Origin of the sequence: Thioclava kandeliae (genome assembly GCF_040297545.1) — a bacterium.
In the GTDB taxonomy this organism is placed as follows: domain Bacteria; phylum Pseudomonadota; class Alphaproteobacteria; order Rhodobacterales; family Rhodobacteraceae; genus Thioclava; species Thioclava kandeliae.
Map to the genome: position 1 here is coordinate 1 of NZ_JAYWLC010000001.1, position 457,010 is coordinate 457,010.

The window sequence follows — 457,010 nt, forward strand, 5'->3', positions numbered from 1 at the left end:
TCGATCGCGGTGGTCAGAAGATGGGTCTGGCAGGTGCTGAGCACCGCAGCATAAAGCGTCTCGCCTTCAAGCTCGATCACGGTCGAACCTGCCGCCGGAGTCAGCAGGTACGGGCAGGGGGCGCTTTCGCACCCCATGAGGTCCAGATAATGGTAGAAAGTGCGCGAGGAGACCGGAAAGCGCATCCCGCCCAGTTCGACCACCACGCCACAGGCGCCCTCGAAGACCTGTGAGCGAAGCCGCCCGCCGAAGGCTGTGGGAGCGGCGGCAGTGGCAAACTCGACTAGCCCCGCGACCCGCGAAGGCAGATCAATCTGTCAGGCGCCACGGTCGGTCTGAAACAAGAGCGTAGAAACACAGTCACGCCAGACTTCGCCCGAAGCGGGATCAACGCCCGGATCTCTCCCCGTGAACCCCACCGAAGATGCCGAGTTCAACCAATGGCTAGATCGCCAAGCCCACGCGTTCCGCATCCCTGAAAAGACGGATCCCGGCAATCACCTTGCCTGCCCTCCGCGCAGATCCGCGATCTGGGTGGACAGATATTCTCCTTCAAAGAGGTTATCGCCGATCTCGGCGATCAGCAACGCATCGCCAAGACCGGCTTTCGCAACCGGCTGTCCATCGGGGCTGCAGATGATCGAAAGCCCGCCAAAGCACAGACCATGCTCCTCACCACTGTAATTGGCATAGGCCACGACCATACGGTTTTCATAGGCGCGGGCAGGGACCAGAAGATCGGGCACATGCGCATAGCCTATCGGATTGGCCGTCGGCACCAGGAGTATCTCCGTGCCCTGCCGCGCAAGCGCACGCGCATGTTCGGGGAATTCTATATCGTAACAGATGAGAAGACCGAAATTCCGACCCCGATAGCGGAAGACGACCGGTGCCTGTTGCCCATGAGAGAAGTTTGCCTGCTCCATCGCGCCGAAAAGCTGGATCTTGCGGTAATGGGCGAGGCGCGTGCCATCCGGCGCAATCACGGAGGCAGAATTGTAGATCCCGTCCGTGCCGCGCTCGGCCCAGCCGTAAACAATGGCAATCCTGTTGTTTCGGGCCTGTTCCGCGACATAGGTGGCCCAGATCCCGTTCAGGGGCTGGGCCTGCTCTCTGTGGCCATCGGGACGGTTATAGCCGGGAAGGGCAAGCTCGGGGAGAAGAAGGAGATCACATCCCGAAAGGGACGCCTGTCTGGCATCCCGTGCGATCCGCGAGAGCCTGTCTTCCACGCAGCATTGCCATTGCGAAACCGCGATTTTCATAAGCAGTCCTCCAACGCGACCCAAAAAGAGGCAAGGGATCTTGGATACTTGCGCTCCGGAACTCCCGCCGAAGCGGCATTTGATGGGGCGTCTCAGGGCCTGGATTGCGCCTCAACCGGAGAGAATGGGGCGGGTGTCTCCCTGCCGGTTGAACGGCAGGGAGCGTATTCGGGATTCAGCCCCGGAACGGGGATCTCAGAACGGGATCTCGTCGTCGAAATCGGGACGGCTGGAGCCGCCGCCGCCCTGCGAGGGGCCACCGTAACCGCCCGAGGACGGGCCATCGTCATAGCCACCCGAGGAGGGGCCACCATAGCCGCCACCGCTCTGGCCGCCGCCATAACCGCCACCCTGACCGCCATCATTGCGGCCATCCAGCAGTGTCAGCTCGCCACGATAGGGGCGCAGCACGACCTCGGTCGAATAGCGGTCCTGACCGGACTGGTCCTGCCATTTGCGGGTTTCCAGCTGGCCCTCGATATAGACCTTGGACCCCTTGCGCAGATATTGCTCGGCGATTTTGGCCAGCGGTTCGCTGAAAATCGCGACCGAATGCCACTCGGTGCGTTCCTTGCGCTCGCCTGTCGCGCGGTCGCGCCAGTTTTCCGAGGTCGCGATCCGCAGGTTGCACACTTTCCCGCCATTCGAGAAGCTGCGCACCTCGGGGTCACGGCCGAGGTTACCCACGATAATGACCTTGTTGACCGATCCTGCCATCAAAAAACCTCCGCTGGCTGACCGACATGCGCTGCATGCCGCGTGATTCAAATTGGTTCGGCTGGGTATAACAGACCGCGCCCGCATGCAAAGCAGGAAACCGACGCGGGCGCGGTGAATTCGGAAAGCGGCCCTCTTTCCCTTGCGGCACACAGAAAGGGTTTTCATCTGCCCCGTGATGGGTATAGTCCTGCCTAAGCAAAAAATCCGGGGACAGATGATGATACGAAAAGGGACCGTCGCAGCGATCCTTGCGCTCACCGCCTGTGCGGCCATAGCGCCCGTTTCCAGCGCCTCTGCCGAAGGGCTTCGGCTGAATGGAGCATCGAGTTCGAACCGCGTCCAGCTGTTCAGGAACCAGACCAGCATTCTCGACAAGCGGGCGGCGGGACAATATGCCCATAGTTCGCGTCTGCGCCCCGATGGCAAGACCGTCGCCGCCGCTCTGATCCCGAGCTATAGCGGAAAATATCGCGGCAAATATATGTCTGCCGCGCAGCAGGCCGCCCAGAAAAATGGCATTCCGACGGATCTGTTCCTACGCCTGATCCAGCAGGAAAGCGGCTGGAATCCCAATGCCGTCTCCCATGCCGGCGCGCGTGGTCTGGCCCAGTTGATGCCTGCAACAGCAGCCAAACTGGGGGTCGATATTGCCGATCCGGAGGAAAATCTTGATGGCGGTGCGCGCTATCTGCGCATGATGTATGATCGCTTCGGCAACTGGCGCCATGCTCTGGCGGCTTATAATGCGGGTCCGGAGGCGGTGGCCAAATATAACGGTATTCCGCCCTATCAGGAGACCATGAACTATGTGAAGGTCATTCTGGGAAGCTGATCAGGCAGCTACGACCGGACATTAAAAAAGCACGCGAAAATCGCGTGCTTTTCTTTTGGAATATATGGATTTTACGGGATGATGCGGGTGTATTTTGCACCGGCCAGCGAGGCCCCCGCGATCAGACCTGCCTGACCGAAGACCAGCGCGATCACAGGTGCGCGCGAGGTCGTGGTATCGGTGCCCAGCGAGCCGCCACGATCGGGAAGTGCATATTTCGCATCCGCGCCAATCTGCCAGCCATCGGCGCGACGGAACCCCGAAAGCGCCTCGGGGGTCATGAAGAACAGCGCATGGGCATATTGCTGCGCGCCGATCTGGAAACCCACGGAGGCCGAGGTGATCGCGTAATAATCCACGGTTACGCCGTTGATGCGCAGCGCACCGCGCCCGTAGGCGCCACCTATACCGAAACCGGCTTCGGTCACCAGCGGCATATAGAGCACGCCGACCGCCTTATCCATCAGCTCCTGCGTGCCGGGGTAGCGGCTGATCAGGAAGTTCCGCGTTGCATCGACGCGCGCATCGATCTGGGGCCCTGCATTGGAGCCCACACCGTTCCCACAGGCCGCCAGCCCGCAGGCGGCGCCGCCCATTGCCAGAAGGTTACGTCTGGAAATCATCTCACTGCCTCTCGCTCGATTTTGCATCGGGCTTGACCGCCCGTCTTGATGGGACATGCCCTTGGTTCCCTGAAAGAGTAGCCCGAAAATTTGACCCTGTCACTTCCCATCGGATGAAACCAGCCTATATCCAGAGGCTTGTTCAGCCGCCATTGGCCAATGCGCGGGCAGCCGCCGGTGCGAAATAGGTCAGCACCCCGTCACATCCCGCACGTTTGAACCCGATCAGGCTTTCAAGCATCACTTTGTCATGATCGAGCCAGCCATTGCGGATTGCAGCCATCGCCATCGCGTATTCGCCCGAAACCTGATAGGCGAAGGTCGGCACACCGAACTCGTCTTTCACACGGCGGCAGACATCAAGATAGGGCTGGCCCGGCTTGACCATCACCATATCGGCGCCTTCGGCCAGATCGCGGGCGACCAGTCGCAGCGCCTCATCGGAGTTTGCGGGATTCATCTGGTAGGTTTTTTTGTCCCCCTTGAGCGCGCCGGAGGCACCAACCGCGTCGCGGAAGGGGCTGTAATAGACGCTGGCGAATTTCGCCGAATAGCTCAGGATCGAGACATCGCGGCCATAGCCCGCATCCTCGATCGCCTTGCGCATCGCGGCGATACGGCCATCCATCATATCCGAAGGCCCAAGGATATCAGCCCCGGCCTCGGCCTGCGCAAGAGCCATTTTCACAAGCGCCTCAACGGTTTCGTCGTTGAGGATAATCCCGTCTTTCACCAGCCCGTCATGGCCGAGCGAGTTATAGGGATCGAGTGCGATATCGGTCATGATCGCGATCTCGGGGACGCGCTTCTTGATCTCGCGGATCACGCGGTTGGTGATATTCTCGGGGTTCCACGCCTCTTCGCAGGTCTCGGTCTTCACCGAAGGATCGGTATAGGGAAAGAGACAGAGCGCCGGAATGCCCAACTGGGCGGCTTCCTCGGCGGCGCGCACAGCCCCCTCGACGGTCTTGCGGAAGACACCGGGCATGGAGGGCACCTCGACATCCGCCCCTTCGACATCGGTAATGAAAATCGGCCAGATGAGGTCTTTGACGCTCAGGCGGTTTTCTTGCACCAGATCGCGCAGCGCAGCCGTGCGGCGCAGTCTGCGCATGCGGTTATGCGGGAAGGAGGGGAAAAGAGGTGTCATCATAAGTCTCCATTACTGTCGCTGACGTGCCATGCAGACGCCAGAAACTCAAGCCTTTTGGGTCCATGGATGCTTCCCTCTATGCGTTGAATCGGCTAGGAAAAGGACACATCCACGCGAGCCAGTAAAAAGAAGACAAAAGTGGACCTTAGCCAGACGCTCTTTTCGCTGATCGATATGCGGTCATTTTCCAGTATTTGGTATTGGGTGATCCTTGCTGTCGCGTGGTCTACCGCCTCGCATTTCATCATGGGCGTGCCCTATGATCTGGTTACGCAATATCGGCGCGACACCAGCCTGGCACCCGATCTCGTGGCGCTTGGCGGCGTGAACGCGCGTCGCCTGCTGCGTTTTGGCCGCGCGCGCACGGCGCTTACGGCGCTCTGGTGGTGTCTGACGAGTTTTCTTGTGTTCAGCGGGTTCTATTACGGGGCCGAGCTCGCGCAGGCCTGCCTGTTTTTGGTCGTGCCATTGAGCGTTGTGATGATCATGGCGATGCGCAATGCCGCCACCCTTGCCGCACTGGCAACGCGCGCGGAGGCAGGGCAGATCGCCGATTTGCTGCATCGTATCCGCTTCCGTGTGCAATTGCTTGGAATGGCCTCTATTTTTCTCACCGCCATCTGGGGAATGCTGATCAATCTTCTCCATCACAGCATTCGACTTTGGTGAGCACGGCCCCTATCTAACCCCCGACCGGCGCGCACGGCGCGCAACAGACAAAGGCTGCACAAGATGACGCATTTCGTTCTTTCCGGCGCCCCCGAGGGCTATGACGCCAGATTGCTTCTGCGCGAGCTGGAACGGGGTCAGAGCGTCGTGCATGTGGCACGCGATGACCGCAGGCTCGAGGCGATGCGGCTCGCGCTCGGCTTCTTTGCCCCCCATGTCACCGTGTTGAGTTTTCCGGCGTGGGACTGTCTGCCCTATGATCGCGTCTCGCCCAATCCCGAGATTTCCGCGGCGCGTATGGCTACTCTGGCAGCGCTGCAAACGGGGGTTCCGGGGCCCTTCGTGCTGCTGACGACAATTTCGGCCGCCATGCAGAAAATTCCTGCACGTCAGGTGCTTGCCGAGAACTCCTTTACCGCCAAGGTGGGCGGACAGCTCAAGGACGAGGCATTGCGCGGCTTTCTGACGCGGATGGGGTTCTCGCCGGTGCCGACGGTCTCGGAGGCGGGAGAATTCGCCGTTCGTGGCGGTATCATCGACATCTATCCACCCGGTGAAGGCGGTCCGGTACGGTTGGATCTGTGGGGTGATGTGCTCGATGGGGCGCGCCGGTTTGATCCGGCCACCCAGCGCACGACCGAGAAGTTGACCCGGATCGAACTGGCGCCAGTATCGGAAGTGATCCTCGACGAGCCTTCCATCACCCGTTTCCGCCAGAATTACCGGATCGAATTTGGCGCGGGCGGCGCGGAGGATCCGCTTTACGAGGCGGTCTCGGCAGGGCGCAAACATGCCGGAATGGAGCATTGGCTGGGCTTTTTCCACGAGAGGCTCGAGACGATTTTCGACTATCTTCCAGAGGCTTCGGTCATGCTGGACGACCAGACTACGGTGTTGCGCGACACCCGCTGGGAGCAGATCTCGGACCAGTATGACACCCGCCGCGAGGCGATGACGCGGCGCGATCGGGTGGATAGCGTCTATAAACCGGCCGCGCCCAAACTTCTCTATCTGGATGATGCAGCATGGCAAGAGGCGCTGAAAGACCGGCGCGTGATTGCGTTTCAGGTGCTGTCGGCACCGCCTGGCCCCGGCATTCTGGATGCGGAAGCGCGGATCGGCCGCAGCTTCGCGCCAGAGCGTCAACGGGAAGAAGTGAGCCTTTTCGGGGCCTTGCGAGACCATATTCAAGCACGGCTGAAATTCGGGCCGGTGGTGATTGCCTCGTGGTCCGAGGGCGCGCGCGAACGCCTGCAGGGGCTGATGGAGGATGAGGGTCTCCAGATCGCACGGCTTATCACCGATGCGCGCCAGATCGGTCCCGGGGTCAACCTGACGGTCTGGACGCTGGATCAGGGATTCGAGGCGCCGTCCAAGGGCGATGATCCGGCTCTGACCGTGATCTCCGAACAGGACGTGCTGGGCGACCGGCTGATCCGAAAACCCAAAAAGAAACGTAAAGCCGAGAACTTCCTGACCGAAGCTCAATCGCTGTCTCAAGGGGATCTGGTGGTCCATGTGGATCATGGGGTCGGGCGTTATAAGGGGCTCGAGACGGTTTCTGCCCTGGGCGCGCCTTTGGATTGTGTGCTTTTGGAATATGCCGGTGGCGACAGGCTGTTCCTTCCGGTGGTCAACATCGAACTGCTCAGCCGGTTCGGGCATGAGGACGGGCTCCTCGACAAGCTCGGTGGCGGCGCATGGCAGGCCAAGAAAGCGCGGCTGAAACAGCGTATCCGCGAGATTGCCGACAAGCTGATGCGGATCGCGGCGGAGCGCTATCTGCGCAAGGCCTCCATTCTCGAGGTGCCGCATCACGAATGGGAAGCCTTCGCCGCGCGCTTTCCCTATAGCGAGACCGATGACCAGTTGGCGGCCATCGAGGATGTTGTGAACGACCTGAAATCCGGCACACCGATGGACCGGTTGGTGGTGGGCGATGTGGGCTTTGGCAAGACCGAAGTGGCGATGCGCGCCGCCTTTATCGCGGCCAGTGCGGGCGTGCAGGTGGCGATCATCGCACCCACAACGCTGCTGGCCCGCCAGCACTACAAGACCTTTGCCGAACGGTTCCGCGGCACGGCAATCAATGTCCGGCCCCTGTCGCGCTTTGTCTCGGCCAAGGAGGCTGCAGCCACGCGCGCAGGGCTGGCGGATGGATCGGTCGATATCGTCATCGGCACCCATGCGGTGCTGGCCAAGGCGGTGAAGTTCATGAACCTTGGCCTCCTCGTCATTGACGAAGAACAACATTTTGGCGTTCAGCATAAGGAGCGCCTGAAAGAGATGCGCTCGGATATCCATGTGCTTACGCTGACGGCAACCCCGATCCCGCGCACCCTGCAACTTTCGCTGACCGGAGTCAGGGATCTATCGGTCATCGGAACACCGCCGGTGGACCGTCTGGCAATCCGCACCTATGTCTCGGAATTCGACACCGTCACCATCCGCGAGGCACTGCTGCGCGAGCGTTTCCGTGGCGGGCAAAGCTTCTATGTCGTGCCGCGCATCACCGATCTGGCCGCGATAGAAGACTTCCTGCGCAACGAGGTGCCCGAGGTCAGCTTCATCACCGCGCATGGGCAACTGGCGGCGGGTGAACTCGACGAGCGGATGAATGCCTTTTATGACGGTAAATATGATGTCTTGCTGGCCACAACGATCGTTGAATCGGGCCTCGATATCCCGACTGCCAATACGATGGTCATCCACCGCGCAGATATGTTCGGCCTGAGCCAGCTCTACCAGATCCGCGGGCGGGTCGGGCGGTCCAAGATGAGGGCCTATTGCTATCTGACGACCAAACCGCGCATGCCGCTGACACCGCAGGCGACCAGACGGCTGCGGCTACTGGGCTCGCTCGACAGCCTTGGCGCAGGGTTCAATCTTGCAAGTCAGGATCTGGACTTGCGGGGCGCAGGCAACATCTTGGGTGAAGAGCAATCCGGCCATATCAAGGAAGTGGGCTATGAGCTTTACCAGTCCATGCTCGAGGAAACGATCTCGAAGCTGAAATCGGGCGAGCTGGGCGAGGATGTGTCCGATGGCGAATGGTCGCCCAATATCAATATCGGCGTTCCGGTCACGATCCCCGAGAGCTATATCCCCGATCTGGATGTGCGTCTGGGTCTTTACCGCCGGTTGAGCCAAGTGGTGACCAAGGTCGAGATGGAAGGCTTTGCCGCCGAGCTGATCGACCGGTTTGGGCCGCTCCCCAAGGAGGTGAATACGCTCCTGCTGGTGATCCGCATCAAGGGCATGTGCAAACGGGCCCATATCGGCAAGCTGGATGCCGGACCGAAAGGCGTCACGATCCAGTTCCATAACGATAAGTTCCCCAATCCCGCAGGCTTGGTCGATTATCTTACGACGGAACGTGATTTGGCAAAGCTGCGCGACAACAAGCTGATCATCCGGCGCGACTGGGCCAATGATGCCGACAAGATCAAGGGAACCTTCGCGATCGCCCGCGATCTGGCGGCCAAAGTGCGCGAGGCCGAGAAGGCGAAGAAATAAGAAAGCCGGGGATTTCCCCGGCTTCTCTTTTATTTACACGTCGTTGTTGGTCCGTGTCATGAGGATCGCGGCCAGTCCCGAACACAGACAGGTCGCAATCACCAGCGGCATCACGGTGCCGTTGAAGGCCAGCCCGACAGGTGCCGCAATCAGCACTGATCCGAGCGTCGAGAGCGCGGTGATGACCGAGGCCGCCATGCCCGCCAGATGGCCCATATTCTGCATAGCCAGCGCGTTGAGATTGCCGAAGGTAATCCCCGCCATCGCGAAAACCGACACGAAATAGAGGAAGAACACCGCAAAGCCCCAACCCGATTGTGGCATGCCGGAAAGCTCGAGCCCCAGCATGACGAGCGAGATCACCACCTGGACCCGGTAAGCCACTGACACGATGCGGCGCATCCCCAGACGCACGACGAGGCGCGAGTTGATGAAGGAGAAGCTGCCTGCCATCAGCGCGCCGAGCGCGAACCAGAGCGGGAAGCGGTCGGTCACGCCATAGGCCTTGTAGAGCTGCTCGGCCGAACTGACCGCCGAGAACATCTGCGCAAAACCGAGCGTCATGATGATGATGAAGAGGCGCACCTGACTGTCGGAGATCACTTCGACAGCCCCGGCCAGAAGCGGCTTGAATTTCAGCGGGCGGCGACGCTCGGGGGGCAGGGTTTCGGGCTGGCGCAGGAAGAGCCAGCTGACCCCGATCAGGCCGAAGACGCAGAAGACATAGAAGATCGCGCGCCATTCGGAGAAAGCGATGATCACCGCACCGATCGAGGGCGCGAGGGCGGGCACGATGATGAAGATCATCATGATGATCGAGGTGACCTGCGCCATCTCTCGACCCGCATACATGTCGCGCACCAATGCCATCGGCACCAGACGCGGGGCGGCGGCACCAAGCCCTTGGATGAAGCGCGCGAACAGAAGCGCTTCCAGCGTTTGCGCGGAGGCCGCGATCAGTGCCCCGATGATGTAGACGACAATCCCGCCCGCGATCGTGATCCGGCGCCCGAACGCATCCGAGATCGGCCCGACGAAGAACGTGCCTGCACCGATCCCGAAGACGAAGGAGGTCAGCACGAGTTGTGCGCGGTTGACATCCTCGGGGGTAAGGGCTGCGGCGATATCGCCGAGGGCAGGGAGCATCGCATCGATCGAAAACGCGACGGTTGCGATCAGGGAAGCCAGCATGACGGTGAACTCGCGCAGCGACAGGGTTCGGGCCGTCTGGGCAACGCTGTGGTCCAGATGAGTCATGAATATCTCGATAAATGGGGTATATTCTAAGGCTGACTATAGTAAGCAGCCTCAGGTCGTCCATCTTTAAGCCCGCGCAAAAAGGCACAGGCCCACACGGAAATGTGCGAGAACTGAAACGCTCAGTTCAGAACGGTGCCATCCGGTGCGCCCGACAGCTCGTCGATCACCTGAAGCCAGAGCTCTTTGGGTTGCGCGCCCGAAATGGCGTGGGTGTTTGAGACAATGAAGGTCGGCACCGCAGTGATCCCGCGTTCGCGCGCATGGGCGTCACGGGTGGCGATGGTATCGCGATCGGCATCGCTCGCCAGAAGCCGCGCCGTCATCTCCGCATCGAGCCCCGCATTCTTGGCGATTTCCACCAGCTCCCGCGGATCACCGATATCACGCCCCTCATACCAATGGGCGGTCATCAGCCCCGACATCACTGCCGTGCCACGTTCCTCGAGCCCCGCCCAATAGACCAGACGCAGCGCATCAAGTGTATTGGGCTGGCGGATCACTTTCAGGGGGTCGAGCGGCAGATTGTCGGCCGCGGCGATATCCAGTAGCTGCTGGTGCATCCTGACCGCGCCGTCCTGACCGAATTTGGCCTGCAGGTAATCGGCGCGGTTCATGCCCTCGCGTGGCATCGCGGGGTTCAGCTGGAAGGGGTGCCATGCCAGCCGGAACGGATGATCGGGCCGCTCCGCCAACGCACGGTTGAGCCGCTCGTAGCCGATCAGGCAGAAAGGGCAGACCGGGTCGGCAAAGATATCAAGCGCGATCATGAGGCTCTCCTAAAGGGTGTCAGCCCTCTGTCTCAGGCCGCGCGCGGATGGTCAAGAGGGGCTCAGGCCGAGCCATCCTCTTCCTCGTCATCACCGAAACTCTCGTCACGGTCATACTCGTCCTCGCCTTCGCCGACATATTTGGACGAGTTGCGCATGGACTGGTTGTCATGGGTGGGATCCATCACGACATCCGAGGGCAGCTCGCCCGCAAGCCATTCGCGCAGCTGCTCGACCACATCCTCGGGCTCCTCGCCCGTGGCCTCGACAATCGCCGCGACGAAGGCGCGCCGGTCACCGTCGATCTCCTCGAGATCCTCTTCGGTCAGCTCCGGCCAGCGGTCGATGATCGCTTCGTTGAACGCGGTCCAGTTTTCTTCGACATGTGCCCATTTCATGGCAGCCTCCTTCGTCTCGGCGTCACGCGCGGTGGCGCTCCATTTCCTTGAGGAGACAAGCCGGAACGCTCTGGTCCGGTTCCAAAAATTCTCACGCTCAGGCGCGGATTTCCGCCATAGCAAAAGGGCCGGTGCCCGCGGCACGGCCCTTTCCGATCCTGCTGCATCCGAGGCTGTCAGTACATCCAGCCCTGAACCGTGCGCGCACCGCCCGAGACATCCTCTCCCATGCCCGCAACCGTGTTGCACGCGCTCAGGGAGACCATCAGCAAGCCAAGCAAAACGAGTGTTTTCATTTTTTCGCCTCATACCACCAAGTATCGGGCATGAAGCCCGGCCAATCACCGTAAACCGGCAGGGTTTCCGGATAATGAAGGCTGGATTTATGCGCAAGCCTCGAGGTCTTGGAATACCATGCGGGGATCACATAGCGGCCTTCGGTCAGGATCCGGTCCAGCGCACGCACGGCAGCCACATAATCCTCGCGATCGGTGGCCTCCAGCATATGGGTGATCATCGCTTCTGCCGCGGGGCTGTCCATGCCCATCCAGTTCCAGCTACCGGGCTGCTCGACGCCGTTCGAGCCCCAATAGAGCATCTGCTCGTTGCCTGGGCTGAGCGAGAGCGCGCGCCAATACCATGTCATATCGAACTGGTAGTTCCGACTGCGCTGCACATATTGCGCGTCATCGATCGTGGTCACAGTGGCCTCGATACCCACGCGCTTGAGCGCCTGCACATAGATATCAACGACCGATTGCGGATCATACGGACCGCTGCCATAGCCGCCACCCTGACGCAGCAGGATCTCGAAGCGGAAGGGCTGGCCTTGCGGATTGCGCAACACGCCGTCCTGACCGACCTCCCACCCCGCATCCGAAAGGAGTTTCAGGGCCTTACGGGTGTTCTTTCGGTTCATTTCTCGGCCATCGGAGACAGGCAGGGGATTGCCCTCCATCGTGCCGGGCGCAAGATCCTTGGCATAGGGTTCCAGAAGCGCCTTCACCTTGCCTGTCGCCGGACCCTCCTGCATCCCCAGTTCGGAATTGGAAAAGAACGAGGTGACACGGGGTTCGGCACCATTGTTCAGTGTTTTGTTGATGAACTCGAAATTGAACACCTCGGTCAGCGCCTCGCGCACGCGCCAGTCCTTGAAGAGCGGATTACGGGTATTCATCACCAGCCCGTCAATGCCGGAGGGGCGGGCATTGGGGATCTCGTCTTTGACGATCTCGCCCGATTGGGCTGCGGCGAAATTATAGCTATTCTGCCAACGGGCATCGCTGGCCTCGCGCCACGCATCTACATCTCCCGCTTTAAAAGCTTCGAAGATCACATTGCCATCCTTGAAATAATCATGGCGGATCTCGTCGAAATTCCAAAGCCCGTGATTGAAGTTCACATCCTTGCCCCACCAGTCGGGGTCTTTCTTGAAGCTGATGAATTTGCCGTTCGATACCTGATCGACCACATAGGGGCCCGAGCCCACTGGGATCATATCGGTGGTCGCCTCGAAATCCTTGCCCTCCCATTGCGCCTTTTCCAGAATGGGCCGCATACCCATCAGGAGTGCCAGCTCGCGGTCGGGCGCATTGAAGGTGATCCGGACCGAGCGTGGACCGGTCTGGGTGATCTCCTTGACCTTGGCCCATGCGTTGCGATAGCGCGGATGCCCGCTTTCGCCGAGCGTTTTATAGGACCAGATCACATCCTCCACCGTCACGGGCTTGCCATCGGAGAAATGCGCCTCGGGGCGAAGGGTGTATTCCACATAGCTGCGCGCATCATCGGTCTCCACCGATTGCGCCAATAGCCCGTAGAGGGTGAAGGGTTCATCGATCGAGCGCGCCATCAGCGACTCGGTCACATACTGGGTGATTCCCGTCGCCGGACGGCCCAGCAGAATCCACGGGTTGAGCGAATCGAACGTGCCAACCTCACCCAGTTTCAACGTTCCGCCCTTGGGTGCATCGGGGTTGGCATAGGGAAGATGGTCGAAATTATCGGGCAGGGCGGGCGCACCAGTCATGGCGATCGCATGCTGCGGTGCTGCAAGCGCCTCATGCCCAAGGATTAAAGGGCTTGCGGCAAGCATAGCGCCCAAAAGCATGCGTCTGAGAGCGGGGTTCTGCATCGCGATAATTCCGTTTCTGCTCGTGTTATTTACAGGAAATCTAACCGAGCAACGGGACTTACGCAATTTTCCCTTTGAAACTGCGCGCAGAACGGCCTATAACAAACTCACTGCTCGATAGGTTTCTTGCCTGTATGAAACCTGCCTCATGACTTAGCGCCCGCCTCGTGCGGGCGTTTTTTTTGGTCAATGCAGTTCCTTGCTCAGTTCTCGCTGCAGTTGCATCCATTAATGCCATGAACGCGCAGGTTTTTTGAACTGGAACAATTCAAGGATGCGCCAAATGGTCTTGGCGTCGCATCGACGAAGCAGTTTCAGATGATGGGCTGCTTTTGCTTGATGCGATTCGCGAACGCAAGCAAAAAAAGCCGCACTCCTGCGTGATATTGTGGATTTTAGCGTGATTGGACCTTGCCAGATTCGGCTCTAGGATGATGATCAGGGATATTATCCAGAGGAGGGCCAGATGAGCCTTAAGGGAAAATCTGCAGTTATTACCGGATCTAATTCGGGAATTGGTCTCGGCGTTGCGCGAGAGCTTGCACGCGCGAGCGCAAATGTTGTTCTGAATTCTTTTACCGACCGGCCCGAGGATCACGATCTCGCGAAAAGCATCGCACAGGAGTTTGGCGTTGAAGCCCGCTATATCAAGGCCGATCTCTCCAAGGGCGCGGAGGCGCGCGGACTGATCGAGCAGGCGGGGCATTGCGACATCCTCGTCAACAATGCCGGCATTCAGCATGTGGCCCCCATCGACGAATTTCCCGTCGAGAAATGGGATACGATCATTGCGATCATGCTCAATTCGGCCTTCCATACCACGGCCGTTGCTCTGCCGATGATGCGCAAGGCGGGTTGGGGACGGGTGGTCAATATCGCCTCGGCCCATGGCCTGACAGCCTCGCCATATAAATCGGCCTATGTCTCGGCCAAGCACGGCGTTGTGGGCATGACCAAGGTCGTAGCGCTGGAGACCGCGAAAGAGGCGATCACCGCCAATGCGATCTGCCCGGGCTATGTGCATACGCCGCTCGTCGAGGCGCAGATCCCCGACACCGCCAAGAAATACAACATGACCGAGGAAGAGGCGGTCGAGAAGATCATCCTCGACCGGCAGCCCTCGAAACAGTTCGCGACTGTCGAACAGATCGGCGGCACGGCGGTTTTCCTGTGCTCGGAGGCTGCGGCACAGATCACCGGCACCACGATTTCGGTCGATGGGGGCTGGACCGCATTATAAGATCAAAAAGGGGGGTCCCCTTTTTTTGCGAGTTCTGCGGTCTTTCGGGGCCGATCACGGTGTTCAAACCGCTTCGGGCGGGTGCTTACAGGCTTTGCAACATTCGGGGGCTTCGATGGAAAGCAGGCGGATCAATCTCGCGCTACAGGGAGGTGGGGCGCATGGCGCCTTCACTTGGGGTGTCCTTGACAGGTTGCTGGACGAGGACTGGCTGGAAATCGCCGCCATTTCCGGCACCTCGGCAGGTGCGCTCAACGGGGCCGCGCTGAAATCGGGGCTGGCGCAGGGTCAGGGCCGGATCGGGCGGGAGGCCGCACGCGAGGCGCTGGCATGGCTCTGGGGGCAGGTGGCCGAGGGTAGCGACCTGCGCACCGACCGCTGGATGTCGGCTTTTCTGCCCTATCCCGATACCGTGACGCGTTGGCTCGATCTCTTCACGCCGTCCTTCTACATCGAAAACTGGCTGCGGCTCTTTTCGCCATACGACTCGGGACCATTCTATATCAATCCGTTAGAGCGCGTCGTGCGCGATCTGGAATTCGAGAGCGTATGCTGCAAGGATGGCCCTGCCTTCTATGTCTCGGCCACCAATGTGCGCACCGGCAAGATCCGCGTATTTTCGGGCGCCGAGGTAACGCCCGATGCGCTTCTGGCCTCGGCCTGCCTGCCCAACCTGTTCCGTGCCATCGAGATCGAGGACAAGGCGACGGGGCGGCACGAGGCCTATTGGGATGGCGGCTATACCGGGAATCCCGCGCTATTTCCGCTCTTCGAGCCGCAATATCCGCGGGACATCCTGATCGTGAGCATCAATCCGATGGCGCGCGACAGCGTTCCCACGACGCCGCAACAGATCGAGGAGCGGATCACCGAGATCTCGTTCAACACCTCGCTCCTGCGCGAATTGCGCGCGATCAATTTCGCCCGCCGTGTGATCGCCGAGAAACATCTGCCCGAGGGCACGATGAAGGATGTGCTGATCCATATGATCGCCGATGACGAGACTATGCTCTCGCTCGGGCAGAGCTCGAAGATCACACCGAGCTTCGGGATGCTCGACCGGCTGAAAACCGCAGGCCAGCATGCCGCCGACCGGTTTCTGGAGGCCCATGCCGATAAGATCGGACGCGAGCCCTCCGTCAACCTGTCGGAGCTTTTCGGTTGAGTTTCAGCGGGTTTGTGGCTGTTCTTTTTCCGACGGATAGACCAGACCCGCCGAGATGATCAGCTTGGCCGCATCCTCGATCGGCATATCCAGATAGGTGATCTGCGACTGTGGCACGAACATCAGGAAGCCCGAGGTCGGGTTGGGGGTCGTGGGCATGAAGACCGCAATCAGCGGGTCTTCGGGGTTATCGGCAAGCCGCGCGATCTCTCCTTTTGTGCGGGCCGAGACAAAAGCCATCGCCTTCATGCCGGGGCGCGGATATTCGATGATGCAGGCACGGTCGAACTTCTCCTCGCCCTGGCTGAAGACGGTCTCCGCGATCTGTTTAATGCCGGAATAGACCGAGCGCACCACCGGCATGCGATTGACGATCGCCTCGCCCAGACGCAACAGCGCACGGCCGAAGAAGCCCTTGGCAAACCAGCCGACGATCAGGGTGAACAGGAGGAAGATCAGAACCCCGATACCGCGCAGATTGACGCCGATATAATGCTCGGGGCGCAGCTCGTGGGGCACAAGCGGCAGCACCCAGCCATCGACCCAGCCCGCAACCGTCCAGATCAGCCACGCGGTCAGACCGATGGGCAGGATCACGACGAGCCCTGTCAGAAACGATGCCCGGATCGCGGCAAAGCGGCGGCGGGGCTTGGGTTTGGGCTCTGTGGGGGTCATGGAACGTCCTGCAAAATCACGAATCCCCCGAATGGTCCGGAGGACATCCACCCTAGATGGGAGAGCCCTCCGGTTTTAGCAATAAGGCCCTAGCGCAAGGCGGCCATTTCTTTCGCGATCTGCGAGGCAAGACGCGCATTGTTCAGCACCAGCTCGATATTGGCCTTGAGCGAGCGGCCCTCGGTCAGCTCGAAAATACGCTGCAGCAGGAAGGGCGTCACCGCCTTGGCGGTGATGCCCTGCGCCTGAGCCTCGGACAGTGCCTGCTCGACCACGGGCAGGATCACCTCGCGCGGGATCTCGGCGGCCTCGGGGATCGGATTGGCGACAAGCTGGCCGCCCTCGAGCCCGAGCGCCGCGCGCATGATCGCCGCCCTGGCGATCTCGGCAGCGCTATCGGCCCGCAGCGGTGCCGTCAGCCCGGAGCTGCGCGACCAGAAGGCCGGAAGCTCGTCCTGCCCATAGGCGAAGACCGGCACGCCATCGGTTTCCAGCACCTCGAAGGTCTTGGGCAGATCGAGGATCGCCTTGGCACCGGCGCAAACCACGGTCACGGCGGTCTGGCCCAGCTCCGCCAGATCGGCGGAAATGTCGAAGCTCTCCTCGGCCCCGCGATGCACGCCACCGATCCCGCCGGTGGCAAAGACCGAGATCCCCGCGCGTGCCGCGCAGATCATCGTGGCGGCCACCGTTGTGGCCCCATAGGCGCCGCGCGCAAGGCAGACGGCCATATCGGCGCGCGAGACCTTCATCACGCCCTCCGCCTTGGCCAGCTCGTCCAGCTCGGCATCGCTGAGCCCGATATGGATGCGTCCCTTCATCAGCGCGATCGTCGCGGGCACAGCCCCTTCGGCGCGGATCGTATCCTCGACCTTGCGGGCAGTCTCCACATTCTGCGGGAAGGGCATGCCATGGGTAATGATGGTGGATTCGAGTGCCACTACGGGTTGGCCCGCATCGAGGGCAGCGCGCACTTCGGGGGTGAAGACAAGTAGATCGGTCATGTCGCAATATCTCCGGACACATAACGGGCCGCAGCCAAGAGCGCGCGCGACAAGGCGTCCTCGCGCGTCTGGCCGGCATATTCGGCCACCAGATGGGCGGCCATGAACGTATCACCCGCGCCTGTCACGCGGGTTACGAGAACTTCGGGCGGGCAGGCGGTGAGGATGCCTGCCTCCGACATATCGGCCGCATCCCTGCCACCATCGGTCACAAGTGCCCGCTTGGCGCCGCGTCTGGCCAGACCTTCAGCCGCCTCACGCGCCGAGCCGAACTCGGTCTGGCAGAGGATCCCCGCTTCCTCGAGATTGACATAAAGCGTGGCTTTGGGGTGATTGAGAAGCGGCAGCAGACGCTCGGCCTTGCCCGGGCTGGCGGGCGCCACACGCAGATCGGCCTTGGCAAAGAGCGGCGAACGCGCGATCTGTGCCAGAAGATCTGTGGTCAGGTTGCCATCAAGCGCCACAGGCCCGCTCCATGGGGCCTCCGCGTTACCCAGACGGCCATCGGCCAGAGGTGCGAGGATTTTATCGCCCGCAGCCTCAAGCGAATGGGCATCCGCCAGCGCCGCGACCAGACCGGTCGCGCATTCGATGGCCATATAACGGTCGGTCGGCAGATCCGCCGAGCGGTAGACATGGCGTGCGTCAATGCCAAGGCGCTCGGCCTGTGCCAGAAGTTCGACCCCCTGCGTGTCGCGGCCTACCGCCGAGAGAAGAACGGGTGTCATGCCAAAACGCGTCAGCGTCATGGCGATATTCATTGCAACCCCGCCCGGCAGGCGCGTAATGCGTCCGGGCTGGTCGGCCCCGAACCGCATCGGGGCAGGCGTTCGGCCAATGATGTCCCAAAGGACGGAGCCGATACAGAGGATCTGAGGCAAGTCGGTCATGCCTCCTATTGCCGCGGGTCTGGCGTCCGCGCAAGCAAAACCTGATCAAAAGGTCAAATCAAGCGATAGCCCGCAATCGAAACTTTCATAGTCATAGAGCGCGATATTGGATGCGCTGGTAGTATAGCCGCAACGGATCCGCGGAGAGCTGTCGCCGATACGGATATCGCGCAATGTGGCAAAGACACTGAGTGCGGCCACCCGATCCTTGCGGGGCTCACCCATTAACGGGAAGTCGGCATCGTAGAAACGCCAGTCATAGCGCAACGACGCGCCGCCCGCGATCGACTGGCCAAGCGGGCGCGAGACCCCGAGCGTGAGGCCCGCAGCGTCATAGCGGTGGTAATCGAGCCGGACATCGGACCGACTGATCCGCGCCCCATAGGACAGGCTGGCCCGACCCGCGCGATGCTGGAATGTGCTGCTCAGTTGATAGAACCGCCCGTCATACCCGTCCTTGTCGAAATAATCGCGGTATTCGGCAAGGGCGGCACCGGTGACCATCGCGCGCTCCAGCGGCACGGCCTCGAGCATCCAGCGTTTATAGGCGCTGATCCCGTAGGCGCGATGGCCCGAGGTGTTCTCGTCGGCCCGCCCGTCATAGGCCCGATAGCGCGCAGAGGCAGTCAGCCCCCAGTCATCCCGTCCGGTCAGGTTTTCATAGGCCAGCGCCAGCGAGGGCTGGAGAAACCGCAGCTGCCGCTGGCTATACCATTCTCCCGAGAGCGACGGGCGCAGATGCAGCCGGTGCCCAAGCGCGGGCTGGAGCACCCAATCGCCTTCGAGCGAGGCTTCGGCCCCGATCCCTGATTCCTCCTCGCCACCATTTGCAATCAGGAACGTCCCGAAATCGGTAATCAGATAGGTCTGCGAAGACGTGCGCGAGACATTACTCGAGGGCAGAAGACCGCCCGAGAAGGAGAAGCGGAAAGGATGGGTAGCATCAAGCCGGCGCAGGGCCGCCAGATAGGGCGCACGATGCGTGCGCTCCCCCTGCAGGACATATTTCAGGATCGCCTCGCTGCGACGCGCTGATCCGATCTGCGCGAGAACGCGATCCAGCGCATGGGTTGCTGGCGTGTAATCGGGACGCTGTGCGGCAATATCACCGTAGATCCTCAGGGCCGAGAGGGGTTTTCCCTCGGCATCGAGACGGGTCGCCACGCCCATCCAGTCCGCGACGCTGCGTGTCTGCTCGGCGCGCAAGGGGCCAGCAGCAAGAAGAATGGCAAGAAGACATGCAGCGCCAAGCGCCGCACAGAGATAATGGAAAGAAGCACAAGAACGCATGGGGCCTCGAAATGCGAAAGATGCGCCGGTCTCCGGCGCATCCAGTCAGACAAAATCCAGATCCGCTCAATCCTCGCGCGCGTAGAATCCGCCGCTGCTCTCGAACGTGCTCTCGTCATCGAAGGTGATGAGACCATCGACATCCCCGATCGCCATCAGCTCGTCATCCTGCTCGAAGACGCCACCCTCCATGACGAAATCGACCGTCCCGGAGCCCTCGCCATCGGACAGAGTGCCGGTCACCGAGGCATCGATCACCGCCGAGGAGATCGTGCCATCGACCGCAAGCATGCCATCTAGGTCGCTGTCCTTGCTGCTATATCCGTCATCGTCATTCGCCTCATAGAGCGCGAAATTCTGCGCGGTCCCCGATACGGTGCCGTTATCGAAATCGACATCCATCGACAGCTCGCCAAGGGCTTCGGTATAGCTGTCCTCGGTCTCGTCTACGCCAAAGCCCATATAGCCCGACATCGAGACCTCGCCCGTTGCATCGGTCGCCAGAGTGGCATCACCGCTCTCCAAGGCATCTTCGATAGCATTATATTGTGAAACAATATTATTAGCTTCGGCCAGAGACAGGCTCCCGCTGCCCCCGCCACTGCTGCCGCTGCTTCCACACGCAGCCAGCGTCGTGCAGGCCAGAAGGGCGATACCGGTCAATTGAATGCGCATTGTCATAATCCTTCAGAACATTCCCATGGCCATGCCATGCATTGAGTAACGCAATCTTGAGCCTTCGTGAGCAAGCTGTTCAACCTAGGAAAACTTATAGGTTGCCTTAAGGGTAGGCAGAATAATAACCTTCTTCAGCCAAGTGTTTTTATCGCCGTTCACGCGTTCTCCCGATCACACGCCAGTGTGTTCTGTTTTGATAAAAGAAAGCGGAGGCTTCTGGATGGATCTACCCAACCATCCCTCGTCTATTGTGCTGCAGCCACCATCCGGCGGACGCGAGTGCATTAGGCCGACCTCTCTGCGCCGCTTTCGGGGCGCTTATGTGAAGATCGACGCCGATGGCCAGATCCGCGCCTGTAGCGAGCCGGCCGCAGCATTGATCACCGCCGCATCGAGCCTTGGGGCCGATAAGGGCATCCTGACCTTCGCAGGCCCCATGCGGGAGACAATGCGCGCGGCATTACGCACGGAGAGCCCTGTTCCGGTCCGCATCGAGATCAGCGACCGAGCCCTCGGCACCATCGCCTGCCTCGTCTTCGCCCCGAAAGATGAGGCCCAAACACGGCTGATCCATTTCTGGGCGGCAAATCTCGCGCCCGAACCCAGTTACCGCCAGATCCTCAGCAAGCGCGAATTGCAGATCTTCCATCTGATCGCGGAAGGCCAACGCCGCGACCAGATCGCGCATCAGCTCGATATCTCGCTTGCGACCGTCGATCTGCATTCGAACGGGTTGCGCAAGAAACTCGGGGCGCGCACCTTGCCCGAGGCCGTTGCGCGCGGCTACGAGCTGGGCCTGCGCTAGCTCTCTGGACCGCCTGCCGGGAGCGTCGGCACCAAAAGCCCGAAGACTGCGCATATTTCACTTGTCATGGCAGCAGCCCCGATGTAAGAGGCCCGCACTTCACAGGCGAAGGCGGGCTTTTCGGGGGAGACATCCCTGAGGGTCCACCGGTTGGAGCCACCTAGCACGGTGGTTTTCAAAACCTTCGCCCAGGCGCAAACCGGAAAAGGAAAAGACCATGGCGCTTCCCGATTTCACCATGCGTCAGCTGCTCGAAGCTGGCGTTCACTTCGGTCACCAGACGCAACGCTGGAACCCGCAGATGCAACAATACATCTACGGCGACCGTAACGGCATCCACATCCTCGACCTGACCCAGACCGTCCCGATGCTGGACAAGGCTCTGCAAGTCGTGCGTGACACCGTTGCAAAAGGCGGCCGCGTTCTGTTCGTAGGCACCAAGCGTCAGGCTGCAAAGCCCGTTGCTGAAGCCGCTGAAAAATCGGCCCAATACTACATGAACCACCGCTGGCTCGGTGGCACGCTGACCAACTGGAAAACCGTTTCCCAGTCGATCTCGCGTATGAAAACCATCACCGAGAAGCTCGAAGCAGGCGCAGAAGGCCTGACCAAGAAAGAGCGCCTCGGCATGGAGCGTGACCACGAGAAGCTGACCGCTTCGCTCGGTGGTATCGCCGAAATGGGTGGCCTCCCGGACCTTCTGTTCGTCATCGACGTCAAGAAAGAAGATCTGGCCATCGCAGAAGCCAATAAACTGGGTATCCCGGTTGTGGCTGTTGTCGATACCAACTGCTCGCCCAAAGGCGTGGACTATGTGATCCCGGGCAACGACGACGCCGCACGCGCCATCTCGCTCTATTGCGATCTGGTCTCGCGCGCAGCGCTCGACGGCATGACCGCCCAAATGGGCGCAGCCGGCGTTGACCTCGGCGCTCTGGAAGACGCACCGGTTGAAGAAGCCGTCGAGGCTGAAGAAGCATAATCGCTTCACCGTCATCCCAATGACACGGGAGGGGACTAAGACCCCTCCCAATTACATTTGACAGGAGATCCGAGCATGGCGATCACCGCAGCAATGGTGAAAGAACTGCGCGAAAGCACCGGCGCAGGCATGATGGACGCGAAAAAAGCGCTGACCGAAACCGATGGCGATATGGAAGCAGCCGTAGACTGGCTGCGCACCAAAGGCCTCGCGAAAGCAGCGAAAAAATCCGGCCGTGTTGCAGCTGAAGGCCTCGTGGCCGTGGCTGTCGAAGGCGGCAAAGGTGTTGCTGTCGAAGTGAACTCGGAAACCGACTTCGTTGGTAAGAACGCCGAATTCCAAGGCATGGTCTCGAAGATCGCGACCGCTGCTCTGGGCGTGAACACCACCGAAGAGCTGAACAACGCACTCGTCGACGGCAAGCCGGTTTCGGAAGTCCTCACCGACGCGATCGCGAAAATCGGCGAGAACATGACCCTGCGCCGTATGGTTGCCGTGGAAGGCGAGACCGTTGTCTCCTATGTCCACAATGCCGCCGCAGAAGGCATGGGCAAGATCGGTGTTCTTGTTGCGCTGAAAGGTTCCAACGAGACCATCGGCAAGCAAATCGCGATGCATATCGCAGCGACCAACCCGGCCTCGCTGTCGGAAGCTGATCTCGATCCGGCAATCGTCGAGAAAGAGAAGCAGGTCCAGATCGATATCGCACGCGAGTCGGGCAAGCCCGAAGCCGTGATCGAGAAGATGATCGTTGGCCGGATGCAGAAGTTCCTGCAGGAAATCACCCTTGTGAACCAAGCCTTCGTTATCAACCCTGATCTGACCGTTGGCCAGGCGGCCAAGGACGCAGGGGTCGAGATCGTTGCATTCGCCCGCGTTGAAGTCGGCGAAGGTATCGAGAAAGAAAAAGAAGATTTCGCTGCAGAAGTCGCCAAGACCGCTGCTGGCAACTGATCTTTCCGATCGGTATGTCTTTGAAGCGAGCGTCCGCAAGGGCGCTCGTTTTGCTTTGGAACGGGGGCAGGGCGGCCGGAGCCACATGGACTGCGGTTGGGACGCCGGCGGCGCTCTGAAGCTCCAACAGGTCGCGCAAATTAAAAAGGCCTGACATACGAAAATGCGTATGCCAGACCTAACCGGTAAACCGGACAGAACCTTGGATATAGCGGATAAATAATCGCCGACCCCCGATTCCATGTTCCTGGCCAAAGCCACCACTCACGGAACACGGATATTAAAACGTAAACTTACATAGTTTGAGAAGTAAGGAAATCCATACCTTGTGTGGCTTCCACAAATGTCGGAAGCTTGTGGTCAGGCTCTCGGACTGGAGTGATGCAACGGGTTTTCCAGAACAGGCTCCGGCGTAGGCTGGAAGATCTGGTTCATGACTGCAGCTTTGAGCACGGCTTGTGCAGTCGTCTCGACATTGAGAGCCTCGCGCGCCAGACGCAGGTGTTTCTCGATCGTGGTGCTGGTCAGCCCCATCAGCATCGCGACATCCATGACGGTCTTGCCATCAGCAATCCATTCCAGCGTTTCGCGTTGGCGCGGAGACAGGTGACGCTTCGGTGGAATATAGGGCAGGCCGGATAGCCGCATATGCATGAGCTGACAGGCCACCAGAAGGGTGCGCTGATGCTCGGCCCAGATTGCATCAACCTCGCACTGGGAAAGATCCCTGCGCGCGCATAGGCCGATACCGCCTCTGGCCCGCGAGGTCGATTGCTGGAAGCCGATCGAGATCCCTGCGGTGATACCGTAGCTGCGGTTCAGCTCGAGTACCTTGAGCGAGGCCGCATCGAGCATCCCCGATGCGAGCTTCTGACCGACAAGGCCCCAAGATTCCCAGCCCTCATTGGACCAGGCCCATTGCACCATCGGCGCGTTGATATAGAGCTTCCCGCCGATCAGAGCCTTGATATAGTCCTTATCATGGTTGGACAGGATCACCGTCTCATCGAGATCCAAAAGATTGGGGCGTGACTGGAACCGCGTATAGCCATAGAGCAGCCGATCGAAACCATACCCCTCCATGAACTGGCAATGATGCGCCCAGATCTCTTCAACCGATGTCAGGCTCAACAGTGTTTCGATATATTCAAGCATACGCCATTACCAAGAGTTCCATTAGAAATACTCGGCAAGGGCGCATAATATCAATACCTCAACAGCCGTTGACCTTTATCATAAATTGCGGAAGCAAAGCAAGCTTATGCTTTTTGTTCTGCATAGGCCGCCAGAAGGCCCGCCATAGGGCGGTGATCGTAACCTGCTTTTTCAGCAGCGGCGATGATCTCGGCCACATCCATCTTGCCAGCCTGCGCCATTGCCCAGAGATGCGAGCTGCGTGTGCCCGAACGGCAATAGGCAAAACAGGGCTTCTCCGCCACATCAAGACAGCCCTCGAACGCGCCAACCAGTTCAGGCGTCATATCGCCGGGATAGAAGGGAAGATAATGCGCCACCATCCCGTTTTCTTCCGCAGCTTTAGCAAAAACCTCATGCGAAAGCTCTGGCGGATTTTCCTCATCGGGACGGTTAATGATGAGGGTCTTGAACCCTTGCTCGGCCAGCAGAGCCACATCTTCAGGCATGATCTGCGGGGCCACGGCAAATTCGGGTGAAAGCGGACGGATATCCATTCTATACTCCTTTTCCGGCAAACCGGTTTTAGTCGGAGATCATAGAGCGCATAGGGCAGGGTGGCCGCAAGGGGCTAATGCTCAAGCCTGCGGCATTTCCTTCACGAAACATCCGACAAGGCCACCGAGCGCGCCAAAATCATCAAAGATTCGCCACGGGGCAAGCTCCTCGGCCGCGATCTTCCTGTATCCGCGGGTATAGAGCAGGAACGGAATTCCTGCCGCATGGGCGGCTTCTGCATCCACCTCCGAGTCGCCCACATAAAGACATGGCGCAGGGCCCATGCGATCGCGCGCCGCCCAGAGCATCTCGGGGTCGGGTTTGCGCGTGGGCAGGCTGTCACCCGCTACGACCACGCTGAAAAACGCATCAATTCCAGTATGTTGCAGAACTGTTCTAGCAGCATCCATCGGCTTGTTCGTGCAAAGCCCCAGCGCAACATTGCTTTCCTGCAGATCCTGCAGAGCCTCGATCACGCCGTCAAAGAGAAGATTTCCATGCTGCTGGCGCGCGTAACGCGCTGAAAAAGCGTTGGAAACCGAGATGAATTGCGCGGAAGACGGATCCATGCCGATCTGCCTGCCGACACAGTCCATGAGATGCGGGACACCACGGCCGATAAAGCCGCGCACCAGATCCAGCGGCAATACGGGCAACCCGTGCAGGCTCAGTGCATGATTCAGCGCCAGCTGGATGGCCGCCGCGCTGTCAACGAGCGTCCCGTCGAGATCGAAGATCACGGAACATACCGATGTCATCGCGGCGGCCATAACCTTACTTCACACGCGCGGCTTCGGCGGCGGCGCGGATGGCAGCGATATTCGCTCCATAGGCCTCGGGCTGCTCGACCGAGCCACCTTTGAACACGGCCGAACCCGCGACCAGAACATCCGCGCCAGCCTCGGCCATCAGCGGTGCGGTCTCGGGTGTGATGCCGCCATCGATCTCGATATGGATCGGACGATCGCCGATCATCGCACGCAGCTTGCGGACCTTGTCGATCTGGCTATGGATGAATTTCTGTCCGCCGAAACCGGGGTTTACAGTCATCACGCAGATCAGATCGAGCTGGTCGAGAAGATAGTCGATCTGCTCGATACCGGTGCCGGGATTAAGCGCCAGACCGGCCTTGCAGCCAGCACCGCGGATCGCTTGCAGCGTGCGGTGGATATGCGGACCGGCCTCGAGATGCGCCGTGATGACATCGGCGCCAGCATCGGCATAGGCGTCGATATACTGGTCAACCGGCGAGATCATCAGATGGACATCCATGACCGTCTTGATATGCGGACGGATCGCTTTGCACAGCGGCGGCCCGAAGGTCAGGTTGGGCACGAAATGACCGTCCATGACATCGACATGGACCCAATCGGCGCCCTGGGCCTCGATGGCCCGGATCTCGCGTCCGAAATCGGCGAAATCGGCAGAAAGAATAGAAGGCGCGATCTTAATGCTGCGATCAAAGCTCATTGCTTGGCGTCCTGCATGCTAAGGAGATTTGGCGTCCGTTTAGTCGCTCATCCGCGTCGGGTCCAGTCTACATTGCATAAAATAGGCACTGCTAATCGGGTGAATGACACAATATTTTACATAATTCGCATTATTGGCACAAAATACGCATAGGAAGAATGCGAATTATGTATCGCATACTCCTATGTTTTTCAGTCACTTACGGCACTTAGTTCGCGTTTTTTGACAGCTTACGCAGCCGCGCGATCAGTGCGGATGTGTCCCAGCGTCCGCCACCCATCGTCTGAACATCCTTGTAGAACTGGTCGACAAGCGCCGTCATCGGCAGCGGCGCCTTGATTTCCTCTGCCGTATTCAGACAGATATCGAGATCCTTGCGCATCCAGTCGACAGCGAAGCCGAACGCGTATTCGCCCTTGGCCATGGTCTCCGAACGGTTTGCCATCTGCCAGCTTCCGGCGGCACCCTGACTGATCACCTCGACCACATCGGTGATCGACAATCCCGCTTTCTCGGCAAAGAGCAGCGCCTCGGACAGCCCTTGGACCACGCCCGCAATCGCGATCTGGTTGGCGGATTTACACAGCTGACCTGCGCCGCTCTCGCCAAGTCTACGACAGATCTTGGCATAGGCATCAAGCACCGGCGCAACCTTATCGAACTGCTCTTGCGGCCCACCACACATGATCGACAGGACGCCGTTCTCCGCACCCGCCTGACCGCCCGAGATTGGCGCATCGACAAAGCCCAGACCTTTATCACTGGCGATCGCCGCAAGCTCGCGCGTGACCATCGCCGAAACGGTCGTGTGATCCACCAGGATCGCCCCCGAGGACATCCCCGAGAACGCGCCATCCTCACCGGCACAGACCATGCGCAGGTCATCGTCATTGCCGACACAGGTCATCACGATCTCGGCGTCTTTCACAGCCTCCGCGGGCGTTGTCCCGAAGGCCCCGCCATGTTCGGCAACCCAGGCCTCGGCCTTCGCGGTCGTGCGGTTATAAACAGTCACCTCATGGCCGGTATCCTTCAGATGCGCCGCCATCGGATAGCCCATCACCCCGAGCCCCAGAAAAGCGATTTTCGTCATCGGTAAACTCCCTCACAGTATTCGCACAGTATTGGCAATCTCGCGCAAACGCGCGTTGATCCTTTGTCATACCTGACTTACTAAGCCGCAACCCCCGCTGGTCAAATCCGGCGCAACTTTTGCAGACCCAACCGGAGCACTCATGTACTCACTTTTCCGCTGGATGGTGCGACTGACCAGTTTTGTCATTGTTTTAGTCGTTTTGGGCGCGGTCGGGATCTGGTATTTTGCCTCGCGCTCCCTGCCCGATTATAATGCAACCTATAAAGTCTCGGGGATCACCGCGCCGGTCGAAATCGTGCGCTCAACGGAAGATGTGCCGCATATCTTCGGCAAGACCGATCCTGATGTGTTCTTCGGTTTGGGCCTCGCCCATGCGCAGGATCGGCTATGGCAAATGGTGATGCTGCGCCGGACGGTTCAGGGGCGGCTTTCGGAGGTTTTCGGGCCGAGCACGGTAAAGACCGACGAGTTGATGCGGCGTCTGGGGCTCTATGATGCAGCTGTCGCCTCGGTCGCTGCGCAGGATGCCCAGACCAGGGCCGCACTCGAGGCGTATGCAGCAGGCGTCAATCAATGGATCGCGCAGGTCAACAAGGGTGCCATGGGGCGTGGTGCGCCCGAATTCTTCCTCTTCGACAACTCGATCTCCTACTGGACGCCTGCGGACTCGCTGGCGATCCTAAAGCTGCTGGCCGTTGAGCAGAACAACCAGTTCACGCGTGAGGTGCTGCGCGCCCGTGTCTCGCTGCTCGATCCGTCCTGGGTTCGCGATCTGCTCCCCGATATGCCCGGAACACAAAGCAGCGCCCTGCCCGATTACCACACGCTCTTCCCCGATGTGCCCCGCGCCGCGCAACAGGAGGATGCGCCCGAGCCGCTCTCGCCATTTCCGGCAGCCGGTCTCGAGGCAGGCTCGAACGCCTGGGCCGCAGCGCCCGACCGTTCTGCCGCGGGCGGATCGCTTCTGGCCAATGACCCGCAGATGGGGCTGACGGCCCCCACGCTATGGTATCTGGCCCGGCTCCAGCTTGCCGGTGGCGGCGTGATCGGCGGCACTATTCCGGGCATTCCGCTCATCATCACAGGGCGTAACGAGCATATGGCATGGGGGGTCACTGGCGCCTATGTCGACGACATGGACCTTCATGTCGAGCAGGTAAACCCTGCCGATCGCGAAACCTACCGCACCCCCGATGGCTGGAAAAAATTCACTACCAAGCGCACGATCCTGAAGATCAAGGACAGCCAGCCAATCACCCTGACGCTCCGAGCGACCGATAATGGTCCGGTGCTGCCCGGCACCCATTTCGACCTCGGGACCGTGACGCCGAAGGGATCGGTGATGTCGGTCGACTGGACCGCCCTCGACCCGCATGACACCTCGATGAGTGCGGCGATGAAGCTGATGCGTGCGAGTGATGTCGAGAGCGCGATCAAGGCCGGTGAGGACTATATCACGCCCGCGCAGAACCTTGTGGTCGCCGACCAGAAAGAAGTCGGGCGGGTACTGATCGGCGCGATCCCCAAGCGCGATCCGCAAAACCAGACCAAAGGCCGCATGCCCTCCGCGGGCTGGCTGCCGGAAAACCGCTGGTCGGGCCGCCTGCCCTATGCCGACAATCCGCGCGAGATCAATCCGGCCGATGGCGTCGTGATGAACACCAATAACAAGGTCACCGATGCTCAATTCCCCGCCAATGTCACCTTCGACTGGGGCGATAGCCAGCGTATCCAGCGTCTGACGAAACTGCTGAGCGACCGCGAAGTGCATTCGCGCGAGAGCTTCATGTCGGCCCAGCTGGACACCGTCAGCCCTGCGGCGCGCAACCTGCTGCCGCTGGTCGGGGCCGATCTGTGGTATACCGGCACACCTGCTCCCGATGGCACGCCCGAGCGCCTGCGCCAGCGCGCACTCGAGCTGCTGGCGGCATGGGATGGCGAGATGTCCGAGCATCTTCCCGAGCCACTGATCTATGCCGCGTGGATGCGCGAGCTGCAATCGCGGCTGATCCGCGACGAGCTGGGTCCACTGGCCGACAAGTTCACAGCCCTCGATCCGCTCTTTATCGAGCGCGTCTTCCGCAATAGTCAGGGCGCGGCGCACTGGTGCAATATCATCCAGTCGGGCACGCAGGAAACCTGTGCCCAGATCGCCAAAACCTCGCTTGATGCCGCCCTTCTTGACCTCAAGGAGAAATACGGCCCCAACATCGAAAGCTGGCGCTGGGGGGATGCGCATGAGGCGCATCAGGATCATCCGGTCCTGAAGAACATGCCCCTGATCGGCTGGTTCGCCAATATCCGGCAGTCCTCCTCGGGCGGTGATTTCACGCTGATGCGCGGCAAGACCATCGGCACGGGCCCCGAGCCCTATACCAATGTTCAGGCGGCAGGTTATCGCGGCGTCTATGATCTGGCCGATCCGGACAGCTCTGTCTTCATCACCGCAACCGGTCAGTCGGGCCATCCCTTCTCGCGCCACTATGACGACCTGTCGGAGTTGTGGCGGCGCGGGGAATATATCCCGATGTCGCTTGATCCGGCGCTTGCGCGAGCCGCTGCGGCAGGCATCACCAAATTGGTTCCCGCCAGCTGACATTGGATAAAAAAGGCGCGGCAAAATGCTTGCCGCGCCTTTTTGATGTTCTTGTATAACTGTGCGCTACAGGGCGTTGTAACGGCCCTTCTGCGAGCCTGTCCATTCGACCTGCAGCACCCAGCCTTCCTTGGTCTGGGCCTCTTCGCGGACAACATTTTCCGCATGCAGCCACGCATGACGGCGGCCTTCCGCGAATGGGAGAACGATTTCCTCGCTTATCCGCTCCTCGCCGAGCAGTTTCTCGATTAACAGAAGAAGTGCCTCAAACCCTTCGCCTGTCAGCGCCGAAATCGCGCAGACATCCTCACGGCGCTCGGCCTGCAGCGCCGTTGCGGCATGGGTCTCCTCGCTCAGAAGATCGAGTTTGTTCCAGACCTCGATGAACGGCACATCCTCGTCGACTTTGAGCTTCTCGAGAATGTCTTCCACATCCGCGGCTTGCGCGTCGCTCTGCGGATGCGAGATGTCACGCACATGCAAGATCAGATCTGCTTCGAGCACTTCTTCCAGCGTCGCACGGAAAGCGGCGACCAACTGGTGGGGCAACTCGGAAATAAATCCCACCGTATCCGACAGGATGACCTTGCGCCCCGAGGGCAGCGTCACCCCGCGCATCGTGGGATCGAGCGTGGCAAAGAGCATATCTTTTGCCAGCACATCCGCACCCGTTACCTTGTTGAAAAGGGTCGACTTTCCGGCGTTTGTATAGCCCACGAGCGCGATGATCGGAAATGGCACCTTGCGGCGTGAGGCCCGATGAAGCTCGCGGGTTTTGACAACCTTGGCCAACTGCCGGCGGATACGCACCATCTGCTCGTCAATCGCTCGACGGTCAGCTTCGATCTGTGTCTCGCCGGGACCACCGACGAACCCGAGCCCGCCACGCTGACGCTCGAGGTGGGTCCATGCCCGCACAAGCCGCGTCCGCTGATAGCTGAGCGCTGCGAGTTCAACCTGCAACACACCCTCACGGGTGCGGGCGCGATCGGCAAAAATCTCGAGAATCAAACCGGTTCGGTCAAGAAGTTTAACCTTCCATTCCTTTTCGAGATTGCGCTGCTGGACCGGCGTCACCGGCCCATCTACCAGCACGAGATCGATCTCCAGATCGTGGAGCTTCTGCCCGAGCTCATCCATCTTGCCAGTGCCAAAAAGATGTCCGGCATGCGGCTTGGGCAAGCGGACGATTTCGGAACCGACCACATCGAGATCGGGCAAAGCGGCGGCCAGAGCCACCGCCTCTGCGAGCCCGTGCTCAGGCAAACGCATCCCGTCCCCGGTTTTGAGGTCAGGATGCAGCACATAGGCCCGCGTCAGGACCTTATCTTGGGAAATAGTATCGCTCAAATCGGACTCAGTCGTCGCCTTCATACAAGGAAATCGGCTGCCCCGGCATGATCGTCGAGATCGCATGCTTGTAGACAAGCTGGGATTGGCCGTCGCGGCGCAGAAGGACGCAGAAGTTATCGAACCAAGTGATAACCCCCTGCAGTTTCACACCATTGATCAAGAAGATCGTGACCGGGATTTTGGTCTTCCGGACATGGTTCAGAAACGCGTCCTGCAGGTTTTGTTTATCGGCAGCCATTTTATTTTGCCTTTTCTTTTAGCATTTCGGGGACGTTGGCTCGTCCCACTCTGGCCCGAGTATGCTCAAGTTAACGCGAGTTTCCACCCCAAATCGGCATCGACGCTGCATCGGTTGAAAAACGTGCCCATAAAGCACTCATTTTCGCCACAGCTCTGGATTGAACAGCGCGATAATCGCCAAAGTTTCAAGCCTTCCCAACACCATAGCCCCTGCAAGAATAGCTTTCGCGGCTGTGCTCAAATCCCCCCAAGCCAGCGGAAAATCCCCCGCGACTGCGGTCAGCGGGCCGGTATTGGACAAAGCCGCGATCGTAAAGATCATGGCCGGATCGAAATCGAGGCCGGTATAGGAGATCGCGACCATGACCACGGCAATCGAGATCGCGAAGAGCATGAAGAAGATCCAGGCAACGAACGCGCCCTTGCGGCGCAATCTGCGCGCCGCCTGCCCGCCGCCGCCGACCGAGCTCGGATAAAGCAGCAGATCCAGTTCCCGCTCGCCATGGCGGATCAGGGCATAGACCCGCAGCAGACGCACTCCGCCCGCAGTTGTCGCGATGCCACCGCCAATGATGGCCAGCCCCGACAAAATGAGCCCGGGTGTGCCAAGTCCTGCCCAGGCGCGGGCATCTTCCCAACCGCTCGATTCAAATCCGGTCGTGGTCAGGAAGGAAAGCGTGGTAAACAGCCCCCCCAAATGGTCCGGAGCACGACCAGAAGACCCGGATGGTTATCCGTATCCAGCGCGGCCATCCAGTGGCGGAAAAACAGCACCACGACGGTCAGAAAAACGATCATCGCCGCAAGTCGCAGTTCGGGATCGTCGCGCAACTGTTTGGTCGCACGCATTTCTCCATCCCCGGGCCAGAACCGGCGCGACAATGCGGGAAGGAAGAAGACGAAGATGATCACCTCGGTCAGCACCGAATTCTGCCCAGATGCCAAAGAACTGGTCGGGAGGATACCGGAAGTCGCCAACGTAGACATGGCGGCACAGAGTGCAATCAGATTATCTTCACCCGAGATACGAAGAAGAACCCATAACGCACCGGTAAGTCCGGCATAAACAGGAAGCAGCTGCAGTGCGAAATCCACTAGCCTATCGCGCGAGACAACGCCGCGCTGGCTGCCGCGAAGGTTTACATCCTTCACCTCGCCACCAGGACCGCCAGCAAAGAAGATCTCGAAGCCGCCCACACGCAAGGGAGCGAGCACGGCGATGGTCATCACCAGCATGAAATAACCACCCGACCAGCCGACCATCGCGCGCCACAGATGTAGCGACGGAGGGAGCCTCGCCGGACTGTAGAGCGTGCCGCCCGTCGTCGTAAAGGCCGAGACCATCTCCCACCACGCGTTGAAGAGCGATGTATCCCGCATCACCTCATGAAAGGGGATCGCGAGAATAAGCGGCATTACGGTAAACGCGCCAACCATGGTCAGAAGCGATGACCGCTCGCGAGGACCCCGTCGGTTTGCCACTGTTGCCAGAGACAACAGCATGAAAACAAAAAGAAGTAGCGTTCCGGTATAGAAGAACGGCCGCGCGACTTCGTGCTGGTGGAGCGTCAGCGCGTGCATTGCCGGCACATACATCATCAGGCCGGACACAGCGACCAGAATGACGAAAAGCGGCAGATTACGCAGATTGGACCGCATTGGCGGGTCCTCAGAAGTAATCGATGGAGACCTGCAACAGGCGCTCCACTTCGGCCACATCATCGGCCAACGCGAAGAGTACGATCACATCGCCTTCCTCAATCCGCGTATCGGCACGCGGGCGAACCACGACCTTTTCGCCCTTCTTCAGCCCCCCCATCAGCACGCCTTCGGGAAAATCGATATCTCTCAGCAGCTTCCCCGACAAAGGTGACGTGCCCAAAACCTGTGCTTCGATCACTTCCGCCTCGGCATCCCCGATCGAATAGATCTGGCGGACGCGGCCATGACGGATGTGGCGCAGGATGGACGATACGGTAGTGGCGCGCGGGTTGATCTGCGCATCAATCCCCAGCGGCTCCATCATCGGGATCAGTGTCGGGTCATTGACCAGCGTGATCGCCATCTTGCACCCGGCCTGCTTGGCACGCACCGCGACCAGAAGATTGGTTTTATCATCATCGGTTACGGCAAGAACTGCATCTGTCGAGGCAACATTGGCCTCCTCGAGCAGCTCCTGTGACATGCCATCACCATGCAGAACAATAGTGCGCTCGAGCGAATCCGCGGCTTTCTCGGCACGCTCGCGCGACATCTCGATAATCTTGGCGCGTGTCCGGTCGCTTCGCGCCTCCAGCTTCTTGGCCACTGCCAGACCGACATTCCCACCGCCAATGATCAGGATACGCTCCTGTTTATGGACGTTCTTACCGAATATCTCGAGCGTGCGCGAAACATCGTCGCGATGCGAACAGATATAGATCTGATCGCCGGAAAACAGCTGGTCATTCGGTTCCGGCGCAAAAAGCCGACCTTCGCGGCGCACCCCCACAACGATGGCGCGCAACGTCGAGAAAAGATCGGTAAGCTGACGCAGCGGCGTCGAAAGAACAGGGCAATCGTCATGCAGTACGATCCCCATCAGCCGCAGCTCGTCCTCCATGAAACTCTCGGTATCAAAGGTCGCCGGTGCCAGAAGCCTGCGCAATGCCGCCTCGGCAACCTCGCGCTCGGGGCTGATGATCACATCGATCGGCAACTGGTCACGGCGGTAGATATCGCGATATTCGGGGTTGAGATAGCTCTGCGACCGCAGCCGCGCGATCTTGCGGGTAATGCCGAAAACCGACTGCGCCACCTGACAGGTCACCATATTGACCTCGTCCGAATGGGTCGCGGCAATAATCAGATCGCAATCGCGCGCACCAGCCGCCTCGAGAACGTCGGGATGCGAGGCAAACCCTACGGTGCCCTGCACATCCAGCATATCGGAGGCCCGCCGCACCAGTTCGGGATTGCTATCCACCACCGTCACGTCATTGCGCTCGCCCGACAGATGCCGCGCGATCTGCCAACCGACCTGACCGGCCCCACAAATAATCACCCTCATGCGACCCTCCGCAACTCGTTGGTCCCGGTTCTATGCGGCAGCGCGGCAAGGGTCAATAACCCCGACCTATCGCGCCTTATTCCGCATCTTCCTCGATCCGCGCCATCCGGCCACCGGACTTGACGCCGGTCACGACGCCGAGCGATTTCAGTTTACGGTGCAACGCCGAACGCTCCATGCCTACAAAATTCGCCGTGCGGGAAATATTGCCGCCAAACCGGTTGATCTGGGTCAGAAGATACTCGCGCTCGAACAGTTCGCGCGCCTCGCGCAACGGCAATGTCGCCAGCTGGCCCGACAGCACGATGCGGCTCGATTCCGTCTCCACAGGCTGGTCACCCTGCAGCTCGCGCGCCTCGATCTCGCCCGTGCCATCGCCGAGGATCAGCAGTCGTTCGATCACATTGCGCAGCTGGCGGATATTACCCGGCCATTCCATCGTCTGCATCATCGCCAGCGCATCGCCCGACAATTTGCGCAGCGGCAGCCCCTGCGTCTCGTTGAACTGCACGAGGAAATACTCGGCCAGAAGCGCCAGATCCTCACGCCGGTCAGCGAGGCCGGGAACCGCGATCGGCACGACATTCAGCCGGTCATAGAGCTCCTGACGGAAGCGGCCCGAGGCGATCTCTACGGTGAGATCGCGTGTGGTGGAGCTGATCACGCGCAGATCCACCCGCACCTTATCGGCCCCGCCAACGCGCAGGAACTGCTGCTCGGTGAGGACACGCAGGATCTTCGACTGCGTGCCAAGCGGCATCTCCGCGACTTCGTCGAAATAGACAACGCCGCCATGCGCCTGTTCAAGAAGGCCTTTCTCGATCCCGCGCTCGGGCGTCTCGCGGCCAAACAAAACCTCTTCCATACGGTCAGGCTCGATGGAGGCCGAGTTGACGGTGATAAAAGGAGCGGTCGCACGGGTGGAGAGTTGATGGATATAGCGCGCAGCCGTCTCCTTGCCAGACCCCGGCTCCCCGGTCAGCATCACGCGACCATTGGATTTTGTAACCTTATCAAGCTGATCTCGGAGCTTCTTGAAAGCGGCACTCTCGCCCAGCATCTCGCCCGTCTGCATGTCGCGGCGCTTGAGCGTGGAATTCTCGCGGCGCAGCCTCGAGGTTTCCATCGCGCGTGAAACAACTACCAACAACTGGTCGATATTGAAAGGTTTTTCGATGAAATCATAAGCACCCTGCTTGATCGCGGCCACAGCGATCTCAACATTGCCATGCCCCGAAATGATAATGATCGGAATATCGGGATTGTCCCGCTTCGTCGTCTTCAGAATATCGATCCCGTCCATCCGGCTATCCTTCAGCCAGATATCGAGGATCATGAGGGCCGGAGGCTCGGCATTGACGGCCTCCATACATTCATCGGAATTCGACGCCATCCGGGTCGAAAAGCCTTCGTCCTGAAGAATTTCGGAAATCAGTTCCCGAATATCCTTTTCGTCGTCGACAATCAGAATATCGCTCATGTCAGCTCACTATCCTTGATGGCGCGCACTGCCGCGTGGGCACGAGGCAGGCGGATTTCGGCAAGGGCGCCCGAATGGGCACCTGGGTGAAATGGCGGCGCATCCCGAAGCATCAAAGTGCCGCCATGCTCTTCGATGATTTTCTTTACAATAGAGAGCCCTAGCCCCGTTCCTTTGGAGCGGGTGGTTACATAGGGCTCGAACAGACGGGAGCGGTCTTCGGGCAAGCCCACCCCGTTATCCATGATCTGCAAGGTTATGAATTCCGGCTGAACATTCATGAGCACGCGAACCTCTGGTGCATAGCCCTCTTCCACGCCTTTTTCATAAAGCGTTTCAACCGCTTCTCCTGCATTCTTGATCAGGTTTGTCACCGCTTGTCCGATCATCGTCTGATCCAGCTCGACCAGAAGCGGACCATCGGGCAGCTCGGCACTCAGCTCTGCGCCGTGCAGCGCGCCTTCCTGAATGGTGATCGCATCCCGCAGAAGCGCCACCAAATCGACCTCACGGCGATCAGGCTCGGGCATCCGCGCGAATTTGGAAAACTCGTCAACAATACGACGCAAGTCATTGGTCTGACGGATGATCACACCAGTCAGCTGCTCCAGCGCGGGCTCGTCCTCACCCACATGCCTGCGGAACTTGCGCTTGATCCGTTCGGCCGATAGCTGGATCGGCGTCAGCGGATTCTTGATCTCGTGGGCGATCCGGCGGGCCACATCCCCCCATGCGGCCATACGCTGGGCCGAAACAAGCTCGGTGACATCCTCGAAGGCGATCACATAGCCCTCGCGCAGACCGTCCTCGCGTAGACGAAGTGCAACGCGGACCAGAAGACTCTCGAGTTTCCCGAAGCGAGATACCCGAACCTCCTCCTGCACCACATCCTGAACGGCACTATGCAAGCGTCTGAAAAGATCAGAGAATTCCGGAACAGCTTCGTCAATCATCCGCTGATGGTCGGCAAGGTTGTCCAGATCCAGAAGTTTCGCCGCAGAGCGGTTGATAAAATCGATCCGGCCCGCAGCATCAAGCCCGATCACCCCGGAAGTTACCGAGCCAAGAACGGAATCGAACAGGCGCCGCTGTTCCTCGGTCACCGAGTGACTGGCCATCAGCGCCACCCGCTGGTCTTTAAGCTGGCCCGTCATCTTGTTGAAACTACGCCCCAAAAGCGCGATCTCGTCATCGCCCTCGGCCTCGATTACCCGCGCATCAAGATCCCCGGAGCCGACCTTCTCGGCCGCGACCGCCATCCGACCGATGGGCAGCGAAAGCCGCTCGGCAAACCAGAGACCCAACCAGATCGCGGCCAGAATGAGGATGAGCGCAAATCCCATATAGACAAGCCCGAATTCGAACAGCACTCTGCCGCGCGTCGCCTCCAGCTGCTGATAGAGTGTCACTGTGGTGCGTGTGTCATCCAGAAGCGACAGGATCGATCCATCCACCTTACGAGAGACATAAAGATATCTGTCAGCAAAGGCGTCCAACTGTTTGAGCGCGCGAAATTCATTATTGTCCCAGTCCTCGATTAGGACCGTCTGACCGGATTGCGCCTGCACGATCTTCTCCGGTGCGGGCTTTTCGAAATCAAAGAGATAACTACGGTCACCGCGCGCGATAATCTCGCCTGTCCCGTCGATCACATAGGCCTCTTTCAGACCTCTCTGGATACCGCTTTGACCCGCCACCAGCAGCTCGCGCAGCTCGCCATCCGACATGAAGGTCGCCGCTTGCCGCCGGATATTGAGGAACCCCGCCAGTGCGTCAGCATCGTCGGTGAGATCCCGTCGATGTTCGTTCTGATAGGCTTCGGCGGCCTGAAGCGAAGTGCCGACAACCTCCCGAACGCGGTCGGAGAACCATCCCTCCATCCCGATATTCACTGTCAAACCGGCAAACAGCGCCACAAGAACCGTAGGCACCAATGCGACAAAGGCGAAGATACCGGTCAGGCGCAAGGTCAGGCGTGATCCAACCGACCGCTTGCGCCTTGCGGCCACCATCTGTGCAAGTCGCGTAAGAATAAGGCCCGCCAAGCCCATGAAATAGATGAAATCAGCAAGAAGGATCAGCCGCAACGAGCCGCTATCGCCCCCTTGCGCCAGAGGTCCCAGCACCACGAAGGTCGCAATCGCCAGAATGGGGCCGAGGATAACCAGCCCAAGCGTCATGGCATTTTGCACACGCCTCTGCCTGCGTAACCGGACAAACCGGTCCCACAATGCCCCGCGATGTCGATTGACCGTCTTCACTGCCGCCCCCGAGACTTCGGAAAAACCGGGCGGCCTACAATGGGCCTGCCTCTTGCTTTATGTTGCCATAATACATCAGCGCGGCAGGAGTGTCACGCTCATAAAGCCTCGGACATACTAATTAAATCAATTCTTGGGCAAAAAGCCGCCCGAAACAGGTTCGGGCGGTGTCACTTTCAGGTCAGCTTACGGCGGCGCGTAACTTGGATGTCGAGATCGGTGATTTTCTTGCGCAGGGTATTGCGGTTGATCCCCAGCAGATCGGCGCAGCGGGCCTGATTGCCCCCTGTCGCATCGAGCGCAATCTCGATCAGCGGCGCTTCCATCTCCTTCAGGATCCGGTCATAGAGACCGGGCGCCGGAAGGTTGCCACCATGCAGATCAAAATAACGGCGCAGATGGCGCGCTATGGAGGCCGACAGCTTCTCGCCCTCTCCACCCGGGCGCAGCGGTTCGACTGCGGGTTGGTTGCCCAGAACGGCTTCGACCTCGTTGCGCGAAATCTCGTCCTCGGACGAGGTCACCACGAGACGGCGGATCGTATTCTCGAGCTGGCGCACGTTACCCGGCCATGCATAGGCCCGCACGAGCGCCATGGCCTCGGTCGAGAAGAGGCGATGGCCGAGGCCTTCCGTCTCGGAACGCCCCAGAAAATGCTCGGCCAGAAGCGGAATATCCTCGACACGCTCTCGCAGCGGCGGCACCGCCAGCGTCACACCGCCCAAGCGGTAATACAGATCCTGCCGGAACTTGTCGGCTTCCATCAGCGCGGCCAGATCGACCTGCGTCGTGGCCATGATACGCGGCGCCGGATCGGGAAGGCTATCGAGGAGGCGCACGATCTTCGCTTGGGTCTCATCGTCATAATCGCCCACCTCGTCAAAGACGAGGCTACCGCCTTTGGCGCGGCTGATCAGCGAGGACGCCCCTTCGGCCCCTTGCAGATCGGAGGCCTGAGCGACCACGAATGGCAGGGTGCGGCGATCGGAGAAATCATGAATAGCCCGCGCGATCAGCGATTTTCCGGTTCCGGATTCCCCAAGTATCAGCACCGGCAGATCGGCATTCATCACCCGTGCAACAAGCCGGTAAAGCGCCTGCATCGCCTGCGTGCGACCCACCAGCGGCAGATCGGATTGCGGTTCGCGGACCTCGATTTCGACCGGTTTGGGCGGCGAGACCTGCTGTTTGCGCTTCTGCTCCAAAGCCTTTTGGGCCCGCTTCATCAGATCGGGCAGATCGAAAGGCTTGGGCAGGTAGTCATAAGCATCCGCTTCGGCCGCCTGCACCGCCGTCATGATGGTGTTCTGCGCCGAGATCACGATCACCGGCATGCCCGGACGGTGCTCCGCGATCTTGGGGAGCTGTTGGAGACCATTGCCATCGGGCATCATCACATCGGAGATCACCAGATCGCCTTTGCCCTCTTCGACCCAGCGCATCAGCGTGGTCAGCGACGCGGTTGCGTGAACACGGCACCCCGCCCGCGTCAGGGCTTGGGTCAAAACAGTACGGATCGTGCGATCGTCATCAGCTACAAGGACTGTACCATCCATCGGGGCTACTCCTTTTATCGGGCGACTGGCAGAGAAATACGGAAAACGGTCCGACCGGGGACGGAATCGAGATTGATCCAGCCGTCATGGTCGGAAATAATTTTGGACACGAGCGCGAGGCCAAGCCCCGTGCCGTTCTCGCGCCCTGAAACGAAAGGCTCGAAAACATTGGCGGCGATATCGGCCGGAATGCCCGGACCGTCATCGATGATCTCGACCTGCAGGGGCAAAGCCTTCCCGCGGCCATCTGCCGTCCGGATGCGCAGCTTGTGCTCGTAAAAGGTCCGGATCGTGATTGTGCCTTCGGTTTTCGCGGCCTGGCTGGCATTTTTCAGAAGGTTCAGGAACACCTGCACCAACTGGTCGGCATCGCCCAGCGTCAACGGCAGCGACGGATCGTAATCGTCGCGGATCTCCATATGCCCGCCGAACCCGACCTCCGCCGATTTGCGTGCGCGGTCCAGCACATCATGGATGTTCACCGGCTTTTTCTCGGGCGGCCGGACATTGCCGAACTGCTCGACCTGCTCCAGAAGCTTTACCACACGCCGCGTCTCGTCGACGATGAGGTCGGTCAGTTCCAGATCCTCGCCGGTCAGTCCCATCGACAGCAGCTGGGCCGCCCCCGCGATACCGGCCAGCGGATTCTTGATCTCGTGGGCCAGCATCTCGGCCATACCGATCGCCGAGCGCGCGGCAGATTTGGCCATATTGGCACGGCCAAGACGGTCAGACAGCTCGCGCGGGGTAATCAGGAACAGGATCTGGTCGGGATCGGAGCCCAGCGTCGAGGTCTGCAGATTGCATTGCACCGGCGCCTTCTCTCCTGTCGTCACCTCGACATCATTGACGAAAACGGTGGTCTGACCAGCGCGGGTGCGGGCGAAGATCTCCTCGAGAGGCGCATTGATCGCCAGCCGCTCGGAGACCGATTTGCCCTGCATCGCGCGCGCCGAGAGGTTGAGAAACTGCTCGGCCGAAGGGTTCACCTCGCTCACACAATCGTCTCGGTCGATCAGAAGTGCCGGAATAGGCAGGGAATTCCAGATTACGCCGGGGGCAGGCAGTGTCACGCAGCCATCCTCTCACCAAAAGCGGCCAGAATCAGAGCGCGCGTGGCCTCCGGTGTCTGGGCCCGCACCATTTCGTCACGCAGCGGCGCACCGGCAGCCTCGGCATACCAGCCCAGATGCTTGCGTGCGAGCCGCAGGCCCAGCTCCGCGCCGTAAAACCTTAAAATCTCTTCGTAATGGCCAAGGATCATCTGGGCCAGATCCATCCCCTCCGGGATCGCAGGCGCAGGCGTGCCGTGGATCTCATGGGCAATCTGCGCCAAAAGCCATGGCCGCCCCTGAATACCGCGTCCGACCATCACCCCCGCAGCCCCGCTCTGTTCAAGCGCGGCGCGGGCGCTGGCTGCACTGGTGATATCGCCATTGGCAATCACCGGAATATCGACGGCCTCCACGACCTCGCGGATCGCGGCCCAATCGGCACTGCCCTTGTAGAACTGCATGCGTGTGCGGCCATGCACGACGATCATCTGGACGCCTGCAGCCTCGGCACGGCGCGCGATCTCGGCCGCATTGCGGCTGTCATCGCACCAGCCAAGGCGCATCTTCAGCGTGACCGGCACATCGACGGCGGCAACCACCGCCTCGATCAGCGTCAGCGCATGATCGGGGTTGCGCATCAGCGCCGAGCCCGACGCCCCGCCCGTCACCTTCTTCGCCGGACAGCCCATATTGATATCGATCACCCGCGCGCCCATTCCGGCGACCAGCTTGGCCGCCTCGCCCATAGGCTGCGCCTCGCGCCCCGCCAGCTGGACCGAGGAGGGCATATCGAGCGACATATCCGTGCGCGCCTTGGCCCGCACCGAGGGCTTGGCCGTCAGCATCTCGCCCGAGGCCACCATCTCGGACACAACGAGCCCCGCCCCAAAGCCCCCAACAAGGCTGCGGAACGGCTTATCCGTTATTCCGGCCATAGGTGCCAGTAGCACCGGCGGATCGATAGAGACATCTTGAAGCTGAATAGACACGGACCATCCCGAAATAACTCTGGTTTTCTGCTACCGCCTCATCGGCTGAATCACAAATCCTCTGAGGCGAATCTCCCGTTAAAAAGGCAGGAAAAATATGCACCTGCCTAATTATTATGCAAATATACGCGGAAATCGACCGCATTTCAATAAAAGCCTGTTGTGATTGCACAGAACTTCCGCATCGCCTAAGGCTTTGGCAAAGATTTCGACGTGCAAGAGGTTTCGATGTCGATCGCGATGATAATCGTCGCAGCTGGGCGTGGCACACGCGCCGGTGGCGAGGAGCCCAAACAGTGGCAGATGCTTGCCGGCCAACCCGTGCTGCGTCATACGATTGCAAGCTGCTATAAGGCGTTAGCCTCCGCCAATGCCGAATGTGCACGCGTCGTCGTGGTGCTGCATCCCGATGATATGGCGCGGGGGCTGGCACTAACCGGCGGAGCAGTTACGCTGGTTGCGGGCGGCAACACCCGTGATGCGTCTGTCCGAAACGCTTTGGAGGCCCTTGCCGACCAGAATATAAGCAAAGTGTTGATCCATGACGGAGCGCGCCCCTTGCTGCCCGCCGAGGTGCTGACAGGCGTTCTGCACGCACTCGACGGCCATCCTGCCGCAGCACCGGCCCTGCCCGTCACGGATGCACTCTGGACCGGCGCGGAGGATCTGGTCAGCGGCACCCGCGACCGCACGGGCCTCTACCGTGCGCAGACCCCGCAGGGGTTCCGCTTCGACGCCATCCTCGCCGCGCACCGCGCCCATGAGGGCCCTGCCGCCGATGATGTGGAGATTGTGCGCATGGCGGGGATGGACGTCGCGATCACGCTTGGGCATGAAGATAATCTCAAGATCACCTATCCCGCAGATTTCGCCCGCGCCGAGGCGATCCTGCGAGCAAGAAAGGATGCCGCAATGGATGTAAGACTGGGCAATGGCTATGATGTGCATGCTTTCACCGAGGGCGACCATGTGGTGCTGTGCGGCGTGAAGATTCCGCATTCCAAAGCGCTTTTAGGCCATTCGGATGCCGATGTGGGCATGCATGCGCTGACCGATGCGATCTATGGCGCTTTGGCGCAGGGCGATATCGGACGGCATTTCCCGCCCAGTGATCCGCAATGGAAGGGCGCGGCCAGCTGGATCTTCCTCGACCATGCCGCAAAACTCGCGCGCAAGATGGGCTACCGGATTAGTAATGCCGATGTCACCCTGATCTGCGAGCGCCCCAAGGTCGGGCCCCATGCGCCCGAGATGATGGCCGAGCTGGCGCGCATCATGGAGATCGAGCCGGACCGTGTATCGGTCAAGGCCACCACCTCCGAACGACTGGGCTTTACCGGCCGCGAGGAGGGCATCGCCTCCATCGCCACCGTCACCTTGATTGCCGAGTAAGCTCGCCGTCCTATCTGCGCCCCCAAGGAGACATCCATGCTGAATTTCATCAATACCTTCTTCTGGTCGGGCAAGCTGAAACCGGCCTCGGGCACTTGGGGGTCGCTTGCCGCGTTGATCGTCGGCTGGGCGATAGAGCATTGGCTGGGCTTCTGGCCGCTGGTTATTGCCTTTGTTCTGGCAACGGTAGTGGGGTTCATCACGGTCCCTGCCGAGCTGAAGGACCGCCCCTCCGATGATCCGTCCGAGATCGTGATCGACGAGGTCGCAGGGCTCTGGCTGGCCATGCTGTTCCCTGCAGTGGGCTTCTACATGCGCGATATGTCCATGGTCTGGCCGGGGCCTATCGCGGCCTTCCTGCTGTTCCGGCTCTTCGATATCTGGAAGCCGTCACTCGTGGGTTGGGCGGACCGTCTGCATACACCGCAGGGCGTGATGCTGGACGATCTGATCGCCGGCGTCTTTGCCGGCATCTGCACGATCATCCTCGCAGCCCTCTACCATATCCCCCTGATCCTGATGTCCTGAGCCGGAGGCCGCCATGTCCGATCTTGCCCCCCTCGTAATAGCCGCCGCCAAAGCCAGAGGCCTCATGATTGCCACAGCTGAAAGTTGCACAGGCGGCATGATCGCGGCGGCACTGACCGATATCGCAGGATCCTCTGCCGTGTTCGAGCGTGGCTTTGTCACCTATTCCAACGCGGCCAAGACCGAGATGCTGGGCGTGCCCGCAGAAACCATCGCCCAGTATGGTGCTGTCTCGGAAGAGGTCGCGTCGGCTATGGCCGCAGGCGCCCTCGCCCATAGCCGGGCAGCGATTGCCGTTTCGGTCACGGGCATCGCGGGTCCCGGAGGCTCCGAGCACAAACCCGAAGGCCGCGTCTGTTTCGGACTGGCCCGCACAGGGGCCCCGCCACAGACATGGACCTGCGAATACGGTGCAATCGGACGCGGACTTGTCCGCCACCACACCCGTGAACACGCCCTTTCTTTAATCCTGACGTCTGTTAAATAAGCATATTTATATTTTTATTTCGGCGCAAAATTGATCATGGAGCCGAAATTTATGCACAATATGTAATCTTTCTTCATAACGACTACATATTAACCGCCATTATTGGCGATTTGCCCCTTTACCGGTCTTCCATAGGATATATGCCGCCTCGGCGCGATCTTTCACGGAGGAAATCGGATGAGCGGAGCAGATACGGCATGGGTCATGGTTGCGACAGCCTTGGTCCTGTTCATGACATTACCAGGGCTTGCCCTGTTCTATGGCGGTCTTGTCAGGGCGCGAAACGTGCTCTCGGTATTCATGCAATGTTTTGCCGTTGCCTGTCTGATGAGCCTCCTTTGGCTGCTCTTCGGCTATTCGATGGCCTTCGGCAGCGGCGACGGTTTCTGGGGCGGTTTGGGCAAATTCGCCCTCATCGGCATCACCCCTGACGATCTCCGGGGGACAATTCCCGAAATCTGCTTCTTCGCTTTCCAGATGACCTTCGCGATCATCACTCCGGCACTGATCCTAGGCGCTTTTGTCGAGCGGATCAATTTTGCCTTTGTGCTGAGCTTTTGTGCCCTGTGGCTACTCGCCGTTTACGCGCCGGTTACACACTGGATCTGGGGCGGTGGCATGATGGCCGATGGAGGCATCTTCGGCGCGGTCGGCACCAAGGATTTCGCAGGCGGCATCGTCGTGCACGAAACCGCAGCCCTCGCAGCCCTTCTTCTGGCCGTCATGGTCGGACCGCGCGCGAAACGTCACACCCCGCCGCATGCGCCGGTGTTGGTGGCCATCGGTGCAGGCATGCTCTGGGTCGGTTGGTTCGGTTTCAATGGTGGCTCGCAGCTTGCCGCCGATGGTGGCGCGGCAATGGCGATCACCGTCACCCATATTTCCGCGGCCGCCGCCTCACTCTCCTGGGCGCTCTGGGAGCGGATCAAATTCGGCAAATCCAGCCTGATCGGTCTGGTGACCGGCACGATCGCGGGACTGGCCTCCATCACCCCCGCCTCCGGCTATGTTGGCCCTCTGGAGGCGCTCCTGATAGGCGCCATCGCCGGTATTCTGTGTCAGGAAGCCGTGATCCTGCTCCGCGACCGGCTGAAGATCGACGACTCGCTCGATGTATTTGCCGTGCACGGCGTGGGTGGAATTTTCGGCACTATCATGATCGCGGCTCTGGGCCATGGCGCATGGATCGCCCAACTGGGCGCACTCATCATGGTGGGCGTCTATACGATCGTCCTCAGCTGGATCATCGCCAAGCTCGTCGGTCTCGTCTTCCCGATGCGAGTCTCCTCGGAAGACGAGAATAGCGGGCTCGATCTCGCCGCCCATGGCGAACGCGCCTACGACCATACATCCTGAGACCGGAAAAGCCGCCCCTCGGGGCGGCTTTTTATCTGTCTGGCAACCGGTTGGCGTATTTACTTCACACCGTATAGATCATGTGCGCGGTCCTCGAAGGCCTTCACGATCCGGCGCATTGCCTCATTGAAAACCGTGCCAATAACGCCTTGCAAGATCTTGTTCTTGAACTCGAAATCAACAAAGAAATCAACCTTGCAGCCGCCCTCGGGCAGATCCTCGAAATCCCAGGTGCTTTTGAGATATTTGAACGGCCCGTCAAGATATTCGGTGTCAATATGCTTTGTCTCGGGCCAGAGCGTCACGCGCGAGCCAAAGCGCTCGCGGAAGACCTTGAACGAGATCACCAGATCCGCGAGCATCACCGTTGACCCATCGGGCTGCTCGGTCGTCGAGCGGATACGTGCGGCCGAGTTCCAAGGCAGGAATTTCGGATAGCTCTGCACATCGGCCACCAAATCATACATTTGCTGCGCCGTATACGGCAGCACGCGACTGTCAGATTGTTTTGGCATAGCCGACCTTCTTCCCGTTACCCTTGTTTCGCCGCCCCTTTACTTGCGATAAACGAAGGGAGATTCAAGAGCCGATCAACCGGACCGGCTCTGCAAAGGAGCGCAATACGATGACTGATCGTCCCTATGAGATCGAAACCTTTATCTCGGCCAAGCAGATCGCGGCACGGGTCGAAACTCTGGCCGCCGAGATTACCGAACATTTCCAAGGCACTGACAAACTGGTGGTGATAGGGCTTCTGCGTGGATCTTTTGTGTTCATAGCCGATCTGATCCGCGAGATCGACCTGCCCTGCGAGGTCGATTTCCTCGAAGCGTCAAGCTATGGAAACGAGACAACCTCCTCACGGGAAGTTCGTGTTCTGAAGGACTTACGCGGAAATATCGGCGGTCGGGATGTGCTTGTGGTCGAGGATATCGTCGATACCGGTCATACGATCTCAAAGATCATGGAGATGCTGCGGGCACGCGGTCCACGAAAGATCGCCTGCTGCGCGATGCTTGACAAGCCCTCGCGGCGCGAGGTCGATGTGAAGGCTGACTGGTGCGGCTTCGAGATCCCCGACGAGTTCGTAATCGGCTATGGTCTGGACTTCGCGCAGAGCCACCGGAACCTGCCCTATATCGGGACGGTTAGATTTCTGGATGACGTGCAATGAACCTCATCTGGTTCTTCCGGATGGCGAAATGGGTTCGCCATCCTCCTTCCAAACGTCAGGTGCGGATCGTCCTGATCGTCGCGGCCTGTGCGCTGCTCATACTGGGGCTCGATTGGCTCGGGCTTTGGCCGGATTGGGCGCAGATGCAACCGGGTGGTCGGCATCGGATTAACTAACCCAAAGCGCTTTGAGAGCTAATCAAAGCGCTTTGGATGGCGATAATGGCAAAAAACCTGAGGACCATGCGCGTGATAATCCCTACAGTCTCGGTGAGGCCCATCGGCATATCGAAAAATTACATGGTAAGGGCATCCAAACCCGTTTGAAAAACCTCCAAACCGGTTTGGAATACTTAACATGACGCGCGAAGCGCACTGACCAACGGCACACCGCTTCGTTCAGCCATCCGGTGGCGATAGGCATCGACTGCGGCGGGATAGCGGATCCCGTCCATCACAGAAAGCGACCGCAAAACCGGAAAGAGCAGGATATCGTTGATCGAGGCCCCCTCGGCATCCGGCAGTAACGGCACCAGCGCCTCCAGCCCCAGTTCGAGAGATGCAATCAACTCCGGCGTTCTGGCCTTCAAACCATCGAAATCACCAAAGGTGGCGGTTTTCTTGCGCGTGAAATAGGCGATCGCTTCGGGGGTCGCGAATTCCGGATAGACCGGGTCCGGGGTGCGTGGAATTACCAGATCATTGATCACATCGTTCCATTTCTCCAGCCACTCGACCAAAGCTGGATCGGGCGCGCCCCCAAAAACGGGAAGCCCGTCGAGCGCATCAAGATAGTGAACAATATCAAGGCTCTCGCCCATATACTTCCCATCATCTTGCAAGATGGGAAGCATTTTGGCCCCGATCATACGGATCGGCGTCTCTTCATCATCATTCAACTGAAACCCGAGATCGAGGGGGATGTCCTTTAGACCGAAGGGGATACGCGCACGCACGCAGAACGGACAATGATCATAAACGAACAGCTTCATGAGAGTTCCTTTCGAAGGCATATCCCTAGACCCTAGCGATCCTGCCGCGGAAGAAAACCTCTGAAGCTTCGCTGTTTATTCGGATTGCCCCAGAAGCGGCTGAATTTTCTGGGAAATAACATCATCGGTCAGAGGGCCGGCATAGCGCATCAGCACCTTCCCATCCCCATCCACGACAAAGGTTTCCGGCACGCCATAGACGCCCCAGTTAAGCGCCATCTGGCCCTCGGGATCCTGCCCGGCACGGGCGAAAGGATTACCCAAACTATCCAAAAATGCCAGTGCCTTATCTGGGTTATCCTTATAGTTCACACCAAGTATCTGGACCCCCTGTCCGGCAAGCGATTCCAGATTGGGATGTTCCACCCGACAGGGCGCGCACCACGAGGCCCAGAAATTCACCAGCTTTACCTTGCCGTCTTTCAGATCGGCGCTGGAAAATTCGGGAAGCGTCCCCAAGGCGCTCAGCTGCACCTCGGGCGCCGGCTTGCCCGCAAAGGCCGTGGGCAGCTGGCTCGGGTCCTGCCGCGACATGCCCCAGATGAACATCCCCGCAAGGGCCGCAAAGACCAGCGGCGGCGCCAGCATAAGAGGCTTAACCATTGCGGATCTCCTCCATGCGCGCCTCTTGCCGCGCCAGAGCGGCCTTCACACGGCGGCTCTGCCAGAGCGTCACGCCGATCACCACGGCCAGCAATACCAGGCAGGCGCCCCAGCTCAGAAGGACCGTATATTCGTATTTGCCAAGATCGAGCATCAGACCATCCGCTCCCTTTGTTCGAGTGCATGGAGCCTGCGGCGGCGGATCTCGGTGCGGGTGCGCACCAGCACAAGGGTCAGGAACAGCAGACCGAAGCCCGCCATACACAGCAGAAGCGGGAACCAGTAGACATCCGCGATATGCTGCTCGCGATCCATCGACAGGGTCGCCCCCTGATGTAGCCCCTGATTCCAGAAATTCACCGCATAGCGCGACAGAAGCGCGAAGACCGAGCCTACAAGGCACAGAACGCCCGTCAGGTCGGCCGCAGTGTCGGGGTTATCGATCGCGGCCCAGAGCGCCATATAGCCCAGATAGAAGAGGAAGAGGATCAGGAAGGAGGTCAGGCGCGGATCCCATGCCCACCATGTGCCCCACATCGGTTCGCCCCAGATCGCACCGGTCACCAGCGCGATCAGCGTCATCACCATCCCCACGGGCGCCGCAGCCTTGGCCGCCAGTGCCGAGACATGGTGGCGGCGGATGATCCAGATCAGCGAGGCCACAAGCATCATGATCCAGATATTGATCGCCATCATCGCCGAGGGGACATGGACATAGATGACCTTCACGCTGGAGCCGAAATTATCGGCGGCAGGCGTGAAGAAAAAGCCCCAGATCAGCCCCGGGACGAGGGTCAGGATCGTGAGGGCCACCACGAATGGCAGCAGCTTATCGGTCGTTCGCATGAACTTGACCGGATTGGCGTATTCCCAGATCGACATCGGTGGCGGAACCTTTCAACGGACATGGGCTACCTTTCGCCCGCCACGGGCGCAGGTGGCCTTGATTTACCTCAGATTTACGCGGATTGCCGCGGCAGATGCAAACGGGACCAGCGCCGCCGACGCCAATGTGATCCCTGCCAGCACGAAGGCGGGGGCCTCGACACTCATACCCTGCGCTCCGCGCCGCACCAGCTCGGCACCAAAGATGAGCGTCGGCACATAGAGCGGCAGCACCAGAAGCGATAGCAGAAGCCCCCCGCGTTTGATCCCCACGGTGAGTGCGGCCCCGAACGTCCCCAAAACCGAGAGCGCGGGCGTGCCCAGAAGGAGCGCCAGCACCAGCCAGACATAGCCTTGCGGATCGAGATGCAGAAGCAACCCGAACAAGGGCGAGGCGATCACCAGCGGCAGGCCCGTGGTCAGCCAATGCGCCAAGGCCTTCATGGACACAACGGCCTCCATCGGCATCGGCGCGGTGGCCAGAAGGTCGAGCGAGCCATCCTCGTAATCGAGCGCGAAGATCCGGTCGAGCGAGAGGAGACAGGCCAGAAGCGCGCCGACCCAGAGGATGCCGGGCGCAATACGGGCAAGCACCTCGGCCTGCGGACCAACCCCGAAGGGCACCAGCGTGACCACGATCAGGAAAAAGGCCAGACCAAGCCCGAAGCCGCCGCCCGCGCGGAAGGCCAGACGCAAGTCCCGAAGAAGGAGTGCTCTCATAGGAAGGCCTCGTCAAAGCCACCGGTCAGACCGGTAGGCGGTGCCAGCGGATCGGCACGGAAAGGCGCCAGCTCCAGCACGCGCGCCTCGGGCAGACCCAGATCGATATGGGTGGCCATGAGAGCGGCGCCGCCCGAGACAAGATGCGCGCGGATGGCCTCTGCAAAGAGCGCCACCGATGCCTGATCGAGCGAGACGGTCGGCTCGTCGAGCACCCAGATCGGGCGGCCGGTCACCAGAAGCCGCGCAAGGCCGAGGCGGCGCTTCTGCCCCGCCGACAGACTATGGGCGGCGCGATCCGCCAGCGCCTCGAGATTCATCAAAGACAGCGCATGATCGATCCTGCGCGTCGCATAGATATCGGCCCAGAATGTCAGGTTCTCGGTCACACTCAGCGTGGATTTGAGCCCGTCGGAATGCCCCGCATAAGCCATCGCCTCGGCAGCAAGCGACATCTGCCCGCCAAGCGGCGGCTGCAATCCGGCGATGGTGCGCAGAAGGGTCGTCTTGCCGATGCCGTTGGGGCCGCGCAGAACAAGCGCCTCACCGCGATCCATGGTGAAGGAAACGCCCGAGAGGATCGGCACCCCCGCACGGGCGACGCTGAGATCTTCGACACTGAGAAGAGCCATTATCTCAGCCCTGCAATTCGGGCGGAAGATCACCCGGCATGGGCAGAAGCGCTACAGCCACGCGGCGGCCTTCGGTCAGGAGAACATTATAGCTGCGCGCGGCAGAGGGGCTCGACATCGGTTCGGGCATCAGGCCCAGTTCCTCGATGGCGGCGGTAAACGCGGCGGGCGGAAAAGCGATATCGGCGCCCATGCCCACAAAGAGCACATCGATTTTGCCGACCAGCGCGCGAATGGGATCAAGGTCCTCGAACCCGCCCCAATCGGCAACCCCTGCCCCGTAAACCAGTTGCGCGCCGCGACGCACCTCGCCGCCGATCCGGAAGAACCCCGGCCCGTATCCATCGATGGGCAGGGCTCCGGAAAAGCTGGCTTCGGTCATCTGCATCGCGGCACCTATCGCTTACTTGGTCTCGGCTTTGGTGGTCTTGTCGAAGAATTCCTCGGCAGGATCTTTTTTCTCGGTCCGGTTCAGGCCGATCATCAGCACGATATTTTTGGCCACGAAGACCGAGGAATAGGTCCCGATCAGCACGCCAAAGGTCATCGCGAAGACGAAGCCACGGATCACATCACCGCCCAGCACAAGCATGGAGATCAGTGCCAGCAGCGTGGTGCCCGAGGTCATGACCGTGCGCGAGAGCGTCTCGTTGACCGAGATGTTCATCACCTCGCGCAGCGGCATCGTCTTGTATTTGATCAGGTTCTCGCGCAAGCGGTCGAAGACCACCACGGTGTCGTTGATCGAATAGCCCAGAATGGTCAGAAGCGCCGCGATGATCGTCAGGTCGAACTTGATCTGGAAGAGGGAGAAGACGCCCACGGTGATCAGCAAATCGTGCAGCAGCGCCAGCACGGCACCCACGGCAAACTGCCACTCGAAGCGCAACCAGATATAGATCAGGATCGCGGCGGCCGCGGCCAGGACCGACAGGATCGCGGTCTTGATCAGCTCGCCCGAAACCTTGGGGCCCACGGATTCGGTTGCGGTGAATTTCACATCGGGTGCAACGCCCTTGATCGCGGTATCGATAGCGGACACGGTTTGCGGGCTGACCGAGCCCTCGTCGTCCTGCGCCTGGATACGGATTTCGGCCACATGCTGGTCGGCATCGAAGGACGGGTCATAGACCTGCGTGATCACCACATCGCCCAGATCGAGCGACTGCAGCGCGTTACGCCATGCGCCCACATCGACTTCCTCGCTGCTCTCGGCGCGGATGGTGGTGCCACCGCGGAAATCGATACCGAGATTGAGGCCCATGACGAAGGTGATGACCAGCGCCACCGCCATCAGCACCATGGAGCCCCAGAAGGTGATCAGCTGGTGTTTGAAAAAGTCGAACTTGGTCTCGTCTGGAACGAGCTTGAGACGGAATGCCATTGGTTTCGCTCCTTCAGAGATCTAGCGTTTTGGGACGGCGGCGGCCGAACCATGTGACGACAAACAGACGCGTCACCCAGATGGCGGTAAAGACCGAGGTCACGATCCCGATGATCAGCGTCACGGCGAAGCCGCGCACCGGACCTGCACCCAGAACGAAGAGGATGACGGCGGTCAGGAAGGTGGTGACATTGGCGTCGATGATGGCCGACATCGCCTTCTCGTAACCGATCTCGATGGCGCGGGCGGGGCCTTTGACCCGCTTCAGCTCCTCACGGATCCGCTCGTAGATCAGCACGTTGGCATCCACCGCCGTGCCCATAGTCAGCACGATCCCCGCGATACCAGGCAGCGTCAGCGTGCCGCCGATCATCGACATGATGCCGAAGAGCAGCCCGATATTGATCAGGAGCGCCACCGAGGCGAAGGTTCCGAAGAGACCGTAGCTTGCGATCATATAGGCCACGACGAGCGTGAGGCCCACCACGGCCGCAATCGCGCCCGCGCGGATCGAGTCGGCGCCGAGTTCCGGACCGATGGTGCGTTCCTCGAGGAAGTTCAGCTTGGCCGGCAGCGCGCCCGAACGCAGCAGGAGCGCCAGATCGGTTGATTGCTGGATGGTGAAATTACCGGTGATGATGCCCGAACCACCCGCGATATGGGTCTGGATTGTGGGCGCGGAGATCACCTCGTTATCGAGCACGATGGCGAAGGGCTCGCCGATATGGCTGGCGGTGAAATCGCCGAACTGGCGCGCACCGGTGGTGTTGAAGCGGAAGCTCACCGCCGGATAGCCGTTCTGGTCGGTGGCGGCCTTGGCGTCGGTCAGCGCGTCGCCCGAGACAACCGGCACGTCGCCAAGGATATAATAGAGGCCCTCACGCTCGGCATCGGGCACGAGGATATTGCCCTGACCGGCGCTCGCATCGGCATTCTGCGTTGTGCCGTTGACCTGCATGAAGTTCAGCTGCGCGGTCGTGCCGATCAGATCCTTCAGCTCCTGTGCCGAGCCGATGCCGGGCACTTCGATGAGGATACGGTCGGAGCCCTGACGCGCGATGGTGGGTTCGCGGGTGCCCGCGGCATCGATCCGGCGACGCACGATTTCCAGCGATTGCTGCATCGTCCGGTCATCGGTGGCCTGCTTCTCGGCATCCGAGAGTTTGACAGTGATAATATCACCCTGCCCCGAGATATCGAGGTCATCCTGCCCCACACCCGAAAGCGAGGTGATCGGGGATGCAAGGGTTTTTGCGGTAGCGACGGCGGTCTGGATCTGGTCGGCATTGCCGATCTGGATCTTCAGCTCGTCATCGGCGCTTTCGACACGGCGGATCGCGCCGATGGTCGAACGGTCCTTGGCCAAGGCCGTGCGCATCTCGGGCCAGAGCGATTTCATCCGCGCGGCATACACATCCGAAAGCTGGACTTCGGCCAGAAGATGGGCCCCGCCACGAAGGTCGAGACCCAGATTGACAAGACCGCTGGGCAGCCAGCTGGGCCATGCATCCATGGCCGCCTGCTGCTCATCGCTCAGCGCGTCGGTTTTTTCCAGGGTGGAGACCGCATCATTATGCCCCTCCACCTTGGAATAGAAGATATTTGGCGCGGCCATCGCAAGCCCTATGACACATAGGGCAATGATGAGAATACGCTTCCAAAGCGGGATATGCAGCATGGCCGGCGCCTTCGTTCTTATTTCGCTTCAGCAGCGGGTTCGGTCTTGGACACAACCTGACCGATGGTCGACTTCACAACGCGCACTTTCACGCCAGCCGCGATCTCGACCTCGACGGTGCCGTCTTCACGCACATTGGTAACCTTGCCCATGATCCCGCCTTGGGTCACGACCTCGTCGCCGCGACGCAGGGCTTCGACCATCTGGCGGTGTTGTTTCGCCTTTTTCTGCTGCGGACGGATCAGCAGGAAATACATGATGACGAAGATCAGGATCAGCGGCAAAAACTGACCGAGAGCGGCCATACCACCGGGGGCTGCGCCAGCTGCCTGAGCATATGCGGGAGTCGCGAACATTGACTTTGGGTCCTTTCCTTAGGGCCAGAGGGCGCGAGACGCGCCTTTGTATCCGGCGCGCACCCTATAGGGGCCTTGGAGGGTTGGCAAGTTTCTGCCGCCCTCGTAACGAACAAGGCGCCGGAATACATCATGTATCCGACGCTCACACGCAAATGTCAGGAAAGTTTCGGCTGGCCCGAGGCCCATGCGCCGTTCTGGCGCGCGCGGAGTTCCTGTCCGGGGTGGGTGGGGGTGAAACCCGGGGGAGAGCTGCCAACCCCGGGCGGGGTGATCCCGGACAGGATCCTCGGCGAAAGATGTGTCATCGCCCGCAGTCGCGGAAGATCACGGCGATATGGGGTGGTCACAGGGGTGATCTGACCACCCGAGGCAGGGTCAGAGGGTCTGCTGGTTGATCATGGTCTGCAGCTTGGCACGTTCTGCGCCGACCATATCCTGCGCGCTCATCTCGGCGATATCGGTGCATTCCTCGATCATGAAGGCAAAGAAATCACTCTCGAATTCGACGCCATCGACCACAAGGCGGGCGATGAAACGCAGTTTGGCGAGAGCTTCCTTAAGGTTGGAAGGTTCGGTTTCATAGATTACGCTTTCCAGCGTGTTGAGCTGGTAGCGATAGATGCGGACCTCGGTCTCGAGTTCTTCGATCTCTGCGGTCTCGCTGGTATGAACGGGAGGACGCTCCGGGATATCCATGGTGCCACGCAGGGCGGATTTGATGCGCTCTTCGCTGATCATCTGGTGATAGCGCGACATCTTGGCCTGCTGCTCGGTCAGAACGCGATCGCACAGACCCTCGATATAGTCATAGCGGCGGATCAGCTCGATCAGCGACTTGGTGTCCTTGCGCTCCGCCTGAGGAACACCGGTGGTCTGGAAGTTGACTGCGTTCTGCATCGTATTCGTCCTTCTGTTCGCCTGTGGCAGCCAGCCCTGTCTTGCTGCCGATGACCCTATAATTGCGGGTCCGCTTGGCCAAATGAGGGAGGAAGAAAGGCATTGTTTCCCACTTGGTTACCAATTCATTAACGATGACCGGCAGGTGGTTAAATATCGTTAACATGATGGCGCATCCAATTTTCTTATAATTTTCAGTAAATTAGAATTTAAAATCGGATGGCAGAAATAAGGCGGCGATTTTCGGGCGAGATCCGGAGGTAAATCTTTACCCTTTATTTACCAATCAGGCAGGCCTTGCCCCATTTCAACACAGGCACGGCCAGAAATGAGATCGGTTCGGAACTGGAAACAAAGGCGAGATCAACCGTGATTCTGCGAGGAAGAGAATCGGATCAAGTGCCATAGACGGCTATAGGCGCCGCAAGCATGGAAAAAGGCGCCCCCGAGGGCGCCTGAAGCAGGGTCAATGAGGAAGGGCGCTGACACTATCGACACCGGCAAAGCCGGTCTCGGACAGCAGATCCGAGCATTCCTCCATCACATTGGCAAAGTAATCGGGCGAGAACTCGTATCCGTCCTGCATCTGCCCAGACAAAAAGCGCAGCTTAGAAAGTGCTTCGGCCGCATCGCGCGGAGGGGTCTCAAAGATTACATCCTCGATCAGTGCCATCTGATAGCCGATGATACGGATCTCCTGCTCCAGCTCGTCGATCTCGGCGAGTTTGATATCGGCATTACGCGCCGCCCCCCCCTCGCCCAGAGACGCATCCTCTCCGATGGCAACGATCTCGCGCTGCAGTTCGAGCGAATGGGCTTCCTGTTCGGAGAGCATCTTGTCGGACAGATCGCGCAGGTAGCTATGGCGCGCGACAAGCTCGGTCATCGGCAGTCGTTCCGACGGGCCCCCGAGGCGCCCGTTCTGGGGTTTCACATCTGCAAACATCACCAGTCATCCCTTCTTGGTGCACAATTGTTGCGGCTCTCGCCAGAAGACCCGAAATCACGGACCCCAAACAACCACGTCCCCGCTCCATCCCGTTCGAGGATGATGCGACCTTGTGCCAAGCGAAGAGATGACACTTCGTGTCACACGATATCCGGAGACTTCTGGCCCCCGACCTCGCCTGGCTGGCGCGGTCTTCATGGTTGACACTAGTAGGGTCCGCTTAACGCAAGGTGAATTTGTTCCCGTTTTGATCGCATTCTTCCGCCCGCTCTGGACTCTCCAAATGCAGGACCGGATAAAGACCACGACCCTGTAAAAAAGAAAGGCTCCGCCATGGCCCGCCCCGATGATCCAATCATTACCGATGACACACAGCAGGCCGGCCACCAGTTCCAGCGACTCATGGCAATCATGGAGAACCTGCGCGATCCCCAGACCGGTTGCCCTTGGGATATCGAGCAGGATTTCGCCTCCATCGCGCCCTATACGCTCGAGGAGGCGCATGAGGTGGCCGATGCGATCGAGCGCGAGGCATGGGACGAGCTGCCTGCCGAGCTGGGTGATCTGGCGCTGCAGGTGGTCTTCCACGCGCAGATCGCCAAGGATCGCGGGCTCTTCGATGTGACGCAGGTGCTCAGTGCCATCAACAACAAGATGGTGCATCGCCATCCCCATGTCTTCGGCACCGAGAGCCGTGACAAATCCTCGGCCCAGCAGACGCTCGATTGGGAGAAAATCAAGGCCGCCGAGCGCGCGGCCAAAGGGATCGCGGAGAAACCCACCGGTGTTCTGGATGATGTGGCGCTGGCCCTGCCCGCGCTGACCCGTGCGCTCAAGCTGCAAAAACGCGCCGCACGGGTAGGCTTTGACTGGTCCGATATCGGCGATGTTCTCGCCAAGATCGCGGAAGAGGCCGACGAACTGGCCGAGGCGCGCGACGAGCTGGGCCCTCAGGAGATGGCCGAGGAATATGGCGATCTGCTCTTCGTGATGGTCAATCTCGGGCGGCATCTGAAGCTCGACCCCGAGGCCTGCCTGCGCGCGGCCAATACCAAGTTCACCCGCCGCTTCGGCTATATCGAGGACAGCCTGCGCGCTTCAGGCAAGACGCCCGAGCAGAGTGATCTGGCCGAGATGGACGCCCTCTGGGACAAGGCAAAGGCTGCGGGGATCAAATGATCCCCGCAGGCCCGCTCAGAACAGCACCTTGCGCGCCATGTTCAGCGCGACCAGAGCAAGGAAGACGGCAAAGACACGCTTGAGCATCTTGGGGTCCAGCTTATGCGCAAGTGCGGCGCCCAAGGGGGCCGTCAGTGTGGTGGTGGCGATCACGATGAGGAAGGCGGGGATATTGACCGCACCGATCGTATAGGGCGGCGCATCGCTGACCGGGGTCAGCAGGAAACCGATGGCCGAGGGCACGGCGATGATCACCCCGAACCCCGAGGCCGTCGCCACCGCACGGTGGATCGGCACACCATGCAGCGTCATCAGCGGCGTGCCGATCGAGCCGCCGCCAATCCCGAGCAGCACCGAGACCAGACCCGTCAGCGGCGCATAGATCATCCGGCGCCCGAGACCCGGCATCTCCTCGGCCAGCCGCCAGGTCGATTTGCCAAAGAGCATATACATAGCGATCACAAAGACCATCACCGCAAAGATGACCTGCAACGCGGAAGTGCTTAGCTGATGCACGACAAGAACGCCCACCAGCGCACCGATGGCAATCAGCCATGCCCATGCTTTCAGGATCGACCATTCCACCGCGCCGCGTTTGTTATGCGCCAGCACAGAGCGGCAGGACGTCACGATGATGGTGGCAAGCGAGGTTGCCACGCAGACCTGCATCAGGTCGTTCGAGCCATAGCCCAATGCCGAGAACAGGTAGAAAAAGGCAGGCACCAGTACGATACCGCCCCCTACCCCCAGAAGCCCCGCCAGCACACCGGCAAAGGCCCCTGTTGCGATCAGGATAAGAACGAGCGGGATGAGTGTAGCAGGGTCGGTCATAGGCGCGTGTGGCTCCGGAGTGTTACAAAAGGCCCGTGACGGACCGGTCAGTCTTGCTCGGACTGCGCGCGCATGGCCTGCGCCACCGCCCCTACCGCCTGAACGAAAAGCGCACTATCGGCACCCGTGCGGGTCGCTCCTTCGGACAGGATCTGGCGATACCGCCGCGCGCCGGGCTTGCCATGGAACAGGCCGAGCATATGGCGCGTAATCTGATGCAAGCGTCCACCGTGAGCAAGGTGATTATCGATGTAAGGCACCATGGTTTCCGCAATTTCAAAAGGATCGCGCGGCGCGCCCTGCCCCCAGAGTCGCTGATCGGCCGCGCCAAGAATCTCCATCGGCTCGTGATAGGCCGCGCGCCCGACCATCGCGCCGTCGAGCCCGCGCGCCAGTGCCTCCTCAGCCGCAGCCAATGTGGCAAGGCCGCCATTCAGCGAAATATTGAGATGCGGATACTCGGCCTTCATCCGCTCGACGAGCGGATAGTCGAGCGGCGGGATCTCGCGGTTGTCCTTGGGCGACAATCCTTGGAGCCACGCCTTGCGGGCATGGATGGTAAAGCGCGTGACGCCCGCGGCCGACACCGTCTCGAGAAAACGCGGGAGCACCTCGTAAGGGGCCTGATCATCTACCCCGATGCGGCATTTCACGGTGACCTCGGCATGGGCCACGGCCTGCATCTCGGCCACGCATTCGGCCACCAGCTCGGGCGTCTTCATCAGCACGGCGCCGAAGGCCCCCGATTGAACGCGATCCGACGGGCAGCCGCAATTGAGATTGATCTCGTCATAGCCCCAGTCATTGGCGATCCGCGTGGCCTCGCGCAATTCCGCTGGATCAGACCCGCCCAGCTGCAGGGCCACCGGATGTTCGGGCGTATTATAATCGAGAAGCTTGGAGCGGTCGCCATGCACGATCGCAGGGGCGGTGACCATTTCGGTATAAAGCAGAGCGTGATGCGAGATCTGGCGATGGAAGAAACGACAATGCCTGTCAGTCCAGTCCATCATGGGTGCCACAGAAAGCCTAAAGCTACTGTTTTTATAAATAAAATCAGATTTATTCAGGTCTTGATCCGTCATGTCATCCCGCAAGATTTTTGTTTGTTCACAGTGAGTCAACTTCCTGTCCCTGGTGCAACCGCTGCATTCTGGCAGAGACAGGAACGGGCCTTGGCAGATCGGGCCGCTGGCCGACAGAAGCCCCGGACCGGGTCGCCGGTCTATAACGCAGATCTCAGGACAATGCGAGACGGCAGTTGATCGGCCTCCAATAGCGCGGCTCGGCCCTCTTACCAACCGTCCGGCCATCCCCGCGCCGCGCCTATCTAGGCACGACAGGCCTTGCATGGCAGTTTGCGCGCATCCCCAAAAATCGAGCCCCTCCCCATACCACTGTCACGCAAGCGCTCGGTGTTTTCTCCGTCTTCGGGATGGTTCCTGACGATTTGTCAGCCCGTCACAACAGGTCTGCGCCGGAACATGTTGCCTGATCGCGCCCCCGCGCTACCGGCTGCCAACGGGTAGCTTTCCAATTGTCAGAAGCTCCCGCTCACGGGCCGGAGTTTACTGATGCACAGCCCCTGCGCGACGGAACCCTGATAAATCCTTTCCGAGCCCTTCACATCCGAGCTGAAGGTAGATAATTCGCCCCCTTCATGACAGAATTGTGTCGCCGAATGGTTGGCGGCCGGGAGGACGAGCCGTGAATGCAATAAGGTGGATCGGAGTGGTGCTGCTGGTTGCGAGTGTACCGCTGGCGCTGTGGTTGCCACTCTGGACGAGCTTCGAGAACGGGCCCGTCGAAACGTCGCAGGCGCTCCTTCTACTGGTCGGCGCGGGCCTCTCTCTCCGCTATGCGCGGGTCCCGACACAGGATGCGCGGGGGGGCTGGTTCTGGCTGGCGGCGGTGCCGTTCTGGATCGGTCTCGCGCTACGCGAGCTGAGCTGGGGGGCGGTGTTCCTTGCTCCGCAATCCATCGGCGAACACGGGCCGCAATTCTCGTCCCATGTGCTGTGGTACAAGCCCTTCGTGGCCCCCGTGATGATGGCGCTTCTGGTGCTGGCAGTTGTGAGTTTCCTTTACGGGCGCGGGATCCGCCGTATCGGCCAGCTGATCGCACATAAGGCCTTCCCCTTTGGTGATTTCGGCCTGTTCATTCTGGCGATGCTGGTCTCCTCTGCCGCAGAGGGCCATGTGGGAAGCAGCCTCTATGGCCTACCCAACGGGCAGGTCACCGAGGAGATTGCCGAATTTGCGGCCTATATGTTCCTCTTCTCCGCCCAGTGCCGGATCTTCGCAGCGCTCGGAAGGCTCTCCCCGCGCCAGTAACTGGAGCGGACATCGGGCGTGCGAACCGGCCACCCCACCGTAGGCGGGGCCCCGGACCACAAGGCATCGTCTCTGCCGCCCCTATCTTGGAGTATGACGGCGTAACCCGTTAAACAGACGGTCCGCCGAAAACCATCCGCCTCCCGAGACTGCAAGCCCCCCCAGAAGCCAGATCCACAGAAGCCGCTGGTCCAGCAGGCTATCCGCGGCGCGATCAAAGAGCTTTCCCGCAGTCTCCGGTCCGACACCATGGCCCACGAGATCCGTCACCGTCATGACTATGATGAAGCCGATCATCATGACCGAAGCCGCCCGTGTCGCCAGTCCGGCAAGGATCAGCGCGGGCAGAATGATCTCCGCCGCAGTGCCAGCGGCCACGACCAGTTTCGCGAGAGGCGCGAGGCCGTCCGGATCATATCCCAATGCCTCCATCCTGCGCGGAAAGATCTGCACATAGGCCGACGCCGACAAGCCGAAACCATCGAGCTTGGTCAGGGCCGAGGTCCAGAAGAAGCGCAGCAACACCGCCGCAAACACAAGCCGTGTGACACAGCCGAGGGCCAGCATCTCCCGCGTGGGCGCCTGCGGCCCGAAAATGACCCGCCTCATGCTATCGGCCTCCCGTGGTCAATGCGCCTGCCCGAACGAGGCAGGAAAGGATGGCCACCGGATCGGACCGCCCCTCGAGCGCGACTTCCAGATCACGTCCCTGCGACAGGTCCGAAAATGTGGCCTTGGTCCCACGTGGAGCCTCGGCAATCAAAACATCCGCATGGGGACGCGTGATCAACACCTCTCCGGGCGCGGCAGATTTCAGATCCGGCCTGCCGGAATTTCGGGCCCATGCCGAGAGTGCCGCGCTGCGCAGGGACAGACAATGCGCAGCCGGATGCGGCACGATCCCCGCGCCAACGCTTTCGCCGAGCGTCTCCTGCGTCACGACCGCGCAATCACGCGCATGGCAGGCAAGGCGCAATGTCATCTCGATACAGGCGACCTCGGGCAGATAGGGCAGACCGACCACGGGCGCAAAGCCCTCCAGCCAGCCGGCAAAGGGGCCTCCGTAACACGCCATGACCGGATCACGGGGCGGATGGTCGCGGATGAACTCGCGCGCCATAGCCGTAAAAAACTCGTGCCCGACCAGTGCCTCGACTGCGGGAAACCCCGCCCGAAGCGCCGCGGTCAGAGCCACCGCGACATTGTTGCGATAGACCGAAAACCTGCGTGCGGCTTCGGCGGGCGGATGGTCGATGGCGAGATCCGGCATCTTGGCCTGCCCGCGCAGCCCCGCAATGAATTGTGTCTCGTGGCTCATGCCGGAACCTCATCGAGCAGCGCCTGCGCCCGCGCCGCCTCGGCCTCGAGGATGGCAAACTCCGGCACATCCTCGTCCCATTCGATCAGGACCGGCCTCGGCCCGATCCGCCCGATGACCTCGGCACAAAGCGCCCAGACCGGATCGGCGACAGCGGTGGAATGGCTATCGATCAGCAATTCCCCCCCCCCGCCCGGATCCGGCACATGCCCTGCAAGATGGATCTCTCCCGTGCGTTCGAGCGGATAGGCCGCCAGATAGGCCTCGACACCGATGCCCACATTGACCGAGGACAGGAAGAGATTGTTCAGATCCAGAAGCATGCCGCAGCCGGTCTTCTCGGCAACGCGCGCAAGGAACTCGGGCTCGGGGATGGTGCTATCGGCAAGGCGCAGATAGCTGGTCGGATTTTCCAGAAGCATCTGCAGACCGAGCCGGTCCTGCACCTCGGACACATGATCGGCCACATGCCGAAGCGTGGCCTCGGTATAGGGCAAGGGAAGCAGGTCGCTGTAATAGGCACCCTGATGGGTAGACCATGCAAGATGTTCGGAAAACTGCGCGGGTCTGATGCGGTCAAGCAACTGCTGCAACCGGCGCAGATGCAGTCGATCGAGCGGCCCCTCGCCCCCGATCGACAATCCCACGCCATGCACCGAAATCGGAAACCGCTCCGCCAGATCCATCAGCATCGCAAGGCGGGGGCCGCCCTCGATCATGTAATTCTCGGCATGGATCTCAAGCCAGGACACAGCGCCGGGACGGGCGAGATCCTGCAGATGCTTCGGCTTGAAACCGATTCCGGCGCGGGCGGGCAAGGCTGTGGTCATGGCGCTCTCCTCGGGCTATGCGGCGCGCGGTGGATCCGCGCGCCGGACCTCTCACATTTTCGGAAGATCGCGTTCAAGCGGCGTCAGCGCGCCCATGCGCGCATGCCCGTTCGCCATGGCCGGAAGCTCCATATCGGCACAGGTGCCAGCAGGCACCAGCGTCCACGCATTGCCCTGATAATCCATCTTCGACGTTCCCGCGCAGGTGGTGCCGGGGCCTGCGGCACAGCCGTTCTGGCCTGCAAGCGCAACGCCGTAGCATTTTTCCTGTCCTGCGGCATGGGCGGGCAATGAAAGACCGGTGACGGTTGCGGCGATAATCGTGGCGAGGCCGAGAGTTGTGTTGGACATGTCTAGCTCCTGATGGGTTGACGCAGATCCTTCGTGTCTGCCTCAGGGTCTTCGGCTCCGGCCTTGCAGATGTTACAGCGATCACCGTTCTGTGATACGAAAAGCCCGCATGAAAATTTCGCACCAGTGCTGTAACATCCACGCATTGCCGCCCGTAGACATTCATAGAGTGGCACAAACATGGCAGGCCCCGCATGGCTCAGGCCGATTTCGAGATAGAGACATGGATGCGTGCCGGACTGGCCGGAGACCGGAGGGCCTATTCGGCCTGCCTCTCGGCGCTTGCGCCACGCATGAGGGCGATGGCGCGCACGGACCTTCCGGGTTCGCTGGCGCATCTCGTCGAAGATGTGGTGCAGGAGGCGCTTCTGGCGATCCATCTCAAACGTGGCAGTTGGGACCCCACCCGCCCGCTCCTGCCTTGGGTGCGGGTCATCGTGCGCCGCAAGGCGATCGATGTGATGCGGGCCCGCCCGAAAGGCGGGCATGAGCCGATCGAGGACCACCACGATCTGCATGGCGTGGCGGTCGATCCGCTAGAAGGACTTCTGCTGGAGCAGGCTCTGGCGCGACTGCCCGACAGGGATGCCTCGCTGGTGCGCGATCACGCATTGGGCGGGGCCGAGCCCGAGGCTCTGGCTCGCAAATTCGGGCTCAGTCCGGGGGCGCTGCGCGTGGCGTTGCACCGTGCATTGAGCCGACTGGCCGAGGCGGCAAGAAAGGACGAGGAATGGAAACCGAAAACCTGATCGCGGCGCTCAGCGCCGATACAACACCGCCCCGCTATCCGCATCTGCGGCTCCGGCTACTGGCGGGAGGCGCGGTCTCGATCGCTCTCATGGTCCTCCTGTGGGGCCCGCGTCCGGATTGGAGCGAGGCCATACGCACCCTGCCCGTATTGCTCAAACAGACGCTGCCGCTGGCCTTCGCATTGCTACTGGCGCGTCCGCTCGCGCGCCCTGTCGAGGACCGTCCCGCCTCGCTCAGAGCCCCTCTTGCCCTCATGATCCTGTGCGGACTGGTCTGGGGGTGCGCGATGATCGGGGGCGGTAATCTCTGGGGCCGGACATGGTGGATCTGCCTGCTGTCCATTCCGGCCTTGGGCCTGCCTATCGGCGGGTTTCTTTTTGTGGGCCTTCGCCGCCGGATCGTCGTGGATGGCAGCAGGACGGGCTGGATCGCCGGCCTTTTCGCCGGTGCGTTGGCGGCCATGATCTATGCCATCCATTGCGATGATGACGGCCCGGCCTTCTATCTGCTTTGGTATGGTGCGGCGATCCTGATCTGCGGTCTGGCCGGACGGATCGCCGGGCGGCAGCTCTTGCGCCTGTGAGGGTCTCCCTACTGCAGGCAATCAAGAGGGAACGACCGAAACGCCCGGCAGTCTCCTGCCGGGCGTAACCTTGTGCGATGTATCAGGCGGTCTGCCGACCGATTGCATCGAGCCGTTGCAGCGCCTCCCGTGGCAATTCCAGATCGGCTGCCGCGATATTTTCATGCAGATGCGACAATGTCTTGGTGCCCGGAATGACGAGGATATTCGGCGATCTCTGCAACAGCCATGCCAGCGCGACCTGTTGCGGCGAGGCCCCGAGGCCGGCGGCAACCGCGTCCAGCTCCCGCGATTGCAGCGGCGTGAAACCACCCAGCGGGAAGAACGGCACATAGGCAATACCCTCGGCGGCCAGCGTCTCGATCAGCGCATCATCGCTCCGGTTGGCGATGTTGTAGAGGTTCTGCACGCAGACGATCTCGGTGATCTTGCGCCCTTCTGCGACCTGTGCGGCGGTGGCGTTGCTGAGCCCGATATGCCGGATCAGACCCTGCGCCTGTAGCTCGGCCAGCACCGTGAGCGGCTCCTCGATCGAGCCTTCGGCAGGCCCCTCCGCAAACATCAGCCGCAGGTTGACGACCTCCATCGCCTCGAGACCGAGATTGTCGAGATTGTCGCGCACAGCCGCCACAAGATCATCGGGGGAGGCTGCGAGGTTCCACGAGGCATCCGCCCCGCGTCGCGCGCCCACCTTGGTCACGATGCTCAGATCCTGCGGATAGGGGTGGAGCGCCTCGCGGATAAGCTGGTTGGTGACATGCGGACCATAAAAATCCGAGGTATCGATATGGTCGATCCCTGCCTCGATCGCGGCACGCAGAACCGCGAGCGCCCCCTCGTGATCCGCGGGTGGGCCGAAGACATGCGGACCGGCCAGCTGCATGGCGCCATAGCCGAGGCGGTGGACCGTCCGCCCGCCCTTGAAGGTGAAGGTCCCGCCGAGTGTCGATGTCGTGATCATGGTACCGCCCTTTCGTAACCGGATTTCGATGTCCCTGTATATGGACGTTGGCTATTGTAAGGGAATACCCTGCTTTCCGTTCAGGCTGTCCGGATAAAGAGAACAATGCGCGATCAAAGAGATCTACGGTATTTCATAGCTGCGGCACGGCATGGCGGGTTTCGCGGCGCGGCGCGGGCGACATCGACCTCTGCCTCGAGTATCAGCGAGGCGGTCATCCGGCTTGAGGAACGGCTCGGAGTGCGGCTATTCAACCGCACCACACGAAGCGTCGCACTGACGCAGGCCGGTGAGACACTGCTGGCGCGGCTCGTCCCCGCGCTCGAGGAAGTCGATGCGGCACTCGAGGCAACCTCGGCCCTTGGTAAGGGGCCGCGCGGACTTCTACGGCTGAACGTGCCGGGGGCTGTGACCCGCACCATCCTGCCGCCCATTCTCGAGCGCTTTCTGGCGGCACATCCCGACATCACCCTCGAGTTGATCGCCAATGACGGCTTTGTCGACGTGCTGGCAAGCGGCGCGGATGCCGGTATCCGCTACGAGGAAGCCCTCTCGCAGGATATGATCGCTGTGCCCATCGGCCCGCGCAGCCAGCGCTTTGCGGCCGCGGCCGCCCCGAACTATCTCGAGCGGCGGGGGCATCCGCGGCACCCGCACGATCTGCTGTCGCATGACTGTATCCGCACCCGCTTTCCCGGCGGCGCACTCGGGATCTGGGAGTTCGAAAAGGCCGGTGGCGTCGTGAAGATCGATCCCCCGGCAAGGATGACGGTCAGCACACAGGCCGTGGATATGGCGATCTCGGCTACCGTTGCCGGTCTCGGCATCCTTATGACTTTCGACGGATGGCTGGAGCCGTTACTGGAGGATGGCCGCCTCCTGCCGGTCCTGGAAGACTGGTGGCCCACATTCTCGGGGCCGTTCCTCTACTATCCGGGCCGCCGCCACATGCCCCCGCCACTGCGCGCCTTCGTGGATTTCGTAAAGGCGGAACAGGCTGACGAGCGGGCCGAAGGTCGATCCCGGTCCCAAGGGATTGGCCCCCTATGAGCAACATACGTTGACTTCGCTCGTCGTTTATATTAAATAAACTTGTGCGATTGATCAGTAAAACTGGTCTTTATGGGGTACCTGACTGGCGCGCCCCTTTCGTTCTTACTGGCAGACAGGCTGGCGATGCTGCCGCCCGCGAAGTCTTTTCGATGATTTTGATGGTGTACACTCATGGTCTCCCCGAGCAAGCCTGCCGCGATGGCAATGGCCATGGCGCAAACGTTTCTGGACGAGAATGTAGAGGCACTGCTCTCGAATGATTTCGAGGCTATAAGAAGGATGTGCAGCCTGCCGTTCCGTCTTGAAACGATGGACAAGAAGCGCATTCTGAGGACGACCGAGGGGCTAAAAACCGCAAGCACCGCCTGTTACGAGAGCCTGCGTTCCCGAAATATCAGCCATATCATCCGCAGGTGCCTTGAAGCTGCGTGGTGTGATCCAGAAACGATCTGTGTTCTCTATGAAACCCGGTATGTGAGCGGTGGCCGGTTTCTTACCTATGAACCCTATCTCTCCCTCGCTACCCTGCGGCTCGAGGAAGGCCGCTGGAAGCTCAGCTCCATGCAATTTGCGAGCGATGAGGCCGAGCCGATCATCCGGCTCGTAAATCACGAGCTGTAAGCAAACCGGGCATCGCACCCGACCGGACATGCCACCTCGATGCGCGACAGGAATTACGCGGCATCCGGTCTATTTCCGTGCGCCTCAGAGAGCGGATTACCCTTTACAGATTGGCTGAAACGAGCTGATTCGCTCCCCGTTTCGATAGAAAAATAACGCAGCAGAACCGCTATCGAAAAAATTAACTAAAATGATTGCCTAATTTTTAATCATATTCTGGATGATCGTAGTTAAGCCCTCAGAAGCTACCCAAGGTCACCTGTCAGCGGGAGAGGTTTACATTTGATTAATCAACACCCGATGACAATCTTACAGATGTAACCACCTACACTCACTCATCTGAGGATTGCATAGGCTCTTTTCCATTCCGGCTTCCGGAGCGGGAATGTCTGGCCGTGCACCCTAGCGTTTCCTTTGCGAGGCATGCCGCTTCGCGAGCTTGGTCAACTGTATCTATTGCCATTGGTAACAAGTAGTTAACCCTTGGAGTAGGCCCATGCCGACACGCACGCGTGATCTGACAAACATGCAAACCTATGAAGGCTCTCTTCTGGGTTTGAGCGACACTTTAGTGGTCAGCAACCTGCAAGACAGTTCGGACGGAACGCTGACGTTCGACGATAATGATGGCGATGGGAACATCGACTGGGATGCGGGCGAAAGCGCGACCTGGGACGATGACGGCACCGCTGATGAGGCGACCTATATCGGTTCGGGCACCGTCACCTCGGCGGTTTCTCTTAACGTTCTGGGACTGAGTCTCGATATCGAACTCGGCAGTTCTGTCAATGTCACCGCATGGGAGGCGGACGGGAATACCTATCTCTATTATCCCGATGGGGATCAGGCAGAGCTGCTCGACGGGCTTGTCACCCAGCTTACCGACGCCATTTCCCCCACGCTTTTGACAACTGTTCTGAATGCGCTTGGGGTCTCCAGCCTTCTTGAATATGTCGAACAGAATGCCGTTCTCACCTTCGACCTCTCGGCGGGGACCTCCATCCAGTTTCCGGTCTGCTTTGCCGCCGGCACGCAGATCGAGACCGAAGACGGGCCCGTCGATGTCGAGACGCTCACTCCGGGCTGCCGGATCCGCACGATGGATCACGGCTACCAACCTCTTAAATGGATCGGCACACGGCACCTTTCCCGCCGGAGCCTCGAGCGGAATCCCAAATTGCGCCCCATCAGGATCGAGAAGAACGCGCTGGGGCGCGGGCTACCGGAGCAGGATCTGGTCGTCTCGCCGCAGCACCGGATTCTTGTCCGGTCGAAAATCTCGCAACGGATGTTTGGACAGCTCGAAGTCCTTGTTCCCGCAAACAAACTAACCTCACTCGAGGGAGTTTCGCCTCTCGAAGATGTCGAGAGCGTCGATTATTACCATCTGCTCTTCGATCAGCATGAAATCGTCTTTTCGAACGGAGCGGCGTCAGAGAGCCTCTATACCGGCCCGCAAGCCCTCAAATCCCTGTCGCCCGAGGCGTTCGAGGAGGTGCAGACCCTGTTTCCAGAGCTATGCGCCGAGGATCACAGACCGATACCCGCACGGTTCCTGCCCGAAAAAGGCAAGGTGGTGAAAAAGCTGGTGGCGCGCCATCAAAGCAACCACAAGCCACTCTACGCCTGAACGTCGGGAGAGAGCTCCAACGACATTCCGCATTATGGAAATGGCCGGAGGCGCGTATGGCTCCGGCCAGATAGTGTGGCGTGCAAACGAACGGTCGGGCGCCTTCGGGATCAGGCCCAGTCCCCGTTGCGGAAAATCGCGACCCGGCTGCCATCGGCGCGGATGCCATCAATATCGGTCTCCGGCCCGCCAATCATCCAGTCGACATGGATCAGCGAACTGTTCCCGCCCTTCTCGGCAATCTCCTCCGGTGTCAGATCGGCACCGTTTAGGAAACATTTCGAATAGCATTGTCCCAAAGCGATGTGACAGGCCGCATTCTCGTCATAAAGGGTGTTGTAGAAGAGAATGCCGGATTCCGAGATCGGCGAATGGAAGGGCACGAGCGCAACCTCGCCCAGAGAACAGGCGCCCTCATCGGTGGCGATCAGTTCCTTCAGGACGGCCTCGCCCTTGGTCGCGCGGGCCTCGACGGCGCGGCCATCCTTGAACACCATCTCGATATTCTCGATCAGGCTGCCTTGATGCGAAAGCGGTTTGGTTGCCCGCACCGTGCCGTTGATGCGCGTCTTATGCGGGGTGGTGAAGACTTCCTCGGTCGGGATGTTCGGATTGCAGATAATACCGTTTTGCGCGGGCGAGGCACCGCCATGCCATTCATGGTCATCGGCAAGACCCACCTCAAGATCGGTGCCCGGACCAGTGAAATGCAGCGCAGCGAAGCGCTCCTCGTTGAGCCATTTGGATTTCTTGGCCAGAGTTGCGTTATGCTCGGCCCATGCCGTGACAGGGTCGGCACGGTCAACGCGCGAGGCGGCGAAGATCGCCTCGGCCAGCTTGGCCTGTGCCTCGTTGTCCGAGAGATCGGGGAAAATGCGCTTGGCCCATGCTACCGTCGGATAGCTGACGATGGACCAGTTGATCTCGAAATTGGAGATCTTCTCCAGTGCCGGTTTATAGGCTTTGGCATTGGCCTTACCCGCCCGCGAAACCTTAGCCGGATCACATTCGGACAGCAGCATCGGGTCTTCGCCCACGATCGCCAGACGCGCCGCGCCGCTGGCATAGGCTTTGGCCATCCCCTCATAGAGCCAGCCCGCAGCACTATCGAAGCTTTCATCAGACGCGAAATCGTAGCGCGCCTTCGCAATCTCGCCATCCGACAGGATGGGTGTCACGATCCCCGCACCCGCCTTATAGGCCTCGGCCACGATACGGCGCAGGAGCGGCAGCGCCTCCACAGGGGCCGTCACCACGAGATCCTGCCCTTTGCGCAGGTTCAAACCGGTTTGGACGGCCACTTTCGCCAGACGGTCAAGCGCTTCGAGATCAAAGGGTAAATCAGCCATAAGGCCCTCCTGGTCATTTCTTGGCCCCACGTTCTGCCCATCTGCAAGCAAGGTCAAGTGCATGAGAAAGGGGCGGAAGACCCGCCCCTCTCGAAACATCACTGACTAAAGTCAGGTAATCACATCGGGCTGCTGTTTGCCGGTTATGGCAGCGATCCCGACAATCTCTTCGGTCGCTTTGATGATCGGGGCCAGCGCCTCTTGCGGATCCTCGCCCAGACCTTCGGGGCCTGCGACATAGCGCTCGAGATAGACACGAAGTGTCGCCCCTTCGGTGCCGGTGCCGGACAGACGCAGCACGACCCGCGAGCCTCCCGCAAACAGGATACGGAAGCCTTGCCCCTCGGAGACGGATTGATCGACCGGATCGGTATAGGCGAATTCATCGGCATTACCGACGACAAGCCCCTGATACTCCTTGCCCGGAAGTTCGGCGAGCCTGGAACGCAGATCCTCGAGCAACGCCTCGGCCTGCTCTTTCGGCAGCGCCTCGTAATCGTGGCGCGAATAATAGTTACGCCCGAAGCGTTTGAAGTGATCTTCCATGATCTCGCCCACCGACTGGCCGCGCGCCGCGATGATATTGAGCCACATCAGGACCGCCCAGAGGCCGTCCTTCTCGCGCACATGGTCGGAGCCGGTGCCGAAGCTTTCCTCGCCGCAGAGCGACACGCGCCCCGCATCCATCAGGTTCCCGAAGAATTTCCAGCCCGTCGGTGTTTCGAAACAGGCAAGCCCCAGCGCCTCTGCCACACGGTCGACCGCCGCCGAGGTCGGCATGGAGCGCGCCACGCCCTTCAGCCCCTTGGCATAGCCGGGCACCAGTTTCGCATTGGCCGCGATAACGGCGAGGCTGTCGGAGGGAGAGACATAGGTGCCTGCACCGAGGATCATGTTGCGGTCGCCATCGCCATCGGAGGCCGCGCCGAAATCGGGGGCATTCTCGCCCATCATTTCGGCCATCAACTCATGCGCCCAGGTAGGATTGGGGTCGGGATGCATTCCGCCGAAATCCTCGAGCGGCGTTTCGTGGGTGACGGTGCCCTTGGGCGCGCCCAGACGGTTCTCGAAGATCTCGACCGCATAGGGGCCGGTGATCGCGCACATCGAATCCATGCGCATCCGGAAGCCCTTGGCAAACAGCGCCTTGAGGGCAGCGAAATCGAAAATCCCTTCCATCATATCGGCATAGGCCGCAACCGGATCGAGAACCTCGACTTCCATCTCGCCCAACATTTGCGTGCCAACGTTGCCCAGATCGATATCCTCGGCCTCGAGCTTCAGATAGGAGGTGATGTTCTTGGTGCGCTCGAAGATCGCATCGGTGATCTTCTCGGGCGCAGGACCGCCATTGGCCGCGTTATACTTGACGCCGAAATCCTCGTCGGGACCACCCGGATTATGGCTGGCCGAGAGGATCAGCCCGCCATCGGTATCAAGTGTTCGGATCAGGTTCGAGGCCGCAGGCGTCGAGAGCCATGCCCCCATGCCCACATAGACCTTGGAGGCCCCATTGGCCGCCGCCATCTTCAGGATCGTCTGTGCGGCTTCCTTGCCGAAATAGCGCCCGTCGCCGCCCAGCACCAGAACCTTGCCGTCCACACCACCAATCGCATCAAAGGTCGACTGGATGAAATTCTCCAGAAAATGGTTCTGCATGAAAACCTTGGTTTTCTTGCGCAACCCCGACGTTCCGGGCTTCTGGCCCTCGAACGGGGTGGTCTGAATCGTGGTCATGATATCTCCTCACGGACGGTCGCTTGGCGTAATGATTTGAACAGTTTGAGGGATCTTGCAAGCCTCTGTTAAGAAATCGAGGCTCGAGTTGCCGGCCCGTCCCGTGCGTCCGTCCCGGCCCGCATCCTTTCGCACTGTTACCCGGCCCAGAAGTAACCCAACCGCGCCAGAGGTCCAGCCCGTGCGACTTTATGCAGCGAAATCATGCCCGTGATGCCGACGCATCCAGAATGTTACGCCAAGGGAAGATAGACGATAAAGCGCGAGCCGACGCCTTTCTCGCTCTCGACCCTGAACCGGCCACGATGGCGCGAAACGATATGTTTGACGATGGCCAGTCCCAGTCCCGTGCCTCCCTGTTCGCGCGAGCGGTGGGTATCGACGCGGTAGAACCGCTCGGTCAGGCGGGGCAGATGGATGGCGTCGATCCCCTCTCCTTGATCCTGCACCACGACCTTCAGTGCCGCGCCGCGCAGGGCCGGTTCATGGGCCACCGTGCTCAAAGTGATGCGGACCTGTGCGTCGGGGGCCCCGTATTTGATGGCGTTCTCGATGAGATTTGAGAAAACCTGCGTCAACTGGTCGGGATCGCCCGAGACCCGTTTCGGTCCGGCCTCACCCTCGCGCAGCAAACTCACGTTGCGCGCCTCGGCCACGGGGGCAAGCGCCTGCATCGCGCCGTTGAGAACGGCCGACAGATCGACCGTCTGTGTCGGACGGCGGCGCTCCTCCGATTCTACACGGCTGAGCGAGAGAAGATCCCCCACCAGCCGGTTCATCCGCGCGGCCTCGCGCTCCATGATCGATAAAAACCGCGCCCGCGCTACAGGATCATCCTTGGCCGCATGCAGGAGCGTCTCGATAAAGCCCGACAGCGCGGTGAGCGGGGTGCGCAACTCGTGGCTGACATTGGCCACGAAATCACGCCGCTGGGCCTCGGCCTCCTCGAGCGCAGTGACATCCTCGAACACGATCAGCGCGCCCCCCTGCGGCAGCTCGCTGAGCGGATCGGCAGGCATGGGAGAGACAGTGCACATTACCGACATCTCGCGACCGCCCAGCGAAAGCCTGTCGCGCGCGCGCTCCTCGCGCCCATGCTTGAGCGCCTCGTCCAGCGCGAAATTGATGGCAGGCTTGCGGATAACGGTGACGAATGTCCGCCCCTCCAGACCATCCCCCAGCAGACTGATGGCCGAAGGGTTGGCATAGGCGATCTTCTCGTTCTGCCCGATCAGCAGGATCGGAAAGGGAATGGCGCCGAGCGCCGTTATCGTCGAAGATTTTCTCATCACCACCCCCGTTTTTCTTTTGGTAGAGTTGACCTAAATCAGAATAGCGTAAACAGTTGATGACAGTATTTTTCTCCGTTTACCATTTAGTAACCACAAGAGGTTTTAGGGGTGTGACATTCCACCCCGTGGCGAGTTAACCTGATCTCAACGAAAAGGATTGACGCAATATGATCTCTCGGAACGGATCACATATTTCTCCATCAGAGCTTGGTGCCAAATCCGCCGAACTGGCGGATCGGCGCATCCTTGTGATCGAACCGTCGATGGAACTGCCGCATGCGTTGCGCGGAGTGACCGGTGCGGCCGTTACCATCGCCCGACTGGCCACCATCGACCATGCACTGATCGAAAGGACCGCACCCGATCTCGTGCTCTCGCCACTTCTGTCGGAGGCGTTCGATATTCTGGATCTCGCCCATGTGCTGCTCAAACATGGATATACCGGACCGTTGCGGGCCTATTGCCTGCCGCTGCCCAATGCCGATCTGATCAAACAGGAAGTGCGCCAGATCTGGCCCGAGCGCGATTTCGATATTTTCGAGATACCGGGGCTGGCCCCGTCGCCAAACATGCCCCGCCGCTGAGCGTCGGGGCCAAAGCGGCGGTCAGATACGCTTGAGACCGGTGCGATATCTCTCGGCATTCGCGCGGTAGCGCGCAGCCCCCTTGACCAGCATGGCGTGATCCGCCTCGTTCAGCTCCCGCATGATTTTTGCGGGCGCGCCAAGCACCAGCGAATTATCGGGGATGACCTTCCCTTCGGTCACAAGAGCGCCTGCGCCGATCAGACATCCCCGCCCAATCTTGGCACCGTTCATCACCATCGCGCCCATACCAATCAATGTGCCTGCGCCAATCTCACAGCCATGCAGCAGCGCCCGATGGCCAATGGTGCAATCGGGGCCAACGACCAGTGGGAAGCCCATATCGGTATGCATCACTACGCTTTCCTGCACATTCGATCCGGCACCGATGAAGATCTCTTCATTATCGCCGCGCAGGGTCGCGCCAAACCAGACCGACGCCCCCTCCTCGAGCACCACGCGTCCGATCAGATTGGCATCCTCGGCCACCCATACGTTGTCCGCGATGCGCGGACGGAATCCATCAAGCTCGTAGATCATCGTGCCTCGAACTCCTCATCAAGTCCGCGGATGAACGCACTGAGCCCGGGTTGGCGGTCGCGGCGTGCGCGCTCGGCCATCAGGATGGTCTTCAGCTCTGCCTCCGCCACATCCAGATCGCGATTCACAAGAACATAGTCATATTCCGCCCAATGGCTGATCTCGGACATGGATTTCTCCATGCGGCCCGCAATCACCTCGTCACTATCTTGCGCGCGCGAACGTAAGCGGCTCTCAAGCTCGGCAATCGAGGGCGGCAGGATGAAGATGGATACGACATCCTTGCCGAGCGCAGAATTGCGGATCTGCTGTCCGCCCTGCCAGTCGATATCGAACAGCGTATCGCGGCCCGCACTCATGGCCGCCTCGACCGGCGCTTTCGGCGTGCCGTAGGAGTTGCCGAAGACTTTCGCATGTTCGAGCATTTCGTCGGCCTCGACCATCCGGTCGAATTCCTCATGGGTCTTGAAGAAATACTCGACTCCTTCGGTCTCGCCGGGACGCGGCGCACGGGTGGTGGCCGAGACGCTGAAACTGAGCGTCGGGTCCCAAGTCATCAACCGCCGCGCAAGCGTCGATTTTCCGGCCCCCGAGGGCGACGAAAGAATAATCAAGATACCACGCCGATCGGCCATAGGCTCCCCACTCCATATATCAGGTCTTGTCTCGTTGCCTCGATAGCGCCCCGAGGGCCGCAATCACAGGCTTTAGCGCCCGCGAGCTGGCCTGCGCCTAACATTTTTATGACCGGAAAGTCGAGAGAACGCGATTCTGGCCGCAGGAGAGCCCTCAGGCGCTGCAAGATCACGCCTGATCGGCGCGCATGCCCAAATGGAAATCAGAAAAACTTCGGGCAAAGTCCTCCGATTCTCCGACCGAATTTATTAAATCTTTCACTTCTACCGCCGGAAGCCGGTCATTTTTCGCTACCTTGAATCGGGACAATGACCAAATGTCTTAACAAAACATTACGACGCCCTCGAAATATAGCTCGTTTTCTCCCGAAGGATTAACCATAACTCCTTGGCCTGTTTACCAAAATTCCACCCTTCCCGAACGGGGCATCCGATGCCTGAAAAGTTAACCTAAAACTGGTCAGGTATTTTGTTCAAATCCTCCTAAAGCTGTAACGATAGATCTCGCGCACATCTATAGAGAGACCATCATAATCTATATATTACAACATGTTAGAATAGTATTCTCCCTAGGGGTGAACGGACCGGCTCGCGCCTGTCAGACGGGAAATCGGGCGCATCTTCCCAGCAATCCTGTCGAAATCGCTGCCGTTTCATGGAGAAATCGGGCGCCTGCATTAAGCACTTAACCAGCCCTGAAACCTGGTGTAGCTTTCCTTTGGTAAGGCGCGGTTCTGACAGGTGGCATTTTAACCATTTTATCAGTTCATGCTCCATTTTCCGGTGAAATCGCGTATTAAGAGTTCAGTAAGCAATTCGATCCCGTGGCCTGCGAAACGGCCCATTCCGCAAAATGCGAGGGGATAAACTCAAACTGGCAGGCAGGCGCCGCGCGCCGCCGCAGATCGCAGGAACGATGACGATGGAAAACGATACGAAGGTAGTGCACATGGATCTCTCGGCTGGCAAAGGGCGTCAGGTCGCCTCCGAGCTTCGCGCCTATTGGGAAGCGCTGCGTATGGGGCGCACCGTTCCGGCGCGTTCCGATATCGATCCGCGCGGCATCGAACGTGCGCTCGAATATGCCTTCATCATCGAACGGGTCGCACCGGGCATGGGCCGCTTCCGTCTGGCCGGTATGCATCTTAATGATCTGATGGGAATGGAAGTGCGCGGCATGCCAATGACCGCCATGTTCGAACCTGCTGGCCGCAAGAAGATCGCCGAAGCCACCGAAGCCTGCTTTACCGGCCCCGCGATTGCCGAACTTGATCTCATTGCGGATGACGGCATCGGCCGCCCTGCCCTGAAGGCCAAGCTTCTGCTGCTACCGCTGAAATCCGATCTTGGGGATATCAACCGCGCGCTTGGCTGCCTTGTGGCAGAAGGCGACAGCATCGGCCGCACCCCGCGCCGCTTCACTGTGGTCGATGCGCGCATTACCCAGATCGAACAGGGCAAACCGACCCCCGCCGAGCTGCCGCAACCCGCGCGCCCCGAGCTGGCAGGCTTCGCCGAACATGCGCCCCGCTTCGGTCACGCGCCGCGCAAGCCCGGCGTGCCGAACTCGGTGATCCCGCAGGCCCCGCGCGCCGATGCTCCGGCAGCGCCGACCACCCCCGAGGCGCGTCGCGCCATGTTCCGTGTGGTTACGAATAACGACTGATACCCGGGGTGGCGCCCCTTGCGGTCTCGCTAAAGCGCCTGGTCACTCAGATATCTTCAGAATGAAGCGAAGCCCTGACGCAGAATGCGGAGGGGCTTCGACCATTTGGGGCCAGCGGTTTTGCACGGCGCATGGAAGAGGGGGCCAGAGCCCCCCTTCCCGGTCTCGATATACGGCGCAAACAACAATCAAAGATTGTTGACGGCGCGTTGCTGGCTGCGGCGGTTCTGAAGCTCTTCCGCCACAAGGAAGGCCAGCTCCAGCGCCTGGTTCGCGTTGAGACGCGGATCGCAGGCGGTATGGTAGCGGCTCGACAGATCCTCGTCCGACACCGCGCGCAAACCGCCGGTGCATTCGGTCACATCCTTGCCGGTCATCTCGAAATGCACACCGCCCGGGATCGTGCCCTCCGCATTATGAACGGCGAAGAACTCGCGCACCTCCTGCAGCACCGATTCAAACGGACGTGTCTTGTAGCCACTCGCCGATTTGATGGTATTGCCGTGCATCGGGTCACAGGACCAGAGCACATTGGCGCCCTCTTCTTGCACCGCACGCACGAGACGCGGCAGATGCTCGCCCACCTTGCCCGCGCCAAAACGCGCGATCAGCGTGAGACGACCGGCCTCGTTATGCGGATTAAGTTTGGCCATCAGCACCTTGAGATCTTCGACCGTGGTCGAGGGACCGCATTTCAGCCCGATCGGGTTCTGGACCCCCTGACAGAAGGCAACATGTGCGCCATCCGGCTGACGGGTGCGGTCGCCGATCCAGATCATATGACCCGAGCCCGCAACCGGCAGACCGGTCGTGGTGTCGGTCCGGCACAAGGCTTCTTCATATTCCAGCAGCAGCGCCTCGTGCGAGGTGTAGAAATCGACCGCTTTCAGCTCGGGCGCGGTTTCGGAGGTCACGCCAGCGGCGGCCATGAAATCCATCGCCTCGGTGATCCGGTCAGCCAGAACGCGGTATTTCGCGGCTTTTTCCTCATCGGTGAAGCTGGTGATCCAGCCATGCACACGATGGATATCGGCATAACCACCGGTCGAGAAAGCCCGCAAAAGGTTAAGCGAGGCGGCCGCTTGCGTATAGGCCTGAAGCATCCGGTTCGGATCGGGCACGCGTGCGGCCTCGGTGAAGTCGAACCCGTTGATGATATCGCCGCGATAGCTCGGCAGTTCGACCCCGTCGAGCGTCTCGGTTGGGGCAGAACGCGGCTTGGCAAACTGGCCAGCCATACGCCCGACCTTGACCACCGGAACCTTCGCCCCCCAAGTCAGGACGATGGCCATCTGCAACATGACCTTGAATGTGTCACGGATATTGTCTGCGCCGAATTCGGCAAAACTTTCCGCGCAATCCCCGCCCTGCAGCAGGAAGGCCTCGCCACGCGAGGCCCGTGCCAACTCGTCACGCAGACGACGTGCCTCGCCCGCAAAAACCAGAGGAGGCATCCGCGACAGTGACTGTTCGACAGCGTTTAACGCCGCGGCGTCGGGATAGTCGGGCATCTGCACCCGCGGTTTCGCGCGCCAGTCCGACTTTTTCCAACTCTGAGCCATCAGTTCCTCCATTCAGGCGTCGTAATTCAGGGCCGCTTTATAGGCCGGACAGCGCTAACAACAAACAGATTTTATCCTACTGCACAAAGTTTAGGCTGTGATAACAAAAACGGCACCTTGCTGCCGATTTGCTACGCGCTAACACCGAGCTTTCTCTTGCGGCCTCCGGCTATCGGTGATTGGGTCGGAGGCCATCAAAGATTGATGTGTGTGAGATGCGCAAAACCACCCCGAAAAGACTTACGGCCCGGCCCGCCCCCTCCTATGGCTCCCAGCGCCTTCCTGTGCAAATCCGCGCGAAGCGGGTGGTTTTCCTGTTGCTTGACCGTTTTACGCTCATGGCATTCACCAGCGCGCTCGAGCCGCTGCGTCTGGCAAACCAGATCTCCGGCCAGCCGCTCTATGAATGGGTGCTTGCCTCCGAGAGCGGCACGACGGTGCAAAGCTCGAGCCGCGTCGAGATCAATGTCCATATGGGACTGACCGAATTGCAGCGCGAGGATACCATCATCGTCTGTGGCGGGATCGATGTGATCGAGGCCACCACGAAACCGGTGATCAGCTGGCTCCGGCGCGAGGCACGCAAGGGCGGCGTCGTCGGCGGGCTGTGCACAGGCGCGTGGGCACTGGCCGAAGCGGGCCTCCTTGATGAACGCCGCGCCACCATCCACTGGGAAAACCACGACGCCTTCATCGAGGAATTCGACGAGGTAGACCTGGCCAAGTCTGTTTATGTGATCGATGGCAACCGGATGAGTTCGGCCGGCGGGACTGCGGCGCTCGATCTCATGCTGCGGATCGTGGCGCGCGATCATGGCGAGGCACTTGCCAACACGGTTGCAGATCAGCTGATATATACTTCCATCCGAACGGAAAAAGACAGTCAGCGGCTCTCCATTCCAACGCGCATCGGGGTCCGTCATCCCAAGCTTGCGCAGGTGATCGGGCGGATGGAAGCGAATATCGAGGAGCCGATCTCGCCTGCCAAACTGGCCACTGAAGTCGGCATGTCCACGCGGCAGCTGGAACGCCTGTTCCGCCGGTATCTCGACCGGAGCCCGAAGCGTTACTATATGGAGTTGCGGCTACAGAAAGCCCGTGCGCTCCTGATGCAGACCGAAATGTCTGTGATCAATGTGGCGCTGGCCTGCGGGTTCGCCTCGCCCTCGCATTTCTCGAAATGCTACCGTGCCCATTACCAGACTACGCCGTACCGCGAACGCGGTGCCTCCGGTGGCGCCCCGCTGGAGGCGATGCCCGACGAAGAAATGGCAATGGTCGAGGAACTGCCCATCGATATGGACTGGGAATTCGATGCCGAACCGGAAGATGAGAAATAAGATAAATATCGACCTTTAGAGCACTAATATTTAAAGTATTTTTCTGTTTAATAAAAGCCAGCCCGATGTCATTTGCCCGTTTTTAATGCAACCATTTAAAGATGTGAATATTCACCCATAAAGGCCAAAACTCACGCTTCCCTTCGGCAGACTTCCCTTTTAACCTGATGATCAAATTAGAACACGTTCAGGGGAGAACTCTAATGCGCAACCTTCTTCTGGTATCGACGGCAATCGCCATGACCGGCACCGCCGCGCTTGCCGATGACGTCAAAATCGGCGTCCTTCTCGGCTTCACCGGCCCGCTTGAATCGCTCGCGCCCGGCATGGCCTCGGGGGCCGAGCTGGCGATGAAGGAAGTCACCGATAGCGGAAAATTCATGGATGGTTCGACCGTTACACCGGTGCGCGGCGATTCGACCTGTATCGATGCCGGCGCGGCCACCTCTGCCGCCGAACGCCTGATCACCGCCGAGGGCGTGAAGGGGATCTTCGGGGCGATGTGCTCGGGCGCTACCACCGCCGTGCTGCAAAACGTCGCGATGGCCAACGGTATCGTCATGATCTCGCCCTCGGCCACCTCGCCTGCGCTCTCCACCATGGATGATGACGGGCTGTTCTTCCGCACCGCGCCGTCCGATGCACGGCAGGGCGATGTCATGGCCGACATCATTCTCGAGCATGACATCAAATCCGTCGCGCTGACCTATACCAACAATGACTATGGCAAAGGTCTGGCCGATAGCTTCCAGAAGGCCTTCGAGGAGAAAGGCGGCACCGTCACCGTTTCGGCAGCACATGAGGATGGCAAAGGCGATTATTCTGCCGAAGTCGGCGCGCTTGCCTCGGCTGGTGGCGATGCACTTGTCGTGGCCGGCTATGTCGATCAGGGCGGATCGGGTATCCTTCGCGGCGCACTGGATGCAGGTGCCTTCGACACATTCGTGCTCCCCGATGGGATGGTGGCCTCCGCACTCGAACAGAATTTCGGCGACGAGCTTGATGGCTCCTTCGGCCAGATCCCGTCCTCGGAAGGCGAAGGCAAGGACAAGTTCCTCGAGATGGCCACGGCTGCGGGCTTTGACGGCAATCAGGTCTATTCCGGCGAATCCTACGATGCGGCAGCTCTGATCATGCTGGCTATGGCAGAAGCGAAATCGACCGATCCGAGCATCTATAAAGAAAAGATCATGGGCATCGCCAATGGTCCGGGCGAGAAGATCCTTCCCGGCCAGCTGGGTCACGCGCTTGATCTGATCGCCGAAGGCAAGGCCATCGATTATGATGGTGCCTCCTCGGTGAACTTCATCAACGGCGGCGAATCTGCGGGCACCTTCCGCGAGGTCGAAATCAAGGACGGCAAAATCGAGACGGTCAAATACCGCTAAGCCTGCCGACATCCAACGAACAGCCCGGAGCAGGATTCCGGGCTGTTTTCCGTCGCACCCGGATCAGGGGAAATAGGTCCGGTGCGAGCAACAAACGGGATAAAAAATGATAAGGGTTGAAAACCTGAAGAAAAGCTTCGGCGGTTTCCATGCTGTCGATGGCGTGTCGCTCGAGATTGCGAAAGGGTCGATCACCGGCCTGATCGGGCCTAATGGTGCCGGAAAATCCACACTGTTCAATGTGATCGCCGGTGTTCATAAGCCAACATCCGGGAAGGTCTTCCTGGACGGGCAAGAGATTACTGGTCTCTCGCCCGATGCATTGTTCCACAAGGGCTTGCTGCGGACATTTCAGATTGCACATGAATTCCCGTCGCTCACCGTGCGCGAGAACCTCATGATGGTGCCCGCGGACCAGAGCGGCGAGACCCTTTTCTCGGCACTCTTCCAGCGCAAGCGTATCCGAGAAGAGGAAGCCGAGCTGCGCCGCCGTGCTGATGAAGTGCTCGACTTCCTGACGATCAGCCACGTGGCAGATGAGAAGGCCGGCAACCTCTCGGGCGGGCAGAAGAAATTGCTCGAACTTGGTCGCACGATGATGGTCGATGCCAAGATCGTCTTCCTCGACGAGGTGGGCGCCGGTGTAAACCGCACCCTTCTCAACACGATCGGAGATGCCATTGTGCGCCTCAATAAGGAACGCGGCTACACCTTCTGCGTCATCGAACATGATATGGATTTCATCGGACGGCTCTGCGATCCGGTGATCGTGATGGCCGAGGGCAAGATGCTGGCGACCGGCGCCCCCGATACGATCATGCAGAACGAGGCTGTGATCGAGGCCTATCTGGGCACCGGCCTGAAGAACAAAGCGGCTGCGGCCACGGAGGCACAATGAGCTTTCTCTCTGCATCCCAGATGACCGGCGGTTATGGCAAGGCAGATATTCTGCATGGCTGCACACTGAACGTCGAGAGAGGCCAGATCGCCGTGATCGTGGGCCCCAATGGGGCCGGAAAATCGACCGCGATGAAGGCGGTCTTTGGCATGCTGCCCCTGCGTGGCGGCACTGTCACGCTTGATGGCGACGATATCTCCAGCCTCACCCCGCAAGACCGCGTGGGCCGTGGTATGGGATTCGTGCCGCAGGTCAATAACGTCTTCCCGACGATGAGTGTCGAGGAAAATCTCGAGATGGGGGCCTTTACCCGCCGCGATGATTTCCGCCAGACCATCGAACAGATCTATGATCTTTTCCCGATCCTGCGCGAAAAACGCCGCCAGAATGCGGGCGAGTTGTCGGGCGGACAACGCCAGCAGGTGGCCGTGGGTCGTGCGCTGATGACAAAGCCCAAGCTCCTCATGCTCGACGAGCCCACCGCAGGCGTCAGCCCGATCGTCATGGACGAGCTGTTCGACCGCATCATCGATGTGGCCCGCACGGGTATCTCGATCCTGATGGTCGAGCAGAATGCCCGCCAAGCTCTTGAAATTGCAGATGTCGGTTATGTTCTGGTGCAAGGTGCCAATGCCTATACCGATACCGGCCCGGCACTTCTGGCAGACCCCGAGGTCCGCCGCACCTTCTTGGGGGGCTGAGAGATGAAACCACTTCTTGGTCTTGTTCTAGGTCTCGCCGCGAGTAGTGCACATGCCGAGGGACGCCACGATACGGTGCTGAGCTGCACATTCGACGACCTCCAGATCACTATCCGCCAAGACGGCGGTGAGGGGTTCGAATGGCTCGATACCCAGCGCTTCCCGCAGCCGGTCACGGCCCGCATTTCGCGCAGCGAGGACCGGATCACCGTCACGCCCATCGGCGTCATGGATCTCGAGGCCACCATCACAATCGAGGCGCGCGACAAGGTCGCCCCCGATACGGCGGCCACCTATCACGTGTCCGGCATGGGCCTGCCCGCCGAGACATTGCACGGAACTTGTGAGGAACCGGTTTAATGGAAGCCCTCAACGCATTTATCGCGCTCGCGAATTACGTCATCATACCTGCGCTGTCCTATGGCTCGCAACTGGCGCTCGGCGCGCTCGGGGTGACGCTTGTCTATTCGATCCTGCGCTTCTCGAATTTCGCCCATGGTGACATGATGGCCTTCGGAACGGGCGTCACCATTCTTGTCACATGGTTGTTGCAGGATGGCGGAATCGGTCTCGGGCCGCTGCCGACCGCCCTTCTGGCCCTGCCGATCGGGATCATCGTGACCGCAGCTCTGGCGCTGGCCACGGACCGCGTCGTCTATGCCCATTACCGCAAGATCCGTGCGACGCCGGTCGTGATGGTGATGGTCTCCGTCGGTGTGATGTTCGTCATGAACGCGCTGACGCGGATCATGATCTCGGTCCTGTCGGTGCCCGTGCTCGGGGCCAAGGACGCCGTCTCCGGTGTGGACGAGATCCGCTTTGCCGATGGCGAAAGGTTCCTGATCTCGGCCCGCCAATTCAAGGATCTCACGGGGCTTGCCGAGCCTCTGGCCGTCCGCGCAAGCTCGGTGATCACCTTCGTGACGGCTCTCATCGTCATGGTGGCACTGTTCTGGTTCCTCAACCGCACCCGCGCCGGTAAATCCATGCGGGCCTTCTCCGATAACGAGGATCTGGCGCTTCTGTCGGGCATTGACCCCAAGCGCGTCGTCATGATCACATGGATCATCACCGCAGCGCTGGCCACGATTGCGGGCACGCTCTACGGGCTTGATAAATCCTTCAAGGCGTTCAACTACTTCCAGCTCCTTCTTCCCATTTTCGCGGCCACCATTCTTGGCGGCATCGGTAATCCGATGGGGGCGATCGTCGGCGGCTATATCATCGCCTTCTCCGAGATCGGCGTGACCTATGCGTGGAAGAAGGTCGCCACATACCTGATCCCCGGCTGGGAACCGAGTGGTCTGCTGCAACTCCTCTCGACGGATTATAAATTCGCCGTCAGCTTCACCATCCTGATCGCGGTGCTGATCTTCCGCCCGACCGGCCTATTCAAGGGGAAATCGATATGAGTTCTCGTCAAGCAGAGAGCGCAGCCGGCGGCGCGCTCCGCACACCCCTCCTGTTTGTGGCGCTTCTCGTCCTGTTCGGCATCGAAGCCGCCACCTCGGGCTGGAACGCGGCACTCGTCATCCTGAATATGGGGGTGATCAGCGCGATCATGGCGCTCGGGCTGAACCTGCAATGGGGCTATGCGGGGCTGTTCAATGCCGGAACCATGGGCTTCATCGCCTTGGGCGGGCTTGCACCTGTGCTGATCTCGATGCCCGCCACCCAAGGCGCGATGGGCGCAGGCGGCTGGCGAGTGCTGCTGGCGCTGGCTATCGCCGTGGCGGTGCTGGCTCTTTCGGTCCAGACCTGGAAGCAGCTTCGCAAAGGCGTGCGGGGGCTTGCGACAATCATCGTTCTAATCGTAGGCTTTTTCGTGTTCCGCGCCATATTCGATCCCGCCGTCAGCGCGGTCGAGGCGATCAACCCTTCGGCACAGGGCTATCTGGGCGGGCTCGGACTGCCGGTGCTTATGGCATGGCCTGTAGGCGCGCTTCTGGCCGCCATCGCCGCCTGGGCCATCGGAAAGGCTGCGCTGGGGCTGCGCTCGGACTATTTGGCCATCGCGACCCTTGGGATCGCCGAGATCATCGTGGCCGTCCTGAAGAACGAGAACTGGCTCGACCGAGGCGTGATGAATGTGAACGGTATCCCGCGTCCCTTCTTCATCCCGCGGGAGATCGACTTGCAGGCCTCGGCTGATTTCGTTGCACGGGCGGCAGATTTCGGGATGGATCCGGTTCTGGCGTCGACGATTTTCGTCAAGCTCCTCTATCTCGCACTCTTCACAGTGGTGCTGATCGTCTTTGTCGTCGGCACACAGCTCGCGCTCCATTCCCCCTGGGGGCGCATGATGCGCGCCATCCGCGAGAACGAGGTCGCCGCCAGCGCGATGGGCAAGAACGTAACCAAACGCCATCTGCAGATTTTCATCATCGGCTCGGCGATCTGCGGCTTTGCCGGTGCGATGATGGTGACGCTCGATGGCCAGCTGACGCCCGCCACCTACAACCCGCTGCGCTTCACCTTCCTCATCATGGTGATGGTGATCCTCGGCGGCTCCGGGAACAACTGGGGCGCCGTGCTGGGGGGGATCCTGGTCTGGTATCTCTGGATCAAGGCGGAAGCCTGGGGGCCGGAGCTGCTTCAACTCCTGACCTCGGGAATGGAGCCTGGCGCATTGAAGGACCATCTTCTCGAGTCAGCGGCGCAGATGCGGTATCTGGCTATGGGGCTTGTCCTGCTTGTGGTCTTACGCTTCGCCCCGAGAGGCCTTCTGCCGGAGCGCTAAACGCACAAAACCCCACCTATCCCAAATGGATAGGTGGGGTTTTCCGTATGTCCGCCCATCGAATACGCCGGATCAGGTCCGGATGACATCATACTCGCGGGCAATATTCCTGGTCTTTTCGCCCCAGATCGAATGGAGCAACCGTGCTTGATGCGCTTCGAGCGCCTTCTGGTCCATGAAACGCTCGCTCACGCGCCAGATCAGAGGGTCATCGGTTTCCTCGACCTCGAAAAGAAGACAACCGGGTTCTGCCTGTGTCAAAGCCCGATGCTGGGGAAGATAAAGTCTGACGAGCTCGGCCTCGTTATTATTCTTGCAAATCAGATGGCCACTGACATGGACCGGCATAGCGTTTCTCCTGGACGGCTGCTTCTCAATACCAGATGCGGGATAAGGTGGGCCTGTTCCAGAAGCTTGTCATCAAAAGCCGGTGCGACCAAGACGCCTTTTTGTGGTCGTGTCAGGCGCGAGGCATCGGCGAGATTACGATGCACATGGAAGAGATCCGCATGCACGGCCTGAATGGCTTTATAAAAGAGAAAGATCACCTTGCCATCAGGGGCCGTGACCTGCATCCGTATCCCCTGAAAATCGGTCATCACGAGGACCGGCGCCGCTTTCACCAGAAGCGGATCCAGAAATTCGGCCGCCTCACTTCCAGGCATATAGCGCGGGAGCCGGTCGATACTCACACGCCCCTGCACATAGCGCCCATAATAGTCCAGACAGCTCCGCAATTCACTCAGGCAATCGATCAAGCTGCGGTCAGCCTCCGCACGGTTATTGCGCGCCAGCCGCGCGCCATGCGTGAGCGCTTGGGTTATTGCGGCCCCGTCATCGCGCAGCATATGCTGCTCGAGGCTGCCATAAGCTTCTTCCAATGCACGAAGCCCCAACAGCATCCCGGACAGATGCATAGGCTTGCGGTTCAGTTCGACGAGTTTACTCAGATCACCATCCATCACATCCTCCTAGGGTTGCAAAGGTCCTAGGAAAACATGAAGGACAAATGGTTAACGGAAGCTAAAGCACAACCGTGAATTTATAAGCATCGTCATATTTATGGAGGCAATTCGCACAGAATGCTGCTTTAACCGGCACAGAATGCCACAGCTGCACATTACGCGCCGGACTGTTTGTCCAGAAGATGGTCCATCGAGACCGAGGGCTGGCTGCAGCCCGCATCTCCCACGATCCGCGCCGGCACACCTGCCACGGTCTTGCAGGGCGGAACCTCGTCGAGCACCACCGACCCCGCGGCAATGCGGGAATTGTCCCCGACGCGGATATTGCCGAGCACTTTCGCGCCCGCACCGATCAGGACACCATTGCCGATCTTGGGATGGCGGTCTTCCTCTTCCTTACCGGTCCCGCCCAGCGTGACCGAATGCAGCATCGAGACATTGTCGCCCACGACGGCGGTCTCGCCGATCACGATGGAATGCGCGTGGTCGATCATCACGCCCTGCCCGATCCGCGCCGCCGGATGGATATCCACGCCGAACATCTCGGAGGTGCGCATCTGGACATAATAGGCCATATCCGGACGCCCCTGCGACCAGAGCCAATGCGCGATCCGGTAAGATTGCAATGCCTGATAGCCCTTGAAGAACAGCAGGGGTTGCATCAGCCGGTGGCAGGCCGCATCTCGCTCGTAGACGGCCACAAGATCGGCGCGCGCCGCCGCAATCAGATACGGAGCCTGAGCATAGGCCTCATCGGCGATCTCGCGCAGGATCTGCTCGCTCATCTCGTTGGAGGCAAGCTTCAGCGAGAACCGGAAAGACAGCGCCCGCTCGAAGGTCGGATGATGCAAAAGCCCGGCATGGATGAGCGATCCGAGCAGGGGCTCGTTCTGCACCGCAGCCCGTGCTTCGGTGCAGATCCGTTCCCAGACAGGGTCGACAGCGGTGATTCTGGCTTGAAGCTCGGCCATGGGATCTCCTTTGCATAGCGAATGCGCCCGCGCCTCCACCCGCGTGCGTCCGGCATATTACCAGATGGAGGCGCCTCACGCATAAACCAAGTGCAAAACAGAAAAAAGTCCATAACGCCTTTTTCAGCCCCGTTATCAGCCCGCGAGCTGCAAGCGTGCGGCAAGCCCCGCTCCGTAAAGATCACTCAGCTGCGCCACCTCCAGCACCAGCTTCGGTGAGACCGCAAGATCCGCCGCACACTGTGCCTCCGTATAGCTCCAAGTCGCTCCAGCTGTCTCCGCCTCGCGCAGAACAGCGTCATTCTCCCCCAAAATCCTCACCCGATAGCGCTCCTGTGTCTCGCCGAGCGGCACCTCCTGTTCAAGCCACGCATCCCCATCGATCCGCGTCCGCCGGATCCAGCTGGCCATCCAGCCATCCCCCTGCGCCTCGATACGCAAATGGGCGGGCGCATAGGGGCGCAATCCGTTGCCCCTGAAGCTTTCGATCAGATGCAGATAGCTTGGATCGTCGTAGCTGCGCCGTGCGGAGCCTATACGGTAATGGCGCGCGATATTACGCTGGCTCTGGGCGAGGGTAATCTGATCCACCTGCCCGTCCAGCGCCACGACCACCGAGCCTTCCGGCCAGAGATCAGGCATGAGCGCGTCGCTGCCAAGCTGTCCACGCAACCGAAGGCTCAGATCATAGGTGTTCTCGGCAACGAGATTGGCGGTGGCGAACTGGAAAATCTCCCAATTACCGCTGCTGCCATCCCCGATCGCCATCACATTGGCGCCGGCCAGCACCTGCGCCTCGCTCACAGATTGCAACTCTCCCGATACGAGCTTGATCCTGAGGCTCGGTCCGCGATCCCATAGCCCTGCGCGCGCCGATGTCAGACCTCCCAACGTCTGGCCAATGCTCGCACGATTGCTGAGCGTGGAATTAAGTTGGTAATCGGAATCGCTTGATCCGTCATAAACGGCCACCGTTCCGGGGCATGGGCTGGCGGTGACAGCCAGATGGGGAGCGTAGGGCACCTCCTCACCGGTCAGTAATGGCAGATCCATGAACTGGGCGGTCACCGGAACGGGCGCATAGAACCGCGTCACAGAAACGGAGGCTTCGGCGGCATCGGACGGCTCATAAAGCCCCGCCTCGATACGAACTGCTTCCATTGTTGCCGCTCCTGCCAGATCCACACGGTCAATACGGTAACGGGCGCCCTCGATTGCCACGACATCTCCCGCTCCGATCCCCGTCAGGGAGGGCGGCAACGTGAAGCGGATTACATCGCGCGCCATCTGCGCCTCTGCCAGCCAGCGCTCCACAATCGCCACCGCTTGCGGTCGATGGAGGGCGACATCCACCTCACTCGAACTATTGGTGCCATGGTCCTGGGATTGCGCTGATATCGCCTCGACGACGCGCGCGGTATATTCGCCCTCCGCCTCGACATAACCCAGACGCACGCGCCCCGACATTTCCGCCTCGGCCGCACGGGTCTGCGTTACTGAGCTGTCATCGTCACCAAGCGCCCAATTCGCCTCCTCCAGAACCCGGTCCACCTGCCCGCTGCGCATGACAAACCGCAGCAGCCCGTCGCGTTCGATCGCATCGAACCCGTATGCCAGCATCAGGCTTTGTAGCATTGCGCGCGGTGACTCGCCGGATTGTGCGATATATCCACGCACCGCGCCTCGCAGCCCCGAGACATCAATGGCCGCAAGCCCGCCCGCCTGACAAATCTCGGCCACCACACGCGACAGCGGCTGGGCCGTCGCCCGTCCCGACAGCCAATGCCCGCGACCGTAATTGGCCGCATCGGTCCAAAGATCATCGCGGGCCGGAAACTCGGGCCAGGGCCGCGCATCCCAGCACCAGATATGGGCCTTCGTCATATCGATCATCGGTCCGCCATAGACCGCCGAGACGGGATTGTGCAGCGCAGTCTGCCACCAATCCGTCATCGCCCGCAGATATTGCATCTGGATCAACTCGTCGCGCCGCCCGTTTGAATAATAGGGCAGCATGGATTCCGAACTTTTGGGATCGAGGAACTTGTTGGGCTGGTTCGTGCCCTTATCAATCGCCGCACAGCCAAATTCGGTAAACCAGATCGGTTTCATCTGCGGCAGCCACGCGGTCGGTGCGGTCGCCCGCACTCCATTGATCCGCGCGTAATGGCGGTTCTCCCACCAGCCCCGAAAATCTTTCGCCCGCCAGATCCACGGCTCGCCCTCGCCATCGGTAATCGGTGTGCGGATCTGCAAATCGCGGTGCGTATCGGTGGCATAATACCAGTCGTAATACTCGCCGCCTTCGATATTGCTTTGCAGATAGGCCAGATGATGGATCGCGGGCCATGCCGCATCGGCATGCTCCTCTCCCTCGCGCCAGTCAGACAGTGGCAGATAGTTATCGATCCCCACGAAGTCGATCGCCGCATCGCTCCAGAGCGGATCGAGATGGAAATAGCGGTTGCCCTCATGCGAGCTGTAACCGAAATATTCCGACCAGTCCGCCGCATAGCCGATCTTGCAGGTCGCGCCGAGGATCTCGCGCAGTTCTCCTGCCAGAACCCGCAATGCCTCCACCGCCGGAAAGCCATCCTCGCCATCACGGATCTGGGTCAGGGCACACATCTCGGTGCCCACGCAGAACGCATCTACGCCACCGGCCTTGGCACAAAGATGGGCATAATGCAGGATGAACCGCCGCATCGACCATTCCGCAGGCCCGCTATAGCCGATACCGTCATCCGTCGAAGGAAAGTCATCGGATGCGGCCTGCCCGAAAAATAACGCGACCTCATCGGCCGCCGCTGCGGTCCGGTCGGTCGTCCCCACGAGCCCCGGTGCCAGCTCTGTCGTGATCCGGCCCCGCCAAGGCAAGGCCGGTTGCTCTTCGTCGGGCGCCCAAGGGTTGGGTAGCGCGTTCCCCGCGATCTGCTCCATCAGGATGAAGGGATAGAATGTCACGAATTTTCCCGACGCCCGAAGCGACTGAATGGCCTCGATCACCGACTGATCGGTCGGCGTGCCACCATAAAGATCGCCCTCCGTATTATACGCGACCTTGCCCGCAGCCTGCCTCCCGATCCCCGACACGGACCAGGGCATATTCTTGCCCTCGCCGGTCAGTTCGTTTACCCGCGGGCGGATCTGGCAGTGGCCCGCGCGCAGATCGCTGCCGAACCACGATACCACGAGAGACACCGCTTGGCACGCAGGCAGATCCCCATCCAGCGCCTCGAGTGATGTCGAGAGATCGGTCTGCCCACCGGAAGCATTGAGGTTCATCACCTTGCTCGAGCCACCCTCCTCGCCAGAAAAGTAAACTGGGGTCGTGGCCAGCGAATATTCCCCCGTTCCGGGGATCAGCGCCACCCCTTCTACGCAGCTCTCGTAACCCTCGGGCTCGCCTTCGAGATCGGGATCGGCCGCACGGAACACCTCGAAGGTCAACTGCGGCACACGGTTGCCGAATTGCGCAAGCGCCAGATCCTCGAACACCACATAGGCGATGCCCCGATAGGCCGGCGCCAGCCCCTCGCCCTCGACGGCTTCGATTTTCGGATCGGGCTCCTGATCCTCGGACCCGGGATAGACGCGACAATCGATCCCCGCCATATCGAGGATCTGGCCGTCGGCCCAGATACGGCCCACCCGCAGGATCTGCCCCTCGCAAAGCGCCAGCGCAAGGCTGACCGAATAGGCGTAACTGGTGGTCTTTACGCTCGAACCGGTCGCTTTACCGCTCTTCTGCGTGGAGGCACTCTCACGGAACCGTGTCGCCCAGATCACCTGACCCGCGAGCCGCATCCCGCCCCAGAGCATCGGCACGGGCGTCCCCTCACTGGCGGAGGACAACCGGAACTGGCTTACCTTACCTGTCTCGACACTCTGCGATCCGGTGCCCAGAAGCCGCTGGTCGATAGCCCGCCCCAAGGTGGCGCCGACAGCACGCCCGATCACCGCCCCAGACAGTCCCAGCACCGTGCCGCCAAAACCGCCCCCAATCGCGGCTCCTGCCGCGCCCAAAAGGATCGTCGCCATGATCTACCTCACATCCGGAAAGTCGAAACGCGCCACCAACCGGGCGCGCCAAGGCGACGAAAGCGTGTTTTCCACGACCCCGTGCCCGCTATAGGCGTGGATGAACCGCAGCGGCCCCCGCGCCGAAAGCAGCCCCACATGTTTGGCCACCGCCCGTGGCCTCATGCGAAACAACAGAACCTGTCCCGCGCGAAAGGGCTCGTCCGGTCCAAGGGGCACCAGATGACGCAGCGCCGCCTGCCAAAGTGCCTCGTCGTGACCGGTTTCAGCCCAATCGGCACTATAGGAACCGGGCGCTTCGGGCTCGGATCCATAGAGGCTGCGCCAGATCCCGCGGATGAGCCCCAGACAATCGACGCCCGCCTGCGAACAGGAACCCTGATGGCGGTGAGGTGTGCCGATCCAGCTGCGCGCAAGCAGGACCACCTCTTCGCGCTCCGTCATTTGAAAAGGCTCCCGCCATCGTAATTGCCTCCTGTAACGGGATAGGACACCAGCCAGTCGTCACCCGGGATATGCGGGAAGCCTCGGAAATTAACGAAATTATTGAATTTCAAACGGCAGGTCTCGGCGCGCCGGTCGCAGCCTGCAGTGATGCGCACGGTATCGCCGCGCGCGACCTCGGCGCGCAGCGATTGCCACAACTCTACCACACGCGATCCATCAGCCGCGAACCTATCGAACTTGACGGCGCCGGAGAGCCCCTGCGCTGCGCCGTCCAAGACGCTCAACACTCCGCGCTCGAACCAGCGATCCTCGAACCCGGCAAGTGACGCCCATGTAAACCTTGTGGCTTCCTCGCAGATCTCGACCGTGGTCTCGACGACATACCCGATCTGGGCGGTATCAAACCGGCACTGGGCATCGCCCAGCACCGCCGCGCAAGCCGGATGGTAGACACGCCCGATCTGGTTGTTCAACCGGTCCGACAGCCCTCGCAGTTCAGCCTGAAACGCGCCCTCGCTTCGCGTCAGTTCGCCCAGATGGCCACGGAAGATCAGCGCGTTCTCGGCAGGCTCGGCCCAGTTGACGAGCCAGCTGCGTAGCTCGGCCCCGTCAAACCGGCCCGCGCGGATATCGGCCTCGGCGATCGCATCGGAGCGCAGCGCCGCAACGACGTCGAAGTTATCGACCGAAAGCCCCGAGGTTTGCGCAAGTGCACTGGCCTCCATCCCCGTCTCGGGCTGAAAGGTGAGACCGCCAAATGTCAGTGGCCGGTCATGGTCGGTAAAGCCCAGCTCCACCCCGTCACGGCGGGTCAGCGCCCATGCGCGCGCGATGGTGGTGGCCTTGGTCTCCAGATGGGACTGGAACGCGGTGGAATAGCTCATAGCCGCACCTCCACCACCGGCACCTGCGGCACCTCGCCCGCCTGGAAAGACTGCACCGAGACCTGGATACGGTCGGTGTCGAACCGGACCGGCACATCGAACTCGAACCCCGCCGTCACCCGCGCGCCCTTGGCAGGCGGTTGGGCAAACGTGACCACGCCAGTTGCACTATCCACCGACCAGTCGATACTTTCGGATTGATAGCCGCCCTGCACGCCCACCATAACAGTCCCGCCGACAGGTTTGGTGATCGGGCGGGAATAAGTGATCTCGCCCGAGCGATAGGTCTTGGCCAGCGGGAATGTCGTGGTCGCGCCATCGCCCAGACCGATCAGCTGATCCTCGTAGCTCAGCGCGCGGCTTGCAGGCGCCGACCGGTAATCCGCCCAATCCTTCCAGCGGAACCCGTGCAACTGTCCCGCGCGTGCCTCGAAAAATGCGAGCAACGCCTCGACATCATCAAGCGAGCGCAGCCCGACGCCCGCATCATAATGGCGCCGAGAATGCGCCCAAGGTGAATTGCGCTCCTCATAGCCGCTGGCAAGGGTAACGATCTCGGTGCGACGCTCCGGCCCGCCGACCGAGCCAAAGCTCAGACTGGCGGGAAAGCGGATCTCGTGAAAGGCCATGCTATCCTCCGTAAACTGCCTCGAAACGGCTCACATCGTTCTCGATCCGCGCGAGAGCGCGCGGCTCATCTGTGCGGCCATCTGCGCACGCGAGCGGCTGAAGCCCGACACGTCGGGAGTGGTCACATTCATCGTGACATTCACCGCCCGCCCGCCCTGCGCCTGTACGCCAAGCCGGCCATCGGCCCCGCGGGTCAGCGGCATGATCGCCTCCGGCCCCGCCTCGCCCATCAGCCCCAAGCCGCCCCGCATGGCAAACCCCGTCGCCTCGGACACAACCCCGCCCTTGGCGAAAGCCCGCACCTTGCCCGAGGAAAACGCCCCGCCATTGGCAAAGGGCATCAGCCCGCCCGCCAGATTGGCCACGCCGCTCGCCAGAGTGCTGCCCAGCGTGTCGCTCACCGGTTTGACGGCCGCCGAATAGACCGCATCCGACATGCTCTCCGCGACCGAGCGCAACGCGCTCGACAGGCTCGCGCCATCAAGGATCACATCCTCGAAAGCGCTACTGATGCTCGTGGAGAATTTCCGCGACAGCGTCCCCATCTCGCGGGTCGTCAGGCCCATACTCTCGCGCAGTCCGGTCAGCTCGCTCGTAAAGACGCCAGTCAGGCTGCCGACATTGCCCAGCACCGTCTCGAGCGTCTCGGCGCTCTCGCTCAGCGCATCGAAATCCGTCTCATCCATTGGTCTCTCCTTTATCCGGCCTGTGGTCGGGGAAGGCGCGTGCCAGCTCCTCGAGCCGCGACCGCGTCAATGGGCGCATGCTCGGCACATCCCCCAGCATCAAAGCCAGTTCTGCCGGCGTCAGGGCCCAGAACTCCTGCGGGCGCAAACCGAGCCCCTTGATCCCTGCCCGCATCAGCCCCGGCCAATCCAGCTGCCTGTCTGTCATGCGCTTTGGTCTTCGGGGCTGCCGAAGGCACGCGCAAGTAGCCGCGCGGCCAGCTGGGCGGCTTCCACCGGCCCCGACCCGATCTCGACCGCACGCAGATCCTCGGCACGGCCCCGCCAGCCGCCGCCGCGCAATCCCGCCACCACAAGCGCCAGCACATCGCGGCTCGAGAAGCGGCCCGCCTCGAACCGCGTCACCAGATCGAGCATCGTCTCGGCGCCCATCTGCGCCTCGAGTTCCGCCAATACCCCAAGCGTCAGCTTGGCCACATGCGGCACTCCGTCGAGCGTGATCTCGACCTCACCGGCCCAAGGATTTGCCATGTCATTCATCGCTCAGCTCGACAAAGCTCAACGCCCCCGCCGAGGCCATCGCCATCTCGTAGGTCGCCTCGCCATCATGCGCACCGGCATATTCGATCGACGAGATCAGGAACGGCCCCTGCACGATCCCGAAACTCGGGATAATCACCTGAAATTCGGGAATCTCGCCGTCGAAGAAAATCTGCCGCGCCCGCGCATCGGTATCGGCATCGCGGAACACGCCCGACCCCGAAATCGCAGCCGAGCGCACGCCCGCTCCGCCCAAGAGTTCACGCCAGCGCCCCTCGCTTTCAAGCGATGTCACATCGACCGTTTCCGCGTTGAAGCTGATCCGCGTGGCGCGCAGGCCCGCGATGGTCTGGAACTGCCCGTCTCCGCTGAGATCGAGTTTCACCAGAAGGTCTTTCCCGTTCTGAACTGCCATTTTTCACTCCTAGAAATGTATGAAGGGCCCTGCAAAGAGCCGATGAGGTCACTCGGATGCCAGATGGGCGCGGAAGGTCAGATCGATCCGGCGGGTGGCATTGGTGCCGACGCGCCGCGCCTTGGCCTTGCGGAACCACAGCCCCGAAACACGCCCTGTCTCCAGTGTCAGGCCGGTGCCGGTCAGACAGGCTGTCACCGCCTCCGCCAGACGCTTCGCGGCCTGAAATCCTGCCGCATCGGTCACGACCGAAACGATGAAATCATGGCGCGCAATGGCCCCGCTCCGATCCGAGATATCGAGCACATCCTCCGGGCCGAGGCTCACATAGGTGCCCTCTGCCACGCCCACAGGCTGTGCATCATAGATCGCGCCACCGCTCAGCTGCGCCACCAGCTCATCGGTCGCCAGCGCCTGATAAAGGGCCATCTGCAACGAGGACGCCATAAGATAGCTCATGTCACGACCTCCTCGCGGCTGAAGCAGCGCAGATAGCCCGGCTGGTCATCCACAACCGCCAGAATACGGAACACTCTGGCCCCCAACCGGAAGCGCTGATTGGCCACCGGCCTGCGCGGCGAGGTTGGGAGGGCCGAACGCACCGTAATGCTGACCGAAACGGCGGCGATCACGCGCAACTGGTCGGCCCGTTCGGTGCCCGTGCCGAAATCGAGCGCGGCCCAGATCTCGCCCAGCTCGACCCATGTCTCGATCAGACCACCCGCACCATCGGGCACGCTCCGGGGCTCTTCCAGCACCAGACAGGTAGACAGGTTCGGCACGCTCATGACCTGCGCCCCTTCCCGCCAAAGAGGCGCACTACGCGCCATGGCTCGATCAGGCTGCTGACACCAAAGGGCAAGGCTCCGCTCTGCTCGCTCTCGTGGCGATGCTCGAAATAATGCGCCGCCAGCAACATCACCGCCTGACGCAGATCGGGCGGCACCGCCTCCCATGCCGTGCCAAAGCCTGCCTCGACAGTGATCTCGATCATCCCGCCATGCTCGACCTGCGGAAAGGCCGACCCCAGCGCCAAAAGCACCGGACGCACGCCATCGGGCATCAGCCGGTAGGTCGCGCTCTCCAGCACCGTCAGCCCGTCATCCGCCCCGCGCAAGGCCACCTGCGTGACCGAGGAGAGCGGTGCCAAAGGCAAAGGCTGCGCCTCGGGATTGGCCCAATGGCGCAGATGGAACAGGAAAGCGCGCGACAATAAAGCCTTGGAGATCCGCTGCTCGATCAATGCGATCGCCGCGCGCAAATAGGCCTCGAGCGCCACATCCGCGGCACCTACATCGGAAAACCCGCGCCCCAGCCGCAGATGATCGCGCAACTCCGTAATGGGAAGCCGGTCGCTGGCGACCGGCGCAACTTCAGTCAACATCAAAGCACCTCCGGAAATCTGGTGGATGACGCCCGCATCCGCGCGGGCGCCATCTCGGACAGACGCCGCATTCCACCATCCGCTCGGACGGAGGGAGCAGCTAGGCGGACGGCAGAACACCGCGCCTGCCCTTACCCGGACCGAAATCCGGATCGGGTAAGCGCCGCCTCAGCGCCGCCTATGTGTCTCAGGAGACCGCAAATTTCAGAAGCTTGATGGCCGCGAAATCGCTGACATCGCCGCCCACACGCTTGGAGGCGTAGAACAGCACATGCGGCTTGGCCGAGAAGGGATCACGCAGCACGCGCAGATCGGGGCGCTCGGCAATGGTATAGCCCTGATTGAAATCCCCGAAGGCAATCGCATAGGCATCCGCCGCGATATCGGGCATATCCTCGGCGATCAGCACCGGATAGCCCATCAGACGCGCGGGCTCGCCCGCCGCCAGACCGTCGGACCACAGGAAGCGCCCATCGGCATCCTTCATCTTGCGCACAGCGCCTGCGGTCTTCGAATTCATCACGAAGCTGCCATTGGCGCGGTGTTCCGCCTCGAGCGCATAGACCAGATCGACTACCGCATCCGCCGCAGCCGTTGCCGAGAAATCGCCCGCCACGCCGGTCGCAATATAGCCAAGGCTCCCCCAGGCCCAGTCGTCATTGGCGATCGCCGGATGCGCAAGGAAACCCTTGGGCTTGTCCGCCCCGTCGCCGTTCACGAAGGCCGCAGCCTCCGCGCGGGCGAACCGGTCGGCGATGCGGCCCGCAAGCCAGCCCTCGATATCGAACGCCGCATCATCGAGCAGGCGCTGGCTGGCCTTGGGCATGGCCGAGAGCTCGTAGAGCGGGATCGAGATCCGGTCGATCTGCGGCGTGGTCGTCTCGGTCAGGTTCGCGGTCTCCGACGCCCAACCCGAGCCCATCTCGCCATGATCGACCAGCACGTCGAAACTCGTGGCCTCGACCTGCACCACATTGGCGATCATCCGAATCGAGGCGGTCGAGCGCAGGATCGAGCGGATGGTCTCGCTTGTCTGCGGATCAACCAAATAGCCGCCCTCGGCCGCCACAGCGGTGTTCAGGCCCTTGGTCTCGATGACCAGACCGCGCAGCCCGTCATCATCACCCGAGCGCAGATAGGCATCAAACGCCTTCTGATGGGGGGCGGTCTCTTGCGCTGCATGTGACAGGGCCGGACGGAGAGTGGTGGATTTCGTTTGCAACATGGTCAGACGCTCTTCCTGTTTTTGAATGCGTGAAGTCATTTCGTTCTGGAAGCCCTTTGCTTCCTTGACGAATTCGTTAAGGGCCGAGTGCACCTCGGCCACGATCGGGGCCCCGTCGGACATGGCTGTCCGCTCCCCAAAGACGCTTTTGTCGGGGGTCATTGTCTCTCCTCAATTTTTCACGAAGATCGAAAGCGCGGGGTCAGTGTCCCGCCAGTTGCGACGCGGCCGCACGCAGCGCCCGTGCCAGATGTGAAAGCTCCGCCCCGAGGGGCATGGCCTTGGCGGCGACCCGCGCCTCCTTCAACATCGGGAAGGTCACCAGCGACACTTCCCAAAGATCGAGTTCTGTGAGTATGCGCTGGCCCTGCGGGTCACGATGCGCGCGCACCACGCGATAGCCGATGGACAGCCCGTCCATCGCCCCCGCCTCCAGAAGCGCGCGCGCCTCACGCGCACGAGCCACATCCTCCAGAAGATAGCCGCGCACAAAGAGGCCCGTGCCATCCTCGAAGATCTCTTCCCAGACACCGATCGGCTGGGTCTGGTCATGCTGCCAGAGCATCGCCACACGGCGCCCCTCCTGCGCGAGCCGCGCAAGACAATCGGTATAGGCGCCGGGGCTGACGACATCGCCGCCCTGATCGGGCAGGCCGTAGAGGCTGGCATAGCCCTCGATCCGGCCCTCGCGTATCCGTAGCGGCGCGGGCGCCTCGCCCATCAGCGATTTGAACTCCAACCCCATGATCCTTTGCTCCATCCGGCCCTCCTATTGCGGCACCATATCCAGAAGCCCGTAGACCGCCTGCGACAGCACCACGGCGACCACGCCATAGACCGCCATCCACAGCCGCCGCTCGAGCCCCTCGATCATCGCTTCGATGCGCTGCAACCGGCGTTCGACCTGATCGAATTGCAGCTCCATGATCTTCTCCGTCGCGTTGAACCGTTCCTCATGCAGATCGAACGGCTCCTTCAGGTAACGCGAGCCTCCTGTCGGCATGGCTTACTCCTCCGGCATCGGCGGCAGGCCCAACAGAACCCGTTTCTCGCTATCGGTCAGGAAGGTCGCCTCACCCACACGCGTCCATTGCGCGTCGCGCTCCGAAGCCAGCGCCGGCACCTGATCGAGATCGGGGCGCAGCTCGATCCGCGCGCCCAGAAACCCCGAGAGCCACCATGCCAAAGCCGCCGTCACCCGCGTGGCCAGAGGCAGCACGGTCAGCCGGAAGAAGGCCCGATTGGCCTCGGCATAATTGGCATAGGTCGCATCCCCCGGAATGCCCAGAAGCATCGGCGGCACCCCGAAGGCCACGGCAATCTCGCGTGCGGCAGCGATCTTGGTCTCGTGGAACTCCATATCCGAGGGGGAGAACCCCATCGGCTTCCAGTCAAGCCCACCCTCCAGAAGCATCGGACGCCCCGCATTGCGCGCGCCCTGATGATGCGTCTCCAGCTCAAATGTCAGCCGGTCATACTGATCGGGGCTCAGCACCCCCTGACCATCCGCGCCCTTGTAGATGATCGCCCCCGAGGGCCGCGCGGCATTGTCCAGAAGCGCCTTCGACCAGTGGCTCGCGCTATTATGGACATCCACCGCCACCGCCGCCGCCTGCATCGGCGAGAGCCCGTAATGGTCATCCTGCGGATGGAAGGTGCGGATATGGCAGATCGGATCGGGATGGCCCGTGAGATCGAACCGGTGCTTGCGACCGCCGACCGTATAATCATAAGCCACAGGCCAGCCATCCGCCCCCGGCACCACGCTCATCCGGTCGGCGCGCAGCACATGCAGCTCCATCGGCACATCAATGCCCTCACCCACCGCCTCGACATAGGTATCACCCGTCAGCAGCATCTGCCCGAAGAGCGCTTCGAGAAACTCGGCCTGTCCCTGTGCCCCGTTCGGGCGGCGCAGCAGATCGATCACCGGATGGGTCTCGTAGCGGCGCTCCCTGTCCTGACAGATCAGCGGCAGCGCGCTTGCTGCCTCGGCGATCAGCTTCACACAGCGAAACCCGATGGGATTACCCACAAAGCCCTGCCGCGTCATCGATGTGCTGTCGCGCGGGCTCCAGACCACCCGTCCCGCCGATCCCGACAGGGAGACAGGGCGCCCGCGCACCGCCTTCGTCTCGGGCGCGGCACCTTGTGCGGATGTCGCGGTTTTCCGAAAGATATTCAGCCCCATGCAGATCTCCTCATGTCCTTCTCCACCCGCAATCGCGGGCCAAAAGCAAAGGGGCCGGAACCCCGACCCCTTCTCGCATCACAACCGTCTCACCTGTGGCCTGCGCCAATGCGCGGCAGGTTCGATCATCACCTCCGTCAGCGCCCAGACCAGCGCATCCAGCCGGTCAGGCGAGCCCTTGGCCTGATAGCCCTGCACCGTCATCTGGCACATCTGGTCCTCGAGCTTGCCGAGCGCCGCCGAACGCGCATGATAGACACGGCCCTGCTCATACAGCGCGGCCACAGGCTCCGCGCGCAGCCCCTTGCCGCGGCCTGCCCGCAATGCACGAAACGGGACCATCGGATCGACCTGCCGCAAAACACCCTCGATCAGATCGCCGCCCTGATTGACCTCCGCCACGAGCCGCTCGGCCCCGAACCGCTCCATTGCGGCAATCGCGGCCTTCGCCCAGTCGGTGGGCTTGCCGCCAATGCTCAGATCGGCCAGCACATAGGCACGCCAGTCCTGCGGCGGACCGCGGGTGACAGCGCCCGCCACGATGATCCCGCATTCATCCGATCCAGCCCCCCCCGTCACCGCCGGATCGAGCGCGACCACGATCCGGTCGAGATCAGGCACCTTGTCCACCCGTAACGCCTCGAGCATCCTCGTCGACCAGAGCGCCCCTTCGATATCCTCCAGCAAAACACCCTCCAGCTCCTGACGCCCGAGCCGCGTGCCGACATAGCGCGCCTGCACCTCAGCCAGAAAGCTCTCGGCCAAATAGGCGCGATTGGCCTCGGTCGGCGCATGGGTCACCACGGTCGAGGGGTTCTTCATGATCGCCCGCAACACCGCCACATCGCGCGGCGTCGTGGTCACCACCTGCTGCGGATGCCGCCCCAGACGCAGCGAGAATTGCAGCATGTCCCATGTCTCCTCGGCGCGCTTCCACTTGGCCAGTTCATCCACCCAGGCCGCATCGAATTGCGGGCCCCGCAGCGCCTCCGGATCATGCGCTGAAAAGGCCATCGCCACCGCACCATTGGGCCAGACCAGCCTGCGCCGCGAGGCCTCCCATGTCGGGCGCCGGTCGGGCGGCGAGCAGGCGATGATGCCGCTATCGCCCAGCACCATCACATCGCGCACCTGATCATAGGTCTCCCCCACCAATGCCACCCGCGAGGCTTTGCCCGCATCGAGCGGCGTCGAGGATTCAACCTGCGAGCGCACCCATTCGGCACCGGCGCGGGTTTTCCCCGCACCGCGCCCCCCCATGATCACCCAGCTCTTCCAGTCGCCCATCGGTGGCAACTGGTGTGGCAGGGCCCAGAACTCGAACAACCACGGCAGGGCCAGAAGAGAATTCTCATCCAGCCCGTCCAGAAACGCATCAACGTCCCGCGGCGTCGCGGAGGCAAGCCAAGCGGCGCCCGATCTCAGTTCTGGCTGCATCAAAGTCGAGGTGCTGTCCTTCGACGACCCCGGCAGCCTCTCTGCGGAGTTTCTCAACGCGATTCCTTTCCTCAAGCAAAAGTTGCAACGCCGCGCGCAGATCGCGCACGGCGGCCCGTGCTGTCTTGGCCTCGGCAAGCTCCCCCTGCCGCAACCCCTCCATCGCTACGGCCAGCTCCTCGGCCACATCGCGATACATCGCTCCGGCCATCTCCAGCGCCTCGACCGAAGATGCCCCTTCCAAATCAACGGAAGTCACTTTCATTCCTGTAATCCGCCTCTCATGTGGTGACTCCGCACGAGCAAAATGAAAAAGACGCCAAACGGGTCACCCCGCGGCGTCTTGCCCACTTCTCCTAGCATGCCATAAGTGATGCCATGCAACGCCCTGACTGTCAAAGGAAATCGCGCTCAGGTTGCACTCACCCTACGCACGTTGCGCAAAGAAAAACCGGGCAAAATGCCCGGTTTTCTCAATTTCCCTTGGGTGGATTTAGTTACCGCCCGCATCCTTTGCCTGTTGCGCCTCGATCTCGCGCCACTTCGCAACATTGGCGTTATGCTCTTCCAGAGTGGTTGCAAATGCATGCCCACCGGAGCCATCGGCCACGAAATAGAGGTAATCGGTGGAATCAGGGTTCAGCGCGGCCTCGATGGCAGCCTTACCCGGATTTGCGATCGGTGTCGGCGGCAGCCCTTCGATGACATAGGTGTTGTAGGGATTGTTCGCACGCAGCTCGGACTGACGAAGCCCACGGCCCAGCGAGCCCTTGCCATCGGTCACCCCGTAGATCACCGTCGGGTCCGTCTGCAGGCGCATGCCTTTTTCCAGCCGGTTGACGAAGACACTTGCAACTTCCGGACGCTCGGAAGCCACACCGGTCTCCTTCTCGACGATGGAGGCCATGGTCAGCGCCTCTTCCGGCGTTTTATAGGGAAGTCCCTCGGCACGGTTGGCCCATGCCTCGTTGAGGATCGCCGTTTGCGCATCCTGCATCTGGCCGATCAGCGTCTCCCGGGTCTCGCCCTTGCTCACCACATAGCTCTGCGGTGCAAGGCTGCCCTCGGCCGGGATATCCTTCACATCGCCCGACAGGAAATCATAGGATTTCAGTGCCTGCACGATATGCCAGCTGGTAGCGCCTTCGGCGAGGATTACCCGGTGGTTGGTGATATTCTTCTCTTCGACCAGCTCCTTGAACCCGTCGGGCTCGGGATCGGCCACGGGATCGTATTTGGCCAGTTCCTCATACATGCCGGTCGCCGGATCCAGCTCGCGCAGCGCCAGCGTTTGTGCATTCACGCCCACACGGTAAACCAGTTCAGAGCCGCAGGTCGACGGACCACCACGGGTGATCTGGTCCACAATCTGTTCCATCGTCGAGCCGGGCTCGATCAGGTAAGACCCGAATTTCAGCTTGCCGCCCTTTTCTGTATAATCCGCGCCGGTCCGGAAGATATAGCCGGAGGAGATCGCGCCCTTTGACTTCAGATCGGCCGAGACCTTGACGAAGCTGTCGCCCTGATCGACCCGCAGACACATCGCCTGTGTCAGCGGACCGGTCACCGTATATTCCCGCTTGGCCCATGCCACCATCCCCGCGACAAGCACGAGGATGACGATCATGGCGGTCAGGAAATTGGACGTGATGTTACGCCACATCAGTCCACCACCCTGCGCAGCACGAGGCTGGCATTTGTGCCGCCGAAGCCGAAGCTATTGGACAGCGCCACGTTGATCTCGCGCTTGACCGGCGCGTTGGGCGCGAGATCGAGCGGGGTCTCGACCGCCGGATTATCGAGGTTCAACGTCGGCGGCGCGATCTGGTCGCGGATCGCGAGGATACAGAAGATCGCTTCCACCGAACCGGCCGCGCCAAGAAGGTGACCGATCGAGGATTTGGTCGAGGACATGGTGGCTTTGGAAGCCGCATCGCCCATCAGACGCTCCACCGCTTTCAGCTCGATCGTATCGGCCATGGTCGAGGTGCCATGCGCGTTGATATAATCGATCTCTGAAGCCTCGATACCTGCGCGTTTCAGCGCCATGCTCATCGAACGGAAGCCACCATCGCCATCCTCGGAGGGCGCGGTGATGTGGTAGGCATCGCCCGACAGACCATAGCCGATCACTTCGGCATAGATCTTCGCGCCGCGCGCCTTTGCATGTTCGTATTCTTCCAGAACCACGACACCGGCCCCCTCGCCCATCACGAACCCGTCGCGATCGGCATCATAGGGGCGCGAGGCCTTGGTCGGATCCTCGGCCTTGGTCGAGAGCGCCTTGCAGGCGTTGAAGCCCGCGATCCCGATCTCGCAGATCGGGCTTTCGGCACCACCGGCCACCATCACATCCGCATCGCCCCACTGGATCAGACGTGCGGCATCGCCGATGGCATGTGCACCGGTCGAGCAGGCGGTCACGACCGCGTGGTTCGGCCCCTTGAAACCGTGCTTGATCGAGACCTGACCGGAGACGAGGTTGATCAGCGCCGAGGGAATGAAGAAGGGCGAGACACGCTTGGGGCCGCGCTCCTTGATCAGGATGGCCGTATCGGCAATCGCCTTCAGACCGCCGATACCTGCGCCGATCATTACACCGGTGCGCTCGCGCTCCTCGTCTGTCGCAGGCGCCCAGCCGGAATCCTTGACCGCCTGATCAGCCGCTGCCATCCCGTAAAGGATGAACTCGTCGACCTTGCGGGCCTCTTTCGGCGCCATCCAGTCATCGGGGTTGAACGTGCCGTTGGTGCCATCACCGCGCGGGATCTCGCAGGCATATTTCGTTACGACGTCCGAGGCATCAAAGCGCGTAATCGGGCCGGCGCCCGATTGGCCCTCCAGCAAACGCGACCAAGTTTCCTCGACACCGCAAGCCAGCGGAGAAACCATTCCAAGACCTGTGACGACGACCCGACGCATATGCCATACCTCTTGTGGCTAATTAACCTTCGGGCATCACATACACGCGCATTCCCTCGCGCGCAATTCAAAGCAACAGCCAAATACAGGCTTTCCCGACGCAAAGACGGAAGTTTTACGCCAGATCACGCGCAGAGCGTCGCTGGAATGCAGCCTACTCGCCAGGCTTCGCACTGGCCAGACGGACCTGTGAAAGATCGGAGAACTCGGGCAGCTGCCACTGGTCGAGCGTGCTCTTGCCCTGCTCGGGCATTGGCGCGCCATCTTCCGCTCCGCTTCCCGGGCTTGGGGTCACCGGCGTCCATCCCGCAACCGGTGCGTCCTCCACGGTGCGCCAGACGGCATTTGTCCCGTCAGGACCCGGGGCAACGCATGCCTGATCGCCCCCACGAATACGGGCGACCTCCAACGCGGCGAGTGCACGTTCATAGAGCTGTTTGGAGGTCTCGGAAAAATGCCAGCGCGCAACCCCCGCCGAGGCAGTCAACGGACCGTCTTCCGTCTGGTGTCCCAACATCCGGACCGCCTTGCATAGCCGTCGGGCAATCACGGCAACCTCGGCTGCCCGTAACCCCGGCAAGAAAATCAGGAATTCGTCAGCATGCGCCCGCCCGATAAAATCGTCATCGCGCATCAAAGGCAGTATCGCCTGCGCCACATCGCGCAAGACCTTGTCGCCATGTTCGAATCCCGACAGGGCATTCACACGGTCGAACCCGTCAAGATCGAGCACCACGATACTGAGCGCGGCACGGGTCTCGCGCGCCTCATCGGCCATTTCCGAAAATCTCTGGCGCAAGGCGCCACGATTGTAGAGCCCCGTGACCTCGTCGGTCACGATATCCCAGAGCCTCTGCTCCTCCAGCTCGCGTCTGCGCCGCTCAATCGCGGAAGACCGGTGCATTCCCACGATCTGGATCAGCACATTCAACGCCACCGTATGCGCGATGACCACCGCAACAATCTGCCGATATGGGCCATATCCCATGAAATATACCAGCCCGAGCCCCACGAAGACCGGTGCGATCACGCCAAGCGCCAGATCGACGCGGAACATATCCATCAGAAATAACGAAGCCACGAGTCCCGTTGTCGCGCGGCGGCACAAAAGCCCCAGAATAAGCCCGCCCGCCATCAATGCCGTGGCAAGCGACATATAGCCATACAGCCCGTCATCGCCGAAAATATAGCCGATTAGCGCAGGAAACAAGATCACCGGCGCGGTAAAGGTCGCGAATTGACCGAGGCTGGGGCGCTCCCCCTCGAGCCCGATCCGCGCAAGCGACAGGATCAAGAAGACCATAGCCGAGTTATAGCCGGTTTTCACATTATGCTGGGATAGTTCGTAGACCGACGACAACTGTGGCACAAACCGCCCCGCCGCCAGCAGAAGGCAGAGCCCTGCCAGCAAACGGGCAACATGACCCGTCCAGCGCCCCTCCAATGGCAGCAACAGCGAGACCGACAGGAGAATCGCCATGATCGAAGTCATGGGATGCGTGCCTTTGACCAACGGAATAGCGGAGAAAATGCCCGATTGCGGGAGCCAATGCCCGAAGAGGGGGACCATCGCCAGCAGCAACACCGCCAATGCCGGAAAGATCGAGACCACGAAAAACCAGTCCGCCATGGAGGTCCGCTCCGAATTGATCGAACGGCTCGACGCGCGTGTCTGCTCGTCAGAAAGCATGATCCCCTCCATGACATATCGCAGCTCCGCCGCGGCACCCAGAAGGAAAGCCTGTTTAGTCTAACGCTACGTTAAACGCAGATCGGAAATTCACTTAAAAGTTGCACGAGCCAGCTGCAACATCGCCACATTACGCTCGGCATCAGAGGCCGGCACATCAGTGACCTCCATTGTATCGAGCGGGTCATAGCTGATCGGTGCGATCCCCACACGGTTACGCCCCTGCGCCTTGGCCTGATACAGCGCGGCATCGGCACGGGCATAGCACTGGTCGAAACTCTCGTCCGCCATCCATTGCGCCACGCCGATGGAGGTCGTCAGATACTGCCAGCGCCCGTTGCGCATGCGCACCTGAAGGGCGGCAATCGCCTGCCGGAACTGCTCGGCGCGCAACTCGGCCTGCACCAGATCGGTATTGCGCAAGATGACCGCAAATTCCTCGCCCCCCAGCCGCGCGGCGGTATCCTCGCGCTCCAGACAGTCCGAGATCACATGCGCCACCCGCACCAAAGCCTGGTCGCCGATCTCATGCCCGCCCATATCATTGATCTTCTTGAAGTAATCTAGATCGAAAATCAGCATGCAGAAGAATTCGTGATCCGTTTGGGCGCGCTGCACCGCCCGCTCGAACCGGCGGCGCAACATCACACGGTTGAAAAGCCCCGTCAGGCTGTCGCGCAACGCCTGACGCGCAAGGCTGCGCTCGACACGGCGACGGCTAATATCGCTGCGCTCGGAATAGACCGCGTTCAGCACGATCACGACCATATTGAACGCAATCATATTGGAGACGATCAGCCCGCCATAGATCTGCACCACCGGCACATTCACCGCCCCGACCGTCAGCATTCCCACAAGTGCAGGCCCCGCGACCCCGAGACAGAGCTGCAGCCGCGCCACACCGCTGGCGCGATGGGATGCCAGAAAGATCCGCACCGCCCCGCGATGGGGTTGATAGAGCAGCACCGACAGCGTCAGCATCAGTCCCGCCAGCAGGAATTGCGGATCGGCCAGACCGAGAAACGCCTCCGAGCGGTCGAGATTGCCGGAAACCGCGCTCAGCAGGAAGGCGATCCCAACCAGCACCAACAACTGTCCCGAGATGTAATAGCGCATCGCCTGTAACACCAGCGAGGCCGCAAGCAGGACAAACAGGATCTCGCCGCTCAGGAACAACTGCAACGGCACCCAGCCCACCGTCTCGAAGCTGACCGCCATATCCCTGAGGCTGAGTGCAACCGTTGCGCAGACCGCAAGAATGACCGCCCCACCGATCCCGGTCTGGATCCGGCGTCCCGCAGCATTCCGCGGCAGGAACGTCATCAGCGAGATCAGAAGACCGATGATGGAGAAAAATGCGCGCGGCGTCAGCGGCGCCATCATAACGGACGGAATGACCGGCATCGGCATGATCTCGGCCACGAGCACCACAACAGACACGAGCGCCGCGATGACAGCCGCCCCCCGTCTGATCCAATGTGCCGCTCGGATAGTCGTCATTGCCTTGGTCCCGACTCCACTAGTGATCCCAACTTCCAAATTGGCCTTAAACATACAAGCGGGATCGGTCTAATACATAATCACAAAAGCTTCTGTCTGCGGGGGAAAGCCCCCGCGACCCATCACAATCTCTAATTGGTTCTGGCAGATTCTCGCAAGCTTCCAGATTTCCGCTACGGCAATCTTCCGCCTGCCGCAAGCAGAACATGGATGCAAAAATAAAAACGGCGCCCTTCTTGCAAAGAGCGCCGTCTATATAAGCTATCGCCGAAGGATTAGGAGGCTTCGGTGATGAATTTGACCGCGTCGCCGAAGGTCTGGATGGTTTCGGCTGCGTCATCGGGGATCTCGATGCCGAACTCTTCTTCGAAAGCCATCACGAGCTCGACGGTGTCAAGCGAGTCTGCGCCCAGATCGTCGATGAAGGAAGCATTCTCGGTGACCTTGTCTTCTTCAACACCCAGGTGCTCAACGACGATTTTCTTAACGCGATCTGCGATATCGCTCATAACTGTTTCTCCAGTTTCGTGGGCTGCGCCCATCTGAATTGCTCAAAAGAGCGGCTTCAAGACTCCGTCCGCCTCATGACCAAACGAAGCGGCCGATCGCATTCCTGCCACCGACCCGACTGCACGCTGAATAGCCAGTGTGAAAGCCTATGGCAAGCGGTTAAACGCACCCGCCCAAAATCGGCCGGAAATTCGCCCCGAGTTCAACAAAACAAGGGGCAAACCGGTCAGATCATGGCCATGCCACCGTTGACATGCAGCGTAGCGCCCGTGACGTAACCGGCCTCCGGTGCCGCCAGATACAGCACGGCTGCCGCGATTTCCTCGGGGCTGCCCATACGGGCTGCGGGAATCTGTGCGAGGATCTTGGCCTTCTGCTCGTCATTGAGTTTGTCGGTCATCGCGGTCTGGATGAAGCCCGGTGCCACACAGTTCACGGTGATCCCGCGCGAGGCAACCTCGTAGGCCAGCGATTTCGACGCGCCCACAAGCCCCGCCTTGGCCGCCGCATAATTCACCTGCCCCGGATTGCCGGTAGCCCCCACGATGGAGGTGATGTTGATGATCCGGCCCCAGCGTGCCTTCATCATCCCCCGCATGGAACCGCGCATCAGGCGCATGGCCGAGGTCAGGTTCACGTCCAGAACCGAATTCCACTCGTCATCCGACATGCGCATGAAGAGATTGTCACGGGTGATGCCCGCGTTATTGACCAGAATATCGAGCGAGCCCATCGCCTCGACCGCCGCCTTCGGCAGCGCCTCGACAGAGGCCGCATCACCCAGATTCGCAGGGCAGACAAACGTGCCCTCGCCCAGCTCCTCGGCCAGCTCTTTCAGCGGCGCCTCGCGTGTGCCAGACAGCGCGACTTTCGCGCCCGCCTTATGCAGCGCGCGGGCGATCTCGCCACCGATGCCACCCGATGCGCCGGTCACCAGCGCCGACTTGCCCGTCAGATCGAACATGCCTCTTCCTTCCTCTCGATGCCCGCGCAAGCGGGTCGTGTTACGGTGCGAAAGCGGCTCCACGGCCCCTTCCAGCGTCTCTAAATATCCCGGGGTGAATGGAGCCCCGAAGGGCTCCAGAGGGGCAGCGCCCCTTACGCCTCTTTCAACTTGGCGATATCGGCAGGGGTGCCGAAGGCCTGCGTGTCCATGCCCTTGACGATCCGTTTGACCATCCCCGACAGCGCCTTGCCCGCACCGATCTCCCAGAAGCTGTCCACGCCCTGCGCGGCCATCCACTCGACGCTCTCGCGCCAGCGGACAGAGCCCGTCACCTGCTCGACAAGAAGCGCGCGGATCAATTCGGGATCGGACACGGCCTCGGCGCGCACATTGGCCACCAGCGGCACTTTGGGCGCGCGGATCGCAACGCTTGCCAGAGCCTCGGCCATCGCATCGGCGGCAGGCTGCATCAGCGCACAGTGGAACGGTGCGGAGACCGGCAGCAACAGCGCGCGCTTGGCACCCTTGGCCTTGGCGATCTCGCAGGCACGTTCCACGGCGGCCTTCGCCCCCGACACCACGACCTGGCTCGGATCGTTGTCATTGGCCGCCTGACAGACCTCGCCTTGCGCGGCCTCCTCGGCCACGGCCTGAACTGCGGCCAGATCCAGCCCCAGAATGGCCGCCATCGCGCCTTGACCCACCGGCACGGCCGATTGCATTGCCGCACCACGCTTGCGCAAGAGCACGGCCGCATCGGCCACCGACAGGCTGCCCGCCGCACACAGGGCCGAATATTCGCCAAGGCTGTGGCCTGCCACAAAAGCGGCATCCGTAACCGCAACGCCTTCCGCCTCGAGCGCGCGCAGAGCGGCAATCGAGGTCGCCATCAGCGCGGGTTGCGCATTGGCGGTCAGGGTCAGGGTCTCGATATCGCCCTCCCAGATCAGGGCCGAGAGGTTCTCGCCCAGAGCCGCATCGACCTCGTCGAAGACGGCCCGGGCGTCAGGATAGGCCTCGGCCAGATCCCGCCCCATACCAATGGTCTGCGCGCCCTGGCCCGGAAATACGAATGCTTTGCTCATGCGTCCTTGTCCTTTTCAGACTATCCTTTGCTGGCCCTCCCTTAACGCGGCTTTGCCTTTCAGGCAAGCAACTGGCGTATTTCGGGGCCTTGCACAGGCGCTGTGCGCAGATCCCGCTGGTCCGGCGAGGATTTCCCCGTATCAAGGAACCTGACAGGTGACACCCAGCCGGAGAAACAGATGCTGACCAACACCCCGCTAAGCTATGGCATGATCGCGCGGAGCCTGCATTGGGCAATCGCCCTTCTGATCCTGAGCGCGATCGGGCTCGGGCTCTATGGCGAGAGCCTGCCGCGCAATGCCGAGACGACAGCCACGCTGCAAACGGTCTACAGCGCGCATAAGACGATCGGGGTCGCGACCTTCTTCCTCGCCGTCCTGCGGGTAATCTGGGCGATGACCCAGACCCGCCCCGCGCCGCTCCATCCCGAACGGCGGCTGGAGACATGGGCCGCCGAGGTCGTGCATTTCGCGCTTTACGGCGCGATGTTCGTGATGCCGCTTTCGGGCTGGATCACCCATGCCGCCGAACAGGGCTTCGCACCGATCTGGTGGCCCTTCGGCCAGAACCTGCCCTTCGTGCCAAAATCCGAAAGCCTCGCCCATGTGGCCGAACATGTGCACAAGACCGCGGTCTGGGTGCTCTATGTCTCGCTGGCGCTCCATATCCTCGGTGTGCTCAAACATGTGGTGATCGACCGCGATGGCACACTGGCGCGGATGACGCATGGCCGCTGGTCGGGGCGCGAGGACGCGGCCAAAGCCCATGGCTGTGCCACTCTCGCCGCGCTGGTGATCTGGGTCGCCGTGATCCTCTTCGCGCTTCTGGGCGCGGCAGAGCGCATGGCGCAAGCGCCCAAGGACGCGCCTGCCGAACAACAAACCACGCAAGCTCCCGCGCAACCTGCGGCGGGCAACTGGACCGTGACGCAGGGCAGCCTCAGCTTCAGCGTCGTGCAGATGGGCAGCCCCGTGGAGGGCCATTTCGGGACCTGGACCGCCGATATCGATTATGACGAGAGCACCGGCACCGGCCATGTGAAGGTGATGATCGACACGACCAGCCTCGATCTGGGCTCGGTCACCGATCAGGCCAAAGGCACGGAATTCTTCGATACCTCGACCTTCACCACCGCCACCTATGAGGCCGATATCACGCGCGAGGGCGCAGGCCCCGCCCATACCGCCAAAGGGACACTCACGCTGATCGGCAATACTGCCCCGCTCGAGCTGCCCTTCACCCTGAGCATCGATGGCGACACAGCCACGATGAAGGCTCAGATCCAGATCGACCGGCGCGACTGGAAAATGGGGGCGGCCTATCCTGACGAGGGCACGGTTGGCTTCCCCGTCACGATCAATGTGGACCTGACCGCGCAGAAATCCTGAGCGAACAGAACCGGGACAATGGTGTAAAGGGGGCGCTCGCGCCCCCTCTTTTTGCTTGCGCAAAAATTCACCCCCGAGGATATTTCAAGACAATGGAAGGGGTAAATCATGAACATGCTGGAGACAGGACCGGACGGGCTCTGCCGTTGTGGCTGGTGTATGCCGGATGCGCCGGAATTCTACCGCCGCTATCACGACGAGGAATGGGGCTTTCCGGTAGGCTGCGACACACGGCTTTTCGAGAAGATCTGCCTCGAGGGGTTCCAGAGCGGATTGAGCTGGCGCACCATTCTGGCCAAGCGCGAGAATTTCCGCGCGGTATTTGCGGGGTTCGACATCGAGACGGTCGCGCGTTTTGACACGCGCGATGTGGAGCGGCTGGTGCAGGATGCGGGTATCATCCGCCATCGCGGCAAGATCGAGGCGGCAATCAACAATGCCGGACGCGCGCTCGAGATGCGGGCGGAGTTCGGGTCACTGGCGGCGTTCTTCTGGTCTTACGAGCCGCGCGAGGAGGAGTTGATGGAACTGATGGTCGCGCCCAGTTCGCCCGTCTCGGTGCGGCTTTCGAAAGATCTCCGCAAGCGGGGCTGGAAATTCGTGGGACCGATTACGACCTATGCGTTCATGCAGGCAATGGGGCTGATCAACGATCATGCGCAGGGCTGCATCACCCGCGAGGCAGTGGCTCAGGCACGGGCGGAGTTCGTGCGTCCCTCGCGAGTGGTATGAGACGGAAAATGCCCGCCGCGGGGTCCGCAGCGGGCATCCGAGTGGTGGAGCAGGCCGGAACGGGCCTGTGCCAAAACGGATCTTATTCGGCAGCCGCTTTCATCGCTTCGATCGAGATGCGGACCTGAACGTCATCCGAGACGTAGGGCGCATACATGCCCATGTCGAAATCCGAACGTTTGATCACGGTGGTTCCGTCGAAACCGACCCACGGTTTCTTTTCCATCGGATGCTCGCCCATCTGGGTCATGGTCGCGTCGATGGTGATGGGCTTGGTCACGCCATTCAGGGTCAGGTCGCCGGTGATCTTGCCGGTTTTCTCGCCAGTCACTTCGATCGAGGTCGATTTGAACGAGATTTCCGGATTGGCTTCGGCATCGAAGAAATCGGCGGTCAGGAAGTGCTTGGTGCGCGCATCCCAGCCGGTGATCAGGCTATCTGCCGGGAATTCGATCGAGACGGAGGATTTCGAGGGATCCTGCGCGTCGAACTCGATGGTGCCCTCGAACCCCGAGAACATGCCGGTGGTGGTCGAGAAACCGAGGTGGTTGTAGTCGAACACGATCTGGCTGTGGCTTGCGTCCAGTGTGTATTCTTCGGTAGCAGCATGGGCGATCGTGGTCATGCCAAGCGCGAGGCCAGCGGCGAGGATCAAGGATTTCATCGGTATCTCCGGAGGTTGGACGATAAGGTCTGATCCGAAGATACCGTAGATTTGACTTCGCACAATTCCACAGATGCAAACAAAATATGTGCGATTTTGCACCACCCTTAGGCGATCATCCGCCCAGTGCCCGCACCAGATGATAGGCGATGAAGCTGAACACATAGGCCAGCCCGAACATATAGACCACCGTGACCCACATCCATCGCGCCGTGCCCGTCTCGCGCTTGATCACCGCCAGCGTCGACAGGCATTGTGGCGCGAAGATATACCATACCAGCAGCGACACGCCGGTCGCCAGCGGCCAATGCGCGGCCAGTGTCGACCCCAGCGCCGCCTCGCCACCCGAGACGGCATAGACCGTCGAGAGCCCTGCCACGGCGACCTCGCGTGCGGCCATCCCCGGCACCAGCGCAACACAAATCTGCCATGTGAAGCCGATGGGCGACAGGATCGGCTCGAGCAGATGCCCGATCATTGCGGCAAAACTGTAATTGATGGCGGGTTCGGAGGCACCTTCGGGCGGGAACGGGAAGGTCGAGAGCACCCAGACCACCACCGAGGCATAGAAGATGATGGTGCCCGCACGGCGCAGGAAGGCCCGCGCCCGCTGCCAGAGCCCCAGCACTACCCCGCGCAGCTGCGGGATCTTGTAATCGGGCAGATCCAGCATCAGGGGGGCGGCGATCTCGTTGCGACGCAACAGCAACCGGCTGACAAAAGCCACCAGCAGCGCCGAGATCACCCCGGCGGCAAAGAGGCCGAACATCACGAGCCCCTGCAACCCGATCCCGGGACCTATGCTGCGCGCGGGCACAAAGGCCCCGATCAGCAGCGTATAGACCGGGATGCGCGCCGAACAGGTCATCAGCGGCGCGATGAGGATCGTGGTCAGCCGGTCGCGCCGGTCATCGATGACACGGGCCGACATGATCCCTGGCACGGCGCAGGCAAAACTCGACAGGAGCGGAATGAAAGCCCGCCCGTGCAGCCCCGCATGGCCCATGATCCGGTCCATCAGGAAGGCCGCACGTGCCATATAGCCCAGATCCTCGAGGATCAGGATGAAGGCGAAGAGGATCAGGATCTGCGGCAGGAAGATGATCACCGAGCCGACACCTGCAATCGCACCATCAACAATCAATCCGCGCAAGAGCCCCTCGGGCAGAGCCGCCGAGACCGTGGCCGAGACCCAGTCGACGAAAACGGTGATCGCATCCATCAGAGGGGCCGCTCCCGCGAAAACGGCCTGGAACATCGCGAACATCAGCACCAGCAGGAAGACCGGTCCGAAAAAGGGGTTGAGCAGGACCGTATCGATTTTCTCGGTCAGGCTTCTGGGCGCAACGGGCTTGTGAACGGTGCGGGCAATCAGGCCGTCGGCCTGACGCAGGGCCGTGCGCAACTGGGCCGCGGTGGGTTCCTGCCATGTCATCGCGCCCCGCTCGGGCAGACCCTGCCCCAGCATCGCGTCGATCCGGGCCCAGAGCGTCTCCATCCCGCCACGGCGCACGGCCGTAGAGGTCACCACAGGCAGGCCCAGCTCATGCTCCAGACGTTCGGCGTCGATCGTGATCCCGCGATGGCGCGCGATATCGATCATGTTCAGAACCACGAGTATCGGGATCCCGCACGCCCGAAGCTCCTGCGCCAGCCGCAGTCCGGGCCGCAAATGGGTGGCATCGGCCACCACCACCAGCAGATCGATCTGACCTACATCCTTGCGCCGCCCCAGCACGACATCGCGCGTCACAACCTCATCGGGACTGCGGGCGCGCAGTGAATAGGTTCCGGGAAGGTCGATGACCATCAGCGCCTCGCCGGCGGGCGTCACCGTCCGCCCGATCTTGCGCTCCACCGTCACACCGGAATAGTTCCCGACCCGCTGGTTGGCCCCCGTAAGGGCGTTGAAAAGAGATGTCTTGCCGCAATTGGGAGCGCCGATCAGCGCCAACCGCAAGGGACCATCCGCTCTGGCATCAGGCTCGAGCATAAATATACTCCGTCGGGAAACCTACTCCGTCAGGATCGCCATAGCATCGCGGCGGCGCAGCGCAACCGTTGCCTCGCCCACACGCACCGCAATCGGGTCACGCCCGAACGGGGCTTCATGGATGACCGAGATCTCGACGCCTTCGATGAAGCCCATCTCGATCAGACGCCGTTCCATTTCTTCGGGCGCCAGACGCCCGCTACCGGGGACCGGCAGGATACAGGCAACTCGGCCACGATAGCCCTTGCGCGCCTCTCCGAGAGCGAATGTCCGGTCGAGCGCATCGATCTGTCCGAGTTCCATGAGCGAATCCTTAACAGGTTACTTCCTGATAGATTGACTCGGATAAGCACCGCAACATTGCGATGGATCAAATCCCGAGAAAGTGAGCAAAAATATCAGGAATGGGCGAAGTCGCCGCTGCCACCTTCCCGCATTCCGATATCTGCTCATAAAACAGGCAGACTTACGAATTTTGCAAGCATGCTTGGAATTAGAGCGAGTCCGGAATCGAATTTTCCCGTGACTGCTGCTTAGCCTGAACCTGTCCGCAGAGACAGTTGATAAAAACGCGCAAGCCGCACGGGGACCTCATATGACCGAGACCAGTTTCGATCCAGACCAGACCTATCTGCCCTCCTCACCGCATGACAGCGACCCACTGGCGCCGACCATGCCGCATGAAAAAACATGGGGTTGGTTCGCAATCTTCAACATCTGGGCGAATGATATCCAGTCGCTCTTCGGCTATTCTCTGGTGGCCTCGCTTTTCATCTCCTATGGCGTCAGCGGCTGGACGGCCTTTGCGGCGCTGATCGTGGCGGGTCTACTGGTGATGGCACTGGTCAATCTCTCGGGCGTGGCCGGACAGCGTTACGGCATCCCCTATCCGGTGCTCGCGCGCGCAAGCCAGGGCCTGCAGGGCGCAAAACTCCCAGCCATCTTGCGCGCCGTCGTGGCCGTCTTCTGGTATGGCGTTCAGGTCTATTTCGCCTCCACCGCACTGGCGCTCCTAATCTGCTCGGTCACCGGCATCACCTCGGGCGGCACCTTCCTCGGCCTCGGCACGATCGACTGGATCAGTTTCGTTCTTGTCTGGGCCTTCCATATCGTCATTTTCTGGCGTGGAATGAACTGGGTAGAGACCTTCCTTAACATCGCGGGTCCGTTCGTCTATGCGGTGATGATCGGCCTCCTGATCGTGCTCTGGATCAAATCCGACGGTCAACTCTGGTCGCAGGCGCAGACCATCTTTGCCAATCCCGACGGGACGGTCTGGACCGAGATCTCGGGCTTTATCGCCATTGTCGGCACGATGGTGTCCTATTTCGCGGCGGTGCTGATCAACTTCTCCGATTTCTCGCGCTATGCGAAATCGAAACGCGCGATGGTCCTCGGCAATCTCGCGGGGCTGCCGCTGAATATGGTGATCTTCTCGGCACTTGCCCTGTTGACCACTGCAGGCGCTGCCGTCGTCTATGGCGAGGAGATCATCAACCCTACCGCCATTGTCGAGCGCACCGATAGCGTGGTCCTCGGCATCATCGCCGCGATCACCTTTTTTGCCGCGACCGTGGGCATCAATCTGGTAGCCAATTTTATTCCGGCGGTGAACGGCATTGCAAGTCTGGCCCCGCGCCATATCAGCTTCCGCATGGCGGGCGCGATCACCTCGGGCTTTGCGCTGGTGATCGGCGGGCTCTGGGTGAGCTTCATCGCCGATGTCGGAATCTCTGGCTTTGTCAATACGTTGGGCGCCACTCTTGCACCGCTTTACGGGATCATGATTACCGATTACTTCCTGCTGCGAAAGGGTCATCTCGACAAGAAAGACCTCTATGCGCGCTCGGGCGGACGCTACCACTACAAGAACGGCTGGAATGACGCGGCCCTGATCGCCTTCATCATCGCGGCCATCTTCTCGGTCGCGACCGTCTGGGTGCCTGTGCTGGCCGTGCTCTCGGGCTATGCGTGGATCTTTGGCGCGGTCTTGGGTGCGATCATCTACCGCGTGCTCGCACCTTCGCGCGTGATCATCTGACAAAACGCATGAATAAACTCCGCCAAGCCCTTAATATATCTAGGGCTTGGCAACATGCACCGACACATTGGATGCCTTCAGGACATCGGCATAAGGGGCACCGGGCAGCGCGTCGATAAAGAGGCCATCAAGATCATCGAGATGGCCGAGCTTCACCATCGCCCGACGCCCGAATTTCGTATGATCGGTGGCAAGGAAGGTCGTGCGCGAATTGGCAATGATCGCTTGCGCCACCTGCACCTCGCGATAGTCGAAATCCAGAAGCGTGCCATCCTCGTCGATCCCCGAAATCCCGATGATCCCGAAATCGACCTTGAACTGGTTGATGAAGCCGATGGTCGCCTCGCCCACCACCGCCAGATCGCGCTTGCGCACCTGACCACCAGCGATGGTGATGTCGAAATCCTCGCGTTGCGACAGCAGCGTGACCACATTGATATTATTGGTCACAACATGCAGCTCTTTCTTGCCCAGCAATGCCTGCGCGATGGCCTCGGTCGTGGTGCCGATATTAAGAAAGATCGAGGCGCCATCAGGAATATGGGCAGCCACCATCTCGCCGATCCGCGCCTTCTCGGAGGCCATTTCCTCGCGGCGGCGCGCATGATCGCGGTTACGGGTATTGGTCATCAGGCTCGCCCCCCCATGATAGCGGTGCAAGATCCCCATATCACAGAGCAGTTTGATATCGCGCCGGATGGTCTGTGGCGTCACGTCCAGACGCACGGCAATATCCTCGATCCCGACAAAACCCTCCGAACGGGCAATTTCGGTAATCTGGTTCTGGCGTTGGGTGAGCGTGGACATCGCAACCTTGCTCCGCTGTGGCACTGACTGCCCCTAATTGGCGAGGCGAAGCCAAATCTGTCAAGAGCTTACGGGCAGCTTTCCACCACCGAGGCGCTTTGGCTCGCGAGACCGGACTGGCCCATTTCGTCCGGTCCCGCGAGCCCCACGTCCTCCGCATGACAGATGATCAGTGCATGCGGGAACGGTTTTTACGGCTCAGAGCGCGACGGTTGTGCGCTCCTCGGCCAAAGCCACTTCGGCGTCACGGCGTGCGCTGTCCCATCCGGCCTCCGTCGTCATCAGATCGGCGACACGGGCGATGGCGGCATTGGCCGCGCGGCTATCGACATGGGTCAGCGTCATCCGGCGGCAGAGCACATCGGCCACGCGCTGCGCAGCCTCGTGGCGCATGGTATAAAGCACCTCCGCCTCGATATAGGGATGCGCCGCAGCCAGACGGCTCGCCAGCCCCTCCTCGCGCGCCATCTCCGCCACAACAGGTGCACGGTCGCCATAGGAATGATGCAGATGCTCGGCCACATCCAGCGGCAACCCGAAATCACGCACCAGATCGCCCGCGCCGCCGGCCACATAGCCCTCGGCCCCCAGAAGCTTCATGTCATGGGTCAGACAGGGCTTCAGCCCTGCGAACTCACCCCCGGCAATCACCTTGTCCACGGCCTCCTCGGCCATGTAGCGATAGGTCGTCCATTTACCGCCCGAGATGGTGATAAGACCCGAATTATCCTCGATAATCACATGGTCACGCGCCAGCTCGGCAGTGTCTTTAGCCTCGGGATTAAAGACCAGCGGGCGGATACCGGACCAAGCCGATTTCACATCCGCACGGGTCACGTCGATGTCGAAATAGCGTTTCACATAGTCCAGAAGATAGGCGATATCCTCTTCGGATACGGTCGGATGGTCCACCACCTCGCAGGAGGTATCGGTGGTGCCCACCAGCGCCTGCCCCTGCCACGGCAGGATGAAGACCACACGCCCGTCATCGGTTTGCGGGATCAGGAGCCCTTCATCGGGCGGCACGAAGGAGCTGTCGAGCAGGATATGGATCCCCGACGAGCCCTTCAGGATCGGTTTTGCATCGGCATGGTCCATCTGGCGGATCGCATCGGCAAAGGGACCAGTCGCATTGACGACCTTCTTGGCGCGGATCGAGAAGCTCTCGCCGGTCAGCGCATCCTCGACATCGGCACCGGTAATCTTGCCCGCCTCATGGGTCAGGCCGGTAACGGCGATATGGTTGGCCATCACAGCGCCTGCGCGCTCGGCGGTCATCGCCAGCGTCACACACATCCGGCAATCGACGAACTGGCCATCATAATATTGCACCACGGCCTTGAGCCCCTTGGAGCGCAGCATCGGGAACCGCGCCTTGGCCTTCTTGGCGCTGATCACTTTGGAATGGCCGATATTCATCTTGCCCGACAGGAGGTCGTAGAGCTTCAGCCCGGCATAGAGATAGGGCACCTGCAGCCAGCTATAGACCGGCGTAATGAGCGGCAGGGGGCGCGACAGGTGCGGTGCGTTGCGCAACAGCGCGCCACGCTCGTGCAACGCATGGCGCACCAGATCATATTGCCCCTTGTCGAGTTTTTTCACCGCCGCTTCGAGATAACGCACGCCGCCATGCACCAGCTTGGTCGAGCGGCTGGAGGTGCCTTCGGCAAAGTCGTAACGTTCGACAAGCGCGACCTTGAGCCCGCGCGTCGCCGCATCCACCGCGATACCGCAACCGGTCGCGCCACCGCCGATGATCAGCAGATCGAAGGTCTCGTTGCTTTGCAGCTTGGCAAGTGTCTCAGCGCGCATCAGTCAGCCTCGTGCGGGAAATGGAAATATGGCGGAGATCCCCGCTCAGTCACTCAGATAGCTTTATGTTCGGTTTTTTTCAAGTGAAAGCATTATGACATAGCGTCGCGACGAAAAAATCGGAGATTCATGCAATTTCCCATACAATCACGGGCTTTCTCTAATCATGATTAGTATCAGGGGCGATAATTTGTTCTTTCAGAACCCAGACGAACATTGGATATTTTTCCAACATACAGCCATATCGCCAGCGCAACACCAAAATCTTCGATTCGGCTGCGCGTCTGCCCATCAGTTTCAATTGCCGCAATGTCATCCGCTAACATTCAAAAACCATATTGACGAGATGTTCGCTTGCGCAGATTTTCAGTTCATAATTTTCGATTCCGAACATTTTGCCCTTGCTCGGATGGAGAATCGAAATTACGCGTGGCCTCGTAGCTATGGAGGAGACCGGGCGGCATAAGAGGAATATGCCAAACGGGAGACGGTCACAGCGAACTGTTTTGAGGGCCTATTGAGGGGGGAGGAAGCATGGACTTCTTTCTGAGCGAACTTGTCGGGACGGCTGTCCTGACGCTTTTCGGCTGCGGTGTCGTGGCCAACGTGCTTTTGGCAAAATCCAAAGGGTTCAACGGCGGATGGATTGTCATCGCCTTCGGTTGGGGTCTGGCCGTGACCTTCGGCGTCTACGTCGCAGGCAAATATTCCGGGGCGCATCTGAACCCCGCGCTGACTATCGCCTTTGCCATGACCGGCCAGCTGCCTTGGGCTGATGTGCCTGTCTATATCGCGGGCCAGATGCTCGGCGGTATTCTTGGCGGTATTCTGACCTATCTGATGTATCTGCCCCACTGGGCCGAAACCGAGGATGCGGATCTGAAGCTTGCGGTCTTCTGCACGCAGCCCGCGATCAAGAACACACCCGCCAACTTTCTCTCGGAATTCCTGGGAACGGCCGTGTTGATGTTCGGGCTGAGCTGCATCGGGGCGAATACATTCGCCGATGGTCTCAATCCGCTGATCGTCGGCTTCTTCATTCTGGCCATCGGCCTTTCGCTGGGCGGTCCGACCGGCTATGCGATCAACCCTGCCCGTGATCTTGGCCCGCGCATCGCGCATGCGCTGATGCCGATCAGAGGAAAACGCGATAGCGACTGGGGCTATGCATGGCTGCCCGTTATCGCCCCGATCTGTGGCGCCATCGCCGGCGCTTACCTGTATGCAGCACTCGTCACCCCCGTGGCGGGCTGAACCAAAGAAGAACGGGATGTGACCGCCCATACGGCACATCTCTTTAGGGAAGGAACATGACATGACCAAGAAATACGTTCTTGCCATCGATCAGGGCACGACCAGCTCGCGTGCCATCCTGTTCGACAAAGCCGGCCATATCGTCCACACGACCCAGAAGGAATTCGAGCAGATCTTCCCCAAACCGGGTTGGGTCGAGCATAACGCGATGGAGATCTGGTCCTCGGTGCAATCGGTTGTGGCGGAGCTGCTGTCGAATGCCGAAGTCTCCTCCGACGAGATCGCCTCGATCGGGATCACCAACCAGCGTGAAACCGCTGTGGTTTGGGACAAAAAAACCGGTCGTCCGGTCTATAACGCGATCGTGTGGCAGTCACGTCAGACGCTCGATGTCTGCAAAGAGTTGAAGGCAAAGGGCCTCGACGAGACCTTCCGCGACAAGACGGGTCTGTTGATCGACGCCTATTTCTCCGGCACCAAGGTGAAATGGATCCTCGATAATGTGCCGGGCGCGCGCGAGAAAGCCGATGCCGGCGATCTTCTCTTCGGGACGATCGACACCTGGCTCGTCTGGAAGCTGACCGGTGGCGAGGTCCATGTGACCGATTACACCAATGCCTCGCGCACGCTGATGTATAATATCTTCGACCTGAAATGGGACGAGGAGCTCTTGGAGCACCTGACCGTTCCGGCTTCGATGCTGCCCGAGGTGCGCCCCTCCTCCGAAGTCTATGGCACCACCCATCGCGATGCGTTCCAGGGCATCCAGCTGCCCATCGCGGGTATGGCGGGGGACCAGCAGGCTGCCCAATTCGGCCAGCTCTGCTTCGAGAAAGGCATGGCAAAGAACACCTATGGCACCGGCTGTTTCATGCTGATGACCACGGGCGAGCGTCCGGTGAAATCCGAAAACGGCCTTCTGACGACCATTGCCTGGGGTGTGGACGGTCGTGTCGAATATGCGCTCGAAGGCTCGATCTTTGTCGCGGGCTCGGCCATCCAGTGGCTGCGCGACGGGCTGCGGATGTTCCGCAATGCCAAGGAATCCGAGGTCTATGCAGGCCGTGTCGGCGATAGTGATGGCGTCTATGTCGTGCCCGCCTTCGTGGGCCTCGGGGCGCCCTATTGGGATTCGGAAGTGCGCGGCGCGGTGTTCGGCCTGACCCGCGGCACCTCCAAGGAGCACTTCATTCGCGCGACGCTGGAATCGCTGTGCTACCAGACCAAGGATGTCCTTTCGGCCATGGAAGCCGATAGCGGCATCGAACTGGCGAAGCTGCGTGTCGATGGCGGTGCCGTAGCCAATGACCTCCTTCTCCAGATCCAGTCCGACATCCTCGGCAAGGAGGTCGAGCGTCCGACCGTGATCGAGACCACGGCGCTCGGCGCGGCCTATCTGGCCGGTCTGGCCGTGGGCTTCTGGGCCTCCAAGGACGAGCTGGTCGAGATGGCCTCGGTGGACCGCTCCTTCGAGCCCAAGATGGAACAGGCCGAATCCGACCGCCTCTATGCGGGCTGGCAGAAAGCCGTGAAAGCCACGATGGCCTTCAAGTAACTCCCTGCGTCCGGTCGTATCCTCCCTTACACCGGACCCGTAAAGGCCGCCCTTCGGGGCGGCCTTTTGCGTGGAGCAATCGCGCGTAGGCCCGTAATCCTGCCCCAGGACAGCATCTCACACACAACCTTAAGTTTATATCGCAACCGCTTTGCGCATATAGAAAAAGCGCCACCATTTCTGGTGACGCTTTCGATCTGTCCCGTGTTCCGGCCAGAGTGTCTGGCCGGAGCGGACCGATTAGCAGCTGTAATACATCTGGTATTCGATCGGGTGCGGGGTGTGCTCGTAGGCGTAGACTTCTTCCCACTTGAGCGCGATGTAGCCTTCCAGCATGTCCTTGGTGAACACGTCACCTGCGGTCAGGAAGTCCATATCGGCTTCGAGCGATTCCAGAGCTTCACGCAGCGAGCCGCAAACGGTCGGGATTGCTGCGAGTTCTTCGGCCGGAAGATCATAGAGATCCTTGTCCGATGCCGGGCCCGGATCGATCTTGTTCTTGATGCCGTCGAGGCCAGCCATCATCAGTGCTGCGAAGCACAGATAGGGGTTTGCCGACGGATCGGGGAAGCGGGCTTCGACGCGCTTGGCTTTCGGCGAGTTGGTCCACGGAATACGGACGCAGCCCGAACGGTTGCTTGCCGAATACGCACGCAGAACCGGAGCCTCGAAGCCCGGGATCAGACGCTTGTAGGAGTTGGTCGACGGGTTGGTCAGCGCGTTCAGAGCTTTCGCGTGCTTGAGGATACCACCGATGAAGTAGAGGGCCTCTTGCGACAGGTCTGCATATTTGTCGCCAGCGAAGAGCGGCTTGCCGTCTTTCCAGATCGACATGTTGACGTGCATACCCGAGCCGTTATCGCCTTTCATCGGCTTCGGCATGAAGGTTGCCGATTTGCCATAGGCGTGCGCCACGTTGTGGATGACGTATTTGTATTTCTGGATGTTATCGGCTTGCTCGGTGAGCTGGCCGAAGATCATGCCCAGTTCGTGCTGGCAGGTCGCCACTTCGTGGTGGTGCTTGTCAACCTTGATGCCCATGCGCTTCATGGTCGAGAGCATCTCGCCACGCAGGTCTTGGGCTTCGTCGACGGGGTTCACCGGGAAGTAGCCGCCCTTGTGGCCGGCGCGGTGACCGAGGTTGCCCATTTCCGACGGGGTGTCGGTGTTCCATGCCGCCGCTTCCGCGTCGATCTGGAAGGACACTTTTGCCGGCGTGACCGAGTAGCGCACGTCGTCAAAGAGGAAGAATTCGGCTTCGGGGCCGAAGAAGGCCGCATCGCCGATACCCGAGGATTTCAGATAGGCTTCTGCTTTGGCCGCAACCTGACGCGGGCAACGCTCATAGGCTTCGTTGGTGTCGGGCTCGACAACCGCGCAGTGCACGCAGAGGGTTTTCTCGGCGTAGAAGGGGTCGATATAGACCGAAGACGCGTCGGGGATCAGTTTCATATCCGACTTGTCGATCGACTTCCAACCGGCGATCGAAGAACCGTCGAACATGAAGCCTTCTTCGAAGAAGTCTTCGTCAACCAGATCAGCGACCAGAGTCACGTGCTGAAGTTTACCGCGCGGATCGGTGAAGCGAACATCAACGTATTCGACTTCTTCGTCCTTCATCAGCTTGAGGGCGTCCTTAACAGAGCTCATTCGTAGCAACCCTTTCGTTGAGCAATAAGGCGCCGGACATTACGTCCGACATAGGTTGAGGCGAGAGGCGATCAGATCGCGTCGTCGCCGGTTTCGCCGGTCCGGATGCGGATCGCTTCCTCGACAGGCGAGATGAAGATCTTGCCGTCACCGATCTTCTCGGTGCGCGCAGCAGAGGTGATCGCGTCGACAGCGGCTTCCACCATGTCGTCCGAAATCACCATCTCGATTTTCACCTTGGGAAGGAAATCTACAACATACTCGGCTCCACGATAGAGCTCGGTATGCCCCTTCTGGCGACCGAAGCCTTTGACTTCGATGACAGACAGGCCTTGGATACCAGCCTCTTGGAGAGCTTCTTTCACTTCATCCAGTTTGAACGGTTTGATGATCGCTTCGATCTTTTTCATTCCGTCGACTCCTCCGTCTTGGCCTTCACGGCACTCTCAACACTTTCCAACGCCCCCCGCAATCGACTAGGCTCATCTTATCCAAGCGAGACTTAGGATTCCGGTTATCACGCCCATTTATGCATCACGATGCACATTTATAGGGCTGTTTGTAAACAGCAAGGCCACGAATTGAGCGAAATTCTTACAACTGCCCAAATGCGCGCCGCAGAACAAAGCGCTTTGTCGAAGAAACTGACAGATGAAGATCGGCTGATGGCGCTCGCAGGCGCCGGTGTCGTGGCAGCGATGGTGAAATATTGGCCGCAGCTGATCGAGCTGGAAGAGAGTGCCGATCCTCCATCTGCGGTTATTCTCTGTGGTCCGGGAAATAATGGCGGGGATGGCTATGTTGTCGCCCAGCATCTGGCCCTGCGCGGCTGGGAGGTCGAGATCCTGCGCGATCCGAGCAAGCTGCCGCAAGGTGCCGCCGGAACGGCCATGCGCTCCCTGCCCGACACGGTCACAGTGCAGGATTTCGCGATGGCCGCGACCGGCCACCGGCCCGATATACTGGTTGATGCGCTTTTCGGCATCGGCTGCACACGCCCGCTCTCGCCCGAGCATCTGGCCCTGTTCACCCAAACGGCGGCCCGCCCGCCCCGTCGCGGCCTCGCCCGCTGGCGCCATGTCATGAAACTTGTCGCGGTCGATTGCCCCTCGGGGCTCGATCTCGATCGTGGAGTCTTCCTCGCGCCCGATCCCGTATCCCCCAAGGATACCGATGCGTTCGAGCAATGGAGCACCGCCGAATCGCACCGCCAGATCGCCGCTGATCTTTGCGTCACCTTCCACCAGCCAAAGCCCGGCCATGTCATGTCCGCGATTGCGGGTCGCAGGCTGGAGGTGGTTGATATAGGGCTGCCCGATGGGCCCAGTCAGGATGCGGCCTCCCTCATCGACCGGCCGAAAACGGCGGGCGCACTCCGGCTCGTGGATCCTGTGCGCGGCAATCGTACCAACACGTTCCGTCGATGGTATCAGAGCATCACCCGCCTCGATCAGGCCGCCCATAAATACCAGCGCGGCCATGCGATGGTTCTCTCGGGCGGGCTGGCTCAGGGCGGAGCGGCACGGATGGCGGCACGGGCAGCATTGCGTATCGGCGCTGGCGCGGTGACCATTGCCGCGCCGCAATCCGCCATTCCGGAAACCGCAGCCCAGATCAATGCACTGATGCTGCGCGCCCTGCCCGACAGCTATACGCTGCGTGGCTGGATGGCCGACGAGCGGCTGCGCGCGCTCTGCCTGGGTCCCGGGCTCGGACATAAACGCGCGCAGGAAATGGTGCCCGCCGTCCTTTGGGGCAAACGTGCCACGGTTCTTGATGCCGATGCCCTGTCCTGCTTCTCCGAGGATCCATCCGTCCTCTTCAACCACCTGCATCCGAACTGCATCCTGACCCCGCATGAAGGAGAGTTCCGCACACTGTTCCCCGATCTTGCCGCAGGGCTCGGTCAGGGCAAGGACCGGATCGAGATCACCCGACGGGCGGCCGAACGCGCAGGCGCGGTGGTTCTCCTCAAGGGCGCTGTGACGGTCATCGCGCGTCCTGATGGCTGTGCTTCTGTCCATCCCGCCATCCGCGAACGCGCGGTGCCATGGCTTGCAACGGCGGGCGCGGGCGATGTGCTTGCGGGGATGATCACCGGCCTTCTGGCGACCCAACCGCCCGAAGCGGTCGATCTTCTGGGCGCGGCGGAGCTGGCGGTCTGGATGCATGTCGAGGCGGCGCGGCAGTTCGGACCGGGGTTGATTGCCGAGGATCTGCCTGACGAGTTGCCCGCCCTCATGCGCTCGCTTTTTCTGTGAGCGCTGCAGGAAACACTGAAGCCGGGCGAGATGCCCGGCTTTTCACCTGATCCGACCAGATTGCGGCTCAGGCGCGCTCGGCAGGCTGGTCCACGGTTGCAGCCGCAACCTCGACGCCTTCCGCAAAAACCGTCTCGGGCGCGTCGAAATGCAACATATAAAGATAGATAGACCGCCCCGATACGGCCTGCACCAGCGTGCCATCGCACAGGCGCGCCGCTTCGATCTCGGCCTCGGCTGCGCCGTAAAGGGCCTCGGCGCGCCAGCCACTCACCCGCAGACGGGTGCGCGCGCCAACATAGAGCGGGCCCTGCGGACGCCCGTGCCCTATCGAACCTGCAGTCACGCACAACACATCGCGATCGGCCTGCTGGACCGAGACCGCGCGCAGCACGCGCATCCCCGAGCGGGTCACGATCCTGTCGCCAGGACCAAGATATTCAATCGGCAGATCCCCCTCGAGGGTCCGGATCTGGGCCCCTTGCGCGATTCCCGCCACCGCAGAAACCATCTCTGCCGATCGGACACCCTGCGCTCCGCCCGCAGTATCGAGGCCGTAAACTATTGTAGCTGCCTGCTTTTCCATACTGTGCCTGCTCGTTGGTAAATTCGCGATTGGCCGCGTTATCTATTTCTTTACCAACCTTACGCGAATTTTCGCCTGCGATAACAGAAAAGTGCAAAAAGCCTCTTGCATGTCCGAAAGGCGTTGCTAAAAGGCGACGCAGATGCGGGTGTGGCGAAATTGGTAGACGCACCAGATTTAGGTTCTGGCGCCTAACGGCGTGGGGGTTCAAGTCCCTCCACCCGCACCACTCCACCGAAAAGATATACACCACGCGGCGTCTGAACCGTTCCCGAATGACGCGGCTCGCGCTTTTGCGGCCCCTATATCGGAGCAAAGGCGCGATTCACGCACGATCCGGCCCCGAACGCACTCTTTTATGACGATCCGGCCCTGCGAACGCCGAGTTTCACCTTGCTTCCATGAGTGCCGCCCCATAGAACGACGCGTGAAAAATGAGCTTGCCTGCCGCGCATTGACTCGCGGCATTCACAGAGAAGGAAATCACATGCAGGTCACCGAGACCCTCAACGAAGGCCTCAGCCGCGGCTACGAAATCACCATCACCGGCGCCGAGCTCGAAGAGAAAGTCACGGCCAAGCTCAAGGAAGCCCAGCCCGAGATCGAGCTGAAAGGCTTCCGCAAGGGCAAGGTCCCGATGCCGATGCTGAAAAAGCAGTTCGGTGCGCGTATCATGGGCGAGACCATGCAGGAATCGATCGACGGCGCGATGAACGAGCATTTCGAGAAATCGGGTGACCGTCCGGCGATGCAGCCGAAAGTCGAGATGAAAGACGGCGAGAACTGGAAAGAGGGCGACGACGTTGTGGTCACCGTTTCCTATGAAGCGCTGCCCGAGATCCCCGAGTTCGACGCCTCCGACATCAAACTCGAGCGCCTCGTTGTGACCCCCGCCGACGAAGCCGTGACCGAAGCGCTCGAAGGTCTGGCCAAGAACGCCCAGAACTTCGAAAAGCGCCGCAAGGGCACCAAGTCGAAAGAAGGCGATCAGGTTGTGATCGATTTCGAGGGCTTCGTGGATGACGTGGCCTTCGAAGGCGGCAAAGGCGAGGACTATCCGCTGGTGCTCGGCTCCAACTCCTTCATCCCGGGCTTCGAAGACCAACTCGTCGGCGCCAAGGAAGAGGAAGAAGTCGAAGTCAAAGTGACCTTCCCCGAGGCCTATCAGGCCGAGCATCTGGCAGGCAAAGAAGCCCTGTTCAAATGCACCGTCAAAGAAGTCCGCGGCCCGAAAGAAGCCGAGATCGATGACGAGCTGGCGAAGAAATTCGGCGCAGAAGACCTCGAAGCTCTGAAAGCACAGATCAAAGAGCGTCTGGGCGAAGAGTATAAGGGTGCCTCGCGCCAGATCCTGAAGCGTGGCCTTCTGGATGCGCTCGACGGGAAAGTTTCGTTCGACCTGCCGCCGACGCTGGTTGACGCCGAAGCCAACCAGATCGCACACCAGCTCTACCACGAAGAGCATCCCGATGATCACGGCCATGACCATGGCGCGATCGAACCGACCGACGAACACAAGAAGCTCGCCGAACGCCGCGTGCGTCTGGGCCTCCTGCTCGCCGAAATCGGCCGCAAGCAAGAGATCGAAGTGACCGATGCGGAAATGACCCAAGCGGTCATGATGCAAGCGCGTCAGTATCCGGGTCAGGAACGTCAGTTCTTCGAGTTCATCCAGCAGAACCCGCAGATGCAACAGCAGCTGCGCGCGCCGATCTTCGAAGACAAGGTTGTCGACTTCATCGTTGAGAAAGCGGAAGTCACCGACAAGGACGTCACCAAGGAAGAACTGCAAAAAGCAATCGAAGCTCTGGACGAACTCTGAGCTTTCCGATCTGCAGATTGGAGGAAACGGGCGGGTCGCAGGACCTGCCCGTTTTCTTTTGCCCCCGCTCATGGCTCAGGCGGGATCGTGATCGGACGGCGCTTGACTTCGCCCCGTGAAAACCGATCTTGCCCCCTGAGCAATTGCAGAGGTCCCATGCCCAATTCTACCCGCCTGATCTGGCCCGACCTGCTGCGCAGCCTGTCGCTTCTGGCGATGGCCAGCTTCCATTTCGGCTATGACCTCGAGGCCTTGGGCTTCAACCCGCCCCTGCCCCTGTGGTGGCCCGATTATGCCCGCGTGATTGCAGCAACCTTCCTGATGCTGGTCGGGGTCAGCCTCTGGCTCGCCCATGGGCGCGGGCGCCGCTGGCGGGGCTTCTGGACACGCGAGGCAGCGATTGTGGCAGGCGCCATCGCGGTCACCGTGGTCACCTATATCGCGATGCCCGGCTTCTATGTCTATTTCGGTATCCTGCATTCCATCGCGGTCTGCTCTCTTCTGGCGATGGCCTGCCTCAGGCTGCCTGCGATAGTAACAATCCTGCTGGGGCTTCTCGCGCTGGCCATGCCCTATCTCTTTGCCATGCCGCAAATGAACGCCCCGTGGCTATGGTGGATCGGGCTTTCGACGCGCTGGGGTGCGGCGATGGATTTCGTGCCGGTCTTTCCTTGGCTGGGCTGGGTCCTCGTGGGGCTGGGTAGCGCAAAGCTCGCCGATGCGAAGGGCCTGCTCCGCCGCGACCTGCCCCACAACGCGCCTCTCCAGCGGATGACCTTTATCGGCCGTCACAGCCTCGCCTTCTACCTGATCCACCAGCCGGTGATCTATGGCAGCCTCGCGCTGATCGCGTGGATGCGTTAACGCGTCCAGATCCCACCATCGACCCGCAGCGCCACCGGCTGTATCTCGGCGGGGCTTTGCACGGTCTCGCGTGGCAGAATGATCGGCGTGTCATGGAGGTTCGAGACCTGATGAAGCACGGGGGCGGAAATGTCGCGGCGGATCACCGACCAGAACGGGCGCTCCAGCGGGCGTGGCGAGGCGGTCAGGCGGCTATGGGCCGGCAGTACCCCCACCGCCGAGGCGGACTGGTCATGGATCATCACCAAGGCCAATGTCAGCGCCGCTGTCGGCAGCACAACCGAAGACAGGATGCGGGTGATCGCCATGAGCAAAGCCTCCGTTAGCGGCAGCAATCGGATCTGCCGCCGTCCAGAAGAAACTCTAATGAAAAACTAAGGCGAGATTTGGCCGCAAAACCGCCAACAGCATGAAGTTACACGGGAATAGCGATGACCCTACGGAACCGGGCGGGATCAGGGGCGGGTCTCGGCGAGACTGTCGGCGGCCTGCGCCTGACGGTTGCCCAGATCGCGCGCGGGCCCGACGGTGCTGTCGCGCGCGGTCTGGCGCTCGGCCTCGGAATTCAGCTCGGCCCCCAGCATCACCGCAATCGTGGCGATCCAGATCCACATCATCAGCACGACAACGGCCCCGATCGAGCCATAGGTGGCCGAGTAATTGCCGAAATTCGAGGTATAGAACGAAAAGCCCCAGCTGGAGAGCAGAAGCAGGATCGAGCCCACAAGAGCGCCGGGCAGCACCCAGATAAAACGCGGCGATGTGCGGTTGGGCGCCATGCGGTAGAGCATAGAGAGCGCCAGCACCAGCACCCCCGCCATGATCGGCCAGCGGATAACAAGCACCAAGAGCCCCCAGCCCGGAATATGCGGCAGGAAGGCCAGAACGGCGGGCAGAACGGCGGCGGCAAGGATCAGCACACAGACAAAGATGATCGCGCCGATCGTCATGCCGAGCCCAACTAGATTCATCCAGAGGAAATTGCGGCTCTCACGCTGGTTATAGGCGACATTGAGCGCCTCGATCAGCGCCTTCATTCCGCCATTGGCGGTCCAGAGCGCCAGCCCGATCCCGATCACCGAAGTCCAGCCAAGCGCCGTCTGATCTGTGCCGATCAGGCCCTCGAGCTGCGAGCGGATCAGCGAAAGCGCCTCGGGGGGGACGAAGCGTGCCACCTCGTCGAGCATCGAGAGGACCTCGTTGCGATCGGCGAAGAAGCCGAAGATCGATACCAGCGCGGTCAGCGCGGGGAAGAGCGCAAGGATCGAGTAGAAGGTCACGCCGGCGGCAACAGCCAGAACACGGTCCTCGGTAATCTGCGCCTTGGTGCGCATCAGAACGGCGGTCCATGCGCGCAGCCCCATTGAGAACGGCCCCGTGGCCTGTCGCCCTACGGCACGATCCTCGGGGTTGTCATAACGGGACGCGGGCTCGGGCGGGGCTTGCGCCACACGCCCCTCGAGCAGCGGGGCCTCGAGAAGCGGGGCGCGGTCTTGTGTTTCGGGCATAGGGGGGGCCTCCTTGGGGGGGCTGACCTTGGCAAGGACCTGCCGTAACGCAAGGGCGCCCACGAGGAGCTGCGCAAGGACACGTTTGGGGCGATGGTCAGTCATGAGGGTCTTGTTCCGTTATCCGAAGGCTCAACCCGATCAGGCGATGCGGGTTCCCTCTAACCGCTAACAACCTCCATATAAAGAAAAACCGCGCCCCGAGAGGCGCGGTTTTCCAGATGACATGAAGAAAGAGATTACTTCTCTTCTGCTTCTGCAGCAGGTGCTTCGTCTTCGTCGTCGCGGCCAGCAGCACCGAGATCGTCGAACAGGTTCGAGATTTCGAAATCTGCGGCGGCTTCTTCTTCCGCTGCCAGTTCCTGGATCGATTTGCCCGAGGCTTGCAGTTCTGCTTCTTCAGCCGAACGTGCAACGTTGATCGAGATCACTGCATGCACTTCGGGGTGCAGATGGACTTCAACCTCGTGCAGGCCAAGAACCTTGATCGGCAGACGGATGATGACCTGCTTGCGGTCGACCGAGAAGCCTTCTTCGGTTGCAACGGTCGCGATGTCACGGGTGGTGACCGAACCGTAGAGGTTGCCGCCGTCCGAAGCCGAACGAATCACGACAAACTGCTGACCGTCGAGCTTGGCCGAAAGGGCTTCCGCCTCTTTCTTGGTCTCGAGGTTGCGGGCTTCCAGTTGGGCTTTCTGGGCTTCGAAGGACTTGATGTTCGCTTCGGAAGCGCGCAGCGCCTTGCCTTGCGGCAGGAGGTAGTTGCGGCCGTAGCCCGGCTTCACGGTGACAACGTCACCCATTTGGCCCAGCTTTGCGACGCGCTCGAGAAGGATAACTTCCATAGTGATGTTCTCCTTACTTCACAGCGTAGGGCAGCAGAGCGAGGAAGCGGGCGCGCTTGATGGCGCGGGCCAGTTCACGCTGCTTCTTTGCCGACACTGCGGTGATGCGTGCCGGAACGATTTTGCCGCGCTCAGAGATGTAGCGCTGCAGCAGACGGGTGTCTTTGTAGTCGATTTTCGGTGCGTTCTCGCCGGAGAACGGGCACACTTTACGACGACGGAAAAACGGTTTTGCCATGGTTTTCAGTCCCCTAATCTATCAACGACGCTCACGACGACCTTCACGGTCATCACGTTTTTGCATCTGAACCGACGGGCCTTCCTCGTGCTCGTCGACCTTGATGGTCAGCACGCGCATGACATCGTCATGCAGGCGGCACAGGCGTTCCATTTCCTGAACGGCAGCCGAGGGGGCATCCGTTTTCAGGAAGGCGTAGTGGCCTTTGCGGTTCTTGTTGATCTTGTAGGCCATGGTCTTCACGCCCCAATATTCGGATTCAACGACTTTGCCGCCGTTATCCGAAAGGACCGTGGAGAAATGTTCGACAAGGCCTTCGGCCTGCGCGTTGGACAGATCCTGACGCGCGATGAGGACATGCTCGTAAAGGGGCATGGCTTCTCCTGTTTCATAAGGCGGCTTCATAGGCAGGCGACACTATCCGCATCCTGCCACGAGAGGCTACGCCGGTTCAATTGAACTGCGGAAGTCCGCCTCCCTTAGCGGAGAGAGCGGGGGAAAGCAAGAGGTTTGGGCCGCGCAGGCCAGACCACGGGGGCGGCCCCGATGGGGAGCGCGGTCCTTGCGCGGCATCGAGCCCCGCTGCGGACCGGTCGGGGCGAGATGCCCCTCCGGTCTGCATGGGGACCGTCAGGCCGCGACCTTCGCGAGGTTCTGCATGGCCTGCGCACCGATCTCGAAGCTCCTGAGCCGCGCGGCATGGTCGTGGATCTGGCCGTTGAGGATCACCTCGTCGGGGCGGTAGCGCTCGATATACATCGCAAGCTGGCGTTCGACCGTCTCCGGGCGGCCCACCGCCGACATCGACAGCTGGTGGGAGGCCTGACGCAGTTCCGGCTCGCTGGCCACGGTGGAGAGATCGGCGACCGGCGCGGGCAACGGCCCCGCCTGCCCTCGGCGCAGGTTGACGAAACCCTGCATCATCGACGAACGCAGAAGCTGCGCCTCCTCGTCGGTATCGGCGGCAAAGAGGTTGAGCGCCAGCATGAAATGCGGCTTGGCCGTCATGCCGGGCTGGAAGCGGTCGCGGTAGATCTCGATCGCCTGTTCGAGCGCATCGGGCGCGAAATGGCTGGCAAAGGCATAGGGCAGCCCCAGATGCGCGGCCAGTTGCGCCCCGTAGAGTGACGAGCCAAGGATCCAGACCGGAATATTGGACCCCGCTCCCGGCACGGCCCGCACCGGCTGGCCCTCCTGCATCGGCCCAAGGAAGCCGATCAGCTCGACCACATCCTCGGGGAAGCGGTCCACCGACATCCCGCGGCGCAGCGCCTGCATGGTGCGCTGGTCGGTGCCCGGCGCACGCCCGACACCCAGATCGATCCGGTCGCCATAGAGTGCATGGAGCGTGCCGAAGGCTTCGGCCACCATCAGCGGCGCGTGATTGGGCAGCATGATCCCCCCCGAGCCTACACGCAAAGCCTTGGTTTGCGCGGCCACATGGCCGATCACGAGGGCTGTCGCGGCAGAGGCGATGCCGGTTGAATTATGATGCTCGGCCAACCAGTAACGGGTATAGCCCAAGCGCTCGGCATGCGCGCCCAGCTCGCCCGAATGGCGCAGCGCGTCGGCGGCGGTCTGACCCTCTGCGATAGGCGAAAGATCGAGAACGGAATAAGGGACCATCAGTCATCTCCTGCTTTGGCCCATAATCTGTTCAGCCGACCCGCCCGCGAAAACCGTGCAAATCGCGCGGATCCCGCAGAATATGCGCGCAGATGCACAGTCACTCAGGGCGTCCAGCGGCAGGGCGCAGCCAGAACAGGCAGATGCCCGGCAAGCCCCGCCAGATCAAAACGCGCCTCCAGCGGGCCACCTGCGACATTGGCCGTGCGCAGGGTCAGCTGCTTTGCCGCCTGCAGGCTGCGCAGCAGATCGCCCGGAAAGCCCGGCGCATAGGTGGCGTCCTGCGTGGGCCAGAGCTCCCAGATCTGGCTTTCGGGACGGGCATCATCGATCTGCAGGATCACGTCACGTTCGGTCAGGAAACCGGCGCGTGCATCGCCGGAAAACCCCTTGGGCCAGACCGCGAACAGGGCCGTCTGGTTGCCCATGCAGCGCGCCACCAGCTTTGCCTGCTCGCCATTGCCCCCAAGTGTCTCGCTTGCCTCAAGCACCAGCGCGACCTGCGGCAGGTCACGCGCATCACGGGCCTCGATCACGCGCCATGCGCCTTTGGAGGCGGGCGTCTGCGCAACCGGTTCGGGCGCGGGGCCGCCATCCGGCCCGGGCGCGGCATCGGGCAACGTAGCGGTCGCGGCGCCCGGCCGCATGGCCAGCGCGGCAAGGCGCTCCTCGGAGGACGCAGCCTCCTTAGTGACAGCATCGGAGATGGCAGGTTCAGCGGCCGGCTCCGGTTCTCTTGCGGAAGAGAGTTTGGGACGATACGGGTCCAGCTCGGCCAGCAGCCCGTGCGATAGCTGCCCCGCCATCAGCGCAGGATCGGGGGCCGCACTGCCGATCTCCTCGACCATATCGGTCTCCACCATATTGGCCACCGGAGTGAGCCTATCCATAGTCGAGACCATCGCTATATCCACCGGATCAGGCTCGGCCCGAGCCGGATCAGGCGGCAGCGGCGTATTCAGCGTGACGCGCGCGCAAAGCCCCTCGCCGCGCGCCATGGCCAACCGCGGGCGCGCCTCGAACACGAAGCCGCTCAGCGCGGTGCTCCCCTTGTCGCGGCGTAGCGCCAGAAACGCCGCAGGGCCATCGGCACAGCGCCCGAAGCCCGCTGGAAGATCGCCCTCGACCGCGTAAAGCGCCGTAGGTTGCAAGGGCCCGTCAGGCCCGGACAGCACCCCGACCCGTGCCAGACCGGTCTGCACTCCGCCCGCAAGGATCGCCCGCTCGGATAGCTGGATGGGCTCGCCCTGCCCCTCAAAGGTCACAGACAGGATGCGCCCGTCCAACGGACCGGGGATCCGCAGCATGGCCTCTTGCGCCCCCCCGGACCGGGGAACCCCCGACACAGCGATGGCCATGCACAGAAACACGGAGAGGCGATGCCATACCGAGAACCGGCGGCGATCGGGGGCGTTGAACGCAACGAAGGGCATCTTGGGCTCCTGCGACAGACGGGCAAGACCAGCGGCACTCTTTAAGGTTGATTTAAGCATAAGCCCAACACGCAGGATCAGGCAAGCGCTCCGCATGGCGCGGGCGGGTATGCAGCCCTTGGCCTGTGGCACAAAGGCCGCGCGCGCCCGCCGCTCAGCCGCGGGCCGCCCTTCCCGCACGGGCGGCCAGAATGATCCCACCGAGGATCAGCACGAAGCCTGCCAGATGGTAGGGATGCAGATGTTCGCCCAGAAACAACGAAGACAGGATCACCCCGTAAAGCGGGATGAGATGGATCGATTGCGAGGCCCGCCCGGAGCCTGCAAGCCGCACCGCCTGCATATAGAGAAGGAAGGCGCCGAGCGATGGCACGATCCCGACAAAGGCCACCGCCCATGCGGCCTGCGGCACCATCACCGGCAGATGGCCCTGCGCCAGATCCCAGACCCAGAACGGCGTGAGAATGGCAAGGCCGATCACGATCTGCACTGCCAGAAGCCCGATGCGGCTGATCTCGGCGGGAATGCGGGTCAGCCAGAGCGTATAGAGGGCCCATGCGACCATTGCTCCGAAGATCATCAGATCGCCCTTGTTGAAGGCGAGGTCCGCGAGCCGCGCGATTTCTCCGCCAAGGATCACGATGGATACCCCGAGCAGCGACAGGATCAGCCCGACCCCCTGCCACAGCCGCAACCGCTGACCGAAGGCCAGCGCGCCGATCAGCATTACCAGCACGGGGATCGTCGAATTGAGCAGCATCCCGTTGGTGGCCTGCGTATAATGCAACCCCCAATAGATCAGCGTGTTGAAGGCCACGACCGAGGTCGCGCTGGTGCCAAGCACCAGCCACGGATGTCGCAGATAGCCCGCATAGTCGCGCTTGACATGATGCCATGCAAACGGCGCCAGCACCACCAGCGCAATCAGCCAGCGACCATAGACAAGCGATAGGGGCGGCACCAGATCGCGCGCCGCCCGTGCGACGATGAAATTGCCCGCCCAGAAGAGCGGCGGCAAAGCCAGCACCGCGATCAACTGCCATCTCTGGATCTGTCTTGGCTCCGCGCTCATGCTGTCTCCCCCCGAATGCCCTCATGCACGCGCAAAGAAACAGTAAACTCCTCCGGGAGCAAGAGGCGGAGCAAGAGGCGGGGGCAAGCCCGCGTCCTGCCCTCAGCCGCCAGCAGCCGTCAGCGCCTCCAGATCGCGCCAGCCATAGGCGCGGTCCTGAAGCGTGGCCTCGGGGCGTAGCTCGATGCGGGTATCGCAGATCTCCGCCCCCATCGCCGCGTAGAAGGCGCAGGCAGGCGCATTGGCCTCGAGCACCCAGAGCGCTGCCGCGCCAAATCCCGCAGCCTGCAACCGCGTGCCCGCATGCCCCAGCAGCGCCCTGCCCAGCCCGCGCCCCTGGGCGTTGCGCTGCACATAAAGCGCCTCGATCTCGCCATCATAGCCCTTCAGCGCCAGATCGGCGTCGCGCTGCGGACCATAGGAGACAAACCCCAGAAGATCGCCGCCCGCCCGCGCCAACACTACGCCAGTCCCCGAGCGCCCTGCCTTATGGGTGATCGCGTTATGCCACTGGGTCATCCGCTGGCGCAGATCGAGCTGGTCGAGCATGGCTTGCGGCAAAAGGCCGGTATAGGTGTCGCGCCATGCCTGCACATGCAGCTGCGCCAGCCCCTCCACATCCTCGAGACCCGCATCGCAGAACCGGACCGCCAGCTCCTTGCGCGAAGGCGGGCGCATCGACCCGCCGCTCTGCGCCATCCTAGAGCGCCACCACCTCGTGTCGCTGTGTCCCGAGCCCGTCGATCCCCAGCTCTACGATATCGCCCGCCTTCAGATAGCGCGGCGGCTTCATCCCCGCGCCCACACCCGGAGGGGTGCCGGTCAGGATCACATCGCCCGGCTCCAGCGTGACGAACTGGCTCAGGTAATCCACAAGGAAGGCGACCTTGTGGATCATGGTGGAGGTATTGCCCTTCTGGCGGCTCTCGCCATTCACGCGCAGATACATGTCCAGATCCTGCGGATCGGCAACCTCGTCACGGGTCACCAGCCAGGGCCCGAGCGGGCAGAATGTATCATGGCTCTTGCCCTTCACGAACTGGCCCGCCCGATCCTTCTGCCATTCGCGCTCGGAATAGTCATTGGCCAGAACATAGCCCGCAATGTGATCAAGCCCCGTGCCCGCAGGGATCGCCTTGGCCCGCGTGCCGATGACAAAGCCCAGCTCGACCTCCCAATCGAGATGGGTGGACGAGGCAGGCAGTTCTGTCGGATCATCGGGCCCGCAGATGGATGTGATGGCCTTGGAAAACAGCATCGGCTCTTTGGGCGGCACGGCACCGGTCTCGGCGGCATGGTCGGCATAGTTGAGCCCGATGGCCAGCACCTTGCGGATGCCTGCAACCGGCACACCCAGACGCGGGGCTCCCTCGACAACGGGCAGCGCCTCGACATCAAGATCGGCCAGCTTGGCCAGCGCCTCGGCACCGAGCTGATCGGGCGTCAGATCCTTGATCACCCCCGACAGGTCACGGATCAGCCCGCCCTCATCCAGAAGACCCGGCTTCTCTTGTCCCTCAGCACCAAAACGCAGAAATTTCATAGTCTCTTCCCCAATCACCAGTCGGGTCCGCAAAGGCCCCGCTCAATCGCGCTCACGAAAGCGGTTAGCGGGCGGAATGACAAGGGGCTGGCCCCGCGCAAAACGTGCATCCTTGCGCATATTTCCGCCTAGCGTGCGGATAAACAGAGAGATCCCGCCGGCACTTCATGCAGATGCGCCAGCGCGGGGCAGTGGCTTTCGGCCCATGCCCCGAGCCAGCCGCGCAGATCCTCGGCCAATGGCGTAATCGCGGATTGCGGCGGCTGCGAGCGGTCCCAGCCCTCGGGCGACCACAGATGCAGGCTCTCGTCGAAACAATCCACGCAGATATAGCTGCCCTGCCCGTCCTCGCAGATGGGCAGGAGCCCGACGGGCCAGTCACGCGCGGGATTGCCATCATCGGGATCGGCGTAAAGCTGATGCAACCGGTCGGCGGTGTAGCCCGCCCGATCGGTGGCGCCGCCGCCCAGCCCCATCAGACCGCGCATCGGCCCGAACCCGCCATTCGAGATGGCGCGGTAGAGCTTGAGAAGCAGCATTGGCGGCACGACACCGATCCGCGCCTCAGCCTCGGCCAGCTGCGCCTCGCCCAGAATTCCGATCTCCGCCCGACCCAAACCTGCCTTCTCGGCAAGCGTCATGATAAACTCGTCATCCGTCATGGCATCCCCCTCCGGTTGCCAACGCATCCCACAAAAACATCCTGCCATAGATTTCGGGATTGCCCTACGTCTTTTCACATAGCACTTGCACTAGGATTTCATTCGGCCGCCTGTGCGAAAAGCGCCAGCATCATGCGCTCCGCCTCCTGCAGATGCTCGGTCAGCGCCTGCGCAGCGCCTTCGGGATCGGCGGCGATCACCTGCGTCAGGATCTGTTCATGCGAGGCCGCGATCCGGCGCGGCCCGTCCTGCTCGCGCCCCGTCTGGTTGATGCACAGCTTCACCTCCGCGGCGATCTGGTCGAACACATCCGCCAGCCGCGGATTGCCCGACAGCACGCAGATCAGACGGTGGAAGCCCAGATCGGCATCCACATAGGAGGTGCGCGTCACCCCTGTCCCCGACAGCCCGTAAAGCAGATCGAGCTGCGCCCGCAGCTGATCGGCCAACTCGGGCTCCTCGCGGGCCACCAGCCTGCGGATCGCGGCCGTCTCGATGACCACGCGCAGATCGTAAAGCGCCTCGATCTCTGCCGGGTCCATCTGCCGCACCACGAAGCCGCGATTGGCGCGATAGGCCACAAGACGCGAGCGCTCGAGGAGACGCAGCGCCTCGCGCACCGGTGCGCGCGAGAGTTGCATCCGCCGCGCAATGGCCGACTCCGCCAGCCTCTCACCCGGCTTCAGCGTGCCCGACAGGATAGAGGCGCTCAGTTCGCGGGCGATCTTCTCGACCAGATGATCCCCCTCCGTCGTATCGGACGGCGTGATCTCGGGGTTGGGCTGCGTCATTATGGCTAACTCTTCGGGAGGGCGGCCCCGTCGCGGGCCGTTCCCCAACCCTAGGTCAAAGCGGGGCACTGCCAAGACGCATTGCACAGGTTTCACCAAAGCTTGTCGGCTCTGCCACAATAACAGGCGGAAAATCCCTCAGATGTGATGCAGAACCAGCGGCCGGTCGGCATAGCGCAGCACCTGCACATCGGTCTCGTAGAGACCCGCCAGCGTCTGCGGCGTGATAACCTCGTCAGCATCGCCTTCGGCCACGATACGGCCATTCTTCATAGCGATCAGATGATCGGCCCACGCAGCGGCATGGTTGAGATCATGCAGCACGATCACCACCGAGCGCCCCGCATCGCGCAGATCCGACAGCCGCTTCATCAACGCGCGCGAATGCGCCATATCCAGATTGTTCAGTGGCTCGTCGAGAAGCATCCACGGCGTATCCTGCGCGAAAGTCATGGCCAGATGCGCGCGCTGCGCCTGCCCGCCGGACAGCTCGTCCAGGAAGCGGTCCGCCAATGTCAGAAGATCGAACTGGCGCAGGGCCTTCTCGCAGATCTCGATATCTTTCGGCCCCGGACGGCCATGGCAATGCGGCCAGCGCCCGAAGGCCACCAGCTCGCGCACCCGCAGGCGTGAAGCCACGGCCAGATTCTGGCTCATGAAAGACATCTCGCGCGCAAGCGTGCCAGAGCGGGTCTGGGCCAGATCGAGGTCATTGATCTGCACACGGCCCGACTGTAGCGGCTCGATCCGGCCCAAAAGTTTGAGAAGGCTCGATTTCCCCGCACCATTGGGGCCGATCAGCGCCGTCACCTGCCCGGCGGGAATGGTGCAGTTGATATCGCTCAGGATCGCGTTTCCGTCGATCTGGTAGGAGAGGTTTTCCACACGGATCATCGGATTTTGCCTTTCAGCAGAAGATAGAGGAAGAAGATGCCCCCCACAAACTCGACCACGACCGAGAGCGTGGCCTGCGAGCCGATCACCCGCTCGAACAGGGTCTGGCCGACCACGAGAATGGTCATCGCGACCAGCATCGAGACAGGGATCAGATAGCGGTGTTTCGCTCCACCGGCTTTGCGTTGGGCGATGGCATGGGTAAGCCCCGCGACGATCAGGCCGAAGAAGGCCACCGGCCCTACCAGCGCCGTCGAAACAGAGACGAGCACGGCAATCAGCACGAGCGCCCCGATCACCACCCGCCCGTGACCCAGCCCTAGCGCGATCGCGCGATCGCGCCCGAGACCCAGCACATCAAGCCGCGGCCCCAGCCACCACGCGATCGCGCAGGCCAGCGCCGTGATCAACGCCGCAAGCGTCAGCACATCGGTCTGCGCGCGGGAGAAATTGGCGAAGGTGACCGATTGGACGGTCGCGTAGGCATTGGGGTCCAGAAGCCGGCCCACCAGCCCCGCGCCCGCGCGGAACAACGTGCCGAGGATCACGCCCGTCAGGATCATCCGCGCGATATCACGCGCGCCCTGCCGCAGCAGCGTGCCGAAAAGCAGCAGCGCCAGCACGGTCATGATGACCGTCTCGGCCACAAATTTGGGCGTCGCCCCGATGGTTGCGAAACCGGTGACGCCCAACCCTGCGACAAGCAGAACCTGTATCAGCCCATAGAGGCTGTCAAAGCCCATGATCGCCGGTGTCAGGATGCGGTTGGCGGAGACGGTCTGGAAGAGGATAGTCGAGACGGCCACCGCGGCACCAACCGCAAGGAGCGCACCCATCTTCTTGAGACGCAACATCAGGATAAACTGATAGTTTCCTGATAATCCTTGGAAAAGCCAGATCGCCATTGCAGCAACCAGCAACAGGGACAGCCACAGGATGGGGCTCTTGAGCCAGGCATGTCGTCCGGCTGATCTGGTGGGTGCGGGCATGGTCAGATCAGACATTGGCGCTCTCCGGCAGAGGTTTGCGCTTCTTCGGACGCTGCGGCTTCCACAGCAGCCAGAGGAAGATCAGCGCACCGGTCACACCAAGAATGGTGCCCGCAGGGATCTCGTAAGGCGCAATGATCAACCGGCCGATAATGTCACAGGCGAGCACCAGACCAGCGCCGCCCAAAGCAACCATCGGCAAGGATTTCCGCAGGTTATCACCAAGTATTCGCGCAGCGATGTTAGGCACGACCAGCCCGACAAAGGGGATCATACCGACCGAGACCACCACCATCGCGGTCACCACCGCTACCACCACCAGCCCGAGGCGCATCACCGCGCGCGGGCTGAGGCCCAGAGCCGTGGCAGCCTCCGGTCCGAGGCCAAGGATGGCAAAGCGGTCGGCTGCGAAAAACGCCACGACCGCAGCGAGACCGGCAATCCACAACAGCTCGTAACGGCCTGCAATCACGCCAGAAAACTCTCCCGTCATCAACCAGGTGGCGATATATTGCATCATGTCGGTTTCCCAGCCGATCCAGGTGACCGCCGCGCCGATGACCCCCGACAGGACGATGCCCGCAAGCGGCACCAGAAGCACCTCGCGTGGCGGAAGTTTGCGGATCATCTTCACAAAGATCCAGGTGCCGATGAGTGCGGCCAGGGCCGCCGCCAGCATCTTGGCCCAGATCGGGCTGTCGGGCCAGAAGATCGACATCAGCAAGAGCCCCAGCGCCGCGCTCTCGGCCGTGCCTGCCGTGCCCGGCTCCACAAAGCGGTTGCGAACGATCTGCTGCATAACGACACCGGCCACGGCCAGAGCCGAGCCGGTGAGAAGCGCGGCCAATGTGCGCGGGATGCGCGAGACGGTGAGCACCAGCATGCCGGACGGATCGCCCAGATCCATCGTGGCCGCACCGATACAGAGCGAGATCCCCGAAAGGATCACGATCACCAGAACCGCACTCGTCAGAACCATCCCGCGCGCCATGAGATCAGCCTTCTTGGGCCTCGAAGGCCTTGCCGACCTCGGTCAGCATTTCCATCATCGCCTGATAGCCACCACCAGCGATATAGGCATCGGCGGAGTTGAGATAGACGATATGGCCATTCTTGGCAGCATTGGTCTGCGCAACCAGCGGGTTATCCAGCGTGTCGGAGGCTTTCTGCTCGTCGGCACCAATGGCCTGACCACGGTCAACCACAAAGATCCAGTCCGGATTGGTTTCGGCAATGAACTCGAAGCTGATCGCATCCCCATGCGGCGCGACCGAGAGATCCTTGGCGGCGGGTGCCATGCCGACGGCGTTGTGGATCCAGCCAAACCGCGAGCCCGGACCGAAGGCCGAGATTTTCGGACCATTGGTCATCACGACGAGTGCATCGCCCTTGCCCTTGGCCTCGTCCTGCACCTCGGCAAGCTTTGCGACCAGCGCATCATCGAGTTCCTTGGCCTTGTCTTCCTTGTCGAAGATCTTGCCATAGGCTTCCAGACGCGCACGGGCTTCGGCCACGATATCGGTGCCGATGGTCATGTCGATGACCGGACCCAGCTGGGCCACATTGTCATATTGGGTTGCCGAACGACCGCCGATGATCGTCAGATCGGGGCCCAGCCCTGCCAATGCCTCGAGATCGGGCTCGAAAAGCGTGCCCACCGGGGTCGCGCTTTCCAGCCCCGACAGACGCGAGAGATAGAGCTTGTCGGGGCGGCCCGCGGGTTTGACGCCAAGCGCATCAAGCGTATCCATCGCTGCCATATCGAACACGGCCACGGTCTTGGGCGCTTCGGGCACGGTGGCCTCGCCACGCGCGGTTTTCACGGTCACATCGGCGGCAAAGGCCTGCGCCAGAGGCGCCACCGCCAGCGGCAAGGCAAGCCCCAGCGCGGTAAGTGTCTTCGAAATCTGCATATCAGCCTCCTGATTCATCGGTCGCACCATGGCTCGCGCTTTGTCTTACGGAGAAATCCGCCGAGTCCCGAAGCGCCGGTGGCTAGGTTTCGCCTCTCAATTAAGCGAGCTTAGCATGCAGGTAAAGGATGATTGCCGATAAAAACGGTCAGCTAATTGTATTTTCCATCCCAGTCGGCGGTTATTACGAATATTCACGCTATTGTGCGCCAATCCGCAGGAACCTGTGTCAGTTTTACCCATGTAAACCGTACAGTTTAATATTGTAGGCTATCCGCAATGCCCTAGCTCATGCTGCGACGCCCTCCCATCGTCCAGCCAAACCGGCACGAGTTGGGGCCAATGACAAAAATCGCAGTTCGCGAAACGAAAGACAGGACCAGTGTCGAAAAACATTATTTTCCTCTCCCGCCCCATTACGGCTCCGATGACCGCTCTGGGTCTCGTGCTGGGGCTCGCAGTCAGTGCCCCCCTCACAGTTTTCACCTCCTCTCCCGCCAGCGCGCAACAAGCACAGCAAGGCCCGAAACAGGTTGGCGTCATTACCGTTGCGGAAAGTGACGTCCCCTATATCGTAACGCTGCCCGGCCGTGCAGTGGCCTATGAGCAGGCCGATATCCGTCCGCGCGTCGAAGGCATGATCACCGCAATCCCGTATAAACGCGGCGCGCTGGTGAAAAAGGGCACCGTGTTGTTCGAGATCGAACCCGACACCTACGAGGCGGAACTCGCGGCGGCGCAGGCGGCAGTCGATTCGGCGCAGGCCGCCGAGCAGACCGCACAATCGACCTTCAACCGCTATGACAAGATCCGCAGCGTTGGCGTGACCCAAACCGAACTGGAAGATGCACGCTCCTCGCTGGCATCGGCAAAAGCGGATGTGAAATCGGCGCAGGCCAGCCTGCAGACCGCGCAACTCAATCTGGACCGCACCCATGTGGAAAGCCCGATCGACGGTGTGGTCGAAGTGCCCGAGACCTCGGTGGGCTCGCTCGTGACAGCCAACCAGACGGATGCGCTGACCACGGTCACGCGGCTCGATCCGATCTATGTCGATGTCTCCGAAAGCTCTGCCCAGATGCAGCGCACCAAGGATATGATCGCGGCTGGAACGCTAAAGACCAGCGATGACGTAAAGGCACAGGTGACGCTGGAAACCGGTGATGTCTATCCGCGGGATGGCAAACTGGTGGCGCCCTCCGCGGTCGTGTCGGATACGACCGGCACCGTGGATTACCGCGTCCAGTTCGACAATCCCGATGCGAAAATGCTTCCCGGCCAGTTCCTGCGTGTGACGATGACACTTGGCACGACCAAGGCGATCCTGATCCCGCAAAACGCCACTACCCGCAAGAGCGACGGCACGCTGACCGCCTTCATCGCCTCGGACGAGAACAAGGCCGAGCAGGTCACCCTGAGCACCAATGGCTCGTATAACAATCAATGGATCGTCACCAGCGGCCTGAAAGATGGCGACAAGCTGATCGTCGACGGGTTGATGAACCTGCAAAATGAAGCCGAGATCGAGACAGTGCCGGTTACCATCAATGACGAAGGCGTCGTCGAGGATGCCCAGACCGACGGCTCGGATGCGTCCGGCAAGGCCAGCGAGTAAGGGCTGATGGTCAATTTCTTTATCCACCGCCCGATTTTCGCTTGGGTTATCGCGATCACGATCATGCTGGCAGGCACGCTTGGCCTGACCTCGCTGCCCGTGGCGCAATATCCCGAAATCGCGCCGACAACGGTGCGGATCTCTGCCACCTATACAGGCGCTACCGCAGAGACCGTGCAGAACTCGGTAACCTCCACGCTTGAAGATGCGCTCACCGGCCTCGATGGCCTTCTTTACATGGTGTCGAAAAGCTCGGAAGGAAAGGTCAGCATCACCCTGACCTATGACGAGTCCATCGACCCGATCGACGCCCAGAACGATGTGCAGAACAAGATCTCCCAGGTCGAAAGCCAGCTACCGGATTCGGTGGTGCAGCAGGGTGTGAGCGTTTCGCGCTCCTCCAGTTCGATCCTGCTGGTGGCAGCACTCGTATCGGAAGATAACCGCTACACCCAGATCCAGCTGGGCGACATGGTCGCCAACCAGATCGAGGATCCGGTGCAACGGGTGCAGGGTGTGGGCTCGATCAATTCCTTCGGCTCGGGCTACGCAATGCGCGTCTGGCTCGATCCGCTGAAACTGCGCCAGTATGATCTGACCGCGACAGATGTGACCGATGCGATCACCGCGCAGAACACCAACGTCTCGGTCGGCTCGCTGGGCTCGCAACCCACGACGGCGGGGCAGACCTTCACCGCCACCATCACCGCGCAGAGCCAACTGACCTCGGTCGAGGATTTCGAGAATATCCTTCTCAAAACCGATGCCGATGGCGGCACAGTCTTCCTGGGCGATGTGGCGCGGGTCGTTCTGGGTCAGGAAGATTACGGCACCCAGTCGCGCTTCAACGGCCAGAACGCCTCGGGCTTCGGGGTGAACCTCTCGACCGGTGCGAATGCGGTGGATACCGCGGCAGCCGTGCGGGCCAAGATCGACGAGATCGCCAAGAGCCTTCCGGCAGGTGTCGAGGTGAAATACGCCTATGATACCTCGCCCTTCGTGGAAGCCTCGATTGGCAAGGTGGAGCATACGCTCTTCGAGGCCATCGGCCTCGTGCTGATCGTGATCCTCGTCTTCTTGCAGAAATGGCGCGCGACGCTGATCCCGATCATCGCCGTGCCCGTGGTTCTGCTCGGGGCCTTCGGGATCCTGTCGGTCTTCGGCTATTCGATCAACACGCTGACGATGTTCGCCATGGTTCTGGCCATCGGCCTCTTGGTCGATGACGCCATCGTGGTGGTGGAAAACGTCGAGCGGGTGATGGAGGAAGACGACCTCACGCCACTGCAGGCGACGATCCGCTCGATGGGCCAGATCGTGGGCGCGTTGATCGGGATCGCGCTGGTCCTGTCGGCGGTGTTCCTGCCGATGGCCTTCTTCGGGGGCTCGACCGGTGTGATCTATCGCCAGTTCTCGGTGACGATCATCTCGGCCATGGTCCTGTCGGCGGTGGTGGCCATCATCATCACGCCCGCGCTTTGTGCGACGATGCTCAAACATAGCGACGGCAAGCAGCCCCCCGCGCCCGCGCGCTGGTTCAACCGCAATTTCGACCGGCTGAACGACTTCTATATCAGCACCGTCACGAAACTGCTGAAAGCGCCGATCATCGCGCTGGTCATTCTGGCAGCCTCGGTGGGCGGCGTTGTCGTGCTCTACAAGAACCTGCCCAGCTCGTTCCTGCCAACGGAGGACCAGGGCGCTGTCATGGTGATGATCACATTGCAGGAAGGCGCCACACAGGCGCAGACCAAGGATGTGATGACCAAGGTGGAGGACTACCTGCTCAATGACGAGAAGGACTATGTGACCTCGACCTTCGGGGTGCTGGGCTTCTCCTTCACGGGGACCGGCCAGAACAACGCGCTGCTCTTTGCCAAGCTGAAGGACTTCGACGACCGGACCGATGCACAGGCTGCGGCTTCGGCAGTGGTCGGGCGGGCGATGGCCAAGTTCGGATCGAGCCGCAAAGGTCAAATCTACTTCCTGCTTCCGCCCGCAATTCAGGGTCTGGGCAATTCGACCGGCTTCTCGATGTATCTCGTGGATCAGGGCAATCAGGGCATCGAGAAACTGCGCGCTGCAGCCAACAAACTCGTGGCTACGGCAAATCAGGACAAGATGCTCTCTGCAGTCCGCGTGAACAATAACGAGGAGGAGGCCGCGCTGAAGATCAATGTCGACCAGCAGAAGGCGGAAAGCTTCGGGCTGACCATTTCCGAGGTCAATTCGATGCTCTCGACCATTTTCGCCTCGAGCAATGTCAACGACTACAATCAGGACGGCAACCTCAACCCCGTGATCGTTCAAGGGGATGCTCCCTACCGGATGCAGCCCGAGGATATCGGCAAATGGTATGCGCGCAATACCGATGGCGACATGGTGCCCTTCTCGGCCTTCATGACGACCGGATGGCAGAGCGTCTCGCCCTCGCTGTCGCGGATCGGTGGCACACAGGCCATCGAGGTGCAGGGCAGCGCGGGGGATGGCTACTCCTCGGGCGATGCGATGAACGAGATGGAGAAACTGGTGGCCGATATGGACGGTGGCTATTCCGCCTCCTGGACCGGCATGTCCTATCAGGAACGCCAGTCGGGCAATCAGGCACCGATGCTCTATGCGATCTCGGTTCTGGTGGTCTTCCTGTTCCTCGCGGCGCTCTATGAAAGCTGGTCGATCCCGATCTCCGTCATGCTGGTGGTGCCGATCGGGGTGCTGGGCGCGCTTGCGGCAGCCAAGCTCTTCGGCCAGTCGAATGACGTCTACTTCAAGGTGGGCCTGCTGACGACGGTCGGTCTGGCCGCGAAGAACGCGATCCTGATCGTGGAATTCGCCAAGGATCTCGAGGCCGAGGGCAAGAAACTCTACGAGGCCACGATCGAGGCCGCCCGGATGCGTCTGCGCCCGATCCTGATGACCTCCATCGCCTTCATGCTCGGGGTTCTGCCTCTGGCACGCGCCTCGGGCGCGGGGGCTGCGGCACAGAATGCCATCGGCATCGGTGTTCTGGGCGGTATGGTGGCGGCCACCTTCATCGGGATTTTCCTCGTCCCGAGCTTCTATGTCCTGATCCGCAAGATCTCCGACAAGAGCGTGCGGGGCGAGAAGCTCTGAAATCCTGAAAACCGACTGCGAAGGCCCCGGAGCGATCCGGGGCCTTTTTCATACGCTCGCCTCCGGCGCGAGTCTTCGTGCGCATAAACGATTTCTGAAGATATCGCTGGCAGAAACACAGGGACATCCAGAACCCGGGATTGCCTATGTGCCAGTATGGCTTTTTCTTGCGCGCCCTGCCGCTCGCCCTCGCCAGCCTCGCGACCGCGCCGGTCGCGGCGCAGCCTGTGTCGCTGCTGGCCGCGCAGGGAGGCACTGTCGAGCGTTCGCAGGCCCTCATCCCGTCTTTGCAAGGCCAGTCAGCCGCCACTCCGCTGGTCGAGCTGGCAAGCCTTCCCACCAAGGAGCAGGCGGCGGCTGTCGCTGCGGAGGCGGGGCCGCTCCTGCCTGGTAGCCTCTTTGCCGGCACCGGAGGCTCGAGCTTCTTTGCCCCCATGCCGCGCCGTGTGCGTGCCAACCGCACCGCCGAGAACCCTGACAGCCTGATGGACCCGATGGAGCCGATCGCCCGTCTTGCGCCCTTCATGCGGCAGGGCTCGGATGAGGCCCAATGGATCCGTCACCTGATCGCGCAAGCAGAAGCTGGCCCTGCGGGGTATGACGCGGTCAATTACGGTGCCAAGCGCCGCCCCGCACGCGCGCCGAGCCAGATGACGCTGGGCCAGATCTACCAATGGATCGACGCGACCCCCGGCCAGCCCCATGCCATCGGGCGCTACCAGTTCATCCCGACCACGCTCAGGCGGCTTGCCAATATGCTGGAGCTGGACACCAGCACCCGGTTCAGCCCCGATATCCAGGACCGTCTGGCAGACCTGCTCCTCGAGGAGGCGGGGCTGAGCAGACTGATTGCGGGCACGCTCTCGCGTCAGGGCTTCATGAACAATCTCGCCAAGATCTGGGCCGGCCTGCCAACCTCGACCGGGCAATCGCATTACCATGGATATGCGGGCAACAAGGCCACTATGACATGGGCGAAATTCGACCGCGAGATGGCGCGGATCTTCCCGGGTTAGGTCCTGCCGGACGTGGCCTTGCCGGCCCGGCGTATAAACTGAAAAAGGCGCCCATCGGGCGCCACTCTGCGTGTCTGAAAAAAGTGGACCGTATCGCGCCGCGCCTGTCCTCCCCGATCAGGGGCACGATACGGTCCTTATTTGATCTGACTTGCAGATCCACAGCAATCACACCGAGGGTCCTCCAACCCGACACCAGCTCCCCTCCCCGAGAGCCGATATGCAACCGGCATCATTGTCGTTCCTCCCACTCGATCCGGACCCAAGCACGACAGGTTCGAACCGTGTAAGGCAGTTGAAGCATGTGGCGCATCCGACGTCCAGCGGGTTATTCAAGTTTCTTGATTTACCTAGGGTCAATCAAATCCGGATTCCGCACTCGAGACGCGGCGTCACAACACGAAACGGGCCCGCGATGCGCGGGTCGCGTTCTGTAAATATTCCGAGACAAGCCGGACCCGCGCGAGGTCTTCGGTGGACTGGTGCGACAGGATCCACATCGTGCGCTTGAGCACATGGCGCGGCGCGAGGATCGGCACGAGATCAGGATCGTCATGGATAACATAGGCGGGCAGCACACCGATCCCCGCGCCCTCCCGGATAGCCTCACGCTGCGCGAGGATCGAGTTCGAACCGAAGAGCACGGGATTGGTGATCCCCAGCTCGACCTGATAGCGCATCGCATCCGTGGGCAGCAGCTCGTCGACATAGCCCACATAGTTATGGGCCTTAAGGTCATCGATCGTCTTGGGCGTTCCATGCTTTGCCAGATAGTCCCGCGAGGCGTAGAACCCCAGATGGTATTCCGTCATCCGCCGTGCCAGAAGCCGCCCTGATGTCGGCAAAGCCATTGAAAACGTTAGGTGCGCCTCTTGCCGAGACAGCCGGAACGTGCGCGAGCGGACCAGAAGCTCGATCCGGATATCGGGATACTCCTCTTGGAATTGCGTGAGCACGGGCGCCACGAAGTGGATCCCCAGACCGTCGGGCGCGCCCACCCTGACGGTGCCCGAAGCGCGCCCCGCCTCGCCCCCGATCTCCTCGCGGGCCCGCCCTGTCGCGCGCTCGATCTCGAGCGCCATCGGCAGGATACGTTCGCCCGCGGGCGTGACCTCGTAGCCATCAGGAGATTTGGTGAAAAGCTGCGCGCCAATGGATTTCTCCAGCTGGCGCACACGCCGAGCGATTGTGGTCTGGTCGATCCCGAGCGCCTGCGCGGCCGCGACCATGCGTTTTGATCTGTGAAGTGCAAGAAAGAACTTCAGATCGTTCCAGTCGAATTCATGCTGCATTTGTGCAATGTAGCTCTGCAGAAATATGAATGTCAATTCGACGCAATCGGCTCTTTTACACATCCGGCAAAGGGTGTTCACTGCGACTCATTAGCGCAGGTGCGGCCTAACGGGCAGCCCGCGCCCAGAAATCCGATGGAGAGTTTCGTGTCCAGTTTGCCCCAGATCCCCGTTTTCGACGGCCATAACGACTTCCTGCTGCGGCTTTTGAAAGATCCTGCCCGCCGCGAGGCGATCTGGAGCGGTGCGGATGGTCGCGGACAGATCGACCTACCGCGCGCCAAGGCAGGAAATTTTGCAGGCGGCTTTTTTGCCATCTACACTCCCTCGCCGATGTCGGGCGATCTGGCGCAGATGTTTGCCGCGATGGATAACCCGCCCTATTGCCTCGATCTGCCGCCAATGATGCCGATGACCGAAGCGGTGGATGTAGCACTGGCCGAGACCGGCCATCTGATGTGGCTTGAACGCAAGGGCGATCTGCAAATTTGCAGGACATCCGCCCAGATCCGGGCCGCGATGGCCGCTGGAAAGATCGCGGCGATTCTGCATATAGAGGGCGCGGAGGCGATCAGCCCCGATCTGGATTCGCTCCATGTCTGGCACGCGGCGGGGCTGCGCTCGCTCGGACCGGTCTGGTCGCGGCCCACCGTCTTTGGCCACGGGGTGCCCTTTGCCTATCCCTCCGCCCCCGATACCGGCGACGGGCTGACCATGGCGGGCAAGGACCTGATCCGTGAATGCAATGCGCTGAGGATCATGATCGATCTGAGCCATCTCAACGAGAAGGGCTTCGACGATGTGGCCCGCCTGAGCGATGCACCTCTGGTGGCCACCCATTCCAATGCGCATGTGGTCACGCCATCGGCGCGCAATCTGACCGATCGCCAACTGACGCAGATCCGCGAGACTGGCGGGATGGTCGGCCTCAATTATGCCACGCAATTCCTGCGCCCTGACGGGATGCGCGGCGATTGCGGCTGGGACGAGATGATGCGCCACCTCGATCACCTTCTGTCGATCCTCGGCGAGGATCATATCGGGCTCGGCTCGGATTTCGACGGGGCCGACATTCCGTCCTGTCTTGGCGATGTCTCGGGCCTGCCCAGATTGCTGCAGGCAATGCTCGATCACGGCTTTGGCGAGGATCTGGTAAAGAAGATCGCCCATGAGAACTGGCTGGGGTTGCTGGAACGGACCTGGGGCGCATGATTTCCGCAAGACGCTGAAACTTCCGCGCCACGGGCGGCGTTGCTCTTGCAACAGTTCCAAAAGGAGAGCCCCATGCTCCAGATCCTCTCGGCCTATATCGCCTCCACAATCATTTTTCTCGGTCTCGATATGGTCGGGCTGAAATTCATCGTGAAACCGGTCTTCGACCGCCATATCTCGGACCTCTATGCCGATCCGTTCCGCATGGGGCCTGCGGCGGTCTTCTATCTGGCCTATGTGGCGGGCGCGGTATTTCTGGTCAGCCTGCCCGCACTTCGTGCCGATGCGCCGGTGCAGGCGCTGATCAACGGGGCGGTGCTGGGGGCGCTAGCCTATGGCACCTACGAGTTCACCTCGCTCGCGGTGATGCGCGACTGGTCGTGGGAGCAGGTCATCACCGATACGCTCTGGGGCACGGTGCTGACCGGTGTCTCGCTGTGGCTCGGTGTGCTGGTGGCGCGTCTCTTCGACTGACGGAAAGGCGCGCGCCTTTCCGCTGCATTTATGCAATCGCGTATTGCTCAAATGCCCATCAACTGCGGGGTCTGTGTCGCGGGATGCGCACCCCGCCCGATACGCCGCCCCGTGATCGGATCGAAAAGATGCAGGCCGGCGGGGTCGACCGCAAGCTGCATGTTCGGCTCGATCTCCGTCTCGGGCGGCACCTGCGCGGCAAAGGGCTGGCCACCCAGCGTGCCATGCACAAGGCGGCTATTGCCCAGATCCTCGACATAAGCGGTGCGGAACGCCCCCGCGCCTGCCCGCAGGGTGACCGTCTCGGGCCTGAGCCCCGCCACGACCTCGCCGCGCCCCGGCACATCCGCAGCAATGGCCAGATCATCGACCATCAGCACATTGTTCTCGATCCGCGCATCGATCAGGTTCATCCCCGGCGAGCCGATGAAGCCCGCAACAAACACGGTTTGCGGAGTGCGATACAACTCGAGCGGCGTGCCCACCTGTTCGATCTGCCCGCCATTGAGCACGACCAGCTTATCGGCCAGTGTCATCGCCTCCATCTGGTCATGGGTGACATAGACCGAAGTGGTGCCCAGGCGCTTTTGCAGCTGCTTGATCTCGCCGCGCATCGATACGCGCAGTTTCGCATCGAGGTTGGAGAGCGGCTCGTCGAACAGGAAGACCGAAGGTTCGCGCACGATGGCGCGCCCCATCGCCACCCGCTGGCGTTGCCCGCCCGACAGCGCACGCGGCTTGCGGTCGAGGAACGGCCCGATCTGCAGGATACGGGCGACGTCCTCGACTCGCGCGGCAATCTCGGGCTTGGGCATGCGGCGGTTTTTTAGCCCGTAAGACAGGTTCTCGCGCACCGACATATGCGGATAGAGCGCGTAGTTCTGGAACACCATCGCGATGTCGCGATCCATCGGCTCGAGGTCGTTCACGACCCGCCCGCCGATGGCGATCTCGCCGCCCGTCACCGTTTCAAGGCCCGCGATCATCCGCAACAACGTGGATTTCCCGCAGCCTGATGGCCCGACCAGCACGCAGAACTCGCCATCCTCGATGGTCAGATCGACGCTCTTCACCGTGGGGGCCGTAGCGCCTGCATAGGTCTTGACGACTTCCGATAGGGTAATTGCGGCCATGTTATTTCTCCGTCTCGACAAGCCCTTTGACAAAGAGCTTCTGCATTGCGATCACCACGATCACGGGGGGCAGCATGGCCAGCACGACAGTCGCCATGACCTCGTTCCAGCGCGGGATATCATCGACGACCGAAGCCATCCGTTTGATCCCCATGACAATGGTGTAATAGCGCTCGTCGGTGGTGACGATCAGCGGCCAGAGATACTGGTTCCAGCCATAGATGAACAAAATCACCGAAAGCGCCGCGATATTGGTGCGCGACAGCGGCAGCGCATGATCCCAGAAGAATTTCAGCGGCCCCGCCCCGTCGATCCGCGCGGCCTCGGTCAGCTCGTCGGGCAGTGTCAGGAACACCTGCCGGAAGAGGAAGGTCGCCGTGGCCGAGGCGATGAGCGGGATGGACAGCCCCGCATAGGAATTGAGGAGCCCCAGATTGGCCACCACCTCGAAGGTCGGCACGATCCGCACCTCGACGGGCAGCATCAGCGTGATGAAGATCATCCAGAAGGCCAACTGCCGGCCCGGAAAGCGGAAATAGCAGATGGCGAAGGCCGAGGTGATCGAGATCGCGATCTTGCCGATGGTGATGGTCAGCGCCATCACAAGGCTGTTGAACAGCATATACCCCAGCGGCGGCGTGCCCGAGGTCGAGACCCCCTGACCCAGCATGGTGAGATAGGATCTGATCCCCTCGGAGCCGAACCACAAGGGCACGGTGCCCGACACGAAACTCGAGGTCGGATGGGTGGAGGCCACAAGCGCAAGCCACACGGGCAGCGCCACGGCCGCCACACCGAGGATCAGGATGACATGCGACAGGATTGTCAGAAGCGGTCTGTTCTCGACCATCTCAATACTCCACCTTACGTTCAATATAGCGGAACTGGATCACGGTCAGCGCGATGACGATGCCCATCAGCACCACCGATTGCGCCGCCGACGCCCCCATGTTGAGCCCCACGAACCCGTCCTGATAGACCTTGTAGACAAGGATATTGGTGGCTTGCGCCGGTCCGCCCGCGGTCGCCGCATCGATCACGGCAAAGGTGTCGAACATCGTATAGGTGATGTTGATGACCAACAGGAAGAAGGTCGTGGGCGACAGAAGAGGGAAGACCACGCTCCAGAAGCGTCGCACGGGGCCTGCGCCATCAATGGCCGCCGCCTCGCGCAATGAGGCTGGAATGGCCTGCAACCCCGCCACGAAGAACAGGAAATTATAGCTGATCTGTTTCCAGCTCGCCGCCAGCACCACAAGAATCATCGCATCACTTGCATAGGTCGACTGGTTCCAGTCATAGCCCAACTGGCGCAGTGCATAGGACATAATGCCAATGGTCGGGTTGAACATGAACCACCACAGAACCCCTGCCACCGCAGGTGCCACCGCATAGGGCCAAACCAGAAACGTGGTATAGGCACGGTTGGCGCGGATCACGCGGTCCACACAGGCGGCAAACACCAGCCCCGCCCCCATCGACACGCCCGCCACCAGCACCGAGAACACCGCCGTGACCTTGAAGGAGTTCAGATAGCTCGGATCCTCAAACAGCGCGATATAGTTTTCGAGCCCCACGAATTGCGTGGAAAACCCGAACGCATCCTGCCGCAGGAAGCTCTGCCACATGGCCTGACCCGCAGGCCAGAGGAAGAAGATCACGGTGATCACCAGCTGCGGGGCAAGGAGCAGATAGGGCAGCCCTTTTGAGCGGAAGATCGTCTTTTTGGTCTGCATCGTCAGATCCTGTCAAACGGCACGAAGGCCCGCCGGATGCGCGGGCCTTCGCGGACTGTGTCAGCCGTTACTGGTTGGCTTTCTCGAACTCGCGCAGGAGCTTGTTGCCGCGCTCGTCAACCGACTGCAGGGCCTCCATCGCGGTTTTCTTGCCGCCCAGAAGCGCCTCGAATTCCTCATCGATGATCGAGCGGATCTGGACGTAATTGCCAAAGCGCAGACCTTTGGAATTCTCGGTAGGAATGTTCAGCGTGATCTGCTTGATCGCCACATCCGCGCCGGGGTTCTGCTCGTAATAGCCCTGCTCCTGGCTGAGCGAATAGGCCGCTTTGGTGATCGGCAGATAGCCCGAGAACTGGTGCCAGTCGGCCTGAACTTCCGGCGAGGAGAGATAGGTGAAGAAATCGGCCACACCCTTATATTCCTCTTTCGAGTGGCCCTGCAGGACCCAGAGCGTCGCGCCGCCGATGATCGAGTTCTGCGGTGCACCCTCGACATCATCGTAATAGGGCAGCATGCCGACGCCGACATCGAATTTGGAATTGGCCATCAGACCCGCGCGCGAGCCCGAGGAGTTCATGACCATCGCACAGGTGCCCGACTGGAAGGCGGGGTTTGCGTCATCGCCACCGCCCGGACCGGCATAGCGGTAAAGACCCTCTTTCTGCCATTTGGCCAGATTGCCCCAGTGACGCGCACGCAGGTCATCAGCCAGCGTCAGCTCGGCACCAAGCCCGCCGAAACCGTTCTCCATCGTGCCGATGGGCAGATTGTGCCATGCCGAGAAATTCTCGGTCTGCGCCCATGAGATCCATGCACTGGTGAAACCGCACTCCGCCGCGCCCGACTCGACGATCTTCTTGGAGAAGGCTTCCATATCGGCCCAGGTCTTGGGCGGCGTGTTCGGGTCGAGACCCGCTTTGGCAAACTCGTCCTTGTTGTAATAGAGGACGGGGGTCGAGGAGTTGAAGGGCATCGAGAGCATATTGCCATCGGTGTCGGTGTAATAGCCCGCGACCGCCGGAAGATAGGCATCAGGGTCGAAATCGGCGCCCGCATCCTTCATCAGCTGGTAGACCGGATAGACCGCGCCCTTGGCCGCCATCATCGTGCCGGTGCCCACCTCGAAGACCTGCACGATATCGGGCTGCTGCTTGGCGCGGAACGCGGCGATCGCCGCAGTCATCGTTTCGGTATAGGTGCCTTTATAGGTCGGAATGACTTCATATTCATCCTGGCTGGCGTTGTAATCGGCCACGATCTCTTCGAGCTTCTGGCCCAGCTCGCCGCCCATCGCATGCCACCAGGTGACCTGCGTCTTGGCCGCCGCCATGGTTGCCGAGGCCGCCACAAGTGCGGTGCCCATCATCAACGTCTTCAACATCTTCTATCCCCTTCGTGAGGCTGTCGTGATCTGTTGAGCGAAGCGCTAAAGCGCCTATGTGACGTCTCCTTGCCATTTGTATTAAGGTTTTTTGACAAGCTGGCTCAGGGCAGGATTTGCGCTATCTGAAGTGGTCCGGCATAAAAAAGGGGGCTTCGAGCCCCCTTTTTCCGTATCATTCAACGCCGTTGGATCAGCCGATGATCGCGTTCAGCGTGGCCGAGGGACGCATTACCGCTGCGACCTTGGCGGGATCGGCGTGGTAGTAGCCACCCAGATCCACAGCCTTGCCCTCTGCCGCTTTCAGCTCGCCGAGGATCGCATCCTCGCCGTCCACAAGTGCCTTGGCGATGGGGGCGAAATGCGCCTTCAGCTCGGCATCCTCGTCCTGGGCTGCCATCGCCACGGCCCAGTAACGGGCAAACCAGTAATGCGACGAACGGTTATCGGGCTGGCCGACCTTGCGCTCGGGCGAGCGGTTGTCCTCGAGCACCTTCTGGGTCGCATCCTCGACCGCTGCCGCCAGAACGCCTGCCTTCGCATTGCCCTTCTCGGCCAGGAACTTGAAGCTCTCGCCAAGCGCGCAGAACTCGCCAAGGCTGTCCCAGCGCAGGTGGTTCTCTTCGACCAGCTGCTGGACGTGTTTGGGGGCCGAGCCACCTGCACCGGTCTCGAACAGACCGCCGCCCTGCATCAGCGACACGATCGAGAGCATCTTGGCCGAGGTGCCCAGCTCGAGGATCGGGAAGAGGTCGGTCAGGTAGTCGCGCAGCACGTTGCCGGTAATGGTGACCACGTCATTGCCCTTGCGCATCTCGACGAAGGTAAAGCGGGTAGCTTCGCGCGGCGCCATGATCGGGATCTCGATACCGGCCTCTTTCAGCGCGGGTTCGACATATTTGATCAGCTCGGCGTCATGGGCGCGGTTGGCATCGAGCCAGAAGGCCGCAAGGCCGGTGGCCTTGGTGCGGCGGATCGCCAGACGGATCCAGTCCTCGATCGGCGCTTTCTTGACCGTGGCCGAGCGCCAGATATCGCCTGCTTCGACAGTGTGCGAATGCAGCACGGTGCCATTGTCCAGAACGATCTCGACCTTGCCATTGGCTGCGATCTCGAAGGTGGTCGGGTGCGAGCCGTATTCTTCGGCTTTCTGCGCCATCAGACCCACGTTGGAGACCGCGCCACAGGTGGTCACGTCCAGCTTGCCGGTCTCCTTGAAGTAATTGATCGTCTCGTCATAGACGCCGGCATAGGAGTTATCCGGAATGCAGCATTTGGTGTCGGCAGCTTTGCCATCCGGACCCCAGCCGATACCGCCTGCGCGGATCACGGCGGGCATCGACGCGTCGATGATCACATCCGAAGGAACGTGCAGGTTGGTGATACCCTTGTCGGAATTGACCATATACATCGGCGGCTTGGCGGCCAGCGCTGCCTTCAGGTCCGCTTCCAGCTCGGCATTGCCCTTGATGCGGGCTTCCAGATCACCGATGCCGCCATTGGGATTGAAGCCCAATGCCTTCACGGTCTCGCCATGCTTGGCAAGGAAGTCTTCCAGATAGACCGACACGAAATGGCCGAAGATGATCGGGTCGGAGACCTTCATCATCGTGGCTTTGAGATGGACAGAGAACAGCACGCCCGGCTCCATGCTCTCGATCTCGGCTTTGACAAACGCATTGAGCGCCTTGGCCGAGAGGAAGGTCGCATCGACGATCTCGCCGGCCTGATATTTCAGACCCGATTTCAGAACGGTCTCGGTGCCGTCTTCGGCGGTGAAGACGATCTTCGCGCCAGTGGCGTCCGACAGAGTCGCCGACTTTTCATTGGCAAAGAAGTCATTGCCCGACATCGAGGCCACGGTGGTCTTGCTGTCTTTCGACCATTCGCCCATCGAATGCGGGTGCTGCATGGCGTAGTTCTTGACCGCTTTGGCCGAGCGACGGTCCGAGTTGCCCTCGCGCAGGACGGGGTTCACCGCCGAGCCCTTGATGGTGTCGTAGCGCGCACGCACGTCCTTTTCCTCGTCGGTCGAGGGCTCGTAGGGATAGTCGGGCAGTTTGTAGCCCTGCGCCTGTAATTCCTTGATCGCGGCGGTCAGCTGCGGCACCGAAGCCGAGATGTTCGGCAGCTTGATGACATTCGCCTCGGGCGTCTTCACCAGCTCGCCCAGTTCGGCCAGATCATCGGTGATCTTCTGATCATCGGTCAGGTAATCGGGGAAGGTCGCCAGAATACGGCCCGCAAGCGAGATATCGCGCGTCTCAACACCCAGACCTGCTGCACCTGCAAAGGCGCTCACGATCGGCAGAAGCGAGCCCGACGCCAGCTGGGGCGCTTCGTCAACAATGGTGTAGATGATATCGGGGGTCTTGTTTGCCATGAAGAACGGTCTCCGAGCTGGTCTTGGGCAGATGCCCGTTGGGAAAGAGTTGTGCGCAGACTGGACCCGCCGCGCATGATTTGCAAACGGGTAACCCGCGTCCGTCGCCAAGTCAATGTGTGCAACCGTATACCACGCTCCTTGCTGCAAGGAACCGGTGCCAAAATAACTCTAGGGCAACAATTTACCCGCCCTTAAAGAATGACGCGTGGACAACGTGTTATGAGACCGCTACGGTCGCATGAACCCGATATTCCACCCTCTCTATTGCCAGAGGCCCGATATATATCCCCACGGGTGTATCGTGATGCTGGCACTCAAGGTCCGATGATCAAAACTGTCACCTCCCCAGCCTCCTCAACGACCCGCGATCGTATGATCGAGGTTGCGCATGATCATTTCTCAGCGCGCAGCTTTGATGCGTGCAATCTGCGCGACATTGCCGCCGATGTGGGGGTCGATGTCGCCTATCTGCACCGTTCACAGGGCGGCAAGCAAAAGCTGTTCCAGGCCGTGATCGACCGCGCCCTCGAGATGTGCTTCGAGGATGCCAAGCGCTGCTCGACCTTCACGCGCTTCATCATCGAACGTATCCGTAATGGCGATCTGCGCACGCTGAATTACGGCCCGCTCCCGATCATCAGCCAGTCTCTGGCCTGCGAGGCCGTAAAGCCGCAGATCCAGGACGCGGTACAGAGGCTTTTCGTCGATCCGCTCATCGCCGAACATGGCGAGAAGTTCCGTGTGGAGATCGTGGCGGTCTCGATGCTGTTTCTGGGCATGAAAATCTCCTCGCCCGTTCTTCCGACCGCGCTCCTGTCGGAAGAACAGCAGACGCTGCTCGACGAGATCGCGGTGGGCATGCTGGCGGCGCTGCTCGGCGGCGAGTAAGCGCCCGCCGCGACGTCACCCCCGAAATCGGCGGTTTGTGGCAAAAGCACCGGCCACTCTCTCGACCATTCGTCGAAACTACGCTAGTATCCCGATCTGACTGGTCAGCTTTTTACATAAAAGCGCGCGGCCGCACCCTGCGACTGCGCATCCTACAGCCAACCATGTCAGCGATACGGATATCCGCCTTCAAGGAGAGCAATCATGGATGGTGGGGAATTTTCCTCGCAGCGGCTGGGCGTCAACCACACCGGTGTGCGTGCCCATAACGAGCGTCTCGTTCTCAGCCTCATCCATCGCGATGGTGCCCTGCCGGGTGCCGAGATTGCCAAACGGATCGATCTGTCCGCCCAGACGATCTCCACTATCCTGCGCCGCCTCGAAACGGACGGGTTCCTGCTGCGCGGCAAACCGCAGCGCGGACGCGTGGGCAAGCCCTCGCTGCCGATGGGCATCAATCCCGACGGTGCGATCAGCTTCGGGCTGAAGATCGGGCGCCGGACCTCGGATCTGGTGATGATGGCGCTGGACGGTCAGGTGCTTGCGCAAAGCCAATGCACTTACGAGCGCCCCACCCCACAGCTGATCCTCGACTATCTGAAAGAGGGTATCGCCTCGCTGTCGGGCGAGCTGCGTCCCGAACAGGTCGGGCGCCTTTGCGGCATCGGGATTACCGCGCCGCTGGATCTGTGGCGGGCCACCGAGAGCTGCGATATCGCGGGCAGGCATTTTCCCGAATGGCTGGGCTGCGATCTGGTCGAACGCGTGGCCGAGTTCAGCAAGCTGCCTGTCAGCCTGATCAATGACGGCACGGCCGCCTGCTGCGCCGAGCAATATTACGGGCGCGGGCGCGAGGTCAGCGACTTCGCCAATGTCTTTCTGGGATCCTATCTGACGGGCGGGATTTCGCTCAATGGCGCCGTGGTCGAAGGCAACCGCCATAACGCGGGCATGCTGGGCGCGCTGCGGGTGATGTCGATCGAGGGGCAGAGGACAACGCTGGCCGATGAGGCCTCGATCTTCCTGCTGGAGGCCGCGATCCGTGATGCGGGGATGGATGCGGCGGGAATGTGGCGGATGCCGCAGGACTGGACCCCCTATCAGTCGCTTCTGGAACCGTGGCTCGACCGTAGCGCCAGGGCGATTGCACAAGCCGCCCGCGAAGCCTGTGCAGTGGTCGATTTTCAGGCATTGGTGATTGACGGGGCCTTCCCCGAACCGGTTCGGGCACAGCTGGTTGCCAAGGTGCGCGAGACATTGGCGGCGCTCGAGATGAACGGCATCCTGCCTCCCGATGTGCTGGAAGCCAAGACAGGCCATAACGCGCGCGCCATTGGCGCTGCGGCCGCGCCGATCTTCTCGCTCTATTTCCTGAGCTGAGCGCACACGCCCTCAGGCCTGCCGCAGGAAACTCACCGCATCCGCATAGAACGGCGTGGCCGAGGCGCCATGCGACAACCCGTCATAGATCTTCAGTGGCACGCCCGCGCCTTCGGCCAGCTGGCGTGCCCGCCCCATCATGTCGCGCTCGCGGATCCGCGCCACGCGGTCGGCGGGCTGATGGGCGGCCTCGGCGGCATGTGCGGTCTCCTGCCCGCCAATGGTGATAAACAGCTTGCCCTCGCCCTTGGCCGCCCCCAAGAGCGCCTGCGGATCGGTCCAGATCGACGGGCTGCCCGCGGCGACATGCGAGAAGAGACCGGGCGCAAGGCGGCGCGCCTGCAGTGCAAAAGACCCGCCAAAGGAGTGGCCGCAGATCATCCGCTGCGCCGGATCGCAGGCAAAGCGCGTCTCTATCTCGGGCATCAGCACAGCCTTCATCCAGCCGAGAAGCCGCTCGACCCCCGCCCCGGTCAGATCCTGCGTGCGCCGCGCCATATCGACAAGATCACGCGCAGGCCAACCGATGGCCACCACCGCCACGGGGGCTGCGTCCGCCCGCGCGGGGTCCTGCCCGCGCAGCCGCACTGCATCGCGCAGGGTGCCGAAGCTCCAGCCTGCATCCAGCGCATAGATCACACCATATCCCCCCGCCGGTGCGGGCGCCTCGGGATAGGCAATGCGGATGACGAAATCGCCCATATCCGATGGCAGGCTAAGTTCTTCCGTTCCATCGAGCCGCACCTCCGCCTGTCCCTTCTCCGCCTTCGCGGATCTGCCCGCCAGAAGCAGCGGCAGCCCCGCCAGAAGCGGCAGCACCCGTCGGCGCAGCTTCAGGTCTTCTGTCATCTCTGCCCCCTGCCTTGCGAATATATCCCGACCGGCCTACCCTATCCTCGTGCGATCGGCCAGATACAGGTCCCTTTTTTGGCCAGCCCCGTTACCTGTTGGTCCCGTGCTCACGCCCCGTTGATGTCACAAAATCCCACCCCCACAGTCCATACCTCGCCTGTGTTCTCCTGCGCACTTTACGAAGCCCGCGCCAATCCCTATATCAATAATCAACTATTCGTATCCAATCCGGGAATTTCCTATGACGTCCGAAACACAGCAAGACGCACCGATGGAAGGCGCTCCCTTGATCAAGCCCTCCACGATCGACCATCCGATGTATGATTCGGTGGTTGCCGCGTGCCGGACCGTGTTTGATCCGGAAATTCCGGTGAATATCTACGATCTGGGTCTCATCTATACGATCGAGATCAGCGACGAGGATGATGTGCAGATCATCATGACCCTCACCGCTCCCGGCTGCCCTGTGGCGGGCGAAATGCCCGGCTGGGTGCAGGATGCGGTCTCCTGCGTCGCCGGAATCAAATCCGTCGATGTCGAGATGACCTTCGATCCGCAATGGGGCATGGATATGATGTCCGATGAGGCGCGGCTCGAACTGGGCTTCATGTAACGGCCCTTTCGCAAGCCAGACCCCTTGCATTACGCCATAGGCAAGTCATAATGCTTGCCTATGGATCTCGCTATTCTCACAGGTGACCTCGTCGGTTCGACCGGCCTGCCCCCCGATCTCGTCGAGGCGGGGTTTTCGGCTATGACCGGCCTGCAAGGGCTCGGGCTGGCATGGTTCAACCGTCATCGCGGCGATGGCTGGCAGATGGCATTGGCACAGCCCGCCTATGACCTGCGGCTTGCGCTGATGGTCCGCGCCTGCCTTCGCGCGCTCGATCCACGGCTGGAGACGCGGATCGCGATTGCGCGGGGAACCGGTAACATTCCCGAAAACGGCGATCTGAACAGGGCACAAGGGCCGGGTTTTGTCGCCTCAGGGCGGCTTCTGGACCAGATGACGGGAGCGGAGATCCGCCATGCCTCGGGCGGGGCTTGGTCGGCGGCCACCTGCCTTGCCGATGCGCTCAGCCACGGCTGGACACAGAAACAGGCCGAAGCGATGTGCCCGATGCTCGCTCTGCCCGCGCCACCGCAACAAAGCGTGGCCGATCAGTTGGGCAAATCCCGTCAGGCCGTGGCGCAGGCCCTGCAAGGTGCGGGCTATAGCGCCATCTCCGGCGCCCTTACGCTATGGGAGGCGCCATGAGTGCCGAGAGCTTCTCCGCCCTGCTGCTGGCGCATCTGCTGGGGGATTTCATCTTCCAGCCGGCAAGGATGGCCCATGCCAAGGGGCAGCGCGGGATGCGCGCCCGACTGCCCGCGCTCATCGCCCATACCGGCGTGCATCTGCTGGTGCTCGGGATAATCCTGCCCGCGCCAGACGCGCTTGCGGCCCTTGGCCTGATCCTGCTGAGCCATTTCGTGATCGATCTGGCCAAGCCCGCTTTGCGTGGGCCTGCGCTACAGGTCTTCATGGCCGACCAGATGGCGCATCTGGCGGTGATCGTGGCCGTGGTGCTGGCCCTGCCCGATCTGTGGTCGCAAACGCTTTGGACGCAGCTCCAAAGCCCTTTGATCTCCTATCTGCCCACTATATTTGCCCTGATTGCTGGCGCAATCCTCACCATCCGCACGGGCGGCTTCGCCATTGGCGCCCTGATGCGCCCGCTGGCCGACCGCGCACCCGAAGGCGGCCTACCCAAGGGCGGCCAACTGATCGGCGTGCTCGAACGCGCCCTGATTTTTGTATTGATCCTCACGGCGCAGCCGCAGGGGATCGGCTTTCTGATTGCCGCCAAATCCATTCTTCGCTTCGAGGCAAAAGGCGGGCCGGACCATAATGCGGCCAATGAATATGTGATCATCGGCACGCTCGCCTCCTTCGGATGGGCCATTGCCTGTGCATATCTGACACTGGGCCTGTTGGCACATCTCGCGCCGATCGGCATTCCCGCCCTTGGAATTCCGGTGCCGAACCCCTAGATTGGGGGCTCATCCAAGGAGTCTCCCATGTTTGGCATTCCCGGACAGCCCGCTGTCACCATGACCCCCGCCGCCGTGAAGCATATTTCCAAGCTCATGAGCCGCGAGAACGCCGCCGGTTTCCGGATCGGCGTGAAGAAGGGTGGCTGCGCCGGTATGGAATATACGATGGAGGTCGCGCAGGAAGCGGGGCCGATGGATATGGTCATTGAGGAAGGCTCGGCGCGTGTGCTGATCGCGCCGACCGCGCAGATGTTCATGATCGGCACCGAGATCGATTACGAGAACGGCCTGCTCGAATCGGGCTTCAAATTCCGCAATCCCAACGTGGCCGAAGCCTGTGGCTGCGGCGAGTCGATCAAGTTCAAGGATATCGATGAACTGAGCGCCGAGGCCGCCCCCGCAGACGGCATCCCGCGCCTGAAAGGCTGAGCGATACCGCTAACATCTTCTCACCGGACCTCTTCCCCCTGCCCGCGCCCTGACATAGTCTGGGCGCGATTTGCATTCCCGAGGAGGACAACATGCGGAAACTAGCCGCCGGAAACTGGAAAATGAACGGGCTCGCGGCCAATCTGGCCGAGATCGAGACGCTGGTCGCAGAGCATGGCGATGCCGCCTGCGACGTGCTGATCTGCCCCCCCGCCACGCTTCTGGCCCCTATGGCCGCAACCGCTGCCGGCAAGATCGAACTCGGTGGTCAGGATTGCCACGCCAAGACCTCGGGCGCGCATACCGGCGATATCTCGGCGGCCATGCTGAAGGATGCCGGTGCCACCTCCGTTATTCTGGGCCATTCCGAGCGCCGCGCCGATCATGGCGAGAGCGACGCCGATGTCGCCGCCAAATCTCTGGCCGCCTATGAGGCGGGCCTTATTGCCGTGATCTGCATCGGCGAGACCGAGGCCGAGCGCGACGCCGGCACGACGCTGGATGTGACCGGCACCCAGCTTGCCGGATCGGTGCCCGATACCGCCACCGCCGCCAATACGGTTATCGCCTACGAACCGGTCTGGGCCATCGGCACGGGCCGCACCCCCACGCTCGAACAGATTGCCGAAGTGCATGATTTCATGCGCGACACGCTGGCCAAGCGTTTTGGCGAGGAGGCCAAAGGGATGCGCTTGCTTTATGGCGGCTCGGTCAAACCCTCGAATGCCACAGAGATCTTTGCGGTCTCGAATGTGGATGGCGCACTTGTGGGGGGCGCGAGCCTGAAGGCCGCCGATTTCGGCGCGATCATCTCGGCACTCTCGGCCACCTGAGCCCCCTGAATACCGCTGGCAGATGCGGGTCCGCCCGCGCCTGCCCCGCTCGCAATCGTCCGTCTCGGGATCACCCGACAGGCGCGCGGGCCTTTTCATGTTCATCACGCAAGGAGGAGTGCGGATGGAGTATACACTTGCCTCTCTGGCACAAGAGCAGTCAGAGCTTGGACTAAGCGTTTTCAATTACGATTTCATCTGGGATCTGGGCCAGCGCCTGCAGGCGCGCGCCAAGGCCGAGAAGGCGCCGGTAGCGATCACCATCAGCCATGGCACGGATCTGGTGTTCTGCACGGTGCTTGAAGGCGCGACGGTGCTGAACCTCGACTGGGCCGCGCGCAAACGGGCGGTGGCGCATCAGTTCCATCGCAGCTCGCTCTCGCTGAGGATCGAGGCCGAGGAGGAAGGCCATGATTTCAACAAGCGCTATCTCTTGCCCGACAGCCATTACTTCGCCACCGGTGGCGGCGTGCCGCTGATGGGGAAGAACGGCACCTATCTGGGCGCGGTCGCGGTCAGTGGCCTGCCCGATGTGGAAGATCACGGGATGATTGTCGAGACGCTGCGCGACATGCTCTAGGAACCCGCGAACCACAAAGTGAAAGCCGCCCCGAGGGGCGGCTTTCTTCGTGCGGGGAGGAGGAGGAAGGGCTTATTTGATGACCGTCTCGGGGCCCATGAAGGTGGTGGGCAGATAGGTCGAGAGCCACGGGATATAGGTGATCATGATCAGGAAGATGAACAGCACACCGAGGAAGGGAAGCGCTGCCTTCACCACCCGCATCATCGACATGCCTGCCACGCCGGAGGTCACGAAGAGGTTGAGGCCAACCGGCGGGGTGATCATGCCGATCTCCATATTCACCACCATGATGATGCCGAGGTGGATCGGGTCGACGCCCAGCTCCATGGCAATCGGGAAGACCAGCGGTGCCACGATCACGATGAGCCCCGAGGGTTCCATGAACTGTCCGCCGATCAGCAGGATCAGGTTGACGATCACGAGGAACATGATCTTGCCGAAGCCTGCCGAGAGCATCGCATTGGCGATCATCTGCGGGATCTGCTCGTCGGTCAGGACGTGTTTGAGGATCAGCGCATTGGCGATGATGAACATCAGGGTGATGGTCAGCTTGCCCGCCTCGAAAAGCGTCTTGCGGGTGTCCTTGTGCCACAGAGCCGTGACCAGCGCATAGGGGCGGCGCAGCAGGTTGGATTTGCGCTCCTCGCCATCATTGAGCGGGCCCATATCCTTGTAGATGAAATTCGCCACGATCCAGGCATAGATGGAGGCAACGGCTGCAGCCTCGGTCGGCGTGAAGATCGCGCCGGTGACGCCGGGGATGCCGTAGATACCCACCATGATGATGACGATCAGCATCAGGCCCCAGAAGGCGTCCTTGAAAGCGGAGCCGATCTCGCCCCAGCCCGCGAACTCGCCCTTGGGCATTTTGCGGATACGGGCGAAGATATAGATCGCGATCATCAGCATCAGGCCCGCGAGGATACCGGGGATGACGCCTGCGAGGAACATCCGGCCCACCGAGACCTCGACGGTCGAGGCATAGACCACCATCACGATCGAGGGCGGGATCAGGATGCCCAGCGTGCCCGCGTTGCAGATGACACCTGCGGCGAAGTCCTTGGTATAGCCCATCTGGTGCATCGCGGCGATAACGATGGAGCCGATTGCGACCACGGTTGCAGGCGACGAGCCCGACAGAGCCGCGAAGATCATGCAGGCAAACACCCCCGCAATGGCCAGACCGCCATGGAAATGGCCGACACAGGCGATGGCAAAGCGCACGATCCGTTTGGCGACGCCGCCGGTGGACATGAAGCTCGATGCGAGGATGAAGAAGGGGATCGCCAGCAGCGTGTAGTGACCGGCCATCGCCTGATAGAGAGATTGCGCCACGGAGGCCAGCGAGGTCTCCGAGAAGGCCAGCAGGAAGAGGATCGAGCTCAGGCCGAGGGAGACGGCGATCGGCACGCCCAGAAGCAGCAGGCCGATGATGACCGCAAAGAGCAGAATGACTTCCATAACGTGTTACTCCTTACCGGCTGCGGTGGCGTGGGTCTGCGCCACACGGTCGACTTCGTCTTCGGCTTCATGGCTGACGATCAGGCTGTCCTGCGTGCCGCGGATCACCCGGATCAGGGCCTGAATGATGCGCAGGGTGATCAGCGCGACGCCGAAGGGAAGGATGAAATAGGGGATGACGCGGGGCAGTTTGTCATAGGCCTCGCCCTGGTTGATCAGCGGTTCGAGCCAGCGGAAGATTTCCAGCATCGGCACCTGATCGGTCTCGTACCATGCGCGGTCGCGGGTTTTCTCGAAACCGGTGGGGAACCAATGGCCCGAAGTCTGGTCGAGCGCTGCATAGGGAGCCCAGTAATCGTAAGCGCCCTTGAGCAGGAAGACCGCATAAAGCAGGCAGCAGAGCGCCGAGATGACCGCCATCACCCGCTTGCCGCGCGCAGGCAGCATATTGGTGACCACATCCACACCCAGATGCGCGGTTTTCTTGAACGCATAGGAGACGCCCAGAATGACCAACCATGCGAAAAGGATCAGCACCACTTCGAGGCCCCAGATCAGCGAGGCGTTGAACACATAGCGCAGAACGACATTCACGAAGGTGATCAGCGTCATCGCTCCGAGGATAAGCGCGATGGCATTTTCTTCAAGACTATCGAAGAACGCCCCCACCGGACCTTTTGGCGTGGTATCATAGGACATGTCCCTGCCCCCTTTTCGAGATGGAAGGTAAATGGATACGGGGTAAGAAAGGCTCCGCACCGCGCGCGGAGCCTTCGGGCCGCTATCCGTGAGTGATGGCTAAAGGAGCGGCCCTTTAGCTCAGTGTTTGGCGTTGATCTCTTGGGCCAGCGCGATATTATCCGCGCCCACATCGCCCTCGAACTCGGCCCAGACGGGCTTCATCGCATCAACCCATGCCTGACGCTGCTCGTCGGTCAGCTCGCGCACTACAGCGCCTGCATCGATGACCGCCTGACGGTTATCGGCATCAACCTGCGCGATCGCGGCGTTACGGTCCGCCGAAACCTCGGCCATGATGGTTGCCAGCTGGTCGCGGATATCCGCGTCGAGGCTCTCCCACCAGTCGGTCGAGACGACGACCATATAATCGAGGAGGCCGTGATTGGTCTCGGTGGTGCCGTCCTGCACTTCGTAGAATTTCTGGCCGTAGATATTGGACCAAGTGTTTTCCTGACCATCCACAACGCCGGTTTGCAGCGCGCCGTAAACTTCCTTGAACGCCATCGGCTGCGGGCTTGCATCCAGCGCCTTCATCTGTGCCACCAGCACGTCCGAGGGCTGCACGCGGAATTTCAGACCCTTCGCATCGGTCGGCAGCAGGAGCGGCTTGTTGGCCGAGAACTGCTTGAGCCCGTTATGCCAGAAGGCCAGACCCATCAGGCCGCGGCGCTCCATGGAGGCGAGCATGTCCTGACCTGCGACAGATTGCTGGAACTCTTCCACAGCGTCCATGTTCTTGAACATGAAGGGAAGGTCGAAGATGCGGAAGACCTTGGTGAAGGTCTCGAATTTCGACAGCGAGGGGGCCGCCATCTGCACATCGCCCTGCAGCATCGCCTCGAGCACCTGATCATCATTATAGAGCGTCGAGTTCGGATAGACCTCGACACAGGCCTTACCGTTCATTTCTTCGTTCACACGATCTGCAAAGGCGCCTGCGGCGATCCCTTTGGGGTGCTTGTCGGCATTGGTGACGTGGCTGAACTTGATGACCATCTCGCCGTCGTCGCAGGCGGCATTTGACAGACCAGCGGTTGCGATGATGGCGGTCGATGCCAGTGCGAATGCCTTGACGGTTTTCGTAACTTTCATGGGGCTCCTCCCAGATCCATGCGGCGCGATTGTCGCGCCCCTCTCCATGAACACAGGATTGCGGCCGCCATGCACCCACCGCAATACAGTTATGCAAAAATAATTAAATTGTTTATCTTCAGGTGGTTACATTAAATACACATGAGCATGATCACAGGATTGTGCGAAATATCGCACTTGGCAGAAAACCGCCTGTGCGAGATTTCGCACAACCTCGCGCCCTGTCAGGACCGGTAATCCTCGGGTTTCACACCATGCCGTGTCAGCTTGTCATAGAAGGTCTTGCGGGGCAGTTTCAGCGCCTTGGCCGCATCGGAGGCCCTGCCCTGATGTTTCTCCAGCGCGGTCACCAGAATACCGCGTTCGAGCCGCGCCATCTGCTCGGACAGGCCCGGCTCCTCCTCGGGATGCTCGCTATCGCTGAGCCCCATCGTGAAGCGCATCGCCTCCGACATCAACGCCCGCGCATTGCCCGGCCAGTCGCGGGCCGCCAAACTTTGCAGATAGCCCTGCGGAATCTCGGGCATCGGCAGCGAGGAATTCTCGCAAGCCAGACGCACATAATGGCGGAAGAGGATCGGGATATCCTCGGGACGCTCGGACAGCGCCGGCACCCGCACCCGCATCATATCGAGTTTCCAGTAGAGATCGGGATGGAAACGCCCCGCATCACGTTCAGCCGCCAGATCGCGATAGGTCCCCGCAATCAGCCGCGTGGCGGGCTGGGTTTCCAAAAGCTGCAGCAGAGTAAATTGCACAGGCTGCGGCAGATCGGCGATCTCGTCGAGGTAAAGCGTGCCGCCATCGGCGGTGGCAAAGGCCTGCTCCAGCGTTTCGGGGCTCAGCCCCGCGGCCGAGCGTTTCTCGAACGGGCGTTGGGCCGCTGCAGAGAGGAGGTGGATCACCTCAGCCGCCTTGGAATTGCCCGCGCCCGGCGCGCCTGTCACCAGCACCTCGGCCCCCGAGCGCGCGGCCATACGGCACGATTCCCGCAGCCGCTCGGCGACCTCCGAATTGCCCGCAAGCACCCGCGCCGCCGCATCGCCCTTGCGCGCCTCGCGATGGAGCGCGCGGTTTTCCATGACAAAGGCGCGGGTCTTCATCGCCTTCTCGACCACGGCCAGAAAGTCACGCGGCGCACAGGGTTTTTCCAGAAAGTCGAAAGCGCCTCCCGTCATGCCGCGCACGGCAGAGGGCACATCGCCCTCGCCCGTCAGCAAGATCACCGGCAGCTCGGGGTCGAGCCCGCGCACATAGTCGAGCAGGAAGAACCCGTCGCGCCCGGGCATGCGAATATCGCTGACCACGATACCGGAGAAATCGGGCGTCAGATGGTCCTTGGCCTCGATGAAACTGCCCGCCACGACAGGCTCCAGATCGGCCAGTTCGATGGTCTGCGACAGCGCCTCGCGCACGGCACGGTCATCATCGACCAGCAGCACCTTGTTCACCACACTCATGACATCTTTCCTTCCTTGGCCCGTTCTTTTGCCCGCGCCAGAACCAGCGTGAAGACCGCTCCGCCCTCGGGCCGATTTGCCCCCGTCAGACTTCCGCCAAAGCTCTGCACGATCCGGTAGGAGATCGACAGGCCCAGCCCCATCCCCTCGTTCGTGCCCACCTCCTTCGTGGAATAGAACGGGTCGAACATGCGCTCGGTATCGGCAATCCCCGCGCCATTATCAAGCACGCGCAGGCAGACCTCCTCCGCCCGCTCCTCGAGCTGCAGGACGATCACCGGCGGATCCGCCTGCCCGCAGGCATCGGCGGCATTGGACAGCAGGTTCACCACCACCTGCGCCAGCCGCGTCTCGCCGCCCATCACCCAGACGGGATGATCGGGCGGGCTCCAGCGCAGCTCGAGCTTCGAGAGACGCGAGCCCGAGATCTCGAGGGCGGTCGCGACCACGCGCACCATATCGACGGGCGAAGCAGGCTCGGTCTCGGGGCGGGCAAAGGCCCGCAGGTTGCGGATGATCCGGCCCATCCGCCCCGACATCTCGCCAATCCGGCGCAGATTGTCCTGCGTGCGCTCGGGCTTGCCGCGTTCGAGGAAGATCGCCGCATTCTCGGCATAGGTGCCGATCGCCATCAGCGGCTGGTTCAGCTCGTGGCTGATCCCCGCAGACATCTGCCCCAGCGCCGAGAGCTTTCCGGCCTGCACCAGTTCGGCCTGCGCATGCAGGAGCGCCTCATGGCTCTCGCGTAGCTCGCGTGTGCGCCGCGCCACCGCCTCCTCCAGCTCGACATTGAGCGCGGCCTCCATCGCCAGACGCTCCGCCAGTGCCTGACGCCGCGCCCAGAGCGTGGCGATAAGCGTCCCGATGGCCAGCATCGCCAGCGCCGCCACGAACATCTGCACCCGCGCCTCTTTCAGGATCGGCGCGACCGGCACCTCGGAATGGCCAGTGAGCCCGATCACCGGCAGATCCAGAGAGACCGGCAGCGCGCAATCCGGGGCACAAATGATCTCCTGCCCCGCGATCACCTTGCGCCGCGGCGCCACCGTGACGAAGGGGGTGTGTGCGGGATAGACCTTGGGATCGGGCAGCGCGGCACCGGCCTTGCGCCGGAAGACGAGACCCGCCCGATTTGCGGTAAACACCACCCCCTGCGTATCGGTAAACCACACCGGCAGCGGATCACCGCGGCCGGTCGCCTCGACCGTCTCGGCATCAAGCGTGAGACGGATGATCCCGGCCACACGGCGTCCGCCTTCGGGCTGTGTCACGAAAACAGGTGCGGCAAAGGCGAAGATGCGGTGCAGCCCGTCCCCCTCCACACCATGGGTCCGGCCGAGGGCACCATGGGAGGCCCGTTCGAGATCCTCGGTCATCGGCAGACGGGCCGGAAAGTCCTCCGGCGCGGCCAGAACCCCGCCATCGGGGCGCAGGAGCACCAGATGCTCGGCCCCTGCCAGATCGGCAAAGCGCTGCAAGATGCGGGCCAGTTCGGCGGCGCCCAGATCGCCTGTGCCTGCCACGAGCGCGCGCACATACGGGTGGTCCGCGGCCAGCACCGCATCCTCACGATATTGCGCAAGTGCCCCCACCAGCCGGTCGGAGGCCAGCCGCAGATCCGCCACACCGCGCGCCCGCGCCTGCGCCATGCCGGTTTCGGCCGCATGATACCAGACCGAGACCGACGCCCAGAAGAGCGCGGCCAGCGCCACGCAAAGCGCGCCCGCATTGCGCAGCTTTCTCAGGCGGGAAAGAGGAGCGGTGCCCTGTGTCATGCTTCCTGTCATCCGGTGGCGGCCGCGATCTGTCAACCGTCGATCTGTTTGCGGGACGACGCCAAGACCGCTTGCCAATTTTTTGGACCGGGCGCTTAATGGCCCGATGACCGAACTGCTCTCCCTTCCCCATCTCTCCCGCTCCCCGCGTGATCCCGCTTTCGTGCAGGACCCCTATCCGTTCTATGACATGATCCGGCAGGCGGGCCCTGTGGTGCAGTGGCAGGAGTGGGGGCTTCCGGTGACCGCGCGCTCCACGGTCGTCTCGGCCTGCCTGCGCGACCGGCGTCTCGGGCGCGAGGCACCCGAAGGCTTCGGCCAGACCCCGCCCGCCCATCTGGCGCCGTTCTACGATATCGAGGCGCATTCGATGCTGGAGCTTGACGGCCCGCGCCATGCCAAATTGCGCGCACAGGTGCTCCGCGCCTTTACCTCGCGCCGGATCGCGGCGCTTGCGCCCGAGATCGAGACGCTGTGCCACCAGCTGATCGATGCGTTCCCTGCCGGTGGATGCGATCTGCTGCCCGCCTATGCCCAGCATCTGCCCGCCATCATCATCGCGCGTCTTTTGGGGCTGCCGGACGCGACCGCCCCAGATCTGCTACGCTGGTCGCATGCGATGGTGGGGATGTATCAGGCCCGTCGCACCGCGGAGGTGGAGGCCAAGGCGGTCGCCGCCAGCAGCGAATTCGCGGCCTTCATCCGCGCAACGCTTGCCGAGCGGCGTCGGGATCCGCGCGAGGATCTGCTGTCGGCGATGCTGGCTGCGCAGGCCGGGGATGGCTCGGGGCTTAGCGAGGACGAGATCCTCTCGACAGCGATCCTGCTGCTGAATGCGGGGCACGAGGCGACGGTGCATAGCCTCGGAAATGCGGTGGCCCAGTTTTTGGAGCGGGAGACGCAATGGCCTCAGGGCGATCCCGCCGCCGAGGCCGCGCTGGTCGAGGAGGCGCTCAGGGTCGATCCGCCGCTCCATCTGTTTGAGCGTTGGGTACTGGAGGATATGGAGATCGGAGGGCAGGCCTTCCGCCGTGGCGACCGGATCGGGCTATTGCTGGCCGGTGCCAACCGCGATCCATCCGCGTGGGACAGGCCAGGGATTCTGGACCCCGCCCGCCCGAGCCGCCCGCATCACGCCTTCGGGGCTGGCGCGCATTTCTGCCTCGGCGCGCCGCTTGCGCGGATGGAATTGCAGATCGGGCTGCGGGTCCTGTTTGCGCGCCTGCCAAATCTGTCTCTGGGCGAACGCCCGGTTTATGCTGACCTCTACCCATTCCACGGGCTCGAGACGCTCGCGCTGACCTATTGAGCCAGGCCGCTCACAGCGGCAGCATGGTGGTGCTTTTGATCTCTTCCATCGACAGGAGGGCGGTCACGTTATGCACCTTCACCTCGGAGATCAGCGCCTGATAGAACACATCATAAGCGCGGGCATTTTTGACGCGGACCTTCAGGATGTAGTCGATATCGCCTGCCAGACGATGCGCCTCCATCACCTCGGGGCGCGAACGCAGCGCGCTGAGGAATTTCTGCTGCCAGTCTGCCTCGTGTTCCGAGGTCCGGATCAGCACGAAGAAACAGGCGTCAAAGCCGAGCGCCTCGGCATCGAGGATCGCTGTCTGCTGGCCGATGATGCCCGCCTCGCGCATTTTGCGGATACGATTCCACACGGGCGTCTTGGAAGAGCCCACCTTGCGGGCGATATCGTCCAGCGACTGGCTGGCATCGAGCTGCAGCTGCGAAAGAATTTTCCTATCCATGTCATCGATACGGACCGACATTCGCGCAACCTCCAGTGATCGGAACATATGTTCCAAGTTCATATGCGATACGAACATATATCCTTATCTGCAAGACCCCCATAGCGTAAAGGTGGGATATTTTCCTATATAGAGGGAGCCAAACAGGGGTTCTCCGATGTCTCAGAGCCAGATCGCCAAAGATACATCCCTCGTCACCTTCGCCGGTGCGGGTCCCGGCTCTGCCGATCATGTCACTCTGGCGGTGGCGCGGGCTCTGGAAAGCGCCGATATCGTGCTACATGATGCGCTGGTAGGCCCCGAAGTGCTGGACCTGATCGGCGCGCAGGCCACCCGCATCCGGACTGGCAAGCAGGGGTTCGGACCCAGCATGGCGCAGGACGAGATTTCCGCGCTGATCGTGGACTTCGCGCTACAGGGACGCCGTGTGCTGCGCCTGAAATCGGGGGATGCTTCGGTCTTCGGGCGACTGAACGAGGAAATCGCAGCCCTTGAGGCGCATGGCATAGGCTTCCGCGTCCTGCCCGGTGTCACCTCGGCCTCGGCTGCCAGCGCGGCCATCGGCCAGAGCCTGACCGAACGCGGCCGCAACAGCGAGCTGCGCATCCTGACGGGCCATGACACCGACGGCTATACCGACTCCGATTGGGCCAGGCTTGCCGCGCCGGGCACCGTGGCCGCCTTCTACATGGGCAAGAAAGCCTCGCGCTTCATCCAGGGCCGCCTGATGATGCATGGGGCTGCCCCGAGCACGCCGGTCACCCTTGTCGAGAACGTGAGCCAGCCCGACCAGCGGATCTGGGCGGCAAACCTTGCCACCCTGCCCGATCAGGCTAGCCTATGCCAGGGGCCGACAGTCATTCTTTTCGGTCTCGCGCCGCGCGCGGCGGTGGCCACCCTTTCCCTTACCGATCTTCACCAGCCGGATCACACCGCCCTGGAAGTCCACGCCCGTGAGGAGGCATTCTGATGGCACGCAAATTCACGCCCAAAGTCCTGACCGCCAATGACCTGATGGAAGGCGATGTAATCTATCTCGCCGCCGATGGCTCGTGGGTGCGCGACCATGCGCAGGCCGAGTTCCTCGAGGACGAGACCATTGCCGAGATGCGCATGCTGGTGGCACAGGGCCAGCCCGAGATCGCCGTAGGCCCCTATCTGGCCGATGCGAAAATGGGCGAGAACGGCCCCGAACCCATCCATTTCCGCGAGGCTTTCCGGACCCGCGGCCCGTCGAACTACTTCCACGGCAAGCAAGCCGAAACGGCAAGCCAGTAACAAGGAGCGCGCGATGTATACCTATTCCGATTTCGACGAAGCTTTCGTCCGCGAGCGCTGCAAACAGTTCCGTGCGCAGGTCGCCCGCCGCATCGACGGCTCGCTGACCGAGGACGAGTTCAAGCCGCTGCGTCTGATGAATGGCGTCTATCTGCAGCTGCATGCCTATATGCTGCGCATCGCCATCCCCTATGGCACGCTGCGCTCGGACCAGATGCGCCAGCTGGGCATGATCGCCGACAAGTTCGATAAGGGCTATGGTCACTTCACCACCCGCCAGAACATCCAGTTCAACTGGCCCACGCTGAAGGATATCCCCGATATCCTCGACGCGCTGGCCGATGTGCAGATGCATGCGATCCAGACGAGCGGAAACACGATCCGCAACACGACCGTGGACCATTTCGCCGGTGCCGCCACCGACGAGATCGCCGATCCGCGCCCGACGGCCGAGCTGATCCGCCAGTGGTCGACCGACCACCCCGAATTCCAGTTCATGCCGCGCAAGTTCAAGATCGCGGTCGGGGCCTCCACCCATGATCGCGCGGCGCTCAAGGTCCATGACCTCGCCGTGGAGCTGGTCGACAAGGACGGCCAACAGGGCTACCGCATCCTCGTGGGCGGGGGCTTGGGCCGCACGCCGATGATCGGTCAGGTCATCACCGATTTCATCCCGAAAGCGGATCTGCTGCCCTATCTCGAGGCGGTGGTCTCCACCTGGAACATCATCGGTCGCCGCGACAACAAATATAAGGCCCGCATCAAGATCACCGTCTTCGAGAACGGGATCGAGAAGATGCGCGAGCTGGTCAACGAGGAATTCGCCAAGACCCGCGCGAAATTCTCGGGCTATGACCAGGAGGTTCTAGCCGATCTCGAGCGCCAGTTCGCGCCGCCGGCCTTCAAGAATGCCGACCCTTCCTCACTGGAGACGGCCGTTGCGGTCGACCCGCTGCTCGCGCGCTGGGTTGCCCGCAACACAAATCCCCATAAGGTCGAGAACCATCTGTCGGTGGTGATCTCGCTCAAGGAGCATGGCAAGACGCCGGGCGATGCGACGGGCGACCAGATGCGCCTGATGGCCGATCTGGCCGATCAGTATGGCTATGGCGAGCTGCGTATCAGCCACGAGCAGAACGTGATCCTGCCGCATGTCGCCAAGGCCGATATCCCCGCGCTCTTCACCGAACTCGCCAAGGCGGGTCTGGCGACGGCGAATGCGGGCCTGACCTCGGATATCATCGCCTGCCCCGGCATGGATTACTGCGCGCTGGCCACCGCCCGCTCGATCCCCGTGGCCGAGCAGATCGCACTGCGCGTCAAGGAGCTGGATCTGGAGGACGAGATCGGTCTGATGAAGATCAAGATCTCGGGCTGCATCAATGCCTGCGGGCATCACCATGTGGGTCATATCGGCATCCTCGGTCTGGACCGTGCGGGTGTCGAGAACTACCAGATCACGCTGGGCGGCGATGCGACCGAGACGGCCGCCATCGGCGAACGCACCGGCCCCGGTTTCGCCTATGACGAGGTGGTTCCTGCGGTGGAGCGTCTGCTGAAGACCTATCTGGAGAAACGCAACTCCGCCGAGGAAACCTTCCTCGACGCCTATCGGCGCCTCGGTGCCGATCCCTTCAAGGAGGCGCTATATGGAGACGCTAAGAAAAATGCCGCGTGACGGCTGGGCCTCGATCGAGGACCGCGTCGCGGGGCTGAACAGCCGCTACAAGCACCATGCCGCCATCACCGTGATGGAGAAGGCGCTTGATGACCATGACACGGGCGATGTGGCGATGGTGTCGTCTTTCGGCGCGGAATCCGTTGTGCTTCTGCACATGGTCTCGCTGATCCGTCCGGCCACGCCCGTGCTGTTCATCGATACGCATATGCTGTTTCAGGAGACGCTGGATTACCAGAAGGATGTGGCCGAGAAGCTGGGGCTCACCGAGGTGCGCACTATCACGGCCGATCCCAAGGATCTGGCCTTCGAGGACCCCGACGACACGTTGCACCAGTTCAACACGGATGCCTGCTGCGCGCTGCGCAAGACGATCCCGCTCGAACGGGCGCTGAGCCAGTTCGATGCGTGGATCACGGGGCGCAAGCGCTACCAGTCCGGCACCCGTGCGGCGATCGACTTCTTCGAGGTGGAAACCCCCACCCGCATGAAGATCAATCCGCTGGCACACTGGACGCGCGAGGATCTGCAGGAATATATGATCCAGAACCGCCTGCCGAAACATCCGCTGGTGGCCAAGGGCTATCCGAGCATCGGCTGCGCCCCCTGCACCAGCCCCGTGAAACCGGGCGAAGACCCCCGCGCGGGCCGCTGGCGCGGACAGACCAAGACCGAATGCGGGATCCATTTCATCGGCGGCAAGGCCGTGCGCGTGGGCCCCGATGGCAAACCGATTGACGAAACCCTCAAGGGAGACACCGTCGCATGAGCAAGATTGTACGCGATGACGGCTTTCATGCCGATGAGTTCACGGGCGATGCTGTGGTGCTGCCCTCCGATACCGATCCCGCACAGCTGGCGGCGCTGACGCAAGGCGCCGAGATGGTGATCTGCGAGTTCCCGTCCTTTTCGGACGGGCGCGGTTTCACCCTTGGCCGCCGGTTGCGCGATCTGGGCTTTGCGGGGCGTCTGCGCGCCCGCGGCCATGTGATCGCCGATCAATATGCGATGGCGCGGCGTCAGGGCTTCGACGAGGTCGAGATCTCGGACGAGCTGGCCACCCGCCAGCCGCAGGAGCAATGGGTCTTCCGCGCCGACTGGCAGGACCATTCCTATCGCCGCCGTCTGGTCGGCTGAGCATTTGGGGCTTTGCCATAATCGCGTCAGTGCGCTATGGCAGAGCCCAGCCAGAGAGAGCCAATCCCGGACGGGCCAGTTTACGAATGGGCCAGCCGTCCACCATGTTCATTCCGGATGCCCCTCCCCATTGCCCGAGGCCCGGACCAAACACGAGACCGCCATGACCGATACCGCAACCAAAACCCCCGCCGTAAAGACCCTTCCCGATGCGCAGACCGTCACCTCGGTCAAGCACTGGACCGACAGCCTGTTCTCGTTCCGCGTGACGCGCCCGCAATCCCTGCGCTTCCGCTCGGGCGAGTTCGTGATGATCGGCCTGATGCAGACCGACGAGAAGACCGGCAAGGAAAAGCCGCTCCTGCGTGCCTATTCCATCGCCTCGCCCAATTGGGACGAGGAGCTGGAATTCTACTCGATCAAGGTGCCGGATGGCCCGCTGACCTCGCGTCTGCAGCATATCAAGGAAGGCGACGAGATCATCCTGCGCCCCAAACCGGTGGGGACGCTGGTGCATGATGCCCTCCTTCCGGGCAAGCGCGTGTGGTTCCTTGCCACTGGCACCGGCCTTGCGCCCTTCGCCTCGCTGATGCGCGACCCCGAGACCTACGAGAAATTCGACGAGGTCATCATGATGCATACCTGCCGCACCGTCGAGGAGCTGACCTATGGCCGCGAGCTGGTCGAGGGGCTGCAAAATGACGAGCTGATCGGCGAGATGGTGGAGGGAAAGCTCAAATACTATCCCACCACTACCCGTGAGGATTTCCCCACCATGGGCCGCATCACCACCAACCTGTCCTCGGGCAAGGTCTTCGAGGATCTAGGCCTTGCGCCGATGAACCCCGAAACCGACCGTGCGATGGTCTGCGGGTCGCTGGCGTTCAACAAGGACGTGATGGAAGTGCTCGAGAGCTTCGGTCTGCGCGAGGGCGCCAATTCGGAGCCGCGTGAATATGTGGTCGAAAAGGCTTTCGTTGGCGACGGCGTCTGAGCCCGTCCTGACCGAGTAGCAAACGCCCCGCCTCTGCGGGGCGTTTTTCATTCGAGCCAGCCGGTTGTCAGGGCCCGTGCCCATTCGGCCCGCCCCTCGGCTTCGGCCCGTGCCACCATCGCGGCATTGTCATAGGCCACATACCGGAAGGCGGCCTGCCAGCCCGCAGCCCGCCGTTCGACCACCGCATAGCTGGCATGGGGGGAGCCAGTCTGCATCTTATGCGGCACGGGCTCGTCATCGTCATAGGCGGGACAGCCGACACTTCCGGGATTGAGGATGATCCGCCCGTCGGGCAACCGGACAAGGCGCGGGATATGGGTGTGGGCGCAAAGGATCAGACCCGCATCCACCCCTTCTGCCTCCGCCTCGATCTCGGAGAGACTGGCCGTGCGCGGCACACCATCAGGGCCGACACGCTCCAGCCAGTAACTTTCATCGCTGCGTGGCACGCCGTGACAGGCAAAGATCCCGCCTTCCAGCTCCAACACCTTGGGTAGCGCCCTGAGCCAGTCCAGATCGGCAAACGACAACTGGTCGTAAGCCACCCTGTCGGACCGGCCCATCGCGGCGGGCTCTCGCGTGATCAGATAGCGGTCATGATTGCCGCAGATAGACAACATCTCCCGCGACCGCAGACGTGCTGCTGTCCCCGCCGCATCCAGCGGCCCGCTGAAATGATCGCCCAGATTGATGATCTGGCCGATCCCCTGCGAATCGATATCGGCCAGCACCGCCCCGAGCGCATCGGAATTTCCGTGGATATCGGCAATCACGGCAAAACGTCGCATGGCATCCATTCCCTCTGGTCTTGTGCCTCTCATGGCCCGCAGACGGCAAGAAATCCGGCGCCACCCCTTTCCTTGCCGCGCTCAGCGCTAGCTGAGCACTCAACAGTCTATGCGAAGGAATCTTGAGATGGCACGAATTTTTCTGATCGGATCCACTGGTGGCGTCGGATCCCGGCTGGTGCCCATGCTGGTGGCGGCAGGCCACGAGGTCACGGCGCTCCACCGCAAGCCCGAGCAGGCAGACCGGCTGCGCGCGCAGGGCGCGACGCCCGTACAGGGCGACATCATGGAGCTGATGGCGCAGGATCTGGTGCCGATGATCGAGGGGCATGGCATTGTGGTCTTCTCGGCGGGGGCGGCAGGTTCGGGGGTGGAGCGGACCTCACGCATCGATGGCGAGGGCCCGCGCGAGGTGGTCGCGGCGATGGACCGTGCGGGGGTGGACCGGCTCTATCTGGTCTCCGCTTTCCCCGAGGCGGGCCGCGGACGCGATCCGAACCCCAATTTCGAGCATTACATGCGGGTGAAGAAAGAGGCCGATGCGGCGGTGGTGCGCAGCGATCTGTCCTGGGTCATCCTGCGTCCCGGCACTCTGGTCTCCGAGGAGGAGGATGGCGGCATCAGCGCAGGACTGGCCCTGCCCTATGGCAGTGTGAAACGCGGCAATGTCGCGCGGGTGTTGGCCACGCTGATCGACATGCCCGCCATCAGGCGCGAGCTGATCGAGCTGACCGATGGCGATGAGACGCCCGAAGACGCGCTGAGCACATTGCGCCGCGACATCTGAGCCGGCGATCGTGCGGCAGGGTGCGGGACAGATTCGTTGCGCGCCTGCCTTGCCCCCGCCCTGCCTCGGCGCGAGCGGGCGAGGTCACGCTCCCCTCCACAGTGCTCCGAAAACACCCAGATCACGGGCTGCTCCGGCTTCGCGCGAAATTTAATCCGATTTGCACCCCGTGCTGGAACCGGATGGCGACGATTGCGGTTGAATCCTGTGAAAAGCGGCCCTATTTTACGGCCCAACAGATTTTTTGGCTATAGAAGGATGAACGCCATAGCCCGCAGACCACATAATGCCCCGCCGACCCGCGACACTGGTCCTCGCGTGAACGGACGGATCCGCGCAACCGAAATTCGCCTGATTGGCGCGGAAGGTGAAAACGTTGGTGTCGTGACCCCGGCAAAGGCGATGGCAATGGCTGACGAAGCCGGTCTCGACCTTGTCGAGATTTCCCCCAATGCGAAACCTCCGGTCTGCAAGATCATGGATTTCGGCAAGTTTAAATACGAACAGCAGAAACGCGAAGCCGAAGCCCGGAAGAAACAGAAGATCATCGAAGTCAAAGAGGTCAAGTTCCGTCCGGGGACCGACGTGCATGACTACGAGGTCAAACTGCGCTCCGTGAAGAAATTCCTCGAAGGCGGCGACAAGGTAAAAGTCACCCTGCGCTTCCGTGGTCGCGAGATGGCACACCAGAACCTCGGTCTGGAACTGCTCAACCGCGTCAGGGATGATGTCGGCGAACTGGGCAAGATCGAGAACATGCCCAAGCTCGAAGGCCGCCAGATGGTGATGATGATCGGGCCGAAATAAGGCCCGAGATCGCGAAGGCTGTGCAGCGCTATAGCCAGCAGGGACGCCCTCCTCGATTTTCGGGGAGGGTTTTTCGTGGCGCATAACAGTGGCGGGTTCGTGATATTTCTGTCACCCTGTCACAGATCGCATCTGCGTGAGCAGGCGTGAATTGAGCGGGCAAAGGCTTTGTGAGATTTTTGCCCATATTCCGAAGTCTGAACGGGAGTTCAAACAATGTCTCATGATCGTTCCGGTCATCTTTCGCGGCGCAGCGCCCTGCTTCTGGGCGGTGCCGCACTCTGTGCGCCCGCGATTGCCCGTGCCGCAACGCAGGACATCCCCATGGCGCAGCAGGAAGCCATCGTGGCGGCCCCCTCGCGCCATAACATCTCGGCCTTCCGCGAGATCCACTGGCAGGACCATTTCGATACTCTCGACCGCGTGACGCTGATTGCCGATACGCATTCCAAGGCCCTGCATTACTGGGCGGTGGATGGCGCGGATTACCGCCTCTATCCGACCTCGGTGCCGATGACCGACGCGCTGACCAAGCGCGGCTATACCGAGATCGTGCGCAAGAAGATCGGCCCCGACTGGACGCCCACCAAATCCATGCTGGTGAAAGATCCCTCGCTGCATTACATGCCGCCGGGCCCCGATAATCCGCTGGGCACCCGCGCGATGTATCTCAGCTGGCCCGCTTATATCATCCACGGCACCCATGACACCCGCAAGATCGGCCGCCGCAGCTCATCGGGCTGTATCGGCCTCTATAACGAGCAGGTGGAATCGCTTTACGAACTCTGCCCAGTGGGCACGCAGGTCAAGATCCTCTGACCAAAGTCAGACATCCGATCCCGGGAAAAGGCGCATCTTTGCAAATGCGCCTTTTTTCGTGTTCGGGACGGGAGCCATGCGGTTGCGCAAGGGTCCGCCACGCGACGTCACCCCGAACAGGGGCTATCTTCATCATTCCGTTACCATGATCATATCTTCTGTTCCAAAAGTGACAGAGAGGATCATCATGGCTCTGCCCGATACGCTATGCGCCCGCCTCATCGAGACGGTAAAGACCGAGAATCTCGGTGGCCAGTTTCTCATGCTCGGCCGCCAGCGCTGGATCGGTTCCCGGCGCGGAGCCTCGGCCGAGCTGTTTGCCGAGATGATGACCGCGCATCTGCCGCAGCTCAGCGAAGCGGATCTGCAGGATCCGTCCTCGATCTATTGCGAGACCTTCTTCCGGCAGCTGGGCTTCACCTCGGTCGATTCGATGGACATCTCGGACTTCGAGGGGGCTTCGATCATCCATGATCTCAGCCAGCCCCTACCCGATACGCTGCGCGAGCGGTTCGATGTGATCTATGATGGCGGCACCTGCGAGCATATCTTCGACCTGCCCACGGCCTACCGCAATCTGGATACGATGCTGCGCCCCGGGGGCACACTGATCGGTCACTCGCCCTGCAATGGCTGGATCAATCACGGCTTCTACCAGCTGACGCCGGAAATGGTCTACGGGTTCTGGGAGGCCGGTCTGGGCTATGAGGTGCTGGACCTGAAGCTGCAGCCGATGCTGCCCAATTTCGCCAATGCCTATGCCACGACCACAAACCCGAACGAAACAGGGGTGCGCCCGCGGCTCAGCCGGAAACTGCCGCAGAATTCGCCGATCATGCTGGTCTATGCGGTGCGTAAACCTGCGTCGGCTTCGCCCGAGACAGGGGTCTACCAGACCGATTACAAGCTGAAATGGGATGCGGCTGCCGAGTAACCCCTGTCGCTCGAGCCAGAAACGACGACCTATGAAATTCAAAGCGCCGCAGGAGGGAGGCCCGCGGCGCTTTCATCGGATCGGGTAAGGGAGACACCCGTATGATCCGCAATGGGCAGACCCCGCCGGAAACCGGCTAGAGGGAGAAGGGATCTGCCTGACCTTTGTCTAGGCCCACAGGAGATAAAGGGCTTTGACATATATCAATTCGCATGTCCCGCCCCCGTTTACCAATCAGCTTTTCGGGAGATCGCGCAGGGCCTTTCTCACCGGCCCGTTATCGTTGCGCTTCAAGATCCACTCTCCCAACCGGCGCGCCAGTTTCAGATGCCCACGCGCGACACAGCGGTTGAACAGCTCTTTCTGGTAGCGCGGGAAATTGCGCCTTGCCCGGAGCGCCATGTGGAAATCCTGCGGGCGCAGACTGCCTTCGAGCGCCTTGAGGATGATCGGTGTGAGGATGCCCATCTGGTTGAGCGACGATCCGAGTCTATGGCCCAGAAGCGGCGCGCGCAGTTTCATGACATTGGGCGCGTCAAAACGCGCGGCATGGCCCGCATCGAGGGGCTCGTAGGGATCATAGAGGATGCTCACACGCGCGGCCGCTTTCGAGGCTTCTGCCGCATCGCCATATTTGCCCGAGAAATCCTGCCCCCAGACGGTCTTGTAGCGCGTCTCCCATGGCACCACCGCCTTGTCGACGGTGGATTGCGGCGAGATCACCACCACATCCGCGCCGGGACAGGCCGCCGAGAAGGCCGCCGCCGCATAACCGCCCATCGAGGCGCCATAGAACACGACCCGCTCGAATTGCGCGAAGAACCCCTCGGCGGCCAGCCGGTCGAATTCGTCAAACACCCAAGGGTCGCGATACCATGTCCAGCCGCCCGCCATCGCGCCCAGCATCGACCAGCCCTGTTTCTCGATGAAACTATAGCCCCACGGTCTGCGATCCTCGCGCTTGCCCATAGCAATGTCGAGATTGTCGAAGGTCACCACCAGTGTCTTGCCGCGTGGCACATAAAGAAAGCTGTGCTGGCCGTTATCGGTGTAAAACCCGTCGGGCCCTGCCAGCTCGCGCGCGATCTCAGCCCAGGCCGGATCGCTTTCGGCCTTAGGGGCAAAAGGGCTGAAAAGCACCCGCGTGATCTTGCCATTGCCACGGCCCTCGAACTCCTCGAGCGCCTCGCTCTCGCCATATGGCTTGAGGAAGGGGAACGCACCGGTGCCCGCACGGATATCCATCAGCATCCGGCTGTCGGCGTGGAACAGTTTGCCCATCAGCGGCGCGAGATGCCTGATCTTGGCGCTATCGCCGAAACTGGCCAGCGACAGGACCAGATCGGCGGGTTTAATCTCCTCGAGCCGTGTCACGATACGGATCCGCGCACCATCGACGCCCGCCGCAACCAGCTCCGCCTTCACCGCTTGCGCATGGCCGGAGGCAAGCGCCGGCCACGCGCCGTCACTGCCCAGATCGATCAGGTCGATCTCGCAATCGAACCGCTCCTGCGCGGCCAGTGCCAGATCGGGTGCCATCGCACCCAGATCGGCGATCCGTTCGATCCGGGTCAGGCCGGTTCTCTCCAGAAGGGCCGCGGCCTGCGCCCCTTGCGCCTGTTCGGGCGGGGTCGCGGACGTGACGGGCTCGGCGGGTTTTACCGACCCGTCGGGCAGCACGCCATGCTTGCTCATCAGCATTCCCACACAGCTGCGGGCTTTCGGGATGCCGCCATGTTTCTCGTTGATCCGCGCGCGCAGGCGACGGCCATAGAAATGGATCGAATAGGTCTCGTCGGTCACATGTTTCTGCCAGTCATAGCCCGGCTGGGTCATCTTGGCGCGGTATTTGTAATCGATCGGATAGAGGGCGGCCTGCGGCAGGGCGTATTTGATCTCGCCTGTTTCCTTGAGGAAATGGGTCAGGCCATGCGGCCCCCATACGCCCCAGGGCTGATCACCCGCGTGGACGGGTTCGCCACGCTCGCGCGCCTCCAGCAGCTCGCGGGTATAGTCATCGCCATACCATGTGGGGATGGCATATTCGTCATTGGTGAACTCGATAAGCCGGCCCAGAGCCTCGCTATCTTGCGGCAGGCCCAGCACGCCGCCATTCACCCCCTCCTTGCTTTCCCATGCAAAGAAATGCCCCGTGGGGCTGGTGAAGGGTTTCACGCAATAGGCATCGGTATCGGCCCAGATCATATGGTCGTTCTTGGCCAGAAGATGATAGCGGAAGCGGTCCGAATGCAGCGCGGGGGAATTGGTGCGGCCATGGCGCAGGAACTGCTCCGAGGAGAGGATCTCGTTGGCATCGGCAATCGCCACGCCCTCGGGCACATTGGGGATCGGCTCGTAGGAATAGAGCGTGATATGCTGGCCCGCATCCACAAAACTCTTCAGACAGAGAACTTCGAGAAAGCTCATCTTGCCGCCGATCCAAAGGGCTGCAACCTGATAATCTTTGTTCATATTCTGTTCTCTTTCTGCACAGCGCGATGCTGCCCTGTCATTCCTGCTCCGACGCAGGGGAAACTGCACGGGAGAATACGGTTATCATGCGAAGTAACTGCGACGAATCCAAGGCGTTTTCTCTGCGGGGAGCAGGCTGTTTCAAAGCCCCCCCGCCTTCGGCGCGAAACTGACCCGCACTGTCTCGGGGGCAGTCTCGCCAAAGGGCGCGGCGATCTGGGTCAGCGTGCCACGCGAACGCAAGAAGGGAAACCCGCGCGAGCCGCGGCGGATATCGATCACCAGCCTGCCATCGGGACGCAGCATTCTGGGTAAAAGCGCGCCGAGCGGCGCCACCGGCCATTGATCCCCGTAGCTGCCCAAAGACAGAACCAGCCCGTCAGGCTCGAGAAGGAACGGATCGGGAACATATCGGATCAGATCACGCCGCACCCCTTGCTCCGCCAGCCAGTCGGTATAGGGGGCCACCCAGTCGGAGATCGTCTCGCGTGCCCCGCCCTCCTCGGTCAGATCCACGAGAACGATATCGCAATTGTGCCGCCGGTGTGCCGCTAGCGCCAACGCCGGTGCCCGACCGCCAAGATCGTAGCAGGCCCGCACGACACCCACGCCCATCTGCGCCAGCACCTGTGGATCGATCCCTGTCTCCCCGAAACGGGTCCGCCCGCGCGAGGTGATCGGGGCAAACTCCGCCCGCACGCCATGTTTGCGGCACAAATGGTCCAGATAGCTGCCCGGCTGGGGTGCACTATGCGGCAGCCGCCCGAGCTTGCGCTTGTTGGAGGCCCACAGGTGCAGCCCCGTGGTCAGAGTCGAGAGCGCCGCTTTCACCTGCCCCTCGCCCCGCAGGAAGGTCTCGCGCTGCGGGAAGGGCACGGGGTAGAAGGCCGCCATCGGCTGGACCTTATCGGCCAAGCCCAGCGCACGGGTGAAATGGGTCACCATCAACGGCCCCCAGATGCCCCATGGCTGCTGGCTGACATGCACCGGATTGCCCTGCTCTGCCGCCTCACGGTAATTGCGCTGCATCTCGTGGGGCAGAAAAGGCGCCACCGAGAAGCGGTCGCGGGTAAACTCCAGCATCGCCTGCAACAGCTCGCCCTGCGCCGGAAGCCCCAGAACCGCATTGTTGATACGGTCACTTTTGGGAAGCTCATAGGCCAGAACATAGGGGCTGTCGTAGTCCAGCGGGCGGTGACAATAGACATCGGTATCAACCCAGATCATGCCGGGGCACTTGGCCAGCATATGCAGACGGAACAGATCGGCAAACAGCGCGAAACTGTCCTTGCGCTCGTATTTCAGGAACCCTTCCTGCGGATCGGGGTCGAGGATCTCGCGCCCGTCGCGCTGGATGACGCCTTCGGGAACATTGCCGATGGGTTCGTAGGAGAACAGCGTGATGTTCTGCCCCTGATCAACGAAGCTCTTGAGGCACAGGATCTCGAGCCAGCTCAGCCGCCCCCCGATCCATAGGGTCCCGATTTCACGCATATTTCCCTCGACACGGCAGGCAAGGCCCAGCGCCCTTACCATAATCTGGCACCAACCTGCCCGAAGAATTGACAATTTCCAACGGAATACACGAAAAAACCGACATGGTCTTAACTCTCTATGCGGCATATGCTTGCATGGAGGCTCAGGCCTCTCGGGCTGGGGGTTCGCCGCCCGAGATAGAACAGGCCAAGACGCAGGACAAATAGACGATGGCATCAGTGATCAGACGCAGCCTCATGGCAGAAGCCCCGCAAGGGCCCGATGGAGACGGCCCCGAGACGACAGGACCGTGGCTGCTGGATGCTGTTGCATGGGAGATCGGCGGCACCCGCCATCTGCGTGCGATGCTGGCCACCCCCTCTAAGGTCGAACAGGTCACCGGGCTCGAGGGTGGCCAGATCACCGAGCTGCGCGACGTAGCAGGGGGCGCGATGGTCTGCGCGACCCTTCCGGCAGGCACGGCCGCTGTCCTGACCACGACCACGACTGAAGGGGCTACGCCCTTTACACGCTCTCTGGCAACGGCCCCCGCAGAATGGGACGTCCTGCGCGGGCGGAACTGTCTCTTCGGGCAGCGTCTGGAAGAAAGCGCCGATACGGTCCTCGACTGGCTTAGCTGGCATGCCGACCAGCATGAGGCCGATGGCGCGGTGATCCTCAACCGCTTCCCCGATGATGCCTTCATCGCGGCTCTCGACAAGGGGATTGCCCAGCGCGATCTGGAGATCGAGGTGATCGTTCTCGATTGCCCCGTGCCCATGGGCAAACCCGATACCGGCCCCGAGAGTCATCCCTTCCTAGCCCCCGATGCGCCCGGCAAGGACCGGATGGAGATCCCCGCGCCCGATGCGACCCGCTCTCCCCTTGGACAGGGGCTGGTCTTCGAAATTGCCAAATGGCGGTTTCTGGCAGAAGCACGCGCAGTGCTGGTGCTGGATGTGACCGACTTTCTTGCCCCTGTGGCCGATGGCAGGACCGGTGCTTTTGACACCTGTGCCGCGGCGCCTTCGGGTGTAGTGATGCTGGTCGGGCGACGCATTTATCCATGGCGGATCCGTAATGACGCGCCGGAGCGCTTTGCCGATCATATCTGCCGCCAGTTCGATGCGCGGCGTGGCACGGCGCGCTGGGGCTGTGCGCCGGCCAAAGCAGGGCTCGAGGCCACATGGCGAATGACCCGCGTGGCTTATGCCAAACCGGATCCTGCGCATGTCTTCACCTTCTGGCGGGCCATGGCGCTGCGGGTGCCGGGGCGCAAGGCGGCAGAGCTGGCCCCCAAAACCTCGCTCGTGGAGGATGAACAGCTTCTGGCACTCGCGATGGATGTCTGGGGCCATAAACCCGTGCGTCCGCCTGTGTCCAAGGTCAAGGCTGTCCCCAAACCCGCGATCAAAGCAGGCTCGACCGCGATCGTGACCACGATGAAGAATGAAGGCCCCTTCATCATGGAATGGCTCGCCTATCACCGCGCGATCGGGGTAGACCAGTTTCTGATCTATACCAATGACTGCACCGACGGCACCGATACGATGCTGGATATGCTGATGGCAAAGGGGCTTGTGCAGCATCGCGAGAACCCGTGGCGTCCGGGTGGAGAACTCAAACCCCAGCACGCAGCCCTGCAGGCCGCCGAAGCCGAGCCGGTCATTCAGGAGGCCGGTTGGGCGATCTGCATGGATGTGGACGAGTTCATCAATATCAAGATTGGCGATGGCACCCTGACCGATCTCTATAAAGCCATGGGCGAGGCCAATATGATCTCTCTCACATGGCGGCTCTTCGGTAATGCCGATGTCCATGAATATGAGGATCGCTTCCTTCTGGACCAGTTCACCACCTGCGCCCCCGAGGTCGTGCGCAAGCCGCATCAGGCCTGGGGGTTCAAGACGCTATTCCGCAATATGGATATCTACAAGAAGATGGGGGTGCACCGCCCCAAAGGTCTGGTGCCCGATCTCTGGGATCAGGTGAAATGGCTCAACGGCTCGGGCCAGCCCATGCCGCGCGAGATGTTCCGCAATGGCTGGCGCTCGACGCTCGAGACCTATGGCTATGACTGGGTGCAGCTCAACCACTATGCCGTGCGCTCGGCGGAAAGCTTTCTGGTCAAACGCGACCGCGGGCGGGTGAACCATGTGGACCGCGATCAGGGGCTCAATTACTGGTTCCGGATGAACCACAATCTCGAGACCGAGACCTCGATCCAGCGGATGATCCCTGCGCTACAGGCCGAATATGACCGGCTGATGGCCGACCCCGAGATCCGCGCGGCCCATGAGGCGGCGGTGAGCGCCCACCGCGCCAAGATCGCCGAACTGCGTGCCACCGAGAATTACGAGAATTTCTACGGCGATCTGACAAGTGCGAAATACGAGCGCCTCTCGCGCATGCTCCAGCATTTCGGCTCGGCTGTGTTCAATGCCGGTCCAGACTGCCTGCCAGAGGACATGCATCTGCGCGAAGTGGCGCCCGATTTCTTCTTTACGGTCGAACATGCGGGCGAGGCAGAGCATTGATGGCCAACCGCTGGAAGATCCCACCGGATTTGGAAGCCGATATCCGCTTGCGCGACTATGCCTGTATCTATTGTGGTGTGTGTTTTGAAAATTCGGGGGCGTGCGTGGCCCAGCGCCCGAGCTGGGAACATATAGTAAACAACGCAACCATCATCACGCGTGAGAATATCGCTTTGTGCTGTCGGGGATGTAATGCCTCCAAAGGACAAAAGACTCTTGCGGACTGGCTTAGGAGTCCCGCATGTGCGCGGCGGGGAATTTCATTACAAACTCTTGCACCGGTAGCATTGGCAGCACTGGAAGCAGACGCATGAAGATCCTCGGCATCAGCTGTATGAAAAACGAAGGCGCCTTCCTGCTGGAATGGATCGCCCATCACCGTGCCATCGGCATGAGCGACTTCCTGATCTATTCCAATGATTGCGAGGACGGGACGGATCTCATGCTCGACCGGCTCGCCGCGATGGGCGGGCTGCATCACGAGTGCAACCCCGGCCCCTGGAAGCGCGGCCCGCAATGGGAAGCACTCTTGCGTGCCGACAAGCATCCCGCACAGGCTCGTGCCGACTGGACGCTTGTGTTCGATGTGGATGAGTTCGTGAATATCCATATCGGGACGGGCAAGTTCGGAGATCTGATCACCGCCCTGCCCGGGGCCGATGCGATTGCGCTGACATGGCGTTTTTTCGGTAATGACGGGGTGGTGGAGTTTGCAGACCTACCTGTGACCGAGCAGTTCCGGCGTGCCGCCCCCACGCAAATGCTCTGGCCGTGGCGGGCCTCGATCTTCAAGACACTGCTGCGCAATCGCGGACAGTATCGCAAGCTGGGCGTGCACCGCCCGCGCGGACTAAAGGACGGGGCAACCCCGCGCTGGCATGACGGATCGGGCACTGTCCTGCCCCCGCTCTATCATAAGAACCGCCTTTTCACACCGCCCGACAGAGAGTGCCGGAGGCTGGTTCAGCTCAACCATTACGCGCTGGGCTCGATGGAGAATTATGTGGTCAAATGCGATCGCGGGCGGGCCAATCGTGATGTGGGCGGCTTCGATCTCTCCTACTGGGTCGAGCGGAATTTCTGCAGCGAAACCGATGTGAGCATCGAGCGCACCCGCCTCCGGCGCGAGGAGATCCGGCAGGAACTGCTGGGCGACCCCGTGCTGGGTCCGCTGCATGCGCAGGCGGTCGCGTGGCGGCGGGCGCGGATCGATGCGCTCCTTCTGGAGGAGGCGCCACGCGCGATGTTCGGACGTCTGCTGCTGACACCGCCCACACGCCCCTTGTCCGAATCCGATGCACGGCGCATGCTGAGGCTGGGACAATTGGCGCATCGGACGCAACCTGATGACGAATTGTGAACAATCGCGCCATCCTCACGAGATTGTTGACGTAAAACTTTGCAGCCATTGCATTTTCTTTCGTTCACCTTGTTTTCGTCACTTTCGGATAGTGAAAGGTTAACGGAAGATAGGGGATAGTCGGGGTCGAGGATGAGCGATGACCCGTGGCTGTCATGCGGGCCGGTTTGAGGATCGAGGGGTGGAACAGATGCAGGATATGAGCGTGACGGACTGGCAAAGCCGCATGGCCGCGCTTGGCGAGGAGTTCGGCCATTACGAAGAGCTTGGCCGTGCCCATGCCGCGCTCTTCAGTCAGGATGCGCCGGTCCTGCTGGTCACTTTCGAGCTACGTAACCCGCTCATCGATTCCGATGAGGAAGGTCTGCCGCTGGGATACCGGATCGCGCAGGAAGGCGGCTGGTCGAGCCTGACGCTGATTGCCGAGGATGCGACATGGTTCCGCTCGCCCGAGGTTTATGCCTATTTCGACCGTCTGGTGGATGACGGTTTCTTCGAGGATTTTGACCGCGTCGTTTTCTATGGTGCGGGATCATGCGGCTATGCTGCCTGTGCCTTCTCGGTGGCCGCGCCGGGAGCCACGGTGCTGGCCATCCAGCCGCAGGCGACGCTGGAGCCGCTGCTGGCAGGATGGGACGACCGTTTCCCAGAAATGCGTCAGGTCAGTTTCGATGACCGTTACGGCTTTGCCCCCGATATGATGGAGGGCGCCGAGCAGGGCTATATCATCTATGATCCACTCGAGCGGCTCGACGCGATGCATGCGGCTCTGTTCTACCGCCCCAATATCAAGCTGATGCCCTGCATTCTGGCGGGTGGACGAATCGCCTCGCTAATCGCGCGTTGCGGCCAACTGGAACTGATGATCGCGCGGGCCTGCGAGGGCAAACTAACGCCGCGCGTGCTGCGCCATATCTATCGCGACTGCCGCAAGAACATCTCCTATACCCGCAATCTTCTGCGTGCGGTCGATGCGATGGACCGCCCCTATATGGAGGCACTGGTCTGCCATCATGCGGCCGTGCGGCTGAAAGCACCACGGCTGCGCAAACGCTACAACAAACTTGTGGGCGAGCTGGCCAAGAAAGGTATCATTCTCGAACAGGCCTGAAGGGCTGCCCCGACGCCCCGTAATGCAAAAGGCGACCCGAACCATATGGTTCGGGTCGCCTTTCAACTTTTTACCATTCAACGTGTTACAAACTCTTGGCCTGTCGCCGGTGGCCCGGAAGAGACATACGAACGGCATGCCTCAGGCAAATGGGACCAACGGGAGCAGTTTCTACACTCAGGCGTAGAGACGGTCGCGATAGACATGGGCGACGATCTCGTCGCGCGCGATGCCCTTCATCGCCAATTGCGCATCGGACATGGCGTTCAGGCGAACGATTTCCGACTGGCGCGATTTCGCTTCGGTTGCCAGAACCAGAGCGCGGCCCGCTTTCTGGAACATGCGGGCGATCACGGAGCCCAAAGAAGACTTATGGGCAGTATTTACAAAACTTGCCATTTGGAAAACTCCTGTTTCGTGCTTTCAGGACTTTTCCTCCCTGGCTACCCAGATAGGGAAGATGTCCTGCCACGACTACGCCCATTTATTGCAGCCCCGCCATGCAAGCGGCGCAACCGTTCCCGCCACAGGCCCGCCACAGGAAGGCGGTCGTTTTCCCACAGCCGCGCTGCTCTTCGCGCTGGATTTGCGCGCGCGCTCGGGGTAAGCGGAACCCATGACCCAGATCACCATTCCCCGCCCCGATGACTGGCACCTGCATCTGCGTGATGGCGCGATGCTGAAGGCCATCGCCCCCGAAAGCGCCCGCCATTTCGGCCGCGCGATCATCATGCCCAATCTGGTGCCGCCGGTTGTGACCGGCGCTCAGGCTTCCGCCTATCGTGACCGTATCCTCAAGGCACTGCCCGAAGGGGCGAGCTTCGAGCCGCTGATGGTGCTGTATCTGACCGAGGAGACCGACCCCGAGGATGTGGCGGCAGCCCATGCCTCGGGTCTCGTGAAAGCCGTGAAACTTTACCCCGCAGGCGCCACGACCAATTCGGCCTCGGGCGTGAAGGATTTCGACAAGGTCCGCCCCGTGCTCGAGAAGATGGCCGAGATCGGCCTGCCGCTCTGCGTGCATGGCGAGGTGACCTCGCCCGAGATCGATATCTTCGACCGCGAGGCCGTCTTCATCGACCGTATCCTCGATCCGGTTCTGCGCTCGGTCAAGGGGCTGCGCGTGGTGATGGAACATGTCACCACCAAGGACGGTGTGGACTATGTGAAATCGCAGGGCGACGATATGGGCGCCACGATCACCACGCACCATCTGATCATCAACCGCAACCACATCCTCGTGGGCGGGATCAGACCGCATTACTACTGCCTGCCGGTCGCCAAACGCGAGGTGCATCGCCTGGCGCTGGTCGAGGCGGCAACCTCTGGTAATCCGCATTTCTTCCTCGGCACCGACTCGGCTCCGCATACCGATCATGCCAAGGAAAACCCCTGTGGCTGCGCGGGCTGTTTCACCGCAACCAACACGATGGCCCTTCTGGCGCATGTGTTCGAGGCCGAGGGCAAGCTGGATAACCTTGCGAAATTCGCAAGCGAGAATGGCCCGGCCTTCTACCGCCTGCCGGTGAACACGGCCACGCTCACACTGAGCAAGACCTCTGAGGCCGCCCAGTGGCCCGCCAAGATCGCGGTGGAGGACAGCCCCGTGACCGTCTTCGATCCGGGCTTCCCCTGCTTCTGGCACGTCCAGGACTGATATTCCCCGCGCCGGTCCGCCGGCGCGGTTTTCCACAAGAAGGTTTCCCTCATGATCCCCGCAAGCTTCCCCCCGAAAGAAGAGATCGCCCGCCTGACCGCGCGTATGCTGCTGGAAATCAAGGCCGTGCATTTCAATGCCCGCGAGCCCTTCACGCTGGCCTCGGGCCTGCCGTCGCCCACCTATATCGACTGCCGCAAGCTGATCAGCTTCCCGCGCATCCGCTCGACGCTCATGGATTTCATGGCCGTGACTGTGATGCGCGAGGCAGGTTTTGAGGCGTTCGACAACGTGGCCGGTGGCGAGACCGCGGGTATTCCCTTTGCCGCGATGGTGGCCGAGCGTCTCGCCCTGCCGATGACCTATGTGCGCAAGAAGCCCAAGGGCTATGGCCGCAATGCCCGTATCGAGGGTGCAATGTCCGAAGGAGAGCGTGTGCTGCTGGTCGAGGACCTGACCACCGATGGCGGCTCGAAACTGTCCTTCGTCGATGCGATCCGCGAGACCGGTGCGACCTGTGCCCATACCACTGTGATCTTCTATTACGGCATTTTTGACGAGACGATCCCGAACCTGCGCGAGCATGGTGTGGAGCTGTCGTATCTGTGCACATGGTGGGATGTTCTGGCCGAGGCGCGCGCCCAGGGCGCGTTTGATGCCGAGACGCTCGACGAGGTCGAAGCCTTCCTCAAAGCGCCCCGTGCGTGGCAAGACGCCAATAAAAAAGACTGACCCCGGTCAGCTGTCTCGCCTGACGCGAGATTCCTGTGGATAAGGCTGTGGGCGGGCCTGTGCGCAAAATGTGCACAGGCCCGCCCTTTCGCATTTTCTTTCGCGCCCTCACGCCGGATATGGTAGAACGGGATCAAACCACCACAATACCCGCCCCTTGCGGAGCCTGTTCGCGGCTGAAGTGCTATGGGTTTTCCACATTGAGTTTTGCGGGAAGGATAAGGTAAGAGACCCGCTCACGGGTATCGAGGCATGAGATGAACGAGATCAGCGCAGTTCGAAACGATCAGATCGACCAGCACGGGGCTCAGGAGGCCGATCCGGTTCCGCATAATATCGAAGCGGAACAGCAGCTTCTGGGCGCGATCCTGACCAATAACGATATCTATGACCGCATCGCCCAAGTGGTGAAGGCCGATCATTTCTACGAACCCGTCCACCGCCGCATCTACGAGACCGCCGTGGCCCGCATCCAGAAGAACGCGCTGGCCTCGCCGGTGACGCTGAAGGGCTATCTGGAGGATGACAGCGGCCTGAAGGAGCTGGGCGGGCCTGCCTATCTGGCGCGTCTCGCGGGCGCAGCCATCTCGGCCTATGCCGCGCGCGATTACGCGCAGATGATCCATGATCTGGCGCTGCGTCGCGAGCTGATCAATGTCGGGCGCGAGCTGTCGGCCAATGCCTCCAAGCTCGATGTCGGCCAAGAGGCCGAACAGCTGATCGTTCAGACCGAAGGCGCGCTCTACAAGCTGGCCGAGTCGGGCACTGCCGAGAAGGGCTTCGTCTCCTTCCTCAAGGCCGTGACGGAGGCCGTGCAATCGGCCAATGCCGCCTATCAGCGCGAGGGGGGGCTGGCCGGTATCTCGACCGGCCTGCGCGATCTCGACAAGAAGCTGGGGGGGCTGCATTCCTCGGACCTCATCATTCTTGCCGGTCGTCCCTCGATGGGGAAAACCTCGCTGGCCACCAATATCGCCTTCAACATCGCCAAAGCCTATAAGCGCGGCCAGAAACCCGATGGCAGCGAAGGTGCGATCGAGGGCGGTTGTGTGGGCTTCTTCAGCCTCGAGATGTCGGCCGAGCAGCTGGCCGCGCGTATCCTGTCCGAAGCCGCCGAGGTGCCCTCCGAACAGATCCGCCGTGGCGATATGTCCGAGCACGAATTCCGCCGCTTCGTCGAGGCAGCGAAATCGCTCGAGACCTGCCCGCTCTATATCGATGACACGCCCGCCCTGCCGATTGCGCAGGTGGCCGCCCGCTGCCGTCGCCTGAAACGGACGCATGGGCTCGATGTGGTGATTGTCGACTACCTGCAGCTTCTGCGCGGCTCGGGGCGTGGCGATAACCGCGTGCAGGAGATCGGCGAGATCTCGATGGGCCTGAAGGCAATCGCCAAGGAGCTCAACATCCCCGTCATCGCGCTCTCGCAGCTGAGCCGGACAGTGGAAAGCCGCGAGGACAAACGTCCGCAGCTTTCGGACCTGCGGGAATCGGGCTCGATCGAACAGGATGCCGATGTGGTGATGTTCGTCTATCGTGACGAATATTACAAAGAGCGCGAGAAACCGGGCGATCACGAGCTGGAAAAGATGGCCGCGTGGCAGCAGGTGATGGAGCAGGTCCATGGCAAGGCCGAGATCATCTTGGGCAAGCAGCGTCACGGGCCGATCGGCTCGGTCGAGGTGGCCTTCGAGGGTCGCTTCACCCGCTTCTCCGATCTGGCCAAGGCATGGCAGGGCGACGGCTCGGACGGGTTCTGATTCGTCCTGCACCGGACAGACAGTCCCCTAGCCGCAAATAAGCGCGCGGGATATTCTTCTCCCGCGCGCCCGAATCCCGCCGATCGCGCGTCGTGAAACCACAGGTCTTGCGCATATTCTTCGGCAAATCCGCGCCGCTGCGGTTAGTTCTTGACGAGGCACGCAGAAAGGCGAAGACATTCGCCCATGGCAAGCTCTACTCTTCATATCGACCTCGACGCCATCGCCTCCAACTGGAAGGCCCTGGACGCCAAATCGGGCCCCGCGACGCAGACCGCCGCGGTGGTAAAAGCCGATTCCTACGGATTGGGGGCGGACCGTGTGGCCCGCACCTTGCTGCGCCAAGGCGCAAAAACCTTCTTCGTGGCCTTGGCCGAGGAAGGCGCGAAACTGCGCCAGGCGATTGGCGATGGACCGGAAATCTTCATCCTGTCCGGTCATATGGCAGGCGATCGCGACATGCTGGACGATCTCGACCTCACGCCGGTGCTGAATTCCGCCGAGCAGGTGAAACGCCATATGGAAGTGTCTCCGGCCACCCCCTTCGGCGTGCAGCTTGACACCGGCATGAATCGCCTCGGGCTCGAGGATGCTGACTGGCGCGCCCTTGCGCCGATGCTGCTGGAGAAATCGCCCAAACTGGTCATGAGCCACCTCTCCTGCTCGGACGAGGTCCATATGGGGATGAACGAGCGCCAGCTGGCCGAGTTTACCCGCATGACCGACGGCACCGGCCTGCGCCGTTCGCTCTCGGCGACCGGCGGCCTGATCTACGGTAAAGAGTATCATTTCGATCTCGTGCGTCCCGGTATCGGCCTCTATGGCGGCATGCCCTTCGCGGAGGCCAGACCTGTGGTCACCCTCTCTCTTCCCGTCATCCAGACGCGGATGGTGGAGGTGGGCGAAACGGTGGGCTATGGCAATACTTGGGAGGCCAAACGCCGCAGCCATGTGGCCACGATCTCGGCAGGCTATGCCGACGGGATCAGCCGCCGCCTGTCGAACAACGCACAGCTCTGGGCGGGCGACACACCCTGCCCGCTGATCGGCCGTGTCTCGATGGACCTGATCACCGTGGATATCACCGATCTCGACGGCACGCCCGAGGAGCTGGATCTGCTGAACACCCATCAGGGTGTCGATGCGGTGGCCGATCTGATCGGCACCATCGGCTACGAGGTCCTGACTTCGCTGGGCGCCCGCTACGAGCGCCGCTATAGCGAAACGCTGGCCTGAGCCACAACCGGCAGGCGCAAGACCTCGTTCTTGCGCCTGTGACGGCCCCGCATAGGCTGCGGCCCCTTGCATTCACATATCTTTTACCGCAAGCTTCCCTTGGGTGAAGAGCCGCGTCTTGCATGCGGCAACGGGTTTTCAGGGGTGTGTGATGGCAGCAACTTCTCGCAAGGCGGCGATGGCTGATGTACAGCCTGACACGGTGTCCGACATGGCGGGGGCCGCCCATCTGCGCAGCCTTGCCAAACGGCGCGGCGATCTTGCGGATATGGTCAATGCCACCGTCTCGGGGCTGGTTCTGGTGCTGGCGGTCTGTGCAGCGGGACAGTTTCTGGCCTCCGCCACGGGGCTGATGCCATGGCTGAACATTGCAGCCTCGTTCGATGGCGGCGCGGTCACTGATCTGGGTCCGTGGCTTCAGGGAGGTTTTGCCGCGATCGCTCTGGTGCTGGCGCTTTACCTGCCCGCCCATTCGCGCGTCAGCCGCCTCGAGCGCAGTCACCGCAACTTCCAGATCTCGATGCAGGACGTGGCCCATGCCTACCGGATTGCCCATGAGGCGGATCGTGCGGGGGTCTTCGCGCTCTCGGGCGAATTTGACGCTATGCGTGAGCGGATTGCATGGCTGCGCAGCCATCCCGATCTGCCTGCCCTCGAGCCGGAGCTTCTGGAACTTGCCGCCCAGATGAGCCTGCAATCGCGCGACCTCTCGCGGATTTACAGCGATGCGCGGGTGAACCGTGCGCGCGACACTCTCAGGGCCCGCCAGCAGGAGACAGACCGGCTGGATGCCCAGATCAAGCTGGCGCGCAAGACCTGCGACGAGATCGGCCACTGGCTGACCGATGTCGAGGCCGAGGAGCGGCGCGTGACCCGCGAGTTCCAGCTCCTCGAGCGGGATCTGGTCGCGGTTCTGGCGGCGCTTGGCTACGAGCTGGAAGAGCCGCAGGCACCTGTCACCCCCAAACGCCCGACGAGCAAGGCCGCGAAGGGCTCGAATGTCGTGGCGCTGCCCGGGCCGAATGATCCTCCGGCCCGGTAAGCCCTGTTACATGCCCATCCCGAGATAATCGGCCGAGACATAGCCCGACACGCCCGGATTGTCGGCCAGCGACACACGGCACCAGAGCTGGCCGCTCTCGGTCACGCATTTCTGCTTGGTCAGGCGCGTGCCATCGGGCAGGCCCATGATGATGTTGAACCCGAGCCCCGGCCCGGCCCGCAGCTTCAGCAGATCATCGGGACCGGCCCCTTTGACGACGGCATGGTTGCTGCCCATCGCGCTACAGCTGGCGATAGAACTCAGCGCCAGGGCGGAAAGAAGAAGACGGATGCGCATCGGAAAGCCTCTCGTGGTGAATCTCACCCCCTCTATAGGAAACCCCGCCCCGCGCGCCAATTCCCCCGCCCCGATTTTCTCGCCCCGATTTTCTGCACGGCAATTCTTGCAAGCGCGGTCCGGCCCCTTGATGTTCGCCCTGTGTTCCGCATATTTAACGGATGGCTAAAAACATCCTCTCCTATACCTGCACCGCCTGCGGCGCCGTCCATCGCAAATGGAACGGTAAATGTGATGCCTGTGGCGAATGGAACACGCTGATCGAGGAGGCCCCTCTTTCGGCGGGGCCCAAAGGCAAGACGCTGGGCACCTCCAAGGGCCGCGTCATCGGGCTGAGCAGCCTCGCCGACGAGGAGGCCCCGCCGCCCCGCACCTGTTCGGGCATGGTCGAATTCGATCGCGTTCTGGGCGGTGGTCTGGTGCCGGGATCGGCCATTCTGGTTGGCGGCGATCCGGGGATCGGGAAATCCACCCTGCTCCTGCAAGCGGTCGCGCGCTTTGCCCAAAGCGGTTTGAAGTGCCTCTATATCTCGGGCGAGGAAGCCTCCTCGCAGGTGCGGATGCGCGCGCAGCGGCTCGGGCTGGCCGATGCGCCGGTGCAACTGGGCGCCGAGACCAACCTGCGCGACATTCTCACCACGATGGAATCCGAGGCCCCCGATCTAGTGATCATCGATTCGATCCAGACCATGTGGGCCGATAATGTCGAATCGGCGCCGGGCTCTGTGTCTCAGGTCCGCGCCGCATGTCACGAGCTTGTCAGCTTCGCCAAGAAACGCGCCTGTTCGGTGGTTCTGGTGGGCCATGTCACCAAGGAAGGCCAGATTGCGGGCCCGCGCGTGGTCGAGCATATGGTCGATACCGTGCTCTATTTCGAGGGCGAACGCGGGCACCAGTTCCGTATCCTGCGCGCCGTGAAAAACCGCTTCGGCCCCGCTGCCGAGATCGGTGTTTTCGAGATGACCGGCGGTGGGCTGGCCGAAGTCACCAACCCCTCGGCGCTCTTCCTGTCGGAACGGGGTCAGGCCGCCCCCGGATCAGCGGTTTTTGCAGGGATTGAAGGCACGCGGCCTGTGCTGACAGAGATTCAGGCGCTGGTCGCCCCTTCTACCTTGGCCAGTCCGCGCCGCACCGTGGTGGGGCTCGATAGCGGCCGTATCTCCACGATCATCGCCGTGCTGGAAAGCCGTTGCGGCATCCCCTTCACCGGCCTCGATGTATTTCTTAATGTGGCAGGCGGGATGAAGGTGACCGAACCGGCAGCCGATCTGGCTGCCGCTGCGGCACTTCTGAGTGCCCGAGAAGACACCGCTCTGCCCGCCGATATGGTGATTTTTGGCGAAATCAGCCTTTCGGCGGCCCTCCGACCGGTGGGTCAGGCGGAAAACAGGTTGAAAGAGGCGGCAAAACTTGGTTTCTCACAAGCTATTGCTCCTTCCGGCACGAAAACCGAAGGGGGCGACGGGATCGCCCTGAGGAAACTCCCCGATCTCGTGACATTTGTCGGAGACATGTTCGGCGCCGGTTGACGCGCGGGCGAGACTGAAGGACGTAAAAACGTATGGACGGGTTCACTATCGTCGACGCCATCGTGGCGGTCATCATTATCCTGTCGGCCATTCTGGCCTATAGCCGCGGCTTCGTGCGCGAGGCGCTGGCGATTGTCGGCTGGATCGCCGCCGCCGTGCTGGCCTATATCTTTGCCGATGCGGCCCGCCCGCTCGTCGCACAGATCCCCGTGCTGGACCGTTTCCTGGCAGGCAATTGCGATCTGGCCACCATCGGCGGCTTTGCGGCGGTCTTTGCGCTGGCACTGATCGTGATGAGCTTCATCACGCCCCTCTTCGCCTCCGCCGTGCAGCGTTCGGCGCTTGGCGGCCTCGATCAGGGTCTGGGCTTCCTCTTCGGGGTGATCCGTGGCGTGGTGCTCGTGGCTGTGGCCTTCGTCGTCTATGACCGCGTGATGGTGCATGACCAGATGGCCGTGGTCGACGATTCGCGCTCGGCCAAAGTCTTCTCGCGCATGTCGGTCCAGATGGACGAATCGATGCCCGCAGACGCGCCCGGCTGGATCACTGCCCGTTACGAACAGCTCGTCTCGGCCTGCCCGGTCGATCCCGCACAGCCGATCGAGCAATGACAGCCCCCCCGAGGGTAAAACGTGACATCGTTGTAAAGCTTTCTGGAACGGGAGGGGTTAACACCCCTCCCGTTTCGCATTATATGGCCCTCAACCCTCCCAGATTCCGAGCCCGGAGCCAGTTTCCATGAACGATCTGCCCCAGCCCTTCCTTTCCCATCCCTTTGATGATGACAAGCTGAAGGAAGAATGCGGCGTCTTCGGCGTTGTCGGCGTAAAAGACGCAGCCAACTTCGTGGCGCTCGGCCTGCATGCGCTCCAGCACCGCGGCCAGGAAGCAGGCGGCATCGTCGCCCATGACCCCGAACACGGGTTCAACTCGGCCCACCGTTTCGGCTATGTCCGCGATAACTTTACCAAAGCCTCGCTGATGGAGACCCTGCCCGGCCCGATCGCGATCGGCCATGTGCGCTATTCCACCGCCGGCAAAAAAGGCGCCGTGATCCGCGACATCCAGCCCTTCTTCGGCGAGTTCTCGCTGGGGGGTGCGGCGGTTGCGCATAACGGCAACCTGACCAATGCCGACCAGCTCCGCCGCGAACTGATCGAGATGGGCGCGATCTTCCAGTCCTCCTCGGATTCGGAATGTATCATCCACCTGATGGCGCGCTCGATCCAGAAACGCCATGCCGACCGGATCGCCGATGCGCTGCGCCGCGTCGAAGGCGCGTTCTCGGTGGTTGCGATGACCCGCACCAAGCTGATCGGTGTCCGCGATCCCCTTGGTGTGCGCCCGCTGGTTCTGGGCCGTCTGGGCGATAACGGCTTCGCCCTGTCCTCCGAGACCTGTGGCCTCGACATCATCGGTGCCGAGTTCGTGCGTGAGATCGAACCGGGCGAAATGGTCGTGATCGAGAACGGGCTGGTGAAATCCTCCCGTCCCTTCGCGCCGGCCAAATCGCGCTTCTGCATCTTCGAACACGTCTATTTCTCGCGCCCCGACAGTTCCTATGGCGGTCGCTCGGTCTACGAGACGCGCCACCAGATCGGCGTGGAACTTGCCCGCGAGGCGCCTATCGAGGCGGATCTGGTCTGCCCCGTGCCGGATTCGGGCACGCCTGCAGCCATCGGATTCTCTCAGGAATCGGGTATTCCCTTCGCACTCGGCATTACCCGTAACCAGTATATGGGGCGGACCTTCATCGAGCCGACAGAGCAGATCCGCAATATGGGCGTGCGTCTGAAGCTCAACGTCAACAAGGCGCTGATCAAGGGCAAACGGGTCATTCTGGTGGATGACTCGGTTGTGCGCGGCACCACTTCGCGCAAGATCAAGGACATGATCCTTGATGCGGGCGCCAAGGAAGTGCATTTCCGCATCGCGTCCCCGCCCACCGCATGGCCCTGCTTCTATGGCGTCGATACGCCCGACCGCTCCAAACTCCTCGCCGCCAAGATGACCGAGGACGAGATGCGCGACTGGATCGGCGTCGACAGCCTCAAATTCATCTCGCTGGACGGTCTCTACCGTGCCGCAGGCGAGGCCGAGGGCCGTAATAAGGAAAACCCGCAATATTGCGATGCGTGTTTCTCCGGCGAATATCCCATCTCGCCCGCCGACCAGCTGGCCAAGGGCTTCCAGATGAAGACCGCCGCGGAATAAAATTCCGGCAACGGCGCCCCTCAACAGGGCGCCGTTTGTGCATTTGCAGCAGCGGTTAACGGGTTATCCACGGTTCACGCATAAGTTGATGATCAATCAGCCCTTGCCGCAACCACGGATATAGCAATGCCTAACAAGTCGATCCCAGCCGACCTATTTCTACAACTTCATGCCACAACAATGGCATTGCGCGAGATCGCCAATGGCGACGAGCATCTGATTATCGATCCCCGCACTAAAGCAGAACTTGCCATGCTCTCCAGTGCGCCACTCGGGCTGCGCCTCGTGGCGCATAAGGAAGATGATCTTAAGATCATCGCCCTGAAACTGATCGTGACCGAGATCAACGAGCCTTGCGCCAGCTGTATCATGCATACCGCATCGGATGCGCCGGTCGAGATCGAGACCCGTGGCGGAACGCCCGAGGTCAAGATGGCCGCCGAGGACCTGATGCTGCGCGAGATCGAACGCCTGAAAGGTGTTCTCAAGATCCTCAAGAATAACGGGATCGAGAATTGGGGCCGCGGGTTCTTCGGCAATGCCCATTCGGCAAAACCGCGCGAGCGGGACCAGATCATCCTAGATCTCGCCCGCCCCTAAGAGCGATAGTTTACCACTCGCGAAACCACTGCTCGCCCTTAGGGGCGGGCAGTATCCATTCCTGCGTTCCGCAATCCACCATCCGGCGCCCTGCGAACGGATGCGGGGATCACAGAACGTCTTCGATATTATCCGCGAGCGCCTCGGCTCGGGCTGCGATCTCGGCCAGTGCTTCGGTCATCTCCGGCGGGATCACCGGAACCTCGACCTTCGCCACAGTGGATTTCGCCTCGGTCAGCTCGGCTTGAAGCCGCGCCATATCCGCCTTCATCGCGGCGATCTCGTCCTCGACCGCCGCGGTGCGATCCGCCAGCATGAGCCCCGCCATCAACAGCATCTTGGCCTCGGGGATGCGCCCGATCTGCCCGATCAGCACGGAGGCCTCGCGGTCGAGCATCTCAGCCGCCGAGCGCAGATAGCTCTCTTCCCCGTTCTGGCAGGCGACCTCGAAGTCACGTCCGCCGATGGTCACGATCACTTCAGCCATTCGGGGTCTCCTCGCTTGCCTCTTCGTCTTCCGGTTGGATCTGCTCCGGCACAGCCTTCTCCGCAGCTGCATCCTCGCGCAATGCGGTATCGCGGGCGGCAAGGAGCGGCTCGATCCCCCCGATGATTTCATCTAGGGCCGCCCGTTCCGCCGTGCGGGCCGCACGCAGCGCCTCGACCTCGGCGCGCAGGGCCTCGTTGATCTGCAACTGGGCCATCCGGCCTCCCGCTTCGATCAACCCGCGATTGGCGGCAATCAGTTCGGTATTGGCGGCCTGCAGGCGCTCGATTTCCGACAGTGCCTGGGTCAGGGCACGGGCGCGCTGACCCAGCCGTTTCTCCAAGGCCGAAAGCGCAGCCTCGCGCTCGGTCGCGGCGAGTTCAATCTGCGCTTGCATGTCCTTGATCTCTTCGCGTGCAGCCAGAAGATCTTCGGACAAGGATTTGTTTTCATTCTGCAATCCCTCGACAAGGATTGCTTCCGGAGCAACCATCTTCTCGGGTTCGGCCACGGCCTCTGCCACAGGGACGGCCTCAAGCGTGGCTCTGGCCTCGTCCAGATCGCTGCGCAGCGCGTCACGCCCATTGACCAATGTCTCGACATTCTTGGCGACACGGGCCAGAGCGAAAGCCAGCCTCCGTTCATATTCCGCGAAATCGGCCGCCTTATCTGTCATCGTGTCAAATCTCCGCTTAACAGCACCTTGCCTGCTGATCTTAATCTAGTCACAAACCAGCGGCCATATCAAATCACCGGATGGGTTCCCCCAAGCGCGGGGCCCGGCCTGCGCCCACGAATCGCGCTATTTACGGTGTTAGTCTGCAGTTTATCCCCTCAGGTCAAGACATTCCCAGTCCCCACCCCAATATGATCAGCAACTTGGCGCCCGTTCTTGCGACAAAGACCAAAACCGCCTCCACGCAGGCTTGATATTCAGGCGATCCCTGCTATCAGGGGCCGAACGAACGCCACCAAGTCGCCGTATGAGGATCCCGCCCATGGATATCGCCACGCTTCGTGAACAGCACCCCGACCACTGGAAACTCGCCTCGGCCATCCGCGCCCTTGCGATGGACGCCGTGCAGGCCGCCAATTCCGGTCACCCCGGCATGCCGATGGGCATGGCCGATGTGGCGACCGTTCTGTTCCAGAAGCACCTGAAATTCGATGCCAAAGCTCCGAAATGGATGGATCGTGACCGGTTCGTGCTGTCGGCAGGCCATGGCTCGATGCTGATTTACGCTCTCCTCTATCTTTGCGGCGACGCGCAGGTGACGCTCGATCAGATCAAGAAGTTCCGCCAGAAGGGCGCGCTCACCGCGGGCCACCCCGAGAACTTCCTGCTCGATGCCGTGGAAACCACCACCGGCCCGCTGGGTCAGGGCATCTCGACCGCCGTGGGTATGGCGATTGCCGAGGAAAGCCTGCGCGCGCGCTTCGGCAAGAAGATCTTCGATCACAAGACCTATGTGATTGCAGGCGACGGCTGCCTGATGGAAGGCATCAGCCATGAAGCCATCGGCCTTGCCGGCATGCAGAAACTCAAGAACCTCGTCGTTCTGTGGGACAATAACAACATCACCATCGACGGCCGCGTCGACAAGGCCTGCATCACCGACCAGCGCATGCGCTTCAAGGCTGCGGGCTGGAAAGTGCTGCATTGCGACGGTCATGATCCGGAAGATATCGACCGCGCGCTGACCGAAGCGCAGAAATCGAACGCACCGGTCTTCATCGACTGCAAGACCATCATCGGCTTCGGTTCGCCCAACAAGGCCGATACCTACTCGGTCCACGGCTCGCCGCTGGGGGATGCGGAAATCGACGCCACCAAGAAAATCTATGGCTGGGATCACGGTGCCTTCGAGATTCCCGCGGATGTGAAATCCACCTGGGAAGCCATCGGCGCGCGCGGCGCGGCAGAGCGCGGCGAATGGGAAGAGCGTTTCGGCGCAATTTCGGCCACCAAACAGGCGGAAATCACCCGCATGATGGACGGCGGCGTGTCCAAGAAGCTTGCCGGTGCCATCCGCAAGTTCAAGAAGGACAATTCCGAGGCGGCGCCTAAAGTTGCCACCCGCAAGGCATCGGAAATGGTGCTGGGCGCGATCAACCCCGCCGTTCCCGAAACCATCGGCGGCTCGGCTGACCTCACCGGTTCCAACCTGACCAAGACCGCCGATCTGGGTGTCTTCGATCCCGAGAACCGCAAGGGCCGTTATGTCCATTACGGCATCCGCGAGCATGGTATGGCGGCGGCGATGAACGGTCTTTGGCTACATGGGGGCGTGCGCCCCTATGGCGGCACCTTCTTCTGCTTCACTGATTACGCCCGCGGTGCGATGCGTCTGTCGGCGCTGATGAAAGTGCCTGCCGTCTACGTCATGACCCATGACTCGATCGGCCTTGGCGAGGATGGCCCGACCCACCAGCCCGTAGAGCATCTGGCAATCTGCCGCGCGACGCCCAATACTTGGACCTTCCGCCCGGCGGATGTGATCGAGACGGCGGAAGCGTGGGAAATGGCGCTGACGACCGAGGAAACCCCCTCGGTGATCGCGCTCTCGCGCCAGAACCTGCCGACGCTGCGCACCAAACACACCAACCAGAACATGGTCTCCAAAGGCGCTTATGTGATCGAGGAAGCCGAGGGCAAGCGTCAGGCGATCCTGATGGCGACCGGCTCGGAAGTCGAGATCGCGCTGAAAGCCCGCGAGATCCTGCAAGCACAGGCCATCGGTACACGTGTGGTGTCGGTGCCCTGTATGGAACTGTTTGACGCGCAGGACGAGACCTATCGCCGCCGTATCCTGCCGGCCGGCGCTGTGCGCGTGGCCGTGGAAGCCGCAATCCGTCAGCCGTGGGACAAATACCTCCTCGGCGAGCGTGGCCGCGAGACCAAGGCGGGCTTCGTGGGTATGGAAGGCTTCGGCTCCTCCGCTCCGGCCCCCGAGCTTTACGAGAAATTCGGCATCACCCCCGAAGCGATTGCCGAAAAGGTCAAATCCCTCCTGTGAGACCAGCTGGGGATATGAACCAAGAGGGGGCCGCAATGGCCCCCTCTTCCGTTGCGGCGGGTGGCGGGGCCGAAGGCCGCGTCGCGCCGCGCAACGGGCTTGGCATGCTCTGCGTGCTGGGAGCCTTCGCCTGTTTCACGCTGATGGATGCCATGGCCAAGGGGCTGTCGCGCCAATATGATCCGGTGCAGATCGTCTGGCTGCGCTATCTGTCCAACACGCTGTTGCTGGTGGCGATCTTCGCGCCCCGCCTGCACCGGCTGCTGCCCTCGCGCCAACCCGGCTTGCAGATTGCCCGCGGTTTGATGCAGCTTGCCACCGTGCTCCTATTCTTTACCGCGATCCAGTTTATCGGGCTCGCCGAGGCGACCGCACTTGCCGATCTCAACCCTGTGCTGGTCACGCTGGGGGCTGCGCTCTTTCTGGGCGAGAAGCTCGGACCGCGCCGCCTTTTAGGGATCGCGGCGGCCTTCTGCGGTGCGATGATCATCATCCGGCCCGGTCCGGGCGTCTTTCACTGGGCCTCGCTTCTGGCATTGGGGACCGCGATAAGCTTTGCAGGCGGCATGCTGATCACCCGCCTGATCCAGAAGGACGGGCTGATCACCTCTCTCCTTTGGGGCGCAATCATCGGATTGATCGGCTCGAGCCTCGCGCTGCCTTTTGTCTGGCGGCCGATTAGCGCCGATACGCTCTTGCCGATCCTCGGGCTCGGCCTCACCGGCGCCATCGGTCAGGGCTTCATCGTCAAGGCCTACAGCATTGCCGAAGCCTCCTCTCTGGCTCCTCTGGGATATACCGGGCTGATCTTTGCCACACTCTGGGGGATCGTGTTCTTCGGTCAGTATCCCGATCTCTGGACGGTGACCGGTGCGCTTGTGATCGTGAGCGCCGGACTTTATGTCTGGTGGCGTGAAAACCGCAGGGCCTGAGCGACACGCCGCCCCCTGTGGCACAAGACGGAGACCCCGATGCCCAAACGCGCAACCCCGAGCCTCACCGACAAGCTGTCGAATACCGTCTTCAGGGCGGGGATGGGGCTGTTGCAGCTGATGCCCTATGAAAAGCGCATCCCCATGGCGGGACGGCTGATGACATGGGTCTCGCCGGTGCTGGGCTTCCGGCGCCGTATCCGTGCCAATCTGGCCCTGACCTGCCCCGATATGCCGCAGACCGAGGTCGAGCATCTCTGCCGTGCCGTGCCCGACAATATCGGGCGCACGCTGGCCGAGATGTTCTCGGGACAAGAGTTCATCGCGCATGTGGGCAATGTGGCCATCGAAGGTCCGGGTGCGGCGCGGCTCATCCAACTGAAGGAAGAAGGCCGCCCTTGCGTGCTCGTTTCGGGGCATTTCGGCAATTATGATGCGGCCCGTGGCGTTCTGATCGCGCGGGGCTTCCCGATTGCGGGGCTCTACCGCCCGATGAACAACGCGCTTTTCAACCGCGACTATCTGGCCGCGATCGAGACCGTCGGCACGCCACTCTTCCCGCGTGACCGCCGCGGCATGACCAATATGCTGCGGCATCTGAAATCGGGCGGCATGGTGGCGCTGGCAACGGACCAGTATTTCCGTAGCGGAGCAATGCTCGACTTCTTCGGCCATCCCGCGCCCTCGCCGCTTTCGGCGGCAGAGATGGCGCTTCGGCTCGAAGCGGATCTGGTTCCGATCTATGCGATCCGCCAGCCCGACGGGTTGAGCTTCCGTATCTTTGTCGATACCCCCGTGCCACATACGACGCCCGAAGAGATGACACAGGTCACCCTGCATTCGCTCGAGGCGCAGGTGCGCGCGCATATGGACCAATGGCTCTGGATCCACCGCCGCTGGCGCAAGAAATAAACGCATCAAAAAGCCCCGCCAGAAGGTCGGGGCTTCGGCAATATCGCCGCAATTGGTCGTTACTTGATGCGCGCGGAGCCGACGATCGCGCCAGGCAATGGAACGGTTCGCCCGGGCTGCGAGGTCTGGACGATCACCACCGCCGGATTATCGCCCTCGACCTGCGTATCAAAGCTCATTGGCGTCTCGCCATCCCAATCGGCCACGATATGCCACTGGGTCACGATATTGGCGTAATTGACGGTCAGTCCCGCATTCTCGCCGCGCAGGATATCGACAGAGGCATCGGGGATATAACGCACCACCTGCACCATGGCATCCTGCCCGAGCGCGGTCTTGGCGGCCAGCGAGATCCGGTAGTTGGCTCCGTCCTGCGCCACCGATATCTCGACCGGCGAGGGTTTCGATGTTGCGGCATCGAGGGCGGATTTGATCGCCATCCGGTCAGCGCCCAAGAGGCGCTGCTGACCATTCACGATCATCTGCGGGGTGTAGATCATCCGCTCCTTTACCGCACGGGCATAGCCCTTCTGGCGCGAGGTGAAGGCTGGCTGGCCGAAGGGATCCTTCCAGCCCAGATAATCCCAGTAATCCACATGCAAAGCGAGCGCGATCACATCGTCCCGCGCGGCCAGCCCCTGCAACAGCTTGTCGGCGGGCGGGCAGGCCGCACAACCTTGCGAGGTGAACAGCTCGACCACGATCGGTGTGCGCATATCGGGCGTGTCGAGCGTGGCAATATCGCGCGACGACGCGACATCCTCGGATCCTGTGGCGCTGCCGGTCGCGGCCTGATCGTTCTGCTGGAGCCCGTCCTGAAGGGAGGGCGGCACGGAAGGTGTCTGCGCGCCTCCCATCATATCAGTCGGGGTGCCCTCCTGCGCCCAGACCGGATCGGACAGGGACACCGCTCCCGCGAACGCGCCAAGGCTGAACAGGAGCGCAAAGCGCAAGGGCAAGGCGCGGAACTGTTGTCTTTTCGCCGGATGATCCACCTGCGCAGTCGTCATGGAAGCGTCCAAATCCTTTACATTCCGCCAGAAGACTTAATCAGCCCCTGTGATGAAAGCCAATCAAGGTTTTGCGAGATGGCACGGGCACGGTTACGGCGTCATATTTGCCACGCGACAGAATTCGCCAGCAAGATGGATATACGGTTAATCGGTAACTGGCGCAGATTTGCAACGCCCACCCGAGCAGCGGCACGGATTAAGGTGGACTCTCGCTTCCCGCGCATTAGCATCAGTCGCAGGGCCGGTCAGATATTGAGGGCCCGCACGCGGCGCGCCTTGCAGGGTGTCGTATGTTCCGGCATGTCGCCGGAGCCCGATCGCCCTCGTGCGCAGTATACTGTTGCATACAAAAATTGCGCCTGCCCCCTTGTCCTCCCCCCCTTACCGCTCCAGATTAGGGGCAGCGATACCCTATTGACCTAGAGGGAGGCCAGACACATGCCCATCGAAACCGGCAATGATACCGCCAAGACCCGTCGCAAGCTGACGGTCGGCGACAAGACTTTTTCCTATTATTCCATTCAGGCAGCCTCCGATGCGGGGCTTGGCGATTTCTCCAAGCTGCCCGCCTCGTTGAAGGTCGTCCTTGAAAATCTTCTCCGCTTCGAAGACGACGGCTTTTCGGTGTCGGTCGATGACATCAAGGCCTTCGGCGAGTGGGCCGAAAAAGGCGGGAAGAACCCTCGCGAGATTGCCTACCGCCCTGCCCGCGTTCTCATGCAGGATTTCACCGGCGTTCCCGCCGTCGTGGATCTGGCCGCGATGCGCGACGGCATCAAGGGCTTGGGCGGCGACGCCCAGAAGATCAACCCGCTGGTGCCCGTCGATCTGGTGATCGACCACTCGGTGATGATCGACGAATTCGGCAATCCGCGCGCCTTCCAGATGAATGTGGATCGCGAATACGAGCGTAATATGGAGCGCTACGAATTCCTCAAATGGGGCCAGACCGCGTTCAAGAATTTCCGCGTCGTGCCGCCCGGAACCGGCATCTGCCATCAGGTGAACCTCGAATATCTCGCCCAGACCGTCTGGACCGATACCGATCAGGAGGGCAACGAGGTCGCCTATCCCGATACATTGGTCGGCACCGACAGCCATACCACGATGGTCAATGGCGCCGCCGTTCTGGGCTGGGGCGTGGGTGGCATCGAGGCCGAGGCCGCGATGCTGGGCCAGCCGATCTCCATGCTGATCCCCGAGGTCGTGGGCTTCAAGCTGACCGGCGCCATGGTCGAGGGCACCACCGGCACCGACCTCGTGCTGAAGGTCGTCGAGATGCTACGCAAACATGGTGTGGTGAACAAATTCGTCGAATTCTATGGCGATGGGCTGGATAACCTGCCGCTTGCGCAACGCGCCACCATCGCCAATATGGCGCCCGAATATGGCGCCACCTGTGGCTTCTTCCCGATTGATGCCGAAACCCTGCGCTATCTGGAACAGACCGGACGCGAGAAGGACCGGATCGCGCTTGTTGAGGCCTATGCCAAGGAGAACGGCTTCTGGCGCGATGCGGATTACGCACCGATCTACTCCTCGACGCTCGAACTCGATATGGGCACCATCGTCCCGGCGATCTCGGGTCCGAAACGCCCGCAGGATTACGTCGCGCTGACCAATGCCGCGACCGCCTTCGACGCCGTGGTGCGCGAATTCCGCGGCCAGGATGAATCCCAGGCGTCCGCCGATATGCTGGCCGAGGCTCCTGCCCCAGATACCGTGGCCGATCTGAAAAAATCGGTGACAATGGAGTTCGAGGGCGAGGAGATCACCCTGCATGACGGCTCTGTCGTGATTGCCTCGATCACGTCCTGCACCAATACCTCGAACCCCTATGTGCTGATCGCGGCAGGGCTTGTGGCGCGCAAGGCGCGGGAACTGGGCCTGAACCGCAAACCGTGGGTGAAAACCTCGCTGGCGCCCGGGAGCCAGGTGGTGACCGAATATCTCAATGCCGCAGGCTTGCAGGAAGATCTCGACGCGGTGGGCTTCAACCTCGTGGGCTATGGTTGCACCACCTGTATCGGTAATTCCGGTCCGATCCATCCCGATCTGTCGAAAGCGATCAATGACAACGACCTGATCGCGACCTCGGTCCTGTCGGGCAACCGCAACTTCGAGGGGCGGATCAGCCCTGATGTGCGCGCCAATTATCTGGCCTCGCCGCCTCTGGTAGTGGCCTATGCGCTGGCGGGCGATATGAATATCGACCTCGCCGCGAGCCCCATCGCGCAGACCCCCGAGGGCAAAGATGTTTATCTGAAAGACCTCTGGCCGTCGGATAAGGAAGTGGCGGATCTGGTGGCCAAGGTCGTCACCCGCGAGGCCTTCCAGTCGAAATATGCCGATGTGTTCAAGGGCGACGAGAAATGGCAGGCAGTAGAAGTCAATGGCGGCGAGACCTATGACTGGCCGGCCTCCTCGACCTATATCCAGAACCCGCCCTATTTCCAGGGGATGAAGCCCGAGGCCGGCACCATCTCGGATATCAAGGGAGCGCGGGTGCTGGCGCTCCTGGGGGATATGATCACCACCGACCACATCTCGCCCGCAGGCTCGTTCAAACCCTCGACCCCTGCCGGTAAATATCTGACCGAGCGTCAGGTCGCGCCGAAGGACTTCAACAGCTACGGCTCGCGCCGCGGCAACCATGAAGTCATGATGCGCGGCACCTTCGCCAATATCCGCATCAAGAACGAGATGCTCGATGGCGTCGAGGGCGGCTTCACCAAAGGGCCCGATGGCGAACAGACCACCATCTTCGACGCCTCGATGGCGTATCAGAAAGCGGGCACGCCGCTGGTGATCTTCGGCGGCGAGCAATATGGTGCGGGCTCCTCGCGCGACTGGGCGGCCAAGGGCACGAACCTTCTGGGCGTCAAGGGTGTGATCGCCGAGAGCTTCGAGCGGATCCACCGCTCGAACCTGATCGGCATGGGGGTCATTCCCTTCGAGTTCACCGAAGGCGATACCCGCAAGTCGCTTGATCTGACCGGAGAGGAAGTGGTGACGATCGAAGGGCTCGAGGGCGATATCAAACCGCTGAGCCTTGTCCCCTGCACCATCGAATATGCCGATGGCAGCAAAAAGGAGATCAAGCTGAAGGCGCGGATCGATACGGCCGTCGAGATCGAATATCTCAAGAATGGCGGCGTGCTGCATTATGTGCTGCGCAATCTCGCCAAAGCCTGATCGGCTGATATGACGAGAAAGGCCCCGCCCCTCGTGGCGGGGCCTTTTGCATGGGCGGGGCCTGCCTTACGCAAGCGCCCCTTGAAACGCGCCCCTCTCTCCCCATATCCATAAAGACACATGTAACAAGGATTTACATCACATGGACGAGACCCGTCAGCTTTATGTAGAGCAGCGCGTGGCCAACGAAAAAAAATCGGCGCTGATCGCCTATCTTCTATGGTTTTTCCTGCCGATGCTGGGCGTGCACCGCTTCTATCTCGGGCGGTGGATGTCGGGGCTGATCATGCTCATCCTGTTCGGGATCGGCACGGCGCTGGCGGTGATCCTGATCGGCTATATTCCCTTGGCTTTTGTGGGGCTTTGGTGGCTGATCGATGCGCTCCTGATCCCGTCGATGATCCGCCGGGATATGGACGAGATGCGCGCCCGCTATCTGTGGGAAAGCCGCTAAGTATCAGATACCGAGGCGTAAATGGCTGGTCTCCAGCGTTTGCGCCTCGTGGGCGCTGAGGCTTTCGGGGTGCACCATCTGCGTATGGATGGAAAACACCACCGCACGGGTCAGCGGTAGCCGCACGAGCCCCTGCCGCTCGACGCGGATCAGAGGGCGCTCCGCTCGCGCCCGACCGCGCTCGGCTTCTGGGCGGCTGTCGAAGAGATGCTGACCGGTGCGCGAGGCGGTCCCGCGCATCAGCGCCCGCCCCGGTTGCACCCCGTCCAGCAAGCGCTGCACACGTCGGCCCAGATCCTCCGTATAAATCTCGACGGGCTTATGGATACGCATCATCGGGCGGCCGATTTTCTCCGAGAGCTGCCAGCCCGCCGGAAAACACAGGATCGCGCCGGTCAGCAGATGCTCGCCCGAAGGCCCGTCCTGCATCAGGCAGAAATCGTTCTGAGTGAGCCTTCCGAGCGTGAGAAGCGGATGCTGCGCGTCGAGCAGGACCGCACGCCCGTCGGGGCAGATCATCCGCTCCCCCTCCTGCCGGTAGCCCTTGGCGGGCAGCAGATCCAACACCATCCCGTAGAGCTCCCGCGCAGCCTCTTCGGCCTGCGGCAAAAGCGCATGCACCGCCTCCTCGCGCTCGGCGATCAGCGCCTCGCGCAAGGCCATCTGCCCCGCATAGGCGTCATCCACCTCGATCCAGTCGGCCAGATCGAGCGGCACGATCCCCGGCAATCGGTTGGTGCGCGGATCGGCCCAAGGGGCGAAAGACAGACGGGATTGTAACACATGTTCCATGCCCCGAAGCTGCCCCCGCGCGCGGTTCCCGGCAAGCAGCTTTGCGCCATGCGCGGGCCAGTTTGCGACACTCACGCCCGTTTCAGAGACGATGGCCGGATCGGTGCGCGAAATTCCGGCGTCCGGCAAAGCATCGCGCGATGGATTCGCCCGATTATGCACCACGCCGCGACACCGGGCGCGCAAGCGCCCCCGATTTTACTCTCCCTACCGCCATTGATGCGCTAAATCGGCCAGTTTCCCTCCCCATCGCTGCCCCTCCGCCTTGCCCGAACGGGGCGCGCGGTCTAGAAGCGCCCCGACAGCACACATCAAGCGCAATCGAAAGGTCTCAAGCATGATCCCGCGTTATGCCCGTAAAGAGATGGTCGACATCTGGGAACCGGCCACCAAATTCAAGATCTGGTACGAGATCGAAGCCCATGCCTGCGATGCACAGGCCGCCCTCGGCGTGATCCCCAAGGAGAATGCAGACGCCGTCTGGAAAGCCAAGGATGTCGAGTTCGATGTCGCGCGCATCGACGAGATCGAAGCCGTCACCAAACATGACGTGATCGCCTTCCTGACCCATCTGGCCGAGCATGTCGGTTCGGAAGAGGCGCGCTTCGTGCATCAGGGCATGACCTCCTCGGACGTGCTCGATACCTGCCTCAACGTGCAACTGGTGCGCGCCGCCGACATCCTGCTGGCCGATCTCGACCGCGTTCTGGCCGCGCTCAAGACCCGCGCGATGGAGCATAAGAATACCGTCCGCGTTGGCCGCTCGCATGGTATCCACGCCGAGCCCACCACGATGGGTCTGACCTTTGCCCGCTTCTATGCCGAGATGGACCGCAACAAGGCCCGTCTGCAGGCAGCCCGCGCGGAAGTCGCGACCGGCGCGATCTCGGGTGCGGTCGGCACCTTTGCCAATATCGATCCGGCGGTCGAGGAGCATGTGTGCAAGCAGCTGGGCCTGACCCCCGAGCCGATCTCCACACAGGTCATTCCGCGTGACCGCCATGCAATGTTCTTTGCGGTGCTGGGCGTGATCGCCTCCTCGATCGAGAACGTTGCCATCGAGATCCGCCATATGCAGCGCACCGAAGTGCTGGAAGGCGCGGAATTCTTCTCGATGGGCCAGAAGGGCTCGTCGGCGATGCCGCATAAGAAAAACCCCGTTCTGACCGAGAACCTGACCGGTCTGGCGCGTCTGGTGCGCATGACCGTGGTGCCCGCGATGGAGAACGTGGCGCTCTGGCACGAGCGTGACATCTCGCATAGCTCGGTCGAGCGTGGCATCGGCCCCGACGCGACCATCACGCTGGACTTCGCACTGAACCGTCTGGCAGGCGTCGTCGAGAAGATGCTGATCTTCCCGCAGAACATGCTCGACAACATGAACAAGTTCCCGGGTCTGGTGATGAGCCAGCGCGTGCTTCTGGCGCTGACGCAAGCGGGTGTGTCGCGCGAGGACGCCTATTCCATGGTGCAGCGCAATGCGCTGAAGGTCTGGGAAGAGCGTCTGGACTTCCGCGAGCTGCTGCTTGCTGATGAAGAGGTCGTCAAGGCGCTTGGCGTGGACGGTATCAACGCGAAATTCGACATGGACTACCATACCAAACATGTCGACACGATCTTCAAGCGCGTCTTCGGCGCGTAAGGTCATCAGTATCGTTTATGAAAGGCGCCCCTTCGTGGGCGCCTTTTTCTCATTCTGGTTGTGAGTATAGTTAACTTACGCGAATTGCGTGTTTTTTTCTGATTTCCGGTAACCGGCCCTTAACGCTGAACTGCGAATGTGTGCCGATACAAGGCAGAAAGTCATGGAGTCTCGGGTGAACCAACTTGCCACTTTGGGGAATTTTTCGGCGGCCAGCTTCGATATGGGAAGCTCTCGCCCCGCATTGAGCAAAAAGCAGAAAGCCGCCATCATCGTGCGTCTTCTGTCCTCCGAGGGCGAGAAACTGCCGCTGATGCAGCTGAGCGATGACCAGCAGACGGAGCTTGCCGAGGAAATCTCGCGCCTGAGCCTCGTCGACAAGGACACCATGAATACGGTGATCGAGGAATTCTGCACCGAACTGGAGGCGATCGGTATCACATTTGCCGGTGGTCTGGATTCCGCCCTGAAGCTTTTGCAGGGCCAGCTGACGCCCTCTGCCGAGAGCCGGCTACGCAAACTCGCGGCGGGCAATTCGCGCTCCGACCCGTGGGAGCGGATTGCCGCACTCGAAACCGATGCTCTGGTGCCGATTGCGGATGAGGAAAGCATAGAGATCTGCGCCGTGCTGCTCTCCAAGCTAACGGTGGCGAAATCGGCCGAACTGCTCTCGAAAATGCCGGGCGAGAAAGCACGCCGTGTGGCCTATGCCGTCTCGCTGACCGGCAATATCGCGCCGGAAACCGTCTGGAAGATCGGTCAGGCGATTATTGCGCAGGTGGATGCCGTGCCAGTGCGCGCCTTCACCTCCGGCCCTGTCGAGCGTGTGGGGGCAATTCTCAACTATACCCGTGCCACAACGCGTGACGATGTGCTGAACGGCCTTGATGAGGCCGATAAGGATTTCGCCGATCAGGTGCGCAAGGCGATCTTCACCTTCGCCAATATCCCTGTGCGTATCGCCAAGAAGGACCTGCCGAAGATCCTGCGCAACATCCCTCAAGAGAACCTGCTGACCGCGCTGGCGGCCTCGACCTCGGGCGAGAACCAGAAAGCGGCGGAATTCATCCTCGAGAACATGTCCAAGCGGATGGCCGATGGTCTGCGCGAGGAGATGCAGACACTGGGCAAGGTCAAGGACAAGGATGCCGAGGACGCCTATGGCGTCGTGGTCAACGCGATCCGCGAGATGGAGGCCGCAGGCGAGATCTTCCTTGTTGCCGAGGACGAGGATTAAGCCTTTTATCGATGCAATCGATTCCCCCATTGCCGTCGCAAGAGGGCACTCCCGCGGCGCGCCCAGCGGTAAGCTGCCGAAGTTATCGCCACCGTTAGCGCAACCTTGGAATGTTTACGCTAGCATATTGATCTGAAATGTTTTCTCGAAACGCATGCGATGGTATCCAAGGGGCAATTCACGCATCCGATCGCTTCGCTTGGGAGAGCATCATGACAGTCACCATCGGGATTAACGGTTTCGGCCGTATCGGGCGCTGCACTCTGGCGCATATCGCGGAAGCCGCGCGCAATGATGTGCAGGTCGTCAAGATCAACGCCACCGGGCCGATTGCGACCAATGCCCATCTTCTGAAATACGACTCGGTCCATGGGCGCTTTGGTGGTCAGGTGAAGGTCGAGGGGAACACGCTCGATCTCGGTCAGGGCCCAATCGAGGTAATGTCGACCTATAATCCGCAGGAGCTGGATTGGGAGGGCGTAGACGTTGTCATGGAATGCACCGGCAAGTTCAATGCCCGCGACAAGGCCGCCGTTCACCTGACCCGCGGTGCCAAGCGCGTGCTGGTCTCGGCCCCCGCGACCGCCGTTGACCGCACCGTTGTCTACGGGGTGAACCACCGCGATCTGACGCTGGCCGACGAGATCGTGTCGAACGGATCGTGCACCACGAACTGCCTCGCGCCGCTGGCCAAGGTCCTCAATGACGCCATCGGTATCGACTCGGGCGTGATGACCACCATCCATTCCTATACCGGTGACCAGCCGACGCTGGACCGCCGCCACAAGGATCTCTACCGCGCCCGCGCCGCCGCAATGGCGATGATCCCGACCTCGACGGGTGCTGCCAAGGCCATTGGCGAGGTGTTGCCCGAACTCGCCGGTCGCCTTGATGGCTCCTCGATCCGCGTCCCCACGCCGAATGTCTCGGCGGTAGACCTGACCTTCATCGCCAAAAAGACCGTGACCGTCGAGGACGTGAACGAGGTGGTGCGCGAGGCCGCAATGGGCCATATGGGCAAGGTTCTGGCCTATGATCCCGAGCCCAAGGTCTCGATCGACTTCAACCACACCCCCTACTCGTCGATTTTTGCTCCCGACCAGACGAAAGTCACCGGTGGCAAGCTTGTGCGCGTGCTGGCTTGGTATGATAACGAATGGGGCTTCTCCTGCCGGATGGCCGATGTGGCCGGCACGATGGGCCGTCTTCTGCTGAACTGAGGCTTCCGGCCAGCCGGGAGCGGAAACGGGGGTCTATGACCAACATCATCGCTCTTTGGCTGGCCGCCTTCGTCGTGTTGGCGATCATCGCCGATTTCATCCTGACCGGCGGCCACACGCTCTTCTTCCTTACTGTCAAATTGACTGATCTTGTCGATTATCTTCAATTCTGGCGCTGATGACCCTACATTCGCGTTGACCTTTCATGGCGAATGTTCATGTTAGCGCAAACGACGACAAAGGCGTCGCAGAAGAGAGGAGACAAAGATGACGGTCAAAGTAGCGATCAACGGTTTCGGTCGGATCGGGCGCAACGTTCTGCGCGGTATTATCGAGTCCGGTCGGACCGATATCGAGGTTGTGGCGATCAACGACCTCGGGCCCGTCGAAACCAACGCGCATCTCATCCGGTTCGATTCGGTTCATGGCCGGTTCCCGGGTGAAGTCACCACTGGCGAGGACTGGATCGATGTCGGCCGTGGCCCGATCCGTGTCACCGCGCTGCGCGATCCCAAGGAACTGCCCTGGGGCGATGTCGATGTCGCGCTGGAATGCACCGGCATCTTTACCGACCGCGAGAAAGCCAAGATCCATCTGGAGAACGGCTCCAAGCGCGTTCTGGTCTCCGCCCCCTCGAACGGTGCCGACAAGACCATCGTCTTCGGTGTGAACGACAACACCCTGACCGCCGAGGATCTGGTTGTCTCCAACGCGTCCTGCACCACCAACTGCCTCTCGCCCGTGGCCAAGGTGCTCAACGATAGCGTGGGCATCGTGAAGGGCTTCATGACCACCGTGCACAGCTATACCGGTGACCAGCCGACGCTGGATACGATGCATAAGGATCTCTATCGTGGTCGTGCCGCGGCCCTGTCGATGATCCCGACCTCGACCGGTGCGGCCAAGGCCGTGGGTCTGGTTCTGCCGGAACTCAATGGCAAACTCGACGGCGTCGCAATCCGCGTGCCGACCCCGAACGTCTCGGTCGTCGATCTGACCTTCGAGGCTTCCCGTGCAACCACCGTCGAAGAGATCAACGAGGCGATCAAAGCCGCCGCTGATGGCCCGCTGAAAGGCGTTCTGGGCTATACCGCGCGTCCGAATGTCTCGATCGACTTCAACCACGACCCCCATAGCTCGACCTTCGCCTTTGATCAAACGAAGGTGATGGATGGCACGATGGTCCGTATTCTGACCTGGTATGACAATGAATGGGGCTTCTCGAATCGTATGGCGGATACCGCCGTGGCAATGGGTAAGCTCATCTGAATATTGGCAAAAATGTGTCACAAAAGGGGCCCTCGGGGCCCCTTTTTCATTCCACTCACTTTGGCTTGAAAGCTATGTGACTGGAATCGCGGAACCTTTCTTTCCATGCTGCGTTATCTTTGCAACAGCGCCGGGAAATCCCTGCTCTAATCGATAACTACTCCTCGGAAAGGAGTCACATGATGGACTGTAAAACTCGTTTTGTTTCGGCCGCTCTCATCGGGAGCCTGATCTCCGCCACCGCGATCGCCCCGGTTTTCGCAGAAGGGGCGCAAACGCCCGATCTGGAGAAAATCGAACAGAAATCGGCGACGGATGCAGACCTTGTGAAACTCTCCAAAAATGCTGCGCTATCCATGCATGCGGTGCGCGGCGCACGTCTCGCTCTGTTTGATGGCCAGAAAGAGGCTGCAGGCAAGATGATCGACGGGGCTCTGACCTATATGCAGAAAGCTGAAGCCAGCGACAGCAAGGGCATCGCGCCGATGAACACTACACAGCCCGGCGACTATGTGCCCTTTGATCTGGCCATGAATGTCGGCGCCGATTTTGCGGTGACCAAGCAGAACGAGCATCAGATCGAAGCCGCGCAAACCATGGCGGCAAATGGTGACCAACTGGGCGCGGCCAAACTGCTGAAGGCATCGGATGTTTCGGTGGGTCTGTCCTCGGCACTCATCCCCGCCGATCTTGCAACCGAGCAGCTGAAAGATGCGCAGGACGCCTATAAGGCCGGCGATATGGACAAGGCCAACATGGCGTTGAAGGCGGTCGAGGAATCGGTAGTGTTCCAGAATGTGAACTATACCGAGATCCCCGATCAGTCGCCGCAGATCAGCCGTAACAATGCCGCGGCCGTGCTCCGGAACGAAAGCTGACCTTACAACTGCCTGACTCAGGTCAGGCAGTTTTCAGTTTGGCGGTCAGGCGTTGATGCACAAGCGGCGTGACGAAATGCGACACATCGCCATCGAGCCGCGCGATTTCCTTCACCAGTTTGGACGCGATCGCCTGACGGCGCGCATCGGCCATCATGAACACGGTCTCGATCTCGCTATTGAGTGCGCGGTTCATCCCGACCATCTGGAATTCATATTCGAAATCGGCGACAGCCCGCAGGCCACGAATGATCACATTGGCACCGACATCGGCCGCACAATCGATCAACAGGTTCTCGAACGGATAGACCTGGATCTCGCCCCCCCGCTTGGCGGTGATCCGCGCACATTCCGCCTCGATCATCTCGACGCGTTCTTCGAGAGAAAAAAGCGGGCCCTTGTCGCGGTTGATTGCGACACCGATCACAAGACGGTCCACAAGCGACAGGCCGCGTTCGATAATATCGAGATGCCCCAGAGTAACCGGATCAAAAGTGCCGGGATACAGGCCGATACGCATGATTGGGGGGCTCCTACCTCTGCTTTTGCGCGTCCTCGCCCGCGCAGTCATCAAGGCACAGGCAACAAGATTGTGTCAGCAGATGCAAGGGTTAACGCGCGCAGAGCGCGAAAACTGGTGCAGATTTACGACCAGTTCCGGCGATCGACCCCCTGACGCCATCGACCGATAGGGCGGGCCACTGGCCCACCCGCAGTCTTTCAGTTACCCATGATCATTCCGGTCAGGGCTTCTTTTTCCATATGCAACTCGTCCACACGCGCCGCAGCCACATCGCGGATCGAGATCAGACCGACCATCTCGCCATCGGCAACGACGGGCATATGGCGGAAACCGCCCGCGCTCATCATTTCGAGAACCTCGGTCGTGGTGGTGGTGCGGCAGCAGCTGGTGATCTTGGTCGACATGATCGTGGAGACCGGATGCGACAGGCAGGTGCCGCCATGGCGACCGATCTCGCGCACCAGATCGCGCTCCGACACGATCCCGTCGATATGTTTGCCATCGCGTGACACAACGACCGCACCGATCTTGCGCGCCGAAAGCAGGCGGGCCACATCGGCAATCGAGTCCTCGGGCACTACGGTTACAACGCCGTCATCTTTCTTCGACTTCAGAATTTGCAGAACCTGCATGGTATCCTCCTCGGGCTGGAATGTCCTTTCCCCAAGTTCAAGGGTCGGGGTCAGACCCCCTTCATGTCAAGCCCGAGCAGTGAACAAGAGATTGCCAGATGCGTATTTCCGCGCGACTCCCGCCAGAGTTGCGACAGTCTGCCGCAGGCGGGTGCCCCTTTTTTGGGCGTAAGCTAGCTCATTGGTTTTTAAAGAATTAATAAGCCCAACCCGAAACGAAACTACTCCGGCAAAGGCAGCCCCTGTGCCGCCAATGTTTCCAGCCGCGCCACTTCCGCGCGCAGGCCCTGCCCCAGCATCTCGGCCACGCGGGTCAGCCGCTCGGAGCGGCGATCATCGGCATGGCGCAGCAACCAGAAGGTGCGCCGGATCGCCACTTCCTCGGTCAGCACCGTCACCACTCCCGGCGCGAAGGGCAGCGCGAAATCATGCACCACGCCCAGCCCTGCACCGGCCCGCAGCATTTGCATCTGAACCGAGACCGAATTCGAAGCCAGCTGCACCCGCTCCGCCCCCGTCTCGGACAGATAATCGAGCCCCTTGTCGAAGATCATGTCGGCGATATAACCGACAACCCGGTGATCCCTGATATCGGCCTTCGTGCGGATCGGCGGATGGGCGGCCAGATAATCGCGATGCGCGGCCAAATGCAGGTGGTAATCGGCCAGTTTCTGGACCGTGAGCCGCCCCGCCGTGGGCCGGGAAACGGCAATCGCCATATCGGCCTCGCGCTTGGAAAGGTTGAATACCCGCGGAAGTGCCACGATCTGCAGATCCAGCTCGGGGTTCTCCTCGGTGATCCTTTTGCAGATCTGCGGCAGCAGGTAATTGGCAATCCCGTCAGGCGCACCGATCCGCAGCTGACCCGTCAGCTTGCCCGCCTGCCCACTGATCTCCTCTTCGGCCTGCCCCATCACCTGTTCCATCGCCTCGGCATGCGGCAAAAGCCGCGTGCCCGGATCGGTAAGCGTATAGCCCTGGGGAGATTTCAGAAAAAGCTTCGTCGACATGACCTCCTCGAGCCGCGCGACACGCCGCCCGACTGTCGCAGCGTCACATTTCAGGCTGCGCCCCGCGCCCGAAAGGCTCTCGGCACGGGCCACCGCAAGGAAAACACGCAGATCGTCCCAGTCCATTTACCACCATCCCCTTCAGGCTTTGCGAATTTGCAAAACGTCCTTTGAGACTTATCCCCTTTTCTGCGCAATCCCGCAACACTAGCCTGCTCTCCAGAAACTGCCCTCGGGCAGACAGAGGAGGACACTATGAAAGATTTCGGGAGCCAAGGCGTGAAAGAACTGGGTCATTGGATCAACGGCGAATATGTCGCCGGCAAATCGGGTCGTTTTGCGGATATCTACAATCCCGCAACCGGTGAAATTCAGGCCAAGGTCGCGCTGGCAACGGTCGAAGAAGTGCAATCGGCCATCGCGAAAGCCGCCGAGGCGCAGGTGAAATGGGCGGCCACGAACCCCCAGCGCCGTGCCCGCGTGATGATGAAATTCGCGCAGCTGATCAACGACAATATGGAAGAGCTGGCAGAGCTGGTCTCCAAAGAGCACGGCAAGACCATCCCCGATGCACGCGGTGACGTGCAGCGCGGTCTGGAAGTGGTCGAAGTCTGCCAGGGCGGTCCGTCGCTGCTGAAAGGCGAATACACCGATAACGCCGGTCCGGGCATCGACCTCTATTCGATGCGTCAAGCTCTGGGCGTTGTGGCCGGCATCACGCCGTTCAACTTCCCGGCAATGATCCCGCTGTGGAAAATGGCGCCCGCACTGACCTGCGGTAACGCGATGATCCTCAAGCCCTCCGAGCGTTGCCCCTCGACCTCGTTCCGTCTGGCCGAACTGCTGAAAGAAGCAGGCCTGCCCGATGGCGTTCTGCAGATCGTCAATGGCGACAAGACCGCAGTAGACGCGATCCTCGACGACGAGACCATTCAGGCCGTAGGCTTCGTGGGCTCGACCCCGATCGCGCAATATATCTATGGCCGCGCCACCACCAACGGCAAGCGCGCGCAGTGCTTCGGCGGTGCGAAAAACCACATGATCATCATGCCCGATGCGGACATGGACAAAGCCGCAGACGCGCTGATCGGCGCGGGCTATGGCGCGGCAGGCGAACGCTGCATGGCAATCTCGGTTGCGGTTCCGGTGGGTGAAGGCACCGCCGAGAAACTCGTCGAGCGTCTGGTTCCGAAGATCGAGAAGCTGAAAATCGGGCCGTATACCGCAGGCGAAGACGTGGATTACGGTCCGGTCATCACCAAAGCGGCTCAAGACCGTATCCTCGGTCTGATCGACAAGGGTGTGGAAGAAGGCGCGACGCTGGTCACCGATGGCCGTGGCTTCAAGCTGCAAGGCTACGAGAACGGCTTCTATGTCGGCCCGACGCTGTTTGACAACGTCACCCCGAATATGGAGATCTATAAGCAGGAGATCTTCGGACCGGTCCTGTCGATGGTTCGCGCAGAATCCTACGAGCAGGCTCTGGCTCTGGTGATCGAGAATGAATACGGCAATGGCACCGCCATCTACACCGCCGATGGCGATGTGGCGCGCGACTTCGCAAGCCGTGTGAATGTGGGCATGGTCGGCATCAACTTCCCGATCCCGGTTCCGCTGTCCTACTACACCTTCGGCGGCTGGAAAAAATCGGCCTTCGGCGACCTGAACCAATACGGTCCGGATGCCTTCCGCTTCTACACCAAGACCAAAACCGTCACCGCACGCTGGTTCTCGGGCATCAAGGACGGTGCCGCGCTGAACTTCAAGGCGATGGACTAAGCTCCCGCTCGGGCTTTGCGGCCCGGCACGAAAGCCGCCCCTCGGGGCGGCTTTTTCTATTTGCGGAACAGCTGCGGCCACGGCGGGGTTGAGCGGGAGAAAGGATCTCCCCATGTTTGATACGTCAAAACCCACCGCCACATTCCCCGAGCCGATCCGCCATAATCTGGACGGCATCCCCGTGCTGGCGCAGCCGCCCGCAGGAGAGATCCGCGGGATCTGGTTGCATGTTCCGGCCTATGAGCTGTCGAAGGAGGATGCGCTCCCCGTCCTGCAGCGTGCCGCGCGTCTGGGCTATCTGGGCGTCAGTTTCGACCCCTGGATGATGGGCGCGCGCACCATCCCCGAAGACACCGATGACGACACCCGCCGCGCCCGGATCTTTGCTAATTTCCGGCGCAATTTCTGGCCGATCCTCGGCCAGACCGCGATCGAGGTGCCACGGGTGCTCGACTGGGCCGAGGCGGAGTTCGGCATCCATGCGCCCATCACCATGACCGGCCATTCGATGGGTGGCGATATTGGCGTGGTGGCCATTGGTATGGATAAGCGCATCACCAGACTGGCCGCTGTGGTGGGCACGCCCGACTGGACCCGCCCCGCCGCGCGCGATCTGGAAACCCAGACCACCTTCATGGATCTCGGGCAGGCCGACTGGCATGCGCGCTTCTTCCATGATGCGCTGGACCCGATGACCCATCCCGAACGCTATGCCCATGGTCCGCGCATCGCCTTCATCCTTGGCGGCGATGACGAGCATGTGCCACGCAACGGGGCCGAGCGTTTCCGGACCGATCTGGTGGAGCGCTACGGGCTGGAGAGTGTCACCATCACCTATCTCGACGGCAAGACCCATATGGATTTCATGGACTATGATTTGTGGTGGGACGAGGCTGTGGCGCAGCTGCAGGCACAATGAGCTTGCGGCCATCGGCCACCTGCCCCACCATTGCCCCGAACGAGGAGGACCCCGAATGGACGACGTGCAGACCCGTATCCAAGGCCGTGCGGGCCGGATTACCCTGACCCGCCCCAAGGCGCTTAATGCGCTAAGCCACCCAATGTGTCTGGAGATCGAGCGCGCGCTTGATCAGTGGCGCGAGGACGGCGCGGTCGATCTTGTGATCATCGATGCCGAGGGCGAGCGCGCCTTTTGTGCGGGCGGCGATATTGCCGCTGTCTATCATGCGGGCCGCGCGGGTGATTATGCCCTGGGCCAGGAATTCTGGCGCGACGAATACCGGATGAATGACAAGCTCGCCCATTACCCCAAACCCATCGTGTCTTTCATGCAGGGCTTCGTCATGGGCGGAGGTGTCGGGCTCGGCAGTCATGTCAGCCACCGGATCATCGGGCATTCGACACAGGTCGCCATGCCCGAATGCGGCATCGGGCTGATCCCCGATGTGGGCGGCACCTGGCTTCTGGCGCGCGCACCGGGACATATCGGCGAATATCTGGGGCTGACCGGCGCCCGTATGGGACCATCGGATGCGATCTTCGCGGGCTTTGCCGACAGGGCAATCCGCGAGGCACAATGGCCCGCGCTGATCGACGAGCTTTGCGACACTGGCACGGTCGCAGCACTCCCCGCGGGCGAGACGCTCGGGGACGGACCGATCGCGCGGGCGCGCATGACGATCGACCGTTGTTTCTGGGGTGAGGATATCGCCGCCATCCAGTTGAAGCTGGAAACCGCAGGCGACAGTTTCGCGCTCGAGACACTGAAGACCATGCAGCAGAAATCGGCACTGTCGATGGCGGCCACCCTGCGGCTGATCCGCATGGCGCGGGAGGCGAGTAATATCCGCGAGGCTCTTTCGAACGAGTTCCGCTTCACCGCACGCGCCTGCCAGTATGGCGAATTCATCGAAGGCGTGCGTGCCCAGATCATCGACAAGGACCGCCGACCGATCTGGCAATTCAAGGCGGGTGACGTGTCGGAGGACCGGCTCGGGACGCTCCTGTCACCGCTTCCAGAAGGATTGGCTATCGATTTTGGCGCACAAGCAGCCCCAGCTTAAGCAAAGCTGAAAAGTTCCCTCAACACAAAAAAGTTTTTCTTTTAAAAACAGCAACAAAAATCCGACGGAGCACGTTTAAAGGACATCTGAAATAGAAATACGGAGCTGTTATATGAAACGCTTTTTGATGTCCGCCTCTGTCGCCCTCGTTGCAATGTCCGGCGCGGCTTTCGCCGACCAGCATGGTGCAAATAACTGCGCCCCGGGTCAGAAATGCCCCCCCGGCCAATCGCAGAAAGTGGATAACCACAGCCAGAAGCCGCAGGCCAAAGGCGAACAGCACGCACAAGCGACCAAAGCTTCGGGCCATAGCGCTCCGGGTCATGCCCCTACAGCCGCTCAACTCAAGCGCCTGCCGGCTCCGCCGAAAGGTCAGGAATACCGTATCGTCAACGACAAGGTTGTCCGCATCGACAGCGATACGCTGAAAACCGTGGCGGCCATTGGCCTCGTCAGCGCGCTGCTGAGCAACTAAGGCACTTGCCTGTCTTTCCCGGCCGGGCATCCCAGCGATGCCCGGCTTTTTTTCGCCAATGCTCTTGGCGGAGTTCGGCAACAAGCCGCGCAAGCCACATTCCGCTTATGGAACATTTTCAGGGCTATGCGCATTTCTTACCCAACTCGAAAGGAGTACGTCATGCACAAGACCATTAAAACGTCGATGATCCTCGCCACCACTCTCTCGCTGGCACCGCTGGCGGCGCTGGCAGATCCGCCGTGGCAGAAGAACGGCCATGGCCTGCCCCCCGGGATCGCCAAGAAAATGGATCACGGGCATCACGATGATGACCGGGTGATCGTCATTGACCGCGACCGCGATGACCGCCGCGCCGATGACTACCGCGATGGCTATCGCGACGGGGCCCGTGCGCGCCACGATTGGCAGCGTGGTGTGCGTATCGACCGCGACTATGTTGTGATCAACGACCCGCGCCGCTATGGTCTGGATCCGCGCTACACCTACTATCGCAGCTACGATCAGGTCTATCGTGTCGACAAGACCGGTCAGATGCTGGCACTGATCGGCGCGGTAAGCTCCATCCTCAACTGACCGGAGACGGCATGTCCCGTTTGACACCCAATATGATCTGCACCCTCGGCGCGACCGCCGGGGGTGTTTTACTGAGCGTGGCTCTGGCAGCACCTCTGGCCGCCCAGACCGTCATAAACGGCGGCAATGCGTTGAATGCCCCCAAAAACCTTGCAGGGGCAGAGTTGGTTCGCCAGCAGCCCGAAAGCGAGCGGACCTGCAAGACGCTTTCCACCGGCTCGACTTTCTGCCGTGTCCCCACAACGGACGGCACCAAAGGGCGCTGGGTTCTGCAGGGCGAGAAGAAGCCCGATTTCGCCGTGGGCGACAGCTTTCCTATCTACAAGCATTCGATGCTGATGGATCTGCGCCGCTACAGCCTGCCCGACGTGGATGGCGACTGGCGCTATTACAAAGTCGGACGCCATATCTACCGCGTTGACCCGCGTAGCAAGAAGGTGATCGCCGTGGTCAAAGGCAGCTTCGACTAACCCTTGCGCCCCAGTTGCCCAAGATCGGTGTCCTGAAATCCCGCGCGCCGCTTCAGCCCGAAGCCGAGCGCGCGGTCAATGCCTGCATGGCCAAGCACAACAAGCCCTGCTGCCACCAGCCACGGAGTGGCCGTGTCGGCTCCCCAACCCGCCGCGCCCAAGGCCGCGATCCCCAGACCGAACCCGTAGATATGGCACAGGTTATACGTGATCGCCCCCGTGGCAGGGCCGAAGAGATAGCCGAAAAACGATAGATCGGGCGCCAGAAAGATTACCGGCCAGACCCACCACGGCCAATCGGGCTCAAGCATATAGGCCAGATAAAGCGCCGCCCCGCCAACCGCGAGGCCCTCGAGGCGGCGCCACATCCGGTCCTGAGCCTGATCCGCGATCATTCAGCCGCGACTTTCAGCCCCAGCATCGGCGCAAGATACCGCCCCGTATGGCTGCGCGAAACTGTAGCCACATCCTCGGGTGTGCCGACGGCCACGATCTCGCCGCCGCCATCACCGCCTTCGGGGCCGATATCGATCAGCCAGTCAGCCGTCTTGATGACATCGAGATTATGCTCGATCACCACCACCGTATTGCCTTGATTGACCAGCTCGTGCAGCACTTCCAACAGCTTGCGCACATCCTCGAAATGCAGACCCGTGGTCGGCTCGTCGAGGATATAGAGCGTGCGGCCCGTCGAGCGGCGCGAGAGTTCCTTTGACAGTTTCACCCGCTGCGCCTCGCCGCCCGAAAGCGTGGTCGCCTGTTGGCCCACCTTGATATAGCCAAGCCCCACTTCCATCAGCGCATCCATCTTCTCGCGGATCGAGGGCACCGCCTTGAAGAACTCCTGCGCATCTTCCACCGTCATATCCAGCACATCGGCAATCGACTTGCCCTTATACTGGACCTCCAGCGTCTCGCGGTTATAGCGTTTACCGTGGCAGGTCTCGCATTCGACATAGACATCGGGCAGGAAGTGCATCTCGATCTTGATGACGCCATCCCCCTGACACGCCTCACAGCGCCCGCCCTTCACGTTGAACGAGAACCGCCCCGGTTTGTAGCCGCGCGCCTGCGCCTCCGGCAGACCGGCAAACCAGTCGCGGATCGGCGTGAAGGCACCGGTATAGGTGGCGGGGTTCGACCGTGGCGTGCGCCCGATGGGACGCTGGTCGATATCGATGACCTTATCCAGATGTTCGAGCCCCTTGATCGTCTCGCAGGGTGCAGGCGTCTGCTTGGCACCATTGAGCCGCATAGATGCCGTCTTGAACAAAGTCTCTAATGTCAGGGTCGATTTCCCGCCGCCCGACACGCCCGTCACACAGACGAACTTGCCCAGAGGAAACTCGGCGGTGACATTTTTCAGATTGTTGCCGGTGGCCTCGACCACCTTGATCTTCTTACCATTCCCCTTGCGGCGCGTCTCGGGGACCGAGATCTCGCGCTTGCCCGACAGATACTGTCCGGTGATCGAGGCCGGATCCTTGGCCAGTTCCTCGGGCGTGCCATGCGCCACCACACGGCCACCATGCACACCGGCCCCCGGACCGATGTCGAAGACGTAATCCGCATGGCGGATCGCATCCTCGTCATGCTCGACCACCAGCACCGAATTCCCCTGATCGCGCAGGTTCTTCAGCGTGGTCAGCAGGCGGTCATTATCGCGCTGATGCAGCCCGATCGAGGGCTCGTCGAGCACATAGAGCACGCCGGTCAGACCGGAACCGATCTGGCTCGCCAGACGGATCCGCTGGCTCTCGCCGCCAGAGAGCGTGCCGGCCGCGCGTGAAAGCGTCAGATAATCGAGACCGACATTGACCAGGAACCCCAGACGCTCGCGGATCTCCTTCAGGATCGCGCGGGCGATCTCGTTCTTCTGGTGGCTGAGCTGCGAGGGCACGGTATCGACCCATGCAAAGGCATCCTTGATCGACATCTCGACCACCTGCCCCACATGCAGCCCTGCAATCTTCACGGCCAGTGCCTCGGGCTTCAGACGGTAGCCGTGACACGCCCCGCAAGGACGGGTGTTCTGATAGCGCTCCATCTCCTCGCGCGACCATGCGCTTTCGGTTTCGCGCCAACGGCGTTCGAGATTGGGGATAATGCCCTCGAAAGTGCGTTCGACCTGATAGACACGCCCGCCCTCGTCAAAGCGGAAGGGGATTTCCTCCTTGCCCGAGCCATGCAGGAACAGGGTCTGGATCTTCTCGGGCAGATCCTTCCACGGGGTCTTCTTGTCGAATTCGTAATGTTTCGACAGAGCGTTGATGGTCTGCGTCACATAGGGGCTCTTGGTCTTGGCCCACGGCGCCAGCGCCCCGCCCGCGATTGAGAGCGACTGGTCCGGCACCACCAGGCGGTCGTCGAAGAACATCTCGACGCCCAGCCCGTCACATACGGGGCAGGCCCCGAAGGGCGCGTTGAACGAGAAGAGCCGCGGCTCGATCTCGGGGATGGTGAAGCCCGACACCGGACAGGCGAATTTTTCGGAAAACGTGATCCGCTCCCCCTCGCCCTCACGCGGCGCGGTCTCGAGAATGGCAATGCCATCGGCCAGATCAAGGGCTGTGCGGAAACTGTCGGCAAGCCGTGTCTCCATCCCCTCGCGCACCACGATCCGGTCCACCACCACATCGATATTATGGCGGAACTTCTTGTCCAGAACGGGCGGCTCCTCGAGTTCGTAGAACTCGCCATTGACCTTCACCCGCTGGAAACCCTGCTTGCGCAGTTCGAGGAATTCTTTCTTATACTCGCCCTTCCGGTCGCGCACGATGGGCGCCAGAAGATAGCCGCGCGTGCCCTCTTCCATCGCCATCGTGCGGTCCACCATATCCTGCACCTGCTGTGCCTCGATGGGCTGGCCGGTTGCGGGGCTAAAGGGCGTGCCAGCGCGGGCAAAGAGAAGGCGCATGTAGTCATAGATCTCGGTCACGGTGCCGACCGTCGAGCGCGGGTTCTTCGAGGTGGTCTTTTGTTCAATCGAGATTGCCGGCGACAGACCCGAGATATGGTCCACATCGGGTTTTCCCATCATATCGAGAAACTGGCGCGCATAGGCCGAGAGGCTCTCGACATAGCGCCGCTGCCCTTCGGCATAGATCGTGTCGAATGCCAGAGAGGACTTCCCCGACCCCGAAAGACCGGTGATCACCACGAACTGGTCCCGCGGAATATCCAGATCGACATTCTTCAGGTTATGTTCCCGTGCGCCACGGATTTCGATGGTTTTAAGATCGGGCATTTGGACCTCCGGTTGCCTTGGACCCATAGATAGGCGCATGCAGGCAAAACGCCAATGGGATTTAGTGAACAAATTACGAACGTCAGCCAAGGAACTTGTGCAAATCCACCGCGATCAACGGCGACGCCTGCCCAAGAGGCAGAAATACCGGAAGATGGTCGATGTGCTGATCAAATTTCCGCCCATGCCTCAGACACCCCCTTGCATATGGGCCCGCATTGGCACCATGTCACAGGAAATTTCCAAGGAGCATGACATGTTCGGTTTCCTGCGCCGCCGCGGCAGCGCCATCCCCAGAATCGATGCAGCCGAGGCCCTCACGCGGGTGCGTGCAGGCACGCTGACCCTGATTGATGTGCGCGAGGCCGGCGAGCTGCGCCAGACCGGACGCGCCAAGGGCGCGTTGCATATTCCGGTGGGATCGCTCCTGAAACTGGCGCATCCCGAGAGCGCGGAATGCCTGCCCGCGCTCGAGACCTGCCCGCCTGTCGCGCTCTACTGTGCCTCCGGTGCCCGCGCCGAGAATGCGGCCAAGATGATGCTGCAGATGGGCTATACGGAGGTCTATACGATGGTCAGCCTGCGTTACTGGCAGGATGCGGGTGGCGAGATAACTGCCTGACCCAGGTCAGGTAGCTATCCCGCGAGATCCTCAACCCAACCAGCCCCCATCGGGCGCGGCGCAGCCTACAGGCGGCAGGGTTTTGCCAAAGGTCACGTGAAGCTTCGCGCAGCCCCATGCGGCGACCGGCGCGGGCATCACGCGATTGAGCGCGATCCCCACCTCGTCATAGGGCGTATCGGAATTGGTGACATACATATACCAGCGCCCGCCCGCCATCACGATTGCGGCGATCAGCGCCACGACCAGAACATTCACGACCTTTGCCATATATATATCCCTCCTTGCAGATCTGCGCGTAGTTGCGGCAAGACCGGAAACAACCACAAGGCAAAATTCCTGTTTTCAGGCCCCGCAAGGGCCAGTGCGCGGGTTCTTGCGCGAGCCCCCCGCCTGCGGGCGGAATTCCACCGCAAATCATCCCGAAATGCAGAACGCCCGCCTGAAAAGGCGGGCGTTCATGGTTATGGATCCGGCACTCAGAAGTGGATCGCGATCCCGTAGGCATCGAGCACGGCTTCATGCATCGATTCCGAAATGGTCGGGTGCGGGAAGACGGTATGCATCAGATCTTCCTCGGTGGTCTCGAGCGTGCGCCCGATCACGAAGCCCTGGATCATCTCTGTCACTTCCGCGCCCACCATATGCGCGCCGAGCAGTTCGCCGGTTTTCGCATCGAACACGGTCTTCACCATGCCCTCGGGTTCGCCCAAGGCGATCGCCTTGCCATTGCCGATGAAGGGGAAACGACCGACCTTGACCTCATGGCCCGCGGCTTTCGCCTTGGCCTCCGTCATGCCGACGCTTGCGACCTGCGGCGTGCAATAGGTGCAGCCCGCGATGGTGCCTTCCTTGATCGGATGGGCATGTTTGCCCGCGATCAGCTCGGCCACCATGACGCCTTCATGGCTCGCCTTATGGGCCAGCCACGGTGCGCCCGCGATATCGCCGATGGCATAGAGACCGTCCACACCGGTGCGGCAGAACTCGTCCACCACCACATGGGTGCGGTCGACCTTCACGCCCAGCCCCTCGAGGCCCAGACCCTCGACATTGCCCACAATCCCAACAGCAGAGATGACGGTATCAACTTCAATCGTCTCGGTCTTGCCGTCTTTTTCCAGCGTTGCGATGACCTTATCGGCCTTGCGGTCGAGCGATTTGACATTGGTCTTCTCGCGGATCTTCATGCCCAGCTTCTCGAACTGCTTCTTGGCGAATTTCGAGATTTCCTCGTCTTCCACTGGCAGAACGCGATCCATCACCTCCACAACAGTGGTCTCGGCGCCCAGCGTATTGAAGAAGGAGGCGAATTCGATACCGATCGCACCCGAGCCGATCACCAGAAGTTTCTTCGGTTGATGCGGCGGGTTGAGCGCGTGCTTGTAGGACCAGACGCGTTTGCCATCGGCCTCAAGACCGGGAAGGTTGCGCGCCCGCGCACCGGTGGCCAGCACGATGTTTTTCGAGGTCAGTTCCTCGACGCCCTTGTCGGTCTTCACCGAAACGGTGCCTTTTTTCGGCAGCGTCGCCTCGCCCATGAAGACAGTGACCTTATTCTTCTTGAGCAGGTGGCCGATGCCGCTCGAAAGCTGCTTGGCCACACCGCGCGAACGTGCCACGACCTTATCGAGATCGTAGCCGATCTTCTCGGCGCTCAGGCCGAAATCTTTCGCGCGCTCCATCAGGTGATATACCTCGGCCGAGCGCAGGAGCGCCTTGGTCGGGATACAGCCCCAGTTGAGGCAGATGCCCCCGAGATGCTCACGCTCGACGACGGCGACATTCAGCCCGAGCTGTGCACCGCGGATCGCAGCAACATACCCCCCCGGGCCCGCGCCGATCACGATCATGTCGAAGCTTTTGGCGGCCATGCGGATTCCTCCATCTGAAAACTAGTTTGGTATTAAACTAGTTCTGTCACCGGATCAATCACCGCTTGCCCTAGAACTGGTCTTCGCGCGAAATCGTCGCCGCGGGAAGGGTTATGCTCATTTCTTCGCCCTGCCGCAGCAAGGCATGCCCGCCATTCCACAGAAACCGCGCCTCCTCCTCGGTCGAGCGGCGGCCGATGATCTCATTACGCCACGGGAAGCGTCCGAACCGCGCGATGACCGCCTGACGCAACCGCGCATCCAGCACCGACCCTTCGGGCATCCGGTCACGGAACAGCGCCACCCCATGCGCCTGTGCAACGGGATCCTCGGCATGGATGTAGGGAAAATAGAAAAACTGGCGCAGCGGCCCGGCAACCTGCAGGTCATAGCCCCGCGCGGTCGCGACATGCGCCATATCGAGCGCCTGCGCTTCGGCGGCCCAAGCCTCGGGCGCGGCGCGGAACATATGGCGGGGCATCTGGTCCAGAAGAATGATCAGCGCCCATGCCCCCTGCGCGCTCTCGAGCCAACCATCAAGCGTGCCCACCCGTGCCTTCCGCCAGAGCCGCGCAAAGCGGCGGCGCATCTCCTCATCAAGGTCGCCATCCTCCCCGAACCAGCGCTCGGGGCCCATCTGCGCACACCAGAAACCGGTGATATTGGCAATCTGCTCCAAACCCTCACCTCCCCAATTCCATTTTAGGGACGAGCCTGTCAGGTTCTGGCCGTGTTGCAAGCCCTGAAAGACAGGGGCACGGAGATTAGCCCCGAAGCAAGGGCCTCAGCGGTCGGAACCGCCTATCCCTGACGCTCTTCGGTATTGGTGCCATATGCCGGATCGGCAGCCCCCTCGAAAGGTGTATCCCCTTCCTGGGGATCAGCCGGCAGTGGCAGCGCCATACCAGAGGCGGCTTCGGCGGCGCGCAGATTGTCATGCGCTTCCGCCTCGGCGCGGGCCTCGGCATCGGGGTCATCGGTCACCGCATCGAGCGTATAGTTCACCGCATAGGCCGTCACGGTGGGCGAGAGCACGGCGAAGGTGCCGGTATCATCCGAGGACGGCGCCGCACGTTGGGTCATCCGGTAGAGACCATAGGCTGTCAGGCAGGCAAAGAGCACGCTGATGAACAGGAAAAAGGCCTGCGGGCCGAAGGTTTCCATCATCCAGCCGGTCACCACCGGCCCCGCCACCGAGCCGATCCCGTAGAGGAACATCAGCCCCGCAGAGGCCGCCGCCATCTCGGCGCGATCGAGGAAGTCGTTCGTATAGGCCACAAGGATGGAATAGACCGGATTGGAGATTGCCCCCAAGAGGGCTGCCATTGGCAGCAGCACAGCGAAACCGGGTGTGGCGATGAACAGGTAGAACATGGCTACGGCGGCAATTGCCGTCAGCACGGTCACCATCTGCCGCCGGTCGAGCCTGTCGGACAGATAGCCCAGCGGGTATTGCGCAACCAGTCCGCCGACATAGATGGCCGAAACGAAGAGCGAGATCTCTTTCACATTCAGCCCCGCCTGCGTGCCCCAGACCGACACCATCCCGAACAGAGCCGAGAAGATACCACCCATCAGGAAGATTCCGATACATCCGAAGGGCGAGACCGTCCAGAGCCTGCGGAAGCTCATCCGCGTCTCTGTCGAGAAATCGGGCGCGCGCCCCGCCGAAAGCAGGATCGGCGTGAAGGCCAGCGACACGAGAATTGACGGGATGACAAACAGGAAATATCCCGACGGATCGCCCACATTCAGCATCAGCTGCGCCGAGACGATCCCGATGGATTGAACGATCATGTAGGCCGCCAGAAGCTGGCCGCGATTTTCCTTGTCGGCGCTCGAATTGAGCCAGCTTTCTGCCGAGATATACACCCCGCAGAACGAGAAGCCGATCAGCACGCGCATGAACGACCAGGCGATCCAGTTGGGCGCTGCCGCATAGGCGATCAGGACAGCCGAGATCAGCGAGCCAAGCGCCGCGAAGACCCGCACATGGCCGACCCGCCCGATGAGTCCCGGAATGGAGCGCGACCCGATCAGGAACCCCGCGAAGTAGCCCGTCATGACGATGGACATCTCGTAGGTGCCGATCCCCTCCAGCTGGCCACGGATCCCCAGAAGCGTGCCCTGCATGCCGTTGCCGACCATGAGCAACATCACACCCAGCAACAGTGCCCAGCTATCCTTCACCGCAGCAAACATCGAAAGCTCCCAATCCTGTGCCCGAACCGTGGCACAAAGCCGACATCCATGTCGAGAATCAAACATCCCCGCTTGGCGGTCAGCTAGCCCTCATGGTCCTCACTGTCCAGCTTAGTCTGCCCATTTTCGGTGCAAGTTTGACTAAAGGGTCAAGGGATTAGAAGCGAGCTGTCGCCATAGGAGAAGAACCGGTAGTTATTCGCCACCGCATGAGCATAGATCTCGCGGATACGTTCGGGGCCCATCAGCGCCGAAACCAGCATCATCAGCGTCGATTTGGGCAGGTGGAAATTTGTCATCAGCGCATCGGTCACGGCGAATGTGAAACCGGGATAGATGAAGATATCGGTGGTGCCACGGAAAGGCGCGATGGCCCCTGTCTCGCGGGCGGCCGATTCAATCAGGCGCAGCGCCGTGGTGCCCACCGGAATGACCCGCCCGCCTGCGGCTTTGGTGGCGGCGATCTCGGCGGCAGCCTGCGTAGTGATCTCGCCCCATTCGCTATGCATCTTGTGGGTGGTCACATCATCGACCTTCACCGGCAGGAAGGTGCCCGCCCCCACATGCAGCGTGACTTCGGTGAACTCCACGCCCTTGGCATGGAGCGCCTCCAGAAGCTCGCGGGTGAAATGCAGGCTCGCGGTGGGCGCGGCCACGGCCCCCGAATGGCGGGCAAAGACCGTCTGGTAGTCATCCTTGTCCTGCGCATCGGGTTTGCGCAGCGCCGCGATATAGGGGGGCAGCGGCATCGCGCCCGCCTCGGCCAGTGCCGCGTCGAAATCCTCGCCCGACAGATTGAACCGCACGGCCAACCGGCCCTCGGTCATCTCCACCACCTCGGCCGAGAGATCGGCGGAGAAGCGGATCACCTCGCCCTCTTTTACCTTGCGCAGCGGTTTGGCCAGCGCCTCCCATGCACCATCGGCACGCGGCTCGAGAAGGGTCACTTCCACATTGGCCGTCACCTCGCCCTGCGCGGACTGGCGTGTGCGCGTGCCCGAAAGCCGCGCGGGGATTACCTTGGTGTTATTGAGAACCAGCCTGTCGCCCTTCTGGAACACATCGACCAGATCGCGCACATGCAGGTCGCGGATCCCGCCGCCTTGGGCCAGTAACAGTTTTGCCGCATCGCGCGGGCGGGCGGGCCGTGTGGCAATCAGGCCCTCGGGCAGGTCGAAGTCGAAATCCGAAAGATGCATCGTCGTCTTATTCTGTGCTCAGCGCGGGCGGATCGCTCCGGAACAGGTCGCGGAACATCCCCGGCGTGAAGATGGAAAGCGGGTTGATCGAAACTTTGGGCGCGGTCTTCGATCCCCGCAATGTATAGGTGAAGCCGAACAGGCCTTCTCCGCGTCGGCTCAGGATCTGGCCTATCCCGTTGACGATGTAAAGCGGAGAGATCACCCCTTCCATATCGAAGACGCCGGACTGGGTGAAGTAATTGCCGTTGAGCGTGACCCCCATCGAGGCCCCCGTGGCGCGGCCTTCGCTGATCGACACGCCTTTGGGCGTCAGCTTGAAATCGGCGGAGGCGTTGTTGAACACGATCCCGTCGCCGTTGAGCTGCTCGAGAAGGCCCACGATAGAGGCCGCCGACAGCATGGAGGCCAGTACCGGCGCCTTGATGATCTTGAGATTTCTGACGCGCAACTGGCCCTGATAGCTCCGGTCGCCGGTTGGCGAGAGGTTCAGGGTCATCTGCCCGTCGCGGGCATTGTCGAAGAGTTTCGCCGAGGCCAGCACACCGCCCGCATCACGGGTCTCGACCCGCACGGCGGGACGGCCCGAGGCCGAAGGTCCGACCGCGCCGGACACCACCGCGCCACCGTTCAGCCGCGCATCGAATGTCCCGTTGAAGCCTGCGCGGGTGTTGAACTGCCCCACCAGATCGGTGAGTTCGATCCCGTCGGTCACCAGAAGCCGGTCGAGCCGCACCGAAAGCGGTGTGGTGCCCGAACTGCCGCCCCCACCGCCCGCACTATTGGGCAGATCCGACAGGGTCAGCCGCCCGCCCCTGATGGCCACTTTCGGCGGCAGGTTGCGCCCCTGCCCGATCAGGTCCGCCGCCCCGTTGAACCAGCCGTCGATCGACAGAGCGTCAAACCGCGCTCGCTCCAGCCCCTGACCATCGGCGCGCAGCGAGACCGAGCCTGCGGCCTTGAGCCCCGGCACATCGAGAGCGATGCGATCCACCTTGACCGGCTGGGTCAGCGCGCCGCTGATCGCCAAACTTCCCGACGAGCCTTGCGCCTTGCTCCAGCCGATCTGCGGGATCGAGAGCCCGATCCCCTTCATGTCGCTGCGGATGGAATAGGTCACCGGATCGCCCGTCACCATATCCAGATCGAGCGCGGCCCATCCCTCGCCCGAGAGGATATTGTTGGGCAGCGCCACGCCCAGAGCTTTCAGCCCGTCGGGGGTGATATTCAGATAGCCCTGAACCTGCGAATGGCCCGCTTCCTCGGGGCTGAACTTCTTGATCCACCATGCATCGAATTTCTGGTCCTGGAACAGACCGCGACCGCCAATGCGCAACCCGTTCTCGGAATCGGCCAGCAGCTTCATCTCGCGCGAGCGCAGCACCTTTCCGGGCACGATCTTGTCGCTATAGACATCGGTGAGCGTCGCACGCACATCATATTTGAAATCCGAGGGCTGGAGATGTTTCTCCAGCGGAAACTCCAGATGCGTGCGCGCCACGGCCCAACCGGTGGCAATATCGGTGCTCTTGCCCGCTTTCGACAGGAAATTGAAGGGCGGCTCATCCATCAGCGAGAGCGCCGCGGGGATCGGCGAACGGGTCACCAGATCGACCTGCATCGGCGCGGGCTTGAGTTTGATGTCGGGCACTTTCAGGGTGGTATCGGCCACCTCGATCGGGCCGCCATTGGGGGCGGTAACCTGCCCCTCCTCGACCATCATCGAATAGGTCTTGCCATCTAGATTGGCAAACCCGCGCCCGTCCTCGATATGGGGCAAGGTCTTGACCGCGCGCACATCGGCACCGCTGAACTCGTAGCCCAGATCGATGCGCGGATCATGGCTGGGCGCGATACGGATCGCCGCGCGCACATTATAGAGCGTGCCATCGGCGATATTCTCCTCGGCCCATGTGCGGGTATGCGCCACCAGTTTCGGCGGCCAGAGCGCCAGCAGGCCCTTCGAGGAAATCCGGCTGATCCCGCTATCGAGGGAGACCTGCCAGCCCTGCGGGCTTGCGGTGATCCTGCCCTTGGCAGAGAGGCGCGTCCGGTCCTCGATCAGCTGGGCCTGTCCGATATCCACGCGGAACGGGTCCAGACCGATACGCAGGTCAATGGCCCCTTCCGAGAAATGCGCGGGCTCCTCGAGCACGCCCTCGGGATCGAGCTGCAGATCATCGAGCGCCACTTGCGCCAGCATCTGGCGCGGCAGGCCCTTGCTGAAATCGCGCAAGAGGATCGAGCCGTTGGCCTGAACGGCGGCGGCAGCGCTGCGGACCTCGAGACGGCTCATCTCGATGCGCTGGTCCTGCTGGTCGTAATGCAGCTCAAGCGCCGCACTCTCGAAGGGGATCGGCTGCGAGCCTTCCACAGGGCTCAGCGCCCCCGCCCCGATATCAAGCTTGGCCACCATCCCCGAGACAACACCCTGATCGTCTATCGAGCTTTGCAGCGACCCCGAGATCGGCGCATCAAGCACCGACAGCCCCGCCAGCGCGGGTGATTGCACCGCCAGATCCCGCGCCGGCACACCGGTGACTGCCGCGCCGAATTGCGCGCGCGGGGAGTTCTTGTAGGTCGTAGCGCCCAGGGCCAGCTGCGCAGGCCGGTCGTTCTGGTCGCCAACATTCAGCGACAGGCTGGCGGAGATGCGGTCGGCTTCCTGTGTCAGGCGGAACTGGCCGTTCGAGACCCGCCAGACACGGCCCAGACGTTCATCATCGAGCCGGATATCGATGGTATCGGCGCGGACCTCGGACAGATCGCGCAGCACGGGTGTGGCAAAGGCCGCCTCGATCGCATCAGTGACATCGGACAGGCTGTCGATCTCGAAATGTTGCATCTCGCCCTGCCCGAGATTGATATCGAAAGAGCCGTCGGCAAGACGGCGCATCGCGATAGCCGCCCCCTTCAACGTGACCGAGGACAGTGCGATCCGGCGCTGCAGGAGGGGCGTGGGCATCACGGCGGCCTGTACCTCGGGCAGCACGGCGATGGGCCGCCCCGAGGGGGTGAGCAGCTGCACCGAATTCAGCTGCACCTGCGGGCGCAGCCCGCTTGCGATCACCAGATCGATCCCGCCCGAGAACCGCGCCTGCAATGTCGCCCCGAGCGCCTGATTGACGCGCGTCTCGATCTTGGCGGTCACGCTGGCAGGCACCCGCATCGGATGATGGGTGAGCGCCGCCCAGACCAGAACCACGAAGAGGCTCACAACAGGAATGGTCACCAGCGCCAATAGCCACAAAAGCGCCCTGCGCAGCGGGCGCCGCTTGGGCGGCGGTGACTGACCGGCCTCGGCCGTCTTCGGAAGATCGGAACTCTCTATGCTCACGCGCCTGTCCTGTTGCGGCCTGACCGCCTTCACGCAATAGCCCTTGCGGGCCGCTCCTATGCCGGACGGCGGGTGCCGACCTGTTTTCGGCCAACCCCATCCCTCACCGCCAGCCATAACCGGAAAACGGGACCAATCCGCGAAAGAGGCTCTTGCCTCCCACGGGCTGACAGATAGAGTTCGTCCGGAAATCATCTAGGCCGTGTTTGGGCTTAGAGACAAGCAAAAGGATAGAAAATGGCGACTATCGGCGAGTTGGCGCCCGAATTCACCCTGCCGCGCACAGAAAATGGCGGCAGCGAAACCGAGCTGAGCCTGAGCGCACTGCGCGGCCGCAAGGTGGTTTTGTATTTCTACCCCAAGGACAATACGCCCGGCTGCACGACCGAGGCGCTGGAGTTCACGCGACTGTCGGAAGATTTCGCAAGTGCCGATACCGTGGTGCTCGGCGTGTCCAAGGACAGTCTAAAGAAACACGAGAATTTCTGCGCCAAACATGATCTGAACGTCATCCTTCTGTCGGATGCCGAAGGGCAGACCTGTGAGGATTATGGCGTGTGGGCGGAGAAATCCATGTATGGTAAGACCTATATGGGCATCACCCGTTCGACCTTCCTGATCGACCGCGACGGCACGATTGCCGCGCATTGGCCGAAGGTCAAGGTGGCGGGCCATGCGGCAGAGGTTCTGGCAAAAGCTAAAGAACTGGCCTGAATCCGTTAATTATCACCGCCCCGCTCTCGGCGAGTTTTCGCTGACGTGAAGGATTGTGCCGCCAAACGGCGCCGGTGCGACAAGGAATCAGGTTGTCACGGGGGGTGCGCGGTTGGTAATCCCTTTCCAGCCGCGCGCAATAGCGCCACATCAATGAAGTCGCACAGGTGACAAATCGGCCACATCCGCCAGACGGACAGGCCCATATCGAAGAGCAGGACAGCCCCTTTGCCCCGACGTCTACTGGATCGAACCAATTCTGCGCTGGAGCGTTTCCTTCCGGAGCAGCGCCTTTTCATGAAGTCGGACGACTCGACCCGTTTCCTGCGGTTGCGCCCCCTGACACAGGCATCGGTTCTGGCAGTGGGCACGGTCCTGTTTGGCTGGTCCATCGTGGCCACCTCGCTCCTGTTCATCGACAATATCTCGGAAGGCTCGTCCGAGCAGCAGGCGGCCATCTCGCAGAAAGCCTTCGAGGACCGCCTCGACAGCCTGTCCTCCGAACGTGACAGCCGCGCCTCCGAGGCGCTGGCCGCGCAGGAACGGTTCCAGACGGCGCTGGGTCAGGTGAGCCAGATGCAATCGGCGCTCCTGCAGTCCGAAGAGCACCGGCGCGAACTGGAAACCGGCCTGCATGTGGTCCAGCAGACCCTACGCCGTGTAATGAATGAACGCGATGCGGCCAAAGACGAGCTGGCGGGCCTCCAGACCGGCAGTGACGGCAGCGTCAACCCCGCCGCCCGCACCGCTGATATGTCCGAGACGGTGAAGATGCTCTCGAACGCTCTGGGCGATGTCGCCACCGAGCGGGACGATGCCACCAAAGAGGCGCAGGCCGCACGGCAGGAGACCGAGCAGCTGGCCCTGTCGAAGCGCCAGCTGGAGCAGCGCAACGACCAGATCTTCTCGACGCTCGAGGATGCCGTGACGATCTCGATGGCACCGTTCGACAAGATGTTCAAACAGGCGGGTCTGAATACCGACAAGATCCTTGCCGAGATCCGCAAGGGCTATTCGGGGAGCGGCGGGCCTTTGGGCGTGACCATGTCCTCCAAGAGCCCGGCAGCCCTGACCGAGGATGACAAGCGCGCAGCCTCGATCCTCAAGAAGCTCGATGAGATCAATATGTATCGCATCGCCGCCGACAAACTGCCCTTCCAGCTGCCGCTGAAATCGCAATTCCGTTACTCTTCGCCCTATGGCTACCGCTGGGGCCGGTTGCACGCGGGCGTCGATATGGCCCTGCCGGTCGGCAACCATGTGTTGGCCCCTGCCGATGGCGTCGTGATCGCCTCCGAGGTCGAGCACGGCTACGGCAACGTCATAAAAATCCAGCACGAATTCGGTGTTTCGACCGTATACGGGCATTTGTCGAAACGCCGTGTGAAAAAAGGCCAAAAGGTCTCGCAAGGTGACTGGATCGGTGATACGGGTAATACTGGTCGGTCGACCGGACCGCATCTGCATTATGAAATCCGGCTCGGCGGAAAGCCCGTCGATCCGATGACCTTCATCAAGGCTGCCAAGAATGTTTTCTAAAAGCAAAATCCACGAGCCCGGTTCCAAATCCGGAGACACCGAAATCAGCAAGCCCGACACCGGCATGCCGCCGTCGCGCAGCGAATTCGCTCCCTCGTCGGGGCCGGCCCGCGCGAAACCCGGCGCATCGGTTCTGTCTTCGGACTTGACCATCACCGGCAATATCCGCACCACGGGTGATGTGCAGGTCGAGGGCGTTGTCGAAGGCGACATCCGCGCGCATCTGCTGACCGTGGGCGAGACCGCGACCATCCGTGGCGAGATCGTGGCCGACGATATCGTGGTCAACGGTCGTGTGATCGGTCGCGTGCGCGGCCTGAAGGTGCGTCTGACCTCGACTGCCAAGGTCGAAGGCGACATCATCCACAAGACCATCGCGATCGAATCCGGTGCGCATTTCGAGGGCTCCGTTCAGCGTCAGGAAGACCCGCTGCAGACTGGCGAGACCACGCCCAAACTTGCCCCGCCGGTGGCTGCAAGCGAAGACTGATTTCTCGCGAGAGGATTAGTGAAAAGGGCGGCCAACGGGTCGCCCTTTTTACATTACAACAGACGTTTCGTCAGGCGCAGCGATAGTGCATAGGGCAAGCGTTGCAGGAGCTTCAGCCCCAATGTCAGCTTCTTGGGGAAATGGGTCTCGAACCCGTCGCCCGCCAACCCATCGGCCACGGCCTTCGCCGCCTCCTCCGGCTCGATAATGAAGGGCATGTCGAACTGGTTCTTCTGCGTGAGCCGCGTGTTCACGAAGCCGGGCGAGACAAGGCGCACATCGATGTCGGGCGCGTATTCCACCCTCAGGGATTCCACCAGATTGATGACGCCCGCCTTGGTCGCCGAGTAGAACTGGCCCTTCGGAAGCCCAAAATAGCCTGCGACCGAGCCGAAGATCGCCAGTTGCCCGCCCTGCCGCAGCACAACCGGCGCCGCCTGTGCAAAGCCCAATGTGCCCAAGAGGTTCACCCGCAAAAGCGCCTCGGCCTTCTCCCAGTCGATCTCGCGCACCAGTCCCGGATCATAGAGCGCTGCCGTGGTGATCATGCCGTCGAGCTGCCCCTGCCCGATCTCGGCCACCGCCGCGTCTAGGCTCGCCCGCTCCGACAGATCGACCGTCAGGACGCGGTGGGCGGGCCCCAGCCGGTCCTGTAGATTGCGCAACGGCTCTTCGGAGCGCGCTGACAGGATCAGACGTGCCCCTCTCGCAGCCAGCTCGACCGCAAGCGCCTCGCCGATCCCCGAGCTGGCGCCGACAAGCCAGATCACTTTGTCTTTGAAATCCATTGGGCATCTCCTTTCCATTCCCTACGCCGGAACGGACAAGGAGTTCCCTGATGCTTACGCAGCGACCAGATGCCCCAGCTCGGCGAGGACGGCATTCTCGAGATCGGTGATCGCCCGCCCCCCCGACAGCTCCAGCACCGGAGCCGGCTGGCTCTTCAGCCACTCGCGATGGCGGTTTAGCGACCGGCCACAGAAATAGGGGTCGTCGTAGCTGGCAGCCCAGTTCAGGAATTTGCGGTAGATCTGCTCCATATCGCCTCCCGGTGCCACACGGGTGCCATAGCGCAGCACCTCGCGTTTACGCAGCCGTGTCAGTCGCAAGGGCGTAGGTGTGCGCAGGAAGATCACAAGATCGGCCTGTGAGAGGATTTCGTCCCCCCAGCCATCGCAGGCCCCCGCCAGCACCCAGCCCGCGTCCCCTTGTGCTTCACGGATCAGATCGCACCGCTCGCTTACGCAGCGCTTGCGGGTGAAGGGAATATCGGTCTCGGCCCAATAGCAATCATCGGTATCGATATAGGGTATCTGAAGCGTTTTGGAGAGCTGCTTGCCGAGGGAGGTAGAACCGGCGCCGGCAGCCCCTGTAATATAAATTCGTTGCGTCATGAAGCCTCCTAAATTTCCCGTTAAAGGGCCCTGTAGGCAGTCATTTAGTGTTTACAATTTCCTCCATCGGCCTAAGAAAATCAATCCGTTCAGCGATCACATCTCGCTCTTGCAGTAAAAAACTGCGCAATTAGATCAGATATATTCAGTTTTCATTCATCAAATTGGAAAAGGGGAGAGCCTTCGCCCTCCCCTTTTGCTCAATCTGTCAGCAGAGATTCGCGGAACCGCCCGTGGATCAATCCGCCGATTGCGCATCCGCGCGGGATTTGCCCTCAACGCCCATCGCAAGCGTCGCCGCCATAAGACCGTCCAGATCGCCATCCAGAACACCCTGGCTGTCGGAGGTCTCGTAGCCGGTGCGAAGGTCTTTCACCATCTGGTAGGGCTGAAGGACATAGGAGCGGATCTGGTTGCCCCAGCCTGCCTCGCCCTTGTTCTCGTGGGCCTCGTTGATCGCGGCGTTCCGCTTGTCGAGCTCCATCTGGTAGAGACGCGATTTCAACGCATTCATCGCGATCTCGCGGTTCTGGTGCTGCGACTTCATCGAGGAGGTCACCACGATATTGGTCGGCAAGTGGGTGATCCGCACGGCGGAGTCGGTGGTGTTGACGTGCTGGCCGCCCGCCCCCGATGACCGGTAGGTATCGATACGGATATCGGAAGGATTGATCTCGATCTCGATATTGTCATCGACCACCGGATAGACCCAGACCGAACTGAACGAGGTATGGCGACGCGCTGCCGAGTCGTAAGGCGAGATGCGGACCAACCGGTGCACGCCGGATTCCGATTTCAGCCAGCCATAGGCATTGGGACCGGTGATCTTGTAGGTGGCGGATTTGATGCCCGCCTCCTCGCCCGCGGTCTCGGATTCCAGCTCGACCTCGTAGCCCTTTTTCTCGGCCCAGCGGACATACATCCGCGCAAGGATCGAGGCCCAGTCACAGCTCTCGGTCCCGCCCGCGCCCGAATGGACCTCGAGATAGGTATCGTTGCTATCGGCTTCGCCATTGAGAAGCGCTTCCAGCTCCTTGGCGGCAGCGTCTTCTTTGAGGGCCTTCAGCGCAGTCTCCGCCTCGGTGATGACATCGGCGTCATCTTCCATCTCGCCCAGCTCGATCAGCTCGATATTGTCCTCGAGCTCCTGCTTGATGCGCTGATAGGTCTCGTATTTGTCCAGCAGCGCCTGACGGTCGCGCATAAGCTTCTGCGCGCGCGCCTGATCATCCCACAGCGTCGGGTCCTCGATCATGGCGTTGAATTCCTCGATCCGGTGCGGCGCCGTCTCGAGGTCCATCCGCTGGCCCAGAAGCTCGAGCGATTTCTTGATCTGTTCAACGATGTTCTGCGTCTCAGCGCGCATGTCGCAACGTCCTTTTCCTGTTCTGGCCGGTCATACAGAAAGACGGCCCCCTCGACAAGTTGCCGAAGGGGCCGAAAATCCGGTCCTGCGCGTGTTAGTAAAGCCCGCCGGCACTGATCGTGCCGAAATTGGCCCGCTGTTTGGGAATGATGGCGGTTTTGCCCGAGGAGGTCGTGACCGATGTGCTGCCGCCCTCATCCGTCTGACCGGGCGCAAAGAGCGGCAGGTTCGAGCCCATACCGAAGCCCCCATCGACCACCAGCCCCATACCGGCCGTCGATTGGCCATCGCGGATATATTCGGCCTGCACATAGTCGCCCGTCGCATCCGCCGAGACCATCTCGCCGGTGAAGCGGTTGAAGTTCTGCCAGTGGCCTCCCGGCGGCACGGTGAACTCGGTGCCACCGTATTTCTTCACCGCTTCCTTCATGAACTCGTTGAAGACCGGCACACAGAGCGTGCCGCCAAAGGCATGTGCCCCGAGCGAGCGCGGATTGTCATAGCCGATATAGCACGAGGCCACGATATTGGAGGTGAAACCCGTGAACCACACATCCTTGGAGTCGTTGGTGGTCCCCGTTTTACCCGCCACCGGCACGTTCAGGTTCACGCCACGGCCCGAGCCACGCTGGACCACGCCCTTCATCAGCGAGATCATCTGGTAGGCGGTGATCGGGTCGATGACCTGCTCGGCATTGGATTCGATGCGCGGGCCCTCGCCTTCGGGCAGCGTCTGGGCCGAGCAATCGTCACAGACGCGCTGGTCATGACGGTAGATCGTGCGCCCGAACCGGTCCTGCACACGGTCCACCAACGTCGGCTCCACCCGCTTGCCGCCATTGGCAAACATCGCATAGGCCGAAATCAGGTTGAACTGCGTGACCTCCTGCGCCCCGAGCGCATTGGCGAGGAACCGTTTCATCGGATGGTAGACACCCAGCTTCTCGGCAAGATCGGCAATGGTATCCATGCCGATCTCCTGCGCGATCCGCACCGTCATCAGGTTACGCGACTGTTCCAGACCGGTGCGCATCGGTGTCGGGCCGAAATAGCGGTTCGAGGCGTTTTTCGGGCGCCACATACCTTGCGGCGTGTTCACCTCGATCGGTGCGTCGACCACCACCGTCTCGGGCGAGAAGCCCGAATCCAGTGCGGCCGCATAGACGATCGGCTTGAAATTGGAGCCCGGCTGGCGCTCGGCCTGCGTCGTGCGGTTGAAGACCGAGGACTGGTAGGAGAAGCCACCCTGCATGGCCAGCACGCGCCCGGTATGCACATCCATCGCCATGAAGGCGCCCTCGACCTGCGGCACCTGCCGCAGGGTCCAGCGGATGAAGCTGCCATCGCTATCGGAGGTCATGGCGCGGACCATCACCACATCACCCACCTCCAGCAGATCGGAGGCCACGCGCGCCTTGCGCTCGAGCTTGCCATCCTTGTTCAGCTTGCGGGCCCATTGAACGTCCTTGGCAGGGATCCAGTTGCCCTTGCCCTCTTCCTTGATGCCCTCGATACCGATCCGCGCATCCTCGGAGGTCAGCTCGAGCACGACAGCAGGCATCCAGCCCTCGACATCGCGCGGCACCTTGTCGCTATGCACATCGGCAAGTGCGGCCCGCCAGTCGACCTCGGTGCCCAGCTTGTCCTTGGGAATGGTCACGCCCGTGCCGCGCCAGACACCGCGGCCACGATCGTATTCCTCCAGCGCGTGCTGCAGCGCGCGCGCCGCCTGTGCCTGCATATCGGGGTCGACGGTGGCACGCACGGTCAGACCGCCCGAGAAGAACTCGTCCTGACCGAAACTGCGCGACAGCTGGCGGCGGATCTCGTCGGTGAAATAATCGCGCGGCGGCAGCTGGTCACGGAAGGGCGCGTAATCGCCGTTCTGAACCGATTTCACCGGCAGTTCTCGCTCGGTCTTGTAGGTCTCTTCCGAGATATAGCCGTTCTGCCACATCTCGTGGAGCACATAGTTCCGGCGGTCTTTCAGGCGCTGCATATTGCGCACCGGATTGTAGTTCGAGGGCGCTTTCGGCATCGAGGCCAGAGTGGCGGCCTCATAGGGCTTCAGCTCCGAGAGCGGCTTGTTGAAATAGGTCAGCGAGGCGGCGGCCACACCATAGGAGTTCTGGCCGAGGAAGATCTCGTTGAGATAGAGTTCGAGGATCCGCTTCTTGGGGATCGCCTTTGACACCCGCGCGGCCAGAATGAGTTCCTTGATCTTGCGCTCGACCGAGCGGTCCGAGGAGAGCAGGAAGTTCTTCATCACCTGCTGCGTGATAGTGGAGGCCCCGCGGATATCATGTCCGCCAGTCTTCACAGCCTCGAAGACCGCCTGCGCGATCCCGACCGGATCATAGCCCGCATGATACCAGAAATTCTTGTCCTCGGCGGAGACGAACGCATCCTGCACGACCTTCGGGATCTCGTCGATCGGCACGAAGATCCGCCGCTCGGTGGCGAATTCGTCGATCAACCGGCCTTCGCTGTTATAAATCCGCGAGATGGTCTTGGGTTGATACTGCGCCAGCTGCTCGTGGCTTGGCAGATCGCGCGAATACATCCAGAAGACGGCCCCGATGGTCAGCGCAGCAAAGAACAGTGCCGTGACTATCCACGAAAAGATGCTGCCGAAGAAGGACAGGATAAATCGGATCAAGGTTCGCTCCTTACCGGGGGATGCCCGTTTTTCGGGAATTACCCGCAATTGTGCCTGCCTATAGCCGCCACGGCTCGGGGCGTCAAAACAAGTTATACCACATCAAGGCGGGATCGCGCTCACATCTCGCTCATGTGAGCGGCCCGCTGTCAGGGTTTTAGGGCTATTTGCGCAAAAGTCTCGCCTCTGCGGCATCCGATTGCGCCCATGTCTGCACCGCCTGCGTGATCACCTGCGCCATATGTTTGCGCCATGTGTCATCGAGCAGTTTCTTGCGGTCGGCGGTTGCATCGAGGAAGCCCAGCTCGATCAGCACCGAAGGGAAATCAGCCGATTTCAGCACCGAGAAATCCGCCCCCTGCACGGGATTTTTGTAAAGCGAGATGCCGCCCGCCTTCATCGCGCCTGCCAGCACCTGCGTGAAGCGCACTGTTCGCGGGCGGGTCTCGGTGCGCGCCAGATCCATCAGAATCCGCGCCACGTCATCGCCATGTCCGTCCAGATCTACGCCAGCCAGAATATCGGCGCGGTCATGGCGCTCGGCCAGTTTCTGCGAAGCGGAATCCGTAGCCTTATCGGCCAGCATATAGATCGTGGTGCCGCTGGCATGGCCGCTTTGCACCGCATCGGCATGCAGCGAGATGAAGAGATCGGCCTCGGCCTGACGTGCGATGGTCAAGCGCGTCTCCAGCGGCACGAATGTGTTTTCGTTGCGCGTCATCACCACATCGATTCCCGCCCGGCTCAGCGCCTCTTTCAGCTCGCGGGCAAAGGTCAACACCACGACGGCTTCCGTCGTGCCATCGGCTTCCGCCCCCGGATCGATGCCGCCATGTCCGGGATCGAGCACCACACGCAGCGCCCGCGTGCCGTCCTGCCGCAGGATCGGCGGCGTGACCGGTGTTGGCTGTGGCAGATCCCAAAGCGCGGAATCCGGATCTCCTTTGGCCGTCTCGAACCGGTCTTTGCTGACCGGGGTCAAGGAAATATCCACATCGGGGCTCTCGCCCGTATGCAGCTGCGCCGAGGCGATTTTCATAGGCCCCGTCAGCTCGGCCACCATCCGCGACCAGCCCGGGCGGAACGGCCCCCAGCGCAGCGCACTGACACCGCCCCTGCCCAGCATTTTCGCCGGATCGTGCCCACCGAAATCGACCTCGCGGAAATCCACGACAAGCCGCGGGGGGCTGTCGAGCAGGAAGGCGCGCCACGCCACGGGCTGGGAGATCCCCAGCCGCAGCCGCGTTTCTTTGGCATCTCCGGTGATACTGCTGCGCGCGGGATCCATCTGCGCCAGCGCCGAGAGCCGGTTATCCTGCGCATGGCCCTGAGCAGCCATAAGCGCAAGGCCGATAAGCACCGCGTAAGCCAGCGCCCAGCGGCCAAGGAGTGCTCGCCCCAAAATCTGCATTCTGCCCGATTCCGTTTTGGTTCTTGTTGATGGCAACGCTAGCCGAAACCGCATCGCAAGTCAGCCAGCCAACCGCGCCGCCATGAAAGCCCTGAGCCGCTCCAGCCCCTCGCGGATCCGTGGTGTGGACTGGGCATAGGAGAAGCGCAGCGTGCTCGCCCCGCGATGGGGATCGAAATCGAGCCCCGGCGTGACCGCCACCCCCGCCTCGCGCAGGATCTCCTCGGCAAAGGCCAGACTGTTATCGGTCAGATGCGCGACATCGGCATAGATATAGAAGGCCCCGTCGGGCGGCGCGATCCGGTCGAACCCGATCTGCGGCAGCACCTCCAGCATAAGGCGGCGGTTCTCGGCATAGGCCGCGCGGTTGGCTTCCAGCTCGTCGATACAGTCCAGTGCCGCAAGCGCCGCGATCTGGCTGGCATGGGGCGGACAGATGAACATGTTCTGCGCTAAGCGCTCGACCGTGCGCACATGGTCCTCGGGCACTACGAGCCAGCCGACCCGCCACCCCGTCATCGAGAAATATTTCGAGAAGGAATTGACCACATAGGCCTGATCGGAGACCTCCAGCGCCGTCACCGCGCGATCCTCGTAATGCAGCCCGTGATAGATCTCGTCGGAGATGAAGGCCAGATCTCGGGCTTGGGCCAGATCCATCAGCGCCTTCAGCTCGGGTTTGCCCAGCATCGTACCCGACGGATTGCCCGGCGAGGCGACGATCAGCCCCTGCACATCCTCGGGGATGTCCTGTGGCACCGGCTGGTAACGGTTCTCGGCAGATGCGGGCATCCCCACCGGTTCGACCGACATCGCGCGCAGGATCTGGCGGTAGCTCGGATATCCGGGCTCGCCAAGCGCCACACGGTCTCCCGCATCGAACAGCGCCGAGAACGCCAGCACGAAAGCTCCCGAGGAGCCCGAGGTCACCACCACCCGCGCGGGGTCAAGATCGACACCATACCAGCGCTGGTAAAGCTCCGCGATCCCGCGGCGCAGCGCCGGAATGCCCAAGGCCACCGTATAGCCCATCGCCTGATCGTCGAGCGCTTCTGCGAGCGCGCGCCGTGCCCCTTCGGGAGCGGGGGTCGAGGGCTGGCCCACTTCCATGTGAACGATATCGCGCCCCGCATCCTCGGCCGCGCGAGCGGCCTCCATCACATCCATCACGATGAAAGGATCAACTTGTCCGCGGCTTGAGAAACGCATGGGAGACCTCCATTTTCGGGCTTCGACCCTGCCGCGATAGGCCACGGGCCGCGCAGCGTCAATGCCGCCGCCCCCGAACCTGCGGCAGGCCCTTGCTCCGCAGCGCCGCATGCGTCACTGTGGGGCCCAACCCTCCGCACCTCATCCCATGTGCCGGAGACAGGATCGACAGAGGACCCGATGAACCGCAAACTTATTCCCGCCTTCGCCCTTTCCGCGCTCATGGCCCAGCCCGCAGGAGCGCTGGATCTGGGCTCGATGACCGACGCCGAGCGCGATGATTTCGGGCGCGCGGTGCGCAGCTATCTGATGGACAATCCCGAAGTGCTGGTCGAGGCCATCAACGAGCTGGAGAAGAAACAGAACGCGCAGGTGGCCGAGGGCGACCAGCAGATGATCGCGGCCAATGAGGACGATCTGCTCAACGATCCCAATTCATGGGTCGGCGGCAATCCCGATGGCGATGTGACGATTGTCGAGTTCATGGATTACCGCTGCGGCTATTGCAAGAAGGCCTATCCGGAGGTCAATTCGCTGCTGAAATTGGATGGCAATATCCGCTTCATCGTGAAGGAATTCCCGATCCTCGGCGATGCCTCGGTAAAAGCCGCGCGCTTTGCGATCGCGACCAAGCAGGTGGCGGGCGATGCGGCCTACGAGAAGGTCCATGACGCGCTGATGCGCCTGCGCGGCGATATCACCGACGAGAGCCTGAGCGCGCTGGCCAAGCAGCTCGACCTCGATGGCGAGGCGATCCAGAAGGCCACCAACTCGTCCGGGGTCGAGGCGGTGATCGAGGCCAATTACAAGCTCGCCCAGCGGATGGGCCTGTCGGGCACACCCTCCTTCGTGATCGGCGACGAGATGCTGCGCGGCTATGCGCCGGAGGAAGCCATGAAACAGATGGTGGACGACCAGCGCGGCTGATCGCGCCCCGCGCCATGCAAAAAGCCGGCCCTGAGGCCGGCTTTTTCAATCACGCGTCATGGATGTCTTACTTGAAGACATAGACGATGGCGCGGGTTTGCGGGTCCACGAGGACCGGTTCCTTGTTCACATTGACATAGGAATACTGGCTATCGGGCACGGGCTTGAGCACGACATTCTCGGGCAGCTTCGCGCCAGTCTTCACCTCACCCGACAGATAGACCGGCTCTACCGGGTTTTTCTCGACATAGGTCACGGTGGCCGGTTCGGGCTTGGCCGCATCGCCAATCAGTGCCCCGCCGATGATTGCGCCCACAATGGCACCTGCCGGACCGCCCATCGCCGTGCCCGCCGCGATCGCACCGCCCGCTGCGGCGCCGGCGCCTGCCCCTGCCAGCGCACCTGCGGCCTGACCATCCTCGGCATCTGGGTCAGGCGCCGTGATCGTGGTCACTTCGACATTTTTCGGGCGGTCGGCAAGATAGACGACGTTGTTGCCCTGATTGATCGCGATGTTCGATGCGGGGGTCCAGCCGGTCTGGCCTTCATAGGTCACCTGGCACCAGCTGCCGGTCGCGATGCAACCATCGACCTCGATATTGGCCGCCTGCGGCGCGCTCATGCTCACCGAGTAATCCGCCCCCGGGCCTGCGCGCAGCGAACCGTCGGTGCCCAGCATGGCCGGAAAGGCCGATGCGGTGGTGGCGATGCCGGCGGTGGTCAGTGTGGCAATCGCAGCGACGGTCATTTTGGTCTTATTGAGCATCTTCGTATCTCCTCGTCTATTCACGGGCGGCGCTGTTGGCCGCATTTGGACAGACAACTCGGAATGGCCGAAAAGCGTTCCGCCATCCCGATCACAAGATTCTCAGTCTGCTGGCGGGAACCCGCCGAAGGCTCAGCCGCCGAAGCTGCGCGTCGTGGCGCTCGACCCGAAGCCCCCGCGCGAGACAGCGGTGGCTTTGGTCATCGGCGCCTTACCGATGGTCGAGGCCGGTTTCTTGAACAGGCCCTGATTGAGCTTGGCCTTGCCGTTATTGGTCGAGAAGGTCGCCGAGCGGTCGGCATTGGTATAGCCGCCCTGTCCGTTGCGATAGAGAGGCTGCGCCGAGCCGCGTCCGCCCAGCATATTGCCGATCAGATAGCCCGCCAGAAGCGGCATGAAGATCGAGCCCATACCGCCGCTGCTCTGCTGACCGGTGGCCTGTTCCTCGGAGCCGCAATTGCCCGCGCCATGCTCTTCCTCGCAGACCTGCAGGCTGTCATAGCGTGGCGCGGATTCCACATTCAGTTCTTGCGCCTGCGCGAAGGCGGTGCGGCACTGCTCGGCGGTGAACTCGCCCCCCGCGCCCGCGGCCTGCTCGCAAGAGGCCAGATCGGGGAAGGCCTGCGCATCGACCTGACTGTCATCCTTGCACCCCGCCAGTGCAAAGGCCGCGGCCCCCATGATGGTCAGCGTGACATATCTCGAACGTTTGGGACGGAAATGTTTTGTCATCTTTGTGATCCTTCGTCGAACTGGGGCTGCGGTCAGCCGCGGATGAAATGCGGCTTGAACCGCGACAGGTCTTGGGTGATGCGCGAACGGTCCTCGCGGATGCCGATCCCCACACAGGTCTCGCCCACGATCCACGCGCCAATGATCGGACGGAACCCGTCAAATTCCGGCAGCGGCTGATAGGCCTGCACGATGCGCGGATGCTGGGCATAGCCGTCCTGCGTGGCCTTCTCGACTTTAGCCCCTTCGATGATCGAGACCGACGCCCCCTCGCGCGAGAAGATCGGCTTGGTCACATAACCTTTCAGGAGCTGGTTATGGGCGCGCGCGAAGCTCTCGCCGATCTCGGGTGCGGGGCGGCCATTGCCCGCCAGCGCGCCCGCCACATCCTCTTCGAAATAGGCCGGAAGCAGGTTCGGATGGCCCTCGAAGAAATACCACAGCATCGGCAGGATCGCTTTGTTGGACAACAGCGCCTTCCATGCGGGCTCGAGATATTGCACCCCCGCGCCTGCCAGATATTGCGCGTAATCGTCGCGCAGGAGATCCTCCCACGGATAGAGCTTGAAGAGCGTGCCGATCACACGGTCCTCGTCATCGAGGAACTGCTTCTCCTCGCTGAGCCCGATTTTCTCGAGGTCGAAATAATGCGCGCCAAGCCCCGCCTCACGGGCCGCCCATCCCAGCGCCTCGACGGTGGCATAATCCTCGGGATTGCCGCCCATCGCGGTGAAATGCAGATCCGTATTGGGCTGGAAGAGCTGGCGGAACCGCTCGACAATCGCCTCATGGATGCCGTTGAACTGGTCGCAACCGTCCTCCAGCACGCCCGCCTGCATCTGTTCCTCGAGCCATTGCCACTGGAAGGCCGCGCTCTCGTAAAGCGAGGTCGGCGTGTCGGCATTATATTCCAGCATCTTCGCCGGCCCCTTGCCGTCATAGGCCAGATCGAAGCGGCCATAGAGCTCGGGCTGGTTGTCGCGCCAGCTGTTGCGCACCAGATCCCAATGCGCCTCAGGCAGGCCCATCACCCCGATCAGCTCCTCGGAATCTACGATCCGGTCCACCGCCTCGCGGCACATCGCATGCAGCTCGGTCGAAGGGTCCTCGATCCGGTCCTCGATCTCGCGGAGCGTGAATTCATAGGCCGAGGTCTCGTCCCAATACGGCTCGCCATGCATATCGGCAAAGGTGAACCCCACCTCCTGCGCCATCTCGCGCCAGCCTTCGCGTTCGGGCAGATCGATCTTTTGCATGACATCCTCCTGAGGTCTTTCCCGCGATGCCTAGACGTTTTCGCCCCGCCGATCCAGCCTTCTCCGCCCCCAGAGGCGAAAACAACCCGTAGCTTAACCCTTGGGCAAAGATTTCGCCTTATGTCTTTGGCCATTGCAGGAGATGGCCTTGATGTTTTTGCGCAGCCTTACCGTTTTCCTATCGATGATTGTGATCAGCCTTGGTGCCGCCCGCGCGGAGGGGGTGGCCGAGCACGCTGTGACCGGCGTCTTCGCGCCCAATACCGATATCCGGTCCACAGCCTTGATGATTGCAGGTGGGGCCGCCGACCAGAACGCCGCCGAGCTGACCGCTTTGGCGCGGACACTTGCGGATATGAATACCCTCGTCATCCTGATCGAGGCCGACTGGCTTCTGGATCTGGGCGGGGGATGCAGCGGGGCGGTGCCGTCCCTGCTTTCCATTTCGGAGGAGATCGGAAAGCGCCGTGGCGCCGCCCCGAGGGCACCTGTTCTGATGGGGATCGGCGCAGGGACCGCCGTGGCGCGGGCCGCAGCCGCGCAGGCACCCAACCGGTTCAAGGGGCTGGTGACCGCGGGGCTTGCGCGCGATCTGCCCGATCCGTGCAGGACGCCGCTTCCCGAAACCGGCCGCAAGACCGTGCTGCGCTGGCATGAGGTCGCCTCCGAAGAGACGTCCGCTCTGGCGGGCGTCAGGGGCGTGCGCTTCTATCCGCCCGAGGACCGAAGCCCCGAGGCGACGCGCGCCGCGCAGGTGAAGGCCTATCTGGCGCTTGCCGGCACCGATCATGCCTTTGACACCGATACCGGCGCGGAGGGCCTTGATGATCTGCCCATCACCCTGCATCTGCCCGAAGCCGACGCGCCGCCACCGCCGGCCTATGTGATCTTCCTGTCGGGAGATGGCGGCTGGGCCAATTTTGACGAGGAAATCGCCGACAGGCTGGCCAAGGCGGGCCTGCCGGTGATCGGGATCTCTTCCATGCGCTATCTCTGGCAGGAGCGCAAACCAGCCAAGATCGCGCAGGACATAGCGCGGATCGACCGGAGTTTTGCCGCCCGTTTCGGGACCGATCGGGTCATTCTTGCGGGGTTCTCGCTTGGGGCCAATGTGACGCCGTTTTATGCACCCTTGCTGCCAGAGACGATGGCCGAGCGCGTCTTGGGTCTCGCGCTCCTGTCGCCCGAGACCCATACCGGTTTCGAGGTGGTGATGGGCGGCTGGCTCGGCCAGAAGACCGGATCGCAGGATGTGGTCGCGGCACTGGACGCGCTCCCTAAGGCCATGACCACCCTATGCCTTTTCGGCGAGGATGATAAACATAGCGCCTGCCCCGCCACCCGCCATGCTCTTCCGATGGCCTTTGACGGCGGCCACCATCTGGGAAAATCCTATGATGAGGCTGCGGGCGCCATCCTCGACCTTCTTCCCTAAGGGCAGCTTGTTCTCCCCCTCAAAGCCATTAGCTTATGCCCTAAGTTTTTTGACTTAGGAGGTTTGAAAATGGCAGCACCGCTCATTCAGCTCAACGATGGCAACAAGATCCCGCAGTTGGGTCTCGGGGTCTGGCAGATGCCCGAAGAGGACGCCCCCGCCCTGATCAAGGCCGCCACCGATGCGGGATACCGCCATATCGACACCGCCGCGCGTTACGAGAACGAGGCCGGTATCGGGCGCGGTATCCGCGACTGCGGCATTCCGCGCGAGGACCTGTGGATCACCACCAAGGTCTGGAACGACCATCAGGGTTATGACCGCACGTTGACCGCCTTTGACGAAAGCATGAAAAAGCTCGGCCTCGAGGTGCTCGATCTCTATCTGATCCATTGGGCGATGCCCGCGCGCGACACCTATATTGACACATGGAAGGCGCTGATCGAGCTGCAAACGCAGGGCCGTGTGCGCTCGATCGGTGTGTCGAACTTCACGCCCGACACCCTGACGCGGCTGATCGATGCCACAGGTGTGGTGCCTGTGCTCAATCAGATCGAGCTGCATCCCGCCTTCCAGCAGCGCGAGATGCGCGCCCTTCATGACAGGCTCGGGATCAAGACCGAATGCTGGTCACCGCTTGGTCAGTCGCAGGTGCTCTCGCGCTCGGAGCTGGCCGAAATCGGCGAGAAACATGGCAAATCACCGGCGCAGATCGCGCTGCGCTGGCATGTGCAGAACGATCTGATCGTGATTCCGAAATCGGCCAATCCGGAGCGGATCGCCGCAAATATCGACGTGTTCGATTTCACGCTCGATGCCGAGGATATGGCAAAGATCGCCACGCTCGACCGCGCGGATGGCCGGATCGGGCCAGACCCTGCTACCGCCGATTTCACCTGAGATCACGGCATGGGCGTCAATGCGCGCCCATGCCCCTCTTGATGCGGCGGATCATCAGCCAGACCGCCAGCACGACCAGAGGTGTCAGCCCCGCGATCATCATCTCCTTGCTGACACCCAGCTCTCTGGCCAGCGGATAGACAAGATACCCGCACAGGCTGACCGCGTAATAACTGATCGCCACCACCGACAACCCCTCGACGGTATGCTGCAGGCGCAACTGCAGGTCCGAGCGGCGGTCCATATTCTCCAGCACCTTCTGGTTCTGCGCCGAGCGGTCCACATCGACCCGCGTGCGCAGCAGTTCTGCCGCACGGCTGGCCCGTTCGAGCATGGCATTCAGCCGCCCTTCCGCCGCAAAAACGGTACGGATCGCCGGATCATAGCGGCGCAGGATGAACTCCCCCAGCTTCTGGCGCCCCTCGAAACGGGTCTCGCGCAGGATCTCCACCCGCTCGCGCACCAGCGCCGCATAGGCGCGTGTTGCCCCGAACCGGAACGAGAGCCGCATCGCCAGCGTCTCCAGTTCATAGGAGATATCCAGAAGCTCGTTGAGAACCAGCTCGGGGGCTGTATCTGCATCGCGCATCGAGGCGATCAGCGCGGATAGCGCGGGATCGAGCGAGTTGAGCCGTCCCGTCAGATCGCGCGCCCGCGACAGGCCCAGCATCGACATGGCGCGGTAGGCTTCCAGATCGCAGATCCGCTGAACCACACGCCCGACCCGACCGGGCCCTGTGCCGGGGCGCACGAAAAGCGCAAAGCGCATCTGCCCCGCCGGATCGATCCGGAAATCGCCCGCCAGAATGATGTCCTCATCCACCACCCATGTGCAGACGAGATTTTCGGGCACGAACCAGTCATCGACGAGCCGCGTCACTTGGGCGGGATCCTCCGGCATATCCTCGATCCGGATATGTACCGCCACCAACCGCTTTCCGGGTGCCGCCCGCAGCCAGTCATCGGGAAAGACCGCCGTTTCCGCCGGATCGAAGGGCCGCGATGACACGCCATCGCATTGCGCCAGATAGCTCACGAATTCGGTGTGGCTCTCCCATGAGAGCTGGTAGCGCCCGATCCCGCCGGCATGATGGGTGGCCCCCAAGGGTGGCTGCGGCGCGCCATGACGCCCCAGAAGATCACACAGATGGGCAAAATCGGCCTCGCGCGGGCGCGCGGCAGCCTCCACCGGCTCCTTTACCGCCAGATAGACCACATGCGAGGGCACGGAGATCTTGGGGAACGGGCGCGCATGAAGCTCGGCCACCATCGGGTAGCGCTGCGGGTGATCTTCTTCCGGCGGCATCGGCATAGCGGTATTTCCTCGTTACGACCGGAAAATCCTGCCTCATCAGCGACCAGCTGTAAATAAATTTATCCTGTATGATCAGATATTTGCAGGCATACTTTCGCATACTGGCAAAACTGCATCGGCCAAAGCACAAGGCCCCGGAATGTCTCCCGGGGCCCTGGCTTTATTGCGGTTGGCAGCCTGTGTCAGTTCGACGGCAGGCGGGCCCTTTATGCTTTCATCAGATGGAGGAGTTCATCCACTGATTTACGGGCGTCGCCGTAGAACATGCGGGTGTTGTCCTTGTAGAAGAGCGGGTTCTCGATGCCCGAGTAACCGGTGCCCTGACCACGTTTGGACACGAATACCTGCTTGGCTTCCCAGACCTTGAGGACCGGCATGCCCGCGATGGGGGAGTTCGGGTCTTCCTGGGCGGCCGGGTTCACGATGTCATTCGAGCCGATGACGATGACCACATCCGTCGAGGGGAAGTCGTCATTGATCTCGTCCATCTCCAGCACGATGTCATAGGGCACTTTGGCCTCGGCCAGAAGCACGTTCATATGACCCGGCAGACGGCCTGCCACGGGGTGGATCGCGAAGCGCACGTTCTTACCGCGCGAGCGCAGCAGGTTCGTGAGTTCGGAGACCGCGTTCTGCGCCTGCGCCACAGCCATACCATAGCCCGGCACGATGATGATGCTATCGGCATCATGCAGCGCATCGGCCACACCGCCCGCATCGATGGCGATCTGCTCGCCCTCGACTTCCATCGCGGGCCCCGTGGTCGTGCCGAAGCCGCCAAGGATGACCGACACGAAGGAGCGGTTCATCGCCTTGCACATGATGTAGCTCAGGATGGCACCCGAGGAGCCCACCAGCGCGCCGGTGACGATCAGCAGATCATTACCAAGCGAGAAGCCGATGGCCGAAGCCGCCCAGCCCGAATAGCTGTTGAGCATCGACACCACCACCGGCATATCGGCGCCGCCGATACCCATGATGAGGTGATAACCGATGAAGAACGCGAGAAGCGCCATCACGATCAGCGTCCATGCGCCGCCGCCACCCATGTAGCACAGAAGGAGCGCCAGCGACAGGATCGCCGCACCCGCGTTCAGGAAGTGGCCGCCCGGCAGCTTCTGTGCCTTGCCGTTGATCTTGCCCGCGAGCTTGCCGAAAGCGATGATCGAGCCGGTGAAGGTGACCGCGCCGATGAACACGCCAAGGAAGGTCTCGACCTTGAGGATATTCACCTCGGCCATCGACTTATGCGCGACGATCGCGGCAAAACCCGAGAGCTGGTCATAGGCCGCAGGCATCACGCCGGTCTGCGCATGTTCCAGAATGATCGGCATGACCGAGGCCAGCACGATATGGGTATTGAGGCCGATGAACACGGCCGCCAGACCCACGAAGCTGTGGAGTGCTGCCACCAGCTGCGGCATGGCGGTCATTTCCACCTTACGCGCCAGTTGCGCACCGATGGCCCCGCCGATGACCAGCATCACGAGCACCACGACGAGCCAGCCGAAGCCGAGCCCCGAGCCGAAGACAGTGGCGATCACCGCGAGCGCCATGCCCGAGATGCCATACCATACGGCGCGCTTGGCGCTTTCCTGGCCCGAAAGGCCGCCCAGGCAGAGGATGAACAGGATGGCCGCCGCGATATAGGCGGCCGAGATCAGAGCGATATCCATAGATCCCACCCCCTTACGACTTCTGGAACATGGCAAGCATCCGGCGCGTAACCAGGAAGCCGCCGACGATGTTGATCGTGGCAATCAGGATCGAAAGCGCCGAGAGGATCACCACGAGCCAGCCGCCCGAGACCTGTCCACCTGCCCCGATCTGCAACAGCGCGCCGAGGATGATGATCCCCGAGACCGCGTTGGTGACCGCCATGAGCGGCGTGTGCAGGCTATGCGAGACATTCCAGATCACCTGGAAGCCCACGAAGCACGACAGCACGAAGACCACGAAATGCGCCATGAAGCTTGCCGGTGCGACAGCCCCAACGAGAAGCAGCAGAACAGTGCCCGCCACCAGCAGAGTGACCTGGGAGATCGTCTGCTTGCGGAAGGCCGCCTTTTCCTGCGCCTTGTATTCCTCGGGGGTCAGCTCCTTGGCTTTCTCCTTCGGCTTTTGCGCGGCAATCGCCTTGATCTTGGGCGGCGGCGGCGGGAAGGTGATCTCGCCCTGATGCACGACCGTCGCGCCACGGATCACGTCATCGTCCATATTGTGGTTGATGACACCGTCTTTTTCCGGCGTGAGATCGGCCAGCATGTGGCGGATATTGGTCGAATAGAGCGTCGAGGATTGCGTCGCCATCCGCGAGGGCAGATCGGTATAACCCAGAATGGTCACGCCATTCTCGGTCACGATGCGCTCGTCCTTGACGGTCAGCTCGCAGTTGCCGCCACGCTCGGCGGCCAGATCCACAATCACCGAGCCACGCTTCATCATCTCGACCATATCCTTGGTCCAGAGCACCGGCGCATCGCGGCCGGGGATGAGAGCGGTGGTGATGACGATATCGACTTCCGGCGCCAGCTCGCGGAATTTCTTCAGCTGTGCTTCGCGGAATTCGGGGGAAGACGGGGCCGCATAGCCGCCCGTCGCCGCGCCATCCGTCTGGGCTTCCTCGAAATCGAGATAGACGAAGGAGGCGCCCATCGACTCGATCTGCTCGGCCACTTCGGGACGCACATCGAAGGCCATCGTGATCGCACCAAGCGAGGTCGAGGCGCCGATGGCCGCTAGACCTGCCACACCCGCGCCGACGATCAGCACCTTGGCCGGCGGGACCTTGCCCGCCGCCGTCACCTGACCGGTGAAGAAGCGACCGAAATTGTTGCCCGCCTCGATCACCGCACGGTAGCCCGCGATATTGGCCATCGACGACAGCGCATCCATCTTCTGCGCGCGCGAGATCCGCGGCACCATATCCATCGCGATCACATTCGCGCCTGTGGCCTTGGCGGCCTCCAGCATCTCGGGCGATTGCGCGGGATAGAAGAATGAAATCAGCGTCTGGCCAGCCTTCAGGCGGCTCAGTTCGGCCTCCTCCGGCGGGCGCACCTTGACGACGAAATCGACGGCGTCAAACAGCGCCTCGGCACCGTCGATAACGGTCACACCAGCAGCCTCATAGGCCGCATCGATGAAGCCTGCCTTGAGGCCGGCTCCCGATTGCACAAAACATTCATGCCCCAGCTTTTGAAGCTGAAGCGCCGAATCCGGCGTCATCGCAACACGCGACTCCCCCGAATAAATCTCCTCTGGAGCACCGATCTTCAAGTTGATCCCCCCTTTTGACGCGGTGTCAGGTAACAAGTGACCTGCCCAAACAGACAGGTCTTGCCAAATGCTTAGACTGCGCAAGATTGTTTCACAAGCGCCGCCATCGCCGAAATCCTTGGAAAGACAGCGTGATTACGAGTGAATACTAACGTATACCGAAGCATACAACGGTATGCGTTAGTTTTTCTATTCTATTTCAACCTGTTATTAGGCGTTTTTTCCAGGTCATGAAATTAAAATATGGAATAATCACTGTCCTATTTTTTTTCGATTGCGACAGTGTGACGCGAGCTGTTTGCGGAAACAGTCGAATATAAGACAGTTTTGCTGCCGTATTTTTAATAAGGTCCTGAATTAAAACCAAGTTGAGAGCAAAAGATATGCCGGCCCGTAACGAAACGGACCGGCACATAATGCCCCCGAGGGCATAGCCGTGATCAGAGGGAATAGACCGTAAGGGTCGGCAGGTCGGTCAGCGAGACATCCAGCATCCGCAGCGCCGAGAGGGAGAGCTGGCTCTCACCCGCCGGTGCGGGCATGAGCGTCACCTGCGCCGATTTACCGTTGGACAGGACGACCCGCCCTTTGGTTTCGGCTTTCACCAGCGAGGTTTTCAGCCAGAACCCACCCTGTGTCGGATCGCCGAGGCTGGCAACCGTTGTGCCGAGCTTGGTGCCACCGCTCGACTGCGCCATGGCTGCCGCACGCTCGTCAGCCGTGGCGGTGTCGAGCGCTTGCGCGGTCTGGGCGGCACCCTGCGGGATCGGGCTCTTGGTCAGGCCGGTGGAGGGGGCTGGACCGGGCTGGACCGCCGAAGGGCCTCCAAGATGCGAACATGCCGAAAGACCCAGCGCGGCCAGCGCCACGACAAGGCCACCCCGCACTCCGCCCCGCATCCCGCTCCGTGCCACTTTACCGGTCCCTTGCGCAACGTTCATTCGCCCGTCCTCTCTGTCTTGCAAATCGTGATCGACTTCGATCTCCGCTTCAAGCTAGCGCAGCCCCCATGCCGGGGCAAATCGCATTCTGTAATTCCTATTGCGCGCTTGCCGAAACCTGCCGTCGACCCTAGATTTCCGCCATGGATAGCGCACCTCTCATCGACCCTTTCGCCCGCCCGATCTCCTACCTCCGTGTCTCCGTGACCGACAGGTGCGATTTCCGCTGCACCTATTGCATGGCCGAACACATGCAGTTCCTGCCCAAAAAGGAGCTTCTGAGCCTCGAGGAACTCGACCGGCTTTGCTCGGCCTTTATCGGGCTGGGGGTGAAAAAGCTGCGCATCACGGGCGGTGAGCCCTTGGTGAGACGCGATATCATGACCTTTTTCCGCTCGGTCTCGCGGCATCTGGACAGCGGACAGCTTGAAGAGCTGACCCTGACCAGTAACGGCTCGCAGCTTGCGCGTTTCGCGCCAGAACTGGCCGCCATCGGTATCCGCCGGATCAATGTCTCGCTGGATACGCTCGACCCTGCGAAGTTTGCGGCCATTACCCGTTGGGGACGGCTCGATCAGGTGCTCGAGGGTCTGAAGGCGGCCAAGGCTGCCGGCCTGCAGGTGAAGATCAATACTGTCGCGCTGAAAGGGTTCAACGAGGACGAACTGTTCGATCTGGTGAGATGGTGTGGCGAGGAAGGGTTCGATTTGACCTTCATCGAGGTGATGCCGATGGGCGAGATGGGCGAGGAGGAACGGCTGGACCAATATTGGCCGCTCAGCCAGCTGCGCGCGCGTCTGGCCGAACGTTTCACGCTGGTCGATCTGGCCCATCGCACAGGCGGCCCTGCCCGCTATGTCTCGGTGGGCGGAACCGGCCAGAAGATCGGCTTCATCACGCCGCTGAGCCATAATTTCTGCGAGAGTTGCAACCGTGTGCGGATCACCTGCACGGGCGAGCTGTATATGTGTCTGGGTCAAGAGGACCGTGCCGATCTACGCGCACCGTTGCGGGCAAGTGCGCAAGATGCGGATCTGGTGCAGGCGATCCGCGAGGCGATCTCGCGCAAGCCCAAGGGCCATGATTTCGACTATTCGCGCCAGAAGGTCGAGGGCCAGATGCCGCGCCATATGAGCCATACCGGCGGCTGAAGGAACCGTGAGGGCATTTCGCGCTTATGTCTTCTGACATAGCAAAGAAAGCCCGACCATGTTGCAGCCCAGCCCGCGTCACGTCCATAGCACGTCCTGTGCGGCCTGCCCTTTACAGAACAATCCCTGTTTCGAGGATTTCAGCGCGCGCGAACTGGCTTTCATGGAGAAGTTCAAAACAGGCGAGATCTCTGTTGCGGCGGGAAGTGCCGTCATAACGGAAGGTGCGGCCAGCCAGCATATGTATACCGTCCTGAGCGGATTGGGTATCCGCTACAAATCGCTGCCTAACGGCAACCGTCAGGTGCTGAACTTTGTCTTTCCGGGGGATTTCATCGGACTGCAGGCCGCTGTCATGGGCGAGATGTGCCACGGTTTCGAGGCCACGACCGAGATGCGCCTATGCGTCTTCGACCGTGCGCGCTACTGGGATTTGCTGCGCAACGAGCCTGAGCGCGCCCATAGCCTGACATGGATCGCCGCGCGCGAGGAGAATTTTCTGGGCGAGAGCTTGGCCACGATAGGTCAGCGTGGCGCAAGCAGCCGGATCGCTTGGGCCCTTTTGCAAATCTATACGCGGCAGGCCGAACTCGGTGCGTCGCGCAGCAAGCATGACGGGCTCTGGGTGCCTATGCCCTGGAAACAGCAGGATCTGGCCAATGCGCTCGGCATGTCGCTTGTGCATACCAACAAGACGCTGGCCAAACTGAAACGCGCGGGACTGGCCGAATGGTCACGCGGCTGGCTGGCCCTGCCCGATCCCGAGCGGCTCGCCCGCGAGCAGGAGATCGTCTTGCCCGGTCAGGCGACCCGGCCACTTCTCTAGCCTCTTGCGCGGAGCATCACGCCGGAAGACGCGCCTCTACCATCTCGACAAACCAGCTTGCCCCATAGGGCAAGGCGCGGTCATCGAAGATGTAGTCCGCACTATGCAGGATCGCGCTATCGCCATTGCCCAGCCAGATATAGGCCCCGGGGCGCGCCTCCAGCATATAGCTGAAATCCTCGGCCCCCATCATTGGCGTCACGTTGGGGTTCACCTTGTCGGTGACCCGCTTTGCGCCCTCGACCGCAAGCGCCGCATATTCGGGGCGGTTCGACGTTACCGGATAGCCGCGATCATACGCGATCTCTGCACGCGCGCCGAATGCCTCGGCGGTGGCAGTGACGATCTGGTTCACGCGCTCCTCGACATAATCACGCAGTTCGGGGCGCATGGTGCGCACAGTGCCGCGCAGCATGACCTCCTGCGCGATGACATTATGGACCGAGCTGTCGGATTTTATCGCGCAGGTCGAAACCACCACCTGATCATGCGGGTTCACATTACGCGAGGCGATGGTCTGCAGCGCCATGATGATCTGCGCCGCGACCACAACGGCATCTACCGCATCATGCGGCGTCGCGGCATGACCGCCACGGCCCACCACGCGGATGTCGAACTGGTCGCAGGCCGCCATGATCGGGCCGTCACAGATCGCGAATTCTCCCACCGGAATGCCGGGCATATTGTGGATCGCATAGACCTCCTCGATGCCGAAACGCTCCATCAGACCGTCACGGCACATCTCCAGACCGCCGCCACCGCCTTCCTCGGCAGGCTGGAAGATCACCACGGCGCGGCCTTTGAAGGCACGCGTCTCGCAGAGATATTTCGCCGCACCAAGGAGCATCGCGGTATGGCCATCATGGCCGCAGGCATGCATTTTTCCGGCCTCTTTCGAGGCATAGGGCACATCAGCCTGCTCACGCACCGGCAGCGCATCCATATCGGCGCGCAGGCCGATGGCGCGGTCCCCGCTTCCCGCCTGACCGCCCCCCGCCTGACCGTGGATCACGCCCACAACTCCCGTGCGCCCGATCCCTTCGATCACCTCGTCGCATCCGAATTCGCGTAGCAGCGCGGCCACCCGCCCGGCAGTGCGTTCGACATCGAACATCAGTTCGGGATGCTGGTGGAAGTCGTGCCGCCATGCGGTAATCTCGGGGAGAATTTCGGCAAAACGGTTCTTGATAGGCATGGTTGCGTCTTTCAGAGGGAAACCGGCCTGCAGATTGCGTGATGCGCAAGTCAGGCACAAGCCCCTGCCCTGCATCATTTTTGCAATAATACGCGCAACGCCCGCTCTCCCAACTCGAAAATCGGCAAATTTATTAAAAAACCGTTGACGATAACCCCGAAGTAATGATCTTCTTAAAGTTGTAAAACAGTCCGTTACGGTTTGCGGCTGTTATTTTATCATCAGAGTTTTCGGCCTCAAAATATCGATGTCACGAGTGCAAACGGTTTTTCATGCACAGGACATTATCCATGCCGCAAAAAACCTGCCCGAAAAATACAGCTTCCAGCCTGTTCAGTATGCCGCTGGACCAGCCTGCTGTCCGCGGCCGCCACAAGCTCCGCGAATTGGAGCTGCGCAATCTCCAGAGCGGCCACACGCGGGACTGTGGCCCAGCCGCGGATGGCAGGCACAGCATCGACATCCCCCCCCGTGCCCATCCCACCAGCGCTCTGATCACCCTGGCAGAATACACCAAGCGGCTGACGGGGGCCGAATACACTTCGATCACACTTCTGGACACCGGCCATCACGAGACCACGACGGAGCGGGCTGGCGATCTGGAAGCGCATGCCCTAGCGGAAAGCATACAAGACAAACACGCCCCCCACGGAACACGCAAGATCTTCCATTCCCTGTCGGGCAACCACAGCTACTACCGCTTGCGGCTTCTGTCGGACGCGGGCCACCCGTTGGGTTTTCTTAATGTGGTTTTCCCCAAATCGACCCCCGACGATAGCGCGCGCAGGAGCTGTCTCGAAACCACGGCAGATCTGCTGGGACAAGTGCTGACGATACATATCGAGAAGCAGGCGCTGGAGGAGAATTACACAGCGTCCCAACTGCGCGAGAAAAAGCTCGAGCGTCAGGCCGAGGTCGATCCGCTCACACAGGTCGAGAACCATTCCGCTTTCGAGCGTAAGGTCCAGGAGCGCTTGACGATCCTGCGCACCAAAGGCAGCCGCGCCGCCTTCATCATGCTCGATATCGACCATTTCAAATCGATCAACGATCTTTACGGCCATAGTTTCGGCGATAAATATCTGCGCGTAATCTCGTCGGCCATCAGCTCGGCCTTTCCGCCGCCCGCCCTGATCGGACGGCTTGGAGGGGACGAATTCGGCGTTCTGGTCGAGACAGGCTACACCTCGGAGATCTATCTCGAGATGCTGCTTTCGCGCTGCCGAGCCGCCGTCCAGCGCGGGGCGGCAATGCTTGGCAAGGGCGATCTGGGACGGGTGAGTATCGGCGCGAGCCTGTTTCCGGAGCAGAGCGAGACCTATGGCGAGCTGTTCGAGCTGGCCGATAGCGCGCTTTATGCGTCCAAACATGCCGGACGTGCAGTCAATACCGTTTTCTCGGAAAGCCATCATGACAAGTTCAATTCGCGCGCTATCGGGCGGCGGTTCGAACGCGCTATCGCGGAGGATCTTCTGGAACCCTATTTCCAGCCGATTATCTCCACCGCGAGCGGCGCCCGGCTGGGCTACGAGATCCTCGCTCGCTGGCGCGACCCCGAACGCGGTATCCTGATGCCTGATGCGTTCGCCTCTGTCTTCAAGGATTACCGGCTGGCCGAGACGCTGACCCGAACCATGATCCAGCGCGCCCTGACAGCCTATGTCTCAGCCGGGCTGGAGCGGGAGCCCGGCCCTCCGGTCACGCTGTCCATCAACCTCACCTCCTTCGATCTGCTGAACCCCGAATTCGTCTTCGACATGCAGTTGATGTTGAACACGCATGGGCTGGAGTGGGATATGATCACGATCGAGGTGACAGAGAAGGTGATGCTGGACGAGCGCTCGGGCCAGATGCTGCGGTCGTTACAGGAGATGCGCACCAGGGGAGCAACGGTGGCACTCGACGATTTCGGCACCGGCTATGCGGGCCTGCGCCATCTGGCGGACTGGCCGGTGGATATCCTCAAGATCGACCGCAGCTTCTGCGCCAAGATCACCGAGACCGCATCCGACAAAGCTATCGCCGAAGGAATATTGCTGATCGCACAGCGCTGCGGCTATCAGGTCGTGGCCGAGGGCGTCGAGACACCGAGCCAGCTGGACGCCTTGCGTGCCCTGGGCTGCCCGAGGGTGCAGGGGTTCCTCTTCGCCCGTCCGATGTCGAGCGCGGATCTGGCCCGCGCGCCCAGCCGATATATCGTGGCTCCGCATACGGTCAACTGAGCCGGCTTACGCGGGAGATCCGGTCGCCTCTGTCGCGGGCGCCAGCATAACTCCCGGCGGGTTGGAGAGCGTCAGCTCGATCGCATTGACCAATCCGTCGAGCGCCAGCGGCTTGCGCAGTAAAAGCCCTTGGACCAGACGCCCCGAGCGGCTGAGCTGGTCGGTATAGCCCGACATATAGAGCACCTTCAGCTCGGGCCACTGGTGGCGGCATTTTGTGGCCAGCCGGTAGCCATCCACCCCTCCGGGCAGGATGATATCGCTGATCAGGATATCGGGCGCCTTTTCCAGACCCGTCGTGCATTTCCCGAGAGCTTCTGCCGCCGAACGGGCGGAGATCACTTCCGCCCCGAGCACCTGCAGGGATTGCGCGAGGATATCGTGGAAATGCGGATCATCCTCGACCACCATGAACAACAGCCCGGACAGGTCGGGCAGCCGCAGCGCGGTTTGCGGCGCGGAGGTCTGCACGTCGGTGACAGTCTCGAAGCTGAGCGTAGCGACCGTGCCCTTGCCTTCTATGGAACTCAGCTCGAAGCTGCCATCCGCCTGACGGGCGAAATTTTCCACCATTGGCAGCCCGAGTCCCGTTCCGCCCAGACTTTCGCGCGTGGTGTAGAACGGCTCGCGGACATGGCGCAGAAGGGCCTGTGACATGCCCGGACCGTTATCGACCACCGCAATCGCGACCTTGCCGCCGGGCATGGTCTGACAGCGCAGGGTGATTTCGCCATGGCCGCTGCCTTCCATGATCGCATGACTGGCATTGAGCACCAGATTGAGGATCGCACTTTCCAGATCGGTCGGAATACAGCGGATATAGACCGGTGTCGGAGACATATCGAGCCGCAGAAGCACTGCGGAGGGGATGGCCTGCCGCGCCAGATCGACGATGGTGACGAGCTTGGCCGTCAACTCGATCGCCTCTTTTTCGCTGGCACGGTCGCGGGTGAGATTGAGGAGCCGCTCCGTCAGATCGGTGCCACGTTCGCAGACCGAACGGACGGCGAGGACCTTGGCGCGCTGCGTCTCGCTCAGCCCCTCCGTCTCCAGCAGGATCGTATCGACCGAAAGCCGCGCAGCGCCGAGGATATTGGCCATTTCATGCGCCACCCCGCCCGCCATCTGGCCGATGGCATCGAGCCGCTCGGTGCGCGAGATATTTTCGCGGAAGATCCAGCTTTCGGTCTGGTCCTCGATCGCCAGAATGCGCAGCGCCTCGGCAAAGCCCTGCCCTTTGCGCGTGAGCGTCGCCGTAATCTTCAGCGCATGTTCGCGCCCTTCAGCGTCGATCCACCCACAATGGAGTTCCCGCGTCGTCGGGCTATTCAGCAAGCGCCGGAACGGGTGCGATGCGCCCAGAAGGGGCTGGCGGTTATCGATGGAATGGAACCGTCCCTCGTGCAGGAAGGCCTCGGGGCTCTCGCCAGCCATCGCTTCGGCAGCAAGGTTCATCATCCGCAATCTGCCCTGCAGGTCGATCACGAAGACCGCCTTGTCGAGACCATCCAGAACATCACGCAGGCGTTTTTCCTCCAGCACCGAGCGGCGTGCGGCGATATTTTGGTAACGCGCCCCCCGCAAGGCTGTGACCGCCGCCAGAAACAACAGACAGATCGCCAGTGCACTCAAGCGCAGATTGGGAGAAATCAGCCCGTGTTCCGTCGTACTGAGCGCCAGATAACATAGGAGGATCGGCCCGATCACCGCGAGCGGAAGAACAAGCCGCGCCATCTGCCCGCCCATGCTATCGGCGAGAAGATCGGGCAACCAGCTGCCCTCGGGGCTGGCACAGAGCGCCGCCATATAAAGGAGGAGAAACCCCGTCGCGGTATGGAAGGCCATATCCGACAGGTAGGTCACCTTGGCCAATGCGGGCGCATCGAACAGATAGGCCACCATCGCCACGAGACAGAGCAGGATACCGGCACTGGCCAATGCCGCGTGCAGATAGCGCGCCCAGCGGCCCCGCACCCCTTGCAGCCCCAGAATGACCACCATCAGGAAGACGCCCGAAATGGTGGCAGGCGCCATCCGGCCGGTCGGCGCGAGCCGCAGCGGATTGATACTGAGCGGCGTGGTATCGGGATCAGGCAGCGGATACATCTGGTCCTGAATCCCGATCACCGCCATTCCGAGCGCACCAAACAGGAATAAAAGCCGCAGACGCCGGTTCCATTGGCCCTCGCCGCGCAACCAGAACGCTTGCGCCAGCGTCAGCGTCACGAGCCCCCATGCCGTTTGCGGAACCATCGCAGGCCATGTGGGGGCCAGCTGCCGCAGAGCCGCGCTCTCGAAGACATACCCGCCAACAAGCACCAGCATGGCCAGCGCGAGACATGCGGCCAGAAGCGCCCAGGCAACAGACACACTCGGCAATATCTGCGCGTCCGCCACATTGCGGTCTTGCGCCTGAAACATTCGTTTCATTTAAAATCCTTCCCCCATCCCGCTTGAAGTTCAGCTCGTTAAGACGCCCGTCCCTGCAGGGGGAGAAACGGATCAGGTACTGGTAGACACCACGAGCTGATCCACCAGCCGCGCCAACTCGGCCAGAGAGGTGGATTTCGGCACCCGCATATTCGCCTCGCGCATGCCCAGTCTGAAAATGGGCGAATCGACCACCTCCGACATCCCCGACAGAACGACGATCGGAAGATCGGGCGCGATCTCGCGGATCTTATGGAGCGCCACGATGGCCCCACCACCGGGCATCACGACATCCAAAAATACGATATCCATGCCACCAAGCTCGATATTGGGAATGAGCCGATCCGATTGTGTAACGCCTACTGTGACGTGACCATACGCATCCATGCCTTGCGAGAAGGCAATCAGGTAGTCTTGGTCGTCATCGGCGATCAGAATTCTAGCCAAACGGGTGTCCTTAAAGTTGCAGCTTGCAGAGTATGTGATAGGTTTTCAATTAACTCAAGAGCGACAAGGACTTCACCCATGCACGATGCGCAGGATGCTCAATTTGCGGAAACCGGTGCATTGCCTCTTGTGGCACTGGGGGCCTCCGCAGGCGGGCTCGAGCCGCTCGAGACGTTCTTCGCGAATTGCGCCGAATATTCCGGCTGGGCCTTTGTCGTCATCCAGCATCTCTCGCCCGATTACCGCTCCATGATGGACGAGATCCTGAGCCGCAGCACAAATCTGCGAATCATCCACATCGAAGACGGCATGAGGATCGAGCCGGACACGATCTATCTCAACAGCCCCAACCAGACGGTCGAACTGAGCGAGGACCGGTTCATCGTCACCGCCTATGGCGCGCGTGGCCTGACACCGCCCATGCCGATCGACTCACTATTCAAATCGCTGGCGACGCGGGATACGGAAAAGACCGTCGCGATCGTGCTGTCGGGTTCGGGAAGCGACGGGACGCGCGGCGCACAGGCATTGCATGCGGCCGAGGCCACCGTACTGGCACAGGTGCCCTCGCAGGCGGCCTTCTCCTCCATGCCGCGCTCGGTGCTGGCCGCCGGGGCGGCCGACCGTGTCCTGTCGGTCGAGGAAATGCCCGAAGCGATCAATATGATCTTCTCGCTGGGAAAATCGGGCCGTAACGCGATACTGGAGATCAAAGGCACCGCATCACAAGCGATCCTGAAGGCGCTGGAACGCAAATACCATATCGATTTCTCGGCCTATAAACCGGTCAATGTGCAACGCCGCATCGACCGCCGTCAGCATCTGCGCGGAATATCCACGGTCGAGGAATACCACGCGCTCCTAACGTCTGATGACAGCGCGCTCGAGGAACTCTATCAAGACCTTCTGATCGGCGTAACCGAGTTCTACCGCGATCAGGAAGCCATTTATGTGCTCCGTAGGGAGGCGCTCGACAAGCTCGTCGAGCGGTCGGATGACGATGCCCCCCTCCGGATCTGGATCCCCGGCTGCGCCAGCGGCGAAGAGGCCTATACGATCGCCATCGAACTGTCCGAGGCGCTGGAACAGGCCAAACTCGAGCGCAAGTTCCGTGTGATCGCCACCGATGTCCACCGCCGTTCCATCGACATCGCCTCGGCGGGGATCTATTCGGCCGAAAGCGTGGCCAAAGTCCCGCCAGCGCTACGCGCCAAATATTTCATCCACCATCGTGACCAGTTCATCGTCGAACCCAAGCTGCGGCAATCCATCATCTTCTCGGTGCATGATGCGCTCAGCGATCCACCTTTCATGAATCTCGACCTGATCTCGTGCCGCAATATGCTGATCTATCTGAACGAGGAGCCGCAGGCGCGGGTGATCTCGATGTTCCTTTTCGGGTTGCAGAAAAACGGCTACCTGCTGCTGGGGCCATCCGAATCCGTCGGTCGCTTTGGCAGCGAGTTCAAACAGGTCCATACCCGCTGGCGCCTGTTCCAGAAAGCTTCGAGCCGCCGTGTTCTCGACCGCACTATGCTGTCGAACCAGCTCGGCAGCGCCAGTCGCCAGAGCGAGCGCAACGACTTGCCCATGGCCCATTCCAGCAAACTCTCCGCCTCGCGTCACGCTCCGCGCAATGTCGCCTATACCAATGGAAGCTTTCTAGACATGACGCATCGCGAGATGCTTGTCGCGGGGTATGACGCGCTTCTCAAACGCTATGCGCCCTCCTCCATTCTGCTGACCTCCGACGGGCAGGTGCTCAGCTGGTTCGGCGCGGCGAGCGCCTTTATCGACACTATGAACAATCTTGCCGAATGGACGGTAGACCAGATCGTGCATCGCGACCTGCAATTCACAATCAAGGTGGGAATAGAACGGCTGCGACAGGGTGTGGTGGACACCTCGAGCCGGGATGTGTCGGTGGATATGGGCAATGGCCGCCAGAGGATGGTAACGCTCCGGCTCGAACCGCTCGATCAGCTGGGCCGTGCGCGGTTGATGCTGGCGAATATCAGCTTCCGCGATGATCCGCAGGACGAGATCCTCGAGCCTGCACCGAGCGAAGCGACGCGGGCCAACGTCCAGCAGAACGAGGATACGCTTTTGCTGACACGCCGCATTCAGGAACTCGAGCGCGATCTGCGTCTGACAGAGGAAACGCTGCAGCATGTGACCGAACGGCTGGAGGCGAGCGGCGAGGAACTTCAGGCCTCCAACGAGGAATTGCAGGCCTCCAATGAGGAGCTTCAGGCCTCCAACGAGGAATTGCAGAGCTCGAACGAGGAACTGCATGCCGTCAACGAGGAACTGGTGACGCTAAGCACCGAGCACGAGATCCAGATCGACAAGCTGTCCGAGCTGAACCAGCAGACCGAAACCGTGCTGCGCAATCTCGGGCTCGGGGTGATCTTCGTAGATACCGACCTGCGCATCCGCCGCTTCAGCGACCTGATCGGAGCGCAGTTCCTGCTGGAGGCGCATGATGTGAACCGCGCGCTGGCGGTGGTCTCGCCCAAACTCTCTTTCGTGGATCTGGCAGAGCTGACGCAGGAAGCGATCCGGACTGGGCAGTCCCAACGGGCCGAGGGCGAGCATGGGCGCAATTTCCTGCGGATCGAGATTTTCCCTATGGTCGATCCTACCTCCTCTGTCGGGGCGCCGGTGACCGATGCGATGTTGATTTTCCACGGGCTCTGAGACCGGAACACTATGCCTCAGGGGCGCCCATAGGCCGCCATGAAAATGCGCACTGCCTCGCGGCAATTGGCCTCGATCTCGTCGTCAGCGGGCGGGGCCGCGCGGAACCCGAACAGGCATTGCCGCCATAGCCCTGCCGTCACCAGTTCGGAAAACCGGTGGGCAGTCATCAACGGATCATCAATGGCAAAGCGCCCCGCGGCGCTTTCCTGACACATCCAGTCCGACAGCACGCCCAGAAAATTCCGTGCGCCGGTCTCGTAGAAACGCTGGCCCAGTTCCGGCATGCGCTCGGCCACCCCGATCACGATACGCTGGCCGCGCACGACATCTTCCGAACACAGTTTGTGCCCCAACAGCCGCGCGGAGTGCAGAAGCTTCTCCTCGGCACTGCCCGGCCCCGCCAGAACCTCGTCGACACCCGCCAAAAAGATCCGCTTGCGCTGTTCGATCAGCCCGACGAACAGATCCTGCTTATCGGCGAAATAGACATAGAGCGTGCCTTTGGACACGCCCGCAGCCTTGCAGATACTGCTCATGGTGGTCGCGTCATAACCGCGCTCGAGAAACATTTTCCATGCGCCTTCCAGGATCTGGTCGCGCTTCTCGGGGTCCTGCCCCGCAGCGTGACGCCGGATCTGGCCGTCACAACAAGAATCTTTTTCGTGCATTACTGCCCCCGAGGATTTCGAGGGAATATAATCGAACCAGACGGTTCGATAAAGCCCTTGATTGGTAAGCGGACTTGCCTTATCCACATCGAACCGAGCGGTTCGATTGATTCCGCCCGCCTGTCATGCCTGCCGTTCCGCCCCGATCATCCGTTCCGAAAGCGCCCATAATGTCCTCCGCTCCCGATACTTCCGTCGAAAATCCCGCCCCCGCCTCCAAACCGGCAGGCCGCAAGAAAAAGATCCTTGCAGGCGTGGCCGTTGTCGCGATCGTGGCCGTTGGCTGGTTCGGCGTCAGCTGGTGGACCCACGGCCGCTTCATGGTGAAAACCGATGATGCCTATGTGCAGGCCGACGTCTCGCTGATGTCCTCCAAGCTGCAGGGCTATGTTTCCGAGATCGAGGTGAAGTCCAACCAGCATGTCGCCAAGGGCGACGTTCTGCTGCGTATCGATGATGGTGACTACAAGATCGCGCTGGAGCTTGCGCAATCCAAACTGCCAACCCTCGAGCGGACATTGGCACGGATCGACGCGCAGATCGCGGCGGCAGAAACCTCGGTGGAACAGGCCAAGGCGCAGCTCGGAGCGTCAGAGGCGGCGCTGACCAATGCCCAGACCAATGCCAAACGTGCCAAGGATCTGGCCGCGCGCCGCGTGACCTCGCAGGCCGATCTCGACACCGCAAACGAGACACTTGCCACGGCTCAGGCCAACAGGACCGCCGCCATTGCTGCCATCGCGGGGGCCGAGGCCGATGTCGAGGTTCTGCGCGCCGAGCGTGCGGAGAGTGAATCGAGCCGCAAGCAGCTGCAGCTGGCCGTCGATCAGGCGCAGCGCGACCTCGAGCACACCGTGATCCGCGCGCCCTATGATGGTGTCGTGGCCAATATCGCAATTGAAGAGGGCGAGCTGGTCAGCATCGGCGCCACCCTTGCCGCCGTCGTGCCCGATCATGGTCTCTATGTGGAGGCCAATCTCAAGGAGACCCAGCTGGCCGGTATCACCCCCGGTGCCAAGGCGACCGTGGTGCTAGATGCCGACAAGGACCATCCGATCGAAGGGACCGTGACCTCCATCGCACCGGCCACGGGGGCGATCTTCTCGCTGATCCCGGCCGATAACGCGACCGGCAACTTCACCAAGATCGTGCAGCGTGTGCCGGTGCGCATCGCCCTGCCCGAGGATCAGGTGCCGCTGCGCGCGGGTCTTTCGGCAGAGATCGAGATCGACCGCCGCACCTCGCCCGCAGAGGGCCAGACCCAGACGGCCTCCTCGAAATGACCGACACGCCGGAGCTGACGCCACGCCGGATCATGGCCTTCATGGTCATGGTCTTCGGCATGTTCATGGCCATTCTCGACATCCAGATCGTCTCCGCTTCGCTCTCCGAAATCCAGGCGGGGCTTGGCGCCTCGCGCGACGAGATCTCATGGGTGCAGACCGCCTATCTGATCGCCGAGGTGATCATGATCCCGCTCTCGGGTCTTCTGGGACGGATGATGTCCACGCGGCTCCTCTTTGCGGCCTCGGCTGCGGGTTTCACGGCGGCCTCCTTCATGTGCGCCACCGCCGGATCGATCAACGAGATGATCCTTTGGCGGGCGCTTCAGGGGTTCTTGGGCGGTGGCATGATCCCTTCGGTCTTTGCCGCGGCCTTCACCATCTTCCCGCCCTCCAAACGCAATATCGTCTCGCCGATCATCGGCCTGATCGCCACACTTGCCCCGACCGTCGGCCCCACGGTGGGCGGTTACCTGTCCCATGCGCTGTCGTGGCACTGGCTGTTCCTGGTCAATGTGCCCGCCGGCATTCTGGTGACCGTTGGCGCGCTCAGCCTGATCGATTTCGACAAGCCGGACTGGAAGCTGTTCCAGACCTTCGACTGGTGGGGCCTTCTGGCGCTGGCCTGTTTCCTTGGCGGGATGGAATATGTGCTGGAGGAAGGTCCAGGCAATGACTGGTTTCAGGACGAGGCCGTGGCCATCCTGTTTATCATTGCCTCAATCGGTTGCGTGACCACCTTCTGGCGGGCCTTCACCCGCGAGAATCCGGTCGTCGATTTCAGTGCTTTCACCGACACCAACTTCTCGCTCGGCTCGCTCTTTTCTTTCGTGATGGGCATCGGCCTTTACGGGATGACCTATCTCTACCCGCTCTACCTGTCCTCCGTGCGTGGCTATGACAGCCTGATGACCGGCGAGACGGTCTTCGTTTCGGGGATCGCGATGTTCATCGCCGCCCCTCTGACCGGCATGCTGGCCTCGAAAGTCGATCTGCGGGTGATGATGGTCGCGGGGTTCTTGGGCTTCGGCCTCTCGACCTATATGCTGACCTATATGACCGACCAGTGGGATTTCTGGGAACTGTTCTGGCCGCAGGTGCTGCGCGGAATGTCGCTGATGATCTGTATGGTCCCGATCAACAATCTGGCGCTCGGCACATTGCCGCCTGCCAAGATCAAGGGCGCCTCGGGGCTGTATAACCTGATGCGGAACCTTGGCGGTGCGGTGGGGCTTGCGGTCATCAACCAGATGCTGACCGACCGCCAGGCGCTGCATGACGCGCGGCTCGCCGAGGCGGTGAATTGGGCCAATCCGGAAGCGCTTCGCCAGCGCGATCTTCTGGCCAATATCTACAGCCAGTCAGGGCTCGACGGCACCACGGCGGCACTGTCGCAACTGGCCGCACGGGTGCAGGGACAGGCCCATGTGATGGCCTTCATCGACACATTCGTGGTGCTGACCTTCCTCTTTGCCAGTCTCGCCCTGATGGCGCTCGCGATGAAACCGCCAAAGGCGCAGGGCAAGCCGCCCGCCCATTGAGGCGGGAGATTGCGTTCAGGCGCTGCGGACGAAAAGTTTGATCTCGGTGCTCGAGACATCTTTCGTGCGCTCGAGATAGATCACCTCGCACAGATCGGACAGGTCATCGAAATGGCCGGCCCAGTCATCGCCCATCGCGAAGATATCGATCTCCAGACGTTCGATATCGCGGCGCTTCTGCTCCCAATGCTCTTCGGGAATGACCTCGTCGACATAGCGGCAGGCCGCCACGATCTCGGCGCGATGTGCATAGGGGATGGAAGAGCGCTTGCCCTTGATCGCGTTGAACTCGTCGGTCGAGACCGCCACCGTCAGATGGTCGCCCAGATCGGCAAGCCGCTGCAACAGCCGCACATGGCCATGATGGAACAGATCGAATGTGCCGAAATAATCACTTTTCGGGTCATTTCAGTTCCTTCTCAAGCAGGCTAAGAAAAGCCGAGAACCTCTTCTTCGCCTTGGTCCAGGGAAATACGAAAAACGGATCGGGCACCCGCCATCCCTCGCCGTAATTGGCGCTCAGGACGGTATCGGGGTCTTTGGGGATCAGGCGGCGCGGATTACCCTGCCACGGCACCAGATCCATCAAGGCCTCGCGCGGGACATCGCCATAGCTATAGGGATAGACAAACAGCCTGCCCTCCTCGCTAATCCATGCGGGGAACAGATCCACCTGCACCGGCCCCACGCGCTTGAGCTTGTGGATACCGGCCGAGACATTGGCCTCGGGATCGATCAGCTCTTCCTCCTCCAGAAGCGTGCGAAGCTGCGAGAAGGCTTCGGCCGCCTCCTCCTCGTTACGCGCATCAAGAAGCACGGCCACATCGATATCATCGTCATGGGGCAGGAAATCGCCATCGCGAACCACGCCCAGAAGCGTGCCGGAATTGAGGAAAACCGTCAGTCCCAGTTCGGCCAGCCGCTCGGCCATCACGTCGAACGCCTCCCAGACGGTCGCGCTTTCCAGCCCGTCGAAGGTCATCCCGCCATGCGGTGCGATGGCCACGCCATGGCTCGTCATATGCTCGGTGAGCGCATCAAAGGCCAGCGGTCGCCCCTGTGTCTCGAACGCCTTGCGGATATGGGTCATATGCATCCGGCCACGCGCCGGACGTCTGTCGAACAGCCCGTAGAGCCAGCGGCGGGCAATCCGGTTGCGCAATATCGTCGGACGGCCATCGATCCGCTTGTAGAGCGTCTTGAACAGGGTATTGCTGCGGGCTTCGGGTTCGCTACGCGCGTAGATCTCCATCAGCGCCACCATCCGCGCATCGCGCAGTTCCGGCAGATCGAAGCTACGGATATAGTCGCTGCGCCGCCCGTCGGGCGTTTCGAGGAACAGATGTAGCGGGAAGCGGTGCAGATCGATGAATTGCGACACGATCCGCGCGCGATCGGCATTACCGCCATCGGTAAAACGGCGCGCGAGCTTGGGGGTGCGCTTGTCGTTGAAGACCACGGGAAGCGTGCCCTCCTCGCCCCGCAAGACCAGAACGGGAGCGTCCTCACCGGCGTTCAACGGGAACGCGTCCGAGACGATGAACGACCCGCTGAGCTTGGCCTTACCACGCGGGACATCGACATCCAGCGTCAGCATATCGCTCACGATCATCTCGCGCAGGGGCGCGCTCTTCGCAATTATGTCGTTGTCTTTCGGAATCGGTCCGGCCCTCGATATATGACAGTTTTGTGACACCGATATTGCTGAACGGGTCGGCATCGCGTCAATCGTTAAAAAACTATTAAGTAAATGCGGTCCAATTGTGACAATCTCCGGTTAAAGGCGCCGACGCGTTGCACCGTTCTGCCCCAAATCGGTGAAACTCATAGCAGAATGAGAACAGTGCAGCGGTTTTCCGAAGTATGTGTCCCATATAATAAACATATCAATTTGGCACTCCAACTCCGGCCCACGCCTTGCACGCACGCCCTGTTTCAGCTCCTACCGGACGGCTTACGCGCTCCGAAACCGCGCAACGGCAATCAACCAACGCGTGTATTGTGACACAATGAAAATCCTCAAAATTGTTCTATAACTTACTGATTCGAGCGAAAAAATCTGAAACTCTTCTGAAATACGTTTCTGAAACACCCACGCACATTTTTTAAACATCTTCGATGGCAGCCCTTAAATGTGATCAGATAGAACGGGTTGCCGCTCTGCGCTTCGTCAATTTCGAGGCTAAAAGTTAATAAGATTTCGTGATTAATATCCGTAAATGGAAAAAGTAAATGACGGCATTTGATCGGATATCGGTCGCGTGTTGTCATTTACTTAACGAAAGGTAAACCGGGATTGTCCGGTTTAGACGATAAAGCAAGATCCTCCACGACTTCTCGCCCCGGCGCACTGCGCGTCGGAGGAGAACCTATTCAGCTCCGACCCTTCGGGTCGGCGCTCGAGACCTCTTTGCCTTACTCCAGACGTTCAACATCGAGAAATGGAGCCCTCCCATGGCCTTTTCCACTGGTCTCGCTGGTATGCGGGTCTTTTCCTATAGTGCTGCCTCGGTATTGGGGCTTCTGATGGTGTCTAATACGCTCGCTCCGGTCCTGACGACCCGATCCGAACGCGCCATTGTCAATGCGCCCTCCTATCTGATCACCGCCCCCATTGACGGGGTCGTGCAGGGTATGACCATGAACACCGGCAGCCGCCTACGCGACGGCGAGACGGTCGCGCGCATCCGCAATGTCTCGGTCGATCAGGCCAAACTGGTCGAATTGCGGCTTCGGGTCAGCGAGATGACACAGGAGATCACACAGCGCAATCTGCGCCTGAAGACCTTCGAGACGCAGGCCGCCCAGCTGTCGGATCAGGTGCTGCGCATGCAGCGCGAGGTGCTTGGTAATCTGGAGAACGAGCTGGCCATAAACCAAACCCGCATCGAGCGCCTCGAGGCGACGCTGGGACTGGCAAAAGGGGCGGCCGCCCGTCAGGCCAAGCTGCAGACGGCCGGTATCGTGTCCAAGACCGTGGCCGAGGACCAACTGGTGACCGCCGATATCGTCCAGAGCCAGCTGGACGAGTTGCAACTGGGCAAACGCCAGCTCGTCGAGCGCCTGAACGCCGCGCGCAAGGGGATCATCGTCGGGATAGATAGCGGGCAGGTGCCCACCCTGCAGGCCGAATGGCGCAGCGCGACACAGGCGATCGCGCTGTTGAAGGGCGAGATCTCGACACAGGAAGACGGTCTGCGCGCGGTGATCGCCATGCGCGATGCCGAGGAGCACCGCGTCTCGCTGCTGAGCGAGACCAGTGTCGAGGTGCAGGGCCAGTCCGAGGTCACGACGCTGGCCATCGAGGACGGGATGGCGGCGCGCGCAGGCGATACCCTTGCCCGTGCAGTGCGTTGTGATCAGCGTGTGATCGTGGCCATTTTCCCCGAACGCACCGCCAGCAAACTCGGCCCTGGCACCGCGATGAAGATCTCCTCCCCCGATTGGCCGGAACCGGTGCCAGCCAAGGTGACCTCGATCCTGCCGCGCACCACGGATACCGAGGATACTCGCTATGTGCTGCCCTTCCCGCCCACCGAACGGCGCGAGTTCTATGTGATGATCCAGCCCGAAGCTGCCCCGCCGCAGACGGGCGGCATGGCCTGCGGCGTTGGCGCATGGGTCACGGCGGAACTTCAGGAGGGCACCCTGCCGCAATTGAGCGCAGGCGTGCGCGGTCTGCTCGATACGGCTCTGGCCGCGATCAAGCCGAATTCGGCGCTGGCCGCCTCTGAGGACACGGCGTTCCCCCGCCATGAGATCGCACATGATGTCGCCTCGGGGCTTTAGATCCCCCCTGCTCGGCGGCATTCTGGGCGTGTTTGTAACAAGTTCCTTTTTTCCCGCTGCCATGGCCTCTCCGCCTGCGGAGCTGGAGGAGACATTATGCACCTCCCTGCGAACGAGCCTTCCTGCCGGGCCTGATCCGGGTTTTCTAACCAGCTGGCCTGAACAGCCCGACCGCGGCGCGGGCGTCTCGCAGCCCGATCCGGCGTTGCGCGATGCGGGCTTTGTCTATGACAACGCCCTTGCGGTGATCGCCCTTCTGGGCTGCGGGGACCTGCCCTCGGCCCAGCGCATCGGCGCAGCCTTCCTGCAGGCGCAGGAGGCGGATCGCAGTTATAGAGATGGCCGCTTGCGCAATGCCTATCGCGCGGGCCTTTCCGCCCGGCCTGCCTTGCCCCCCGGTTACTGGTCGGACAAGGAGGGGCGCTGGATCGAGGATGCCTATCAGGTCGGCACGACGAGCGGCAATATGGCATGGGTGGGGTTGGCCTACCTGCATCTCTCTGCCGCCAGCCATGACCCGAAATGGCGCGCGGCGGCGCTGGGGCTTGCCTACTGGATCGATGACCATATGCGCCCCGATAACGGGACGAAGCGGGGCTATCTGGGCGGCTATTTCGGCTTCGAGCCCGACCCTGCCCGCGCGCCATGGTCCTCAACCGAGCACAATCTCGATATCGTCGCACTATCACGGGCCCTGATGGCCAGCACGCCCCCCCTGCCGCCGGACGATGGCGCGCGGCTCGAACAGATCGAGGCCACCGCCCGCGAGATGGTTCTGAAAATGTGGCGCCCCGCGCGCGGAGCCTTCCTGACCGGCACCACTCCAGAGGGGCAGCCCTCAGAGAACGGCGGCACGATGCTCGATGTGCAGGTCTGGCCCTATCTGGCACTCCCCGAACTGGGCCGGATCAGCGGCCGCCCTGCAACCGTGACCGACATCCTGAAAGCGCTCACTGTCACCCGAAACGGGCGGAACGGATTGGATTTCAACGACGACCGCGACGGCATCTGGGCTGAAGGCACGGCACAGGCAGCCCTCACCCTGAACCGGCTGGGTCTGACCGCACAGGCAACAGAGTTCATGATCACCCTCTCGACGCTCGTCGATCCCGCGACCGGCTACCTTCTCGCCACGGATGGCACCACCCTCTCGACGGGCCTCTCCATCGGGATCGGATCGAGCGGGGAGATCGCCTTCACCTATCCGCCCCGCCCGCATCTCGGGGCCACCGCCTGAGCGCTTCTGGCCCTGCAGGACCGCAATCCCTTCATACCGGCCCCGCTGCCCCTTTCCCAAGACCCCTCTCCGGAGCCTCTCCAATGATCTCTCCTACGCTTGCGGATATGTCCTCGATCCTTGCCTATAATCTCGGGCTGCTGTTCCTGATGCTGGCGCTTGCACTGGGGCTGCCCTCCGACAGGCCCTTTCCACGGCGTCTGATTGGATCGCTCACCGCGCTCTCGGTCATCCTCTACGCGGTCTGGCGCACCACCCAGACCCTGCCCGAGTTCTCGTTCACGCTCAAAGGGCTCTGGCCGTGGATCTTCTGGGCGGCGGAGATGGCGGCCATCGCCTATTCGCTCGCCTCGATCGTCATCCTGTTCAACCATCGCGACAATGGCGAGTTTGCCGATGGGGCCGAAGCGATGCTGGAAGCCAGCGAGGACTGGCCCCGCGTGGATGTCTTCATCTGCACCTATAACGAGCCGATCAATGTGCTGGAGAAATCCATCCTGCCCGCGCTGGCGATGGATTACCCCGATTTCCGTGTGTTTGTCTGTGACGATACCCGCCGTCCCGCCCTGCGGGCCTATTGCGAGGCGGTAGGTGCCAATTACCTGACACGCCCCGACAATGCCCATGCCAAGGCCGGAAATCTCGACAATGCCTACCGGCTGACCGATGATGCGGGCAAAGGCGATCTGATCCTCGTGCTCGATGCCGATTTCGCGCCCCAGCGACAGTTCCTGCGCCGCGTGGTGGGCATGTTCGAGGAACCCAGCGTCGGCCTCGTCCAGACCCCGCAATTCTATTACAACAACGACCCGATCCAGCATGCCTTCGGATTGAGCGACAGTTTCGTCGATGACCAGCGCGTGTTCTTCGATATCTTCCAGCCCGCAAAAGACGCGGTGGGCTGCGCTTTCTGCGTCGGCACATCCTTCGTTGTCCGGCGCAATCTGATCGCCGAGTTGGGCGGGTTCCCCAAGGGCGTTCTCTCGGAGGATATGTGGCTCAGCTACAAGCTGATGGAGCTGGGCTACCAGACCCGCTGGCTGAACGAGAGGCTCTCGGTGGGGCTCTCTGCCGAGGGTGTGGGCGAATATATCACCCAACGCACGCGCTGGTGTCTGGGCACGATCCAGATCGGCTGCATGCCCGACGGGCCGCTCTCGCCCAAAGGCCGGTTCACCCTGCGCCAACGGCTGCATTATGTGCACGGGCTGATGTCATGGCTGTCCAAGCCCTTCATCCCGCTAATGCTGATCGCCCCCGTGCTTTACTGGTATTTCGACCTGCCCGCCTATCACGCGGACGAGCTGGCCTTTCTCAGCTTCGGCCTCCCCGCGCTGATCTGTTTCTGGGTCTACTCGACTTGGGTCTCGGGCGGGCGCACGCTGCCGCTTCTGACCGAGGTCACCCATGCGCTGACCGCCCTTCCCGTGACCATGACCCTCCTTGCCGCGCTCAGAAACCCGTTCGGCAAACCCTTCAAGGTCACCGACAAGGGCGGCGACCATTCATCGGTCAAGGTGAACATTCCGCAAGCCACCTTCTTCGGCGCGATCTCCATGGCTCTGGGGCTGGCCATCGCACTCAATCTGGTGGGGCCGCTCGCGATCACCGAACCTTCGGCCAAAGATCTCTTCAACCTGACATGGGCGGCGGTTGCGATGCTGATCTCGGTCATGGCGCTCGGGATCTGCTATGAGCGCCCCCGCCCTGGCAACGAGGTGGAGATCCGTATGGATCTGGCAGGCCGGCTCCGCTACGGCTCGGAGATACTGGATCTGCGGCTTACAGGGCTGAGCGTCGAACACGCCCGCGCCATTATGGCACAGGGCATCCAGCGGCTGACCGCCAACAGCGTGTGTATTCTGGAACTTGACGGGCTGCCCGAGATCCCTTGCCGGATCGGGACCCTGCGCGCCCATGGTGGACGCCAGAGCCTCAGACTGGAGTTCATGCCCGATACGGCGGCGCGTCAGGCCCTGACCCGCCATCTCTTCTCGCAAGCCCCCGAAAACGTGGCGCGACGCGGGCAGCTGCTGCCCGCAATAGGCCATAGCCTACGCCATCTCCTCTGGGCGTGACCTATCGGAGAGGCCCGACAACGCCTCAGGTTCATGCGGCCCGAGTGGCGACAGACGCACCCCACCTGTCTGGCCCCGCGTGAACCCGATCCAGTCCTACCCAGCTTTCCGATCGGACAAGCGCCCCTTATCTCCGAGGCATCAACGGTTTCAGATGCCTGGCAGGAACTGCCACGACTAACAGACCTTCCATGCGCACTTCGCCCGCCGGAACGAGAAGAAGGAGCGCCAACGAGCAGGGACGAGAGGTTCACCCCGGAAGATGAGTCGGACCAGATCCCGAGCTGGATTCGGCTGACAGGGGTCCAGCGCTACTTTTCGGTCCACCGCCACACGGTCTGCAAGGCCGAGAGGGAAAGTAAGATTAAGATTTTCCGGCAATCTGAAAGCTGCAGAAGGCGTGAATACATTGATAGATGGTGCCCCCAGAGAGACTCGAACTCCCGACCCTCGACTTACAAAATCGCAGCTCTACCAACTGAGCTATGGAGGCACATGCGACCAGATACAAATTTGTCGGGCCGCTGGCAAGCCCCTGATCGGGCTATCTGCGTGAAAGATTGGCGCGTGCCAAAACCACCACAGCGGCAAGCCCCACCGCCATCACCAGAAGCGCTGCGGGTGCTGCATCGCCAAGGTTCTCGAGGCTCGCCTTCTCATGGACGCGGGTGGCAAGGGTCTCGTAGTTGAAGGGCCGCAGCAAGAGCGTGGCCGGCAGTTCCTTCACGCATTCCACAAACACCAGAAGAAGCGCCGAGCCGACAGATCCGCGCATGAGCGGCAGGTAGACCTCGCGCAGGATCTGGCCCAAGCCCCGCCCCAGCGAGCGCGCCGCCATCGGCAAAGAAGGCGGCACCCGCCCGAAGGCGGCATCCGTCGAGGCCTGCGCCACGGCAAAGAAGCGCACCACATAGGCGAGGATGATCGCCACGCCCGTCCCCGTCAGAACAAGCCCCGGATCATGGCCGGTCAGCGCCCAGATCGTATCGGCCTGCCAGTTATCGAACGCGGCTAGCGGAATCAGGATACCCACGGCCAGCACAGCCCCGGGTGCGGCATATCCCAGCGCGGTCAGCGGGATCACCAGCCGTGGCAATCCCTGCCCCGAAAGCCGCATGCCATAGACCATCACCAGCGCCATCGCCACACAGACAAGCGAGGCGACCCCGCCCGTCAGCAGGCTATGCCACGCCGCCAGCAAAAGCCCCGCGCCGATCCAGCCCTCGGGATTGGCCAGCGCATGTGCGCCGATCACCGCGACCGGAAGAACGAACCCGATAGCAAAGGGAACAAAACACAGAGCGAAGGCGAGGCCCCCCGCCCAGCCTTTCAGGTGGATGGGCGTGACGGGGCGGCTCTGGCGGGCGGACTGGTAATAGCGCGAGCGTCTGCGCCCCAAGGCCTCGATCGCAAAAAGCGCGAACACGACACCGAGGATCACAAGCGCGATCTGCGCCGCGCCACCGGCATTTCCGGCCTCGAGCCATGTGGTAAAAATCCCCGTGGTCAGCGTCTGCACACCGAAATAATCGACCACCCCGAAATCGGCCACGGTTTCCATCATGGCGATGGCCGCCCCGGCTACAATGGCGGGACGGGCAAGCGGCAGACCAACCCGCCAGAACAGCGCCAGAGGCCCGGCACCAAGCGCACGGGCAACCTCGTAGCTTGCCCCCGATTGCTCGCGGAAGGCATTGCGCGCCATCAGATAGGCATAGGGATAGAAGCTGGCGGCCAGAACGACCACCGCGGCCCAACGCGAGCGCACCTGCGGAAACCAGTAATCCTGCGCCGATTGCCAGCCGAACATATCCCGCAACAGCCCCTGCAAAGGCCCGGAATAATCCAGAAAATCCACGAGCGCATAGGCCGTCACATAGGCAGGGATCGCCAGCGGAAACAGCAGCGCCCATTCGAGCCAGCGATGGCCCGGAAAGCGATACATCGCCACGATCCACGCAGCCCCTGCGCCCACACAGGCGGTCAGCGCCCCTACCCCCGCAGCAAGCACGGCGGAGTTTTCCAGATAGCGCGGCAGGGTCGTGGCCAGAAGATGTGGCCAGATATTTTCCGTGGGATGGGCCGCAAGCCAGACCACCGCTGCGATGGGTGCCACGATCAGCGCCGCAAACACCACCGCCAGTGCGGACCAGCCGCCGGTGCCGGAGGCCCCGCCGCGGCGCAGGCGCGTTAGGAATGCAGTCATCGCCATGGGCTATATCCGACTTGATCAATCAGGAACACAAGTTCCCGCATAGCCCGAAAGCCGTTTGCCTGTAAAGAAAAGCTGCTCTAATCTAACCCCATAAATCGAGCGGGGAAAAACATGCAGGTCGTCTATCACTTGGGTGCACATGCAACAGATGAAGACAGTCTGGTGCGCTGTCTGGCCCGAAACCCGCGGGTGCTTGAGGAGAACGGCGTGGTCGTGCCCCATCCCCGCCGCTACCGGATGGTGCTGCGCGACACGCTGCTGACGCTGAAAGGCGCCGAGGCCGATATCGAGACCTCGGATGCGGTGCTCGCCGCCGTGACCGACAAGGAAGACATCAACCGCATCATCTTCAGCCATGAATATTTCATGTGCATTCCCGAACGTGTGGTGACCGATAAAGGGTTCTACGCGATGGTGCCGGGCAAGCTGGAGCCTCTGGCCAATATCTTCCCCGATGCCGAGATCGAATTCCATCTGGCGATGATCAATCCCGCCACGCTGATCCCCGCACTGGCCCAACGCGACCCCGAGCGCAGCTACGAGGATCTGATGTGCGGACGCGATCCGCGCGATCTGCGCTGGCGGACGGTGGTGGAAGGCATGGTCGATGCGGCGCAGGGCCATAAGGTCGTGGTCTGGTGCAACGAGGACGCGCCCCTAATCTGGCCCGAGATCATGCATAGCCTGAGCGGGATCGGCGACGATGTGACACTCAATGGCGAGCAGATGATCCTGAAGACGATCATGACCGAGGGCGGATTCCGCCGCTATGCCGATTATATCCTCAATAACCCGCCGAAAACACTCGAGCAGCGCCGCAAGGTGACGATGGCGTTTCTTGACAAATTCGCCAAACCCGAGGAGCTGGAGATGGATGTCGCGCTGCCCGGATGGGACGAGGCGATGATCGACGAGATCACCGCGCTCTACGAGGCCGATATCGATGCGATCGCGCAGATGGCAGGCGTCGATTTCATCGCGCCGTAATCGCCAAGCGTGATGCGGGGCAAGGATGGATCCTTCATAAAAAAGGCCTCCCCGACGGGAGGCCTTCCGGTTGCGACATTCCGGTTGCGACATTCCGGTTGCGACACGGGGGCCGCTCATTCCATGCCAAGCGCCTGCTTGTAGATATCGAGGATTGCTTCCTCCTCGGCCACGTCATTCTTGTCGCGCTTGCGGATCGCGATGATCTTCTTGATCACCTTGGTGTCGTAGCCGCGCGCCTTGGCTTCGGACATGATGTCCTTTTGCTGCTCGGCAATATCTTTTTTCTCGGCTTCGAGGCCTTCGAATTGCTCGATGAACTGGCGCAGCTCGTCGGCGGTCACTTGATAGGCAGCATCATTGGGCATCTTATGTTCCTCATAGTCCACTTGCCCCGTTCCCTAAGCCAGCCGCGCCTGCGTCGCAAGCCTCAAGCGTGGCGGGAGCGGCAGCCAAGGCTTGTCACAGTGGCATGAAATCGCTAAGCGCGGGCCCGACAGTATTTCTCTTAGAAGGGCCTCGGCATGGAATTCCTGATCTGGATCGGCGCGTTCATCGCGGTTTTGGGGCTTGTCGGACTGGGGTGGTGCATCGTCACCGTCGGCAAGGCCAAGCGCGCAGGGCTGGACGAGGACGCAATGCGCGCAAAACTCCAGCGCATCGTCGCCGTCAATCTGGGGGCACTTTTCGTGTCCGTCATCGGGCTGATGATGGTCGTGGTGGGGATCTTCCTGCGCTAAGCGCGATCCAGATCCCCAAAGCTGCGCCCGTTGCGGATCAGCACATCCCAGAGCGTCACGGGCTCTGCGGCGCCGCCCGCCGCCAGCTGCATCAGCTGGTCGCGGCAGGCCTCGAGGCCTCGCTGGTCGGCCATGAACATCGGCCCGCCTTCATGGCGCGGAAACTCGAGCGCATTGACCGCGCTCAGATCCAGATCACCGGGCCGGTCAACAGCCCCCAGCTGCAACAGCTTGGCCCCCTCTGCCGCCATCGCGAGCCAGATCCGCTCGATGATCTGCGCGCCCGTCAGCGGACGCGCTACATAATCCGCCTCGGCCCGCAGCGCCTCGAGAAGCGCGGGCTCCAGCGGATCGGGACGTGCGACGCCGTCGCTATAGAGATAGACCCCGCGCCCCTTGCGCAGACCGCCATAGCCCTCGACCATCAGATAGGTCAGCAAAGGCCCCGGCAGGAAGCCCGCGGCTTTCAGCCGTGCGATGACCACCTCGACCCCCAGCCGGTCGATCTGCGCAAACGGTGCCTGCATGCCGAACCCCTGCAGCGCCTGATCCACCTCTTCGGGTGCAGCGCCGGCCAGAACGCAATATTCGGCCGCCACCCAGATCGCCGCCTGCAGACGCGCGATCAGCCCCGGATCGACCCCCGGCAGCCCGAGCGCCAGATCACCACCCGCACGCAGGAGCGCAGCCACCAGTAGCGTATCCTCGACCGCTGCCCCATGCACCTCGACATGGCGCCCGTAGCGGTCGATCCGCAGGGCGCAATCGGGTTGGGTCGTGGCGACGAGCGCCCCGCGCACGCCCTCGAGCGCATGGGCGATATCGTCGCGCTCCTGCGCGGCGGGTTCTGCCAGAACGATATCGGCCTGCGCGAAAGCCTGCAGCGGATCGGTGGTCGCACTCACCCGATCCCATGCCGCATCGCGCGCCTCCCCGCTCATCCGCCCCAGAAGAACGGCCGCCTCCTGCGCACGGGCAAGGTTCGAGAGACCCTTTTCCAGCCGGTCCTGCATCGCCTCGGCCCAGATCACCCGATGCCCCGCATCGGCCAGCGCATAGACGAGCCCGTCAGGCGGGTTCCAGACGGCCACGATCCGGCATCCCAGCGTCGCGGCATCGATGGGCAGGGCTTCCTGCGCATGGGCGCGCGCGGCAGAGGCCCGCAGATGGCGCAGCGCTTTGGAGGCCGGTGAGGAGAGAAGATCGAGATGCGCGACCGCCTCGAAATCGAGCGCCTCGCCCATCGGCAGCAGAACCGCCGCCTCGGCCACCGCCAGCGCCTTGTCCCAGACGACATGCTGCGGACCGGTCTCGATTGCCTCGCGCAGCGCATCCAGCTCGGTGAAATAGCTCTGCGTCAACCGGCTCGCCCCGTTCGGATCCGGCACCAGACCGACCTCGCCAAAAGCCTGTTCGAGCGTGGCGGAAAGTGCCTGCATCTCGACCGCTTCGGCAGGCACAACGGCATCGCAGACACCCAGCTCGACCGCCTGCAGGGCGGCCACCGGACGCCCCGCCTTGAGGAAGGACAACACCTGACGCGGACCCGAGCGGCGCAGATAGCGGATCAGACAGCCCGCTGCCGGAAGGTAGCCGAGGCTGGGCTCCACCGGATCAAAGCTCGCGGTATCGAGCGCCAGACGCAGTTTTGCCGCCTGCGCCAGTGCCAAGGCCCCCGCGCGGATACGGCCATCAAGCACGACCGCCACCGGACAGGACAGATCGCTCAGGCTCTGCGCCAGCGCCGCAAGTGAAGGCGCCTCCGCATCTTCGTGGAAATCGGCTTCGGGATCCTCGGCACAGGGCCAGCCGGCCGCAGCGCGCATAACGACACCACGCAGATCCGGGTCATGACGGCACATATCGAGGGCCGCGCCCAGAGACCGGCGGAGTTGCGCATCGAAGCCCCGAGCCCCCGCATCGGGCAGGGTCAGGAACGTGACCCCCTCGCATCGCTGTACTCTGATCCGCCTGACCATACCGCCCCGCCTCGCAAAATCCCACGCGGACAGGGCCAATCCAGCCCTGCCTGCCCACCGCTTACGGCAAGCAGTGGTCGTCTCGCAAGTCAGAGCTGCGCAAATTCCTCAAAATCAGGTCCGGATCGCCGCGGGGTCTAGCCGCCGGTGCCGGTCCGCTGGTTCTCGTCCTCCTCGAAGGCGCTGAAATCCATCGCGGGGAAGCCGCCATCGCCTGCATCATCGCCGCCCAGGCCGCCCAGATCCATCGCAGGGAAACCACCCTCGTCCGCGTCACCGCCCATTGCAGGGAAGCCACCCTCCGCTCCGGTCATTCCGCCGAAGGGATTATCGCCCACCGACATCGCGCCCAGATCGGGTCGGGTGGTCAGCTCGTCAAGCTCGTTGATCTCGGTGCTTTCAGCCTCGTTGGCGGTCAGCCGGAGCGCGCGACGCCCGCTATGCTGGCCAAGCTTCGCGGTGCCCATACGGCGGCCGTCCACCCCTTCCACGCGTAGTTTTTCCAACGCCTCACGCGGGATCGGTATCTCGACACCGGGCTTGAAACTCATCACACCCGACAGCGGCATCGACCAGCGATGCAGCACAGCCGTCAGTTCCGCCCGCGTGCCCATCACGGTGCTCTCCATCTGCTGCGCCCAGAGCGCCTCGGCCTCGGGGGCACCCGCATCCTCGGCGGTGGCCGCCAGGACACGCTCGCCCCTGCCCCGCGCAGGCACAGCCCAGAGCATGGAGACCTCGCGGTCCATCGCCTGTCCGATCTGCATGGTGATCGAGAAAACACGGTAGGTGATCTCTTCGAGAATCAGCGACAGTGGCCGCGGATCGTCGAAAAAGGACAGATAGCGGAACCCGCCCGCCCAGATGATGTCGTCACTATCGGCGAGCGCTTCTTCCAGCCCTTCAAGGAGCGAATCGAGCACGCCCTGCACCATGGAAGCATCGACCCGCGTGGGCCGTCGCGGCCCGGGCTGGATCCGCGACAGCACCCCCATCGTCTGCACCTCGATAAGCGAGGAGAACGTGATCGGCGGCAAGGCCACAACGCCAAACGCCTCTTTCGGCCCTTCCAGAACGCAAAGCATCGGCTGCTCGGGAAAAACTTCCATCAATTCGGTCAACGAGACCTGACTCTGTTCGACACGCAACACCTGCAGCGGAAGATCCAGCGTATCTTGCGCAACCTTTGCAAAGACATACCGGATGGCGCGCTCGGGCGACACAGGGCCGCCAGAGGCTGCAGCCTTGGCCGCATCCGTCTTCTTTCGCAAGATTGTTGAAGGCTTCTGATCCACCATGTTATCCCACTTGTACCCGAACCGAGGGTGACACAGGGCAGCCTCGCAGATCAGGGTTTACAAAACCTTTAACGCAGCAATGATTACAAACCATCTTTCACATCAACCACATTTTTTACGCTGCGAAGCGGCGCACGCACCCGGAACGCGGCCCCGCCCTGCCCCGGAAGATAGTCGATAGACCCGCCCAGATTACCCAGAATCTCCTTGCAAATCGCAAGACCCAGCCCGGCCCCGCCTGCTTTAGCTGTATCGGTAAGTCGTGAAAATTTCTCAAAGATCAGATCCTGCTCGGCCTTTGGAATGCCTTGCCCGTTATCGATGAAATCGATCTGGGCAAACTCCCCGTCCCGCCGCACTTCGATTCGCAGAACCGGCTTTGCTGCAGCGCAGTATTTGCGTGCATTGGTGATGAGGTTGATGAAGACCTGCACCAGCCGGTCGCCATCGGTAATAAGCCCGACATGTTCGCTCGGGAAGTCCCGTTCGATGCGCAACTGGCCCGCCTCATGCCCCGCCTCCGGCCCTGCGGCCTGTGTCGCGCGGTCCAGCAGATCATGCAAATTCGTGGCCCCGATATGTAGCTGCACCTTGCGATGTTCAAGCACCGAGAGATCCAGAAGATCATCGAGCAGACGCGTCAGGCGCCGGGCTTCGTCGAGGATGATCTTCGCATAGTCGCGCCGCATCGCCTCGGGGAGATCCGGCTCCATCAGGATCTCGGAGAATGCGCGGATCGAGGTCATCGGCGTGCGCAGCTCATGGCTGATCTGGCCCAGAAACGCGTCTTTTTGCACCGAGATGCGGGTCAGTTTGTCATTGGCCTCGCGCAGCTGGCGCGCGACCTGCGCAAGCTCTTCGGATTTGGTCTCGAGCTGATAGGAATGTTCTTTTATGTCAGCCGCTTCGCTGGCCATATTGATCAGATCCCGGACCGAGATCACCCGCCCGCCCGATAGCTGCGCCAGCATCGCATGGGCCGTGGCCGAGCCCACCGAGCCGGCCAGCCGCCGCTCCAGCGCTGTCAGGAAATCTCGGGTGGGGTCAGGCAGCCAGCCGGTTTTACCCTGCCGTGCGGCCTCTTCCTGAAAGAAACGCTGCGCTACCTGCGCGCCAAGGATACGCTGCGCCATCGAGAGGTAATCCTCAGCCTCGGCCACCGCCATATGCCAGCCCCGCGGCCCCGGCCCCTCCTCGTAGATATTGACGAAGGCCACGCCCTGCAGACGTTCCAGAGGCGGCGGGAAAGACAGCAGCGACAGCGTCACATAGCCCGTCACGTTGAAAAACAGTGACCAGAACAGCGCATGTAACAGAGGGTCCATCCCCTCCAGCCCGAAAAGCGCCTCGGGACGGAGCCAGCCGATCCCCCACGGCCCCTCCGCCAGCATCTGCGCCGACATCAGCCCCCCTTCCCCGAAGGACGGCACAAAGAGCGTATAGACCCAGATTGCGCCCCCCAAGAGCAACCCTGTCAGCGCGCCCTGATGGGTGCCACCGCGCCAGTAGAGCCCACCCAGGAGCGCCGGAAGCGTCTGCGCCGCGCCCACAAAGGCAATGAGCCCGATCTCGGCCAGCGCCCCCTGACCCGACAGCCGGTAGTAGCCAAAGCCCAAGCCCATTACCAAGGCAATCGCCACGCGGCGCGACATCAGCACGATATGGCGCAGATTGCTGTTATGGGCGGGCCACAGCGCCAGCCAGAGCGGCGTCACGATCTGGTTCGAGATCATCGTGGCCAGTGCAATGGCCGCCACGATCACCATCGAGGTCGCAGAAGAGAACCCGCCCAGAAAGGCCAGCAGTGCCAGCCAGTCATGGCCTTGCGACAATGGCACCGTCAGGACGAAAAGATCGGGATTGGCGCCCTCCGGCAGAAGCTCCAGCCCCATTACCGCAATCGGCAGCACGAAGACCGAGATCAGCGCCAGATAGGCCGGAAAGGCCCATGCGGCAAAGGCCAGATGCCGTTCCTCGACATTCTCGACCACCAGCACCTGAAACATCCGCGGCAATGTCAGGATCGCCGCCGCCGACAAAAGCGTCAGTCCCATGAAGCGGCCCGACTGCGGCACCCAGTCCTGCGTCGCGTGCAGATCGATGCGCTCCATGATCGGCCCCCAGCCGCCCCCCAAGACCCAGACGACGAAGCCGCCCACCGCCAGCACCGCGACCAGTTTCACCACCGCCTCGAGCGCAATCGCCATAACGACCCCATGATGGCGCTCCCTCGCATCCAGATTACGGGTGCCGAAAAGGATGGCAAAGGCTGCAAGCCCGATGGCAATCCACATCGCCCAACTCTGTTTGGCATCACTTACCGGGACCATTCCGCCATCGGCCACGGGCACCGCAAAGGCGCTCAGGCTCTCGGTCACAGATTGCAGCTGCAGCGCGATATAGGGGGTGGCGGCCAGCACAGCCAGCAGGGTCACCACCACGCCGAGACTGTTCGATTTGCCATAGCGGGCCGAAATCAGATCGGCCACCGAGGTCACCCTTTGCGCCCGCCCCACCTGCACCAGCTTGCGCAGCAGCCACCACCAACCGCAAAACACAAGGCTCGGACCCAGATAGATGGTCACGAACTCGAGCCCAGAGCGCGCGGCATAGCCCACCGCCCCGTAGAAGGTCCATGCAGTGCAATAGATCGACAACGACAGCGTATAGACCCACGGGCTTTGCAGGATGCCCATATGTCCTCGGCGCGCCCGCCCCTCGGCCCAGAAAGCCACCCCGAACAGGAGGATCACATAGGCCAGACAGACGAGGATCAGCCCATCAAAGCTCATGCCCGTAAGCGTCGCCTGCTCCAGCCCCGTTCCGAAGACGCCCGTCATCCGGGCGCTAGTCATCGCGGTCCTCTGGCTGCGTCCCCGCCTCGGCCAGCACATGCTCCAGCCTGCGCGAGAGGATTGCCGTTACCACGATCAGCCCGGCCCAGACGGCAAACAGATAGAGCCCGAGCACCGCCACATGTGCGGGCCGGAGGACGAAGAACCCGGGCAGCACAAACAGGACCAGCCCCAGAAGCGGCAGGAGCCGCAGCGCATCCATCACCCTCCGCAGCCGATAGGAGCGCCGCGCCAGAAACAGCGGGGCCTTAGCCGGTGCCATGCGAGAGCCCTTGGTTCAGGCCGGTCTCCGTCGTGCCACGCCCCAGGGCCAGAATCCCGTCGATCGCTTCCAGCAGATCGGCATTGGCGAAGGGTTTGGCCAGAAAGGCCGTAGCTCCCGCCTCATCGGCCGCAGCGCGGTCACGCGCCTGTCCCCGTGCGGTCAGCATCAGGACAGGGATCGCCTTCAGACCCGGATCCGCGCGCAGGGCCGCAAGTATCTCGAGCCCCGAGCATCCCGGCAGCATCATATCCAGAATGATCGCATCGGGCCGCGTCTCGGCAATGGCCGCCATCGCCCGCGCACCATCCGCCTCGCTGGACACCGCAAAGCCGCGCCGCGTCAGAATGAACCGCAGCGCTTCGGTGATATTCGGTTCGTCCTCAATCAGAAGAACATGGTCTTTCGGCATGCCCGTCTCCTTCTCCCGCTCCGACTATCCCCCGCGAGGGGAACCATGTCAAATCTTCCCGACACCCCACGCTACCCCAGATCCGAGCGCACGGTGCCGAGGATCGAGGGTTCCCGCCGTGCGGTGCAGGCCGTGCGCGGGCAGATCCGGCAGGTGACCCCGATAGGACGGCGCGGACCGCTGGCCAGCGCGGGAGAAAGCGGCACGATCAGCATATGCGAATGCAGCACCAGCGGCTGGCCAAATCCCTGCCCCGCCGCCTGCGGCACGGCGATGGAATAGGTGGCGAAACTCTGGCTCACCCGTCCCGCGATCTCTACGTCATGGCGCAGCGGCTGCATCGGCTGGCGCAACGCCTCATAGATCGGCCAGAGCCCGCAACCCGCCCCGTAACGCGGCAAGGCAAAGCCTGTGCAGGGCCTGCGGAAGATGATCGCGCCCGACGCATCGCAGATCACGAGACCCAGTTCGGGCGCATGCACATGGCCCGCCGGAAGCTGGGCCAGACGGCGCAGAACCAGACCGGCGGGCACGCCCAGATCCGTCGCAATCGCCCCGGGCGCGAGCCCGTGCCGCGCCAGCGCCGCCTCCAGCGCGGCCATCGGCAGCGCCCTGATATCTTCGCGCATGAGCCCCAGCCAGTTGCGCACCAGCGCGCGCGCCGCCTCGGAGGCAAGACTGCGCGCGCCCGTGACGATGGCATCGATACCGGCAGCGGGGTCGGCCTCCAGTTCGGCCACATGCCAGTCCCGTTCGCGCAACCATGCTTCCATCTGCTCGAAAGGGCCGGACTGGGCGAGATCCGCTCCGCTCTGGCTGTCGAGATAGCCCACCAGCGCCTCCGCCGCGCCCGACAGGCGCAGGCTCTCGCCGGAAATCGTCTGCAGGAACCGCGCCTGCCATTCGGGCTCGATCTGGGGCTCGTCGGTCAGGATGGCCGCCGTAGAGCGCAGGCTGGTGACGGCCGAGATCACCTCATGCAGCCCGTCGATCAGGAACGGATCCTCCGACAGCCGTTCGGAGAGTTGCTCGACCAGCCGGTTGAGCCCCGTAATCTGGCGCTGGCGGTCCGACAGGAGCGCCGCCCATCCCGGAAAACGGCCCACAAATTCCTCGATCCGGTCAAGCTCTGCCACAGGCGCCGCCAAGGGAGAGGACACCGCCCTGGCCGGGCTGGCAGCCTCGGTCGGCAGGGAGGCCGCCGCCTCGCGCAAATTGTCAAACAGCGCCCCCTCCGCCCCCTCGGCCAGCGCCAATGTTTCGATCTCTAGAGCCTCGGCGATCTGGACCAGAAGCGGATCGGCTACCCGCCTGCGGTTATGCTCGATCAGATTGACATAGGCCGCCGACATGCCAATGCGCTGCGCCAGATCCGCCTGTTTCATACCAAGTGCCATCCGCCTTTCGCGGATGCGCGTGCCGGTCAATGCCGCGCGTGCCATACCATTCTCCCCCAAACCCCTTTCGGGGCCTCTTCTCAAAGGGATAGCGCACCAAACCCCATGTTGGAAGCAAAATGCCGCCCATCACAGGCACCTGCCTTGACATCAGCGCGCTGCGCCGCAGCATATAGGCAAACCATCAGCGGAGAAGACTATGGCCACCGACACCACGCCCGAGGCGCTGGACGCGTTACCCGACGGATTGCAGACCCTCGAGACGGCGGTGAGCGATGTGATGGAGACAGCGGTCGATCAGGCCACGCTCTACCTGCCGGACTGGACCGTGTCCGTTATGGTTTTCGTCGTATGTTTTGTTGCTGCGCTCGCGCTGCACCGGATGGTGCGCTCGACACTGGACCGGATGGTGCGCAACAAGGATCTGTTCTGGCGCTCTCTGGTGACGCGTTCGACCAAGCCGCTCCGGCTGTTGCTGATCATCATCGCGCTTGGCGTGGGGGTGAATGCCGCCCCGATCTCCGCCGAGACAGCGCGGCTGTTCAGCCATCTTCTGCTGGTGGCCTTCATCCTCTGTCTGGCATGGATCGGCCATACCGCGCTCTATATCTGGACGACGCTGCATATGCGCCGGTTCAAGCTGGATGCCGAGGACAATCTTCTGGCGCGCAAACATGTGACCCAGACCCGTATCCTGTTGCGGGTGGCCAATGTGGCCATCGTCGTGCTGGCGGTGGCGGCCGCACTCATGACGGTGCCCGCCGTCCGTCAATATGGTGTCTCGCTGCTGGCGGCGGGTGGTGCCGCCGGTATCGTGGTGGGTCTTGCGCTCCAGCCGATCCTGAAAAACCTCATCGCCGGTATCCAGCTGGCCCTGACCCAGCCGATCCGCATCGATGATGCGCTGATTGTCGAGGGGGAATGGGGCTGGGTCGAGGAGATCACCTCGGCCTATGTCGTGCTCAAGCTCTGGGACTGGCGCCGTCTTGTGGTGCCCCTGAGCTATTTCATAGAGCAGCCGTTCCAGAACTGGACCCGCGACAATGCAGAACTGATCGGCACCTGCATGTTCTATCTCGACCATTCCGCAGATGTGGGCAAGCTGCGCAAAGTCGCGCAACAACTGGTCGCACAGAACCGCCTCTGGGATGGCAAGGTCTATGCGATGCAGGTCACGGATTTCCGCGAGCGCGTGATGGAGATCCGTGTGCTGGTCTCGGCGCGCACGGCGCCGCGCGTGTTCGACCTGCGCTGCGAGACCCGCGAGGCGATCATCGACTACATCCAGCGCGAGATGCCCCATGCCCTGCCACGCACCCGCGCAGAGGCCAGCATCAATGCCGAGCCGGGCACAGGACGTAGCCTGCAGGACAATCTGTCCCCCTTGGGCTGATCACTCAAACTCGCGGAATTTCATGCCGTAATTCGTGGCCTTGTGGCTGCATTCGCCGACCGTGAATTCCAGCCATTCCTTCCGCGGATTGGGCCGCTGCACACGGTCGATATCGCGGGTCAGTTGCACCCGCGCCTTCACAAGCGCAGCGCCCATACCGCTCCCACTGATCTCGCGCAGACGCGTCATCCAGAAATTGCGCGCCTCGCTCAGATAGGACCCGGGCGGCACACGGTTGGGATGGACATCCTCCGCCACCACCATGCAATAGGCCGCCTCCACAGCCTCCGAAGGTGTGTTGAACAGATAGGAGGCAGGTGCGGCGAACTGGCTTTGCGACACGGCATAGAACGCCCAGCCAAAGCCCCCCAGCATGGCCGGAAACAGCCCCCATTTGACCCAGGCGGGAAGCCCCTCTTCCTGATACGGTCTCGATCTACTCATCACGCCCTCCTTTGGGCCTCTCTACCTCAGAGTCGCAGAGCGCGATGAAAATACGATTAAAATGTAAAAGACGCGCGGGATTACTCCCGCGCGTCTGGACTTTCCCGATCAAGACCGCCTTATTCGAGCGCCTCGTCGGTGATCTCCAGCGTATAGGCTCCCTCCGGCTTTTTGGTGATGACCGGGTCGGAACCGCCATTCATAAGCACTTCGACCGTGCGATCATAATCTGCCGGATCAAGCGCGCCGTTCGAACCCGCGGTCAGCTTGGCGACCTCGGCCATCATGCGCTTCTGGTGTTCTTCGGTCTGCGCGCCGGTCATGTCGTTATCGAGCACAATCTCGGCCGCCTCGTCGGGATTCTCCTCGGCCCATTTCCAGCCCTTCATCGAGGCCCGGACGAACTTGACCATCTTCTCCTTGAAGGCCGGATCTTTCAGATTATCCTCAAGCACATAGAGACCGTCTTCCAGAGTGGCCACGCCCTCGTCCTCGTATTTGAAGGTCACGAGATCGTCGGGCGAAATCCCCGCATCGATGATCTGCCAGTATTCGTTATAGGTCATGGTCGAGATACAGGCCGCCTGCTTCTGCAGCAGCGGATCGACGTTGAAGCCCTGTTTGAGCACGGTCACGCCTCCCTCCGACCCATCGGTCGGGATACCCAGCGTGCTCATCCAGCTCAGGAACGGGTATTCATTGCCGCCAAACCACACGCCCAGCGTCTTGCCCTTGAAATCCTCGGGCGAGGTGATGCCGCTCTCCTTGAGGCAGGTGAGCATCATACCGGAGGATTTGAACGGCTGCGCGATATTGACAAGCGGGAGCCCCTTCTCGCGTGCGGCCAGCGCCGAGGGCATCCAGTCCACGGTCACATCGGCGCCACCACCGGCCATCACTTGCGTGGGCGAGATATCGGGTCCACCGGCGAGGATATCCACATCGATCCCCTCGTCATCGTAAAAGCCCTTGTCCTTCGCGACATAATAGCCCGCAAACTGCGCCTGCGTGACCCATTTCAGCTGCAGCGTCACATCGGCGGCAAAGGCCGGGCTTGCCGTGGCAAGGGCCGCCAGCGCCGCGCCCATCATCCAGTTCTTCATCTTACTCTCCTGTTGATTATCGTTTATTCCCAATCCCTGAAGCCCCCGCCGCTTATCCCCTTTGCGACGGATGCCAGAAGGTCAGCCCTTTCTCCACAAGCGCGATCAGCCCGTAGAATCCGGTCCCTGCCAGTGCTGCCACGGTAATCTCCGACCAAACGAGCGCCATGTCGAGTTGCCCCACCGCCGTCGAGATCCGAAATCCCATGCCCCGCGTCGGAGAGCCGAAAAATTCAGCAACAATGGCCCCGATCAGTGCCAGCGTGGTGGCAATCTTCAGCCCGTTGAAGAGGAACGGCAGCGCCGCCGGCAGGCGCATCTTCACCAGCGTCTGCATATAGCTTGCCCCATAGGTGCGCATCAGATCGCGCTGCAGCGGATCGGTGGCTTTGAGGCCCGCAACCATATTGACCAGCACCGGAAAGAACACGGTGACAATCACCACCGCTGCCTTGGACTGCCAGTCAAAGCCGAACCACATGACGAAAATCGGCGCGATCCCCACAATCGGCAAGGCGGCCAAGAAGTTCCCGACCGGCATCAGCCCGCGCTCCAGAAACCGCGAGCGGTCCACCAGAACCGCCACCACAAAGGCCGCAGCACAGCCCATGATATAGCCCGAGAGCGCACCCTTGAGGATGGTCTGGCGGAAATCGATCCAGAGCACGCCGGTCGAGGCGGCAAAACGCTCGGCAATCAGGCTCGGAGCCGGCAGGATCACCTGGCTCACGCCAAAGCCCCGCACGATCCCTTCCCAGAGCACCAGAAGCGTCACCCCGAAAAGAGCGGGCACAAAATAGCGCGCCCAACGGCGTTCCGGCCAACGCGCGGCAATGAAGGAATTCAGCGCAATCGCCGCAATCCAGAAGACAATCGCACAGATCAGAACGCTCATCTTGCCAGCCCCATTCTCTTCAACACGATCCTCTCGACGAGCCCGACCAACGCCACCAGCACCGCCGCCAGACAGGCCGCCGCAATCAGCGCCGCCCAGATCTGGATCGTCTGCCCGTAATAGCTGCCCTGCAACAGACGCGCCCCGAGCCCCGCCACAGCGCCCGCAGGCAGCTCGGCCACGATCGTGCCCACAAGAGCCGCCGCCACCCCCACCTTCAGCGAGGCAAAGAAATAGGCCATCGAGGACGGCAGCCGCAGCTTCCAGAACATCGCGGCTTTCGGCGCGCCATAGGTGCGCAACAGATCGATCTGCATCGCATCGGGCGCCCTGAGCCCCTTCACCATGCCCACCAGCACGGGGAAGAAACTTAAGTAAGCCGCAATCAGCGCCTTGGGCAGCAGCCCCTTCACCCCGAGGGAGGCCAGCACCACAATCACCATCGGCGCAATCGCCAGAACGGGGATGGTCTGGCTCGCAATCGCCCAGGGCATGAAACTCATATCCAGCGCTTTGTTATGCACAAGCGCCACCGCCAGCAAAAGCCCCGCCACCGTCCCGATGATAAACCCGAGCCCCGTGGCCTCCAGCGTGATCCAGCCATGATAGACCAGAGACCGTTTAGAGGTGATCTTCTGCCCCGTGATCCCGTCCCATAGCCCTATCACCACCTGATGCGGCGCAGGCAATACAGGGCGGTCGAGCGCCATGGTCTGTCCGACCATCTCGCCAAAGCCCACGCTCTGCCCCGCCCGCTGCGCCTGATCATAGACCCATGCGCTATTGAGCCACACCGCCGCCCCGTACCAGAGAGCGATAATCGCCAGAATGACCGTCAGAACCGGAAAAACCCGCGTCATGCGCGCCCCTCCTTCCCGAAGTCCGCCCTTCCAGCGTCCCTAAATATCCCGGGGGGTTTGGGGGGCAGCGCCCCCCATCGGTTGATCATATCGTCACGCATGGACCCCTCACACATGGGCATGCCCTGCATGCAGACCCTCACGCACACGCTGCGCGATCTCGAGGAATTCGGGCGTATCGCGGATCTCGAGCGGGCGCTCGCGCGGCAAAGGGCTCTCGATCACATCGGTGATCCGCCCCGGACGCGGGCTCATCACCACGATCTTGGTTGACAGGTAAACCGCCTCGGGGATCGAATGGGTGACAAAGCCGATGGTCTTGCCGGTCCGTGCCCAGAGCGCCAGAAGCTCCTCGTTGAGCTTGTCGCGCACGATCTCGTCCAGTGCGCCAAAGGGCTCGTCCATCAGAAGGATATCTGCATCGAACGACAGCGCCCGCGCAATCGAGGCGCGCTGCTGCATACCGCCAGACAGCTGCCACGGGAACTTGCGGCCGAAGCCCTTCAGATCCACCAGCTCCAGCACCTTTTCCACCCGCGCATCCATCTCGGACTTGGGATAGCCCATGATCTCCAGAGGCAGCTTGATATTTCCGGCGATGGTGCGCCACGGATAGAGCCCCGCTGCCTGGAACACATAGCCATAGCTGCGCGCCTTGCGCGCCTCGTCGGGCGAGATCCCACCCACCGTCAGCGCACCCGATGTGGGCGTCTCGAGCGCGGCAATACAGCGCAAAAACGTCGTTTTGCCACAGCCCGATGGCCCGATAAACGACACGAACTCGCCGCGCTCGATGGAGAGGTTCACATCCTTGAGCGCCTGCACCGGCCCGTCATTGGTCTCGAAGACCAGATTGACGCCGCGGGCTTCAATAATCGGTTTCTTCATTTTCCCCGTTCTTCCATCCGACCCGTTTTCCGGGCTCTGTAGGTGAGGATGCCCAAGTTTATGGGCATCCTGCAAGAGATCTCAGACGCCGCTGGCCGGAATACCGGCGCGGACGACCGGCCGCGGTGCGGTCAGCTCTTTCCATGTCGACAGCGCCTTGGACACGGCCGTCCCCGGCGGGCGCGAGACAAACTGCCCATGCCCTTCGGGGGCCTCGACGCGGCCCTCGGTCGCGGCAACAACACCGCGCGAAAGGGTGTAACGCGGCAAGCCCTTCACCTCCTTGCCCTCGAAAACATTGTAATCGATGGAGGATACCTGCGTCTTGGCGGAAACCACCTTGCTGGCCTGCGGGTCCCAGACCACCAGATCCGCATCCGCACCCACAAGGATCGCGCCCTTCTTGGGATAGATATTCATGATCTTGGCGATATTGGTCGAGGTCACGGCCACGAATTCATTCATCGTGATGCGGCCCGTATTCACCCCGTAGGTCCAGAGCATCGGCATCCGGTCCTCGAGCCCGCCGGTGCCATTGGGGATCTTGGTGAAATCCCCCACGCCATAGCGCTTCTGTTCGGTGGTGAAGGCGCAGTGATCGGTCGCCACACAAGACAGCGTGCCGGAGGCCAGCCCCGCCCAAAGGCTATCCTGATGCTGTTTGTTGCGGAAGGGCGGCGACATCACACGGCGTGCCGAATGGTCCCAATCCTTGTCGAAATACTCGCTCTCATCGAGCACCAGATGCTGGATCAGCGGCTCGCCATAGACGCGGCGGCCCAGCATCTTGGCACGGCGGATCGCCTCATGGCTCTCCTCGCAGGAGGTATGGACCACATAAAGCGGCACGCCCGCCATATCGGCAATCATGATCGCGCGATTGGTGGCCTCGCCCTCCACAATCGTCGGGCGCGAATAGGCATGGGCCTCGGGGCCGGTATTGCCCTCGGCCAGCAGACGCGCCGACATCTCGGCCACCACATCGCCATTCTCGGCATGGACCATGGGCAGCGCGCCCAGCTCGGCACAGCGTTTGAACGACGCGAACAGCTCGTCATCATTAACCATCAGGCTGCCCTTATAGGCCATGAAATGCTTGAAGGAATTGATGCCGCGCTCGGTGATGGTCTTCATTTCGTCAAAGACCTGCTCGCTCCACCATGTCACCGCCATATGGAAGCTATAGTCACAATGCGCGCGGGCAGCCTTGTTATCCCATTTACGCAGCGCATCGAGCATGCTCTCGCCCGGATTAGGCAGGGCGAAATCGATCACCATCGTGGTGCCGCCCGAAACCGCCGCCGCCGTGCCTGCGTCGAAATCATCCGACGAATATGTGCCCATGAAGGGCATCTCCAGATGGGTATGCGGGTCGATCCCGCCGGGCATCACATAGCAGCCCTCGGCCTCGAGCACCTTATCGCCCTTGAGGCCAGTGCCGATCTCGATGATCTGGCCGCCCTCGACCAGCACATCGGCCTTATAGGTCAGATCGGCGGTCACGATCGTGCCGCCCTTGATGACGGTTGTCGTCATTGAACTCTCCCTTGGTATCGCGAGACGGGCGGGGAATCCCCGATCCCGTCCCGCGAGGGAGAGATCAGGCCAGTTCGCCCGTCAGGAATTGCGCCTGACCGAAGCCGAAGCTCCAGTCGGCCTTGGTGTTGGACATGACCGACACCATCAGATCCTTGGGATCGAGCCCGATGGCTTTCTCCAGCTTGGTGCTGAGGATGTCGTAGAATTTCTGCTTCATCTCGTCGGTGCGCGGCGACGAGAAGACCTGCACGAGGATCGGGCTGGGGCCGCGTTTGAACCCCAGACCGGTATCCTCCAGAACCATATGGCCCGGCTTGTGCGGCGTCACGATCTGGTAGCGGTCGCCTTCCGGCACCCCGAAGGCTTCCAGAACCGCCTCGTGACCCATATCGAGCATGGCTTTGATCTCGGTCTCGGGGCGGCCCTCGATAACATGAAACTGGATAATCGGCATTTGGTCTCTCCTTCATTGTCGCAATGGCGCAACCGCTCGGGATCGCGTCTTCTTGGCAATGAGATCGGTCCATCAGCCCCATGTTTCAAGCATCCTTATTGCAGGTCTGGCTTTGCGAAAATGCTGGTATGCGTCAGGCGAATGCCATTGGATGCCACATTATCCGCAAAATACGTCAGCTCACGATCTCCGCGGTTTCCAGCACGGCGTGGCACAGCACATCGCAACCGGCCGCGGCCCATTCGGGGCTGATTTCCTCGGCCTCGTTATGCGACAAACCATCCACACAGGGGCACATGATCATCGTGGTCGGCGCCACTTTCGCCGCCCAGCAGGCGTCGTGACCGGCCCCCGAGATAATATCCATATGGCTATAGCCCAGACGTTCGGCCGCATTGCGGACATTGGTCACCAGTTCCGGCGCAAAGGTCACAGGGTCGAAATGGCCCACAGGATCGATAGCGCAGCCAACACCGATCTCGGCGCAGATCTCGGCGGCTCGGGCCTCGATCTCGGCGCGCATCGCATCGAGCTTGGCCTGATCGGGGGTGCGGATATCGACCGTGAACACCACCTTGCCCGGCAGCACATTGCGCGAGTTAGGGGTGAAGGTCACCTGCCCCACGCCACCCACGGCGCCCGGTTGGTTCTTCATGGCTACATCCTGCACCATCTCGAAGATGCGGCTCATGGCAAGGCCCGCATTCACCCGCATATCCATCGGCGTGGAGCCCGTATGCGCATCCTTGCCGGTCAGCGTGAACTCGAGCCACCACAGCCCCTGACAATGGGTCACAACACCAATGGATTTCTCGGCGGCCTCAAGGATCGGGCCCTGTTCGATATGATATTCGTAATAGGCATGCATCTTGCGCGCGCCAACCTCTTCCTCGCCCTTCCAGCCGATACGCTCCAGCTCGGCCCCATAGGTCTTGCCCTCCAGATCCTTGCGCGAATAGGCGTGATCAAGGCTGATTTCTCCGGCAAACACCCCCGAGGCCAGCATGGCAGGCGCAAAGCGCGCGCCCTCCTCATTGGCCCAGTTGGTCACCACGATCGGATGTTTGGTCTTGATATTGAGGTCGTTAAGAGTGCGCACCACCTCGAGCGCGGCCAGCACGCCCAGCACCCCGTCATATTTCCCGCCCGTGGGCTGGGTATCGAGGTGGCTGCCGATATAAACGGGAAGCGCATCGGGGTCCTCCCCCGCACGGGTGGCAAACATCGTCCCCATCTTGTCGACGCCCATCGACATCCCCGCCGCTTCACACCAACTCTGGAACAGGGCGCGTCCTTCGGCATCCTCGTCGGTCAGGGTCTGGCGGTTATTGCCCCCCGCGACGCCCGGCCCGATCTTGGCCATTTCCATAAGACTATCCCAAAGGCGTGCGGAATCGATGCGGAGGTTTTCTCCGGGTGCAGACATATTCAAATACTCCCTGTCACCGGAGCGTCTTGCGGGGGCGCTCTCTTTGTGACGAATTCGTTTCTGACCAAGTGGTCAACTTTATTGAGCACCCCTGCCCGAAACGGGTCAAGGCTTTGCCGGATCTGTCTCGGGATGAACGAAAAAACTGCGAAAAGACGCCTATTTTTTTGGCACCCACCTCCAGCGATATCCCGATGCTAGACGCTAGACCGCAGGGCCAGTCCGTGGCTGCAATGCCGGTCTGCGCCAGACGCAAAAAGTGCAGAGCGATGCGCTATGGACGAGTCGGGCCATGATGTGCCCGCCTAGCTCTGTCTCCGTTTGCAGACAAGCCGGATCGGACGTCCTCACGCACCAATGCGGAAGCCTGCCAAAGGCAGCTCCCGGCGTAAGAGATATTCTTGCGGCGCAGAAACAGGTTTATGCGGACCATGCGTCATCATTCGGGCCTGGCACCGCCCAGCGCGGGAAGCCACGATAGTTCCGCAGTCGCGCCCTAGCGGGTTACATCCAACACGGTCATCGCCGTAGCTCTCTCGGCTGCATGAGGCGACGCGCCGCCTACCCTATCTGCGGGCCCCGAAACCACGTCCACGGAAGGGTCTACAGACACGGACCAGCCCGTCTCTGTCTGGAAGAGTTCATGGGTTAAACTGGAATAGGCGGCACCAAATCCAGTTTCCATCTCGGCAGAGGACTGACTCGGGAAGGTGCTCGCCCGCACCCGTGCCGCCTGCTGCTCGAGCAGGGACACGCGAAAGGCGGGGCTAGGCCCCGCAGGCAGGGACAGGATCTCGTTATCCGCCACATTCGTCTCGACGTCTTCTTCCGACAGGCTATCGGAGAGCGTGTCGCGCGCCGCAACGGTCTTTGCCAGAGCCTCGGCCCTGCCAGAACCGGATTGACCCGATTGCGTGTCTACATTTGCCCCTTGCCCGCTATTGGTTGATGACGCCCCAACCATGGCTTCGACCGTCGTCGCAGGAGCGACTTTCGGCAGAGACGACATCAATAGCGGCGACCAACCAACCGGGGGCAGAAAACCCGATATGCGATCCATCACCATGGCCCTTTCCCAAGAGCCCCCACGTTCAAAGCGTGACTCGGAGTTGTTACCGAAACCTTAAGTGTTGCAGAAAGACGGGGTTATAGTGAATCGTCCCGAGCGTCCTTGCAGGGATCAACCGAAAGCAACCGGTTGAATAGGAACTCCAGAAATACCTCCGCCTCGGCGAAAGGATCGCGCTCCTGCCCCAGAACGGTGCGAACCTGCACATCGAAATCCGCATAATGCTGCGTCAGTGACCAGATGGAGAATATCAGATGATGCGGATCAAGGCGGGCGAGCTTTCCCTGATCGATCCATGTTTGAATGATACCTGCCTTCTCATCCACCAAAGTCTTAAGCTGTCCTGCCAGCCCCTCGTGGAAACGTGGCGCGCCTTGCAGAACCTCATTGGCGAACAGCCGTGATTCGCGCGGCATTTCGCGCGACATTTCCAGCTTGCGGCGCATATAGGTCATGATTTCGGTCTTCGGATCACCTTCGGCTGTCATCTCGTTCAGCGGCGCCAGCCACAGATCCAGGAGCCCCGACAGAAGCTCCACATGGATCGCCTCTTTCGAAGGGTAGTAATATAGAAGATTTGGCTTCGACAGCCCCGCCTCGGTGGCGATCTGGTCCAGCGTCGCGCCACGGAATCCATGTGCCGAAAATACCTCCAGCGCCGCCTCGAGAATTGTCTGGCGATTGCGTTTCTGGATACGGGTCAGGGGTTTTCCACTGCTTTTGCCCGCAGCAGCCTGCACCGCCGTCGAGACAGGCCCTTTTGCTCCGGTGGTCTTGCTTTGCTTGGCGGCAGACAAATTCTTATCGGTCACTCATTTCCTCCGGGCTTCCCTTCCGGCATAGCCAGCAATACAGATTTCATCAAGTTTCCATCTCGAAAAATGCCCTTACATGACACCGGAAATGCCCCTCCGCGCGAAACTGTCATTGGCTGGAGCACAAAGAGGCTGATATGATGCTTGGCGCAATTCTTTTTCGGTGCATATGATGAGATCACGCTCCCTGCCCTACCTGCTGACCGGTGCATTGGTGGCAGCCTTCCCTGCAACAGTTCTGCCCCTGCCCGCCCATGCGGCCTTGCAGAGCTGCGAAACCTCGATCCGCGGCAAGACGAGCCAGTTCGCCTATGACGACAGCAACCCGCGCGTGGAAGAAAGCCTCAGCCTGCGCGAGAAGATCTTCGGCTCGCGCGGCAAGGTCACCTGCCCCGGCATCGTGACCCTGCGTGCAATGACGCCCGAACTGGACGATACGGGCCGCGCGCCGTTCTGCCTGCAATGGGACAAGGATGCCGATACCTATATTGGCTATGCGCAGGGCGCGCGTGACGGGTTCGGCCATTGCGAGCAACCCTCGCGTAGCTTCTGCGAGAGGGTCAACGGCTCTGGCGATGCCGCCAAGCAGATGACCGAGAATACCAACGGTTTTGCCAAAGATGTTGCAGGTAATGTCGCAGGCGACAAGATCGGCTCCATCGTGGTCAAGACCACGGGCGACAAGCTGAAGGGGCGGCTGAAGGATGCGGGCGTGGCGGCCGTTGCGGCGGCTTCTCCGGTCGGCCTTGCCGCCGTGGCCGTGACGGCGGTGGCCGTGGGCGGCACGATGTATGTCTGCTCCGAGAAAGGCGCCAAGGGCGCGGATGTCGAGGGCACCACCGAGCAGATGCCCGATGGCACCAATGTCGACGCAGCGCTCGCCAATCCCGATGACGGGGCCGAGCTGCTGGGCTCGGAACTGCCGATGATGACCGATACCAAGGCCATTACCCCTTCCGTCACGCAGCCCGTGCAAGAAGGTCCGCTCAACGCCATCAATCCCGATACGGGGATCGGCGTGACCGAGCCCGATGCCGATATCTCCAACAAGAACAAGCACTGAGCCCCTCCACCCTGTGACACGATATCCCTACAATGGAAAAGGGCCGGATCGCTCCGGCCCTTTCGTTCATTCCGCTGCCTGCGAGGCCGGATTATTGGGATGGGTCGTCCAGTTCGCATAGGGCGCGACCTCGCGCCCCGTGCGCGGATCCATCTCGCCCAGTTCCAGCTCGCGCATTGTGATGCACTCCACCGGGCAAACATCGACACACAGATTGCACGCCACGCATTCCTCATCCTTCACCGAATAGACACGATCTTCGCTGACGGCGATGGCCTGATGGCTGGTATCCTCGCAGACCGCATAGCAACGCCCGCATTTGATACAGTCATCCTGATTGATCTCGGCCTTGGTCACATAGTTGAGGTTGAGATACTGCCAGTCGGTGGTATTGGGCACCGCGCGGCCCACCAGCTCGTCGATCGAGGTGAAGCCCTTCTCGTCCATATATTGCGACAGACCCGAGATCATCTCCTGCACCACCTTGAACCCGTAGGTCATGGCCGCCGTGCAGACCTGCACATTACCCGCCCCGAGCGCCATGAACTCGGCGGCATCGCGCCACGTCGTCACACCACCGATCCCCGAGATGGGCAGACCTGCGGTTTCGGGCGAGCGGGCGATCTCGGCCACCATATTCAGCGCAATAGGCTTCACCGCAGGGCCGCAATAGCCGCCATGCGACCCCTTGCCATCAATCGTCGGCTGCGGCGCGAAACTGTCCAGATCCACGCTGGTGATGGAGTTGATCGTGTTGATCAGGCTCACCGCATCGGCGCCACCGCGCTTGGCGGCCTCGGCGGGCTTGCGGATATCGGTGATATTGGGCGTCAGCTTCACGATCACCGGCTTATCGTAATACTGTTTGCACCAGCGGGTGACCATCTCGATATATTCCGGCACCTGCCCCACCGCAGAGCCCATGCCGCGCTCGGCCATGCCATGCGGGCAGCCGAAATTCAGCTCGATCCCGTCGGCGCCGGTTTCCATGACGCGCGGCAGGATCGCCTTCCATGCCTCCTCCTCGCAAGGCACCATGATCGAGGCGATCAGCGCGCGGTCGGGATAGTCCTTCTTGACGCGGGTCATCTCGTCGAGATTGGTCTGCAGGTCGCGGTCGGTGATCAGCTCGATATTGTTGATCCCCAACACGCGGCGGTCGGCCCCATAGACCACGCCATAACGCGGCCCCGAGACATTGACGACCGGCGGGCCTTCCATCCCGAGGGTCTTCCAGACCACCCCACCCCAACCGGCCTCATAGGCGCGGCGGACGTTATATTCCTTATCGGTCGGCGGCGCGGAGGCCAGCCAGAACGGATTGGGAGATTTGATACCGAGGAAATTGCTCGACAGATCGGCCATGTCTCAGCCCTCCATCAGGAAAGAGTGGATATCTTCAGCCGCATCGCGCCCCTGCGCGACCGCCGTCACGGTCAGATCTTCGCCGGCATGGGTGCAATCTCCCCCCGCCCAGACGCGGGCCATGCTGGTGCGCCCGATCCCGTCGGTGATGATCTTGCCACCCGCGATCTTGATCTCCTCGGGCGTGTCACCCAGCGTCTGACCGATGGCCTTGAAGCACTGGTCCGCCTTCAGACGGAAGGTCTCGTCGGTCATCTCCAGCCCGTTTGGACCAGCTTTGGTATAGGCAAACTCGATCTCGCGGACCGCACCATTCCCGATGATCCCCGCAGGCGCCGCATGTTCGATGATCCGCACGCCCTTGGACAGCGCCAGATCCTGCTCGAAGCTTGATGCCGGCATCTCGGCGCGCGAGCGGCGATAGACGATAGTGACGTTGAGCGCGCCGAGAAGTTTGGCCTGCACCGCCGCATCCACCGCCGTCATGCCGCCCCCGATCACCACCACATCGCGCCCGATCGGCAACGCGGCCAGATCGGAGGCCTGACGCAGATCGGCGATGAAATCCGTCGCCGGAAGGATGCCGTCCTTCTCCTCGCCCTCGAGGCGCAGCGCATTCACCCCCGACAACCCCATACCAAGGAAGACCGCATCATACTCGGCCAGCAGCTCGGCCAGATCGCCGTCCCCCTTCCGGCCAAGCATCCAGTTCTCGACCATCGTGATGCCACCGATCTGCATCAGCCACGCCACCTCTTTTTGCGCGAAATCATCGGGCGCCTTATAGGAGGCGATCCCATATTCGTTCAGACCACCGGGCTTGCGGCGGGCATCATAGATGGTGACCTCATGGCCTTTCAAAGCCAGACGGTGCGCCGCCGACAGGCCCGCAGGCCCTGCGCCAACCACGGCCACCGAGCGCCCCGTCAGCGCCGCGCGGGTATAGGGATGGCTCTGTTTTGCCATCAGCGTATCGGTCGCATGGCGCTGCAGCAGGCCGATCTCCACCGGCTTGCCTTCGGCCGTCTCGCGCACACAGGAACCTTCACAAAGGTTTTCCGTCGGACAGACGCGCGCGCACATGCCCCCCAGAATATTACTGTCAAAGATGGTCCTTGCGGCAGCCTCGGGCGTGCCGGTCGAGATCTGCCGGATGAACAGCGGAATATCGATGGAGGTCGGGCAGGCCGTGACGCAGGGCGCGTCATGGCAGAAATAGCACCGGTCCGCGGCCACCCGCGCCTCGTGGTTATCCAGAGGCGGATGGAGATCGCTGAAATTCGAGGCCAGAGCCTCCGCGTCGGTCCGCCCCGCCACTATTCCGGCTGTGAGCTGGCTGTTGGACATGATGCCCTCCCTGCTTGCAACTTTTTCCCAGCTTGCGCACCTTTTATTTTTTATCAAATGGTAAAATAACAAATGCGGCAAAAATTTCGATCATTGCCAAAGAACTGGTCGATGACCCTCTCACTGCCGTGATTTTCAGCAGCGCCGAGATGGCTCTTGGCGCTTTTCACCGCGCCATGCTTGGCGTATAAGCCCCCCAGAACGCCTGTGGACAAAGGATCATTGGCATTCCACACAGGCTATAACACGCACCTTTCGAGGACCTCATGAGCAACAATATCCGTGAAACCGACGTCGCCTTCATCCAGGCGCTAGCCGAGCTTCTGAATACGAATGATCTGGCAGAGATCTCCGTCACCCGCGAATATGGCGAGGATGACAGCCTGAAGGTGCGCGTCTCGAAACAGTCGACTGTTGTGACCCAGGTCGCAGCTGCGGCACCTGTTGCGACGCCCGCACCTGCCGCAGCTCCCGCTGCCGCCCCTGCTGCTGCCGCTCCCGCCGCCGAAGATCTCAGCGCCCATCCGGGTGCGGTGACCTCGCCCATGGTCGGCACCGCCTATCTGTCGCCCGAGCCGGGGGCTGCCGCCTTCGTGACCGTCGGCGCGCAGGTCAAGGAAGGCCAGACCGTGCTGATCATCGAAGCGATGAAAACCATGAACCACATTCCGGCGCCGAAATCGGGCACCGTGAAGCGCATCCTCATCGATGACGCATCGCCCGTCGAGTTCGGCTCGCCCCTGATGATCATCGAATAAGGCAGAGCCAATGTTTGACAAGATCCTTATCGCGAACCGGGGGGAGATCGCGCTGCGCGTGATCCGCGCCTGCCGCGAAATGGGCATCGCCTCGGTCGCTGTCCACTCGACCGCCGATGCCGATGCCATGCATGTCCGCATGGCGGACGAGTCGGTCTGTATCGGTCCGAACTCGTCCTCCGAGAGCTACCTGAAAGTCAGCCAGATCATCGCGGCCTGCGAGGTCACCGGCGCGCAGGCGATCCACCCGGGCTATGGCTTCCTGTCCGAAAACGCCGCCTTCGTGCAGGCGCTCGAAGATCACGGCATCACCTTCATCGGCCCCTCGGCGGAACATATCCGCATGATGGGCGACAAGATCACCGCCAAGGAAACCGCAAAACGTCTGGGCATTCCGGTCGTTCCGGGCTCTGCCGGTGGTGTGCCCGATATCGAGACCGCGCGTGAGGTCGCCGAGGGTATGGGCTTCCCCGTTATCATCAAGGCCACCGCAGGCGGCGGCGGGCGCGGCATGAAGGTCGCGACCTCGCTCGAGGATCTCGAAGTAGCCTTCCGCACCGCGCGTTCGGAAGCCAAGGCCGCCTTCGGCAATGACGAGGTCTATATCGAGAAATACCTCCAGAAGCCGCGCCATATCGAGATCCAGGTCTTCGGTGATGGCAAGGGCCGTGGCGTCCATCTCGGCGAGCGTGATTGCTCGCTGCAGCGCCGCCACCAGAAGGTGCTCGAAGAAGCCCCCGGCCCCTGCATCACCCCCGAGGAACGCGCGCGTATCGGCAAGATCTGCGCCGACGCGATCGGCGAGCTGGGCTATGCCGGCGCCGGCACGATCGAGTTCCTCTACGAGGATGGCGAGTTCTACTTCATCGAGATGAACACCCGCCTGCAGGTCGAACATCCCGTCACCGAAGCGATCTTCGGCGTCGATCTTGTACGCCAGCAGATCCGTGTGGCGGCAGGTCTCGGCATGGAGTTCACGCAGGACGACCTCAAGATCAACGGCCATGCTATCGAAGTCCGGATCAATGCCGAGCGCATCCCGAACTTCGCGCCCTGCCCCGGTAAGGTCACGGCCTTCCACGCACCGGGCGGTCTGGGTGTGCGGGTCGATAGCGCGCTCTATGCGGGCTACAAGATCCCCCCCTATTACGACAGCCTGATCGGCAAGCTGATCGTGCATGGTGCCAACCGTCAGGAAGCGCTTGCCCGCCTCCACCGCGCGCTTGGCGAGATGATCATCGACGGGATCGACACCACGATCCCGCTATTTGATGCGCTTCTGCAGGAGCCCGATATCCAGTCCGGAAATTACTCGATCCACTGGCTCGAGAAATGGCTGAAAGCGAAATACGAGTAACGGTTTCGCGTCCTGTCCGGACGGTGCCACAGGCGCCAGAATAGCAACAAGGCCGCCCGTTCAGGGCGGCCTTTCCGTTTGGTTTGCGGCGCTACAGATCCTTCGGGCGCAGCAGGCAGGTATAGCGCCGTTTCTCGCCTGCACGGTAGTAATCCCCCACAAAATCGCGCTGGCCTTCAGGCAGTTCCGCCCAATCGACCCATTCGATATCGAAGCCCTGCACCTCGGCGATCAGGTCCATTGCCTTGCGCGAGGGGATCCCGATCGCCGTCACCTCCTGCCCCGCGAACTGGGCAATCGCATTCAGGTCCTTATGCGTCCGCTCGCGCTGCAGCGCGATCACGGCACCCGGTCGGTCAAGAAACTCGCTATCGACCACCACCAGCTTCGGCCCCAGCTGACGCACCAGATCGAAGAGCCGCATATGGTCCATGACATGATAGAGAATGCCCAACACACCCACGACATCATAGCGCTGGCCCGCATCGATCTCGGCCTGCATACCCGCAAAAATATCGCCGCATTTGAGCGTGACCTTTTTCTTCAGATGCTCGCGCGGAAACTCGGCAAAGCGGTCGATCAATGGCTGGCGGCCTTCGATCCCCACCACCTCCTCCGCCCCCGCCGCCGCAAAGGCATAGGCCCAGCGGCCATCATGCGCGGCCAGATCCAGCACACGCTTACCCGCAATCTCGGCCTCGAGCGGCTTGATGACCATGCGATGGTGGGCATTCATCCGCGCCACCGTTCCCGGATCTTCGGAATACCGGTCGATCTCCGGCAGAAAGTCAAAAAAACCCATTATTTGCGCTCGCTCTCAATTCGGTCCATCCTCACAATAGCACGACCCTAAAACGATAATGCAGGCAATAAAATGGCAGAATCGCTGACCGCAGAGCTCCTGCTTGCAGGCTATGCCAATGGCATTTTCCCCATGGCCGAAAGCCGCGACGACCCACGCCTCTACTGGTTCGAGCCGAAGCTGCGCGGAGTGATCCCCCTTGAGGGTTTCCACCTATCGCGCTCGCTGGCCCGCGAGATCCGGCGCATGCCCTATCGGATCCGCGTCAATCACGCGTTCCGCGCCACGGTCGAGGGCTGCGCCGCGCGCGACGAGACATGGATCAATGAGGCGCTCTTCTCGCTTTATGACCAGCTCCACATGCATGGGTTTGCCCATTCGATGGAGGTCTGGGACGGCGATGCGCTTGTAGGCGGGCTTTTTGGGGTGACCCTTGGCGGCGCATTCTTTGGCGAATCGATGTTCTCGCGGCGCAAGAATGCGTCGAAAATCGCGATTACCTATGTGGTGGACAGGCTCAAAACCTGCGGCTTCACGCTATTTGATACGCAGTATCTGACACCGCACCTCGCCAGCCTCGGCGGGATCGAGATCCCCCGCGCGCAGTATCGTGCACAGCTGGAACAGGCTCTGGAGGTCAAGGGCGACTTCGCGCGCCGCCATCTCCCATCAGCTCAGGAGTTGGTGCAGCGGATGACCCAGACGTCGTAACGCTGGTTATCCAGCGCCGAGAGCGCAGGGCTCGACGCGATCATCCAGCCGGAAAAGGCTGTCTTGTCGGTCTGGCTGTCATGGATGGTCAGATGGGCGAAAGCGTTGGAGCTGGGGTCGTCGGACGGATAGCGGCACTGGTCCAGCGTCACTTCCAACGTGCCATAGGTCACCGATTGCCCCGTTTTCAGGGCAATATCGGAGGCGATGCCATTGATCTTGTCGAGCCCGCGCAGTTGCGCGCCCGACGCATCGGCCAACCCCGTCATCACGCCGGTCTCCTGTGCCATGGCAGCAAAAGGAGAAAGGCCGAGAACGGCCACACAAAGAGACGTCAGAATACGCATTCTTTTACTCGGGCTGCCAGGCTTCGTAATCACGGCGCTCGACCGGCATTACGCGGCGCAGCGATCCCGCCGGCGCATAGGCTGCGGGCGTGCCGGTGAGGTTTTCCTCATGCGGCTTTTCCCATGTCTTATGGACCATAGGGCGCTCGGTCGGCGGCTCGGCGAAGGTATGGTGCAGCCAGCCATGCCAGTCTGGCGACACGCGGCTTGCCTGGCTCTCGCCATTATAGATCACCCAGCGACGCTTGCCGTCCTTGGTCTGGTAGAAGATGTTGCCTTGCTCGTCCTCGCCGACTTTCTTGCCATTGCGCGACGACCAGATCCGCGTGTTAAGCGTCTGGCCATTCCACCAAGTCAGAATTTGAAGCAGGGTTTTCATCTTGTTCCTCCGCAGGCTTTCCCGAAGCCCCTTATATCGCAGCGCGGGATAACGTCCAGTGCGCAGATATCCTCAAGCAACCGGAAGCCGGTCACAAAAACGCCGCCCCAATCCCTTGGAGCGGCGTATGATCTCAGCTGGCAGAACTGCCTTCTTTCTTGGCATCCGCATAGATCAGCAGCGGCTTGGCGCTGGTCTGGGTGACAGCCTCTTCATTGACCACCACCTCGTTGACGCTGTCCATGCCCGGCAGTTCGAACATCGTATCCAGAAGGATATCCTCGAGGATCGAGCGCAAACCACGCGCACCGGTTTTCCGCTCGATCGCACGTTTGGCAATCGCCGACAGCGCATCCTCGGTGAAGGTAAGATCCACGCCCTCGATCTCGAACAGACGCTGGTATTGCTTGACCAACGCGTTCTTCGGTTGGGTCAGGATGATGACAAGCGCCTCTTCATCCAGATCGGTCAGCGTCGCGATGACCGGCAGACGCCCCACGAATTCGGGGATCAACCCGAATTTCAGCAGATCTTCCGGCTCGAGTTCGCTGAACAGCTCGCCCACACCGCGGTCATCATTGTTCTTCACATCGGCGCCGAAGCCCATGGCCGAACCCTTGCCGCGCTGTGCGATGATCCGGTCGAGCCCCGCGAAGGCACCGCCGCAGATGAAGAGGATATTCGTGGTATCCACCTGCAGGAATTCCTGCTGCGGATGTTTGCGGCCCCCTTGCGGCGGAACGCTGGCCACGGTGCCTTCCATGATCTTCAGAAGCGCCTGCTGCACGCCCTCGCCCGACACGTCGCGGGTGATCGAGGGGTTGTCAGACTTGCGCGTGATTTTGTCGACCTCGTCGATATAAACAATGCCGCGCTGCGCGCGCTCGACGTTATATTCCGACGCCTGCAGAAGCTTCAGGATGATATTCTCGACATCCTCGCCCACATAGCCCGCTTCGGTCAGCGTGGTCGCGTCGGCCATCGTGAAGGGCACATCGAGAATGCGCGCCAGTGTCTGGGCCAGAAGCGTTTTACCGCAGCCGGTCGGGCCGATCAGCAGGATGTTCGACTTCGCAAGCTCGATATCCTGTTTCGTACCGTGATTGAGACGTTTGTAATGGTTATGCACCGCGACCGAGAGAACGCGCTTGGCCTTCTCCTGACCGATCACATAATCATCCAGCACGTTGCAGATATCCCGCGGGGTCGGCACGCCTTCGGAGGATTTCAGCCCTGCCGATTTCGTTTCCTCGCGGATGATGTCCATGCAAAGTTCAACGCATTCATCGCAGATGAATACAGTCGGCCCGGCAATCAGCTTTCGGACCTCGTGCTGGCTTTTGCCGCAGAAGGAACAGTAAAGGGTGTTCTTGCTGTCGGAGCCTGTAGTGTTCGCCATGATATCCCTCTGCAGTAACGGCCGGGCGGGTCCGGACCTTCTGGGCGGCGGGCCACCCGCTGCCAAAGTCTAGGGCAGCCCGACCGTCATGCCAATGTCAAATTACCTCTCCCGGTTAAGGGAGGGTCACTTCTTCTCTTCAGATTTCCCGCGATTTTCGAGAATATCGTCGATCAGACCCCAGTCTTTGGCCTGCTCTGCCGACATGAAGTTATCGCGCTCGAGTGCGGCTTCAACGGTCTCGTAGTCATTGCCGGTATGCTTGACATAGATCTCGTTGAGGCGGCGTTTCAGTTTTGCCGTCTCCTGTGCGTGGATCATGATATCGGTCGCCTGACCCTGATACCCGCCAGACGGCTGGTGGACCATGACACGCGAGTTAGGCAGCGAGAAACGCATGTCTTTTTCGCCTGCGGTCAGCAGAAGCGAGCCCATCGAGGCTGCCTGACCGATGACCAGCGTCGACACCTTCGGCTTGATGTATTGCATGGTGTCATAAATCGACAGACCTGCCGTCACCACACCGCCGGGGCTGTTGATATACATCGAAATCTCTTTCGACGGATTCTCGGCCTCGAGGAACAGAAGCTGCGCGCAGATCAGCGTCGACATGCCATCATGCACGGGGCCGGACAGGAAAATGATGCGCTCTTTCAGCAGGCGCGAATAAATGTCGTAGGAACGCTCACCGCGCGAGGTCTGTTCGACCACCATCGGCACGAGCGTGTTCATGTAGGTATCCATCGGGTCTTTCATGGAAATCTGCCCTTCCCTGTCATTAGTCAGACATGTCTAACGCCAAAATCGTTACTTGAGTCTTATGATCGCGCACCGCCCTTCGCAAGGGACGTTCACGGTTTGCTCAACGCTTTCGTATTAAAACCTCTCGATTTTTCCTGTGACTGCAAGCTCAGCCCAAACCGCTTTGGACCGTTCCGCATCGAAGGCGTCAAAATTTTCATCTGTCACCGTATAAATTTCGGTCATCGCCTCAACTGCCTCGATAGGTCGACATACCGAAGGCCGAAAGCAGCAGCGGCACATGGTAATGCGCCTGCGCATCGCTGATACCGAACCGGATCGGCACCTGATCGAGAAAGAGCGGCTCGGGCCCGCCTTGTCCGCTCTCGCGCAGATACTCGCCCGCCTCGAACAGCAGTTCATAGGTTCCCACCTCGAAACCCTCCGCTGGAAGAATCGGCTGATCCGTTCGTCCGTCGGAATTGGTGCGCATCACGGCAAGCTTTTCACGGGCCTCGCCCTTCAGCCGGTAAAGCGTCACCTGCAGGCCTGCCGCCGGACATCCCCGCGCGGTGTCCAGAACATGTGTGGTCAGATAGCCGCTCATCGGGAGCCTCCTCGTTTTGTCACAGCTTGGCGCGGGCGCGGGGAAGGTGCAACCCGTTCTCTGCCGCTTTGTCGCGCCCGTTTCCGTAAGCGGGCTCTTGAAACCCCGCGCATTTGGACGTTTGATCACCCCAAGACAGGAGAGCGAAATGACCCGATATCCCAGAAACATGCGTGGCTATGGCCGCAACGCCCCCGATGCCGCCTGGCCCGGCGGCGCGAAGATCGCGATATCGCTGGTCCTGAACTACGAGGAAGGTGGCGAGAACAGCATCCTGCATGGTGATGCCGCCTCCGAGGCCTTCCTTTCCGACATCGCAGGTGCGGCCCAATGGCCCGGCCAGCGGCACTGGAATATGGAATCGATCTACGAATATGGCGCACGCGCGGGCTTCTGGCGGCTGCACCGCCTGTTCACCCGTATGAACCTTCCGGTCACCATCTACGGCGTCGCCACAGCGCTGGCACGCAGCCCCGAACAGGTCGATGCCATGAGAGAGGCCGGATGGGAGATCGCCAGTCACGGGCTCAAATGGGTCGAACACAAGGATATGCCCGCCGAGGAGGAGACGCGCCAGATTGCCGAGGCGATCCGCCTGCATACCGAGGTCGTGGGCACCCCGCCCAAGGGCTGGTATACGGGCCGCTGCTCTGCCAATACCGTGGCGCTTACTGCAAAAACCCACGCGTTCGACTGGATCTCGGACACCTATGATGACGATCTGCCCTATTGGCTGACGCTCGATGGGCGTGATCAACTGGTGATCCCCTACACGCTCGAAGCCAATGACATGCGCTTTGCCACGGCGCCCGGCTACATCGAGGGCGAACAGTTCTTCCGCTATCTCAAGGACAGCTTCGACACGCTTTATGCCGAAGGCGTGGCAGGGCAGGCCAAGATGTTCTCGATCGGCCTGCATAACCGCCTGATCGGGCGTCCGGGCAAAATCGCGGGACTCAGGCGCTTTCTCGATTATGCACGCGCCCATGAGGGTGTCTGGTTTGCCACCCGTGGCCAGATCGCAGCCCATTGGGCCGAGGCGCATCCGCCAGTCCATAAACCGCGCCCGAGCGAGATGGACCAACAGACCTTTGCCAAGACCTTCGCCCATATTTTCGAGCATTCCGAATGGATTGCCTCGCGCGCATGGGAGCTGGAGCTGGGCCCCGCCCACGATTGTGCCGCAGGCGTCGCCAATGCGCTCTCGCGGATCTTCCGCAGCGCGGGCCATGAGGCACAGCTGGCCGTGCTGCGGGCCCACCCCGATCTCGCGGGCAAGCTGGCCCAAGCCAAGCGCCTGACCGCCGAGAGCACCTCCGAACAGGCGAGCGCAGGGCTTGACGCGCTCACCGATGACGAGCGCAGCCTCTTCGAGGAGCTCAACGCCGCCTATGTCGAGAAATTCGGCTTCCCCTTCATCATCGCCGTGCGCGACCATGACAAGGCCTCGATCCTCGAGGCCTTCCGCACCCGCCTCACCCATGACGCCGATACCGAATTCAAGGCCGCCTGCCAGCAGGTCGAACGGATCGCGCGTCACCGTCTGAATGATATGGATATCTGATGAGTTCTCTTTACTACGCCCCACCGGGCGGCCTGCGCGACCAGAATTCGCGCACCGTCGATCGTGCCGTATTCACCGAGGCCTACGCCTTCCTGCCCGCCCATACGCTGTCGGATATCACCACCTCCTACCTGCCGGGATGGGAGAAATCCCGCGCATGGGTGCTGGCGCGCCCGATGTCGGGCTTTGCCGAGACCTTCGCCCAGATCAGCGTCGAGATCGCCCCGGGCGGCGGCGCGAAAAAGCCCGAGCCTGACGCGCAGGCCGAAGGGGTGATCTTCGTGCTCAAGGGCGCACTGGAGCTGACCCTCAAGGGCGAGACACACCAGATGAGCGATGGCGGCTATGCCTTCCTCGCACCGGGCGAGGACTGGTCACTGGCCAATACTTCCGATGCGCCCGTCTCGCTGATGTGGATCCGCAAGATCTGGGAGCCTGCCGAGGGCATCGAGAAACCCGAAAGCTTCGTCACCTCCGATCAGGTAACCGCCGCCCGCCCGATGGAGGGCACCGAGGGCAAATGGGCCACCACCCGCTTTGTCGAGCCCGATGACATGCGCCACGACATGCATGTGAATATCGTCACCATCCAGCCCGGCGCCACGATCCCCTTCGCAGAGACCCATGTGATGGAACACGGGCTCTATGTGCTGCACGGGCGCGGGGTCTATCTACTCAACAAGGACTGGGTCGAGGTCGAGGGCGGCGATTTCATGTGGCTGCGCGCCTTCTGCCCGCAGGCCTGCTATGCGGGCGGCACCGGACCGTTCCGTTACCTGCTTTATAAGGACGTAAACCGCCATATGCCCCTGCGCGGGATGCTGGGCCGATGATCCGGACCGAACCGCTGACCGCCGAGGCCTTCGCGCCCTTCGGCGATGTGCTCGAGGCCACCGGCGCGCCCGACAAGATCATCAATGCGGGCAAATGCGGACGCTATCACGACCGCGCCAATCTGAGTTTCTTCGAGGGCCGCGCGGGTGTGTCGATCTTCAAAGCCGAGATCCGCGCCCTGCCCTATCACTGCGACCTGCTGGAACGTCATCCCGATGGCAGCCAGTGTTTCATTCCGATGTCGGAACACCCGTTCCTGATTATCGTGGCCCCTGATGCGGGCGGCACACCGGGCGCACCGCGTGCCTTCCTGTCGGATGGCGCACAGGCGATCAACTTCCATCGTGGCACATGGCATGGCGTGCTGACGCCGCTCGACGGGCCAGGCCTCTTTGCCGTGGTCGACCGTATCGGCGCGGGCGCCAATCTGGAGGAGGTCCCCTGCGATCCGCCCTTCACGGTGGTGGCTGGCTAGCCCTGCCGCCGGCCCTCGGGCACCAATAAAAAGGGGGGCCTGCGCCCCCCTTTTCCGTCAGCTCTCCCGGACCCGGCTCACAGATCCGGATCGATCAGCCGGTGGTATTCCTGAATGGCGAAACGGTCGGTCATGCCTGCCACATAATCGAGCACCACCCGCGCCAGCAGGATCTCGGCATCACCACCCGAGGCCAAGGCCTTGCCCACATCGCCCTGCCAATCGGAAGGCAGATGCTGAGGATTCTCCATGAAATAGGGGAAGAGCCCGTTAACCATCGTGGTCACGCGCTTGCGCTCCACGATCACCGAGGGCGCGCGATACATACGGGTGAACAGGAAGCGCTTGATCGCCTTGAGATTCTGGTAGAGCGGCTTCGAGAAGCGGATGATCGGCCCGTCCATCGAGCGGATGTCATCGACCGTCTCGGGGCGCAGCGATTCCAGCCGGTTCTGCGCCACCGCGATCACATCCTCGACCATCACGCCGAAGACGCGTCGCAACGCCTCATGCTGGCGGCGCGAACGGTCGAGCCCCGGATAGAGCTTGTCGACCGCCTCGAAACACTCGCCAATGACCGGCAGCTCGCACAGATCATCCTCGGTGAAGAGCCCCGCGCGCAACCCGTCATGCAGATCATGGTGGTTATAGGCGCAATCATCGGCCACCGCCGCCACCTGCGCCTCGGCGCTGGCATTGGACGCCAGTTCCATATCCCACATCGCATCCACCTCGGCCAAGGCGTAAGGCAGATCCTCGCGGCGTGCGACGGTGTGGCTTCCGCCTTTGTCGGAAATCACCGGACCATTATGTTTGGCAATGCCCTCAAGGGCTTCCCATGTCAGGTTCAGCCCGTCGAACTCGGCATAGTGGCGTTCCAGCTTGGTCACGATACGCAGGGCCTGCGCGTTATGGTCAAAGCCGCCATAGGGCGCCATCAGCTCGTGCAGCGCATCCTCGCCGGTATGGCCGAAGGGCGGATGGCCCAGATCATGCGCCAGCGCCACGGTCTCCGCCAGATCGGTATTGAGCCCCAGATGGTTGGCAATCGTGCGCGCCACCTGCGCCACCTCGATCGTATGGGTCAGGCGCGTGCGGTAGTAATCGCCCTCATGTTCGACAAACACCTGCGTCTTGTGTTTGAGCCGTCGGAAGGCCGAGGAATGGATGATCCGGTCGCGGTCCCGTTGAAACGCGGTGCGGAACGTGGAATAACTTTCCGGAATAAGTCGGCCCCGAGTCTTTTCGGGGTGACAGGCATAAGGCTTGAGCACGGCAACCTCTTCTTGTCGCGGCATATGAGACTACCTATATCCCCCACCCTAGGGAAGAACTAGGGAAGAACAGGCCCATCGGGGCAGAAAGCGTGTGAAAATGCTGCAGATTCCGCCAAAAGTGACCGAGCGCGCCTTCGCGCGGCTCGCCGAGATCAACGAAGATGCCGATACACCGCGCGCGCTGCGCGTGGCCGTCGAGGGCGGCGGCTGTTCGGGCTTCCAGTATGACATCAAACTCGAGGAGCAATCCGCAGAGGACGACCTGATCCTGCAGGGTGCAGGCCAGAAGGTCCTGATCGACCCTGTCTCGCTGCCGTTTCTGGAAAACGCGGTGATCGATTTCACTGACGAGCTGATCGGCGCGCGCTTCGTGGTCAACAACCCCAATGCGGTGTCATCCTGCGGCTGCGGGATCTCCTTCTCGATGTGATAACAAGGGGGCCTCCAGTATTCCGGAGGTCCGCTCTTTTTGAAGGCCGCCCATGCGGATACCGTTTATTCTTCTTGTCGGGTCGGTGATTGGCGCAATTACAGCCTTTACCCTGAACCAGCCCGACCTTGCGCTTGTTCTTGTTTTTGCCGCGATTGCCGCCCTGATCCTCGCCCTGCGCGGGATCTCTGCGCGCGATTTTTTCCGGGGCGCGTTCTCGCGACCTAGACGTGCGGCAAGGCCCCGTCCGGTCAAGCCCCCCGTTCGCAGACGCAAACCCGTCGTCATCGACGGATCGAACGTCATCCACTGGCGCAGGAACCTGCCCGAGCTCCTGCCCCTCCAGCGCGTCATTGCCCGTGCCAAGGCTGCCCATTACACGCCTCTCGTGATTTTCGACGCGAATATCGGCTACAAGATCTCCGATCACTATATGTCGGAGGCCGAACTTGCGCCGCTGCTGGGCCTCGAGCCCGACCAGATACAGGTTGTCGATCGTGGCGCCCCCGCCGATCCCGAGATCCTGCGCCATGCCACCCGCCTCGGCGCGCCTGTCATCACCAATGACCGCTATCGCGACTGGCTCGATCAGTTCGCCCGTCACAAACGCGGCATCAAACTGATCCGTGGCCATTACAAAGGCCAGAGGCTTGTCCTCGATCTCTAAGCCAATCTGCTGAGATCAATTCAGCAGGAAATCCTGTTTCTCAGCACGGTTCATGGTTGTTACGTCAGCGCCTCTTGCCTATCACGGGGAAAAGAACGGGAGAGCCGCATGAAGATCGCGACATTCAACATCAACGGTATCAAGGCGCGTATCAATGCGCTGGTCGACTGGCTCAAGGAAGCCGATCCCGATGTGGCCCTTCTACAGGAAATCAAATCCGTCGATGAGGCTTTCCCCCGCGAGATCATCGAAGATCTGGGTTACCGTGTCGAAACCCATGGCCAGAAAAGCTTCAACGGTGTGGCGATCCTGTCGAAACTTCCGCTCGAAGACATCATCCGCGGTCTGCCCGGAGATGAGAGCGACGAACAGGCCCGCTGGATCGAGGCCACCGTGATCGGGGATCGCGCGGTGCGCGTTTGCGGGCTCTACCTGCCCAATGGAAATCCCGTCGAATTCGATGCCGATGGCACGCCGATTGCGGAGGGAAAATACGGCTATAAACTCGGCTGGATGGAGCGTATGCACGCCCGCGCCACCGAACTTCTGGCGCTGGAAGAGCCGCTGGTTCTTGCAGGGGATTACAATATTATCCCGCAAGACGAGGATGCCGCCAAGCCCGAGAGCTGGCAGAAGGATGCCCTCGCTCTCCCCGAAAGCCGCGCCGCCTTCCGCCGCATCCTGAACCTCGGCTTCACCGAAGCCTTCCGTGCCCGCACCTTCGGCCCCGGTCATTATTCTTTCTGGGATTATCAGGCAGGCGCATGGGCGCGCAATAACGGCATCCGCATCGACCATCTGCTGCTCAGCCCGCAGGCCGCCGATCTGATGACCGATTGCCAGATCGACCGCGAGATCCGCGGCCGCGATAAGCCCTCGGACCATGTGCCCGTCTGGATCACCCTTAACGCCTGACCGCTTTCAAGATTAGCCTCTTTTCCATAAGGACCCCGATCATGGCCACCAGCCTCGAACAGCTCAAAGCCACAAAGCTGTTGGACAAAACCATAGGGGTCATGCTCGGGCTGATCATCGTCTTCACCATTCTGTCGAATTGGGACGTGTTTTTCTTTGCCGGGCCTGCCGCCAAAGTGCTGACCGTGCTCTCGGTGCTGGCGCTGGTGCCGAGCGTAAAGGGATCGCGCCGTGTCTTCGTGGTGGTGGCCTTCGCACTGGTGGTCTATGCCTTCGTATTCTACAGCGCGCCTTGGACCGTAATTTCCGAGGGGCTTGCGCGGGCCAGCTTCATCGTTGCCTTTTTCTGCGCATTGGCCACGCTGCGCCACGTCGCGGGCATTTCCGACAAGATCACCCGCGCTGCGGTTTTTCTGGCCAGCCAGCCCCCCGGACGGCGCTATAGCGCGCTCACGCTCGGGGTGCAGGCCTTTGCACCGATGCTGAATTACGGCGCGATCTCGGTTCTGGGCGGGATGTCACGGGCCTCCTCGGACCGCGAGCCCGACCCCGAAATCCGCAAGATCCGCATCCGCCGTATGCTGCAGGCTGTCCATCGTGGTTTTGCCGCGAGCCTGTGCTGGTCGCCACTCGGCTTTGCCATGGTCATCTCCACCTCCATCGTCGATGGCGCCGAGATCAACCATATCATCCTACCCGCACTGGTCTCCTCCGCGATCCTGATCGGGGTGGGCTGGACGATGGACCAGATCTTCAAACCCACCATTCCCGCAGGCCATCACGCCACGCCTCTTTCGGCCACTCTGCCCACCACTGCCCGCGACCTCCTGCCTGTCCTGTGGCTGATCATCCTGATCGCCATTCCGGTGATCGTGCTCGATCTGGTGGCGGGGCTTTCGGCGGCAATGTCGGTGCTGCTGATCATCCCGCTTCTTTCGGCAGGCTGGCTGCTGGTGGGTGCGCCCCCCAAGGAGCGCGGCCACCATTTTGCGCTCCATGCCTGCGAATTCGGCTTTATCGAGCTGCCGTCCTTCCGCAACGAGATCGTGCTTTTGTCGATGGCCGGCTTCATCGGCTCGACCGCAGGCACCATGCTGGCACCGATCGTCGCGGCCAGCGGCCTTGATCTGGCGGCGCTGCCGGTCTGGCTCCTCCTGATCCTGCCGATCCTGCTGATCCCGCTGGGCGGGCAGCTGGGGATGAACCCGATCCTCTTTGTCTCGCTGTTCGGGCCGCTGTTGCCGAGTGCAGCAGAGCTGGGCATCTCGCCCACCGCCATCGTGCTCTCGATCACCGCGGGCTGGGCGCTGTCGGGGGTAACCTCGCCGTTTACCGCCTCGGTCATGCTGGTGGCGCGGCTCGGAGATGTAACCCCGGCTACGGTCAGCTGGCGCTGGAACGGCCTCTATACCGCCACCTGCGCCGTGGCGCTGGCCGTCTGGCTGATGTTCTGGGCCTGACATGACAAAAGGCGCGCGGATCGCTCCACGCGCCTTTTCAATCCGTTGATCCGGTTCAGGTCAGCGAGACCATGTCATCACGATGGATCAGCGCCGCCCGTCCCGGATAGGTCAGGATCTCGGCGATCTCCTGCGACTGGTGGCCCGCAATCGCGCGCGCCTCTTCGGACGTATAGCGGGTCAGACCCTTGGCCACGATCTGCCCGTCAGGCGCGATCACCGTCACCGGCTCGCCACGACCGAACTGCCCCGACACGCGGATCACACCGGCCGGCAGAAGCGATTTGCCCCGTGCAAGCGCCTGCACCGCGCCCTGGTCCACATGGATCTGGCCCTGTGGTTTCATCCCCGAAATCCAGCGTTTGCGCGCGGTTCTCGGGTCGCCCTCGGGCAGGAACCAACTGGTGCGCGCGCCCTCTTCGAGCGCCTTGAGCGGGTGCTGCACGAACCCATCGGCAATCGCCATCGCGCAACCGCCTGCCACCGCCACCTTGGCCGCCAGCAGCTTGGTCTTCATGCCCCCCTTGGAGACGCCGGAGATCGGATCGCCCGCCATCGCCTCGATCTCGGGGGTGATATGCGGCACGATCGGGAAATGCTGCGCCGAGGGGTCGGTTTTCGGATTGGCCGAATAGAGCCCGTCCACATCCGACAGGAGCACCAGCTGATCGGCCCCGATGGTCACCGCGATCGAGGCGGCCAGACGGTCGTTATCGCCGAAGCGGATCTCGTCGGTGGCCACGGTGTCGTTCTCGTTGACGATCGGCACGACACCGAGCCCCAAAAGGGTTTCGAGCGTCGCGCGCGAGTTCAGATAGCGACGGCGATTGGCCGTGTCATCGAGCGTCATCAGCACCTGCGCGGTGGTCACCCCATGCGGCGCCAGCATCTCCTGATAGCCCTGTGCCAGCCGGATCTGGCCTACGGCTGCGGCTGCCTGCGACTGCTCCAGCGCGAGATCGCCCGAGGCAAGCTTCAGGATCCGGCGTCCAAGCGCGATGGAGCCCGAAGACACCAGCACCACATCGGTCCCCTGCCCTCTGAGCCACGCCACATCCTCGGCCAGCGCCTGTAGCCAGGCAGTCCTGAGCCCGGCCTGATCGACCAGAAGGGCCGATCCGATCTTGATCACTACCCGTTTGGCTTGCGACAGGCGCGGTGCCTGCCCTGCCGTGATGCCCGCAGTTAGGGTTGCCACGATCCGCCCTCATCCTCGCCATTGCCGCCGCGGTCTTCCACAATCTGCGCCCAGAGCGCGCGCAGCACCCCCTGAACATTCTGTTGCGCGACGCTCGACATCAGATAGACCTTGCCGCCCACGGCCTCTTCCAGCTCGGCCTTGCGTTCGGCCAAGGTATCCTCATCCAGCGCGTCGATCTTGTTGAGAACGGTCACGCGGGGCTTGTCGAAGAGCGCCTCGGAATAGGCTTCCAGTTCGCCCACGATGGTCTCCCAATCCTCGGCCACCGTCTCGGAGGTGCCATCGACCAGATGCAGCAGCACCGAGCAGCGCTCGACATGGCCCAAGAACTGGTCGCCCAGCCCACGGCCCTCGGAGGCGCCCTCGATCAGACCCGGAATATCGGCCATGACGAATTCGCGCCCATCCACACCCACAACGCCGAGGTTAGGCACGAGCGTCGTGAACGGGTAATCCGCGATTTTCGGGCGGGCATTGGAGACCGTCGCGAGGAAGGTCGATTTGCCCGCATTGGGCATGCCCAGAAGCCCCGCATCCGCGATCAGCTTCAGGCGCAGCCAGATGGTGCGCTCGACGCCTTCCTGACCGGGATTGGCCTTGGAGGGCGAGCGGTTGGTGGAGGATTTGAAGCGCAGGTTGCCCCAGCCGCCATTCCCGCCTTTGGCCAGCAGGATGCGCTGCCCGACCTCGGTCAGATCGGCGATGACGGTTTCCTCGTCTTCCTCGATGATCTCGGTGCCCACCGGAACCTTCAGTACGATATCGTCGCCATCCTTGCCGGTGCGCTGGCTGCCCATGCCGTGCTGACCGGTTTTCGCGAAGAAGTGCTGCTGGTAGCGGAAATCGATGAGCGTGTTCAGCCCCTCAACCGCCTCGACATAGACCGAGCCGCCCTTACCACCATCCCCGCCATCGGGACCGCCGAATTCGATGAATTTTTCGCGCCGGAAGGAGACACAACCGGCACCGCCGCCGCCGGAACGGATATAGACTTTGGCGAGGTCGAGAAATTTCATCGGATAGGTCCCTTCGGGGTTCGGCTTGGATTTGGGGCGTGATGTGGCGTTGATACCAAGCGCGCTGGATACGCTGCCTGCGCGCGCGGATCAAGGTCGGAAGTGGGGGCCAGCCCCCACACCCCCGGGATATTTATGGACAGTGGAAGACCGGATCGGGAGCAGTGTAGCACATTTCCCAATCAGAGGCGGACCGGTCCCGCTGCGCAGATTGGCCGCGACCGGAGCCCGTATGTCGGAAACCCGCCTTTTCGAGAAGGTGGCGGGAGGCGGGGTTATCGGTGAAGACGCGCGCTTGCAATTGGCGAAGCCCCCAGAAGCTTTCGAGCCACGCGATGAAGCTTGCGAGGGCTTCGCCCATCAGGCCCTGCCCCGAATGGGCGGGGTCGAGGAAATAGAAAAGATGCGGGCAGTCCCCGAGGCCGATCCCGATGGAGCCTATGAGCCGTCCCTCTCGCCGCAGCGCCAGACGACAGGGCCGCGCTGCCTGCCAGGCAGCGCGCGCAACGAAGCCTTGCGCCTCGGGAAGCGCCCAGTCGGCAGGAAATATCTGCAACATACGCCCGACCTCCGGCAGGGTGACCAGCCGGTGGAAGGCGCCTGCATCGCTGCTCTTGAGGGGCGTGATCTCCAGACGGTCGGTTATCAGGCGCGGGACGGCGCGTGCCGCCCAATCGCTGCGGGACAGGCGGAGCGGCTGATGCGGACGAAGACTGCCCCATGCGACGCTGAGCCGTTTGTCGGGGGCGCCATCGGGCTGAAAGCCCAGCCGGTGCAGGATGCGGGCCGAGGCTCCATTGCCGATGAAATAACCCGCAGCAAGGTCAAGAACCCGCGGATCTGCGAAATGACGCGCCACCAAAAGATGCGCGGCCTCAAAGACATAGCCATAGCCGCGCGCATGCGGGCTGATCCAGTATCCCAGCTCGCCCACCATACCGATCATGCCGGCAAAGCCTCGCGCATCCTCGATCGCCCAGACCAGATCACTGGTCATACTCCGCTCGAGAAAGGCCATGGCATCGGACATCCGGTAGGGATGCGGCGCACGGCCCAACCAGCGCGTGGTCTCGAAATCCGAAAGACCTGCGACAATATCGGGGGCATCCTCGGGCCGGAAAGCCCGAAGGTTCAGGCGCGAGGTATAAAGGGAACGCGCCATGGTATCCTGGCGCGTCCCGATCATGGGTCAGGCCATTTTCCGCAGATAGGTCCAGGTCGGCACCGAGGCATTACGCGCCACCGACCAGCTTTCGGCATCACCCAGATATTCGAAGCCCGCATTTGTTACGACGCGACCCGAGCCGGGATTGTCCTGGAACACCTCGGCCAGAAGGGTGCGTGCGCCATGCGGATTCGCATCGACGATGGCCTGCACCGCTTCGGAAGCATAGCCCGCATTCCAGAAGCCCGCGCCGAGCCAGAAGCCCACTTCGGATTGCGTCTCGGAGATGCGGGTCAGCGAGACCACGCCCAGCAATTCGCTGGAGCCCTGTGCCGAACCGTCGATGGCCCAGACATCCTCGTCGCCCTGTTTGCCAAGGATCCGCGCGATGAACTGCTCGGAGGCGCCCGGTGGCAGCGGATGCGGAATGGCGCGGGTGCCAGAGGCGACACGTTTGTCCGAAGTATACATGGTCATGAGGCCCGCGTCGGATTTGCGCAGCGGGCGCAGGATGAACCTTCCGGCTTCGATTACAGGTTGGTCAGGGATCGCTTCCTGATACATGTCGTCCTCCGTGATGCCCCTGAGTTTAATCCATTTTCGGGGCGAGAGATGGCAATTAGTATGCCAAGGTAAAAATCATATGAAGACCTTACGTCACCCCGTCGGACAAACCGACTTGCGCAAGAGTATTCGGCAGGTTTTCCCGCATTGCTCCTCCACAATGCAGAAAAGAAAAAGGGGACCGGCAGATGCCGATCCCCTTTCGATGTTCCGTATGACGGAAAGGTCGGCTTACTCGGCCGCCTCCGCAACAGGAAGAACCGAGACGAAGGTGCGGCCCTTGAGGCCCTTCTTGAACTCGATCTTGCCTTCGGCAACGGCGAAGAGGGTGTGGTCTTTGCCCATCATGACGTTCTCGCCGGCCCAGACTTTGGTGCCGCGCTGACGCACGATGATGTTGCCCGGGATAGCTGCCTGACCGCCATAGAGCTTGACGCCAAGACGACGACCTGCGGAATCGCGACCGTTACGGGACGAACCGCCTGCTTTCTTGTGTGCCATGGGTGGTTAACTCCCCTGATTACTTGGTTTCGTGAGCCGCACGACGTGCGACGGCGGTGCCAACAGCTTCTTTGACCGAAGCATCTGCGCCCGAGGCGACGATGTCGGTGACGCGCAGCAGCGTCAGCTTCTGGCGGTGACCACGGGTACGCTGCGAGGAGTGCTTCCGGCGGCGCTTGTGGTAGGTGATGACCTTGTCGGCTTTGATCGAATCGATCACTTCGGCCTGAACGGCTGCACCTTCGACGAAGGGCGCGCCGACGACCAGATTGTCGCCGCCAACCATCAGAATTTCATTGAACTGGACTTTGTCGCCAGCTTCGGCTGCAATCAGTTCCACGCGGAGCACGTCGCCCGCCTGAACCTTGTATTGCTTGCCGCCAGTCTTGAGGACCGCAAACATCGCGTCTTCCTTTACGTTTCCGCGTCCTATGGCCCCTTGCGGAGTTCTTTGGCCGTGAGGCCGCCTTCGGACAGCGCGCCCCTCTCGGAGCGATGACAATGATAAACCCGGCAGACAGAATCATGCCGGGTTGGCGCCTTATGCAAGATCACAGACCGTAAGTCAACCGTAGCGCGACAGAGCGCGCCCGACAGGCGGTCAGACCGGATCGCGGGTCTCGCGCGGCCGGAAGCGGACCGCCACCGCAAAGCCCGCCGCGACCGGCACGATCTCGTAGGTTCCGGCAGCCTGCGCCGCGGAGGCCTCCATGATCTGCAGCCCCAATCCTTTGCGTTTCACGCCCCCCTCCGGCAACCCGACCCCGTCATCGGACAGCTCGAGAGAAGCATCCTCGGGGCCAAGCATACGCAGAACCACACGGATATTGCCGCGACGCCCGTCAGGATAGCCATGTTTGATGGAATTGGCGACGAACTCGTTGACCAGCGTGCCCAAGGCCGCTGATTGCTCGGCCACCACAGCCAGATCGCAGGTTTCGCAGGCGATACTTACGCGGTCGGGCGTCTGCCCTTCAAGATAGCGCGCCACATCCGTCAGATAGACCCCCAGATTGACCGCCGCACCGCTGTCGGAACGATAGAGCTGTTCGTGCAGCATCGCGACCGTCTGGATCCGGCGCTGGATCGCGCGCAAAGCCTCCCGCCCTTCGTCGGAGGCTACGTTACGCGCCTTGATCGACGCCAGCGCCGCCAGCGATTGCAGCGAGTTCTTCACGCGGTGATCCACCTCGCCGCGCAACTCGCGCGCAAGCCGCAGCGTGCGGCGCAATTCCAGCTGGGCCATCACCTGACGCGCCATCACCCGCAGGGTCTGGCGCTGCAGATCGCTCAGCACACGCGGACGGTGATCGAGCGCGCAAAGGCTGCCGATAGCCAGACCGTCCTTGGTGATCAATGGCATCCCCGCATAGAACCGCAGATCGGGATCATCGGTGCACAGACAATTGGTCTGTGTCCGCGGATCTGCCAGCGTATCCTCGATCTCGAGGATGTCGTCCTGCAGCACGGTATAAGCGCAGATCGCCTGCTCGCGCGGCGTCTCGGCAGCTTCCAGCCCGCGTTTTGCCTTGAACCATTGCCGATCCTCTTCCACGAGAGAGATCAGCACCACAGGCACATCACAGACTTCGCGCACGAAATCGACAACTTCCTCGAATTCCGCCTCGAATTCGGTATCGACGATATCATAAGAACGCAGCGCCTTCAGGCGCTCGGCTTCACGCGGGTGCAGCGGGGCTTGCATGGTCGTCTCGTTCACTCACTCGGGGCAAAGGTCACAGGCTCAACAGTTTGTGAAAGCTAGTCGCCGGACCCGCATCTGACAAGGCGACAATTCCCGCCCTGTCATCACTTTTCCGGGCCATGCTCTGTCAGGCTCCCCCGTTTGCGGTCCGTTCAGCCCTGAGCCTTCTCTTCCAGCTCCATCCATTCCTCCTCGGCACTGGACAAGGCCTCCTGCCGCTCGACCAACGCATCGGTGGCTTTCTGGAATTTCACCGGTTCCTTGGCAAAGAGATCGGGCGCCGAGAGAAATTCCTCCAGCTTGGCGATCTCGGCCTCGAGCCGTTCAATGACTTTCGGCAATTCTTCCAGCCGGTGCTTCTCGGTGAAACTCAGCTTGGCCTCCGGTTTCGCGGCGGATACGGCGGCAGACCCGGAGGCGGTCGCAGCTGGCTTGGTCGAGGATGCCGAAGGCTTGGTGCCGGCCTTTTCCTCCGCCGCGGTCAGCGAGCGCTGGTGGCGGTAATCGCTCCAGCCACCGGCATAGACCACCGCACGACCATTGCCCTCCATCGCGATCGTGGTCGAGGCCACCCGGTCGATGAAATCACGATCGTGGCTCACCAGCAAAACGGTGCCGTCATAATCGCCCAGAATATCCTGCAGAAGATCAAGCGTCTCCACATCGAGATCGTTGGTCGGCTCGTCGAGCACCAGCACATTCGAGGCCTTGGCCATAATCCGTGCCAGCAAAAGCCGCGCCCGCTCGCCGCCCGAAAGCGATTTGATCGGCGCGCGCGCCTGGGCCTCGTCAAAGAGGAAGTCCTTGAGATAGGCCACCACATGTTTGGGTGTGCCGCGCACCATCACCTGATCCGATGCCCCGCGCACCGCCATATCGGGGTCATTCACCAGCCCCTCCCACAGCGTCTGCTCGGGATCGAGCGCCGCACGGGTCTGGTCGAAAATCGCGATCTCCAGATTGGTGCCCAGCGCGATCGTGCCGGCATCAGGCTCAAGCTGCCCCATCAGCATTTTCAGAAGCGTGGTCTTGCCCACCCCGTTCGGGCCGACAAAGGCGATCCGGTCGCCACGCAGCACCCGCAGGTCGAAATCCTCCACGATGGTCTTGCCGCCAAAGACCTTGGTCAGGCCCTTGGCCTCGATCACGCGCTTGCCCGAGGCCTTGCCCGAATCGATCTCCATCGCGGCCACGCCCTGCCGCTTGATCTGGCTCGAGCGCTCGGCGCGCATATCCTGCAATGCCCGAAGACGCCCCTGATTGCGCTTGCGCCGTGCGGAAATCCCCTCCACGGCCCATTTCGCCTCGACCTTGATCTTCTTGTCCAGCTTGGCACGTGCCTCGTCCTCGGCCGCCCAAACCTCTTCGCGCCATTCCTCGAAATGCTCGAAGCCGCGCTCCAGGCGCCGCACTTTCCCGCGATCGATCCACAGGGTCGCCCGCGTCAGCGCCTTCAGGAAGGCCCGGTCATGCGAGATTACCACATAAGCGGCTCTGGTGGATTTCAGCTCCTCTTCCAGCCAGCCGATCGCCTCGATATCAAGATGGTTGGTCGGCTCGTCCAGAAGCATCAACTCGGGCGCCTCGGCCAACAGTTTCGCCAGAGCGGCACGGCGGCGCTCGCCGCCAGAGGCCGTCTCGGGCGAGGCCTCCATGTTCAGCTTCAGCCCCTCGGCCACCATTTCGACCCGGTAACTCTCGGCCGGATCGAGCCCCGAGGCCGCATATTCGCCCAATGTCGCATAGCCCGACAGATCGGGCTCCTGCTCCATATAGCCGACCGAGATCCCCGGCGGGATCACCACATCGCCATGATCGGCTTCGACAAGCTTCGCCATGACCTTCATGAGCGTCGACTTGCCGGTGCCGTTGCGGCCCACAAGCGCCACACGGTCGCCCTGCTGGACAACAAGATCGAGACCGTCGAACACGGGATCGCCGCCATGGGCCAGCGAAATATCGGAAAGCTGTAAAATAGGTGCACGTGCCATAAGGCGCAGCTAATCACGCGTCGCGCAAAGGTCAATCACCCTTCGCACGGCGGCCCTCTTCCAATGTCCATAAATATCCCGGGGTGAATTGGGGCAAAGCCCCAAGAGGGGCAGCGCCCCTCCCCCTCAGCCCGCCACAGCCCGCAAGGCCCGGGCACGGGCTGCCGGAATGGCCGCGATCTCGAGACCGGTAAACACATGCAGCGTGCCCAGATCGGGATCGATCACCGCATGATCGGACACCCATCCCCCCATCGCCAGATAGCTGCGCAGCAGCGCCGGCATGCGCAGCAGGGCCTGTTTCCGGTCCCCTGCCACACCCGAGAGCGCGCGGGCATAGGGCACCACTGCACCAGCCTTGACCTGCGGCAGCCAGCGCGCCGGCGCCAGATACCCCTGCGCCAGATGCGCGAGACTATCGGCATGGGCGCGCCAGTCGGTCCCCTTGAACGACGAGCATCCAAACAGCATCCCCACCTGCGCCTCGTCCACAAAATGGGTAACCGCCCCCCATGCCACACGCAGGATATCGGCGTCATGATGCTCGGGATGGATACAGAACCGCCCCATCTCGACCATCGGCGCAGGATAGGCCCGCAAAGGATCCAGCCCGTAGAACTGCGCCGAATAACTCCGCCCGATCTGCGCGCCGGAGGCGAGCTGCAAAAGCCGCAGACAGCACACAAGCTGCCCCGAGCCGCTCTCCTCGATCATCACATGCTGGCAGATCGCATCATAGGCATCGGCATCCACCGCCCCTGCCCCCCGGAAACACAGCCCCCTGAGCGCCTGCACAGCCGCCAGATCCTCCGCCGAGCCTGCCAGCCGCGCCAGATAGCGCCCCCTCATCAGCGAATAGCTCATCCATGCCTCCGATACCGCCTCACGGCCCTGACCGTCCTGCGTCCATACTACTCCAAGACTAGCTTTCGCGCGTGAAGAAAACGCGTCATATACCCCGCCACTCCGCCCCGCGTCGCTTTTCGCGCCACACTACAGGCGAAAATGCAAAACGCGCCGCAGATGCGACGCGTTTCGTAAAACCCGCAACCGGAGAGCAGATCAGTTGCTCGGGCTATTATCCCCGAGGAGCGACCCCGCATCCATGCGGCCCACCGAGCCCAGAAGCTGGCGGATCAGGCCGATGCCCTTCACATTCGCTTCGGTCACACGATGGGTCGGCGAGACCACATGACCGTCTTTGAGCGAGTAGCGCTCGATATCGGAAACAACGCCCGACTGGGTGAAGCTGACAGCCAGCACCTGACGGTCGATCTCTTTCGACGCGCTCCAGCCCATCCGCTTCCAGCGCGAGCCCACATAATACCAGTCGGATCCTTCCAGCACGCCCGAAGAGCTGGGACGCCCGACAAGTGTATCGAGCTCTTCCTTGGTCGTCTGGCCGACTTTCACCTGCGACAGGTCCTCGTCGGTCGGCACATAGCCGTGATTGCGATAGATAGGCGAACACGCGCCAAGCCCGATCACTGCACAAAGGGCTGCCCCCTGTATCAGGCGGCGCGGTGCGAAACCAATGCTCACTGTATCCCCCTTGCCTCGCGGCCATTGGCCTTTTATCTCGATTACAATACCTGCACACGGCCCTCAAGACCGTAACCGCAAGGTTATAGGATGCTTGGTGCCGGAAATTGCCGGAGAAAACAACCCGCCTTTGCGGCGCTCGGGGGGCGTTCCCTCCGCCGCACACGGCCGATAACAGACCCGAAAGGCCGCCCGACCCTGCCGGACAGCCCCCATAGAAGGACACGCGTCATGACAGACGGCACGCCACTCGAAATGCCTTGGTCCCATCCGGTGACGGTAAAAGACCTTAATGCACGCAAGCCCCTGCGCTTCGAAATCTCGCCGGACAAGGCGCAGCGCAAGGCCATCGCCGACTGGGCGGATATCGTCTCGGTCGGGACGCTGATGTTCAAGGGCGAGCTTGCTCCCGCCGGCAAGCATGATTTCATCCTGACCGGCAAACTGATCGCCCAGATCACGCAATCTTGCGTCATCACGCTCGAGCCGGTGCCGGGCGAGGTGCGGGAATCGGTCAGCCGCCGCTACCTGCGTGACTGGGTCGAACCCACGGCAGAAGAATCGGAGATCCCCGAGGATGACAGTGCCGAAGCCCTGCCTGCTGTGATCGATCTGGCGCATGTGGCCCTCGAGGCCTTCGAGCTGGGCCTGCCGCTCTATCCGCGCAAGGAAGGTGTGGAACTGGGCGAGACCGTCGTTACCAAGCCCGGCGAGGCACCTTTACGCGACGCGGATCTCAAACCTTTCGCAAACCTGAAGGCTTTGATGGACAAAAAGGGCGGAAACGCGTAAGCGGGCGGTGAACGCGCGAATCCCGGCCCTTCCACAAGGCCGAACGGCAGGGGCCAAGCCCCCGAAGGACGGAACATCGCACGATCATTCTGCCCTCTCTATGGGCAGGCCGGACCTTGCCGCGAATTTTCTGCGTCACCGCCTCAATAAAGGGCTTGCACGCTGGGAAAATCGCAGTATGTTCCCGGCCTCATTCGAGTTTTGGGTTCACACCAGAGTCGTCCCTTGTGGAGACCCCGTGAAACCTAGGAAAATCAAGGCCATATGGCCAATCACCGCGGGCGATGCGCCCCCTAACATCCGAGGTTGAGACATGGCTGTCCCTCAGAATAAAGTCACGCGCTCCCGCCGCAACATGCGCCGCGCGCATGACGCACTTGTCGCTGCAAATCCGGCTGAATGCCCGAACTGCGGCGAGCTGAAGCGCCCGCACCACGTTTGTGGCGCTTGCGGCCACTACGACGACCGTGAAGTCGTCGCAGCTGCTGACGAAGTCGATCTTGACGACGACGCGGCATAAGCCGCGTTGCCCGACGATACAGCTATCGGCATGCTTAACCGGCAAGACCAGTCGCTGGACGCAGGGCAGGATACGACTGCTGTGACGCAGGGTCGCGATGCGACCGCAGCGCCGGAGCAATCCGGCGCTATCGTCATTTCTGTCGACGCGATGGGGGGCGATCATGGCCCCTCTGTCGTGGTCGACGGTATCGCGCGCGCCGCGAAGAAGTCTCCTGATCTGCGCTTCCTGCTCAATGGCCCCGAAGCGGAGCTTCGCAGCCTCGTTGCGGCACGCGGTCTGGAGAATATTGTGACCATCCGCCACGCGAAAGACGTGGTGCGGATGGAGGACAAGCCTTCCCAGGTCATGCGTAATGGCAAGGACAGCTCCATGTGGGCCTCCGTCGATGCCGTGCGCGAGAAATCTGCACAGGTTGCCGTGAGCTGCGGCAATACCGGCGCGCTGATGGCGCTGTCGATGTTGCGTCTGCGCAAACTCCCGGGGGTCAACCGTCCGGCCATCGCAAGCTTCTGGCCCTCGCAGAATACGGCGGGCTGGTGCGTCATGCTCGATATGGGCGCCGACATCAAAGCCGATGCGCCCGACCTTCTGACCTATGCGCTGATGGGCAGCTCCTATTGCCGCAACGCGCTCAATATCGAGCGTCCGCGTGTGGGCCTGCTGAATGTCGGCACCGAGGAACATAAGGGCCGCGCCGAGATCCGCGAGGCCTATGGCCTGTGCCGTGATGCCCAAGAGCGCGGTGATTTCGAATTCGTAGGCTTTGTTGAGGGCAGTGATCTGTCGTCGAACAAGGCTGACGTGATCGTGACCGACGGGTTTACCGGCAATATCGCCCTGAAAACCGGCGAGGGCACCGCCAAGCTTGCGGGGCGTCTTCTGAAGGAGGCGCTGACCTCTTCAGTGATGTCCAAACTCGGCGCGATGCTTGCCATGAAATCGCTCAAACGCCTGTCCGAAAGGATCGATCCACGTCGTGCCAATGGCGGGGTCTTCCTCGGCCTGAACGGCACAGTGGTGAAATCGCATGGCTCGGCCGATGCGCTGGGGGTGGCAGCCGCCATCGATCTGGCGGCACGTCTGGCCGCTTCGGGCTTTGCTGAAAGACTCGCGGCGCGGGTTGCAAGTGACCTCCCCCTTGGGCAGGATGCCGCAACTACCGACGCTGCCACTTATAAAAACGAGTAACCCTATGACGATCAGAGCCGTGGTCCGTGGTGTCGGGCATTACCTGCCCGAACGCATTGTTGAGAATGCAGAATTCGAGGCCACGCTCGAGACGTCCGATGAATGGATCCGCTCGCGGACTGGCATCGAGCGGCGCCATTTCGCCGCCGAAGGGGAAACCACCTCGCAACTGGCGGTCAAGGCCGCCGAGGCCGCGCTGAAAAGTGCCGGGATGGAAGCCAACGAGATCGATGCGATCGTCGTGGCAACATCCACTCCCGATTTCACCTTCCCTTCTGTTGCCACCATGGTGCAGGCCGGTCTCGGTTCGACCAACGGCTTTGCCTATGATGTGCAGGCTGTCTGCGCAGGCTTCATCTTCGCGCTGACCAATGCCAATGGGCTGATCGTGTCGGGTCAGGCCGAGCGCGTGCTGGTGATCGGCGCCGAGACCTTCTCGCGGATCATGGATTGGGAAGACCGTTCTACCTGCGTGCTCTTTGGAGATGGCGCGGGCGCGCTGATCCTCGAAGCCGCCGATGGCACCGGCACCTCCGATGACCGCGGCATCCTCGCCTCGGATCTGCATTCGGACGGGCGCTACCGCGAACTCCTTTATGTCGATGGCGGTGTGTCGAGCACCGGCCAGTCGGGCCATCTGCGCATGCAGGGCAATCAGGTCTTCCGCCATGCGGTGACCAAGCTCGCCCAGACCGCGCATACCGCCTTGGGCAAGCTGGGCATGACCGGTGAGAATGTCGACTGGATCGTGCCGCATCAGGCCAATGCCCGGATCATCTCGGCCACCGCCGAGAAGATGGGCGTGCCGATGGAGCGCGTGATCGTCACCGTGCAGGACCATGGCAACACCTCGGCTGCCTCGATCCCACTGGCCCTCTCGGTCGGTGCCTCCGAGGGCAAGCTGAAGACCGGCGATGTGGTCGTGGTCGAGGCGATCGGTGGTGGATTGGCATGGGGTTCGGCCGTCCTTCGCTGGTAATCGGGCGGATTTTGCGGGACAATTGCGCGAAATATCGCAATAATCCCTGCCAAGCCACTGGCGATATTGACTTTGCTGGCTGACATGCCCATCCTTGAATGAAAATTCTCTTCAGGGGGCACCATGTCCAAGACACTGACGCGTATGGATCTCAGCGAGGCCGTCTTCCGTGAAGTCGGTCTCTCCCGCAATGAATCGGCCCAGCTGGTCGAAGATGTGCTGCAGCATGTCTCCGATGCGCTCGTCGCGGGCGAAACCGTGAAGATCTCCTCTTTCGGCACCTTCTCGATCCGCGACAAGGCCTCGCGTATGGGTCGCAATCCCAAGACCGGCGAGGAAGTTCCGATCAGCCCGCGCCGCGTGCTCAGCTTCCGCCCCTCGCATCTGATGAAGGATCGCGTGGCCGAAGGTAACTCGAAATAATCCATAACCGATGATCAGCGCCCCGCAAGGGGCGCATCATGCTATATAGGCCCGGGAATATCCGATTTTCGGGAAAGGAATTCACAAGTCATGGCAAAATCTGCCGATGCCTTCCGGACGATCTCCGAGACCTCCGAGATTGTGGGCGTGCCCTCGCATGTCCTGCGCTTCTGGGAGGGGAAATTCCCGCAAATCAAGCCGACCAAGCGCGCGGGCAACCGCCGCTATTATCGTCCGGACGACATTGCCCTGCTCTGTGGTATCCGCCAGCTTCTCCACGAGGACGGTCTGACCATCCGCGGCGCGCAGAAAGTGCTGAAGGAACAGGGCATCCGGCATGTGAGCGATTTGGGTCGGGAACGGCTTGAGGTGGCAGAGCCGCTGATGGAGCCGTCCGAAAACCTCTTGGCAGAGCGCGAGGCCACAGAGGCCGATGCGGTTTCCGACAGCATGCCGGTGCTGTCCGCAGACGATGAAGTGCCACAAACTGCTCCGGTCGAAGACGGCGCCCCGCATCAGCCCCATAGTTTCCTGCCGGAATTTGACCCCCTTCCCGGCGAAGAGGTCATGGACAGCGTCCCCGAAGACACGGCCGAAGCCGCCCCTGGGATGCACGACGCCGACTCCCCTTCAGACCTGCCGCCAAGCTTTGACGATGTCTGGGCGCAGACACCGCTTTTCGACGATGAGCCGGAGGAGGAAGACTTCTCCCCGCTGATCGAGGACGAGACCGACGCGCCGGAAACAGAAGCCGCTGCCGGGGACGACGCCGCGCGGGGAGCGGAAACAGCCCCGGTCGAAGCCTCAGTCGATGCGCCTGTGCCGCAGGCAGAGGCCGTGGTGCCGCCCGCCCCCCGCCCGAGCCCCGAGCAGAGCGCCGCAGCCCTTGCCGAGATCTCGGCGCCGCAGGCCAGCGCCGAGGAACCCGACCATCTGCCGCCCACCCGAATCTCGGTGGTCGTCGCGCGAATCTCCACGATCCGCCCCGAGCAGATGACGCGCACCGAACAGGTTGCCCTGCGCCGCGCCGCCGACAAACTGCATGCGCTGCGCCGTGAACTGTCGCGCGAAATCCGTCCCTGACGTGTTTTTAGGGGGCGCGGGAAAGCAGATGAAAAAAGACGAAAAAATCTTCGTTTTCGCTCTTGCACCCCGCGCCGCTTTCCCTCTATATGCGCCTCATGTCGGGCCATGGCGCAGCCTGGTTAGCGCGTCCGTCTGGGGGACGGAAGGCCGTGAGTTCGAATCTCGCTGGCCCGACCATCAGAACAGCCCACCCTTCGGGGTGGGCTTTCCTGTATCTAACCGACAGTTTTCGAAAGACATTTCCCGAAGGAGATCCGCCCCGTGACGATTGGTGTTCTTTCCGACAGCGCCATCGAGGCGATGATCTCCAAGGGCGAGATCTCCGCCGATATTGCGGTAACTCCCGAGCAGATACAGCCTGCCAGCCTCGACCTACGGCTGGGCCTTGTGGCCTATCGGGTGCGCGCCTCCTTCCTTGCGGGACGTGGCATCTGTGTGACCGACAAACTTGCCGATTTCGAGATGCACCGGATGGATCTCTCCAATGGGGCGGTGCTCGAAAAGGGGTGTGTCTATCTTGTGCCTTTGATGGAATCGCTTGCGCTGCCGCAGGGCATCAGCGCGGTGGCTAATGCCAAATCCTCCACCGGTCGTCTGGATCTGCTGACCCGCGTCATCACCGATCACGGCACCGAATTCGACCGTATCCCCGAAGGCTATAGCGGCCCGCTTTTTGCCGAGATCTGCCCGCGCAGTTTTTCGGTTCTGGTGCGACCGGGAATGCGGCTTAATCAGATCCGTTTCTCGGGCGGTCAGGCGGCGCTCTCGGATGACGAGCTGCGCGCCCTGCATATGCTGGAGCCGCTTGTCAGCGGTCAGGCGGTGATTGACCACGGTCTGGGCTTTTCGGTCGATCTACGCCCCGAGACGGGCGATCTGGTGGGCTACCGCGCCAAACCCCATACCGGCGTGATCGATCTGGACCGGATCGGTGAATACAATCCGACCGAGTTCTGGGAAGAGCTGCGCACGACCGAGGGCCGGATCATCCTCGATCCCGGCGCGTTCTATATCCTTGTCTCGCGTGAGGCGGTGACCATTCCGCCCGATTTCGCGGCCGAGATGGCACCCTATCTGGCGATGGTGGGCGAATTCCGCGTGCATTACGCGGGCTTCTTCGATCCGGGATTCGGGCATGGGGCGGCGGGTGGCCAAGGCTCGCGCGGCGTGCTGGAAGTGCGCTGTCACGAGGCGCCCTTCGTTCTGGAACATGGCCAGATCGTGGGCCGGCTGGTCTACGAGCACATGGCGGAGCGCCCCAAGCGTCTCTATGGCGCCGACCTCAAGTCGAACTATCAGGGACAGGGCCTGAAGCTCGCCAAACATTTCCGGGCGAGCTGAGCAGCCTCAGAGGCGCCGCCCCATCTTGGTCATGCGCGAGAACTTCTTCGCGCCCCCCGCCATCTTCTGCAGCTTTTTCTGGCGCGCGCGTTCCTCGGGTGTCATCGGAGTGTCGTCGCCCGCATTGCGGCCACGTTTGGAGGCCATCTTGATCCCCCGATTGACGCCGTAATTGACCCCTTTGCGGATCAGCTGATTCATAATCATTCGCAGGATCTGGTTCATTTCTAAGGCTCCTATTCCTCGAACATCTCGCTTTGCCCTGCCCCGTTATCCGAGACCTCGTCATCGTCATCCTCGGGCTCATCTTCACCGGGCATGCGTCTACTATCAAGCAATCCGGCGCTGCGAAGTTCCGCAAGCTGCGGAAGATCGCGGGCGGATTCGAGGCTGAAATGGTCAAGGAATCCTTGGGTCACCACAAATGTGACCGGACGACCCGGCGTCATACGGCGGCGACCGAACCGGATCCAGTCCAGCTCCAGCAGCAGATCGATCGTCCCGCGCGAGACGGCCACGCCACGGATCTCCTCGATCTCGGCGCGGGTGACCGGCTGGTGATAGGCGATGATCGCCAGCGTCTCGGTGGCCGCGCGCGAGAGTTTGCGGCTCTCGACCGTTTCTTTCTGCAACAGGAAGGACAGATCGGGCGCGGTGCGCATGGCCCAGCCTTCGCCCACCCGCACCACATGCACGCCGCGCCCCTCGTAGCGGGCACGAACGCGCTCCAGAGCCTCGCGCGGGTCCGCGCCCACGGGCATACGCGTCTGCATCTCGCGTGTGGTGATCGGCTCGGGCGAGGCAAAGAGCATCGCCTCGACCATCCGCTCCTGCGCCTCCATCGGCGGGGCCGAGAAGAGCTGCGGTTCGCGGTCTTCGACCATGGTCTCTACGGGATCGCTCATGATGTCTTCCGGATTGAGATGGGAGAGAAGGTATCGCTCTGGCGGATCTCGATGGCGCCCTGTTTGGCCAGTTCCAGCGAGGCGGCAAAAGTGGCCGCTGTCGCAGACCGCCTGCGCGCGGGATCGACCCGCCAGCTCTCGGGCAGATAGCTCGACAGATCCATCCACTCGCCCGAGAAGCCGATCAGATCGCGCAGCTGGTCGAGCGCCTGTTCGAGGCTGAAAATATTACGCCGGTCAAACGCATAGGGGCGGAACTCGTCGCGTGTGCGCACGCGCGAATAGGCGCGCATCAGATCCATCAGCGTGGCCGAATAGGTGATCTTCTTCACCCGCACCACTTCTTCGGAGATCCCGCGCGGGAAGATATCGCGCCCCAGCTGGTCGCGCGCCATCAGTTGCGCGGCTGCATCCCGCATCGCCTCCAGCCGTTCCAGCTGGAAGGCAAGATGGGCGGCCATATCTTCGGCGGAGGGGCCCTCGGCATCGGGCTCGGGCGGCAGCAGCAGGCGTGATTTCAGATAGGCCAGCCACGCTGCCATCACCAGATAATCGGCGGCCAGCTCGATACGCAGTTCGCGCGCATGATCGACAAAGGCCAGATATTGCTCGGCCAGAGCCAGCACCGAGATCTTGCGAAGATCGACCTTCTGGCTGCGCGAAAGCGTCAGCAGGAGATCGAGCGGGCCCTCGAACCCGTTCACATCGATGATCAGCGCCTCGGCGGCCAGACGCTCGGCCACGCGCATATCCTGGGGTTTGGGGGGCGTGGCCATCAGACCCCGCTTGCCTGCAAGAGGTCTGCAAGCTCCCGCTCCAGCACCGCGATATCCACGGCCTCGCGCATCGCGCGGCGCGCGATGGCCGCTGCGGCACGGGTCTTGGCGGCATCGCTCAATGTCCCTGCTCCCACCACGGCCTCTTCCATCTCGGACCGTTCGCCATTGCAGTGGAGCGTGATATCGCAGCCCGCAGCCATCGTGGCCTCGGCGCGCTGGCGGATGCTGCCCGAGAGCGCCTGCATCGAGAGATCATCGGACATCAGCAGACCGTCAAACCCGATCACCTGCCGGATCAAATCGACCATCACCGGCGACTGGGTCGCAGGGGCATCATCGAAAGCGGCAAAGCGGATATGGGCGGTCATTGCCATCGGCATATCATGGAGCGGCTGGAAAGCCGCGAAATCCTGTGCGATCAGATCCTCGGCGCAGGCCTCGACCAGCGGCAGATCCTTATGGCTGTCGGCCGTGGCCCGACCGTGGCCCGGAATATGTTTGATCACCGGCAGCACACCGCCTGCCAGAAAGCCCATCGCGCTTGCACGGGCATTGCGGGCCACGGTGGCGGCATCCTCGCCCATACAGCGGTTGCGCAGGAACGGATGCGTCTGCGGTCCCGCAATATCGCAGCAGGGCGCACAATTGCTATCGACACCCACGGCGCGCAGCTCGTCCGCCATGATCCGCGCCCGCAGCCAGAAGCTGCGCTCGGGATCAAGGAATGCAGCCTGTTCGAGCGGCGGCAGCCATTCGCGCCAATGGGGCGCACGCATCCGCTGAACGCGCCCGCCCTCCTGATCGATCAGCACCGGCGCATCCCGGCCCACGGCCTCGCGCAGATCGGAGGTCAGGCGCAGCACCTGATCGGGCGTATCGATATTGCGCGCAAACAGAATGAACCCCCAAGGCTGCGCCTCGCGGAAAAATGCGCGCTCGGTCTCGGTCAGGGTCAGGCCCGACAGTCCAAGGATCGTGGCTGAAGTCATTATCGCACCGTTGCCGGAATACAGGTTGCGCCCTCGGCGACAAGTGCCGCGCAGAACTGGCGCGCCTGCGCCAGATCATCGAAGCCCTGCACCCTGAGGCGGAAGAAGGTCCGGCCACCCGCGGTGGCCTCCTGCACCACGCGCTTCTTGCCTTCCATCAGGGGGCCGAAACGGGTGGCGGTCTGGTCCCAGGCGCTGCGCGCCTGATCGATATTGTCGAAGGCCCCGATCTGCACGAGCCGCGTGCCTGCCGGAAGGCTGCCCGCATCGATCTCGACGGGACCGGAGCTTTCGGAGGGTGAGGCAGACGCCCCGCCACCGCCCAGCGAGGCGGCCACCGCCTCGGCCACCAGATCATGATCGGGGCGGGCCAAGGGACGCGGCGAACGGATCACACCGGGAATGGTGTCGGCGATCGCATCGGCCGAGGGCGGCGCCACCGCCTCCTGCGTGCCCTCTTCGGCATCATCGACCACCAGAGCGGTGCTATCGGTCATATCGGCATCTTCTGCCGCATCCTCATCGATCGCATTGGGCACGGCCAGCGAGCGGGTCGCGCTCTGCATTTCGGGCGTGGGCGCGGCATCGCTATCGGGGACCGGCACGATGACCTGATCGGGCGAGTCCTCGGCTTCCATCGGAGCGGTCGCCGCATCGATCGGCTTCAGGTCGGACATCGCCTTGTCGCCTTCGGCCAGCACGGCCTCGGGCGGGGCGAGCGTTACGCGCTCGGGCGCGGGAGCGGCCACACCGGTGCCCGCCACGCCATTGACCGACAGGCCCACATGCTCGGCCAGCTCGCCACCCGGATCCTCGGGGGCCACGCGCGCGGGGCCGTCCATCGCCTTGATCACCGGCACGCCCTGAATGTCGCGCATCGCGAGCTTGTAGCCCCAGACCACCACACCGAGGATCAGCGCGACCGAGGTCAGTGCCCCTGCCACATTGACCCAGCGCTGCAGCGGGCGTGCGCGAGCGGGCAACTCCTCGTCCTCGAACACCTCCGCGCCATAGCGGGGATCGAAGGCAGGCGCTTGCGAGGGATGCGGCTGGTTGCTGTAATTGGGGGTAAAGCTGCGCGCAGGTGCCGTGCGCGCCTCGCTGTGCGCTGTTACGGGTTCTTGCGGCTCTGCCCCCTGTTCGGACTGCTCCCACGGATCGTAATCATCATCCGCCGTGATGAATTCGTGATCGTCGGGCTGGCGGTTGGGACGGTAGGCGCCGAATTCCAGCGCCTCGTCATCCACATCGTAATCGTCGCGTGGCCGGAACGCCTGAGACGGCATGAAGAAGCTCGACTCGCCACCAGCGCCCACAGAATCGCGCCGCATACGCCCTGCCGACGGCATGGAATAGCCGGAAGCGCGCCGCCGTGGCCGCGCGCTCTCGTTTCCGGATGCTTCCTCCTCATAGGAGGCATCATCCCCCTCGAAGGGTCTGTGAAAGACTGCCATATTCCGCCTCGCCGCCGGTTTCCCGGTCCACTACCTTCTCATCCAGCGGCGTGCGTTTTAGCGCATCTCTTCAGCCGGAGTGACACCAAGGATACCAAGTCCGGCAGAAATCACAACCGCCGTGGCGCGGGCCAGAGCGATTCGTGAGGTGGTCGCAGCCTCGTCACCTTCCTGGAAGAAGCGCAGTTCGGGCTTGTCATTGCCGCGATTCCACAGGCTGTGGAGGTCGGAGGCCAGCTCGTAGAGGAAGAAGGCCACGCGGTGCGGCTCATTGGCACGGGCGGCGATTTCCACCAGACGCGGCCATTCGGCGATCTTGCGTGCAAGCGTGGCCTGTGCGGCATCCTCGAGCATGATATCGGCCTGCGAGAGCTTGGCATCATTGAGATCCCAGCCCGCTTCCGCCGCCTTGCGCATGACCGAACAGACCCGCGCATGCGCATATTGCACATAGAAAACGGGGTTATCCTTGGACTGCTCGAGCACTTTGTCGAAATCGAAATCGAGGGCTGCGTCATTCTTGCGGGTCAGCATATGGAAGCGGGTCACATCGGCGCCCGCCTGCTCGACCACATCGCGCAGGGTCACAAAGGTGCCTGCACGTTTGGACATCTTGAAGGGCTCGCCATTCTTGAACAGCTTCACCAGCTGGATCAGCTTGATGTCGAGCGGAACGCGACGGTCCGAAAGTGCCGCCACGGCCGCCTTCATCCGCTTCACATAGCCACCGTGATCGGCGCCGAAGACGTCGATCAGCATGTCATAACCGCGTTCGACCTTCGTCCAGTGATAGGCGATATCGGGGGCGAAATAGGTCCAGCTGCCGTCGGATTTTTTCACCGGACGGTCGACATCATCCCCGAACTGGGTCGATTTGAACAGCGTCTGCTCGCGCTCTTCCCAATCCTCGGGCAGCTTGCCCTTCGGCGGCTCAAGCACACCCTCATAGATCAGACCCATATCTTCTAGGCGCTTGAGCGCCGCCTCGATTTGGCCCGTGCCATAGAGCGATTTCTCGGAATAGAAGACATCCATCTTCACACCTAGCGACGCCAGATCGCCGCGGATCATCTCCATCATTGCTTCGGTGGCGAACTCGCGGATATCCTCAAGCCAGAACTGCTCGCCTTTTTCCAGCAGGCTGTCGCCATATTTATCCTTGAGCGCCTGCCCCACCGGAATCAGGTAATCGCCCGGATAGAGACCCTCGCGGATCTCGGGTTCGAGGCCGCAGGCCTCCCGGTAGCGCTCATAGGCAGAGCGCGCCAGCACATCGACCTGCGCGCCACCATCGTTGATGTAATATTCGCGCGTGACATCATAGCCCGCGAAATCCAGCAGGCTCGAGAGCGCATCGCCGAAGATCGCGCCACGGGTGTGCCCGACATGCATCGGACCGGTCGGATTGGCCGAGACATATTCGACATTGACCTTCAGACCCCTGCCCAGATCGGCACGGCCGAAATCAGGGCCTGCGGCGAGCGCCGCACGGGCCACATCGCCCCAAACGGACGCATCGAGACGCAGGTTCAGGAAACCGGGCCCTGCCACCTCGGCGGAGGTCACACGCGGCTCTTCGCGCAGCTTGGCAGCCAGCGCCTCGGCCAGATCGCGGGGCTTGGCGCCTGCGGGCTTGGCCAGCACCATCGCGGCATTGGTCGCCATATCGCCATGCAGCGCGTCTCGCGGCGGCTCGACGGTTACGTTGCTCAGGTCCAGCCCCTCGGGGAGCGTGCCGTCCTTCGTCATCTCGTTCAGCGCGTTGATCACGACCGCGCGGATATTGGCAAACAGGTTCATCTGGGTCTTCCTCTGGTTGCCTCTCCACTGCCAGAGGCGGCGGTCAAGGTCAACTGTTGCGGCACGGACCGCGGGGTTTTGCGTGGGTCACTGCCCCGTATCGCGCCACATCAGGGCAGCGGCGCGACCGGACCGGGGGCGGTGTCGGGTTTCTCGTCCACCTCGGTCACCGCCACGCTGGCCGCCTCGTCGGAGCCTGCATCGGGCGGCAGGAGCGACAGGATCCGCACCCCCGCATCGGCCTTAAGCTCCTCGGGCTTGTCGATGAAACCGATCTCCCCTTTTGGAGAAATCCGCAGGAGCGGCACGGCCATCGGGCGCAGCGCGCGCCATTGTGCCAGCGTGAACTCCTCGGTCAGGCGGGTCACGCGGAAGCTCCAGCCCTCGCGTACCATATCGCGGAACATATCGAAGGTCCGCCCCGCCCCGAAGGGCTGTCCGCCCAGCTGCGCAGGCAGCGCATGACGGCGCTGGTCCTCGCGCTGACGGGCGACCTGCCAGACGTTGGCACGGCCCAGCTCTGCGCCGAGATCGGTGCAGACCAGCGTGTTGTAGGCGTCGTTATCGGTGACCGCCAGAACATTGGAATATGAGAGCCGCTCGATCGTATCCTCGGCGGCCTCCCCCAGAATATCGCCATAGAAGGTCTTCAGCCCCGCCGCCCGTGGCCGGATCAGGTGCTGGTGGTTGGAATCGGCGATCAGCACCGGCACATCGGCCTTTTGCAACGCCTCGCCCAGACGGGTGGAAAACCGCGAGCCGCCCACGATCAGCACGCCCGGCTTCTCGGTATCGGCCAGTCCCAACGCCCGCGCCAGAGGTGCCAGTGTGAACCCGTGCAGCACCACCGTGACCGTCACCAGCAGGAAGGCCAGCGGCGCGATCATCGCACCATCGGCCACGCCAGCGTCGGCCAGACGCTGCCCGAAGAGCCCCGCCACCGCCACCAGAACCACCCCGCGCGGGCCGGTCATGGCGATAAAGGCGCGCTCTTTCCACGGGATTTTGGTGCCCAGAAGCGACAAAAGCACCGTAGCAGGGCGCGCGATGGCGATCACCGCCACTAGGAAGCCCAGTGCCTTCCAGTTCAGGAGCCGCAGCTGCGAGATATCGAGGCTCGCTGCCAGCAGGATGAACACCCCCGACACCAGCAGAACAGTGGCATGCTCCTTGAACCGGCGCAGTTCGGTATAGGAGGGGAGATCGGCATTGCCGATCACCAGCCCCATCATGGTCACTGCCAGAAGCCCGCTTTCATGCAGCACCGCATCACTCAGCGCGAAGGTAAACAGCAGCGCCACGAACAGCACCGGCACCTTCATGAATTCCGGCACCCGCCCGCCCTGGAACGCCCAGACCATCGCCCGCCCGCTGGCAAGGCCGAAGACCAGCGCGAAGAGAATGCCGAGCCCTGTCTCGAGCGCGGCCTCGCCCAGCCCCAGATCGGCATGGAACACCAACACGACCCCATAGGCCAGCACGGCAGCCAGCGCGCCGATCGGGTCATTGACGATGGCCTCCCATTGCAGAAGCTGTGCCGGTCGCCGTGCCAGACGCGCGGAGCGCAGAAGTGGTGCGATCACCGTCGGGCCGGTGACGATCATGATGCCACCGAAGACGGCGGAGCTTTCCCATGAGAGATTGGCTGCCAGCCGCAGGGCAAGCGTCGACATCAGCCAGCCCAGAGGCGCACCGATCAGCACGAGCCGCATCACACCGGCCCGCGCATCGCCCAGTCGGTGGAGGTCAAGCGACATGCCCCCCTCGAACAGGATCACCGCCACCGCCAGACTGATCAACGGGCCGGTCAGGTCACCGAAATCGCGCATCGGGTCGATGAGCCCCGTCACCGGCCCGACGATAACGCCCGCGATCAGCATGAAGACGATGGCCGGAAGGCGGAGCCGCCATGCCAGCCACTGGGCACCGACGCCGACCGCGCCCACCGTGGCGAAGGCCATGACAGGACCGAGGCCTGCAGCATGCGTGACGATCTCTGAAGTCATTCCAAGTCCTCGCTTTCGGGGGGACGCCAAGCTTTGTCACCTTGGGTCATGGCTGTCAAAACCAAAGCAAGGAGATAGCGCTCCCGGACGGCGCAGGCAATTGCGCTGATCGGTCGCACGGGTCCGCCGGGCTGCATTGCAGGCATAATGGCCACCATTATGGCGAAACAATCGCTACATCCGCCGCTGCATGGCCCTTTACATTGACCTTTTGCTGAAATTCGGCTAGTGCACACGCCATCCCATAATCCGGTGGGAGCTAGCCGGGGCGCCTGAACCGTCGCGTCCCTTATTTTCTGCAGACATTGCTCTGCTGTTATCAGGACGCGTATGACCAAGTTTTCCGAGCTGAAACTCGACCCCAAGGTTCTTCTTGCCATCGAAGAGGCGGGATACACTTCGCCCACTCCGATTCAGGAAAAAGCGATTCCCCCTGCCCTCGAGGGCAAGGATGTTCTGGGGATCGCCCAGACCGGGACCGGCAAGACCGCGTCCTTCACCCTGCCGATGCTGACCCGCCTGCGCCGTGGCCGTGCCCGCGCGCGGATGCCGCGGTCGCTGGTGCTCGCACCGACGCGCGAACTGGCCGCGCAGGTCGCCGAGAATTTCGACCTCTATGCCAAACATACCAAACTGACCCGCGCCCTGCTGATCGGTGGCGTGGCCTTTGGCGAGCAGGACAAGCTGATCGACAAGGGTGTGGATGTGCTTATTGCCACTCCGGGCCGCCTTCTGGACCATTTCGAGCGCGGCAAGCTGATCCTGACCGATGTGAAGGTGATGGTGGTCGACGAGGCTGACCGGATGCTGGATATGGGCTTCATCCCCGATATCGAGCGCATCTTCCAGCTGACGCCTTTCACCCGTCAGACGCTGTTCTTCTCGGCAACGATGGCTCCCGAGATCGAACGTATCACCAATACCTTCCTGCAGGCGCCGGTGCGCGTGGAAGTGGCCCGTCAGGCCACCACCTCGCAGACCATCACTCAAAAGCTCATCGAGATCACCCCGCCCCGCAAGGATCAGGCCGCCAAGACCAAGCGCGAACTGCTGCGCGCGGTGATCACCGCCGAGGGCGAGAAGCTCGATAACGGGATCGTCTTCTGCAACCGCAAGACGGATGTGGATATCGTTTCGAAATCGCTGCAAAAATACGGTTTTGATGCGCAGCCGATCCATGGCGATCTGGACCAGTCGCAGCGGACCCGCACGCTGGAAAGCTTCCGCGATGGCAAGCTTAAAATCCTTGTGGCCTCCGATGTGGCGGCCCGCGGTCTGGATGTGCCCAGCGTCAGCCACGTCTTCAACTACGATCTGCCAATGCATGCCGAAGACTATGTGCACCGCATCGGGCGAACCGGTCGTGCGGGCCGTCTTGGCACCGCGATCTCGCTGGCAACGCCTTATGACGAGAAATTCCTCGGCCAGATCGAGGATCTGGTCAAGACGACCCTGCCCCGCGCGGAAATTCCCGAAGGGTTCGAGCTGTCCGACGCCGCAAGCCAGGCTCCGCGCCCGCGCACCGAACGTGGTGGCCGCTCGTCCTCCTCGCGCGGCGAACGCGGCGGGCGCAATGGACGTGACCACAAACGTCCCGTCCCCGATCACGGTCAGGAAGCGTCAAAGGAGCCGCTGAACGTGGCTGTCCCCGAGGCAAAACCCGTCGAGGCTAAAGCCGCCGAACGCCGCTACGAGGACCGCCGCGACAGCGAGCGCCGCGAAGAATCTCCGCGCGCCGAAGCCGAGACCCCGCGCAGCCCCCGCCATGATCATGGAAAATCCTACGAACACGGCCGTGCGCAGCCGGAGCGTCATGGCTCCGACCGCTACCGCCGCAATCGTCGTGATGATGGCCCTGATGTGGTCGGCATGGGCGACCATGTGCCGGAATTCCTGCTGCGCGAATTCGTGATCTCGCGTCCGAAGGATGACGAGCATGACGAGGACAGCGTAGTCGAAACGACGGCCGAGGTAACAGTCGAGGCCGCGGCTCCGGCAGCCCCGGTCGAGGCGAAGGCCGATATTCAGGCCGAGGCTCAAACGCAGGTGCAGGAAGAGGCAGAAGCGCCGAAACCCACCCGTTCGCGTCGCCGCAAGGCTGCTCCGAAAAAGGCCGAAGAGACCAGCGCCGAGGCGGCAGTCGAAGCGTCGACCGACGCGGCTGCTCCGGTCGCAACGCCCGAGGCGGACGTAGCCTCCGAAGCCGTCCCCGCGGAACCGGTTGCAGCCGAGCCTGCAGGAGAGGTAGCGGCATCTGCCGAAGCCGCGGCAGAGGAACCCGCTGCAAAGCCCAAGCGCACGCGCACCCGCTCGACAACGGCAAAGCCCAAAACGCCCAAGGCCAAAACCACGACCACCAAGGCCGCGGCCAAGCCCAAGGCGACCACCACGCGCAGCCGCAAGAAGAAGACCGATGAACCGGTCGAGGCCGCAGGGGACGCCACCGCCGCTCCGGCAGCGGAAACGCCGAGCGATAGCAGCGAAAGCTGATCGATCAATCCAGATGCAAGAAAGGCGGCCCCGCGGGCCGCCTTTTTTATGTCTGCTCTATCGTCACGCGCCGCAATGGGCGGACATAAAAATACCCGCCGCGTGCCAGGCACGGGCGGGTATCAATGGCAGGTATTGGGTGCTTATTCGTCCATCAGACGCGAGACGACGACGGTCACTTCCGGCTTCTTGCCGATCTCCTCGAGCGAGCAGGTGCGGGCTTGGCGGCGCAGCACATCCTCGATCTTGTCGTCATCCTTCATCACCTTGCCCGGTGCGCGATCGAGTGCCTCGGAGAGTTCCTGTTCGAGAACCTCCTCGAGCGCGATGCCAGAACGGCCCTTGACCGGCAGGCCCATCGTCTCGACCCACGGATCGCCCAATGGCGCCCCGTCTTCGTCGATGATCACATTCACCATGATATGGCCGTTCAGTGCCATGCGGATACGCTCGCGCACCACACCGTCCAGCGCGCCGATAAGCACGGTGCCATCCAGATAGAGACGGCCCGTCTCGATATATTCCACGACCTTCGGCTGGTCGCCGGTCAGATCAAGCATGGTCCCGTTGGTTGCGATTTCCGAGGCGATACCTTTGGACTGCGCGAGTTTCATATGCTCGCGCAGATGACGGTGCTCGCCATGCATCGGGATCAGCACCTTGGGCTTGAGAAGGTCATGCACCGCCTCCAGATCGGGGCGGTTGGCATGGCCCGAAACGTGATAGAGCCCGCCGCGATCCCCGATCACCTCGACCCCCATCTCGGAGAAGGCGTTCATGATCTTGATGACGCCGATCTCGTTGCCGGGGATGGTTTTCGAGGAGAAGAGGAACGCATCGCCCTCTTTCATCTCGAGGCCCAGATATTTGCCGCGCGAGAGCGCCGCCGACGCCGCGCGCCGCTCGCCCTGCGAGCCGGTCACGATGAGCATCAGGTTTTCGCGCGGGATATCGGCGGCCTCTTCGGGCTGCACCACCGAGGGGAAGTCCTTCAGCACGCCGGTTTCCTTGGCGGTCTGCACCATGCGCTTCATCGAGCGGCCCATAAGGCAGATCGACCGGCCCGCAGCGACCCCCGCATCGGCCAGCGTTTTCAACCGCGCGACGTTCGAGGCGAAGGTGGTCGCAACGATCATGCCATCCTGCATCTGGATGAGCTTCGTCAGCGGCTCGATCAGCGTCGCCTCCGACTTGCCCGGCAGATGGCTGAAGATATTGGTGGAATCGCAGGTCAACACCTTGATACCGCCCGTTTCCTGCGCGATCTCGTGCCACATCTGCACGTCGAAGGGTTCGCCGACGATCGGATTTGCGTCGAGCTTGAAATCCCCCGAGTGGACGATCCGGCCTTCGGGCGTGTCGATGATCAGCGCCGAGCTTTCGGGGATCGAATGCGAGATCGGCGCGAATTGCACCTTGAACGGACCCGCCTCGATCACCTGCGGACGCGGCTCGACCACGTTGATCTGCGTGTTCACGCCGTTCTCGTTGAGTTTCTGCTGGCCAAGGCTCGCCGTAAAGGCACGCGCATAGACCGGCTTGCGCAATTTGGGCCACAGGAAGGGCAGCGCCCCGATATGGTCCTCATGCGCGTGGGTAATGAAGATCGCCTCGATGCGCTCGGCATTCTGTTCCAGCCATGCCGCATCGGCCATGATCAGATCGACACCCGGCGATCCGTCCATATCCGGAAATGTCACGCCCAGATCGACGACGATCAGCCGTTCGGACCCTTCGGGACCATAGCCATAGACATAGGCATTCATCCCGATTTCGCCTGCCCCGCCTAGCGGGAGATAGATCAGCCTGTCGCTCATGCGCTTGCCAGCCCCTTGTTATAATCATGGATCAATCGCAGACCATGGATGGTTAGGTCGTACTCGACACTGTCAAAGAGATCAAACCCTTGCTCGAAAAGTTCTGCAAGCCCGCCGGTGGCAATCACCTTCATCGGGCGCGCACGTTCCAGCCGGATCTGGCGCACAATGCCTTCGACAAGACCGATATAGCCCCAAAAGACGCCGGATTGAATACAGGCGACGGTATTTGTGCCCACAGCCTTCTCCGGCATGGTCACATCCACATGCGGCAGGGCCGCCGCCGAGGCATGCAGCGCCTCCAGCGACAGATTGACGCCCGGAGCAATGACACCGCCGATATAGGCCCCGTCCGGCGCCACCACATCGAAGGTAGTTGCCGTACCGAAATCGACGACGATCAGATCACCGCCATGCCGGTCGAAACCTGCCACCGTATTCACCAGCCGGTCCGGACCAACGGTGGTGCCGATATCGACACGCGGCGCCACAGGGAGCTGGCATTCAGGCTTACCCACCACCAGCGGCCGGCAGTCGAAATAGCGGTTGGCCAGAACCCTCAGGTTGAACACCACACGCGGCACAGTCGAGGAAATCACCACCGCCCCTATCCGCACCTTCATATCGTGCAGCATCATCAGCGAGGTCAGCCAGACATAATATTCATCGGCCGTGCGTTTGTGATTGGTCTCGATGCGCCAGGTGCTCAGAAACTCGGAACCGTTCCAGATGGAGAAGACCGTATTGGTATTCCCGCAATCGATACAGAGAAGCATCGCGCCCCCCTTTCAGAAAAAGATATCAGCGGCAGAGATTGCCAGCCGTCCCTCGGGACGGTTCAGGATCATCGCACCGCTCTCGTCGATGGTTTCAAAAATGCCGTCATGGCTCTGGGTGCCCGTCCGTGCGCGGATAGGCTGGCCAATACGCGCGGCACGTGCCAGCCAAGCCGTGCGGATCGGCGCAAAACCATAGGTCTGGTAATCTGTGGCAAAGCGGTCGAAAGCGGGGGCGAGATAGGCCAGAAACTCGTCCGGCGTCGGCGCATATCCCAAGGCCTGTGCCACGCTTACCGGCGCCACGGCGCCCGCTTCCACGAGCCCCGCCTCGGGCGCCTGTGCCAGATTGACGCCGATACCGATGCAGAGCCATGCCTCCGGCCCCTGTCCGATGGTCTCGAGCAGGATGCCCGACACCTTGCCACCGTTCAGAAGCACGTCATTGGGCCATTTGATCGCCAGTTGCGCCTGAGGCCCACAGATCTGGCCGAGCGCCTCGTCGAGCGCCAGCGCCGCGACAAAGGAATATAGCGCCGCCCGGGCGGGCTCCATGCGGGGCCGGAACAGATAGCTCGCGGAGAAATTCCCCGCGGGCTGCACCCATGCACGTCCGCGCCGCCCGTGACCTGCAGTCTGCTCATGCGCCAGAATCCAGATAGGCCCCGCTTGCTGCGGAGCCATTCTGGCCGCTTCGGCCATCGTACTATCGACCCGGGGCAGCACCTTACGCGCCACTGCCTCGGGCCATTGGGGTAGATCAATTGACAAGTGCTGCTGCTGCCGCCTGTGCGACACCCTCGATACCGAAGAGGTTGATCGAACCGGCGACCATGAGGATGCCGGACCCGATCAGAAGGACACGCTGCGGCGTGGCGATGCGTTTGTCGATGCCCAGCTCTTCCTCATCACCGAAATACATGTAGTAGACGATGCGCAGGTAATAGAAGGCGGCAATTGCCGAGCCGATTACGGCGAAGACCGCGGGCCAGACATAGCCCGCCTCAACTGCCGCGACCAGCACCGAGAACTTGGCCCAGAAGCCCATCATCGGCGGCACACCGGCCAGCGCAAACAGCAGGATCAGCAGCGCCCATGCCCGCATCGGACCACGGCGCGCCAGCATGCTGAGCGCCTTGATATCGGTGACCGGCTGGCCGTCGCGCTCCATCGACAGGATGAAGGAGAACATACCGATATTCATCGCGACATAGACCGCCATGTAAATCAGCATCGCCGCCACACCCTGCTCGGTGCCAGCCATCAGCCCCAGAAGCGCGAAGCCCATATGGGTGATCGAGGAATAGGCCATCAGACGTTTGATATTGGTCTGCCCGATCGCGCCGATCGACCCCAGGAGGATCGAGGCCACCGACAGGAGTGCCACGACCTGGCCCCATTGATCGGTCACACCACCGAAGGCGTCAAACAGCAGCCGCGCAAACAGTGCCATTGCCGCCACTTTGGGTGCGGTGGCAAAGAAGGCGGTGATCGAGGAGGGCGAGCCCTCATAGACATCCGGCGTCCACATATGGAACGGCACGGCGGAGACCTTGAAGGCCAGCCCGATCATCATGAAGACAAGGCCGAAGAGCACGCCCACGGGGATCTGCCCCTCTTTGACCACCGACAGGATACCGGCGAAATCGGTCGTGCCGGCGAAGCCATAGGTGAGCGAGGCACCGTAGAGCATGATCCCCGAGGAGAGCGCACCGAGGACGAAGTATTTCAGACCGGCTTCCGAAGAACGGGTGCTGTCGCGACGCAGTGCCGCTACCACATAGAGCGAGAGCGATTGCAGCTCGAGCCCGATATAGAGCGACATCAGGTTGCCCGCCGAGACCATCATCATCATACCCACCACGGCCAGCGTGATGAGGATGGGATATTCGAACCGCATCAACCCGCGACGTTCCTGATAATCCACACCCATTGCCAGCACAGCTGCCGCCGAGAGCAGGATCAGCACCTTCGCGAAGCGCGAGAAGTTGTCCTCGATGAAGAGCCCGTCGAAGGCCACATTCGTGAGATTGTTGAGACCGATCAGCGCCGCGAAGAGCACAAGGATCGCGACCGTCAGCCACAGGATGAACCCCGCGACCTTGTCCTTGCCAAGCCAGACACCACCCAGCAGAGCCACCATCGCGTAAAGCGACAGCAGGAACTCCGGCATCACCGTGGCGAAATCCGTAGAAGTCATTGTTGGCTCTCCTTACTGCACGGCCACGCCAGCGGCGGCGAGATCGGCATGGTAGTTATTGACCAGATTGGCAACCGTCGGGCCGATGATATCGGTCAGGAAGGCAGGATAGACACCGAGCAGCAGCACGATCGCGACCAGCGGGATCATCATGCACATCTCGCGACCATCGAGATCCTTCACGCTTTTCAGGCTTTCCTTCAGCAACTCTCCGAAGAAGATCCGGCGATACATCCACAAGCCATAGGCCGCCGACAGGATCACACCTAGCGTCGCCAGCGTCGCCGCAATGGTGTGCGCCTTGAAGGCACCGGTCAGGGCGAGGAACTCACCCACGAAGCTCCCCGTTCCCGGAAGGCCAAGATTGGCCATCGTGAAGAACATATAGAAGAGCGCATAGACCGGCATCCGCTTGACGAGGCCGCCGAAGGCCGACAGCTCGCGGGTATGCAGGCGTTCGTAAATGATCCCGACGCCCAGGAACATCGCGCCCGACACGAAACCGTGGCTGAGCATGATATAGACCGCGCCGTCGATCCCCTGCTTGTTGAAGGAGAAGATACCGAGCGTGACAAAACCCATATGGGCGACCGAGGAATAGGCGATGACCTTTTTCATATCGGTCTGCGCCAGCGCCACGAGCGAGGTGTAGATGATCGCGATGACCGAGAGCCACATGATGAAATCGGACATCAGGTCGGCGGCCACGGGGAACATCGGCAGCGAGAAGCGCAGGAAGCCGTAGCCCCCCATCTTCAGCAGGATCGCCGCAAGGTCGACCGAGCCCGCAGTCGGTGCCTGAACGTGCGCATCGGGCAGCCAGGTATGGACCGGCCACATCGGGATCTTCACCGCGAAGGAGGCGAAGAAGGCAAGGAAGAGGAGCGTCTGCACACCGCCCGGAATGTTGATCCCCAGCACCGAGAAGGCCTCGGAGGAGAAATCATAGCTCATCAGGGTCGGGATATCGGTGGTTCCCGTGATGGCGAACATCCACGCGATCCCCACCAGCATGAAGACCGAGCCCACGAAGGTGTAAAGGAAGAACTTGAAGGTCGCATAGACGCGGCGCCGCCCGCCCCAGACACCGATGATCAGGAACATCGGGATCAGCGAGGCCTCGAAGAAGAGGTAGAACAGCACGATATCGAGGGCGGTGAACACGCCCAGCATGAAGGTTTCCAGCACGAGGAAGGCGATCATATATTCCTTCACGCGGCGGTCATTGACCCATGCGGAGAGAATGGTGATCGGCATCATGATGGTGATCAACATGACGAAGACGAGCGAGATCCCGTCGATCCCGACCTTGTAGTTCATGCCGAGGATCCATTCCGCCTGTTCGACGAACTGGAAATCGGGGTTGGAGGGATCGTAGCCTGCCAGCAGGAAGAGCGAGGCCAGAAGCGTCACCAGCGTGGCGGTCAGCGCAAACCATTTCGCGTTACGGTCTGCCGCCTCGGTGCCCCCGCGCATGACCACCGCAAGGATGATCGCCGACAGCGCGGGGATGAAGGTGACGATGGAAAGCAGGTTCTGCATTACTGCGACCCTCCGGCCAGAACGACCCAGAACATGAGCACCACGATGCCGATGACCATGGTGAATGCGTAGTGGAAGAGGTAGCCGGACTGCATCCGGCCAGCGAGACGGGTGAGCGCGGGAATGACCTTGAACGCGAGCCCGTTGATGGCACCGTCGATGGTGGCCTCGTCGATCTTCTTCCAGAAGAAGCGCGCAAGGCCGACCGCGGGACGGCGGAAGATGTATTCATAAAGCTCGTCGAAATACCACTTGTTGAGCAGGAATTTGTAGAGCGGATAGAAGGTCGAGGCCATTTTCGCCGGAAGCTTGGGCTGCGCGATATACATCACCCATGCCACGGCAAAGCCGATGACCATCGCGATGAAGGGCGAGACCTTCACCCAAGCAGGGGCCTCATGTGCATCGTGGATCACATGGTTATCGGGCGCGATGAACACAGCCCCCTCACCCGTCGGACCCATCGCAGGCATCTCGTGCGCGCTCTCGGCGGCCTCACCTGCCTCCGTTGCCTCGGCACCGGTCGCCACAATCGCGCCAGCCCCTTCGGCAGCTTCGGGAGCCTCGACCGCGGCCACTTCATGCGTCGGCATGTTGAAGAACTTGGCCATTTTCTCTTCGTTGCCGAAGAACGGACCATACCAGATCATACCGGCCAGCACGGCCCCCAGACCAAGAATGCCCAGCGGCACGGTCATCACGGGCTTGCTCTCATGGGCATGCTCATGCTTGTGCTTGTCGCCGCGCGCGGTGCCGAAGAAGGTCATGAACATCAGGCGCCACGAGTAGAAGGAGGTAAACAGCGCCGCAATGACCAGCATCCAGAAGGCATAGCCGCCTGCGGTGCCCGCCCATGCGCTCTCCACGATCGCATCTTTCGACAGGAAGCCTGCAAAACCGATATGGGTCAGCGGGATACCGACGCCGGTAATGGCCAGCGTCCCCACCATCATCGCCCAGAAGGTCAGCGGCAGTTTCTTACGCAGGCCGCCATAGTTGCGCATGTCCTGCTCGTGATGCATCGCGGTGATCACCGAACCTGCAGAGAGGAACAGCATCGCCTTGAAAAACGCATGGGTCAGCAGGTGGAACATGGCAACCGGATAGACCCCCACACCAGCGGCCACGAACATATAGCCCAGCTGCGAGCAGGTCGAATAGGCGATCACGCGTTTGATGTCGTTCTGCACGAGGCCGACGGTCGCGGCGAAGAAGGCCGTGGTCGCACCAAGGAAGACGATGAAGGATTTGGTCTCGGGCGCGAACTCGAAGAGCGGCGACATCCGGCACAGCAGGAACACACCTGCGGTGACCATGGTCGCTGCGTGGATCAGTGCGGAGACGGGCGTCGGGCCTTCCATTGCGTCGGGCAGCCAGGTGTGCAGCAGAAGCTGCGCCGATTTGCCCATCGCACCGATGAAGAGGAAGATCGCGCAAAGCTCGACCGCATTCACCGAGAAGCCCCAGAAATCGATGCTGCGCTCGGCAAGCTGCGGCACCATCTGGAAGATCGTGTCGAAATCGACCGAGGAGGTCAGGAAGAACAGCGCGAAGATCCCGATCAGGAAGCCGAAATCGCCCACACGGTTGACGATGAAGGCCTTCATGGCCGCCGCCCCCGCCGAGGGTTTCTTGTAATAGAAGCCGATCAGCAGATAGGAGGCCAGGCCCACACCTTCCCAGCCGAAGAAGATCTGGATCAGGTTATCGGCGGTGACCAGCGTCAGCATCATGAAGGTGAAGAGCGAGAGATAGGCGAAGAAGCGCGCTTTATACTGCTCGCCCTCACCGAAATTCTCGTCATGCGCCATGTAGCCGATAGAATAGACATGAACGAGTGCGGAGACGGTGTTGATCACCACCAGCATGATCGTGGTCAGACGGTCCAGACGGATTGCCCAGGAACTGTCGATATCACCCGACTCAATGAAGCGGAACAGCTCGATATGCTGGGTCGGACCATCGAAGGACAGGAACACCACCCAGCTGAGAAAGGCCGCCAGCACCAGAAGCGCGGAGGAGACATACATCGCCCCCTTCTCGGTGATGATCCGCCAGCCAAAGCCCGCGATAAGCGCGCCCAAGAGCGGCGCGAACAGAATGATCGTCGGCATCGCTTATCCCTTCATCACGTTGACATCGGAGACGTCGATCGAGCCACGGTTGCGGAAGAACACCACCAGGATCGCCAGACCGATCGCGGCCTCGGCCGCAGCCACGGTGAGCACGAACATGGTGAAGACCTGCCCCACCAGATCGCCCATATGGGTCGAGAAGGCGACAAGGTTGATATTCACCGCAAGAAGCATGAGTTCGATCGACATCAGGATGACGATGACGTTCTTCCGGTTCACGAAAATTCCGAAAATACCGATGACGAACAGGATCGCCGCCACCCCAAGATAATGCTCAAGTCCGATCATCGTTGTCCCTCCGGGTCATCGCCCCGTACTCCGTCTTTGGCAGGCATCCTGCCGAATTCTTTGGGGCGCGAGGTTCCGCGCCCGATCTGTGTCACGGCAGGCTTAGAGCCCCTGCCCCGGCTTCACATCGATCAGCTTCAGCTGTTCTTTCGGGTCGCGCTGCATCTGCATCATCGGATCCTGACGCTTGATATCCACACGGTGGCGCATGGTCAGCATGATCGCCCCGATCATCGCGACCAGAAGCACAAGGCTCGAGGCCTCGAAGAGATAGAGATACTGGTCATAGAGGATCAGACCGAGCGCACGGGTGTTATCCACTCCCTCGGGCGCCACGGCGGCCCGCAGGCTGGTTGCGCCATCGGCCATCTTCCACGTCCCGATCGCCCAGCCCAGCTGCACGAGGATCACGATCCCGATCAGCACGGCGATGGGCAGATATTTGACCATCCCGCTCTTGAGCGCCGTGAAGTCCACATCGAGCATCATCACCACGAAGAGGAACAGCACCGCGACCGCGCCGACATAGACGATGACCATCAGCATCGCGACGAATTCAGCGCCCATCAGGATGAACAGCCCCGCCGCCGAGAAGAAGGCCAGGATCAGCCAGAGCACCGAGTGCACGGGGTTGCGCGCCAGCACAACCATCAACCCCGACACCACCACGAGGATGGCGAAGAGATAAAACGAAAATACCATCATGCGTCATCTCCCGCAGATTCTTCTGCCTGCTCCGCAAAGACCGCCTTGGCGATCTCGAAGGCACGGCTCATGGCGGGCACCCCGCCAAACATGCTCATCTGGAAGATCGTCTCGGCGATCTCCCGCTGTGTTGCACCGGCTTCCATAGCGTGGCGGATCGTCAGCCGGATCTGGCCGTCGGCCTGCGCGCCCATGGCGGTCAGTGCCGCGAGGGTCAGCAGAAGACGCGTCTTCGCATCCAGACCATCGCGATTGAATGTATTGCCAAACCACATCTCCATCATGTCGCGCGACATGGTGGGGAAATAGCTATCGAAAGCCGCAGGATTGAAGCTCTCCAATGCGGGATTGAAGCGGCGGGCCATCTCGGCCCCCTGCTCCATCATCGTCTGGAAAAGTTTGGTGAAATCCTGCGTCATGGCACCTTACCTGTAGGGGGCGTCGATTTCGATATTGCGGGCGATCTCGGCTTCCCAACGGGCGCCGTTATCGAGAAGCTTGGCCTTGTCGTAGAAGAGTTCCTCGCGGGTCTCGGTCGAGAACTCGAAATTCGGGCCTTCGACGATGGCATCCACAGGGCAGGCTTCCTGACAGAAGCCGCAATAGATGCATTTCGTCATGTCGATATCGTAGCGCGTGGTGCGGCGCGAGCCATCGGCGCGGGGTTCGGCATCGATGGTGATCGCTTGCGCGGGGCACACGGCCTCGCACAGTTTGCACGCGATGCAGCGCTCCTCACCATTGGGATAGCGACGCAGCGCATGTTCGCCACGGAACCGCGGCGAGAGCGGCCCCTTCTCATGCGGGTAGTTCAGCGTGGGCTTCGGGCTAAAGAAATACCGCATACCAATGCCGAAGCCTTTGATGAAATCGACAAGCAGGAAGTATTTCGCGGCGCGGGCATAATCGAATGCCATATCAGCCTCCAATCGCGAAGCGGGCCCAGAAGGCACCGAGGATTTCGAATTTCGCCAGGAACGAGATCACCACGACCCAGCCCAGCGAGAGCGGAAGGAACACCTTCCAGCCGATGCGCATCAGCTGGTCGTAGCGATAGCGCGGCGTGATGGCTTTCACCATGGCGAACATGAAGAACCAGAAGACCATCTTCAGGAACATCCACAAGACGCCATCGGGCAGACCAGGGATCGGCGAGAGCCAGCCACCGAAGAACAGGATCGAGATCAGCGCACACATCAGCCAGATCGCGATATATTCGCCCGCCATGAAGAGCAGATAGGGGGTGGAGCTATATTCCACCATGAAGCCCGCAACCAGTTCGGATTCCGCTTCCGGCAGGTCGAAGGGCGGGCGGTTCGTCTCGGCCAGTGCCGAGATGAAGAACAGCGCGACCATCGGCAGATGCGGCAGCCAGTACCAGTTAAAGAGGCCGAACGAGCCATCCTGCGCGCGCACGATATCGGACAGGTTCATCGAGCCGGTCGAGATGATCACCCCGATGATGATCAGACCGATCGAGACCTCGTAGGAGATCATCTGTGCCGCCGAGCGCAGCGAGCCCAAGAACGGATATTTCGAGTTCGACGCCCAGCCGCCCATGATCACGCCGTAAACCTCGAGCGAGGAGATCGCGAAGACGAAGAGGATCGCCACATTGATATCGGCCAGCACCCAGCCATCGGCCATCGGCACCACGGCCCATGCCAGAACGGCCAGCACCATCGACATCAAGGGCGCAAGGAAGAACACGAATTTATCGGCACCGGCGGGAACCACGATCTCCTTGAGAACGTATTTCCCCGCATCGGCGAAGGTCTGGAACAGACCCCACGGACCGACAACGTTCGGACCGCGGCGCATCTGCACCGCTGCCCAGATCTTGCGGTCGCCATAGACCAGAAAGATCAATGCAACCATCACGAAGGCGATCAACGCGACCGCCTGCAGGAGGATGATCACGAATGTGCCAAAGGGTGTAGCGATAAACTCGGCCATGGTGTTCCTCAGATCGCCTTCTCTTAAACCGTCGGGATGCCGCGATCCGCGCAATCGGAGACCGTTACTTCGGCATCGATGGTGCGCAGGCCCCGCGGCAATGCGGGTGAAATGGTGTATACGGCATCTGCCCGCCAGAAACCGTCTTTGTCATCAAGGGTCGTGCGGATATGCCGCGCGAACCCGAAGCCCCTGATCAGGGAATATTGTGCCGCCGCACAGGCCGCGAATTCGGTCGCAGCCTCCGCATCGGCGCCCGGACCGCCAACCGATGCACGGAATTCCACAAGATCATCCTGCAGAAGCCGCGTCTCTACCGGCTGATAGGTCACCCCCTTGCGCGCCGCCTTGGCCGAGGCACAGCCCGACAGTCCGGCGCTAAGGCCGGCGGTCAGGAGCGCGATCTGGCTAAGGCTGGAGCGCATCGGATGTCCTTATTCCGCCGCGAGCGGCGCGTTGGCGCGGGCCTTGGCACTGGCGGACAGCTCCGCCATCAGCACCGAAGCCCGTGCGATCGGGTTGGTCAGGTAATAGTCGCGGAACGCCGGACGGAAGGTCGCTCGGCCCATGTCGCGGGTCTCGAGGGCCGTCCATTCGCTCTCGACGATTTCGTCGACGCGCGCCAGATGCGGCACGGCCGACACCATCGCGCGGCGAAGCCCCGCCAATGTGTCCCACTCCTGCTTGGCGTTCAGCTCGGCTGAAAGCGCCCGCAGGATCGCCCAGTTCTCCTTCGCCTCACCCGGCGGGTAAGCGGCGCGGAAGGCAAGCTGCGGACGGCCTTCGGTATTCACGAAGAGACCGTTTTCCTCGGTATAGCAGGCCGAGGGCAGGATGATATCGGCGCGGTTGGCGCCACGGTCGCCATGGCTGCCCTGATAGATGACCAGCGGGCCACCCTCGGAACGCGGCGCGATCTCGATCTCGTCGGCCCCGAGGTTATAGATCACCTCGGCGCCCTCGATCGCGACCGGCAGACCGCCTTCCGTGACCGCGCCCACATCCATTGCGCCCACGCGACCAGCCGCAGTGTGCAACACCAGCATCTTCGCGCCCGTGGCCATGACAGCGGCGATCACCGCCTCGCCATCGGCCTCGTTCACGGCGCCCTGCCCCACGATCACCAGCGCGCCCTCGCCCACCGACAATTCGGCCAGCGCGGCACGGTCGGTGCCGAGATGCGTATAATCATAGGTCAGATCCGACGCTTCGCCGATCACCCTGATCTTCGCGCCGTTCAGCCAGGCCTTGCGGATTCGGGCATTGAGCACCGGCGCCTCGATACGCGGATTGGACCCGAGTATCACGATGTCCTTGGCGCCATCGATATCGGCAATCGCGGCATTGCCGATATAGGCCGAGCGGTTGCCCACGGGCAGACGCGCACCATCGGTGCGGCATTCCACGCGGCCACCTTGCGCCTCGATCAGCTGTTTCAGCGAGAAAGCGGCTTCCGTCGAGGCCAGATCACCGACCAGACCGGCAACTTTCTTGCCCCTGATCGCCTCGGCCGCCGCCGAAAGCGCCTCGCCCCAGCTTGCAGGGGTCAGCTTGCCGTCTTTACGGATATAGGGTTTGTCCAGACGCTGGCGTTTCAGACCGTCCCAGACATAGCGCGATTTATCGCCCAGCCATTCCTCGTTCACCGCATCATTGTTGCGCGGCAGGATGCGCATGACCTGACGGCCCTTGGTATCCACGCGGATGTTCGAGCCAAGCGCATCCATCACGTCGATGGACTCGGTCTTGGTCAACTCCCACGGACGGGCGGTAAAGGCATAGGGCTTCGAAACCAGCGCGCCCACGGGGCAGAGATCGACGATATTGCCCTGAAGATTGCTGTCGAGCGTCTGATCGAGATAGGAGGAAATCTCGCTATCCTCGCCACGGCCCGTCTGGCCCATCTGGGAAATGCCCGCAACCTCGGTCGTGAAGCGCACACACCGGGTGCAGGAGATGCAGCGGGTCATATGGGTTTCGACCAGCGGCCCGAGGTTCAGCTCGGTCGCGGCGCGTTTGGGCTCGCGGTAGCGCGAGAAATCAACGCCGTAAGCCACGGCCTGATCCTGCAAGTCGCATTCGCCGCCCTGATCGCAGATCGGGCAATCGAGCGGGTGGTTGATGAGCAGGAACTCCATCACCCCTTCGCGCGCCTTCTTCACCATGGGCGATTTGGTCTTCATGACCGGCGGCTGGCCCTCGGGGCCGGGACGCAAATCACGCACCTGCATCGCGCAGGAGGCGGTGGGTTTAGGCGGACCGCCCACGACTTCTACCAGACACATCCGGCAGTTACCGGCAATCGACAGGCGCTCGTGATAACAGAACCGCGGCACTTCGATGCCTGCTTCCTCGCAGGCCTGTAGAAGTGTCAGGCCGCCATCCACCTCGTAATCGGTGCCGTCGATATTGATCTTTCTGAGGTCTGCCATGTCACAATCCGTCAGTCTGCTCGGGCGCGGTCATCCGCGCGGTGATATCTGTGCGAAGGGCCATCACTTACAGCCCCCCGGGAAGATCCAGGACCCGTCCTCGAACCGGTCATCCAGACCCGAATTCACGCCATTCGGGCCGCACCAGCCATTGACCGTCCGCTTGGCCTCGATGCCCTCATCGGCGCGGAAGGGCGTGGCCACCCGCTGCACGATCAGCCCCGAAGGCGATTGGGCGATCTGGTAGCCCTGCGGCACCCCGCGCGACACCGGAACCGGTGTCTCGGGGGCCACGAGCGGCTTGGTGTCACAGGCGGCAAGCGCCAGAAGCGCTGCCCCCAATGCCATACCGCGGGCCATATGTCCGGTCGTCACATTCATTCGGCTGCAAACGCCCCCATGCGGCCGGTCTTGCGAGCCTTGATCCGGTCCTCAATCTCCTCGCGGAAATTGCGGATGAGACCCTGGATCGGCCATGCGGAAGCGTCGCCAAGCGCGCAGATCGTGTGGCCTTCGACCTGTTTGGTCACCGATTGCAGCATGTCGATCTCTTCGATCTCGGCATCGCCGGTCACCAGACGGTCCATCAGGCGGCTCATCCAGCCGGTGCCCTCACGGCAGGGCGTGCACTGGCCACAGCTTTCGTGATGGAAGAATTTCGACAGGCGCGCCACGGCTTTGATGACATCGGTATTCTGATCCATGACGATCATGCAGCCGGTGCCGAACACGGTCTGTTTCTCGCGCATGCCGTCGAAATCCATGATCGCGTCCTCGCACATGGAGGCCGGCAGGATCGGACAGGACGCCCCGCCCGGAATAACCGCCTTGAGGTTCTTCCAGCCGCCGCGCACGCCGCCGCCATGTTTCTCGATCATCTCGCGCATCGACAGGCCCAGGGTCTCCTCGACGACACAGGGCGTGTTGATATGGCCCGAGAAACCGAAGAGCTTCACGCCCACATTGTTGGGGCGGCCGAAGGACGCGAACCACTCGGGGCCACGACGCAGGATGGTGGGGGTCACGGCGATGGATTCGACGTTATTGACGGTGGTGGGGCAACCATAGAGACCCGCGCCTGCGGGGAATGGCGGCTTCATGCGGGGCATGCCCTTCTTGCCTTCGAGGCTTTCCAGAAGCGCCGTTTCCTCGCCGCAGATATAGGCGCCGGCCCCGTGATGCAGGAACACATCGAACTGGTAGCCCGAACCGCAGGCATTCGGCCCGAGGAAGCCCGCATCATAGGCCTCATCGATCGCGCGCTGCAGCGCCTCTTTCTCACGGGTATATTCCCCGCGCTGGTAGATATAGGCCGCGCGCGCGCCCATTGCGTAACCGGCAACCAGCGCCCCCTCGACCAGCGTATGCGGGTCATGACGCATGATCTCGCGGTCCTTGCAGGTCGCGGGTTCAGATTCATCTGCATTGATCACGAGGAAGGACGGACGCCCGTCGGTTTCCTTGGGCATGAAGGACCATTTCAGACCCGTCGGGAAGCCCGCGCCGCCACGGCCACGCAGGCCCGATGCCTTGATCTGGTCCACGATCCACTCGCGACCATTGGCCAGAAGACCGGCGGTATTGTCCCAATGCCCACGCTTCATCGCGCCAGCAAGCGACTGGTCATACATCCCGTAGAGGTTGGTAAAGATCCGATCCTGATCTTTCAGCATGTCACTTTCCTCACTTCCGCGGCCCTCATGGCCGGATATTGCCGGACTTCCGGCGGCAGATGCGCCGATCCGACCAGCGCGGTATACTCGTCGAGCTTGCGCTCAGTAATCATTCGTCTTTGCGCGTTCCAGAAAGGCATCCTTGCCCTCCTGCGCGATCACTTTGGCCTGTTCGACCCATTTGTCCCGCGTGCAGCGCCCTTTGAAACGCGGCACATTGGCATCGGCATAGGCCACCTCGTCGGGGCCCCATCCGGCGATCTGGTCGTAATGCCAGATGCCCCATGCGTTCAGCCGCTCTTCCAGTTTCGGGCCGATCCCCTCGATCAGCTTCAGATCGTCGGCCTGTCCTCCGCGCGGCGCCTCGAGCCCCACAGGGGCGACACCTTCGCCGCTGGCCTCCTCGGCCTCCGCATCTTCCTCGTCGGGATCATGCCAACCGGGCTGGTCCTTCTGGTGACGGATGCGGCTTTCGGCCTCGGCGGCCGTGATATCGACCTTGTCCATATGCACCTTGGCCTGCCCCTCGGCCGCCTCGAGATCCGCATCCAGCGTCTCCTTCAGTTCGGCTGCCGGCTCGCTTTTATGCGTATAAGCGAGGACCGCATCATGACCAACCGAATGGGCAGGCGGCACCGCACGCGCGGCCAGCCCCACCTCGATCTCCGCTTCCTGAAGATCGAGCGTTCCATCCACAAAAGCCCATTTCAGGAAACCACGGAACAGGAAGAACCCGATCAACCCGATAAACAGCGCCGCCAGAAATCCCGTGCCAAGATTGAACAGAAACAGGACAACGCCCAGAACAGCGCCCCAGAGAGTCACTGTTTGTCGCGCTTGGCTCTTCATTTCGTTCAGCATCTCATTAGGCCTTTCAGGCTGCGGCATGCCCTATCGCGGGCGGTTAAAGCGGCTTGGAATCTTCGGTCGGTTTTCCTTTGGACGTGGCCTCGGCCTCTTGTTCGGTGATGCCGGTGCTATCTGCGGGTATGCCTTTGGCGGGGCGCGGACCACGGGCAGCGGCCTGCTGGGCGGCGGTCTTGGGGCGCGGTTCCGCCCCCATCAGACCCACCGGCCCGATCTGGCCATTCACCTTCCAAGGCGCGGTCAGCTCGACCTCGGTCCCGTCGATCTTTTTCAGATAGGTGCCGTATTTCAGGGCGATGGAGGTCGTCGCATTATGCTCTTCCCTATCGCCTTCAACCTCGACACAGGCGTTCGGCCCCGAAAGCGGCTCGGAGGAGAACCGCCCCTTGCGCGAGCCGGGCACCGGGCGCTCCCCCGCTTTCAGCTGGTCGATCAGCTCACCGATGCTCTCTTCCGAGAGATCCTCGTAGTAATCGCGGCCGATCTGGGCCATCGGCGCATTGGCGCAGGCACCAAGGCACTCGACCTCTTCCCAGGACAGCGTGCCATCCGCCGACAGCTCGTGCGGATTGGGCGCGATCTTTTCCTTGCAGACCTTCATCAGGTCCTCGGACCCGCAGATCATGCACGACGTGGTGCCGCAGATCTGGATATGCGCGACCGAGCCCACAGGGGCCAGATGGAACATGAAGTAGAAGGTCGCAACCTCGAGCGCGCGCATGTAAGGCATCTCGAGCATATCGGCGACATATTCGATAGCCGGACGGCTCAGCCAGCCCTCCTGCTCCTGCGCGCGGAACAGCAGAGGAATGATGGCCGATGCCTGACGCCCGACCGGATATTTGGTCATCTGCGCCAACGCCCATTCATGGTTGGCAGGCGTGAACTCGAAGCTCTCGGGCTGTTCGTGATGTAGACGGCGAAGCATTAGCGGTCGACCTCCCCGAACACGATATCCATCGTGCCGATGATTGCGGCCAGATCGGCGAGCATGTGCCCCCGTCCGACATAGTCCATGGATTGCAGGTGCAGATAGCCTGGTGCGCGGATCTTGGCGCGGTAGGGCTTGTTGGTGCCGTCGGATTTGAGGAACACGCCGAATTCGCCCTTGGGCGCCTCGACGGCGGCATAGACCTCGCCCGCCGGCACCTTGAAGCCTTCGGTATAGAGCTTGAAGTGGTGGATCAGACTCTCCATCGAGGTCTTCATATCGCCGCGCTTGGGCGGCGTGATCTTGCCACGCGCCAGAATATCACCCTTTTCCACGCGCAGCTTGTCGAGCGCCTGACGGATGATCTTCACCGACTCGCGCATCTCGGCCATGCGGACGAGATAGCGGTCATAGCAATCGCCGTTCTTGCCCACCGCCACGTCGAAATCGAATTCGTCATAGCATTCATAGGGCTGGCTGCGACGCAGATCCCATGCAAGCCCCGAGCCGCGCACCATCACGCCGGAATAGCTCCAGTCGATAATGTCCTGCTCGGTGACGATGGCGATATCCACATTGCGCTGCTTGAACACGCGGTTCTCGGTGATCAGCGTGTCGATATCGTCCAGCTTGGCGGGGAATTCCTTCGCCCATGTGTCGATATCCTCGATCAGCTCGGGCGGCAGATCCTGATGCACGCCGCCGGGCCGGAAATAGGCCGAGTGCAGACGCGCGCCACAGGCCCGCTCGTAGAAAATCATCAGCTTCTCGCGTTCCTCGAAGCCCCAGAGCGGCGGCGTCAGTGCGCCCACATCCATGGCTTGGGTCGTCACGTTCAGCAGGTGGTTGAGCACACGCCCGATCTCGCAGAAGAGCACACGGATCAGCGAGGCGCGGCGCGGCACCTCGGTGCCGGTCAGCTTCTCGATCGCGAGGCACCACGCATGTTCCTGATTCATCGGCGCAACATAATCGAGCCGGTCGAAATAGGGCAGGTTCTGCAGATAGGTGCGGCTTTCCATCAGCTTCTCGGTGCCGCGATGCAGCAGGCCGATATGCGGGTCCACACGTTCCACAATCTCGCCGTCAAGCTCGACCACCATCCGCAGAACGCCGTGCGCGGCAGGGTGCTGGGGACCGAAATTGAGGTTGAAGTTCCGGATACGCTGCTCGCCGGTCAGGGCGTCCTGCGTGCCGTCATCATAATGGTTCTGCCGGATATCGCCGTCCATCATGCGCCCATCTCCATGCAAATCTTGGCCATTACTTCGCCCCCTTCTCGTCGCCCGGAAGGATGTATTTCGCCCCTTCCCACGGGCTGAGGAAGTCGAACTGGCGGTATTCCTGAACAAGCTTCACAGGCTCGTAGACTACGCGCTTTTGCACCTCGTCCCAACGCACCTCGACATAGCCGGTGGTGGGGAAGTCCTTGCGCAGCGGGTGGCCACGGAAGCCGTAATCGGTCAGCAGGCGGCGCAGGTCGGGATGGCCCGAGAACAGGATCCCGAACATGTCGAAGACCTCGCGCTCGAACCAGTTGGCGCATCTATGCACCTCGGTGATCGAGGGGACCATCTCGTCGGCGCGGACCTCGGCCTTCACGCGGATGCGCTGGTTGCGATACATCGACAGGAACTGCCAGACGATATCGAAACGCTTGGCGCGCTGCGGGTAATCCACCGCCGTCAGATCGGTGAGCGAGGAGAACATGCAATTGGGGTCTTCCTTGAGGAAGGCCACGAAATTCGCGATCCCCGAAAGCGTCACATTCACCGTCAGCTCGCCAAAGGCGATTTCGGTCGAGAGCACGTCATCGGGACGGCGCATCTCGATATGCGCGGCCAGCTCGGCCAGCGCATCGGTTTTGGTATCGGTTGCGTCAGTGGTCATCTGCGTCCCTCCTCAGCGCACCAGCGTGCCGGTGCGGCGGATCTTGCGTTGCAGCTGCAGCAGCCCGTAGAGCAGCGCCTCCGCCGTGGGCGGGCAGCCCGGCACATAGATATCCACGGGCACGATGCGGTCACAGCCGCGCACGACCGAATAGCTATAGTGATAATAGCCACCACCATTCGCGCAGGAGCCCATCGAGATCACATAGCGCGGCTCGGGCATCTGGTCATAGACCTTGCGCAAAGCGGGCGCCATCTTGTTGGTCAGGGTGCCTGCCACGATCATCAGGTCCGACTGGCGCGGGCTGGCGCGTGGCGCCATCCCGAAACGTTCCACGTCATAGCGCGGCATCGATACCTGCATCATCTCGACGGCGCAGCAGGCCAGTCCGAAGGTCATCCAGTGCAGCGAGCCATTGCGTGCCCAGTTGATCACATCCTCGGTGGAGGTCAGCAGGAAGCCTTTGTCCTGCAACTCCTTGTTGATCGCTTGCGTGGCGAATTCCTTGTCCACGGCGGCGGTATTGGCAGAGGTCATCACGCCCATTCCAGCGCCCCTTTCTTCCATTCATAGGCAAAGCCCACGGTCAGCACGGCCAAGAAGACCATCATCGACCAGAACCCCGTCATCGACAGATCAGCAAAGGACACAGCCCAAGGGAAGAGGAAGGCCACTTCCAGATCGAAGATGATGAAGAGGATCGAGACGAGGTAGAAGCGCACGTCGAATTTCATGCGCGCATCGTCAAATGCATTGAAGCCGCATTCGTAGGCCGACACTTTCTCGGGGTCGGGATTGCGGATCGCGATGACCGCAGCAGCCCCCAGAAGCAGAAGCGCCAACGCAATGGCAACGCACAAAAAGATGAGGATGGGAAGATATTCGCGCAGGTAGTCGTGCACTGTCTGGCTCCCTAGACTCGCGACGTATCGTCGCGCCGGTTCAAGCTGCGGTGAGCAATAGACGTGTGTCGCACCGGGGTCAACAGATGTCGGGGTAATTTCGTATCTTTCGAGGCATCCGGCCCTCCGGCCCGGTCACGAAAAAACGAATATCGACAATAAGATCCGGTTTATACCTCGCCGTCCAACTCCCCTTTCAGGATATGATATGACAGCTAGCGGGCAAGCGTGAATCGACCGTTTATGACGAAATCTTTTCGTGAAAAAGATGTATCGATTAACCCTGTTTCTGCCAAACAACTCGTTTCGCTTGAAAAAATGCCTCTTGAACTTTTTATAAAGCCGTCCCATCTCAGGCGGTTTTTTACAAAATTACTGAGCATCGCTAGGATTTTATGCACAATCTTGGGTTATATCACCGGCGTTTTTAACAACTCCGCGCGAATGATCCGCGAAATCAGCGAGATATCCTCGGGATCGAAGCTCAATGGCAGGCGCATATCGACCAGGGTATCGAGCACCGCCCCTGCCCGCGGCAGATCTGCCTCGGGCACATAGCGCCAACTCTCATGGCGGGAGGTAAAGCCCATCGGCTCGCGCGCGCCGAACCATTTCAGCTCCACGCCGCGCGCAAGGCAGCGGGTGATGAAATCCACCACCATCGCGGCAGAGAACCCCGGCAGCCGGAACTGGAAAGACGATCCCACAAAGGATTCGGCCTCGGGCCGCGCGACGAGTTGCAGCCGCTCGAGATCTGCAAGCCCCGCTTCCATCCGCCGGTAAAGCACATTCCAGCGTGCGATCTGCGCGGGCAGATCGGCCAGCTGCGGGCGCAGGATTGCGGCGCGCAGGTTGTCCATCCGCCCCGACACATTGGGCGTGTCATATTTCAGATGCTCGAAATATCCGTTTGCCGGAGCGGCACGATGGCGGGGATAGAGCATATAGCTTCCCGACAGCAGGATCGCCCGCGCCATCAACATCGGATCGTCGCTGACGATCAGCCCGCCCTCCCCCGAATTCATATGCTTGTAGGTCTGGGTCGAATAGCAGCCGATCAGCCCATGCCGCCCGGAGGGCGTGCCCTTCCACGCCGCGCCCATCGTATGCGCGCAATCCTCGATCACCGTCAGCCCGTGGCGCCCGGCAATCGCCATCAGCCGGTCCATGTCACAGATATGGCCGCGCATATGGCTGAGCATCAAGACCCGCGCCTGATCCGCCTTGGCCTCCAGATCGTCGAGATCGATCACCAGATCCTCGGTCACCTCCACCAGCACCGGCACGCCGCCAACACTCGCAATCGCACCCGGCACTGGGGCGAGTGTGAAAGCATTTGTCAGCACCTTCTCGCCGTGTTTCAGCTCGATCGCGCGTAACGCACAGGCCAGCGCATAGCCCCCCGAGGCCACAGCCAGCGCAAAGCGCGCCCCGGTAAAATCGGCAAACTCGACTTCCAGATCGGCCACCTCACCATGCTCGCCCGGCAATGTGTTGTAGCGGTGGAGCCGCCCGTGCCGCATCACCTCCACCGCGCGGGCGATCGCCGCCTCCGGCAGGGGCTCCTGCTGGGTGAAGGGCTTTCGGAAGATCTCGTCGCTCATATGCGCGTCCTCTGGCGATGCGGTTCTGGCCTTGCGAATATCAATGCAGCATTTGCACCCTCAGGCAAGTTTCGGCAGCAACTGCGCCACAAGATTGGGTAGGATCGCATAGCTGGCCATCGACGCCTCGGGCTTGAGCCGCAGGATCTCCTCTCCCTCGGGGCCGAAGGTCACCAGCACACAGGGCACGCCCACGGCCTCGGCCGTCTTGCGGTCGGTCACCGTATCGCCGATCAGGATCGAGCGCCCCACATCGCCGCCCGCCTGCACGACAGAGGCGATATAGGGTGCGGGGTCGGGCTTGCGGGTAGGCAGCGTATCGGCACCGATCAGCGCATCGAAGAGCGGCGCGATGCCTAGCTCCGCCACCAGCTTCACGGCCAGTGCCTCGGGTTTATTGGTGCAGATCGCGGTCTTGTAGCCCGCCGCGCGGAGTGCCTCGATGGCTGCGCGCGCGCCCGGATAGAGCTGCGTATGAACGCAGATATGCTGGTCGTAATGGCCAAGGAGAGCTTCGAAGTCCTCCTCGATCGCGGCCTCGATATCGGCAATCCCCGCCCGTTCGAACCCCTCGCGCAGCATCGCACGCCCGCCATGGAAGGCGATGAGCGCATCCGCCTCCGGATCGAGCCGCGCCTCCAGACCGCGTTCGGCAAAGCAGGCATTGGCCGCCGCCAGAAGATCGGCCGAGGTATCGGCGAGCGTTCCATCCAGATCGAAGACTACGGTTTCCATCTTGTCCTTCCTGCCCCGCTACCGAGGGCCAATTGAAACACGGCGAAAGACGACGTGATGATCAGGCACCTTGCGGCGCGTCCGACTATGGGTAAAACGGGGATGAGCAGAAGAAAAGGCCAGAAGAAAAGGCAGACCCATGGCGAACGCGCTGATCATCCTTGCCGCAGGGCAAGGCACCCGCATGAATTCCGACCTGCCCAAAGTGCTGCATCAGGTGGGCCGCGCGCCGCTGGTGGCCCATGCGCTGGCCGCAGGGCGCGCCCTCGATCCCGAGCGCGTGGTGACCGTCACCGGCCACGGGGCCGAGCTGGTCGAAAAGGCCGTAGCGGAATGGGCGCCCGAGGCACAATGCGTGCGTCAGGACGAACAGCTGGGCACCGGCCATGCCGTGGCGCAGGCCCTGCCCCATCTTGATGGCTATCATGGCCGGGTGATCGTGCTCTATGGCGACACCCCCTTCATCCGCCCCGAAACGCTGGAAGCGATGGCCGAGTCGGATGCCGCCGTTACCGTGCTGGGGTTCGAGGCCGAGGATCCGGGCCGCTACGGGCGGCTGGTAACCCATGGCCATGCCCTCGAGCGGATCGTCGAATACAAGGACGCCACCGAGGAAGAACGCGAGATCACCCTGTGCAATTCGGGTGTCATCGCCTGCGATGCGGTGCTGCTGACCGAGCTGGTGCAGGGGCTGGGTAATGACAATGCGGCGGGCGAATATTATCTCACAGATATCGTGGGCATGGCGCGGGCGCGCGGGCTGACCACCGAGGTGGTGACCTGCGACGAGGAAGAGACGCTGGGCATCAATACCCGCTTCGAGCTTTCCGTAGCCGAGGATCTGTTCCAGGACCGCCAGCGCGCCGACGCGCTCGAGAACGGCGTGAGCATGGTCGACCCCTCCACCGTCTATTTCGCGCTCGACACCTATCTGGGGCGCGATGTCACCGTGGGGCCGAATGTCGTCTTCGGCACCGGCGTCACCGTGGAATCGGGAGCCGCCATCGAGGCCTTCTGCCATCTGGAAGGCTGCCATATCTCGCGTGGCGCGACGGTCGGGCCCTTCGCCCGCCTGCGTCCCGGCGCGGAACTGGCCGAAAACGTCCATGTCGGCAATTTCGTCGAGGTGAAGAACTCCTCGCTCGCCGAGGGCGTGAAGGTGGGCCACTTGACCTATCTGGGCGATGCCGAGATCGGCGCGCGCAGCAATATCGGCGCGGGCACCATCACCTGCAACTATGACGGCGTCTTCAAGCATCGCACCGTGATCGGTCAGGATGCGTTCATCGGATCGTCGACAATGCTGGTCGCCCCCGTCACCGTCGGCAATCAGGCGCTGACCGGCTCGGGCTCGGTCATCACCGAGAACGTCCCCGACGAGGCGCTGGCCATCGCCCGCGGCCAGCAGGTCAACAAGCCCGGTCTTGCAGCAAAACTCATGGCGAAGCTGCGCGCCGCCAAAGCGAAAGGCTGAGATATGTGCGGAATCATCGGCGTCCTCGGCACGCATGAAGTCTCCCCCCTACTGGTCGAAAGCCTCAAGCGGCTGGAATATCGCGGCTATGACAGCGCAGGCATTGCCACGATCAACGAGGGCCGCCTCGACCGTCGCCGCGCGGTGGGCAAACTGTGGAACCTCTCGGATCTTCTGGTCCACGAACCGCTGCCGGGCAAATCGGGCATCGGCCATACCCGCTGGGCCACCCATGGCGCGGCCACAGTGGCCAACGCGCATCCGCATCGTTCGGGTCCGGTGGCGGTGGTCCATAACGGCATCATCGAGAATTTCCGCGAGCTGCGGGCCGAGCTGGCTGAAGCCGGCATCACCCCCGAGACCGAAACCGATACCGAAACCGTCGCCCAGCTGACCCGCCTGATGATGGATCGCGGCATGGCGCCGCGCGAGGCCGCTGTCGCCACGCTGAAAAAGCTCGAGGGTGCCTTCGCGCTTCTGTGGCTCTTTGACGGTGAGGCCGATCTGATGATCGCCGCCCGCAAGGGCTCGCCTCTTGCCATCGGTCATGGCGATGGCGAGATGTTCGTGGGCTCGGATGCCATCGCGCTTTCGCCGATGACCGACCGTATCACCTATCTCGAAGAGGGCGATTACGCCTTCATCACCCGTGCGGGCGCCGAGATCTTCGATCACGAGGGCCGCCGCGCCAATCGTGACGAGGCCCGCATCGATCTGGGCCAGACCCGCGTCGAGAAAGGCGGTTACAAGCATTTCATGGCCAAGGAGATCGCCGAACAGCCGGTGGTTCTGGCCGATGCGCTGACCCATTATCTGCAGGGCGATACGATCAACCTGCCGGAAACGGTCGATTTTACGGGGATCGAACGGCTGACCCTTGTGGCCTGTGGCACCGCCTTCTATGCCTGCCAGACCGCGAAATACTGGTTCGAGAAACTCGCGGGCATTCCCTGCGAGATCGATGTGGCCTCGGAGTTCCGCTACCGCGAACCGCCGATGCCTGCCCGTTCGGTCGCGCTGTTTGTCAGCCAGTCGGGCGAGACCGCCGATACGCTGGCCGCCCTGCGCTATTGCAACGAGAAGGTCGAGAAGACCATCGCCGTCATCAATGTGCCGACCTCGACCATGGCGCGCGAGGCCGATATCGCCCTGCCGATTCATGCCGGTATCGAGGTGGGCGTGGCCTCGACCAAGGCCTTTACCTGCCAATTGCTGACGCTGGCCGTGCTGGCACTGAAGGCGGGGCTCGACCGCGGCCATCTCAGCCCCGAGGCGGCCCGTAAACATATGGAGGCGCTGCGCGCCCTGCCCGGCCTGATGAATGCGGGCCTCGGTATCGGGGAGCGCATCGCCGAGCTGTCGAACCAGCTGGCCGAAGCGCAGGATATCCTCTTCCTCGGGCGCGGTCCGCTTTATCCGCTGGCCATGGAAGGTGCACTGAAACTCAAGGAAATCAGCTATATCCACGCCGAAGGCTATGCCAGCGGCGAGCTGAAACACGGGCCTATCGCTTTGATCGAGCGCACCGTGCCGGTGATCGTCTTCGCCCCCCATGACGGGCTCTTCGACAAGACCGTGTCGAACATGCAGGAGGTCATGGCGCGCCATGGCAAGGTGCTGCTGGTGTCCGATGCCCAAGGTCTGACCGAGGCCTCCGAGGGCACATGGGCCACGCTGCAACTGCCGGAAGTGCTTGAACCATGGGCGCCGATCCTCTATGCGCTACCAGCTCAGCTTCTGGCCTATCACACCGCCATCGCCAAAGGCACGGATGTGGACCAGCCCCGCAACCTTGCAAAATCGGTGACTGTCGAATGAGCCGCAAACGTGGGGGCCGCAAAGGCCCCAAACCCGAGATCCTTCAGGATGATGGCACCCGCTTGCCCCCCGAGGAAGCCGCAAAACTCAGCGCCGAGGCCGCGGCTTACGCCGCCTCCGACGCCGATTACGAATATTTCGAGGAAGAGGCAGAGGCGGAGGATGCCCTGCCTCCGCCCACGATCGAGGACGCGCTCTATGCGCTCGAGGCATGGACGGATGCCGATCGCGCCGCCCAGATAAAGGCCCAGACCGGCACCAGCTGCCGCGTGATCGGCGTCACGGCGACCGGCATCACCGATATGGCCGCCATGTGGCGCGAGGCGCTCGACAATGAGGGCCGCGTGAGCCTGGCCCACGAGCTCTGGCAATCAGGCATCTTTGAGGCCCGCATCGCTGCCGCCAAGTTGCTGACTCAGGCGCGGATGCGCCCTGACGATATGGCATGGCAACTCCTGACCCAATGGATCGAGGAGGCCGATTGCTTCGCGCTGATCGATGCGCTGTGCAAACCGGCTGCCAAACGCCTGCAGGGCAATCTGGCGCGCCTGAGCCAGCTCGATGCCTGGGCCGCCGACGGCCAGCCGACCCTCTCCGGCGATCTCGAAGAAGACGAGCTCGATGATGACGCAATCGAACCACGCCAAGGCCCTGTCGGTCCGAAGATCGCGATCTTCCTGATGACGCGCCCCTATACCAAGCTGCGCAATCCCAAGCCCGAAGACCACCGCGTGCAGGACCATCTGCTGACGCTGGCGGCACGGCTTGCCCCCGGCGCTCCGGTCGAGCTGTCGCGTGCCATCGGGCGCTGGTTGGCGGATCTGGCCAAATTCGAACGGGCCCGTGTGGAACATTTTCTCGCCACGCAGGAACATCTGCCGCGCACGCTGCGCCGCGAGGCCCAGAACGGTCTCTGAGCATTCCAGCGTCTCTAAATATCCTCGGGGGATGAATTTCATAGTCCCCGACTATGAAAGAAGGGGGCGAGATCGCCCCCTTTTCCACATCAGCCGGTTCCGCATCGGCAGCCGGATCACGCGACTTTTGCCGCACCCCGCCGCGCCATGGCCCAGGACCGCACCGCATGGCCGAAGGCCTCGAAAAGCGGCCGAGAGACCGGATCTTGCGCCGCGCGATGTTCGGGATGCCATTGCACCGCCATCGTGAAGCCCGGCGCGTCCTTCACATAGATCGCTTCCATCGTGCCGTCCTCGGTGCGGCCCTCGACCACGATCCGCGGACCGGGGATCATGATCCCCTGCCCGTGCAGCGAGTTGGTCTCGACCTCCTCTGCCCCGAAGATCCGCGCAAACCGCCCGCCCGGCGTCAGCTGCACCAGATGACGGTTGGAGAATCCCTCATCGAGCGGCACATCCACCGGCATCCGGTGATTGCGCCGGCCCGGCAGCTCACGGATCTCGGGATGCAGCGTCGAGCCCATCGCCACCGCGATCTCCTGAAACCCGCGGCAGATACCGAAGACCGGCTGGCCGGTGGCCACACAGGCGCGCACCAGCTCCAGCGCGATGGCGTCGCGCTTGCGATCGAAGGTGCCATGCGCCTCGGTCTCCTCATCGCCATATTCTGACGGGTGCACATTGGGCCGCCCGCCCGGCAACAGGAACCCGTCACAGGTCTCCATCAGCTCGGCCACGGTCATCCAGCAGGGATCGGGCGGGATGATCATCGGGATACATCCCGAAACCTCCGCCACCGCATCGCAGACCATCGTGCCCACCTCATGGACGGGATAGCGATCATTGATCAGTCCGGTATTTCCGATGATGCCTACGATGGGTCTGGTCATGCCTGCTCTCCTTTGACGGACAAGCTAGGCAGTCCGGCTACGCAGGAAAAGGCCTCAAATGCGCAGCAAATGTGCGCAATGGCGAAGAGACCTCACGATCTGCGCACCTTAGGCCATATTTCACAGCCCTGCCCGATAAAAGAGCACATAAAACTGGATCTGCCCGCCACGCAGGCAGATCCGGAACGGCGCCGAGATCAGCGGGCCGCCTTCCATTGCAGCCGGCGGTGATGCAGGACCGGCTCGGTATAGCCCGAGGGCTGGTTGCGGCCCTGGAAGATCAGATCGCAGGCCGCCTGAAACGCCACACCATTATAATCGGGCGCCATCGGCACATAGGACGGATCCCCCGCATTCTGGCGGTCCACCACTTCCGCCATCTCGCGCAAGCCATGCATCACAGCCTCTTCCGAGACCACACCATGATGGAGCCAGTTCGAGAGCGCCTGCGCCGAGATCCGGCAGGTCGCGCGGTCTTCCATCAACCCGACATCATGGATATCTGGCACTTTGGAGCAGCCCACCCCCTGATCGACCCAACGCACCACATAGCCCAGAATACCCTGCGCATTGTTGCGCACCTCGCGGGCGATCTCTTCCTCGGAGAAATTGCGCCCCACGGCCACCGGAATGCTCAGCAGATCATCGAGCCGCGCGGGCCGGTTGAGGGCCGCAATCTCGCGCTGGCGGGCCAGCACATCGACTGCGTGGTAATGCGTGGCATGGAGCGTGGCCGCGGTGGGCGACGGCACCCAGGCGCAATTGGCGCCCGCTTTCGGATGGCCGATCTTCTGCTCGAGCATCGCCACCATCAGATCGGGCATGGCCCACATGCCCTTGCCGATCTGCGCGCGCCCCGACAGCCCGCAGCGCAACCCGATATCCACATTGCGATCTTCATAGGCGGCAATCCATGCCTGCCCCTTCATCTCGCCCTTGGGAAGCATCGGACCTGCTTCCATCGAGGTATGGATCTCGTCACCGGTGCGGTCGAGGAAGCCCGTATTGATGAAGGCCACCCGATGTTTGGCCGCGCGGATACATTCCTTCAGGTTGACCGAGGTGCGGCGCTCCTCATCCATGATGCCAAGCTTAACGGTATAGCGCGGCAGGCCCAGCACCTCCTCGACATGGTCGAACACCGCGCAGGCAAAGGCGACCTCCTCCGGCCCGTGCATCTTGGGCTTCACTACATAGACCGAGCCCGTTTCCGAGTTGCGCGGACCAGCCGTCTTGGCCAGATCGGGCATGGCGCAAAGCACGGTCACCAGCGCATCCATCAGCCCTTCGGGGATCTCGCGCCCGTCCGCATCAAGGATGGCAGGGTTGGTCATCAGATGTCCGACATTGCGCACCAGCATCATCGAGCGGCCCTTGAGCATACCCTCGCCGCCTTCAGGCAAGGTGATCTCCAGATCGGGGTTCAGAGCACGGGTGAAGGTCCGGCCCTCCTTCTCGACGCTCTCGGTCAGATCGCCCGCCATCAACCCCAGCCAGTTGCCATAGGCCAGAACCTTATCCTCGGCATCGACAGCGGCGACCGAATCCTCGCAATCCATGATCGCCGAGATCGCGGCTTCCATCACCACATCCGAGATATGCGCCGGATCGGTGCGCCCGATGGAATGGCTCGCATCGATCTTCACGATCACATGCAGCCCGTTATTCTTCAGGACCAATGCGGTCGGCGCATCCTGCGCCCCCTGATAGCCCGCGAATTGCGCGGGGTTCATCAGGCCTGTCATGTCATCGGTGGTCACGAACAGCCCGCCATTCTCCACCGAGATGGCACGGACATCGGCCCATTTGCCCGACACAAGCGGGAAGGTTCTATCCAGAAACGCCTTGGCCGCCGCGACAACGCGCGCGCCCCGTGCGGCATCGAACCCCTTGCCCGCGGGAAGGTCGCCAAGCGCATCGGTGCCATAATAGGCGTCATACAAGGAGCCCCAGCGGGCATTGGCCGCGTTGAGCGCGTAGCGCGCATTCATGATCGGCACCACCAACTGCGGCCCGCAGATCTGCGCGAATTCCGGATCGGTCGCGGGGGTTTCCACGGTGAAATCCTCGCCCTCGGGCAGGAGGTATCCGATCTCCTCCAGATAGGCCTTATAGGCCGCCGCGTCATGGGGCTGGCCGCGCCGCTCCAGATGCCACGCATCCAGTCGGGACTGCATTTTCTCGCGCGTTTCCAGCAGATCACGGTTCTTCGGCGCGAACTCGGCCATCAGAACCGACATCCCCGCCCAGAATCGCGCGGGGACGACCCCGCTTTGCGGCAAGGCCCGCCCCTCGATGAACTCGGCCAGTTCCCTGGCAACCTGCAATCCTGCGCGTTCGATCCGTTCGACCATCGCGACCTCCTTATATCTGTAACTTGGCTTACAACCTGACGATAGATAGCCGCCCTGTCCAGAGACACAAACGCCCCCCCCACAAACACATGACCCTGTCTTGAACCTCCCCGCGCCCGCGCCTACCCTGTGCCGCCAGACAATACGTCACGAGACGAAGCAAAGGAGCCACCCCGATGGACGGCACGATCTACCTGAAAGACTATACGCCCTATCCGTTCGATCTTGATCAGGTTCATCTGACCTTCCGACTGGCCCCGTCGGCGACCCGCGTCCTTGCGCGGCTGCACCTGACCCCCAAAGGCGAGGGGGCCTCGCTGCATCTCGATGGTGAGGAACTGAAACTGATCTCGCTCGGGATCGATGGCACTGCACTGCAGCCCGCCGATTATCTGCTGACCGAGACGGGGCTGACCGTGCATGCCGCTGCCCTCCCCGAAGGCGCCTTTACGCTGGAGACCGAGGTCGAGATCGCGCCCAATGCCAATACCGCCCTCGAAGGGCTCTATATGTCGAACGGCATGTATTGCACCCAATGCGAGGCCGAGGGGTTCCGCAAGATCACCTTCTATCCCGATCGCCCCGATGTGATGGCGCGCTTCCATGTGCGCATCGAGGGCGACCTGCCGGTGCTTTTGTCCAATGGCAATGCGGGGGCTTCGGGCGAGGGATGGGCCGAATGGGATGACCCATGGCCGAAACCGGCCTATCTGTTTGCGCTCGTGGCGGGCGATCTCGTAGCAACCTCGGGCACATTCACCACGAAATCCGGCCTCGAGGTCGATCTGAACATCTGGGTCCGTCCGGGCGATGAAGACCGGTGCGATTTCGCGCTCGAGAGCCTGAAACGCTCCATGGTCTGGGACGAGGAAGCCTATGGGCGCGAATATGACCTCTCGGTCTTCAATCTCGTGGCGGTCGATGATTTCAACATGGGCGCGATGGAGAACAAGGGGCTGAATATCTTCAACTCCAAACTCGTGCTCGCCTCCCCCGAAACCGCGACCGATACCGATTATGTGCGCATCGAGGCGGTGATCGGACACGAGTATTTCCACAACTGGACCGGCGACCGGATCACCTGCCGCGACTGGTTCCAGCTCTGCCTCAAGGAGGGCCTGACCGTCTTCCGCGACCAGAGTTTCACCCGTGATGTGCGCCTCGGGCCGGTTAAGCGGATCGAGGATGCCGCTACGCTGCGCACCCGCCAGTTCCGCGAGGACCAAGGCCCGCTCGCCCATCCGCCCCGCCCCAATCACTACCGCGAGATCAACAACTTCTACACGGTCACCGTCTATGAAAAAGGCGCCGAGATCGTGGGGATGCTCAAACGGCTCGCGGGCGACGAGGCCTATCGCCAGGCGCTCGATCTCTATTTCGAGCGCCATGACGGGCAGGCCTGCACGATCGAGGACTGGCTGAAGGTTTTCGAGGATGTGACGGGACGTGATCTCACGCAATTCGCGCTGTGGTATACCTCCGCAGGCACGCCGCATCTGAAGGTGACCGATGCCTATGCCGATGGCCGCTACACGCTGACCTTCCGCCAATCGACGCCCCCCACTCCGGGCGAGCCCGAGAAAGCCCCGCGCCATATCCCGATTGCCGTGGGTCTTCTGGACCTGCAGGGCCGCGAGGTCCTGTCCACGCAACTGCTGGAGATGACCGAAGAAGAGCAGAGCTTCAGCTTCGATGTGGCCGAAAGACCCGTGCCGTCGATCCTGCGCGATTTCTCGGCGCCCGTCGTGCTGCAACGCGAACAGAGCCCCGAGGAACAGGCCTTCCTGCTGGCCCATGACACAGATGGCTTCAACCGGTGGGAGGCAGGGCGCAGCCTTGCCCAACGCACCCTGATCGCGATGACCAAGGGCGCGCGCCCGGCGCAGGGATATATCGACGCGATCGGCAACCTGTTGGCAGATGACACGCTGGAGCCTGCCTTCACCGCGCATTGCCTTGCCCTTCCGGGCGAGGATGAACTGGCACAGGCACTCTTTGCCGCAGGCGAGACCCCCGACCCCGATGCCATCCACAGCGCACGCAGCGCCCTCTCCAGGGCCATCGCCACCGCACATGAGGCCCGCCTGAGCGCGCTCTATGATGCGCTGGAGGTCAAAGGTCCCTACTCGCCCGATGCAGAACCCGCCGGCAAACGCGGCCTGCGTCTGGCCTGCCTGAGCCTGCTGACCAAACTCGATAACGGTGCCCGCGCCAAGGCCCTGTTCGATGCGGCCGATAACATGACCGAAAGCTTCGGCGCATTGTCGATTCTGATCCGCGCAGGTCTGGGCGATGAGGCCTCCGAAACCTTCCGCGCCCGCTGGCAGGACAACCGTCTTGTCATGGACAAATGGTTCATGGTGCAGGTCGCCGCCTGCCCGCCCGAAGACGCCGTGGCAAAGGCCGAGGCGCTGTCGCAAGACCAGGCCTTTGACTGGAAAAACCCCAACCGCTTCCGGTCGCTCATTGGCGGCCTAACCGCCAATCACGCAGGTTTCCATGCCAAGGACGGATCGGGCTATGCCTTCCTTGCGGATTGGCTCATCAAACTCGACCCGATGAACCCGCAGACAGCCGCGCGTATGTCCACCAGTTTCGAGACATGGCGCCGCTATGACAGCGCCCGCCAGAACCTCATCCGCGAGGAACTCACCCGCATTTCCCAGACCCGCGGCCTCTCGCGCGATCTCTCCGAGATGTCCCAGCGTCTCTTGGGCTGACCCCGAGCATCGGGGGGCGCTCGCGCCCCCTCTTGGACTTTGTCCAATTCACCCCCGAGGATATTTAGAGACGCTGGAATGCAGTTTTCCAGCGTCCCTAAATATCCCGGGGGAGCGCCTGCAAGGCGCGGGGGCAGAGCCCCCTCGCGCGATCCGGCCAAAGCAGGCACTTGCCCCCGCATCGCCCCTGTCCTAGAAGGCGGATAGCACGTTGGGGCGCAAAGCCCGGCCAAAGACACGAGGAATGCGGATATGCTCGACCATCTCGCTTATGAAGCGCCCAAACCGAAAGTCATCGCAGGGGCCAAGTCGGACTGGGAACTGGTGATCGGTCTCGAGGTCCATGCGCAGGTCCATTCGAATGCCAAACTGTTTTCGGGTGCCTCTACCACCTTCGGTGCCGAGCCGAACTCGAATGTGGCCTTTGTCGATGCCGCCATGCCGGGGATGCTGCCTGTTATCAACGACTATTGCGTCGCGCAGGCCGTACGCACCGGTCTGGGTCTGAAGGCAAAGATCAATCTCTTCTCGGCCTTCGACCGCAAGAACTACTTCTATCCTGACCTGCCTCAGGGCTATCAGATCAGCCAGCTTTACCATCCCATTGTGGGCGAGGGCGAGATCCTCGTCGACATGGGGCCGGGTGTGGGCCGCAAGGTCCGTATCGAACGCATCCATCTCGAGCAGGATGCCGGCAAATCGATCCACGATATGGACCCGCATATGTCCTTCGTCGATCTCAACCGGACAGGTGTGGCGCTGATGGAGATCGTCTCGCGCCCCGATATCCGTGGCCCCGAAGAGGCCGCCGCCTATGTTGGCAAGCTGCGCCAGATCCTGCGTTACCTGGGCACCTGTGACGGCAATATGCAGAACGGCAATATGCGGGCCGATGTGAACGTGTCGATCTGCAAGCCGGGAGATTACGAGAAATTCATCGAGACCGGTGATTTCGGGATTTTGGGCACGCGCTGCGAGATCAAGAACATGAACTCGATGCGCTTCATCCAGGCCGCGATCGAGGTCGAGGCCCGCCGCCAGATCGCCATCGTCGAAGATGGCGGCAAGGTCGTGCAGGAAACCCGCCTCTATGATCCGGACAAGAACGAGACGCGTTCGATGCGCTCGAAGGAAGAAGCGCATGATTACCGCTACTTCCCCTGCCCCGATCTGCTGCCGCTGGAGATCGAGCAGGCTTGGGTCGATGATATCGCAGCCTCCATGCCCGAACTGCCCGATGCCAAGAAGGCGCGGTTCGTGAAGGAATTCGGCCTGTCGGAATATGACGCCTCGGTTTTGACCGCCGATGTCGAGAATGCCGATTACTTCGAGGCGGTGCTGGCTGTGGGCGGTGATGGCAAGCTTTCGGCCAACTGGGTGATCAACGAACTCTTCGGCCGTCTGAAGAAAGACGACCGTGATGTGACCACCTCGCCGGTTTCGGCAGAGCAGCTGGGTAAGATCGTCAAGCTGATCAAATCGGGCGATATTTCGGGCAAGATCGGCAAGGATCTGTTCGAGATCGTCTATACCGAAGGTGGCGATCCGGAAGCGCTGGTCGAGGAGCGCGGCATGAAACAGGTCACCGATATGGGGGCCATCGAGACCGCCGTGGACGAGGTGATTGCCGCCAATCCGGCGCAGGTCGAGAAGGCCAAGGCCAACCCCAAACTCGCAGGCTGGTTCGTCGGTCAGGTAATGAAATCCACCGGCGGCAAGGCCAACCCCGCTGCTGTGAACGAACTTGTTGTGAAGAAGCTGGGCCTTTGAGCACAGCGCTTCATCCGCAGGCAAAGGGCGCTCCGGCGCCCTTTTTCATGCGCATGTTGTGGCGGAACTCCACCGATCCTCACCCTTGTGTCACTTGACCCAAGGGCCCGAATGCACGACAAGTCTGCCCCGAAGCATGGCGAAAGCCAGAGGTGTGGGCCAGAGGGTGTGAGGCAGAGATGCAAGAGTACGAGTATAAGGTAATCCCCGCGCCCGTGCGCGGCGAGCGAGACCGTGGCATGAAGACGCCCGAGGACCGGTTTGCCAACACGCTGACCGCAACGCTCAATGCGATGGCCGTCGATGGTTGGGACTATCTGCGCGCCGAGACCCTGCCCGCCGAGGAGCGCAGCGGGCTGCGTGGCAAGGCCACTGTGTATCACAACATGCTGGTGTTCCGCCGTGCGAAACCGGCAGCCGCCCCGAAAGCACCGGCCTCTTCGGAAGAGACCCAAGCGGCCAAGCCCGCAGCCAAAGCCCCGCTTGTGGCCGAGCCCAGATCCATGAGCAGCGTCTCCGACGGGATCAGGCAGGAGGCGCCGCGCGCCGAGCCGGTTCTGGCGCCCCGCAAGAGCCCTGATCCGATGCTTGATCCGGCCAATCAGGGCGATCCTTCGGGCAGCCCGCAGCCGCTGCGCATCCCCAGTGCCATCGAGCGCCGTGCCCGCGCGCTCTCGGCCAAGGTGCAGGAAGGCACAACGCCGAAGCTTGGCGCGGCCACGCCCGGCACTTCCGGCTGAGGCCGCGCGCGGGGTCGGAATTGCGCTTCCGGGAAGCGATCAATTTTTGGCATCCGGGGCTTTCACCCGCCTGAAAATAACATAGAATGCGTGACCCGAGTCGGAGGGGCCCCGGGGCCTCGCCGAATGCTGTCAGATACCCCGAGCCGTCAGATTACGGAGACCCACCCCTTATGGAAAAGAACGACCCGTTTGGTTTTAATATCTCGGCGAAGGCAGATAAGAAACGCCGCCAGAAGGGCCGCCGTGGCATGTCGGGGGCATTCGAGACCTCGACCCGCGTCTGTGACAAGGCAGGCTGTGAGGAGCAGGCCCAATATCGCGCACCCAAGAGCCCCAAGGTTCTGGACGAGTATTTCTGGTTCTGCAAAGAGCATATCCGCGAATACAATCTGAACTGGAACTATTTCCAGGGCCAATCGGAGGAGGAATTCCAGGCCTTCCTCGACAATGCCACCGTCTGGGAGCGCCCGACCAAGCCCTTCAACCGCGCCAATGACGAGAAGCTGGGCCTCGCCCGCCATGGCGTGACCGACCCGCACGAGATCCTGGGCGATAATGCCACACAGAACCCGGGCCGCCGGTCCGTGGGACGAAAGCTACCGCCGACCGAACGCAAGGCCGCCGAGATCCTCGAGGTGACCAATGCCGAGACCAAGGCCGAGGTGCGCAAAGCCTATAAGGCGCTGATCAAGGTGCTTCACCCCGACATGAATGGCGGCGACCGCAGCCAGGAAGAGATGCTGCAGGAAGTCGTCTGGGCATGGGACCAGCTTAAAGACAGCCGTTTCTTCAAGTAAACCGGCGCGAGAGGGCTCTGCCCCCCTTGGGGCCTGACGGCCCCAATTCCCCCCGGGATATTTGACGACAATGGAAGCAGGAGCGGGCGCCGGTATGGCGCCCGTTTTTACAGGTTCAGGTCACGGATCAGGCGCCCATGCTTGCGCGCGGCGATGATGAGGTCCGCCAGCCGGTGCAGACCTTTGGACTTGAGGGCAGGCAGCATGCGCAGGAAGGCGCGCGCGGTGGCATCGGTATCGCCCATCGCGCTGTGGCGGGCCTCGGGCGGGATCAGGATGCCGAGCCTGTCGCAGAGCGCATCGAGCGTGTGTGACTGGCTCTGGCCGAACAGGATGGCCGAGAGAAGGACCGTATCGAGCACGGGATGCTCGAAGGTCAGCGGTTGCGGATGGCGGCGGAGTGCGGCGCGGAGCAGGCCGATATCGAAGGGGGCGTTATGGGCAACCAGCACCGCATCGCGTGCGAAATGATGGAACCTCCCGATTGCTATGGCGGCGGTCGGGGCGGTAGCGACCATCTCGTCACTGATCCCGTGGATGGCCTGTGCCGAGGCGGGGATCGGACGGTCGGGGTTGACCAGTATCTCGAAGGTTTCGCAGACGCGGCCATTGACGATCCGCTGTGCCGCGATCTGCACGATAGCATCGGTTTCGGGATCGAGCCCCGTGGTCTCGGTGTCAAAGACCACATAGGTCAGTTGCTCCAGCGGCGTCAGGCGGATATCGCCCGGGGGCTGGCGGTCGAGAAGGTCGAAATCATAGGTGACGCGGCGGGGGTAGCGGTCGGGCCGGTCCGCAGCCGGCGCCAGATCGCGTAGCGGCAGACAGAGCCGCGCCCGCCCGTCATGCAGGGTTTCGGGCCAGATATCGCTGCGATGGCGGTCGAGCACCTGCCGTTCGGACGGGCCCAGGAGCGCGTCGAGCTGTGCGAATGGCAATGGCGCTCCCTGCCATTCGAGCGCCATGAGCGCCCCCGCCCCCTCGGCCGTGATTTCCAGCCGGAACTCCCCGCGCCCTTCGCGATCCACGGCGGGAACAATCCGGCCCCAGAGATCGAGCAGCGCCTCGGCATCGGCGCGCAGGATCAGCGAGCTGGTGGCGAGCGTCAGCGGGCGGCCGGTCCGCGCGCGCACGGCCTCGGCCAGATCGGAGGCACGGATCTCGGCCATCGTCCAGTCGGGGATCCGCTCGGCCTGCTGGCCCAGCCGGTGCAGATCGCGCGTCAGGCTGCGGACCTGCGCCTGCGCCGCCATGCGCACGCGGCTGCGGTCCTCGCCCTGCGGCCCCTGCGGATCGGTCAGGGTATCGAGCAGCGAATGCAGGGCCGCAATCGCGGGCGTGATCGTTGCAAGGATCTCGGCATTGAGGGCCATTGCAGCACGGCTGGCCGAACTCTGGGCCGAGACATCCTGCAGGGTCAGCACATGACCGCCCTCCGCACCGCTTCCCGGCAGACAGCGCAGATGGCCTGTCAGGACCTGCCCCCCATGGGTAGTGCAGAGAAGATCCGAGCGCGCCTCCGGATCCTCTTCGTGCGACAGGCGGTCTATGGCATGCAGAATCGGCGCGAGTTCCACGAAATCGGCCAGATTGCGCCCCAGTCCGGGTCTGGCCTCCCCCGCCACCAGCAAGGCCGCTGCCTGCGGATTATAGAGCACGACGCGCAGATCCCGTGACAACAAAAGCACCGCCACCGGCATATCGGCGAGCAGCACTTCGAGCCGCGCCTGCGAGGTAGCGGCCTGGGCAAGCGCCTGTTCGACCTCGCGGGCCATGCGCGTGTTCTGCGCCGACATCGCCTCGCCCAATGCGGCGCCCGCAGGCCCAAGATCGCCCAGATAGGGCGCGTCAAAGGCGGCGCTATCGCCCCATCCGGCCAGACGCATCGCGCCTGCAAGAGCCTCGATCGGACGGGCCACATGTTCATCGAATAACAGCCACAGCCCCGCGACCAACGTGACCCCCAAAAGCCCCGAGACCAGCGCCATGACCACCAGCCGCTCCTGCCCCTGCCGCCCGCCCAGCCATGCTCCGGCCAGCAGTGCCAGCACCAGACCGACAGCCAGAGCCGCAAAAAGCAGAAAGACCCGCAAACGCAACCCCAGCCGCGCCCCCCAAGCCTCCATCAGGCGGCCTCATCGAGCAGGCGATGCAGCTCGGCGCGCAGCTCCTTGAGCTCGAAGGGTTTCGCGATGAACCCGTCCGCCCCGAGCGCCAGCCCCTTGCGACGCTCCACCGAGGAGCCCCGCGCGGTCATCATCAGGATTTTCACCGCCCGCAGATCGGGATCGAGGCGCATGGCCTCGCAGATCTCGTAGCCCGACACCTCGGGCAGCATGATATCGAGAAGCACCAGATCGGGGCGCATGTCGCGGATCAAGTCGATAGCACCTGCCCCCGTCGAGATCCGCGCATGCTCGAACCCCTCGCGCCCCATCAGGAAATCGAGCGCCATGGCGATATTGTCCTCGTCCTCGACGATCAGTATCCGCCGCGCCATGCCATCGTCGCCCCGTTCAGCCATGGCCCACCCCCCCGCAGATCGCGGCCATCGCCGGGTCATCAGGCGCGATATCGCGCCAGTCACCGCCCGCCAGATCGTTCCCCGACAGCTGCGCGCCGCCGATCAGATCGGCGCGGCGATGGCCTGCGCAATCATAGGCCACCGGCACCGCCTGAACAGGCTGCCAGCGCGAGACCAGCAATAGCCGCCCTTCGCGCAGGCCGGGGGCGGGGTCACTCACCTGCGCCAGATCCACCGCCATGAACCGTGTGGTGACCGGTTTGGCATAGGTCCACGGGCGCCACCAATTGCTATCCTCGACGGTCATCACCACGCTCATATCGCCCCCGAGCCCCGCCTTCAGATCGGGATACCAGCGATATTCGGCATGGACCGTGTAGCCCAGCATGGCGAGACCGGCCATCGCGGGCATCACCCATTTGGGCAAAGTCACACCGGCCCATTTGCGCAACCCGTGGCGCGCCGCGAAGACCACCAGCACCGCCAGTGCCGCCGCCGAGAACATTGCGATAAAATCTATGATCATGAAGGGTCTCCTTTAGCTGACGCTTGCTACTGGCCGAGATTGGCCTTGCCATAGCCCATGGCCGATTGCAGAGAGCGCACCACCACGAAGGCGTCACGCAGATGCGAGCGTTCGAAATCGGGAAGCGCCGAGGGCGCAAGGTAATTATCGGGGGCCTGCCCCTGACGGATCTGGCGGGCCTGGGTCTCGAGCCGCGTCTGGGCGATCAGATCATAGGCCGCCAGCAGGTCCTGCCCGCCACTGACCGAGAGCGTGCCCGCCTCGCGCGCCGCCATCAGCCGCGCGCGGGTATTGACCGCAACAAGCCGGCCGCGCAGCGCATGGACACGGGCCAGATCGGCCACGGGCACCACGCCGTTATGTTTGAGATCAATATGGTTGCGATGCTCGCCGGAGCGGATCGTGGCAAAGCCGCGGATCAGCCCCAGAGGCGGCGTATGTTTGAGGCTATTGGCGATCATATGCGCCACGAAGATCGAGTTTTTGGCAGCATTGACCAGTGTCTGGGCCTGTAATGCCTCAAACAACGCGGGCGCCGTGCCGCCGATCACCCGCAGGTCGAACATCACCGAGGCCAGCATCTGCGCCTCCGGATTGGGCGTGGCGATCCAGCTACGGAAGTAGCGCGCCCAGACTTCGGTCCGCTGGCACCATCGCGGGTTGGTGGCCATCATATCGCCCGGGCAATAGACATAGCCGCAGGCCTGCAACCCGTCCGAGACGATATGGGCGAATTTGCGAAAATACTCCATATCCGCATCCGATGCGCTGTCATCCACGATCAGGCAGTTATCCTGATCCGATACGCCCGTCTGTTCCTGCCGCCCCTGGCTGCCGCACGCCGCCCAGACCCAGGGCGCGGGCGCGGGACCCAGCTGCGCCTCGGCCATCCCCAACAGGCGGCGCGTGACGGCATCGGCGATATCGGTGATAAGCCGTGTAGTGACCTCATGGGCGTGATGCGCCCCCACCAGCTGCACCAGAAGCTGCGGGATGCGGGCGGTGATCGCGGCCATCTGCGCCACATCCTGCGCGCGCGCGATCTCGTGGATCAGCCCCGCCGAGCTGACCGCCTGAAAACGCGTCAGATCGGTCTGGGTGATCATGCCGATCAGTCGCCCGCCCTCGGTCACCGGCAGATGGCCGATGCCATGCTCGAACATCCGGTGCAGGATATCCGATCCCAGCGCCTCGGGACCGAGGCTCACCGGATCGGGGGTCATCACGCGGCCTACCTCGGCCGAGGTCGGGAAGTTGCCGGCCAGAACCTTATTCGACATATCACGTTGCGTAACGATACCCAGAAGCCTTCCTTCCGCATCTGTTACGCCCAGCGAGGACACATGATGGGCGCGCATCAGCCGCGCAGCCTCCACCACATTGGTCTCGGGGCGGCAGGCCACAACCTTGCCCGATAGCAGGTCCGCCACCCGCATACCCGCCAGATCCGCCCCTGACCGCGCGCGCGCCGATAGCGAGGCCGCCGGCGAGCGGTCGAAAAACCGGTGGAAGCTTTCGACGGCCGCGCATAATGCCGTGAATTCGGCAACAGGCAGCATCAGGAGCAAACCGGCCTCCTCCATCCGCGCCGTGGTGGCCGCCCGCCCGTCGCGCATCAGCCCGCGCTCGCCGAAACTGTTGCGCGGCCCCAGATGCGAGACGAGCCCGCCATTGGCATCGCGGATCTCGACGGCACCGGAGCAGACCAGATAGAGCCCCTCCAGCGGCACGCCATGATGATAGATCTCGGTGCCCTCGGACAGTTCCCTGCGGACAAAGGATCGGGCCACGCGGACCAGATCGTTACGCGGCAGGGTATCGTAGGGGTGGACCCCTTCGAGAAAAGTCACGACTGAGGCAAGATCGTCACGCATGATCTTATCCGTTCTTTGGTCATGATTGCGGATCGGAATGGGCGCCGGAAACCGAATGGGCCTTCGGCCTCCGGCGCTCTACGGGCGGCGAGGCCGCCCGTAGGTCTTTTCCCGTTCAGTGATCGACGGCCTGACCCGCCCCTTTGGGGATACGGATCGACTCGACCAGATCCTGGATCTCTTCCGGCGGCTCTTCGGTGGCCGAGGACACCAGATAGGCAACCACGAAGTTGATCACGGCCCCCACCGCCCCGAAGGAGGTGGATTTGATCGACAGCAGCAGCGGATCGGTATCATCGAAGCTGTTCGTGCCCGGAACGAAGAACCAGCCCTTATGCAGGAAGATATAGATGATGGTCACGATCAGACCGGTCAGCATCCCGGCCACGGCACCCTTGTTGTTGATGCGCTTCGAGAAGATGCCCATCATCAGCGCGGGGAAGATCGAGGAGGCTGCAAGGCCGAAGGCCAGTGCCACGGTCTGCGCCGCAAATCCGGGCGGGTTGAGACCCAACCAGGTTGCCACCGCAATCGCCACCGCCATCGCGATCCGCGCCGATAGCAGTTCGCCCTTCTCCGAGATCCCCGGATTGATCTGGCTCTTGATCAGATCATGGCTCACCGCCGAGGAGATCGCCATCAAGAGGCCTGCCGCCGTGGACAGTGCCGCTGCCAGACCACCCGCCGCGATCAGCGCGACCACCCAGCCCGGAAGATTGGCGATTTCGGGATTGGCCAGCACGATGATGTCGTTATTGACCGACAGTTCATTGGCCGAGGCCGGATCTTCGGCTTTGCCATTGACGTAGTTGATCAGGCCATCGCCATTCTTATCCTCGAACTTCAGAAGACCGGTCTGCTCCCAGTTTTTCATCCAGTCAGGACGCGCCTCATAGGAGAGCGGAGCCGATTGGGTGCCTTCGGGATAGACCGTGTTGATCAGGTTCAGACGGGCCATCGCACCCACCGCAGGCGCGGTCAGGTAAAGCAGTGCGATGAACACCAGCGCCCAACCTGCGGAGGACCGGGCATCCGAGACCTTCGGCACGGTGAAGAAGCGCACGATCACATGGGGCAGACCCGCGGTCCCGATCATCAGCGACATGGTGAACAGGAACATGTTCAGCATCGTGTCCGATTGCGCGGTATAGCTCGCAAAGCCCAGATCGGCGAGCAACCCGTTGAGTTCCTGCAGGATCGGCTGGCCGGTCGCGGTGCTCTCGGAGAACAGGCCCAGACCCGGGATCGGGTTACCGGTGAGTTGCAGCGAGATGAAGACCGCCGGAATGGTATAGGCGATGATCAGCACGACATATTGCGCCACCTGCGTATAGGTGATGCCCTTCATGCCCCCAAGCACGGCATACATGAACACGATCGCCGCGCCGATATAGAGGCCGGTCTCGTTCGACACTTCGAGGAAGCGCGAGAAGGCCACGCCCACACCGGTCATCTGGCCGATGACATAGGTGACGGAGGCGATGATCAGGCAGATCACGGCCACGGTGCGCGCGGTCTGGCTGTAGAAGCGGTCACCGATGAATTCCGGCACGGTGAACTTGCCGAACTTGCGCAGGTATGGCGCCAGCAGCATAGCCAGAAGCACATAGCCGCCGGTCCAGCCCATCAGATAGGCCGAGGTATTGAACCCACCGAAGGCGATGATCCCCGCCATCGAGATGAAGGAGGCCGCCGACATCCAGTCCGCGCCGGTGGCCATGCCGTTGAGCACGGGATGCACGCCGCGCCCTGCGGCATAGAATTCCGAGGTCGAACCCGCGCGGGCCCAGATCGCGATGCCGATATAAAGCGCGAAAGTCGCGCCGACGAACAGCAGGTTGAGGGTAAACTGATCCATCTGTCGCCCCCCCCTTATTCTTCGACGCCGTGTTCGCGGTCGAGCTTGTTCATCTTTGCCGCATAGGAAAAGATGAGCACGAGGAACACGAGGATCGAGCCCTGCTGGGCAAACCAGAAGCCCAGATCGGTTCCGCCGACGGGGATGCCCGCCAAAAGCGGACGCAGCAGGATGCCGAAGCCGAAGGAACAGACGAACCAGATCACCAGATAGATCTTGATCGTGCGGATATTGGCCTTCCAATAGGCATTGGATGATGATTGATCAGCCATTTTTGGTGTCTCCCTTTGGATTTTCTCCATAAGCCAGCCGCGCACGGACAGATGCCGCGCGAGGCCAACCCCTCCCTAAAACCGGATCGGGCGGCCGGTCGGTCAACCGGCCCTTCGATCCGTCAGACGCCTGTGGTCACGCCCTTCTCCTCCATGACCACCTGCAGTTCCGAGGCGACAGATTCGATACTCCCCATCGCATCCACCACCTCGAGTTTGCCCAAGGCGCGATAATGCGCGATGAGCGGTGCCGTCTGTGCGTGATAGGCCTCCAACCTATGGCGCGCAGTCTCGGCATTATCGTCGGCCCGACGTTTGAACTCGGTGCCGCCGCATTTGTCACAGCATCCCGCCACCCCGGGCTGCTTGAAGCTGTCGTGATATCCTTCGCCACATTTGGCGCAGGTATAGCGACCAGAGACGCGGGCGATCATCGCCTCGTCATCGACCGCCATGGAGATCGCCGCCGTGACCTCCTGATGGGTGTAATGCAGCAGGTCATCGAGCGCCGCCGCCTGCCCCGCCGTGCGGGGGAAGCCATCAAGGATCACCCCCGAACGGGTATCTGGGTTGGAGAGCCGGTCGCGCAGGATCGCCAGAACGATCTCGTCGCTCACGAGCCCACCAGCCTCCATCACCGATTTCGCGGCCAGACCCGCCGGCGTGCCCTTGGCCACCGCCTCGCGCAGCATGTCACCGGTCGAAAGCTGCACCAGCCCGAATTTCTCCTCCAGCATCCGGGCTTGCGTGCCTTTGCCGGCCCCCGGAGGGCCAAGCAGGATCAGAACGGCAGGTGTCGTTGCGGTCTCGGCCATAGGCTCACCCTTTGTTTGCACGGTTGGCGATCAGATCGTCGACCACGGACGGGTCGGCCAGCGTCGAGATATCGCCCAAAGCGCCGGTATCGTTCTCGGCGATCTTGCGCAGGATACGGCGCATGATCTTGCCCGAGCGGGTCTTGGGCAGACCGGGCGCCCACTGGATGACATCGGGCTTGGCAATCGGGCCGATCTCGGTGCGCACCCAGCGCTCTAGATCCTTGCGCAGATCATCCGAAGGCTCCACATCGTTCATCAGGGTGACATAGGCGTAGATGCCCTGCCCCTTCAGCTCATGCGGGAAGCCCACCACCGCGGCCTCGGCCACAGCCTGGTGCGCCACCAGCGCCGATTCCACCTCGGCCGTGCCCATCCGGTGGCCCGAGACGTTGATCACATCATCCACACGACCGGTGATCCAGTAATAGCCATCGCTATCACGGCGACAGCCGTCACCGGTGAAGTAATAGCCCTTATACTGGCTGAAATAGGTCTCCTGGAAGCGCTCGTGATCGCCCCAGACGGTGCGCATCTGACCGGGCCAGCTATCGGCGATACACAGCACGCCCTCGGCTGCGGTCTCGTCCTGTTTGACCGCCGTGGTCGGGTCGAGGATCACCGGCTTCACCCCGAAGAAGGGCCGCGTGGCCGAGCCGGGCTTGGTGGGTGTGGCCCCCGGAAGCGGCGTGATCATATGGCCGCCGGTCTCGGTCTGCCACCAGGTATCCACGATCGGGCATTTGCCGCGCCCGACATATTTGTCATACCATGCCCAGGCTTCGGGGTTGATGGGCTCGCCCACCGTGCCCAGCACCTTCAGCGAGGACAGGTCGTATTTCTCCACATATTGCGGCCCCTGCCCCATCAGCGCGCGGATCGCGGTGGGCGCGGTGTAGAACTGGTTGACCTTGTGCTTCTCGCAGACCTCCCAGAACCGTCCTGCATCCGGATAGGTCGGCGTGCCCTCGAACATCAGCGTGGTCGCACCATTGGCCAGCGGACCATAGACGATATAGCTGTGGCCGGTGACCCAGCCTACATCCGCCGAGCACCAGTAGACATCGCCATCATGGTAATCGAAGACATATTCCTGCGTCATCGCGGCATAGACCAGATAGCCGCCGGTGGAATGCACCACCCCCTTCGGCTTGCCGGTCGAGCCGGAGGTATAGAGGATGAACAGCGGATCCTCGGCATTCATCGGACGCGGCGGGCATTCGGGCGAGACCTCTTCCATCATCGCCTTCACATCCACATCGCGGCCCGAGATCCAGGTGATCTGGTCGCCGGTATGTTTGATCACCAGACAGCGCACCTTGTCCGAGCAATGCAGGAGCGCCGCATCGGCGTTGGATTTCAGCGGCGTGCGACGCCCGCCCCGCGGGGCGGTATCGGCGGTGATCACCAGCTTCGCGCCGCAATCATTGATCCGGTTGGCCAGCGCATCGGGCGAGAAGCCCGCAAAGACGATCGAATGGATCGCCCCGATCCGTGCACAGGCGAGCATCGCATAGGCGGCTTCGGGGATCATCGGCAGATAGATCACCACACGGTCGCCGCGCATCACCCCCTGGGACAGCAGCACATTCGCCATCCGGTTCACCTTGTCGCTGAGCTCGCGATAGGTGATGTGCTGGGCAGGATCTTTCGGGTCATCGGGCTCGAAGATGATCGCGGTCTGGTCACCACGCTTGGCCAGATGGCGGTCGACACAGTTCACCGAGGCGTTGATCACCCCGTCATGGAACCATTTGATCGAGACATTGCCGAAGGTGAAATCGGTGTCCTTCACCTTGGTATAGGGGGTGATCCAGTCCAGACGCTTCCCCTCGCGGCCCCAGAAGGCCTCCGGATTCTCCACCGACTCGCTATACATCTCGCGGTATTTCGCGGCATCCACATGCGCCGGCCCGAAATGGCTGGGCACCTCGCGCATATCCGGCGCCTCGAGCACCTGTTCCTGAGCAGCCATAAGCTTTCCTCCCTCAGCTATGTCATGCGGCCCATCTGGACCACGCGGCGCCTCCGACCTCCATCAGAGCCGCCATTCCCCAAGGACAAGTGTAAACATGAGTTTCTATTTTTGATAACCCCCTTTTTTGGCTAGTTTTTTCTGTCAAATATTTGACGCCACAAAACCGGTATCTGTAAACTTTATCATCCTTGCCGCGAAATTCCCCGCAAGTTCCGTCTCTTGCCTGTATATCAAAATGACATATTTACCGATGCCATCGCGCGCATAGATGAGTCGTAAAAACACGTTAGGCGTGTGATGCGTGAAAGCCTGCCAGAAGTGATTCGTTTTATGGGGTCGCGCGGGCACAGCCCTGTCACCGCCCGGTTCTGTCCCGCATTGGGGGCGCCATCACGCTCTTGCCAAGCGGGTCTCCCGCACCTACCATTTTACCCCAAGGCCTTAGCGGAGCGGATCTCGATGCCCACACCAATCGACTTGCCCAAGGACCAGATCCCCCTTTCCGGTGCCCGCCAACCCGTCGATCCGGTGCATGAGGCGGATGCGGACTCGCGCGCCCTTGCCCGCAAGCTGATCGCCCAGTCGCAATTCGCCGCCATCGGCACCCTCGATCCGCAGACCGGCTTTCCCCATGTCTCGCGTATTGCCATCGGCACGGGGCCACAGGGCGGGCTCTGGTCGCTGGTCTCGGGAATTTCCGTCCATGCCCGCGCGCTCGAGGCCGATCCGCGCGCCGGTATCCTGATCGGCATTCCGGGTGCCAAGGGCGATCCGCTGACCCATCCGCGCCTCAGCCTGCAGGTCGAGGCGATCCCGCTCGACCGGCTCGACCCGCGTCATCCCAGCCTTCGCGACCGCTGGCTGGCCGATCACCCCAAATCGAAACTCTATATCGATCTGGGGGATTTCCATTTTATCGAATTCCGCATTCTCGCCGCCCAGCTCAATGGCGGTTTTGCCCGCAGCTACCGGCTCACCCCCGCGGATCTCGTCGAAAACTGAAGGCCGCCTCCCGAAGGAAGCGGCCCGCCCATGTCATACCGGTGTGTCCATCCTGAGCCGCACCTGCACGCGGCCCTGTGTCGCCTGTGACCAGTTCAACCAGACCTGCTGGCTACCCGTGCCCTGCTCGACCTGCACATAGGGCATCTCGGTCACGCGGGCCGAGCTGCCATTGCGCACCATGCCCTCGGCCACCAGCCCCTCCACATTGCGCGCCCATCCGCCAAACGGCAGATAAGCCGAGGCATCGAGCACCCATGTCTGCGCCGCGGTGGACTGGTTCATCTCCAGCGTGACCGGCGAGCAGGTGAACTTGGTCACCCCGTTATACATATTGCCCTCGATCATCACATTGCGGATGCGCGAGTAATCCAGATCGGCGAAAGTCGTATCGACCTTCTCGATCTTGTCGATGGTGCCGTTGAGCGATTTGAACACATTGTTCGAGATATTCAGCCCCTGAATGAAATGACCAGTTCCGTAGGGCTTGATCGAGAACCAGGTGAACCACGCCGCCGTGTTGATGCACACACAGGTATTGCCAGTCACCGTCAGCCCGCCAAAGCTGTATTCATTGGAGAAATCCGGCGTGGCATCATGCTCGTTGGTCCATTCGATGATATTCTTGTCGATATAATTACCGGTGACCGCGGATTGCACATTGGTCTGGGTAAAGACGAGCCCCGCCACCCGCGTGGCCGAGGTCTCGTTATCGCCTTGGAACCAGTGATTGCCCACAATCAGATGCCCCGAGCCATTGAGCACAAAGGTGGTGCCGAACCGGACAAACCGGCTATCGCGGATCTTCACATCATTGGCGTTTACATTCAGCACCACGGATTTGCGGTCCTGGGCGGGGGTGGACTGCTCATCGGAGAGGAACTGGCAGCCGTCGATCAGGAAATCCTGACACCCCCGCCCGATCGAGGTGAAGACCCGATCCTTGGGTCGCACCACATAGCTGTCGCGGATCTGGTTCATCTGGCCATCGGGCGCGAACATCCACGCACTTGCGAGCCCGTTACACAGGAATTCCAGATTGGCGATATTGAACCGGTCGAGCTTCTCCATCCCCGAGAAATCCAGCACATACTGGTAACGGGTAAAAGTATAGGTCCGCGTGCCCGCCCCGCCGTAAAGCGGCTGGCTCAGCGTGACGGTCTGCGCACCCACATTCTTGGACCGCACATAGACCTCGCGCCCGACTCCGGTGCCGGTCACATGCGCGCCCACGGGGATATTGGCCACATTGGCAACACCGGTCAGCGTGGTCGGCTGGGCGATGGCATAGGTTGCCTGCGAGGTTACCTTCACATCGTCCCACGCGGTGCCGTCAATCACATTCAGCTGCCCGTTTTGCAGCACACGGCGGTTGGAAAAGCTGGTTACATCAGGAGCATATTCCTCGATCCGCAAAGGCTTCGTGATCTCGACGCGCCGCCCCTTCAGATCGAGCACATTGTGATCCACATAGCCGAACAGCGCCTGCAGCGCCTTGCGCAGCCCCAGTTCCTCATCGCCAAAAGCCGCCGCATAAGTCGGGAAATCATAGCTCGTCATCAGCGCGAGCCGTGCCGCATCGGGCATCACCAGCGTGCCGATAAACCGCATGGGCGATTGCAGCGAAAGCGTCGAACCGATGTAGAAACTGCCCGCAGGCACCAGAATGCTGCGCCCGCCCGCATCGTTATCGGCCGCCGAGAAGGCTGCCCTGTCATCGGTCGTGCCATCGCCCACCGCGCCATAATCGCGCACATCGACCATCCCGATCAGATCGCGGAAGAAGTAATCACTCACATCCTCGATCACCAGATCGTCGATCCGCACCACTCCGCCGGTCTGGCCCGTCAGATCGATCCCGAAATGCCCATAGGCGGGGTCCATCCCCCAACCCATATCGACCCCCTCGCGGGTGGCCACCGACACGATTGCCCGCACCGTGACCACCTCGCCATAGGTCTCGAGCGCGGTCGCCGTGCCGACCTCGGTCAACCCGCTCACATGGGACGAGCCGCTCATCGCATAGCCCGCAATCCGCACGCTCGGCAGATTGCCACTCACCGCCTTCACCCGTGCCGTGATCTGCAGGTAAAGACCGGGCCGGATCGGCACCTGCCCCATCCAGCGCAGCTTTTGCGTGGCCTGCGTCTTCTGCAGCTCCAGACAGCCCCCGAAATCGGCATCGGAGGGCACATAGGCCGCCGTCGCCGAGCCATCATATGTCGCCGACCCGCTGGTGCCGTTCTCCGACGACCAGACATCCAGCCCTTCCGAAAATGCGGGGGGCATCAGATCCAGCCCCTCGGTTATCGCGACATTCATAGCAGCCTCCTCATGGATCATCCGGCATCACCCGCTTTGCGTGCTCCGGATCGCTCCGGCCAACGCGACTGCGTGGATCTTCTGCCGCCTGATCACAGGCTGCGCGTGAGGCATGAACATTGTCCGACGCCACCGTGCGCCCGCAACAGCGCGCGCAACGCGGTCCTAGAATGCAAATCCCAGCGAGAAGGCCATGAACGGAATGACCGGCAGATCATCAAGCTCGTCATTGATCCGCGCGCGTTCGGCCTCGACCGCCGCGCGATCCTCGGGTGACAGCCCCTCCAACCCGTCGAGCCGCAACCTGTGCGCAGCAATCTTGCCCCCCAGCTCGACCCCTGCCACCAGCCCGCCATCCGACAGGTAGCGGTAGCCCATGGACACCACCGGTGCCACATCCCGAGGCTGCATGAACTCGAAGCCGAACGGGCCGTCGACGGGGCCACTCTCCGTCTCGATCCGCTCCAGATCGCCCGACAGATCATACCCCCCCGCCATTACCCCGCCCGAGAAATAGACCCCGTTGTCCCACGGCTCATACTCCAGCATGACACCGCCCTGCACCGAGCCCAGATCGCCCCTGAACGCCGTGCCATCTTGGTTAACAGAAACGCCGCCCATCTGCGCCAGATAGAGCGGCACCCTGAGCGAGAGGTTCGGCGTCAGTTCCAGCCTCGGCGCGACATAGGCCCCCAAGCTCGATACACCCGTTTCGAGAAAGAATTCACGTTCCAGATCAGTCGCGTAAGCGAAAGACGCGCTGATTATCAGAAAGGTCAGGCAAAGCGGAAGGATCATGGCAGCACCTCTGGCAGGAGATCGGCCAATTCTCGCTCATAGATCTCAACCTATGGTTAACAAAAACGCCCCGAGCCAGAGGCCCGGGGCGTTTTGCATCACCTGTCATGGCGTTCAGCCAACCAGCTCGCCCTTCAGCGCGCGCTCGATCAGCACCACCGTCTCATCGGCACCGTAAAGCGCGATGAACCCGCCAAAACGCGGACCCTGCGACTGGCCCAGAAGCACCTCGTAAAGGGCCTGGAACCACGCGCGCAGGTTGTCAAACCCGTGGTTCTTGCCGATTGCGAAGACCAGCGTCTGCAGGAAGTCGTCCGAGGTCATATCAGCTTCCGGCGCCGGCTCGTCCTTGCCATCCGCCTCGTTCTTCTTGACGATCTCGGCCACCGCACGCGCGGGATCCTTCAGGCAGGCCACCAGATCTTCCAGCGCCGCACGTTCCTGATCGGAGGGCAGGCGGAACTCGAGCGTGGGCTTCACGAAATCGTCGAAATAGCGCAGCGCGAAGCCCGCCGCCTGATCCAGATCGGGATGGGTTTCGGGCGTCGCTTCCGGCGCATAGCGGCGGATGAAGCCCCACAGACCTTCCTTATCGGCCGCCCCCGCCACCGAAGCCAGATTGAGCAGCATAGAGAAGGGCACCACCATCTTGCTCTCCGGCGGCTGGCCGCCATGGATGTGCCAGACGGGGTTCGCCACCTGCTGCTCCAGCGTCTGCTCGGGATAGGCGCGCAGCTGCTGGTGATATTCATCCATCATCTTCGGGATGACATCGAAATGCAGCCGCTTCGCGGTCTTGGGCTTGAGGAACATGAAGTAACCCAAGCTCTCGGTCGAGGCATAGGTCAGCCATTCATCGATGGAAATACCGTTGCCCTTGGATTTCGAGATCTTCTCGCCATTGGCATCGAGGAACAGCTCATAGGTAAAATGCTCGGGCTTCTTGCCGCCGAGGATCTCGCAGATGCGGTCATAGATCGGGGTGTTGGTGGAATGGTCCTTGCCATACATCTCGAAATCGACGCCAAGCGCCGCCCAACGGGCCCCGAAATCCGGCTTCCATTGCAGCTTCACATTGCCGCCCGTCACCGGCAGCGTCCATTCACGGCCATCCTCGTCATCGAAGGTGATCGTGTAATCCGCGACATTCACCGATTTCATCGGGACATAGAGCACGCGGCCCGTCTCGGGATGGATCGGCAGGAAGATCGAATAGGTGGACGCCCGCTCGTCACGCAGCGATTTCAGCATCACCTTCATTACGGCATCATAATTCTCGACGGCGCGCTTGAGCACCTCGTCGAACTGGCCGGATTTATAGAATTCCGTCGCCGAGTAGAACTCGTAATCGAACCCGAATGTATCGAGGAAACGACGCAGCATGGCGTTGTTATGATGGCCGAAGCTCTCGAATTCCTCGAAGGGGTCGGGCACCGAGGTCAGCGGCTTTTGCGCATTCTCGTGCAGCATCTCCTGGTTCGGCACGTTCGAGGGCACCTTGCGCATACCATCCATGTCATCCGAGAAGCAGATCAGACGCGTCGGAATATCCGAGATCGCCTCGAACGCGCGACGGATCATGGTCGTGCGCGCAACCTCGCCAAAGGTGCCGATATGCGGCAGCCCCGAAGGCCCGTAGCCGGTCTCGAACAGCACCGATCCGCTGGCCGGCGGCTCTTTCTCATAGCGTTTGAGGATATTGCGCGCTTCCTCAAAGGGCCATGCTTTGGACTTCATTGCGGCGTCGCGCAGAGTGCTCATGCTATACCTCGACAGAGTGGAAATGGGCGAAAACCCGCCCCGTTGCCCTTCCCCTATTGAACGCGGGCAGGGTCGTCAATAACTCAGCAGGTATAACCCTGTTGCAAAGGACCAAAGACAATGCCGGATGCCCTTCCCCCGCTTTCGCCGCAAGATGCCCTTGTGGCGGTCATGGTGGCGGTTTCCGCCTCCGATGAAGAGATCCGCACCTCGGAGCTGCTCGCCATCGAGCGGATCGTGAACAACCTGCCCGCCTTTGGCGGCTATGACGCGGACCGTATCGGCACGATCGCCCGCACGGTCTATGCGCTGTTCGAGGAAGAGGACGGGCTGGAGGCGCTGTTCGGCCTCGTGCGCGAGGCGCTGCCCGAGGCCGCATTCGAGACGGCCTATGCGCTGGCCTGCGATGTGGCCGCAGCCGATGGCACGCTCAACCAGCCCGAGCTGCGGATGCTGGAGGAGACCCGCATCGAGCTGGGCCTCGACCGGCTGCATGCGGCGGCCATCGAACGCGGTGCCCGCGCCCGCCACATGCCCCTGCCCGCCTGAGGCTAGCCGTAAACGGCACCCCAGCGCATAAGTAGCTGCGATTGAAGGATCTTTGAGCGCTTGACCCATTGCACGGAACCGGCAGGACGATCCTCGTCCTGGGTCCGGCGGCGGCGCTCCACGTCGCCGGTCAGGATCGAGAAGACCAGCTCGCGCCCGTTGGGGGCCGTCATATAACCCGCCAGCGTGGAGACGAAATTCAGCGTGCCGGTCTTGGCATCCACCCGGAACGGCTGGCTGGCATAGGTCTTGCCCGAAGCATCGCGCATCTTGAACGGCTTCACCAGATTGCGCAGCCCCACCGGCTGACCTGCGGCCATCACCCGCACCATGTCGAGGGGCGTGACCCGCGAATTGCCGCCCAGCCCCGAATGATCGACCAGATCGATGGCCTGCGTGCCCGCGCGTGCGGCAATCCATTGGCTCATCGACGCACCCGACCGCCCGACCGAGGCCGGAAGCCCGCGCACGGTCGAAGAAGTCATACCCACAGCCTCCGCCGTGAGATTGGTCGAATATTTCAGCATATCCTCCAGAATATCGGGCAGGCGATGCGAGGCATGGGTCACCAGAACCGTGCCTGCAGGCTGCGATCTGGCCTCTTCGGCTGCGGGCAGCGGACAGCCCTGAGACCGTGCCAGCGTCTGGAACACATCGCCCGCATAGGCCACCGGATGGCGCACGGGCAACCAGCGCGAGCCCGAGCGCCCCAGCGCCGAGGCCGCAACCGACCATTGCTCCTTGCCACCGCGGTCCGAATAGGAAAACAGCGGTGCCTGCCGCGCGGCGACCGTCATCGAGGCGGTATAGGCGCGGGGTTTATACGCATCGCCCGGCGCATCCATCATCACCTGATAGCCGTTGCCCGCCCGCTTCCACGCGAAATAGACACGGTTGAAGTTGAGGATCAGGCCCGACACGGCGGGGTTGTAGCTCACATAGACCGGCTGGTCGCGCGCGATCTCCTCGGCATAGGGAATCGCCCCGCCCCAGACCAGGAAGCGTCCGGTGATCCCGCGCACGCCGATGCGCGACAGTTCCGCCGCCATCGCCCCCAGATCATCGGTGGACAATGTCGGATCGGCCCCGCCCGAAAGCACCAGATCGCCCTGGATGACCCCGCCCACAACCGGACCCGTCGCGATCAGACGCGTGCCGAAGCGGTAATCGGTGCCAAGGGTTTCAAGGGCATAGAGGGTGGTGACCGTCTTGGCGGTGGAGGCGGGAGGCATATGCAGATCGGGGTGACGCTGCTCCAGCACCTGCCCGCTGCGCGCATCCATAACCACAAATCCCACATCGCCGCCAAGCTGGGCGGCCTGCACATAGGCCTCGGAAGACGACACCTGCGCCTGAGCAATAGAGGGTGGCGCCGCTAGCCCCAAGCCTGTCGCTGCCAAACCCGTGACGAAACCGCGCCGAGATACCTGCATAATGCCTAACTGCCCTTTCGTGGAATGGCCACAAGGGTAGCGCGGGCTGGGCTATGGTTCAAGCGCCGCGCGCGGGACTTTTCCACTCGCCTGCGGCACGGATACGGGTCGAGGATTCCGCCGACATCGGCATATTGATGAAGCACCATTGGGGTGCGCCACTCCCGGCCAGCTCGCGCGAACGCCACCCCGGCAGCTTCGCATTGGCAAAAACCCGCGCAGCCTTGGAATAGCGCGCCCGCATCAACAGGCCCGGACGCGCCAGCACCCCGACCGGCATCCGTTGGAAGATATCGCGCCAGTGATCCCAGCGGTCGATCTGGATCAGGTTATCCGCGCCCATCAGCCACACGAAATTCACGCCGCGATAATGCGATTGCAGCGCATTCAACGTATCGGCGGTGAAATGTGTCCCCAAACGCTGTTCGAGATCGGTGATCTTTACGCGCGGGTCGGGCATGACCTCGCGGGCCCGCGCCATCCGGTCGGCAAGCGCCGCCGGTCCCTGCGGCTTCAACGGATTGCCCGGACTGACCAGCCACCAGACCTCATCCAGCGCGAACCGGCGTAGCGCGATCCGGCTGATATGCGCATGGCCGGCATGAGCCGGATCGAAAGACCCGCCCAACAAACCGATACGCATGCCCGGACGGGCTATGGGAAAATTCTGGCTCATGCGCGAAGACCTAGCCAAAGCGCATGGGGTTGGAAAGCCCTAATGCGACAAATTGCCACCCGCGGGCATGCAAATCGGCAGTGTTCTCAGAGGGCAAGCCCCATGCCCGGCGTCGAGAGAGTGCAGCGTGCACGCCCCTCGCGCTTGGATTTGTAAAGGGCCGCATCCGCATCCGCCATCATCTCCTCGGCCAGCGGGTCGGCGTAATCCTTCGACATGGCCACACCGATGGAGCCCGAGATGCGGCATTCATGCCCCTCGAAGGGGATCGGCACCTCGAGCCGCGCGATGATGCGCTCGCCCATATGCTGCAGACGGCTGGGCTCCAGCGAATCCCGCAGAAGCATTACGAATTCATCGCCCCCCACGCGCGAGACGACATCCATCTCGCGGGTCTCCTCGCGCAGGATCTTGGCAACCTCGGCCAGCACATGATCGCCCGCCGCATGACCCAGAGTATCATTGACCGCCTTGAAATGATCGAGATCGAGTTGCGCCAGCGCAAATGGTGCGCCGCCGCGGCGCGATGCCTCGAGTGTGGCCTCCAGCGCGATATCGAAGGCGCGGCGGTTGGACAGCCCCGTCAGCGGATCGGTGCGCGCGGCATCCTCGGCCGAACGGCGCGCCCGCTCCAACCGGCTGTTCAGCGCGCGCAGCTCTCCCAGCACGGCAGTTTTGGCCTCCTGCAGATAGAGAAGCTCCATCGTCAGGTCGGAGGTGGTGAAATCAGCCTCGGTCAGGCGGAAGGCGCGGATGGCCTTGTTGAGATGGACCCCGAAGGTGAGGTTGAGCATCAGCCCCTCCTCGACCAGTGGCACGGCCACACCGCGCAGCGACACGTCGGGCCAGCTACGCGGTGTCAGATGCAGCCGGTGCGAGGGCGACAGATCGAACGCCGCCTGCCGCATCCGTCCCCGCCCCATCTGGAAGCAATCGGTCACCGAATGACCGATGGCCGATGGCCCGCCCACAACTTTCGAGAGTGTCGGGCCCATCCCGAGGATCGTCCCTTCGGCATCGAGCCAGAGGAACATTGGCATCAGCTCCCCCAGCGCCTTGATCGAAAGGCGCGGCAGAGAGGGTTTGCGCGCGGTATCACTGGAATTTACCAACATCATGACTGACCTATCGCCAGATCGAAACTGCGTCCTTCGGCAAAGCTTTCCTCGAGCAGGGTTACCAGAACCGATTCCCGTAGCAAACCTTCGGCCCGGATCTCCTCGTCCGTCAGGGCTTCCGGATCGTGCTCCTGATCAAGATATTCGATAAAGGCCAGCGCGCCGTAATCATCGGCCATCGCCCGCACGAGACCGGTAATCGCCGCGCCCCAGCCCAGAACCGGACTGTGCACACGCAGCCGGTAGACACCGGATTGCTCCAGAGAGCAGGTGATCTCGGGCATCTCCAGATCGGGGAGCGCCATCTGGGCGCGCCCCTGCAACTCGCTGAGAGAGGACAGGAATTCCCGGTAGTTCGGGCCACTGAACCGCAGAAGTCTGCGCACAGGCTCGATCATGGCGACATAAGCACCGAGATCCTCGAGAAAAACGAGGGGCGGCTTGTTCAGCCGTGCGGAGGCTGCGGCCAGAAGCGCATCGGTATGCGCATTGTCATAGGTCAACATCGCCTCGTAACCCTCGGGGGAAATCCCCAGATCGGAGGCAACATCAAGCCAGACCGACGGACCATAATTTCCCGTCAGAAACGTCTGGATAGAGGTGTTTATAAGACCATGCATGATAATCGGACCCGTATTGAACGTAATCTCCGTCCAGCATTAGGCTCCGACTGTTAAAATACCCTCAACCCGTCACAGGACACAGATCACAATCCTGCCGTGCAAGCCATTGCGGCAGCTCGCCAATGTCACCGAGCACCGCGCGGGCATGGGGCGCAAGATCCTCCGCACTTGCAGGGCCTGTCAGGACCCCGACCGGCACCATCCCCGCCGCCTTCGCCGCCTGCAGGTCATGCAGGCTGTCACCCAGCATCACGCAATGCGCAGGCGCCACCCCGAGCCTGTGCGCCAGCGCCAGAAGCGGAGCCGGATCGGGCTTGGCCCCGTGCCCGCTATCCGCCCCGAAGACACAGTCGAAATAGTCGAGCGCCGCCTCGCGGGTCAGGTGCACCTTGGCCGAGGCCTCGGAATCATTGGTCATGACCCCCAGCTTTAGCCCCATCCCGCGCAATTGCGGCAAGAGCACATCCAGCGGGGCTGCGGCCACCTGCGGCGCCTCCTGCGCCATCAGATGCATCTCCCGCGCCAGATCGGTGGCCGTGCGTCCCGGCAGATGGGCCAGCATCGCCTCTACGATCTCGTCCATCGTTCCGGCAATGGCCACGGAGGTAGGGCGGAAGCGCGATGCCGCCAGATCATAATCGATCGCCCCTGCCAGATCGGCCCTGAGGACCGTATCCCCCGCCGAAAGATGGTCCAGAAGCCGCGCGGCCCAGACCCCCCATGTGGCGTGGAAGTCGAACAGCGTGCCGTCCTTGTCAAATAGCAGGGCCTTGATATCCATACTGTCTCCCTCAGGTCCAGTGCATCTGGTCGCCGCCGCCCAATACGGCCCGCGCCATCACCAGCTCCTCCGGACGGTGCCCCATATCCTGCGCGCAGCCAAGAACCCATTCATCCTGCGTCAGGATAAAATCGAGGATCGCGGTCTGGAAACCCGCATCCTGCGCGATGGTGCGGATCTGGCTGGCATCGGCGCCGCTGACATTGAGAAAGGCCTCAAGCAGACTTTCCTGCCCCGCAAGCCACCCCAAAGCGCCGAGCGCGATTTCTTCGGCATATTCTTGCCGCATTCCGGCCCCCTTTCCGACAAGTCGAAACATTTTATTAACCTAATCCCAAGCAATATGCACAAGAGAATTAACGCCGAGGGAGAACAAGGCGTCATGGCAGGCAAGATCCTCATTGCAGACCAGATCGCGACCCATCGCATCATGCTCAAGGCAAAGCTTTCGGGTGCACGCTACGATGTCGCACTGGCCAGTGACGGGCGGGGCGCGCTGGAATGCGCGATCCGTGAGCGGCCCGAACTGATCCTCATCGATCAGGCGCTGCCCGATATGACCGGCGTCGATCTGTGTCGCCGGATAAAGACCGACCCTCTTCTGAGCGAAATACCGGTGATCTTCCTGCATCAGGCGCAGGACATCGCCCAACGTCTGGCGGCGCTGCGGGCGGGCGCGGATGTGTGCCTGTCCAAACCCTATGACGAGATCCTGCTTCTGGCGCGGCTGCGCAGCCTGCTGCGGGCGCGCTCGACCGATGCCGAGATGCGCCTGCGCGAGAGCACCTTCCGCGATTTGGGCTTTGCCGAGGGGCCGACCACCTTTGCCGCCCCCTCGCGGATCGGGCTGATCGCGCCCACCCGTGCACAGGCATCGGTGTGGAAACAGGCGCTGGGACGGCATCTTCCGGCGAATTACCTCACAGTGCTGGACCGCTCGGAGGCATTGAGCCTTGCGACCGAGGCGCAATCGCCTTTCGATGCGCTGATCATCTCGGCCGATCTGTCGCGCCGCGACGAGGGGCTGCGGCTGATGGCGGAGCTGCGCGCCCGGGCGGGCTCGAAAGCGGCCGTGATCTGCATCGCCGCCGAGGATGCCGCGCGCGAGACGGCCGTAATGGCGCTGGATCTGGGGGCGGATGACGTGCTGCCTGCAGACATGAGTGCACGCGAGACCACCGAGGACATCACCCTGCGCCTGCGCCGCCATCTGGCGCGCAAACGCCGCCTCGACCAGAGCCGCAAGAACCTGACCGAGGGGCTCCGTCTGGCGACGATCGATCCGCTGACCGGCCTCTATAACCGTCGCTATGCCATGCCGCAGCTCGAACGCATCGCCGAGCATGCCCGCCGCAGCTCCAAGGAATTTGCGGTGATGTTGCTGGATCTCGACCGGTTCAAGAAGATCAACGACACCTATGGCCACGCGGTGGGCGATATGGTGCTGACCGAGGTCGCACGCCGCCTGAGCACCGTGCTGGGCGGCAATGACCTCCTGGCGCGTATCGGCGGCGAGGAGTTTCTGATAGCCCTCCCCGACTGTCCTGCCCGCGAGGCGCGTCTGGCCGCGGATCTGCTGTGCCGCGTCATCAACGAACGCCCGTTCCAGCGCGCCGATGGCAGCGCGTTGCATGTGACCATTTCCATCGGTCTGGTGCTGGGGGACAACCGTCTGCACTCGATCGACCATCTGGTCGAGGCGGCCGATCAGGCGATGATGATGTCCAAACATAACGGCCGCAATCAGGTCCAGGTCTATCACTGCCCCTCGGCCGCCTGATCCTCGCGAAAGGATATCGACAGAAAAACCGCCTGCCGTGACACACGGACAGGCGGTTTATCGTTCTGACGTCGTATGATGACACGCGTCCCGCGGTTATTGCGGCGGCGGGGGCGGCGGGCCGTCATTCTCGCGCACACGTTTGACAAAGGCATCGCGTGCCTCGGGCGTCAGCGTGCCCAGCCACTCCACCATCAGATTCTCACCCAGCTGGATCCGCGAGACGATCTGCGTGCGATGCGCGCTTAGCGCCGCCCGCACCGCATTCTCATCAAACGGTTCCGCGGCCACTTGGGTCAGGATCTCGTCGAGCCAGCGCTCCATATCCTGCGGCATGGCGGCCAGACCTACGCCCTCTTTCTCGGCCATGGAGGTCAGCGTCTTGCGATCCGCCTCCGTCAGACCACGGTCGAAGGGACCGAGCCCCACCTGCGGCGGCGGGGGCGGCGGCATGTGGCGCGGCGCGAAGAACCCGCCGATAAAGACCCCTGCCACCAATAGATTGAGCGTCAGCGAGGCAATAAGCCCCCAACGGGTCTTGCGACCGCTTCCGCTACGCGCCTGCGTCATTCAGTTCACTCCCGAAAGGCTTATGCCATAGCCGGAGACCGAGAACAGATCCCCCGTCGGCAGGAGTTCGATGGTAGTGGCCTGCGCGCTCGACACGGCGCCATTGCCCCAAAACGCGAGCGGGTTGCCGCTACTGAAGCCGATTGCCACACCGGTGCAGGCCGCAGCCACCATGCCGCCCATGGGTAGCCAGTTGCGTGCGAGATCCTGCATGAACCCGCCCAGACGCGTCATCACGCCCGCCTTGCGCGGGACGCCGAAGCCCTGCTGGACCTCCAGCGCATCGCCCATGATCCGCGCCAGAAAATCAGGCGAGGCCTCGGGCGCATGATCGCGCGCTGCCTGCCAGAACGGCTCGAGTTTTTGTTCGTCCACCATGGTCACACCCTCCATAACGGCCCGCTTCCTGCCCTGCACCCTACACCAGAACAGACGGGTTTGCTAATCCTTGCCATAGCCGAGGCTGTCCTTGCGCTGGCCCAGCAAAGTGGCCAGAGCGCGTTTGCCGCGTGCTGTCAGGCTTTCTACGGCCTCCACGCCGGTTTCCATCGCTTCCGCGATCTCCGGATTCGACAATCCTTCGATATGGCGCAAAATAACAGCCTGTTTCTGGCGTTCGGGCAGCTGGTCGAGCGCCCATTCGAGCGCCTGCGCCCGCTGCGCCTCAAGCATCTGCTCGTCGACGGAAGGCCGGCCATCCTCGGGCTCGCCCGCCTCGTCGAGCGATGCCGTGCGCCGTTTGCGCAGACGGTCGGTCGCCAGATTGGCGGTCACACGATAGAGCCATGTCGAGACCTTGGCCTCGCCCTCGCGCCAGTCGGGCGCCACCTTCCACAGCCGGAGCATGGCTTCCTGCGCCACATCCTCGGCCTCGGTCTCGTCGCGCAGCATCCGGCAGGCAAGGCGGAAACTCAATGGCGCAAGGCGCACTGTCAGCGCTTGCGCTGCAGCACGGTCACCCCGGCCATAAGCCAGAAGCAAAGCCTCGTCGGACTTGTCTGCTTCCATATCGAATGCCATTCCTTTCACCCTTCCCCTAGCAGATACGGCATCTTACGCAAGGCGGGTCGGCAAAAGACCGGCCCGCATATGCGCGCCGGTCAATCCTGTCTCGCAGGGCCTTAGTTGGCCTCGGTCTCGGGGGCATCGCCGGCCGGCGGCATCGGCGGACGGCCATCCATATCGCCTTGCGGGCCGCGGTCACCCTTGGGGCCGTGATCGCCACCCTTGCCCATACGCGGGCCATGATCGCCACCCGGACCACGCTTGCCGTCATGCTGACCGCGCATCTCGGCACGACGCTCCTGCATCATCTTCTTGGCCGCCTCCAGCTCGGACGCCTCGAGCTTGCCATCGCCATTGGTATCGGCCTTCTCGAAGAAGCGCAGACCCGGCTCGGGCTTCTCGGCCAGTTCGGCCGCGCTCAGCTTGCCATCGCCATCGGCATCCATCATCTTGAAGCGCTCTTTCACATGCTTCTCGATGCGGGCCTGCGCATCGGCCATCTCGGCGGCGACCATTTCTTCCTCGGAGATGAAGCCATCGCCATTGGCATCGAGCTTCTTGGCCTTCTCGACGCGGGGGGCCTGCATCTCTTCCAGCGTGATGACGCCGTCCTTGTTGGTGTCAAAGCGCGAGAAATCCATGGCCGGACCGCCTTTGGGACCTTTGCCCATCGGACCTTCCGCGCGGACCTGCTGGCTCTGGGCGGGTTTGGTCTGCGCGGATTGGGTCTGGGCGTCCTGCGCGATGGCAGCACCCGCCACGACAAGACTGCTGGTTGCCAGAAGAACTGCACCGATGGATTTCTTGAACGTCGTTTTCATCTCGAACTCCTCACCGATCCTGTTACGGACCTATCTCGTTCTACGGTCGCAAGCTGCCTTTCCGTTGCAGATCCGGCGCCGTATGATTGCGTTTCCAACTCTTCCGAAGGTCCTTCATGTCCTTCGACAAGACCTGTTCTGACGCCCGATCCTGAAGTGAGCCTGAAGCCAGCTTAAGCTTCGATCACATTGCCATCACGAGAAGCGGAGATCCGCATGCAGACGCCCCCCATCCATGATGCCTGTTCGATTATCCTGTGGAAGAAAACCGCGCGCGGGAGTGCCGTGCTGATGGGCCAGCGGGGCGCGGGGGCGAGCTTCATGCCCCATAAATTCGTCTTTCCCGGCGGGAGGTTGGATGACACGGATCATGACGCCCCCTTCCAGTCACTCGATGCGCAATGCCAGCGCAGGCTCGGGCCGCAGGCAGGGGCGCTGATCCGCTGCGGGCTGCGCGAGCTGACCGAGGAAACGGGGCTGGAGCTGGATCGCGCGCAGGATCTGCGATTCATCTTCCGTGCGATCACCCCGCCCCGACGCTCCAGACGCTTCGATGCGCGGTTCCTGATGGGACCGGCCTCGGCGTTGAGGCAGACAGCTCAGCCCCTGCCGCCCGATGGGGAGCTGTCACATCTGACATGGGTGCCGCTGGCCGAGGCGCGCCGCCTTGACCTGCCATTTGTCACCGAGTTGGTTCTGGCCGAGGTCGCAGCCCTTCTCACAGGCACGCCGCAGGACGGCGTGCCGTTTTTCGAGACGCGCGGGCCGCGGGCGCGGTTCGAACGGATCCTCTAGGCGGCCATCACCACCGCCAGCACCGAGACCAGCACAAGGGCGATGCCCACCATCTCGCGCCGGTGCAGGCGTTCGTGGAAGATCAGGATCGAGGCGCCCAGCGTGAAGACCATCTCCACCTGCCCCAGCGCCCGCACATAGGCGGCGTTCTGGAGGGCAAAGGCCATGAACCAGCCAGCAGAGCCCGCAGCCCCGAGGATACCGACCCAGATCGTGCGCGACCATGCGCCCATCACACGGGTCAGCTCGCCCTTCTCGCGCAGGCGCAGATAAAGCCCCATGCCGAGCGTCTGCACCGTCGTCACACAGGCCAGCGTCGCCAAGGCGCGGTCGAAGAAGGCGAAGGGCATGAGCTCCAGCGTGGCGCCGCGATAGGCGATGGCCGACAGGCCGAAGAGCCCGCCCGCGATGATGCCGTAGAATGCGGGCTTTCCTGCCGCGCCCCCTTGCGGCGGGCGCGAGAGGCACAGCACCCCTACAAGCCCCAGCACGATCCCCGCCCAGCCCAGAGGCGCCACATGATCGCCCAGAAACACCAGCGACATCAGCGCGACCTGCACCACCTCGGTCTTGGTGAAGGCCACCCCCACCGCGAAATTGCGCAGCTGGAACAGCCGCACCAGCAGCAGCGTGGCGGATGCCTGCGCCGCCCCGCCGATGATGACATAGGCCCAGAACACCCCGCCCATCTTGGAAAACAGATCCAGCGGGGCCGCCATCTGCGGCACAAGCGCCAGCGTGCCCGCGATCGCCAGAGGCGCGCCGAAAACAAAGCGGGAAAACGTGGCGCCACCTGCCGATAGCCCCGAACCCGCCAGCTTTTTCTGGAGCACGAACCGGCCCGTTTGCAGGGCTGCGGCCAGAAGGGTCAGGAGGATCCACATATGCGTAACTTTCTGATTTGCATAAAGAAAAATAGCCCGCGCAGGGACCCCGCGCAGGCTGGTGGTTACGATCCCGCGAAAACGGGATCAGTTGGTGATAAGGTTGAGGTGGTAGCCGTTGAACGCCATGACTTCACGCGCCGCCGTCATCAGGTCCGAACGCGGCCCGACCGAGGGGCGCACCATGATCTGGCCCCAGCGCCCCGAGGGCGTGCCCAGCGCGACGATCCGGTAATCCTGATCGACCCACAGCACCCAGACCGGCTCGCGGCCATAGCTGTCGGTGGTGGTGATCCGCCCGCCCGGACCGGTGACAAAGGCATTGCCGTGCAACACGCGCGGTGCTTTGCCATCGGTGCAATCGGTGCCCGACAGACGGTAGCTATCCTTGCCGAACGGGGCCCAGACCTGTTTCGCACCCGCGCAATTGGGCGTGTTCGAGGCCATGACCAGCCATTCCCCGCCAAAACGTTTGGGGTCAAACAGCGAGGCCGAGGAGATGCCCGATTTCGGGTCGCGCACCAGAGGCTCGGGCGCGTGACCGCATCCGGCCAGCGCCAGAGCGGCGAGACCGCCCGCAAGAACCAGTTTCCGGCCTATCCCAGACATTGGGTGACACTCATCCCGTTTTCAGTGCGGATGTCGTTGCAGCCCATCAGGGGCTTCAACGGCGCACAGGTGTTCGACCGGGCGAGACATTCGCCCTCGCAATCGGACGCCTTGGAACAGGACTTACCCGCATCTTTCGGCGTCGTCACGCAAATTGCGCCATCGGAACGCTGTTTCCACACACCGCCACGCTTTGTGCAGGCTTCCTGCAACAGGGTGGCGCGGGCCTTGCCAACGGCGGGGAGCGGCTCTGCCGCAGACCTGCCCGGTTTCGGCAGGTCGAACTGGCAGGAGGCGGCACCCAGCAGCGCCACCCCCAGAAGGAGCACCTTAATAGGGCATCGGGTAATCATGATGCACCTTGGCAATCGCCGCCTTCACCTCATCCGAAAGCACCATTCCCGCCGCGTCGATCGATTTTTCGATCTGCGCAACCGAGCGTCCACCGATGATCGGCAGGCAGGGGAAGGGACGGTCGAGCGTGAAAGCAATCGCCATGGTGATCGGGTCAAGCCCGTGATCGCGGGCGATCTTCACATACATGTCGGCGATATCGAAAGCGCGCGGATTGGCACGCCCGCCCAGATCGCCATTGACCGACATGCGCGAGCCCGCAGGCACAGCACCTTTGGAATACTGGCCGGAAAGAGCCCCTGCCGCGAGCGGCGAATAGGCCAGAAGGGTCACATCCTCATGCACGCCCAGTTCGGCCAGATCGAGGTCGTAATAGCGGCACATGAGCGAATATTCGTTCTGGATCGAGGCGACACGCGGACCATGGCCCGCCTCGGCCAGCTCGAGGAACTGCGCGGTGCCCCACGCGCTCTCGTTGGACAGGCCGAAGGCGCGCAGCTTGCCTTCCTTCACCAGCGCATCGAGGGTCTCGAGGCATTCGACCATATTGGCGCGGATCGCTTCTTTGGAAGGCTGCTTGTCGGGAGCGAAACTCCATGTCTTGCGGAAGTGGTAGCTGCCGCGATTGGGCCAGTGGAACTGGTAGAGGTCGATATAGTCGGTCTGCAGGCGGCGCAGGCTGTCCTCGACGCAGCCACGGATGGATTTGGCGTTGATCTCCTCGCCATCACGCACCGCACCGCCCTCGCCCGCGATCTTGGTGGCCAGCACCAGATCATCGCGCTTGCCACGTTTGGCCAGCCAGTTCCCGATGATCTCCTCGGTGCGGCCTGCGGTTTCCTTTTTCACGGGATTGACCGGATACATCTCGGCGGTGTCGATGAAATCCACGCCGCGATCGAGGGCGTAATCCAGCTGGGCGTGGCCATTCTCCTCGCTGTCTTGCGAGCCCCAAGTCATGGAGCCGAGGCAGATTTCGGTGACCTCGATATCGGTCCGGCCGAGTTTCACTTTCCGCATGGTGGTTTGTCCTTGTTCTTGGCTGTTTTACACAGCTTCGGGGAGGTTCGGGCGCGACCCTGCCATAGGGTCCGGCCAGACAAAAGGCCCCGTAACAGGGCCTTTTGTGCAGTCATTCACAGGCTTGCCTGCATGTCACTCGACATGGTCGATCAGATCGCCATAGCCTTCGGCTTCCATTTCCTCCACCGGCACAAAGCGGAGCGAGGCGGAGTTGATGCAATAGCGCAAGCCCCCCTGATCGCGCGGTCCGTCAGGGAAGACATGGCCCAGATGGCTGTCGCCATGGGTCGAGCGCACCTCGGTGCGGACCATCCCGTGGGAAGTATCGTTGATCTCGACGATATGCTCGTCCAGAAGCGGTCGGGTGAAGCTCGGCCAGCCGCAGCCGCTCTCGTATTTTGCCGAAGAGGCAAAGAGCGGCTCGCCCGAGACGATGTCCACATAGATCCCCTTGCGTTTCTCATCGAGATATTCGCCCGTCCCAGGACGCTCGGTCCCCGATTGCTGGGTCACGCGGAACTGCTCGGGGCTCAGACGCTCGATGGCTTCGGCGGTCTTGGCATAGGTCTTTTCGATGCTCATGGATATCTCCTTTGCTTGCCCTCAAACATATGTAGCCCGCGCGAAAAGCAAAGGGGCAAACGGCAGCAGGCTGCGGGAATTGGGGCACGGGGCCTGTCCCGCGGCGGTGTCCCGCCATGCCAAATCGGGCGCTGACCCTTGAATTACCGCCCGTTCATGGCAACATATCACTGTGGCGCCGCGCTCTTACGCGCCCGGTTTGCAAGACCTGTTCCCCCATATGCCTATCCCCCAGCCCTGCCCCTATGATGGAGCCGCCCTTGGCCGATACGCCTCTCTCCCCCGCCCCACATTCCGATAGCGAGGCCCATCGCTATGCGCATGAGCTGTCGCGCCATCTGCGCTGGCTCGACAGTTTCACCGGTGCCGCGCTGGGGGTGCTGGCGGCGGCCTCGGGGATCTATACCTATCTCGGTGTGCGCTCGCTGCTCGATGATAGCGGCGCATGGACCACCTTCGCGGCGCTGAGCTATTCGCTGGCCGTCTCGGTCGGGATCTTTGTCTTCTGGTCCTATATGATGCGGCTGCTGCCCGCGATGCGCACGGCGGCCTCGCGTCTGGGCCTGCTTATGAGCATGGCGCTCGGGTCGCTTGCCATCATCGCGATGTCGAGCTGGCTCAATGCGGCAGCCCTTGCAGGCGCGGCCGCCGTCGAGCAGCATCTGGCCCATACCGTGCAGGAATACCAGACAGCCCTCGAACGCACCCATGCCAATACCATCGCCGGTCAGGCGCTCCAGCGTGATGTGGCGCGTGTGCGTGACACATTCGACGGGCTCTCCGAGCAGGAGGCCACGGGCGATCTGTCGGGCCTTGCGGGGCGTGGCGCGGTGTTCCGTGTCCTCACCCAGAAATCCAACGAGTTGCAGGGGCTCGAGGCGCAGATTGCCGCCCAAGACAAAGCGGTGGAGGAAGCCTTTGCCAATGGCAATGCCATCCTGTCGCGGATGCGGGCGCTCTCGGTCGAGCCCGGAGCGGTCGAGGGCCGTTCGGTGCGTTTTTCCGAAGAGGCCGTGCGGCTTTCGGCCATTATCGCAGGACTGCGCCAGCTGAACGTGGCGCCGCTGGTGATGCGGGCCGCCGCCGATCTGCGGGATTCGGTGGTGCTGCCCGATCTTGATGCCAGCACTGATGCAGGGCGCAATTCGCAGCAGAGCACGATTGCCTCGGTGCTGACGCTTCTGGGGGATCGTGCCAGCACACTGGAGAGCGCGGCCCAAGAGGTGCAGGCTTTGCCCGAACCCGCCGAGATCGAATATACCGCGCTCTCGGCTGCGGATGCCGTCATCCGCTATGCGGGCAATTTCGTGCCCTCATGGGCAGGGGCGATTGCCATCGACCTGCTGCCTGCGGTGCTGGTCTTCATCCTGATGGTGGTGCAATCGGCCATCCGTCAGGCGCAGGGTGCGCATGCGCCAGAGGAGCATATGACGGTGGCCGAGCTGCGCGCCGCGCTGGCGGCGGCCCGCGACCTGAATATCGGACCGGATCCGGTGCCGAGCAGGCCCGCGATGCCCGTCTCGGCCACCGATCCCCCCGCGCCTGTCCATGCCGCGTCCATTCGGCCCGTGGAGCGCGCGCATGAGTGAGGTGGCCCACCCGAGCAACCCGTCGCCAGAGCCCCCCCGCAACCGCATCCGCAGCGTGATCGTGGCACTAGTGGGGACGCAGGTGGCGATAGGCGCGGCATTGATGGCCATTGATCTGAGCCAGAACTGGGGCGCGCGCGATCCGCTGACATCGCCGCTGCCCGCAGGCCCTGCAACCCGCCCCTATTCGCCCGACCGCCGTCCGGGCATCGTCCCCGGCGTGCCTGCGCCGCAAGGCCCGATGCCCGAGCGGCTCGAACTGGGGGGCGAAGGGGCCGATCTGACCCTGACCGGGCAGATTGCCGTGGGCGATGCCGCGCGCATTACCGAAGAATTGCGCCGCCGCGCCGCCACCGGCCAGAGCATCGAGACGGTCGCGCTCGATTCCACCGGCGGCTCGGTCTCGGATGCGCTGGAGATCGGGCAGGTGCTGCGCGATAGCGGCATCGCCACCCGCGTGGGTGACGGGGCCATCTGCCTTTCGGCCTGTCCCTATCTCTTTGCGGGCGGCACCGCGCGCGAGGTGAGTGCCAATGGCAAATTGGGGGTGCACCAGCACAGTTTCGGCACGAGCGCCATTCTGCCCGCCTTCATGGCAGTCGAAAGCGTGCAGCGCGGACAGGCGCAGGTGATGGCCTATCTGATCGCGATGGGCATCGATCCGGCGGTGATGGAGCCTGCCATGCGCACCCCGCCGGACGAGATCTATCTGCTCTCGCAAGACGAGCTGAAGAGCTTCGGGTTCGTCCAGGAATAAGTCGGCCCGATCCGGCGGATACCGGTCAGGCCGGAACCGGTGCCCCCTGACGGATGAGCTGGCGCACCCAGTCGAGTTTCTCCGAGACTTTCGGGGTGAGCACGAACGGGTAGAAACTCGGATGGCCCAGACTGTCATTGAGCGCGTTGAGCGCCAAGGACAGTGCAACCCATGTCGAGACCAGATCCGCCATCGGGATCTCCAGAAGCCATGGCAGGACCTGACGCTGATCGGACGGGGCATCAAGCCGGTGATCCTCGGGCATCAGACCATGGCCCAGGGCCGTTTCCAGCCCGTCGAGAATATGCAGCAGATTGGCCCAGCTTTCGGCAAAGTCCTCATAGGCATGCGCTGTGGCATATTCGGAGACGAACTCCTGCTCCCAGCCCTCTGGTGCGGGATTGGCGTAATGGCGCTCGAGGGCTGCGCCATAATCCTCGCGATCATCGCCGAACAGCGCACGGCACGAAGCCAGCCGGTCCTCGTATGGGCGCACCATCACCTCCCAGAAGGCATGGCCGCTCTCGTGGCGCAGATGGCCGATCAGGGTGCGGTAGGGCTCGCCCATCTCCGCGCGGGTGGCCGCGCGCAGATCGTCATCGGCTTCCGAGAGGTTGAGGGTGATATCGCCATCGGCATGGCCCATGATCACCTTCTCCCCCGCATCGGGCGATTTGAACAGGAAGCGCGGGCGTGGTGTCTGGCCGTCGGTATCGGTCAGCGGCAGGCCCAGCAGCACCGCCATCCGCATCAGGTTGCGCTTGGCGGCCTCGAACTCGGCCCAACGGGTGACATCCTCCTCGGTCGACAGATCGGGGATCACCGTCGTATGGCGGCACGAGAGACACAGCCCTCCCTCTTCCTCGGCCGCCCAGTTGCACCCGATAATCGCGCGGTTGGCACAGGCAGGCAAGGCCGCCGATCCCATCGCCCCGAACCCCTGACCGGGCACGAATTCGAGCGCCGTATTACAGGACAGACAGGTCTGGTTGTTGAAATACACTTCCGCCCCGCAGGACGGACACCGGTAGCGCATCATGATCAGGGCTCCTCTGGCCTGCAGTGCGCAGGCGGTCCAATGATGCCACACAGATGGCGCGGCGGAGACTGCGGACAATATCGGCTGCACAATAAGTTTATTTGCCAAGCGACGGAACTTTTCGCGCGGCGGCCCGTTCATGACCATGGCCGATCAGGACCAAGCAGCGACGCTGGGGAAAAATGCGAGATGAGGGAGAAAAAGAGGTGCCAGATATGTCTTTTGACATAGCATAAAGCCAGCCACCATGCCATCTGTTGATGAAACTTCCCAGAGGCCAAGCCGACAGCAGGCCGTCACTTCTTCGGCCCGTGCCATGCCATTCCCCATTTCTTGTCAAACAAAGGCCAGACCAGACTTGCTACACTCTCCCGCCGCGCCACGCGAGGCATCCAATCTGCGAGATGCCCTGCGCCTGCGGCTTGCTCCGGCGCATGCCTCCATCGACACCGCCTTCTCAACCCTCGATCTGACAGAAGACGGGGATTACCGGATTTTCCTGCGCGCCCATCATGACGCCCTGATGCAAATGGCACGGGCCATGCAGGGTCAGCCGCCCAGCGCAGGCACAGCGCTGCTTGCCGATCTTCTGACCGCGATCGGAACCGATCTGCGGGAACTGGACGGCCCGCCCGCATCGCCGACTGCGCCTCCACCAACCGCTCCCCTGCATCCTTTGGCCTTCGATTACATCCTCTTCGGCTCACGGCTCGGCAATCAGGTGCTGGCCAAACGCCGCGTCAAGGCATTGGCTGCCAAGGGTCGCACCGAGAGCGCCAATCGCTATCTGTGCCATCCGTTCGATCCTCGGCTCTGGCAGAGTTTTCTTCACCAAGCCACCAATATTCCTGTAGAAAACCGCCAGACTGATTGTATTATCGCGGATGCCGAGCGATGCTTTGGATGGTTTTCCATGGCGCTTTCGCAACATGTTACGCCCCCTACTGACCCGCAGCACCACCCGCGGGCACAGAAAGCGCCTTTATGACACAGAACCAGAGCATGACCGTCGAGACGGATCTGACCAATTGTGATCGCGAGCCGATCCACCAGCTGGGCCGCGTGCAAAGCTGGGCCTGCCTGATCGCGCTCAGCCATGACTGGATCGTGCAGCACCATTCGGAAAATACCAGCCGGATGCTGGGGCTCAAACAGGACGACCTGCTGGGGCTGCCGATCTCGGACCTGCTGCCGGTGCAGACCCAGCAGTTGATCCGCGCCCATATCACGCGGCTGAGCCTCGACCAGACGAGTGTACGTCTCTTCGGGCTCGAGATCGGACGGCGCGGGGTGCATTTCGATGTGGCGGCCCATGCCTACAAGCACGGGTTCATTCTCGAATTCGAGGTCAAAAGATCCGTCAACCATATCAGCGATCTGGCCGTAGTGCAGCCACTGGTGCAGAAACTTGCCACGATGCGCGACATTACCCGCATGTCGGCCTCGGCTGCCGAGAGCGTGCGCCGGCTGACGGGGTTTGCACGGGTGATGGTCTATCAGTTCGGCGCGGATGGCTCGGGCAAGGTGATCGCCGAGGCGCTGGCCCCCGGAATGGAGGGCTATCTGGGCCTGCGCTTTCCGGGATCGGACATCCCCAAACAGGCGCGCGCGCTCTATATGCGCTCGCTCCTGCGGTTGATCGGTGATGTGGATGATGCGGGCTCTGCTATCGTTCCCGCCCAGAACCCGTTAGGCGAGCCGCTGGACCTGTCGCTTTCAGTGGCCCGTTCGGTCTCGCCGATCCATCTGGAATATCTGCGCAATATGGGTGTGCAGGCCTCAATGTCGGTATCGATCCTCAATCGCGGCGAGCTTTGGGGGCTGATCGCCTGCCACCATCCCGAACCGCTGATCATGGATTACGAGAAGCGCACGGCCATCGAGCTGTTCGGCCAGCTGTTCTCCTACGAGCTGGCCCGCGCCGAAACGCAGGCGGAAAACGAATCCGCCCTACGCGCGCAGGATACCCACAACCGGATCATGGCGCTGGTGTCCAACACCAGCGAATGGGCCGAGAATTTCAACGACATTACCCGCCAGATCGAGGATCTTATCCAGTTTGACGGTGTCGCACTCTATAGTGATGGCAAGCTGATAACCCGTGGCACGGTGCCGAGCGAAGACCAGTTCTACCGGCTCGCGCGCTATCTCAATACGGCCTCGGGGGCGCATGTCTTCTCCACCGACAACCTGTCGAAGAACTTCCCTGCCGCCTCCGAGTATCAGAGCAGCTGCGCGGGTCTCTTGGCCCTGCCGATCTCGCGCCGCCCGCGGGACTATCTGGTGCTCTTCCGCCGCGAGATCGCGCAATCGGTCACATGGGCGGGCAATCCCGAGAAGCCTGTGGAGCACGGGCCCTATGGCGACCGCCTGACACCCCGCAAAAGCTTCGAGGCATGGCGCGAGGTGGTGCATGGTCACTCCGCCCCTTGGGCCACGAGCGAGTTGCGCGCCGCCGAGGCGCTGCGTGGCACGCTTCTGGAGGTGGTGCTCAAACTCACCGATCAGGCCGAAAAAGAGCGCAAGCAGGCGCAGGAGCGGCAGGCGCTCCTAATTTCCGAGCTGAACCACCGCGTGCGCAATATTCTCAACCTGATCCGCTCGATCATGAAACAATCGAGCAACGGGGCCGAGACGCTGGGGCAGTTCACCGAGGCTCTGGACGGGCGGATCAGTGCGCTCTCGCGCGCCCATGACCAGCTGACCCGCGACCAGTTCTCGCCGATCCCGCTGGCCGAGCTGATCGAGGTGGAGGCCAATGCCTTCGGCTCGGGCAATACCAGCCGTCTGGAGTTCAAGGGTCAGGATATCATCATCAGCCCCGATGCCTTCACCCCGATGGCGCTGGTTTTCCATGAACTGGTGACCAATTCGGTCAAATACGGCGCGCTGCACGCCCCCAATGGCCGCGTTCAGATCACCATGAGCGAGGAGCGTGATGGCACATGGACCATCGCCTGGGTCGAGCGCGGCGGGCCCGTGGTGCGCGCGCCCACGCGGCGCGGCTTCGGTTCGACCGTGATCGAGAAAACCATTCCGCATGAGCTGAAAGGCGCCGCCGAGGTGCGTTACAACTCCGCGGGTGTCGAAGCCACCTTCTCATTGCCCGCCACTACCGTTATCGATCATCGCCCGTTTGAAGGTAATCCGGATATCACAATGCAAGATCAAAATTCCCCTGCAAGTGGCGAGCCCTGGGTCGGTGGACCGGCGCTGGTGCTGGAAGATACGATGATCGTGGCGCTGGATCTGGCAGGCATGCTGGAAGATATGGGCGCAGATACGGTGCGCACTTCCGCCTCCGTGGCCGAAGCGCTGGCGATCCTGAATGAGGGGTTCCGTCCGAAGATTGCCGTGCTCGATGTCAATTTGGGCGAGGAAACCTCGCTGCCAGTGGCCGAGCATCTGGCGCGGATGGGAATCCCGATCGTGCTGGCCTCGGGCTATGACGCCAATGAGGCGGGGATCGAGGATTACCCGGCAGCCGAGCTGATGCGCAAACCCTATACCACCGGCGATCTGTCGGAAGTGCTGGGGCGTATGGGCTTCGTGCGCAACTGATCAAACCACGTCGAAACGCCTGCGCTGGATCCCTTGCGCAGGCGTTTTTCTGTCCTATCTCGGGGGCATGATGCCCTCGCTCCCCCCCGCTTTGCAAAACTGGTTCTCGGCCCAAGGCTGGACCCCGCATCCGCATCAGCTGGAGGTGCTCTGCCATCAGGGCGATGCGCTCCTGATCGCGCCGACGGGCGGGGGCAAGACACTGGCGGGGTTCCTGCCGAGCCTCGCCGATCTGCTGCATGGGCGGCAAGGCGGGATACACACGCTCTATGTCTCGCCGCTCAAGGCGCTGAGTGCGGATATCGCGCGGTCCCTGAACGCCCCGATTGACGGGCTGGGCCTCGATATCCGCGTGGAGGATCGCACGGGCGACACAAGCGCCACGACCCGTAGGCGCCAGCGGGTGGACCCGCCCGATATCCTGCTGACGACGCCCGAATCGCTGGCGCTGCTGCTGTCCTATCCCGAAGCGCCAAAGATCTTTGCGGGGCTGAAACGGGTGGTTCTCGACGAGATCCACGCGCTGGCCGAAAGCCGCCGCGGAGACCAGCTGATGCTGGGCCTTGCGCGGTTGCGCAGCCTTGCGCCCGATCTTACCGTCACCGGCCTTTCGGCGACCGTCGAGGACCCGCAGGGGCTTGCAGCGTTCATGGGCGGCGCACGCATTATTCAGGCCGACCCCGGCCCCGCCCCCGATATCGCGATGCTGGCCACCACTGACCCGCCGCCATGGTCGGGCGGTGGCGGGCGCTATGCCGTGCGCGATGTGATGGCAGCGATCCGCGAGGCGAAATTGACACTGGTATTCCTGAATACCCGTGCGCAGGCCGAGCTGTTCTTCCAGGCGCTCTGGGAAGTCAATGACACGAACGAACCTATCGGCCTCCATCACGGCTCGCTTGCCCGCGAGGCCCGACAGAAGGTCGAGGCGGCGATGGTGGCGGGCAGCCTGCGGGCGGTGGTCTGCACCGGCTCGCTGGATCTGGGGCTCGACTGGGGCGATGTCGATCTGGTCATTCAGGTGGGCGCGCCGAAAAACGTCAAGCGCCTCGTGCAGCGGATCGGGCGGGCCAACCACCGCTATGACACGCCCTCGAAGGCGCGGATCGTGGCGGCCAACCGGTTCGAGGAAATCGAATGTGCCGCCGCCCTGCAAGCCGTGCGGGAGAATGACCTGGATGGCGATCCGCGCGGGGACGGACCTCTGGATGTGCTCTGCCAGCATATCCTGCTGACGGCCTGCGCGGCCCCCTTCGATGCCGATACGCTCTACACCGAGGTGTGCCGCGCGGGCCCCTATGCCGCGCTCACGCGGGCCGTGTTTGACGATTGTCTGGAGTATTGCGCGACGGGTGGCTACGCACTCAGGGCCTATGACCGCTGGCAGCGGCTGATGCAGCGCCATGGGCTCTGGCAGCTGCGCGATCCGCGGAGTGCACGCGATCTGCGGATGAATATCGGCACGATCGTGGATAGCGAGACACTGAAGGTCCGCCTGAAATCGCGGCGCGGCGGGGGGCCTCTGGGCGAAATCGAGGAAGCCTTTGCCGCCACTCTGGCGCCGGGGGATACGTTCCTGATCGGCGGTCAGGTGGTGCGCTACGAGGGATTGCGGGATCTGGTGGTCGAGGTGACCCCCGCCCGCGGCCGCGAGCCCAAGATCGCCGTCTATTCCGGCACCAAACTTGCCACCTCGACCCAGCTCTCGCGGCGGGTGGAGGCGCTGATTGCCGACCGGAGCGCATGGCGCGCCCTGCCGCCCCATTGCCGCGACTGGCTGGAGCTGCAGGCAGAGGTATCGGCCCTGCCCCAACCCGATCACCTGCTGGTGGAAAGCTTCCCGCGCAAAGACCGCCACTATACCTGCCTCTACGGCTTTGCGGGGCGCAACGCCCATCAGACGCTGGGACTTCTGGTGACAAAGCGGATGGAGGATCTGGGCCTCGGGCCTCTGGGCTTTACCGCCACCGATTATGCGCTCCTCATATGGTCGGTCGATCCGGTCACCGACCCGCAGCCGCTTCTGGAGGCGCAGGACCTGCGCGAGGGGTTCGAGCACTGGCTGGGCCGGAATACGGTGATGAAGCGCGCCTTCCGCACCGTGGCCACCATCGCGGGGCTGATCCAGCGCAACCTGCCGGGCGGGCGGCGCTCTGGCAAACAGGCGACGTTTTCCTCGGACATCCTCTATGACACGCTGCGCCGCTATGACCCCGACCACCTGATGCTGCGCATGACGCAGGCCGAGGCGCAGCGCGGGCTGGTGGATTTCGGGCGTATCGAAGAGATGTTGCGCAGACACCGGTCCGTCACGCATACTACCGCCACTCGCGTGACACCGCTTGCCGCCCCACTCCTTCTTGAAGCGGGACGGGTTGCGATCCGTGGTGGAACGGGCGAAATGCGTCTGATGGAACAAGAAGCGGAACGGCTGATGGCCGAGGCAGGACTGACATGACAGATGGGGTATCGAGCATTCTGCCCGATTTCGACGAGAAGCTGGTCACTGCCCCCGTGCGCTTTGCGGGTCATAGTTTCATGGTGCTATCCACCGGCGCGCTCTACTGGCCCGAGCGGCGCACGCTGATTTTGGGCGATCTGCATTTCGGCAAGGCCGAGCGGGTGGCGCGGCGCGGCGGCGCCCTTCTGCCACCTTTTGGCGATCTCGATACTCTGGCCCGCCTTGATGCGACGCTGTTTTTCACCAAGCCTGCCTGTGTCATCTCGCTGGGTGACGCCTTTGATGACGACGAGGCGGGGCGGTCACTGGCGCGCTCGGTCAAAGCGCGGCTGGCGGCGATCGCCAAGGTGACCGACTGGATCTGGATCACCGGAAACCATGACCCGGGCAAGCACGACCTGCCTGGCGATATCATGCCCGAACTCCGCTTCGGCAATCTGGCCTTCCGCCATCAGGCGGGCGGCCCATCGGGACGGGGCCCCGATATCTCGGCCCATTTCCACCCCAAGACCCGTATCGCGGGGCGCACGGCGCGGGCGCTGCTGGTGGGCGAGGAGCACATGATCCTGCCCGCGTTCGGCACCTTTACCGGCGGGCTCGAGATGGACCATCCCGAGCTTGCGCGGCTGACGGGCGGCGGTATCGCCTATGCGATGGGCCGCAAGATCCTGCGGGTGCCGATCCCGGCCCTGCCCGAAGCTGTGGCCGTCTCCGAGGCCGAACCGGACACCGAAGCCACCACGGAAGATGTAGCGGACGCGCCAATGGCTGCGCCCGAGAGCAAGGCCCAACCGTAACGCCCGCGTCTTACTCCTCCATCATCGCCAGATCGGTGATGCCGGAATTGACGCCCGCCATCGACAGCATCGCATGGATCTGTCCACGATGGTGGGTCTGGTGGTTGAAGATATGGCCGATCACCTGCGCGCGGGGCTTGACCATATCGCGCCCGACCGCGCCCGAATACCATGCCAGCTCGCCCGCGAACCAACTCTCGTCCAGCCCCTCGACCCAATCGTAAAGCTGCTGGTCCAGCGCCTTGCGATCGGTCTGGAAGCGGTCCCAATCGGTGATCAGCCCCGTGCTTTCGGGGATCCCCAGCTTGATCGGCTCCACCACGCCAAAGCGCGAGAGCCAGATCTGGTCGGCCCAGAAGATATGCGAGAAGGTTGCCTCGATGGATTTGAAGAACGTGCCGAAATCGCGCTGACGTTCGGGCGCGGGCAGCTGGTTGGCCGCCCCGATCATCGCGTTATTCTGCCAGCTGTTATAGCGCGCCATGCGCAGGGCGTTGGATTTCTCGGACATAGTCGCCTCCCTTGGTTGGCCAGAACGCTACCCTTCGGGCGGCAATTGATCCAGCAGAGAGTTCAGCTGGTCGGCCTCCTCGGCGGGCTTGTCCCAGCGGATACGGCTGATGCGCGGAAAGCGCATCGCCACTCCCGATTTGTGACGCGAAGACCGGTTAAGCCCCTCGAAGGCCACCTCCACGACCAGCTTCGGCTCGAGCGAGCGCACCGGCCCGAAGCGTTCGCGCGTATGGCTGCGCACAAAGCGGTCGAGGCGGCGCAGTTCCTCATCGGTGAAGCCCGAATAGGCCTTGCCCACCGGCACCAGAGGCGCCTCGGGCGCCGCACCATCCCAGAGCGCGAAGGTGAAATCCGAGTAAAACCCCGAGCGTTTGCCATGCCCGCGCTGCCCATAAAGGAGCACCGCATCCACCAGCCGCGCCTCGCGCTTCCATTTGAACCACGGGCCACGCGGACGCCCTGCCTGATAGGCACTGTCATGGCGCTTGAGCATGACCCCCTCGATCACGACCTCGGGCGGATCGGCGCGCAGGGCGGCCAGCGCCCCCCAATCGGCAAAGGGCAGCAGCGGCGAGGCATCGATCCGCGGATCAAGCCCCGCCACCGCCCTCTCGAGCCGCGCGCGGCGCGCATCGAAGGCAAGGCCGCGCAGATCCTCCCCCTCCCATGTGAGGATATCATAGGCCCGCAGCGCGGCAGGCGCTTCGGCCATCATCTTCTGGCTGGGCTTCTTGCGGCCAAGGCGCTTTTGCAGATCGGCAAAAGGCGCCACCTGATCGCCGCGTCTGATCAGCAACTCGCCATCGAGCGCGCCCTCGAACGCCATTGCCTCCACCAGATCGGGGAAACTGCCCGAGATGTCATCGCCCGTGCGCGAATAGATCCTGCGCGTGCCGCTCTCGGAGACGGCCTGCACGCGGATCCCGTCCCATTTCCATTCCGCCACATAATCGGCGGGGGCGAGTTTCGGCAGATCGGCATCGGTCACCGGCGTCGAGAGCATCACGGGGCGGAAGGGCGCAAAGGCTGCTTGGGCGGGACGCGCGCCGCCCTCGATCCATGCGAAAAGTTCGGTATAGGGCGGGGCCAACCCGTGCCAGAGCTCTTCGATCTCCTCGACCGTAGGCCCACCCATCTGGGCCCCCATCTGAGCGAGCGCCACCCGTGCCAGCCGCGCCGAGACACCCACCCGCAGCCCACCCGTGGCGAGTTTCAGGAGCGCCAGCCGCTCCGGCGCGGACAACTGGTCGAGCCAATGGGCGATCTGGCGGGCGGCTTGGGGCTTTGACATCGGCAGGAGCGTCTCGACCACCCGCCCGAGTGGCAGATCGATCGTTGCGGCAGGTTCGGGCCAGATCAGCGCGATCGTCTCGGCCAGATCGCCCACGAAATCATAGGACAGCGTGAAAAGCTCGGCATCCACCCTCTGGGCCACCATGGCCCGCAAGAGCGCGGGCTGCACACGGCCCAAGGACAGATCGCCGGTGAGGGCCGCCAGCGCATAGCCGCGATCGGGGTCCGGGCTGGCGGCAAAATACTCGGCCAGATAGGCGAGTTTCGCATTGCGCCCGCCAGTATAGGCCAGATGTTCCAGAAGTCCTGCAAAGGCGCGCATCATTCGGGCTCCTCTTCATAGCCCATCAGATGCAAGGGCTGCGCACGGCGCTGGGTGAGCGCCGCCCAACGCATCAGCGCCTCCTCGCGGCCATGGGTGATCCAGAATTCCTCCGGATCGATTTCCTCGATGGTGCGGGTAACATCGGGCCAGTCCACATGATCGGAGATCACGAGCGGCAGTTCGACCCCGCGCCTGCGGGCATGGGCGCGGATCTGCATCCAGCCGCTGGCAAAGGAGATCACCGGATCGGCAAAGCGCTGCACCCATGCCGCGCCAAAGGCCGAGGGCGGCGCGATCAGCACCGCCTCGCGCAACTCTCTCGCCTGCGCCTTGTCCATCGTGGCGGGCCGCAGATCCCCCAAGGGGATACCCTGCGCGATGTGGTAGTCGCACAACGCCTGCAGCGCACCGTGTATGTAGATCGGTGCATCATATCCTGCCTGCCGCAGGAGCATGATCACCCGCTGCGCCTTACCAAGCGCATAGGCGCCGATGATGTGCGGGCGCTCGGGAAAACGGCGCACCGAGGCCAGAAAACGGTTAATCTCGTTAACCGGATCAGGGTGGCGAAACACCGGCAAAGCAAAGGTCGCCTCGGTCACGAAGAGGTCACAGGGCACCGGCTCGAAGGGCGCACAGGCCGGATTGGCCACCCGCGAGTAATCGCCCGAAATTACATCACGCCGCCCGCCCTTCTCGATAACCACCTGCGCGGAGCCCAGCACATGACCCGCTGGCCGCAGGCTGACATTGACATCACCGACCCGAATCGCGCCCTTGATAGCCTGGGTCGCGCCAGCAAAATTCTCACCATAGCGAATCTTCATGATATCAAGGGTTTCCCGCGTAGCGAGAACAGCACCATGTCCCGCTCGCGCATGATCTGCATGGCCATGGGTGACCACTGCACGGGCAACGGGGCGATGGGGGTCGATATAGAAATCCCCTGCCTCGCAGTATATTCCCAAATCTGCCTTATAAATAAGCGGCTTAATCATTTCCCCAAGGTAAACCTGCAAGATTCTTGCATGTTACGATCACATATCCTGTCTATATTTTCCATGTATATCAATCACATGCTCATGGTTGTTGCGTAGTTCATTAATCAATTCACCTTAGTTTAGGTTCCGTAACGATTACGGAGCATCTCCCTGTGTTTACTCTGAAGAAAAAACGGCTTGGGCCGAACGATACCGTGTTGCCCGTCGCATGGGCGGTCGATCAATCACAGGCCGTGATCTGTTTCGACCCTGACGGAACAATCCGTCAGGTCAATGCGAATTTCTGCACCCTGACCGGCTATGCGGCGGAAGAGCTGGTGGGCAAACCCCATAGCCTGTTCATGCCCGACGGACAGGCAGAGCAGACCGAGTATCGTCTCTTCTGGGAGGCACTGCGCAATGGCAAAGCCCAGACCGCGATTTTCGAACGCCGCACCCGCAGCGGCGCGAGCCTTTATCTCAGCGCCAGCTACACGCCGTGGAAAACCGCCGAAGGCCGCATCGGCGGCATCATCAAAACCGCGAGCGATGTGACCAAGCAGGAAACGGCGCGACGGGCGATGATGGCCAAGCTGGAGGCGCTCGACCGCTCGAACGCGGTGATCGACTTCGATCCGCAGGGAAACATCCTCTTCGCCAACCCCGTCTTCTGCAAGGCGATGGGCTATACGCTGGCCGATCTGCAAGGCACCCATCATGCTCGGTTCATGCCCGAAGGCGAGGCGCATACGCCTGCCTATTCGCAGTTCTGGGCCGAGCTGCGTGCAGGCAAGTTCCAGTCGGGCGAGTTCAAGCGCCGGACCAAAGCGGGCCGCGACATCTGGCTGAATGCAAGCTATAACCCGGTCACCGACAGCCGCGGCACGGTGATCGGCGTGACCAATATCGCCAATGACATCACGGAGGACAAGCAGAAGACGATGGATGCCGAAGGGCAGATCGCCGCGCTTGGCCGCTCGCAGGCGGTGATCGAATTCACCCCCGAGGGCAAGATCCTGACCGCCAACGCCCTCTTCCTCGAGGCGCTCGGCTATTCCCTGCCCGAGATCAGGGGCCAGCATCACCGTATTTTTGTGGCCGAGGCCGAACGCGCCAGCAGCGCCTACACGCTCTTCTGGCAGAAGCTGGCCGAGGGCACCTTCCAGCAGGCCGAATACCGGCGCATCCGCAAGGATGGCCGCGATATCTGGATCCAGGCCAGCTACAACCCGATCCTCGACGAGGCCGGTAACGTGGTAAAGGTGGTGAAATTTGCCACCGACATCACCCTGCGCAAGGCCGCCATCGCGGATTTCCAGCAGGTGGTGACGGCGTTGAACCAGGGGGATCTGACCCAGCGTATCACGGTGGAGGTGCCGCGCGACCTCGAAGGGCTGCGCGACGATATGAACAGCTCGCTCGACCAGATCGCGACGCTGATCGGCGGCATCGTGGACAGCGCGAACTCCCTGCGCGCCGAGACCGGAAATCTGGCGGAGGCAGGCACCAAGCTGGGCCAGCGCACCGAGGCACAGGCGGCCTCGCTCGAGGAATCGGCGGCTGCTATCAACCAGCTGGCAGCCTCGGTCAAAAGCTCGGCCGACGGGGCGAAAGCGGCCGAACAATCGGTCGGCGGGGCGCGGGTGCGTGCCGAGAACGGGCGCCAGATCGTGGAAGACACAATCGTTGCGATGAATGCCATCGCCCAGAGTTCGCAGGCGATCTCGCGCATCACCTCGGTGATCGAGGATATCGCTTTCCAGACCAATCTTCTAGCGCTCAATGCCGGTGTGGAGGCCGCGCGGGCGGGCGAGACAGGACGCGGATTTGCCGTGGTGGCCTCGGAAGTGCGGGCATTGGCGCAGCGCTCCTCGGATGCGGCACAGGAAATCGCCGATCTGATCTCGACCTCCGAGCGCCATGTGAATTCCGGTGTGTCACTGGTCAACCAGTCGGGGCAGTCGCTGCAGGAAATCCAGGATGTCGTGATCTCCCTCGATCAGGTGGTGCGCGACATCGCAAACTCTGCCGTCGAGCAATCGACCGGCCTGCACGAGATCCAGACGGCGGTGAACCAGCTCGATCAGGTGACCCAGCAGAACGCGGCCATGTTCGAGGAAGCTTCGGCCACCACGGCCGCGCTGCAGACGCTGGCCGAGACGCTCGCAAGCGAGAGCGCCAAATTCACGCTCGAGGCAGAGCACGCCGCCTGCGCGATGCCGCAGCGTCTGGCGGGCTGACCCCCGCCTCCGTCGTCCGAATACAGACAGGGGAAAATGCCCGAAAACGGGGGCGCGGACCATAGCGGGTCCGCGCCCTCACGTTTTTCTGAGGCATCGCCAGCAATCTGCCGCCAATCGCATGTGCCGAGGTGCTTTCCTTGAACGGAATTGACCGTTACACTCACGTCAAACGATCCGTCCGAAAGAGACGGGCAACCGAGGCATAATAATCACGACCCCGCAGGGCGTGCATGTTTGGGCAGACGGGATCTCCTTGTCTTGCCTTGCGAATGGGAAGGGCAGAATGCACAGACGACTATCTCCGGTGATCCTCATGTTCGGCGCGGGTCTCTCGCTTGCGGCCTGCCAGACCACGGGTCTGCCCTTCGGCAAGAAGGACCCCGATGAGGGCGCGGTCACCGAGCAGACCTCGGCCCGTCTGGTCGAGCGCGATGTCGAAGCGCCCCAGGTCTTTTCCGTTACCGAAGACGGCCTCTGGGATGGCCGCCCCTCGCTGGGCGGTGTCTGGGTCGCGCATCCGAGCGTGAAAGATCCCGAGCGGGTCATCATCCGTAACACCGCCAACGGAAAATTCGTGATCGGCGCGCTCTTCCGCCGCGAACGCGAGAATCCGGGCCCCAAGCTTCAGGTCTCCTCGGATGCGGCCGATGCGCTGGGAATGCTGGCAGGCGCCCCTGCCAAACTCTCGGTCGTGGCCCTGCGCCGTCAGGAAGCGGCACCCGAGGGCGCCGAACCCGCCCCCGAGGCAGAGGTCGTGGCCGCCTCCGACGCGATGGCGCCCGAGAAGATCGCCACCGGTGCCCTGCCTGCCGCGGCGCCCGCAGCAAAGGCACCCGCGCAGGCATCTGCGGCCGCAACAGCGGAGCCCAAGAAACCCGCAGCGAAACCCGCTCCCAAGGCTCCGGCCCCTGCCCTGCAGCCCTCTGCGGCCAAACCCACCGGCCTGTTGGTCCAGATCGGGATCTTCTCGGTAAAAGCCAATGCCGAGCAGGTCACCCAGACCCTGTCCAAATCCGGTGTGGTTGCGCAGACCATCGAGGAAAACTGGCAAGGCAAGAAATTCTGGCGAGTGGTGGCGGGCCCTGCTGCCTCGCAATCCGACCGCAACACGTTGCTGACGAAAATCAAGGGGCTGGGCTTCAAAGACGCCTTTGCCGTCTCGAAATAAGGAAGAAAGATGAAACGTCTCGCCCACCGGATCGCGGCCCTGTGCCTGACCATCGCTGCGGCTGTGCCGTTTGCGGCCCACAAGGCCCATGCGTTTGACACCTCAGCCTCGGCGGCTTGGGTCTATGATGTCACCACCAAGACGGTGTTGATGTCGAAAAATGCGGATATCCCTCTGCCGCCCGCCTCCATGTCGAAGCTGATGACGCTGGATCTGCTGTTCGAGGCGCTGCGCGACGGGCGGGTGACGATGGACACCACCTTCAGCGTCTCGGCCCATGCGCAATCGATGGGCGGCTCGACGATGTTTCTCAACACGATGGACCGCCCGACCGTGGGCGAGCTGATCCACGGGATTATCATCAACTCGGGCAATGATGCCTGCGTGGTGGTGGCCGAGGGGCTCGCCGGATCGGAGCGGGCCTTTGCCGAGCAGATGACCGAGCGTGCCCATCAGCTGGGCATGAAAAACTCGATGTTTGCCAATGCCTCGGGCTGGCCCGATCCGGGACAGCGCATGTCCACCCATGATCTGGGCATTCTGGCGACGCGCATCATCACCGAATTCCCCGAATATTATAAGTTCTTCGGCATGACGAACTTCAACTACAAGGACCGCGCTCCGGCCAATGCCGAGAACCGCAACCCGCTTCTGGATATCAAGGCCGCCGACTGGACGGCGGATGGCATGAAGACCGGCCATACGCAGGAAGCGGGCTACGGGCTGGTGGGCTCGGCCCATATGGGCGACCGCCGGATCGTCTTCGTGCTGGCGGGCATGGATTCCGAAGCCGCCCGCCGTCAGGAGGCGGAGGCGGTTGCCAACTGGGCCTTTCGCCAGTTCGTTATGAAAAAGGTCGTCACCAGCGGCACGCAAATTGCATCGGCCCCCGTCTGGCTGGGCTCGAAATCGCAGGTGTCCATGGTGCCCGCCGAGGATCTCGACCTGCTGGTGCCCGCCACCTCGCAGGACACGATCACCGCCGTGGCCAATTATACCGGCCCGCTCGAGGCGCCGATTGCCAAGGGCGACAAGCTGGGCGATCTGGTCATCACCATCCCCGGCATCGACAAGCCCAAGACCGTCGATCTGGTCGCGGGCGAAGATATTGCCGAGGGGGGTTTCATGATCCGCGTAAAAACGGCATTGTCGCGGCTGACCGCAAAGGCCCTAGAGGCCGCAAACAGCTAAGGGATTCTGATGTTCATCAGTTTCGAGGGTATCGACGGGTCGGGCAAATCGACCCAGGCCCGACTTCTGGCAGAGGCTCTTCGCAAGGAGGGCCTCGATGTCGTTCTGACGCGCGAGCCGGGGGGCTCGACGGGCGCCGAGGAGATCCGCGCGCTCGTGCTTCAGGGCGAGCCTGACCGCTGGTCGGCCCATACCGAATTGCTGTTATTCACCGCAGCGCGTCGCGACCACATGGAGCGTGTGATCACCCCCGCCCTCGAGGCCGGAAAAGTGGTGATCTGCGACCGTTTCGCCGATAGCACCCGCATGTATCAGGGCCTCTCGCGCGGTGATATCCGTGGCCTTGTGGACCGGCTGCATGACATGATGATCGGGCGCGAACCCGACCTGACCTTCCTCATCGATATCGACCCCGCCGTCGGACTGGCGCGCGCCAAGGGACGGCAGGGCATCGAGGAACGCTTCGAGGATTTCGGGCTCGATCTGCAAAAGAAAATGCGCGCGGGGTTCATCGACCTCTCGCATGACTATCCCGACCGGTTCCGCACGATCAATGGCGGGCGCGACCCCGAACTGGTGGCCGCCGACGTGCTACGTTACACCCGCGAGATGGCCGCCGAGCTGCAGAAAGGCGCCTGATGGCTCCGCGTTCCGTCAAGACCGAACCGGGCCTGCCCGATCCCTCCTGCATCGACGGGGCGCCCCATCCACGCGTGGCCGAGAGCGTGTTCGGGCAAACCCGCGCCGAGGCCGAGTTTCTGGAAGCCTTCCGCGCAGGGCGTCTGCATCACGGCTGGCTGCTGACCGGCCCCCGCGGCATCGGCAAGGCGTCTTTCGCATGGCGGATCGCCAAATTCCTGATGTCGCAGCCCGCGCCCGGCGGCATGTTCGCCCCCGAGCCGCCGCAAACGCTGGACACCGATCCCGACCATCCCGTGGTGCGGCGGATCATGGCGGGCTCGGAACCCGGTGTATTCGAGCTGAAGCGTGGCCCCAATGCCACCGGCTCGGCGCTCAGCCAGGATATCCGCGTGGACCGTGTGCGCGAGATGCGCAGTTTCCTGCATCTGTCGGCCAGCGATGGCGGACCGCGCGTGGTGATCGTCGATTGCGCCGACGAGATGAACACGCAGGCCGCCAATGCGCTTCTGAAACTTCTGGAAGAGCCGCCCGAGCGGGTGACCTTCCTCATGGTCTCCCACCAGCCTGCGGGGCTTTTGCCCACTATCCGCTCGCGCTGCCGCGAGCTACGGCTCCATGCGCTGGACCCCGAGGCCATGGCGCAGGCGCTCGGTCAGGCCGAGGCGATGGATCCCGATGTGGATATGATGGCGCTCTCGGCGCTATCGGCGGGCTCCGTGGGTGAGGCGATCCGGTTGATAAACCTGGGCGGCCTCGAGACCTATGCCCAGATCGTGGATCTCATGGCCACCCTGCCCCGCCTCGACCGGCCCAAGGCGCTGGCACTGGCCGAGAGCTTTGCGGGCAAACAGAATGCCGAGCGGTTCGAGCTGGCGCTGGGGCTTGTGGATCTGTTCATGGCACGGCTGGCCCGCGCCGGTGTCATGGGGCCCCCTCATCCCGAAGGGGCGGCGGGCGAGGCCAAGCTGATGGCGCGACTATCGCCCGATCCGCTGGCAGCGATGAAATGGGCAGCACTGCACCAAGAACTTGGCACCCGTGCACGCCATGGGCGGGCGGTGAACCTTGACCCTGCCGCGCTGGTGGTCGATATGGTTCTTAAATTGACAGCGGCGGCCGCCTAAGCCGTCCGGAAAGAGAGGCAAAGTGGCCCGCGAGACCGATATTCCGCAAATTACCGACAGCCACTGCCATCTGGATTTCGACAGTTTCGACGAGGATCGCGATCAGGTCATTGCCCGCGCGATCGAGGCAGGCGTCAGCCGGATGGTCACCATCTGCACAAGGCTGAAAAACGAACCCCAAGTCCGCGCGATTGCCGAGACCTATGATCAGGTGTTCTACGCCGCAGGCACCCATCCGATGAGCGCCGCCGAAGAACCGATGGCCTCGGTCGAGGAGCTGGTGGCACTGGCCCGGCACCCGAAATTCGTCGGGCTTGGCGAGAGCGGGCTCGATTACCATTATTCGGCCGATAGCGCCGAGGTGCAGAAGACCAGCCTGCGGATCCATATCGAGGCCGCGCAGGAGACCCAGCTGCCGCTCATCATCCATGCCCGCAATGCCGATGAGGATATGGCGAAGATCCTTGGCGAGGGCATGGCGCGGAAAACCTATCCTTGCGTGCTGCATTGTTTTTCCTCGGGGCCGGATCTGGCCAAGGCGGCGCAGGAGATGGGGATCTATCTATCGATGTCGGGGATCGCGACCTTCCCCAAATCGCAAGAGATCCGCGATATTTTCGCCTCGGCCCCCGTGGACCGCATTCTGGTGGAAACCGACAGCCCCTATCTTGCGCCCAAGCCCCATCGCGGCAAGCGCAACGAACCCGCCTATACCGCCCATACCGCGCGTGTGGGCGCCGAGATCTTCGGCATGGACTATGCCGATTTCGCGGCCCAGACACAGACAAACTTCGACACGCTCTTTGCCAAGGCCGCGGCTTGGGGGCAGAAATGACCCTGCGCTTCACCATCCTTGGCTGTGGATCTTCAGGCGGCGTGCCGCGGCTGGGCGGACATTGGGGCGAGTGCGACCCCGCAAACCCCAAGAACACCCGTCGCCGCTGTTCCATGCTGGTCGAGCGCGTGGGCGAAAACGGCACGACCCGTGTGCTGATCGATACCGGCCCCGATATGCGCGAGCAGCTTCTGGATGCGGGCGTGGGCGAACTGGATGCGGTGATCTATACCCATTCGCATGCCGATCATATCCACGGGCTCGATGACCTGCGCCAGATCGTGTTCAATATGGGCCAGCGCCTGCCGGTCTGGGCCGATGCCGAGACCGCGGGGCGGCTGGTGAAGGCATTCGATTATGCTTTTGTCCAGCCCGAGGACAGCAATTACAAACCGATCTGCGAGCTGAACGAGATCACCGGCCCCTTCATTATCGAGGGTGCGGGCGGGCAGATTCCGCTGACGCCCTTCGAGGTAGATCACGGCAATATCAAGGCCTTGGGCTTCCGCATTGGCGGGCCGCAAGGTGGGCTTGCCTATCTCCCCGATGTCTCGGAGATTCCGCCTGTGGCATGGCCCTTCCTGCAGGATCTCGATATCTGGGTGCTGGACGGGCTGCGCCGCAAACCGCATCCGACCCATGCGCATCTGGCGCTGGCGCTTGAATGGATGGAACGTGCAGGCAACCGTCACGGGGTGATCACCAATATGCATATCGACCTCGATTACGACGCGGTCATGCAAGAGACCCCCGATCATGTCGTGCCTGCCTATGACGGCATGGTTCTGGAGATCCCTAGCTGATGAGCGCATTGATCGATGTCATCCTGCCGGTCTTCCTGATTGTGGGCCTTGGCTATCTGGCCGCCTGGAAAAAGCTGTTCTCGGACAGCGCCGTCGACGGGCTGATGCGGTTCGCGCAGAATTTCGCGGTGCCGGTGCTTCTGGCGCGGTCCATCGCCAAGCTGGATCTGGGCGCAAGCTTCGACTGGCGGCTGATGGTCAGTTTCTATGTGGGCGCGCTTCTCTCCTTCGGGCTGGGCATCCTCGGTTCGCGGATGATGGGACGCCGTCCCGACGAAGCGATTGCCATCGGCTTCTGCTGCCTGTTTTCCAACTCGCTGCTGCTCGGCATCCCGATCACCGAACGCGCCTATGGCGCCGATGCGCTGGCGGGCAATTTCGCGATCATCTCGATCCATTCCCCCTTCCTCTATACGGTGGGCATCCTGGCGATGGAGGCCACGCGCTCGGCGGGCACCGGCACCAGCCTTGCCCGGGTGGGGATCAATGCCCTCAAAGGTGTGATCCGCACGCCTCTGGTCATCGGCATTCTGTGCGGCCTGCTGATCAAGCTCGGCCAGTATGTCACCGGTCATGCACTGCCGCATCCGATCTGGGAAGCCATGAATATGATGGCGGGCGCGGCTATTCCGGCGGCACTGTTCGGGCTGGGCGGCGTTCTGGTGCGCTACAAGCCCGAAGGAGACAGCCGCGCCATCGCGATGGTCTGTATCCTGTCGCTGATCGTGCATCCCGGCATCGCCTATCTGCTGGCGCGTTTCGGCTTCGGCCTGAATGTGGACCAGCTACGCTCGGTCGCGATGACGGCGGCCATGGCGCCGGGGGTCAATGCCTATCTCTTCGCCAATATCTATGGCGTGGGCAAACGGGTCTCGGCCTCGGCGGTGCTGGTGGGCACGGCGCTCTCGACGCTGACCATCTGGTCATGGATCTCCTTCCTGCCATGATCTGCGGGCCCGTCGGCCAGACAGTCAGGCGGGCCGGCCACTGGACCCGTCGGGCACCGTGACGATGATCACGCCCTTCTCGGTCGCCACCACGGTATGCTCGTATTGCACGGTGGGGGCCGAGGGCTCGGCATAGAGCGTCCAGCCATCCTCGCCCGCATCGGCCCATTCTCCCCCCATCGACAGGAAGGGCTCGACCGTCAGCACCAGCCCTTTCTCGATAATCCGCTTCTCGCGTTTTTCGGTCCAGGTCGGGATTTCCTCGGGATATTCATGCAGCGAGGCGCCGACCCCGTGGCTTGCCAGATTGCGGATCAGCGTATAGCCGCGCGGTTTGGCAAAGCGCTCGATCGCCATGCCGATCCCGCCCAAAGGCTTCCCGGCGGCCACCTCCCTCACCCCGATCTGCATCGCCTTCTTCCCGTCGCGGCAGAGCTGTTCGAGCATGGGTCGCATCTGCCCCACGCCAAAACTCGCGCCGTTATCGGCAAAGAATCCGTCTTTCGAGGCCGAGACATCGATATTGAGCAGATCGCCTTCGCGGATGATCCGATTACCCGGAATACCATGGGCCACTTCCTCGTTGACCGAAATGCAGGTGGCACCCGGAAACTGGTAGACCGTCTCGGGGGCGGATTGCGCCCCGGCCGCCTCCAGCATCGCGCGCCCGATCTCGTCAAGCTCCAGCGTGGTCATCCCCGGCTCGACGGCGCGGGCCATACCCTGCAGCACATTGGCACAGATCCGGCCGATCTCTTTCAGCCCCTGCAGATCGGACTCGCTGGTAACAATCATCTCGGGCTCCGTTTTGTCGCGCCCTGCCTTAACAAAAGAGACCGCCGCAAACAATGCGACGGCCCTTGATTGTGCAAGACGGGTTTGCCGCGCTCAGCGCGGGGTGACGCCCCGCAGCCGCTCGTTGCGGCGGCGCAGAAGCTCGACCGCCGTCAGAAGCGCGATGGAGAAGACCACGAGGATCGTGGCCACCGCCAGAATGGTGGGCGAGATCTGCTCGCGCAGCCCGATGAACATCTGCCATGGCAGCGTCTTCTGCGAGGCCGAGCCCACGAAAAGCACCACAACCACCTCGTCGAAGGAGGTGATGAAGGCAAAGAGCGCCCCCGAGATCACACCCGGCAGGATGAGCGGCATCTGCACCTTGAAGAAGGTCCGCACCGGACCTGCTCCCATATTTGCCGCCGCGCGGGTCAGCGAGCGGTCGAAGCCCACCAGCGTTGCCGTAACGGTGATGATGACGAAGGGAATGCCGAGGGCCGCATGTGCCAGAACCACCCCGATATAGGTGCCCTGAAGCCCGACACGCGAATAGAAGAAATACATCCCCGCCGCCGAGATGATCAGCGGCACGATCATCGGCGAGATCAGGATCGCCATGATCGCGCGTTTGAACGGCACATGGGACTGGCTGAGGCCGATAGCCGCAAGCGTGCCCAGCGAGACCGAGATGATGGTCGCCACCGGCGCGATGGTGACCGAGTTCTTCAGGGCCTGCTGCCAGTCGGGATTGGTGAAGAAATCCACATAATGCTTGAGCGAATAGGCATTAGGGTCCAGCTCCAGCATGCCCGGCGTGAAGGTGAAGAAGTTCTCGGCGTTGAACGAGAGCGGGATGATCGTGATGATCGGCGCGATCAGGAAGAAGAAGATCAGCCCGCACAGCGTCCGGTAGCTATAATGCCAGATCTTCTGACCCGTCGAGGCATAGGGGGGAAGTGCGCTCATATCTCTTATCCCAGTTTCACGTTATCGATGCCGACGATCTTGTCATAAGCCCAGTAGAGCAACATGACGGCGGCCAGAAGGATGGTGCCAAGTGCCGCACCCAGACCCCAGTTCAGCGAGCTGGAGATGTGATAGGCGATGCGGTTGGAGATAAAGGTCCCCGTCGTGCCGCCCACCAGTTCCGGCGTGATGTAATAGCCGATGGCGAGGATGAACACGAGGATCGAGCCTGCCCCGATCCCGGGCACAGATTGCGGGAAATAGACCCGCCAGAAGGCCGTCCAGTCGGTCGCGCCCAGGCTTTTGGCCGCACGCATATAGGCCGGAGGAATGGTCTGCATGACCGAATACATGGGCAGGATCATGAAGGGCAGCAGGATATGCGTCATCGCGATGATCGTGCCGGTCTGGTTATTGATCAGCGCCAGACGGCCATCTTCACTGATGATATGCGCCCAGACGAGGATATCGTTGATCACACCCTGATTTTGCAAAAGCACCTTCCAGGCCGAGGTCCGCACCAGAAGCGAGGTCCAGAACGGCAGCAGCACGAGGATCATCAGCAGGTTCGAGGTGCGCATCGGCAGATTGGCCAGCAGATAGGCCACCGGATAGCCCAGAAGGATACAGCTCACCGTGATCGTCAGCGACATCACCAGCGTGCGCCAGAACAGCTTGAGATAGATCGCCTGATCATCGGGCTGGGGCACGATACCTGCGGGGCTGAGTTTGTAATCGACCGCCGTCAGGAAGTAACCCGGCGTGACGGTGGGAGCATAGGCCTTGATCGTGCCCCAGACTTCCGGATCGAGCCAGCCCTTGTCGATATCCGTGAACTGGTCGCGGATGGAGACGTTCTTGAAGCTGCCCACGGCGGATTTGGCTTGTGCGAACATCGGCGCCAGATCGCCCTCGGGACCATTGGCACCAGCCGCCAGATCGCGATAGAGCGCGGTAAAGAGAATATCGGCGGGTTTGGTCTCGGCCAGCGTGTCGCCATCGGCCTCGACCATACGTTCGAACCCGGCCAGCGCGCCTGCGGTCTCGGGCAGTGCCTCGGGGTCGTCATCCAGCGCCTCGGAGAGCGCGACCCAGGTCGCGGGCTTGACCCAGGCCGGATCGAGCGCCTTGAACTGGTCGGCATAGATATCGGTATCGAACCGCTCCACACGGCGGCCCGATTTGCGGAAGAGCGAGGAGATACCCGTTGTCTCGTAATTCAGGCGCGAGCCCAGACGGGTATGTTCCTTCAGCTCGGAGGCCACGAACATATCGTAATAGAAGGCGGCAAAGACGGTCTCGGAGGGGGCCTCGCCGCTCGCATAGCTCCAGTCATCCAGCGCATCCACCGTCAGCGGCAATGTTTCGGAGACGATCTCGTTCTCGACCGAGCGGAACAGCATATCCGCGATCGGGGCGATGAAAGTCACGAGAATGAAAAGAAGGAGCGGCGCAATCATGGCCAGAGCCCGCATCTTCTGGGCCCGCAGAGCCCGCGCGAGGCTGCGCTTGAGTTCGCGGCTGCCTTCGGCGGAAACCTGTTCGGCGCTTTCGACGGTATCGCTCATGGTAATGGTCCCTGTCGGTTCAACCGCCTGCCTCTTGGTCCGGGCCGGTCGGTTTGGGAGTGCGGGGGCCTCAAACGGCCCCCGCGATGATCAGATCGTCAGACGATTACTGGGCAAGCCATGCCTGGAATTTCGCATCCAGATCGTCGCGGTAATCCGCCCACCATTCGTAGTTATACAGAAGGGTGTTTTTCGAGTTGGCCGGATCGGTCGGCATATGCGGTGCCATCTCGATGCCCAGTTCGGCATGTTTGCCGACCATCGGTGCCGAGGAGGCGCGCGCCGGACCGTAGGAGATGTATTTCGCCTGCTCGGCCAGAGCCTTGGTCGTGGTTTCCTTCATGATGAAGTCTTTCACACGCGCCAGATGGTCGGGGGCAAGACCGGTCGGGATGATCCAGCCGTCGATATCGAAGACCTGCATATCCCAGAGCATGGCCACCGGCTGGTGCTGCTCCTCGATCACCGAGAACAGACGGCCGTTATAGGTCGAGCCCATGAAGACCTCGCCATCGGCGAGAAGCTGCGGCGTATCGGCACCGGCCGACCACCAGACGACATCCTTCTTGATGGTGTCGAGCTTCTTGAAGGCGCGGTCCTGACCTTCTTCGGTCTCGAGGACGTCGTAGATATCGTCCTTCGCAACGCCGTCACAATAGAGCGCCCATTCCATATTGTTGATCGGACGCTTCTCGAGCGCGCGCTTGCCCGGATAGGTTTCCAGATCGAACAGCGAGCAGATATCGGTCGGCGGATCGGTGCCTTCGGGAACCATATCGGTGCGGTAGCCGACGGTGGTCGAGTAGACGATCTGCGGGATGAAGCAATCCGATACCATCAGATCGCCGAAATCGTCCGAGGCGCTCGAGCCGTCATCGCCCTTGGCCAGATCGGTCTCGGGGTCGATCTCCATCGCGAGACCCTCGTCGCACAGACGGATGGCATCGGAGGCCACGACATCGACCAGATCCCAGGTCACGTTGCCGGCTTCGTTCATCGCACGCAGCTTGGCGACGGCTTCGTTGGAGGATTCATCCCAGGTGGCGGTCACACCAGGATTGGCTGCGACATAGGGTTCAACATAGGCTTTGTTCTGGCTGTTCTGATAGGCCCCGCCCCAAGACACGATGGTCATGGAATTGGCCATTTCCTCAGCCGAGAGCGGCGCGGCGAACAGGGCCACGGCAGAACTCGCCAGAAGGGCTTTCTTGAAAGTCATGTAGTCTCTCCCGTTGAAAAAGGTCGTTTTTCTTTGCCGTCTTCCCAGAACGGCACCCGCGCAGAGTGGGCTGCGCGAGGTTAAGGTTCGATCACAGAGGATCGAGTGCCCTTGCGTCATCTGGATGCCAGCCGATCTTGATCTTCTGGCCTTTCGGAAGCATCGAGGCGCCCAGTGTGTTGCGGGTCTTCATCACGAAATCTTCCGTCCCGGCGACGCGCAGGACAGTGCGGTAGATATCGCCCATATAGACGACATCGATGACTTCGGCCTCGATCAGGTGCCAGTCCGGCGCCATACGAGCGGGGTCGAATTCAACACGTTCGGGACGGATCGACACCAGCGTGTCCTGCCCCTCATGACGGATATTGACCGCGGTGGCCGCGATCCTCTCGCCATTCTGCAAACGGATGGTGCAATGGCCTGCCTCCTTGTCGAGGGCCTCGACCTTGCCCGGCAAGCGGTTGTTCTCGCCGATGAACTGCGCCACGAAACTGTTCTTGGGGCGTTCATAGAGGTCATCGGGCGGCGCCAGCTGCTGGATGCGACCATCGTTGAACACGGCCACACGGTCGGACATGGTCAGAGCCTCGCCCTGATCGTGGGTCACATAAACCACTGTGATGCCCAGACGTTCGTGCAAAGCCTTGATCTCGAATTGCATATGCTCGCGCAGCTGTTTGTCGAGCGCGCCGAGAGGCTCGTCCATCAGCACCAGCTCGGGATCGAAGACCAGCGCGCGGGCCAGCGCGATCCGCTGCTGCTGGCCACCCGACATCTGGCCCGGGCGACGGTTGGCGAAGGCCCCCATCTGCACCATGTCCAGAGCCCGTTTGATCTTTGCCTCGCGCTCGGATTTGCCCATCTTGCGGACCTCGAGCGGGAAAGCGAGATTCTCGCCCACGGTCATATGCGGAAAGAGAGCGTAATTCTGGAAAACCATGCCGATTCCGCGCTTGTGCGGCGGCACGTTATTGATATTAGTTCCGTCGAGACGAATCTCGCCATTGGTTGCGGTTTCAAACCCCGCCAGCATCATGAGGCAGGTCGTCTTGCCGGAGCCGGACGGCCCGAGCATGGTCAGAAACTCGCCTTTTCCGATGGACAGGTTGAGGTCTTTTACGACCAGATTCTCGCCGTCGTAGCTTTTTTGCACGCGGTCGAAAACGACGAATCCGTCGTTATCACTGTTTTTAGCCAAATCGGGCCCCCGTCGGATTTCTCTCGGTTTATTGTTCTTACATTCCCGTGAGCACAGCTAAACAAGCCTCTGCCTCTAATTCAACCCTCTGCCACGAAATAAGGCAAAATAGCTGATTTCCCTGACCATATCGAAAACCGGCTGGCCAGAATGCGGCAACTTTAGCGAAGCAAACGACCAATTCGGTGATTTTACCCCGCCCATTCAAAAAGCAGTTTTAAAAGTTCCAATATATTGAGCATGAAAAACGGGGCAGTTTCCTGCCCCGTTTGCGCCCGATCCGCGCGGATCGATCCGATTTTCAGGCGGGCTTTCCTATAGATTCGGCACCCGTCCTGCACGCTCCGGGCGATCAGCTCTCCACGACGAACTGTCCCGACACGATCAGCCAGCCATTTCCGGCCCGCGCCATGACCGAGATGAAGACCGCACCCACGCGCCCCGCATCGGAGCCATCGGCATTGACGATGCCCGACAGCACGAAGCGCTGCTGCACGATCACCACATCGCGCCCGACGGCACGGAACCGCACCTTTCCGGTGACGAGACGCGCGCGGGCAAAGGCCCCGGCCATCTCGCCTGCCAGAAGCTCGGCAATTTGCTGGCGGCCGTCGACGGCCTCCCCCGTCAACCCCAGAAAATCGGCATCCTCGGTGAAGAAGGAGGCCAGCAAGCGGGCATCCTTCGAGCTCCACGCGCGGGTGAAGGCACGCGGCAGATCTTCGGGGCTCGAAAACGGAACCTCGATGGTCGATATCATTCAGCGGCCTCCCTGACGGCATTCGACTGATCCGGCACAATCTTGCCGGGATTGAGAATATTCAACGGATCGAGCGCCTTTTTGATTGCGCCCATCACGCCCCATGCGGCCCCGTGCTCGGCTTCCATATAGCCCAGCTTGCCGATACCGATACCATGTTCGCCCGTCACCGTGCCGCCCATCGCCAGCGCCCGTTCGGACATCCTGGCGGCAACCGCCTTGGCGCGTTTAAACTCGTCCTTGTCATTTCGATCCAGAAGAAGGACGGAATGGAAGTTGCCATCGCCCACATGCCCCAGAATAGGCCCGACAAGGCCCGCTGCGTCAATATCCTTGCGGGTATCTTCCACCGCCTCGGCCAGACGGGAGATCGGCACCACGATATCGGTGACCAGCCCCATACAGCCCGGACGATAGGCGATACAGGCCGGATAGGCCCCATGGCGCATGCGCCACAGACGTGTACGGTCCTCGGTGGTGGTGGCCCAGTCGAAATTGGCCCCGCCCATCTCGCTCACGACCTCACCGAAGCGTTCGGACTGCTCGGCCACCATCGCCTCGGAGCCGTGGAACTCGATCATCAGATGTGGCTTCTCGGGGAGGTCGGTGCCGTTCATCTTGTTGAAGATCTGCGCCGTCATCGCATCGACGAACTCGATCCGTGCCATGCGGATGCCCATCTGAATCACCATCTGCACGGTTTCCACCGCCGCATGCAGGCTATCAAAGGCACAGACCGCCGAAGACACCGCCTCGGGCTGGCCATGCAGCTTCAGGGTCAACTCGGTGATGATCCCGAGCGTCCCCTCCGAGCCCAGCATCAGCGCCGTCAGATCGTAACCGGCCGAGGATTTGCGCGCCCGCGAGCCGGTGCGGCTAACGGTGCCATCGGCCAGAACGACCTCGAGCGCCATCACATTATCCTTCATCGTGCCATAGCCCACGGTCGTGGTGCCCGAAGCCCGCGTCGAGGCCATGCCCCCCAAGGAAGCATTCGCGCCCGGATCAACGGGGAAAAACAGCCCCGTGGCGCGCAGCTCGGTATTGAGCACCTCGCGCGTCATGCCCGGCTGGACACGCACCTGCATATCGTCCTGATAGAGTTCCACCAGCTTGTCCATCCGGCTCATGTCGAGGCACAGCCCGCCATGGATCGCCAGCGCATGCCCCTCAAGCGATGTGCCCGTGCCCCATGCCACGACCGGCATCTTATGGGCGGTGCAGATCTTCATGATTTGGGACACCTCGGCGGTATTGGCCGGGTATGCCACCGCATCGGGAGGTGTCGGCGCAAACCATGTCTCGCTCTGGCCATGCAGATCGCGATCCGCCTGCGTGAGGTTAAGCCTGTCCCCCAGAAGGGTTTTCAATGCCTCAAGGGCTGCGTCATGTGCCATTATAGAACTCCGGTCTTTGGCCGTAGTTCTAGGCTTCTGCACGAGCGGAGAAAAGCCCTACGGGCCATATTCTGCGCGCGCCGAGGGTGTGCGGATGCGCGCTTAGGCGGGGATCAGCCGCCCAGAAGCTCGGCAGCTGCGGCGCGGGCAGCCTCGGTCACCTCGGCCCCCGCGATCATCCGCGCGATCTCGTCGCGGCGCTCTGTCTCGTCGAGGGGCACCACCTCCGAAAGGGTCATGCCGTTTTCCACACGTTTCTGCACGCGGAAATGCTGCGCCCCACGCGCGGCCACCTGCGGCGAGTGCGTGACCACCAGAACCTGTGCCTCTTCGGCGACCCGTGCCAGACGGCGCCCCACCGCATCGGCGGTCGCCCCACCCACACCACGGTCGATCTCGTCGAAGATCAGCACCAGCGCATCCGCCCCTTTCGAGAGCACCACCTTCAGCGCCAGAAGGAACCGCGACAGCTCGCCCCCCGAGGCGATCTTGTTCAGCGGGCCCGCAGGTGCGCCCGGATTGGTGGCAACCGTAAAGGCCACATTATCCGACCCTTCGGCAGAGGGATCACCGGCGGAGACGCGGGTCTCGAACACCGCGCGCTCCATCTTCAGCGGCGCCAGCTCGGCGGCCATCGCCTGATCGAGCCGCGTCGCGGCCTTGCGCCGCGCAAGTCCCAAACGGTCGGCCACCTCGCGATAGGCCAGATCGGCCTTGGTCACCGCCGATTCCAGATCGCGGATCCGGCCTTCGCCGGCATCCAGCGCCTCGAGACGGGCGCGCAGGGACACCGCGAAATCGCCCAGATCATCGGGCTGCACGCCATGTTTGCGCGCCAAAGCACGGATCGCGAAGAGCCGCTCCTCGGTGGCCTCCAGCGCGTAAGGGTCGAAGCTCAGCGCATCGAGCGCCTCTTCCACGCCCTGCGTCGCCTCCCCCAGCTCGATCAGCGCGCGTTCGAGCACCGACATCGGCTGGTCGAGCCGACCCTCGGCGCGGTCGGCGGCGCCCTGCAGCCAGCGGTCCGCCTCGCGCATCAGCCCCTCGGCCCCCTCGGGGCCAAGCGCCTGCAAGGCACGCGCCACATCCGAGCGGATCTTCTCGGCCTGCTGCATCACGCGGCGCTCGGTATCGAGGGTGGCTTCCTCGCCCTGTTCGGGGTTCAGCTTGTCGAGTTCGGCCACCGAATGGCGCAGGAATTCCTCCTCAGCCTGCACCTCGGCCAGTGCCGCCTGTGCCGCCGCCAGCGCCTTGCGTGCCGACGCACGGGATTTCCACGCCGCATTCACCTCGGCCAGAAGCGCGCCGTTCTCGGCAAAGGCATCGAGCATCGCACGATGGCCCTTCTCATTGAGAAGGCCGCCATCATCCTGCTGGCCGTGGAGTTCCACCAGCGAGGCCGACAGGCGCCGCAGCACATCGCCGGTCACGCGGCGGTCATTGACATAGGCGGTCTTGCGGCCATCGGCGCGGTTCACGCGGCGCAGGATCAGGCTCTCATCCACCGGCAGATCCGCCTCGCGCAGGATATCGCGCACCGGATGGCCCTCGGGCAGCCCGAATTCGGCGGTCACCTCGCCCTGCTCGGCGCCTTTGCGCACCAGCTCGGCCCGGCCCCGCCAGCCGAGCACGAAACCCAGACAGTCGAGCAGGATGGATTTCCCCGCCCCCGTCTCGCCGGTCAAAACATTGAGCCCCGCACTGAAGTCAAGCTCGGTGCGTTCCACGATCAGAATGTCGCGAATCTCAAGGCTGCGCAGCATGGGCGGTCCTGCAATAGGGCCAGGGTCGGGAAGCGGTTACATCCACTTCCCTTGGATCACCTGGCGATAGATTGTCGATAGCCAGTTATCACCCTTGCTCTCCGGTTCAAGCCCCTTGGCACGCAGGAGCTTGTAGGCATCGTCATAGAAGGGCGACGACTGGAAGTTATGGCCGAGAATCGCGGCTGCGGTCTGTGCCTCGTCAGTCAGGCCGAGCGCCAGATAGGCTTCGACCAGACGCTCCAGCGCCTCGGGCGTATGGGTCGTGGTCTGGAACTGCTCGACCACCACACGGAAGCGGTTGATCGCGGCGGTATAATTGCCGTGCTTCAGATAATAGCGCCCGATCTCCATCTCCTTGGCGGCGAGGTGATCGAAGGCGAGGTCGAATTTCAGCATGGCCGAGCGCGCGTAATCGCTGTCGGGATATTGCTCGATGACCTCGCGCAGCGCCTGCAGCGCCTGATAGGTCAGGCCCTGATCGCGACCGACCTCGTCGATCTGGTCGTAATAGCTGAGGGCCAGAAGATATTTGGCATAGGGCGCATCCTCGGAGCCCGGATAGGTATCGAGGTAACGCTGCGCGGTGGAGCGCGCCTCCTCGTAATTCTTCGCACGGTGCTGGGCATAGGCCTGCATGATCACCGAACGCTGCGCCCATTCGGAATAGGGATAGAGGCGTTCGACCTCCTGGAAATAATGGAGCGCATCGGTGGGGCGGCGCGGATTGCCAACCTCCAGCTGGTATTCGCCGCGCTCATAGATCTGTTGCGCGGTGAAATTGTCGAGAGGCATGTCCTTGGGATCATCGGATTTACCCGAACAGGCGGCGAGCGTCGCCACCAGCAAAAGACATCCGACCCGTGTAGCCGCTGATTTGCCGTGCATCATGCCCTGCCCTTTGTTCTTGCCCGCGCCCCGATGGGCGGGATCTCTTACAGTCCTGCCCGAGGCAGTTACGTCCAACACCGCTTAACACAGATAAATCGGCTGCGCAAAACGCCTTTCGTCTCCTCTTCCTATCGTCAACATCTTGAGAAGCCAAGTATCCCTGTGACAAATGGGAAAGCCCCCGCGCGGGGGACCGCGCAGGGGCTTCACAATCTCTGGAGCAGTTCGCCTGGCGCTTATTGCGCCGCGAAAAGTTGAGGCACACAGACACCCGCCCCGGGGGTCGTATGGGCCGCATCGGAATCAAGCACGACCCACTCATAGGCGGCAGGATTGGCAAAGACCGCGCGCAGCAGACTGTTGGTCATTGCATGGCCGGAGCGGTTGCCGACATAGCGGCCAAGGATCGGACCACCCGCCAGAAGCAGATCGCCGAGCGCGTCCAGCATCTTGTGCCGCACGGCCTCGTCCTTATGGCGCAGACCGCCGGGGCTGAGCACTTTGTCGCCATCGATCACAACGGCGTTTTCATAGGTGCCGCCAAGGGCCAGACCGTTCTTCTGCATCATCTCCACATCGGCGCGGCGGCAGAAGGTGCGGCTGTCCATAAGTTCGCGCACGAAGGCGCCATTGGACATGCCGAGGCGCTTGCGCTGCTGACCAATCGCACGGTCGGTGAAATCGATCGAGAAATCGATCTCGAGCGCGTGATTGGGATCGAGGCGCGCCCATGCCGCACCGTCGCGCACCTCGACGGGGCGCAGGATACGGAGCGCGCGCAGCTGACCACCGACCTCGACAAGACCCGCGGCGAGGATCTTTTCGACAAAAGGTGCCGAGGAGCCATCGAGGATCGGGACTTCCGGCCCGTCGATCTCGATAAGCGCGTTATGCACACCACAACCGGCAAGAGCGGCCATGATATGTTCGATCGTCGAGACGGTGATCCCGTCTTCATTTTCGATCAGGGTGCAGAGACGAGCATTGGTCACCTTATTCCACAGCGCGGGGATCAGGCCATTGCCCGCCACATCCACACGGTTGAACACGATGCCATGATCGGCAGGCGCAGGCAGAAGACGCATGCGCACAGGCTGGCCTTTGTGAAGGCCGACACCGTCGAAGCTCACGGGTTTTGCAAGGCTTGTCTGCACGATCAATTCCTTTCTCTTCTTGGCGACGAACGGTTGAAAGCTGTCCCTCGTTCCGCCGCATCTTCAGTTAAGAAAAACCCGTGACTTTCTCAACTCACTCTTTGCAACAGAATGAAACATTAACCACACGCCGTGGCGGAACCCTGCCTGCGACAGACCAAGCTGATGATTACAATAGAAAAAAGGGTCAGGCAAACCTGACCCTTTTTAGATATTTTGTGATCGGAATTTTTCAGTATTTCAGGCGCAACAGGCCATTCTCACCGAAATCTTTCAAACCGATCAGTTTGCCTGACGGCGCAGGAAGGCGGGAATCTCGATGCGGTCCTGTTCGTTGGACTGCTCGTCATCATAGTCTTCGGTGCGGGCCTGCGGCTGTTGCTGGGGTGCCGGAGCGGCAGCGCGGGGCTGCTGCTGGCGGACCGGCTGCTGTGCGGGCTGTTGCTGGGGCGCCTCATGGCCGTGACCGGTCATGCGGTTTATCAGCGAGTTGATCCCGAAACGCGGCTTCTCGGCCTGCGGCTGGGGCGCGCGCTCTGCGGCCATGTTCGGGCGACCCTGCGGTGCGGCTCCCTGACCCGGCTGGCGATTGACCGCGGCCTGCAGGCGGGCAAGGGCCTCGGGCGAGGGCTGGCCGGCCTGACGCGGACGCGGTGCAACATATTCAGCAGCCTCTTCGGCGGCTTCGTTGAACTGCGGCTGCGCTTGACGGGGCTGCTGGTAATGCGGCTGCTGCGCTTGCGGCTGGTCCTCGGCATATTGCACGCGGGGCTGCTGGGCGCGGTATTGCGGCTGCTGGGGCGCCTCGTATTGCGGCTGTGCGGGAGCCGCCTGACGGGGCTGCTCGTAGCGCGGCTGCTCATGGCGCGGCGCCTCATACTGGCGCTCGGGCTGCTGCGGAGCCGACTGGCGCATCTCGGCCTGTGCCGGGCGGTGATCGGCGGCGCGATGCTGCGGTGCCTGATAGCCACGCGACTGGTGGACCGGCTGGGCCGAGGTCACCGAAACCTGCGGCTGGCGCGGGGCCGGTGCGGGATCCTGCATATGCGGCGCAGCGGCGCGCGCCTCCTCTGCCGCTTCCTGCGGGTTGCGCAGCGGCTCTGCCAGAGTGCGGCGCGGCACCGGAACTTCTGCCGGAGCGGCCAGCGCGTCGATACCGGTTGCGACGACCGACACACGCATCATGCCATCCATATCGGGATCGAGGGTCGAACCGACGATGATATTCGCATCCGGATCAACTTCCTCGCGGATACGGTTTGCCGCTTCGTCGAGTTCGAACAGCGTCAGGTCGTAGCCGCCGGTGATGTTGATCAGCACACCCTTCGCGCCCTTGAGCGAGATCTCGTCGAGGAGCGGGTTGGCGATGGCCTTCTCGGCGGCCTGGATCGCACGATCCTCGCCCGAGGCTTCGCCGGTGCCCATCATCGCTTTGCCCATCTCGTCCATCACGGCGCGAACATCGGCGAAGTCGAGGTTGATCAGGCCCGGACGGACCATAAGATCGGTCACACCCTTCACGCCCTGATAGAGCACATCATCGGCCATCTCGAAGGCTTCGGTGAAGGTGGTCTTCTCGTTGGCCAGGCGGAACAGATTCTGGTTGGGGATGATGATCAGCGTATCGACCACCTTCTGCAACGCTTCGAGACCTTCCTCGGCCTGACGCATGCGCTTGGTGCCCTCGAACTGGAACGGCTTGGTCACGACGCCTACGGTCAGCACACCCAGCTCGCGCGCGGCTTGCGCGATGATCGGCGCCGCGCCGGTGCCGGTGCCGCCGCCCATACCAGCGGTGATGAAGCACATATGCGCACCTGCAAGATGGTCGACAATCTCCTCGATCGTCTCCTCTGCTGCAGCCGCACCGACAGACGGACGCGCACCCGCACCCAGACCCTCGGTCGCCTTGATCCCCATCTGGATCCGCGCCTGGCTCTTGGACTGCTGGAGCGCCTGCGCGTCGGTGTTCGCGACCACGAACTCAACACCCTCGAGCTGCTGCTCGATCATGTTGTTGACGGCATTGCCCCCAGCGCCACCAACGCCGAAGACGGTAATCCGCGGCTTCAGATCCTGTTGATCGGTCATCATGAGGTTCAAGGTCATAGAGGTCCGCCTGTTTTTGTGATGAATGGCCCTGTCCCGGCCGTTTGAATAATTACCGCTAATTTACCAGAAATCGGCGCGCCGTCACGCGAAAAACATAGTTAAAACACAAAATCTAGCCAAGTTAACGCCATACTCAGCGGTATTTCGCGCAATTCCCAGCATCTTGTGGACGCTACGAAATCACCCCCGAAAACCATGGTTTTCGACGCCATATCCGCTACGTTAACTTTAACTTCGCATCCCAAGCCGCTGGCGCTTACCAGTTATCCTTGAACCAGCGGAAGGCACGCCGCAGACTGCGCCCGCCCATCCGGTCGACGGGGATCTCGAAATCCCACCACTCATCCTGTGGATTGGTCGCATGCAGAGCGAGGCCGACAATTGCGCTAAAACCCGCCGACGTGGCCTGCTGTGGCAGGCCCTGCACGCGCAAAGGCCGCCCGAGACGCACGCTATGGCCAAGGATTCGCGCGGCCATGCCGTCGATACCGGGCAGCTGGCTCGTGCCGCCCGTCAGCACGATCTGCTGGCTCGGCATATGCGAGAAGCCCGCCACATCCAGTCGCGCCTTGATCTCCTCGAAGATCTCCTCGACACGCGGACGGATGATCCCGATCAGTTCCGCACGCGTGGCGGTGCGGCTGTCTTTTTCCCAATCCCCGGAATTGGCCGCCAGCTCGATCATCTCGCGGTCATCCATCGAGGTCGCGTGAACCCCGCCATGCACCGTCTTGAGACGTTCGGCCAACTGTCCCGAAACCTGCAGCCCCGCCGAGATATCGGAGGTGATGTGATCGCCCCCCATCCGCACCGCATCGGCATAAATCATATGTTTCTTCATAAAGATCGACAGCCCCGACGCGCCGCCGCCCAGATCGATACAGGCCGCGCCCAGCTCCTGCTCGTCCTCCACCAGCGAGGCAACGCCCGACACATAGGCCGAGCTGGCCACCCCCGCTAGTTCCAGATCGCAGCGCCGGATCGCGTTCACGAGGTTCTGGAGCACGAACCCATCCACCGTCAGCAGATGCATATCGGTGGCCAGCTTGCGCCCTGCATGGCCGCGCGGGTCCGACAGGCCCGAGCGGTGGTCGAGCGCGAAATTTACCGGCTGGGCATGCAGCACCTCGCGCCCCGCCCCGAAATCGGGCACATCACACGCGGCCAGCACGCGGCCCACATCCTGCCCTGTCACCTGATCTCCGGCAATCTCGACCTGCCCCGTCAGACCGTAGCTGCGCGGCTCGCCGCCGGCGAAACAGGCAATCACATGATCGACACGGATCGCGGCCTTCTTCTGCGCGGCCTGCACCACCGTGCGGATCGCACGCTCGGTCTGTGCCATCGTATCGATCTCGCCAAAGCGCACCCCGCGCGACCGTGTCGTAGCGGCCCCGATCACCTTGAAGGAGGACTGACCCGCAAGCGGCGCCGCCCCCTCGACCTGCTCCAGCCCGTTCGTGCTCTCGACCTTCAGCACCAGACAGACGATCTTCGAGGTGCCGATATCCAACAGCGCCACGACACCGCGCTGCATCGCGGCCTTGCGCATACTGCGCATCGCTCTCTGGGCTTGGTAGAATTCGGGCATACGTCAGGTCTCGGTCTTATGGGCTCAGTAGTTATGAGCGATAGCGCGATAGCTTTCCATCGCGTGGGGCGTCAGGCGGATCGTCGGACGACCCTTGTCACGGAGGTCGATCACCGTAAAGTCACGCGCAAGCACATCTTCGGCGGTATTCATCGCCAGAAGGCGCTCGACGGCGGCCACGGGCTGCTCCTGCGGCAACATCACGCGCCGGTCATTCTCGAGCGCGATGTCCCAGCGACGCTGCCCCACACGGATCAGCCCGCGCGCCTTGGGCAACAGCGGGCCCATCGCCTTCAGGATTGAAAGCGCCTCGGGCACTGCCTTGTTGGCCCCGCGGCCGGCGATCAGCGGCAGATCGGAGCGCGCGGAACGGTCCAGAAGCGTCGCCACCCGATGGCCGGTCGCATCGAGCATCTCCAGCCCGCTCGCCGTCCGCCACAGCATGACCGGATTGCGCTCGGTCACGACCACATCCAGCACACCGCCGGATTTGATGCTGATCGAGGCATCAGCCACCGCGTCGAGCCGCATGATCGTGTCGCGATACTGGCCCAGATCGATCTTGAAGGACGAGACCGGAAGCCCCGTGGGCAGCATCGTATAAACCGCTTGCTCGACCTCGGGGCTCGCGCCCTCGACCTTCAGCGAATTGACCATGAATTGCGGACGGTTCTGGATCGAGGTCTTGATGTCATCGAAGGCCTGCAGCATATCCGCCCGCCGCCCCGCATCGCCGAAATAGATCCCGAGCCCCAGCACCACGATAAAGGTGGGCACCCCGATCCGCGTCAGCGACCGCACGATGGGCGTCAGCCACAGCCGGTGCAGCCGGAAAGCGAGCCGCGAGGGCGCGGGGTCCTTGCGGCGCGAGGACCGGCGGACATAGAGCTGGCCCTGCTGGGCGCGCGCTACACCTCCAACAGCATGGGTGCCAGCCCATTTCCCTTCCTCGGGAAGGCGCGATGCCTTCATCTTCCGCATGAGGCATCCTCCACGATCCAGCGGCAGAGCGCAGGGAAATCGATCCCCGCCTCCAGCGCCTGCTCGGGCACGAGCGAGGTCGGCGTCATACCGGGCTGGTTATTGGTCTCCAGCAGGAACAGTCCCGCAAGCCCACGGCTGTCATCCCAGCGGAAATCGGTGCGCGAGATGCCCCGGCAGCCAAGCGCCACATGCGCACGCAGCGCATAGTCCTGACAGGCTCTCGCGATCTCCTCGGGGATCTCGGCGGGGCAGATATGGCGCGATCCGCCGGTCGAATATTTCGCGTGATAGTCATACCAGCCGGTGGTGACGATCTCGGTCACGCAAAAGGCGCGATCCTCCATCACGGCACAGGTCAGCTCGCGCCCGGGAACATAGGTCTCGACCATCACGCTCTCGGGCATATCATCCGACAGCTGCGGCGGGCTGTTGGCCGCCTCGTTGACGATATAGACGCCGACCGAGGAGCCCTCGTTATTGGGTTTGACCACATAGGGGGGCGGCAGGAAATGGCGGCTGCGCACCTCGTCGCGCGGCGCGATCACGCTCTCGACTACCGGCAGACCTGCCTGACGGTAGGCAGTCTTGGACCGGTCCTTGTCCATCGACATGGCCGAAGCCAGCACGCCCGAATGGGTATAGGGGATACGCAGCCATTCCAGCATGCCCTGCACACAGCCATCCTCGCCCCAACGGCCATGCAGCGCGTTGAAGACGACATCCGGCTTGATCTCGGTGAGACGCTGCGCCAGATCGGGGCCCGCATCGACCTCGATCACCTCATATCCCGCAGCCCGCAAGGCGATAGCGCATTCACGCCCGGACGAAAGCGACACATCGCGTTCCGCCGATGCCCCTCCCATCAATACCGCCACAAGCTGGGTCGTCCTGCTCGACTTACCCGCCATCATTTGCCTCGTCGGGGTTTTCCCCGTTTATGTATTTTGGTTAAGCCCGCCGGTCACTGCCAGAAGACGGTCCTTTGGCGGACCTTATCTCTCTCCGACGCGCATGATTTCCCATTGTAGCTCAATTCCGCTATTGAGCAAAACTTTTTTGCGGACTTCCTCTCCCAGCCCCTCCAGATCGGCGGCCGTTGCCCCTCCCGCATTGATCAGGAAGTTGGAATGCATCTCCGACATCTGCGCCCCGCCCAGACGCGCGCCGCGCATTCCGGCATCGTCGATCACCTTCCATGCCTTAAGGTCATGCACGTCATCGGCGCGCCCGGTCGAGCTGAAACCGGCCGGATTGCGGAAGGTCGAGCCCGCGCTACGCTCTTTTGTTGGCTGGGAGGCATCGCGTTTGGCCAACTGGTCCGCCATCCGCGTCTCCAGTTCCACCGGATCGCCCGACGCGGCCTCGAACACGGCATGGGTGATAACCCAGCCTTCGGGCAGATCGCTCTGGCGATATGCCAGACCGAGATCTGTCGCCTTGATCGTGCGGACCGCGCCCGTCCGCGTCACCACGCAGATTTCCACGAGGTGATCGGCCACATAGGTGCCATAGCAGCCCGCATTCATCCGCACGGCACCGCCAACCGAACCCGGGATCGTGCGCAGGAAGGTCAGATCCAGCCCCTCGGCGGCCGCCTTGCGCGCCACATGCGCATCGAGCGCCGCAGCCCCTGCCGTCACCCTGTTGCCCTCGAATGTAATGGCGTTGAAACCCCGACCCAGCCGGATGACCACCGCGCGCAAGCCGCCATCACGCACGATGAGGTTGGAGCCCACCCCCATCGGGAAAACGGCGATATCCTCGGGAAGCCCCGCGAGAAACGCCGCCAGATCCTGTGCATCGGCGGGCTGGAAGAACCAGTCCGCGGGGCCGCCCACACGCAGCCATGTCAGATCGGACAAAGCACGCCCTGCGCTAAGTGCGCCGCGCGGCTGATAGGTGGAAGGAGAAAGCATATCGGTCATAGAGGCTTCCTAGCGAAGCCACCCGAGCACAGCAAGGGCCAAGACAGGCTGCAGCAGGCGCACAAGGGCGATCAGGCGTCCTGACGCTCGTCGCGCAGGCGTCCATCGGCATGAAGACGCTGGATCAGCCGCCGCAACGGCCAGCGCAGCACCGACATCCCCGCCGCCAGCACCACCAGCCCCCAGATCGGCC

The 457,010-nt window shown here is 61.9% G+C and carries 426 protein-coding genes, 3 tRNA genes and 5 pseudogenes (1 of these 434 running past the window's edge); 158 read left to right on the forward strand and 276 right to left on the reverse strand.

The annotated features are described in order from the left end of the window. The 3 genes and pseudogenes from VSX56_RS00005 to ssb form a co-directional block, all read right to left on the reverse strand. Positions 1-206, reverse strand: a pseudogene (locus tag VSX56_RS00005) (hypothetical protein); the annotation flags it as partial. Between the two features lie 291 nt (positions 207-497). Further along, the gene (locus VSX56_RS00010; protein ID WP_350933924.1) at positions 498-1,265 is read right to left on the reverse strand and encodes a nitrilase-related carbon-nitrogen hydrolase; all 768 of its coding nucleotides are present in this window, start codon (positions 1,263-1,265) and stop codon (positions 498-500) included. 195 nt (positions 1,266-1,460) lie between these two features. Continuing rightward, complete coding sequence (ssb, locus tag VSX56_RS00015; protein WP_339112561.1) at positions 1,461-1,982, reverse strand: single-stranded DNA-binding protein; 522 nt, start codon at positions 1,980-1,982, stop codon at positions 1,461-1,463. Between the two features lie 220 nt (positions 1,983-2,202). Here ssb and VSX56_RS00020 point away from each other — a divergent pair, with 220 nt between their 5' ends. Further along, positions 2,203-2,817, forward strand: a complete 615-nt coding sequence (locus VSX56_RS00020; protein WP_434095999.1) for a lytic transglycosylase domain-containing protein — start codon at positions 2,203-2,205, stop codon at positions 2,815-2,817. 71 nt (positions 2,818-2,888) lie between these two features. On the opposite strand, the gene VSX56_RS00025 is transcribed toward VSX56_RS00020, so the two are convergent. Both VSX56_RS00025 and hemB read right to left on the reverse strand, forming a co-directional pair. After that, positions 2,889-3,440, reverse strand: coding sequence for a lipid-binding SYLF domain-containing protein (locus VSX56_RS00025; RefSeq protein ID WP_339112559.1), 552 nt, complete (start codon positions 3,438-3,440; stop codon positions 2,889-2,891). A 142-nt stretch (positions 3,441-3,582) separates the two neighbouring features. Then, entirely contained in the window at positions 3,583-4,590 is a 1,008-nt protein-coding gene (hemB, locus tag VSX56_RS00030; RefSeq protein WP_339114506.1) for a porphobilinogen synthase, read from the reverse strand. A 141-nt stretch (positions 4,591-4,731) separates the two neighbouring features. Between hemB and VSX56_RS00035 the strand changes: the two genes are divergently transcribed. Then, positions 4,732-5,262 carry a component of SufBCD complex gene (locus VSX56_RS00035; protein ID WP_339112558.1) on the forward strand — a complete coding sequence of 177 codons (531 nt, stop codon included), beginning with the start codon at positions 4,732-4,734 and terminating at the stop codon, positions 5,260-5,262. 63 nt (positions 5,263-5,325) lie between these two features. Next, positions 5,326-8,778, forward strand: a complete 3,453-nt coding sequence (mfd, locus tag VSX56_RS00040) for a transcription-repair coupling factor (RefSeq protein WP_350933929.1) — start codon at positions 5,326-5,328, stop codon at positions 8,776-8,778. Between the two features lie 33 nt (positions 8,779-8,811). Here the strand turns inward: mfd and VSX56_RS00045 are convergent, their stop codons facing one another. The 5 genes from VSX56_RS00045 to VSX56_RS00065 form a co-directional block, all read right to left on the reverse strand. Continuing rightward, the gene (locus VSX56_RS00045) at positions 8,812-10,035 is read right to left on the reverse strand and encodes a multidrug effflux MFS transporter (protein ID WP_339112556.1); all 1,224 of its coding nucleotides are present in this window, start codon (positions 10,033-10,035) and stop codon (positions 8,812-8,814) included. A gap of 122 nt (positions 10,036-10,157) precedes the next feature. Next, the gene (locus VSX56_RS00050; protein WP_350933931.1) at positions 10,158-10,805 is read right to left on the reverse strand and encodes a DsbA family oxidoreductase; all 648 of its coding nucleotides are present in this window, start codon (positions 10,803-10,805) and stop codon (positions 10,158-10,160) included. A 62-nt stretch (positions 10,806-10,867) separates the two neighbouring features. After that, positions 10,868-11,203, reverse strand: coding sequence for a hypothetical protein (locus tag VSX56_RS00055; RefSeq protein ID WP_350933933.1), 336 nt, complete (start codon positions 11,201-11,203; stop codon positions 10,868-10,870). A gap of 176 nt (positions 11,204-11,379) precedes the next feature. Then, entirely contained in the window at positions 11,380-11,499 is a 120-nt protein-coding gene (locus VSX56_RS00060) for an entericidin (protein ID WP_339112553.1), read from the reverse strand. Further along, complete coding sequence (locus VSX56_RS00065) at positions 11,496-13,337, reverse strand: extracellular solute-binding protein (protein ID WP_350933936.1); 1,842 nt, start codon at positions 13,335-13,337, stop codon at positions 11,496-11,498. The genes VSX56_RS00060 and VSX56_RS00065 overlap by 4 nt, the downstream gene beginning before the upstream one ends. Positions 13,338-13,803: 466 nt before the next feature. Between VSX56_RS00065 and VSX56_RS00070 the strand changes: the two genes are divergently transcribed. Both VSX56_RS00070 and VSX56_RS00075 read left to right on the forward strand, forming a co-directional pair. Then, positions 13,804-14,577 (forward strand): 3-hydroxybutyrate dehydrogenase, encoded by a 774-nt coding sequence (locus VSX56_RS00070; protein WP_350933938.1) that lies wholly within the window; start codon positions 13,804-13,806, stop codon positions 14,575-14,577. 115 nt (positions 14,578-14,692) lie between these two features. Further along, positions 14,693-15,742 (forward strand): patatin-like phospholipase family protein, encoded by a 1,050-nt coding sequence (locus tag VSX56_RS00075; RefSeq protein WP_339112550.1) that lies wholly within the window; start codon positions 14,693-14,695, stop codon positions 15,740-15,742. A 3-nt stretch (positions 15,743-15,745) separates the two neighbouring features. On the opposite strand, the gene VSX56_RS00080 is transcribed toward VSX56_RS00075, so the two are convergent. The 5 genes from VSX56_RS00080 to VSX56_RS00100 form a co-directional block, all read right to left on the reverse strand. Further along, positions 15,746-16,417, reverse strand: a complete 672-nt coding sequence (locus VSX56_RS00080; RefSeq protein WP_350933940.1) for a DUF502 domain-containing protein — start codon at positions 16,415-16,417, stop codon at positions 15,746-15,748. A gap of 89 nt (positions 16,418-16,506) precedes the next feature. Next, complete coding sequence (locus VSX56_RS00085; protein ID WP_350933942.1) at positions 16,507-17,421, reverse strand: pseudouridine-5'-phosphate glycosidase; 915 nt, start codon at positions 17,419-17,421, stop codon at positions 16,507-16,509. After that, on the reverse strand, positions 17,418-18,311 hold the full coding sequence (locus VSX56_RS00090) for a PfkB family carbohydrate kinase (RefSeq protein WP_339112547.1): 894 nt from the start codon (positions 18,309-18,311) through the stop codon (positions 17,418-17,420). Before VSX56_RS00090 ends, VSX56_RS00085 begins: the two co-directional genes overlap by 4 nt. Before the next feature lie 45 nt (positions 18,312-18,356). Then, on the reverse strand, positions 18,357-19,601 hold the full coding sequence (locus VSX56_RS00095; protein WP_350933944.1) for a surface lipoprotein assembly modifier: 1,245 nt from the start codon (positions 19,599-19,601) through the stop codon (positions 18,357-18,359). Between the two features lie 66 nt (positions 19,602-19,667). Further along, positions 19,668-20,276: a hypothetical protein gene (locus VSX56_RS00100; RefSeq protein WP_339112545.1), complete on the reverse strand. Its 609-nt coding sequence runs from the start codon at positions 20,274-20,276 to the stop codon at positions 19,668-19,670. A gap of 325 nt (positions 20,277-20,601) precedes the next feature. Here VSX56_RS00100 and VSX56_RS00105 point away from each other — a divergent pair, with 325 nt between their 5' ends. The 3 genes from VSX56_RS00105 to tsf all read left to right on the forward strand — a co-directional run bounded on the left by VSX56_RS00105 (position 20,602) and on the right by tsf (position 23,020). Continuing rightward, complete coding sequence (locus tag VSX56_RS00105) at positions 20,602-21,084, forward strand: helix-turn-helix transcriptional regulator (RefSeq protein ID WP_339112544.1); 483 nt, start codon at positions 20,602-20,604, stop codon at positions 21,082-21,084. A gap of 217 nt (positions 21,085-21,301) precedes the next feature. After that, a complete protein-coding gene (gene rpsB, locus VSX56_RS00110) occupies positions 21,302-22,066 on the forward strand; it encodes a 30S ribosomal protein S2 (protein WP_339112543.1) in 765 nt (254 codons plus the stop codon). Between the two features lie 75 nt (positions 22,067-22,141). Next, positions 22,142-23,020, forward strand: coding sequence for a translation elongation factor Ts (gene tsf, locus VSX56_RS00115; RefSeq protein WP_350933947.1), 879 nt, complete (start codon positions 22,142-22,144; stop codon positions 23,018-23,020). A 360-nt stretch (positions 23,021-23,380) separates the two neighbouring features. On the opposite strand, the gene VSX56_RS00120 is transcribed toward tsf, so the two are convergent. The 5 genes from VSX56_RS00120 to VSX56_RS00140 all read right to left on the reverse strand — a co-directional run bounded on the left by VSX56_RS00120 (position 23,381) and on the right by VSX56_RS00140 (position 27,275). Beyond that, complete coding sequence (locus VSX56_RS00120) at positions 23,381-24,175, reverse strand: helix-turn-helix transcriptional regulator (protein WP_339112541.1); 795 nt, start codon at positions 24,173-24,175, stop codon at positions 23,381-23,383. Between the two features lie 104 nt (positions 24,176-24,279). After that, on the reverse strand, positions 24,280-24,711 hold the full coding sequence (locus VSX56_RS00125) for a protein tyrosine phosphatase family protein (RefSeq protein WP_339112540.1): 432 nt from the start codon (positions 24,709-24,711) through the stop codon (positions 24,280-24,282). An 81-nt stretch (positions 24,712-24,792) separates the two neighbouring features. After that, on the reverse strand, positions 24,793-25,470 hold the full coding sequence (gph, locus tag VSX56_RS00130) for a phosphoglycolate phosphatase (protein WP_350933950.1): 678 nt from the start codon (positions 25,468-25,470) through the stop codon (positions 24,793-24,795). Positions 25,471-25,486: 16 nt separating this feature from the next. After that, positions 25,487-26,182 (reverse strand): ribulose-phosphate 3-epimerase, encoded by a 696-nt coding sequence (rpe, locus tag VSX56_RS00135; protein WP_350933952.1) that lies wholly within the window; start codon positions 26,180-26,182, stop codon positions 25,487-25,489. 208 nt (positions 26,183-26,390) lie between these two features. Continuing rightward, positions 26,391-27,275 (reverse strand): NAD(P)-dependent oxidoreductase, encoded by an 885-nt coding sequence (locus tag VSX56_RS00140; RefSeq protein WP_350933954.1) that lies wholly within the window; start codon positions 27,273-27,275, stop codon positions 26,391-26,393. 142 nt (positions 27,276-27,417) lie between these two features. On the opposite strand from VSX56_RS00140, the gene VSX56_RS00145 reads away from it, so the two are divergent. Continuing rightward, positions 27,418-29,874 carry a penicillin acylase family protein gene (locus tag VSX56_RS00145; RefSeq protein ID WP_350933956.1) on the forward strand — a complete coding sequence of 819 codons (2,457 nt, stop codon included), beginning with the start codon at positions 27,418-27,420 and terminating at the stop codon, positions 29,872-29,874. Positions 29,875-29,940: 66 nt separating this feature from the next. Here the strand turns inward: VSX56_RS00145 and hflX are convergent, their stop codons facing one another. The 10 genes from hflX to dusB form a co-directional block, all read right to left on the reverse strand. Continuing rightward, complete coding sequence (gene hflX, locus VSX56_RS00150) at positions 29,941-31,248, reverse strand: GTPase HflX (RefSeq protein WP_406870422.1); 1,308 nt, start codon at positions 31,246-31,248, stop codon at positions 29,941-29,943. After that, entirely contained in the window at positions 31,232-31,465 is a 234-nt protein-coding gene (gene hfq / locus VSX56_RS00155) for an RNA chaperone Hfq (RefSeq protein ID WP_339107276.1), read from the reverse strand. The genes hflX and hfq overlap by 17 nt, the downstream gene beginning before the upstream one ends. A 138-nt stretch (positions 31,466-31,603) precedes the next feature. Continuing rightward, entirely contained in the window at positions 31,604-32,164 is a 561-nt protein-coding gene (locus tag VSX56_RS00160) for a potassium transporter TrkG (protein ID WP_350933958.1), read from the reverse strand. Continuing rightward, entirely contained in the window at positions 32,131-33,126 is a 996-nt protein-coding gene (locus tag VSX56_RS00165) for a hypothetical protein (protein WP_350933960.1), read from the reverse strand. Before VSX56_RS00165 ends, VSX56_RS00160 begins: the two co-directional genes overlap by 34 nt. Positions 33,127-33,136: 10 nt before the next feature. Further along, the gene (gene trkA, locus VSX56_RS00170) at positions 33,137-34,516 is read right to left on the reverse strand and encodes a Trk system potassium transporter TrkA (RefSeq protein ID WP_339112534.1); all 1,380 of its coding nucleotides are present in this window, start codon (positions 34,514-34,516) and stop codon (positions 33,137-33,139) included. 76 nt (positions 34,517-34,592) lie between these two features. Beyond that, positions 34,593-35,996, reverse strand: a complete 1,404-nt coding sequence (gene ntrX, locus VSX56_RS00175; RefSeq protein ID WP_339112533.1) for a nitrogen assimilation response regulator NtrX — start codon at positions 35,994-35,996, stop codon at positions 34,593-34,595. Next, on the reverse strand, positions 35,993-38,176 hold the full coding sequence (locus VSX56_RS00180; protein ID WP_350933963.1) for a sensor histidine kinase NtrY-like: 2,184 nt from the start codon (positions 38,174-38,176) through the stop codon (positions 35,993-35,995). Before VSX56_RS00180 ends, ntrX begins: the two co-directional genes overlap by 4 nt. 257 nt (positions 38,177-38,433) lie before the next feature. After that, a complete protein-coding gene (locus VSX56_RS00185; RefSeq protein WP_339112531.1) occupies positions 38,434-39,813 on the reverse strand; it encodes a response regulator in 1,380 nt (459 codons plus the stop codon). A gap of 14 nt (positions 39,814-39,827) precedes the next feature. Beyond that, on the reverse strand, positions 39,828-40,886 hold the full coding sequence (locus VSX56_RS00190) for a two-component system sensor histidine kinase NtrB (RefSeq protein WP_339112530.1): 1,059 nt from the start codon (positions 40,884-40,886) through the stop codon (positions 39,828-39,830). Continuing rightward, the gene (dusB, locus tag VSX56_RS00195) at positions 40,883-41,857 is read right to left on the reverse strand and encodes a tRNA dihydrouridine synthase DusB (RefSeq protein ID WP_350933966.1); all 975 of its coding nucleotides are present in this window, start codon (positions 41,855-41,857) and stop codon (positions 40,883-40,885) included. The genes VSX56_RS00190 and dusB overlap by 4 nt, the downstream gene beginning before the upstream one ends. Before the next feature lie 228 nt (positions 41,858-42,085). Between dusB and VSX56_RS00200 the strand changes: the two genes are divergently transcribed. The 4 genes from VSX56_RS00200 (at position 42,086) to VSX56_RS00215 (ending at position 45,620) form a co-directional block, all read left to right on the forward strand. Next, positions 42,086-43,249 (forward strand): bifunctional 2-C-methyl-D-erythritol 4-phosphate cytidylyltransferase/2-C-methyl-D-erythritol 2,4-cyclodiphosphate synthase, encoded by a 1,164-nt coding sequence (locus VSX56_RS00200; protein WP_350933968.1) that lies wholly within the window; start codon positions 42,086-42,088, stop codon positions 43,247-43,249. Positions 43,250-43,285: 36 nt separating this feature from the next. Next, positions 43,286-43,777, forward strand: coding sequence for a phosphatidylglycerophosphatase A family protein (locus VSX56_RS00205; protein ID WP_339112527.1), 492 nt, complete (start codon positions 43,286-43,288; stop codon positions 43,775-43,777). A 13-nt stretch (positions 43,778-43,790) separates the two neighbouring features. After that, entirely contained in the window at positions 43,791-44,264 is a 474-nt protein-coding gene (locus VSX56_RS00210) for a CinA family protein (protein ID WP_350933970.1), read from the forward strand. Positions 44,265-44,441: 177 nt separating this feature from the next. Next, positions 44,442-45,620, forward strand: coding sequence for an ammonium transporter (locus VSX56_RS00215; protein ID WP_350933972.1), 1,179 nt, complete (start codon positions 44,442-44,444; stop codon positions 45,618-45,620). 59 nt (positions 45,621-45,679) lie between these two features. On the opposite strand, the gene VSX56_RS00220 is transcribed toward VSX56_RS00215, so the two are convergent. After that, positions 45,680-46,135 (reverse strand): type II toxin-antitoxin system RatA family toxin, encoded by a 456-nt coding sequence (locus tag VSX56_RS00220; RefSeq protein WP_339112524.1) that lies wholly within the window; start codon positions 46,133-46,135, stop codon positions 45,680-45,682. Positions 46,136-46,245: 110 nt separating this feature from the next. Here VSX56_RS00220 and hpt point away from each other — a divergent pair, with 110 nt between their 5' ends. Beyond that, positions 46,246-46,794, forward strand: coding sequence for a hypoxanthine phosphoribosyltransferase (gene hpt / locus VSX56_RS00225; RefSeq protein WP_339112523.1), 549 nt, complete (start codon positions 46,246-46,248; stop codon positions 46,792-46,794). Next, positions 46,791-46,970: a hypothetical protein gene (locus VSX56_RS00230; protein WP_339112522.1), complete on the forward strand. Its 180-nt coding sequence runs from the start codon at positions 46,791-46,793 to the stop codon at positions 46,968-46,970. Before hpt ends, VSX56_RS00230 begins: the two co-directional genes overlap by 4 nt. Before the next feature lie 176 nt (positions 46,971-47,146). Here the strand turns inward: VSX56_RS00230 and grxB are convergent, their stop codons facing one another. From grxB to VSX56_RS00290, 12 genes are all read right to left on the reverse strand, one after another. Beyond that, positions 47,147-47,785 carry a glutaredoxin 2 gene (gene grxB / locus VSX56_RS00235; protein WP_350933976.1) on the reverse strand — a complete coding sequence of 213 codons (639 nt, stop codon included), beginning with the start codon at positions 47,783-47,785 and terminating at the stop codon, positions 47,147-47,149. 75 nt (positions 47,786-47,860) lie between these two features. Next, a complete protein-coding gene (locus tag VSX56_RS00240) occupies positions 47,861-48,388 on the reverse strand; it encodes a DsbE family thiol:disulfide interchange protein (RefSeq protein WP_339112520.1) in 528 nt (175 codons plus the stop codon). Next, a complete protein-coding gene (gene ccmD, locus VSX56_RS00245) occupies positions 48,381-48,542 on the reverse strand; it encodes a heme exporter protein CcmD (protein WP_339112519.1) in 162 nt (53 codons plus the stop codon). The genes VSX56_RS00240 and ccmD overlap by 8 nt, the downstream gene beginning before the upstream one ends. Next, positions 48,542-49,270: a heme ABC transporter permease gene (locus VSX56_RS00250; protein WP_350933978.1), complete on the reverse strand. Its 729-nt coding sequence runs from the start codon at positions 49,268-49,270 to the stop codon at positions 48,542-48,544. The genes ccmD and VSX56_RS00250 overlap by 1 nt, the downstream gene beginning before the upstream one ends. Positions 49,271-49,336: 66 nt before the next feature. Then, entirely contained in the window at positions 49,337-49,993 is a 657-nt protein-coding gene (gene ccmB / locus VSX56_RS00255; RefSeq protein WP_339112517.1) for a heme exporter protein CcmB, read from the reverse strand. Further along, complete coding sequence (gene ccmA / locus VSX56_RS00260; protein WP_339112516.1) at positions 49,990-50,625, reverse strand: heme ABC exporter ATP-binding protein CcmA; 636 nt, start codon at positions 50,623-50,625, stop codon at positions 49,990-49,992. The genes ccmB and ccmA overlap by 4 nt, the downstream gene beginning before the upstream one ends. A 4-nt stretch (positions 50,626-50,629) precedes the next feature. Next, positions 50,630-51,013, reverse strand: coding sequence for an Mth938-like domain-containing protein (locus VSX56_RS00265; protein ID WP_339112515.1), 384 nt, complete (start codon positions 51,011-51,013; stop codon positions 50,630-50,632). 15 nt (positions 51,014-51,028) lie between these two features. Then, on the reverse strand, positions 51,029-52,009 hold the full coding sequence (secF, locus tag VSX56_RS00270) for a protein translocase subunit SecF (RefSeq protein ID WP_350933981.1): 981 nt from the start codon (positions 52,007-52,009) through the stop codon (positions 51,029-51,031). A 13-nt stretch (positions 52,010-52,022) separates the two neighbouring features. Next, a complete protein-coding gene (gene secD / locus VSX56_RS00275; RefSeq protein WP_350933983.1) occupies positions 52,023-53,687 on the reverse strand; it encodes a protein translocase subunit SecD in 1,665 nt (554 codons plus the stop codon). 17 nt (positions 53,688-53,704) lie between these two features. Further along, complete coding sequence (yajC, locus tag VSX56_RS00280) at positions 53,705-54,043, reverse strand: preprotein translocase subunit YajC (RefSeq protein WP_339112512.1); 339 nt, start codon at positions 54,041-54,043, stop codon at positions 53,705-53,707. Positions 54,044-54,421: 378 nt separating this feature from the next. After that, positions 54,422-54,943 carry a hypothetical protein gene (locus VSX56_RS00285; protein WP_350933985.1) on the reverse strand — a complete coding sequence of 174 codons (522 nt, stop codon included), beginning with the start codon at positions 54,941-54,943 and terminating at the stop codon, positions 54,422-54,424. A 466-nt stretch (positions 54,944-55,409) separates the two neighbouring features. Beyond that, positions 55,410-55,889, reverse strand: a complete 480-nt coding sequence (locus tag VSX56_RS00290) for a hypothetical protein (protein WP_339112510.1) — start codon at positions 55,887-55,889, stop codon at positions 55,410-55,412. 336 nt (positions 55,890-56,225) lie between these two features. Between VSX56_RS00290 and mazG the strand changes: the two genes are divergently transcribed. After that, the gene (gene mazG, locus VSX56_RS00295) at positions 56,226-57,071 is read left to right on the forward strand and encodes a nucleoside triphosphate pyrophosphohydrolase (RefSeq protein WP_350933988.1); all 846 of its coding nucleotides are present in this window, start codon (positions 56,226-56,228) and stop codon (positions 57,069-57,071) included. Between the two features lie 15 nt (positions 57,072-57,086). Here mazG and VSX56_RS00300 read toward each other — a convergent pair whose 3' ends face one another. Next, positions 57,087-57,902, reverse strand: coding sequence for a sulfite exporter TauE/SafE family protein (locus VSX56_RS00300; RefSeq protein ID WP_339112509.1), 816 nt, complete (start codon positions 57,900-57,902; stop codon positions 57,087-57,089). A 47-nt stretch (positions 57,903-57,949) separates the two neighbouring features. Next, the gene (gene dusA, locus VSX56_RS00305) at positions 57,950-58,987 is read right to left on the reverse strand and encodes a tRNA dihydrouridine(20/20a) synthase DusA (RefSeq protein ID WP_350933991.1); all 1,038 of its coding nucleotides are present in this window, start codon (positions 58,985-58,987) and stop codon (positions 57,950-57,952) included. Positions 58,988-59,609: 622 nt separating this feature from the next. On the opposite strand from dusA, the gene VSX56_RS00310 reads away from it, so the two are divergent. Beyond that, positions 59,610-60,236, forward strand: coding sequence for a hypothetical protein (locus VSX56_RS00310; protein WP_339112507.1), 627 nt, complete (start codon positions 59,610-59,612; stop codon positions 60,234-60,236). 81 nt (positions 60,237-60,317) lie between these two features. On the opposite strand, the gene VSX56_RS00315 is transcribed toward VSX56_RS00310, so the two are convergent. From VSX56_RS00315 to VSX56_RS00330, 4 genes are read right to left on the reverse strand one after another with little or no spacing between them, the layout of a single operon-like run. Further along, a complete protein-coding gene (locus VSX56_RS00315; protein ID WP_350933993.1) occupies positions 60,318-60,845 on the reverse strand; it encodes a DoxX family protein in 528 nt (175 codons plus the stop codon). A 1-nt stretch (position 60,846) separates the two neighbouring features. Then, the gene (locus VSX56_RS00320; RefSeq protein ID WP_350933995.1) at positions 60,847-61,554 is read right to left on the reverse strand and encodes an HvfC/BufC family peptide modification chaperone; all 708 of its coding nucleotides are present in this window, start codon (positions 61,552-61,554) and stop codon (positions 60,847-60,849) included. Continuing rightward, entirely contained in the window at positions 61,551-62,384 is an 834-nt protein-coding gene (gene bufB / locus VSX56_RS00325) for an MNIO family bufferin maturase (RefSeq protein WP_350933997.1), read from the reverse strand. Before bufB ends, VSX56_RS00320 begins: the two co-directional genes overlap by 4 nt. 51 nt (positions 62,385-62,435) lie before the next feature. Continuing rightward, positions 62,436-62,735 carry a BufA1 family periplasmic bufferin-type metallophore gene (locus VSX56_RS00330; protein ID WP_339112503.1) on the reverse strand — a complete coding sequence of 100 codons (300 nt, stop codon included), beginning with the start codon at positions 62,733-62,735 and terminating at the stop codon, positions 62,436-62,438. Between the two features lie 194 nt (positions 62,736-62,929). Here VSX56_RS00330 and VSX56_RS00335 point away from each other — a divergent pair, with 194 nt between their 5' ends. Continuing rightward, the gene (locus tag VSX56_RS00335; RefSeq protein ID WP_339112502.1) at positions 62,930-63,484 is read left to right on the forward strand and encodes a sigma-70 family RNA polymerase sigma factor; all 555 of its coding nucleotides are present in this window, start codon (positions 62,930-62,932) and stop codon (positions 63,482-63,484) included. Further along, complete coding sequence (locus VSX56_RS00340; RefSeq protein ID WP_350934000.1) at positions 63,466-64,068, forward strand: NrsF family protein; 603 nt, start codon at positions 63,466-63,468, stop codon at positions 64,066-64,068. Before VSX56_RS00335 ends, VSX56_RS00340 begins: the two co-directional genes overlap by 19 nt. Before the next feature lie 82 nt (positions 64,069-64,150). Here the strand turns inward: VSX56_RS00340 and VSX56_RS00345 are convergent, their stop codons facing one another. Further along, positions 64,151-65,029 (reverse strand): aldo/keto reductase family oxidoreductase, encoded by an 879-nt coding sequence (locus VSX56_RS00345; RefSeq protein ID WP_339112500.1) that lies wholly within the window; start codon positions 65,027-65,029, stop codon positions 64,151-64,153. Between the two features lie 105 nt (positions 65,030-65,134). Between VSX56_RS00345 and VSX56_RS00350 the strand changes: the two genes are divergently transcribed. From VSX56_RS00350 to VSX56_RS00360, 3 genes are all read left to right on the forward strand, one after another. Further along, positions 65,135-66,079 carry a LysR family transcriptional regulator gene (locus VSX56_RS00350; RefSeq protein ID WP_339112499.1) on the forward strand — a complete coding sequence of 315 codons (945 nt, stop codon included), beginning with the start codon at positions 65,135-65,137 and terminating at the stop codon, positions 66,077-66,079. Between the two features lie 174 nt (positions 66,080-66,253). Beyond that, positions 66,254-66,703: a hypothetical protein gene (locus VSX56_RS00355; protein ID WP_350934003.1), complete on the forward strand. Its 450-nt coding sequence runs from the start codon at positions 66,254-66,256 to the stop codon at positions 66,701-66,703. 496 nt (positions 66,704-67,199) lie between these two features. Next, on the forward strand, positions 67,200-68,333 hold the full coding sequence (locus VSX56_RS00360) for a Hint domain-containing protein (RefSeq protein WP_350934005.1): 1,134 nt from the start codon (positions 67,200-67,202) through the stop codon (positions 68,331-68,333). A 110-nt stretch (positions 68,334-68,443) separates the two neighbouring features. Here VSX56_RS00360 and VSX56_RS00365 read toward each other — a convergent pair whose 3' ends face one another. The 3 genes from VSX56_RS00365 to VSX56_RS00375 form a co-directional block, all read right to left on the reverse strand. Next, the gene (locus tag VSX56_RS00365; protein WP_350934007.1) at positions 68,444-69,682 is read right to left on the reverse strand and encodes an aminopeptidase; all 1,239 of its coding nucleotides are present in this window, start codon (positions 69,680-69,682) and stop codon (positions 68,444-68,446) included. Between the two features lie 111 nt (positions 69,683-69,793). Continuing rightward, entirely contained in the window at positions 69,794-71,419 is a 1,626-nt protein-coding gene (locus tag VSX56_RS00370; protein ID WP_350934009.1) for an alpha-D-glucose phosphate-specific phosphoglucomutase, read from the reverse strand. A gap of 233 nt (positions 71,420-71,652) precedes the next feature. Further along, entirely contained in the window at positions 71,653-72,708 is a 1,056-nt protein-coding gene (locus tag VSX56_RS00375; RefSeq protein WP_350934011.1) for a sensor histidine kinase, read from the reverse strand. Between the two features lie 170 nt (positions 72,709-72,878). On the opposite strand from VSX56_RS00375, the gene VSX56_RS00380 reads away from it, so the two are divergent. After that, complete coding sequence (locus VSX56_RS00380) at positions 72,879-73,295, forward strand: hypothetical protein (protein WP_339112493.1); 417 nt, start codon at positions 72,879-72,881, stop codon at positions 73,293-73,295. 21 nt (positions 73,296-73,316) lie between these two features. Here the strand turns inward: VSX56_RS00380 and VSX56_RS00385 are convergent, their stop codons facing one another. Continuing rightward, positions 73,317-73,835 carry a gamma carbonic anhydrase family protein gene (locus VSX56_RS00385; protein WP_350934015.1) on the reverse strand — a complete coding sequence of 173 codons (519 nt, stop codon included), beginning with the start codon at positions 73,833-73,835 and terminating at the stop codon, positions 73,317-73,319. Further along, positions 73,832-74,470, reverse strand: a complete 639-nt coding sequence (gene gmk / locus VSX56_RS00390) for a guanylate kinase (RefSeq protein ID WP_339112491.1) — start codon at positions 74,468-74,470, stop codon at positions 73,832-73,834. The genes VSX56_RS00385 and gmk overlap by 4 nt, the downstream gene beginning before the upstream one ends. A 922-nt stretch (positions 74,471-75,392) precedes the next feature. Between gmk and VSX56_RS00395 the strand changes: the two genes are divergently transcribed. Next, positions 75,393-76,136, forward strand: a complete 744-nt coding sequence (locus VSX56_RS00395; protein WP_339112490.1) for a PAS domain-containing protein — start codon at positions 75,393-75,395, stop codon at positions 76,134-76,136. Positions 76,137-76,324: 188 nt separating this feature from the next. Here VSX56_RS00395 and VSX56_RS00400 read toward each other — a convergent pair whose 3' ends face one another. Next, entirely contained in the window at positions 76,325-77,698 is a 1,374-nt protein-coding gene (locus tag VSX56_RS00400; RefSeq protein ID WP_350934018.1) for a class II 3-deoxy-7-phosphoheptulonate synthase, read from the reverse strand. Between the two features lie 215 nt (positions 77,699-77,913). Here VSX56_RS00400 and VSX56_RS00405 point away from each other — a divergent pair, with 215 nt between their 5' ends. The 7 genes from VSX56_RS00405 (at position 77,914) to VSX56_RS00435 (ending at position 84,765) form a co-directional block, all read left to right on the forward strand. Further along, on the forward strand, positions 77,914-79,038 hold the full coding sequence (locus VSX56_RS00405; protein WP_350934020.1) for a GlxA family transcriptional regulator: 1,125 nt from the start codon (positions 77,914-77,916) through the stop codon (positions 79,036-79,038). Positions 79,039-79,241: 203 nt separating this feature from the next. Continuing rightward, positions 79,242-80,426 (forward strand): ABC transporter substrate-binding protein, encoded by a 1,185-nt coding sequence (locus VSX56_RS00410; RefSeq protein WP_350934023.1) that lies wholly within the window; start codon positions 79,242-79,244, stop codon positions 80,424-80,426. A gap of 106 nt (positions 80,427-80,532) precedes the next feature. Further along, the gene (locus VSX56_RS00415) at positions 80,533-81,324 is read left to right on the forward strand and encodes an ABC transporter ATP-binding protein (RefSeq protein WP_350934025.1); all 792 of its coding nucleotides are present in this window, start codon (positions 80,533-80,535) and stop codon (positions 81,322-81,324) included. Continuing rightward, on the forward strand, positions 81,321-82,025 hold the full coding sequence (locus VSX56_RS00420) for an ABC transporter ATP-binding protein (protein ID WP_350934027.1): 705 nt from the start codon (positions 81,321-81,323) through the stop codon (positions 82,023-82,025). The genes VSX56_RS00415 and VSX56_RS00420 overlap by 4 nt, the downstream gene beginning before the upstream one ends. Positions 82,026-82,028: 3 nt before the next feature. After that, positions 82,029-82,385 carry a hypothetical protein gene (locus tag VSX56_RS00425; RefSeq protein ID WP_350934029.1) on the forward strand — a complete coding sequence of 119 codons (357 nt, stop codon included), beginning with the start codon at positions 82,029-82,031 and terminating at the stop codon, positions 82,383-82,385. After that, a complete protein-coding gene (locus tag VSX56_RS00430; RefSeq protein ID WP_339112483.1) occupies positions 82,385-83,437 on the forward strand; it encodes a branched-chain amino acid ABC transporter permease in 1,053 nt (350 codons plus the stop codon). The genes VSX56_RS00425 and VSX56_RS00430 overlap by 1 nt, the downstream gene beginning before the upstream one ends. Further along, a complete protein-coding gene (locus VSX56_RS00435) occupies positions 83,434-84,765 on the forward strand; it encodes a branched-chain amino acid ABC transporter permease (RefSeq protein WP_350934032.1) in 1,332 nt (443 codons plus the stop codon). The genes VSX56_RS00430 and VSX56_RS00435 overlap by 4 nt, the downstream gene beginning before the upstream one ends. A 72-nt stretch (positions 84,766-84,837) precedes the next feature. Here VSX56_RS00435 and VSX56_RS00440 read toward each other — a convergent pair whose 3' ends face one another. From VSX56_RS00440 to fabD, 27 genes are all read right to left on the reverse strand, one after another. Then, positions 84,838-85,113 (reverse strand): putative quinol monooxygenase, encoded by a 276-nt coding sequence (locus VSX56_RS00440; protein ID WP_350934034.1) that lies wholly within the window; start codon positions 85,111-85,113, stop codon positions 84,838-84,840. Further along, positions 85,086-85,727 (reverse strand): hypothetical protein, encoded by a 642-nt coding sequence (locus VSX56_RS00445; RefSeq protein ID WP_350934036.1) that lies wholly within the window; start codon positions 85,725-85,727, stop codon positions 85,086-85,088. The genes VSX56_RS00440 and VSX56_RS00445 overlap by 28 nt, the downstream gene beginning before the upstream one ends. Before the next feature lie 158 nt (positions 85,728-85,885). Then, positions 85,886-86,701: a serine O-acetyltransferase gene (cysE, locus tag VSX56_RS00450; protein ID WP_350934039.1), complete on the reverse strand. Its 816-nt coding sequence runs from the start codon at positions 86,699-86,701 to the stop codon at positions 85,886-85,888. A gap of 135 nt (positions 86,702-86,836) precedes the next feature. Next, complete coding sequence (locus tag VSX56_RS00455; protein WP_350934041.1) at positions 86,837-90,742, reverse strand: baseplate multidomain protein megatron; 3,906 nt, start codon at positions 90,740-90,742, stop codon at positions 86,837-86,839. 3 nt (positions 90,743-90,745) lie between these two features. Next, the gene (locus tag VSX56_RS00460) at positions 90,746-91,186 is read right to left on the reverse strand and encodes an NlpC/P60 family protein (RefSeq protein WP_350934044.1); all 441 of its coding nucleotides are present in this window, start codon (positions 91,184-91,186) and stop codon (positions 90,746-90,748) included. Then, on the reverse strand, positions 91,183-92,073 hold the full coding sequence (locus VSX56_RS00465) for a phage/gene transfer agent baseplate hub protein (protein WP_339112476.1): 891 nt from the start codon (positions 92,071-92,073) through the stop codon (positions 91,183-91,185). The genes VSX56_RS00460 and VSX56_RS00465 overlap by 4 nt, the downstream gene beginning before the upstream one ends. Then, on the reverse strand, positions 92,070-92,702 hold the full coding sequence (locus VSX56_RS00470; RefSeq protein WP_339112475.1) for a phage distal tail protein, Rcc01695 family: 633 nt from the start codon (positions 92,700-92,702) through the stop codon (positions 92,070-92,072). The genes VSX56_RS00465 and VSX56_RS00470 overlap by 4 nt, the downstream gene beginning before the upstream one ends. Before the next feature lie 30 nt (positions 92,703-92,732). Continuing rightward, a complete protein-coding gene (locus tag VSX56_RS00475; RefSeq protein WP_350934047.1) occupies positions 92,733-93,389 on the reverse strand; it encodes an RcGTA-type gene transfer agent tail tape measure protein in 657 nt (218 codons plus the stop codon). Next, positions 93,382-93,597, reverse strand: coding sequence for a rcc01693 family protein (locus VSX56_RS00480; protein ID WP_339112473.1), 216 nt, complete (start codon positions 93,595-93,597; stop codon positions 93,382-93,384). The genes VSX56_RS00475 and VSX56_RS00480 overlap by 8 nt, the downstream gene beginning before the upstream one ends. Continuing rightward, on the reverse strand, positions 93,594-93,920 hold the full coding sequence (locus VSX56_RS00485; protein WP_339112472.1) for a gene transfer agent family protein: 327 nt from the start codon (positions 93,918-93,920) through the stop codon (positions 93,594-93,596). The genes VSX56_RS00480 and VSX56_RS00485 overlap by 4 nt, the downstream gene beginning before the upstream one ends. Position 93,921: 1 nt before the next feature. Beyond that, entirely contained in the window at positions 93,922-94,344 is a 423-nt protein-coding gene (locus VSX56_RS00490; protein ID WP_339112471.1) for a phage major tail protein, TP901-1 family, read from the reverse strand. Between the two features lie 48 nt (positions 94,345-94,392). Then, positions 94,393-94,803, reverse strand: coding sequence for a DUF3168 domain-containing protein (locus VSX56_RS00495; protein WP_350934051.1), 411 nt, complete (start codon positions 94,801-94,803; stop codon positions 94,393-94,395). Then, a complete protein-coding gene (locus VSX56_RS00500) occupies positions 94,800-95,132 on the reverse strand; it encodes a head-tail adaptor protein (protein WP_350934053.1) in 333 nt (110 codons plus the stop codon). Before VSX56_RS00500 ends, VSX56_RS00495 begins: the two co-directional genes overlap by 4 nt. Next, the gene (locus VSX56_RS00505) at positions 95,129-95,728 is read right to left on the reverse strand and encodes a head-tail connector protein (protein ID WP_350934055.1); all 600 of its coding nucleotides are present in this window, start codon (positions 95,726-95,728) and stop codon (positions 95,129-95,131) included. The genes VSX56_RS00500 and VSX56_RS00505 overlap by 4 nt, the downstream gene beginning before the upstream one ends. Before the next feature lie 187 nt (positions 95,729-95,915). Beyond that, positions 95,916-97,115: a phage major capsid protein gene (locus VSX56_RS00510; protein WP_350934057.1), complete on the reverse strand. Its 1,200-nt coding sequence runs from the start codon at positions 97,113-97,115 to the stop codon at positions 95,916-95,918. 40 nt (positions 97,116-97,155) lie between these two features. Next, entirely contained in the window at positions 97,156-97,713 is a 558-nt protein-coding gene (locus VSX56_RS00515; RefSeq protein WP_350934059.1) for an HK97 family phage prohead protease, read from the reverse strand. Positions 97,714-97,722: 9 nt separating this feature from the next. Next, the gene (locus tag VSX56_RS00520; RefSeq protein WP_339112465.1) at positions 97,723-97,956 is read right to left on the reverse strand and encodes a GTA head formation protein, RCAP_rcc01685 family; all 234 of its coding nucleotides are present in this window, start codon (positions 97,954-97,956) and stop codon (positions 97,723-97,725) included. A 3-nt stretch (positions 97,957-97,959) separates the two neighbouring features. Then, on the reverse strand, positions 97,960-99,144 hold the full coding sequence (locus tag VSX56_RS00525; RefSeq protein WP_339112464.1) for a phage portal protein: 1,185 nt from the start codon (positions 99,142-99,144) through the stop codon (positions 97,960-97,962). A 78-nt stretch (positions 99,145-99,222) separates the two neighbouring features. Then, a complete protein-coding gene (locus tag VSX56_RS00530; RefSeq protein WP_350934633.1) occupies positions 99,223-100,581 on the reverse strand; it encodes a DNA-packaging protein in 1,359 nt (452 codons plus the stop codon). Next, the gene (locus tag VSX56_RS00535) at positions 100,520-100,846 is read right to left on the reverse strand and encodes a hypothetical protein (protein ID WP_339112462.1); all 327 of its coding nucleotides are present in this window, start codon (positions 100,844-100,846) and stop codon (positions 100,520-100,522) included. The genes VSX56_RS00530 and VSX56_RS00535 overlap by 62 nt, the downstream gene beginning before the upstream one ends. A gap of 228 nt (positions 100,847-101,074) precedes the next feature. After that, positions 101,075-102,244, reverse strand: coding sequence for an endolytic transglycosylase MltG (mltG, locus tag VSX56_RS00540; RefSeq protein WP_350934062.1), 1,170 nt, complete (start codon positions 102,242-102,244; stop codon positions 101,075-101,077). Then, positions 102,244-103,503 carry a beta-ketoacyl-ACP synthase II gene (gene fabF, locus VSX56_RS00545; protein WP_350934065.1) on the reverse strand — a complete coding sequence of 420 codons (1,260 nt, stop codon included), beginning with the start codon at positions 103,501-103,503 and terminating at the stop codon, positions 102,244-102,246. The genes mltG and fabF overlap by 1 nt, the downstream gene beginning before the upstream one ends. 154 nt (positions 103,504-103,657) lie before the next feature. Then, positions 103,658-105,193, reverse strand: coding sequence for a GGDEF domain-containing protein (locus VSX56_RS00550; RefSeq protein WP_339112459.1), 1,536 nt, complete (start codon positions 105,191-105,193; stop codon positions 103,658-103,660). Between the two features lie 90 nt (positions 105,194-105,283). Beyond that, positions 105,284-106,693 (reverse strand): GGDEF domain-containing protein, encoded by a 1,410-nt coding sequence (locus VSX56_RS00555; protein WP_339112458.1) that lies wholly within the window; start codon positions 106,691-106,693, stop codon positions 105,284-105,286. 275 nt (positions 106,694-106,968) lie between these two features. After that, positions 106,969-107,202, reverse strand: a complete 234-nt coding sequence (locus tag VSX56_RS00560; protein WP_066009325.1) for an acyl carrier protein — start codon at positions 107,200-107,202, stop codon at positions 106,969-106,971. A gap of 227 nt (positions 107,203-107,429) precedes the next feature. Further along, entirely contained in the window at positions 107,430-108,167 is a 738-nt protein-coding gene (fabG, locus tag VSX56_RS00565; protein WP_350934068.1) for a 3-oxoacyl-[acyl-carrier-protein] reductase, read from the reverse strand. A gap of 134 nt (positions 108,168-108,301) precedes the next feature. Further along, positions 108,302-109,234, reverse strand: coding sequence for an ACP S-malonyltransferase (gene fabD, locus VSX56_RS00570; RefSeq protein ID WP_350934072.1), 933 nt, complete (start codon positions 109,232-109,234; stop codon positions 108,302-108,304). Positions 109,235-109,414: 180 nt separating this feature from the next. Between fabD and VSX56_RS00575 the strand changes: the two genes are divergently transcribed. Together VSX56_RS00575 and VSX56_RS00580 are read left to right on the forward strand one after the other, a co-directional pair. Beyond that, a complete protein-coding gene (locus VSX56_RS00575; RefSeq protein WP_350934074.1) occupies positions 109,415-110,623 on the forward strand; it encodes a cytochrome b/b6 domain-containing protein in 1,209 nt (402 codons plus the stop codon). Positions 110,624-110,731: 108 nt separating this feature from the next. After that, positions 110,732-111,355 carry a DNA-3-methyladenine glycosylase I gene (locus tag VSX56_RS00580; protein ID WP_350934076.1) on the forward strand — a complete coding sequence of 208 codons (624 nt, stop codon included), beginning with the start codon at positions 110,732-110,734 and terminating at the stop codon, positions 111,353-111,355. An 82-nt stretch (positions 111,356-111,437) separates the two neighbouring features. On the opposite strand, the gene VSX56_RS00585 is transcribed toward VSX56_RS00580, so the two are convergent. The 3 genes from VSX56_RS00585 to VSX56_RS00595 form a co-directional block, all read right to left on the reverse strand. Further along, the gene (locus VSX56_RS00585; protein ID WP_339112453.1) at positions 111,438-112,019 is read right to left on the reverse strand and encodes a YceI family protein; all 582 of its coding nucleotides are present in this window, start codon (positions 112,017-112,019) and stop codon (positions 111,438-111,440) included. Between the two features lie 115 nt (positions 112,020-112,134). Then, complete coding sequence (feoB, locus tag VSX56_RS00590) at positions 112,135-114,012, reverse strand: ferrous iron transporter B (protein WP_350934079.1); 1,878 nt, start codon at positions 114,010-114,012, stop codon at positions 112,135-112,137. Positions 114,013-114,033: 21 nt separating this feature from the next. Beyond that, positions 114,034-114,315, reverse strand: coding sequence for a FeoA family protein (locus tag VSX56_RS00595; protein ID WP_339112450.1), 282 nt, complete (start codon positions 114,313-114,315; stop codon positions 114,034-114,036). A 370-nt stretch (positions 114,316-114,685) separates the two neighbouring features. On the opposite strand from VSX56_RS00595, the gene VSX56_RS00600 reads away from it, so the two are divergent. Then, the gene (locus tag VSX56_RS00600) at positions 114,686-116,053 is read left to right on the forward strand and encodes an NCS1 family nucleobase:cation symporter-1 (protein WP_350934635.1); all 1,368 of its coding nucleotides are present in this window, start codon (positions 114,686-114,688) and stop codon (positions 116,051-116,053) included. 39 nt (positions 116,054-116,092) lie between these two features. On the opposite strand, the gene VSX56_RS00605 is transcribed toward VSX56_RS00600, so the two are convergent. The 3 genes from VSX56_RS00605 to VSX56_RS00615 form a co-directional block, all read right to left on the reverse strand. Continuing rightward, positions 116,093-116,860, reverse strand: coding sequence for a DeoR/GlpR family DNA-binding transcription regulator (locus tag VSX56_RS00605; RefSeq protein WP_350934082.1), 768 nt, complete (start codon positions 116,858-116,860; stop codon positions 116,093-116,095). 198 nt (positions 116,861-117,058) lie between these two features. Next, positions 117,059-118,672: an FAD-dependent oxidoreductase gene (locus VSX56_RS00610; RefSeq protein WP_350934084.1), complete on the reverse strand. Its 1,614-nt coding sequence runs from the start codon at positions 118,670-118,672 to the stop codon at positions 117,059-117,061. A gap of 176 nt (positions 118,673-118,848) precedes the next feature. Continuing rightward, positions 118,849-118,998, reverse strand: coding sequence for a hypothetical protein (locus VSX56_RS00615; RefSeq protein ID WP_350934086.1), 150 nt, complete (start codon positions 118,996-118,998; stop codon positions 118,849-118,851). A 208-nt stretch (positions 118,999-119,206) separates the two neighbouring features. Here VSX56_RS00615 and VSX56_RS00620 point away from each other — a divergent pair, with 208 nt between their 5' ends. Continuing rightward, entirely contained in the window at positions 119,207-119,926 is a 720-nt protein-coding gene (locus VSX56_RS00620; RefSeq protein WP_350934089.1) for an MIP/aquaporin family protein, read from the forward strand. A gap of 61 nt (positions 119,927-119,987) precedes the next feature. Continuing rightward, positions 119,988-121,481 carry a glycerol kinase GlpK gene (gene glpK, locus VSX56_RS00625; protein ID WP_339112445.1) on the forward strand — a complete coding sequence of 498 codons (1,494 nt, stop codon included), beginning with the start codon at positions 119,988-119,990 and terminating at the stop codon, positions 121,479-121,481. 240 nt (positions 121,482-121,721) lie between these two features. On the opposite strand, the gene glnA is transcribed toward glpK, so the two are convergent. Both glnA and VSX56_RS00635 read right to left on the reverse strand, forming a co-directional pair. Next, the gene (glnA, locus tag VSX56_RS00630) at positions 121,722-123,131 is read right to left on the reverse strand and encodes a type I glutamate--ammonia ligase (RefSeq protein WP_339112444.1); all 1,410 of its coding nucleotides are present in this window, start codon (positions 123,129-123,131) and stop codon (positions 121,722-121,724) included. A 71-nt stretch (positions 123,132-123,202) separates the two neighbouring features. Next, the gene (locus VSX56_RS00635) at positions 123,203-123,541 is read right to left on the reverse strand and encodes a P-II family nitrogen regulator (RefSeq protein ID WP_339112443.1); all 339 of its coding nucleotides are present in this window, start codon (positions 123,539-123,541) and stop codon (positions 123,203-123,205) included. Positions 123,542-123,796: 255 nt separating this feature from the next. On the opposite strand from VSX56_RS00635, the gene VSX56_RS00640 reads away from it, so the two are divergent. Further along, positions 123,797-125,392 carry an NAD(P)H-hydrate dehydratase gene (locus tag VSX56_RS00640; RefSeq protein ID WP_350934092.1) on the forward strand — a complete coding sequence of 532 codons (1,596 nt, stop codon included), beginning with the start codon at positions 123,797-123,799 and terminating at the stop codon, positions 125,390-125,392. Positions 125,393-125,459: 67 nt separating this feature from the next. On the opposite strand, the gene VSX56_RS00645 is transcribed toward VSX56_RS00640, so the two are convergent. Beyond that, entirely contained in the window at positions 125,460-125,978 is a 519-nt protein-coding gene (locus VSX56_RS00645) for a Hint domain-containing protein (RefSeq protein ID WP_350934094.1), read from the reverse strand. A 144-nt stretch (positions 125,979-126,122) separates the two neighbouring features. Here VSX56_RS00645 and VSX56_RS00650 point away from each other — a divergent pair. From VSX56_RS00650 to VSX56_RS00660, 3 genes are all read left to right on the forward strand, one after another. Next, positions 126,123-126,207, forward strand: a tRNA-Leu gene (locus VSX56_RS00650). A 258-nt stretch (positions 126,208-126,465) separates the two neighbouring features. After that, positions 126,466-127,800 carry a trigger factor gene (tig, locus tag VSX56_RS00655; protein ID WP_339112440.1) on the forward strand — a complete coding sequence of 445 codons (1,335 nt, stop codon included), beginning with the start codon at positions 126,466-126,468 and terminating at the stop codon, positions 127,798-127,800. Between the two features lie 156 nt (positions 127,801-127,956). Continuing rightward, complete coding sequence (locus tag VSX56_RS00660) at positions 127,957-128,664, forward strand: heparan-alpha-glucosaminide N-acetyltransferase (RefSeq protein ID WP_350934097.1); 708 nt, start codon at positions 127,957-127,959, stop codon at positions 128,662-128,664. Here the strand turns inward: VSX56_RS00660 and VSX56_RS00665 are convergent. The 16 genes from VSX56_RS00665 to VSX56_RS00740 all read right to left on the reverse strand — a co-directional run bounded on the left by VSX56_RS00665 (position 128,661) and on the right by VSX56_RS00740 (position 142,178). Continuing rightward, on the reverse strand, positions 128,661-128,972 hold the full coding sequence (locus VSX56_RS00665) for a hypothetical protein (RefSeq protein WP_350934099.1): 312 nt from the start codon (positions 128,970-128,972) through the stop codon (positions 128,661-128,663). The genes VSX56_RS00660 and VSX56_RS00665 overlap by 4 nt on opposite strands. A gap of 147 nt (positions 128,973-129,119) precedes the next feature. After that, on the reverse strand, positions 129,120-130,277 hold the full coding sequence (locus tag VSX56_RS00670; RefSeq protein ID WP_350934101.1) for a YihY/virulence factor BrkB family protein: 1,158 nt from the start codon (positions 130,275-130,277) through the stop codon (positions 129,120-129,122). A 134-nt stretch (positions 130,278-130,411) separates the two neighbouring features. Next, entirely contained in the window at positions 130,412-131,017 is a 606-nt protein-coding gene (rplI, locus tag VSX56_RS00675; RefSeq protein WP_339112436.1) for a 50S ribosomal protein L9, read from the reverse strand. Positions 131,018-131,030: 13 nt separating this feature from the next. Further along, on the reverse strand, positions 131,031-131,255 hold the full coding sequence (gene rpsR / locus VSX56_RS00680; RefSeq protein ID WP_038073027.1) for a 30S ribosomal protein S18: 225 nt from the start codon (positions 131,253-131,255) through the stop codon (positions 131,031-131,033). 21 nt (positions 131,256-131,276) lie between these two features. Next, complete coding sequence (gene rpsF / locus VSX56_RS00685; RefSeq protein ID WP_339112435.1) at positions 131,277-131,630, reverse strand: 30S ribosomal protein S6; 354 nt, start codon at positions 131,628-131,630, stop codon at positions 131,277-131,279. A 255-nt stretch (positions 131,631-131,885) separates the two neighbouring features. After that, positions 131,886-132,881 (reverse strand): LLM class flavin-dependent oxidoreductase, encoded by a 996-nt coding sequence (locus VSX56_RS00690; protein ID WP_350934106.1) that lies wholly within the window; start codon positions 132,879-132,881, stop codon positions 131,886-131,888. 104 nt (positions 132,882-132,985) lie between these two features. Then, positions 132,986-134,314 (reverse strand): hypothetical protein, encoded by a 1,329-nt coding sequence (locus VSX56_RS00695; RefSeq protein WP_350934108.1) that lies wholly within the window; start codon positions 134,312-134,314, stop codon positions 132,986-132,988. A gap of 154 nt (positions 134,315-134,468) precedes the next feature. Continuing rightward, positions 134,469-135,386 carry a DMT family transporter gene (locus tag VSX56_RS00700; RefSeq protein ID WP_339112432.1) on the reverse strand — a complete coding sequence of 306 codons (918 nt, stop codon included), beginning with the start codon at positions 135,384-135,386 and terminating at the stop codon, positions 134,469-134,471. 102 nt (positions 135,387-135,488) lie between these two features. Beyond that, entirely contained in the window at positions 135,489-136,085 is a 597-nt protein-coding gene (locus tag VSX56_RS00705; protein ID WP_350934110.1) for a GNAT family N-acetyltransferase, read from the reverse strand. Position 136,086: 1 nt separating this feature from the next. Continuing rightward, on the reverse strand, positions 136,087-136,929 hold the full coding sequence (locus tag VSX56_RS00710) for a fumarylacetoacetate hydrolase family protein (protein WP_350934113.1): 843 nt from the start codon (positions 136,927-136,929) through the stop codon (positions 136,087-136,089). A 128-nt stretch (positions 136,930-137,057) separates the two neighbouring features. Next, the gene (locus tag VSX56_RS00715; protein WP_350934115.1) at positions 137,058-137,618 is read right to left on the reverse strand and encodes an SMI1/KNR4 family protein; all 561 of its coding nucleotides are present in this window, start codon (positions 137,616-137,618) and stop codon (positions 137,058-137,060) included. Positions 137,619-137,689: 71 nt separating this feature from the next. Beyond that, on the reverse strand, positions 137,690-138,382 hold the full coding sequence (locus VSX56_RS00720) for a GntR family transcriptional regulator (protein WP_339112428.1): 693 nt from the start codon (positions 138,380-138,382) through the stop codon (positions 137,690-137,692). Positions 138,383-138,520: 138 nt separating this feature from the next. Beyond that, positions 138,521-139,276 carry an iron ABC transporter ATP-binding protein gene (locus tag VSX56_RS00725; protein ID WP_339112427.1) on the reverse strand — a complete coding sequence of 252 codons (756 nt, stop codon included), beginning with the start codon at positions 139,274-139,276 and terminating at the stop codon, positions 138,521-138,523. Continuing rightward, entirely contained in the window at positions 139,273-140,280 is a 1,008-nt protein-coding gene (locus tag VSX56_RS00730) for an iron chelate uptake ABC transporter family permease subunit (protein ID WP_350934118.1), read from the reverse strand. The genes VSX56_RS00725 and VSX56_RS00730 overlap by 4 nt, the downstream gene beginning before the upstream one ends. Next, positions 140,273-141,244 carry an ABC transporter permease gene (locus VSX56_RS00735; protein ID WP_434096000.1) on the reverse strand — a complete coding sequence of 324 codons (972 nt, stop codon included), beginning with the start codon at positions 141,242-141,244 and terminating at the stop codon, positions 140,273-140,275. The genes VSX56_RS00730 and VSX56_RS00735 overlap by 8 nt, the downstream gene beginning before the upstream one ends. A 16-nt stretch (positions 141,245-141,260) precedes the next feature. Then, entirely contained in the window at positions 141,261-142,178 is a 918-nt protein-coding gene (locus VSX56_RS00740; protein WP_350934123.1) for a siderophore ABC transporter substrate-binding protein, read from the reverse strand. A gap of 382 nt (positions 142,179-142,560) precedes the next feature. Between VSX56_RS00740 and VSX56_RS00745 the strand changes: the two genes are divergently transcribed. The 3 genes from VSX56_RS00745 to VSX56_RS00755 all read left to right on the forward strand — a co-directional run bounded on the left by VSX56_RS00745 (position 142,561) and on the right by VSX56_RS00755 (position 147,923). Next, a complete protein-coding gene (locus VSX56_RS00745; RefSeq protein ID WP_350934125.1) occupies positions 142,561-143,793 on the forward strand; it encodes an efflux RND transporter periplasmic adaptor subunit in 1,233 nt (410 codons plus the stop codon). A 6-nt stretch (positions 143,794-143,799) separates the two neighbouring features. Continuing rightward, the gene (locus tag VSX56_RS00750) at positions 143,800-146,907 is read left to right on the forward strand and encodes an efflux RND transporter permease subunit (RefSeq protein ID WP_350934128.1); all 3,108 of its coding nucleotides are present in this window, start codon (positions 143,800-143,802) and stop codon (positions 146,905-146,907) included. 146 nt (positions 146,908-147,053) lie between these two features. Further along, entirely contained in the window at positions 147,054-147,923 is an 870-nt protein-coding gene (locus tag VSX56_RS00755; RefSeq protein WP_350934130.1) for a hypothetical protein, read from the forward strand. A gap of 392 nt (positions 147,924-148,315) precedes the next feature. Here VSX56_RS00755 and VSX56_RS00760 read toward each other — a convergent pair whose 3' ends face one another. Further along, positions 148,316-149,215 (reverse strand): LysR family transcriptional regulator, encoded by a 900-nt coding sequence (locus VSX56_RS00760; RefSeq protein WP_339112420.1) that lies wholly within the window; start codon positions 149,213-149,215, stop codon positions 148,316-148,318. Positions 149,216-149,350: 135 nt separating this feature from the next. Here VSX56_RS00760 and VSX56_RS00765 point away from each other — a divergent pair, with 135 nt between their 5' ends. Both VSX56_RS00765 and VSX56_RS00770 read left to right on the forward strand, forming a co-directional pair. Further along, complete coding sequence (locus tag VSX56_RS00765; protein ID WP_434095993.1) at positions 149,351-150,427, forward strand: dipeptidase; 1,077 nt, start codon at positions 149,351-149,353, stop codon at positions 150,425-150,427. Between the two features lie 72 nt (positions 150,428-150,499). Then, complete coding sequence (locus VSX56_RS00770) at positions 150,500-150,901, forward strand: DUF2177 family protein (protein ID WP_339112418.1); 402 nt, start codon at positions 150,500-150,502, stop codon at positions 150,899-150,901. Between the two features lie 47 nt (positions 150,902-150,948). On the opposite strand, the gene ugpC is transcribed toward VSX56_RS00770, so the two are convergent. The 5 genes from ugpC to VSX56_RS00795 all read right to left on the reverse strand — a co-directional run bounded on the left by ugpC (position 150,949) and on the right by VSX56_RS00795 (position 157,537). After that, positions 150,949-152,034 carry a sn-glycerol-3-phosphate ABC transporter ATP-binding protein UgpC gene (gene ugpC / locus VSX56_RS00775; protein WP_350934136.1) on the reverse strand — a complete coding sequence of 362 codons (1,086 nt, stop codon included), beginning with the start codon at positions 152,032-152,034 and terminating at the stop codon, positions 150,949-150,951. Between the two features lies 1 nt (position 152,035). After that, positions 152,036-152,884, reverse strand: coding sequence for a sn-glycerol-3-phosphate ABC transporter permease UgpE (ugpE, locus tag VSX56_RS00780; RefSeq protein WP_350934138.1), 849 nt, complete (start codon positions 152,882-152,884; stop codon positions 152,036-152,038). Position 152,885: 1 nt separating this feature from the next. Continuing rightward, positions 152,886-153,770, reverse strand: coding sequence for a sn-glycerol-3-phosphate ABC transporter permease UgpA (ugpA, locus tag VSX56_RS00785; RefSeq protein WP_350934142.1), 885 nt, complete (start codon positions 153,768-153,770; stop codon positions 152,886-152,888). A 67-nt stretch (positions 153,771-153,837) separates the two neighbouring features. Next, positions 153,838-155,154 carry a sn-glycerol-3-phosphate ABC transporter substrate-binding protein UgpB gene (ugpB, locus tag VSX56_RS00790; RefSeq protein ID WP_350934144.1) on the reverse strand — a complete coding sequence of 439 codons (1,317 nt, stop codon included), beginning with the start codon at positions 155,152-155,154 and terminating at the stop codon, positions 153,838-153,840. Positions 155,155-155,347: 193 nt separating this feature from the next. Next, the gene (locus VSX56_RS00795) at positions 155,348-157,537 is read right to left on the reverse strand and encodes an NADP-dependent isocitrate dehydrogenase (RefSeq protein ID WP_350934146.1); all 2,190 of its coding nucleotides are present in this window, start codon (positions 157,535-157,537) and stop codon (positions 155,348-155,350) included. 375 nt (positions 157,538-157,912) lie between these two features. Here VSX56_RS00795 and VSX56_RS00800 point away from each other — a divergent pair, with 375 nt between their 5' ends. Together VSX56_RS00800 and VSX56_RS00805 are read left to right on the forward strand one after the other, a co-directional pair. Beyond that, positions 157,913-158,428, forward strand: coding sequence for a TetR/AcrR family transcriptional regulator (locus VSX56_RS00800; RefSeq protein WP_350934148.1), 516 nt, complete (start codon positions 157,913-157,915; stop codon positions 158,426-158,428). 204 nt (positions 158,429-158,632) lie between these two features. Further along, positions 158,633-159,808: an ROK family transcriptional regulator gene (locus tag VSX56_RS00805; RefSeq protein ID WP_350934151.1), complete on the forward strand. Its 1,176-nt coding sequence runs from the start codon at positions 158,633-158,635 to the stop codon at positions 159,806-159,808. Positions 159,809-159,820: 12 nt separating this feature from the next. Here the strand turns inward: VSX56_RS00805 and VSX56_RS00810 are convergent, their stop codons facing one another. Continuing rightward, entirely contained in the window at positions 159,821-160,657 is an 837-nt protein-coding gene (locus VSX56_RS00810; RefSeq protein WP_350934153.1) for an alpha/beta hydrolase, read from the reverse strand. A 244-nt stretch (positions 160,658-160,901) separates the two neighbouring features. Here VSX56_RS00810 and VSX56_RS00815 point away from each other — a divergent pair, with 244 nt between their 5' ends. From VSX56_RS00815 to VSX56_RS00840, 6 genes are all read left to right on the forward strand, one after another. Continuing rightward, positions 160,902-161,273 (forward strand): SUF system Fe-S cluster assembly protein, encoded by a 372-nt coding sequence (locus VSX56_RS00815; RefSeq protein ID WP_339112409.1) that lies wholly within the window; start codon positions 160,902-160,904, stop codon positions 161,271-161,273. A 60-nt stretch (positions 161,274-161,333) separates the two neighbouring features. After that, entirely contained in the window at positions 161,334-161,918 is a 585-nt protein-coding gene (locus tag VSX56_RS00820; protein WP_339112408.1) for a MarR family transcriptional regulator, read from the forward strand. Beyond that, a complete protein-coding gene (locus VSX56_RS00825; protein ID WP_350934156.1) occupies positions 161,915-162,694 on the forward strand; it encodes a DUF3307 domain-containing protein in 780 nt (259 codons plus the stop codon). Before VSX56_RS00820 ends, VSX56_RS00825 begins: the two co-directional genes overlap by 4 nt. Before the next feature lie 27 nt (positions 162,695-162,721). After that, on the forward strand, positions 162,722-163,126 hold the full coding sequence (locus VSX56_RS00830) for a HesB/IscA family protein (protein ID WP_339112406.1): 405 nt from the start codon (positions 162,722-162,724) through the stop codon (positions 163,124-163,126). Positions 163,127-163,218: 92 nt separating this feature from the next. Then, positions 163,219-163,959 carry a triose-phosphate isomerase gene (tpiA, locus tag VSX56_RS00835; protein WP_350934159.1) on the forward strand — a complete coding sequence of 247 codons (741 nt, stop codon included), beginning with the start codon at positions 163,219-163,221 and terminating at the stop codon, positions 163,957-163,959. Between the two features lie 124 nt (positions 163,960-164,083). Continuing rightward, positions 164,084-164,539: a heme-degrading domain-containing protein gene (locus VSX56_RS00840; RefSeq protein WP_350934161.1), complete on the forward strand. Its 456-nt coding sequence runs from the start codon at positions 164,084-164,086 to the stop codon at positions 164,537-164,539. A 72-nt stretch (positions 164,540-164,611) separates the two neighbouring features. Here VSX56_RS00840 and VSX56_RS00845 read toward each other — a convergent pair whose 3' ends face one another. The 5 genes from VSX56_RS00845 to VSX56_RS00865 all read right to left on the reverse strand — a co-directional run bounded on the left by VSX56_RS00845 (position 164,612) and on the right by VSX56_RS00865 (position 171,071). After that, complete coding sequence (locus VSX56_RS00845; protein WP_339112403.1) at positions 164,612-166,003, reverse strand: TRAP transporter large permease; 1,392 nt, start codon at positions 166,001-166,003, stop codon at positions 164,612-164,614. A gap of 6 nt (positions 166,004-166,009) precedes the next feature. Further along, positions 166,010-166,702 (reverse strand): TRAP transporter small permease, encoded by a 693-nt coding sequence (locus VSX56_RS00850; RefSeq protein ID WP_339112402.1) that lies wholly within the window; start codon positions 166,700-166,702, stop codon positions 166,010-166,012. A 120-nt stretch (positions 166,703-166,822) separates the two neighbouring features. Next, positions 166,823-167,836: a TRAP transporter substrate-binding protein gene (locus VSX56_RS00855; RefSeq protein WP_350934164.1), complete on the reverse strand. Its 1,014-nt coding sequence runs from the start codon at positions 167,834-167,836 to the stop codon at positions 166,823-166,825. Positions 167,837-168,060: 224 nt separating this feature from the next. Then, complete coding sequence (locus tag VSX56_RS00860) at positions 168,061-169,290, reverse strand: sigma-54-dependent transcriptional regulator (RefSeq protein ID WP_339114502.1); 1,230 nt, start codon at positions 169,288-169,290, stop codon at positions 168,061-168,063. Positions 169,291-169,292: 2 nt separating this feature from the next. Further along, positions 169,293-171,071, reverse strand: a complete 1,779-nt coding sequence (locus tag VSX56_RS00865) for a sensor histidine kinase (protein ID WP_350934166.1) — start codon at positions 171,069-171,071, stop codon at positions 169,293-169,295. Positions 171,072-171,177: 106 nt separating this feature from the next. Between VSX56_RS00865 and VSX56_RS00870 the strand changes: the two genes are divergently transcribed. Then, positions 171,178-172,380: a cytochrome P450 gene (locus VSX56_RS00870; RefSeq protein ID WP_350934168.1), complete on the forward strand. Its 1,203-nt coding sequence runs from the start codon at positions 171,178-171,180 to the stop codon at positions 172,378-172,380. A gap of 10 nt (positions 172,381-172,390) precedes the next feature. Here the strand turns inward: VSX56_RS00870 and VSX56_RS00875 are convergent, their stop codons facing one another. Beyond that, positions 172,391-172,852, reverse strand: coding sequence for an Lrp/AsnC family transcriptional regulator (locus VSX56_RS00875; RefSeq protein ID WP_339112398.1), 462 nt, complete (start codon positions 172,850-172,852; stop codon positions 172,391-172,393). 136 nt (positions 172,853-172,988) lie between these two features. Here VSX56_RS00875 and cobA point away from each other — a divergent pair, with 136 nt between their 5' ends. The 6 genes from cobA (at position 172,989) to VSX56_RS00905 (ending at position 177,918) form a co-directional block, all read left to right on the forward strand. Beyond that, positions 172,989-173,801, forward strand: a complete 813-nt coding sequence (cobA, locus tag VSX56_RS00880) for a uroporphyrinogen-III C-methyltransferase (protein ID WP_350934172.1) — start codon at positions 172,989-172,991, stop codon at positions 173,799-173,801. After that, positions 173,801-174,109 carry a DUF2849 domain-containing protein gene (locus VSX56_RS00885; protein WP_339112396.1) on the forward strand — a complete coding sequence of 103 codons (309 nt, stop codon included), beginning with the start codon at positions 173,801-173,803 and terminating at the stop codon, positions 174,107-174,109. The genes cobA and VSX56_RS00885 overlap by 1 nt, the downstream gene beginning before the upstream one ends. A gap of 13 nt (positions 174,110-174,122) precedes the next feature. Continuing rightward, positions 174,123-175,787 carry a nitrite/sulfite reductase gene (locus VSX56_RS00890; RefSeq protein WP_339112395.1) on the forward strand — a complete coding sequence of 555 codons (1,665 nt, stop codon included), beginning with the start codon at positions 174,123-174,125 and terminating at the stop codon, positions 175,785-175,787. Beyond that, complete coding sequence (locus VSX56_RS00895; protein ID WP_339112394.1) at positions 175,759-176,556, forward strand: phosphoadenylyl-sulfate reductase; 798 nt, start codon at positions 175,759-175,761, stop codon at positions 176,554-176,556. Before VSX56_RS00890 ends, VSX56_RS00895 begins: the two co-directional genes overlap by 29 nt. Further along, positions 176,553-176,924 (forward strand): DUF934 domain-containing protein, encoded by a 372-nt coding sequence (locus VSX56_RS00900; protein ID WP_339112393.1) that lies wholly within the window; start codon positions 176,553-176,555, stop codon positions 176,922-176,924. The genes VSX56_RS00895 and VSX56_RS00900 overlap by 4 nt, the downstream gene beginning before the upstream one ends. 163 nt (positions 176,925-177,087) lie before the next feature. Then, complete coding sequence (locus tag VSX56_RS00905; protein ID WP_339112392.1) at positions 177,088-177,918, forward strand: ferredoxin--NADP reductase; 831 nt, start codon at positions 177,088-177,090, stop codon at positions 177,916-177,918. 47 nt (positions 177,919-177,965) lie between these two features. Here VSX56_RS00905 and VSX56_RS00910 read toward each other — a convergent pair whose 3' ends face one another. Next, positions 177,966-178,709, reverse strand: coding sequence for a metallophosphoesterase family protein (locus VSX56_RS00910; RefSeq protein ID WP_350934176.1), 744 nt, complete (start codon positions 178,707-178,709; stop codon positions 177,966-177,968). A gap of 127 nt (positions 178,710-178,836) precedes the next feature. On the opposite strand from VSX56_RS00910, the gene VSX56_RS00915 reads away from it, so the two are divergent. The 4 genes from VSX56_RS00915 (at position 178,837) to VSX56_RS00930 (ending at position 182,056) form a co-directional block, all read left to right on the forward strand. After that, on the forward strand, positions 178,837-179,496 hold the full coding sequence (locus VSX56_RS00915; RefSeq protein ID WP_339112390.1) for an SDR family oxidoreductase: 660 nt from the start codon (positions 178,837-178,839) through the stop codon (positions 179,494-179,496). 258 nt (positions 179,497-179,754) lie between these two features. Next, the gene (gene infC / locus VSX56_RS00920) at positions 179,755-180,303 is read left to right on the forward strand and encodes a translation initiation factor IF-3 (protein ID WP_339114501.1); all 549 of its coding nucleotides are present in this window, start codon (positions 179,755-179,757) and stop codon (positions 180,301-180,303) included. Positions 180,304-180,519: 216 nt separating this feature from the next. Beyond that, complete coding sequence (locus VSX56_RS00925) at positions 180,520-181,122, forward strand: L,D-transpeptidase family protein (RefSeq protein WP_350934179.1); 603 nt, start codon at positions 180,520-180,522, stop codon at positions 181,120-181,122. 187 nt (positions 181,123-181,309) lie between these two features. Next, positions 181,310-182,056 carry a class I SAM-dependent methyltransferase gene (locus VSX56_RS00930; protein WP_350934181.1) on the forward strand — a complete coding sequence of 249 codons (747 nt, stop codon included), beginning with the start codon at positions 181,310-181,312 and terminating at the stop codon, positions 182,054-182,056. Between the two features lie 234 nt (positions 182,057-182,290). Here VSX56_RS00930 and VSX56_RS00935 read toward each other — a convergent pair whose 3' ends face one another. Both VSX56_RS00935 and VSX56_RS00940 read right to left on the reverse strand, forming a co-directional pair. Further along, on the reverse strand, positions 182,291-184,528 hold the full coding sequence (locus VSX56_RS00935; protein ID WP_350934183.1) for a hypothetical protein: 2,238 nt from the start codon (positions 184,526-184,528) through the stop codon (positions 182,291-182,293). A 141-nt stretch (positions 184,529-184,669) separates the two neighbouring features. Beyond that, on the reverse strand, positions 184,670-186,022 hold the full coding sequence (locus VSX56_RS00940; protein WP_350934185.1) for a glycosyltransferase family 32 protein: 1,353 nt from the start codon (positions 186,020-186,022) through the stop codon (positions 184,670-184,672). A gap of 212 nt (positions 186,023-186,234) precedes the next feature. On the opposite strand from VSX56_RS00940, the gene VSX56_RS00945 reads away from it, so the two are divergent. The 3 genes from VSX56_RS00945 (at position 186,235) to VSX56_RS00955 (ending at position 191,012) form a co-directional block, all read left to right on the forward strand. Then, positions 186,235-188,541 (forward strand): glycosyltransferase family 2 protein, encoded by a 2,307-nt coding sequence (locus VSX56_RS00945; protein WP_350934188.1) that lies wholly within the window; start codon positions 186,235-186,237, stop codon positions 188,539-188,541. A 310-nt stretch (positions 188,542-188,851) separates the two neighbouring features. Next, positions 188,852-189,901: a glycosyltransferase family 2 protein gene (locus tag VSX56_RS00950; protein WP_350934190.1), complete on the forward strand. Its 1,050-nt coding sequence runs from the start codon at positions 188,852-188,854 to the stop codon at positions 189,899-189,901. Positions 189,902-190,040: 139 nt separating this feature from the next. Next, entirely contained in the window at positions 190,041-191,012 is a 972-nt protein-coding gene (locus tag VSX56_RS00955) for a phosphoadenosine phosphosulfate reductase (RefSeq protein ID WP_339112383.1), read from the forward strand. Positions 191,013-191,189: 177 nt separating this feature from the next. On the opposite strand, the gene VSX56_RS00960 is transcribed toward VSX56_RS00955, so the two are convergent. Then, on the reverse strand, positions 191,190-191,411 hold the full coding sequence (locus VSX56_RS00960; protein WP_339112382.1) for a hypothetical protein: 222 nt from the start codon (positions 191,409-191,411) through the stop codon (positions 191,190-191,192). Between the two features lie 217 nt (positions 191,412-191,628). Between VSX56_RS00960 and pyrC the strand changes: the two genes are divergently transcribed. The 5 genes from pyrC to VSX56_RS00985 all read left to right on the forward strand — a co-directional run bounded on the left by pyrC (position 191,629) and on the right by VSX56_RS00985 (position 197,439). Then, entirely contained in the window at positions 191,629-192,669 is a 1,041-nt protein-coding gene (gene pyrC, locus VSX56_RS00965) for a dihydroorotase (RefSeq protein ID WP_350934192.1), read from the forward strand. Positions 192,670-192,720: 51 nt separating this feature from the next. Then, the gene (locus VSX56_RS00970) at positions 192,721-193,401 is read left to right on the forward strand and encodes an orotate phosphoribosyltransferase (protein ID WP_339112380.1); all 681 of its coding nucleotides are present in this window, start codon (positions 192,721-192,723) and stop codon (positions 193,399-193,401) included. Between the two features lie 257 nt (positions 193,402-193,658). Then, entirely contained in the window at positions 193,659-195,161 is a 1,503-nt protein-coding gene (locus VSX56_RS00975) for a replicative DNA helicase (protein ID WP_350934195.1), read from the forward strand. A gap of 186 nt (positions 195,162-195,347) precedes the next feature. Then, the gene (gene alr / locus VSX56_RS00980; RefSeq protein ID WP_350934197.1) at positions 195,348-196,397 is read left to right on the forward strand and encodes an alanine racemase; all 1,050 of its coding nucleotides are present in this window, start codon (positions 195,348-195,350) and stop codon (positions 196,395-196,397) included. A gap of 151 nt (positions 196,398-196,548) precedes the next feature. Then, positions 196,549-197,439 (forward strand): DNA repair protein, encoded by an 891-nt coding sequence (locus VSX56_RS00985; protein ID WP_350934199.1) that lies wholly within the window; start codon positions 196,549-196,551, stop codon positions 197,437-197,439. A 6-nt stretch (positions 197,440-197,445) separates the two neighbouring features. Here the strand turns inward: VSX56_RS00985 and VSX56_RS00990 are convergent, their stop codons facing one another. Continuing rightward, positions 197,446-197,736 carry an SH3 domain-containing protein gene (locus tag VSX56_RS00990; protein ID WP_339112376.1) on the reverse strand — a complete coding sequence of 97 codons (291 nt, stop codon included), beginning with the start codon at positions 197,734-197,736 and terminating at the stop codon, positions 197,446-197,448. Between the two features lie 161 nt (positions 197,737-197,897). Between VSX56_RS00990 and radA the strand changes: the two genes are divergently transcribed. The 4 genes from radA to VSX56_RS01010 all read left to right on the forward strand — a co-directional run bounded on the left by radA (position 197,898) and on the right by VSX56_RS01010 (position 202,079). Next, positions 197,898-199,265, forward strand: coding sequence for a DNA repair protein RadA (gene radA, locus VSX56_RS00995; RefSeq protein ID WP_339112375.1), 1,368 nt, complete (start codon positions 197,898-197,900; stop codon positions 199,263-199,265). Between the two features lie 32 nt (positions 199,266-199,297). Further along, positions 199,298-199,876 (forward strand): CvpA family protein, encoded by a 579-nt coding sequence (locus VSX56_RS01000; RefSeq protein WP_339112374.1) that lies wholly within the window; start codon positions 199,298-199,300, stop codon positions 199,874-199,876. Positions 199,877-200,003: 127 nt separating this feature from the next. Further along, a complete protein-coding gene (purF, locus tag VSX56_RS01005; protein WP_339112373.1) occupies positions 200,004-201,479 on the forward strand; it encodes an amidophosphoribosyltransferase in 1,476 nt (491 codons plus the stop codon). Positions 201,480-201,605: 126 nt separating this feature from the next. After that, positions 201,606-202,079, forward strand: a complete 474-nt coding sequence (locus tag VSX56_RS01010) for a hypothetical protein (RefSeq protein WP_350934202.1) — start codon at positions 201,606-201,608, stop codon at positions 202,077-202,079. Between the two features lie 109 nt (positions 202,080-202,188). On the opposite strand, the gene VSX56_RS01015 is transcribed toward VSX56_RS01010, so the two are convergent. Further along, positions 202,189-202,566 (reverse strand): cell division protein ZapA, encoded by a 378-nt coding sequence (locus tag VSX56_RS01015; protein WP_350934204.1) that lies wholly within the window; start codon positions 202,564-202,566, stop codon positions 202,189-202,191. Then, the gene (locus VSX56_RS01020; protein ID WP_339112370.1) at positions 202,559-203,242 is read right to left on the reverse strand and encodes a coiled-coil domain-containing protein; all 684 of its coding nucleotides are present in this window, start codon (positions 203,240-203,242) and stop codon (positions 202,559-202,561) included. The genes VSX56_RS01015 and VSX56_RS01020 overlap by 8 nt, the downstream gene beginning before the upstream one ends. Positions 203,243-203,564: 322 nt before the next feature. Between VSX56_RS01020 and tkt the strand changes: the two genes are divergently transcribed. The 3 genes from tkt to VSX56_RS01035 are packed head-to-tail and all read left to right on the forward strand — an operon-like array spanning position 203,565 to position 207,427. Continuing rightward, the gene (tkt, locus tag VSX56_RS01025; protein WP_350934207.1) at positions 203,565-205,583 is read left to right on the forward strand and encodes a transketolase; all 2,019 of its coding nucleotides are present in this window, start codon (positions 203,565-203,567) and stop codon (positions 205,581-205,583) included. A gap of 35 nt (positions 205,584-205,618) precedes the next feature. Then, on the forward strand, positions 205,619-206,515 hold the full coding sequence (locus VSX56_RS01030; RefSeq protein ID WP_339112368.1) for a DMT family transporter: 897 nt from the start codon (positions 205,619-205,621) through the stop codon (positions 206,513-206,515). 39 nt (positions 206,516-206,554) lie between these two features. Further along, positions 206,555-207,427, forward strand: coding sequence for a lysophospholipid acyltransferase family protein (locus VSX56_RS01035; RefSeq protein WP_350934209.1), 873 nt, complete (start codon positions 206,555-206,557; stop codon positions 207,425-207,427). 59 nt (positions 207,428-207,486) lie between these two features. Here the strand turns inward: VSX56_RS01035 and VSX56_RS01040 are convergent, their stop codons facing one another. Next, a complete protein-coding gene (locus tag VSX56_RS01040; protein WP_350934211.1) occupies positions 207,487-208,437 on the reverse strand; it encodes a DUF1223 domain-containing protein in 951 nt (316 codons plus the stop codon). Positions 208,438-208,878: 441 nt separating this feature from the next. Here VSX56_RS01040 and acnA point away from each other — a divergent pair, with 441 nt between their 5' ends. Together acnA and VSX56_RS01050 are read left to right on the forward strand one after the other, a co-directional pair. Next, positions 208,879-211,635, forward strand: coding sequence for an aconitate hydratase AcnA (acnA, locus tag VSX56_RS01045; protein ID WP_350934213.1), 2,757 nt, complete (start codon positions 208,879-208,881; stop codon positions 211,633-211,635). 142 nt (positions 211,636-211,777) lie between these two features. After that, positions 211,778-212,089, forward strand: coding sequence for a TM2 domain-containing protein (locus VSX56_RS01050; RefSeq protein ID WP_339112364.1), 312 nt, complete (start codon positions 211,778-211,780; stop codon positions 212,087-212,089). 3 nt (positions 212,090-212,092) lie between these two features. Here the strand turns inward: VSX56_RS01050 and VSX56_RS01055 are convergent, their stop codons facing one another. After that, positions 212,093-213,010 carry a heme-dependent oxidative N-demethylase family protein gene (locus tag VSX56_RS01055; RefSeq protein WP_350934216.1) on the reverse strand — a complete coding sequence of 306 codons (918 nt, stop codon included), beginning with the start codon at positions 213,008-213,010 and terminating at the stop codon, positions 212,093-212,095. A 208-nt stretch (positions 213,011-213,218) separates the two neighbouring features. On the opposite strand from VSX56_RS01055, the gene purB reads away from it, so the two are divergent. The 6 genes from purB to VSX56_RS01085 all read left to right on the forward strand — a co-directional run bounded on the left by purB (position 213,219) and on the right by VSX56_RS01085 (position 219,127). Beyond that, entirely contained in the window at positions 213,219-214,523 is a 1,305-nt protein-coding gene (gene purB / locus VSX56_RS01060) for an adenylosuccinate lyase (protein ID WP_339112362.1), read from the forward strand. A 175-nt stretch (positions 214,524-214,698) separates the two neighbouring features. Continuing rightward, positions 214,699-215,760, forward strand: coding sequence for a flagellar motor switch protein FliG (locus VSX56_RS01065; protein WP_339112361.1), 1,062 nt, complete (start codon positions 214,699-214,701; stop codon positions 215,758-215,760). A 212-nt stretch (positions 215,761-215,972) separates the two neighbouring features. Beyond that, the gene (gene gap / locus VSX56_RS01070; protein ID WP_350934219.1) at positions 215,973-216,980 is read left to right on the forward strand and encodes a type I glyceraldehyde-3-phosphate dehydrogenase; all 1,008 of its coding nucleotides are present in this window, start codon (positions 215,973-215,975) and stop codon (positions 216,978-216,980) included. Between the two features lie 35 nt (positions 216,981-217,015). Further along, positions 217,016-217,159, forward strand: coding sequence for a glyceraldehyde-3-phosphate dehydrogenase (locus tag VSX56_RS01075; protein ID WP_339112359.1), 144 nt, complete (start codon positions 217,016-217,018; stop codon positions 217,157-217,159). 88 nt (positions 217,160-217,247) lie between these two features. Further along, a complete protein-coding gene (gene gap / locus VSX56_RS01080; RefSeq protein WP_339112358.1) occupies positions 217,248-218,249 on the forward strand; it encodes a type I glyceraldehyde-3-phosphate dehydrogenase in 1,002 nt (333 codons plus the stop codon). A 182-nt stretch (positions 218,250-218,431) separates the two neighbouring features. Further along, positions 218,432-219,127: a YfdX family protein gene (locus tag VSX56_RS01085; protein ID WP_350934222.1), complete on the forward strand. Its 696-nt coding sequence runs from the start codon at positions 218,432-218,434 to the stop codon at positions 219,125-219,127. A 22-nt stretch (positions 219,128-219,149) separates the two neighbouring features. On the opposite strand, the gene coaD is transcribed toward VSX56_RS01085, so the two are convergent. The 3 genes from coaD to VSX56_RS01100 all read right to left on the reverse strand — a co-directional run bounded on the left by coaD (position 219,150) and on the right by VSX56_RS01100 (position 221,418). Then, positions 219,150-219,647 carry a pantetheine-phosphate adenylyltransferase gene (coaD, locus tag VSX56_RS01090; RefSeq protein WP_339112356.1) on the reverse strand — a complete coding sequence of 166 codons (498 nt, stop codon included), beginning with the start codon at positions 219,645-219,647 and terminating at the stop codon, positions 219,150-219,152. A 200-nt stretch (positions 219,648-219,847) separates the two neighbouring features. Beyond that, positions 219,848-220,282 carry a CBS domain-containing protein gene (locus VSX56_RS01095; protein WP_339112355.1) on the reverse strand — a complete coding sequence of 145 codons (435 nt, stop codon included), beginning with the start codon at positions 220,280-220,282 and terminating at the stop codon, positions 219,848-219,850. 221 nt (positions 220,283-220,503) lie between these two features. Beyond that, a complete protein-coding gene (locus VSX56_RS01100; RefSeq protein ID WP_339112354.1) occupies positions 220,504-221,418 on the reverse strand; it encodes a LysR family transcriptional regulator in 915 nt (304 codons plus the stop codon). A 153-nt stretch (positions 221,419-221,571) separates the two neighbouring features. Between VSX56_RS01100 and VSX56_RS01105 the strand changes: the two genes are divergently transcribed. The 6 genes from VSX56_RS01105 (at position 221,572) to VSX56_RS01130 (ending at position 226,616) form a co-directional block, all read left to right on the forward strand. Then, positions 221,572-223,071, forward strand: a complete 1,500-nt coding sequence (locus VSX56_RS01105) for a CoA-acylating methylmalonate-semialdehyde dehydrogenase (protein WP_350934638.1) — start codon at positions 221,572-221,574, stop codon at positions 223,069-223,071. Positions 223,072-223,183: 112 nt separating this feature from the next. After that, entirely contained in the window at positions 223,184-223,990 is an 807-nt protein-coding gene (locus VSX56_RS01110) for an alpha/beta hydrolase family protein (RefSeq protein ID WP_350934225.1), read from the forward strand. A gap of 55 nt (positions 223,991-224,045) precedes the next feature. Further along, positions 224,046-225,095, forward strand: coding sequence for an enoyl-CoA hydratase/isomerase family protein (locus tag VSX56_RS01115; protein ID WP_350934227.1), 1,050 nt, complete (start codon positions 224,046-224,048; stop codon positions 225,093-225,095). A gap of 112 nt (positions 225,096-225,207) precedes the next feature. Further along, entirely contained in the window at positions 225,208-225,570 is a 363-nt protein-coding gene (locus tag VSX56_RS01120; RefSeq protein WP_339112351.1) for a hypothetical protein, read from the forward strand. Positions 225,571-225,732: 162 nt separating this feature from the next. Then, positions 225,733-226,146 carry an excinuclease ABC subunit A gene (locus VSX56_RS01125; protein ID WP_350934229.1) on the forward strand — a complete coding sequence of 138 codons (414 nt, stop codon included), beginning with the start codon at positions 225,733-225,735 and terminating at the stop codon, positions 226,144-226,146. Between the two features lie 11 nt (positions 226,147-226,157). Next, positions 226,158-226,616 (forward strand): hypothetical protein, encoded by a 459-nt coding sequence (locus VSX56_RS01130; protein WP_339112349.1) that lies wholly within the window; start codon positions 226,158-226,160, stop codon positions 226,614-226,616. On the opposite strand, the gene VSX56_RS01135 is transcribed toward VSX56_RS01130, so the two are convergent. Together VSX56_RS01135 and uvrA are read right to left on the reverse strand one after the other, a co-directional pair. Next, on the reverse strand, positions 226,613-227,011 hold the full coding sequence (locus VSX56_RS01135) for a DUF4260 family protein (RefSeq protein ID WP_350934231.1): 399 nt from the start codon (positions 227,009-227,011) through the stop codon (positions 226,613-226,615). The genes VSX56_RS01130 and VSX56_RS01135 overlap by 4 nt on opposite strands. Continuing rightward, positions 227,008-229,863, reverse strand: a complete 2,856-nt coding sequence (gene uvrA, locus VSX56_RS01140; RefSeq protein WP_350934233.1) for an excinuclease ABC subunit UvrA — start codon at positions 229,861-229,863, stop codon at positions 227,008-227,010. The genes VSX56_RS01135 and uvrA overlap by 4 nt, the downstream gene beginning before the upstream one ends. A gap of 256 nt (positions 229,864-230,119) precedes the next feature. Between uvrA and VSX56_RS01145 the strand changes: the two genes are divergently transcribed. Beyond that, entirely contained in the window at positions 230,120-230,485 is a 366-nt protein-coding gene (locus VSX56_RS01145) for a rhodanese-like domain-containing protein (RefSeq protein ID WP_350934235.1), read from the forward strand. 30 nt (positions 230,486-230,515) lie between these two features. Here VSX56_RS01145 and VSX56_RS01150 read toward each other — a convergent pair whose 3' ends face one another. The 6 genes from VSX56_RS01150 to VSX56_RS01175 form a co-directional block, all read right to left on the reverse strand. Then, positions 230,516-230,755, reverse strand: a complete 240-nt coding sequence (locus tag VSX56_RS01150; protein ID WP_339112345.1) for a hypothetical protein — start codon at positions 230,753-230,755, stop codon at positions 230,516-230,518. Between the two features lie 209 nt (positions 230,756-230,964). Beyond that, on the reverse strand, positions 230,965-232,359 hold the full coding sequence (lpdA, locus tag VSX56_RS01155) for a dihydrolipoyl dehydrogenase (protein WP_350934238.1): 1,395 nt from the start codon (positions 232,357-232,359) through the stop codon (positions 230,965-230,967). A 70-nt stretch (positions 232,360-232,429) separates the two neighbouring features. Then, positions 232,430-233,038, reverse strand: a complete 609-nt coding sequence (locus VSX56_RS01160; RefSeq protein WP_339112343.1) for a DUF924 family protein — start codon at positions 233,036-233,038, stop codon at positions 232,430-232,432. A gap of 122 nt (positions 233,039-233,160) precedes the next feature. Next, on the reverse strand, positions 233,161-234,561 hold the full coding sequence (locus VSX56_RS01165; protein WP_350934240.1) for an MFS transporter: 1,401 nt from the start codon (positions 234,559-234,561) through the stop codon (positions 233,161-233,163). Positions 234,562-234,710: 149 nt separating this feature from the next. Further along, a complete protein-coding gene (gene queA / locus VSX56_RS01170; RefSeq protein ID WP_350934242.1) occupies positions 234,711-235,760 on the reverse strand; it encodes a tRNA preQ1(34) S-adenosylmethionine ribosyltransferase-isomerase QueA in 1,050 nt (349 codons plus the stop codon). A gap of 7 nt (positions 235,761-235,767) precedes the next feature. Then, positions 235,768-239,097: a hypothetical protein gene (locus tag VSX56_RS01175; protein ID WP_350934244.1), complete on the reverse strand. Its 3,330-nt coding sequence runs from the start codon at positions 239,095-239,097 to the stop codon at positions 235,768-235,770. A gap of 237 nt (positions 239,098-239,334) precedes the next feature. Here VSX56_RS01175 and VSX56_RS01180 point away from each other — a divergent pair, with 237 nt between their 5' ends. The 3 genes from VSX56_RS01180 to VSX56_RS01190 all read left to right on the forward strand — a co-directional run bounded on the left by VSX56_RS01180 (position 239,335) and on the right by VSX56_RS01190 (position 241,840). Next, positions 239,335-239,811, forward strand: a complete 477-nt coding sequence (locus VSX56_RS01180) for a peroxiredoxin (protein ID WP_350934246.1) — start codon at positions 239,335-239,337, stop codon at positions 239,809-239,811. A 228-nt stretch (positions 239,812-240,039) separates the two neighbouring features. Continuing rightward, positions 240,040-241,350, forward strand: coding sequence for a DUF5930 domain-containing protein (locus VSX56_RS01185; protein ID WP_339112339.1), 1,311 nt, complete (start codon positions 240,040-240,042; stop codon positions 241,348-241,350). Beyond that, positions 241,340-241,840, forward strand: coding sequence for a bactofilin family protein (locus tag VSX56_RS01190; protein ID WP_339112338.1), 501 nt, complete (start codon positions 241,340-241,342; stop codon positions 241,838-241,840). The genes VSX56_RS01185 and VSX56_RS01190 overlap by 11 nt, the downstream gene beginning before the upstream one ends. 53 nt (positions 241,841-241,893) lie before the next feature. Here VSX56_RS01190 and VSX56_RS01195 read toward each other — a convergent pair whose 3' ends face one another. The 6 genes from VSX56_RS01195 to VSX56_RS01220 all read right to left on the reverse strand — a co-directional run bounded on the left by VSX56_RS01195 (position 241,894) and on the right by VSX56_RS01220 (position 249,879). Further along, entirely contained in the window at positions 241,894-242,628 is a 735-nt protein-coding gene (locus VSX56_RS01195) for an SDR family NAD(P)-dependent oxidoreductase (RefSeq protein ID WP_350934249.1), read from the reverse strand. 54 nt (positions 242,629-242,682) lie between these two features. Further along, positions 242,683-243,234, reverse strand: coding sequence for a P-loop NTPase family protein (locus VSX56_RS01200; protein WP_350934251.1), 552 nt, complete (start codon positions 243,232-243,234; stop codon positions 242,683-242,685). A 238-nt stretch (positions 243,235-243,472) separates the two neighbouring features. Beyond that, on the reverse strand, positions 243,473-244,600 hold the full coding sequence (gene prfB, locus VSX56_RS01205; RefSeq protein ID WP_339112335.1) for a peptide chain release factor 2: 1,128 nt from the start codon (positions 244,598-244,600) through the stop codon (positions 243,473-243,475). A 94-nt stretch (positions 244,601-244,694) separates the two neighbouring features. Then, a complete protein-coding gene (locus tag VSX56_RS01210) occupies positions 244,695-247,259 on the reverse strand; it encodes a penicillin-binding protein 1A (RefSeq protein WP_339112334.1) in 2,565 nt (854 codons plus the stop codon). Positions 247,260-247,422: 163 nt separating this feature from the next. Then, positions 247,423-248,670 carry an N-acetylmuramoyl-L-alanine amidase gene (locus VSX56_RS01215; RefSeq protein WP_350934254.1) on the reverse strand — a complete coding sequence of 416 codons (1,248 nt, stop codon included), beginning with the start codon at positions 248,668-248,670 and terminating at the stop codon, positions 247,423-247,425. 60 nt (positions 248,671-248,730) lie between these two features. Next, complete coding sequence (locus tag VSX56_RS01220; RefSeq protein ID WP_350934256.1) at positions 248,731-249,879, reverse strand: pyridoxal phosphate-dependent aminotransferase; 1,149 nt, start codon at positions 249,877-249,879, stop codon at positions 248,731-248,733. 180 nt (positions 249,880-250,059) lie between these two features. Here VSX56_RS01220 and VSX56_RS01225 point away from each other — a divergent pair, with 180 nt between their 5' ends. Beyond that, positions 250,060-250,806, forward strand: a complete 747-nt coding sequence (locus tag VSX56_RS01225; RefSeq protein ID WP_350934258.1) for a DsbA family protein — start codon at positions 250,060-250,062, stop codon at positions 250,804-250,806. 67 nt (positions 250,807-250,873) lie between these two features. Here VSX56_RS01225 and VSX56_RS01230 read toward each other — a convergent pair whose 3' ends face one another. From VSX56_RS01230 to VSX56_RS01240, 3 genes are all read right to left on the reverse strand, one after another. Beyond that, positions 250,874-251,572, reverse strand: a complete 699-nt coding sequence (locus VSX56_RS01230) for a DUF1236 domain-containing protein (protein WP_339112330.1) — start codon at positions 251,570-251,572, stop codon at positions 250,874-250,876. A gap of 132 nt (positions 251,573-251,704) precedes the next feature. After that, positions 251,705-252,304 (reverse strand): DUF1190 domain-containing protein, encoded by a 600-nt coding sequence (locus VSX56_RS01235; protein WP_339112329.1) that lies wholly within the window; start codon positions 252,302-252,304, stop codon positions 251,705-251,707. 32 nt (positions 252,305-252,336) lie between these two features. After that, entirely contained in the window at positions 252,337-253,560 is a 1,224-nt protein-coding gene (locus VSX56_RS01240; RefSeq protein ID WP_350934260.1) for a glutathionylspermidine synthase family protein, read from the reverse strand. A 151-nt stretch (positions 253,561-253,711) separates the two neighbouring features. Here VSX56_RS01240 and VSX56_RS01245 point away from each other — a divergent pair, with 151 nt between their 5' ends. Both VSX56_RS01245 and VSX56_RS01250 read left to right on the forward strand, forming a co-directional pair. Further along, positions 253,712-254,995 (forward strand): AcvB/VirJ family lysyl-phosphatidylglycerol hydrolase, encoded by a 1,284-nt coding sequence (locus VSX56_RS01245; protein WP_350934262.1) that lies wholly within the window; start codon positions 253,712-253,714, stop codon positions 254,993-254,995. 69 nt (positions 254,996-255,064) lie between these two features. Beyond that, positions 255,065-255,895, forward strand: coding sequence for an aldo/keto reductase (locus tag VSX56_RS01250; protein ID WP_350934265.1), 831 nt, complete (start codon positions 255,065-255,067; stop codon positions 255,893-255,895). A 16-nt stretch (positions 255,896-255,911) separates the two neighbouring features. On the opposite strand, the gene VSX56_RS01255 is transcribed toward VSX56_RS01250, so the two are convergent. From VSX56_RS01255 to VSX56_RS01270, 4 genes are all read right to left on the reverse strand, one after another. Continuing rightward, complete coding sequence (locus VSX56_RS01255) at positions 255,912-257,201, reverse strand: DUF3422 family protein (RefSeq protein WP_350934640.1); 1,290 nt, start codon at positions 257,199-257,201, stop codon at positions 255,912-255,914. 215 nt (positions 257,202-257,416) lie between these two features. After that, positions 257,417-258,886, reverse strand: coding sequence for an NAD(P)(+) transhydrogenase (Re/Si-specific) subunit beta (locus VSX56_RS01260; protein WP_350934267.1), 1,470 nt, complete (start codon positions 258,884-258,886; stop codon positions 257,417-257,419). A 13-nt stretch (positions 258,887-258,899) separates the two neighbouring features. Next, entirely contained in the window at positions 258,900-260,489 is a 1,590-nt protein-coding gene (locus VSX56_RS01265) for a Re/Si-specific NAD(P)(+) transhydrogenase subunit alpha (RefSeq protein ID WP_339112324.1), read from the reverse strand. Positions 260,490-260,929: 440 nt separating this feature from the next. Next, a complete protein-coding gene (locus VSX56_RS01270; RefSeq protein ID WP_350934270.1) occupies positions 260,930-261,430 on the reverse strand; it encodes a hypothetical protein in 501 nt (166 codons plus the stop codon). Between the two features lie 143 nt (positions 261,431-261,573). On the opposite strand from VSX56_RS01270, the gene moaA reads away from it, so the two are divergent. After that, positions 261,574-262,581, forward strand: coding sequence for a GTP 3',8-cyclase MoaA (gene moaA, locus VSX56_RS01275; RefSeq protein WP_350934272.1), 1,008 nt, complete (start codon positions 261,574-261,576; stop codon positions 262,579-262,581). A 58-nt stretch (positions 262,582-262,639) separates the two neighbouring features. Continuing rightward, complete coding sequence (locus VSX56_RS01280) at positions 262,640-263,407, forward strand: Crp/Fnr family transcriptional regulator (RefSeq protein WP_339112321.1); 768 nt, start codon at positions 262,640-262,642, stop codon at positions 263,405-263,407. Positions 263,408-263,423: 16 nt separating this feature from the next. Here the strand turns inward: VSX56_RS01280 and VSX56_RS01285 are convergent, their stop codons facing one another. Beyond that, positions 263,424-264,602, reverse strand: coding sequence for an amidohydrolase (locus VSX56_RS01285; protein ID WP_350934275.1), 1,179 nt, complete (start codon positions 264,600-264,602; stop codon positions 263,424-263,426). Between the two features lie 290 nt (positions 264,603-264,892). Here VSX56_RS01285 and VSX56_RS01290 point away from each other — a divergent pair, with 290 nt between their 5' ends. Continuing rightward, positions 264,893-266,824, forward strand: coding sequence for a putative bifunctional diguanylate cyclase/phosphodiesterase (locus VSX56_RS01290; RefSeq protein WP_350934277.1), 1,932 nt, complete (start codon positions 264,893-264,895; stop codon positions 266,822-266,824). A gap of 6 nt (positions 266,825-266,830) precedes the next feature. Here the strand turns inward: VSX56_RS01290 and VSX56_RS01295 are convergent, their stop codons facing one another. Then, the gene (locus tag VSX56_RS01295; RefSeq protein WP_350934279.1) at positions 266,831-269,254 is read right to left on the reverse strand and encodes an ATP-binding response regulator; all 2,424 of its coding nucleotides are present in this window, start codon (positions 269,252-269,254) and stop codon (positions 266,831-266,833) included. Between the two features lie 72 nt (positions 269,255-269,326). Next, positions 269,327-269,701, reverse strand: a complete 375-nt coding sequence (locus VSX56_RS01300; protein ID WP_339112317.1) for a response regulator — start codon at positions 269,699-269,701, stop codon at positions 269,327-269,329. A gap of 78 nt (positions 269,702-269,779) precedes the next feature. Between VSX56_RS01300 and VSX56_RS01305 the strand changes: the two genes are divergently transcribed. Further along, positions 269,780-272,401 (forward strand): CheR family methyltransferase, encoded by a 2,622-nt coding sequence (locus VSX56_RS01305; protein ID WP_350934282.1) that lies wholly within the window; start codon positions 269,780-269,782, stop codon positions 272,399-272,401. A 17-nt stretch (positions 272,402-272,418) separates the two neighbouring features. Here the strand turns inward: VSX56_RS01305 and VSX56_RS01310 are convergent, their stop codons facing one another. Continuing rightward, on the reverse strand, positions 272,419-273,072 hold the full coding sequence (locus tag VSX56_RS01310) for a TetR/AcrR family transcriptional regulator (RefSeq protein ID WP_350934284.1): 654 nt from the start codon (positions 273,070-273,072) through the stop codon (positions 272,419-272,421). A gap of 170 nt (positions 273,073-273,242) precedes the next feature. Here VSX56_RS01310 and VSX56_RS01315 point away from each other — a divergent pair, with 170 nt between their 5' ends. Both VSX56_RS01315 and VSX56_RS01320 read left to right on the forward strand, forming a co-directional pair. Continuing rightward, positions 273,243-274,355 (forward strand): HlyD family secretion protein, encoded by a 1,113-nt coding sequence (locus VSX56_RS01315; protein WP_350934286.1) that lies wholly within the window; start codon positions 273,243-273,245, stop codon positions 274,353-274,355. After that, positions 274,352-275,896, forward strand: coding sequence for a DHA2 family efflux MFS transporter permease subunit (locus VSX56_RS01320; protein WP_339112313.1), 1,545 nt, complete (start codon positions 274,352-274,354; stop codon positions 275,894-275,896). The genes VSX56_RS01315 and VSX56_RS01320 overlap by 4 nt, the downstream gene beginning before the upstream one ends. Before the next feature lie 15 nt (positions 275,897-275,911). On the opposite strand, the pseudogene VSX56_RS01325 reads toward VSX56_RS01320, so the two are convergent. Next, positions 275,912-276,274: pseudogene (locus tag VSX56_RS01325) on the reverse strand (adenylyltransferase/cytidyltransferase family protein); the annotation flags it as partial. Between the two features lie 25 nt (positions 276,275-276,299). After that, the gene (locus tag VSX56_RS01330; RefSeq protein WP_350934642.1) at positions 276,300-277,493 is read right to left on the reverse strand and encodes a LicD family protein; all 1,194 of its coding nucleotides are present in this window, start codon (positions 277,491-277,493) and stop codon (positions 276,300-276,302) included. An 857-nt stretch (positions 277,494-278,350) separates the two neighbouring features. Between VSX56_RS01330 and VSX56_RS01335 the strand changes: the two genes are divergently transcribed. From VSX56_RS01335 to VSX56_RS01345, 3 genes are all read left to right on the forward strand, one after another. Next, positions 278,351-279,685, forward strand: coding sequence for an HlyD family secretion protein (locus tag VSX56_RS01335; protein WP_339112311.1), 1,335 nt, complete (start codon positions 278,351-278,353; stop codon positions 279,683-279,685). After that, the gene (locus VSX56_RS01340; protein WP_350934289.1) at positions 279,663-280,922 is read left to right on the forward strand and encodes an AGE family epimerase/isomerase; all 1,260 of its coding nucleotides are present in this window, start codon (positions 279,663-279,665) and stop codon (positions 280,920-280,922) included. The genes VSX56_RS01335 and VSX56_RS01340 overlap by 23 nt, the downstream gene beginning before the upstream one ends. A gap of 83 nt (positions 280,923-281,005) precedes the next feature. Continuing rightward, positions 281,006-283,000 (forward strand): glycosyltransferase family 2 protein, encoded by a 1,995-nt coding sequence (locus VSX56_RS01345; protein ID WP_350934291.1) that lies wholly within the window; start codon positions 281,006-281,008, stop codon positions 282,998-283,000. 417 nt (positions 283,001-283,417) lie between these two features. Here VSX56_RS01345 and VSX56_RS01350 read toward each other — a convergent pair. Both VSX56_RS01350 and VSX56_RS01355 read right to left on the reverse strand, forming a co-directional pair. Then, positions 283,418-283,493: transfer RNA gene (locus tag VSX56_RS01350), tRNA-Thr, on the reverse strand. A 51-nt stretch (positions 283,494-283,544) separates the two neighbouring features. Further along, positions 283,545-285,212, reverse strand: a complete 1,668-nt coding sequence (locus tag VSX56_RS01355; RefSeq protein ID WP_350934294.1) for an ABC transporter permease — start codon at positions 285,210-285,212, stop codon at positions 283,545-283,547. A 114-nt stretch (positions 285,213-285,326) separates the two neighbouring features. Here VSX56_RS01355 and VSX56_RS01360 point away from each other — a divergent pair, with 114 nt between their 5' ends. Continuing rightward, a complete protein-coding gene (locus VSX56_RS01360; protein WP_339112258.1) occupies positions 285,327-286,202 on the forward strand; it encodes a hypothetical protein in 876 nt (291 codons plus the stop codon). A 116-nt stretch (positions 286,203-286,318) separates the two neighbouring features. Here the strand turns inward: VSX56_RS01360 and VSX56_RS01365 are convergent, their stop codons facing one another. After that, complete coding sequence (locus tag VSX56_RS01365; RefSeq protein WP_339112257.1) at positions 286,319-286,570, reverse strand: DUF2312 domain-containing protein; 252 nt, start codon at positions 286,568-286,570, stop codon at positions 286,319-286,321. Positions 286,571-286,726: 156 nt separating this feature from the next. Here VSX56_RS01365 and VSX56_RS01370 point away from each other — a divergent pair, with 156 nt between their 5' ends. Next, the gene (locus VSX56_RS01370) at positions 286,727-286,942 is read left to right on the forward strand and encodes a hypothetical protein (RefSeq protein ID WP_339112256.1); all 216 of its coding nucleotides are present in this window, start codon (positions 286,727-286,729) and stop codon (positions 286,940-286,942) included. Here the strand turns inward: VSX56_RS01370 and VSX56_RS01375 are convergent. From VSX56_RS01375 to VSX56_RS01400, 6 genes are all read right to left on the reverse strand, one after another. Then, positions 286,939-288,921, reverse strand: a complete 1,983-nt coding sequence (locus tag VSX56_RS01375) for an enoyl-CoA hydratase-related protein (RefSeq protein WP_350934297.1) — start codon at positions 288,919-288,921, stop codon at positions 286,939-286,941. The two genes, VSX56_RS01370 and VSX56_RS01375, sit on opposite strands and share 4 nt — an antisense overlap. Before the next feature lie 137 nt (positions 288,922-289,058). Then, positions 289,059-290,192 carry a FliM/FliN family flagellar motor switch protein gene (locus tag VSX56_RS01380; RefSeq protein WP_339112254.1) on the reverse strand — a complete coding sequence of 378 codons (1,134 nt, stop codon included), beginning with the start codon at positions 290,190-290,192 and terminating at the stop codon, positions 289,059-289,061. 110 nt (positions 290,193-290,302) lie between these two features. Continuing rightward, entirely contained in the window at positions 290,303-293,011 is a 2,709-nt protein-coding gene (locus VSX56_RS01385) for an ATP-binding protein (protein WP_350934645.1), read from the reverse strand. A 55-nt stretch (positions 293,012-293,066) separates the two neighbouring features. Further along, positions 293,067-293,336: a hypothetical protein gene (locus VSX56_RS01390; protein WP_350934300.1), complete on the reverse strand. Its 270-nt coding sequence runs from the start codon at positions 293,334-293,336 to the stop codon at positions 293,067-293,069. Then, on the reverse strand, positions 293,323-293,748 hold the full coding sequence (locus VSX56_RS01395) for a response regulator transcription factor (protein ID WP_350934302.1): 426 nt from the start codon (positions 293,746-293,748) through the stop codon (positions 293,323-293,325). Before VSX56_RS01395 ends, VSX56_RS01390 begins: the two co-directional genes overlap by 14 nt. Positions 293,749-293,819: 71 nt before the next feature. Continuing rightward, on the reverse strand, positions 293,820-295,190 hold the full coding sequence (locus VSX56_RS01400; protein WP_350934305.1) for a helix-turn-helix domain-containing protein: 1,371 nt from the start codon (positions 295,188-295,190) through the stop codon (positions 293,820-293,822). Between the two features lie 154 nt (positions 295,191-295,344). Between VSX56_RS01400 and VSX56_RS01405 the strand changes: the two genes are divergently transcribed. Next, complete coding sequence (locus tag VSX56_RS01405) at positions 295,345-296,538, forward strand: mechanosensitive ion channel family protein (RefSeq protein WP_339112250.1); 1,194 nt, start codon at positions 295,345-295,347, stop codon at positions 296,536-296,538. Here VSX56_RS01405 and VSX56_RS01410 read toward each other — a convergent pair whose 3' ends face one another. The 10 genes from VSX56_RS01410 to VSX56_RS01455 all read right to left on the reverse strand — a co-directional run bounded on the left by VSX56_RS01410 (position 296,539) and on the right by VSX56_RS01455 (position 305,923). Beyond that, positions 296,539-296,982: a hypothetical protein gene (locus VSX56_RS01410; protein WP_350934308.1), complete on the reverse strand. Its 444-nt coding sequence runs from the start codon at positions 296,980-296,982 to the stop codon at positions 296,539-296,541. 119 nt (positions 296,983-297,101) lie between these two features. Continuing rightward, positions 297,102-298,085: an ABC transporter substrate-binding protein gene (locus VSX56_RS01415; protein ID WP_350934310.1), complete on the reverse strand. Its 984-nt coding sequence runs from the start codon at positions 298,083-298,085 to the stop codon at positions 297,102-297,104. Positions 298,086-298,137: 52 nt separating this feature from the next. After that, complete coding sequence (locus tag VSX56_RS01420) at positions 298,138-298,980, reverse strand: ABC transporter permease (protein ID WP_339112247.1); 843 nt, start codon at positions 298,978-298,980, stop codon at positions 298,138-298,140. Next, positions 298,977-299,840, reverse strand: a complete 864-nt coding sequence (locus VSX56_RS01425; protein WP_350934313.1) for an ABC transporter permease — start codon at positions 299,838-299,840, stop codon at positions 298,977-298,979. Before VSX56_RS01425 ends, VSX56_RS01420 begins: the two co-directional genes overlap by 4 nt. A gap of 108 nt (positions 299,841-299,948) precedes the next feature. Further along, complete coding sequence (locus VSX56_RS01430; protein ID WP_339112245.1) at positions 299,949-300,728, reverse strand: ABC transporter ATP-binding protein; 780 nt, start codon at positions 300,726-300,728, stop codon at positions 299,949-299,951. An 81-nt stretch (positions 300,729-300,809) separates the two neighbouring features. Next, complete coding sequence (gene hydA, locus VSX56_RS01435; protein WP_350934316.1) at positions 300,810-302,264, reverse strand: dihydropyrimidinase; 1,455 nt, start codon at positions 302,262-302,264, stop codon at positions 300,810-300,812. A 64-nt stretch (positions 302,265-302,328) separates the two neighbouring features. Next, positions 302,329-302,721 carry a tautomerase family protein gene (locus tag VSX56_RS01440; protein WP_339112243.1) on the reverse strand — a complete coding sequence of 131 codons (393 nt, stop codon included), beginning with the start codon at positions 302,719-302,721 and terminating at the stop codon, positions 302,329-302,331. Positions 302,722-302,896: 175 nt separating this feature from the next. Then, on the reverse strand, positions 302,897-304,147 hold the full coding sequence (locus tag VSX56_RS01445; RefSeq protein ID WP_339112242.1) for a Zn-dependent hydrolase: 1,251 nt from the start codon (positions 304,145-304,147) through the stop codon (positions 302,897-302,899). 499 nt (positions 304,148-304,646) lie between these two features. Next, positions 304,647-305,159: a hypothetical protein gene (locus VSX56_RS01450; protein ID WP_350934318.1), complete on the reverse strand. Its 513-nt coding sequence runs from the start codon at positions 305,157-305,159 to the stop codon at positions 304,647-304,649. 137 nt (positions 305,160-305,296) lie between these two features. Beyond that, complete coding sequence (locus tag VSX56_RS01455) at positions 305,297-305,923, reverse strand: TetR family transcriptional regulator C-terminal domain-containing protein (RefSeq protein ID WP_339114493.1); 627 nt, start codon at positions 305,921-305,923, stop codon at positions 305,297-305,299. A 283-nt stretch (positions 305,924-306,206) separates the two neighbouring features. Here VSX56_RS01455 and VSX56_RS01460 point away from each other — a divergent pair, with 283 nt between their 5' ends. Further along, complete coding sequence (locus tag VSX56_RS01460; protein WP_350934320.1) at positions 306,207-307,097, forward strand: hypothetical protein; 891 nt, start codon at positions 306,207-306,209, stop codon at positions 307,095-307,097. A 66-nt stretch (positions 307,098-307,163) separates the two neighbouring features. On the opposite strand, the gene preA is transcribed toward VSX56_RS01460, so the two are convergent. Beyond that, on the reverse strand, positions 307,164-308,462 hold the full coding sequence (gene preA, locus VSX56_RS01465) for an NAD-dependent dihydropyrimidine dehydrogenase subunit PreA (RefSeq protein ID WP_339112239.1): 1,299 nt from the start codon (positions 308,460-308,462) through the stop codon (positions 307,164-307,166). A 3-nt stretch (positions 308,463-308,465) separates the two neighbouring features. Further along, the gene (locus VSX56_RS01470) at positions 308,466-309,809 is read right to left on the reverse strand and encodes an NAD(P)-dependent oxidoreductase (protein ID WP_350934323.1); all 1,344 of its coding nucleotides are present in this window, start codon (positions 309,807-309,809) and stop codon (positions 308,466-308,468) included. 14 nt (positions 309,810-309,823) lie between these two features. Between VSX56_RS01470 and VSX56_RS01475 the strand changes: the two genes are divergently transcribed. From VSX56_RS01475 to accC, 3 genes are all read left to right on the forward strand, one after another. After that, the gene (locus VSX56_RS01475; RefSeq protein ID WP_339112237.1) at positions 309,824-310,000 is read left to right on the forward strand and encodes a hypothetical protein; all 177 of its coding nucleotides are present in this window, start codon (positions 309,824-309,826) and stop codon (positions 309,998-310,000) included. Positions 310,001-310,075: 75 nt separating this feature from the next. Beyond that, a complete protein-coding gene (accB, locus tag VSX56_RS01480; RefSeq protein ID WP_339112236.1) occupies positions 310,076-310,567 on the forward strand; it encodes an acetyl-CoA carboxylase biotin carboxyl carrier protein in 492 nt (163 codons plus the stop codon). Positions 310,568-310,577: 10 nt separating this feature from the next. Further along, entirely contained in the window at positions 310,578-311,924 is a 1,347-nt protein-coding gene (gene accC / locus VSX56_RS01485; RefSeq protein WP_350934326.1) for an acetyl-CoA carboxylase biotin carboxylase subunit, read from the forward strand. A 91-nt stretch (positions 311,925-312,015) separates the two neighbouring features. Here accC and VSX56_RS01490 read toward each other — a convergent pair whose 3' ends face one another. Next, positions 312,016-312,726, reverse strand: coding sequence for a class I SAM-dependent methyltransferase (locus VSX56_RS01490; protein WP_350934328.1), 711 nt, complete (start codon positions 312,724-312,726; stop codon positions 312,016-312,018). 72 nt (positions 312,727-312,798) lie between these two features. On the opposite strand from VSX56_RS01490, the gene aat reads away from it, so the two are divergent. Beyond that, positions 312,799-313,437: a leucyl/phenylalanyl-tRNA--protein transferase gene (aat, locus tag VSX56_RS01495; RefSeq protein ID WP_339112233.1), complete on the forward strand. Its 639-nt coding sequence runs from the start codon at positions 312,799-312,801 to the stop codon at positions 313,435-313,437. Here the strand turns inward: aat and VSX56_RS01500 are convergent. The 5 genes from VSX56_RS01500 to uraH all read right to left on the reverse strand — a co-directional run bounded on the left by VSX56_RS01500 (position 313,401) and on the right by uraH (position 316,910). Next, the gene (locus VSX56_RS01500) at positions 313,401-313,784 is read right to left on the reverse strand and encodes a DUF2155 domain-containing protein (protein WP_350934331.1); all 384 of its coding nucleotides are present in this window, start codon (positions 313,782-313,784) and stop codon (positions 313,401-313,403) included. The genes aat and VSX56_RS01500 overlap by 37 nt on opposite strands. 4 nt (positions 313,785-313,788) lie before the next feature. Next, positions 313,789-314,163 carry an NADH:ubiquinone oxidoreductase subunit NDUFA12 gene (locus VSX56_RS01505; protein ID WP_339112231.1) on the reverse strand — a complete coding sequence of 125 codons (375 nt, stop codon included), beginning with the start codon at positions 314,161-314,163 and terminating at the stop codon, positions 313,789-313,791. Positions 314,164-314,296: 133 nt separating this feature from the next. Then, positions 314,297-315,562 (reverse strand): ATP-dependent Clp protease ATP-binding subunit ClpX, encoded by a 1,266-nt coding sequence (gene clpX, locus VSX56_RS01510; protein WP_350934334.1) that lies wholly within the window; start codon positions 315,560-315,562, stop codon positions 314,297-314,299. Positions 315,563-315,688: 126 nt separating this feature from the next. Continuing rightward, a complete protein-coding gene (locus VSX56_RS01515) occupies positions 315,689-316,318 on the reverse strand; it encodes an ATP-dependent Clp protease proteolytic subunit (RefSeq protein WP_339112229.1) in 630 nt (209 codons plus the stop codon). A gap of 235 nt (positions 316,319-316,553) precedes the next feature. Beyond that, positions 316,554-316,910, reverse strand: a complete 357-nt coding sequence (uraH, locus tag VSX56_RS01520; RefSeq protein WP_339112228.1) for a hydroxyisourate hydrolase — start codon at positions 316,908-316,910, stop codon at positions 316,554-316,556. A gap of 148 nt (positions 316,911-317,058) precedes the next feature. On the opposite strand from uraH, the gene puuE reads away from it, so the two are divergent. The 3 genes from puuE to VSX56_RS01535 are packed head-to-tail and all read left to right on the forward strand — an operon-like array spanning position 317,059 to position 319,783. Further along, the gene (puuE, locus tag VSX56_RS01525) at positions 317,059-318,474 is read left to right on the forward strand and encodes an allantoinase PuuE (protein WP_350934338.1); all 1,416 of its coding nucleotides are present in this window, start codon (positions 317,059-317,061) and stop codon (positions 318,472-318,474) included. Further along, complete coding sequence (locus VSX56_RS01530; protein WP_350934340.1) at positions 318,474-319,307, forward strand: bifunctional allantoicase/(S)-ureidoglycine aminohydrolase; 834 nt, start codon at positions 318,474-318,476, stop codon at positions 319,305-319,307. The genes puuE and VSX56_RS01530 overlap by 1 nt, the downstream gene beginning before the upstream one ends. Then, positions 319,304-319,783, forward strand: coding sequence for an ureidoglycolate lyase (locus VSX56_RS01535; RefSeq protein ID WP_350934342.1), 480 nt, complete (start codon positions 319,304-319,306; stop codon positions 319,781-319,783). Before VSX56_RS01530 ends, VSX56_RS01535 begins: the two co-directional genes overlap by 4 nt. Before the next feature lie 77 nt (positions 319,784-319,860). Here the strand turns inward: VSX56_RS01535 and VSX56_RS01540 are convergent, their stop codons facing one another. Then, entirely contained in the window at positions 319,861-321,057 is a 1,197-nt protein-coding gene (locus VSX56_RS01540; RefSeq protein WP_350934647.1) for a deoxyguanosinetriphosphate triphosphohydrolase, read from the reverse strand. 100 nt (positions 321,058-321,157) lie between these two features. On the opposite strand from VSX56_RS01540, the gene VSX56_RS01545 reads away from it, so the two are divergent. The 4 genes from VSX56_RS01545 to VSX56_RS01560 all read left to right on the forward strand — a co-directional run bounded on the left by VSX56_RS01545 (position 321,158) and on the right by VSX56_RS01560 (position 324,532). After that, on the forward strand, positions 321,158-321,490 hold the full coding sequence (locus VSX56_RS01545; RefSeq protein ID WP_339112224.1) for a HesB/IscA family protein: 333 nt from the start codon (positions 321,158-321,160) through the stop codon (positions 321,488-321,490). Between the two features lie 52 nt (positions 321,491-321,542). Next, entirely contained in the window at positions 321,543-322,157 is a 615-nt protein-coding gene (locus VSX56_RS01550) for an NYN domain-containing protein (protein WP_350934345.1), read from the forward strand. A 108-nt stretch (positions 322,158-322,265) separates the two neighbouring features. Beyond that, entirely contained in the window at positions 322,266-323,072 is an 807-nt protein-coding gene (xth, locus tag VSX56_RS01555) for an exodeoxyribonuclease III (RefSeq protein ID WP_339112222.1), read from the forward strand. Positions 323,073-323,113: 41 nt separating this feature from the next. Further along, on the forward strand, positions 323,114-324,532 hold the full coding sequence (locus VSX56_RS01560) for a hypothetical protein (RefSeq protein ID WP_350934347.1): 1,419 nt from the start codon (positions 323,114-323,116) through the stop codon (positions 324,530-324,532). A 55-nt stretch (positions 324,533-324,587) separates the two neighbouring features. Here the strand turns inward: VSX56_RS01560 and proB are convergent, their stop codons facing one another. From proB to VSX56_RS01610, 10 genes are all read right to left on the reverse strand, one after another. Beyond that, positions 324,588-325,685 (reverse strand): glutamate 5-kinase, encoded by a 1,098-nt coding sequence (proB, locus tag VSX56_RS01565; RefSeq protein WP_339114491.1) that lies wholly within the window; start codon positions 325,683-325,685, stop codon positions 324,588-324,590. Between the two features lie 32 nt (positions 325,686-325,717). Beyond that, on the reverse strand, positions 325,718-326,749 hold the full coding sequence (gene obgE, locus VSX56_RS01570) for a GTPase ObgE (RefSeq protein WP_350934349.1): 1,032 nt from the start codon (positions 326,747-326,749) through the stop codon (positions 325,718-325,720). A 133-nt stretch (positions 326,750-326,882) separates the two neighbouring features. Next, positions 326,883-327,911, reverse strand: coding sequence for a GNAT family N-acetyltransferase (locus tag VSX56_RS01575; protein ID WP_350934351.1), 1,029 nt, complete (start codon positions 327,909-327,911; stop codon positions 326,883-326,885). A 27-nt stretch (positions 327,912-327,938) separates the two neighbouring features. After that, positions 327,939-328,478 (reverse strand): GNAT family N-acetyltransferase, encoded by a 540-nt coding sequence (locus tag VSX56_RS01580; RefSeq protein ID WP_339112218.1) that lies wholly within the window; start codon positions 328,476-328,478, stop codon positions 327,939-327,941. 231 nt (positions 328,479-328,709) lie between these two features. Next, the gene (gene rpmA / locus VSX56_RS01585; protein ID WP_339112217.1) at positions 328,710-328,979 is read right to left on the reverse strand and encodes a 50S ribosomal protein L27; all 270 of its coding nucleotides are present in this window, start codon (positions 328,977-328,979) and stop codon (positions 328,710-328,712) included. A 19-nt stretch (positions 328,980-328,998) separates the two neighbouring features. Beyond that, on the reverse strand, positions 328,999-329,382 hold the full coding sequence (rplU, locus tag VSX56_RS01590) for a 50S ribosomal protein L21 (RefSeq protein ID WP_339112216.1): 384 nt from the start codon (positions 329,380-329,382) through the stop codon (positions 328,999-329,001). Positions 329,383-329,580: 198 nt separating this feature from the next. Next, positions 329,581-330,684 carry a histidine kinase dimerization/phosphoacceptor domain -containing protein gene (locus tag VSX56_RS01595; RefSeq protein WP_339112215.1) on the reverse strand — a complete coding sequence of 368 codons (1,104 nt, stop codon included), beginning with the start codon at positions 330,682-330,684 and terminating at the stop codon, positions 329,581-329,583. Positions 330,685-330,836: 152 nt separating this feature from the next. Then, on the reverse strand, positions 330,837-332,675 hold the full coding sequence (locus VSX56_RS01600; RefSeq protein WP_350934356.1) for an ABC-F family ATP-binding cassette domain-containing protein: 1,839 nt from the start codon (positions 332,673-332,675) through the stop codon (positions 330,837-330,839). A 126-nt stretch (positions 332,676-332,801) separates the two neighbouring features. Then, positions 332,802-333,539, reverse strand: a complete 738-nt coding sequence (locus VSX56_RS01605) for a GNAT family N-acetyltransferase (RefSeq protein ID WP_350934358.1) — start codon at positions 333,537-333,539, stop codon at positions 332,802-332,804. 198 nt (positions 333,540-333,737) lie between these two features. Continuing rightward, positions 333,738-334,217: an outer membrane protein assembly factor BamE gene (locus tag VSX56_RS01610; RefSeq protein ID WP_339112212.1), complete on the reverse strand. Its 480-nt coding sequence runs from the start codon at positions 334,215-334,217 to the stop codon at positions 333,738-333,740. 231 nt (positions 334,218-334,448) lie between these two features. On the opposite strand from VSX56_RS01610, the gene VSX56_RS01615 reads away from it, so the two are divergent. The 8 genes from VSX56_RS01615 to VSX56_RS01650 all read left to right on the forward strand — a co-directional run bounded on the left by VSX56_RS01615 (position 334,449) and on the right by VSX56_RS01650 (position 340,549). Continuing rightward, the gene (locus VSX56_RS01615; RefSeq protein WP_339112211.1) at positions 334,449-335,009 is read left to right on the forward strand and encodes a YceD family protein; all 561 of its coding nucleotides are present in this window, start codon (positions 334,449-334,451) and stop codon (positions 335,007-335,009) included. 313 nt (positions 335,010-335,322) lie between these two features. Continuing rightward, positions 335,323-335,529 (forward strand): 50S ribosomal protein L32, encoded by a 207-nt coding sequence (gene rpmF / locus VSX56_RS01620; protein ID WP_339107683.1) that lies wholly within the window; start codon positions 335,323-335,325, stop codon positions 335,527-335,529. Between the two features lie 150 nt (positions 335,530-335,679). Next, on the forward strand, positions 335,680-336,720 hold the full coding sequence (gene plsX, locus VSX56_RS01625; protein ID WP_339114490.1) for a phosphate acyltransferase PlsX: 1,041 nt from the start codon (positions 335,680-335,682) through the stop codon (positions 336,718-336,720). 4 nt (positions 336,721-336,724) lie between these two features. After that, the gene (locus tag VSX56_RS01630; RefSeq protein WP_339112210.1) at positions 336,725-337,699 is read left to right on the forward strand and encodes a beta-ketoacyl-ACP synthase III; all 975 of its coding nucleotides are present in this window, start codon (positions 336,725-336,727) and stop codon (positions 337,697-337,699) included. Between the two features lie 123 nt (positions 337,700-337,822). Continuing rightward, positions 337,823-338,122, forward strand: a complete 300-nt coding sequence (ihfA, locus tag VSX56_RS01635; RefSeq protein WP_339112209.1) for an integration host factor subunit alpha — start codon at positions 337,823-337,825, stop codon at positions 338,120-338,122. A 90-nt stretch (positions 338,123-338,212) separates the two neighbouring features. Next, a complete protein-coding gene (locus VSX56_RS01640) occupies positions 338,213-339,205 on the forward strand; it encodes a MerR family transcriptional regulator (RefSeq protein WP_350934364.1) in 993 nt (330 codons plus the stop codon). Between the two features lie 102 nt (positions 339,206-339,307). After that, a tRNA-Pro gene (locus tag VSX56_RS01645) sits at positions 339,308-339,385 on the forward strand. An 84-nt stretch (positions 339,386-339,469) separates the two neighbouring features. Beyond that, on the forward strand, positions 339,470-340,549 hold the full coding sequence (locus VSX56_RS01650; RefSeq protein WP_350934366.1) for a 2'-deoxycytidine 5'-triphosphate deaminase: 1,080 nt from the start codon (positions 339,470-339,472) through the stop codon (positions 340,547-340,549). Between the two features lie 6 nt (positions 340,550-340,555). Here VSX56_RS01650 and VSX56_RS01655 read toward each other — a convergent pair whose 3' ends face one another. From VSX56_RS01655 to VSX56_RS01685, 7 genes are all read right to left on the reverse strand, one after another. Beyond that, positions 340,556-340,774, reverse strand: a complete 219-nt coding sequence (locus VSX56_RS01655; protein ID WP_350934369.1) for a hypothetical protein — start codon at positions 340,772-340,774, stop codon at positions 340,556-340,558. A gap of 11 nt (positions 340,775-340,785) precedes the next feature. After that, positions 340,786-341,454 (reverse strand): SMC-Scp complex subunit ScpB, encoded by a 669-nt coding sequence (gene scpB / locus VSX56_RS01660; protein ID WP_339112206.1) that lies wholly within the window; start codon positions 341,452-341,454, stop codon positions 340,786-340,788. Further along, positions 341,451-342,230, reverse strand: coding sequence for a segregation and condensation protein A (locus VSX56_RS01665; RefSeq protein WP_339112205.1), 780 nt, complete (start codon positions 342,228-342,230; stop codon positions 341,451-341,453). Before VSX56_RS01665 ends, scpB begins: the two co-directional genes overlap by 4 nt. Then, positions 342,230-343,222 (reverse strand): glycoside hydrolase family 3 N-terminal domain-containing protein, encoded by a 993-nt coding sequence (locus VSX56_RS01670; RefSeq protein ID WP_350934372.1) that lies wholly within the window; start codon positions 343,220-343,222, stop codon positions 342,230-342,232. Before VSX56_RS01670 ends, VSX56_RS01665 begins: the two co-directional genes overlap by 1 nt. Then, positions 343,222-344,553 carry an SPOR domain-containing protein gene (locus VSX56_RS01675; protein ID WP_350934374.1) on the reverse strand — a complete coding sequence of 444 codons (1,332 nt, stop codon included), beginning with the start codon at positions 344,551-344,553 and terminating at the stop codon, positions 343,222-343,224. Before VSX56_RS01675 ends, VSX56_RS01670 begins: the two co-directional genes overlap by 1 nt. A gap of 180 nt (positions 344,554-344,733) precedes the next feature. After that, positions 344,734-346,476, reverse strand: a complete 1,743-nt coding sequence (gene argS / locus VSX56_RS01680) for an arginine--tRNA ligase (protein WP_350934376.1) — start codon at positions 346,474-346,476, stop codon at positions 344,734-344,736. 110 nt (positions 346,477-346,586) lie between these two features. Beyond that, positions 346,587-348,482 (reverse strand): cation:proton antiporter, encoded by a 1,896-nt coding sequence (locus tag VSX56_RS01685; protein ID WP_350934378.1) that lies wholly within the window; start codon positions 348,480-348,482, stop codon positions 346,587-346,589. A 330-nt stretch (positions 348,483-348,812) separates the two neighbouring features. Between VSX56_RS01685 and VSX56_RS01690 the strand changes: the two are divergent. Beyond that, a pseudogene (locus VSX56_RS01690) lies at positions 348,813-350,237 on the forward strand (DEAD/DEAH box helicase); the annotation flags it as partial. A gap of 878 nt (positions 350,238-351,115) precedes the next feature. On the opposite strand, the gene VSX56_RS01695 reads toward VSX56_RS01690, so the two are convergent. The 23 genes and pseudogenes from VSX56_RS01695 to VSX56_RS01805 all read right to left on the reverse strand — a co-directional run bounded on the left by VSX56_RS01695 (position 351,116) and on the right by VSX56_RS01805 (position 373,425). After that, on the reverse strand, positions 351,116-352,789 hold the full coding sequence (locus VSX56_RS01695) for a ribonuclease J (protein WP_350934381.1): 1,674 nt from the start codon (positions 352,787-352,789) through the stop codon (positions 351,116-351,118). Continuing rightward, entirely contained in the window at positions 352,786-353,565 is a 780-nt protein-coding gene (locus VSX56_RS01700; RefSeq protein ID WP_339112199.1) for a type III pantothenate kinase, read from the reverse strand. Before VSX56_RS01700 ends, VSX56_RS01695 begins: the two co-directional genes overlap by 4 nt. 12 nt (positions 353,566-353,577) lie before the next feature. Continuing rightward, the gene (locus tag VSX56_RS01705; RefSeq protein ID WP_434096001.1) at positions 353,578-354,330 is read right to left on the reverse strand and encodes a biotin--[acetyl-CoA-carboxylase] ligase; all 753 of its coding nucleotides are present in this window, start codon (positions 354,328-354,330) and stop codon (positions 353,578-353,580) included. Next, the gene (gene nuoN / locus VSX56_RS01710; RefSeq protein WP_350934386.1) at positions 354,326-355,765 is read right to left on the reverse strand and encodes an NADH-quinone oxidoreductase subunit NuoN; all 1,440 of its coding nucleotides are present in this window, start codon (positions 355,763-355,765) and stop codon (positions 354,326-354,328) included. Before nuoN ends, VSX56_RS01705 begins: the two co-directional genes overlap by 5 nt. A 12-nt stretch (positions 355,766-355,777) precedes the next feature. Next, positions 355,778-357,307, reverse strand: coding sequence for an NADH-quinone oxidoreductase subunit M (locus VSX56_RS01715; RefSeq protein WP_350934388.1), 1,530 nt, complete (start codon positions 357,305-357,307; stop codon positions 355,778-355,780). Beyond that, positions 357,307-359,421 carry an NADH-quinone oxidoreductase subunit L gene (gene nuoL, locus VSX56_RS01720; RefSeq protein ID WP_350934390.1) on the reverse strand — a complete coding sequence of 705 codons (2,115 nt, stop codon included), beginning with the start codon at positions 359,419-359,421 and terminating at the stop codon, positions 357,307-357,309. The genes VSX56_RS01715 and nuoL overlap by 1 nt, the downstream gene beginning before the upstream one ends. Before the next feature lie 3 nt (positions 359,422-359,424). After that, on the reverse strand, positions 359,425-359,730 hold the full coding sequence (gene nuoK, locus VSX56_RS01725) for an NADH-quinone oxidoreductase subunit NuoK (RefSeq protein WP_339112195.1): 306 nt from the start codon (positions 359,728-359,730) through the stop codon (positions 359,425-359,427). Positions 359,731-359,832: 102 nt separating this feature from the next. After that, positions 359,833-360,435 (reverse strand): NADH-quinone oxidoreductase subunit J, encoded by a 603-nt coding sequence (locus VSX56_RS01730; protein ID WP_339112194.1) that lies wholly within the window; start codon positions 360,433-360,435, stop codon positions 359,833-359,835. Then, on the reverse strand, positions 360,432-360,854 hold the full coding sequence (locus VSX56_RS01735) for a carboxymuconolactone decarboxylase family protein (protein WP_339112193.1): 423 nt from the start codon (positions 360,852-360,854) through the stop codon (positions 360,432-360,434). The genes VSX56_RS01730 and VSX56_RS01735 overlap by 4 nt, the downstream gene beginning before the upstream one ends. A 6-nt stretch (positions 360,855-360,860) precedes the next feature. Then, positions 360,861-361,352, reverse strand: coding sequence for an NADH-quinone oxidoreductase subunit NuoI (gene nuoI, locus VSX56_RS01740; protein ID WP_339112192.1), 492 nt, complete (start codon positions 361,350-361,352; stop codon positions 360,861-360,863). 1 nt (position 361,353) lies between these two features. Further along, positions 361,354-362,391 carry an NADH-quinone oxidoreductase subunit NuoH gene (gene nuoH, locus VSX56_RS01745; RefSeq protein ID WP_339112191.1) on the reverse strand — a complete coding sequence of 346 codons (1,038 nt, stop codon included), beginning with the start codon at positions 362,389-362,391 and terminating at the stop codon, positions 361,354-361,356. A 23-nt stretch (positions 362,392-362,414) separates the two neighbouring features. After that, positions 362,415-362,816, reverse strand: coding sequence for a YNQ4 family lipoprotein (locus VSX56_RS01750; protein WP_350934394.1), 402 nt, complete (start codon positions 362,814-362,816; stop codon positions 362,415-362,417). Positions 362,817-362,825: 9 nt separating this feature from the next. Beyond that, positions 362,826-364,823, reverse strand: a complete 1,998-nt coding sequence (gene nuoG / locus VSX56_RS01755; protein WP_350934396.1) for an NADH-quinone oxidoreductase subunit NuoG — start codon at positions 364,821-364,823, stop codon at positions 362,826-362,828. A gap of 63 nt (positions 364,824-364,886) precedes the next feature. Further along, complete coding sequence (locus tag VSX56_RS01760) at positions 364,887-365,183, reverse strand: hypothetical protein (protein WP_339112189.1); 297 nt, start codon at positions 365,181-365,183, stop codon at positions 364,887-364,889. Between the two features lie 17 nt (positions 365,184-365,200). Then, entirely contained in the window at positions 365,201-366,496 is a 1,296-nt protein-coding gene (nuoF, locus tag VSX56_RS01765; protein ID WP_339112188.1) for an NADH-quinone oxidoreductase subunit NuoF, read from the reverse strand. Between the two features lie 102 nt (positions 366,497-366,598). Continuing rightward, entirely contained in the window at positions 366,599-367,357 is a 759-nt protein-coding gene (locus VSX56_RS01770) for a helix-hairpin-helix domain-containing protein (RefSeq protein ID WP_350934398.1), read from the reverse strand. Between the two features lie 61 nt (positions 367,358-367,418). Further along, positions 367,419-368,291: pseudogene (gene nuoE / locus VSX56_RS01775) on the reverse strand (NADH-quinone oxidoreductase subunit NuoE); the annotation flags it as partial. Next, positions 368,291-369,529 (reverse strand): NADH-quinone oxidoreductase subunit D, encoded by a 1,239-nt coding sequence (locus VSX56_RS01780; protein WP_339112185.1) that lies wholly within the window; start codon positions 369,527-369,529, stop codon positions 368,291-368,293. The pseudogene nuoE and the gene VSX56_RS01780, both read right to left, overlap by 1 nt. Positions 369,530-369,557: 28 nt before the next feature. Beyond that, positions 369,558-370,184 carry an NADH-quinone oxidoreductase subunit C gene (locus VSX56_RS01785; RefSeq protein ID WP_350934403.1) on the reverse strand — a complete coding sequence of 209 codons (627 nt, stop codon included), beginning with the start codon at positions 370,182-370,184 and terminating at the stop codon, positions 369,558-369,560. Positions 370,185-370,196: 12 nt separating this feature from the next. Next, entirely contained in the window at positions 370,197-370,730 is a 534-nt protein-coding gene (locus VSX56_RS01790) for a NuoB/complex I 20 kDa subunit family protein (protein WP_339112183.1), read from the reverse strand. Next, the gene (locus VSX56_RS01795; protein WP_339112182.1) at positions 370,721-371,086 is read right to left on the reverse strand and encodes an NADH-quinone oxidoreductase subunit A; all 366 of its coding nucleotides are present in this window, start codon (positions 371,084-371,086) and stop codon (positions 370,721-370,723) included. Before VSX56_RS01795 ends, VSX56_RS01790 begins: the two co-directional genes overlap by 10 nt. 410 nt (positions 371,087-371,496) lie before the next feature. Further along, positions 371,497-372,690 carry a DegT/DnrJ/EryC1/StrS family aminotransferase gene (locus VSX56_RS01800; protein WP_350934405.1) on the reverse strand — a complete coding sequence of 398 codons (1,194 nt, stop codon included), beginning with the start codon at positions 372,688-372,690 and terminating at the stop codon, positions 371,497-371,499. Positions 372,691-372,750: 60 nt separating this feature from the next. After that, the gene (locus tag VSX56_RS01805; protein ID WP_350934407.1) at positions 372,751-373,425 is read right to left on the reverse strand and encodes an HAD family hydrolase; all 675 of its coding nucleotides are present in this window, start codon (positions 373,423-373,425) and stop codon (positions 372,751-372,753) included. A gap of 139 nt (positions 373,426-373,564) precedes the next feature. Here VSX56_RS01805 and glmU point away from each other — a divergent pair, with 139 nt between their 5' ends. Genes glmU through VSX56_RS01820 form a run of 3 tightly spaced genes read left to right on the forward strand, consistent with a single transcriptional unit; the run spans position 373,565 to position 377,634 of the window. Then, the gene (gene glmU, locus VSX56_RS01810; protein ID WP_339112179.1) at positions 373,565-374,899 is read left to right on the forward strand and encodes a bifunctional UDP-N-acetylglucosamine diphosphorylase/glucosamine-1-phosphate N-acetyltransferase GlmU; all 1,335 of its coding nucleotides are present in this window, start codon (positions 373,565-373,567) and stop codon (positions 374,897-374,899) included. A gap of 3 nt (positions 374,900-374,902) precedes the next feature. Next, positions 374,903-376,717: a glutamine--fructose-6-phosphate transaminase (isomerizing) gene (gene glmS, locus VSX56_RS01815; protein ID WP_350934409.1), complete on the forward strand. Its 1,815-nt coding sequence runs from the start codon at positions 374,903-374,905 to the stop codon at positions 376,715-376,717. After that, positions 376,714-377,634 (forward strand): DNA alkylation repair protein, encoded by a 921-nt coding sequence (locus tag VSX56_RS01820; RefSeq protein WP_350934412.1) that lies wholly within the window; start codon positions 376,714-376,716, stop codon positions 377,632-377,634. Before glmS ends, VSX56_RS01820 begins: the two co-directional genes overlap by 4 nt. Before the next feature lie 116 nt (positions 377,635-377,750). On the opposite strand, the gene VSX56_RS01825 is transcribed toward VSX56_RS01820, so the two are convergent. Both VSX56_RS01825 and VSX56_RS01830 read right to left on the reverse strand, forming a co-directional pair. Further along, positions 377,751-378,524 (reverse strand): gamma-glutamyl-gamma-aminobutyrate hydrolase family protein, encoded by a 774-nt coding sequence (locus VSX56_RS01825; protein ID WP_350934414.1) that lies wholly within the window; start codon positions 378,522-378,524, stop codon positions 377,751-377,753. A 197-nt stretch (positions 378,525-378,721) separates the two neighbouring features. Next, positions 378,722-380,878, reverse strand: a complete 2,157-nt coding sequence (locus tag VSX56_RS01830) for a malate synthase G (protein ID WP_350934416.1) — start codon at positions 380,876-380,878, stop codon at positions 378,722-378,724. 176 nt (positions 380,879-381,054) lie between these two features. On the opposite strand from VSX56_RS01830, the gene pepN reads away from it, so the two are divergent. The 4 genes from pepN (at position 381,055) to VSX56_RS01850 (ending at position 386,908) form a co-directional block, all read left to right on the forward strand. Next, positions 381,055-383,598, forward strand: coding sequence for an aminopeptidase N (pepN, locus tag VSX56_RS01835; protein ID WP_350934418.1), 2,544 nt, complete (start codon positions 381,055-381,057; stop codon positions 383,596-383,598). 252 nt (positions 383,599-383,850) lie between these two features. Continuing rightward, positions 383,851-385,368 (forward strand): Asp-tRNA(Asn)/Glu-tRNA(Gln) amidotransferase subunit GatB, encoded by a 1,518-nt coding sequence (gatB, locus tag VSX56_RS01840; RefSeq protein ID WP_339112173.1) that lies wholly within the window; start codon positions 383,851-383,853, stop codon positions 385,366-385,368. Between the two features lie 179 nt (positions 385,369-385,547). After that, positions 385,548-386,108 (forward strand): DUF4177 domain-containing protein, encoded by a 561-nt coding sequence (locus VSX56_RS01845; RefSeq protein ID WP_350934420.1) that lies wholly within the window; start codon positions 385,548-385,550, stop codon positions 386,106-386,108. Between the two features lie 173 nt (positions 386,109-386,281). Then, positions 386,282-386,908 carry a DnaJ domain-containing protein gene (locus tag VSX56_RS01850; RefSeq protein ID WP_339112171.1) on the forward strand — a complete coding sequence of 209 codons (627 nt, stop codon included), beginning with the start codon at positions 386,282-386,284 and terminating at the stop codon, positions 386,906-386,908. 107 nt (positions 386,909-387,015) lie between these two features. Here the strand turns inward: VSX56_RS01850 and VSX56_RS01855 are convergent, their stop codons facing one another. From VSX56_RS01855 to acs, 8 genes are all read right to left on the reverse strand, one after another. After that, complete coding sequence (locus tag VSX56_RS01855) at positions 387,016-389,034, reverse strand: 3'-5' exonuclease (protein WP_350934423.1); 2,019 nt, start codon at positions 389,032-389,034, stop codon at positions 387,016-387,018. After that, the gene (locus VSX56_RS01860) at positions 389,034-389,432 is read right to left on the reverse strand and encodes a response regulator transcription factor (RefSeq protein ID WP_339112169.1); all 399 of its coding nucleotides are present in this window, start codon (positions 389,430-389,432) and stop codon (positions 389,034-389,036) included. The genes VSX56_RS01855 and VSX56_RS01860 overlap by 1 nt, the downstream gene beginning before the upstream one ends. Then, entirely contained in the window at positions 389,425-389,958 is a 534-nt protein-coding gene (locus VSX56_RS01865; protein ID WP_350934426.1) for a hypothetical protein, read from the reverse strand. The genes VSX56_RS01860 and VSX56_RS01865 overlap by 8 nt, the downstream gene beginning before the upstream one ends. 26 nt (positions 389,959-389,984) lie before the next feature. After that, a complete protein-coding gene (locus tag VSX56_RS01870; RefSeq protein WP_350934428.1) occupies positions 389,985-391,832 on the reverse strand; it encodes a DUF294 nucleotidyltransferase-like domain-containing protein in 1,848 nt (615 codons plus the stop codon). A gap of 115 nt (positions 391,833-391,947) precedes the next feature. Further along, entirely contained in the window at positions 391,948-393,690 is a 1,743-nt protein-coding gene (locus VSX56_RS01875) for a sodium:solute symporter family protein (RefSeq protein ID WP_339112166.1), read from the reverse strand. A gap of 14 nt (positions 393,691-393,704) precedes the next feature. Continuing rightward, entirely contained in the window at positions 393,705-393,962 is a 258-nt protein-coding gene (locus VSX56_RS01880; protein ID WP_339112165.1) for a DUF4212 domain-containing protein, read from the reverse strand. A gap of 122 nt (positions 393,963-394,084) precedes the next feature. After that, positions 394,085-394,777: an adenylate kinase gene (locus VSX56_RS01885; RefSeq protein WP_350934432.1), complete on the reverse strand. Its 693-nt coding sequence runs from the start codon at positions 394,775-394,777 to the stop codon at positions 394,085-394,087. Positions 394,778-394,781: 4 nt separating this feature from the next. After that, positions 394,782-396,716, reverse strand: coding sequence for an acetate--CoA ligase (gene acs / locus VSX56_RS01890; RefSeq protein ID WP_350934649.1), 1,935 nt, complete (start codon positions 396,714-396,716; stop codon positions 394,782-394,784). Positions 396,717-397,214: 498 nt separating this feature from the next. Here acs and VSX56_RS01895 point away from each other — a divergent pair, with 498 nt between their 5' ends. Next, positions 397,215-397,757, forward strand: coding sequence for a HugZ family pyridoxamine 5'-phosphate oxidase (locus VSX56_RS01895; RefSeq protein WP_339112163.1), 543 nt, complete (start codon positions 397,215-397,217; stop codon positions 397,755-397,757). A 33-nt stretch (positions 397,758-397,790) separates the two neighbouring features. On the opposite strand, the gene VSX56_RS01900 is transcribed toward VSX56_RS01895, so the two are convergent. The 3 genes from VSX56_RS01900 to VSX56_RS01910 form a co-directional block, all read right to left on the reverse strand. Further along, positions 397,791-400,079 carry a glycosyl hydrolase family 28-related protein gene (locus tag VSX56_RS01900; RefSeq protein ID WP_350934434.1) on the reverse strand — a complete coding sequence of 763 codons (2,289 nt, stop codon included), beginning with the start codon at positions 400,077-400,079 and terminating at the stop codon, positions 397,791-397,793. 165 nt (positions 400,080-400,244) lie between these two features. Continuing rightward, entirely contained in the window at positions 400,245-400,877 is a 633-nt protein-coding gene (locus VSX56_RS01905) for a hypothetical protein (protein ID WP_350934436.1), read from the reverse strand. 114 nt (positions 400,878-400,991) lie between these two features. After that, positions 400,992-402,638 (reverse strand): lysine--tRNA ligase, encoded by a 1,647-nt coding sequence (locus tag VSX56_RS01910; RefSeq protein WP_339112160.1) that lies wholly within the window; start codon positions 402,636-402,638, stop codon positions 400,992-400,994. 120 nt (positions 402,639-402,758) lie between these two features. Between VSX56_RS01910 and VSX56_RS01915 the strand changes: the two genes are divergently transcribed. After that, positions 402,759-403,187: a tellurite resistance TerB family protein gene (locus tag VSX56_RS01915; protein ID WP_339112159.1), complete on the forward strand. Its 429-nt coding sequence runs from the start codon at positions 402,759-402,761 to the stop codon at positions 403,185-403,187. A gap of 2 nt (positions 403,188-403,189) precedes the next feature. On the opposite strand, the gene dacB is transcribed toward VSX56_RS01915, so the two are convergent. The 6 genes from dacB to VSX56_RS01945 form a co-directional block, all read right to left on the reverse strand. Further along, on the reverse strand, positions 403,190-404,533 hold the full coding sequence (gene dacB / locus VSX56_RS01920; protein ID WP_350934439.1) for a D-alanyl-D-alanine carboxypeptidase/D-alanyl-D-alanine endopeptidase: 1,344 nt from the start codon (positions 404,531-404,533) through the stop codon (positions 403,190-403,192). 145 nt (positions 404,534-404,678) lie between these two features. Next, on the reverse strand, positions 404,679-405,296 hold the full coding sequence (locus VSX56_RS01925; protein ID WP_350934442.1) for a nicotinate-nucleotide adenylyltransferase: 618 nt from the start codon (positions 405,294-405,296) through the stop codon (positions 404,679-404,681). Positions 405,297-405,382: 86 nt separating this feature from the next. After that, a complete protein-coding gene (locus VSX56_RS01930) occupies positions 405,383-406,414 on the reverse strand; it encodes a GGDEF domain-containing protein (RefSeq protein ID WP_339112156.1) in 1,032 nt (343 codons plus the stop codon). After that, entirely contained in the window at positions 406,411-407,034 is a 624-nt protein-coding gene (locus tag VSX56_RS01935) for a heme NO-binding domain-containing protein (protein ID WP_339112155.1), read from the reverse strand. The genes VSX56_RS01930 and VSX56_RS01935 overlap by 4 nt, the downstream gene beginning before the upstream one ends. A gap of 64 nt (positions 407,035-407,098) precedes the next feature. Beyond that, positions 407,099-407,818: an HAD family hydrolase gene (locus VSX56_RS01940; protein WP_350934445.1), complete on the reverse strand. Its 720-nt coding sequence runs from the start codon at positions 407,816-407,818 to the stop codon at positions 407,099-407,101. Between the two features lie 10 nt (positions 407,819-407,828). Beyond that, on the reverse strand, positions 407,829-408,107 hold the full coding sequence (locus VSX56_RS01945; protein ID WP_339112153.1) for a DUF3572 domain-containing protein: 279 nt from the start codon (positions 408,105-408,107) through the stop codon (positions 407,829-407,831). A 93-nt stretch (positions 408,108-408,200) separates the two neighbouring features. Between VSX56_RS01945 and VSX56_RS01950 the strand changes: the two genes are divergently transcribed. Further along, complete coding sequence (locus VSX56_RS01950) at positions 408,201-409,598, forward strand: diguanylate cyclase domain-containing protein (protein ID WP_339112152.1); 1,398 nt, start codon at positions 408,201-408,203, stop codon at positions 409,596-409,598. 96 nt (positions 409,599-409,694) lie between these two features. Here VSX56_RS01950 and VSX56_RS01955 read toward each other — a convergent pair whose 3' ends face one another. The 4 genes from VSX56_RS01955 to VSX56_RS01970 all read right to left on the reverse strand — a co-directional run bounded on the left by VSX56_RS01955 (position 409,695) and on the right by VSX56_RS01970 (position 411,994). Further along, positions 409,695-410,168 carry a periplasmic heavy metal sensor gene (locus VSX56_RS01955; RefSeq protein ID WP_350934448.1) on the reverse strand — a complete coding sequence of 158 codons (474 nt, stop codon included), beginning with the start codon at positions 410,166-410,168 and terminating at the stop codon, positions 409,695-409,697. Then, positions 410,169-410,546, reverse strand: a complete 378-nt coding sequence (locus tag VSX56_RS01960) for a hypothetical protein (protein ID WP_339112150.1) — start codon at positions 410,544-410,546, stop codon at positions 410,169-410,171. A gap of 63 nt (positions 410,547-410,609) precedes the next feature. Then, a complete protein-coding gene (locus VSX56_RS01965; protein WP_350934451.1) occupies positions 410,610-411,188 on the reverse strand; it encodes an RNA polymerase sigma factor in 579 nt (192 codons plus the stop codon). Between the two features lie 101 nt (positions 411,189-411,289). After that, a complete protein-coding gene (locus VSX56_RS01970) occupies positions 411,290-411,994 on the reverse strand; it encodes an EF-hand domain-containing protein (protein WP_350934452.1) in 705 nt (234 codons plus the stop codon). A gap of 216 nt (positions 411,995-412,210) precedes the next feature. On the opposite strand from VSX56_RS01970, the gene VSX56_RS01975 reads away from it, so the two are divergent. After that, complete coding sequence (locus tag VSX56_RS01975) at positions 412,211-412,789, forward strand: NUDIX hydrolase (protein WP_350934454.1); 579 nt, start codon at positions 412,211-412,213, stop codon at positions 412,787-412,789. On the opposite strand, the gene VSX56_RS01980 is transcribed toward VSX56_RS01975, so the two are convergent. The 5 genes from VSX56_RS01980 to msrB all read right to left on the reverse strand — a co-directional run bounded on the left by VSX56_RS01980 (position 412,786) and on the right by msrB (position 416,241). Beyond that, the gene (locus tag VSX56_RS01980) at positions 412,786-413,673 is read right to left on the reverse strand and encodes an EamA family transporter (RefSeq protein ID WP_350934456.1); all 888 of its coding nucleotides are present in this window, start codon (positions 413,671-413,673) and stop codon (positions 412,786-412,788) included. The genes VSX56_RS01975 and VSX56_RS01980 overlap by 4 nt on opposite strands. 87 nt (positions 413,674-413,760) lie before the next feature. Then, positions 413,761-414,282: a lipocalin/fatty acid-binding family protein gene (locus VSX56_RS01985; protein WP_350934459.1), complete on the reverse strand. Its 522-nt coding sequence runs from the start codon at positions 414,280-414,282 to the stop codon at positions 413,761-413,763. Further along, complete coding sequence (locus VSX56_RS01990) at positions 414,270-414,635, reverse strand: hypothetical protein (RefSeq protein WP_339112144.1); 366 nt, start codon at positions 414,633-414,635, stop codon at positions 414,270-414,272. The genes VSX56_RS01985 and VSX56_RS01990 overlap by 13 nt, the downstream gene beginning before the upstream one ends. Continuing rightward, positions 414,613-415,656, reverse strand: a complete 1,044-nt coding sequence (locus tag VSX56_RS01995) for an aldo/keto reductase (RefSeq protein WP_350934461.1) — start codon at positions 415,654-415,656, stop codon at positions 414,613-414,615. Before VSX56_RS01995 ends, VSX56_RS01990 begins: the two co-directional genes overlap by 23 nt. Positions 415,657-415,791: 135 nt before the next feature. Then, on the reverse strand, positions 415,792-416,241 hold the full coding sequence (msrB, locus tag VSX56_RS02000) for a peptide-methionine (R)-S-oxide reductase MsrB (protein ID WP_350934463.1): 450 nt from the start codon (positions 416,239-416,241) through the stop codon (positions 415,792-415,794). 260 nt (positions 416,242-416,501) lie between these two features. On the opposite strand from msrB, the gene VSX56_RS02005 reads away from it, so the two are divergent. Together VSX56_RS02005 and VSX56_RS02010 are read left to right on the forward strand one after the other, a co-directional pair. Continuing rightward, positions 416,502-417,830, forward strand: coding sequence for a hypothetical protein (locus VSX56_RS02005; protein WP_350934465.1), 1,329 nt, complete (start codon positions 416,502-416,504; stop codon positions 417,828-417,830). After that, positions 417,823-418,587, forward strand: a complete 765-nt coding sequence (locus VSX56_RS02010; protein ID WP_350934467.1) for a COG3904 family protein — start codon at positions 417,823-417,825, stop codon at positions 418,585-418,587. The genes VSX56_RS02005 and VSX56_RS02010 overlap by 8 nt, the downstream gene beginning before the upstream one ends. A 25-nt stretch (positions 418,588-418,612) precedes the next feature. On the opposite strand, the gene VSX56_RS02015 is transcribed toward VSX56_RS02010, so the two are convergent. Further along, positions 418,613-419,626, reverse strand: a complete 1,014-nt coding sequence (locus VSX56_RS02015; protein ID WP_339112139.1) for a zinc-binding metallopeptidase family protein — start codon at positions 419,624-419,626, stop codon at positions 418,613-418,615. Positions 419,627-419,873: 247 nt separating this feature from the next. Here VSX56_RS02015 and VSX56_RS02020 point away from each other — a divergent pair, with 247 nt between their 5' ends. From VSX56_RS02020 to pdeM, 4 genes are all read left to right on the forward strand, one after another. Next, complete coding sequence (locus VSX56_RS02020) at positions 419,874-420,614, forward strand: heme oxygenase-like domain-containing protein (protein ID WP_350934470.1); 741 nt, start codon at positions 419,874-419,876, stop codon at positions 420,612-420,614. Beyond that, a complete protein-coding gene (locus tag VSX56_RS02025) occupies positions 420,611-423,187 on the forward strand; it encodes an HWE histidine kinase domain-containing protein (RefSeq protein WP_350934472.1) in 2,577 nt (858 codons plus the stop codon). Before VSX56_RS02020 ends, VSX56_RS02025 begins: the two co-directional genes overlap by 4 nt. A 70-nt stretch (positions 423,188-423,257) precedes the next feature. Beyond that, positions 423,258-425,645 (forward strand): ligase-associated DNA damage response DEXH box helicase, encoded by a 2,388-nt coding sequence (locus VSX56_RS02030; protein WP_350934474.1) that lies wholly within the window; start codon positions 423,258-423,260, stop codon positions 425,643-425,645. After that, a complete protein-coding gene (pdeM, locus tag VSX56_RS02035; protein ID WP_339112136.1) occupies positions 425,642-426,445 on the forward strand; it encodes a ligase-associated DNA damage response endonuclease PdeM in 804 nt (267 codons plus the stop codon). Before VSX56_RS02030 ends, pdeM begins: the two co-directional genes overlap by 4 nt. Positions 426,446-426,455: 10 nt before the next feature. On the opposite strand, the gene VSX56_RS02040 is transcribed toward pdeM, so the two are convergent. The 3 genes from VSX56_RS02040 to VSX56_RS02050 are packed head-to-tail and all read right to left on the reverse strand — an operon-like array spanning position 426,456 to position 429,574. After that, complete coding sequence (locus VSX56_RS02040) at positions 426,456-426,956, reverse strand: DinB family protein (RefSeq protein ID WP_350934476.1); 501 nt, start codon at positions 426,954-426,956, stop codon at positions 426,456-426,458. A 27-nt stretch (positions 426,957-426,983) separates the two neighbouring features. Then, a complete protein-coding gene (locus tag VSX56_RS02045; protein WP_350934652.1) occupies positions 426,984-428,573 on the reverse strand; it encodes a cisplatin damage response ATP-dependent DNA ligase in 1,590 nt (529 codons plus the stop codon). Then, positions 428,573-429,574 (reverse strand): ligase-associated DNA damage response exonuclease, encoded by a 1,002-nt coding sequence (locus VSX56_RS02050; protein WP_350934478.1) that lies wholly within the window; start codon positions 429,572-429,574, stop codon positions 428,573-428,575. Before VSX56_RS02050 ends, VSX56_RS02045 begins: the two co-directional genes overlap by 1 nt. A 155-nt stretch (positions 429,575-429,729) precedes the next feature. On the opposite strand from VSX56_RS02050, the gene VSX56_RS02055 reads away from it, so the two are divergent. From VSX56_RS02055 to VSX56_RS02090, 8 genes are all read left to right on the forward strand, one after another. Beyond that, entirely contained in the window at positions 429,730-431,796 is a 2,067-nt protein-coding gene (locus VSX56_RS02055) for a methyl-accepting chemotaxis protein (RefSeq protein WP_350934480.1), read from the forward strand. Between the two features lie 286 nt (positions 431,797-432,082). Beyond that, the gene (locus tag VSX56_RS02060) at positions 432,083-432,967 is read left to right on the forward strand and encodes an SPOR domain-containing protein (protein WP_350934482.1); all 885 of its coding nucleotides are present in this window, start codon (positions 432,083-432,085) and stop codon (positions 432,965-432,967) included. Positions 432,968-432,976: 9 nt separating this feature from the next. Further along, positions 432,977-434,158 carry a D-alanyl-D-alanine carboxypeptidase family protein gene (locus tag VSX56_RS02065; protein WP_350934484.1) on the forward strand — a complete coding sequence of 394 codons (1,182 nt, stop codon included), beginning with the start codon at positions 432,977-432,979 and terminating at the stop codon, positions 434,156-434,158. A 9-nt stretch (positions 434,159-434,167) separates the two neighbouring features. Continuing rightward, complete coding sequence (tmk, locus tag VSX56_RS02070; RefSeq protein ID WP_339112130.1) at positions 434,168-434,797, forward strand: dTMP kinase; 630 nt, start codon at positions 434,168-434,170, stop codon at positions 434,795-434,797. After that, positions 434,797-435,924 (forward strand): DNA polymerase III subunit delta', encoded by a 1,128-nt coding sequence (locus VSX56_RS02075; RefSeq protein ID WP_350934486.1) that lies wholly within the window; start codon positions 434,797-434,799, stop codon positions 435,922-435,924. The genes tmk and VSX56_RS02075 overlap by 1 nt, the downstream gene beginning before the upstream one ends. A 22-nt stretch (positions 435,925-435,946) precedes the next feature. Further along, positions 435,947-436,759: a TatD family hydrolase gene (locus VSX56_RS02080; protein WP_350934488.1), complete on the forward strand. Its 813-nt coding sequence runs from the start codon at positions 435,947-435,949 to the stop codon at positions 436,757-436,759. Further along, complete coding sequence (locus VSX56_RS02085) at positions 436,756-437,562, forward strand: MBL fold metallo-hydrolase (protein ID WP_350934490.1); 807 nt, start codon at positions 436,756-436,758, stop codon at positions 437,560-437,562. The genes VSX56_RS02080 and VSX56_RS02085 overlap by 4 nt, the downstream gene beginning before the upstream one ends. Next, positions 437,562-438,509 (forward strand): AEC family transporter, encoded by a 948-nt coding sequence (locus tag VSX56_RS02090; protein ID WP_339112126.1) that lies wholly within the window; start codon positions 437,562-437,564, stop codon positions 438,507-438,509. Before VSX56_RS02085 ends, VSX56_RS02090 begins: the two co-directional genes overlap by 1 nt. Before the next feature lie 24 nt (positions 438,510-438,533). Here VSX56_RS02090 and map read toward each other — a convergent pair whose 3' ends face one another. From map to VSX56_RS02170, 16 genes and pseudogenes are all read right to left on the reverse strand, one after another. Further along, positions 438,534-439,304: a type I methionyl aminopeptidase gene (map, locus tag VSX56_RS02095; protein ID WP_339112125.1), complete on the reverse strand. Its 771-nt coding sequence runs from the start codon at positions 439,302-439,304 to the stop codon at positions 438,534-438,536. A 93-nt stretch (positions 439,305-439,397) separates the two neighbouring features. Beyond that, positions 439,398-440,243: pseudogene (locus VSX56_RS02100) on the reverse strand (ABC transporter permease); the annotation flags it as partial. A 14-nt stretch (positions 440,244-440,257) separates the two neighbouring features. Beyond that, the gene (locus tag VSX56_RS02105; protein ID WP_350934493.1) at positions 440,258-441,820 is read right to left on the reverse strand and encodes an ABC transporter permease; all 1,563 of its coding nucleotides are present in this window, start codon (positions 441,818-441,820) and stop codon (positions 440,258-440,260) included. 106 nt (positions 441,821-441,926) lie between these two features. Then, positions 441,927-443,039 (reverse strand): extracellular solute-binding protein, encoded by a 1,113-nt coding sequence (locus VSX56_RS02110; protein ID WP_350934495.1) that lies wholly within the window; start codon positions 443,037-443,039, stop codon positions 441,927-441,929. A gap of 91 nt (positions 443,040-443,130) precedes the next feature. Continuing rightward, positions 443,131-444,240 carry an ABC transporter ATP-binding protein gene (locus VSX56_RS02115; RefSeq protein WP_339112122.1) on the reverse strand — a complete coding sequence of 370 codons (1,110 nt, stop codon included), beginning with the start codon at positions 444,238-444,240 and terminating at the stop codon, positions 443,131-443,133. Positions 444,241-444,592: 352 nt separating this feature from the next. Continuing rightward, complete coding sequence (locus tag VSX56_RS02120; RefSeq protein ID WP_339112121.1) at positions 444,593-445,000, reverse strand: YybH family protein; 408 nt, start codon at positions 444,998-445,000, stop codon at positions 444,593-444,595. After that, the gene (locus VSX56_RS02125; protein WP_350934497.1) at positions 444,997-446,397 is read right to left on the reverse strand and encodes an FAD-binding oxidoreductase; all 1,401 of its coding nucleotides are present in this window, start codon (positions 446,395-446,397) and stop codon (positions 444,997-444,999) included. The genes VSX56_RS02120 and VSX56_RS02125 overlap by 4 nt, the downstream gene beginning before the upstream one ends. Before the next feature lie 113 nt (positions 446,398-446,510). Continuing rightward, a complete protein-coding gene (gene recN / locus VSX56_RS02130) occupies positions 446,511-448,160 on the reverse strand; it encodes a DNA repair protein RecN (RefSeq protein WP_339112119.1) in 1,650 nt (549 codons plus the stop codon). 36 nt (positions 448,161-448,196) lie between these two features. After that, the gene (locus VSX56_RS02135; RefSeq protein WP_406870666.1) at positions 448,197-449,051 is read right to left on the reverse strand and encodes an outer membrane protein assembly factor BamD; all 855 of its coding nucleotides are present in this window, start codon (positions 449,049-449,051) and stop codon (positions 448,197-448,199) included. 236 nt (positions 449,052-449,287) lie between these two features. Beyond that, the gene (gene lpxC, locus VSX56_RS02140) at positions 449,288-450,205 is read right to left on the reverse strand and encodes a UDP-3-O-acyl-N-acetylglucosamine deacetylase (protein ID WP_350934499.1); all 918 of its coding nucleotides are present in this window, start codon (positions 450,203-450,205) and stop codon (positions 449,288-449,290) included. A 282-nt stretch (positions 450,206-450,487) separates the two neighbouring features. Beyond that, the gene (ftsZ, locus tag VSX56_RS02145; protein WP_350934501.1) at positions 450,488-452,314 is read right to left on the reverse strand and encodes a cell division protein FtsZ; all 1,827 of its coding nucleotides are present in this window, start codon (positions 452,312-452,314) and stop codon (positions 450,488-450,490) included. A gap of 259 nt (positions 452,315-452,573) precedes the next feature. Beyond that, a complete protein-coding gene (ftsA, locus tag VSX56_RS02150) occupies positions 452,574-453,908 on the reverse strand; it encodes a cell division protein FtsA (protein WP_339112116.1) in 1,335 nt (444 codons plus the stop codon). Between the two features lie 24 nt (positions 453,909-453,932). Then, complete coding sequence (locus VSX56_RS02155; protein WP_339112115.1) at positions 453,933-454,889, reverse strand: cell division protein FtsQ/DivIB; 957 nt, start codon at positions 454,887-454,889, stop codon at positions 453,933-453,935. Next, positions 454,877-455,800, reverse strand: coding sequence for a D-alanine--D-alanine ligase (locus VSX56_RS02160; protein ID WP_339114482.1), 924 nt, complete (start codon positions 455,798-455,800; stop codon positions 454,877-454,879). Before VSX56_RS02160 ends, VSX56_RS02155 begins: the two co-directional genes overlap by 13 nt. An 84-nt stretch (positions 455,801-455,884) precedes the next feature. Beyond that, positions 455,885-456,808, reverse strand: coding sequence for a UDP-N-acetylmuramate dehydrogenase (murB, locus tag VSX56_RS02165; protein WP_434096002.1), 924 nt, complete (start codon positions 456,806-456,808; stop codon positions 455,885-455,887). An 80-nt stretch (positions 456,809-456,888) separates the two neighbouring features. Further along, on the reverse strand, positions 456,889-457,010 hold the end of the coding sequence (locus VSX56_RS02170) for a DUF2484 family protein (RefSeq protein WP_339112113.1). 145 nt of this gene lie beyond the right edge of the window; 122 of the gene's 267 nt are visible here — the last part of the coding sequence; its start codon lies beyond the right edge, outside the window; the stop codon is at positions 456,889-456,891.

What these genes read in the sequence shown, in the direction of transcription:
- VSX56_RS00010 (WP_350933924.1), bottom strand. Translation starts at nt 1,265, where the DNA reads ATGAAAATCGCGGTTTCGCAATGGCAATGCTGCGTGGAAGACAGGCTC.
- ssb (WP_339112561.1), bottom strand. Translation starts at nt 1,982, where the DNA reads ATGGCAGGATCGGTCAACAAGGTCATTATCGTGGGTAACCTCGGCCGT.
- VSX56_RS00020 (WP_434095999.1), top strand. Translation starts at nt 2,203, where the DNA reads ATGATACGAAAAGGGACCGTCGCAGCGATCCTTGCGCTCACCGCCTGT.
- VSX56_RS00025 (WP_339112559.1), bottom strand. Translation starts at nt 3,440, where the DNA reads ATGATTTCCAGACGTAACCTTCTGGCAATGGGCGGCGCCGCCTGCGGG.
- hemB (WP_339114506.1), bottom strand. Translation starts at nt 4,590, where the DNA reads ATGACACCTCTTTTCCCCTCCTTCCCGCATAACCGCATGCGCAGACTG.
- mfd (WP_350933929.1), top strand. Translation starts at nt 5,326, where the DNA reads ATGACGCATTTCGTTCTTTCCGGCGCCCCCGAGGGCTATGACGCCAGA.
- VSX56_RS00045 (WP_339112556.1), bottom strand. Translation starts at nt 10,035, where the DNA reads ATGACTCATCTGGACCACAGCGTTGCCCAGACGGCCCGAACCCTGTCG.
- VSX56_RS00050 (WP_350933931.1), bottom strand. Translation starts at nt 10,805, where the DNA reads ATGATCGCGCTTGATATCTTTGCCGACCCGGTCTGCCCTTTCTGCCTG.
- VSX56_RS00055 (WP_350933933.1), bottom strand. Translation starts at nt 11,203, where the DNA reads ATGAAATGGGCACATGTCGAAGAAAACTGGACCGCGTTCAACGAAGCG.
- VSX56_RS00060 (WP_339112553.1), bottom strand. Translation starts at nt 11,499, where the DNA reads ATGAAAACACTCGTTTTGCTTGGCTTGCTGATGGTCTCCCTGAGCGCG.
- VSX56_RS00065 (WP_350933936.1), bottom strand. Translation starts at nt 13,337, where the DNA reads ATGCAGAACCCCGCTCTCAGACGCATGCTTTTGGGCGCTATGCTTGCC.
- VSX56_RS00070 (WP_350933938.1), top strand. Translation starts at nt 13,804, where the DNA reads ATGAGCCTTAAGGGAAAATCTGCAGTTATTACCGGATCTAATTCGGGA.
- VSX56_RS00075 (WP_339112550.1), top strand. Translation starts at nt 14,693, where the DNA reads ATGGAAAGCAGGCGGATCAATCTCGCGCTACAGGGAGGTGGGGCGCAT.
- VSX56_RS00080 (WP_350933940.1), bottom strand. Translation starts at nt 16,417, where the DNA reads ATGACCCCCACAGAGCCCAAACCCAAGCCCCGCCGCCGCTTTGCCGCG.
- VSX56_RS00085 (WP_350933942.1), bottom strand. Translation starts at nt 17,421, where the DNA reads ATGACCGATCTACTTGTCTTCACCCCCGAAGTGCGCGCTGCCCTCGAT.
- VSX56_RS00090 (WP_339112547.1), bottom strand. Translation starts at nt 18,311, where the DNA reads ATGACCGACTTGCCTCAGATCCTCTGTATCGGCTCCGTCCTTTGGGAC.
- VSX56_RS00095 (WP_350933944.1), bottom strand. Translation starts at nt 19,601, where the DNA reads ATGCGTTCTTGTGCTTCTTTCCATTATCTCTGTGCGGCGCTTGGCGCT.
- VSX56_RS00100 (WP_339112545.1), bottom strand. Translation starts at nt 20,276, where the DNA reads ATGCGCATTCAATTGACCGGTATCGCCCTTCTGGCCTGCACGACGCTG.
- rpsB (WP_339112543.1), top strand. Translation starts at nt 21,302, where the DNA reads ATGGCGCTTCCCGATTTCACCATGCGTCAGCTGCTCGAAGCTGGCGTT.
- tsf (WP_350933947.1), top strand. Translation starts at nt 22,142, where the DNA reads ATGGCGATCACCGCAGCAATGGTGAAAGAACTGCGCGAAAGCACCGGC.
- VSX56_RS00120 (WP_339112541.1), bottom strand. Translation starts at nt 24,175, where the DNA reads ATGCTTGAATATATCGAAACACTGTTGAGCCTGACATCGGTTGAAGAG.
- VSX56_RS00125 (WP_339112540.1), bottom strand. Translation starts at nt 24,711, where the DNA reads ATGGATATCCGTCCGCTTTCACCCGAATTTGCCGTGGCCCCGCAGATC.
- gph (WP_350933950.1), bottom strand. Translation starts at nt 25,470, where the DNA reads ATGACATCGGTATGTTCCGTGATCTTCGATCTCGACGGGACGCTCGTT.
- rpe (WP_350933952.1), bottom strand. Translation starts at nt 26,182, where the DNA reads ATGAGCTTTGATCGCAGCATTAAGATCGCGCCTTCTATTCTTTCTGCC.
- VSX56_RS00140 (WP_350933954.1), bottom strand. Translation starts at nt 27,275, where the DNA reads ATGACGAAAATCGCTTTTCTGGGGCTCGGGGTGATGGGCTATCCGATG.
- VSX56_RS00145 (WP_350933956.1), top strand. Translation starts at nt 27,418, where the DNA reads ATGTACTCACTTTTCCGCTGGATGGTGCGACTGACCAGTTTTGTCATT.
- hflX (WP_406870422.1), bottom strand. Translation starts at nt 31,248, where the DNA reads ATGAAGGCGACGACTGAGTCCGATTTGAGCGATACTATTTCCCAAGAT.
- hfq (WP_339107276.1), bottom strand. Translation starts at nt 31,465, where the DNA reads ATGGCTGCCGATAAACAAAACCTGCAGGACGCGTTTCTGAACCATGTC.
- VSX56_RS00165 (WP_350933960.1), bottom strand. Translation starts at nt 33,126, where the DNA reads ATGCGGTCCAATCTGCGTAATCTGCCGCTTTTCGTCATTCTGGTCGCT.
- trkA (WP_339112534.1), bottom strand. Translation starts at nt 34,516, where the DNA reads ATGAGGGTGATTATTTGTGGGGCCGGTCAGGTCGGTTGGCAGATCGCG.
- ntrX (WP_339112533.1), bottom strand. Translation starts at nt 35,996, where the DNA reads ATGAGCGATATTCTGATTGTCGACGACGAAAAGGATATTCGGGAACTG.
- VSX56_RS00180 (WP_350933963.1), bottom strand. Translation starts at nt 38,176, where the DNA reads ATGACGCTTGGGCTGGTTATCCTCGGCCCCATTCTGGCGATTGCGACC.
- VSX56_RS00185 (WP_339112531.1), bottom strand. Translation starts at nt 39,813, where the DNA reads ATGGATGGTACAGTCCTTGTAGCTGATGACGATCGCACGATCCGTACT.
- VSX56_RS00200 (WP_350933968.1), top strand. Translation starts at nt 42,086, where the DNA reads ATGTCGATCGCGATGATAATCGTCGCAGCTGGGCGTGGCACACGCGCC.
- VSX56_RS00205 (WP_339112527.1), top strand. Translation starts at nt 43,286, where the DNA reads ATGCTGAATTTCATCAATACCTTCTTCTGGTCGGGCAAGCTGAAACCG.
- VSX56_RS00210 (WP_350933970.1), top strand. Translation starts at nt 43,791, where the DNA reads ATGTCCGATCTTGCCCCCCTCGTAATAGCCGCCGCCAAAGCCAGAGGC.
- VSX56_RS00215 (WP_350933972.1), top strand. Translation starts at nt 44,442, where the DNA reads ATGAGCGGAGCAGATACGGCATGGGTCATGGTTGCGACAGCCTTGGTC.
- VSX56_RS00220 (WP_339112524.1), bottom strand. Translation starts at nt 46,135, where the DNA reads ATGCCAAAACAATCTGACAGTCGCGTGCTGCCGTATACGGCGCAGCAA.
- hpt (WP_339112523.1), top strand. Translation starts at nt 46,246, where the DNA reads ATGACTGATCGTCCCTATGAGATCGAAACCTTTATCTCGGCCAAGCAG.
- VSX56_RS00230 (WP_339112522.1), top strand. Translation starts at nt 46,791, where the DNA reads ATGAACCTCATCTGGTTCTTCCGGATGGCGAAATGGGTTCGCCATCCT.
- grxB (WP_350933976.1), bottom strand. Translation starts at nt 47,785, where the DNA reads ATGAAGCTGTTCGTTTATGATCATTGTCCGTTCTGCGTGCGTGCGCGT.
- VSX56_RS00240 (WP_339112520.1), bottom strand. Translation starts at nt 48,388, where the DNA reads ATGGTTAAGCCTCTTATGCTGGCGCCGCCGCTGGTCTTTGCGGCCCTT.
- ccmD (WP_339112519.1), bottom strand. Translation starts at nt 48,542, where the DNA reads ATGCTCGATCTTGGCAAATACGAATATACGGTCCTTCTGAGCTGGGGC.
- VSX56_RS00250 (WP_350933978.1), bottom strand. Translation starts at nt 49,270, where the DNA reads ATGTCGATCTGGGAATACGCCAATCCGGTCAAGTTCATGCGAACGACC.
- ccmB (WP_339112517.1), bottom strand. Translation starts at nt 49,993, where the DNA reads ATGAGAGCACTCCTTCTTCGGGACTTGCGTCTGGCCTTCCGCGCGGGC.
- ccmA (WP_339112516.1), bottom strand. Translation starts at nt 50,625, where the DNA reads ATGGCTCTTCTCAGTGTCGAAGATCTCAGCGTCGCCCGTGCGGGGGTG.
- VSX56_RS00265 (WP_339112515.1), bottom strand. Translation starts at nt 51,013, where the DNA reads ATGCAGATGACCGAAGCCAGCTTTTCCGGAGCCCTGCCCATCGATGGA.
- secF (WP_350933981.1), bottom strand. Translation starts at nt 52,009, where the DNA reads ATGGCATTCCGTCTCAAGCTCGTTCCAGACGAGACCAAGTTCGACTTT.
- secD (WP_350933983.1), bottom strand. Translation starts at nt 53,687, where the DNA reads ATGCTGCATATCCCGCTTTGGAAGCGTATTCTCATCATTGCCCTATGT.
- yajC (WP_339112512.1), bottom strand. Translation starts at nt 54,043, where the DNA reads ATGTTCGCGACTCCCGCATATGCTCAGGCAGCTGGCGCAGCCCCCGGT.
- VSX56_RS00285 (WP_350933985.1), bottom strand. Translation starts at nt 54,943, where the DNA reads ATGCAGAACGCAGTCAACTTCCAGACCACCGGTGTTCCTCAGGCGGAG.
- VSX56_RS00290 (WP_339112510.1), bottom strand. Translation starts at nt 55,889, where the DNA reads ATGTTTGCAGATGTGAAACCCCAGAACGGGCGCCTCGGGGGCCCGTCG.
- mazG (WP_350933988.1), top strand. Translation starts at nt 56,226, where the DNA reads ATGGCCCGCCCCGATGATCCAATCATTACCGATGACACACAGCAGGCC.
- VSX56_RS00300 (WP_339112509.1), bottom strand. Translation starts at nt 57,902, where the DNA reads ATGACCGACCCTGCTACACTCATCCCGCTCGTTCTTATCCTGATCGCA.
- dusA (WP_350933991.1), bottom strand. Translation starts at nt 58,987, where the DNA reads ATGACGGATCAAGACCTGAATAAATCTGATTTTATTTATAAAAACAGT.
- VSX56_RS00315 (WP_350933993.1), bottom strand. Translation starts at nt 60,845, where the DNA reads ATGAGGCGGGTCATTTTCGGGCCGCAGGCGCCCACGCGGGAGATGCTG.
- VSX56_RS00320 (WP_350933995.1), bottom strand. Translation starts at nt 61,554, where the DNA reads ATGAGCCACGAGACACAATTCATTGCGGGGCTGCGCGGGCAGGCCAAG.
- bufB (WP_350933997.1), bottom strand. Translation starts at nt 62,384, where the DNA reads ATGACCACAGCCTTGCCCGCCCGCGCCGGAATCGGTTTCAAGCCGAAG.
- VSX56_RS00330 (WP_339112503.1), bottom strand. Translation starts at nt 62,735, where the DNA reads ATGTCCAACACAACTCTCGGCCTCGCCACGATTATCGCCGCAACCGTC.
- VSX56_RS00335 (WP_339112502.1), top strand. Translation starts at nt 62,930, where the DNA reads ATGGCTCAGGCCGATTTCGAGATAGAGACATGGATGCGTGCCGGACTG.
- VSX56_RS00340 (WP_350934000.1), top strand. Translation starts at nt 63,466, where the DNA reads ATGGAAACCGAAAACCTGATCGCGGCGCTCAGCGCCGATACAACACCG.
- VSX56_RS00345 (WP_339112500.1), bottom strand. Translation starts at nt 65,029, where the DNA reads ATGATCACGACATCGACACTCGGCGGGACCTTCACCTTCAAGGGCGGG.
- VSX56_RS00350 (WP_339112499.1), top strand. Translation starts at nt 65,135, where the DNA reads ATGCGCGATCAAAGAGATCTACGGTATTTCATAGCTGCGGCACGGCAT.
- VSX56_RS00355 (WP_350934003.1), top strand. Translation starts at nt 66,254, where the DNA reads ATGGTCTCCCCGAGCAAGCCTGCCGCGATGGCAATGGCCATGGCGCAA.
- VSX56_RS00360 (WP_350934005.1), top strand. Translation starts at nt 67,200, where the DNA reads ATGCCGACACGCACGCGTGATCTGACAAACATGCAAACCTATGAAGGC.
- VSX56_RS00365 (WP_350934007.1), bottom strand. Translation starts at nt 69,682, where the DNA reads ATGGCTGATTTACCCTTTGATCTCGAAGCGCTTGACCGTCTGGCGAAA.
- VSX56_RS00370 (WP_350934009.1), bottom strand. Translation starts at nt 71,419, where the DNA reads ATGACCACGATTCAGACCACCCCGTTCGAGGGCCAGAAGCCCGGAACG.
- VSX56_RS00375 (WP_350934011.1), bottom strand. Translation starts at nt 72,708, where the DNA reads ATGAGAAAATCTTCGACGATAACGGCGCTCGGCGCCATTCCCTTTCCG.
- VSX56_RS00380 (WP_339112493.1), top strand. Translation starts at nt 72,879, where the DNA reads ATGATCTCTCGGAACGGATCACATATTTCTCCATCAGAGCTTGGTGCC.
- VSX56_RS00385 (WP_350934015.1), bottom strand. Translation starts at nt 73,835, where the DNA reads ATGATCTACGAGCTTGATGGATTCCGTCCGCGCATCGCGGACAACGTA.
- gmk (WP_339112491.1), bottom strand. Translation starts at nt 74,470, where the DNA reads ATGGCCGATCGGCGTGGTATCTTGATTATTCTTTCGTCGCCCTCGGGG.
- VSX56_RS00395 (WP_339112490.1), top strand. Translation starts at nt 75,393, where the DNA reads ATGGAAAACGATACGAAGGTAGTGCACATGGATCTCTCGGCTGGCAAA.
- VSX56_RS00400 (WP_350934018.1), bottom strand. Translation starts at nt 77,698, where the DNA reads ATGGCTCAGAGTTGGAAAAAGTCGGACTGGCGCGCGAAACCGCGGGTG.
- VSX56_RS00405 (WP_350934020.1), top strand. Translation starts at nt 77,914, where the DNA reads ATGCGCAAAACCACCCCGAAAAGACTTACGGCCCGGCCCGCCCCCTCC.
- VSX56_RS00410 (WP_350934023.1), top strand. Translation starts at nt 79,242, where the DNA reads ATGCGCAACCTTCTTCTGGTATCGACGGCAATCGCCATGACCGGCACC.
- VSX56_RS00415 (WP_350934025.1), top strand. Translation starts at nt 80,533, where the DNA reads ATGATAAGGGTTGAAAACCTGAAGAAAAGCTTCGGCGGTTTCCATGCT.
- VSX56_RS00420 (WP_350934027.1), top strand. Translation starts at nt 81,321, where the DNA reads ATGAGCTTTCTCTCTGCATCCCAGATGACCGGCGGTTATGGCAAGGCA.
- VSX56_RS00425 (WP_350934029.1), top strand. Translation starts at nt 82,029, where the DNA reads ATGAAACCACTTCTTGGTCTTGTTCTAGGTCTCGCCGCGAGTAGTGCA.
- VSX56_RS00430 (WP_339112483.1), top strand. Translation starts at nt 82,385, where the DNA reads ATGGAAGCCCTCAACGCATTTATCGCGCTCGCGAATTACGTCATCATA.
- VSX56_RS00435 (WP_350934032.1), top strand. Translation starts at nt 83,434, where the DNA reads ATGAGTTCTCGTCAAGCAGAGAGCGCAGCCGGCGGCGCGCTCCGCACA.
- VSX56_RS00440 (WP_350934034.1), bottom strand. Translation starts at nt 85,113, where the DNA reads ATGCCGGTCCATGTCAGTGGCCATCTGATTTGCAAGAATAATAACGAG.
- VSX56_RS00445 (WP_350934036.1), bottom strand. Translation starts at nt 85,727, where the DNA reads ATGGATGGTGATCTGAGTAAACTCGTCGAACTGAACCGCAAGCCTATG.
- cysE (WP_350934039.1), bottom strand. Translation starts at nt 86,701, where the DNA reads ATGGCCGAGCTTCAAGCCAGAATCACCGCTGTCGACCCTGTCTGGGAA.
- VSX56_RS00455 (WP_350934041.1), bottom strand. Translation starts at nt 90,742, where the DNA reads ATGGCGACGATCCTTTTGGGCGCGGCAGGAGCCGCGATTGGGGGCGGT.
- VSX56_RS00460 (WP_350934044.1), bottom strand. Translation starts at nt 91,186, where the DNA reads ATGACGGAGCGCGAAGAGGTGGTCCTGCTTGCGCGCAGCTGGATCGGC.
- VSX56_RS00465 (WP_339112476.1), bottom strand. Translation starts at nt 92,073, where the DNA reads ATGAGCTATTCCACCGCGTTCCAGTCCCATCTGGAGACCAAGGCCACC.
- VSX56_RS00470 (WP_339112475.1), bottom strand. Translation starts at nt 92,702, where the DNA reads ATGGCCTTTCACGAGATCCGCTTTCCCGCCAGTCTGAGCTTTGGCTCG.
- VSX56_RS00475 (WP_350934047.1), bottom strand. Translation starts at nt 93,389, where the DNA reads ATGGATGAGACGGATTTCGATGCGCTGAGCGAGAGCGCCGAGACGCTC.
- VSX56_RS00480 (WP_339112473.1), bottom strand. Translation starts at nt 93,597, where the DNA reads ATGACAGACAGGCAGCTGGATTGGCCGGGGCTGATGCGGGCAGGGATC.
- VSX56_RS00485 (WP_339112472.1), bottom strand. Translation starts at nt 93,920, where the DNA reads ATGGCAAATCCTTGGGCCGGTGAGGTCGAGATCACGCTCGACGGAGTG.
- VSX56_RS00490 (WP_339112471.1), bottom strand. Translation starts at nt 94,344, where the DNA reads ATGGCAGTTCAGAACGGGAAAGACCTTCTGGTGAAACTCGATCTCAGC.
- VSX56_RS00495 (WP_350934051.1), bottom strand. Translation starts at nt 94,803, where the DNA reads ATGAGCTATCTTATGGCGTCCTCGTTGCAGATGGCCCTTTATCAGGCG.
- VSX56_RS00500 (WP_350934053.1), bottom strand. Translation starts at nt 95,132, where the DNA reads ATGAGCGTGCCGAACCTGTCTACCTGTCTGGTGCTGGAAGAGCCCCGG.
- VSX56_RS00505 (WP_350934055.1), bottom strand. Translation starts at nt 95,728, where the DNA reads ATGTTGACTGAAGTTGCGCCGGTCGCCAGCGACCGGCTTCCCATTACG.
- VSX56_RS00510 (WP_350934057.1), bottom strand. Translation starts at nt 97,115, where the DNA reads ATGACCCCCGACAAAAGCGTCTTTGGGGAGCGGACAGCCATGTCCGAC.
- VSX56_RS00515 (WP_350934059.1), bottom strand. Translation starts at nt 97,713, where the DNA reads ATGGAGCAAAGGATCATGGGGTTGGAGTTCAAATCGCTGATGGGCGAG.
- VSX56_RS00520 (WP_339112465.1), bottom strand. Translation starts at nt 97,956, where the DNA reads ATGCCGACAGGAGGCTCGCGTTACCTGAAGGAGCCGTTCGATCTGCAT.
- VSX56_RS00525 (WP_339112464.1), bottom strand. Translation starts at nt 99,144, where the DNA reads ATGGGGCTGAATATCTTTCGGAAAACCGCGACATCCGCACAAGGTGCC.
- VSX56_RS00530 (WP_350934633.1), bottom strand. Translation starts at nt 100,581, where the DNA reads ATGCAGCCAGAACTGAGATCGGGCGCCGCTTGGCTTGCCTCCGCGACG.
- VSX56_RS00535 (WP_339112462.1), bottom strand. Translation starts at nt 100,846, where the DNA reads ATGAAAGTGACTTCCGTTGATTTGGAAGGGGCATCTTCGGTCGAGGCG.
- mltG (WP_350934062.1), bottom strand. Translation starts at nt 102,244, where the DNA reads ATGTGGCGTAACATCACGTCCAATTTCCTGACCGCCATGATCGTCATC.
- fabF (WP_350934065.1), bottom strand. Translation starts at nt 103,503, where the DNA reads ATGCGTCGGGTCGTCGTCACAGGTCTTGGAATGGTTTCTCCGCTGGCT.
- VSX56_RS00550 (WP_339112459.1), bottom strand. Translation starts at nt 105,193, where the DNA reads ATGCTTTCTGACGAGCAGACACGCGCGTCGAGCCGTTCGATCAATTCG.
- VSX56_RS00555 (WP_339112458.1), bottom strand. Translation starts at nt 106,693, where the DNA reads ATGACGACTATCCGAGCGGCACATTGGATCAGACGGGGGGCGGCTGTC.
- VSX56_RS00560 (WP_066009325.1), bottom strand. Translation starts at nt 107,202, where the DNA reads ATGAGCGATATCGCAGATCGCGTTAAGAAAATCGTCGTTGAGCACCTG.
- fabG (WP_350934068.1), bottom strand. Translation starts at nt 108,167, where the DNA reads ATGTTCGATCTGACGGGCAAGTCGGCGCTGGTGACCGGCGCATCGGGT.
- fabD (WP_350934072.1), bottom strand. Translation starts at nt 109,234, where the DNA reads ATGAGCAAAGCATTCGTATTTCCGGGCCAGGGCGCGCAGACCATTGGT.
- VSX56_RS00575 (WP_350934074.1), top strand. Translation starts at nt 109,415, where the DNA reads ATGCTGACCAACACCCCGCTAAGCTATGGCATGATCGCGCGGAGCCTG.
- VSX56_RS00580 (WP_350934076.1), top strand. Translation starts at nt 110,732, where the DNA reads ATGAACATGCTGGAGACAGGACCGGACGGGCTCTGCCGTTGTGGCTGG.
- VSX56_RS00585 (WP_339112453.1), bottom strand. Translation starts at nt 112,019, where the DNA reads ATGAAATCCTTGATCCTCGCCGCTGGCCTCGCGCTTGGCATGACCACG.
- feoB (WP_350934079.1), bottom strand. Translation starts at nt 114,012, where the DNA reads ATGCTCGAGCCTGATGCCAGAGCGGATGGTCCCTTGCGGTTGGCGCTG.
- VSX56_RS00595 (WP_339112450.1), bottom strand. Translation starts at nt 114,315, where the DNA reads ATGGAACTCGGACAGATCGATGCGCTCGACCGGACATTCGCTCTCGGA.
- VSX56_RS00600 (WP_350934635.1), top strand. Translation starts at nt 114,686, where the DNA reads ATGCCGCATGAAAAAACATGGGGTTGGTTCGCAATCTTCAACATCTGG.
- VSX56_RS00605 (WP_350934082.1), bottom strand. Translation starts at nt 116,860, where the DNA reads ATGTCCACGCTCACCCAACGCCAGAACCAGATTACCGAAATTGCCCGT.
- VSX56_RS00610 (WP_350934084.1), bottom strand. Translation starts at nt 118,672, where the DNA reads ATGCGCGCTGAGACACTTGCCAAGCTGCAAAGCAACGAGACCTTCGAT.
- VSX56_RS00615 (WP_350934086.1), bottom strand. Translation starts at nt 118,998, where the DNA reads ATGTTAGCGGATGACATTGCGGCAATTGAAACTGATGGGCAGACGCGC.
- VSX56_RS00620 (WP_350934089.1), top strand. Translation starts at nt 119,207, where the DNA reads ATGGACTTCTTTCTGAGCGAACTTGTCGGGACGGCTGTCCTGACGCTT.
- glpK (WP_339112445.1), top strand. Translation starts at nt 119,988, where the DNA reads ATGACCAAGAAATACGTTCTTGCCATCGATCAGGGCACGACCAGCTCG.
- glnA (WP_339112444.1), bottom strand. Translation starts at nt 123,131, where the DNA reads ATGAGCTCTGTTAAGGACGCCCTCAAGCTGATGAAGGACGAAGAAGTC.
- VSX56_RS00635 (WP_339112443.1), bottom strand. Translation starts at nt 123,541, where the DNA reads ATGAAAAAGATCGAAGCGATCATCAAACCGTTCAAACTGGATGAAGTG.
- VSX56_RS00640 (WP_350934092.1), top strand. Translation starts at nt 123,797, where the DNA reads ATGGCGCTCGCAGGCGCCGGTGTCGTGGCAGCGATGGTGAAATATTGG.
- VSX56_RS00645 (WP_350934094.1), bottom strand. Translation starts at nt 125,978, where the DNA reads ATGGAAAAGCAGGCAGCTACAATAGTTTACGGCCTCGATACTGCGGGC.
- tig (WP_339112440.1), top strand. Translation starts at nt 126,466, where the DNA reads ATGCAGGTCACCGAGACCCTCAACGAAGGCCTCAGCCGCGGCTACGAA.
- VSX56_RS00660 (WP_350934097.1), top strand. Translation starts at nt 127,957, where the DNA reads ATGCCCAATTCTACCCGCCTGATCTGGCCCGACCTGCTGCGCAGCCTG.
- VSX56_RS00665 (WP_350934099.1), bottom strand. Translation starts at nt 128,972, where the DNA reads ATGGCGATCACCCGCATCCTGTCTTCGGTTGTGCTGCCGACAGCGGCG.
- VSX56_RS00670 (WP_350934101.1), bottom strand. Translation starts at nt 130,277, where the DNA reads ATGACTGACCATCGCCCCAAACGTGTCCTTGCGCAGCTCCTCGTGGGC.
- rplI (WP_339112436.1), bottom strand. Translation starts at nt 131,017, where the DNA reads ATGGAAGTTATCCTTCTCGAGCGCGTCGCAAAGCTGGGCCAAATGGGT.
- rpsR (WP_038073027.1), bottom strand. Translation starts at nt 131,255, where the DNA reads ATGGCAAAACCGTTTTTCCGTCGTCGTAAAGTGTGCCCGTTCTCCGGC.
- rpsF (WP_339112435.1), bottom strand. Translation starts at nt 131,630, where the DNA reads ATGCCCCTTTACGAGCATGTCCTCATCGCGCGTCAGGATCTGTCCAAC.
- VSX56_RS00690 (WP_350934106.1), bottom strand. Translation starts at nt 132,881, where the DNA reads ATGGTCCCTTATTCCGTTCTCGATCTTTCGCCTATCGCAGAGGGTCAG.
- VSX56_RS00695 (WP_350934108.1), bottom strand. Translation starts at nt 134,314, where the DNA reads ATGCCCTTCGTTGCGTTCAACGCCCCCGATCGCCGCCGGTTCTCGGTA.
- VSX56_RS00700 (WP_339112432.1), bottom strand. Translation starts at nt 135,386, where the DNA reads ATGAGCGCGGAGCCAAGACAGATCCAGAGATGGCAGTTGATCGCGGTG.
- VSX56_RS00705 (WP_350934110.1), bottom strand. Translation starts at nt 136,085, where the DNA reads ATGGCGCAGAGCGGCGGGTCGATGCGCCCGCCTTCGCGCAAGGAGCTG.
- VSX56_RS00710 (WP_350934113.1), bottom strand. Translation starts at nt 136,929, where the DNA reads ATGAAATTTCTGCGTTTTGGTGCTGAGGGACAAGAGAAGCCGGGTCTT.
- VSX56_RS00715 (WP_350934115.1), bottom strand. Translation starts at nt 137,618, where the DNA reads ATGCGTTGGCAACCGGAGGGGGATGCCATGACGGATGACGAGTTTATC.
- VSX56_RS00720 (WP_339112428.1), bottom strand. Translation starts at nt 138,382, where the DNA reads ATGACGCAGCCCAACCCCGAGATCACGCCGTCCGATACGACGGAGGGG.
- VSX56_RS00725 (WP_339112427.1), bottom strand. Translation starts at nt 139,276, where the DNA reads ATGATCCGTGTGGAAAACCTCTCCTACCAGATCGACGGAAACGCGATC.
- VSX56_RS00730 (WP_350934118.1), bottom strand. Translation starts at nt 140,280, where the DNA reads ATGTCTGATCTGACCATGCCCGCACCCACCAGATCAGCCGGACGACAT.
- VSX56_RS00735 (WP_434096000.1), bottom strand. Translation starts at nt 141,244, where the DNA reads ATGGTTCTGACGAGTGCGGTTCTGGTGATCGTGATCCTTTCGGGGATC.
- VSX56_RS00740 (WP_350934123.1), bottom strand. Translation starts at nt 142,178, where the DNA reads ATGCAGATTTCGAAGACACTTACCGCGCTGGGGCTTGCCTTGCCGCTG.
- VSX56_RS00750 (WP_350934128.1), top strand. Translation starts at nt 143,800, where the DNA reads ATGGTCAATTTCTTTATCCACCGCCCGATTTTCGCTTGGGTTATCGCG.
- VSX56_RS00755 (WP_350934130.1), top strand. Translation starts at nt 147,054, where the DNA reads ATGTGCCAGTATGGCTTTTTCTTGCGCGCCCTGCCGCTCGCCCTCGCC.
- VSX56_RS00760 (WP_339112420.1), bottom strand. Translation starts at nt 149,215, where the DNA reads ATGCAGCATGAATTCGACTGGAACGATCTGAAGTTCTTTCTTGCACTT.
- VSX56_RS00765 (WP_434095993.1), top strand. Translation starts at nt 149,351, where the DNA reads ATGGAGAGTTTCGTGTCCAGTTTGCCCCAGATCCCCGTTTTCGACGGC.
- VSX56_RS00770 (WP_339112418.1), top strand. Translation starts at nt 150,500, where the DNA reads ATGCTCCAGATCCTCTCGGCCTATATCGCCTCCACAATCATTTTTCTC.
- ugpC (WP_350934136.1), bottom strand. Translation starts at nt 152,034, where the DNA reads ATGGCCGCAATTACCCTATCGGAAGTCGTCAAGACCTATGCAGGCGCT.
- ugpE (WP_350934138.1), bottom strand. Translation starts at nt 152,884, where the DNA reads ATGGTCGAGAACAGACCGCTTCTGACAATCCTGTCGCATGTCATCCTG.
- ugpA (WP_350934142.1), bottom strand. Translation starts at nt 153,770, where the DNA reads ATGCAGACCAAAAAGACGATCTTCCGCTCAAAAGGGCTGCCCTATCTG.
- ugpB (WP_350934144.1), bottom strand. Translation starts at nt 155,154, where the DNA reads ATGTTGAAGACGTTGATGATGGGCACCGCACTTGTGGCGGCCTCGGCA.
- VSX56_RS00795 (WP_350934146.1), bottom strand. Translation starts at nt 157,537, where the DNA reads ATGGCAAACAAGACCCCCGATATCATCTACACCATTGTTGACGAAGCG.
- VSX56_RS00800 (WP_350934148.1), top strand. Translation starts at nt 157,913, where the DNA reads ATGATCGAGGTTGCGCATGATCATTTCTCAGCGCGCAGCTTTGATGCG.
- VSX56_RS00805 (WP_350934151.1), top strand. Translation starts at nt 158,633, where the DNA reads ATGGATGGTGGGGAATTTTCCTCGCAGCGGCTGGGCGTCAACCACACC.
- VSX56_RS00810 (WP_350934153.1), bottom strand. Translation starts at nt 160,657, where the DNA reads ATGACAGAAGACCTGAAGCTGCGCCGACGGGTGCTGCCGCTTCTGGCG.
- VSX56_RS00815 (WP_339112409.1), top strand. Translation starts at nt 160,902, where the DNA reads ATGACGTCCGAAACACAGCAAGACGCACCGATGGAAGGCGCTCCCTTG.
- VSX56_RS00820 (WP_339112408.1), top strand. Translation starts at nt 161,334, where the DNA reads ATGGATCTCGCTATTCTCACAGGTGACCTCGTCGGTTCGACCGGCCTG.
- VSX56_RS00825 (WP_350934156.1), top strand. Translation starts at nt 161,915, where the DNA reads ATGAGTGCCGAGAGCTTCTCCGCCCTGCTGCTGGCGCATCTGCTGGGG.
- VSX56_RS00830 (WP_339112406.1), top strand. Translation starts at nt 162,722, where the DNA reads ATGTTTGGCATTCCCGGACAGCCCGCTGTCACCATGACCCCCGCCGCC.
- tpiA (WP_350934159.1), top strand. Translation starts at nt 163,219, where the DNA reads ATGCGGAAACTAGCCGCCGGAAACTGGAAAATGAACGGGCTCGCGGCC.
- VSX56_RS00840 (WP_350934161.1), top strand. Translation starts at nt 164,084, where the DNA reads ATGGAGTATACACTTGCCTCTCTGGCACAAGAGCAGTCAGAGCTTGGA.
- VSX56_RS00845 (WP_339112403.1), bottom strand. Translation starts at nt 166,003, where the DNA reads ATGGAAGTCATTCTGCTCTTTGCGGTCATCATCGGCCTGCTGCTTCTG.
- VSX56_RS00850 (WP_339112402.1), bottom strand. Translation starts at nt 166,702, where the DNA reads ATGTCCTATGATACCACGCCAAAAGGTCCGGTGGGGGCGTTCTTCGAT.
- VSX56_RS00855 (WP_350934164.1), bottom strand. Translation starts at nt 167,836, where the DNA reads ATGAAAGTTACGAAAACCGTCAAGGCATTCGCACTGGCATCGACCGCC.
- VSX56_RS00865 (WP_350934166.1), bottom strand. Translation starts at nt 171,071, where the DNA reads ATGACACAGGGCACCGCTCCTCTTTCCCGCCTGAGAAAGCTGCGCAAT.
- VSX56_RS00870 (WP_350934168.1), top strand. Translation starts at nt 171,178, where the DNA reads ATGACCGAACTGCTCTCCCTTCCCCATCTCTCCCGCTCCCCGCGTGAT.
- VSX56_RS00875 (WP_339112398.1), bottom strand. Translation starts at nt 172,852, where the DNA reads ATGTCGGTCCGTATCGATGACATGGATAGGAAAATTCTTTCGCAGCTG.
- cobA (WP_350934172.1), top strand. Translation starts at nt 172,989, where the DNA reads ATGTCTCAGAGCCAGATCGCCAAAGATACATCCCTCGTCACCTTCGCC.
- VSX56_RS00885 (WP_339112396.1), top strand. Translation starts at nt 173,801, where the DNA reads ATGGCACGCAAATTCACGCCCAAAGTCCTGACCGCCAATGACCTGATG.
- VSX56_RS00890 (WP_339112395.1), top strand. Translation starts at nt 174,123, where the DNA reads ATGTATACCTATTCCGATTTCGACGAAGCTTTCGTCCGCGAGCGCTGC.
- VSX56_RS00895 (WP_339112394.1), top strand. Translation starts at nt 175,759, where the DNA reads ATGGAGACGCTAAGAAAAATGCCGCGTGACGGCTGGGCCTCGATCGAG.
- VSX56_RS00900 (WP_339112393.1), top strand. Translation starts at nt 176,553, where the DNA reads ATGAGCAAGATTGTACGCGATGACGGCTTTCATGCCGATGAGTTCACG.
- VSX56_RS00905 (WP_339112392.1), top strand. Translation starts at nt 177,088, where the DNA reads ATGACCGATACCGCAACCAAAACCCCCGCCGTAAAGACCCTTCCCGAT.
- VSX56_RS00910 (WP_350934176.1), bottom strand. Translation starts at nt 178,709, where the DNA reads ATGCGACGTTTTGCCGTGATTGCCGATATCCACGGAAATTCCGATGCG.
- VSX56_RS00915 (WP_339112390.1), top strand. Translation starts at nt 178,837, where the DNA reads ATGGCACGAATTTTTCTGATCGGATCCACTGGTGGCGTCGGATCCCGG.
- infC (WP_339114501.1), top strand. Translation starts at nt 179,755, where the DNA reads ATGAACGCCATAGCCCGCAGACCACATAATGCCCCGCCGACCCGCGAC.
- VSX56_RS00925 (WP_350934179.1), top strand. Translation starts at nt 180,520, where the DNA reads ATGTCTCATGATCGTTCCGGTCATCTTTCGCGGCGCAGCGCCCTGCTT.
- VSX56_RS00930 (WP_350934181.1), top strand. Translation starts at nt 181,310, where the DNA reads ATGGCTCTGCCCGATACGCTATGCGCCCGCCTCATCGAGACGGTAAAG.
- VSX56_RS00935 (WP_350934183.1), bottom strand. Translation starts at nt 184,528, where the DNA reads ATGAACAAAGATTATCAGGTTGCAGCCCTTTGGATCGGCGGCAAGATG.
- VSX56_RS00940 (WP_350934185.1), bottom strand. Translation starts at nt 186,022, where the DNA reads ATGCGTGAAATCGGGACCCTATGGATCGGGGGGCGGCTGAGCTGGCTC.
- VSX56_RS00945 (WP_350934188.1), top strand. Translation starts at nt 186,235, where the DNA reads ATGGCATCAGTGATCAGACGCAGCCTCATGGCAGAAGCCCCGCAAGGG.
- VSX56_RS00950 (WP_350934190.1), top strand. Translation starts at nt 188,852, where the DNA reads ATGAAGATCCTCGGCATCAGCTGTATGAAAAACGAAGGCGCCTTCCTG.
- VSX56_RS00955 (WP_339112383.1), top strand. Translation starts at nt 190,041, where the DNA reads ATGACCCGTGGCTGTCATGCGGGCCGGTTTGAGGATCGAGGGGTGGAA.
- VSX56_RS00960 (WP_339112382.1), bottom strand. Translation starts at nt 191,411, where the DNA reads ATGGCAAGTTTTGTAAATACTGCCCATAAGTCTTCTTTGGGCTCCGTG.
- pyrC (WP_350934192.1), top strand. Translation starts at nt 191,629, where the DNA reads ATGACCCAGATCACCATTCCCCGCCCCGATGACTGGCACCTGCATCTG.
- VSX56_RS00970 (WP_339112380.1), top strand. Translation starts at nt 192,721, where the DNA reads ATGATCCCCGCAAGCTTCCCCCCGAAAGAAGAGATCGCCCGCCTGACC.
- VSX56_RS00975 (WP_350934195.1), top strand. Translation starts at nt 193,659, where the DNA reads ATGAACGAGATCAGCGCAGTTCGAAACGATCAGATCGACCAGCACGGG.
- alr (WP_350934197.1), top strand. Translation starts at nt 195,348, where the DNA reads ATGGCAAGCTCTACTCTTCATATCGACCTCGACGCCATCGCCTCCAAC.
- VSX56_RS00985 (WP_350934199.1), top strand. Translation starts at nt 196,549, where the DNA reads ATGGCAGCAACTTCTCGCAAGGCGGCGATGGCTGATGTACAGCCTGAC.
- VSX56_RS00990 (WP_339112376.1), bottom strand. Translation starts at nt 197,736, where the DNA reads ATGCGCATCCGTCTTCTTCTTTCCGCCCTGGCGCTGAGTTCTATCGCC.
- radA (WP_339112375.1), top strand. Translation starts at nt 197,898, where the DNA reads ATGGCTAAAAACATCCTCTCCTATACCTGCACCGCCTGCGGCGCCGTC.
- VSX56_RS01000 (WP_339112374.1), top strand. Translation starts at nt 199,298, where the DNA reads ATGGACGGGTTCACTATCGTCGACGCCATCGTGGCGGTCATCATTATC.
- purF (WP_339112373.1), top strand. Translation starts at nt 200,004, where the DNA reads ATGAACGATCTGCCCCAGCCCTTCCTTTCCCATCCCTTTGATGATGAC.
- VSX56_RS01010 (WP_350934202.1), top strand. Translation starts at nt 201,606, where the DNA reads ATGCCTAACAAGTCGATCCCAGCCGACCTATTTCTACAACTTCATGCC.
- VSX56_RS01015 (WP_350934204.1), bottom strand. Translation starts at nt 202,566, where the DNA reads ATGGCTGAAGTGATCGTGACCATCGGCGGACGTGACTTCGAGGTCGCC.
- VSX56_RS01020 (WP_339112370.1), bottom strand. Translation starts at nt 203,242, where the DNA reads ATGACAGATAAGGCGGCCGATTTCGCGGAATATGAACGGAGGCTGGCT.
- tkt (WP_350934207.1), top strand. Translation starts at nt 203,565, where the DNA reads ATGGATATCGCCACGCTTCGTGAACAGCACCCCGACCACTGGAAACTC.
- VSX56_RS01030 (WP_339112368.1), top strand. Translation starts at nt 205,619, where the DNA reads ATGGCCCCCTCTTCCGTTGCGGCGGGTGGCGGGGCCGAAGGCCGCGTC.
- VSX56_RS01035 (WP_350934209.1), top strand. Translation starts at nt 206,555, where the DNA reads ATGCCCAAACGCGCAACCCCGAGCCTCACCGACAAGCTGTCGAATACC.
- VSX56_RS01040 (WP_350934211.1), bottom strand. Translation starts at nt 208,437, where the DNA reads ATGACGACTGCGCAGGTGGATCATCCGGCGAAAAGACAACAGTTCCGC.
- acnA (WP_350934213.1), top strand. Translation starts at nt 208,879, where the DNA reads ATGCCCATCGAAACCGGCAATGATACCGCCAAGACCCGTCGCAAGCTG.
- VSX56_RS01050 (WP_339112364.1), top strand. Translation starts at nt 211,778, where the DNA reads ATGGACGAGACCCGTCAGCTTTATGTAGAGCAGCGCGTGGCCAACGAA.
- purB (WP_339112362.1), top strand. Translation starts at nt 213,219, where the DNA reads ATGATCCCGCGTTATGCCCGTAAAGAGATGGTCGACATCTGGGAACCG.
- gap (WP_350934219.1), top strand. Translation starts at nt 215,973, where the DNA reads ATGACAGTCACCATCGGGATTAACGGTTTCGGCCGTATCGGGCGCTGC.
- VSX56_RS01075 (WP_339112359.1), top strand. Translation starts at nt 217,016, where the DNA reads ATGACCAACATCATCGCTCTTTGGCTGGCCGCCTTCGTCGTGTTGGCG.
- gap (WP_339112358.1), top strand. Translation starts at nt 217,248, where the DNA reads ATGACGGTCAAAGTAGCGATCAACGGTTTCGGTCGGATCGGGCGCAAC.
- VSX56_RS01085 (WP_350934222.1), top strand. Translation starts at nt 218,432, where the DNA reads ATGGACTGTAAAACTCGTTTTGTTTCGGCCGCTCTCATCGGGAGCCTG.
- coaD (WP_339112356.1), bottom strand. Translation starts at nt 219,647, where the DNA reads ATGCGTATCGGCCTGTATCCCGGCACTTTTGATCCGGTTACTCTGGGG.
- VSX56_RS01095 (WP_339112355.1), bottom strand. Translation starts at nt 220,282, where the DNA reads ATGCAGGTTCTGCAAATTCTGAAGTCGAAGAAAGATGACGGCGTTGTA.
- VSX56_RS01100 (WP_339112354.1), bottom strand. Translation starts at nt 221,418, where the DNA reads ATGGACTGGGACGATCTGCGTGTTTTCCTTGCGGTGGCCCGTGCCGAG.
- VSX56_RS01110 (WP_350934225.1), top strand. Translation starts at nt 223,184, where the DNA reads ATGTTTGATACGTCAAAACCCACCGCCACATTCCCCGAGCCGATCCGC.
- VSX56_RS01115 (WP_350934227.1), top strand. Translation starts at nt 224,046, where the DNA reads ATGGACGACGTGCAGACCCGTATCCAAGGCCGTGCGGGCCGGATTACC.
- VSX56_RS01120 (WP_339112351.1), top strand. Translation starts at nt 225,208, where the DNA reads ATGAAACGCTTTTTGATGTCCGCCTCTGTCGCCCTCGTTGCAATGTCC.
- VSX56_RS01125 (WP_350934229.1), top strand. Translation starts at nt 225,733, where the DNA reads ATGCACAAGACCATTAAAACGTCGATGATCCTCGCCACCACTCTCTCG.
- VSX56_RS01130 (WP_339112349.1), top strand. Translation starts at nt 226,158, where the DNA reads ATGTCCCGTTTGACACCCAATATGATCTGCACCCTCGGCGCGACCGCC.
- VSX56_RS01135 (WP_350934231.1), bottom strand. Translation starts at nt 227,011, where the DNA reads ATGATCGCGGATCAGGCTCAGGACCGGATGTGGCGCCGCCTCGAGGGC.
- uvrA (WP_350934233.1), bottom strand. Translation starts at nt 229,863, where the DNA reads ATGCCCGATCTTAAAACCATCGAAATCCGTGGCGCACGGGAACATAAC.
- VSX56_RS01145 (WP_350934235.1), top strand. Translation starts at nt 230,120, where the DNA reads ATGTTCGGTTTCCTGCGCCGCCGCGGCAGCGCCATCCCCAGAATCGAT.
- VSX56_RS01150 (WP_339112345.1), bottom strand. Translation starts at nt 230,755, where the DNA reads ATGGCAAAGGTCGTGAATGTTCTGGTCGTGGCGCTGATCGCCGCAATC.
- lpdA (WP_350934238.1), bottom strand. Translation starts at nt 232,359, where the DNA reads ATGGCCGCCAAAAGCTTCGACATGATCGTGATCGGCGCGGGCCCGGGG.
- VSX56_RS01165 (WP_350934240.1), bottom strand. Translation starts at nt 234,561, where the DNA reads ATGTTTGCTGCGGTGAAGGATAGCTGGGCACTGTTGCTGGGTGTGATG.
- queA (WP_350934242.1), bottom strand. Translation starts at nt 235,760, where the DNA reads ATGCATCTTTCGGATTTCGACTTCGACCTGCCCGAGGGCCTGATTGCC.
- VSX56_RS01180 (WP_350934246.1), top strand. Translation starts at nt 239,335, where the DNA reads ATGGCGACTATCGGCGAGTTGGCGCCCGAATTCACCCTGCCGCGCACA.
- VSX56_RS01190 (WP_339112338.1), top strand. Translation starts at nt 241,340, where the DNA reads ATGTTTTCTAAAAGCAAAATCCACGAGCCCGGTTCCAAATCCGGAGAC.
- VSX56_RS01195 (WP_350934249.1), bottom strand. Translation starts at nt 242,628, where the DNA reads ATGGATTTCAAAGACAAAGTGATCTGGCTTGTCGGCGCCAGCTCGGGG.
- VSX56_RS01200 (WP_350934251.1), bottom strand. Translation starts at nt 243,234, where the DNA reads ATGACGCAACGAATTTATATTACAGGGGCTGCCGGCGCCGGTTCTACC.
- prfB (WP_339112335.1), bottom strand. Translation starts at nt 244,600, where the DNA reads ATGCGCGCTGAGACGCAGAACATCGTTGAACAGATCAAGAAATCGCTC.
- VSX56_RS01215 (WP_350934254.1), bottom strand. Translation starts at nt 248,670, where the DNA reads ATGCAGATTTTGGGGCGAGCACTCCTTGGCCGCTGGGCGCTGGCTTAC.
- VSX56_RS01220 (WP_350934256.1), bottom strand. Translation starts at nt 249,879, where the DNA reads ATGCGTTTCTCAAGCCGCGGACAAGTTGATCCTTTCATCGTGATGGAT.
- VSX56_RS01225 (WP_350934258.1), top strand. Translation starts at nt 250,060, where the DNA reads ATGAACCGCAAACTTATTCCCGCCTTCGCCCTTTCCGCGCTCATGGCC.
- VSX56_RS01230 (WP_339112330.1), bottom strand. Translation starts at nt 251,572, where the DNA reads ATGCTCAATAAGACCAAAATGACCGTCGCTGCGATTGCCACACTGACC.
- VSX56_RS01235 (WP_339112329.1), bottom strand. Translation starts at nt 252,304, where the DNA reads ATGACAAAACATTTCCGTCCCAAACGTTCGAGATATGTCACGCTGACC.
- VSX56_RS01240 (WP_350934260.1), bottom strand. Translation starts at nt 253,560, where the DNA reads ATGCAAAAGATCGATCTGCCCGAACGCGAAGGCTGGCGCGAGATGGCG.
- VSX56_RS01245 (WP_350934262.1), top strand. Translation starts at nt 253,712, where the DNA reads ATGTTTTTGCGCAGCCTTACCGTTTTCCTATCGATGATTGTGATCAGC.
- VSX56_RS01250 (WP_350934265.1), top strand. Translation starts at nt 255,065, where the DNA reads ATGGCAGCACCGCTCATTCAGCTCAACGATGGCAACAAGATCCCGCAG.
- VSX56_RS01255 (WP_350934640.1), bottom strand. Translation starts at nt 257,201, where the DNA reads ATGCCGCCGGAAGAAGATCACCCGCAGCGCTACCCGATGGTGGCCGAG.
- VSX56_RS01260 (WP_350934267.1), bottom strand. Translation starts at nt 258,886, where the DNA reads ATGGATATCGCTCTGATCTCGGCCGCCTATATCGCGGCGGCCATCCTG.
- VSX56_RS01270 (WP_350934270.1), bottom strand. Translation starts at nt 261,430, where the DNA reads ATGAACGTTGCGCAAGGGACCGGTAAAGTGGCACGGAGCGGGATGCGG.
- moaA (WP_350934272.1), top strand. Translation starts at nt 261,574, where the DNA reads ATGGATAGCGCACCTCTCATCGACCCTTTCGCCCGCCCGATCTCCTAC.
- VSX56_RS01280 (WP_339112321.1), top strand. Translation starts at nt 262,640, where the DNA reads ATGTTGCAGCCCAGCCCGCGTCACGTCCATAGCACGTCCTGTGCGGCC.
- VSX56_RS01285 (WP_350934275.1), bottom strand. Translation starts at nt 264,602, where the DNA reads ATGCCTATCAAGAACCGTTTTGCCGAAATTCTCCCCGAGATTACCGCA.
- VSX56_RS01290 (WP_350934277.1), top strand. Translation starts at nt 264,893, where the DNA reads ATGCCGCAAAAAACCTGCCCGAAAAATACAGCTTCCAGCCTGTTCAGT.
- VSX56_RS01295 (WP_350934279.1), bottom strand. Translation starts at nt 269,254, where the DNA reads ATGAAACGAATGTTTCAGGCGCAAGACCGCAATGTGGCGGACGCGCAG.
- VSX56_RS01305 (WP_350934282.1), top strand. Translation starts at nt 269,780, where the DNA reads ATGCACGATGCGCAGGATGCTCAATTTGCGGAAACCGGTGCATTGCCT.
- VSX56_RS01310 (WP_350934284.1), bottom strand. Translation starts at nt 273,072, where the DNA reads ATGCACGAAAAAGATTCTTGTTGTGACGGCCAGATCCGGCGTCACGCT.
- VSX56_RS01315 (WP_350934286.1), top strand. Translation starts at nt 273,243, where the DNA reads ATGTCCTCCGCTCCCGATACTTCCGTCGAAAATCCCGCCCCCGCCTCC.
- VSX56_RS01320 (WP_339112313.1), top strand. Translation starts at nt 274,352, where the DNA reads ATGACCGACACGCCGGAGCTGACGCCACGCCGGATCATGGCCTTCATG.
- VSX56_RS01330 (WP_350934642.1), bottom strand. Translation starts at nt 277,493, where the DNA reads ATGCTGACGCTGGATGTCGATGTCCCGCGTGGTAAGGCCAAGCTCAGC.
- VSX56_RS01335 (WP_339112311.1), top strand. Translation starts at nt 278,351, where the DNA reads ATGGCCTTTTCCACTGGTCTCGCTGGTATGCGGGTCTTTTCCTATAGT.
- VSX56_RS01340 (WP_350934289.1), top strand. Translation starts at nt 279,663, where the DNA reads ATGATGTCGCCTCGGGGCTTTAGATCCCCCCTGCTCGGCGGCATTCTG.
- VSX56_RS01345 (WP_350934291.1), top strand. Translation starts at nt 281,006, where the DNA reads ATGATCTCTCCTACGCTTGCGGATATGTCCTCGATCCTTGCCTATAAT.
- VSX56_RS01355 (WP_350934294.1), bottom strand. Translation starts at nt 285,212, where the DNA reads ATGGCGATGACTGCATTCCTAACGCGCCTGCGCCGCGGCGGGGCCTCC.
- VSX56_RS01360 (WP_339112258.1), top strand. Translation starts at nt 285,327, where the DNA reads ATGCAGGTCGTCTATCACTTGGGTGCACATGCAACAGATGAAGACAGT.
- VSX56_RS01365 (WP_339112257.1), bottom strand. Translation starts at nt 286,570, where the DNA reads ATGCCCAATGATGCTGCCTATCAAGTGACCGCCGACGAGCTGCGCCAG.
- VSX56_RS01370 (WP_339112256.1), top strand. Translation starts at nt 286,727, where the DNA reads ATGGAATTCCTGATCTGGATCGGCGCGTTCATCGCGGTTTTGGGGCTT.
- VSX56_RS01375 (WP_350934297.1), bottom strand. Translation starts at nt 288,921, where the DNA reads ATGGTCAGGCGGATCAGAGTACAGCGATGCGAGGGGGTCACGTTCCTG.
- VSX56_RS01385 (WP_350934645.1), bottom strand. Translation starts at nt 293,011, where the DNA reads ATGAGCTTTGATGGGCTGATCCTCGTCTGTCTGGCCTATGTGATCCTC.
- VSX56_RS01390 (WP_350934300.1), bottom strand. Translation starts at nt 293,336, where the DNA reads ATGGCACCGGCTAAGGCCCCGCTGTTTCTGGCGCGGCGCTCCTATCGG.
- VSX56_RS01395 (WP_350934302.1), bottom strand. Translation starts at nt 293,748, where the DNA reads ATGCCGAAAGACCATGTTCTTCTGATTGAGGACGAACCGAATATCACC.
- VSX56_RS01400 (WP_350934305.1), bottom strand. Translation starts at nt 295,190, where the DNA reads ATGGCACGCGCGGCATTGACCGGCACGCGCATCCGCGAAAGGCGGATG.
- VSX56_RS01405 (WP_339112250.1), top strand. Translation starts at nt 295,345, where the DNA reads ATGGCCACCGACACCACGCCCGAGGCGCTGGACGCGTTACCCGACGGA.
- VSX56_RS01410 (WP_350934308.1), bottom strand. Translation starts at nt 296,982, where the DNA reads ATGAGTAGATCGAGACCGTATCAGGAAGAGGGGCTTCCCGCCTGGGTC.
- VSX56_RS01415 (WP_350934310.1), bottom strand. Translation starts at nt 298,085, where the DNA reads ATGAAGAACTGGATGATGGGCGCGGCGCTGGCGGCCCTTGCCACGGCA.
- VSX56_RS01420 (WP_339112247.1), bottom strand. Translation starts at nt 298,980, where the DNA reads ATGAGCGTTCTGATCTGTGCGATTGTCTTCTGGATTGCGGCGATTGCG.
- VSX56_RS01425 (WP_350934313.1), bottom strand. Translation starts at nt 299,840, where the DNA reads ATGACGCGGGTTTTTCCGGTTCTGACGGTCATTCTGGCGATTATCGCT.
- VSX56_RS01430 (WP_339112245.1), bottom strand. Translation starts at nt 300,728, where the DNA reads ATGAAGAAACCGATTATTGAAGCCCGCGGCGTCAATCTGGTCTTCGAG.
- hydA (WP_350934316.1), bottom strand. Translation starts at nt 302,264, where the DNA reads ATGACGACAACCGTCATCAAGGGCGGCACGATCGTGACCGCCGATCTG.
- VSX56_RS01440 (WP_339112243.1), bottom strand. Translation starts at nt 302,721, where the DNA reads ATGCCGATTATCCAGTTTCATGTTATCGAGGGCCGCCCCGAGACCGAG.
- VSX56_RS01445 (WP_339112242.1), bottom strand. Translation starts at nt 304,147, where the DNA reads ATGTCTGCACCCGGAGAAAACCTCCGCATCGATTCCGCACGCCTTTGG.
- VSX56_RS01450 (WP_350934318.1), bottom strand. Translation starts at nt 305,159, where the DNA reads ATGTCGTCTCTGCCGAAAGTCGCTCCTGCGACGACGGTCGAAGCCATG.
- VSX56_RS01460 (WP_350934320.1), top strand. Translation starts at nt 306,207, where the DNA reads ATGAGATCACGCTCCCTGCCCTACCTGCTGACCGGTGCATTGGTGGCA.
- preA (WP_339112239.1), bottom strand. Translation starts at nt 308,462, where the DNA reads ATGGCCGATCTGTCGAGCAATTTCCTCGGTATCAAATCTCCCAATCCG.
- VSX56_RS01470 (WP_350934323.1), bottom strand. Translation starts at nt 309,809, where the DNA reads ATGTCCAACAGCCAGCTCACAGCCGGAATAGTGGCGGGGCGGACCGAC.
- accB (WP_339112236.1), top strand. Translation starts at nt 310,076, where the DNA reads ATGAGCAACAATATCCGTGAAACCGACGTCGCCTTCATCCAGGCGCTA.
- accC (WP_350934326.1), top strand. Translation starts at nt 310,578, where the DNA reads ATGTTTGACAAGATCCTTATCGCGAACCGGGGGGAGATCGCGCTGCGC.
- VSX56_RS01490 (WP_350934328.1), bottom strand. Translation starts at nt 312,726, where the DNA reads ATGGGTTTTTTTGACTTTCTGCCGGAGATCGACCGGTATTCCGAAGAT.
- aat (WP_339112233.1), top strand. Translation starts at nt 312,799, where the DNA reads ATGGCAGAATCGCTGACCGCAGAGCTCCTGCTTGCAGGCTATGCCAAT.
- VSX56_RS01500 (WP_350934331.1), bottom strand. Translation starts at nt 313,784, where the DNA reads ATGCGTATTCTGACGTCTCTTTGTGTGGCCGTTCTCGGCCTTTCTCCT.
- VSX56_RS01505 (WP_339112231.1), bottom strand. Translation starts at nt 314,163, where the DNA reads ATGAAAACCCTGCTTCAAATTCTGACTTGGTGGAATGGCCAGACGCTT.
- clpX (WP_350934334.1), bottom strand. Translation starts at nt 315,562, where the DNA reads ATGGCGAACACTACAGGCTCCGACAGCAAGAACACCCTTTACTGTTCC.
- VSX56_RS01515 (WP_339112229.1), bottom strand. Translation starts at nt 316,318, where the DNA reads ATGAAAGACCCGATGGATACCTACATGAACACGCTCGTGCCGATGGTG.
- uraH (WP_339112228.1), bottom strand. Translation starts at nt 316,910, where the DNA reads ATGAGCGGCTATCTGACCACACATGTTCTGGACACCGCGCGGGGATGT.
- puuE (WP_350934338.1), top strand. Translation starts at nt 317,059, where the DNA reads ATGACCCGATATCCCAGAAACATGCGTGGCTATGGCCGCAACGCCCCC.
- VSX56_RS01530 (WP_350934340.1), top strand. Translation starts at nt 318,474, where the DNA reads ATGAGTTCTCTTTACTACGCCCCACCGGGCGGCCTGCGCGACCAGAAT.
- VSX56_RS01535 (WP_350934342.1), top strand. Translation starts at nt 319,304, where the DNA reads ATGATCCGGACCGAACCGCTGACCGCCGAGGCCTTCGCGCCCTTCGGC.
- VSX56_RS01545 (WP_339112224.1), top strand. Translation starts at nt 321,158, where the DNA reads ATGCTGCAGATTCCGCCAAAAGTGACCGAGCGCGCCTTCGCGCGGCTC.
- VSX56_RS01550 (WP_350934345.1), top strand. Translation starts at nt 321,543, where the DNA reads ATGCGGATACCGTTTATTCTTCTTGTCGGGTCGGTGATTGGCGCAATT.
- xth (WP_339112222.1), top strand. Translation starts at nt 322,266, where the DNA reads ATGAAGATCGCGACATTCAACATCAACGGTATCAAGGCGCGTATCAAT.
- VSX56_RS01560 (WP_350934347.1), top strand. Translation starts at nt 323,114, where the DNA reads ATGGCCACCAGCCTCGAACAGCTCAAAGCCACAAAGCTGTTGGACAAA.
- obgE (WP_350934349.1), bottom strand. Translation starts at nt 326,749, where the DNA reads ATGAAATTTCTCGACCTCGCCAAAGTCTATATCCGTTCCGGCGGCGGC.
- VSX56_RS01575 (WP_350934351.1), bottom strand. Translation starts at nt 327,911, where the DNA reads ATGGCGCGTTCCCTTTATACCTCGCGCCTGAACCTTCGGGCTTTCCGG.
- VSX56_RS01580 (WP_339112218.1), bottom strand. Translation starts at nt 328,478, where the DNA reads ATGTATCAGGAAGCGATCCCTGACCAACCTGTAATCGAAGCCGGAAGG.
- rpmA (WP_339112217.1), bottom strand. Translation starts at nt 328,979, where the DNA reads ATGGCACACAAGAAAGCAGGCGGTTCGTCCCGTAACGGTCGCGATTCC.
- rplU (WP_339112216.1), bottom strand. Translation starts at nt 329,382, where the DNA reads ATGTTTGCGGTCCTCAAGACTGGCGGCAAGCAATACAAGGTTCAGGCG.
- VSX56_RS01595 (WP_339112215.1), bottom strand. Translation starts at nt 330,684, where the DNA reads ATGCAAGCCCCGCTGCACCCGCGTGAAGCCGAGCGCCTGAAGGCGCTG.
- VSX56_RS01600 (WP_350934356.1), bottom strand. Translation starts at nt 332,675, where the DNA reads ATGGCACGTGCACCTATTTTACAGCTTTCCGATATTTCGCTGGCCCAT.
- VSX56_RS01605 (WP_350934358.1), bottom strand. Translation starts at nt 333,539, where the DNA reads ATGAGCTATTCGCTGATGAGGGGGCGCTATCTGGCGCGGCTGGCAGGC.
- VSX56_RS01615 (WP_339112211.1), top strand. Translation starts at nt 334,449, where the DNA reads ATGACAGACGGCACGCCACTCGAAATGCCTTGGTCCCATCCGGTGACG.
- rpmF (WP_339107683.1), top strand. Translation starts at nt 335,323, where the DNA reads ATGGCTGTCCCTCAGAATAAAGTCACGCGCTCCCGCCGCAACATGCGC.
- plsX (WP_339114490.1), top strand. Translation starts at nt 335,680, where the DNA reads ATGGGGGGCGATCATGGCCCCTCTGTCGTGGTCGACGGTATCGCGCGC.
- VSX56_RS01630 (WP_339112210.1), top strand. Translation starts at nt 336,725, where the DNA reads ATGACGATCAGAGCCGTGGTCCGTGGTGTCGGGCATTACCTGCCCGAA.
- ihfA (WP_339112209.1), top strand. Translation starts at nt 337,823, where the DNA reads ATGTCCAAGACACTGACGCGTATGGATCTCAGCGAGGCCGTCTTCCGT.
- VSX56_RS01640 (WP_350934364.1), top strand. Translation starts at nt 338,213, where the DNA reads ATGGCAAAATCTGCCGATGCCTTCCGGACGATCTCCGAGACCTCCGAG.
- VSX56_RS01655 (WP_350934369.1), bottom strand. Translation starts at nt 340,774, where the DNA reads ATGAACCAGATCCTGCGAATGATTATGAATCAGCTGATCCGCAAAGGG.
- scpB (WP_339112206.1), bottom strand. Translation starts at nt 341,454, where the DNA reads ATGAGCGATCCCGTAGAGACCATGGTCGAAGACCGCGAACCGCAGCTC.
- VSX56_RS01665 (WP_339112205.1), bottom strand. Translation starts at nt 342,230, where the DNA reads ATGGCCACGCCCCCCAAACCCCAGGATATGCGCGTGGCCGAGCGTCTG.
- VSX56_RS01670 (WP_350934372.1), bottom strand. Translation starts at nt 343,222, where the DNA reads ATGACTTCAGCCACGATCCTTGGACTGTCGGGCCTGACCCTGACCGAG.
- VSX56_RS01675 (WP_350934374.1), bottom strand. Translation starts at nt 344,553, where the DNA reads ATGCGGCGCGATTCTGTGGGCGCTGGTGGCGAGTCGAGCTTCTTCATG.
- argS (WP_350934376.1), bottom strand. Translation starts at nt 346,476, where the DNA reads ATGAACCTGTTTGCCAATATCCGCGCGGTCGTGATCAACGCGCTGAAC.
- VSX56_RS01685 (WP_350934378.1), bottom strand. Translation starts at nt 348,482, where the DNA reads ATGACTTCAGAGATCGTCACGCATGCTGCAGGCCTCGGTCCTGTCATG.
- VSX56_RS01695 (WP_350934381.1), bottom strand. Translation starts at nt 352,789, where the DNA reads ATGAGCGACAGGCTGATCTATCTCCCGCTAGGCGGGGCAGGCGAAATC.
- VSX56_RS01700 (WP_339112199.1), bottom strand. Translation starts at nt 353,565, where the DNA reads ATGCTTCTCTGTATCGATTGCGGGAATACCAATACGGTCTTCTCCATC.
- nuoN (WP_350934386.1), bottom strand. Translation starts at nt 355,765, where the DNA reads ATGACTTCTACGGATTTCGCCACGGTGATGCCGGAGTTCCTGCTGTCG.
- VSX56_RS01715 (WP_350934388.1), bottom strand. Translation starts at nt 357,307, where the DNA reads ATGCAGAACCTGCTTTCCATCGTCACCTTCATCCCCGCGCTGTCGGCG.
- nuoL (WP_350934390.1), bottom strand. Translation starts at nt 359,421, where the DNA reads ATGCCGACGATCATTCTGTTCGCGCCGCTCTTGGGCGCGCTTATCGCG.
- nuoK (WP_339112195.1), bottom strand. Translation starts at nt 359,730, where the DNA reads ATGATCGGACTTGAGCATTATCTTGGGGTGGCGGCGATCCTGTTCGTC.
- VSX56_RS01730 (WP_339112194.1), bottom strand. Translation starts at nt 360,435, where the DNA reads ATGATGGTATTTTCGTTTTATCTCTTCGCCATCCTCGTGGTGGTGTCG.
- VSX56_RS01735 (WP_339112193.1), bottom strand. Translation starts at nt 360,854, where the DNA reads ATGACGCAGGATTTCACCAAACTTTTCCAGACGATGATGGAGCAGGGG.
- nuoI (WP_339112192.1), bottom strand. Translation starts at nt 361,352, where the DNA reads ATGGCATTCGATTATGCCCGCGCCGCGAAATACTTCCTGCTTGTCGAT.
- nuoH (WP_339112191.1), bottom strand. Translation starts at nt 362,391, where the DNA reads ATGGCCGAGTTTATCGCTACACCCTTTGGCACATTCGTGATCATCCTC.
- VSX56_RS01750 (WP_350934394.1), bottom strand. Translation starts at nt 362,816, where the DNA reads ATGCGCTCCAGCCTTAGCCAGATCGCGCTCCTGACCGCCGGCCTTAGC.
- nuoG (WP_350934396.1), bottom strand. Translation starts at nt 364,823, where the DNA reads ATGGCAGACCTCAGAAAGATCAATATCGACGGCACCGATTACGAGGTG.
- VSX56_RS01760 (WP_339112189.1), bottom strand. Translation starts at nt 365,183, where the DNA reads ATGGCCCGCGGTATGGCATTGGGGGCAGCGCTTCTGGCGCTTGCCGCC.
- nuoF (WP_339112188.1), bottom strand. Translation starts at nt 366,496, where the DNA reads ATGCTGAAAGATCAGGATCGGATCTTTACCAACCTCTACGGGATGTAT.
- VSX56_RS01770 (WP_350934398.1), bottom strand. Translation starts at nt 367,357, where the DNA reads ATGCTGAACGAAATGAAGAGCCAAGCGCGACAAACAGTGACTCTCTGG.
- VSX56_RS01780 (WP_339112185.1), bottom strand. Translation starts at nt 369,529, where the DNA reads ATGATGGACGGCGATATCCGGCAGAACCATTATGATGACGGCACGCAG.
- VSX56_RS01785 (WP_350934403.1), bottom strand. Translation starts at nt 370,184, where the DNA reads ATGACCACTGACGCAACCGATACCAAAACCGATGCGCTGGCCGAGCTG.
- VSX56_RS01790 (WP_339112183.1), bottom strand. Translation starts at nt 370,730, where the DNA reads ATGGGCGTGATGACCTCTGCCAATACCGCCGCCGTGGACAAGGAATTC.
- VSX56_RS01800 (WP_350934405.1), bottom strand. Translation starts at nt 372,690, where the DNA reads ATGAGCGACGAGATCTTCCGAAAGCCCTTCACCCAGCAGGAGCCCCTG.
- VSX56_RS01805 (WP_350934407.1), bottom strand. Translation starts at nt 373,425, where the DNA reads ATGGAAACCGTAGTCTTCGATCTGGATGGAACGCTCGCCGATACCTCG.
- glmU (WP_339112179.1), top strand. Translation starts at nt 373,565, where the DNA reads ATGGCGAACGCGCTGATCATCCTTGCCGCAGGGCAAGGCACCCGCATG.
- glmS (WP_350934409.1), top strand. Translation starts at nt 374,903, where the DNA reads ATGTGCGGAATCATCGGCGTCCTCGGCACGCATGAAGTCTCCCCCCTA.
- VSX56_RS01820 (WP_350934412.1), top strand. Translation starts at nt 376,714, where the DNA reads ATGAGCCGCAAACGTGGGGGCCGCAAAGGCCCCAAACCCGAGATCCTT.
- VSX56_RS01825 (WP_350934414.1), bottom strand. Translation starts at nt 378,524, where the DNA reads ATGACCAGACCCATCGTAGGCATCATCGGAAATACCGGACTGATCAAT.
- VSX56_RS01830 (WP_350934416.1), bottom strand. Translation starts at nt 380,878, where the DNA reads ATGGTCGAACGGATCGAACGCGCAGGATTGCAGGTTGCCAGGGAACTG.
- pepN (WP_350934418.1), top strand. Translation starts at nt 381,055, where the DNA reads ATGGACGGCACGATCTACCTGAAAGACTATACGCCCTATCCGTTCGAT.
- gatB (WP_339112173.1), top strand. Translation starts at nt 383,851, where the DNA reads ATGCTCGACCATCTCGCTTATGAAGCGCCCAAACCGAAAGTCATCGCA.
- VSX56_RS01845 (WP_350934420.1), top strand. Translation starts at nt 385,548, where the DNA reads ATGCAAGAGTACGAGTATAAGGTAATCCCCGCGCCCGTGCGCGGCGAG.
- VSX56_RS01850 (WP_339112171.1), top strand. Translation starts at nt 386,282, where the DNA reads ATGGAAAAGAACGACCCGTTTGGTTTTAATATCTCGGCGAAGGCAGAT.
- VSX56_RS01855 (WP_350934423.1), bottom strand. Translation starts at nt 389,034, where the DNA reads ATGGAGGCTTGGGGGGCGCGGCTGGGGTTGCGTTTGCGGGTCTTTCTG.
- VSX56_RS01860 (WP_339112169.1), bottom strand. Translation starts at nt 389,432, where the DNA reads ATGGCTGAACGGGGCGACGATGGCATGGCGCGGCGGATACTGATCGTC.
- VSX56_RS01865 (WP_350934426.1), bottom strand. Translation starts at nt 389,958, where the DNA reads ATGATCATAGATTTTATCGCAATGTTCTCGGCGGCGGCACTGGCGGTG.
- VSX56_RS01870 (WP_350934428.1), bottom strand. Translation starts at nt 391,832, where the DNA reads ATGCGTGACGATCTTGCCTCAGTCGTGACTTTTCTCGAAGGGGTCCAC.
- VSX56_RS01875 (WP_339112166.1), bottom strand. Translation starts at nt 393,690, where the DNA reads ATGGATCAGTTTACCCTCAACCTGCTGTTCGTCGGCGCGACTTTCGCG.
- VSX56_RS01880 (WP_339112165.1), bottom strand. Translation starts at nt 393,962, where the DNA reads ATGGCTGATCAATCATCATCCAATGCCTATTGGAAGGCCAATATCCGC.
- VSX56_RS01885 (WP_350934432.1), bottom strand. Translation starts at nt 394,777, where the DNA reads ATGGCCGAGACCGCAACGACACCTGCCGTTCTGATCCTGCTTGGCCCT.
- acs (WP_350934649.1), bottom strand. Translation starts at nt 396,716, where the DNA reads ATGCGCGAGGTGCCCAGCCATTTCGGGCCGGCGCATGTGGATGCCGCG.
- VSX56_RS01895 (WP_339112163.1), top strand. Translation starts at nt 397,215, where the DNA reads ATGCCCACACCAATCGACTTGCCCAAGGACCAGATCCCCCTTTCCGGT.
- VSX56_RS01900 (WP_350934434.1), bottom strand. Translation starts at nt 400,079, where the DNA reads ATGAATGTCGCGATAACCGAGGGGCTGGATCTGATGCCCCCCGCATTT.
- VSX56_RS01905 (WP_350934436.1), bottom strand. Translation starts at nt 400,877, where the DNA reads ATGATCCTTCCGCTTTGCCTGACCTTTCTGATAATCAGCGCGTCTTTC.
- VSX56_RS01910 (WP_339112160.1), bottom strand. Translation starts at nt 402,638, where the DNA reads ATGAGCACTCTGCGCGACGCCGCAATGAAGTCCAAAGCATGGCCCTTT.
- VSX56_RS01915 (WP_339112159.1), top strand. Translation starts at nt 402,759, where the DNA reads ATGCCGGATGCCCTTCCCCCGCTTTCGCCGCAAGATGCCCTTGTGGCG.
- VSX56_RS01925 (WP_350934442.1), bottom strand. Translation starts at nt 405,296, where the DNA reads ATGAGCCAGAATTTTCCCATAGCCCGTCCGGGCATGCGTATCGGTTTG.
- VSX56_RS01930 (WP_339112156.1), bottom strand. Translation starts at nt 406,414, where the DNA reads ATGATGTTGGTAAATTCCAGTGATACCGCGCGCAAACCCTCTCTGCCG.
- VSX56_RS01935 (WP_339112155.1), bottom strand. Translation starts at nt 407,034, where the DNA reads ATGCATGGTCTTATAAACACCTCTATCCAGACGTTTCTGACGGGAAAT.
- VSX56_RS01940 (WP_350934445.1), bottom strand. Translation starts at nt 407,818, where the DNA reads ATGGATATCAAGGCCCTGCTATTTGACAAGGACGGCACGCTGTTCGAC.
- VSX56_RS01945 (WP_339112153.1), bottom strand. Translation starts at nt 408,107, where the DNA reads ATGCGGCAAGAATATGCCGAAGAAATCGCGCTCGGCGCTTTGGGGTGG.
- VSX56_RS01950 (WP_339112152.1), top strand. Translation starts at nt 408,201, where the DNA reads ATGGCAGGCAAGATCCTCATTGCAGACCAGATCGCGACCCATCGCATC.
- VSX56_RS01955 (WP_350934448.1), bottom strand. Translation starts at nt 410,168, where the DNA reads ATGACGCAGGCGCGTAGCGGAAGCGGTCGCAAGACCCGTTGGGGGCTT.
- VSX56_RS01960 (WP_339112150.1), bottom strand. Translation starts at nt 410,546, where the DNA reads ATGGTGGACGAACAAAAACTCGAGCCGTTCTGGCAGGCAGCGCGCGAT.
- VSX56_RS01965 (WP_350934451.1), bottom strand. Translation starts at nt 411,188, where the DNA reads ATGGCATTCGATATGGAAGCAGACAAGTCCGACGAGGCTTTGCTTCTG.
- VSX56_RS01970 (WP_350934452.1), bottom strand. Translation starts at nt 411,994, where the DNA reads ATGAAAACGACGTTCAAGAAATCCATCGGTGCAGTTCTTCTGGCAACC.
- VSX56_RS01975 (WP_350934454.1), top strand. Translation starts at nt 412,211, where the DNA reads ATGCAGACGCCCCCCATCCATGATGCCTGTTCGATTATCCTGTGGAAG.
- VSX56_RS01980 (WP_350934456.1), bottom strand. Translation starts at nt 413,673, where the DNA reads ATGTGGATCCTCCTGACCCTTCTGGCCGCAGCCCTGCAAACGGGCCGG.
- VSX56_RS01985 (WP_350934459.1), bottom strand. Translation starts at nt 414,282, where the DNA reads ATGTCTGGGATAGGCCGGAAACTGGTTCTTGCGGGCGGTCTCGCCGCT.
- VSX56_RS01990 (WP_339112144.1), bottom strand. Translation starts at nt 414,635, where the DNA reads ATGATTACCCGATGCCCTATTAAGGTGCTCCTTCTGGGGGTGGCGCTG.
- VSX56_RS01995 (WP_350934461.1), bottom strand. Translation starts at nt 415,656, where the DNA reads ATGCGGAAAGTGAAACTCGGCCGGACCGATATCGAGGTCACCGAAATC.
- msrB (WP_350934463.1), bottom strand. Translation starts at nt 416,241, where the DNA reads ATGAGCATCGAAAAGACCTATGCCAAGACCGCCGAAGCCATCGAGCGT.
- VSX56_RS02010 (WP_350934467.1), top strand. Translation starts at nt 417,823, where the DNA reads ATGAGTGAGGTGGCCCACCCGAGCAACCCGTCGCCAGAGCCCCCCCGC.
- VSX56_RS02015 (WP_339112139.1), bottom strand. Translation starts at nt 419,626, where the DNA reads ATGATGCGCTACCGGTGTCCGTCCTGCGGGGCGGAAGTGTATTTCAAC.
- VSX56_RS02020 (WP_350934470.1), top strand. Translation starts at nt 419,874, where the DNA reads ATGCCATCTGTTGATGAAACTTCCCAGAGGCCAAGCCGACAGCAGGCC.
- VSX56_RS02025 (WP_350934472.1), top strand. Translation starts at nt 420,611, where the DNA reads ATGACACAGAACCAGAGCATGACCGTCGAGACGGATCTGACCAATTGT.
- VSX56_RS02030 (WP_350934474.1), top strand. Translation starts at nt 423,258, where the DNA reads ATGCCCTCGCTCCCCCCCGCTTTGCAAAACTGGTTCTCGGCCCAAGGC.
- pdeM (WP_339112136.1), top strand. Translation starts at nt 425,642, where the DNA reads ATGACAGATGGGGTATCGAGCATTCTGCCCGATTTCGACGAGAAGCTG.
- VSX56_RS02040 (WP_350934476.1), bottom strand. Translation starts at nt 426,956, where the DNA reads ATGTCCGAGAAATCCAACGCCCTGCGCATGGCGCGCTATAACAGCTGG.
- VSX56_RS02045 (WP_350934652.1), bottom strand. Translation starts at nt 428,573, where the DNA reads ATGCGCGCCTTTGCAGGACTTCTGGAACATCTGGCCTATACTGGCGGG.
- VSX56_RS02050 (WP_350934478.1), bottom strand. Translation starts at nt 429,574, where the DNA reads ATGATTAAGCCGCTTATTTATAAGGCAGATTTGGGAATATACTGCGAG.
- VSX56_RS02060 (WP_350934482.1), top strand. Translation starts at nt 432,083, where the DNA reads ATGCACAGACGACTATCTCCGGTGATCCTCATGTTCGGCGCGGGTCTC.
- VSX56_RS02065 (WP_350934484.1), top strand. Translation starts at nt 432,977, where the DNA reads ATGAAACGTCTCGCCCACCGGATCGCGGCCCTGTGCCTGACCATCGCT.
- tmk (WP_339112130.1), top strand. Translation starts at nt 434,168, where the DNA reads ATGTTCATCAGTTTCGAGGGTATCGACGGGTCGGGCAAATCGACCCAG.
- VSX56_RS02075 (WP_350934486.1), top strand. Translation starts at nt 434,797, where the DNA reads ATGGCTCCGCGTTCCGTCAAGACCGAACCGGGCCTGCCCGATCCCTCC.
- VSX56_RS02085 (WP_350934490.1), top strand. Translation starts at nt 436,756, where the DNA reads ATGACCCTGCGCTTCACCATCCTTGGCTGTGGATCTTCAGGCGGCGTG.
- VSX56_RS02090 (WP_339112126.1), top strand. Translation starts at nt 437,562, where the DNA reads ATGAGCGCATTGATCGATGTCATCCTGCCGGTCTTCCTGATTGTGGGC.
- map (WP_339112125.1), bottom strand. Translation starts at nt 439,304, where the DNA reads ATGATTGTTACCAGCGAGTCCGATCTGCAGGGGCTGAAAGAGATCGGC.
- VSX56_RS02105 (WP_350934493.1), bottom strand. Translation starts at nt 441,820, where the DNA reads ATGAGCGATACCGTCGAAAGCGCCGAACAGGTTTCCGCCGAAGGCAGC.
- VSX56_RS02110 (WP_350934495.1), bottom strand. Translation starts at nt 443,039, where the DNA reads ATGACTTTCAAGAAAGCCCTTCTGGCGAGTTCTGCCGTGGCCCTGTTC.
- VSX56_RS02120 (WP_339112121.1), bottom strand. Translation starts at nt 445,000, where the DNA reads ATGATATCGACCATCGAGGTTCCGTTTTCGAGCCCCGAAGATCTGCCG.
- VSX56_RS02125 (WP_350934497.1), bottom strand. Translation starts at nt 446,397, where the DNA reads ATGGCACATGACGCAGCCCTTGAGGCATTGAAAACCCTTCTGGGGGAC.
- recN (WP_339112119.1), bottom strand. Translation starts at nt 448,160, where the DNA reads ATGCTGCGCAGCCTTGAGATTCGCGACATTCTGATCGTGGAACGCACC.
- VSX56_RS02135 (WP_406870666.1), bottom strand. Translation starts at nt 449,051, where the DNA reads ATGATGCACGGCAAATCAGCGGCTACACGGGTCGGATGTCTTTTGCTG.
- ftsZ (WP_350934501.1), bottom strand. Translation starts at nt 452,314, where the DNA reads ATGACCTTGAACCTCATGATGACCGATCAACAGGATCTGAAGCCGCGG.
- ftsA (WP_339112116.1), bottom strand. Translation starts at nt 453,908, where the DNA reads ATGCCCGAATTCTACCAAGCCCAGAGAGCGATGCGCAGTATGCGCAAG.
- VSX56_RS02155 (WP_339112115.1), bottom strand. Translation starts at nt 454,889, where the DNA reads ATGCGGAAGATGAAGGCATCGCGCCTTCCCGAGGAAGGGAAATGGGCT.
- VSX56_RS02160 (WP_339114482.1), bottom strand. Translation starts at nt 455,800, where the DNA reads ATGGCGGGTAAGTCGAGCAGGACGACCCAGCTTGTGGCGGTATTGATG.
- murB (WP_434096002.1), bottom strand. Translation starts at nt 456,808, where the DNA reads ATGCTTTCTCCTTCCACCTATCAGCCGCGCGGCGCACTTAGCGCAGGG.